The following is a 453859-nucleotide window of genomic DNA, read 5'->3' as shown; positions in this document are numbered from 1 at the left end:
TTGGCCCTGGTTTTGCGGAAAGCCCTTGAAATATTTCCCTCTCCCCTGTTGGCAGAGCCTGTTTTCGAAGCGATATTCCGCCGCACAAACTTCGGTGGTGGCGATTCTGATGCTATCACCGCTGCACAGGCTGAATATCTACTCGCTGATCTATTCCGAAGTTGTGTGGATTTCCATGGATATTTTCAACGGATTGATTATCCGTCGACATCGGACCCAGACGCCATGCTCGATCTTGCCACACGCTATGCGCAAAGGACGATTGCAGCAACTTCGGTGCCGGGGTTTGTAGAGAGACAGGCGCTTCTGTTGCTGGCCGTTATGCAGAAACCCGTCCGGCGCCAGGAATCAGACGGGTCTATACAAAGGATGTTGCATACCATCCTCGCTGGTTCAGCAATGAAGCTTCATCGCCAGAACCTCGCGCTATACGAAGTAGCAGCGCAGATCACGGGAAATAATGATTCGGTAGCATCTCTCCTGGCTGAGCAAATGGATGTGGTAGATTTGCCACTGAAAAGGCGAGTGCTTGAAGATTTTGCCCTTCGCGGTGGGGATTTCTGGATTAGTTTATGGAGACGCCTAAAGCGCCAGAAAACAAATAAGGAATTGCTGGATGAATTTCAGTGGGCGATCCCTGTTACGAGTGGTGGTGTGCCAAGCCCAAACGTCCAGCAGCGCCTATCTAAAATAATCGTCTCTGATAACAACGGCTTTATCCATGAAGCGGGTCTATTAAAGCTGGTTTTAGCGCTTATTGATGGTATTCGTTGTGACCGCCTTGCGCTAGGAATAGCTCCTGACAAATTGATCATTGGGCAAGTGCAAGCCAAGAAGAGCGATTGGGCAGAGCTTTGGCGGCCTGAAGTGAGTTTAAAATCCACTGCTAAAAGTATACACAATACCGACCCGCGCTTTGATACGCCATCGTGGATTAATTCGGAAATCTCGGACTCAGCGGAGATCTATTGGATAGGAATGATATTGCGTGCTGCCGTTGTTGGCTCGAATGACTTTACAAGTAATCGGTGGAAGAAGAGCAAAATTGTCGGTTATAAGGGGCTACGAACGGGATGGTTTAAGCGGCGCATGGGGATGATGCATGCACCAGAATCGTTAGTTGGTGAGTATGCTACCGTAACGGACTGGGTAGCCGAGTTGATAAGAAAGTGCCTGCAATGGCCCGGTTTCGAATCTACGCATGTCGTTCATGATGACATTCGACTGATTGAGGATCTGGATTCTCTGCAAGCTTCCGTGGAAACGCGGCTTGGTGTGCTGAACGACACGTATTGCTACGCGTCGGATATGCCCGGACTAATTACCAATGTTCAGCGCCCGAGAGAGAGCGCGGCCAGGGAATTCAGGTTGGTGACCGTACAACAATTGTTACCAAAAGGATCGGACTTTTCGAAGGCAGATCCGGAGCTTAATTCCACGTTAATCAAAAATACAAACCGCGAACATGTGGCTCGGTTATGCAGGATTACTTATAAAACGCTAGCAGCAAAAATACATGCAGATAACAACGGAGATCGGCCGTTTTCAGACCTAATCGTGTTTCCAGAACTAGGTGTTCACCTCGATGATTTAGACCTTCTGAAGCAGCTGGCGGATAAAACACGTTCAATGATACTTGCCGGTATGGTGTTTACGGAAAGAAATGGGAAGTTGGTCAACCTGGCTAGATGGTTGATACCGGATTACAGAATAACGGGGCGACAATGGATAGTGCGTGATCAGGGCAAGCTTTTTCCTACGGACAACGAGATTGACCTTGGGGTTAGTCCTGAAAGGCCTTGTCAGCACATCATAGAAGTCGATGGATTTGACGAAGGGCCATTCAGGATAACGGCGTCAATTTGCTATGACGCAACAGACTTGAAGCTGGCTAGTGATTTGAAGGGGAAGTCAGAGTTATTTGTTATACTTGCGCATAACAAAGACGTAACCACCTTCGATACAATGGCCTCGGCTCTGCATTATCATATGTATCAGCATGTCGCATTGGTGAATAAAGGCGAATTTGGGGGCTCTACAATTCAGGCACCATATAAGCAACCGTATGAGCGTCTTATTTCACATGCACACGGCACAGACCAGATTTCAATAAATGTGGCAGATCTTGATCTCGCCGCATTTAAAAGAAAGGCAAGTACAAAGCTCAAAGAAATTAAAACACAACCTGCTGGGTAACAGTGTCAATAGGAAGTGTTTTTGTGGCGCCAGTAGGCGGAATCAGGCCAGGTTATACTCATTGAGCCAGATCGTTCGACTACTGTGACTGTGGCTAGCTCAATCAAGGAAAATAATAATGCCGATACAACACGCTATTTGGAAGGTCGGTGAAGCCCCCGTCGCACTTCCCACCAGCCACCTCGCGAGTGAACAGCAGTTGGAAGATATGATTGTGACTGATCCTCGCATCCTTTCCGGTGAGTGGCTGTTGATTGGCAGGCAAGAGTCCACCAGTCATGGTGGTCGCATCGACCTGCTGGCTATTGCGCCCGATAGCTCGCTTGTGTTGATTGAACTCAAGCGAAACCGCACCCCACGCGAGGTCATCGCTCAGTCGCTGGACTATGCCTCGTGGGTAGAGCAGCTGACTACTGATAGAATCGCACAAATCTATCAGCGATTTTCCAACGGTGGGAAGCTTGAGGAGGATTTTCAGCATCATTTTGGCGCGGATTTGGATGAGGAAAACCTTAACCAATCGCATCAGATCATTATTGTTGCCGCAGAACTCGATCCCGCTACTGAACGTATTATCGGTTATCTCAATGCCCGCGATATTGCTATCAATGCTGTTTTCTTCCAGGTATTCCTGCATGGCGATGAGCAATTTTTGAGTCGCGCCTGGCTGATTGATCCCGGCGAGACACAGGTGAATGTAGCAAGTACCAGCAAGTCCAAGGCAGAGAACGAGCCCTGGAATGGAGAGTATTATGTCTCCTTTGGGGATATGAACTCCCGTAGTTGGGAAGATGCGCGCCAGTATGGCTTTATCAGCGCGGGTGGCGGGAGTTGGTACAGCCAGACGTTGAAACTGCTATCACCTGGCGATCGGGTATGGGTGAAAGTGCCAAAGACGGGCTATGTCGGTGTCGGGCGTGTTACGGAGGCCGTGCAGCCGGTCAAGGAGTTTACAGTGCAAACCGCTGAAGGTGAAAAGCCTGCGCTGGACGTACTCAAATTTGCAGAACTGTACAAGAAAAATGCTGATGATCCGGATAAGGCAGAATGTTTCGTTCGTGTTGACTGGCTGGATACGGTGCCTGAGTCCAAGGCGGTGAACGAAATTGGCTTGTTTGGCAATCAGAATACGGTTTGCCAGCCTACTACACCAAAATGGCGACATACGGTGGAACGGCTGAAAACGTACTTCTCGAAGTGGAATAGTGGCTGACTCTCTCCAGACAAGAGCTGACTTCAAACTGGATTTCTACAATGTAGGCAGACGCAACGGGTAAAGAATGCCTGTCTTTTAAGAACAATAACGGTGCGATCATGAAAATATACAAAATCTCATTTATTGTAATATTGGTCCTTACCAAGAACGTTTTAGCAAGCACGATATATGGGACACACTTATGGGGAACCTTTGCAATTGACCCGCTGACGGGAGATGCAGCGAATCTTAGCGTATTCAATGCGGCCTCCCAGGACGGGGTAGCGCTTGCCTACGGGGGCGGGACTTTGTATGGGACGAATATGTGGGGTACCTTTGCGATTGACCCGCTGACCGGGACTGCAACGAATCTGAGCGGATTCAGTGCCGCTTCGCAGGACGGGGTGGCGCTAGCCTACGGAGACGGGACGCTCTATGGGACGAATATGTGGGGCACTTTTGCAATCGATCCGCTGACCGGGACTGCAACGAACCTGAGTGGATTCAGCGCCGCTTCGCAGGACGGGGTGGCGCTAGCCTACGGGGGCGGGACTTTGTATGGGACGAATATGTGGGGTACCTTTGCGATTGACCCGCTGACCGGGGCTGCAACGAATCTGAGCGGATTCAGTGCCGCTTCGCAGGACGGGGTAGCGCTAGCCTACGGAGACGGGACGCTCTATGGGACGAATATGTGGGGTACCTTCGCAATTGACCCGTTGACGGGAGATGCAGCTAATCTGAGTGGATTCAACGCGGCCTCCCAAGACGGGGTGGCGCTAGCCTACGGAGACGGGACGCTCTACGGGACGAATATGTGGGGAACCTTTGCAATTGACCCGATGACGGGGGATGCAACGAATCTGAGTGGATTCAGTGCCGCTTCACAGGATGGTGTAGCATTAGCTGTAAGTGCAGTGCCTCTACCAGCACCGCTACTGCTTCTTCTTAGTGGTGTTGGTGTATTGCTAGGATTAATGGGAAGATCAAGGTTTGGATTAGTGCCGTTCACTTCGAAGGCTTGAACATAGAGGTTATATGGCGAAGCGCAGCAGCCGGAATGCCTTGAAATTAGCTAGGAAATGGCAGGCTAGGGCAGTGCAGCTGGCCAAAAGCAATCCTGGACGCTCCATTGGGTGGATTGCTGACCAGATCGCGAAAGAAGATATATCGCACGGCTATTCAAGTATATATATAAAATCTAATATTCGGCTCCATTGGTATTCTTGAGCCATGCTGTGATTAGATAACTATATGTTATTCAACTAGAAAACTGGAATTCCTTCTATCGCTCACAGTCTCAGAGTGGAAATAGCTGTTAAGACAGGGGATCTATAGCCTCCCCTAGGGGACGCCATTACGATCAAAGGCCCGGGGTTCTGATCCCGGGCCTTTCTTGTATAGCGAATATATCTGCGGGTTGTTCAACTCCGTTTCGGGATATATTTCACCTGCTTCAGTCCTTCGAAGTCCGCGTCCTGCGTCCACAGCGTGGCATTATGAACACGGGCACAGGCGAGTATCACGGAATCGGCCAGCGGCAGTTTATGATCAATACCCAGTTTCGCCGCGGTCAAGGCAAGGTCGCCGTCGAGATCAATGATCTCACCCTGGCGCATCAGTGCGATCGCGGACAGGGCGGCATTTTCATCCCGCTGCTGACAGACGCGCTTGAAGACCTCCAGAAGGCTGATGGAAGGCACCAGCAGTTTCTCTGTATCGAGAATTGCGGCTGAGAAGAAATCGGCATTGGGGGCGTCGGCGAAATATTCGAGCCAACCCGATGAGTCCACCACGTTCATACCCGGTCCTTGTCGCGTGGCACCTCTGTGTCGATCCCCTTCAGGAAGCCCCGGGCAGTTTTGAGGTCCCGAACGGGAATGAATTCGAGTCGCCCGTCATACACCAGCACCTCGATCTTCTCTCCGGGCTTGAGGTGCAATGCCTGGCGCGCGGCCTTTGGAATAACGATTTGATATTTCTCTGAAATGGTTACTGATGTCATACGAATATCTCATCGATTCGGTATTCGTAAAGCGTAATCCTTGCCCGATGGGGAGTCAATCACCAGGGACGGCGGCTGCGAGGCATTGGTAGCGCAATCTCCACCACGGTGGTCACCACAGGGAAACCATAGCCTCCCCTAGGGGACGCCAGTAAAGGCAAAAGGCCTGGAGTGCAAAGCTCCAGGCCTTTTTTATGGTTCGTCGGATATCTCCGGGGAAGTATGCGAGACGCTTCAGCCGCTGACCCCATGAAAGCCGCCGAAGCCAAACGCCTCGACTTCCTGAAAAGTCACTCCAGTTCGTCATTCTCATTTACCAGCGCACCTGGTTTTGAACCGGGCTGCACTGCCGGTCGTTGTGGGACGAGATTCTGCGCGCCGGGCGCAGTGGGCGCATCAGCGCCGACATCATCGGGTCGATGTCTATATCGACAGGGGGCTGAATGAGGTTTCCAGCCCGTCGCCGTTGCTGGTGATCGACGGGCGGCAGCGGCTGACCACCGCGACGCGCATCATCGTGGATATTTCGTTGAGCCGGGACCAGGGTAATCCGCAGCACATCTTCGAGAGCATGAACTCCACCGGACGCGAGTTGAGCACCAGGTGGATCTGATCCGCAACTTTGTGTTGATAGGGGTGGATCCTGCACACCAGATCCAGTTGTATGAAGACCACTGGCGGCCGATGGGCGGAACGAAATGATATCCAAAAACAAATATTTGTCTGAACAGTTCAATCCTCGATTGAAACTATACGCAAATAACGTATACTCGATTCCATGAAACTGGTGTTTGTGGAAGCGCCGCCATTTACTCGGTTACTGGCGGACTACCTCACGGATGAGGCCTATCGGGATCTGCAAGCCGCGTTACTGGAAAATCCGGAACTCGGTGATGTGATTCCCGGGACGGGCGGGTTCCGCAAGTTGCGCTGGCCGGATTCACGCCGGGGCAAGGGAAAGCGGGGCGGTTTGCGGGTGATTTATTACTATCTCACCGACGATGGTCAGATCTGGTTCTTTGCGCTGTATGACAAGGACGAGGCGGTGGATTTAAGTGCCGAGGAAAAACGACTGCTTAAACAGGCGATTCAACAGGAGTTGGCCGCCAGGAGGCGAAAGCGATGAGCAGGAAACGCAAGCTGTTTGATGAATTGATGGAAGGGGTGGATGCCATGCGCTCGCAGCGCGAGGGCAAGATCACGCTGCGTACCCACGAGGTTGAAGCATTGCCCCCGCTTGAGATCGATCCTGCCACCATTCGGGAGACGCGCGAAAAACTGCATGTGTCCCGTGCGGTGTTCGCCCGCCATCTGCGTGTGTCGACCCGAACCCTCGAAAATTGGGAACAAGGCCGCGCCAGACCCAATGCCCAGGCGGCGGCTCTGATCCTGATGGTTCGTCAGTACCCGGATACGCTGGAGAAGCTGCACTCACTCAACAATGCCGCAGCCTGACGGTCCGGTCGGCAGCCGCAGGACTACGGCAATTGGCGTCATATGACGGGTTGTTTGATGTATATCGACAGGATGAGGTGCGGTCATGCGTATGACCCTGAACATCGATGATCAGCTGCTGGACGCAGCGCAGCGTATCACCGGCATAACCGAAAACGCCGCCCTGGTAAGGGAAGGGCTGTGCGCGCTGATCGAGCGCGAGAGCGCCCGGCGTCTGGCGCGGCTGGGCGGGTGCGAGCCGCAGTTGAGGTCAGCGCCGAGGCGGCAGCCCGGTCCGAAATGATCCGGCTTGACCCTCTGAAAGGGGTCGGTGACAAAACGCAATCATTATCATTTGTCACCGACCCCTTTAAAGGAGGCGAGACCAGAAAGGAATCAGAGCAGCTGCCGCGCGAACTCGGTCTCGCCGGCCTCGGCAAAGGCGGCGGCGGTCAGCAGCTGTTCGAGTCGGGTGGTCAGGCGTTTGATCATGGCCGGGGTCCTGCAGTTAATTAGAAAAGCCTGATAGACTGATGCAGAATCCCTGCCAACCCCCGGAATGGTCAGCAGTACCTTGTTTTTAAAGGAAAACCCGGATTCCTGCAGCGGGCAGGCAGTGTCCATGACTGCTGCATATTGTAACGATCTGGCCGGCCTTTACTCAGATGAGGCTGCAGTTTGCTGTTTTCACGACTGTTACGCTGTGTAACAGGTGTTGCAAACTGCAATTTCCGCTATCATTCCGGATCATGACCTCGCTGCGCAAAACGGTCACCCTGGGCTACTACGCGCTCGCCACCCTGCTGGTCGGGGTGTCGCTGCTGGCGATCCTGGAACTGCGCCTGATCGGCGACAGGGTCATGGCCGGCGAGCATGTCACTGAGTTCTTCGGCTTCGCGCTCGAAATCCGCCGCTTCGAGAAGAATGCCTTTCTCTATCACCAGCCCGCGGACATCACCGAGGCGCTGGCGTATGCGCACCGGGCCCGGCGCACGCTCGAGCTCCACCAATCCGCCTTCGAGGCCTTCACCAGCACCGCCCGGCTGCAGTCGCTGCAGACGGCGCTGGCCGACTATGCCGACCAGATGCAGCGCTACGCCGAACTGGCGGAAGGCGCAGCGGCGGAGCGGACGCAACTGGAGCAGGCCATCCGCCTCACCGGACGCGAGATCGTGGACACGGCTGAGGCCCTGGCCCAGGAGGAACGGCGTTTTCTGCGCGCCTCGCTGGACCGCCACCGTCTGCTGCTGCTCGGCTCGCTGGCATTGCTGGTGCTGCTGGCCGTGGCCATCGGTCAGTTCCTGTCGCGGCGCGTGACGCGCCCGCTCATGCGCCTGGAAGCGGGAATCGAGGCCGTGGCCGAGGGCCGCCTGGCGCGGCTGGACATGGCCTCCCCGCACCGCGAGATCGTCTCCCTGACCCAGGCCTTCAATCATGTCATGGGCGAACTGGAACTGCGCCAGCGCCAGCTGGTGCGGGCGGAGAAGCTGGCCTCGCTGGGCACGCTGCTCTCGGGTGTGGCGCATGAACTGAACAATCCGTTGTCTAACATCTCATCATCCTGCCAAATTCTGACCGAGGAGGGAGACGAGCTCGACCCGGACTATCGGCGTGAGCTGCTGGGCCAGATCGATGAGCAGACGCTGCGCGCGCGGCACATCGTCCGCACGCTGCTCGATTATGCGCGCGATGTCCCTTTCCGCAGGCAGGCGCTGCCGCTGGCCGAACTGATCGAGGAGACGCTGCGTCTGGTGCGGGGCCAGGTATCGAGCCGGGTCAACATCCACCTGGATCTGCCGGCCGGTCTGCAACTGCACGGTGACAAGCAGCGGCTGCAGCAGGCCTTCATCAACCTGATCCGCAATGCGCTGGAGGTGATGGAGAACCGCGGCACACTGCATATCCGCGCCCGGCGGGTGCAGGAGCACGCCTGGGCGGGCGGTGACGGCCCGCATTTTCTGGCCTTCGGCCGCTGCCGGGGCCAGGGCGAGGCAGTGGAGATCGAGATCCGTGACGACGGCCCGGGCATTGCGGCCGACATTCTGCCGCGCATCTTCGATCCCTTCTTCACTACCCGGGACGTGGGGCAGGGTTCGGGACTGGGGCTGTTCATCGTGTTCGAGATCATCGAGGAACACGGCGGCTGCATTGCCGTGGAAAGCGTGCCCGGCCGGGGTACGGCCTTTTTCATCCGGCTGCCGGCAGGGGAGGGGGAGGCATGAGCGAGGGCAGGCTGCTGATCGTCGATGACGAGAAGATCGCGCTGAAGAACCTGGAACACGTCATGGCCAAGGCGGGCTACGCGGTCACCGCCACCCAGAGCGGGAGTCGGGCGCTGGCGCTGCTGGAGCGTCAGCCCTTCGATGTGGTGCTGACCGACCTGCGCATGGAAAAGGTCGACGGCATGCAGATCCTGAAGAAGTGCCGCGAGACCTGCCCCGATACCGAAGTGGTGATGATAACGGGGTATGCCACGCTCGACTCGGCAGTCGAGACCATGAAGCAGGGGGCCTTTTACTACATCGCCAAGCCGTTCCGCCTGGACGAAGTGCGCAAGGTGGTGGCCGAGGCGATGGAGAAGATCCAGCTCAAGCGCGAGAACCGCAGTCTGCGCGAGCAGGTGGAGCGCTACCGGGGCCGGGTCCGCATCCTGACCCAGGACGGGCGCATGCAGTCGCTGCTGGAGACGGCGCGGCAGGTCGCGCCCACCGATTGCAACGTGCTCCTCACCGGCGAATCCGGTACCGGCAAGGAACTGTTCGCCCGCTATCTCCATGCCCACAGCACGCGTCGCGATGGTGCCTTTGTCGCGTTCAACTGCGGCGCCTTCAATGAAGAGTTGCTGGCGAACGAACTGTTCGGCCATCTCAAGGGCGCCTTCACCGGGGCGGCCGCGGACAAGCGCGGTCTGCTCGAGGCCGCCTCGGGCGGCACCCTGTTTCTGGATGAGATCACCGAGATGTCGCCGGCCATGCAGGTCAAGCTGCTGCGCGCGGTGCAGGAGCGGGAGGTGCTGCCGCTGGGGTCGACCACGCCGGTGCCGGTGGATGTGCGTTTCATCGCGGCCACCAATCGCGATATCGATGCGGCGCTGGACAGCGGTGCCTTCCGCCAGGACCTGTACTTCCGGCTCAACGTGGTCAATCTGCATCTGCCGGCGCTGGCCGAGCGCCGGGATGACATTCCGCTGCTGGCCCAGCATTTCCTGGCCAGGCACGCGGCGTTGATGCACAAGACGGTGGACGAGATCACGCCCGAGGCGATGGCGCTGCTGACGGCCTACGATTTTCCCGGCAACGTGCGCGAACTGGAGAACATCATCGAGCGCGGCGTGGCCCTGGCCACCGGGCATGCCATCGATACCGGGCATCTGCCCGAGCATCTGCGCAACCTGTCCATCCGCACCTTCCGGCGCAAGGACGGACGCATCCCGTCGCTGGAGGAACAGGAGCGCGACTACATCCAGTGGGTGTTGCAGGAAGTGGGCGGCAACCAGACCCGGGCCGCCCGCATCCTGGGCATCGATCGCGTCTCCCTGTGGCGCAAACTCAAGCGCTACGAGGCGCAGGAGTAGAGGCGGCGCGCTCAGCCCGCCCTGACCACCAGCACCGGCCCCGGCGCGGCGCCGATGACCCGCTCCGAGACCGACCCCAGCAGTACCTTCTGCAGGCCGCTGCGGCCATGGCTGCCGACCACGATCAGATCGGCCCCGGTGCTGGCGGCGGCCTGCACGATGGCCGTCTCCGGACGGTCGCCTGCATCCACCCGCGCCTCGGCCTCCAGGCCGTCATCGAGATAGGCCTGCAGGGTGCGTTGGGCGGCCTCCTGCGCCTCGGCCTGGCGCGCCTCACTGTGGCTCGGCAGGGTCGCCGACACCACCGTGAGCGGCAGTTCGCACAGCCGGGCCAGCCGGCCGGCGGCGTAGGCGGCGGCATCGGAATAGCGCGAGCCGTCGGTCGCCACCAGGATGCGGCTGCGCGGCATCTGCGCCGCCCGGGGGGCGACCAGAACGCTGCAGCTGGCCATGCCGCAGATCCGGCCGGTGGCGTCCCCGACCATCATCCGCGCCAGGCCGCGGCGGCCGCGGCGGCCCATGATCAGCAGATCGGCCTGCATGTCCTCGCTCTGCTGGAGGATCTCCGCCACCGGTTCCTGGCCGTGCCGGATCACGGTTTCGACCTCCACCCCGGCGGCCCTGGCCTGATCCCGGACCCTGTCCATGATGTCCCTGGCCTCCTGTCCCGCCGCTTCCGCCAGCTGCGGGGCCAGGGCGTCGTACTCGGGGTTGGAGATGACCACGGTCATCACGGTCAGGGCGGCGCCGCATCTGGCGGCCAGTTCCAGGGCCAGGCGCACGGCGCCGTCGGAATATTCCGAACCGTCGGTGGCCAGCAGCAGCTGCTCGAAGCGCCCCAGGGGCGAAAGCTCTGTCATCAGGTGTTCTCCAAGTCGCGTCAGTGGCCGGCGGCCAGGATGCCGGAGGCGGCCAGCACCAGCACCAGGATCTCGAGCGCGGCGATCACGACATAGGGCCGGTCGCCGTTGGCCTGCAGGATCGGCAGTACCCGGATGTAGCAGATAATGGTGACGGCCGACAGGAAGGCGATCGGCACGAAGTTGAGGAAATCGCCCGTGCCGGCCAGTCCCAACCAGCCCCAGCCGATCGGCACGTCGGCCGCGGCCAGGTAGTCGGGGGCGCGCATCGACCAGTAGTGCGTGATCTCCTCCAGCGGCACATGCGGGGTGATCACGCCGAAGACATAGAGCATGAAGGTCACCACCAGCAGCACGAAGCCGAGCTTCATGCCCGCATCGAGCAGCCCGGCATAAACGATCTGTTCGCGGGAGGCGTAGTCGGAGCCGTGTTCGGTGTGTGCCATGACGTGTGTCTCCTTGGTCAGATGCCCAGGCCCTTGAGCAGGGCGCGTGAGCCGGCCACCAGCAGCATGACGATGACGATCTTGCGCACCAGCGAGGCGTTGACCTTCTTCAGCAGGCGCACCCCCAGCAGCGATCCGAGCATGATGCCGATGATGGAAGGTACGGTGATGATGGCCAGGATGGCCCCCTGGTTCAGATAGACCCAGGCAGCGGAGGTGTCGACGATCGAGAGCATGAACTTGGAACTGGCGACCGACACCTTGAGCGGTGCGCCCATCAGCAGGTTGAGCACCGGGATGTTGGCCCAGCCGGCGCCGAGACCGAACATGCCGGCCATGATGCCGATACCCACGAACAGCGACAGCCCGGTGGCGGTGCGGTGGACCTTCCAGTTGATGTCCTTGCCGGCGGCGGCATCGTGATAGATGCCGGTGATATGCAGCGCGCTGGACAGGTTGTCGGCCCGGGGCACCTCGGGGAATTCGGATTTCTTCGCCATCCACATCAGGGCGACGATGCCCAGGATGATGATGCCCAGCGCCAGGTTGACCACGTTGGCCGGCAGGGCCAGACCGATCATGGCCCCGACGATGGCCGAGGCCGAGGCGATCAGCGCCAGCGGCATGGCCAGGCGCAGGCTGGCCATGCCCGAGCGCAGCAGCCCCGGCCCCGCGGCCAGGGCCCCGGCCAGCGCGACCATCAGGCCGGCGCCGCGGACGAAGTCCATGCCGAAGGGGAAGAAGCCGCCGACGATGGGCACGAACAGCACGCCGCCGCCCACACCCCCCAGCACCGCGACGATGCCCATGAGGAAGGTGGTGACGAACAGCAGGATCACCCAGCCCCACCAGGGCAGGGCCGAGGCGCTCCCGGCAGCGGTCGCGGCCTCCAGTTCCGGGCTGAGGCCCGCCGCTTCGGTGGCGCCGGCGGCGCCTCCGAACAGGATTGCGCCAAGACCCAGCAGGATAGTGAAGTAGTTGATTCTTATTGTGATGCCCGACATCCTTCTGCCCTTCCGGCCAAGTTGTTGCAATGTGCAATATACTTGTTGCACTAATAAACGCTGGATTATAGCTTCGGCCCAGTCTATTTGCATCCGCTTATGATTTGCCGACCCCGCACCGGTCGCGTCGGCCTGCAGGCCGTCCCGGGGTATAATCAGGCCGTTTTCCGCAGCCGCGACCGACTCCTATGCAATGCGTTATCTACAAGGGCGACCGCAAGGCCGATACCTATCTCTATGTCGAATGTGAGGGCGATTTCTCCCGCGTGCCCGACTCGCTGCTGCAGCTGCTCGGCAACCTCGAACAGGTCATGACCCTGGAGCTGCATCCCGAACGCACCCTGGCCCGGGCCGATCCCGAGCAGGTGCGCGAGCACCTGCGCCGCCAGGGCTTCTATCTGCAGCTGCCGCCGGAGACCCGGGATCCGGTTTTGTAGCGGCTGGCCCGCCGCCTGTTTATTTCCGTCATCCCGGCGCAGGCCGGGATCCAGAACCGCCGCACCCCTGGAATCTGCTTGATGGAACTCATCGACACCCACTGCCACCTCGATGTGCCGGAGTTTGATTCCGATCGGGAAGCCGTCCTCAGGCGTGCACAGGCGGCTGGCGTGACCACCCTCGTCAATCCCGGCATCCATGCCGAAGAATGGCTGCCGCTGATCGAACTGGCGCGGAACAGCCCCGGCGTGCATTACGCCCTGGGCCTGCATCCGGTCTATCTGGCGTGTCACCGCGACGCCGACCTCGACCGGCTGGAGCGGTTGCTCGCCGAGACAGCGCCGGTGGCCGTGGGCGAGATCGGGCTGGATTTCCAGCTGCGCGAACTGGACCGCGACCGCCAGCAGCAACTGTTCGAAGCGCAGCTGGTCATCGCCCGGGATGCCGGTCTGCCGGTGATCCTGCATGTGCGCAAGGCCCACGACCAGGTGCTGCAGTCACTCAAGCGCATCCGGGTGCGCGGCGGCATCGCCCATGCCTTCAACGGCAGCCTGCAGCAGGCACAGCAGTACCGCGACCTGGGCTTCTGTTTCGGTTTCGGCGGCATGCTGACCTTCGAGCGTTCACGCAAACTGCGCGAACTGGCTGCGGCCCTGCCGCTGGAGTCCATCGTGCTGGAGACCGATGCGCCGGACCTGACCGTGGCCGCCCACCGGGGCGAGCGCAACAGCCCCGAATACCTGCCCGACTGCCTGGCCGCCCTGGCCGGGGTGCGCGGCATCACGCCGGAGGACGCCGCCCGCGCCACCAGTGCCAACGCCCGTGCGGTGCTGGGGCTGCCCGGGCTATAATGACTCAGCGGTTGGAAATATTGGCAACAACACCGAACCATACCGTCATCCCCGCGCAGGCGGGGATCCAGTTGCCGCGGCGGCTTGTGGATTCCCGCCTGCGCGGGAATGACGCTGTGTTGTTGAGGCTGTCTCGACGCATCCATGCGTGAAGTGTGAAATCAACTATCTGAATGCGACCATGGACTTTCCCGCCCAACTCCTGCCCGACTGGCTGCTGTGGCTGAGCGCCCTGATCTATATCCCGGTGCTGGCGCTGGCCCTGTATGTGCTGCCGCGCCGGCGGCTGCGCGACAACGGCTTCACCCATGTATACTTCGCCGCCTGCGTGACCATGCTGCTGCTGTGGAGCATCAAGGCGGGCATCCACCCGGCGCTGAACTTCCACCTGCTGGGGGTGACCGTGCTGACCCTGATGGTCGGCTGGGCCTATGCCTTCATCGGGGTGTCGCTGGTGGCCCTGGGCACCACCCTGAACGGCAATGCCGGATTCGAGACCTTCGCGCTCAATGTCCTGCTCATGGGCCTGTTGCCGATCATGTTCACCCAGCTGCTGCTGGACCTGGCCCGGCGTCGGCTGCCGCACAATTTCTTCATCTATGTCTACATCAATGCCTTTCTCGCCGGCGGTCTGTCCATCGTGCTGGCCGCGCTCAGCGGCACCCTGCTGCTGTGGGGGCTGGGTCTGCACGAGTTCGGCTGGCTGGGGCACCAGTACCTGGCCTACTTCCCGCTGATCTTCTTCTCCGAGGCGCTGATGAGCGGCATGCTCATGACCATGCTGGTCGCGCTGCGCCCGGCCTGGGTCTGTTCCTTTGATGACCGGCTCTACATCGACGGCAAGTAAGGCAAGCGGAGCGCACAGTGCACGACAAGCGGCGGGATACCCCTATCTACAATGTCGATTACGACGATTTCGAGGCGCGGGTGCTCAGCCCCTCGCACGAACGCCCGATCCTGGTCGATCTCTGGGCCGAGTGGTGTTCGCCCTGCCTGGTCATCGCGCCGGTGCTGGAGCGGGTGATCGCCGGGTTCGGCGGCGCGGTCTGGCTGGCCAAGGTGGAGGTGGACGAGGGCGAGAACATGAAGCTGGCCGGCCACTACCGGGTGCGCGGCTTTCCCACCCTGATCCTGTTCGAGCGTGGCGAAGAGAAGGCCCGCTTCAGCAGCGCACGGCCGCAGCACTTCATCCGCGAATTCATCGAGCAGCACAGCGAACTGCTGAAACTGTAAGATTTCCTGTCAGTTGGCCGGGCCGGGCCGGACTGTTACCATGCCCTGCAAGCGTCCTGTTCCGGGAGGAACGGGGATTATGGGGCTGCGACAACAATAAGACTTACCCATGACCCGGGTCATCACAATCAGCAGCGGCAAGGGCGGCGTGGGCAAGACCTTCGTCGCCGTCAACCTCGCCGTCGAGGCGGCCCGCCGCGGGCTCAAGGTCTGCCTGTTCGACGCCGACCTGGGCCTGGCCAACGTCGACATCCTGCTCAAGCTCCAGCCCGAACGCACCCTGGTCGATGTGATCGAGGGACGCTACACGCTGCGTGACATCCTGCTGCCCACCGAGTATGGCGTGGACGTGGTGCCGGGCAGTTCGGGGGTGGACGTCATGGCCAACCTGCCGCCGGCCCGGCTGCAGCCGCTGCAGTCCCAGTTCGAGGTGCTCAAGGACTACGATCTGGTACTGTTCGATACCTCCTCCGGCATCGGCCGGGGCGTGATGTCCATCATCCTGGCCTCGCCCGAGGTCTGCCTGGTCATCACCCCCGAACCCACCTCGCTGACCGACGCCTACGGCATGATCAAGCTGCTCTACCGCGACGGCTTCACCGGCCGGCTCAGCGTCATCGTCAACAACGCCCGTACCCATGCCCTGGCCGAACATACCTTCGAGCGTTTTCGCGAGGTGGCCCGGGTCTACCTGCAGCGCTCCCTGCCGCTGCAGGGTGTGGTGCCCTACGACAGCCGGGTCAGCGAGGCCATCCGTATGCAGCGCCCGTTCCTGGCCCACGCCCCCGATGCCCCGGCAGCCCGCCGGCTGGGGGAACTGGCCGAGCGCCTGCTGACATCCCCGGCGCCGGTGACGGACGGCATCGACGAGTTCTGGCAGCACTATCTGGCCCGGCTGCCGGCGGACGAGGCAGCGCCGGCAGCACCGCCGGCGGCGGCGCCCGCGGCCGCTGCCGAGACGGCCAGCGTCTATCCCGATGCCGATCTGATCCGACAGCTCACGCACCGGCTGGATGACCTGTCCAGCCAGGTCCGCGCCCTGAGTGAACAGGTCGGCGCGCCGTCCGCTCCTGAACCGGCGCCCGCCGCCGGCCCGCCGGCCGCCGAGGCCGAACCGGAGCCGGCCGGACCTGAACGCCGCGTCGGCGTGATCCGGCTTCCGCGCGGTGCGCGCCATGCCCGCAGCCTGCGCCAGGACCGCCGGCCGACCCCGATCGACGGCCTGCAGCTGCGCCGCATTACCGGCCGGCTGCTGCTGCGGGCCCAGGAACATGCCCGCGGCCCGGTGACTGTCGATACCGCCATCCGTGAATTGGACGCGGACAACAATCTGCATCTGATCCCGGGCCGTTATACCTGCATTGCCCTGACGCTGACGGCGGTCGAGCAGCCGCGACAGTTCGTCAACGATGTGCTGGATATCTGCGAGATCGACGGCTGTGATGTCCGCGAACTGGGCACCAGTCAGCATCTGTGGCTGACCAGCGATCGTGACGGCTGCATCAAGCTGGATGATTCCGACCGGACGCGGGCCAGGATCGAAATCCATGTCACGGCCAGCCCGACCGGTGAGGGACGCTTGGCGCAGACGGAAGCGGCGGCGGACCCGCGGGCGCAGCTGGTCCGCAGCGGTGTCCCGGCGGGGGCCTGGCCGGAACTGGCCGAACGCCACCGCAACCGCCTGGTGCGCGAAGCCGATCTCAGTGATACGGAAATGGATGTCTACCGGCTGAAACGTTTCGGCAAGGCGCCGCTGTTCTGCGGGGTGGTTCGCCCCGGCAACGGGATGGAGAGCCGCGAACGGAACCAGGCCAACAGCGCCGGTGACTGATTGCCCGCATCCCGGCCTGCGCCGGGATGAGGAAAGGGGGGATGGGGGGTGGCTGCCGGGCCATGCCGTGCCCGGCCTCATTCGGGTGGAGACTATTCGGTCGTCTCGATCTTCGCGTCCTTGCGCAGCTCCGCCATGTACTCGCTCAGCCGCTGATTGTTCAGCCGGTTGACGATCTGCTCACGTACCTCTTCCAGTGCCGGTGCCTGGGCCTTGCGGGTGTCCTCCAGCTTGATGACGTGCCAGCCGAACTGTGTCTTCACCGGCGCGCTGGAGTGCTCGCCCTTGTCCATCTGCTGAACGGCCTCGGAGAATTCCTTCACCATGCGGTCGGGCGAGAACCAGCCCAGGTCGCCGCCGCGGGGGCCGGTGGGGCCGGTGGATTCGGCCTTGGCCAGTTCGGCGAAGTCGGCGCCGTCGTCGAGTCTGCTGATCAGTTCCCGGGCCTGCGCCTCGCTGTCGACCAGGATGTGACGGGCATGGTACTCATTGCCGGTCTGGCTGGCGGCCAGTTCCTCGTAGGCGGCCTGGATGTCGTCCTCGGTGACGGGGTGACGCTGCAGGTACTGGCGGGCGGCCATGTTCACCATCAGGTTCTGACGGTAGAACTCGAGTTGCTGCTGCAACTCGGGATGCTGGTCCAGCCCCTGCCTGTGCGCGTCCTGGATCATCAGTTCGATGTCGATGACTTCCTTCAGCAGGTTGTCGGGATCGGGCTCGCGGCCGCCGAGCTGGCGTTGTTTCTGTGCCCGGTAGAAGTCGAGCATGGCCTGGCTGACGGGTTCGCCGTTGACGCGGGCGACCACGTCCTCATCGGCGGCCAGCGCCGGGGTCAGGGGCAGGCTGGCGGCGAGCAGCAGGGAGGCGAGGCGGTTTTTCATCATGGCTGTCCTTTTATAGTTCTTCCGGGGTCTTGGCCTCGATGCTGAGGGCGTGGATCTCGCTGTGCATGGCATCCCCCAGGGCATCGTAGACCATGCGGTGGCGTTCCAGCAGGTTCCTGCCGGCGAAGGCCGGGCTGACGATACGGACGTTGAAATGTCCGCCGCCGCCCTTGGCGCCCTCATGCCCGGCATGCCTGGCCGAATCGTCCTGGATCTCGAGATCCTCGGGCTGCAGCGCCGCGGTCAGGCGCTCACGGATCATGGCGACACGTTCTGCTGTCATCTGGGAAACACCTTCTTGAACGGTTTGACGGACACCTGGGCGTAGACCCCGCCGGTCTGGTAGGGGTCGGCCTGGGCCCAGGCCTCGGCCGCTTCCTGGGAGTCGAACTCAGCCACCACCAGGCTGCCGGTGAAGCCGGCCGGGCCGGGCTCCTCGGTATCGGCCGCCGGACAGGGACCGGCCAGCACCAGGCGGCCCTCGGTCTGCAGCTGTTCCAGGCGTTCAAGATGCGCCGGGCGGTTGGCCTTGCGCAGCTCCAGGCTGTTCTCCACATCCTGGCTGATGATGGCGTAGAGCATCAGGATTCCTCCTCGGCCTTGTCCTCACGCGAGGCGGCATAGCGGGCGATGACGATGCCCTGGCCCAGGATGAACACCAGCGACAGGGACATCAGCCCGAACAGCTTGAAGTTCACCCAGGTGTCCTCGGCGAAGTTGTAGGCCACATACAGATTGAGCACCCCCATCACCACGAAGAAGACCACCCATGACAGGTTGAGTCCGCGCCAGACGCGTGCCGGGGCGGTAATGGCGTGGCCCATCATGCGCTCGGTGACGGAGCGGCCGCCGATATACTGACTGCCGAGAAACACCAGGGCAAATAACCAGTAGGCGATGGTGGGTTTCCACATGATGAAGGTCGGATCCTGCAGCGCCAGGGTCGCGCCGCCGAACACGGAGATGATGATCAGGGTGATCAGGTGCATCTTCTCCACCCGGCGGTGTCTGAGCCAGAAGCCGGCCACCATGATCAGGGTGACGGCAATGGCCACGGCCGTCGCCACATAGATGCCATAGAGCTTGTAGGCGACAAAGAACAGCAGGATCGGGAGAAAATCGAATATGAATTTCATGTTGTCCGAGCGGCCGTGCCGGCCAGCGGGGTGGTTGCCGGGGCTGTCATGGTAACCGATTTGCGTGAACAGACGATAGCCTGCCCGGCAACCCCGGACGGCGTGGATTGCGAATGGCCACGAAACCCGCGAAATCCACCAACGGTTCATTGCTTCGCCGCGGTGCTGCGCGCCCGGCGCCGAATAAAATTTTCGTGGGCTTGGTGGGTTTCGTGGCCATCTCGAAGCGGCATGCGCCGGAGGATTCAGGTAAAATGCCCGGATGTTCACGCACTACGACCTGCACACCCACTCGCGCCAGTCCGACGGCACGCTCACACCGACCGCGCTGGTCGAGCGCGCCGCCGCCGCCGGGGTCGAGGTACTGGCCCTGACCGACCACGACACCCTGAGCGGCATCGACGAGGCGCGGTCGGCGGCCCGGGCGGCCGGTATCCGGCTGATCCCGGGCGTGGAGATCTCGGTGACCTGGAACCGCCAGACCATCCATGTGGTGGCGCTGAACGTCGATCCCGCGGCGCCGGAGTTGCGCGCGGGACTGGAACGGCTGCAGGAATTCCGCGTCTGGCGGGCCGAGGAGATCGGCCGCCAGTTGGCGAAGGCCGGCATCGAGGGCGCCACTGAGGGCGCCCGCCGGCATGCGCAGGGGGTGCTGATCAGCCGCACCCACTTCGCCCGCTATCTGGTCGAGATCGGCCGGGCGAAGGACCTGCGTGCCGTATTCAAAAAGTTTCTGATCAGGAACAAGCCGGGGCATGTCTCCGGCCAGTGGGCCGGACTGGAGGAGGCCGTGGGCTGGATTCGTGCGGCCGGCGGCCAGGCCGTGATCGCCCATCCGGCGCGCTACCGCCTCACCGGCAGCAAGCTGCGGCGTCTGATCGCTGAGTTCCGCGACTGCGGCGGTGAGGGCCTGGAAGTCGTCTCGGGCAGCCATTCGCAGCAGGATATGCACAATATGGCCAGTCTGGCCCGCCAGTGCGGACTGCTGGCCTCACGCGGTTCCGACTATCACGGTCCCGAAAACGCCTGGATAGAACTGGGCCGGCTGCCGGCGTTGCCGGCGGACCTGACCCCGGTCTGGCAGGCCTGGCCCCAGCACGCCGCCTGATCCCCGGCAGCCGATCCCATGAGCCAGTTCTTCGACATCCATCCCGACAATCCCCAGCCGCGCCTGGTGCGCCGCGCGGTGGAACTGCTGCGCGCCGGCGAGGTGATTGCCTATCCCACCGATTCGAGCTATGCCCTGGGCTGCCTGGTGGGTGACAAGGCGGCAATGGAACGCATCCGCCGCATCCGCCGTCTGGAAGACAAGCATAATTTCACCCTGGTCTGCCGCGACCTGTCCGAGATCGCCGCCTATGCCAAGGTGGACAACACCGCCTTCCGGCTGCTCAAGACCTATACGCCCGGACCCTACACCTTCATCTTCAAGGCCACCCACGAGGTGCCGCGGCGGCTGCAGCACCCCAAGCGCAAGACCATCGGCATCCGCGTGCCCGACCATCGGGTCACCCAGGCGCTGCTCGATGAACTGGGAGAACCCCTGATGAGCTCCACCCTCATCCTGCCGGGCGAAAGCCTGCCGCTGAACGATCCCGAGGAGATCCGCGAGCGGCTGGAGCACGAACTGGGTGCGGTGATCGCCGCCGGGGCCTGCAGCCCGGAACCGACCACGGTGGTGGACATGACCGCTGAGGTGCCCGAGGTGCTGCGTCAGGGCCAGGGCGAGATCGAGGCGCTGGCATGATCTCGCAGTTGAGTCTGATCCAGCAGCTGGCGGTGTGGGTGGTGCCGGTGCTGCTCGCCATCACGGTGCATGAGGTCTCGCACGGCTATGTGGCCCGCGCCTACGGCGACACCACCGCCTACATGCTGGGGCGGCTGACCCTGAACCCGGTCAAGCACATCGATCCCATCGGCACCGTGCTGGTGCCGGCGATCATGCTGCTGCTGCCCGGCAGCTTCGTCTTCGGCTGGGCCAAGCCGGTGCCGGTCAGCTTCAACAACCTGCGTAATCCCATGCGCGACATGGCCGTGGTGGCCGCCGCCGGGCCGCTGTCGAACCTGACCATGGCCTTTCTCTGGGCGCTGCTGGCGCGGCTCAGCATGGGACTGCTCAAGCAGGGCCACCTGTTCTTCGAACCGCTGCTGCTGATGGCCATTGCCGGCATCTACATCAACATCATCCTGATGGTGCTCAACCTGCTGCCGCTGCCGCCCCTGGACGGCGGCCGGGTGCTGGCGGGGCTGCTGCCCGGCCGGATGGCCATGAAGTTCAGCCGCATCGAGCCCTACGGCTTCATGATCCTGATCGCGCTGCTGGTGACCGGGCTGCTGGGCTGGATCCTGTTTCCGCTGATCAGCCTGGTGCTGTTCGTGGTGCTGCCGGTGTCGGGTTTCGCTCCGCAGGGCTTCTGGCAGATAATACAAATACTCATTCAGTAGGAGGAATGGCACTTGCTGCTACCTCGTCATCCCCGCGAAGGCGGGGATTCAGGGATTGTCCGCCCTGCCTGGCTCTGGATTCCCGCCTTCGCGGGAATGACGTACAGGCTGAAATCCGGCTCATGCGAGTGCCATTCATTCAGTAGGAGGACGTCTTGAATACACCCGTCGTGCAAAACGGCCGCGTGCTCTCCGGCATGCGGCCGACCGGCCAGCTGCATCTGGGGCACTATCACGGGGTGCTGAAGAACTGGATCAAGCTGCAGCACGAGTACGACTGCTTCTTCTTCGTCGCCGACTGGCACGCCCTGACCACCCACTACGACGAGCCGCAGACCATCTCGGCCAGCGTCTGGGACATGGTCATCGACTGGCTGGCCGCCGGCGTCAACCCGGGGGCGGCCAAGCTGTTCATCCAGTCGCGTATTCCCGAACACGCCGAACTGCACCTGCTGTTGTCCATGATCACGCCGCTGGGTTGGCTGGAACGGGTGCCGACCTACAAGGACCAGCAGGAAAAGCTGCAGGAGAAGGATCTGTCCACCTACGGTTTCCTCGGCTACCCGCTGCTGCAGAGCGCCGACATCCTGGTCTACAAGGCCACCGGCGTGCCGGTGGGCGAGGACCAGGTCGCGCACGTCGAACTCACCCGCGAGGTGGCGCGCCGCTTCAACCATCTCTACGGCCGCGAGCCGGGGTTCGAGGACAAGGCCGAGGCCGCCGTCAAGAAGATGGGGAAGAAGAACGCCAAACTCTACAACGAGCATCGCCGGCGCTATCAGGAGCAGGGCGATGCCGAGGCCCTGGCCGTGGCGCGCGCCCTGCTGGAGGAGCAGCAGAACCTGTCGCTGGGCGACCGCGAGCGCCTGTTCGGCTACCTGGAGGGCGGCGGGCGCATCATCCTGCCCGAGCCGCAGGCCCTGCTCACCCCGGCCGCGAAGATGCCCGGCCTGGACGGCCAGAAGATGTCCAAGTCCTACAACAACACCATCGGCCTACGCGAGGACCCGGAGTCGATCACCCGCAAGCTGCGCACCATGCCCACCGACCCGGCCCGGGTGCGGCGCACCGATCCGGGCGATCCGGAGAAGTGTCCGGTCTGGCAGCTGCACCAGGTGTACTCGGACGAGACTACCCGCGACTGGGTGAATCAGGGTTGCCGCAGCGCCGGCATCGGCTGCCTGGAGTGCAAACAGCCGGTGATCGACAAGGTGCTGGAGGAATTGGAGCCGGTGCGCGAGCGGGCCGAGGAGTACGCCGCCAACCCCAACCTGGTGCGCAACATCATCGAGGAGGGCTGCGACGAGGCGCGTGCCGTGGCACGTGAGACTCTACAGGAAGTTCGCTCCGTAATTGGCTTGAATTATAAATAAAAAGCCTCTGTCATTGCGAGCGAAGCACTTCAATCTCATGAAGTTGCAGGTAACGTTGGGAGATTGCCACGGCGCTGCCCCATTGAAACCCTCCGGGCTTCATTATGGGTACCCCACCCTTCGGGTCGGGGCATCGCAATGACGGGCGGCACGGCCGCCCGTCACATCCCGGGCCGGAATTACGGTAGAATCCCGAACCATTGCAACCACCCGCCGAGCCGCCGCGCATGACCGACACTGATATCCCGCCCGAGACCGCGCCCGAGCCGCCCCGCCAGGTGGAAATGCCCTTCGCCATCGTCCATGGCGAGGCGGTGCTGGAGCTGCCGCAGGATCTGTATATCCCGCCCGATGCCCTGGAGGTGATCCTGGAGGCCTTCGAGGGCCCGCTCGATCTGCTGCTGTATCTGATCAAACGCCAGAACCTGGATGTGCTGGACATCCCGGTGGCCGAGATCACCCGCCAGTACATGGACTACATCGGGCTGATGCAGGAACTGCGGCTGGAGGTGGCGGCCGAGTACCTGGTCATGGCCGCCATGCTGGCCGAGATCAAGTCGCGCATGCTGCTGCCGCGGCCGGTGGAGGCGGACTCCGACGAGGAGGACCCGCGGGCCGAACTGGTGCGCCGGCTGCAGGAATACGAGCGCTACAAGAAGGCCGCCGAGGATATCGACGAACTGCCGCGGCTGCAGCGCGACGTCTTCCCCGCCGAGGCGGCCGCCCCCGAGCGCCAGCAGGTCAAGCAGCAGCCCGATCTCGACCTGCGCGAACTGCTGCTGGCGTTCAAGGACGTGATGTCGCGTGCGGACATGTTCTCGCACCATCATGTGCAGATGGAGGCGCTGTCGGTGCGCGAGCGCATGTCGGCGGTACTGAGCAGCGTGAGCGGGGACAAGTTCTCGGAGTTCACCCACCTGTTCAAGGTGGAGGAGGGGCGGATGGGCGTGGTGGTGACCTTCCTCGCCATCCTGGAACTGCTCAAGGAGTCCCTGATCGAGATGATCCAGGCCGAGCCCTACGCCCCGATCTACGTCAAGGCCGCCGGCGGCGAGGCCCCGGCCGAGGTCCCCGAACCCACCGCGGATGCGGGTGCCTGAACCGTGACTCTGGGAGCTTCTCTTCTCGTCATCCCCGCGAAGGCGGGGATGACGAGAAGGAGATAATCAGCCCAGGTAGGTTGGGTTAGGTGCGCAGCACCGTGACCCGACATGTCGCGGGCTGTCGGGTTACGCTGCGCTAACCCGACCTACAGCTGGCTGAACTGTGGTGACGTCAACGCAGAGGGGTTTGAAAATATCAATCACTGCGCCTTCGCGCCTCTGCGCACTCCGTGTTGTTGCCGCAACGGGTCAGGAAGCACTAACACACATCGATGACGAAGCATTCAACATGAGCGATCTGTCACTGAAGCACATTCTCGAAGCGGCCCTGCTGGCCGCGGGCCGGCCGCTGACGCTGGAGCAGATGCAGAATCTGTTCAGCGAGGTCGAGCGCCCGGACAAGACCGAACTGCGCGATGCCCTCAAGGAACTGGACGCGGATTACAGCGGCCGCGGGCTGGAACTGAGGGAGGTCGCCAGCGGCTTCCGCATCCAGGTGCGCCAGCAGCTCGAGCCCTGGATCTCGCGGCTGTGGGAGGAGCGCGCGCCCAAGTATTCGCGCGCCCTGCTGGAGACCCTGGCCCTGGTGGCCTATCGCCAGCCCATCACCCGCGGCGAGATCGAGGACGTGCGCGGTGTCAGCGTGAGCACCACCATCATGAAGACCCTGCAGGAGCGCGAATGGGTGCGGGTGGTGGGGCATCGCGACGTGCCGGGCCGGCCGGCCATGTACGGCACCACCCGGGAATTCCTGGACTATTTCAATCTCAAGTCGCTGGACGAACTGCCCACCCTGGCCGAGTTGCGCGACATCGACAGCATCAATGCCGAACTGAATTTCAGCGATGCCGGGACGGTGCCGGACGAGCTGGGGGATCCATCCGCCATCGATGTCACGGCCACGCCTGACGATACCGACATTCAGGCCAGCGCCGCGGTGGCGTGGGAGGAGGATGAAGCGCAGGCCGCTGCCGATGATACGGCCCCGCGCGACCCGGCCGAGCAGGCATCGGCCGAACCACCGTCCGAGATGCTGCATTAAGCCGACTGCCTCCCCCGTGATGGGGGAGGATTGAGGCGGGGGTGAGCACGGCGGGGCCGCCAGACTTCACCCTCGCCTGGCCCCTTCCATCAAGGGAGGGGAAACTCATAAACCTGACCCCTGATTCCATGCCCGAACGCCTGCAGAAAGTCCTCGCCCGCCAGGGCCTCGGCTCGCGCCGCCAGATTGAGGAGTGGATCCGCGCCGGGCGTCTGAGCGTGAACGGCCGGATTGCCACCCTGGGCGTGACCGTCTCCGAAGCCGACCAGGTGCTGCTCGATGGCAGGCCCGTCATGGTGTCCGAACAGCGCCCCTTTCCGCGCGTGATCGCCTATCACAAGCCCGAGGGCGAGATCACCAGCCGCAGGGATCCCGAAGGCCGGCCGAGCGTATTCGACCGGCTGCCGCCGCTGACGCAGGGCCGCTGGGTCGCCGTCGGCCGGCTGGATATCAATACCTCCGGGCTGCTGCTGCTGACCGACGACGGCGAACTCGCCAACCGGTTGATGCATCCCTCGCGCCAGATCGAGCGGGAGTATGCCGTGCGGGTGTTCGGCCAGGTCGATGGCCTGGTGATCGACAACCTGCTCGGCGGCGTGCAGCTGGAAGAGGGCATGGCGCGGTTCGAAGCCATCACCGAGGCCGGCGGCCGCGGCGCCAACCAGTGGTATCACGTGGTACTGAAGGAGGGGCGCAACCGCGAGGTGCGGCGGCTGTGGGAGTCGCAGGGACTGCAGGTCAGCCGCCTGATCCGGGTGCGTTATGGGCCGGTCGCGATGCCGCCCGGTCTCAGGGAGGGCCGCTGGGAGAACCTGCCCGCCGCCGCGGTCAATCAGCTGCTGAACCTGGTCGGGCTGCACAAGCAGGACTATGCCCCGCGCGTCCGTACGGCCCCGGCGGCACCCAAACGCAAGCCCGCGGCCCGCAGCGGTCCGCCGCGCCGTTCCGGACCGCGCCGCCGCTGAATCCATGTCGCTGCGGCTGTCGAAACGCGTCCTGCTGCGGACCTTCGATCACCTCTATGCCCAGCACGGTCCCCAGCACTGGTGGCCGGGCGAGACGCCGTTCGAAGTCATGGTCGGCGCCATCCTCACCCAGAACACCGCCTGGACCAATGTCGAGCGCGCCATCGCCAATCTCCGGCAGGCGGACTGCCTGACACCGGAGTGTCTCCTCGCAACAGACTTCGACCAGGTCGCCGACTGGCTGCGTCCCTCCGGCTATTTCAACATCAAGACCCGGCGGCTGCGCGAGTTCTGTGTCTGGTACCTGGACCAGGGCGGTTATGCGCGCCTGCGCCGGCGTCGTACCCACACCCTGCGCACGGCCCTGCTGGGGGTGCGCGGCATCGGTCCGGAGACGGCCGACGATATCCTGCTGTATGCCTTCAACCGGCCGGTGTTCGTGATCGACGCCTACACCCGGCGGTTGTTAACGCGTCTGGGACTGATTGCAGGCGACGAACCCTACGACAGCCTGCGCCTGGCGGTGGAGGCGGCGCTGCCCGGGGATGTGCGGCTGTTCAACGAATATCACGCCCTGATCGTCAACCATGCCAAGGACTACTGCCGGCCGAAGCCGCGGTGTGAGGCCTGCCGGCTGCGGCGGGGATGTGGGGGCGTGCCAGAGGTATCGCGTAGGATGGGTGGAGCGCAGCGCAACCCATCACGGCGCGGTAAATGATGGGTTGCGGCGCAAGCGCCTCCACCCATCCTACGCGATGGAATCAGGGGAGCTGCGGTTGGCGCAGACCACCCGGTTGCGGCCCTTTTCCTTGGCCTGAAGCAGGGCGCGGTCGGCGCGGTCGAACAGGCTGTCGGCGGAATCCTCGGCCAGCAGAGAGGCCACACCGGCGCTGACGGTGAAGCGGATCCGGGCCTTGTCGCATTCGATGCTCAGGTTCTCGATGCTGGAGCGGATGCGCTCGGCCAGCATGCAGGCGCCCCTGGCCTCGGTGTTGCGCAGCAGCATGACGAATTCCTCGCCGCCGTAACGGTACAGGTTGTCGCTGTCGCGGGCGCAGTCGAGTGCGGCCTGCACCGCGGCCTTGATGGCGCAGTCGCCGCGCTGGTGCCCGTGGGTATCGTTGATGCGCTTGAAGTTGTCCAGATCGAAGACGATCAGGGCCAGTTCCGAACCATGGCGCCGGGACAGGGCGATTTCGCTGGCCAGATTCTCCTCCAGCGCGGCGCGGTTGCGGATGCCGGTCAGCGGATCCTTGTGCGCCTGGGCCAGGGCGGCGTGATAGAGCAGGGCATTGCGCAGCGGGTAGAGCAGGCAGCAGAGATAGTTTTCCAGCCGGGCGATCTCTTCGCCGGTGAAGGCGTGCCGGCGATAGACCACCAGTTCGCCCAGGCCGGCGCCGCTCAATGCCAGGTTATAGCTGCAGCTGTGCCGTGCGCGGCGCCCGTGCCGGCAGTCGCAGGGCGGCTCCGGGTTGACGTAGCTCAGGCCGTCCAGGGGCAGGCGCTCGGCCAGTTCGGTATAGAACAACTCGAGCAGCAGCGGCAGACTCAGGGTGGTCTGCAATACCCGGGTCAGCCGGGCGTGGTCATCCGAGATACTGTCCAGTTCGGTACGGTCGAACGCATGCACGGGTGCTGCGGCCATGGGGATGATTCCTTTGCTGTTGCTTTCGGACTTGAGCGTAATCATTTGATTTCAACTGCCATGTCCCTGAGGCAGGAAAATACTATGCGAATCCTGTGCCACTCCGGCACATACGGGCAAAACCTACTGATAACAATAACATGAAAACGGAGTTGCCGGAGAGGTCAATAGCGTGGCGATATCTTGACGCTACTTTTTCAATCCCGGAGCGAGTTCCCTGGAGCGGTTTGCCAGTAAAGCGTCGAAAAGTTGACGATACTGCCAATAATGATGATAACTTGATGAATTGTTGTGTTGTTTTTCAAACACCCGATATATCCATGAGCATAATATGGGATATGGGCGGCCACGACAGGGGCGTGCGGCCGGCGTGCGTGGCGGCCGCGGCATCGGATTGCCGCAGGTCGGCATCTTGACGCCGGCACCGGCAGGGAATTTGTATCCCCCGTCCGGTGTCCTATTCATGAATCAACCCGGTTTCCGGAAGGGAGGAAGACGATGTCACTGCAACCACTTCGTACTCTGGCCGCACTGCTGCTGGGCTGGCCGGCCATGCTGCTGGCCGCCGGAGAAGGACGGCTGGAGGAGGGAATGGTCAACCCGGGATACCATGAGCACCCGGCCTGGTTCAAGCAGTCCTTCCTCGATCTCCCGGAGGACGTCCAGGAGGCGGCCGCGGCGGACAAGCGCCTGCTCCTGTACTTCTATCAGGACGGCTGTCCCTACTGCAAGAAACTGCTCGAGACCAATTTCTCGCTCAAGGACATCGTCGACAAGACCCGCGAGAACTTCGATGTGCTGGCGCTGAACATGTGGGGCGATCGCGAGGTGACCTCGCTCGAGGGCGAGGCGACGACCGAGAAGCGGCTGGCGGAGAAACTGGAGGTGATGTACACCCCGACCCTGATCTTTCTCGACGAACAGGGCAACCGGGTGCTGCGGCTGAACGGCTATTATCCGCCGCACCAGTTCCAGGTCGCGCTCGACTATGTGGCCGGCGGACACGAGCGGGAGATGAGCATCCAGGAATTTGCCGCGCGCCAGGCCCCGGCGGCGGCCAGCGGCAGGCTGCACACGAGTCCGGATTATCTGCAGCCGCCCTATGACCTGTCCGGCCATGGCCTGGACAAGCCGCTGCTGGTGCTGTTCGAGCAGAAGGAGTGCCCGGCCTGCGACGAACTGCACACCGACATCCTGGAGCGCGAGACCAGCCGGGAACTGATCGACCGGTTCGACGTGGTGCTGCTGGACATGCAGGCCGACACACCGGTGATCACGCCTGCCGGCAGGCAGACCACTGCCCGCAAGTGGTCGCGCGAACTCGGCGTCAAGTACGCCCCCAGCCTGGTGTTCTTCGACGGCGGCGAAGAGGTGTTCCGGGCCGAGGCCTATCTGCGCGCCTTTCATATCCAGTCCGTGATGGACTATGTCGCCAGCCGCGCCTACCAGGATCAGCCCAACCTGCAGCGTTTCATCCAGAGCCGCGCCGACCGGCTGGAGGCGCAGGGCGTGCATGTGGATCTGATGGATTAGAGATCAAGAGCGCCACGGAATACACGGAAAACACGGACATATTGATTACCTTTGCCGTGCCGCCTTGCGGCCCGGCATGACAGGAAAGCCTTACTCTTTATCGTCATCCCGGCGTATGCCGGGATCCAGCTACCGCTGTGGATTGTGGATTCCGGCATACGCCGGAATGACGGCAGAAAACGAAACATCGCCAGACATTACATTGTCCGTGCTTTCCGTGTATTCCGTGGCGCTCTTGAACGTGCTCCTGATCTTCAGCCGATCAACCGACCCTCCGGGGTGCGGGTGAACTGCCGTCCGGTATGGGCCTGGCCGTCGGGTCCCAGCAGGTAGAGGAAGCCATCGATCACGTCCGCCGGCAGCGGCAGCGGGTTGGGGTCCTCGCCGGGATAGGCCTGGGTGCGCAGCCGGGTGCGCACGGCGCCCGGATCCAGGCTGTTGACGCGGATGCCGGTATTGGTCTCCAGTTCCGCGGCCAGGGTCTGCATCAGCGCCTCCAGGCCGGCCTTGGAAGCGGCATAGGCGCCCCAGTAGGCGCGCGCACGCCGTCCCACCTCATCGGCGACGAACAGCATGCGGGCCTCGCCGGCGGCATTGAGCAGACCCAGGCAGGCCTGGCTGAGCAGGAAGGGCGCATGCAGGTTGGTCTGCATCACCTGGTACCAGCGTTCCCCGGGGTAATGGGTGATCGGCGTCAGGGACCCCAGCATGGCGGCGTTGTGCACCAGTGCGTCCAGGCGGCCGAACTGCTCGGCCAGGGCATCGGCCAGGGTGATGTAGTCCTCGGGCTGAGCGCCGGCCAGGTCCATGGGATGGATGACCGGCTCGGGCGCACCGGCAGCGACGATCTCGTCATAGACGGATTCCAGCTTGCGCACCGTGCGGCCCAGCAGGATGACGGTCGCGCCATGGCCGGCGCACTGCCGCGCCAGTTCCCGGCCGATGCCGTCGCCCGCGCCGGTGATCAGCATCACGCGATCGGCGAACAGATCGGGCGCGGGCTGCCAGTCATGCAATGCCAGGTTGAATTCGGATTCGACTGTCACTGTTCAAACTCCTCGAGTATCTGTTCGGCGCACCGGCGTCCGCTCAGCACGGCCCCCTCCAGGGTGGCGGGCAGGCCGGTGGCGGTGTAGTCCCCGGCCAGCCACAGTCCGGGCACGGCGCTGCGCTGGTCCGGGCGCAGCTGATCCACCTCCACCCCGGCATGGAAGGTGGCGCGTTTTTCCCGGATCACCCGTGTCGCCCGCGGCGCCGGCCAGTTTGGATACAGGGCGGCCAGTTCCCCGGCGATACGCTCGCTGAGCGCGACATTGTCCAGTTGCAGGTGCTCGCCCGGACCGCTGATGACCACGGCCATGAGACCGGGCTGTCCGCACAGCGCGCGATCGAATACCCACTGACCGGTGCCGTCCATCAGCCCCAGCATGGGCGTCTCCAGGCCGACCTCGGGGGGATACTGCAGATAGACCGTGCAGATGGGCGACTGGCGCAGCCGGGCCAGCCGCTGCGTGGTCGGCGCGAAGACCGGATGCGGGGCGAGCAGCCGTCGGGTCATGACCGGACTGGTGGCCAGGACGACCTGGTCGCTGGCCAGTTTACCCTCGCGCCATTCGACCACAAAGCGGTTGGCCTCGATGTCGATGTGGTGCACCCGTTTGCTCAGGATCACCTTGCCCTGGTTGGCCTCGATGTACTGAAAGGCCGGCGCCGGAATGGCGGTGCCCAGATCGGTGCGCGGAAACAGCAGTTCACTGTCCTCGGCCCGGTCGGTGAAGGCGTGATCCAATACGGTATGAAACAGCCGCGCCGAGGCCTCCTTGACCCGGGTGTTCAGACTGGCCAGGCACAGCGGATCCCACAGCAGCCGAATCAGGCGCGGACTCTGTCTTTCACTGATGAGAAAGGCCTGGGCGCTGATGTCCCGGTCGAGTTCGATATGCCCGCGCTGGACCCGGTACAGAAAGCGGCTGAGGCGGAACCGTTCCAGCCAGCTCAGGCCGCGGGCACCGAACAGGGCCGCGAGCAGGTGCAGCGGGGCGGGCAGGTCGCGGGCCTCCAGGCGGAAGCCGGGACCCTCCGGAGAGCGGAAGCGCAGACCGAGCGGGTGACGCTGGAACAGCGCCTCCTCGCGCAGCCCGAGTACCTGCAGCAGGTCCAGCAGGTTGTGGTAGGCCCCGATCATCAGGTGCTGGCCGTTGTCGACCCGCTGGTCGCCGAAGGGCACGCAGCGGGCACGGCCGCCGAGTTGACGGGCGGCCTCGATCAGGGTGACCGGAACCCCGGACCGGGCCAGGTAGACGGCGGCGCTGAGTCCGGCCCAGCCGCCGCCGATCACGCTGACGCTGCAGCGCTTGCCCGCGACGCCGTTCATGTCAGCGCCAGGCCCTGGCGCCGGGCCCGGCGGCGTTCGCGCCGTACCCGGGTCCAGGCGATCCACAGCTTGCGCAGCGGGGTGAGGCTGGTGCGTGCCGTGAGCACGTTGAAGCCGTCGCGTTCGATCTCGTCCAGTGTGGCTTCGTATATGGCCGCCATGGCCAGGCCGCTGCGCTGGGCGTAACGATCCTCGTCCGGCAGCCGGGCATAGGCGCGAGCGTAGTATTCGCGGGCACGCCCGGTCTGGAAGGCCATGAGATCGCGAAAGGCGCCGGTGGCATGAAAGCCGAGGATGTCCTGCGGCGAAACCCCGAAGCGCTCCAGTTCGTCCATGGGCAGGTAGATGCGTCCGCGGGCGGCGTCCTCGCGCACGTCGCGGATGATGTTGGTCAGCTGGAAGGCCGTGCCCAGTTCGGTGGCGTAGTTCAGTGTGGCGCGGTCGCGGTAGCCGAAGATCTCCACCGACAGCAGCCCGACTACCCCGGCCACGCGGTAGCAGTACAGGGCCAGTTCGCTGAAATCGGCGTAGCGATGGTGGTCCAGATCCATTTCCATGCCGTCGATGATTTCGAGAAAGTATTCGCGCGGCAGGTTGTACTGCTCGAACTGCGCCTGCAGGGCGCGGGTGACGGGATGCTGGGGTGTGCCGTTGAAGGCGCGGTCGATCTCCTCGCGCCACCACTGCAGCTTGGTGCGCGCCACACCCGGATCCGAGCATTCGTCGACAACGTCATCGACTTCGCGACAGAAGGCATAGAGGGCGATGATGGCGGCGCGGCGGTCCGGCGGCAGGAAGCGGAAGCTGTAATAGAAGCTGGAGCCGCTGCCTGCCGCCTTGCGTTGGCAATAATCTGCTGGGTCCATGAATGTATGGTTGTGGCCGCTGCGTGCGGCTGTGTGAAAGGAGCCCAAGTATACTACAGGGCCTGCGGCGGCCAAAAAAAACGCCTGTGGGATGGGAGACCAGAGATGGGTTGCGGCGCCTGCGCCTTCACCCAGCCTACCCAGTGGCAATCGGCTGGTAGGATGGGTGGAGCGCAGCGCAACCCATCGCGGGGCGGCTGGATGATGGGTTGCGGCGCAGGCGCCTCCACCCATCCTACTTCTGCGGAACGGGGCCTGTTTTTCTCAACGCATGCCACAACAGCCACAGCCGGTCTCCGGTCGTCAGCCGCGGCCGGGCGAAGGGGGCGCTGTTCTGCAGCCGGTCCAGTACGCGGCTGCCGCCGAGCACGATGGCGCGGATCTCCAGGCCGAAGCGTCCGCGCAGGGCCCGGCCCAGCGGTGCGCCGCTGCGCAGCAGCCTGCGGGCGCGGTTGTACTGGAACTGCAGCAGCCGGCGCAACGCGGTGCTGTCGCGGCCGGCGCGCAGATCGTCCTCGCTTACCTCGAACCGTTCCAGCTCATCCAGGGGCAGATAGATGCGGTCGTTCTCCAGGATGTCCTGGCGCAGGTCCTGGTAGAAGTTGATCAGCTGCAGGGCGCTGCAGATGGCGTCAGACTCGGCCTCGCGGCGCGGATCGACAACCCCGTGCAGGCGCAGCAGCAGCCGCCCGACCGGGTTGGCCGAGCGCCGGCAGTACTGCATCAGTTCGCCGAAATCGTCATAACGTGTCTGAGTGACATCCTGGCGGAAGGCCGAGAGCAGATCCTGGAACAGTTCGACCGGCAGACCGAAGCGCAGGATGCTGTTGCTGCAGGCCAGCAGGATCGGCTCCGGCGCGGGCTGTCCGGCGAGCGTCTCCAGCAGGCCGGTCTCCCAGTCCGCCAGTGCCGCCAGGCGGGCCTCGGGCGGGGCGTCGCCCTCATCGGCCAGGTCGTCGGCGTGGCGGGCGAAGGCGTAGATGGCCGCGACCGGATCGCGCAGTCGCCGTGGCAGCAGCAGGGAGGCGACGGGAAAGTTCTCGTAGTGGCTGCGGGCCAGGGCGCGGCAGTGGCGATAGGCGCGGGCGAGTTCAGGATGGCTCATGCGGGACATCGGGCGGCGTATCGGCGGCCTCGTCGCGGCCCTCCACCTGGCGCGGGGCGCGTTCGATCTGGTCCAGCGGGCCGGCTTCCTTCTTCGCGCTGATGCCCATCTCGGTGAACTTGCGCAGGCCCGGCAGCACCCGGCTGTCGAAGGAGCCCACTGCCTTGTTATAGGCATTCACGCTGCTGTCCAGACTCTTGCCCAGCCGCCCCAGGTGTTCGGCGAAGGTGCCCAGGCGGCTGTAGACCTCCTCGCCGACCTGGCGGATATGCTCGGCGTTCTCGGCCAGCACCGCCTGCCGCCAGCCGTAGCCGACGGCACGCAGCAGGGCCACCAGGCTGGTGGGGGTGGCCAGTACCACCTTGTTGGCCAGGGCGTCCTCCAGCAGCGCGTGGTCGCGGTCGAGCGCGGCACTGAGGAACTGATCGCCGGGGATGAACAGCACCACGAAGTCCGGCGATTTGCTGAACTGCTGCCAGTAGGCCTTGGCGGAAAGCTCGCGCACCCGCTGACGCACGTTGCGGGCATGGCTGTCGAGATGGCGCTCGCGCACCGCGTCGTCGGTGGCCTCGACCGCGCTGAGGTAGGCATCCAGCGGGGTCTTGGCATCGACGATGATCTCGCGGCTGTCGGGCATGCGCACCACCATGTCGGGCCGCAGCCGGCCGGATTCGCCTTCGCTGTGCACCTGCTCAACGAAGTCGCAGTGCTCGACCATGCCGGCCAGTTCGGCCAGGCGCTTGAGCGTCAGTTCGCCCCACTGGCCGCGCACCTCGGGGCGGCGCAGCGCCTGCACCAGGTTTCGGGTCTCGGTCTGCAGCAGGCGGTGGGATTCGGCGATGGTCTGGATGTGGCGATTCAGCGCGCCGAAGGCCTCCTTGCGTTCGTTCTCCATGCGCCGGACCTCGGCCTCGGTCTTGGTCAGGGCCTCGCGGATGGGCTTGACCAGGTTCTCCACTGCCTTCTCGCGCTGGGCCAGATCCTGCTGGGCCTGGGACTGGTAGCGTTGCAGGTTTTCCTGCGCCAGCTTGAGGAACTCGCTGCTGTTGTGCTTGAGCGCCTCGCTGGCCATGGCGCTGAAGGCCTGACCGAGTTGCTCGCGGGTGGTTGCATAGGCGCTGGCGCGTTCCTCGGCGGCGCGGCGTTCCGCGGCCAGCGCGGCGGCCAGTTCCTCCTTTTCCTCACGCAGGGCGGACTCGCGACGGTGCAGGCGCCACCAGGTAATCAGTGTTCCCAGCAGCAGGCCGGCCAGGGCGGTGAGGCTCAACAGCAGAGGATCGTTCATGCGGCCAATGGTACAGGGCCAGGGGGCGGGGGGTAAGGGGTGATGAGGAGTGAGGGGAGACGCGTAGGATGGGTGGAGCGCAGCGCAACCCATCGGATGCTTTTCTGACGGGAACACTTCACTGGCCGAACGGGATGCTGCCCACCGAACGGTTTATCGAACAGACGGCTTGCTGGCTTCGGCGCTCAGAATGAACTCCATGATGTCTCCAGGCGCGTTGATCAGGCCATCGGCCTGCCAGGCGGCCGGATCGTCGGCGGCGGCGAGGTAGCCGAACAGCGCGACCAGGGTGTGCATACCCGCGGCCCGCCCTGCCTGGATGTCGCGCTCGGCATCGCCTACGTATATACACTGCCCGGCCATGCTGCCGGTCTGATGGCAGGCATGCAGCAGCGGGGCCGGATGCGGCTTGTTCGGTTCGACCGTGTCGCCGCTGACCACCACGGCGGCGCGCGCCAGCAGTCCGAGTTGTTCCAGCAGGGGTTCGGTCAGCCAGGCCGGCTTGTTGGTGACCACGCCCCAGCTGCGCTCGCTGGCCTCCAGCCAGTCGAGCAGTTCCGGGATGCCCGGAAAGGGTCGGGTCTCCCGGGTGAGGTTGGCGCGGTAGACCTCGAGCAGGTGCGCACGGCGCTCGTCGTAGCCGGGCTCGCCGGGACCGAGATCGAACCCCAGCCGGAGCAGGGCCACGCCGCCGTGGGAAACCACGGGCCGGATGCGTTCATAGGGCAGCGGCGGCCGGCCGAAGGCCTCGAGCGTGCGGTTGAGCGCGTGGGCCAGGTCCGGCGCCGTGTCGGCCAGGGTGCCGTCGAGGTCGAACAGAACGGTTTTGATCATGGGGCTGGGTTCAGGAGTGGGGGGGCGATATTGACCCAATCATTGCATAAATTGAGGTTGTCATACCCATCATCGTCATCCCCGCGAATGCGGGGATCCAGCAACAGCGGTGGTATCTGGGTCCCCGCCTGCGCGGGGATGACGGCAGCTGGCAGCTTAACAGGCGGTATTCATCCTTTGCGTTGTCTGCGTTGAAGCCGCTGCAGTCGGGCTCAGTCCTGAGTGCCGTCTTCTTTCCGGTAGCAGGCCAGGTAGTTCACATCCACATCCCGGCCCAGGCGGTAGTGACGGGTGAGCGGGTTGTAGCTCATGCCGGTGAGATCCTCGAGCTCCAGTCCGGCCCGGCGGGCCCAGTCGTCGAGCTCGGAGGGGCGGATGAACTTGCGGTAGTCATGGGTGCCCTTCGGCAGCATGCGCAGCAGGTATTCGGCGCCGATGATGGCGAAGACGTAGGCCTTGGGGTTGCGGTTGATGGTGGAGAAGAACACATGCCCGCCGGGTTTGACCAGTTCGGCGCAGGCACGGATCACCGCGGCCGGATCGGGCACGTGCTCCAGCATCTCCAGGCAGGTGACCGCATCGAACTGTCCGGGCTGCTCGTGCGCCACGGCCTCGGCCGTGGTCTGGCGATAGTCCACCTCCAGGCCGGATTCCAGCAGGTGCAGGCGGGCCACCGACAGCGGTGCCTCGCCCATGTCGATGCCGGTGACCGTGGCGCCGGCCCGGGCCATGGCCTCGCTGAGCAGACCGCCGCCGCAGCCGACATCAATCACGTGCCGGCCCTCCAGCGGCGCCCGCTGGCGGATGTAGTCCAGCCGCAGCGGATTGATATCATGCAGCGGCTTGAACTCGCTGTGCGGGTCCCACCAGCGTGCGGCCAGGCTCTCGAACTTGGCGATCTCGGCCGGGTCCAGGTTGTCGGTGTGGGAGGTCATGGAGGGCAGTATAACGCTGTGCAGGTAATAAACGAAGGCGGGTGGCGAGGGTAGGATGGGTGGAGGCGCGCAGCGCCGTAACCCATCGGTTGAACGTGCGGTGAACGATGGGTTGCGCTGCGCTCCACCCATCCTACGGTTCGGCCAGATGCGCCTGCCAGCGAGCGGCATTGTCCAGCAGCTCGTCGCTGTCCAGTCCCGTCAGCACCCGATCCTTGAGCAGGTGGCGACCCGCCACCCAGACGTCGCTGACCTGGTGGCGGCCGGCGGCATAGACCAGCTGCGAGACCGGATGATAGACCGGCTGGCTCTCCAGCGTGGCCAGGTCCACGGCGGTGATGTCGGCCCACTTGCCTGTCTCCAGCGAGCCGGTCTCGGCACCCAGCCCCAGGGCGCGGGCGCCGTTGAGGGTGGCCATGCGCAGGACAGTGTGGGCGGGCAGGGCGGTGGCGTCGTTGCTGACCGCCTTGCCCAGCAGGGCAGCGGTGCGCATCTCGCTGAACAGGTCCAGGTCATTGTTGCTGGCCGCGCCGTCGGTACCCAGGGCGACATTGACGCCGGCCGCCACCAGCCGGGCTGCCGGGCAGAAGCCGCTGGCCAGTTTGAGGTTGGATTCGGGGCAGTGCACCACGTGGCTGCCGGTCTCGGCCAGGCGCGCGATCTCGTCATCGTCGAGTTGCGTCATGTGCACCCCGACCAGGGCGGGGGAGAGCAGCCCCAGCCGGTCCAGTCGCGCCAGCGGCCGCTCGCCGTTCTGCTGCAGGCCCTGCCCGACTTCGTCGGCGGTCTCGTGCACGTGCATGTGCACCGGAATGTCGAGTTCATCGGCCAGGGTCTGGATACGCTGCAGCGGGGCATCGGAGACGCTGTAGGGCGCATGCGGGGCGAAGGCGGTGCGGATCAGTGGATCGTTGCGGTAGCTGTCGTGCAGCGCCAGGCCCTTGGCGAGGTATTCGTCTGCATCACCGGCATAGACGGTGGGGAAGTCGATGGCGATCAGGCCCACACAGGCACGCATTCCCAGGTGGGCGGCGGCGCGGGCCGTGACCTCGGGAAAGAAGTACATGTCATTGAAGCAGGTGATGCCCCCGCGCAGCATCTCGGCCATGGCCAGCAGGCCGCCGTCGTGGACGAACTCTTCATTGACCCAGCGCTGCTCGGCCGGCCAGATGTGCTCGTGCAGCCACTCCATCATCGGCAGGTCGTCGGCCAGCCCGCGCAGCAGGTTCATCGGGGTGTGGGTATGGGCGTTGATCAGGCCCGGGATCAGGGCGTGGTGGTCCAGGTGCAGTTCGGTTTCGGCCCGGTAGTGCTGCGCGGCCCGGGCGCTGGGCAACAGGGCGAGGATGCGGCCGTCATTGACGGCGATGCAGTGGTGCTCGAGCACCTGTTCGTCGGGCTCGACCGGGATCACCCAGCGGCCATGGAGCAGCAGATCGATGTCTTGCATGGGAATTCTTGGTGGTTGTGTGCCCGCGTCAGTGTGCCGACGGGCGGCGGATGGCGCAACTGTTCAGGCTGGGCGGTGGGAACGCAGAGAGCGCGGAGGCGCAGAACCCCGTCATTGCGAGAAACGAAAGTGACGAAGCAATCTCGTGATCGGGCTGCCGGGTTACGAGATTGCCGCGGCGCTACGCGCCTCGCAATGACGATGGATATATTCTACGGCCTTCGCACCCATAGGGCATAAACGCCTCTGCGTTGAGGTTGTTCAGGCCGACTTCACCTCGTGCATGTACACGTCCTGCTGCGGGAACGGGATGCTGATGCCGTTCTCATCGAAACGGGTCTTGATGGTCTCCAGCAGATCCGCACGCACGTTCCAGTAATCGCCCTTGTTGACCCAGGGCCGCACATTGAGATCGATGCTGCTCTCGCCCAGTGCGGCGACATTAACCACCGGAGCCGGATCCTTCAGGATGCGTTCTTCCTGATTGATGATCTCCATGACCAGTTCGCGCGCCTTGCGGATGTCGTCGCTGTAGCTGATGCCCACCACCAGGTCGAGGCGGCGGGTCTCGCGGGCGGTGACGTTGGTGATGGTGCCGCCGTAGATCTGGCCGTTGGGCACGATGATCTCGCGGTTGTCCGGCGTGAGCATGGTGGTGGCGAAGATGCCGACGTTCTCCACCGTCCCGGCGACGCCGCCGGCCTCCACATAGTCACCTTCCCGGAACGGGCGGAAGACGATCAGCATCACGCCGGAGGAGAAGTTGGCCAGCGAGTCCTTCAATGCCAGGCCCACGGCCAGGCCGGCGGCACCGAGAACGGCGAGCAGGGAGGTGGTCTGGATGCCGAGGTGGTCGAGGGCGGCGATGATCACGACTGCGATCAGCAGGGTATAGAGGATATTGCCGAGGAAGTTCGACAGCATGCTGTCCATGCCGCCGCGGGCCATCATGCGTTTGCTGATGTTGACGATCTTTCCGGCGATCCAGCGGCCGATGAAGAAGATCAGCAGGGCAACGACGAGGCTGACGGCCCAGGGAATCAGTTGGGTGGTGACGAAATCCGATTGCAGAAATTCGTTGATTTTATCCATGGGGGAAAGTCCCGGTCAGACTGAAATGCCTCCCCCGCCGGTCGACGGGGGAGGAGAGAGCCACGGTCGGTGCTTACTGGACCCGCTGCTCGCCGCTGATGGTGATCTCCACGCGGCGGTTCTGGGCACGGCCGGCACGGGTGGAGTTGTCAGCGATGGGCTTGGTCTCGCCCCAGCCCACGGTGGTCATGATGCTGGGATCCACGCCCTTCTCCAGCAGGTAGTTCTTGACCGCGTTGGCGCGGCGTACGGACAGGTCCTTGTTGTAGGCGGCATCGCCGGTGCTGTCGGTGTGGCCGGCGATCTGGATACTCTGCACGTCACTCAGCTGCCCCAGGTCGGAGACCAGCTGGTCCAGTTCGCGCTTGCCGTCGGCACGCAGTGTGTCGCTGTTCAGGTCGAACAGGGCGCCGGCGCCCAGGTTGACGGTCTTGTAGACCGGCTGCGGCGCCGGGACCGGGGCCGGTTCCGGCTCGGGTTCGGCGACCGGCTCGGGCTTCTTCATATCCGGTTCGCACTCGGCAATCGCGCCCTCGGGACGCCAGCCGCTGGTGCGTACGCAGTCGCCGGCGCTGTCGCGCACCACCATCCCGGCGGAATCGTAGACGTAGGAGCAGGTGCGCTCGGAGGCCGCCGTGGCGGTGCCGGTCAGGGTGATGGTGGAGGCAACCAGAATGGCGTAGCTGAGTTTGTTCATTGTTGTTACTCCTTATTGGTAGAAGAAAAAAACTTTGTCGCCCGCAGGCGCAGGGGAGGCGCGCCCGGGCCGCTCTGGGACCAGATTATACATATCTCTGACTTTAGAGCATCTGCCTAGTGTGTCAAACTGTATACAATTATGAGGTGGTTTCGGGCCTGCCGTGCCGGCTGCGCCAGGGTCACAGACGAGGGCATCGAGGTGCGCATCGCTCTACTTGAAGACGACACTTTTCAGGCCGAGGCCCTGACTGTGTGGCTGGAGGCGGCTGACCACCAGGTCAGCGTCCGGCACGACTGCGCCGGATTCCGCGCGGCGCTGCAGGAGGCGGACTACGACCTGCTCATCCTTGACTGGATTCTGCCCGACGGCAGCGGGCTGGAGGTGCTGGACTGGCTGCGCGGCGAACGGGGAGACACGACACCGGTGCTGTTCATCACCCAGCGCGACCGGGAAAGCGATGTGGTGACCGCCCTGGAGCACGGCGCCGACGACTACATGGCCAAGCCGGTCAAGCCGCTGGAGATGCTGGCCCGGGTCACGGCCCTGGCGCGTCGGGCCAGCACGCCGGGGGCGCAGGTGCTGGAGTTCGGTCCCTACCGCATCGATACCGCCAGTCGCACCCTGTACCGGGACGGCGACAGGATCGATCTCACCCACAAGGAATTCGACCTGGCCCTGTACCTGTTCCGCAATCTGGGCCGGCTGATCAGCCGTGGCCGCCTGCTGGAAGCAGTCTGGGGCACCCGGGCCGAACTCAACACCCGTACCGTCGACACCCACGTCAGCCGCCTGCGCAACAAGCTCGGCATCAGCCCGGCGCAGGGCTGGAGGCTGGGCGCGGTCTACCAGCACGGCTACCGGCTGGAACGGCTGGAACCGCAGGCGGTCGAAGACGAAGCATGAACACACCCCCTGACAGCATTCGCGCGGTGGTGTGGCAGGAAGGCGAACTGCGCCTGCTCGACCAGCGCCGGCTGCCGGATGCGGAAAGCTGGCTGCGGCTGGATACCGCTGCCGCAGTGGCCGATGCCATTCGCGATATGGTGGTGCGCGGCGCGCCCGCCATCGGCATCGCCGCTGCCTATGGCGTTGTCATCGCCGCGCGGCAGCGCTACCGGGAAAACCCCGCTGACTGGAAGACGGCGCTGGAGCCCGACCTGGAGCAACTGGCCGCCGCGCGGCCCACGGCCGTGAACCTGTGCTGGGCGCTGGCGCGGATGCGCGGTCTGATCCAGTGTCTGGACGGCGACCCGGTACCGGCCCTGACCGCCGAGGCCGGGCGCATCCATGAGGAGGATATCGCCGCCAACCGCCGCATGGGCGAACTGGGTGCGGCCTTCCTCGACGGAGTCGAGGGCGTGCTTACCCATTGCAACACCGGCTCGCTGGCCACCGGCGGCTTCGGCACCGCGCTGGGCGTGATCCGTCAGGCCTGGGGCGAAGGCCGCATCCGGCGCGTGTTCGCCGACGAGACCCGGCCCTGGCTGCAGGGGGCGCGCCTGACGGCATGGGAACTGGTCCGCGACGGCATCCCGGTGACCCTGCTGGCCGATGCCGCCGCCGCACACCTGATGCATACCGGGCAGGTGCAGTGGGTGATCGTCGGTTCCGACCGCATCGCCGCCAACGGCGATGTGGCCAACAAGATCGGCACCTACGGGCTGGCCGTGGCCGCACGCCATCACGGGGTGAAATTCATGGTGGTCGCACCCACCTCCACGGTGGACCTGGGCACCGCCTCCGGCGCCGACATTCCCATCGAACAGCGGCCCGGGGAAGAGGTGCTGGGCGCCGGCGGCCGACATATCGCCGCGCCCGGCGCCGCGGCCTGGAACCCGGCCTTCGACATCACCCCGGCGGAACTGGTGGACGTGATCGTCACCGAAGCCGGGGTGGTGGAACGGCCCGACCGCGACAAGCTGGCCGCGCTGATGGCGCGAGCCGCGGCCTGATTTCTGCCGGGCAATACGTAGGTCGGGTTAGCCTGCAGGGCGTAACCCGACGTGTCCCGGGCCGGTGTCGGGTTACGCTGCGCTAACCCGACCTACCGCACTGCAACACCCAAGACCCCGTCATCCCCGCGCAGGCGGGGATCCAGCAGCCGCGGCGGTTTATGGATTATTCGCTTCGCTCACCCTGCGGGCCGCCCTCCGGGCGTTCAACGCGCTGCGCGCTTTTGTCCCGCCTGCGCGGGAATGACGGTGGGGAAACTCCAGTCATATACCCGATTCCTGGTCAAAACCCCGCCTGAGCGCCTCAGGATCGATCTGAGGCGCGTTTTTCTGGGACGCTGCCCCCCGGCTGTGGTAGTATTGATCGAATTACAGCGCCTGTGCGGGGTTCAGCCGCGCCGGCGTCGGAGGAACCCCACAATAAATAACGTTACCGACTGACTGCACCCATGGCCGAATTCGCCAAAGAAGTCCTGCCCGTCAATCTCGAAGATGAAATGAAGCAGTCCTACCTCGATTACGCCATGAGCGTGATCGTGGGCCGGGCACTGCCGGATGTTCGGGATGGCCTCAAGCCGGTCCACCGGCGCGTGCTCTTCGCCATGAGCGAACTGGGCAACGACTGGAACAAGGCCTATAAGAAGTCGGCCCGCGTGGTCGGTGACGTCATCGGTAAGTACCATCCCCACGGCGACACCGCCGTCTATGACACCATCGTGCGCATGGCGCAGCCGTTTTCGCTGCGCTACATGCTGGTGGACGGCCAGGGCAACTTCGGCTCCATCGACGGCGACTCGCCGGCGGCCATGCGTTACACCGAGGTGCGCATGGCCCGCATCGCCCACGAGATGCTGGCCGACATCGACAAGGAAACGGTCGATTTCATCCCCAACTACGACGAGACCGAGAGCGAACCCTCGGTCTTCCCGACCCGCTTCCCCAATCTGCTGGTCAACGGCTCGGCCGGCATCGCCGTGGGCATGGCGACCAACATCCCGCCGCACAACCTGAACGAAGTCATCAATGCCTGTATCGCGCTGATCGACAATCCCGAGATCGAGATCCGCGAACTGATGGAGTACATCCCGGGCCCGGACTTCCCCACCGCCGGCATCATCAATGGCGTGCGCGGCATCCAGGAGGCCTACCTGACCGGCCGCGGGCGGGTACAGGTGCGCGCCCGCACCGAGATCGAGGAGGACAGCAAGGGTCGCGAGACCATCGTGGTCACCGAACTGCCCTACCAGGTCAACAAGGCCCGCCTGCTGGAGAAGATCGCCGAACTGGTCAAGGACAAGAAGATCGACGGCATCAGCAACCTGCGCGACGAGTCCGACAAGGACGGTATGCGCATGGTGATCGAACTCAAGCGCGGCGAGGTCTCGGAGGTGGTGCTGAACAACCTCTACCAGCAGACCCAGATGCAGAACGTGTTCGGCATCAACATGGTCGCGCTGGTCGACGGCCAGCCGCGGCTGCTGAATCTCAAGGCCATCCTCGAGTCCTTCATCCGCCACCGCCGCGAGGTGGTCACCCGCCGCACCGTGTTCGAGCTGCGCAAGGCGCGCGAGCGGGCCCATATCCTGGAAGGCCTGGCGGTGGCGCTGGCCAACATCGACGAGGTCATCGAACTGATCAAGACCTCGCCCAGCCGCGCCGAGGCCCGTCAGGGCCTGATGGGCCGCGCCTGGCCGCCGGGTCTGGTGCTGGACATGCTGGAGCGCGCCGGTGCCGAGGCCTCGCGCCCCGACGGCCTGGCCCCGGGACTGGGGCTGACCGATGCCGGTTACCGCCTGTCCGAGGCCCAGGCCCAGGCCATCCTGGAACTGCGCCTGCACCAGCTGACCGGGCTGGAGCAGGACAAGATCCTGGACGAGTACCGCGAGTTGCTGGAGAAGATCGACGACCTGCTCGCCATCCTCAACAGCACCGAACGGCTGATGCAGGTCATCCGCGACGAGCTGATGCAGGTGCGCGACCAGTTCGGCGACGAACGCCGCACCGAGATCCGCGAGGCCGAGGCCGACCTGGCGCTGGAGGATCTGATCACCGAGGAAGACGTGGTGGTCACCCTGTCGCACGCCGGTTATGCCAAGGCCCAGCCGCTGAGTGAATACTCCGCCCAGCGCCGCGGCGGGCGCGGCAAGAGCGCGACCAGCGTCAAGCAGGAAGACTTCATTGACAAGCTGTTCATCGCCAGCACCCACGATACGATCCTGTGCTTCTCCAGCCGCGGCAAGGTGTACTGGCTCAAGGTCTATCAGTTGCCGGTGGCCGGGCGCCAGGCCCGCGGCAAGCCCATTGTCAACCTGCTGCCGCTGGAGCAGGGCGAGCGCATCAACGCCGTGCTGCCGATCCGCGATTTCGACACCGAGGATTTCATCTTCATGGCCACCGCCAATGGCACGGTCAAGAAGACCCCGCTGCGCGCCTTCGCCCGGCCGCGCAGCAGCGGCATCATCGCCCTGGAACTGCGCGACCAGGACTGGCTGATCGGCGTGGCCGTCACCGACGGCAACCAGGACGTGATGCTGTTCACCGACGCCGGCAAGGCCATCCGCTTCAAGGAGGAGAGCGTGCGTGCCATGGGCCGCACCGCTGCCGGCGTGCGCGGCATCCGGCTGCAGCCGGACCAGCAGGTCATCGGCATGCTGATCGCCGCCGAGGGCGATGTGCTCAGCGCCACCGAGCACGGTTACGGCAAGCGCACGCCGATCGACGAGTATCCGGTGCATGGCCGCGGCGGCCAGGGCGTGATCTCGGTCCAGACCAACGAGCGCAACGGCGCCGTGGTCGGCGCCAAGCTGGTGAGCGAGACCGACGAGGTCATGCTCATCACCAACATGGGCACCCTGGTGCGTACCCGCGTGGACGAGATCTCGCGCATGGGCCGCAACACCCAGGGCGTGCGCCTGATCCGCGTCGGCGAGGACGAAAAGCTGGTCGGCATCGACGCCATCGCCGAGGCCGAGGAGGATGAGGAAGCCTCCGAAGGCGAGGCGTAGGTCGTAGGATGGGTGCAGGCGTTGTGCGCCGGAACCCATCGTCAGGCCGGCACGCATGATGGGTTGCGCTTCGCTCCACCCATCCTACAGGAATACACGGTAATCGGAGTCTTTTATGAGTCGTATCTACAATTTCAGCGCCGGCCCGGCCATGCTGCCGGAGGCAGTCCTGAAACAGGCGCAGGAGGAACTGGTCGACTGGCAGGGCAGCGGCATGTCGGTCATGGAAATGAGCCACCGCGGCAAGGAGTTCATGTCCATCGCCGAGGCCGCCGAGGCCGACCTGCGCCAGGTCATGGGCATCCCCGACAACTACAAGGTGCTGTTCCTGCAGGGCGGGGCCAGCAGCCAGTTCGCCATGGTGCCGCTGAACCTGCTGCGCGGGGGCGCCAAGGCCGACTACATCAACACCGGCGCCTGGTCCAAGAAGGCCATCGCCGAGGCCAAGCGCTATTGCAACGTCAACGTCGCCGCCACCTCCGAGTCCGAGAACTTCATGACCATCCCGGCCTTCGATTCCTGGCAGCTGGCCGATGACGCTGCCTATGTCCACTACACCCCCAACGAGACCATCGGCGGGGTGGAGTTTCACTGGATCCCGGAGGTCGGCGACAAGCCGCTGGTGGCGGACATGTCCTCCACCATCCTGTCGCGCCCGATCGACGTGTCGAAATACGGCGTGATCTATGCCGGCGCCCAGAAGAACATCGGCCCGGCCGGCCTGACCGTGGTGATCGTGCGCGAGGACCTCATCGGCCAGGCGATGGAGCGCACCCCGACCATGTTCGACTACAAGACCCACGCCGAGTCCGATTCCATGTACAACACCCCGCCGACCTACGGCTGGTATCTGGCCGGACTGGTGTTCAAGTGGATCAGGGACAACGGCGGGCTTGAGGCCATGGCCGAGATCAACAAGCGCAAGGCCGACAAGCTCTACGCCGCCATCGACGGCTCGGACTTCTACGCCAACCCGGTCGATCCCGAGTGCCGCTCCTGGATGAACGTGCCCTTCACCCTGGCGAATCCGGAGCTGGACGCCACCTTCCTCAAGGAGGCAGCCGCCCAGGGGCTGACCACGCTCAAGGGCCACCGTTCCGTCGGCGGCATGCGCGCCAGCATCTACAACGCCATGCCCGAGGCGGGTGTGGATGCGCTGATCGACTTCATGGCCGATTTCGAAAAACGCAACGGGTAAATCAAGAGCGCCACGGAATACACGGAAAACACGGAATTGAAATGATTATGGTTTTTCATTGCCGGGCGCGCAGCGCCACGGCAATGACAATAAAATTTTCCGTGTCTTCCGTGGGTTCCGCGGCGCTCTGATCGCTCTTTGGTAGGATAAATTTCATGTACAAGATACTCACCCTCAACAACATCTCCGTCACCGGCCTGGACCGGCTGCCGCGCGACAACTACGAAATCGCCTCCGAGATCACTCATCCGGACGCCATCCTGCTGCGCTCCTACAAGATGCACGACATGGAGATCCCGGCTTCGCTCAAGGCCGTGGGCCGCGCCGGCGCCGGGGTGAACAACATCCCGGTGGACAGGATGAGCGAACTGGGCATCCCGGTGTTCAATGCCCCGGGCGCCAATGCCAACGCGGTCAAGGAACTGGTGCTGACCGGCATGCTGCTGGCTTCACGCAACATCTGCCCGGCCTGGGACTTCGCCCGCAACCTGGAAGGCGACGACGCCGCCATCAGCAAGGCGGTGGAGGCCGGCAAGAAGAACTTCGTCGGCACCGAGCTGCCGGGGCGTACCCTGGGCGTGATCGGCCTGGGTGCGATCGGCGTGCTGGTGTGCAACGCGGCCAAGGCGCTGGGCATGAACGTGATCGGCTACGATCCGGATATCAGCGTGCAGCGCGCCTGGCAGCTGTCGTCCGACGTGCAGAGTGCCAGCAGCGTGGATGACCTGCTCAGTCGGGTGGACTATGTCAGCTTCCATGTGCCGCTGATCGATGCCACCAAGCACATGATCAATGCCGACCGGCTGAAGAACATGAAGGACGGCGTGGTCATCCTCAACTTCGCCCGCAACGGCATCGTCGACGACGAGGCCGTGGTCAAGGCGATCGATGCCGGCAAGGTCGGCGGCTATGTCTGCGATTTCCCCAGCAACCTGCTGAAGAACCACGACAAGGTGGTGACCCTGCCGCATATGGGCGCCTCCACCCGCGAGGCCGAGGAGAACTGCGCCATCATGGTGGCCGATCAGGTGCGCGAGTTCCTGGAAAATGGCAATGTGCACAACTCGGTCAATTTCCCCGAGGTATTCATGCCGCGCAGCGACGGTCAGCGCCTGGCGGTGGTAAATGCCAACGTGCCCAAGATGCTGGGCCAGATCTCCACCGTGCTGGCCGACACTGGCCACAACATCATCGACATGCTGAACAAGTCGCGCGGCGAACTGGCCTACACCCTGGTCGACGTCGAGGGCGAGGTGGACCAGGACTGTCTGGACCAGATCAGGGCCATCGAGGGTGTGCTGGCGGTGCGTACCCTGTAGATAATTTGGCGGGATCAACGCAGAGGCCGCGGAGGCGCAATGGTCCGTCATTGCGAGGAACAAAGTGACGAAGCAATCTCTTGATTGAGGCTACCGCGTTACGAGATTGCCGCGGCGCTACGCGCCTCGCAATGACGATGAATATATTTGATAGCCTCTGTATCCATAGGGCATAAACGCCTCCGCATCCTTTGCGTTACCATCACCCAGGTGAAACAGAACAACCAAACGGCAGCCATGAACGAGTCGGACCAACTCAAGGCCATCCGGGAGAGCATCGACCGGATCGATGACCAGCTGCTGGAGCTGATCAGTCAGCGGGCGCGCTGTGCCCAGGATGTGGCGCGCATCAAGCAGGCCGCCGGCGAGATGAACGACTTCTACCGCCCGGACCGCGAGGCGCAGATACTCGCGCGCATCCGCGAGCTCAATCCCGGTCCGCTCAGCGATGACGAGGCCGCGCGCCTGATCCGGGAGGTCATGTCCGCCTGCCTGGCGCTGGAGAAGCCGCTGACCATCGCCTATCTCGGCCCCGAGGGTACCTTCACCCAGGCCGCCGCGCTCAAGCACTTCGGCCATTCCATTCGCAGCACCGCCCTGGGTTCGATCGACCTGGTCTTCCGCGAGGTGGAATCGGGCAGCGCCCACTACGGCGTGGTGCCGGTGGAGAACTCCACCGAAGGCGTGGTCAATCATACCCTGGACATGTTCATGCGCTCGCCGCTGCACATCTGCGGCGAGGTGCAGCAGCGCATCGAACTGCACCTGCTCGGCAAGGCCGCTGACACCTCCGGCATCAAACGGGTGTACTCGCATCAGCAGTCCCTGGCCCAGTGCCGGGAATGGCTGGACACCAACCTGCTGCAGGCCGAGCGCATCGCGGTGAGCAGCAACGGCGAGGCGGCACGGCGTGCCGCGGCCGAGTCCGACAGCGCCGCGGTGGCGAGCGAAACCGCCGCCGAGTTGTACGGCCTGAACCGGCTGGCGCGCAACATCGAGGACGAGCCGGGCAACACCACCCGCTTCCTGGTGATCGGCAAACAGACGGTCGCGCCCTCGGGCCGGGACAAGACCTCGCTGCTGGTCTCGGTGCGCAACGAACCGGGCGCGCTCTACACCCTGCTGGCGCCGTTCAACGAGCACGGTATCAGCATGACCCGCATCGAATCGCGGCCCTCACGGCGCGGCGTCTGGGATTATGTCTTCTTCGTCGACATCGAAGGCCATGCCGGGGATGCGCAGGTCGCAGCGGCGCTGGCCGAGTTGGAACAGCGGGCGAGCGTTCTCAAGGTGCTGGGGTCGTACCCCCGGGCGCAGGTGTGAGCGGGTTCGAGCGATCATATGGATCGCCGAAGTATGTAGGTCGGGTTGGCGCAGCGTAACCCGACAGGGATCGGCCGGATGTCGGATTACGCCCTTTGGGCTGATCCGACCTACGCCGCTGACCTGCATTAATGTTTTCCCGTCATCCCGGCGCAGGCCGGGATCCAGTGACCGCAGTGGGTCCTGGATTCCGGCCTGCGCCGGAATGACGAGTTTGTGGTTTGGAATAGGCTGGTCGGGTTGGCGCAGCGTAATCCGACAGGGGCCTCACCGGTGTCGGATTACGCCCTGCGGGCTAATCCGACCTACGTTGCAGATCGAGTGAAAAACCGCGAATCGAGTGATTGATGAACGACCACGAACGCCATTACCTGTTCGACTGCGCCACTGCCGGCGTGCAGGGGCTGCAGCCCTATCAGCCGGGCAAGCCGCTGTCCGAACTGGAGCGCGAGTACGGCGTGCGCGACGCGGTCAAGCTGGCCTCCAACGAGAACCCGCTCGGTCCCAGTCCGCGGGTGAAGGAAGCCATTCAGGCCCATGTCGCCGAACTGGCCCGTTACCCGGACGGCAACGGTTTCGGTCTGAAGCGGGCGCTGGCCGACCGCCACGATGTCGATCTGAAGCAGATCACCCTGGGCAACGGCTCCAACGACGTGCTGGAACTGATCGCCCGGGCCTTTCTGGCCCCGGGGCGCGGCGCGGTGTTCTCCGAGCACGCCTTCGCGGTCTATCCCATCGTCACCCAGGCCATCGGTGCGACACCCCAGGTGGCACCGGCGCGCGACCACGGCCACGATCTGCAGGCCATACGCGCGGCCATCGATGACACCACCCGGGTGGTGTTCATCGCCAATCCCAACAACCCGACCGGCACCTGGCTACCGGGGCGCGAACTGGAGGCCTTCCTGGCCGAGGTGCCGCGCGATGTCATCCTGGTGCTGGACGAGGCCTATGTCGAATATGTCCGCGAGCCGGACTATCCCGACAGCCTTCCCTGGCTGGACCGCTGGCCGAACCTGGTCATCACCCGCACCTTCTCCAAGGCCTACGGCCTGGCCGGCCTGCGCGTGGGCTATGCCCTGTCCAGCCCGGTGGTGGCCGATCTGCTGAACCGTGTGCGCCAGCCGTTCAACGTGAACAGCCTGGCCCTGGCCGCGGCCGAGGTGGCACTCGGCGATGCCGAGCACATCGCCCGCGCCGTGGCCTTGAACGACGCCGGCATGCAGGCCTGGCGGGCGGCCTGCGACAAGTTGGGACTGGCGTATATCCCTTCGGTGGGCAACTTCCTCAGCGTGGATGTCGGCCGCCCGGCCGGTGCGGTCTACGAGGCGCTGCTGCGCGAGGGCGTGATCGTGCGGCCCATCGGTGCCTATGGGCTGCCCAACCATCTGCGCATCACCATCGGCACCGAGGCCGAGAACAGCCGCGCCATCGCCGCGCTGGAAAAGGTTCTGGCATGAACATCGAAGCCGCGTGTACTCCGTCATTCCGGCATCGGCCTGCGCCGGCACAGGCTGCGGCCGAATCCAGTAGGCGCGGCGGTATCTGGACCCCGGCCTGCGCCGGGGTGACGGAAAAATGCATTGCAGCGTGCTATTGCATTCGCTGCATACGAGGGCTCTGAGCCATGCGGATTGAACGCCTCTGCATCATCGGCGTGGGACTGATCGGCGGTTCGCTGGCCCGCGCCCTGCGGGCGAACGATGCGGTGGGCGAGGTTGTCGGCTGCAGCCGCAGCGCCGAGCATCTGCAGCAGGCGGTCGACCTGGGCGTGATCGACCGCTATGACACCGATCCCGCACAGGCGGTCGCCGGTGCCGACCTGGTGCTGGTGGCCGTGCCCATGGGCGCGATGGAAGCGGTGTTCAAACAGATCAGGCCCCATCTGGCGCCGGATGCGGTGATCACCGATGTCGGCAGCGCCAAGGGTGCGGTGGTTGATGCCGCCCAGAAGGCCTTTGGCGGCGTGCCGGCCAACCTGGTGCCGGGCCATCCCATCGCCGGGACCGAGCGCAGCGGCGTGGCGGCCTCCTTCGCCGAGCTGTTCCGGCAGCGCCGGGTGATCCTCACCCCGCTGGCGCATACGGATGCCGAGGCGGTGGAGCGGGTGCGCGGCCTGTGGGAGACGGCCGGGGCCGAGGTGGTGGAGATGGGGGTCGAGCATCACGACCGGGTGCTGGCCGCCACCAGCCATCTGCCGCACATCCTGGCCTATGCCACGGTCGACAGCCTGGCGCGCTTGCACGAACACGACGAGATATTCCAATATGCCGCCGGCGGCTTCCGCGATTTCACCCGCATCGCCGGCAGCGACCCGGTGATGTGGCGCGACATCTGCCTGGCCAACCGCGAGGCCATCCTGGAGATGATCGCCCATTTCCAGGTGGACCTGACCGCGCTGACCGAGGCCATCCAGGCGCGTGACGGCGAACGGCTGGTGGAAATCTTCAGCCGCGCCAAGCGGGCGCGGGATGAGCATGCGCCGCGTTAGGCGTCATTCGCGTAGTCGTAGGCCGGGATAAACGCAGTGTTCCCGGCACTCCGGATCGAATGCCGGAAACGGGCCATCCGGCCCTTATTCCGGTCTACGCGCTGAACCCCATGGATTCCCGCCTTCGCGGGAATGACGGGAAGGCAGTAACGTAGGTCGGGTTAGTCCGCAGGGCGTAACCCGACGTTTGCCGCGACGCTGTCGGGTTGCGCTGCGCTAACCCGACCTACTCGTTTGAATCGAATGAACAGGAACCCGAATTGACCCACACCAACAAACAATTCCACATCCAGCCCGGTGGCCGGCTCGAAGGCCGGTTCAAGGTGCCGGGGGATAAATCCGTGTCGCACCGCGCCATCATGCTGGGTTCGCTGGCCGAGGGCGTGAGTGACGTGACCGGTTTCCTGGAGGGCGAGGACAGCCTGGCCACCCTGGCCGCCTTCCGTGCCATGGGTGTGAAGATCGAGGGGCCCTACGATGGCAGCGTGCGCATCCACGGCGTGGGAATGCACGGCCTGCAGCCGCCGCCCGAGCCGCTGTACCTGGGCAACTCGGGCACCTCCATGCGGCTGCTGGCCGGGCTGCTGGCCGGGCAAACCTTCGACAGCGTCCTGACCGGCGATGATTCCCTGTCGCGGCGGCCCATGGGCCGGGTCATCGATCCGCTGACTGCAATGGGCGCACGCATCGACAGCGAGGCGGGCGGGACCGCGCCGCTGAAAATCACCGGGGGGCGGGCATTGCGGGGCATCGACTACGCCCTGCCCATGGCCAGCGCCCAGGTGAAATCCTGCGTCCTGCTGGCCGGGCTCTATGCCGCGGGCCGGACCTGCACCACCGAGCCGGCGCCGACCCGCGACCACACCGAGCGCATGCTGCAGGGCCTGGGCTACGCGGTCGAAGTCGACGGGCCGCGCGCCTGCCTCGACGGCGGCGGCCGGCTGACCGGCGGCGCGATCACGGTGCCGGCCGACATCTCCTCGGCGGCCTTCTTCCTGGTGGGGGCCAGCATCGCGCCTGGCTCGGACCTGGTACTGGAGCAGGTGGGTATGAACCCGACCCGCACCGGGGTGATCGACATCCTCCAGCGTATGGGCGCGAACATCGATATTGCCAACGAGCAGGTGCTGGGCGGAGAACCGGTGGCCGATCTGCATATCACCGCCGCCGCGCTCAAAGGCATCGACATCCCGCCCGAACTGGTGCCGCTGGCCATCGACGAGTTTCCCGCCCTGTTCGTGGCCGCCGCCTGCGCCGAGGGCCGCACGGTGCTGCGCGGGGCCGAGGAACTGCGGGTCAAGGAAAGCGACCGCATCCAGGTGATGGCCGATGGTCTGCAGGCGCTGGGCGTGTCCGCCGAGCCCACGCCGGACGGCATCGTCATCGAGGGTCAGCCGCAACTCGGCGGCGGCCGGATCGACAGCCACGGCGACCACCGCATCGCCATGAGCTTCGCCATGGCCGGACTGCGTGCCGAGGCCGGGATCGTCATCGACGACTGCGCCAACGTGAACACCTCCTTCCCCGAGTTCGTGGCGCTGGCCCAGCAGGCCGGTCTTGGGGTGACCGAATGAGTGATCAGGCACCGGTGGTCGCCGTCGATGGACCCAGTGGCTCGGGCAAGGGCACGGTCAGCCGGGCCCTGGCGACCCGCCTGGGCTGGCATTTCCTCGACAGCGGCGCCCTCTACCGGCTGGTGGCCCATGCCGCCCTGGACCGGGGGGTGGCGCTGGACGACGAGGCCGGACTGGCCGATCTTGCCCGGCATCTGGAAGTGCGCTTCGACACCGATTCCGACCGCATCTGGCTCGGGGACGAGGAGGTCAGCCTGGCCATCCGCAGCGAGGCCGCCGGGGACGCCGCCTCCCGGGTGGCGGCCCTGCCGGGCGTGCGCGAGGCGCTGCTGCAGTTGCAGCGGGATTTTCGCGCCGCGCCGGGGCTGGTGGCCGACGGTCGCGACATGGGCAGTGTGGTTTTTCCCGCGGCCGAGGTGAAGATCTTTCTCACCGCCAGCGCCGGGGAACGTGCCCGGCGCCGCTATAACCAGTTGAAGGAAAAGGGGATCGAGGCCGACATTGCGGAACTGGTGGCGGCCATCGAGGCCCGCGACAAGCGCGACATGGAACGGCCGGTCGCGCCGCTGAAGCCGGCGGAGGACGCCGTGGAGCTGGATACCTCAGGGCTGGATATCGAGGGCAGCATTGCGGCGGCGTTGGGGATCGTGCGGGGGCGGCTGGGCGCCTGATGCCCTCACCCCCGGCCCCTCTCCCAAAGGGAGAGGGGAGGCTGGCTCCCTCTCCCCGCCGGGAAGAGGGTCGGGGTGAGGGGGCGAATGTGCCCGGCGCCTACCCAGACTAGTGATATTTTTCGCATTTCTGCCTATAATACCCGTTTGTACGAATCGGCGCCCGGATAGCCCTTATCCGGGCTTTGTCTTTGCAACCAACCCGTGACGGTTCGTCTGTCCGACCGCGCGGCCCAACAAGTGAATCGCAGTTGCGGTTCAAGGAATGAGTCAACCATGAGCGAAAGCTTTGCAGAACTGTTCGAAGAGAGCCTGGCCAAACAGGAACTCCGCCCCGGATCCATCGTCACCGGCACCGTCGTCGACATCAAGCCGGACGTGGTCATCGTCAACGCGGGACTGAAATCGGAAGGCGTGATTCCGGTCGAACAGTTCTATAACGAGCAGGGCGAACTCGAGATCAACGTGGGCGAGGACGTGGAAGTCGCCCTGGATTCCGTCGAGGACGGTTTCGGCGAGACCCGCCTGTCGCGCGAGAAGGCCAAGCGCGCGCGTGTCTGGAAGGAACTGGAACAGGCCTACGAAGACAACGAGACCGTCAAGGGCATGATCAGCGGCAAGGTCAAGGGCGGCTTCACCGTCGACATCAAGGACATCCGCGCCTTCCTGCCCGGCTCGCTGGTGGATGTGCGCCCGGTGCGCGACACCACCTACCTGGAGAATAAGGAACTCGAATTCAAGGTCATCAAGCTCGATCAGCGCCGCAACAACGTGGTGGTCTCCCGCCGCGCGGTGGTCGAGTCCGAATACAGCGCCGAGCGCGAGGAACTGCTCAAGAACCTGCAGGAAGGCATGGTCATCAAGGGCATCGTCAAGAACCTCACCGATTACGGCGTGTTCGTGGACCTGGGCGGCATCGACGGTCTGCTGCACATCACCGACATGGCCTGGAAGCGCATCAAGCATCCGAGCGAGATGGTCGCCGTGGGTGACGAGATCGAGGTCAAGGTGCTCAAGTTCGACCGCGAGCGCAACCGCGTCTCCCTGGGTATGAAGCAGCTGGGCACCGATCCGTGGGAGGATCTGTCCCGCCGCTATCCCGAAAGCACCCGCCTGTTCGGCAAGGTCACCAACATCGCCGACTACGGTTGCTTCGTCGAGATCGAGGAAGGCGTGGAAGGTCTGGTGCACGTCTCCGAGATGGACTGGACCAACAAGAACGTCAACCCGGCCAAGGTCGTGCACGTGGGCGACGAGGTCGAGGTCATGGTGCTGGACATCGACGAGGAGCGTCGCCGCATCTCCCTGGGCATGAAGCAGTGCCACGCCAATCCCTGGGAAGAGTTCGCCGCCACCCACAACAAGGGTGACAAGGTCTCTGGTCAGATCAAGTCCATCACCGACTTCGGCATCTTCGTCGGCCTGGACGGCGGCATCGACGGTCTGGTGCATCTGTCGGATATCTCCTGGAGCGATACCGGCGAGGAAGTGGTGCACAACTTCAAGAAGGGCGACGAGGTCGAGGCCGTGGTCCTGGCCGTGGATCCCGAGCGCGAACGCATCTCGCTGGGCCTGAAGCAGCTGGAAAAGGATCCCTTCTCCAACTTCGTGGCCGCCCATCCCAAGGGCAGCATCGTTAAAGGAACCGTCAAGGAGGTCGATGCAAAGGCAGCAGTGATCGATCTCGGCGAAGGGATTGAAGGCATTCTGCGCGCCTCCGAACTGGCCCGTGACCGGGTCGAGGACGCCCGCACCGTGCTCAAGGAAGGCGAAGAGGTCGAGGCCAAGTTCATGGGCGTGGACCGCAAGAACCGCACCCTGAGCCTGTCGATCAAGGCCAAGGAACTCGGCGAGGAAGCCGAGGCCGTGCAGGATTATGCCAAGTCCGGCTCCGCCACCACCACCCTCGGGGACATCCTGAAGGAGCAGATGGAAGAGAAGGGCAACAGCTGAACACTGAATGGCACTCGCTTCAGCCGCGTCATTCCCTCAGGCGGGAATCCAGTGCCTGGCAGAGCCGGCAAATGCTGGATACCCGCCTGCGCGGGGATGACGGACAGGCTGAACCGCGGTTTGTGTGAGTGTTATTCGGCTAAGCATTGATTTTTGCGTGCTTTTTGGCATACTCCTAGTGGAATGACGCCGGCGGCCGCCCGCGTGCGGCCGCCGCCACTTGCCATCCGGCCCGGATATCAGGAAGAAGACGAATGACAAAGTCAGAGCTGATCGAGATTCTTGCCAGCAAGAACAGCCATCTGAACTACAAGGATGTGGAACTGGCGGTCAAGAGCCTGCTGGAGCAGATGAGTCAGTCCCTGGCGACCGGACAGCGGATCGAGATCCGCGGCTTCGGCAGCTTCTCCCTGCACTACCGCCCGCCCCGCGTCGGCCGCAATCCCAAGACCGGCGAGGCCGTTGCCCTGTCCTCCAAGTACGTCCCCCATTTCAAGCCCGGCAAGGAAATGCGTGAACGGGTCAACGAATCCCGCGCGACCACTCCGATCAAATCCAGCGACAACGGCAACTGAGGCGCCTCCGGCTCCCCGGACGGTTGCCATCGCCCGTCTGCCCCAATAAAGTCTTGCCTGTAGCGGGCCGCAGCTGCGCTATCCGATGAATCCACGGCCCGTCACGAGGAGAATCCCATGTCCCGTATCCTGTCGGTGATTGCCCTGGTGCTCCTGATCGGGGTCGGCATCACCTTCACCGTGCTCAATCCGCAGCAGGTGACATTGAACTATCTGCTGGGCAGCCTGCAACTGCCGCTGGCGCTGCTGGTGGTGCTGGTGCTGGCACTGGGCGCGGTGCTGGGGCTGCTGGTGGCCGGGTTCATGCTTCTGCGGCTCAAGCGTGAGAACCGTAAACTGCGCCGCGGCACCCGGCTGGCCGAGCAGGAGGTCGCCAACCTGCGATCGCTTCCCGTCAAAGACCGCCCCTGAACCATGTCGGCGCTGCTCTGGCTGCTCCTGCCCGTGGCTGCCGCCTCCGGCTGGCTGCTGGCCGTGCGCAGCGAACGCCGGCGCCAGCGCCGTCCCCCTCCGGAACTCAATGAGCACTATTTCAAAGGGCTGAACTTACTGCTCAATGAGCAGCCCGACAAGGCGATCGAGGTGTTCGTCGACATGCTGGAAGTCGACAGCGACACGGTCGAGACCCACATGGCCCTTGGCAACCTGTTCCGCCGCCGCGGCGAGGTCGACCGTGCCATCCGCATCCATCAGAATCTGATCGCCCGCCCCACGCTGGAGCGTGATCAGCGCAACACCGCACTGCTGGAGCTGAGCCGCGATTACATGCGTGCCGGCCTGTTCGATCGTGCCGAGAACCTGCTGCAGGAGCTGCTGGACACCAGCGCCCATGCCCCGGCCGCGCTGGGGCACCTGCTGGACATCTACCAGCAGGAAAAGGAATGGGACAAGGCGATCCAGGTCGCCCGCCGGCTGGAGGGGTTGAACGGGCGCCACATGCATCCGGTAGTGGCGCAGTTTCACTGCGAGCAGGCCGAGCAGGCGATGCGTCACGGCGATGCCGCCGGCGCCACGCGCCTGCTCAAGCGGGCACTCAACCACGATCCGAACTGTGTGCGTGCCAGCCTCCTGCAGGCCCGTCTGGCGCGCGAGGCAGGTGACCACCGCACCGCGGTCCAGGTGCTGAAACGCATCGAGAAACAGGACATCGATTTCCTGCCCGAGGCGCTGCCCGAACTGAAGGCGGGCTACACGGCACAAGGTGCGGAGCCGGAGTTGATGCGCTATCTGCAGGAGATTGCCGGTCGTTACCGGGGGGTGACGCCGGCGCTGATGCTGTCGGAACTGATCGAGGCCCGCGACGGCGCCGCTGCCGCGGTGGAATATCTGACCGCCTACCTGCGTGAGCGGCCCTCCATCCGCGGCCTGGAGCGGATGATTCATCTGGACCTGGGCAGCAGCGAGGGCAGGGCGCGCGAGGACCTGCTGCTGCTGCGCGACCTGACTGCGCGGCTGCTGGAGGACCGGCCCCGGTATCGCTGTCACAACTGCGGCTTCGAGGCCAAGGCGTTGCACTGGCAGTGCCCCGGCTGCAAGGAATGGAACCGCATCAAACCGATCTATGGCGTGGAGGGAGAATGATGACGCAGGCGCAGACCGACTCACGGGTGATCGTGGCCCTGGATTACCCGGATGCTGCCCGGGCCCGGGACTTCGTCGGCCGGCTCACACCCGGCAGCTGCCGGCTCAAGATCGGCAAGGAACTGTTCACCCGCGCCGGCCCCGCCCTGGTCGAGGAACTGCAGGGGCGGGGCTTCGAGATCTTTCTGGATCTCAAGTTTCATGACATCCCCAACACCGTGGCGCGTGCCTGCGAGGCGGCCGCCGATCTGGGCGTGTGGATGGTGAATGTGCACACACTCGGCGGCAGCCGGATGATGGTCACCGCCCGCGAGGCGCTGGAGCGGCGCAGCGGGCGGCGGCCGCTGCTGATCGGGGTGACCATCCTGACCAGCATGGGGGAAGGGGATCTGGCCGAGGTGGGCCTGACCGGCAGCCCGGCCGACAATGTCGCCCGCCTGGCCGGCCTGGCACAGGCGGCCGGCCTGGACGGCGTGGTCTGCTCGCCGCAGGAAAGCCGGCTGCTGTCCGGGCAGCTGGGCAGCGGTTTTGTCCTGGTCACCCCCGGCGTGCGCCCGGCCGGCAGCACGACCGACGACCAGCAGCGCATCATGACCCCGGCCGACGCCCTGGCCGCCGGCTCGCACTACCTGGTGATCGGCCGGCCCATCACCCAGGCGGAGGATCCGGTGGCGGTGCTGGAGGCCATCAATCGCGAGTTGGCGCCGTAGGTTCCGTCATTGCGAGCGCAGCATGGCAATCTCGTAATGCAGAATTAGTCGGTTAGAGATTGCCGCGGCGCTACGCGCCTCGCAATGACGGGGTAATCAGAGTTGGATCGGTGCCCGTCACTTGACGCCACCCCCAACCCGGGCTAACCTCAGATTCCGTCCAGGAAGGACGGAACACAATCAATAATCAACACCATTACACGGAGGTAATCCCCATGTGGAAGTCCATTCCCTATCTGATCCTGTCCCTGTTCCTGTTCGGCGCCCAGCCGCTGCTGGCCGAGCCGATCGACGTCAATACCGCAAGCGCCGAGGAACTGGCCCAACTCAAGGGTGTCGGCCCCTCGAAGGCACAGGCCATCATCGCCTACCGTGACCAGCACGGGCCCTTCGTCGCCGTGGGCGAGTTGACCCAGGTGCGCGGCCTCGGACCGAAGTTCCTGGAGCAGAACGCCGAGGCGATCACCGTCTCGCAACCCGTGGCGGACGCGGCCCGGCCCTGACGCCATAATTACCCGTCATTGCGAGGAACGAAGTGACGTGGCAATCTCCAACCGATTGATTCTGCAGTCAGGGATTGCCAGGCTTCGCCCGCAATGACGGTTTTGCCTGTGTCATGGACCTCCGGGGTTGCAGCCGCGCTTTGCCATCCCTTCCCGAGCAGCATTCTCTCGTCCCGAAAACTGTGATCTGATTCCTGCAACACCGCATCCCTCCTGCCCACCCCGGGTTACCGCACCCCCACAATCGCGTATAATCCCGCGCAAATAATTCATTTATTTGTGGGGGAGAGATGGCCGTCTATCCAGTGATCCTGACCGGCGGGGCCGGTTCCCGGCTGTGGCCGATGTCGCGGGAGTATTTTCCCAAGCCGCTCATGCCCATCGTCGGCGACGAGTCGCTGCTCCAGGCCACCGCCCGCCGGTTGCAGGGCTTCCCCGGCAGCGAGCCGCCGGTGTTCGTCTGCAACGAGGAACACCGTTTCCTGGTGGCCGAGCAGGTGCAGGCGCTGGACATCCGGCCCGCCGGCATCATCCTGGAACCGGAAGGCCGCAACACCGCCCCCGCGCTCACCGTCGCCGCCCTGTTTCTGGCGGAGCAGGACCCCGAAGCCGTGATGGTGGTGATGCCCGCCGATCATGTCATCCCCGATCTCGAGGCCTTCCGCCGTGCCCTGGCCGATGGCGTGGCCCTGGCCGAACAAGGCCATCTGGTCACCTTCGGCATCCAGCCCACCCGGCCGGAGACCGGCTACGGCTACATCCAGCGCGGCGAGACTCTCGACGGCGACGGCCGCTTCAAGGTCAAGCGCTTCGTGGAGAAGCCCGACCTCGACCAGGCCCAGGGCTATCTCGATGCCGGTGACTATTACTGGAACAGTGGCATCTTCGTGATGCAGGCTTCCAGCTGGCTGGAGGAGATCGAGCGTTTCGAGCCGGAGATCCGACAGGCCTGCGAGCGTGCCATCGACAGCGGCCGCAAGGACCTGGACTTCTGCCGGGTCGGGAAGGAAGAGTTTATCAACTGCCCCGAGAACTCCATCGACTATGCCGTGATGGAACGCACCGAGCGGGCTGCCGTGGTACCGCTGGAAAGCGGCTGGTCCGACGTCGGCGCCTGGTCCGCCATCTGGGACATTGCCGAGTGCGATGACTGCGGCAACGCGACCCAGGGCGACGTGCTGGCGCAGGACGTGAAGAATTCCCTGATCTGGTCCAACGACCGATTCGTCGCCGCCATCGGGCTGGAGGATATGGTTATCGTGGATACCCCCGACGCCCTGCTGGTCGCCCCCCGGCAGCGCTCCCAGGATGTCAAGCAGATCGTCGCCGAACTGAAGAAACAGGACCGCGACGAATTCCGCTTCCACAGCCGGGTGTACCGTCCCTGGGGCGACTACGAAGGTATCGACAAGGGCGAGCGCTACCAGGTCAAACGCATCGTGGTCAAACCCGGCGCGTCTCTTTCCCTGCAGATGCACCACCACCGCGCCGAGCACTGGATCGTGGTGCGCGGCACCGCCCGCGTCACCCGCGGCGAGGAGGTGTTCATCCTGACCGAGAACCAGTCCACCTACATCCCGCTCGGTACAACGCACCGGTTGGAGAATCCCGGCACCATCCCGCTGGAAATCATCGAGGTGCAGTCGGGCAGCTATCTGGGTGAGGATGACATCGTGCGGTTCGAGGATGTGTATGACCGGGTGGAACAGTCTTCATAAAACTAGATTTTGTCACAAGAACTTCCTGGAAAAAGCCCATGCCTAAAGAACAGCCCGAGTCCATTCCCAGTGGGGAGCCAGTGCCAGCATATATCCTTCCATGCGTAGAGAAGGGTGATGAACTAAGCATGATTGATTTTTTTCGTGTATTGGCTAGGCATAAATTAATTGCATTCGGGGTATTTCTGTTTGTGGTTGCTCTGGCCATTGGATATTTATCAGTAAAAGAGCCAGTATATACAGTGAGTTCACGACTAGTTCCACCGGATATATCAGATATCAAAGAGCTTCTTCTTGCGGAGCCGGTGCTATGGGGAATGAAAACGGAGGATGGCAAACTAGTAGGCTATACTACTGGAAAATCTCTTCTGAATAAGTACGGCCTAGAATCAATAACGCCAACTTCTGTGTTTGAGTCGTATGTGAAAAATTGTAATTCTGAAGAAGCCAGAAGCAGGTTTTCTGGGTCTAATAATCCGCGCAGCTTCAAGATCAGTTCTGTCAACAATATTCCCGCCATAGTTATAAGTTTATCTCACAGGGATCCCGAATATGCAGCAACCAAAGTGAATGAATTTGTGAAATATATAGAACGATATACTGCACAAAAAATCACAGACGATATCGAACAAGTTATAGAGATAGAGGTTAAAAAACTTAGTCGGGACATGGATGCTCAATTAAGTAGCGAAACGATAGATCAAGTTAATATTAACAGCAAAGATATTTTGCTTGATGTTGAACTGCTTCAAAAGCGGATAAATTACCTGAATTCACTATCTGTTGATCTGAGTAATACATCAGTAGTAAATGTTGATAGTCCCGCGAAACCGACATCTGTTCCTGACAAACCAAATAAAACTCTGATTTTATCGTTATCAATTGCTTTGGGTGTTTTGCTCGGAATACTTTCCGCATTCATTAAGGAATTTATGAGTAAATATAAAAAACAGACTTGAGTACGACATAAAGATACGTTCAAAGAAATTAAAATAACTATGGGTTCGATTTTAGACAAGTGCATCAAATTCTGTCATACGATTTAGTATATGCCTAATTGTTGTCCATGTGAGCGGGTGGAATATACATCATTCGCATGGATTTCTGGATAATACATCTGCGCTAATCAGGGTAGATAATTCCCAATATAATATATGTAATATAATTATGTGCTAGCCGATTTCTGAGTGGCGGTTCATGCGTTCTGAGTGTTGATGCATTTAATTTATGAGTTACCAAAATACAAAAAAATTAACGCAGATCGCGCTGCTCGGATTATCCCTTGTCGGTGGGGCTGGTCTTACATTTATATCCCAGGCACTGTTTGCGCGCACCCTTTCACCCGCGGAATATGGGTCACTTGCAGCCGCGTTTGCGGTAACACGGGTTCTTTCCCCAATAGCTTCGTTTGGTATCAGTGAGTTTTGGCTTGCGCGGTTTGGCCAAGAAGGTTGGGGTGCGATAGCCTGGGTAAAGCCGTCACTTGAAACTATAAGTTTTACAATATTGATAGCATTGTTCTTGGGAGGGCTATGGGCATGGTTTGGAGCATCTGATAAAAATACATCAATAGCATTAATTTTATTGCTACCAATGGTCGCGTTTCAATCATTAACATCGCTTGCAGTGGCCAGGTACCAATTGGAAGAGAGGTATAATAAGACGTCGCTCTGGGCGATGATTCCTCATGTACCAAGGCTAATTGCAGCATTATCAGCTGCATGGCTAGGGCTTGGATTGATGGGCGTGGCGTCTATGTTGGCTGCGATATATGCGTTGTTGCTGGCGATCCCGGTACTGATTATTTATGAAATGGCGGCAGGACGGTTATTATTAGTCGGCCACGGTGTGAAGGATGATTCGGCTGCGTTATTTAGGCATGGAACAATTCGAGATATTTTATCCAATGCAAAATGGTTTGCGGCGTCAGGAGTCTTCTATGTCCTTCATTACCAACTGGCGATTGTTTTTCTGGAAGTGTTTTCAGGGCCAGAATCTGCAGCAATCTATAGTGTGGCTTTTGTAGTATTGAGCGCAGTATTTCTTATTCCAACAATCCTGTATAGATGGTATATGATGCCGAAGATGCATCGTTGGGCATGGGGTGATTCGATAAAATTAAATTATGTATTTCAGAAAAGTCTATACGCAGTACTTAGTTTGAGCCTGATAATTATAGCGGCAATAGTTGTTGTGTCTCCATGGGTGATGCCATTTCTGTTTGGCTCTGAATACGATAAAAGCGTATTGGTTCTTCAGCTATTGAGCCCAGCAATATTTTTCAGATTTTTAGCTGTCGCACTAGGTGCGCTTATGGTCGGAAAAGGTATAGTCCGGAAGAAGGTTGTTCTGGATATATATGGTACTTCGATAGGGCTTATTCTCGGTGTTGTTTTGATACGTGAGTTCAGCGTTATTGGAGGCGTTGTAACGACGATAGCCATCGAAGCGATGCTGGTATTGCTTTATTGTCGTGCTTTGTACTCCAGAAAACGCCACCTTTAATGTGTATAAGTATTTAGATTTGGAGATGGTATGGAGATGAAGGCTTCTTACGGCAGTCCGCAACTAGTGGAAGACAGTCGTGCTCACAGGCTTCATTTAAATCTGATGCAGGTGGTCACTAGGGTTATAGGGCCGGTGGGACGTGTCCGTGGTATCGGTATTGCTAGCAAAATCTTTCCGTACAGTGATGCACTCGTACAGATCAGATTGAGCGATGACGCGTTATTTATTTTTCCAGTTTATGATCCATACTGGTTTTATTATCTTGTGTTGCGTAAATCATTTGAGAGTAGGCTGCAGGCGTTCTTGTCACGCATATATCAGATCGAATTTTCATTTATAGATGGGGGTGCAAATTTCGGGTACTGGAGCGCTCTTTTGAGTAGTCCTTCCTGGGGTGCACATAGCTGCGTCGCGGTTGAGGCATCTAATGAAACTTTTTCCGTATTATGTCAAACAGCAAAAAAAAATGAGTCGCGATTTGAATGCATTAATGCTGCATTATACTCGTCTTCAGGTAACACCATTTCATTTACAGAGGGCTCGCGTCATGCAGGAAGGCATATCGTAGATGGAACAATCGAGAAACTCGAAGTAAACGACATAAAGTTATTTTCCCCATCTGAACGACTTGTGAAAGTTGTCACTACCTCAGTAGACGATATCTATCACAAAATGTTTTCCGATCAAGATCGCGTATTGATAAAGCTTGATGTTGAAGGCGCTGAGATTGAGGCTTTTAAGGGGGCGCTTGACACAGCAAAAAGAAATTCAATTTTTATATATGAAGACTATGGGAGTGATCAGAATGTTACGCGCTATCTTATAAATCAGGGATTCGAAATATATGTTCCTCAAATAGATGGTAGTCTACTGCGGATACCGGATTACAGGTCTGCAGTAGAATATAAGAATAAAAATAAAAAAGATGATCATAATTTCGTGGCGTGGAAGACGCGGTCTGATTATGTATGCGAGGTTCTTGAGGCAGCAGGGGGCGCCAGATCTGTTTGAGGAGGCTGATAAAAAAGAATATCCGATTGTTGATGAATTCATATAGTCAAAATATATGTATGTTAGTCATATCAGTCAAATTCAGGTGAGGTAAATGGCGTTCATATCATCCCTTTATCCTCGGGGGAAAGGCCGTATTATTAGACGGCTACTGCCTACTACGCGTGATGTCCTCGTTAAACGCGGCGTGAGGGGGCTTGATCTATCTGGTGGTCGTAGCGTCCTGGTTGCTGGCTCCGGCTCTGATCCATATCGCAGGTATTTTTATAATGCCGATAGATATTTGAGATTCGATATTGATAGGGCGTCCGGTGGAATTGACGTCCAAGCTGACGCTCACTTACTTCCATTTCAGGATAATGCATTTGATTGCGTTGTCGCGACGGAAGTAATTGAGCATTTGGATAACCCGCTTGCTTTTATTCGCGAAACTAAGCGCGTTTTAATGCCGGGAGGAATGTTTATAGCAACAGTGCCGTTTATGTTTCATCAGCATGCGCACCCGAACGATTTTGTAAGACCAACAAACGAAATGTTGAAAATATGGTTGGATGGATTCTCACATATAGATATTTCGAGTCAAGGGAATCGTTTGCATGTTATATCGGACCTAATTACTACTTCCTTTTCAAGAAGGGGGGTATTGCAGTCGCCATTTGTCATGTTGAGGCTGTTTAATCATCTTATTTTCTTGTTTGATTATTTTTATACGGCGCATGAAACAACTGCGCCAAGTGGGTATTTGCTGGTGGCAAAGAAATAATGCGAGTTATACAGATTCAATTAAAAATATCTTTCCAGCGAAAGTGGCGAGAAATCTTGCTAGTGCTGTCATTGATCATGATTTCAGCTACACAGCTTCGTTTTAGTGGATATCCTATAGGGGTAGGTGAAATTGGATTGGTGATTTGGATTGGGTTGACCTTTCTCGCTGTCATACATAAAAACACCGTATTTAGTCAACAAACTACCGCTTATTCGATTTTTTGGGTTGTATCTCTTGTTAGTCTTATTGTGGGAACGTTGATTGCGTATGAGAATGGTGTGTTGGAAGCGCCGCATAAACTGAGGCGAGAATTTCTGGCCTTGTCGTTTGTGATAGGGTTCACTTTATTGTTAACCATCAATTTGAGCGCTGATAGATTGTCTTCGCTCAGAATGCTTCGTTTGTCTGTAATTCTAAGTAGTCTATTTGCATTAATTCTTTTGACTTTTGCTTTTTCAGGTGTCTCGATTGGTGGGGCTGAATGGTGGATGGGAAAGAGAATGAAGGGGTTATCAGAAAACCCAAACCAATTGGCGCTAATATTCTCGCCAATGCCATTTTTCGCGATGTTTCTGTATTCGTATAGTTCGAAACATCGGATGATGGCTATTGTTTCTCTAGTCGCACTGCTGATAGCTGGTCTTGCTACCCGAAGTGATGCCCTAGTTATTGGCTGGGTGAGTGGCGTGGGCGCAATAATAATTGCCATTATCATGCAATATATCAAGACTCATCTTCGTATCCCGGTATCCGCAGTTATGGTTATGCTGGTCTTGGTTATGGTAATTGTGTTATTAAGTGCTGTGCTGATGTCGCAAGATATTATTATGGAAGTATATGGCGCAGGCTCGGAGCAGCATCTTCAGGCATACAGGCGGTTTGATTTGTGGGTGCACGGCGTTCTTGCTGGGCTGGACTCTCCTCTCTTTGGCTTAGGTCCTGGAAATCATTCAGGCTTTGTTGCCCCACATACAGGCAGCGAGGCGCATAATAGCTTTATTGATTGGTTTACTATCTCTGGCATTATTGGACTCGTCGCCTTTGTCTCTATTATTGTTCTGAGTTTGAAAATAATAGTCAAACATAATCTGTTTTTATTTGGCGCATTGGTATCTATAGTAATATTTTCAAGTTTTCATTATATGCTTCGACATCCTTTCTTCTGGTTCACATTGATTGTTGCACACCAAGCTGCTTCGCTCATTTACAGTCGATGTGTACGATATGGAAAATGTGTGCCTGCATTATGAGTCTAATGTGTGCCTGCACAATATGAGTCTTCAGTGTTTGAATTTTATTTAAATTACCTCTCATATTGCTGGGAAGGATTAGGGAACGTCGAATGTGTGGCATAGCCGGATTTATTAATCCGCACCATGTAGATGATGTCTCATCAATGCTTTCGTCTGCCAGTAAGATGGCAGCCGGAGTGCTTCATCGTGGCCCTGATGATGCTGGTGCTTGGGCTGATCGCGATGCTGGTATTGCACTATCTCATCAACGCCTGTCGATTATTGATCTTTCTCCTGCTGGCCATCAGCCAATGCGGTCCCCATGCGGGAGGTATGTTATTGTCTACAATGGTGAAATCTATAATCATCAAGACCTGCGATCGGATTTGGAGCGATCAGGTGGTTCGTTTGACTGGCGTGGGCACTCAGATACGGAAACGCTCCTTGCTGCTCTGCGACATTGGGGGGTTCGAGGAACGCTTGAGCGGTTGAACGGGATGTTCGCTTTTGCGGTGTGGGATGCGACAGAGCGGACTTTGTTCCTCGCTCGTGATCGTATGGGGGAGAAGCCACTCTATTATGGCCGTTGCGGTGATACCCTGTTATTTGGTTCGGAACTCAAGGCGCTGACTGTTCATCCAGACTGGCGAGGAGAGGTTGACAGGGATGCGTTGGCTCTCTACATGCGGCATAATTGCGTGCCTGCTCCCTGGAGTATTTACCGAGGAGTTGCCAAGCTTCCTCCGGCGCATTTTCTGGTTATTCGTAATGGCGGACGGGATGTGGGTGAACCTATCTGCTACTGGAATTTGGCTTTGGTTGCAGAAAACGGGGCTGGGGCTGTTGTTGGTGAACCGGAGGCGCTAACTGAAGAGCTTGATATCTTGTTGCGTGACGCCGTCAAGCTACGAATGGCAGCTGATGTGCCGCTGGGCGCTTTTCTATCTGGAGGGTTTGATTCGACCACAGTTGCCGCACTGATGCAGGTACAAAGCGAGCAGCCGGTCAAGACCTTCTCAATCGGTTTTTTTGAGGAAAGCTACGATGAGGCTCCACACGCCAAACTAGTGGCTGGCCATTTGGGCACAGATCATACTGAGTTCTATGTGACACCGGAAGAGGCGCTGGCTGTGATTCCCAAGTTGCCAGCTATTTATGATGAGCCTTTCTCTGATTCCTCGCAGATTCCGACCTATCTTGTCAGCGAGCTTGCCCGGAAGCATGTTACGGTCAGCTTGTCTGGTGACGGTGGCGATGAGTTGTTTTGTGGTTACAACCGCTATGTCACTGGCTATCGGATTTGGAGTAAGCTACGACTGTTACCTCGGCCAGTAAGGTCGATGCTGTCCGCCGTATTTAGATATGCACCAGGTCATAGCCTGGATGCTCTGCAACGGCGTCTACCTCGCCGGTTTCGAGTCTCTAATCTTGCAGATCGTCTGCCTAAACTTGCGGATGTCCTGGGGCATCAGGATGGCCAGTCCTTCTATCGGAGTCTTGTCTCCCATGCCGTGAATCCGGGTGAGTTTGTGCTGGGTGCCGATGAGCCTAAGACAATTATCGACTATCCCGACCTGCTACCAGATTTGCCCGGACTTCGCGAGCAGATGATGTACTTAGACATGAAGACCTACCTTCCCGATGATATTCTTACAAAGCTAGATCGTGCGAGTATGGCTGTGAGCCTTGAAGCTCGCGTGCCACTACTGGATCACCGAGTAGTGGAGTTCGCCTGGCGGGTGCCCATGCAATACAAATACCGCAATGGTGAGGGCAAGTGGCTACTGCGTCAGGTGCTCTCTCGGTACGTCCCTCCGGAATTGATGAATCGTCCGAAGAAGGGTTTTGGTGTGCCCATTGAGCATTGGCTACGTGGCCCACTGCGTGACTGGGCTGAGTGTTTGTTAGATGCAAAACGGTTGCGAGAACAAGGCTTTTTTGATTCTGTACAGATCCGACGAATGTGGGAGGAACATGTTGCTGGAAAAGGTCGGTGGCATTTCCACTTGTGGGATGTGTTGATGTTTCAGGCATGGCTTGAAACAAGCCCGGCTTCTCCGTATACCGGATAAATGTCTTATGTATGAGAATAAAACTGTGCTCTTCGCAGCTAATCGTGGATATGCGCTTCTCAGTTCCCGTCGAGAACTGATTAACAGGTTTCTCGCTGATGGGTGGCAGGTGGTACTTGCAACAGCGAATGACGAGGATAGCCGTGTATTGGAAGACTTAGGGGCGTCGCTGGAGCCCATGACATTCAATCGTGGTGGGGTTTCGCCGTTGGCAGACTGGTGTGCCTATCGCAGGTTTCGTCAGATTATTCGAAAGTGGACACCATCGCTGGTGCAATTATTTCACGCAAAACCTGTGATAATGGGTACGGTGATCGCTCGTGGAGAGCTCGGTCAATCCGTCAAGATTGTAAACACGATCACTGGCCTTGGTCATGCCTTTGTCAAGGGTGGACTTGTCACTCAAATTGCCAGTGCTGGGTATAGAATGGCACTGCCGCGAGCGGATATCACAATTTTTCAGAACCGTGATGACCGCGCGATGTTTCTAAAGAATCACTGGCTTCCTGATGCAAGTGCTGAATTGATAGCTGGTTCTGGAGTGCCACTCGATCGGTTTACTTACATAAATCGTATCGACCATGATCCAGAACGTCCTGTAGTAGTTATGCTCGGGCGATTGCTCAATCAAAAGGGCATTCCGGAGTTCGAGCGGATCGCAAGACGAGTGCGGAAGGAAATTCCACAGGCGCGGTTCTGCCTTGCTGGAGAAGAGGAGCCAAATCACCCCGATTCGGTGAGTATGGACTGGCTGAGCAAGGCATCGGATGTTGAATATCTTGGTCGCTTGTCAGATGTTGTCCCCTTGTTGGAGAAGGCAGATCTTCTATTGTTCCCTTCTTACTACCGTGAGGGTGTGCCACGTGTTGTGATGGAAGCCGCTGCCACTGGGCTGGCTACTGTGGCTTTTGATGTGCCAGGTGTGCGTGAAGCTGTCCGGAATGGAGAGACGGGCTACCTAGTGCCGGAGCGGGATGTAGAGGCGATGACCGTTAGGGTCCTCGAATTACTTCGAGATCACTCCAGAAGGCTAAAGATGGGTCGTCGGGCCAACGAACTGGCTAGATCTGCGTTTGACATCCATGCCGTGCAGGAAGCCTATCTGGGTGTGTACCGTAGTCTTGGGATTTATATCTGATGGATTATCAGCCGGTTATTATAATCGGTGCGCCGCGTTCCGGTACAAATATGCTCCGGGATGTGCTGTCCCGGCTGGAAGGTGTGGCTACATGGCCCTGTGATGAGATCAACTATATCTGGCGTCACGGGAATGTGCGATATCCGTCGGATGAACTTCCCATTGAAGCGGCTGGTGAGTCTGTGCGCTCTTACATACGTAGGCAATTCAACTGGGTTGCAAGACGTTACCGTGCCCATACAGTGGTGGAGAAAACCTGCGCCAATTCTGTTCGAGTGCCATTTGTGGATGCGGTGATTCCCAATGCAAGGTATCTGTTTATACGTCGAGATGGCCTTGATGCTGTGGGCTCCGCCATGAAACGATGGACGGCGAAACTTGATATTCCGTACTTGATGAGAAAGGCTCGTTTCGTCCCACTTTCTGATCTTCCATACTATAGTGGCCGCTATCTCTGGAATCGACTCTATCGTTTACTTTCCCGGGAGGAAAGACTGGCTTTCTGGGGTCCTCAACTGGACGATATGGATGAGTTGCTGAAACAATATTCATTGGATGAGATTTGTGCTCTTCAATGGCAGGCCTGTGTCGATAAGGCGGCCGATGCATTTGCAACAATGCCTGAAGAACGCTGGCTGGAGATCTCCTATGAGGACTTTGTTGATTCGCCAGCTAGTGAATTTGCACGAATCATAGAATTTCTCGAGATCGATGCGACTTCTGATCAAATTGCAGCAGCAGTAGTGGGGGTGCGCCCCGATAGTATCGGAAAAGGGCGATCTGCGCTTGGTGAGGCATCGTTGCAACGACTCGATCGACTGGTTCGCCATACATTGGCCCGCTATGGTTACGGCTGATGGCGCTCTCCAGATCGCAGGCGATGATCAAGCGTGGTTTCGACATTCTGGGTGCTTCACTGGGTCTTGTGTTTGCCTGGTGGTTGGTTGTTTTCGCCTGGCTTGCGGCAACCATCGATACTCGACAGAACGGTTTTTTTACCCAGTCTCGAATCGGGCGGAACGGCAGATTATTCAGAGTCATCAAGATTCGGACCATGCGAAATGTTCCCGGAGTTGATACGACTGTGACGGCCAGGGGTGATCCCCGGATAACGCATCTTGGGCGATTACTGAGAAAAGCAAAAATTGATGAACTACCGCAGCTTATTAATGTGCTTCGTGGTGATATGAGCTTCGTGGGTCCGAGGCCGGATGTCCCGGGTTTTGCAGACCGATTGACTGGCGAAGACCGGATTATTCTGTCGATCCGGCCTGGAATCACCGGTCCTGCGACGCTGAAGTATCGTGATGAAGAGGCCATTCTCGCCGAACATACGGATCCTGACGCCTATAATCGCGATGTCATTTTTCCCGATAAAGTCAGACTGAACCGGGAATATATCGAAAACTGGAGTTTGTCTGGCGATATCCGGTATATCTGGCAGACCATAGCTGGCCGATAAGAGATTGCGTATGTTGAATGGACCATTCTCGCCCTGGCCCTCGTTCACCCAGGAAGAAGCTGATGCAGTGAATAGGGTGCTGTTATCGAATCATGTCAACTATTGGACTGGTGAAGAGTGCCGCTCGTTTGAGCGGGAATTCTCTGACTGGTGCGGAGCGGATTATGCTGTTTCCCTAGCAAACGGAACCGTGGCGTTGGAGCTTGCGCTGAAAATATTGGATGTTGGGCCGGGAGACGAGGTTGTGGTGACACCTCGTACATTCATCGCCTCGGCCAGCGCGGTTGTGGCAGTCGGCGCGACGCCGGTATTTGCAGATATTGATCGTGATTCCCAGAACATCACTGCACATAGCATTGAGAGCGTACTGTCGTCGCGTACTCGTGCTGTGATCTGTGTGCATCTGGCTGGCTGGCCATGCGACATGGATGACATTATGGATCTGGCTACACGGCATAGCCTGTACGTTGTCGAAGATTGCGCTCAGGCACATGGCGCGATTTACAGATGCAAGTCAGTCGGAAGTATCGGACATGTAGGCGCATGGTCATTCTGTCAGGACAAGATCATGACCACAGGTGGAGAGGGTGGGATGCTTACCACCAATGATGAAGCTTTATGGAAAAAGGCCTGGGCCTATAAGGATCATGGTAAGAGTTTCGATGCGGTATTCAACCGTGAGCATACAACCGGTTTTCGCTGGTTGCACGAATCCTTCGGTACCAACTGGCGAATGACAGAAATGCAGGCTGCCATTGGCCGCATACAGCTGTTGCATATGAGAGAGTGGCATTCCGATAGAAAACGGAATGCTGATACGATCTCGTCGGCTGCCCGTAACATCGAAGCGCTGCGCGTGTCTGATGTGCCTGCTGATATTGAGCATGCCTGGTACAAGTACTACGTGTTTGTACGGACTGAGCGACTCATGTCGGGTTGGAATCGGGACCGTATTCTCGGTGTAATAAACGAGAAAGGAGTGCCATGTTTTTCCGGCTCCTGTTCCGAAGTCTATCTGGAGAAGGCCTTTGATGATACCGGGTGGCGGCCGGAACCCAGATTGCCTGTCGCAAAGGAACTCGGAGAGACTAGCCTGATGTTTCTCGTGCATCCCACACTGAGCGGTGATGAGATAGACAAAACCTGTGATGTTCTTACGGATGTCCTGCGACACGCCAGCCGGTGATGCTGGGTATTGGCTTATATTGTCAGTGATTGTGAATGCTCAGAGTTTCGCGCTGAGTCAATATGGGCGGGCCGCGGCACACTTCAATATGCTATTATTTATGGATACAATATCGATCAATTCCCTGGCGTGATTTTGGAGCAAGCACTTGTAGATCGCCCGATACATGCGTGTGGTCACGGATCATGTAATCGAAGAGGGTATAATAGGGGCGGGGTTTTGGTTAGGGCGGCAGGCAGCAGGGATCAACGAGTGATGATAAGAGAACGGATGCATTCCAGAAAACGATTTGATCTTATGCGTACTCCTGCGGCCGCTTTTCTGCACGATCTGGTTATGGTGCCGGTGGCTTGGTTCGCCGCTCTCTGGACTCGATTCAATTTCGAGGCGATTCCGTCTGCGTATCTGGACGAGTCTGTGCTTTGGCTGCCTCTCGTTATGGGGCTGCAGGTGGGAGCCTTCATCTATTTCGGGCTCTATCGCGGCCACTGGCGTTTTGCCTCTATGCCGGATCTGGCCCGGATCATCAAGGCCGTGGTAGTAGGTGGCCTCGCCACAATGGCCATCATATTCATGTTCAGCCGTCTCGAGGGGATGCCTCGATCCCTGTTCCCGCTGTATATGCTGCTGCTGATGTTTCTGCTCGGCGGCCCCCGCTTCCTCTATCGGTGGTTCAAGGACCGCAAGCTTTACCTTACCAAAGGTAAAAGGGTTCTTATTGTGGGTGCCGGTCGCGGTGGCGAGATGCTGGTGCGGGATATGTTCAGAGATCCAGAGCACAGTCTGCAGCCGATTGCCTTCGTGGACGATGACCCGAGAAAACGTGGTATAGATATACACGGTGTGCGTGTCGCCGGGTCTTGCGGGCAGATTCCGGACCTAGTGGATGAACTGGACATCGACATGGTCATCATCGCCATGCCCTCGGCCAGTTCGAAGCAGATCCGCTATGTGGTGGAATTGTGCGAGGAGGCCGGAGTCGAATTCCGCATGCTGCCCAAGATGGCCGATCTGATTGCGGGTCGTGTCAGCACGGGTGCGCTGCGCGAGGTGTCCATCGAGGACCTGCTCGGTCGTGATCCGGTCAAGCTCGATCTGCCCGCGATCCGGGCGGGCATGTCAGGCAAGTGCATCCTGGTGAGCGGTGGCGGCGGTTCCATTGGCTCCGAGCTCTGTCGACAGGTTGCGCGTCTGGGGCCGGCGCGTCTCGTCATCGTTGATCACTCTGAGTACAACCTTTATAGAATCGATTATGAACTGACCCGTCAGTATCCTGATATCGAGATTGTCTCGATGCTTTGTGACGTGACGGATCCATCCGCAGTGGATCAGGTATTCGAACGCCACCGCCCGGCGGTTATCCTGCATGCCGCGGCCTACAAGCATGTCCCCCTGTTGGAGCCGCAGGTACGCGAAGCCGTCCACAACAACGTCATCGGTACCCGTACCGTGGCCGACGCTGCAGACCGTTTCGGCAGCGAGATCTTCGTGCTGGTCTCCACCGACAAGGCGGTCAATCCGGCCAACATCATGGGGGCGACCAAGCGTATGGCCGAGATCTACTGCCAGAATCTCAGCCAGCACTCGGCCACCCGCTACATCACGGTGCGCTTCGGCAATGTGCTCGGCTCGGCCGGCAGCGTGGTGCCGCTGTTCCTGGAGCAGATCCGTCAGGGCGGGCCGGTGACGGTCACTCATCCCGAGATCACCCGCTATTTCATGACCATCCCCGAGGCCAGTCAGCTGATCCTGCAGGCCGGGGTGATGGGCAAGGGGGGCGAGATCTACGTGCTGGATATGGGGCAGCCGGTCAAGATTGTCTACCTAGCCGAGCAGATGATCCGGCTCTCGGGACTGGAGCCGGGCAGCGATATCGAAATCGAATTTACCGGTCTGCGGCCGGGCGAGAAGCTGTACGAGGAGTTGTTCCACGAGAAAGAGACCCTGGTCAGCACCGAGCACAGCAAGATCCTGCTGGCCCGGTACCGCACCTGGGACTGGGAGCGGCTACAGAAGCTGCTGCACGACATCTCGGTGGCCTGCCAGCGGTATGACGAGGACAGCCTGCGTGGGGCGATGCATGAGTTCGTGCCTGAACTCAGCCCCACGCCGCCTGCTGCGCTGCCGTCCAATGTCATTCCGCTGGACTCGCACAAGGCCTGAGGTGGTGTGTGCCACTGCGTCGGGTTACGCTGCGCTAACCCGACCTACAGACTGCAGATAGTGATTACTGGATCCCCGCATTCGCGGGGATGACGGGGAATCTGTTTCGCCTTTGACAGGTGTCACATCTTCACACTTTGTTCCTGTCTGAACACTCCCGGCATGACCTGAATCCTTCGCAGCCCTGTGTTATGCTTGCAGCAGGTTCGGGTGTCTGCGATTACAGGTGTAACAATATGAAAATACAAGTAAAAAAAGCCGTATTTCCAGTGGCGGGGATGGGGACCCGCTTCCTCCCGGCCACCAAGGCCAATCCCAAGGAGATGCTGCCGGTGGTGGACAAGCCGCTGATCCAGTATGCAGCGGAGGAGGCCATCAGCGCCGGGATCGAGGAACTGGTGTTCGTGACCAGTTCCAGCAAGCGTGCCATCGAGGATCACTTCGACAAGAGCTACGAGCTGGAGTCCGAGCTGGAGAAGAAGAACAAGCACGAGCTGCTGGAGATCGTGCGCAATGTCGTGCCCAGCGGCGTGTCCTGTGTCTATGTGCGTCAGCCCGAGGCCCTGGGGCTGGGCCACGCAGTGCTGTGCGCCAAGCCGGTCATCGGCAATGATCCCTTTGCGGTGATCCTGGCCGACGATCTGATCGACGGCGAGGGCGGGCGCAGTTGCATTGCCCAGATGACCGCGACCTTCGAGTACAACCGTTGCAGCATCCTCGGGGTGGAGGAAGTTCCGCCCAGCGAGACCGACAAGTACGGTGTGGTCAAGTGCGATGCCATCGCCGAGGGGTTGAGCCGGGTCAGCAACATCGTGGAAAAGCCCAGCCCCGCGGATGCTCCGTCCAATCTGGCGGTGGTGGGGCGCTACATCCTCACGCCGCGCATCTTCGAACTGCTGGAGGACACCCCGCGCGGGGCCGGCGGCGAGATCCAGCTCACCGATGCTATTGCCGCTCTGCTGCAGGAGGAACAGGTGCTGGCCTATGAGTTCCAGGGCACGCGCTACGACTGCGGCAGCAAACTGGGCTATCTGAAGGCGACGGTGGAATATGCCCTCAAGCATCCTGAGCTTGCCGATGGGTTCCGGGCATACCTGGACGCGCGTTGCGGCGGTTCCCTCGGCCAACAGGAAAGTGCCTGAGTTATTGCCTTTTATACCCTCACCCCCGGCCCCTCTCCCGGGGAGGAGGGGAAGTTGCTGGTCGGTAGGATGGGTGGAGGCGTCCGTGGCGCCGCAACCCATCGCCTTGGCGGGCCAATGATGGGTTGCGCTTCGCTTCACCCATCCTACGGGAAGCCGTAAACAAAAAAGCCCGCATCGACCGATGCGGGCTTTCGCGTTTGGCTCCCCGGGACGGGCTCGAACCGCCGACCTAGTGATTAACAGTCACCCGCTCTACCGACTGAGCTACCGGGGAAGGGTCTTTCAAAGGCGCACATCTTACTGGAGCCGCCGGATTGGATCAAGAGCGTTAAAGAGCGCCACGGAATACACGGAACACACGGAAAATCCCGGGTTGAAAACCTTTTCCTGCATTGCCGGGCGCGAAGCGCCACGGCAATCAAAATTTCCGTGCTTTCCGTGTATTCCGTGGCGCTCTTGATCTTGCCTTATTCCAGAAACTGACTGATCCGCCGGATCGCCTCCTGCAGCGTCTCCAGCGAGGTGGCAAACGACAGCCGCATGTAGCCCGGCGCGCCGAAGGCCGAGCCGGGTACCAGTGCCACGTTGACTTCCTCGATCAGCTTCTCGGCCAGTTCGATGTCGGTGTGCACATCGCTGCGGGCGTCGATCAGTCCCTGCATATCGGGGAAGGCGTAGAAGGTGCCGTGGCCGGGCAGGCACTGCACGCCGGGCAGGGCGTCCAGAGCGGCAACCAGGTAGTCGTGACGCTGTTTGAAGGCCTTGCGCATGGTGGCGATACAGGCCTGGTCGCCGTTGAGCGCCGCACAGGCCGCGGCCTGGGAGACCGCGGCCGGGTTGGAAGTGCTCTGGGACTGGATCTTCTTCATCGCCTGGATCAGCGGGGCCGGGCCGCCGGCATAGCCGATGCGCCAGCCGGTCATCGCGTAGGCCTTGGACACCCCGTTGAGGACGATGGTGCGCTCATACAGGTCCGGGCAGGCGTTGACGATGTTGACGAAGGGTTCGTCCGCCCAGCGGATGTGCTCGTACATGTCGTCGGTAGCGATCAGCACCTGCGGATGGCGGCGCAGCACCTCGCCCAGCGCCTCCAGTTCGGCCCGGTCGTAGGCCATGCCGGTGGGGTTGGAGGGGCTGTTGATCACCACCAGCCGGGTGCGCGGGGTGATGGCCGCTTCCAGCTGTTCGGGCAGGACCTTGAAACCCTGCTCGATGCCGGCATCCACGATCACCGGGTTGCCGTCGGCCAGCAGCACCATGTCCGGGTAGGAGACCCAGTAGGGCGAGGGGATGATGACCTCGTCGCCGGTGTTGAGCAGGGCCTGGGCCAGGTTGAAGAAGCTCTGCTTGCCGCCGCAGGAGACCAGGATCTGGTCGGGCGCATAGTCCAGGCCGTTTTCGCGCTGGAACTTGTCGATCACCGCCTGCTTCAGTTCCGGGGTGCCGTCGACCGCGGTGTAGCGGGTCGCGCCGGCCCGGATGGCCGCAATGGCGGCTTCCTTGATGTGGTCGGGGGTGTCGAAATCCGGTTCGCCGGCACCCAGGCCGATGACGTCGCGGCCGGCCGCACGCATCTCGGCGGCGCGGGCGGTGACGGCCAGGGTGGGGGAGGGTTTGACGCGCGAGACCCGCTGGGAAAGTGTTAAAGTAGCCAAAGCCGGTTCCTGTGAGCTTGAGATTGAGTGCCAGACCGGCCTGACATCATACTGTAATTGTGAGGGCCTGTTAACCTGACAATTGCACTGAAAAGTCCACAACATGCACGCGAAAGCCGGTATCTTCAGACCAGTTCCTGTTTGGCGGGCCGGCGGCTGGAGGTCACCGGAAGTGCGATCCAGCCGGGCCCCGTTTTCCGTCATCCCCGCCTGCGAGGGGGTGACACCAATGGATACATCAACCCATGACGCGTGAATTCGAACTTGCCAGCCACATGCAGCCGGCCGGGGACCAGCCCGCGGCCATCGAGGCGCTGGTCGAGGGCCTGGACAGCGGCCTGGCCCACCAGACCCTGCTGGGGGTGACCGGCTCGGGCAAGACCTTCACCATCGCCAACGTCGTGCAGCGCATCCAGCGGCCGACCATCGTGCTGGCCCCGAACAAGACCCTGGCGGCCCAACTCTATGGTGAGTTCCGTGAATTCTTCCCCCGCAACGCGGTGGAGTACTTCGTCTCCTACTACGACTACTACCAGCCCGAGGCCTACGTCCCGGCCTCGGACACCTTCATCGAGAAGGACGCCTCGGTCAACGAGCACATCGAGCAGATGCGCCTGTCGGCCACCAAGGCGCTGCTGGAGCGGCGCGACACCATCATCGTGGCCTCGGTCTCCTCCATCTACGGCCTGGGCGATCCCCAGTCCTACCTGAGCATGATGCTGCACCTGGTGCGCGGCGACCGTATCGACCAGCGCCAGGTGCTGCGCCGGCTGGCCGAGCTGCAGTACACCCGCAACGACGTCGAGCTGCAGCGCGGCACCTACCGCGCCCGCGGCGAGGTGATCGACATCTTCCCGGCCGAGTCCGAGCGCGACGCCGTGCGCATAGAGTTGTTCGATGACGAGATCGAGAGCCTGGCCTGGTTCGACCCGCTCACCGGAGAGGTGCTCAACCGGGTGCCCCGGGTGACCATCTACCCCAAGACCCACTATGTCACCCCGCGCCAGACCATCCTGGACGCCATCGACGGCATCAAGGCGGAGCTCAGGGAGCGGCTGAAACAACTCTATGACAACAACAAGCTGGTCGAGGCCCAGCGCCTGGAGCAGCGCACCCAGTTCGACCTGGAGATGATGGCCGAACTCGGCTACTGCAACGGCATCGAGAACTACTCGCGCTACCTCTCCGGTCGGGCGCCGGGCGAGCCGCCGCCGACCCTGTTCGACTATCTGCCGCCGGACGCCCTGCTGGTGATCGACGAGTCGCACGTGACCATTCCCCAGATCGGCGGCATGTACAAGGGCGATCGCTCGCGCAAGGAGACCCTGGTGGAATACGGTTTCCGCCTGCCGTCGGCGCTGGACAACCGGCCACTGCGCTTCGACGAGTTCGAGCGCCTGGCCCCGCAGGGCATCTTCGTCTCCGCCACCCCCGGGCCCTACGAGTCGGAGCATGCCGGCCAGGTGGTCGAGCAGGTGGTGCGCCCGACCGGGCTGGTCGATCCCGAAATCGAGATCCGCCCGGTGGCCGCCCAGGTCGACGACCTGCTGTCCGAGGCGAAATTACGGGCTGAGGCAGACGAGCGGGTGCTGGTCACCACCCTGACCAAGCGCATGGCCGAGGACCTGACCGAGTACCTGGCCGAGAACGGGGTGCGGGTGCGCTATCTGCACTCGGACATCGACACGGTGGAGCGGGTGGAGATTATCCGCGACCTGCGCCTGGGCGCCTTCGACGTGCTGGTGGGGATCAACCTGCTGCGCGAGGGCCTGGACATCCCCGAGGTGTCGCTGGTGGCGATCCTGGACGCCGACAAGGAGGGCTTCCTGCGCTCGGACCGCTCCCTGATCCAGACCATCGGCCGGGCGGCGCGCAACCTGCACGGCAAGGCCATTCTCTATGCCGACAGCATCACCGGCTCGATGGAGCGCGCCATCGGCGAGACCGAGCGCCGCCGCGCCAAGCAGGTGGCCTTCAACGAGGAGCACGGCATCACGCCCCAGTCCATCCGCAAGGCGGTGGCCGACATCATGGAAGGCGCCAGCCCCGATGCGCCGATCCCCGCCGGGCGTTTCGCCGCGGTGGCCGAAGAGCAGCTGGAATACGGCCGCATGTCACCCGAGCAGCGCCAGCGCCGGATCAAACAACTCGAACAGCAGATGCACGAGCACGCCCGCAACCTGGAGTTCGAGGAGGCCGCGCGGCTGCGCGACGAGATCGAGCACATCCGCCAGGCCGAACTGGGGGTGGGCCTGCATGATGCGGCAACGGGGTGAGGCAGGATCAAGTTCAAGAGCGCCACGGAAAACACGGAAAGCACGGAAAAATACACAAAGGATTGGGGTCAGAGCCGTAGGTCGGGTTAGCCCGAGGGCGTAACCCGACGCTCGCTGCGGGGAATGTCGGGTTACGCTGCGCTAACCCGACCTACGGAATTTCTGATTCATTCGTCATTGCGAGGCGCGTAGTAGCGTAGGATGGGTGAAGCACAGCGAAACCCATCATTGCCCGGCAGAGTGATGGGTTGCGGCGCAAGCGCCTCCACCCATCCTACACGCCTACCCTCGTCATCCCGGCGCAATCCGGGATCCAGTGACCGCGGCGATATCTGGATCCCCGCCGGAGCCTGTGCCGGCGCAGGCCGGTACGGGGATGACGGAAATCAGGTGCCTACTGGACCGCAAGCCGCAGGTCGGGTAAGCCCGAAGGGCGTAACCCGACGTGCGGCTATTTTAACTTGTCCGTGCTTTCCGTGTATTCCGTGGCGCTCTTGCTCTTGATTGTTGTCAATGCTTGCCCGGTGCCAGCTTCACACCCCGCCGTTCCCAGGTGATGTAGGCCTGCAGCGCCGTCATGCGCGGGTCGTCCAGCGCCAGCGGTTCGGTCTCCAGCGGGTTCTCGATGCACCAGTTGATCATCTCCGACAGCACCGCCACCTTGCCCAACTGCTGCTGGAACTTGGGGTAGGTCTCCGGGTGGGTGTTGGTGGCGTTGGGATGGCACTGGTCGCAGGAGACCGTATTCTTGCTCTCCAGGCCGCCGTGGAACAGCTTGCTGCCGCGGTCGACCACGGTCATGAACTGTTCCTCCCAGCTCTTGAGGTCCTCTTCGGTGAACTCGTCGGCCTGGACCGCCGGCTGCGCGAGCGTGAGCGCCCCGGCGCACAGGACTGCCTTGGTAATGCGTGTCAGCATGATTGTTCTCCCTTCGATGCTCAATAGTGTTCCTGCGGCGGGATCTGGTTGCCCTCGGCCTGATACTTCGTATCCTCCGGATGGCCCTTGTCCTCGTTGAAGGCGACGACCCGGTTGCTGTTGTCCGGCAGGGTGTAGTGCACATCGATATTGCCGCTGTCCATGTTGATGAACTGCCAGCCGGTGGCATCGCGTTCGAAGAAGGGGTCGGCCCGGTTCATCTCCACTGTCAGCTTGGGCAGATGGCTGGCTTCCTGGCTGTAGGTTGAGGGGTAGGGCCAGGGCCAGGCGGTGGCCATGACGGCGTGGAAACTGATGTTGCCGATCTGGTTGTACTGGATCTGGTGCACATGGCCGTACAGCACGGTGACCTTATTGAACGGCTTGAGCAGGGCCTGAACCTCCTCGGCATCGTCGGTCCAGAAGTTCCAGCCCTTGTAGATCTTCTGCAGCGGCGAGTGCGACAGCACCACGATGGGCGTGTCCCGGTCGACCTTCTCCAGGTCCTTGCGCAGCCATTCGCGCTGGGTCGGGCCGACCATGAAGGGCGAGCCGTTGGGGTTGTCCAGCCGCGCCATCTCCTTCATGCGGGCCATCGGGCTGTCCCAGTCCTGGTGGGTCCACTCGTCGTAGGTCACGATGCTGTTCAGCACCACGAAGTGCACGCCCTTGTGATCGAAGCTGTAATAGTCCGGGCCGAGCTGTTTGCGCCAGTAGTCGCCCAGATCCACGTAGTAGTCGTGCTCGCCCATGACATAGTGCACCTTGCCGCGCAGCGCGCCCATCAGTTCCAGCCCGTGGTCGATCTCCTCCTTTGTACCGAGCTGGGCGATGTCGCCGCCGTAGATGATGAAATCCGGGCGCGGCGTCATCAGGTTGGCCTCGGCAATGGCACGCTTGAGGCCCATGTCCCAGTTGCGCACGAATTCGTTGCCCTTGATGTGGGTGATGTGCGAATCGGAAATGAAGGCGAAGGTGAAGTTCTGCGGCGATTCCTTGCCGAAGGCGACTTCGACCAGGCTCAGCGGCAGACTGCCGGCGGCCAGCAGGGCGCCGCCGGTCTTGAGAAAGTCCCGTCGTTTCATGCTCATGCTGCGTTCCCTCCTTACTGTGCGTTATTGGCGGCGGACTTGGTGGCGGCGGCGACGCTGGGACTGGTCAGCGCCTTGAGGAAGGCGATCAGGTCCTCCTTCTGCTGATCGGACAGGTCGAGCGGACGGATGCCGCCGCTGAGGAAGGGCGAGACCGGATCGTCGGGATTCACCCGGCCGCCGTTGTTGTAGAACTCGACCATGTCCTCCAGGGTCTCCTGGCTGCCGTCATGCATGTAGGGCGCGGTGAGTTCGATGTTGCGCAGGGTCGGGGTCTTGAAGGCGGCCACGTCGGTCATGTCCTCGCTGACAGCGAAGCGGCCCAGTTCCGAGGCGTCCGGATCGGTCAGCACGGTCTTGTCCACGTCCGCGCCCTCGGCCTTGGCCTGGAGGAACTGCTCGGCGATCCCGGCAACCCGGCCCTGAATGTTCTTGAAGCCGACGCCGATGTTGTGGAAACGGTTGTCGGTGAACAGGGCCTGGGTCTGCTCGACCTGGTGGCAGGACACGCACCGCCCCTGGCCGACGAAGACCTGGAAGCCGCGGATCTGGGCCTCGGTCATGGCGTCTTCCTCACCGCCGAAGTACCAGCGGTCGAAGGGCGAGTTGCCGGCGATCCGGGTGCGTTCGAAGCTGGCGATGGCCTTGGCGACATGATCCATGGTGATCTCGTCCGGGCTCACCTGGAACACCTCGCGGAAGGCCTGAACGTACTGCGGGTCGTTGCGGATGGTCTTCAGGATCGGGTCATGGTTCTCCAGTCCGCCCTCGACCGGGTTGATGGGGGGCTGCAGGGACTGCGCCTCCAGACTCGGCTCGCGGCCGTCCCAGAACTGGGTTTCCATGTAGGCGGCGTTGATGACCGTGGGGGCGTTGCGGGTGCCCCTCAGGCCCTTGAAGCCTTCCGAGACCGGTTTGTTGTCGGTGAAGGCCTTGGACGGGTCGTGGCAGGTGGCGCAGCTGACCTTGCCGTCGGCGCTGAAGCGCACATCGTTGAACAGCCGGTCGCCCAGTTCGATCTTGGCCGGCGTCTGCGGATTGTCGGCCGGAATGGGCACCGGGGGCAGGCCCAGCGGTGTGTCCCCGAGCGCGGGCAGCGGACCGCACAACAGGGCCAGGCTCAGGGCGCCGACAGTGGGTAGCTTCTGAAGCATGGCATTGTCCTCCTTGGTTATTGTTGCGACGGGTCCACAGCCGCCTCCTCCGGCGGCTGCTCAGACCGCAACTTAGAATTGGTCTAAGTAAAGTTCATGAAATCCGGGTTCGCAAGCCCGGGCCGGTTTTTTCTCTCGTCTGCGGACGGAAACGGGCAAGGTCCTTATTCGCGGGCCATTTTGTATTGGATTTTGCCGCGGCTTCCTGTAGAGTATGCGCGCTCGACAGGCGCGTAGCTCAGTTGGTTAGAGCACCACCTTGACATGGTGGGGGTCGTTGGTTCGAGTCCAATCGCGCCTACCAAATCCTGATCGAACAGGGGACAGATGCCCGGTCTGTCCCCTTTTTATACTTTCAGCCATACACAAATCATGTGGCCCCTCGTATCGGTCACCACTGGAGAGCAGCATGCCCACGATCACCCTTCCCGATGGCAGTCAGCGCAGTTACGAGCACCCGGTGACCGTCGGGGACGTCGCCGCCGACATCGGCCCCGGTCTGGCCAGGGCCGCCCTGGCCGGCAGGGTCGAAGGCCGCATGGTCGATCTCAGTCACACTATAGACCAGGACGCCGAACTGGCCATCGTCACCAGCCGGGACGAGGACGCCCTGGAACTGCTGCGCCACGATGCCGCCCATGTCATGGCCCAGGCGGTGCAGGAGCTCTATCCCGGCACCCAGGTCACCATCGGTCCGGCCATCGAGGACGGCTTCTACTACGACTTCGCCCGCGACGAGCCCTTCACCCCCGAGGACCTCAAGCAGATCGAGGCGCGGATGCAGGAGATCGTCAAGCGCGACCTGCCCATCCAGCGCGAGGTCTGGGACCGCGACGAGGCCATCCGCACCTTCGAATCCATCGGCGAGACCTACAAGGCCGAGATCATCCGGGCCATTCCCGGGGACGAGGCCATCTCGGTCTATCGCCAGGGCGACTGGTTCGATGTCTGCCGCGGTCCGCACCTGCCCAGCACCGGCAGGCTCGGTCAGGGTTTCAAGCTGATGAAACTGGCCGGCGCCTACTGGCGCGGCGACTCGGACAACGAGATGCTGCAGCGCATCTACGGCACCGCCTGGCGCGACAAGAAGGAACTCAAGGCCTATCTCAAGCGGCTGGAGGAGGCCGAGAAGCGCGACCACCGCAAACTGGGCAAGGCCATGGACCTGTTCCATACCCAGGAAGAAGCGCCGGGCATGGTGTTCTGGCACGACCGCGGCTGGCAGGTGTATCTGGGCATCCAGGACTATATCCGCGACAAGCTGCGCCGCCACGGCTACCAGGAGGTGCACACCCCCTCGGTGATCGACCGCACGCTGTGGGAGAAGTCCGGGCACTGGGAGAAGTTCCAGGACATGATGTTCACCACCCATTCGGAGAACCGCGACTACGCGGTCAAGCCGATGAACTGCCCGGCCCACATCCAGATCTACAACCACGGGCTGAAGAGCTACCGCGACCTGCCGCTGCGCCTGGCCGAGTTCGGTTCCTGCCACCGCAACGAGCCCTCCGGCACCCTGCACGGCCTGATGCGGGTGCGTGGCTTCGTCCAGGACGACGCCCACATCTTCTGCACCGAGGGGCAGATCCTGGAGGAGGTCTCGGCCTTCATCGACCTGCTGTTCGAGGTCTACCGCGACTTCGGCTTCGAGGAGGTGCTGATCAAGCTCTCCACCCGGCCCGAGCAGCGGGTCGGCGAGGACGCCCTGTGGGACAAGGCCGAACAGGCCCTGGAGGACGCGCTCAACCACAAGCACCTGGAGTGGGAACTGCAGCCGGGTGAGGGCGCCTTCTACGGTCCCAAGATCGAGTTTTCGCTCAAGGACTGCCTGGGCCGGGTCTGGCAGCTGGGCACCATCCAGCTGGATTTCTCCATGCCGGCCCGGCTGGGGGCGGCCTATATCGCCGAGGACGGCAGCAAGCAGGTCCCGGTGATGCTGCACCGGGCCATCCTGGGCTCGCTGGAGCGCTTCATCGGCATCCTGATCGAGCACTACGAGGGAAAATTCCCCACCTGGCTGGCGCCGGTGCAGGCGGTTTTGCTCAATATCACCGACCGGCAGGCGGATTTTGTCCATCGGGCAGAAGAATTCCTGCAAAATCAGGGTATCCGGGTCATTTCCGACTTGAGAAACGAGAAAATCGGCTTTAAAATCCGCGAGCACACACTGCAGCGTGTGCCCTACCTCCTGGTGGTGGGGGACCGCGAGGCAGAAACCGGTACCGTGGCTGTGCGTACCCGCGGCGGCAAGGATCTGGGCACTATGTCCCTGGAGACGTTCGCAGAACGTCTCGCCGCCGAGGTCACGAGCCACGGCCGAATTGTTATGCAAGTGGAGGACTGAGATATCGCTAAACCAAAAGAGCAGCACCGGATCAATGAGAAGATAACGGCACAGGAAGTGCGGCTGGTTGCAGAGGATGGTGAACAGATCGGCGTGGTTCCCATCGCCAGGGCGCTGGAAATGGCCGATGAAGCCAGTCTCGATCTGGTGGAGATTTCTCCCAATGCCGAGCCGCCGGTCTGCCGTCTCATGGATTACGGCAAGTTCCGGTTCGATCAGCAGAAGAAGCAACAGTCCGCCAGGAAGAAGCAGAAGCAGGTCCAGGTCAAGGAGATCAAGTTCCGGCCTGGCACCGACATAGGGGATTATCGGGTCAAACTCCGCAACCTGATACGTTTCCTAGAGGAAGGGGACAGGGTCAAGGTGACCCTGCGCTTCCGCGGCCGTGAGATGGCGCACCAGGATCTCGGGCGCGACTTGCTGGAACGGGTCAAGACCGACCTGGAAGAGTACGGCACAGTCGAGCAGTTCCCGAAGATGGAAGGTCGCCAGATGGTCATGGTCATGTCCCCGAAAAAGTGAGCGATCGCGCGATCGCTTTTGTTCAATGTTCCAGGCGCCGATGGGCGACCTGCAAATACGGAGTGCATTCACAATGCCGAAGATGAAGTCCAACCGGGGCGCCGCGAAGCGCTTCAAGCGGACGGCCAAGGGCGGTTTCAAGCGATTCCAGTCCCATCGCCGTCATATCCTGACCAAGAAAAGCAGCAAGCGGAAGCGTCAGCTTGGCAGCCCTGCCTACATCCACGAAGCGGATGTGGCGGCAGTCAAACAGATGCTGCCCTTCAAGTGAGCGGGAGGTAATCAGCCATGGCACGAGTCAAACGTGGTGTGATAGCCCGCAAGCGTCACAACAAGATCATGAAGAAGGCCAAGGGCTACTACGGTGCCCGCCGCAAGGTCTTCCGCGTGGCCAAGCAGGCCGTCATCAAGGCCGGCCAGTACGCCTATCGCGACCGCCGTCAGCGCAAGCGCCAGTTCCGCGCCCTGTGGATCGCGCGCATCAACGCCGCCGCGCGCGAGAACGGTCTGTCCTACAGCCGACTGATCAATGGCCTGAAGAAGGCCGAGATCGAGATCGATCGCAAGGTGCTGGCCGACATCGCCGTGCAGGACAAGGCGGCCTTCGCCAGGATCGCCGAGCAGGCCAAGGCCAACCTGGCGGCCTGAGGCCGCGAACGCTTTCACGGCGACGCGTCGCCGGACAGCGGCAAGTCAAAAAGGGAAGGCCGGTAGTGCCTTCCCTTTTTTCTTCGTGGTGATTGGATCGGACAGAAAGATCTCAACGCAGAGACGCCGAGGCGCAGAGAACGCAAAGAATAATCGGGTCAATTAATTTCCCGTCATTCCGGCGCAGGCCGGAATCCATTGACCGCAGCGGTATCTGGATCCCGGCCTGCGCCGGGATGACGGGTTCAACAATCCGATTTCTGCGCCTTTGCGCCTCTGCGTTGAGGTTTCAGGCTGAAAGAACAACACAGGAGAATCCGCCCCCGTGCAGGATGATATCGACAAGCTGCCCCGACAGGCTCTGGACGCAGTCGCCGCCGCCGACAGCCTGCGCGCCCTGGATGATGTCCGCGTCCAGTACCTGGGCAAGAAGGGCCTGCTCACCGCCCAGCTCAAGCAGCTCGGGCAGCTGCCGCCGGAAGAGCGCAAACAGGCCGGCCAGGTGATCAACCAGGCCAAGGAGACGGTGCAGCAGGCCATCGAGGCGCGCAAGGGCGAGCTGCAGCAGGCCGAGCTCGACCGCCGTCTGGCCGGGGAGACCCTCGACGTCACCCTGCCGGGTCGCGGTCAGGTCGGCGGCGGCCTGCATCCGGTCACCCGCACCCTGGAGCGCATCGAGGCGCTGTTCGCGGGGCTGGGCTTCGAGGTCGCCCTCGGTCCCGAGATCGAGGACGACTATCACAACTTTGAGGCGCTCAACATCCCGGCCCACCATCCGGCGCGCGCCATGCACGACACCTTCTACTTCGAGGACGGCCGGGTGCTGCGCACCCACACCTCACCGGTGCAGATCCGGGTGATGGAGAACCGCACGCCGCCGCTGCGCGTCATCGCCCCGGGCCGGGTCTATCGCTGCGATTCGGATCTGACCCACACGCCCATGTTCCACCAGGTCGAGGGCCTGATGGTGGATACCGACGTCAGTTTCGTCGATCTCAAGGGCATACTGGACGATTTTCTCAAGCACTTCTTCGAGCGCGACCTGGGCGTGCGTTTCCGCCCGTCCTATTTCCCCTTCACCGAACCCTCGGCCGAGGTGGACATGGAATGCGTCATGTGCGACGGCCAGGGCTGCCGGGTGTGCAGCCACACCGGCTGGCTGGAGGTACTGGGCTGCGGCATGGTGCACCCGAAGGTGTTCGAGCATGTCGGCATCGACAACGAACAGTACACCGGCTTCGCCTTCGGCATGGGCGTGGAGCGCCTGGCCATGCTGCGCTACGGCGTCAATGACCTGCGGCTGTTCTTCGAGAACGATCTGCGGTTTCTGCGGCAGTTCGGGTAATGGCCACGAAATCCACGAAACCCACGAAAATGATTAATGTATCCAGCATTAAATCTGTAGGTCGGGTTAGCGACAGCGTAACCCGACACAACGGTGGGAACCGCGTCGGGTTACGCCCTGCCGGGCTAACCCGACCTACGCAGGATTTCTCGAATCAATGATTACTTTCGTGGATTTCGTGGCCATCCAATCAATCAATTCAAACTGAACGATAAACAATGAAAGTCAGCGAGCAGTGGTTGCGTGAATGGGTGGATCCGCCGGTCGGCACGAAGGAGCTGGCCGAGCAGTTGACCATGGCCGGGCTGGAGGTCGACTCGATCGAGCCGGCCGCCGGCGAGTTCGAGTCGGTGGTGGTGGGCGAGGTGGTCGGGGTCGCGCCGCACCCGGACGCGGACAAGCTGCGCGTGTGCCGGGTCGAGGCCGGGCAGGGCGGTGATCCGCTGCAGATCGTGTGCGGGGCGCCCAACGTGCATCAGGGGATGCGCGCCCCGGTGGCGCTGGTCGGCGGCAGGCTGCCCGGCGGGCTGAAGATCAAGAAGGCCAAACTGCGCGGGGTGGAGTCCTTCGGCATGTTGTGCTCGGCGCGCGAACTGGGCCTGTCCGAGGAGCATGCCGGGCTGATGGCGCTGCCTGCCGACGCTCCGCTCGGGACCGATATTCGCGACTATCTCAAGCTCGACGACCGCATCATCGAGGTCGATCTCACCCCCAACCGCGGCGACTGCCTGGGCATGGCCGGCATCGCCCGCGAGGTGGCGCTGCTCAATGACTGCGAACTGACCCCGCCTGCCATCGCGCCGATCACGACGCAGGTCGAGGACAGCTTCCCGGTGGCAGTGGACGCACCGGCGGCCTGCCCGCGCTATCTGGGCCGGGTGATCCGCGGCATCGATCCGGCGGCGGTCACCCCCCTGTGGCTGCAGGAGCGGCTGCGCCGCGGCGGTATCCGGCCGCTGGGGCCGGTGATCGACGTCACCAACTATGTGCTGCTGGAGCTGGGGCAGCCCATGCACGGCTTCGATCTGGCGCGGCTGCAGGGCGGTATCCGGGTGCGCTTCGCCGAAGCGGGGGAGAAGCTCACCCTGCTGGACGGGCGCGAGGTGGCGCTGGCCGCCGACACCCTGGTGATCGCCGACGCCCGCCAGCCGCTGGCCCTGGCCGGCGTGATGGGCGGGGAAGGCTCCGGGGTGAGCGACAGCACCCGCGACGTGTTTCTGGAATGCGCCTTCTTCGATCCCCTGCATATTGCCGGGCGGGCGCGGGCCTACGGCCTGCAGACCGATTCTTCCTATCGTTTCGAGCGCGGTGTGGATCCCGAACTCCAGCTCCGCGCCCTGGATCGGGCCACGCAGCTGCTGGTCGATATCTGCGGTGGCCGGCCCGGCCCGGTGATCGAGGTCTGCAGCGACGCCCACCTGCCGCGGAGACCGGCCATCCGGCTGCGCAGCGAGCGCATCCGGCGCCTGCTCGGCTTCGAGTTGAAGGCTGGCGAGGTGGCCGGGATTCTGGAAGGGCTGGGCTGCGCCGTGGATGCGGAGCGGGAGGACTGGTCGGTCATCCCGCCCAGCCACCGTTTCGACCTGGCCATCGAGGCCGACCTGATCGAGGAACTGGGCCGGGTTCACGGCTACAACCGGCTGCCCAGCCGGGTGCCTGCCGGACGGCTGCAGATGACGCCGCAGCGCGAGGAGCAGGTGCCGCTCAACCGGCTGCGCCTGAGCCTGATCGAGCGCGGCTACCGCGAGGCCATCACCTACAGCTTTGTCGACGCTGACCTGCAGCGGCGCCTGGAGCCCGGCCGTCAGCCCATCCCCCTGGCCAATCCGATTTCGGCCGATCTGGCGGTGATGCGCAGTTCGCTCTGGCCGGGGCTGCTCGGGGCGCTGGGGCACAACCTGCGGCGCCAGCAGGAGCGGGTGCGATTATTCGAGTCAGGTCTTAACTTTATTTCAGAAGATAATGAAATAAAACAGGAATCATATATTGCAGGCGTCGCCTGTGGCCGGCCATTGCCGGAACAGTGGGGCGTGGCTGACGGGAACCTGGACTTCTTTGACGCCAAGGCCGATCTGGAGGCGCTGCTGCGTCTCGGCGGCCGCTTCGAGGCCTTCACTTTCGAGGCCGCGCAGCATCCGGCGCTGCACCCCGGCCGCTCGGCGCGTGTCCTGTGCGACGGTCGTTCGGTGGGCTGGATCGGCACCCTGCATCCACGACATGCAGAAGAACTCGAACTTCCTGCCGATACCCAGTTGTTCGAACTGGAAATTGCCCCAGTGACGACAGGCCGCAAGGCAGCCTTCGAGCCGATTTCCCGTTACCCGGCCATCCGCCGCGACCTGGCGCTGCTGGTTGACGAGGCGGTGCCGGCGGCTGCGGTGGCCGAGCGGATCCGCCTGGCGGCGGGCGAAACGCTAAAGGAATTGCGTCTGTTTGACGTTTACCAGGGCAAGGGTATAGAAACGGGTCGAAAAAGCATCGCTTTAGGCTTGATTCTACAGGATTCTTCACGCACACTAACCGATCAGGACGTGCAGGCGGTCGTGGACGAAGTGACAACGGCCCTGCAACGGGATCTCGGAGCTAGCTTGAGAGAGTAGAGCGATGGCGTTGACGAAGGCGGATCTGGCAGAACGACTTTTCGAAGAATTGGGTCTGAACAAGCGCGAGGCCAAGGAACTGGTGGAGATGTTTTTCGAGGAGGTGCGGCTCGCCCTCGAGAGCGGCCACCAGGTGAAGCTGTCCGGGTTCGGTAATTTCGACCTGCGTGACAAGAACCAGCGCCCCGGCCGCAACCCCAAGACAGGCGAGGAGATTCCCATTACCGCGCGGCGGGTGGTGACCTTCCGGCCCGGCCAGAAACTCAAGTCGAGGGTGGAGGCGTATGCTGGAAGCGAGCAATAACGACGAACTGCCCCCGATCCCCGGCAAGCGTTATTTCACCATCGGCGAGGTCAGTGACCTGTGCGGTGTGAAGCCGCACGTGCTGCGCTACTGGGAGCAGGAATTCCCCCAGCTCAAGCCGGTCAAGCGCCGCGGCAACCGGCGCTACTACCAGCGCCATGACGTGATCATGATCCGCCAGATCCGCAGCCTGTTGTATGAACAGGGCTTTACCATCGGCGGTGCACGCCAGCGGCTGTCCGGCGACGAAGCCAGGGACGATATCAACCAGAGCCAGCAGATCATCCGCCAGATGCGCATGGAACTCGAGGAACTGCTGCAGATCCTCAAGCGCTGAGGTATTACTGATTCCCGTCATTGCGAGGCGCGTAGCGCCGCGGCAATCTCCAACTGATTGATTCTTCATTACGGGATTGCCACGCTACGCTCGCAATGACGGAAGTGTCAAAGAACGTTCCCTCCGGCGAAGGAAATCGGTATCATGTGCGGCCTGCCCGCTGGGCAGGCCGTTCTTTTACGGGGCGTAGCGCAGTCTGGTAGCGCACCGCAATGGGGTTGCGGTGGTCGGAGGTTCGAATCCTCTCGCCCCGACCAAATCAATGTATTACAGCCTTCGGCTGTCAATTATTCTATGGGGCGTTCGGATTTCCGGCCCTGCGGGCGTTCGGTCCGCTGCGTGCGTCCACTGGACGCACGGTCGTCCCTCACCCTCTCGCCCCGACCAAATCAATGTATTACAGCCTTCGGCTGTTGATTGTTCTTATGGGGCGTTCGGATTTCCGGCCCGGCGGGCGTTCAGCCTGCTGCGTGCGTCCACCGGACGCACGGTCAGGCTTTACCCTCTCGCCCCGACCAAATCAAACTCGCGTAGGATGGGTGGAGCGCAGCGTAACCCATCGATTCGATTTTCCACCGCCAGCGATGGGTTGCGGCGCACGCGCCTTCACCCATCCTACGGTCATGACATTTTTTCTTATGTATTGCGCCTCCGCGCCTTTGCGTCCGCTGCGTTAATCCCGCCTCCCTCAACTGTCTCCCAATCAAGAATTCTGCTAACCTGCCGTTCAGTTGTGCGACGCAGGACCGTGGTACACCGGGGAGACAACAACAATGCAGGGAGCTTGCAGCCCTTTCCTCTCACGCCTTTTCCTTCCTCTGCTGGCGGCCGTGCTGAGCACCGGCTGTGCTGTAATGGCGCCGGAAGAGGAGGTCAGTGACCCGCTGGAGCCGGTCAACCGGGCCATCTACCAGTTCAACGAGCAGTTCGACCGCTACCTGCTCAAGCCGGTGGCGCAGGGTTACCAGGATTACGTTCCGGCGCCGGCGCGCAGGCGTGTCAGCAACTTCTACTCCAACCTGGGCGAACCCCTGACCGCGACCAATCAGGTCCTGCAGGGCAAGTTCGAGCAGGGGGCTGGGGATTCCACCCGCTTCATCTTCAATACGACCTTCGGCGTGCTGGGGTTGTTCGATGTCGCCACACCCATGGGGCTGCCCCGGCACGACGAGGATTTCGGCCAGACCTTTGCCAGATGGGGCTTCGGCGAGGGCTGGTACCTGGTGCTGCCCTTCCTGGGGCCGAGCACGGTGCGCGACACCGTGGGTATGGTCCCCGACGGCTATCTCAATCCGCTGTATTATGTCGAGGACGAGAACTGGAAGTACGGCCTGGTCGCCCTGCGGGTGGTGGACACCCGGGCCCGCCTGCTCGGCGCCAGTCGGGTGCGCGACACCGCGGCGCTGGATGGCTATCTGTTCACCCGCGAGGCCTACCGCCAGCACCGCTGGAACCGCATCCACGACGGCAACCCGCCGCCGCCTTCCTTCGATCTGGACTGATCTGCCCGGCACTCCCGTAGGTCGGGTTAGCGGAGCGTAACCCGACGGCTTCCGCGGCATTTGTCGGGTTACGCCCTGCCGGGCTAACCCGACCTACAGGACTGACACCCCTGTTACGCGGGCAGGATGGGTGGAGGCGCTGCGCGCCGCAACCCATCGCACGCGGAGCACCGATGGGTTGCGCTTCGCTCCACCCATCCTGCGCTCGGCCATTCCGGCCTGACAGGGCGCCGGATTTCTGGGATAATGCGAGGTTTAGCGCAACCACTGCAGGCCCGTGCCAACGCCGGAAACCGCCCCGATGAACAAGCATTACCACACCGACGATCTGCGCATCCGCGAGATCCGGGAAGTCAGTCCGCCCGCCCAGGTACACGAGGAATATCCGATCAGTGATAACGCCTCGGAGACGGTGTTCGCCACCCGCGAGGCGATTCATCGCATACTGCATGGCGAAGACGGCCGGCTGCTGGTCATTGTCGGCCCCTGTTCCATCCACGACCCGGCGGCGGCGATCGAATACGCCCGCCGGCTCAAGGTCATGCGTGACACCCTGTCCGACGATCTGCTGGTCGTCATGCGGGTCTATTTCGAGAAGCCGCGCACCACGGTGGGCTGGAAGGGCCTGATCAACGACCCTGACCTGGACGGCAGTTTCCAGATCAACAAGGGGCTGCGCGTGGCGCGCAAGCTGCTGTGCGATCTGAACGAGATGGGCGTGCCGGCGGCGACCGAGTTCCTCGATCTGATCAGCCCCCAGTACGTGGCCGACCTGGTCAGTTGGGGCGCGATCGGGGCACGCACCACCGAGAGCCAGGTGCACCGTGAGCTGGCCTCCGGCCTGTCCTGCCCGGTCGGATTCAAGAACGGCACCGATGGCACCTTGCGGGTGGCGGTCGACGCCATCCGCTCGGCCTCGCAGCCGCATAACTTCCTGTCCCTGACCAAGCAGGGGCACTCGGCCATCTTCTCCACCCGCGGCAACGATGACTGTCACATCATCCTGCGCGGGGGCAGGCAGCCCAACTACGACGCCGTGAGCATCGACCAGGCCAGCCAGGAGTTGGAAGCGGCCGGGCTGCCGCCGCGGCTGATGGTGGACTTCAGTCATGCCAACAGCCTGAAGCAGCACAAGCGTCAGCTCATCGTGGGCGAGGACGTGGCCGGGCAGATCGCCGCCGGCGACAGCCGCATCGTCGGCATCATGGCCGAGAGCCATCTCAAGGGCGGCCGCCAGGACGTGGTGTCGGGCCGGGAACTGGTTTTCGGCCAGAGCATCACCGATGCCTGCATCGGCTGGGACGAGACCGTGGGTCTGCTCGAACAGCTGGCCGCGGCCGTGCGCCAGCGGCGCGAGAATCCCAACAGCATCGCCGCTTCCTGAGCCGGGGCGGAACAGTGAGTAGGATGGGTGAAGCGCAGCGTAACCCATCGCTGTCCACCGGGCCGGGTGATGGGTTACGGCGCTGAGCGCCTTCACCCATCCTACTCACTGCCGGAAACGGGCATATGGCCCTGACCCGGGGCGGAATTCATCAGTCAAGGAATCGAGAACCATGCTGGAAGTCAATCCGGTCATCAACCGCATCAAGGATCTGCAAGGGCGCTGCGAGTCCCTGAGGGGGTATCTTTGACTATGCCGGCAGGAAGGAGCGGCTGGAAGAGGTCGAGCGCGAACTCGAGGACCCGAATGTCTGGAACGAGCCCGAAAAGGCCCAGCAGTTGGGCCAGGAGCGCGCCCGGCTCAGCGAGGTGGTGCACACGCTGGAGGAACTCGACGGGCGGCTGACCGATGCCGCCGAGCTGGCGGAACTGGCCGCGGAGGAGGGTGACGAAGAGACTTTCCGTTCCGTGGAGGCCGATGTCGCCGAGCAGGAAAAGCAGGTCGAGGCGATGGAATTCCGCCGCATGTTCTCGGGCGAGATGGACGAGAGCAATGCCTTCGTGGATATCCAGGCCGGCTCCGGCGGCACCGAGGCCCAGGACTGGGCCGAGATGCTGCTGCGCATGTATCTGCGCTGGGCCGAGCGTCACGGCTTTGCCACCGAGATCGTCGAGGCCTCCGAGGGCGAGGTCGCCGGCATCAAGAGCGCCACGGTCAGGGTCGAGGGTCCCTATGCCTTCGGCTGGCTGCGCACCGAGACCGGGGTGCACCGGCTGGTGCGCAAGTCGCCCTATGATTCGGGCAACCGGCGGCATACCTCCTTCGCTTCGGTGTTCGTCTCGCCCGAGGTGGACGAGGATTTCGAGATCGACATCAATCCGGCCGACCTGCGGGTCGATACCTACCGCGCCAGCGGCGCCGGCGGCCAGCACGTCAACCGCACCGAGTCCGCCATCCGCATCACCCACGAACCCAGCGGTATCGTGGTGGCCTGTCAGAGCGACCGCTCCCAGCACAAGAACCGCGCCTCGGCGATGAAGCAGCTCAAGGCCAAGCTGTACGAGATGGAGATGCAGAAGCGCCGTGCCGAGCAGCAGAGTGTAGAGGAGAGTAAATCCGACATCGGCTGGGGCAGCCAGATCCGCTCCTATGTGCTCGATCAGTCGCGCATCAAGGACCTGCGCACCGGCGTGGAGGTGGGCAACACCCAGGCCGTGCTGGACGGCGACCTGGACCCCTTCATCGAGGCCAGTCTGAAAAGCGGCCTCTGACAACTCACAATTTCGTAGGTCGGGTTAGCCCGTCAGGGCGTAACCCGACGGAATTCGCCGCCATGCATGTCGGGTTACGCTGCACTAACCCGACCTGTAGAACTTCCCGTCATTCCCGCGAAGGCGGGAATCCAGTGATCGCGGCGAGTTCTGGATCCCGGCCTTCGCCGGGATGACGTCCAAGGTTAAATAGCCTCTCTTTCTCAATGATGACAGAATCGACCATGACCGACGCCAACGAGACCAACGCCACCGACACCCGCGAAGAGGAACACCGCCTGATCGCCGAACGCCGGCGCAAGCTGCAGGCGCTGCGCGAACAGGGCGCGGCCTTCCCCAATGATTTCCGCCGCAACGTCGTGGCCGCCGAACTGCACGCCGAGTACGGCGACAAGGCGCCGGAGTTCTTCGACGACAACGCCATCCGCGTCTGCGTGGCCGGACGCATGATGGCCAAGCGCGTCATGGGCAAGGCCAGCTTCGCCCAGTTGCTGGACATGTCCGGACGCATCCAGCTGTTCGTGCAGCGCGACGCCCTGCCCGAAGGCCGCTATCAGGAATTCAAGGGCTGGGATGTGGGCGACATCCTCGGTGCCGAGGGTGTCCTGTTCAAGACCAAGACCGGCGAGTTGAGTGTGAAGGTCGACAGCCTGCGGCTGCTGACCAAGTCGTTGCGCCCGTTGCCGGAGAAGTACCACGGCCTGACCGATACCGAGGCGCGTTACCGCCAGCGCTACCTGGACCTCATCATGAACGAGGTCTCGCGCGAGGTGTTCCGCAAGCGTACCCGCATCGTCCAGTACATCCGCGATTTCCTTAACGCGCGCGATTTCCTGGAGGTCGAGACGCCCATGATGCAGGCCATCCCGGGCGGGGCGGCGGCACGGCCCTTCATCACCCATCACAATGCCCTGGAGATGCAGCTGTTCCTGCGCATCGCGCCGGAGCTCTACCTCAAGCGCCTGGTGGTCGGCGGCTTCGAGAAGGTCTATGAGATCAACCGCAACTTCCGCAACGAGGGCCTGTCCACGCGCCACAACCCCGAGTTCACCATGCTGGAGTTCTACCAGGCCTACGCCGACTACCACGACCTGATGGATCTGACCGAGACCCTGCTGCGCGACATGGCGCGCGACATCCACGGCAGCCAGCAGATCGACTACCAGGGCGAGAGTTATGATTTCTCCCGGCCGTTCGCGCGGATGAGCGTCAAGGAATCCATCCTGCATTTCAATCCGGATATCAGCGAGGACCGGATCAGCGACCTGGAGGCGGCGCGCAAGGTCGCCGAGGGACTGGGGATTCCCTTGAAGGACAGCTACGGCCTGGGCAAGGTGCAGATCGAGATCTTCGAGAAGACGGTCGAGCACCGGCTCAAGGACCCGACCTTCATCACCGCCTATCCCACCGAGGTCTCGCCGCTGGCCCGGCGCAGTGACGCCGATCCCTTCGTCACCGACCGCTTCGAATTCTTCGTCGGCGGGCGCGAGATCGCCAACGGCTTCTCCGAGCTCAACGACGCCGAGGACCAGGCCGAACGCTTCCGCCAGCAGGTGCAGGAGAAGGAGGCCGGCGACGAGGAGGCCATGCACTTCGACGCCGACTATGTCGCCGCGCTGGAGCACGGCATGCCGCCCACCGCCGGCGAGGGCATCGGCATCGATCGGCTGGTGATGCTGTTCACCGACTCGCCCTCCATCCGCGATGTGCTGCTGTTTCCGCATATGCGCAAGGCGGGGGAGTGAGAATATTGTGTAGGATGGGTGAAGGCGTATGACGCCGTAACCCATCGATTGACCGCGCCACGATGGGTTGCGCTGCGCTTCACCCATCCTACGCGTTCATTTCACGTCCAACGCCTCACGTCAGAACTTGACAGCCCCCGTGCAATCTGGCCTTATACGGGACAGGAGAGGTATTTTTAAAGGAATAATAAATAGATAACTTTATATTCGAAACACTTTTGTTAAGTTTCGCCGCTTACAATTACAACGACAGGTTGCTTCATGGGAAACCCGACCCGGCGCCCGGATCCGGAGTTCGAGGCGCTGCGCAACAGCCTGCGACAGCGGGAATACGAACTTGAACTGCTGAAGGAAACCGCCCTGGCCGTGGGCCGTGAGCGGGATCCGGCTCTGGTGCTGCAGCTGATCGCCGACCGGGCCCGTGAGATCATCCAGGCCGAGACCGTTCTGGTCCCGGTGCTCAATGCCGAACGCACCCACTACACCTACGAGGCCGGTTCCGGCGAATATGCCCAGGAAGCCGTGGGCGAGAGCCTGCCCATCAACCAGGGCATCTGCGGCTGGGTCTGGCGCAACAAGAAGCCCTGGTGGCGCGGGGTGCTGGACGAACTCGACGAGCGCGAACGCACCCACTGGGAGGCGCGCGCGGGCACTGTCCTGATGGTGCCGCTGATCGGCAAGGGCACCTTCCTGGGCGGTCTGGCCGGCCTGCGCAAACTCGACGGCGAGGATTTCACCCGGGCCGACCTGAATCTGCTCAGCCTGTTTGCCTCTCAGGTCGTGGTGGCGCTCGAAAACGCCCTGGCCTTCGAGAAGCTGGAACATGCCCGCCAGGATGCCGAGCGCTATCAGCAGCAGCTGCAGCAACTCAACGAGGCCCTGGTCGCGGCCAACCGCGAACTGGAATACCTGTCGCTGTACGACGAACTGACCGGCCTGCCCAACCGCACCCTGTTCCGCGACCGCATCCAGCAGGGCCTGACCGTGGCCGGCGTGATCGCCCAGCCGCTGGCCATCCTGCTGCTCGACCTGGACCAGTTCAAGGAGGTCAACGACACTTTCGGCCACGAATTCGGCGACCGCCTGCTCAAGCTGGTCAGTGAGCGCTTCGGCGAGATCACCCGCTACTCCGATACGGTCGGCCGTCTGGGCGGGGATGAATTCGGTTTGCTGCTGCCCAATGCCGATGAGGCCAAGGCCGCCGAGATCGCCGGCAACCTGCTGCGTTCGCTGGACTCGAGTTTCGAACTCGACGGCCACAGCCTGTCCATGACCGCGAGCATCGGTATCGCGGTATATCCCGACCACGGCCGGGACATGACCACCCTGCTGCGTCACGCCGACATGGCCATGTACCAGGCCAAGTCCAGTAAGCAGAGCCTGGCGGTGTACGATGCCAGCGACGACAGCTACAGCCCGCAGCAGCTGATCCTGCTCGGGGATCTGCGCCGCGCGCTCAATGAACAGCAATTCCGGCTGGAGTACCAGCCCAAGCTGGATATCCGCAGCGGCCGGCTGGTCGGGGTGGAGGCCCTGGCGCGCTGGCCCCAGCCCGAACGCGGTCTGATCTCACCCACAGCCTTTGTCCACTCCCTCGAACAGTCGCGTTTGATCTCGGCCTTCAATCAATGGGCGCTGTCCACGGCGGTGGAGCAGGCCGCGCGCTGGCGCGACCAGGGTTTCGATTTCACGGTCTCGGTCAACCTGTCCGTGCACAGTCTGCTCAATCCGGCCTTTCCGGATGAACTCGAAACCCTGCTGGACAAGTGGGGGCTGGAAGGCCGGTTGATGCTGGAGATCACGGAGAATCTGTTCCTGAGCGATTACGGCCGGCTCAGCCAGACTCTGCTGCGGCTGCAGCGCCGCGGCGTGTCCTTCTCGATCGACGATTTCGGCACTGGCCATTCCTCGCTCAGCCGGCTCAAGCGCCTGCCCGTCAGCGAACTCAAGATCGATCGCTCCTTCGTCATCGAGATGGAGCACAACCCCGACGATCTGGTGATCGTGCATTCCACCATCGATCTGGCGCACAACCTGGGCCTGTCGGTGGTGGCCGAAGGCGTGGAGAACGCGCGGGTGCTGAACCGGCTCAAGGCACTGGGCTGCGACATCGCCCAGGGGTTCCATTTCGGACACGCCATGCCGCCCGACGAACTGGAGGCGAAGATCCGCCAGAGCGGCTGGCTGGAGTAGGGTGATCCCTGATTAACCTTCGCGGCATGAGCGGGTAGGATGGGTGGAGCGCAGCGCAACCCATCGTTGCACGGTGCGGCGATGGGTTACGGCGCAGCACGCCTTCACCCATCCTACAGCTATCGTTTCAGCCCGAGGCCGCCTCCGGCAGGTCGTAGGGCAGTTCGGCCGGCTCGAACAGCGGCCCGTCGGCCGCGCCCAGGTGCACCTCCCCCTGACGTATGCTCTCGATCTGCGTCACCGCCAGCGCCATGCAGCCGCCATCGGGGTGCGGATAGGCCTCGACGATGCGGCCCACGCCCTGATCGGGTCGGTCCGCAGTGAACAGTTCATTGCCGGGTTCCGGCGGCGGTTCCACGGCGATCCGACCGAGGTACATGCGGCGCTTGAGCTTGCCCAGGTACTGCATGCGCGCCACTACTTCCTGGCCCGGGTAACAGCCCTTCTTGAAGTTGACGCCGTTGACCAGTTCCATGTTTGCCATCTGCGGCACGAAGGCCTCGCTGGTTCCCGGCTGGATCATGGGCACGCCGGCCATCACCCGCAGCAGGCCCCAGGCGGGCTGGCCGACGGGGGCGCAGCGCACATTGAGCGCCTCCCACAGTTTCTGCATGCACTCGAGCGTCCCGAAGATCTCGAAGCGGGGATGCATGCCCGGCGTGCGGATCAGGGTGCAGCCGTCCCGGGTCAGGGCGTCGTCGACTGATTGCGGTACCTGGCCCAGTATGGCTTCCAGTTCGGAAGCGGCATCGGGGCCGGATACCCCCAGGTGAATGAAGTTCTCGCTGACGTCTTCCAGGGTGACATCCGCCATGAGTACGAACATGCGCAGCCGCTGCAGGAAGGTTTCGCTGAGCGCCGCGGGCAGGGCGATATAGACGCCGTCGTCGCGCGCGAACAAGCGGAAATTGGCCAGCATGCGGCCCTTGGGCGTGCAGTAGGAGGACAGCTGGCTGCGCGAGGCGCTGACATTGGTGATGTCGTTGCTGAACTGGCCCTGGAGGAAGGACTGGACGTCCCTGCCGTGGGCGGCGATGACAGCGATGTCCGACAGGTCGGCGAAGACATTGCCGGTCAGGGCCACGCTCAGTTCACGCCGGGGACTGCCGAAGCTGGTCACCACGCCGTTGTCGTCGAACTCGGCGCCGTTGGCCTCGAGAAAATTCTTCCACTGCTGTTTCATGATCGTATCCGCTCCGCGGCCTGGTGGGCAGCCTCGTTGAGTATCATTTTCAGCGCGTCGCCGTCAATCTCAGGCAGGAATTGCAGGGAAATCCGGCATGAATCCCGCAGTCTGGCGCACCGTGGCGGATTAAGGAACCTCTGGTTAATTACGTCATTGCGAGGAGCGAAGCGACGTGGCAATCTCCAACCAATTGATTCTGCAGTACGAGATTGCCACGCTTCGTTTATGCCCTCTGGGTGCTCGCAATGACGCTAACTAAGTGCCATTCTAAGTCAGAGATCCCTTAATGATACTCTTATGGCAATTTCCAGGGTGCAATGCTATAAAATCTCCAAAAAGCCGCAATCCATGCCCCACGACGCACGCCCCAGATTTCTCAACCTGCTGCTGATCCGCCAGCCCATCGGCGCGGTGACCTCCATCCTGCACCGCCTGACTGGCGTGCTGCTGTTCCTGCTGCTGCCGCTTGCGGCCTGGCTGCTGGAACTGTCACTGCGCGATCCGGCGGGTTACGCGCGCGCCGCCGGCTGGCTCGAGGGCCCGGCCGGGCAGGCGGCACTGCTGGTTCTGGCCTGGATCGTCTTTCACCATCTGTTCGCCGGTATCCGCTTCCTGTTGCTGGACCTGGACCTGGGCATGGAACGGACATCGGCCCGGCGCATGGCCTGGGTGGCGACCCTGGCCGCGCCGCTGGCCGCGCTGCTGTTCGTCGGGGGGCTGCTGTGAGCCGTCAGGCACACGGCCTGCGGGCCTGGCTGCTGCAGCGCTTCACGGCCGCCTATATCGCCCTGTATATCCTGGTGACCGGGCTCTGGTTCCTGTGGCAGCCGCTGCACAGCCACGCCCAGTGGCAGGCCTGGCTGGCCGCGCCGCTGCCCAACCTGGCCACGGCCCTGTTCATCGCCACCCTGCTGATCCATGCCTGGGTCGGGGTGCGGGATGTGATCATGGACTATGTACGCCCTACCGGCGCGCGGGTGAGTCTGATGGCGCTGGTCGCGCTGGTGCTGGGCGGGACCGGGCTGTGGTCGCTGCGGGTTGTGTTTTCGGTGGTGGGACAATGAACCTTCCGGTGCGCAAATTCGATGCCCTGATCATCGGTGCCGGCGGCGGCGGTCTGCGGGCGGCGCTGCAGCTGTCCCGTGCCGAGGCCCATGTGGCGGTGGTGTCCAAGGTCTTTCCCACCCGCTCGCATACGGTGGCCGCCCAGGGCGGGGTCAATGCCGCGCTGGCCAATGTGCTGCCGGACAACTGGCACTGGCACATGTTCGATACCGTCAAGGGCAGCGACTACCTGGGCGACCAGGATGCCATCGAGTACATGTGCCGGGCCGCGCCGCGGGTGGTCTATGAACTGGACCACATGGGCGTGCCCTTCTCGCGCCTGGACAACGGCCGCATCTACCAGCGCGCCTTCGGCGGTCAGAGCCGCAACTTCGGCGGCGAGCAGGCCGCGCGCACCTGTGCCGCGGCCGACCGCACCGGCCACGCCATCCTGCATTCGCTGTATCAGCAGAACATCCGCGCCCGTACCCATTTCTTCGACGAATACTTCGCCCTCGACCTGATCCAGGACCCGGAGGAGGGTGCCGTGCTGGGCGCCGTGGCCGTGGACATCGCCACCGGCGAGCCCATCGTCATCGAGGCCAAGACCACGCTCCTGGCCACCGGCGGGGCCGGGCAGCTGTTCCGTACCAACACCAATGCCCTGATCAACACCGGCGACGGCATGGCCATGGCGCTGCGGGCCGGCATTCCGCTGCAGGACATGGAGTTCTTCCAGTTCCATCCCACCGGCATCGCCGGCAAGGGCATGCTGATTACCGAGGGCGCGCGCGGCGAGGGCGGCTACCTGCTCAACGGCGACGGCGAACGCTTCATGGAACGCTATGCACCCAGGGTGAAGGATCTGGCCAGCCGTGACGTGGTCAGCCGGGCCATCGCCACCGAGGTGCGCGAAGGCCGCGGCTGCGGCCCGGACCGGGACCATGTGCTGCTCAAGCTGGATCACCTGGGCGAGGAGGTGGTGGCCAAGCGTCTGCCCGGCATTCGCGATACGGTGAAGACCTTCCTGCACATCGACCCGGCGCACGAACCCATCCCGGTCTATCCCACCGCGCACTACACCATGGGCGGGATTCCGACCAACCGTACCGGCCAGGTGGTCGCCCCCGAACACCACGGGCCGGAGGAGCCGGTGCAGGGCCTGTACGCCGCCGGCGAATGCGCCTGCGTCTCGGTGCACGGCGCCAACCGCCTGGGCGGCAACTCGCTGCTGGACATCCTGGTGTTCGGCCGCGCCGCGGCCAACCACATCATCGAGTTCCTGGCCGAGCACCGCTACCACCGCCCGCTCAACCAGGACAGCGTGGACCGGGCGCTGGAGCGACTGGCCCGCTGGGACCGGCCGGCCGGAGGAGAGCGGGTCAGCAGCATTCGCAGCGAACTGCAGCGGACGATGGAGGATTACTGCGGTGTCTTCCGCACCGAGGAGGTGCTGCGCGAAGGGGTGGACCGGGTGCTGGCCCTGCAGGCGCGGCTGGCCGATGCCGGCATCGAGGATCACAGCAAGGTGTTCAACACCGCCCGCATCGAGGCGCTGGAACTGGAGAACCTGATGGATGTGGCGCTGGCCACCGTGTGCTCGGCGCTGGAGCGGCGCGAGAGCCGCGGCGCGCATTCGCGCATCGACTATCCCGAGCGCGACGACAACCAGTGGCTCAGGCATTCACTGTTCTACAAGCAGGAGCAGCGGGTGGACTTCAAACCGGTACGCATCAAACCGCTGAGCGTGGATACTTTCCCGCCCAAGGAGCGGGTGTATTGATGGGATACAAGACGCAGGGTACAGACGTGCACTGCGACGCGCGTCGGGTTACGCTTCGCTAACCCGACCTACACAGGCTGAAACCTCGACTCTCGGCGCTACATATGAAATTCTCGATCTACCGCTACAACCCGGACACCGACGGCAAACCCTGGATGCAGGACCTCGAACTCCCGGAGTCGGAGATCAGGCCCGGCATGATGCTGCTCGATGCCCTGCTGGCGCTGAAGGCGCAGGACGAAAGCCTCAGCTTCCGCCGCTCCTGTCAGGAGGGGGTGTGCGGCTCGGACGCCATGAACATCAACGGCCGCAACGGCCTGGCCTGCATCACGCCCCTCAAGGAACTCAGACAGCCGGTGACCCTGCGGCCGCTGCCGGGGATGCCGGTGGTGCGCGATCTGATCGTGGATCTGGAACCCTTCTACCAGCAGTACCGCGCGGCCAGACCCTGGCTGATCAACGAGGACCCCGAGCCGGAGGTGGAACGGCTGCAGAGCCCGGCCGAGCGCGAACGCCTGGACGGCCTGTACGAATGCATCCTCTGCGCCTGCTGTTCGACCTCCTGCCCGTCCTTCTGGTGGAACCCGGACAAGTTTCTGGGGCCGGCCGCGCTGCTGCAGTCCTGGCGCTTCCTCGCCGACAGCCGCGACCAGGCCACCGACGAGCGTCTGGATGCCCTGGAAGGACCGTTCAAGCTGTTCCGCTGCCACACCATCATGAACTGCGTGGAGGCCTGTCCCAAGGGGTTGAACCCCACCCGCGCCATCGGTCACATCAAGGAACTCATGCTGAAGAGGTCGCTCTAGTTTTCATGGCCACGGAATGTAGGATGGGTGGAGCGCAGCGCAACCCATCATCGTCCTCCCGGGCGATGGGTTACGGCGCACGGCGCCTCCACCCATTCTACGCAACGGTGAAATGATGACGGCATCCGACAACCGCCGCGCCCGCCTGCTGTGGCAATGCCGGCGCGGCATGCGCGAGTTGGACCTGATGCTGCTGGCCTATGTCGATTCCCGCTACCATGAACTGGATGCGGCCGGCGTGCAGCGACTGGAACAGTTGCTGGAGTATCCGGATCAGGTGCTGCTGGAAGTGCTCATGGGCCGACAGCCGCCGGCCGACCCGGCCCTGGCCGAACTGGCGCGGGCGATCCGCGCGGCGGCCGGGAGTCATGATGGTTGAAAACCTTCAACGCAGGGGCGTTTATGCCCGATGGGTACAAAGGCGCAGAGATCGCAAAAATTGCAAATTTATCGACAAACGTTGGTAGCCCTGATCATGTTTTCCCGTCATTCCGGCCCGCGCCGGAATGGCGGATAATCATTCTGATATCCACCTGCCTCAATAATCTCTGCGTCTCCGCGCCTCTGCGTTGAAGGATTTTGAATAACTCATATGCCCATCGAAATCGAACGCAAATTCCTGGTCACCTCCGACGCCTGGCGCGACGACGCCGATGCCGGCGTGCGCTACCGCCAGGGTTATCTGACCCGGGTGATCGGAGACACGGACGTCAAGGCCTCGGTGCGGGTGCGCACCGCCGGCGATCGGGCCTGGCTCAACATCAAGAGCGCCGAACTGGGGGTGTGGCGACTGGAATACGAATACGCCATCCCGCTGGCCGAGGCGGAGGAGATGCTGGACCGGCTTTCCCTGGGCCGGCTGGTGGAGAAGACCCGCTACCATGTCCCGGTGGCCGGGCATGTGTGGGAGGTGGATGTGTTCGAGGGCGACAACGCCGGACTGGTGGTGGCCGAGATCGAACTGCAGGCCGAGGACGAGGCCTTCGCACGGCCGGACTGGGCCGGGGCCGAGGTTTCCGACGATCCGCGTTATTACAATGTCTACCTGGCGGAGCACCCCTGGCCGAGTTGGGACTGACGGGTGATGATCCGCTGGCGCCTCCTGCTGCTGCTGACAGCGGTCCTGCTGACGCCGGCCTGCCAGTCGCCTGCTGAGGACGTCATCCGGCTCGGCATTGCCGGGCGGCCCGCCAACCTGGATCCGCTGCACGCCACCGACGCGGCGTCCGCGCGCGTCAACCGGCTGCTGTACCGCTCCCTGGTCGATTTCGACGCGCAGCAGCGGCCGGTGCCGGAACTGGCGCGCTGGGAGCGCCTGACGCCGACCCGTTACCGCTTTCATCTCGATCCTGAGCGCGCCCCCTTCCATGACGGCGCGCCCCTGACCGCCGCCGACGTGGTCGCGACCTACCGGGCGGTGCTGGATCCGGCCACCGGATCACCGCACCGCGGCCTGCTCAGTCTGATCGGGCAGGTCAGCGCCGTCGACGCCGACACGGTCGAGTTTCTGCTGAATCGCGCCGACCGGCTGTTCCCCGGTTATCTGGTCATCGGCATCGTGCCGGCCCGCCTGCTGGCGCAGGGGCATGACTTTCAGCGTGCACCGATCGGCAGCGGCCCCCTGGAACTGATCGAGCGGGGCGGCGACGGCCAGCTGCGGCTGCGCCGGCGCAGTGATGGCCAGCAGCTTGCCGTCCAGCAGGTGAAGGACCCGACGGTGCGGGTGCTCAAGCTGCAGCGCGGTGAACTGGACATCATCCAGAACGATCTGCCGGCCGAACTGATCGGCTACCTGGACGGCCGCGAGGATATCCGGATCGAACGCCATCGCGGCGCAAATTTCAGTTATATCGGGTTCAATCTCGAGGATGCGCAGACCGGCGACCCGCGCCTGCGCCGGGCCGTGGCCCACGCCATCGACCGCGCCGCCATCATCGAGCATCTGCTGGCTGGTGCGGCGCGGCCGGCCGGGGCGCTGCTGCCGCCCGGGCACTGGGCCGGGCACCCGGAACTGGACGGGGTGGACTACGATCCGGATCGGGCCCGGGCCTTGCTGAGCGAACTCGGCTACGGCCCGCAGCGGCTGCTGGAGCTCAGTTACAAGACCTCGAGCGATCCGCTGCGGCTGCGCATCGCCACCGTGTTCCAGGACCAGCTGGCCCGCGTCGGCATCCGGCTCAGACTGCAGAGCTACGACTGGGGCACCTTCTACGGCGACATCAAGGCCGGGCGCTTTCAGCTCTACAGCCTGATGTGGGTGGGCATCAAGACCCCGGACATCTTCCGTCACGTGTTCCACAGCGCCTCGCTCCCGCCCGGCGGCGCCAACCGCGGCCGCTATCGGGATGCGCAGACCGATGCCTGGATCGAGGCGGCCGAGGCGGCGCAGACACAGACCGAGCAGGTCACGTATTATCGACGCATCCAGGCGCGGTTGCTGGAGACCCTGCCGTATGTCCCGCTGTGGTACGAGGATCATGTCTACGCCGCGCGGGCGGATATCCGGGGTTACCGCCTCAACCTGCACGGCAATTACGACGGGCTGCTCGAGGTGCAGCGCAGATGACACAGACGCCGCCGCGACGCTACCTGCGGGTCACGCTGGACGATCAGCGCCTGCAGCTGATCGAGCAGGGTGAGCCCCAACTGGAATATCCGGTCTCGACCGGTGCGGCCGGGCCGGGCGAGCGCGACGGCAGCGGCTGTACCCCGCGCGGCTGGCACCGCATCCGCATCCGCATCGGGGCCGACTGCCCGCTCAATACCGTGTTCGTCGGCCGCCGGCCGACCGGCGAGATCTACAGCCCCGAACTGGCCGCCAGCGCACCGGGACGGGACTGGATCCTGACCCGCATCCTGTGGCTGACCGGCCTGGAGCCCGGCTGCAACCGCGGCGGGGCGGTCGACACCCTGCGCCGCTACATCTACATCCACGGCTGCCCGGACAGCGAGCCCATGGGCGTGCCGGCCTCGCACGGCTGCATCCGCATGCGCAATGCCGATCTGCTGGAACTGTTCGAACAGGTGGAGACGGGGTTGCCGGTACTGATCCGGTAGGATGGGTGGAGCGCAGCGCAACCCATCGTTGCATGATTTGGTGTGGCGGGTTAAGGCGCCCGGCGTCTTCACCCATCCTACAACGCTAATCCAGTAGGATGGGTGGAGCCAAGCGCAACCCATCGTCACGAGACTGACCCGATGGGTTACGGCGCTATGCGCCTCCACCCATCCTACGCGTAGGTCGGGTTAGCCCGCGGGGCGTAACCCGACAAAATACCGCGGTTGTGTCGGGTTACGCTGCGCTGACCCGAGCTACAGGTCTGCAATGAAACCAAGCCATATCATCGTCAGGCAAGACATATGCTCGCTGAACTGACCCGTCGCCTGCTCAGCACCGCCGTCGTGGTGCTGGGCGTGGTGGTGCTGGTGTTCCTGCTGATCCATCTCATCCCCGGCGACCCGGTGGACGTGATGCTGGGCGAGGCCGCCACGGCGGCTGACCGCGAGGCGCTGCGCCACCAGCTGGGACTGGACCGGCCGCTGACGGCGCAGCTGGGCGACTACCTGGGCGGCCTGGCCCGGGGGGATCTGGGGCAGTCGCTGCAGCAGCGCCGGCCGATCGGCGAACTGCTGGCCGAACGCATTCCCGCCACCCTGGAACTGGCGCTGGCCGCACTGGCCTTCACCCTGGTGCTGGCACTGCCGCTGGGGCTGCTGGCGGCGGTGCGCCGCAACAGCGGCTGGGACCGCGGCGCGATGGCCTTCTCGCTGCTGGGGGTGTCCATCCCCAACTTCTGGCTGGGGCCGCTGCTGATCCTGCTGTTCGCGGTCGGGCTGGGCTGGCTGCCGGTCAGCGGCCGCGACGCGCCCGGCGCGCTGATCCTGCCGGCGCTGACCCTGGGCCTGTCGCTGGCGGCGGTGCTGTCGCGCATGGTGCGCAGCAGCGTGCTGGAGGTGCTGGGCGAGGATTTCATCCGCAGCGCCTATGCCCGCGGTCTGTCCACGCGCCAGGTGCTGACCCGCCACGCCCTGCCCAATGCGCTGCTGCCGGTGATCACGGTGCTGGGCCTGCAGCTGGGCACCCTGCTGGCCGGCGCGGTGATCACCGAGGTGGTGTTCGGCTGGCCCGGCCTGGGCTCGCTGACCATCGAGGCCATCCAGGGCCGCGACTATCCCCTGGTGCAGGCCTGCGTCCTGCTCATCAGTTTGAGCTATGTGCTGGTCAACATGCTGACCGATCTGCTCTACGCCGGGATCGATCCGCGCATCCGGCTGGGGGCGGACTGATGATGCGCCGGCTTCCCTTGCTCATCCTGCTGCTGTGGGCGCTGGCCGCGCTGCTGGCCGGGGTGGGCGCGCTCGAGCCCGACCGCATCCGGCTGGAACTGATCCTGGCCCCGCCCTGGGAGGCCGGCGGCCTGGGCTACGACGACCTGGGCCGCCCGCTGCTGGACCGGGTGATCGCCGGTGCCCGCACCTCCTTCTGGGTGGCGCTGTGGGTGGTGAGCCTGTCGGCCGTGACCGGTACCCTGATCGGCAGCGTCAGCGGCTACCTGGGGGGCTGGACGGACCGGATGATCGTCCATGTGATCGACATCTTTCTCGCCTTCCCGGGAATCCTGCTGGCCATCGCGCTTGCCGGTATACTGGGGCCGGGGATCGGCAATGTGGTCATCGCCCTCAGCCTGGTCGGCTGGGTGGGTTTCGCCCGCCTGGCCCGGGCCCAGGTGTTGTCACTGAAGCAGCGCGAGCACGTCAGCGCAGCGATTGCCCTGGGCAGCCGCCGGCGCCGGATCATCCTGCGCCACCTGATCCCGCTGCTGAGCGCGCCCCTGATCGTGGAGGCGACCTTCGGCGTGGCCTCCATCGTGATCGCCGAGGCCGGGCTGTCGTTCCTGGGGCTGGGGGTGCAACCGCCGGCGGCCTCCTGGGGCAGCATGATCCGCGACGGCACCCGCTACCTGCTGGTCGCACCGCACATGGTGCTGGTGCCCGGCACGGCCATGCTGCTGGTAGTCCTGGCGGTGAACCTGCTGGGCGATCGGCTGCGCGATCGGATGGATGTGCGGCTGCGTTGACATAATGACCACGGACATAAACGGAACTATTGCGTAGGATGGGTGAAGGCGCAAAGCGCCGTAACCCATCATGTCCTGCCGCACCGCGATGGGTTACGCTTCGCTTCACCCATCCTACGCCCCGCTATGAACAATTAAGGAAACAACCACCATGTCACTGGGACCGGTCATGCTGGACATCGAGGGTCTGCGGCCCACCGCCGCGGAGCGCGAACTGCTGTGCCGGCCCGAGGTCGGCGGGGTGATTCTGTTCAGCCGCAACTACACTTCGCCCGACCAGCTGCAGGAACTCATCGACGAACTGCACGGTCTGCGTGACCCGCGGCTGCTCATCGCCGTGGACCAGGAAGGCGGGCGGGTGCAGCGCTTCCGCGACGGTTTCACCCGGCTGCCGCCGGTGGCTGAACTGGGCCGGGTCTATGACGAGGACCGCGCCCGTGCCCTTGCGCTGGCCGAGACCACCGGCTGGCTGATGGCCAGCGAACTGCGCGCCATGGGCGTGGACCTGAGCTTCGCGCCGGTGCTGGACATCGACCGCCGCCGCAGTTCGGTGATCGGCGACCGCGCCTTCCACCGCCGACCGGAGGCGGTGGCGGAACTGGCCCACGCCTACCAGAAGGGCATGCAGAGCGCGGGCATGGCGGCGGTGGGCAAGCACTACCCGGGCCACGGCGGGGTGGAGGCCGACTCCCATCTGGACCTGCCGGTGGACGAGCGCGAACTGGCCGATCTGGAACTGGAGGATCTGCTGCCCTTCGAGCGCTTGATTCATCAGGGCCTGGCCGGGATCATGGTTGCCCATGTGCTGTATCCCCGGATCGATGCCGACCTGGCCGGCTTCTCGGCTTTCTGGCTGCAGGATTACCTGCGCCGGCAGTTGCGCTTTCAGGGGGTGATCTTCAGCGATGATCTCGGCATGGCCGCCGCCGAGCGCGCCGGCGACATGGTGGCGCGGGCCCGCAGTGCGCTGAATGCCGGTTGCGACATGATCCTGGTCTGCAATCGCCCGCGGGAGGCGCGGGCCGTGGTCGAGGCGCTGGAGGGCTACGAGAACCCGGCCTCGCAGGCGCGGCTGATCCGGCTGCACGGCCGCCGGGCGCTGACACCGGAGGAACTGCGCCGCGAGCGGCGCTGGCGCGAGGCGGTGGCCGCAGTGCAGGGCTATGACAGCGAGCCGCTGTTGGATATGGATCTGGAATAACGTAATTAATTTCTCGTCATTGCGAGCGAAGCGTGGCAATCTCTGGCCGCACAGATCCCTTGTTCCGAGATCGCCGCAGCGCATTGCGCCACGCAATGGCGGGGTCGTCTGAAACGCCGTGAGACAACACAATCCGCATGGAAAACTTCATCGAACACATCAGGCCGCTGTATGCCTGGAGCACCGAAAACACCTGGATCTACCAGGTATTCATCATCGTCTTCGTCTCGCTGCTGCTGAGCTATATCGCCGGCAAGCTGCTCGACCGTCTGTATGCGCGGTTTCAGAAGACCCGCAACACCTGGGACGATGCGCTGGCCGAGTCGGCGCGCAAGCCGGTGCGGGTGCTGATCTGGATCATCGGCATCGCCTTCGCCGCCGAGATCATCCACGCCAAGACGGATACCCCCATCTTCACCGCCGTGGACCCGATACGCGACGTCGGCGTGATCGCGGTCATGGCCTGGTTCCTGCTGCGCCTGATCAACAACGTCCAGAAGAATGTGCTGCAGCAGCACGCGAGCGACGACAAGCCCTACGACCGCACCACCCTGGATGCCATCGGCAAGCTGCTGCGCGCCACCGTCATCATCACCGCCTTTCTGGTGGTGCTGCAGACGCTGGGGTTCAGCATCTCCGGCGTGCTGGCCTTCGGCGGTATCGGCGGCATCGCGGTGGGCTTCGCTGCCAAGGACATGCTGGCCAATTTCTTCGGTGCCATGCTGGTCTACCTGGACCGCCCCTTCAATGTCGGCGACTGGATCCGCTCGCCGGACCGCGAGATCGAGGGCGTCGTGGAGGACATCGGCTGGCGCATCACCACCATCCGCACCTTCGACAAGCGGCCGCTGTACGTGCCCAACTCGGTCTTCACCAGCATCATCGTGGAGAACCCGCGGCGCATGAGTCACCGCCGCATCTTCGAGACCATCGGCATCCGCTATGACGACATGGACAAGATGCATGCCATCACCGACGAGGTGCGGGAGATGCTGCAGACGCATGAAGAGATTGATGACTCCCAGACCCTGATGGTCTACTTCAACGCCTTCAATGCCTCGTCCATCGACTTCATGGTCTACACCTTCACCCATACCACGGTCTGGACCGAGTTCCACCGCATCAAACACGAGATCCTGTTGAAGATCGCCGATATCATCGCCAGCCACGGCGCCGAGATCGCCTACCCGACCCGTACCCTGCATGTGCCGGAGCGGCTGCTGCTGGGACGTGATGATGAAGGGGATGCGCCCGACGAAGATGCGGCCCCGGCCCCGGCGGGCGGTCAGTGAGCCGGCGCCGCCCGCGCATCGGCCTGGCCCTGGGCGGCGGCGCGGCGCGCGGCTGGGCGCATATCGGTGTCATCCAGTACCTGAAGGACGAAGGCATCGATGTGGATGTGATCTGCGGCACCTCCATCGGTTCCATCGTCGGCGGTGCCGAGGCCGCCGGCCAGCTCGATACCCTGCGCGAGTGGCTGGAGCAGCTGGAATGGCAGGACATCATCCGCTACCTGGACGTGACCTTCACCGGCGGCCTGCTCCAGGGCACCAAGCTGATGGACTTCTTCCGCGAGCGGTTGCAGGACGCCGAGATCGATAAACTGGATCGCCCGTTCGCGGCCGTGGCCACGGAACTGTCCAACGGCCAGGAGGTATGGCTGCAATCCGGATCGCTGATGGACGCCATGCGCGCCTCCATCGCGCTGCCGGGCCTGTTCACGCCGGTGGAACGGGACGGCCGCTGGCTGGTCGATGGCGGCCTGGTCAACCCGGTGCCGGTGTCGCTGTGCCGGGCGCTGGGCGCCGAGCGCATCATCGCGGTGGATCTGAACTCCGATATCCTCGGCCGGCGTACCGGCAAGCCACCCCGCTCGCTGCCCGCCGAAGAGGACGAGTCGGCGCAGAAGGCCTGGGGCAAGATGTTACGCAAGGGCGACTGGCAGGGCATGTTCCAGACCCTGTTTCATGCGCCCATGGAGCAGTGGAAAAGCTATTTCCAGCGCGAGGCGAGTGCGCCGCCGTCGCTGGTCGACGTACTGGCACAAAGTGTTTACATTATGCAGGTGCGCATCACCCGCGCGCGCATGGCCGGGGATCCGCCTGACGTGCTGCTGACCCCGCGGCTGTCCCAGATCCGGTTGCTGGAGTTCCACCGTGCGACCGAGGCCATCGAGGAAGGCTACAAGGTCGCCAGACGGGCCGGCGACCAGATCAAGCGGCTCCTGGAATGATAAAAACCGTAGGATGGGTGAAGCGAAGCGCAACCCATCGTCGTTCGATATCCGATGGGTTGCGGCGCCCGGCGCCTCCACCCATCCTACCCGGGATACAACCCGAAGCCCCAGAATCAAAAGCTGACCAATGACCGATATCACCCCCACCGAAGCCCGCCAGGTGCTGGAACGCGCCGAATGCGTGCACAGCGCCGAGGTCGTGCAGGACAGCCTGGACAGCATGGCCACCGCCATCACCGAACGCATGCAGGATGCCAACCCCCTGGTGATCAGCGTCATGACCGGCGCCATCGTGCTGGCCGGGCAGTTGCTGCCGCGGCTGCACTTCCCCCTGCAGCTGGATTATGTCCACGCCACCCGCTACCGCGGCCGCACCAAGGGCGGGGAACTGTACTGGATCAACCGCCCCAACTTCCCGCTCAAGGGCCGCACCGTGCTGATCCTGGACGACATCCTGGACGAGGGCCTCACCCTGGAGGCGATCAAGGACTTCTGCCTGCAGGAAGGGGCCGCGACGGTCTACAGCGCGGTGCTGGTGCGCAAGCGCCATGACCGCTGCGTGGACGGGGTCGAGGCGGATTTCACCGGGCTGCAGGTCGAGGACCGCTATGTCTTCGGCTGCGGCATGGACTATCACGGTTATCACCGCAATCTGCCGGCGATCTACGCCGTGGATGAATAAGGCAACAAGGAACCTCACTTCATGGCAAAACTGGCAATCATCGGCGGCAGCGGACTGGACAAGCTCAAGAACCTGGAGATCGAGCGGCGCGAGGTGCTGCAGACGCCCTACGGCGAGCCGTCCGGGCCGCTCACCCACGGCCGCATCAGCGGCACCCAGGTGGTGTTCCTGCCGCGTCACGGCTCGGGCCACACCATCCCGCCGCACAAGGTCAATTACCGCGCCAACATCTGGGCGCTGCATCACATCGGCATCCAGGACATCATCGCCGTGGCCGCCGTGGGCGGCATCACCCGCGGCATGGCGCCGGCGACCCTGGCCTTCCCGGATCAGATCATCGACTACACCTGGGGCCGGGAGAACACCTTCTTCGACGACGATGACAGCGCCGTCACGCATATCGACTTCACCTATCCCTACTGCATCGAGCTGCGCCGCAAGCTGATCGAGACCACGCGCCGCGAGGGCATCACCGCCATCGAGCGCGGCACCTACGGCGCCACCCAGGGCCCGCGCCTGGAGACCGCCGCCGAGATCGACCGGCTGGAGCGCGACGGCTGCGACATGGTCGGCATGACCGGCATGCCCGAGGCCGCCCTGGCGGCGGAGAAGGGCATGTGCTATGCCTCCTGTGCCGTCGTGGCCAACTGGGCCGCCGGCCGCGGCGAAGGCGACGGCCACATCACCATGGAGGAGATCGAGGTGCATCTGAAGAACGCCATGACCAAGGTGCGCGGCCTGCTGGAGGCGGTGATTCCCGCGCTGTAGTGGATTGTCTATCATGTAGGTCGGGTTAGCGTAGCGTAACCCGACAGTCCGCGGCATGTTGGGTTACGGTGCTGCGCACCTAACCCAACCTACGTGCTGGATGCGGGAATGACGACGTCTTAAAGCATATAGGTCGGGTTAGCGCAGCGTAACCCGACATGATCGCGATATTCTGTCGGGTTACGCCCTGTCGGGCTAACCCGGCCTACGTCGACTGCAAGGAGGTTATTCATGCTCAACCCCGGCGACACCGCCCCCGACTTCAGTCTGGAGGAGACCGACGGCGAACAGGTCCAGCTGTCCGGATTCAAGGGCGAGAAGAATGTCGTGATCTATTTCTACCCCAAGGACGACACCCCCGGCTGCACCGTCGAGGCGCAGGACTTCACCGCCCTGCAGGAGCAGTTCGACGCCGCCGACACGGTGGTGCTCGGCATCAGCCGCGACGACTGCGGCAGCCATGCCGCCTTCCGCGACAAATACGGCCTGACCGTGAAGCTGCTGTCCGATCCCGATGCCAGCGTGTGCGAGCAGTACGGCGTCTGGCAGGAAAAGGCCAAGGGCGGCGAGAAGAAGATGGGCATCGTGCGCTCGACCTTCATCGTCGACCAGGCCGGTACCGTGCGCCACGCCCTGTACGGCGTATCCGCCGAAGGCCATGCGCAGGAGGTGCTGGAGAAGATCAAGGCACTGTAGGCCACGTCCATGACCCGCGAGCTTTCCGATCCCGCCAGCAAGCTGGTGGTGCGCAACGCCCGGCTCGGCGACGTGCCGGCCATCGCCGAGCTGTCCGAGCGCGTCTACACCGGCACCGGCCTGCACGGCTATGCCGAGGGCGCGGTGCGCGGCCAGATCAACCATTTCCCCGAGGGCCAGTTCGTCATCCTGGTCGATGACAAGGTGGTGGGTTACTGCGCGACCTTCCGGGTGAAGGAGGCGGTCGGGCTCAAGCGTCACACCTGGGGCGAGATCACCGGCAACGGCCACGCCTCACGCCACGACCCGGACGGCGACTGGCTCTACGGCATGGAGGTCTGCGTCGATCCCGACTACCGCGGCTACCGACTCGGCCAGCGCCTGTACAACGCGCGCAAGCAGCTGTGCCAGCGGCTGGGCCTGAAGGGCATCGTCTTCGCCGGGCGGCTGCCCACCCTGGCCAAACGCCTGAAAAAATTCGGCTCAGTCGAGGCCTATGTCGAGGCGATCCGGGAGCGCCAGGCACGCGACCCGGTGCTGTCGTTCCAGCTGCGCAACGGCTTCGAGGTCATCGACATCATTCCGGGCTATCTGACCGCCGACCACCAGTCCATGGGCTACGGCATCCACCTGCGCTGGCAGAACCCCAAGGTGGCCACCAACGAGGAGGTCAAAACCAGCAAGGACTACGGCGGCCGCCTGCCCGACAGCATCCGCGTGGGCACGGTGCAGTACATGCAGCGCCGGGTGCTGTCCTTCGACGAATTCCTGAAGATGGTGGCCTATTTCGTCGATGTGGTGGCCGACTACTCCGGCGACTTCGTGGTCTTCCCCGAGATGTTCACCCTGCAGCTGCTGTCCATCGAGGACCAGCAGCTCTCACCGGCCGAGTCCATCGAGGCCCTGACCAAGTACACCCCGCGCCTGATCGAGGCCCTGCGCGACATGGCGCTGCGCTACAACATCAACATCATCGGCGGCTCGCACCCCACCCGGGTCGAATCCGGCCGGGTGGAGAACATCTCCTACGTGTTCCTGCGCGACGGCACCGTGCACGAGCAGCCCAAGATCCATCCCACCCCCAACGAGGTCTACTGGTGGAACATCGAGGGCGGCAGCACCCTGCACGCCATCGACACCGACTGCGGCCCCATCGGCGTGCTGATCTGCTACGACGCCGAGTTCCCCGAACTGGCGCGTTACCTCACCGACCAGGGCATCCGCATCCTGTTCGTCCCCTTCTGCACCGACGAGCGCCAGAGCTACCTGCGGGTGCGCTACTGCTGCCAGGCCCGCGCGGTGGAGAACCAGCTATATGTCGTCATGTCCGGCAATGTCGGCAACCTGCCCAATGTCGCCAATATGGACATCCAGTATGCCCAGAGCTGCATCCTCACCCCCTGCGACTTCCCCTTCGCCCGCGACGGCATCGCCGCCGACACCACCCCGAATGTCGAGACCGTCGCGATCGCCGACCTGCGCCCCGAGACCCTGACCATGGCCCGCAACAACGGCACGGTGAAGAATTTGCGCGACCGCCGGCACGACCTGTACCGGCTGCAGTGGCTGGGGAAGTAGGGGTGGAATTGGCGTATCACAAACTCAATAATCCTTATCTCACTGATATATAAGCGGATAATCCGGCTTGATATGTACACTATTTGTGCATACGATTAAATCATGGACTATGAGTGGGATCCACGGAAGGCTGCCCATAACCTCAGCAAGCATGGCGTCGATTTCGCCGATGCAGTGGTTGCGCTCGAAGATGAGAATGCGCTGACGATTGAGGATCGGGATAGCGGCGAACTGAGGTTCAAGACCCTGGGAATGGGGCCGTACCTGAAAGTCCTATATGTGGTGCATGCCGAGCGTGGGAATAATCGCATACGCATCATATCTGCCCGGCGTGCAACCAGACGTGAAATCAGACAGTACTATCAAGGTCTCGATCACCATGGCTGAAGATTTTTCCAAAGCGAAGCGCGGACCGGTCGTCAAATCCGATCCAAACAAGGTTCGGATCACAATACGGCTCGATACGGATATTGTCGAACATTTCAAGAACCGGGTGCATGCAAGTGGTGGTGGAAATTATCAGACGCTGATTAACAATGCCTTGAGGGAATATATACAGGCGCACGATAAGGAACTTGAAAGCATCTTGCGTAAAATAATACGGGAAGAATTGAAGCGCGCTGTGTAATCAAAACCATATTGCCATAACCTTCGCTCACAGTCCTGCCTTTCGCTGAATCTGAGTATCAGAAGTTCCGCTGTCGGCACTTAGCGGACTTTGAAGATACCACGTCATTGCGAGGAGCAAAGCGACGTGGCAATCTCCCAAAGATACAGCTAAATCATCATCGTTAAGGATGACGAAATGGAAAAAAGCCCGCTGTGTATATCCTGTGCAACCGGCCGCATGGCACATTATATATTGGTGTCACCAGCAATCTTCCAAAACGGATCTGGCAACATAGAAGCAAGACAGTCAGAGGATTTACTGCAAAATACAATGTAACGCGACTGATCTGGTTTGAGCTTTTTGAAACAATGGACCTGGCCATTGAAAGAGAGAAGCAGCTGAAGGGCAGGCCGAGAAAAGCGAAGGTTGCGTTGATAGAGGATGGAAACCCGGTATGGCGGGATCTTTTCGAGGAAATTTGTGGCTGAAGGAGATTGCCACGTCGCTTCGCTCCTCGCAATGACGGGTAATCAGAGACCGCTTCTGGTCGGTAACGGACCATCACTCGGCGGGTTGGCTGTCTGTCGGGATTAAAGGGGGATTAAAGGGGTCGGTGATTAAAGTGATTAAAGGGGTCGGTGACAAACCGCAATCGTTCTCATTTGTCATCGACCCCTTTTACTGCTTTTACTGTGTGACAAAATATTGATATGGTTTTCTGGTATGTGACTTGCTGAGAATATGAAGATGCACCCCTGTAAACCCTTTAATAACAGGGGGTCGACATGAGGATTTATGATGGGTTTTTTTTATCCGAGAGTTTTTGCGTGCTGCTGTGTAGTATTTTGTTTTCCACTAATTGCGTCAGCAAGTGCGATACGTATAGAAGCCACATACATCTATATTGATGGTTCATACATGGATATCCATGCAACTGTTTCCGATGCCTATAATTTTGTTATAGGTTGGAATAATGAAGCTACGGGTTTAAGCTTTAGTGGAATTGGCGGTATTGCCTATGATGCGTCTTCAGATATTAGTTACGATATAGCATTATCTGATGGCGCTTTGGAATTGTATAATACTTCTAATATTGATTTTGGGGATTATGGCGATGAAGTTAAATATGAATTAACAGATTATGAATCTTTTGCATACCCGAAGTGGTTTGAATGGAAAAGAGGTTCGTTTTCTAGTTTTTTAATAACAGGAAACATAGGAGGAGTTCGTACTATACCGTCTCCTATTGACGGGGGAGCTGGCTTGTCGGTTTCATCAATACCGCTTCCAGCAACAGTCTGGCTATTTTTCTCAGGTTTGCTTGGGTTTTTTGGTGTGGCTAGGCGCAAGAAAGCTGCATAAGTATTTAGCAGTAGTATTCTTAAAAGCGGCTCCCTCGGGCTAGGCGTTACACAAAGGTGTTGCTCGCAATGCAATCTAGATTCCCGGAAATCTCCGTTTACATAGTTATAACTTATTGATTATTAAATCAATCGAACTATTCGTTAAAACTTAGTAGGAGTCTTGACGTTATATACTTAGAAATGTACTATACTATGTACACATCTACGTATTCTATTCTGTATGCGAGAGAGGCAATGAGCGTACAAAAGATTCTTGCTGATGAGACGGTGTCAATCACCGAGTTTCGCAAAAGACCTCAGGCGTACTTCACTGATCATGCAATTGCCGTGTTATCCAACAATCGCACGGCAGGTTATATTCTCGGCGCCGAGGTCTATGAAACACTGCTGAGTGTCTTACAGCAAAGTCAGCAATTCGATTCATTCGAGGGGCGTTTCCGGCCAACTGCTGCGCGGTTGAGAGAAATCGCGGAACAAGGGGAAAAACTACTGGAACAAGCCAGTGAAGAAGATTTAGGCTCCTTCTCTGAGTGATGCGGGTTTTCAAGAGTCGGCTGCTTCAGAGGCAACTCAGTCAGTCTGAATTGAATCAACTTGTAGCTGATTTCAAGCAGTACAAGGAAACGGGTATCCCTGCGAGTTATTTTGGTCGGGATATCCCATACGATCATCCGCACACTCTGCCTTCCGTTCGCAGCGAGCAAATTATGCATTTGCATCTGGCGGAAGAAACTCGACAATGGACCAAGCAACAACCGCAGTACAATCGCACCAGCGATCATCACTTGGTCTACTGTCAGGGATTCTTTGACCTTAATTGTTTTTTATTGATGGCGATCCTGAGGCCGGACGCGCATCACCAGGCGCGCGATAACACCATCATGCGTAATCTCGCTACTATGGCTGCGAAATTTCGCGCGGAATTCTAAATCTCCTGCGACACCTCTTCAATCGGGTGGGTTTCCCAAAGATGGGGCCCGAAATTCGCGCACGCCGGAAGATTTCTTCCCCAAAAGAAAGCCCCTATAACCCATTTAGATTATAGGGGGATTAAATCAAAAACCGCTTAGACGAGCAACACCTTTGTGTAACGCCTAGACCCTCGGGAGCCGTTTTTTTTGGCAGAATATCCGCTCCTGGTCGGCTGCGGACATTACTCTGTAGGGGAGGAGTCCGGAGTTTCTTCGGTTTTGTCTTCTGATGCTTCTGTTGCCTCAACCGGCGTGATCCGTGCGATCACCCCCAACCGCGGATGGTCCAGGTAGTGCAGTTCGTTGCTGCGCATGCGGCGTGACTGCTGCAGGCGGATGGGTTGGTAGACGATGCCGCCGTCCTCACCGTACGGACTGCTGTCCGCTGACGGACCCAGGCGTTCCTGATAGACCAGGTCCGCTACCAGGTGCAGGTAGCGTGAGCGGTAGACCATGAGGGTGCCTTCCAGCAGCTGCATTTCTCCCCTGAAGGCGGATTCGGATGCCAGGCCGGAAGGCGCTGTGACGGTGCCGGGTGCGCGCAGAGGGTGGCTTTCCGGGTACACCGGCAGGGCGCTGCCGAGGGGGATGTTGATGCGCACGGGCAGGGCGGCATTACGCTCCCAGCCCGGCTGGCGCCAGGCGAAGTGGAGCAGGGGACGATACTGTCTGGAACGCGCCAGGGCGCCGGTGATGGCATCGAGCCGGTAGGCCTTGCGCGGCAGCGGCTGCAGTGCCGGGGTGTGGTCGAAGTACCAGGCCGAGGCGAGGTCGGGGCCGGATTGCAGCGCCGGCCAGTATTCCTCGCCGGTGTCCGGGTCCAGGCTGGCGTAGACGATGATTTCCACGTCGTACTGGTCAGCGGCCGGCACAGCGGCGCTCATCAGCAGGGCAAGGGTGGCCAGGAACAGGCGACGCAGTAACATAAATAAGCCTCTGGTTTAATCGTCATTGCGAGGCGCGGAGCGCCGCGGCAATCCTCAACTGTTTTCAGGTGTGTTACGAGATTGCCGCGCTTCGCTCGCAATGACGGGACTATCAGGATTCAGTTGGCCTTTTTCAGGCGGCCTCGGGGCTGATCTCGTTCAGCAGCCGGGCCACGGTCTCCAGCCGGGTCTCGGCGTCCGGCATGTCCAGGGTGAAGCGCAGCTTCTCCACCCCGTCCAGACGGTAGTTCGCCGGTGCGGTCTGCACCAGCTGCACGATGCGGGCGGCATCGACCTGCGGCTGTTCGGTGAATTCGAAGCGGCCGGCGGTCTCGCCGGCGTCGATCTTGCGGATGCCCAGCGGCAGCGCCCTGAGCTTGAGCCGGGTGATGGCGAACAGGTTCTTCACCTGCGGCGGCAGCAGCCCGAAGCGGTCGATCAGCTCCACCTGCAGTTCGCGCAGTTCGTCCTCGCTACGGCAGTTGGCGATGCGCTTGTACAGGATCAGGCGGCCGTGCACGTCCGGTACATAGTCGTCCGGGATCAGGGCGGGGATGCGCAGGTCGATCTCGGCGCCATGTTCCAGCGGCCGTTCCAGCTGCGGTTCCTTGCCGGCCTTGAGGCTTGCCACGGCGCGTTCCAGCAACTCGGTGTAGAGGCTGAAACCGATCTCCTGGATCTGGCCGCTCTGCTCGTCGCCCAGCAGTTCGCCGGCGCCGCGGATCTCCAGGTCGTGGGTGGAGAGCGAGAAGCCCGCGCCCAGTTCCTCCAGTGAGGCGATGGCCTCCAGGCGCTTGACCGCGTCGGCGGTCATGGCGCGCGCCGGCGGCGTGACCAGGTAGGCATAGGCGCGGTGGTGCGAGCGGCCGACGCGGCCGCGCAGCTGGTGCAGCTGGGCCAGGCCCAGCTTGTCGGCGCGGTTGATGATGATGGTGTTGGCGGTGGGGACGTCGATGCCGCTCTCGATGATGGTGGTGCATACCAGCAGGTTGAAGCGCCGGTGGTAGAAGTCCAGCATCACCTGTTCCAGTTCGCGCTCGCGCATCTGGCCGTGGCCGATGGCGATGCCGGCCTCGGGCACCAGTTCGGCCAGTTCGCGGGCGACCTTGTCGATGGTCTCCACCTGGTTGTGCAGAAAATAGACCTGGCCGCCGCGTTTGATCTCGCGCAGGCAGGCCTCGCGAATGGTCTGGTCGTTCCACTCGCCGACGAAGGTCTTCACCGCCAGGCGCTGGGCCGGCGGGGTGGCGATGATGGACAGGTCGCGCAGTCCCGACAGGGACATGTTCAGCGTACGCGGGATCGGCGTGGCGGTCAGCGTGAGCATGTCCACCTCGGCGCGCAGGGCCTTGAGGCGTTCCTTCTGGCGCACGCCGAAGCGGTGCTCCTCGTCCACGATGACCAGCCCGAGCTGCTTGAACTTCACATTCTCCTGCAGCAGCTTGTGGGTGCCGATGACGATGTCGACCTTGCCGTCACTGAGTTGCTGCAGGATCGTCTCCTGCTGCTTGCCGGAGCGGAAGCGCGACAACGCCTCGATGCGGATGGGCCAGTCGGCCATACGGTCGCGGAAGTTCTCGTAGTGCTGCTGCGCGAGCAGGGTGGTGGGCACCAGCAGGGCGACCTGCTGGCCGCTGGTGGCGGCGACGAAGGCCGCGCGCATGGCGACCTCGGTCTTGCCGAAGCCGACGTCGCCGCACACCACCCGGTCCATCGGCTGCGGGGCGGCCATGTCGGCCAGCACCGCTTCGATGGCCTGCTCCTGGTCCGGGGTCTCCTCGAACGGGAAGGCGGCGGCGAACTGGCGGTACTCGTCGCTGTGGATGTCGAAGCTGTGGCCCTGGCGGGCGGCACGGCGGGCATAGATGTCGAGCAGTTCGGCGGCCACGTCGCGCGCCTTCTCGGCGGCCTTGCGTTTGGCTTTGGCCCAGTGATCGGTGCCCAGCTTGTGCAGCGGCGCGGTCTCGGGCGAACTGCCGGTGTAGCGGCTGATCAGGTGCAGCGAGTTGACCGGCACATACAGCTTGTCGCCACCGGCGTACTCCAGGGTGAGGAACTCGTTCTCCAGGCCGCCGGCGGTGAGCTTCTGCAGGCCGAGATAGCGGCCCACGCCCAGCTCCTCGTGCACCACCGGCGCGCCGACGGCGAGATCGGTGAGATCGCGGATGATGGCCTCGGGGTCGCGCGCCGGTTTGCGCCGGCTGATCTGGCTGGCGCGCCGGCCCAGCAGCTGGGTCTCGGTGAGCAGGGCCAGCGTGCCGTCCTCCAGCCGCAGGCCCTGCTCCAGCGGCGCCACGGCGATGGCCAATCGCGCGTCACTGTCCAGGAAGGCCTGCCAGCCTTCCACGGGCGTCGGGCGCAGACCGTTGTCGCGCAGGCTGTCGAGCAGATGCTCGCGGCGGCCGGCGGACTCGGCGGTGATCAGCACCCGGCCCGGGTGCTGATCGAGGAACTGCATGAGTTGTTCGGCCGGCTGCGTCGCGCGCGGCTTGAGCGAGACATCGGGCAGGCCGCAGGTGGCGAAATTGACGATTTCCGCGGCACCTTCGTCGAAGCGCAGAATCTCCACCCGGCGGCTGGCGGCCAGGTGCCGCTCCAGTTCATCCAGTCCCAGGTAGAGTTGATCCGGCGCCAGCACCGGGCGTTCGAGGTCGTGCCGGTACTGGTCGTGCCGGGCCTCGAGTTGCTGCCAGAAGTCCTGCGCGGCGGCGTCGCAGCCGGGCAGCTGCAGGAACAGGCAGTCGGCGGGCAGGTAGTCCAGCAGGCTGGCGGTCTGCTCGAAGAACAGCGGCAGATAGTACTCGATGCCGTTGGGGCTGATGCCCTGGCTGACGTCGCGGTAGACGGCGCTGCGCTGCGGATCGCCCTCGAACCGGGCCCGCCAGGCCTGGCGGAAACGGCTGACGGCATCGGGATCGAAGGGGAACTCGCGCGCCGGCAGCAGATGGATGGCCTCGACCTTTTCGATCGAACGCTGGCTGTCGGGATCGAAGGTGCGGATGCTCTCGACCTCGTCGTCGAACAGATCCAGACGGTAGGGCAGTTCGCTGCCCATGGGGTAGATGTCCAGCAGCGAGCCGCGCACCGCGAACTCGCCGTGTTCCATGACCTGGGCGACACAGGTATAGCCGGCCTGCTCGAAGCGCGCCCGCATGGCCTCCACGTCCAGCCGCTCGCCGACCTTCACCGACAGGCCGCGGCCCTGGATGTAGCTCAGCGGTGCGACCCGCTGCATCAGGGTGGAGACCGGCAGGATCAGCACGCCCTGATGGAAATCCGGCAGCCGGTACAGGGTCTCGATACGCTGGGAGATGATGTCCTGGTGCGGCGAGAAGGCGTCGTAGGGCAGGGTCTCCCAGTCGGGGAAACTGAGCCGTTCCAGGTCGCCGCCGCTGAACCAGCCGAGTTGGCCCTGCAGTTGCTCCAGCTGCGGCATGTCGGGGGTGACCAGGACCACCGGGCCGGCGTAGTCGCGCGCCGCGGCGGCCAGCGCCAGCGCCAGGCTGTCGCCGAACAGCCGGCCCCAGCGCAGGCACGCGCCAGCCTCCGGCAGGGGCGGATGGCGGGGGTCGAACGGCTTGTCCGGCGCCGGCGCCGGGGCGGTGTTCCGGTTCATGCGGGGGGAATTGTCCCATAAACGCGGGCGCGGGTCATGGTTGTGAAGATCAAGATCAAGATCAAGAGCGCCACGGAATACACGGAAAGCACGGAAAAATACGAATAAAAAATTTCATAGAGGCTCCACTTGACTAATTGTCCGTCATTCCCGCGAAGGCGGGAATCCAGAAGCCATCGCGGTCAATGGATTCCCGCCTTCGCGGGAATGACGGGAAGGACAAAAATCAGAGTTTTCTTGATTCTTTAATATTTCCGTGCCTTCCGTGTATTCCGTGGCGCTCTTAAGCTGCTCCGGGCCGCCGCGCGAGCAGCACCGCCCGCCGCGACGCGGGGTGGCCCTCGACGGTGCGGGTCGGGTCGGCCGGGTCCAGGCTCTGGGCCAGGGACTCGAAGCGCATCCAGTCGGTGCTGCGCTGTTCCTCGACAGTGGTCGGGCCCTCGTCGACGCAGCGGATGTCGCGCAGGCCGCAGCGGGCCAGCCAGCGTTCCAGTTCCGCCACCGTGGGGATGAACCACACATTGCGCATGCGCGCATAGCGCCCGTCCGGAACCAGCACCCGGCCGGCGCCGCCGGGGATGACCAGGGTCTCCAGCACCAGTTCGCCGCCGGGGCGCAGGGCTTCGCGCAGCTGGATTAGATGATCCAGCGGCGAACGGCGGTGATAGAGCACGCCCATGGAGAAGACGGTGTCGAAGGTCTCGCTGCGCTCGGGGAAGTCCTCGATGCCGAGCGGCAGCACAAAGGCCCGGCCCGTATCGTAAAACCGGCGCAGGGCCTCGAACTGCATCAGGAACAGCCGCATGGGATCGATGGCCACCACCAGCGCCGCGCCGGCGCCGGCCATGCGCAGGGCGAAGTAGCCGTTGCCGCTGCCCACGTCCAGTACCCGGCGTCCGGCCAGCGGGGCGAGATGCGGCGCGATGCGGTCCCATTTCCAGTCCGAGCGCCATTCGGTGTCGAGGTGGAGACCGAAGATGTCGAACGGACCCTTGCGCCAGGGGTGCAGTTGCCGCAAGGCGGTCTCGATGCGTTCCCGGGTGGCGGCGTCGATCTCGTCCGCCGCGCCGATGCGGATGGTGGGGGCGTTCAGATCGACCTGCCGGGCGCGGATGTCGGGCAGGGCGGCGATGGCTGCCTGCCAGGCCGGCAGGTCGCCGTGGCTGTCCGGCGCCAGGCGCGGGGCGAGTGTCTGCGGCAGCGCTTCGGCCCAGCCCGCCAGCGGGGTGTCCTGCAGGGCGGCGGTCAATTCTGCAAGATCGAGCTTGAAGGATGCTTGGTTCATCGTCACGGAAATATACGAAATGACTCTGGAAACGCTGATCAAGCCACATCCGTCATCCCGGCCTGCGCCGGGATGACGGATTTATTTAACGGAGATGGATCAGGTTTGGCCTGGTTCTGCTGAATTCATCGTTGGTGTGTTAATCGTCACCATTCATTCACCCGGATCCGGCCGCTGTTTGAAGGCAATCAGATTTGTAGGTCGGGTTAGCGTAGGGTAACCCGACAGGAGGCAGATAGACTAAATGTGATTGATGTGACAGCCCACAGCGTCGGGTTACGCCCTTTGGGCTAACCCGACCTGCGAATGTCTTATGTGGCACGTCCGTGCTTTCCGTGTGTTCCGTGGCCATCGATTCATTCAGCCAGATCCGGTCGCTGCTTGAAGGCCACCAGCGAGGCGAAATTGAAGCACTGGTACCAGGGCTCGATCCAGCGAAAGCCCGCCCACTGCAGCCGCTCGCGGTGCTGTTCCAGGGTGTCCGGCACCAGCACCCGTTCCAGCGCGCTGCGCTTGCGGCTGATCTCCAGCTCCGAGTAGCCGTTGGCGCGCTTGAAGGCCAGGTGCAGGTCGGTATGGAAGGCCTGGCTGAGATCATTGGCGAAGTCGAGCTTCTCCGACACCACCAGCACCCCATTGTCGCGCAGCCCGGCGTGAATGCGCTCCAGCAGCGGCAGGCGCTCGTCCGGCGGCAGGAACTGGAGGGTGAAGTTCAGTACCACCAGCGAGGCGTTCTCGATCGCCACCTCGCGGATGTCGGCGCAGCGCACCTCCACCGGTACCGTGCCGGGATCGGCCTCGACGTGGGCGCGGCACTGCCCGGCCATGGCCTCGGCGTTGTCCACGCTGATGATGCGGCAGTCGGCATGCGGGATCTGCCGGCGCAGGGACAGGGTGGTGGCGCCCAGGGAGCAGCCGAGGTCATAGATGTTGGAACCGGGCGTGGCGTAACGCTGCCCGAACAGCCCGGTCAGGCTGACGATCTCGCTGTAGCCCGGCACTGAGCGGCGGATCATGTCGGGGAAGACAGCAGCCACACGCGCGTCGAAGGCGAAATCGACGATCATGGTCTGCTCGCCGGCGAACAGGCTGTCCCGCTCCTCGCTCATGCGCGGCCGTGCGAGGCGTCCGGCTGATCCGGGGTGTCTTCCTCTTCCTCGGCGGTCATCTCATCGAAGAAGGTCTGCCAGTCGTCGACATGCACATGCTCTTCACTGACGCAGTTGTGACGGATGCCGATGCCGGCCTCATGCACGCTATTCGGGTCGCCCGAGACCAGCGGGTGCCACCAGGCCAGGTCTTCGCCGTCGCGCAGCAGGCGGTAGGCGCAGGTCTCGGGCAGCCAGGTCAGTTCGTGGATGTTCTCCGGGGTGAGGGTCCAGCAGTCCGGCACCTTCTGCGAGCGCGTTGCATAACACTGGCACAGCGAGGTCTGGTCGTCGAAGTGACGGCAGACGATGTTGGAGTAGATCAACTCGCCGGTGTCGATGTCCTCGAACTTGATCAGGCAGCACAGGCCGCAGCCGTCGCAGAGGGATTCCCATTCTGCGCGGGTCATTTCGTCGAGGGATTTGCGGTGCCAGAAGGGGGTATCGGTCATGAGCAGGAAACAGCGGCGTCGGAAGGAGGCTGGCGGGATTATACCGCGCCTGCCCCGGACAAGGCGAGGTCGGTTGCCGGCGCTGTCCCGGCGGTGAGATCTGGGCTAGGCTTGCGGTCATGACTGCAGACAGATCGGGAGGGAAGCCATGAGTGTCAATTCGATGCCCCGCCGTGCCGGCCTGCTGGCCGCGGTGCTGGGGCTGACGCTTGCCCCGGCGCAGGCCGGCTGGCAGGACATGCTCAAGGGCGTGCTGGGCGGCGGCGGACAGGATGCGGGGACGGAAACGGCGGTGGAATCCGCCGCCGGGGCGCCGGATGCCGGGGCCATGACTCAGGCCGTGCTGGATGCGCTGCAGGTCGGGGTCCGACGGGCCGTGGACACGCTCGGCCGGCAGGGCGGTTTCCTGCAGGACCGGGCGGTGCGGATTCCGCTGCCGCAGGAACTGCAGACGGCCGAGTCGCTGCTGCGCCGGCTGGGGCAGGACCGCTACGCGGATGCCTTCATCGAGTCGATGAACCGTGCCGCCGAACAGGCCGTCCCGCAGACGACGGACATCCTGATCGACACCATCAAGGGCATGTCGGTCAGCGACGCGCGCGGTATCGTCCAGGGCGGGGACGATGCCGCCACCCGTTATTTCCAGCAGCATTCATCGGCGCAGCTGGCCGAGGTGATCCGCCCGATCGTGAGCGAGAACATGGACCGGGTCGGGGTGACCTCGCGCTACAAGCAGTTCGTCTCCCGCGCCGGCTTCCTGGAATCCTTCGTGGCCGAGGACACCCTCGATCTGGATGCCTATGTCACCAACCGGACGCTGGACGGCCTGTTCCTGAAGCTGGCGGAAGAGGAGAAGCGCATCCGCGAACAGCCGGTGGCGCGGACCACGGAGATTCTCAAGGACGTGTTCGGCTATTTCGACCGGTAGGTTACTCGTGTCTGGACGGTATTAATCCGATCATTGCATAAATTCCGGTTGCCCTAACCTCTACCGTCATCCCCGCGAAGGCGGGGATCCAGATACCGCCGTGGTCACTGGATCCCGGCCTTCGCCGGGATGACGGCTCTGTTGCGGAGGATGATGGCGCCTTTGCGTTCTTGGCGTTTACAGCACCAGGCCTGAACGCTCAGGACGCCAGCTGCAGCATCAACTCGGGGATGCTCTCGGCCGAGCCCAGGTAGGGGACGATGTGGATGTTCACGTCCGGATACTGCTGCTGCTTGCCTTCCACCTCGCCGGGGATGTCGCTGATGACATGGCGGCCGGCGGACAGGAAATAGGGCAGCACCACCACCTCGTCGGCGCCGTTCTGCACACAGCACTCGATCCCGTCCGGGATCGAGGGTTCGGCCAGTTCCAGGAAGGCGCAGTCGACCTGAGCGAAGCGCGCGCCGGCCAGCTCGCGGATGCGCGCGGTCAGTTCCCGGACTTCGTCGTTGGAGGCGGTGCGGCGGCTGCCGTGGGCCACGATCAGCAGGGCTTTCATAGGCTCGTTTTCCGATGGTTTCCTGAGTTGCAAGATACCTGAAGCCGGGACGGGAAAAAACGCTCAGTGGCTGGGGATATCCCGGACTGGAGGTAAAATTACCGTGACATTCTCTTGCTATTGCTTGTGCGTGAAAATCGTAGGTCGGGTTAGCCCGGCAGGGCGTAACCCGACGCGGCTCGCCGCCGCGTTGTCGGGTTACGCTGCCGCTAATCCGACCTGCACGTGGTATTAATCACCCCTTCTGCCACCATAGCGACAGCCCCGGGTTGTAGGTCACGATCAGCAGCCATACCAGCATGATGGCGAGAAAGGGCAGGGCGGCGCGGAACAGCAGCAGGATCGGTTTGCCGAAGCGCTGGCTGGCGATGAACAGGTTGATGCCCACCGGCGGGGTGCTGTAGCCGATCTCCAGGTTGGCCAGCATGATGATGCCCAGATGCACCGGGTGGATGCCGAACTGGGCCGCCAGCGGCAGGATCAGCGGCGTGATCACCACGATGGCCGAGAAGATATCCATCATCGCGCCCACGACCAGCAGGAACAGGTTCAGCAGCAGCAGGAACTCCAGCGGCGAATCCACATGCGTCTTCACCCAGGCCAGCAGCTGCATCGGCACCTGGGCGTCGATGAGCAGATTGGTCAGTCCCATGGCCGCGGCCAGGATGATCAGGATGCTGCCCACCAGCAGGCTGGTATCGCGCAGCAGCGGCAGCAGCTGGCGGGTGAGATTGATATTGCGGAAGATCAGGGACTCGAGCAGCAGCACATAGGCGGCGGTGCAGGCGGCGGCCTCATTGACCGTGACATAGCCGCCGAAGATGCCGACCACGATGCCCACCGGCAGCAGGATGTCCCAGACGCCGGCGCGCACCGCGCGCAGCAGTTCCGGGATGGAGAAGCCCTGGCGCGGTACGCTGCACTTGCAGCCCATGAAAATGCTGTACAGCAGCAGCATCACCAGCAGCAGGGTGCCGGGCACGATGCCGGCCAGGAAGAGTTCATCGATGTTCACGCCGGCGACGATGCCGTAGAGCAGGATGGCCAGGCTGGGCGGGAACAGCAGGCCCAGCGAGCCGGAGGAAGTCAGCAGGCCCAGGCAGAAGCGCTCGCGGTAGCCCTGGCAACTGAGCATGGGATAGAGCAGTCCGCCCAGTGCCAGGATGGTCACGCCCGAGGCGCCGGAGAAGGCGGTGAAGAAGGCACAGGCGGTGAGTGCGACCGCCGCCAGCCCGCCGGGCAGCCAGCCGAACAGGGCATTGAACAGCCGGATCAGGCGCTGCGGCGCGCCGCCGGCGGCCAGCGCCACGCCGGCGAAGGTGAACATGGGGATGGCGGTGAGGTTGGGTGAGCTGGCCAGGCGGTTCAGTTCCACGATCAGCACCACCGGATCCAGTTCCATCCGGTGGGTGGCATAGAGGCCGCCGGCCCCGAGCACCACGAACAGCGGCAGTCCCAGGGCCGCGAGCAGCACCAGTGCGGTGATCACCGCCGGTGTCACAGTCGCGGCTCCGTGCGGCGCTCGCCCAGCAGCAGGCCGAGCAGAAAATGCAGACACAGCAGGCCGAAGCCCACCGGAATGACCAGATTGAGCAGCACCTGCCAGCGCTCGTGATCGGCGGCGTACTGCCATTCGTCACGCCAGAAGCGCAGCGCGGCCTGGAACAGCAGCAGGCAGATCAGGGCACCGAGCGCCTGCAGCGGACGGAACAGGCGTGACCGCCAGGGGCTGGCCAGCCAGGCGCAGACCACGTCGATCTTGATGTGGCGGTCGCCGTCGGCGGCCAGGGCGGCGCCGAAGAAAGTGATGTAGAGGACCAGATAGCGGGTCAGGCTGTCGGCCGCCGGCAGGCCGGTGTCGAAGAGGTTGCGGGCAATGATCTGGCCCAGGGTCAGCAGGACCAGCAGCAGCAGGCTGAGCCCGGCCATGCCGGTCTCGAAGCCGACCAGCAGGCGGCGCAGCCGCTGCAGGGCTTCAGTCATGGGCGCCGTGGGCGGTTGTGGTGCCTTCGGCCGGAGTTGACCGGTACTCGGTCAGCAGTTCCCGGGTCCGCTCATACAGCGAGCGCGGGATGTAGCTGTCCTCGGTCAGTTGCGCCGCGGCCTGGTCGCGCATCTCCAGCAGGGCGTCGCGATCCAGCGATTCCGGCGGCATGACGAACTCCATCCCTTCCTCGCGCAGCACCTCCAGACTGGTGGCGTTGTCCGCGCGGGTGGCGCGGATGAGCTCGCGGCTTGCCTGCGCGCCGGTCTCGCGCAGCACCTGCTGCAACTCCGCGGGCAGTTTGTCGAAAAAGCGTTTTGCCACCACCAGGGCGCCGATGCCGTTGGCCATGGGCAGCTGGCTCATGTAGTCGAGCCGGGTGTGCCACTGCAGGGCGATGGCCGCGAGCGGCGTGCAGTAGACGGTGTCGATCAGGCCGGTGGACAGGCTGGTGTAGACATCGGTGATGGACAGCGGCACCGGGGCCAGATCGCCGGCGGCGAACATGGCCTGACCGAGCGGGTCGCCCTGCCACAGCCAGATGCGCCGCTTTTTCAGATCCTCGAAATCCTCGATGCGATGCTGGGAAAAGAAATAGACGAAGCCGACTTCCATCCAGCCCAGCAGTTCGTAGCCGTTGTCGCGAAAGCCGGTTTCGATCTCCGCCATGAGTTCGCTGCGGACGTGATCGATTTCCTCGTAGCTGTCGAACAGGAACGGGAACTCCAGCACCCGCGCCGGCGAATGGATGCTGCCGATGCCGTAGCCGGTGAAGGCGGCACCGTCGAGCTGGCGGTAGCGGATCTTGCGCAGCACGTCCGGCTCGTCGCCCTGCACGCCGCCGGGGTAGAACTTGAGTTCCAGCCGCCCCCCGCTGCGGCGTTCGATCTCCCGGCCCCAGTCCTCCAGCAGGTTCATCCAGGTCGAGCCGGGCGGGGCCAGGGTGGCGAACTTGAGGGTGTAGTCGGCGGCCTGCACGGGACCGCTGATGGTGATTGCCAGAAACAGCACAAGTGTTGCCGTCATGAACTTCATCAATACGCCGTCATCCCGGCGCAGGCCGGGATCCAGTGGGTTACCCGGCGACGGCCGGATCCGGGATCCCGGTACCGGATCGCGTCCGGCACAGGCACTGCGCCGGGATGACGGGCAGAGGGGGGCGCGAATCAGGTAAGGATAGTATGGGCGTATGCGACTCGCTGAATACATCGATAAGGCCTTTGTCGGCAGACTTCGTTTCCAGGGCATCAGAACCATTCGGCTTCACGCTCCAGCAGCCGGCGTGCGCGTTCGCGCGCGACCTGATTGACGAAGGCCAGCTGTTCAGGATCGCTTGCGGGTTCGGTGTCGAGCACATCAGTCAATCGGGCATGAAAGGCCTCGCGGTCCATGAGCTGGCGGTCGAGGAACTCGGCCTGCAGCACCTCGCCCAGCAGCATCCGGCCGCCGCTGGCGGCCCGGGCCGCGCTGAAGTGTTGCTGCGCGCGTTCGGGGTCGCCGCCCAGCATGGGCGGACGGCTGCCGTAATAGACGCCGAAGAACAGGTGCGGGCCGCCGTGGTAGTAGTCCGGATCGAGTTCCAGTGCGCGCTGCATCAGGGCCGCGGCCCGGCCCAGGCGGGCGATGCTGCGGGGATCGTCACGGTTGAGGTCGATGTGTTTGGCCCAGCAGGAGGCGGTCCAGAACAGGGCCGGAACCTGGGCGGCACCGGCCTGCTGCAGGGCCTGTTCGAGTTCGCGCAGCGGCGTGTCGAAGATGTCGGGCGTGAAGCCGGTCCGCCGCAGCGCGGAGGCACCATAATCGCGGCAACGCGCATACAGGCCGGCGGCGCGCTGCGGATCGCTCAGTTCGACGAAGGCGAAGCTGTAGCCGTAATAGCCCTCGGCGGCATACAGCTGCAGCCGGGCATTGCCGGGGTCGGCGGCGATCATGCCTTCCAGCATCTTCAGGTTGGCGGGCATGGCCGCGCGGGCCAGTTCCAGATCGGTCTCGCGGTGCATGGCGCTGATGCTCTGCTCCATCAGCCCCATCGAGGAGCGCACCACCAGCTGGTTCATGGAACAGCCGCCGAGCAGCAGCAGGGCGGACAGCAACAGATACGGTCCCCGACGACCGCTGTGAAGGCTCTTCATCTTCTCCATCCCCCGGGCCGCTGCTCAGGCGAGCAGTTTGGTCAGGATCGTTTCGTATAGTACTGACAGGCGCTCGAGATCGTCGCAGCGCACACATTCATTGACCTTGTGGATGGTCGCATTCACCGGTCCCAGTTCCAAGACCTGGGCACCGGTCGGGGCGATGAAACGACCGTCCGAGGTGCCGCCGGCGGTGGACAGCTGCGCTTCGAAACCGCAGCGCTCGCGTACCGCCGCGCGCGCGGCCTCGACCAGTTCGCCGGCCGGGGTGAGGAAGGGGGCGCCGGAATGGGTCCAGTCCAGTTCGTATTCCAGCGCGTGGCGGTCGAGCAGTTCATGCACCCGGCGCTTGAGCCCGTCGGCGTCGGACTCGGTGGAATAACGGAAGTTGAACAACAGCATCAGTTCGCCGGGGATGACATTGTTCGCCCCGGTGCCGGCCTGGACATTGGAGATCTGGAAGGTGGTGGGCGGAAAGTGGTCGTTGCCCGCGTCCCATTCGGTCGCGCACAGCTCGGCCAGGGCCGGGGCGGCCTGGTGGACCGGGTTGCGGGCCAGGTGCGGATAGGCGACATGGCCCTGGACGCCCTTGATGCGCAGTTCACCCGACAGCGAGCCGCGGCGGCCGTTCTTCATCACATCGCCCACCTGCTCGCTGCTGGAGGGTTCGCCCACCAGGCACCAGTCGATGCGCGTCCCCTGCGCCTGCAGCCACTCGACCACCTTGACCGTGCCGTTCACCGAGGGGCCTTCCTCGTCGCTGGTGATGAGGAAGGCGATGGAGCCGCGCGGTTCGGGATGGGTGGCGAGAAAGCGGTCCACGGCCGTGAGCATGGCGGCCAGGCTGCCCTTCATGTCGGCGGCGCCGCGGCCGTAGAGCCAGCCGTCGCGCTCCGTGGGTTCGAAGGGCGGGCTGTCCCAGGCCTCGAGCGGGCCGGTCGGCACCACGTCGGTGTGGCCGGCGAACACGAACAGCGGTCCGCTGTCACCGCGCCGCGCCCACAGGTTGCTGACCTCGCCGAAGGGCAGGGGGGTGATGTCGAAGCCGCGGGCGGTCAGGAATTCGGCCATCATGGCCTGGCAGCCGGCGTCATCGGGGGTGACCGAGTTGCGGGCGATCAGGTCGCGGGCCAGGTCCAGGGTGGTCATGCTCATGAGGCCAGCAGTTCCTGGTAGCGCTCGGGGCTGAAGCCCACCTCGATGCGGCCGTCGATCTCCAGCACCGGGCGCTTGATCAGGGTCGGGTTGTCCAGTACCAGCGCCTTCACCGCGTCCGGGCCGAGATCGGCACGCTGCGCCTCGGGCAGCTGACGCCAGCTGGTGCTGCGGCGGTTGATCAGGGCGACGGGGTCGAGTTGACGCAGCCAGTCATCGACCCGGCTCGGTTCCAGGCCGTCGGCGCGGAAGTCGTGGAAGCGGTAGTCAAGGCCCTGCTGGTCCAGGAAGCGGCGGGCCTTGCGCACCGTGTCGCAGGACGTGATTCCAAATAATGTTATTTTCATAAACCCTGGATAAGCTGATGAGAAATATGCCTATTGTCGCCTAATTCCGGTGGCGGGAAAAGTCTCGGCAGGGGGCTGGCGGCTCGGGGTGCAAATTCCCGGTAAAGGTTTCCCCTGATAAGTCGACAAATTGACGGAAGAGGGCCGGCCAGGCGCTGTCTGTCATGAAGGGTCCGGTTACGGCAGCGAAAATCGCGGCGGGGCGGTCCGGACCGATCCGCGTCAATAAGAATGGACAGGGACCAGTGTCCAGCCAGCTCACAGCTTCGGGTCCGAGATAATGCCAGATTCCACCCAGGTGCCTGAAACCCGTATCGCTGCGGATTTTTCCCAGCTCGATACCTTACTACAGGCCTCTCCCGCTGTCCTCTACAGTGGCAGTCAGAATCCCGGAACCCAGTCGCTGGAAGTGGACTGGGTGAGCAGCAACCTCTGGGCCCTGACCGGTTACCGGCCGCAGGAGGCCCGGGATCCGTCCTGGTGGAGTCAGCAGGTTCATCCCGATGACCTGGAGCGGGTGCAGGTCAGTTTCGCCCGCCTGGGCAAGCGCAGGGAAATCTACGCCGAGTACCGCTTCCGCTTCCGCAACACCGGTTATCGTTGGATTCGCGATCACCGCCGGGTCTGCGACCCGGAGGTCGACGGCCGCTGCCAGGTCAAGGGGGCGTGGCTGGATGTGACCGAACGGCGCGAGATCCAGACCCGGCTGCATGAGCGCGAACAGCTGCTGCGGCGCCTGGTCGAGACCGACATGGAGGGCGTGCTGGTGGTGGACGCCGAGGGCCGCATCATCGAGATCAATCCGGCCGGGCTGGGACTGCTGAGTTGCCGGGATGCCAACGAAGTCATCGGCAACAGCCTGATGCACTATGTGGCACCGCATCATCAGAAACGCTTCGTGCTGCTGGCCCGGCGGGCCGTCAGCGGTGAACCGGTCAATTACGAATTCGACATTCACGACGCCCGCGGCGAACCGATGCGGGTGGAGACGCGCTGCTCGCCGCTGTTCGACGCCCACGGCCAGATCCGCTCGGTGCTGATCGTGGCGCGCGACAGCAGCCGCCGCTCCGATGCTGCCTACCAGGCCCAGTACCTGGCCCACTACGACATGCTCACCGGGCTGCCCAACCGGGCCCTGTTCCGCGACCGGCTGCTGCAGTCCATGGCCCAGGCGCGCCGCTCCGAGACCCTGATCGCGGTGATGTTCCTGGACATGGACAATTTCAAGGACGTCAACGATACCCTCGGCCACGCCGTGGGCGATCGTCTGCTCAGGGAGGTCTCGGCGCGCATCGTGGGCTGCACCCGCGAGACCGATACCGTGGCCCGCTTCGGCGGCGACGAGTTCGGCGTGATCCAGACCAGCATGCACTCGGTGGAGGATGCCGCCGAACTGGCCGAGCGCATCGTCGATACCGTCAGCCAGCCGATCATCATCGATAATCACGAGATCCATTCCGCCATCAGCATCGGCGTGACCCTGTATCCCTTCGACGATCACCACAATGCCGACGAACTGCTCAAGAACGCCGACCTGGCCATGTACAAGGCCAAGCGCGAAGGCCGCAACCGGTTCCAGTTCTATGTCGCCGAGCTCAATCGCATCGTCCAGCGCCGGGCGACCATCGAGCGCGACCTGCGTCTGGCGCTGCAGCGCGACGAGTTCAGTCTGCATTTCCAGCCGCAGCTGTGCATCGAAACCGGTCAGGTGATCGGGGTCGAAGCGCTGCTGCGCTGGAATCAGCGCGAACGCGGGCCCATCTCGCCGGCCGAGTTCATCCCGGTGGCCGAAAGCACCGGCCTGATCATGGACATCGGCCAGTGGGTGCTGCAAGAGGCGTGTCGCCAGGTCACCGAGTGGCAGGCGGCCGGACTGCCGCCGGTACGGGTGGCGGTGAACATCTCGCCGGTGCAGTTCCGCCACCGGCAGCTGCTGGACTCGATCATGAACGCTCTGCAGTCCAGCGGCGTGGATCCGCAACTGCTGGAGATCGAGCTGACCGAAAGCCTGATCATGCGCGATGCCGACACCACCATCTCCACCCTGCGCCGGCTGCGCGAGTTGGGCGTGGAGGTGTCGGTGGACGATTTCGGCACCGGCTATTCCTCGCTCAGCTATCTCACCCGCTTTCCCATCAACAAGATCAAGCTCGACCAGTCCTTCGTGCGCGACATCCACAAGCCCGACGGCGCGGCCATCGCCCGCACCGTCATCACCCTGGGCCAGACCCTGGACATGCGCGTCATGGCCGAGGGCGTGGAGACCTACGAACAGCTGGCCTTCCTGCGCGAACACGGCTGCCACGAGGCCCAGGGCTTCCTGTTCAGCCGACCCATGCCGGGCGGGGCCATCCAGCGCCTGCTCACCGACTCGCGCGAGGACCTGCGCCTGCGCATGCTCGAGCCGGCGTTCTGACGCTTTCTTCCGCTTCTGTTCCATTCGACCGGGATACTCCCTCCCGGGCCCTTGTCCCGCCCCCCCCCGGTGCAGCGTCTGCCGGTTGAATACATGCCGTTGACCATATATACGGAATACCGTATATTCGGTCGCCATGCAGATCTCACCCGACAGCCTGTTCGCCGCCCTGGCCCACCCGCTGCGTCTGCGCGCCCTGTTGCTGCTGCAGCGGGAAGGCGAGTTGTGCGTGTGCGAACTGACCCATGCCCTGCACGTGTCCCAGCCCATGATCTCCCGCCACCTGGCCCAGCTGCGCCAGGCCGGTGTGGTCAGCGACCGGCGTCAGGGCCAGTGGATCTACTACCGGCTGCATGAGGCGCTGCCCGACTGGGCGGCAAAGGTCGTGGCGCAGACGGCGCTGGGCGTGGGCAATCAGTCTCCCTTCAGTGAGGATCACGCCGCGCTGGCCGCCATGCCCGATCGGCCCGGCAGTGCCTGCTGCGCCTGAATGAGTCGTTTCTGTGCGCCTCAGCGTCTTTGTACCCATAGGGCATAAACGTCCTCTGCGTTGCAGTCACGCTGCTCAGGTGATGAACCCGTAACGAGGTATACCCGCTCATGAACCTGCTCTTTCTCTGCACCGGCAATTCCTGCCGTTCCCAGATGGCCGAGGGCTGGGCCAGGCGGCTCGCCCCGGCGGGCTGGCACATCGACTCGGCCGGCATCGAGTCCCATGGCCAGAATCCGCGCGCCATCGCCGTGATGGCCGAGGCGGGCGTGGATATCTCGGACCAGGCATCCACCCGCGTGACCGACGCCATGCTGCAGGCGGCCGACCTGGTGATCACGGTGTGCGGCCATGCCGACGAGCACTGCCCGGCACTGCCGCCCGGCACCCGCCGGGAGCACTGGCCGCTGCAGGATCCGGCGCGGGCCACCGGGACGGAAGACGAGATCCTGGCCGTGTTCCGCGCCGCGCGTGACGATATCCGTGACCGGGTGCGTGCACTGCTGCAGCCGCTGCAGCAGGAGCAGGCACAGCAGCAGCAATGACCCGCCTGTGTGAATGGCCACGGAAAACACGGAAAGCACGGAAAGCACGGAAATATACGATTCAGCGCGTAGGTCGGGTTAGCGCAGCGTAACCCGACGGCCCGCGGCATGTTGGGTTACGGCGCTGTGCGCCTAACCCAACCTACGTTATGCCGGACATCAGCAGTTCAGAACGCAGGTCGGATCAACGCAGCGTAACCCGACATCTTCACAGGAGCGAACATGAGTAGCCAGTGCGAGACCACCGCCAGACGCGCCGCCGGCGCCGACATGGGTTTTTTCGAACGCTACCTGACCCTGTGGGTGTTCCTGTGCATCCTGGCCGGCATCGGGCTGGGGCATTTCTTCCACGGCGGCTTCCAGGTCATCGGCGGCATGGAAGTCGCGCAGGTCAACCTGCCGGTGGCGGTGCTGATCTGGTTGATGGTCATCCCCATGCTGCTCAAGATCGACCTGCGTGCATTGAAGGGCGTGCGCCGGCATGCGCGCGGCGTGGGTGTGACCCTGTTCGTGAACTGGGCGGTCAAACCCTTCTCCATGGCGCTGCTGGGCTGGCTGTTCATCGGTTGGCTGTTCCGGCCCTGGCTGCCGGCGGAGCAGATCGAGTCCTATATCGCCGGACTGATCATCCTGGCCGCTGCGCCCTGCACGGCCATGGTCTTCGTCTGGAGTCACCTCACCGAGGGCGAGCCGCACTTCACCCTGACCCAGGTGGCCCTCAACGATGTCATCATGATCTTCGCCTTCGCCCCCATCGTGGGCCTGCTGCTGGGGTTGTCGGCCATCAGCGTGCCCTGGGACACCCTGGTGCTGTCGGTGCTGCTCTATATCGTCGTGCCGCTGATCCTTGCCAACCTGTGGCGGCGCTGGCTGCTCAATCACGAACACGGCTATCTGCGCCTGCAGCGGGTGCTGGAGCGGATGCATCCGGTCTCGCTGGCGGCACTGCTGGCCACGCTGGTGCTGCTGTTCGGCTTTCAGGGGGAACAGATCATCAAGCAGCCCCTGATCATCGCGCTGCTGGCCGTGCCCATCCTGATCCAGGTCTTCTTCAACTCGGGGCTGGCCTATCTGCTCAACCGGGCGGTGAAGTCCCCGCATTGCGTGGCCGGCCCCTCGGCGCTGATCGGTGCCAGCAATTTCTTTGAACTGGCCGTGGCCACCGCCATTGTGCTGTTCGGCTTCGAGTCGGGCGCGGCGCTGGCGACGGTGGTCGGCGTGCTGATCGAGGTGCCGGTGATGCTGCTGGCGGTGCGGGTGGTCAACCGCAGCCGCGACTGGTACGAGTCCCGTGCCGGCGTGCCCGCGCACGCGAGCTGCTGCCCGCCCGGTGCGGCGGACCCCGGCGGACATTGATCACCAGTGCCGGGGGCAGGCAGGGCCGGGCTGCACTGCTACACTGAACCTGGAGAGCATCAATCCAGGAGGTATGCCATGTCCGCAGCAGGAAAGAGTGCCGGCCGCGGCGCCGCAATTCTGTGGATGACCGCCGCCCTGTTCGCAGCCACAGTCTGGCTACTGCCGGCCGCGCCGGTGCAGGCCATGAACGGGGAAGCGAAGGTGGTCTATCACGCCGATTATTCCGATCCGCGCCGCTTCAGTGCGATGCTGACCAGCATCAACAACATGATCACCACCTACAAGAGCGATCTGCGCGATTATGACGTGCGCATCGTCTTCGTCGCCCACGGCATCCGCTTCCTGACGGAGGACGCGCTGGCCGAGACCCCGTTCGCGGCCGACGCCGCATTGCGCGAGCGGCGCGAGAATCTGCGCGGCCGGCTGCGCAGCCTGGTCGATGTGCACGGTGTGAAGCTGGAACTGTGCGACATCACCCGTTCCGAAATCGGCCTGTCCGAAGACGAGTTGTACCAAGGGGTCGAAATGGTCCGTTCGGGCGTGGTGCGTATCGCTGAACTGCAACAGCAGGGCTTTGCCTATCTCAAAATCGAGTAAGGCGGGATTCAGGAACCCGTCCGGCCCCGGCGTGTCTCATATCCTGTCAACAGCAATCACCGAGCGGGGAACTTCATGATACGCATGCTGCTGGCTTTCGTGCTGGGCCTGATGCTGGTGCCGGTCCAGGCACAGGAGACATCGGTCGGGATCGACCACTGGCAGGTCGAATGGCCCAACACCCGGCCGCGGGATCCTGCGCTGGCCGCCGACGGCCGGGTCTGGTTCGTTGGGCAGACCGGCGACTATGCGGCCGTGTTCGATCCGGAGACGGAAACCTTCAGGCGTTACGATCTGCCCGAGGGCGCCGGTCCGCACACCGTCTATATCACCCGCGACCAGGAGATCTGGTACGCCGGCAACCGGGATGCCCATCTGGGTCGGATCGATCCGCAGACCGGCGCCATCGAACGCATCGCCATGCCGCAGGGACAGCTCAAGGATCCGCATACCCTGTACGAGGACTCCAAGGGCCGGCTCTGGTTCACCGCCCAGTGGGCCAACCAGATCGGGCGTTACGATCGTGACAGCGGCGAGATCCGGTATGTCGATGTCCCGACGCCCAAGGCACGCCCCTACGGCATCCTCATCGACGCCCAGGATACCGTCTGGGTCGCGTTGTTCGGGACGCATAAGCTGGCGCGGATCACACCCGACATGCAACTGACCGAAATCGAACTGCCGCGGTCTGAGGCCCGGCCGCGCCGTCTGGCCGTCAACGCCTGCGGCATCTGGTACGTCGATTATGCCGAGGGCTACCTGGGGCGCTACCAGCCGTTGACCGGCGGCTTCAGGGAGTGGCGCCACAGTCCGGCGGCGCAGGCCGGCCCCTATGCCATGGCTGCCGACGCGGCCGGCCGCATCTGGTTCGTCGAGACCCATCCCGATCCCAACCGCCTGGTGGGGTTCGATCCGGATAGCGAGCGCTTCTTCGGCGTCAGCCCCATCCCCGGCGGCGCCGGTGCAGTGCGCCACATGGTGTATGACCCGTCACACCACGCCCTCTGGTTCGGCACCGACACCAATCGCCTGATGCGGGCCGACCTGCCGCCGATGCAGGCGCCCGCGGTCCCGGCCCAGGCTGCCACCGCGGACAGGGGCTGTAACTGATGGAGGTAAGGATGAAACGCATACGCACAAGCCGCATGTGCTGCCTCAGAGTGCTGCTGTTCGGCTGGCTGCTGACGACGGTTGGGTTGAGCGTTGCGGCTGATGCCGACCGGCGTCTGGAGACCGTGGCCGAGGGACTGGGCATTCCCTGGGGCATGGCGTTTCTGGATGCCGGCACCCTGCTGTTCACCGAACGCGCGGGCCGGGTCGGGCGGCTGAATCTCGCAACCGGCGCGGTCAGCTACCTGGACGGTGTACCCGGGGTGTATGCCGAAGGGCAGGGCGGTCTGCTGGACATCGCCCCTGCGCCGGATCATGCCGAGACCGGCTGGATCTATTTCACCTACGCCAAAGCGGTGGACGGCCAGGGCGCGACCGCCCTGGCGCGGGCGCGGCTCAGCGGCGACCGGCTGGCGGACTGGCAGGAACTGATCGTCACGCAATCCCGCAGCGACACCACGCGCCACTTCGGCAGCCGCATCGCCTTCGACGGCAGGGGACATCTGTTCTTCGGCATCGGCGACCGCGGCGTGCGCCCCAATGGTCAGGATCTGACCACCCACGCCGGCAGCGTGCTGCGCCTGAAGCTCGATGGCAGCGTGCCGCAGGACAACCCCTTCGTCGGCCGCGAGGACGTGCTGCCCGAGATCTGGAGCTACGGCCATCGCAATCCGCAGGGCCTGGTCTACGACAGCGGGCACGACCGCCTGTGGCTGATTGAGCACGGCCCGCGCGGCGGCGACGAGATCAATCTGGTCACGCCCGGTGCCAACTATGGCTGGCCGGTGGTGTCGCACGGCCAGGAATACTGGGGGCCGGTCGATGTCGGCGAGGCGACATCGAAGCCGGGCATGACGGATCCGGTCAAGGTCTACATCCCCTCCATCGCCCCGGGCAGCCTGCTGCTGTATTCCGGCCAGGCCTTTCCCGACTGGCAGGGCGACCTGTTCTCCGGTGCCCTGAAGCTGCGCCATCTCAACCGCGTCACCCTCGATGCCGACGGCAACCCCGTCGGCGAGCAGCGCCTGCTGCAGGATCTGGATGCACGCATCCGGGCCCTGGCTGAAAGTCCTGAAGGCTGGCTGTATCTGTCCACCGACAGCGGTCGGATCTACCGCCTGCGACCCTGAGCGGAAGCTTCAGAACGGCCGCCCGGCGGCCGTTATGACTGTTGAACGGCTTCCGGCCGGGGATTCGCAGGGAGGATGCTGTCGTGGATGGCATTGACTACACGCCGCTGTTCCGGGCGCTCAGTGAGGACGACCTCAGGAAGATCGACCCCTACATCGGCACCATTGAACTGGATGCCGGCGATGTCCTGTTCGCCGAAGGCGACCAGAGCGACTTCGCCGCCTTTGTCACTGATGGACAGCTGGAAGCCGTCAAAAAGGACTTCAACAACAACGAAAAGATCGTGTCCCGTTTCAGCGCCGGTACGGCCATCGGTGAAATGGCCCTGCTCGACGGTCTGCCGCGCTCCGCCACCATCCGGGCAGAATCGGCCGCCTCCGTGACGGTGCTGGACCGCCAGGGCCTGGATGCCATCATCGCGGCCGAGCCCCATGTCGGGGTGAAGATATTGCGCCATCTGGCCAGGACCGTCAGCTACAACCTGCGTCGTACCTCGAATCAGCTTTCCGACCTGTAACCGCCGTCCCTGCACCGGCCATCCGGCCAGTTCTGTCCATTTCTGCGAACAGCGAGTCCCCTGTCCCGGCTGCATGGAATCAGTGGGGGCGGGATGTTCAAGCCCAGCCGTGGTTGTGCCGTGTCCATGAATTGGAGTAATGGCGGCACAGTTCATGTAAGCAAATGCTGACTTGTGAATGGGGGGCCGCGTGCTATAAGTATGGGTGGATCTTCAGATGGCGGCTGTCCGCCGCAACCGATGGAAAACAATAAATATCTGAGGTTGAGCCCATGCAGACCAAGACACTGGTTCCATCCCTTCTGGCCGTGGCGCTGGCCGCCGGCTGTCAGAGCAATCCCTCCAAGGAAGACTGGGGCGCGACCCTGGGCGCGATCGGCGGCGCCGTGCTGGGCGCGGCCGTGGCCGGCGACAACAAGTGGCTGGGCGCGGCCATCGGGGGTGCGGCGGGCTATTATGCCGGCCGGGCCATCGGCCGGCACCTGGACGAACAGGACCGCAAGGCCCTGGCCGCCTCCACGGTGGAAGCCCTGGAGCAGGAAAACGCCGGCGTGGCCAGCTGGAACAGCGACCGCAGCGGTGCCTCGGCCGAGATCAAGACCGGCGAGATCAGTTACCAGAGCGAGCCGAAGCAGATCAAACGCCTGAGCACGGTTGAAGCCGTGCCCAGCATCAAGCTGGAAAACCGCCAGTATGAAACCACGTCCGCGCTGCGGGTGCGGGCCGGTCCGGGGACCCGCTACGGCATCATCACCACGCTGGAGACCGGTGATGTGGTCACCTCGGCGGGACGCACCGACAACGGCTGGCTGATGCTGGCCAAGCAGGGCGTGACCATGGGCTATGTCCACGGGGACTATGTGCAGCCCTACAACCCGGTGCAAGCCGCCCAGGCCAGGGGGATCGACCTGGACAGCGAACAGGTGGAAACCCTGCCGAAGCAGGAGGGCTTCGCCGGCATCGACCTGGATGCGGTGGAGACCTCCAGCTCCACCGTCACCGCCCAGCGCGGCTGCCGCGAGGTCGAGATCAGCGTCAATACCGACAAGGGTACGGAGCAGGAAACCACCCAGGCCTGCCAGAAGCCCGACGGCGTCTGGGAACTGGGCTGAGGAGGCGGCATGAAGTATCAACGGCGGGTTCTGGCAGCCGCATTTGCCAGTTGCATGATAGCGCCGGCGCATGCCGACAAGGTGTTCGCCCACAGCAAATCGCTGGACATGTCCTTTACTGCGCTGGGCGAGCCCTGGTGCCGGGAGGACGTCCGGATGCAGGTCAGTGGCGGTGACGCCGGCAGGTTCGCGACCGAGGAATATCTGGATATTCTGCAGAAGCTGGGGCATGTGCTGGTGCGCGAGTGCGCCGAGGCGCAGACCATGAGCATCGAGGGCCGGGCCGGGGACCGGTCCGTCTGGACCGGCCGGGCCGAACGCGGCAACGGCTGGATCGCCCAGCAGATACCGGTGTCGCCGCCGGCCGCGGCGGTCGCCGGGTCCGAGCCGGCTTCCGCCCCGCCCGCTGCGGCGACTGCATCCATCCCCGATGCCCCGGCAGCCGCCCAATCCGCACCCGCATCCGCACCCGCATCCGCATCCACACCCACACCCACGCCCACGCCGGCCGCCGCAGCTGAGACAGTGATCGAACCGGCACCGGCCGCGCCGCCGGCGCTGGAGATCGCCGGCTGGAAGCCCGGCGGCCTGCTCCGCGTCAGCGGCGAGGTCGGCGAGGCGCAGGAAATCACGAGCCGTACCGACGGCTGCCGCATCCGCGCCTTCTTCGATCTCCAGGCCCGGTTCGGGCCGAGTTTCGAAATGACGCGGGAGTATGACTGCATCAACGGCTATGTCCACTCCAGGGTGAAGAACCGCCCGACTCAGGCCCGCTTCTACTACGAGGGGCAGAATCAGCCCTTCGCCACGTTGAACGGCTACTGGGTCGACGGCTTCAATCTCGACCGCGGTCTGCCGCGCCAGGTGGTGGCGCGCAACAGGACCACCACCACGGACCGCTGGAACCGCAGCTTCACCTCAGACAAGCTGCTGGTCTGGCTGGGGCAGGACCCGGAACTGCGGGCGCATTATTTCGCCACCTATGTGAACGGCAACAACCAGGTCTGGCGCCTGGAGAACACCCCGCTCATCGTCCTCACCGATAATGACGCGCTCAAGGCCGATCCCGCCGCCACGACACTGGCGCAGTCGATCACGGCGATATACCGGGATTTCTACGGCTACAGCAACACCAATCAGTTCAGCCAGGTCAGCTTCGTCATCACCGACAGCTTCTCCCTGACGCCGACCACCGACTATCAGAAGAATCTCAACGCCCAGAATCCCGATACCGCCTTCCACAAGGCCGGCCGTGCCCTGCGCCAGCGCGGCACGCCCTGGATGGTGCAGGTCGATGCCGACTTCGCGGCCAAGCGCGCCGCCTTTGCCGAGGCCGAGCGCAGACGTGCAGAGATGGAACGCCAGCGCCTGGCCCAGCTGCGGGCGCAGCACCAGTCCAGCCTGGACAGGCAGTATCAGGAACTGGTCAACGCCTCACCCTACGACCGGGTGCGGTTCTATGCCACGCTGCAGCTGGCGAAGGAGCAGCTGGCACGGCATCGCATCGACTTCACCAGCACCCGCGCCTACCACGGCAGCGCCCTGGGCGGGGCGCTGGTACTTGCCCATCCGGCCCAGTATCTGAATCAGGTGGACGCCGGTCGGGTGCGCCTGCCCGGACCGCTGCATCTGCTGGTCGAGGCCGACGATGGCGAGATCGAGGCGCCCTATGCCATGCAGGTGAGCCACAACGCCAGCGGCGTGGAACTGGATGGCTGGATGCTGATCCGCATGGAGCCGGAATTCGGATTCGAGTTCGACGCCAAGGGCCGACCGGTATTCGAGATCGCCGTGGATCAGGCCGTGGCCTGCATGACAGACAAGTGTCTGGAGGAAATGGAGGTCGAGGACATGATGAAGGCCTGGTACGAGGACGACGACATGGAATTCAACCTGGCCGCCAATCCCTGAGGACACAGCCATGAGCGCACTCAATAACAAGAATCTGATCTATGGTGGCGCCGCCGGGCTGGCCATCGTGCTGGCCGGCGGCTATTTCTATGCCTCGGCCAAGGGGGTGGAGGCCTTCGAGGATTTCCTCTACGACAAGGACCTTACCGATGCCATCCGCTATGACGACGCCTCCTACTCGCCGCTGTCAGACAGTATCGCGCTGAAAGGTGTGGATCTGAATATCGTCGTGATGGAATTCGGCGATCAGCAGCAGCGGATCACCGGCCGGCTGGACAGGGTGAAAATCGCCGGCGCCCGTGATGAAAACCGCAAGCTCATCAGCTTCAGCGGCTACGAACTCGTCACCGATCCCGACCCCACCCGGATTCAGGAGAATATGCTCTACCAGATGCTGGCCGAACCGCTCAAGCTGGCGCGCACCCTGGGTATCAAGGAGACCCGGCTCGACGGCGCAGTGGGGTATGCCTACGAGCGTGATGACGAAAAGCTCACTCTGACGGTGGAACTGGATGCGGAAAACCTGGCCCGTAACGCAATCGAGCTCAGGCTGCAGCGAACCCGACCGCTGTTCGAGATCGATCCCGAAAAACAGATCCAGGCCGCCATCTTCGCGCCCCAGCAGCTGCTGGCCGAGTTCGGCCGTATCGAACTGGTCGGCGCCCGTGCCGGGCTTGAGGACTACGGTGCCTTCGAACGAATGGCACGGCTGTCCGCCCTGGGTTCATATAACTATGCCACGGCCCTGAACGAGGAAGAGGTGCCGTTCGAAGCCATGAAGGCGGGGATGCATGTCGGCGTCAATCCGCAGATGAAACAGCAGGTGACAGAGGGCGACCTGGACGAAGACAGTATCAAGGCCCTGCAGGGCTTCATCGAAAAGGGCGGCAATCTTGAGATCGAGGTCGAAACCAAGCGCCCCGTGCGCCTGGCGGATCTGATCAAGAACGATAAGCTGCATCGCGACATCAGCATCGAGATCGACGACTGAGGTCCCGGTGTCCGGCATCCCGGCCGGCCCCGATCAATCCAGGTTTTCCGACTCCGGCCGCCGCGCCAGCGAGGCCAGCTTCAGGTGCAGCGCCGCCTTGGCCAGCAGGTGGGCGCTGACCGGCGCGGTGATGAACAGGAACAGGGTGATCAGGATCTCATGGTAACTGGCGCTCTCGCCTTGGCTGAAGTAGACCGCCGAGGCGATCAGCACGCAGCCCACGCCCAGGGTGGTGGCCTTGGTCGGGCCGTGCAGGCGGCTGTAGAAATCGCGCAGCCGGGCCAGGCCCAGCGAGCCGATGAAGGTGAAGGCGCCGCCGGCGATGATCAGGAAGGCAAGCAGGTATTCCAGCATGATGTTCACTCGATGATGTCCCCGCGCAGCAGATACTTGCACAGCGCGACCGTTCCCACGAAGCCCATCAGGGCGATCAGCAGCGCCGCCTCGAAGTAGATATTGCTGTCGATCTGGATGCCGAACAGCACCAGCAGGGCGATGGTGTTCACGTACAGGGTATCCAGGGCCAGGATGCGATCCGGCGCGTCCGGGCCGCGCAGCAGCCGCCACAGGCTCAACGCCACGGCCAGCCCGACCAGGGTGAAGGCGATAGTGAGCGCGGTGTCGATCATTCCTCGAAGATCTCCTTCAGCGGTGCCTCGTAGCGCGTCTTGATGGTCGCCACCAGGGCCTCGGTATCGGTCGCGTGCAGGGCGTGCACCAACAGTCGGTCGCGCTCGGGCGAGAGTTCGGCCGAGACCGTGCCCGGGGTGAGCGAGATGGTGTTGGCCAGCAGGCTGATGGCCAGGTCCGAACGGACATCCAGCGGCACTTCCAGGAAGGCCGGCTGCAGGCGGCGGGGACGGCTGACGATGAGCTGCGCCACGGCCAGGTTGGCGATGAGGATGTCATACAGCACCACGGCGATGAAGCGCAGCAGGGTCAGCGGCCGGCGGATGCGGGTCTGCTCCGGCCAGAAGCGCAGGGTGAAGATGGGGATGGCCCAGCCCAGCAGCAGGCCCAGCACGGCGTGCCCGGCACTGAATTCGTTCGCCAGCAGCATCCAGACCAGGGCCAGGATGGGAGTGAGCAGGGGATGCGGCAGCAGACGCTGGATCATGGCGCGACCTCCCGACCCAGTACGGCGTCGATATAGATCTGCGGGTGATGCAGCTGCTGGGCCGTGCGCAGGGTGTATTCGTGCACAGGCCCGGCCCAGAGGACCAGTCCCAGGCACAGCAGCAGCAGGGCGGCGGCAGGCGCCAGTTCCGGCAGCAGACGCTCGCCGCCCGCCGGCGGATTGACCACGCGCGCGCGGTAGAACAGCACACTGCCGCTGCGGGCCAGGGCGATGAGCGCCAGCAGGCTGGTCACCAGTACCACCGCCATTATCCAGGCCAGGTCCGGATGCGGCAGGGCCGCGCGCAGGATGAGGAACTTGGCCACAAAGCCCGACAGCGGCGGCAGGCCGGCGATCAGCACGGCGGTGATGAAGAAGAGCCCGCCCAGCAGGCGTGGATGACTCAGGGTGCCGTCCGGGGCGAAGCGGTCGGCCAGTTTGCCGCGGCGGCGGGCGATGCTGTCGGCGAGCAGGAACAGGGCGGCGGCGGCGAAGGTGGTGTGTGGCAGGTAGTAGAGACCGGCGGCCAGCCCACCGGCCGTGCCCAGGCCGGCGGCGATGAGCAGGGTGCCGACCGAGGCGATGACCAGGTAGGCGGCCTGCTGGCGCAGGCCGGTGCTGGCCACCACCCCGGCCATGCCGATGGCCAGCGTGAGCAGCGCCAGCGGCAGCAGCCAGTCGCCCAGCAGATGGGCGCTGTCACCGGCCTGCGCGCCGAAGATCAGGGTGTCCAGGCGCACGATGCTGTAGACCCCGACCTTGGTCATGACGGCGAACAGGGCCGCCACCGGCGCGCTGGTGCCGGCATAGGCGGCGGGCAGCCACAGGTACAGCGGCACCAGCGCGGCCTTCAGGGCAAACACCCCGAACAGCAGTAGACCGGCGGCCTGCACCAGGCCCAACTCGGCGGGGCCGACCTGGGCCATGCGCCGGGCCAGATCGGCCATGTTGAGGGTGCCGAGCACGCCGTAGAGGGTGCCGACCGCGAACAGGAACAGGGTGGAGCCGGCCAGGTTGATGACCACGAAGTGCAGCCCGGCGCGGGTGCGCTCCGGTCCGCCGCCGTGCAGCAGCAGACCGTAGGAGGCCAGCAGCAGGATCTCGAAGAAGACGAACAGGTTGAACAGGTCGCCGGTGAGGAAGGCTCCGTTCAGGCCGAACAGCTGCAGCTGGAACAGCACATGGAAATGCCGGCCTTCCAGATCGGTGCCGCGGCTGGCATAGAGCAGGGCCAGCAGGCCCAGCAGGGCAGTGATCAGCAGCATGCCCGCGGCCAGCCGGTCGGCCACCAGCACGATGCCATAGGGGGCCGGCCAGTCGCCCAGGGCATAGGTGAAAATGCCGCCGTCACCGGCCTGCCCGAGCAGCAGCAGGGCCAGCCACACCTGCGCCAGCACGGCCAGCAGACTCAGCACCCGGCGCCAGCCGATGGGCAGCGGCCGCAGCAGCAGCAGCGCGATACCGGCCAGCAGCGGCAGCAGCACGGGCGCGATGACCAGATGCTGCATCATGTCGGCCGGTTCCCGTCGACCCGGTCGTCGCCCAGCTCGGCGCGGGCCTTGAGTGCGAGCATGATGACGAAGGCGGTCATGGCGAAGCTGATGACGATGGCGGTCAGTACCAGCGCCTGCGGCAGCGGGTCGGTGTAGCCGGCCGCGGCCGCGTCAATGACGGCCGGCCGGCCGATGGTCAGCCGGCCCATGGCGAACAGGAACAGGTTCACCGCGTAGGACAGCAGGGTGATGCCCAGCACCACGGGGAAGCTGCGCCGGCGCAGGCTGAGATACACCCCGCAGGCGGTGAGCACACCGATGATGACGGCAACGAGGGCTTCCATCAGCGATAGTCTCCGGCGGTCGGGCGCGGCGTATGGCTGGCGCTGTGCATCAGGCCGAGGTGGATGAGGATCAGCAGGGTTGCGCCCACGACCACCATGTACACCCCGAGATCGAAGGCGATGGCCGAGGCGATCTCGAACTCCCCGACCACCGGCCAGTGTACATGGCTGTAGGCCGAGGTCAGGAAGGGATAACCGTAGACCAGGCTCACCAGGCCGGTGGCGGTGGCCACCAGCAGGCCCAGCCCGACCAGCGGGTGCATGTTGGCCGGCAGCCGCGACTGGGTCCACTCCACGCCGTTGGCCAGGTACTGCATGATGATGGCCACGGCGGTGATCAGGCCGGCGATGAAGCCGCCGCCGGGCAGGTTGTGTCCGCGCAGGAAGATGAAGGCCGAAACCAGCAGCGCCAGCGGCAGCAGCAGCCGCGTCAGCGAGGCCATCACCGCCGGGTGCATGTCCCAGTTCCAGGGTCGGCCGCGGCTGTCATAGGCCGGGCCGGGCAGGACCAGGTGTTCCAGCATGGCGTAGATCCCGAGCGCGGCGATGCCCAGTACCGTGATCTCGCCCAGGGTGTCGAAGCCACGGAAATCCACCAGGATCACATTGACCACGTTGTGGCCGCCGCCGCCCGGCACGCTGTTGGCGAGAAAGTAATCCGAAATGCTCTCCAGCGGCCGGGTCAGCACCGCCCAGGCCAGCAGCCCGGTGCCGGTGCCGGCGGCCACGGCCAGCAGGCCATCACGTGCGCGCCGCGGGACGGAGGAGTCCGCCGGCGCTTCCTGCGGCAGGAAGTAAAGCGCCAGCAGCAGCAGCACGATGGTGACCACCTCCACCGACAGCTGGGTCAGCGCCAGGTCGGGGCCGGAGAACTTGATGAAGATGAGCGAGACCACCAGGCCGACCGCGCCGATCAGCACCAGTGCCACCAGACGCTGGCGGTGCAGGATCACGGTGGCCAGCGCCGCCGCGACCAGGCCGGCGGCGGCCAGCAGGCTGATGCCGTCGATCGGCAGCAGGGCGCGGCTGCCGGTCAGCGGCCCGCCGCCGCCGAGCCAGCCCGTCAGTCCCAGCAGGGCGGCGAAGGCCACGAACAGGGCGACCATGCGCGGCAGCGAGCGGCTGTCCAGGGCCCGGGTCAGCCCGGTCGCGGCGGCGAACAGGCCGGTCATCAGGGCGTCGAATACGGATTTCGCCTGGCAGTGGGGTTCGCAGCGGTCGTGCAGCCGGAACAACGGATAGCGCGTGGCATAGACCAGACCGCCGCCGACCAGCGCGACCACGCTCATCAGCAGCGCCGGACTCAGGCCGTGCCAGATGGCCAGATCAAAGTGCGGCGGCGCGGTCTGCAGCACGCCGCCGGCGGCCAGGGTGAGAATCGGCTCCACGGTCAGCCCCGGCAGGATACCCACCAGCAGGCACAGCGCGACCAGCATCTCCACCGGCACCTTCATCCAGCGCGGCGGCTCGTGCGGCATCTTCGGCAGGTCGATGGGCTCGCCGTTGAAGAAGACGTCGTGGATGAAGCGGAAGGAGTAGGCCACGGCGAACACGCCGGCCAGGGTGACCAGGGCCGGCAGCAGCCAGCCCAGCTGCAGATAGGTGCTGGCGCTGACCGCCTCGGCGAAGAACATCTCCTTGGACAGGAAGCCGTTGAGCAGCGGCACCCCGGCCATGGAGGCGGCCGCGACCATCGCCAGCAGCGCGGTGTGCGGCATGTACTTCCACAGGCCGTTGAGCCGGCGCATGTCGCGGCTGCCGGTCTCGTGGTCGATGATGCCGGCGGCCATGAACAGCGAGGCCTTGAAGATGGCGTGATTGATGATGTGGAACACGCCGGCCACCGCCGCCAGCGGGGTGCCGATGCCGAACAGCAGGGTGATCAGGCCCAGGTGGCTGATGGTGGAGTAGGCCAGCAGGCCCTTCAGATCGTGCTTGAACAGGGCGAAGACGGCGCCCACCAGCAGGGTGGCCAGGCCGGCGCCGCCGACCAGCCAGGCCCACTCCGGCGTGCCCGACAGGGCCGGGAACAGGCGCGCCAGCAGGAACACGCCGGCCTTGACCATGGTGGCCGAGTGCAGATAGGCCGAGACCGGCGTCGGCGCGGCCATGGCGTTGGGCAGCCAGAAATGAAACGGGAACTGGGCCGACTTGGTGAAGGCGCCGAGCAGCACCAGCACCAGCATCGGCACATACAGCGGATGGGCGCGGATCTCCGGGCCCGAGTCCAGGATCACCGACAACTCGTAGCTGCCCGCGATCTGGCCCAGCAGGATGAAGCCGCCCAGCATGGCCAGTCCGCCCGCGCCGGTGATGGCCAGGGCCATGCGCGCGCCCTGGCGCGCCTCCGGCCGGTCCTGCCAGTAGCTGATCAGCAGAAACGAGGTCAGGCTGGTCAGCTCCCAGAACACCAGCAGCTGGATGATGTTCTCCGACAGCACGATGCCCAGCATCGCGCCCATGAACAGCAGCAGATAGCTGAAGAAGCGCCCCATGCAGTCGCGCGGCGACAGGTAGTAGCGGGCGTAGAGGACGATCAGCAGGCCGATGCCGAGGATGAGCAGGGTGAACAGCAGGCCCAGCCCGTCGAGGCGGAAGCCGAGATCGAGCCCCGCGGTGGGAATCCAGGCCGTGCGGCTGACCAGGGTCTCGCCGGCGAACACCGCCTGCATCGGCCGCCACAGATGGCCCAGCGCGAACAGTACCGTAACCCCCGCTACCCAGGCCGCGTGCAACCGCCCGAAGCGCGAGGCCCAGCCGGCCAGGCCCGCGCCGACGAAGACGGTCAGGATGAGGGTGAAGAGGTTGTCGGCCATAAATCAGGTTCTAGGTTCTGCGTACCAGGTCCAAGGTAGGTCGGGTCAGCCGCAGCGTAACCCGACACAGGGCCGGATGGCGTCGGGTTATGCCCTTCGGGCTGACCCGACCTACGGTACTATACCTCGGCCCTGGAACCTAGCATCTGGGGCCTGTATTCAGATATCCCGCAGCAGTTCGTTGAGGCCCACCTTGCCGCGGGTCTTCTCGTCGACCTTCTTCACGATGACGGCGCAGTACAGGCTGTAGCTGCCGTCCTTCGAGGGCAGGTTGCCGGATACCACCACCGAGCCGGCGGGTACCCGGCCGTAGAGGACCTCGCCGGTGTCGCGGTCGTAGATCTTGGTGCTCTGGCCGATGTAGACGCCCATCGAGATGACCGAACCTTCCTCGACGATCACGCCCTCGACGATCTCGGAGCGGGCGCCGATGAAGCAGTTGTCCTCGATGATGGTGGGGGCGGCCTGGATCGGCTCCAGCACGCCGCCGATGCCGACACCGCCGGACAGATGCACGTTCTTCCCGATCTGGGCACAGGAGCCCACGGTGGCCCAGGTGTCGACCATGGTGCCGGAGTCGACATAGGCGCCGATGTTGACGTAGGAGGGCATCAGCACCACGCCGGGGGCGATGTAGCTGCCGCGCCGGGCGGTGGCCGGCGGTACCACGCGCACGCCGTCGTCGCGGAAGGCGCGCGAGTTGTAATCGGCATATTTGGACGGCACCTTGTCGTAGTAGTTGGTGTAGCCGCCCTTGATGAAGGCGTTGTCTTCGATGCGGAAGGACAACAGCACGGCCTTCTTCAGCCAGTCATGCACCACCCAGTTGCCGTCGATCTTCTCCGCCACCCGGGCCTGGCCCGAGTCCAGCATGCCCATCGCCTCCAGCACCGCCTCCTTGACCAGGGTTTCGACATTGCGCGGGTTGATGTCGGCGCGGCGCTCGAAGGCCTCCTCGATGATGCTCTGGATTTCGCTCATGGGTCTGTGTCCTTTAGGGGTTGATGCGTTCGATGAATGACCGGATGCGGTGGGCGGCCTCGATGCAGTCCTCCAGCGGCGCGACCAGGGCCATGCGTACATGGTCGGCACCGGGGTTGCCGCTGTCGGTGTCGCGGGAAAGAAAACTGCCGGGCAGCACCGTGACCTGTTCCTCGGCGAACAGGCCGCGGGCGAAGTCGGTGTCCGCGATCGGGGTGCGCGGCCACAGGTAGAAGCCGGCCTGCGGCGGGGCGACGTCGAGTACCGGCTGCAGGATGTCGGTGACGGCCGCGAACTTCTGCCGGTACAGTTCGCGATTGTCGCGCACGTGCGCCTCGTCCTGCCAGGCCTGCAGGCTGGCGGCCTGGGTGGCCGGCGGCATGGCGCAACCGTGATAGGTGCGATAGCGGAAGAAGGCCTGCAGCACCTCGGCGTCACCGGCGACGAAGCCCGAACGCAGCCCCGGCAGGTTGGAGCGCTTGGACAGGCTGTGGAATACCACGCAGCGGCGATAGTCGGTGCGGCCCATGGCGGCGGCGGCCTGCAGCAGGCCGGGCGGCGGCGCGGCCTCGTCGGGATAGATCTCGGAATAGCACTCGTCGGCGGCGAGGATGAAGTCATGCCGCTCGGCCAGTTCGATCAGCCGCTGCAGCGTCGCAATGTTCAGCACGGTGCCGGTGGGGTTGCCGGGCGAGCAGAGATAGAGCAGCTGACAGTCGGCCCAGACGGCCTCGGGCACCCGGTCGAAATCGGGCAGGTAGCCCGATTCCGGGGTGGTGTTGAGCAAAACCGGCTCGGCGCCGGCCAGCAGGGCCGCGCCCTCGTAGATCTGGTAGAAGGGATTGGGCATGAGCACCCGCGGCCGGGCCGCATTGCGGTCGACCACGGCCTGGGCGAAGGCGAACAGGGCCTCGCGGGTGCCGTTGACCGGCAGCACCATGGTCTGCGGATCCAGGCTGTCGGCCGGCAGCTGAAAACGGCGGCTCAGCCAGTCGGCGACGGCACGACGCAGTTCGGGCTGGCCGCGAGTGACCGGATACTGCGACAGGCCATGCAGGTGACTGATCAGGGCCTCGGCGACAAAATGCGGGGCAGCATGCTTGGGCTCGCCGATGGACAGATCGATATGGGCCCTGTCCACCGGCGGCGAGGCGTCTGCCTTGAGCCGGGCCAGGCGTTCGAAGGGGTAGGGCTGCAGCCGTTCCAGATCCGGGTTCATGTCCTGATTGAGCCTGATACCTGACGCCGGTCGGCGTGTTATGGTGTGCCGGCCGCACGCCGGCAGCGCCCGCGCGGTTTCCGACAAAACAGCTGAACATTATACGCAATCCACCATCCTGTGACACACCGCAACTTGACTCTGCTGCCCATCCTCAGCCTGCTGCTGGCCGCCTGCATGTGGGGTACCGTCTGGTACCCCCTGCGGCTGCTGGAAGGCGGCGGCCTGCACGGCCTGTGGAGCATTCTGATCGCCTACAGCACCGCCATGCTGCTCGGACTGGTGCTGCTGTGGCGTCACGGCGGCGAACTGCGCCGCGATCCGCAGGCCCTGCTGGTGATGGCGCTGGCCAACGGCTGGTGCAATGTGGCCTTCGTACTGGCGGTGATCGAGGGCCCGGTGATGCGGGTGCTGCTGCTGTTCTATCTCTCGCCGCTGTGGTCGGTGATCCTGGCGCGGCTGATCCTGGGCGAGCGACTCAGCCGCGAGGCCAGGCTGGTGTTCGCCATGGCGCTGACCGGCGCCGTTATCATGCTCTGGAACCCGGCCCTCGGCCTGCCCTGGCCGCAGGGAACCGGCGACTGGCTGGCGGTCTCGGCCGGGTTCGGCTTTGCGCTCAGCAACGTGATGATCCGACGCATGCAGGCGCTGAGCGTCTGGAGCAAGACCGCCGTGAGCTGGGTCGGTGTGCTTGTCGTGGCACTGACCATGCTGGTCGTGGCCGGGCAGACTGAAGTGCCGACGGTGGCCGGCGGCGTCTGGCTGGGTGCGGTCGGACTGGGCATCTTCGGCATCGTGGTGATGACCCTGACCGTGCAGTACGGCGTCAGCCACCTGCCCATTCACCGCTCGGCGGTCATCCTGCTGTTCGAGCTGGTGGCCGGGGCGGTGTCCTCCTACCTGCTGGCGCACGAACTGGTCAAGCCGCAGGAATGGGGCGGCGGAGCACTGATCGTGGCCGCGGCCTATGTCTCCGCACATGCCGCGCGGCGGCAGGGGGAGGTGGATTGAATGGAGGATTGCGGTTTTGGTAGGTCGGGTTAGCGCAGCGTAACCCGACATGGTCCGCGGGTTGTGTCGGGTTACGCCCTCCGGGCTAACCCGACCTACGAAGATCTGGAGATACCGCATGACGACAACCCGATTGCACCACGTCAGTGTCATCGTCGCCGATACGGCGCGGGCGCTGGAATTCTACCGCGACCTGCTGGGTCTGCCGGTCAACCCCGACCGGCCCGATCTGGGTTATCCGGGCGCCTGGCTGGATGTGGGCGCGGCCCAGATCCACCTGCTGGAACTGCCCAATCCCGACCCGGTCGCGGACCGGCCCGCGCATGGCGGGCGCGATCGGCATCTGGCGTTGTCGGTGGCGGACTTCGAGGGCGTGCTGGCGCGGCTGGAGGCGGCCGGCGTGGCGGTCGGTCGCAGCCGCTCGGGTCGGGCGGCGGCCTTCTGCCGCGATCCCGATGGCAACGCCGTGGAACTGATCGCTCAGCCCGGGCAGTCGTCGGGATTCGGTTCCTCGCCGTAATCGATGGTGATTTCCTCCCGCGGCCGGATGTCGCGCAGGGCGAACAGGTCGAAACCGTCGAAGGCGGCGTTGGGTTCGGTGCTGTGGTTGAGGTAGCGGAGGAAGTTCTTGCCGTCACGGGCCCGGCGCACGCCGTTTTCATCCGTTACCCACAGCACATGCGGCCCGTTGCGGCTGGCCGCCGGTCCGATGTAGCTGCCCAGGTAGGTGTCTTCGGGAATGAAGGCCTTGGCGAACAGGCCCTTGCCATGGATGGCCGAGTCGGCGACAAAGCAGTGCCGATAAATGAACTTGTTTTTTAACTGCATGGGATTTCTGCGGTTCTCAGGGATGGCGAGCCGCGCCGGAACACGACAGGCACCGCAGGGTGCCTGTCGCCGTGGTCCGGTCGGGCGGGAGGGGGTTACATCACGCTGCCGAAGGATTCGTTCTTGGCGTCGGCCGGCACCGGCAGACCGGCGATCCTGCAGGCCTGGCGCACCGGCCCCTTCGGAAACAATTCGTAGAGATGCTTCTTGCCGCCGTTGGCTGCGGTGCGGTCCTCCATGCACTCCAGCGCCTCCCGGGCGTGGAAGTGCGGATTCTTGCGATACAGTTCGCGCAGCCCGTGCAGCAGCGTCATGTGTTCGTCACTCAGGGTGATACCCTCTTCCGTCGCCAGGGTATGGGCACGGGATTCCGACCATTCCTCCAGATCCGCCATGGGGTCGCCGGGATCCGGCATCGCTGGCTTGTCCGGAGTTTCGTACAGCGGGGGCTTGGTCATGTTCGATCTCCCTTCCTTCTGATTGCGTTACCTTGAGTGTAGTGTAAATGAAAGCAGGTTCTAGGTACCAGACGCCGGGTCCTGGTCCGTTTTCTGCTCAAGCTCGTTGATGATGTGCTCACGCAGGGAGTCCAGCACCGCCTGGTCGCGGATCGGCCGGTGGTCGTGGTCAGTGATGTAGAACACGTCCTCGGCACGGGCGCCGAAGGTGGCGATGCGGGCATTGCGGATATTGACGTCGCAGTGGGTGAAGGCGCGCGCCACGGCCGACAGCAGCCCGGGACGGTCGCCGGTGATCAGTTCCATGATGGTGCGCTGGTTGGGCGCGTCCTGCTTGAACTCGATCAGGGTGCGGATATCGAAGTGACGGAACTGGCGCGGTGGCCGCCGGGTCACGCGGGTGGCCTCGCCGTGCGGCTTGCCCAGGCCCTGGATCAGGGCCTGGCGGATCTCGCGGATGCGGGCCGGATCCTCGATCGCCCGGCCGTGATCGTCCAGTACCACGTAGCTGTCCAGGGCATAGTGATCCTCGGAGGTGAGGATGCGCGCGTCCATGACATCCAGCCCCATCTGGTCGAGCATGGCGGTGATACGCTCGAACAGACCGGGGTCGGTCGGCATGTAGACGAAGATCTCGGTGCCGCCGCGTTCGGGGCTCGGGCGCAGTGCGATCAGCGGGGCGTGCGGATCGTCCCGGTCGAGGATGGCGTGGGTCTGCCAGACGATCTCGTCCGGCGAGTGGCGCAGGAAGTATTCCTCGGTGAAGTTGTCCCACAGCGGTTCGAGCTGGTCCTGGTCGAAGCCGTCCTCCAGCAGCCGGTCACGGGCGCGGTGGCGGGTGACGGCGACCAGTTCGGCCTGGTCGAGCGGGTTCTCCAGCCCCCGGCGCAGGGCCTGGCTGGTGACGTTGTAGAGTTCGCTCAGCAGTGCCGCCTTCCAGGAGTTCCACAGCTCCTGGTTGGTGCCGCGGATATCGGCGACGGTCAGCAGGTAGAGATAGTTCAGACGCATACGGCTGCCCACGGCCTGGGCAAACTCGTTGATCACGGCCGGGTCGCTGATATCGCGCCGCTGCGCCGTGGTCGACATGAGCAGATGATTCTGCACCAGCCAGGCCACCAGTTCGGAGTCATAGCGGCTCAGGCCATGATGCTGGCAGAAGCGGCGCGCCTCATCGGCGCCGAGCTCGGAGTGATCGCCGCCGCGGCCCTTGGCGATGTCATGAAACAGCGCGGCCAGGATCAGCAGTTCCTGCTTGGGGATCTTCCTGATCAGTTCGCTCGCAAACGGCAGTTCGTGGGCGAATTCGGGCACGGTCAGCCGGCGGATGTTGCGCACCACGAACAGGGTGTGCTCATCCACGGTGAAGGCGTGGAACAGGTCGTACTGCATCTGGCCGACGATCCTGCCGAATACCGGCAGATAGGCAGCGAGAATGCCGTAGCGGTTCATGCGCCGCAGTTCGTGAGTCACGCCGTGGGGCTGGCGGATGATCTCCATGAACAGGGCGCGGCTGCGCAGGTCGTTGCGGAAATCCTCGTCGATCAGGTGCCGGTGGTCCCGGATCAGGCGGATGGTGGAGGCGCGCACACCCTTGAGATTGGGGTGCTGGGCCATGACCAGAAAGATCTCCAGCAGCGCGAAGGGGTAGCGCCTGAATACGTTCGGGTGGGCGACCTCGATGAAGCCCTTGCGCGACTGGAACCGCTTGTTGATGACCACCGGGTCGGCGGAATCGTCAGCATAGAGGATCTGCTCCTTGAACAGCTGCAACAGCATTTCGTTGAGCCGATTGAGCTCGAACACCGTGCGGTAGTAGTCCTTCATGAACAACTCGACCGACAGGTTGGGCGAATCCGCGGCCTGGTAGCCGAGTTGGGCGGCCAGCGTGCGCTGATGGTCGAACAGCAGCCGGTCTTCGCGCCGGCGGGTGAGGCTGTGCAGGGCGAAGCGGATGCGCCAGAGGAAGGACTGGCCCTCGACCAGGGTTTCGTATTCGTGCTCGGTAAGGAAGCCATGCTCGACCAGTCCGTGCAGGGTCAGCACGCCGTAGTGGCGCTTGGCGACCCAGCCGATCATCTGGATGTCGCGCAGTCCGCCGGGGTTTTCCTTGATGTTCGGTTCCAGGTTGTAGGCGGTGTCGTGGTACTTGTGATGGCGGACATCCTGTTCCCTGAGCTTGGCGTCGAAGAAGTCGCGGCCATTCCACATGTGCTCCGGGCCGGTGCGCTCGCGCATCTGCTCGTAGAGGGCATGGGAGCCGGTCAGGTGGCGCGCCTCCAGCAGGTTGGTGGCGATGGTGATGTCGGCGCGGCCGTGTTCCACGCACTCGGCGATGGTGCGCACGCTGTGACCGACCTCCACCCCCATGTCCCAGAGGTCGGCGAGGAATTCGCGGATGGCTTCCGCATGGCCCGGCTCGGCGCCTTCCGCCAGCAGGATGAGGAGGTCGATGTCAGAACCCGGCAGCAGTTCGGCGCGGCCGTAGCCGCCGACCGCGACGAGGGAGATGTCAGTGGCCTGCGGGTCGAAGTACAGCGCCCAGGCCCGGCGCAGCAACTGGTCGATCAGCCAGCAGCGGCCGTAGACCAGTTCCGGCGCGGGCGCGCCCGCCTCGAAGTGATGGCGCAGGGTGGCGTCCCCCTGCTTCAGCGCCTCGCGCAGTACCGCCATCGGCCGTGCGTTGCCGGCCAGCTGCGCATCCAGCGCCCCGGTGTCCAGGATGTCGGGCAGCGCCGGACGGTCGGGGAACTGGATCCGGGGTTCCGGGGTGGCAATCATGGATATTCCGGCATGGTATCCAGCGATTCGGACGGATGCAGGGTCAGCACCTCGAAGCCGTCCCCGGTCACCAGCACGGTATGTTCCCACTGGGCCGAGAGGCTGTGGTCCTTGGTCACCACGGTCCAGTTGTCGGGCAGCATCTTGGTGTGGCGCTTGCCGGCGTTGACCATGGGTTCGATGGTGAAGATCATCCCCGGCCGCAGTTCCAGCCCGGTGCCCGGACGACCGTAATGCAGCACCTGCGGATCCTCATGGAATTCCCGCCCGATGCCGTGGCCGCAGTACTCGCGCACCACGGAGTAGTTGTTGGACTCGACGAAGGTCTGGATGGCATGGCCGATGTCGCCGAGCTGCACGCCGGGTCTGACCATCTCGATGCCGGTGCGCATGGCGTCGTAGCAGACCCGGATCAGTCGCCCGGCCTGTACGCTGGGTTCACCGACGCAGAACATGCGGCTGGTATCGCCGTGATAACCGTCCTTGATCACGGTGACGTCGATATTGAGGATGTCGCCGTTCTTGAGCTTCTTGTCCCCGGGGATGCCGTGACAGATCTGATGATTGATGGAGGTGCAGATGGACTTGGGAAAACCGCGGTAGTTCAGCGGCGCCGGCACGGCCTGCTGCTCGTTGACGATGAAATCATGGCAGATACGATCCAGCTCGCCCGTGGTTACCCCGGCCTTGACGTGGGGGCGGATCATCTGCAGTACATCCGCGGCCAGGCGGCCGGCAATGCGCATTTTTTCGATTTCCTCGAGGGACTTGATAGTAACGGCCATGTAAGATCCTGAATTTTCTGATTGCGTCGTGTCGGGCGGGTGTCGGGGAAGATTGTTGAGACAGGCAGTTTATGGTATAAAGTCGCGCTTGTTAAGCGCCGCCCCCACTGAGTGAGGGCGAATTTTTATCTCAAAAACCACACATACTCCGACACATACAGCGGGGTGCCCGGTTGACAGGGGTTGCTGTATGGGGGGTATGGAGGCCCAACCCGAGAGGATATCTCATGGCAGACGTTACCATGCGCCAGATGCTGGAAGCCGGCGTGCACTTCGGACATCAGACCCGCTTCTGGAACCCCAAAATGGCGCCGTTCATCTTCGGTGAACGCAGCAAGATCCACATCATCAACCTGGAAAAGACCCTCCCGCTGTACAACGAGGCGATGAACTACCTCGGCAGCCTTGCCGCCAAGGGCGGGAGCATCCTGTTCGTCGGCACCAAGCGCTCGGCCCGTGATGCCATCGCCGAGGAGGCGCAGCGCTGCGGCATGCCCTACGTCAGCCACCGCTGGCTCGGCGGCATGCTCACCAACTACAAGACCGTGCGCCAGTCCATCCGCCGGCTCAAGGACCTGGAGGCCATGTCCACCGACGGCACCTTCGAGCAGGTCGGCAAGAAGGAGGCGCTGATGCTGCGCCGCGAGATGGAGAAGCTCGAGCGCAGCCTGGGCGGTATCAAGAACATGAAGGGCATCCCCGATGCCATGTTCGTCATCGATGTCGGCCACGAGAAGATCGCCGTCAGCGAGGCCAGGAAACTGGGCGTGCCCGTCATCGGCGTGGTGGACACCAACAATTCCATCAACGGCATCGACTACGTGATCCCCGGCAATGACGATGCCATTCGCGCCATCCGCCTCTATGTGCAGGGTGCAGCCGATGCCGTACTGGCCGGGCGCGGCACCGCCGTGCGCATTCCCGAGGGCGAGGACGACTTCGTCGAGGTCGACGAGGCCGGCGGGGAAGGCGCCGAAGCCAAGGCCTGAGCCGAAGCGCCAAGGAACCCCTGAACAATCACCCTTTCCGTCATCCCCGCGAAAGCGGGGATCCAGGGGTTTCAGAGACATGGATGCCCGCCTGCGCGGGCATGACGAATCAACCCAAGGTTCTCGACTCAAGTCGACCATCCCGTGGATGACGATAGTTGGCACCTTTATCCAGACCCTGCCAACGACGGGGTTAAAAAGATTTCAGGAGTAGCGTCATGGCAATCTCTGCAGCACAAGTGAAAGAACTTCGCGAGCGCACCGGCTCCGGCATGATGGAGTGCAAGAAGGCGCTGACCGAGGCCGGCGGCGATATGGACGCCGCCATCGAGGTTCTGCGCAAGGCCGGGCTGGCCAAGGCCGACAAGAAGGCAGGCCGGGTGGCCGCCGAAGGCCTGATCGTGATCGAGGCCGGCGAGGACGGCAAGCAGGCCGCCCTGGTCGAGGTCAACAGCGAGACCGACTTCGTCGCCAAGAAGGACGAGTTCCGCGACTTCGCCGAGAAGGTCGCCAAACGCGTGCTGGCCAGCCAGCCGGCGGATCTGGATGCCCTGCTGGCCATGCCGCTGAGCGATGCCGACAGCCAGAGCATCGAGGAGGCGCGCAAGGCGCTGGTCGCCAAACTGGGCGAGAACATTGCCGTGCGCCGCTTCGTCACCGTCTCCACTGACGGCTATCTGGGCGCCTATCTGCACGGTACCCGCATCGGCGTGCTGGTAGAACTGGCCGACGCCAACCCCGACCTGGCCCGGGATCTGGCCATGCACGTGGCCGCCAGCCGTCCGGCCGCGGTCGACGAGCAGGACGTCCCGGCCGAGATGCTGGCCAAGGAGCGCGAGATCATCGAGGCCCAGGCCGCCGAGAGCGGCAAGCCGGCCGACATCGTCGAGAAGATGGTCCAGGGCCGCATCAACAAGTATCTCAAGGAGATCACCCTGCTGGGCCAGCCCTTCGTCAAGGATCCGGACACCAGCGTTGCCAAGCTGCTGGAGCAGGCCGGCACCCGGGTGCTCGGCTTCAACCGCATGGAACTCGGCGAGGGCATCGAGAAGAAGCAGGAAAACTTCGCCGACGAAGTGATGGCGCAGGTGCGCGGCGAATAAGCCGGTCGGGTTCAAACCGGCCGCTGCCGGAGCATGCCGAGATGGGGCCGCACTGCGGCCCCATTGCATGCGTGGCATTTCAGTGCAAAAAGACCGACAATAGCGCTGCCCCGTCGGGGATGTATTAAAGTCAAAAATCAGATTTTCCTTTTAATGCTCTGATAAAGAAGATTTTTATGCCTGACACTTATCGGCGGATCCTGCTCAAGCTCAGTGGCGAGGCCCTGATGGGCCCGATGGAGTCGGGGATCGATCCTGCGACCCTGAACCGGTTTGCGACCGAGATCAGCGATCTGCTGAAGGAGGGGGTTCAGGTCGGTCTGGTGATCGGCGGCGGCAACATCTTCCGCGGTGCGGGTCTGGCCGCCGCCGGCATGGACCGGGTCAAGGGCGATCAGATGGGCATGCTGGCCACGGTGATGAACTCGCTGGCCATGCAGGATGCGCTGATCCGGCTGGGTTCGCCCTGTCGGCTGATGACGGCCTTCAGCGTGGGTACACTGAGCGAGCCGTTCGATCGCGACCGCGCCATTCGCCATCTGGAGCAGGGGCGGGCGGTGATCTTCGCCGGCGGCACCGGCAATCCCTATTTCACCACCGATTCCGCCGCCAGCCTGCGGGCCATCGAGATCCAGGCGGATATTCTGTTCAAGGCCACCCAGGTCGATGGCGTCTATTCGGACGATCCCAAGCGCAATCCCGATGCCGAACGGTTCGAGCATCTGAGCTATGACGAGGCCATTGATCGTCGGCTCATGGTCATGGATACCACCGCGCTGGCGCTGTGTCGTGAGAACAGGCTGCCGCTGCAGGTATTCAATATTCACGAACCGGGCAATCTGCGCCGCGCGGCCACGGGCGAAGCGATCGGGACCCGGGTGGAATGACGTTATGAATGCAACGATGGTTAGCCAAACAGGAGTCGCGTCGTGATCGATGAAATCACCCAGGACGCCAGGACCCGGATGGGCAAGAGCGTCGAGGCGCTGAAGACCGAGATGTCCAAGATCCGCACCGGGCGCGCCCATCCCAGCCTGCTCGAGCACATCACCGTGGAGTACTACGGCAGCGAGGTGCCGCTCAACCAGGTGGCCAACATCAATGTAGAGGATGCCCGCACCCTGGTGGTCACACCCTGGGAGAAGCCGATGGTGTCCAAGGTGGAGAAGGCCATTCTGGAATCCGACCTGGGCCTGAACCCGGCCGTGGCCGGCACGGTGATGCGCATCCCGATGCCGCCCCTGACCGAGGAGCGGCGCCGCGATCTGATCAAGGTGGTGCGCAGCGAGGCCGAGGGCGCCAAGGTGGCGATCCGCAACATCCGCCGCGATGCCATGAACGACTTCAAGGAACTGCTCAAGGACAAGGAGATTTCCGAGGACGAGGAGCGGCGCGCCGGCGAGGCCATCCAGAAACTCACCGATCAGTACGTGGCCAAGGTCGACGAGGTTCTGGCCACCAAGGAAAAGGACCTGATGGAGATCTGAGCGCGCCGACGTCATGACCGATATCCGCCACCTGGACCCGAAGCCGACCGCGGCCGAGTTGCCCCGGCACCTTGCCATCATCATGGACGGCAACGGCCGCTGGGCGCGCCGTCACGGCATGCCGCGCCCGGCAGGCCACCGCGAGGGGGTCAAAGCCGTGCGCCGGGTGGTGGAGGCCTGCCGCAAGCGCGGTATCGCCGCACTCACCCTGTTCGCCTTCAGCAGCGAGAACTGGCGCCGGCCGGCGACCGAGGTCAAGCTGTTGATGGATCTGTTCATCAATACCCTGCGCAAGGAGATCGAGGATCTGCACGCCAACGGTGTGCGGGTACGCTTCATCGGCGATCGCAGCGCTTTTTCCGCCAGGCTGTGCCGGCTGATGGAGGAATCCGAGCAGCGCACCCGCGACAATCCCGGCATGCAGCTGGCCATCGCCGTCAATTACGGTGGCCGCTGGGACATCGTCGAGGCTGCCAGGCAGCTGGCCGTGCGGGTCCGGGCCGGGGAACTCGCGCCGGAACAGATCGATGCCGAGACCTTCGCCCGCGGCCTGTCCCTGGCCGATCTGCCCGAACCCGACCTGTTCATCCGCACCGGTGGCGAGCAGCGCATCAGCAACTACCTGCTGTGGCAACTGGCCTACACCGAACTCTATTTCACCGACCTGCTGTGGCCGGACTTCGATGCCCTGGTCCTGGAGGAGGCGCTGGCCTGGTACGCCGGACGCCAGCGCCGCTTCGGTCAGACCGGGGAGCAGGTGGAGCGCATCCAGGGTGCTTAAGCAGCGTTTGATCACAGCGCTGATTCTGTTGCCGCTGGTCGTCTGGGGCGTGCTGGCCCTGCCCACCCCGGCCTTTGCCGCGGCAGTTGCCGCTGTGCTGGTGCTGGGGGCCTGGGAATGGGCGCGTCTGATCCCGCTGCCGGTGCTGCCCCTGCGGCTGGGCTTTGCCCTGCTGGCAGCGGTGCTGTTCTACGCGGCCTGGGGCAGCGGCTGGGCGGTCACGGCCCGTGAACCGCTGCTGCTCGCAGGCACCGCCTGGTGGCTGCTGGCGCTGGCCTGGCTGGCCCGGGTCGACTGGAGCCGCGGGCGGATGCTGATCAAGGGGCTGGCCGCGGTGCCGGCGCTGGTGCCGGCCTGGATCGCCCTGGTCGCACTGCACGGGACGGGGCAGGGCGGCTACTGGGTGCTGTACCTGCTGGTGCTGATCTGGGTCGCCGACAGCGCGGCCTATTTCTCCGGCCGCCGCTTCGGCCGCCGCAAGCTGGCCCCGCGCATCAGTCCGGGCAAGACCTGGGAAGGGGTCGCCGGGGCCCTGCTGGCCTGTGCCGTGCTGGCCGTGGCCGTGAGCCTGGTGCCGAACTGGACCGCGCGCCAGCAGCTGCTCTTCGTACTGTTGAACCTGGTCGCCGTGGCTCTGTCCATTGTGGGTGACCTGTTCATCAGCGCACTCAAGCGCCAGGTCGGGGTCAAGGACAGTGGCCGACTCATTCCCGGTCACGGCGGCGTGCTGGACCGTGTCGACAGCCTGCTGGCCGCGCCGCCGGTGTTCGTCGGCGGGCTGCTCTACCTCGGACTGATGCCGGACTGATCATGGCGGATAGTGACACCAAGACAGGCGTGACCCTGCTCGGGGCAACCGGCTCCATCGGCCTGAGCACCCTCGACGTCCTGGCCCGGCACCCCGAACGCTATCGGCTCGTTGCCGTGACCGCCAACACCGACGTCGCGGGTATGCTGCGTATCTGCGAGCGGCACCGGCCCGAGTTAGCCGTAATGGCGGACACTGCTGCGGCCGAACGCCTGGAGACCGCGCTGCGCCGCGGCGGCAGCGACACCCGGGTTCTGGCGGGCAACGACGGCCTGGTGCAGGTCGCCACGCTGGACGCGGTCGACTCTGTCATGGCGGCCATCGTCGGTGCCGCCGGCCTGCCGCCCACGCTGGCTGCCGCCGCCGCCGGCAAGACGGTGCTGCTGGCCAACAAGGAGGCGCTGGTCATGTCCGGCGCCCTGTTCATGGAGCAGGTGCGCCGCCACCGCGCCACCCTGCTGCCCATCGATTCCGAACACAATGCCGTGTTCCAGTGCATGCCCGACGGCTACATCGCCGGTCAGCCGCCGCAGGGCGTGCGCCGTATCCTGCTCACCGCCTCCGGCGGTCCCTTCCGCACCCGCCGCCTCGATGAACTGGCCGGGGTCACGCCGGCCGAGGCGGTGGCGCACCCGAACTGGGATATGGGGCGCAAGATCTCGGTCGATTCCGCCACCATGATGAACAAGGGTCTGGAGGTGATCGAGGCCTGCTGGCTGTTCGCCATCGAGGTCGACCGGGTGGAGGTGGTACTGCATCCGCAGAGCGTGATTCACTCGCTCGTGGACTATGACGACGGTTCGGTCCTGGCCCAGCTGGGCAATCCCGACATGCGCACGCCCATTGCCCATGCCCTGGCCTGGCCGCAGCGCATCGCCTCGGGCGTGGCGCCGCTGGACCTGGTCGGGGTGGGGCGGCTGGACTTCGAAGCGCCGGATCTGGACCGCTTCCCCTGCCTGCGCCTGGCCTACGAGGCCATTCGTGCCGGGGGTACCGCGCCGGCCATCCTCAATGCCGCCAACGAGGTCGCGGTGGCGGCCTTTCTCGATGAAGGGCTGGCCTTCACTTCCATCCCGGAGGTGATCGAGGCCGTGCTCGGGCGGCTCGCGCCGCAGCCGGCCGGCAGCCTGGAGGCCGTGCTCGCGGCCGACGCGAGCGCCCGCGAAGCGGCGCGCGAACTGTGCGCCCGCGGACGCCGGCAGGCGGTCTCGTGAACGGCATCCTGTTCACCATCGCCGCCTTCGTCGTCGCCATCGGCCTGCTGGTGACGGTGCATGAATTCGGCCACTTCTGGGTGGCGCGGCGCATGGGCGTGAAGGTGCTGCGCTTCTCCATCGGCTTCGGCAAACCGCTCTGGTCGCGGCGCTGGGGCACGGACCGCACCGAGTTCGTCATCGCCGCCATTCCGCTGGGCGGCTACGTGAAGATGTTGGACGAGCGCGAGGCGCCGGTGCCCGAGCGGGAACTGGGACGCGCCTTCAACCGCAAGCCGGTGCTGGCGCGGATCGCGGTCGTGGCCGCGGGCCCGCTCTTTAATTTCCTGTTCGCCATCCTGGCCTACTGGTTCCTGTTCGTCAGTGGTGTGCCCGGGCTCAAGCCGGTCATCGACACCCCCCCGCCGGGCTCGCCGGCCGCCGAGGCCGGGCTGGTACAGCAAGATCGACTGCTCAGCATCGACGGCCGCGACATCCCGTCCTGGAACGAGGCCATGATTGCGTTGCTCGACGGGGCGCTGGACGCGCGCCAGCTGAACCTGCAGGTGGCCTCACCCGCGGGTGATATACGCAGCCTGACGCTGGACCTTGGCCAGGTAGCGGGTCTGCTTGATCGCGGTGACATCACCGATAAGCTCGGACTGTTGCCGTGGCGGCCGGCATTGCCGCCGGTGATGGCCGAGATCCTGCCCGGCAGCCCGGCCGAACGCGCCGGGCTGCAGCCGGGCGACCGGGTGATCGAGGCCAATGGCGAACCCATCGCGACCTGGTCCGACTGGGTCGATTTCGTCAGCGCCCGGCCGGCGAAGATCATCGATACCCTGATCGAACGCGACGGCGAGCGGCTGCAGATCAAGCTCATCCCGGAGCGCAAACAGGTCGAGGACGCGGTGATCGGGCGCATCGGCGCCGGCCCCGAGATCCCGCCCGGTTACGGCGAGGATCTGCGCACAACGGTCCGCTACGGGCCGCTGGACTCGGCAGGCCGCAGCCTGGCGCGCACCGGCGAGATGAGCGTGTTGATGCTGCGCACCCTGTGGAAGATGCTCATCGGCCAGGCCTCGGTGGAGAATATCAGCGGGCCCCTGACCATCGCCCAGTACGCGGGGCAGACCGCCAGCATCGGCCTGACGGCATTCGTCGGTCTGCTGGCGCTGGTGAGCATCAGCCTGGGCGTGCTCAATCTGCTGCCCATTCCGGTACTGGATGGCGGCCACCTGATGTATTACCTTATTGAGCTTTTGCGGGGCAGGCCGGTCTCGGAACAGACCGAGGCGCTGGGTCAGCGTATCGGTCTGGCGCTGCTGCTGGCGTTGATGACGCTGGCAATCTTCAATGACTTTGCCCGCCTGCTGCGCTGATGGCGACGCACAACCTCTTGGACTGAAGAATAATCTCTATGCGACCTACTGCCCTGGTTCTGTTTCTGACGTGGCTGCTGCCGCTGGCCGCACACGCCTTCACGTCCTTCGTCGTGGAGGACATCCGCGTCGAGGGGCTGCAGCGCATCTCGGCCGGGACCGTGTTCAACTATCTCCCGGTCAAGACCGGCGAGACCCTCGACGAGGCGCGTTCGGAGCAGGCGATCCGGGCGCTGTTCCGCACCGGCTTCTTCCAGGATGTTCAGTTGGAGCGCGACGGCAGCGTGCTGGTGGTCTCGCTGGTCGAGCGCCCGGCCATTTCCAGCATCGAGATCAGCGGCAACAAGGACATCGAGAGCGAGCCGCTGCTGGACTCGCTCAAGCAGATCGGCTTTGCCGAGGGTCGGGTATTCAACCGCTCGCTGCTGGAGAAGGTCGAGCAGGAATTGCGGGTGCAGTACTTTTCGCGCGGCAAGTACGGAGTCAAGATCACCACCACCGTCACGCCGCTGGAGCGCAACCGGGTGGGGATCACCATCGACGTCTCCGAGGGCAAGGCCGCCCGGATCAGGCAGATCAATATCGTCGGCAACGAGGTCTATGACGACGAGACCTTGTTGGATGAGTTCGAATTGAGCACGCCGACCCTGCTGTCCTTCTATACCGGCAAGGATCAGTACTCCAAGCGCAAGCTGGCCGGCGACCTGGAAACCCTGCGCTCCTTCTACCTCGATCGCGGTTATCTGAACTTCAATATCGATTCCACCCAGGTGTCGATCACCCCGGACAAGCAGGATATCTACATCACCATCAACCTGCAGGAGGGGGCGCAGTACCGCATCAAGGAAGTGCGGTTGTCGGGAGACCTGGTGGTTGACGCCGAGGAGTTGTTTCCGCTGGTCGGGGTCAATGCCGGAGAAATCTTTTCGCGCAAGCGGGTGTCCGACACGGTCGAGCGCATCAGCGAGTATCTGGGCAACGAGGGTTATGCCTTTGCCAACGTGAATACCATTCCGGATGTCGATGAGGAGAGCAAGGAGGTGCAGGTGACCTTCTTCGTCGACCCCGGCAAGCGTGTCTATGTGCGCCGCATCGACATGCGCGGCAATACCAAGACCCGCGACGAGGTGCTGCGCCGGGAGATGCGCCAGATGGAGCGCGGCTGGTTCTCGGCCTCGGCAGTGGAGCGCTCGCGTACCCGCCTGGATCGGCTGGGCTTCTTCGAGGAGGTCAATGTCGAGACCCCGGCGGTCCCGGGCGCGCCCGACCAGGTGGATGTCAACTTCTCGGTCAAGGAGCGCCCCTCGGGCAACCTGATCCTGGGCGTGGGCTACGCCCAGTCCTCGGGGCTGCTGCTCAATGCCAGCGTCAGTCAGAACAACTTCCTCGGGACGGGCAAACGGCTGTCGGTGAATTTCAACAACAGCGACTACGACACCCTGTACAGCTTCAACTATTCCAACCCCTATTACACCATCGACGGCATCAGCCGCGGCTTCGGCGCCTTCTACCGCGAGACCGATGCGGCCGAGGCCAATATCGCCGAATACAATGTCGATTCCTTCGGCGGCAATGTCAGCCATGGCATTCCCATCAGCGAATTCAACCAGATCCGGCTCAATGTCGAGTACGAGCACATCGAACTGGGCACGACGATCATCTCGCCCTTTATCGTCGAGGACTTCATCAATGCGGAGGGGGATACCTTCGATACCCTCAAGCTGACCGGCAGCTGGTCATATGATTCACGTAACCGTGCGATCTTCGCCGATCGGGGCACGCTGCAGAGTGTGTCGGCCGAGGTGACCGTGCCGGGGCTGGACCTGCAGTACTACAAGCTCAATCTGCGCCAGCAGGTATTCCTGCCGCTGACCGAACTGTTCACACTCTCGCTCAACGCCGAGATAGGCTACGGCGGGGCTTATGGCGATTTCGACGCGCTGCCCTTCTTCGAAAACTTCTTCGCCGGCGGCGTGCGCACGGTGCGCGGCTGGGAGGACAATACCCTCGGCCCGCGTGACGCCCGCTTCAACGACCCCATCGGCGGTGCCTTCAAGACGGTGGGCAATGTGGAACTGATCTTCCCGCCGCCCTTCTTCGCCGATTCCAACTCGTTCCGCATGCTCGGCTTTTTCGATATCGGCAATGTCTATGAAGACGTGGATGACTTCGATGCGAACGAACTGCGCTATTCTGTCGGTGTCGGCGCGACCTGGCTGTCTCCGCTGGGGGCGTTGACCTTCAGTCTGGCCCAGCCGCTCAATGACGAGCCCGAGGACGATGTGCAGGTGTTCCAGTTCACCGTGGGCACGAATTTCTGAGCAAGCGCTGATTTATTCGTCATGCCCGCAAAAGTGGGCATCCATGTCCTGAAACCACTGGATTCCCGCCTTCGCGGGAATGACGGAAGGGGAAATAATCAGAGATTCCCTGAGCTATCAACCCGGCAGCCTGATATGTCGGGCCCGGACAACGAAACTGAGGAGTGGTATCAGTCATGAACAAGCTTATGCGTATCTTCGCCCTGTCCCTGCTGGTGTTGCCCCTGTCGGTGCTGGCCGAGGTCAAGGTGGGTTTCGTCAATACCGCCAAGCTGATGGAGGAGGCCCCGCAGGCCCAGGATGCCAGCAAGCAGATGGAAACCGAATTCGCTCCGCGCGAGAAGGAGTTGATCTCCCTGCAGCGCGAGATCAAGCAGATGGAGGACAAGCTGACCCGTGACGGCGCGGTGATGAGCGAGTCCGAGCGCAGCAAGGCCGAACGCGAACTGCTCAACCAGAAGCGGGATCTGAAACGCTCGCAGGACGAGTTCCGTGAGGATCTGAATATCCGCCGCAACGAACTGCTGGCGAGGCTGCAGAAGGAGCTCAACGATGCCATCGTCGCCCTGGCCAAGGCGGAGGGCTATGACCTGGTGCTGTTCGAGGGCGTCGTCTTCGCCAGCGACCGCATCGATATTACCGATGCCGTGCTGGAACAGCTGCGGCGCGGGGGCAACTGATCCGGGGCGCTGCTTTGACCTGGACGCTTGAGGCGCTGGCGCGTCAACTGGAAGTGCGCCTGGTCGGAGACGGCGCCACCTGCATCGACGGCGTCTGCACCCTGCAGCAGGGCCGCGAGGGCGGCCTGAGCTTCCTGGCGAATACGGCTTACCGCAAATACCTCCACAATACCCGGGCCAGCGCAGTCATCGTCGCGGACGAGGATCTGGCCGACTGCCCGGTGCCGGCGCTGGTCAGCGACAACCCCTATGCCACGTATGCCCGCGCCGCGACCCTGCTGAGTGAACTTCCTGCGCCCGCGCCCGGGGTGCATCCCAGCGCCGTGGTGCATCCTCAGGCGCAGGTCGACACCTCGGCAAGTGTCGGCCCACTTTGTGTTATCGAAGCAGGTGCGGTCATCGGTGAGGACTGTGTGCTCGGCCCCAATTGCCTGGTCGGCCGCGGTGCGCGTGTGGGTGCCGGCACCCGGCTGGTGGCCAATGTCACCCTGTGTCACGAGGTCAGGCTGGGCCGGGGCTGTCTGCTGCATCCCGGCGTGGTGATCGGCAGTGACGGTTTCGGCATCGCCAAGGATCAGGGCCGCTGGCTCAAGGTGCCGCAGCTGGGCGGGGTGGAGATCGGCGATGATGTCGAGATCGGCGCCAACACCACGGTCGATCGCGGCGCGCTGGAGAACACGGTCATTGCCGGCGGCGCCAAGCTCGACAATCAGATCCAGGTGGCGCACAACGTCCATATCGGCGAACATACCGCCGTTGCCGGCTGTGTGGGTATCTCCGGCAGTGCGCGCATCGGCAGCCACTGCCTGCTGGCCGGCGGTGTGGGCGTGGTGGGGCACCTGGAGATTGCCGACCACACGGTGGTGACCGGCATGTCCATGGTCACCCGCTCCATCACCGAGGCGGGTGTGTATTCCTCCGGACTCGCCGCCATGCCGGCGGATAAATGGAACCGTATCCAGGCCCGCCTGCGGCGTCTCGATGACATGGCCCGGCGGCTGCAGAGTCTGGAACAACAGCTGACCGCGCTGCGGGACGGCGCAATCGATAAGAAATCACCGGACAACGAGAATGACTGACACTTTAATGGACATCAATGAAATCATGCGGGAGTTGCCGCATCGCTATCCTTTTCTGCTGATCGACCGGGTCACCGAATACGTCGCCGGCGAACACCTGGTGGGCTACAAGAACGTCAGTTTCAACGAGCCCTTCTTCAACGGGCACTTTCCGGAAAAACCCATCATGCCCGGTGTGCTCGTCATCGAGGCGCTGGCCCAGGCCACCGGTCTGCTGGCCTTCCGCAGTATGGGCCGGGAAGGGCGCAGGGAGAACGTACTCTACTACCTGGTGGGCGTGGACAAGGCCCGCTTCAAGCGTCCGGTCGAGCCGGGCGATCAACTGATGCTGCATGTGCGGGTGAAGAACACCCGGCGCGGCATCTGGGTGTTCGAGGCCGAGGCGAAGGTGGACGGCAAGCTCGCCGCCAGCGCCGAACTCATGTGCACCGAGAGGGCAGTCGAATCTTGATTCATGCCCAGGCCCTGGTCGATCCCGGCGCGATGCTGGCGACCGGGGTGGAGGTCGGACCCTTCAGCGTGATCGGCCCTGACGTGAGCATCGAGGCGGGCACGGTCATCGGCCCGCACGTGGTCATCAACGGGCCCACCCGCATCGGCCGCGACAACCGTATCTACCAGTTCGCCTCCATCGGCGAGGCGCCGCAGGACAAGAAATACGCCGGCGAGCCCACCGAACTGGTCATCGGTAACCACAACACCATCCGCGAAGGGGTCACCATCCATCGCGGGACCGTGCAGGATCGCGGCCGCACCACCCTTGGCGATGACAACTGGATCATGGCCTATGTGCATATCGCCCACGACTGCGATGTCGGCAGTCATACCATCCTTGCCAACAATACCGCCCTGGCCGGGCACGTGCGGGTCGGTGACCATGCCATCCTCGGCGGCTTCACCCTGGTGCACCAGTTCTGCGCCATCGGCGCCCATGCCTTCACCGCCTTCGGCAGCGTGATCGGCAAGGATGTGCCGCCCTTCATGATGGTTTCCGGTCATCCCGCCCATGTCCACGGGCTCAACAGCGAAGGCCTGAAGCGGCGCAATTTCTCCGCCGGCAGCCTGCGCGCACTCAAGCAGGCCTACCGGACGCTGTATCGCAGCGGCCTGCCGCTGGAACAGGCGCTGGTCCAGCTGCAGGCGGAGCAGGGCGGGGATGCGCAGGTGCAGTCTCTGATCGCCTTTCTGCAGCAGCAGACCCGCGGCATCGTGCGCTGAAGATTCAGCTGTCATGGATGAAACCACCGACACCGGCCGGACCAGACCTCTTCCGCCGCTGCGCATCGCCATGGTGGCGGGCGAGGCCTCGGGCGACCAGCTCGGCGCCGGCCTGATCCACGCCCTGCGCGAACAGCTGGCCGGCAGGCGGGAACTGATGGTGGAGGGCATCGGCGGCCCGGAAATGCAGGCGGCGGGCTGCCGCAGTCTCTATCCCATGGAGGCCCTGTCGGTGATGGGGCTGGTGGAGGTGCTGCGGCATCTGCCCGGGTTGTTGCGGCTGCGCCGCCGGCTGGCCCGGCAGCTGCTGGCCGAACCGCCCGATGTATTCGTCGGCATCGACGCCCCGGATTTCAACCTGGGCCTGGAGCGCCGCCTGCACCGGCAGGGCATCCGCACACTGCACTATGTCAGCCCGTCGGTGTGGGCCTGGCGCGGCTACCGCATCAAGCGCATCGTGCGTAGCCTGGACCGGATGCTGACCCTGTTCCCCTTCGAGGCCGAATTCTACCGCCGCCATGCCGTGCCGGTGACCTTCGTGGGCCATCCCCTGGCCGAGCGCATCCCGCTGCTGCCGGATGCGACTGCCGCCCGGCAGCAGCTGGGACTGCCCGAGCGCGGTCCGCTGGTGGCGGTGCTCCCCGGCAGCCGGCTGGGCGAGGTACAGCGGTTGGCGCAACCCTTCATCGAGACCCTGCAGTGGTGCCTGGAACGCGACCGCGGACTGCATTTCATCGTGCCCTGCGCCAGTCCCCGGACCCGGGAGCTGTTCGAGTCCATCCTTGCCCGCAGTGCGGCGGACCTGCCGCTGACCCTGCTCGACGGCCGCGCCCGCACCGCCATGACCGCCGCCGATGCGGTGCTGCTGGCCTCGGGCACCGCGGCGCTGGAGGCCATGCTGCTCAAGCGCCCCATGGTAGTGGCCTACCGGCTGGCGCCGGCCACCCACTGGATGATGAAACGGCTGGTCAGGGTGCCGCACTACAGTCTGCCCAACCTGCTGGCCGGCGAGGCCCTGGTGCCCGAGTACATCCAGGACGAGGTCACGCCGGTCAATCTGGGCCAGGCGCTGCTCAACCAGCTGCACAATCCGGCCCGTCGCAGCCTGCTGACCCGACGCTTCCGGGAACTGCACACCGAGTTGCAGCACAATGCCGACCAGGCCGCCGCGGCCGCGGTGCTGGAGGTGGCCGGCCATGCCTGAGCAGGCGGAACTGGATTTCATTGTCGATGCCACCGGTTGCGTTGCCGGCGTGGACGAGGCCGGGCGCGGCCCCCTGGCCGGACCGGTGGTGGCCGCCGCGGTCATCCTGGACCCGGCCCGGCCGCTGTCGGGCCTGGCCGATTCCAAGACCCTGAGCGAGAAGCGGCGCGGCGTGCTGGCCGCTCAGATCCGGGAACAGGCCCTGGCCTGGGCCCTGGGCCGGGCCGAGGTCGAGGAGATCGACCGCATCAACATCCTCCAGGCCAGTCTGTTGGCCATGCAGCGCGCGGTCGCCGCCCTGGGGGTGGCGCCGGAACTGGCCCTGATCGACGGCAACCGCTGTCCCGAACTGCCCTGCGCATCGCAGGCCGTCATCAAGGGCGACAGCCGGGTCGAGGCCATCAGCGCCGCCTCCATCCTGGCCAAGGTGGCGCGCGACGCGGAGATGATCGCTCTGGATGCGCAGTATCCCGGCTACGGTCTGGCCAGCCACAAGGGCTATCCCTGCCAGGCCCATCTGGCCGCGCTGGAGCGCCTGGGGGTGACGCCCATCCATCGCCGTTCCTATGCGCCGGTGCGGCGCCTGATTGAACAGGGACGGGGCCGATAGGCTAGAGCCGGGGAAAAGCGGTCTCACAGGCCGGATCGGCTGCAGGCCCGTTTCCGGCAACTGTCCGTATATGTCGGATGGGGTGTGCTTGTTCCAGCCCGCGATTGCACACCCTTCACCGTGAGCGTGCAGTATCCGCCGGCACCGCCGGATCCCCGCCCTGAGCTTGATGTGGGTCAGATCCCCCGGGCGAATACAGGCTAGGATACGTGTTACTTGTGGCTCATGGACATGGACATGGACATGGGCCGTGCCGGGACAGAGGATATGAAGCCGCACGGATATTCGTTGTTGTTGCCGCCGCATGCCGTGCTCTGCACGGTGATTGCCTCGCTGTTGTCCGCCTGTGCCGCGGTCGGTCCGGACTACCAGGCACCGCAACCCGGGGTGCCCGCGCACTGGGGGACGGCAACCGATACCCGCGCCCCGGATGCCGCCGTGCTGGCCGAATGGTGGCGCCAGTTCGAGGATCCGCTGCTGAACGCGCTGGTGGACGAGGCCCTGGCCGCCAACCGCGAGCTGGCCACCGCCCGGGCCCAGCTGCGCGAGGCGCGGGCGCGGCGCGCCCTGGCCGGCGCCCAGCTCGGGCCTGCACTGGACGCCGCGGCCTCGGCGGCCCGCAGTACGTCGAGCGAAACGCTCGGGACCGGCGCCACGCGCGATCTGTACAGCGCCGGCTTCGACGCCGCCTGGGAGCCGGACATCTTCGGCGGCCTGCGCCGCGGCCGCGAGGCCGCCGCCGCCGAACTCGACGCCAGCCTCGAGACACTGCGCGACACCCGGGTCTCGCTGGCCGCCGAGGTGGTACTGAACTACACCGATCTGCGCACGGCCCAGCGGCGCCTGGCCGTGGCCGAGGCCAGTGTCGCCGCCCGCCGCGAAACCCATGACCTGACCCGCTGGCGCTGGCAGGCGGGACTGGTGCCGGAACTGGATGTCGCCCAGGCGCGCACCGATCTGGAGAGCGCGCAGGCCGCGCTGCCGGCGCTGCGCAGCGCGGTGAGCGCGGCCCGACACCGGCTGGCGGTACTGCTGGGCCGGAATCCGGGCGCACTGCGCGAACGGCTTGCCGCGACGGCCGCCGTGCCCCTGGCCGGGCGCGCGGCCGCCGTCGGCATTCCCGCCGACGTGCTGCGGCGACGCCCGGACGTGCGTGCCGCCGAACGGCGGCTGGCGGCACAGACCGCCCGCCTGGGCCAGGCCGAGGCGGCGCGTTATCCCGGTTTCCGGCTGTCCGGCTCCATCGGACTGGAGGCGTTGAGCCTGTCCGGTCTGAACAACAATGGCGCGGATGCCCGTTCGCTGCTGGGTGCCGTCACTGCGCCGATCTTCCAGTCCGGCCGCATCCGCGCCAACATCGGGATCCAGGACGCGCTGCTCGAGCAGGCGCGGCTGGGCTACGAGGCGGCGGTACTGGCCGCGCTCGAGGAGGTGGAGAACGCCCTGGTCGACGTGGCCGCAACCGCCGAACGCCGGGAGCGCCTGGCCCGGGCCGTGGCGGCGGCGCGGGAGGCCCATACGATCGCCGAACAGCGCTATGCCGCCGGGCTGGCCGATTTCCTCTCCGTGCTCGACAGCCAGCGCAGCCTGCTCAGCCTGGAGGACCAGCTCGCCAGCAGTACCGGGGAGCTGGCGGCGGCCCAGATCCGGCTCTACAAGGCCCTCGGCGGCGGCTGGGCGCCCGCATCCGCATCCGTTGCGGCGCCGGACACAGCACATACCAGGATCGATCCATGAACGATACTTCCCGACCCGACGGCGGTCCGGCCGCCGACCTCGAAGCCATCCTGACCCGGCAGGGCAGCGGCGGCCGGCTGCGCCGCTGGCGCCTGCCGTTGATCGCCGGCCTGATTCTGCTGCTACTGGCCGCCTACTTCATGTTCGGCGGCAATGGCGATGCCGGCAAGCCGCAGTACCGCACCGAGACCGTGGAGCGCGGCACGCTGGTGGTGACGGTATCGGCCACCGGCCGGCTGGAGCCGACCAACCAGGTGGAGGTCGGCAGCGAGATGTCCGGCACGGTCGAGTCGGTGTTCGTCGACGACGATGACCGCGTGACCGAGGGCCAGATACTGGCCGAACTCGACCTGTCCAAGTTCGAGGATGCGGTGGCCCGCTCGCGCGCGACGGTGGCCGCGGCCGAAGCGGCCCTGGAACAGGCCGAGGCCACGGTCACCGAGGTGCGGGCGCGGCTGGCGCGGTTTCGCGAGGTCTCACGCCTGTCCGGCGGCAAGGTGCCCTCGCATGCCGAGATGGAGACCGCCGAGGCCGAACTGGCACGGGCCGAAGCCGATGTGGCCAGCGCGCAGGCCGGGGTCGCCCAGGCGCGGGCCGCGCTGCGCAGCGACGAGACCAACCTGTACAAGGCCCGCATCCGTTCGCCCATCGACGGCGTGGTGCTGGAGCGCGCGGTCGACCCGGGCCAGACGGTGGCCGCCTCGCTGCAGGCGGTGACCCTGTTTCTGCTGGCCGAGGATCTGACCCAGATGGAACTGCGGGTGGACGTGGACGAGGCCGATGTCGGCCAGGTGCAGCCCGGGCAGCCGGCCGGCTTCAGCGTCGATGCCTGGCCGGGACGGCGCTTCGAGGCCGAGATCATCCGTGTCGGCTACAACGCCACCGACAGCGATGGCGTGATCTCCTATCCGGCCGTGCTCAAGGTGGACAACCGGGATCTGAGTCTGCGCCCGGGCATGACCGGCACGGCCGAGATCACGACCCTGGTGCGCGAGGACGCCCTGCTGGTCCCCAATGCCGCGCTGCGCTTCACGCCGCCGGCAGCGACGGCGGCGGAGGATTCCGGCCGCGGCGTGATCGGATCGCTGATGCCGCGGCGGCCGGCCCAGAGCAGTTCCCGGCCCCGGACCGCGGGCAGCGGCGGGGGCGGCCAGGGTCTGTGGGTACTGCGCGATGGACAGGCGGTCAGGCTGACGGTCGAGACCGGCGCGACCAACGGCCGCGTCACCGAGATCCTCGGCGGCGGCCTCGAGCCCGGCATGGAGGTCATTACCGAGATGTCGGTGACCCGATGACCGCGGACGACGCGCCGCTGATCCGCCTGCAGGGGATCACCAGGACCTACGGCCAGGGCCGGGCCGCCTTCCAGGCCCTGCGCGGCATCGACCTGGACGTCCGGCCGGGGGAGTTCATCGCGGTGATGGGGCCGAGCGGCTCGGGCAAGTCCACGGCCATGAATATCCTCGGCTGCCTGGATACGCCCTCCGGCGGCAGCTATGCCTTTCAGGGGATGCAGGTGGAGCGGCTGACGCGCGACCAGCGCGCACTGCTGCGGCGGCACTTTCTCGGTTTCGTGTTTCAGGGCTTCAATCTGCTGGCGCGCACCACCGCGCTGGAGAATGTGGAACTGCCGCTGATCTATCGCGGGGCGCCGGCCGCGGCCCGCCATGCCGCGGCCCGGGCCGCGCTGGCCCAGGTCGGCCTCGAAGGCTGGGAGCACCATACCCCGGGGGAGTTGTCCGGCGGCCAGCAGCAGCGCGTGGCCATCGCCCGCGCCATCGTCACCGGCCCCCGGGTGCTGCTGGCCGACGAGCCCACCGGCAACCTGGACACCCATACCAGCGTTGAAATCATGGAACTGATCGCCGCCCTCAATCGCGACAGCGGCATCACCGTGTTGATGGTTACCCACGAGCCGGACATGGCCGCCTACGCCCGGCGCGTCGTGCGCTTCGTCGATGGGCGGGTGGACAGCGACACGCGCTCGGAGGCTCAGGTCTGATGTGGTGGAACACCCTGATGCTGGCCCTGCGCGCCATCCGCCGCAACCTGATGCGCTCCTTTCTGACCATCCTCGGCGTGGTCATCGGTGTGGCCGCAGTCATCACCATGGTGACGCTGGGCAACGGCGCCACCCGCTCGGTGGCCGACCAGATCGCCAGCATGGGCAGCAACCTGCTCATGGTGCGCCCCGGCCAGCGCTTCGGCCCGGCGGCGGAGGCCGCACCCAATTTCAAACTCGCCGACGTCGAGGCGGTGCGCAACCAGATCGGCGGCACGGCGGCGGTGGCGCCGGTGGTGAGCAGTGCAGTGACGGCCGTGTTCCAGGCCAGCAACTGGTCCACCTCGGTCACCGGCAGCAGCAACGCCTATTTCACCGCCGCCAACTGGGAGATCGTCGCCGGGCGCAGTTTCACCGAACTCGAGGAGCGCGCCGGCAAGGCGGTGTGCGTGATCGGCGAGACAGTGCGGGAGAATCTGTTCGGGCAGCAGAATCCGGTGGGTGCGGAGATCCGCATCCGGCAGTTCGCCTGCGAGGTGATCGGGTTGCTCGGCGCCAAGGGCCAGTCGGCGATGGGCTCGGATCAGGACGACACCGTGATCATGCCGCTGCGCACGGTGCAGCGGCGCCTGGTCGGCAATACGGATGTGCGCATGATCATGGTCTCGGTGGCCGCCGGCGCCTCGATCGACCGGGTCAAGGCCCAACTGATTTCGCTGCTGCGCGAGCGGCGCAACATCAGCGAGTTCGAGGATGACGACTTCCGGGTCATGGATACACGCCAGATCGCCGAGACCCTGACCGGCACCACCCGCGTCCTGACCCTGCTGCTCGGTGCGGTGGCCGCGGTGAGCCTGCTGGTGGGCGGCATCGGCATCATGAACATCATGCTGGTGTCGGTCACCGAGCGTACCCGCGAGATCGGTATCCGCCTGGCCATCGGCGCGCTCGAGCGCGACGTGCTGCTGCAGTTCCTGATCGAGGCGGTGGTGCTGTCCAGCCTGGGCGGTGTGATCGGTATTCTGCTGGCCGCGGGCGCCTCGGTGTTTCTCGCCGGCCTGATGTCGGTGCCCTATATCTTCGATCCGGCCATCAACCTGCTTTCGTTCGTGTTCTCCGCCGCCATCGGCGTGATGTTCGGTTACTTCCCGGCCCGCCGCGCGGCCCGCCTGGATCCGATCGACGCCCTGCGCCACGAGTGAACCGGAACGCAATGACGGATTAATCAGGGAACCTCTGATTTATTCGTCATTGCGAGGCGCGTAGCGCCGCGGCGATCTCCAACCGATTGATTCTGCAGTGTGAGATTGCTTCGCTACGCTCGCAATGACGAGAATCATCGAATTAATCAGAGTTTCCTCAGGTATTTCCTTATGAAACTCTGCGTCTCCGCGCCTCTGTGCCCTCTGCGTTGTTCTCGCCCAGGCTCTGAGCCCAACTGTCAAGCCTTGCATCCCCCGCCGCGGTGCCGGAAACTTTGCCCCCATGCCCGTCTCCTTCGTCCATCTCCGCCTGCACACCGAGTACTCCCTGGTCGACGGGATTGTGCGCATCAAGCCGCTGGTCAAGGCGGCGCGCGCGGCGGGCATGCCGGCGGTGGCAGTCACCGACCAGTGCAACCTGTTCGCCATGGTCAAGTTCTACAAGGCGGCCATCGCCGGCGGGCTCAAGCCGCTCATCGGCGTGGACCTGTGGCTGGAGAATCCCAACGATCCCAACCAGCCGCACCGGCTGACCCTGCTGTGCCAGAACAACCAGGGCTATCTGAATCTGTCGCAGCTGGTTTCGCGCACCTACACCGAGGGCCAGCACGGCGGCGTGCCGGTATTGAAACGCGACTGGCTGGACGGCCTGACCGACGGCCTGATCGCCCTGTCGGGCGGACGTCAGGGTGACATCGGTCAGGCGTTGCTTGCCGGGCACGCCGATGTCGCTGCCGACCTGCTCGCCGACTGGCGGCGTCTGTTCCCCGACCGCTTCTACCTGGAATTGCAGCGCACCGGCCGCGAGTACGAGGAGGACTACCTGCATGCCGCGGTCGACCTGGCCGCGCAACAGGGCGTGCCGGTGGTGGCCACCAACGATGTGCGCTTCATCCAGGCCGATGGCTTCGAGGCCCACGAAGCCCGCGTCTGCATCCATGACGGCCGCACCCTGGACGATCCGCGCCGGCCGCGCCTGTACAGCGATCAGCAGTACCTGAAGACACCGGAGGCGATGGCGGAGCTGTTCGCCGACATCCCCGAGGCGCTGGAGAACACGGTCGAGATCGCCCGGCGCTGCAACCTGGAACTGACCCTGGGCGAGAACTTCCTGCCGGAATTCCCGATTCCCGACGGGATGACCATGGAGGAATACTTCAATCAGCAGGCGCACGCAGGCCTGGAGCAGCGCCTGGACAAGCTGTTCGACCGCACCGCCCCGGAATTCGCCGAGCAGCGCAGACCCTATGACGAGCGCCTGCAGATCGAACTGGACGTCATCAACCAGATGGGTTTTCCCGGCTACTTTCTCATCGTGGCCGACTTCATCCAGTGGGCCAAGTCCAACGGCGTGCCGGTGGGGCCGGGGCGCGGTTCGGGCGCCGGCTCGCTGGTCGCCTATGCCCTGACCATCACCGATCTCGATCCCATCGCCTACGACCTGCTGTTCGAGCGCTTCCTCAATCCCGAACGCGTGTCCATGCCCGACTTCGACGTCGACTTCTGCATGGAGGGACGCGACCGCGTCATCGACTATGTCGCCCGCCGCTACGGCCGCGAGAAGGTCTCGCAGATCATCACCTACGGCTCCATGGCGGCCAAGGCGGTGGTGCGCGACGTCGGCCGGGTGCTCGGGCATCCCTACGGCTTTGTCGACCGCATCGCCAAGCTGATCCCGTTCGAGATCGGCATGACCCTGGACAAGGCGCTGGCGCAGGAGGAGGAACTCAAACGCCTGGTCGACGAGGACGAGGAGGTGCGCGGCATCATCGAGCTGGCGCAGTCGCTGGAGGGCCTGGCGCGCAATGCCGGCAAGCACGCCGGCGGCGTGGTGATCTCGCCGACCAAGCTGACCGACTTCACCCCGCTGTACTGCGAACACGGCTCGGAGAGCATCGTCAGCCAGTTCGACAAGGACGACGTCGAGGCGGTCGGCCTGGTCAAGTTCGACTTCCTCGGCCTGCGCACCCTGACCATCATCGACTGGGCCCTGCGCAGCGTGAACGCCATCCGCCGCGAGGCCGGCGAGCCCGACGTGGACATCGAGACCATTCCGCTGGACGACCCGGACAGCTTCAGGCTGCTCAAGGGCTGCAAAACCACCGCCGTATTCCAGCTCGAGTCCAGCGGCATGAAGGACCTGATCCGGCGCCTGCAGCCGGACAGCTTCGAGGACATCATCGCCCTGGTCGCGCTGTTCCGCCCCGGGCCGCTGCAGTCGGGCATGGTGGACGACTTCATCGCCCGCAAACACGGGCGCCAGCGGGTCGAATACCCGCATCCCGATCTGGAGCCGATCCTGGCGCCCACCTACGGCGTGATCCTGTACCAGGAGCAGGTGATGCAGATCGCCCAGGTGCTGGCCGGCTACACCCTGGGCGGCGCCGACCTGCTGCGCCGCGCCATGGGCAAGAAGAAGCCCGAGGAGATGGCCAAGCAGCGCGAGATCTTCACCCGGGGCGCACTGGAGCGCGGGGTGGAGGAGAAGACCGCCACCTACATCTTCGACCTGATGGAGAAGTTCGCCGGCTACGGCTTCAACAAGTCGCACTCGGCGGCCTATGCCCTGGTCTCCTACCAGACCGCCTGGCTCAAGGCGCACTATCCGGCCGCCTTCATGGCGGCGGTGCTGTCGGCGGACATGGACAACACCGACAAGGTGGTCACCCTGATCGACGAATGCCGCGACATGCAACTCGGCGTCATCCCCCCCAGCGTCAACCGTTCCATGTACCGTTTCACTGCCGAGGGCGTGGATACGGTGGTCTACGGTCTGGGGGCCATCAAGGGCGTGGGCCAGGGCGCGATCGAAAGCATGATCGCCGAGCGCGAGGCCAACGGGCCGTTCGCGGACCTGTTCGATTTCTGCCGGCGGGTGGATCTGCGCAAGCTCAACCGCCGGGTGCTGGAGGCACTGATCCGGGCCGGGGCGCTGGACGAGATCGGCTCCAACCGCGCCACCCTGATGGCGCAGCTGCCGATGGCGCTGAAACTGGCCGAGCAGCATGTGCGCGATGCCGACCTGGGCCAGAACGACCTGTTCGGCGAGGCCGGACCGGCGCCGGTGGACAAGCCGCTGGACCTGGTCGAACTGCCCGAGTGGACCGAGGATGAGCGCCTGACCGGCGAGAAGGAAACCCTGGGGCTGTATCTCAGCGGCCATCCCATCTGCCGCTACGAGGCCGAGCTGGCGCATTTCACCAGCGGGCGTATCGCCGATGTCGTCCCCGACAGCGTGCCGGCCGACGGCGGCAACAGCCGCGGTCAGGAACGCACTGTCACGCTCGCCGGTCTGGTGATAGCCCTGCGGGTGCGCAACACCCGGCGCGGCCGCATGGCCTTCGCCACCCTGGATGATCGCAGCGCGCGCATCGAGGTGAGGGTCTTCTCCGACACCTTCGAGGCCCACCGCAACCTGCTGGCCAGGGACCGGGTGCTGGTGATCAAGGGCTCACTGGCGCTGGACGACTATTCCGGCGGCTACCAGCTCACCGCCGACGAGATCTACGACATCAGCCAGGCCCGCGCCGCCTTCGCCCGCCGGCTGGTGATCGAGGTCGACGCCGCGCGTGCCGGCAACGGCTTCATGCAGCACCTGGCCGAGACCCTGCAGCCCTATCGCGAGGGCCGCTGCCCGGTCTGGCTCAACTACCACAACGACCGCGCCCGGGCCCATATCATGCTGGGCAATGAGTGGCGGGTGCAGCCCGCCGACGAACTGCTGCACCGCCTGGACGAACTGGCCGGCGGCGAAGGGCGGGTGCAGGTCGAGTACAATACCCACTGAAAGTGAAAATCTTCAACGCAGAGGCGCGAAGGCGCAGAGGACGCAAGATGTATGAGAGGTAGGTCGGGTTAGCCCATTCGGGCGTAACCCGACAGGATCTCCTGCCGAGTGTCGGGTTACGCTGCGCTAACCCGACCTACTACTCTGCCCAGCCCATCCTACATGATTGAAAACTCTGCGTTCTCTGCGCCTTCGCGCCTTTGTGTTGAACATCGGCAGCGGTTGCCGCCCTACCCGCAGCCGAGTATCCTTACGCCCCCATGAACCTGAACTTTCTGGATTTTGAACAACCCATCGCGGAACTCGAGGCGAAAATCGAGGAACTGCGCTATGTGGGCGACGATGCCGAGATCAACATCAGCGAGGAGATCCGGCGCCTGGAAGAGAAGAGCCGCTCGCTGACCCAGTCCATCTTCTCCAGGCTCAATGCCTGGCAGGTCGCCCAGCTGGCCCGGCATCCGCAGCGGCCCTATCTGCTGGACTACATCGCCCGTATCTTCACCGATTTCGAGGAACTGCACGGCGACCGCACCTTTGCCGACGACCCCGCCATTGTCGGCGGCGTGGCGCGGCTGGAGGGCGAGCCGGTGATGATCATCGGCCAGCAGAAGGGCCGCGACACCCGGGAGAAGCTGCACCGCAACTTCGGCATGCCGCGCCCCGAGGGCTATCGCAAGGCGCTGCGGTTGATGCAGACGGCCGAGCGCTTCAAGCTGCCGGTGCTGACCTTCATTGACACCCCCGGCGCCTATCCCGGCATCGGCGCCGAGGAGCGCGGCCAGAGCGAGGCCATCGCCCGCAACCTGCAGGTCATGGCGGAACTGAAGACACCTGTCATCTGCACCGTCATTGGCGAGGGCGGCTCCGGCGGCGCGCTCGCCATCGGTGTGGGCGACCGCTTGCTGATGCTGGAGTACAGCACCTATTCGGTCATCTCGCCCGAGGGCTGCGCCTCCATCCTGTGGAAGAGCGCCGAGAAGGCCGCCGATGCCGCCGAGGCCCTGGGCATCACCTCGCGCCGGCTGCTGGAACTGGGTCTGATCGACACCGTCATCGAAGAACCGCTGGGCGGTGCCCACCGCGATCCGGAACGCATGGCGGAACTGCTCAAGGCGCGGCTGCTGAGCGAGTTGGACAGCCTGCGCGGCCAGCCTCTGGATACGCTGCTGGAGACCCGCTACCGCCGGCTGCTCGAGTTCGGCGAGTACAACGAAAAGGCCTGACCCTTCTGAGCACCTCGACGCTCCCCCCGGTCGCCCGTCACATCAAGGAATGGATTCCCCAGGCGCAGGCCTGCTGGGTGGCATTGAGCGGCGGTCTGGATTCGGTCGTTCTGCTGCACCGGCTGGCCGATCAGCGCGAACAGCTGGGGATGCCGCTGGGTGCGGTGCATGTGGATCATCAGCTGCAGCCGGACTCGGCGCACTGGAGTGAGCGCTGCCGGGCGCTGTGCCAGGAGCTGGACATCCCCTTTGAACTGCACCGGGTCGAGGCCCGGCCCGGGCCGGGCGAGAGCCCCGAGGCCGCTGCGCGCGAGGCCCGCTATCGGGCGCTGCGTGAGTGGCTGCAACCGGATCATTGTCTGGTCACGGCCCATCACGAGGACGATCAGGCCGAGACCCTGCTGCTGCAGCTGCTGCGCGGCAGTGGACCCAGGGGGTTGGCGGGAATGCCCGCAGTGAGCGTGTTCGGCCCGGGCTGGCTGTGCCGGCCGCTGCTGGAGGTCACGCGTGCCCAGCTGCTGGAGTGGGCCCGGAACCGGGATCTGGACTGGATCGAGGATCCGAGCAACGCCGACCGGCACTATGACCGCAACTTCCTGCGCCACGAGATCCTGCCGCGGCTGCAGGCGCGCTGGCCGGGCGTGAAACGTGCCCTGGCCCGTGCGGCCCGCCACCAGGCCGATGCCGCCAGTCTGCAGGTCGATCTGGCCATCAGCGATCTGCTGCAGGTCGGCGGCCGGGGACCGGCCACCCTGTCGGTCGCGGCCCTGCTGCATTACACCCCGCCGCGTCGGCGCAACCTGCTGCGCTACTGGCTGCATGGCCTGGGCCTGCTCATGCCCAGCGAGGCGGTGCTGGAACAGATCGAGCAGAGCGTGCTGGGGGCCCGCGCCGATACCATGCCGCGGGTGCACTGGCCCGGGGGCGAGGTGCGCCGTTACCGGGACGATCTCTATGCCATGCCGCCGCTGCCCGTGCCGCCCGCCCAGCGACAGGGCTGGGACGGCGGTGACGTGAATATCCCTGCCGCCGCAGGCCGGCTCGAGGTCATGCCCACGCCGGGGCAGGGGCTGGCCCGGGAGGCGCTCGCCGGCCGTCGCCTGCAGCTCGGTTTCCGCGTCGGCGGCGAACGCCTGGCCCCGGCCGGTCGCGGTCATCACCACAGTCTCAAGCACCTGTTCCAGGAGCGCGGCATTCCCCCCTGGGAGCGCGACCGCGTGCCATTGGTGTACTGTGACGATGAACTCGTTGCCGTGGCCGGCCTGTGGCTCGCGGAGGGCTGGCAGGCGCGCGGCGAGCAGCCCGGCCTGGTATTGCAATGGAGCCGTTTGCCGGGCTGATTCCGCCCCGCTTTTCTGCGCCCGACCCGTAGGTCGGGTTAGCCCGAGAGGGCGTAACCCGACATTTGCCGGCTTCGTGTCGGGTTACGCTGCGCTAACCCGACCTACGATCAGCAATGGAGCCGTTTGTGATGCGGGTCGCGTTGTACGGGTGGGGGGGTTCTGGTATCGTTGACTCCCGTCCGTAGCGCCGCCCGCGTCATCCCGCCGGCCGCTGAATCTCGCTCCTCGACAACTGCTTGGATCGCATGACCCGATACATCTTCATAACCGGCGGTGTGGTTTCCTCACTGGGGAAAGGCATTGCCGCGGCCTCGCTTGCCGCCATCCTGGAGGCGCGCGGCCTCAAGGTCACCCTGATGAAGCTCGATCCCTACATCAATGTGGATCCGGGGACCATGAGCCCATTCCAGCACGGCGAGGTTTTCGTCACCGCCGACGGCACCGAGACCGATCTGGACCTGGGGCATTACGAGCGCTTCGTGCGCACCACCATGTCCAAGCGCAACAACTTCACCACCGGCCAGATCTACGAGAACGTCATCCGCAAGGAGCGCCGCGGCGACTACCTGGGCGGTACCGTGCAGGTGATTCCGCACATCACCGACGAGATCAAGCGTTCCATCGTCGAGGGCGCGGGCGATGCCGACGTCGCCATGGTCGAGATCGGCGGCACCGTCGGCGACATCGAGTCGCTGCCCTTCCTGGAGGCCATCCGCCAGATGGGGGTGGAACTGGGGCACGAGCGCGCCATCTTCATGCACCTGACCCTGGTGCCTTATATCTCCGCTTCGGGCGAGATCAAGACCAAGCCGACCCAGCACTCGGTCAAGGAACTGCGCTCCATCGGTATCCAGCCCGACGTGCTGCTGTGCCGCGCCGACCGGCCGCTGCCCGAGGACGAGCGGCGCAAGATCGCGCTGTTCACCAACGTCGAGGAGCGGGCGGTGATCTCGGCCCCCGATGTGGACAATATCTACAAGATCCCGCGCGTACTGCACGGCCAGCACCTGGACGACATCGTGGTCGACAAGATGCGCCTGGAACTGCCGCCGGCCGATCTGAAGGAGTGGGAGCAGGTGATCGAGGCCATGGAACATCCCGAGGGCGAGGTCACCGTGGCCATGGTCGGCAAGTACGTCAACCTGACCGAGTCCTACAAGTCGCTGTCCGAGGCCCTGATTCATGCCGGGGCCCATACCCGCACCAAGGTGAACATCACCTATATCGACTCCGAAGTCATCGAGCAGGAGGGCACCGGCTGCCTGGACCGGGTCGATGCCGTGCTGGTACCGGGCGGTTTCGGCGAGCGCGGCGTGGAAGGCAAGATCGCCGCCGTGCGGCACGCCCGCGAGCAGGGCATCCCCTATCTGGGCATCTGCCTGGGCATGCAGGTGGCGGTGATCGAGTATGCCCGGCACCTGGCCGGCCTGGCGGATGCCCACAGCACCGAGTTCCGGCCCGACACCCCCTATCCGGTCATCGCACTCATCACCGAGTGGAAGACCGAGGCGGGCACCATCGAGCGCCGCGACGAGAACTCCGACCTCGGCGGCACCATGCGTCTGGGCGCGCAGAAGTGCCGGTTGCAGGAAGGTTCGCTGGCGCACCGGCTCTACGGCCGGGACGTGATCGAAGAGCGCCACCGGCACCGCTACGAGTTCAACAACAACTACCGCGACAGCCTGCAGCAGGCCGGGCTGGTGCTGTCCGGCACCTCGCTGGACGATGAACTGGTCGAGGTGGTCGAGATCGCCGACCATCCCTGGTTCCTGGCCTGCCAGTTCCACCCGGAATTCACTTCCACCCCGCGCGACGGCCATCCGCTGTTCTCCGGTTTCATCCGCGCCGCGCGCGAACACGGCCGCAGCGCCGGCAGCAGTCAGGCCACGGACGCCGTCACCGCCTGACCGCATCAATTACGGTAACCTTCAATGGCAAACATGCAACTCTGTGGCTTCGAGGTCGGTCTGGACCGGCCCTTCTTTCTTATCGCCGGTCCCTGCGTGATCGAGAGCGAGCAGCTGGCGCTGGACACCGCCGGCGAGCTCAAGGCCATCACCGACCGGCTCGGCATCCCGTTCATCTACAAGTCCTCCTTCGACAAGGCCAACCGCTCCTCGACCCGAAGCTTCCGCGGCCCCGGCCTGGAGGAGGGCCTGCGTATCCTGCAGCAGGTGAAGGATGAAATCGGCGTGCCGGTACTGACCGACGTGCACGAGGACACGCCGCTGGAAGAGGTCGCCAGCGTGGTCGATGTGCTGCAGACCCCGGCCTTCCTCTGCCGGCAGACCAACTTCATCCAGAATGTCGCCCGCCAGGGCCGGCCGGTGAATATCAAGAAAGGCCAGTTCCTCGCCCCCTGGGACATGCAGAACGTGGTCGACAAGGCGCGCGAGGTCGGCAACGACCAGATCATGGTGTGCGAGCGCGGCGTGTCCTTCGGCTACAACACCCTGATCTCGGACATGCGCGGGCTTGCCATCATGCGCGCGACCGGCGCCCCGGTGGTGTTCGACGCCACCCACTCGGTGCAGCAGCCGGGCGGGCAGGGCACCAGCTCCGGCGGCCAGCGCGAGTTCGTCCCGGTGCTGGCGCGCGCCGCCGTGGCCGCCGGCGTCTCCGGTCTGTTCATGGAGACCCATCCCAATCCGGCCGAGGCCCTGTCCGACGGCCCCAATGCCTGGCCGCTGGGCAGCATGGAAAATCTGCTGGCCACGCTGAAGGTCATCGACGCGGCGGTGAAGGAGCGGGGGTTTGCCGAGGCGGAGTTGATGTAGGTGCATCCTTGTAGGTCGGGTTAGCCCGACAGGGCGTAACCCGACGTTATTGCCGCGTTCCTGTCGGGTTACGCTACGCTAACCCGACCTGCATGCCGGCACAGCGGACACCCGAACCCGCCACGACAAACCCTCCCGAGTGCGCTAGAATTGGCGCCATTCATGCCGGGTAATCGACTTTAAGTTTAAATCGTAACTAGAAGAAATCTGGAGAAAAGATGTCTCAGATTAATAATGTCCGCGCGCGCGAGATCCTGGATTCGCGCGGCAACCCCACCGTCGAGGCCGACGTGCTGCTGGAATCCGGTGCCGTGGGCCGCGCTGCCGTGCCTTCCGGGGCCTCCACCGGCAGCCGCGAGGCGGTGGAGTTGCGCGACGGCGACAAGCACCGCTACAACGGCAAGGGCGTGCTGCAGGCCGTGGAGAACGTCAACACCGAGATCCGCGAGGCCCTGCTCGGCATGGACGCGAAGGCCCAGAAGCAGATCGATGAGAAGCTGATCGAGCTCGATGGCAGCGAGAACAAGTCGCGCCTGGGCGCCAACGCCATCCTGGCGGTATCGCTGGCCAATGCCCAGGCCCGCGCGCGCGAGACCGATCAGCCGCTGTACCGGCTGCTGGGCGGCAAGGGCCCCTTCACCCTGCCGGTGCCCATGATGAACATCCTCAATGGCGGGGCGCATGCCAGCAACAGCGTGGACATGCAGGAGTTCATGATCCTGCCGGTGGGCGCGGCCACCTTCCGCGAGGCGGTGCGCTACGGCGCCGAGGTCTTCCATGCGCTCAAGGCCGTGCTGGCCGGGCGCGGTCTTGCCACCACGGTCGGCGACGAGGGCGGCTTCGCTCCGGACCTGCCCTCCAACGAGGCCGCCATCGAGGTGATCCTGGAGGCGATCGAGAAGGCCGGTTTCGCCGCCGGCGAGGAGATATTCCTCGGCTTGGACGCGGCCAGCAGTGAGTTTTACAAAGACGGCAAATACGTACTGGAATCCGAAGGCAGGAGCTTCAGTTCGGCCGAGTTCGTCGAGTATCTGGCCGACTGGTGCGACAAGTACCCGATCATCAGCATCGAGGACGGCATGGCCGAGGACGACTGGGACGGCTGGAAGGCGCTGACCGAGAGGCTGGGCGAGAAGGTGCAGCTGGTCGGCGACGACCTGTTCGTCACCAACCCGAAGATCCTGCAGGAAGGTATCGACAAGGACATCGCCAACTCCATCCTGATCAAGGTCAACCAGATCGGCACCCTGAGCGAGACCCTAGAGGCGATCGAACTGGCCGCCAGGGCCGGTTACAGCTCAGTGGTCTCCCATCGTTCCGGCGAGACCGAGGACGTGAGCATTGCCGACATCGCCGTGGGCACCGCCTCCACCCAGATCAAGACCGGTTCGCTGTCGCGCTCCGACCGGGTGGCCAAGTACAACCGGCTGATGCGCATCGAGGACCAGCTCCAGACCCTGGCCAGCTATGCCGGGCGCAGTGCCTTCAAGCAGCTGGGATAGGTGGGCACCGCGCTGATGCGCTGGTTGCTGCTGATCCTCGGCCTGATCTTCCTCGGCCTGCAGTACAAGCTGTGGGTGGGGGAGGGCAGCCTGGCCGAGGTCTGGCACCTCAAGGGCGCGGTCGCGGAACAGGGGGCCGAGAACGAGGAACTGCGCGAGCGCAACCGCGCCCTGGACGCCGAGGTGCAGGACCTCAAGCAGGGACTTGAAGCGGTCGAGGAGCGTGCCCGCAGTGAACTGGGCATGATCCGCGACGGCGAGACCTTCTATCAGGTCATCGAGTCCGACAGGAAAGAAACGGATGATTAGCTCTGTAGGTCGGGTTAGCGCAGCGTAACCCGACAGGGCTGCCTACGGGTGTCGGATTACGCCCTGACGGGCTGATCCGACCTACGGGACCTGGACACCTGCTTATGTCACACAGCCAACGCTACTGGGCCGTCGTCCCCGCCGCCGGCATCGGCCGCCGCATGGGCGCCGAGGTGCCCAAGCAGTACCTGCCGCTCGGGCGCCAGACGGTGCTTGAACACACCCTGGATGCCCTCTACGAGGAGCCGCGCATCCAGGCCGTCTGCGTTGTCCATGCTGTCGACGATCCCTACTGGAAGACACTGCGGTATTCGGCTCCGCGTCCCCTCATCGAGGCGCCGGGCGGCGCCGAACGCAGCGACTCCGTCCTCAGTGGCATTCTCAACCTGCTCACGCAGGCGCACCCCGACGACTGGGTGCTGGTCCACGACGCCGCCCGGCCCTGCCTGCGGCGCGAGGATATTGCAAATCTCATGGATACCCTGACTGAGGACGAGGTCGGCGGCCTGCTGGCCGTGCCCACCCGCGACACCATGAAGGAGGCCGACGACCAGGGCCGCGTGGTCGCCACCCTCGATCGCAGTGTCATCTGGCACGCGCTCACCCCGCAGATGTTCCGGCTGCAGACCCTGCACGAGGCCCTGGTCCGCGCCCGCGACGACGCCCGGCCCGTGACCGACGAGGCCTTCGCCGTCGAACACCTTGGCCTGAAACCGAAACTGGTCGAGGGCCACGCCGACAACCTGAAGATCACCCGGCCCGAGGACCTGGCCCTGGCCGGATTTTATCTGCAACAGCAGGAGCGGTTATGAGAATCGGACAGGGCTTCGATGCCCATGCCTTCAAGCCGGGCGGCCGGCTGGTGCTGGGCGGGGTCGAGATCCCGCATGATCAGGGGCTGGAAGCCCACTCCGACGGCGACGTCGCCCTGCACGCCCTGTGCGATGCCCTGCTGGGTGCCGCCGCCCTGGGCGATATCGGCCGGCACTTCCCCGACAGCGATCCGCAGTACAAAGGCGCGGACAGCCGCGTGCTGCTGCGCGAGGTCATGCAGAAGATCGCGGCGAAGGGCTACCGTGTGGTCAACGCCGATCTCACCCTCATCGCCCAGGCCCCGAAACTCGCCCCCTATATCGAGACCATGCGCGCCAACATCGCCGCCGATCTGAACCTCGACCCCGACGGCGTCAACGTCAAGGCCACCACCACCGAGCGGATGGGCTTCACCGGCCGCGGCGAGGGCATCGCGGCCTTCGCCGTCGTGCTGATTGAAAACCTGTAGGACGGGTTTGGTGATCGTTGTCGGGTTACGCTACGCTAACCCGACCTACGAAGTGCAGGAGCAGAGTAGGTCGGGTTAGCCCGTGAGGGCGTAACCCGACAGGGTTCCGCCGCAACGGGCACATAGCTCGGGTTAGCCCGCAGGGCGTAACCCGACAGGATTCCGCCGGGACAAGTACGTAGGTCGGGTTAGCCCGCAGGACGTAACCCGACATATGCCGCGCCTGTTCAGAAAATATGCAGTACGTAGGTCGGGTTAGCCCGCAGGGCGTAACCCGACATATGCCGCGTCTGTTCAGAAAATATGCAGTACGTAGGTCGGGTTAGCCCGCAGGGCGTAACCCGACATATGCCGCGTCTGTTCAGAAAACATGCAGCTACCAACAGAATAACAACCGCAGATGAGCATCACCCGCAAACAGATCTTCGAAACCCTGACCCTCGCCCGCGGCCGCGAACTCGCCGCCGATTTCGGCATCGAGGGCCTCACCGGCCTGAACAAACCCGATTTCGTCGCCATCCTCAGCCGCAAGCGCAGCCTGCCGGTCGAGTACCTGCTGCACGCACTCAAGCGTGCCGAACTCAAGACCCTGTGCGAGGCGCAGGGCCTGGACAGCAGCGGCCGCGAGAAGCAGCCCCTGATCGACCGACTGCTCGGCAACGAGCCGCCCGAGCCTGAATCAGAGCCCGAAACCGAATTCGAATCTGAACCGCCCGCCAGACAGGCAACCCCCAAACCCAGGCCCGCGCCACGTCCGGCCGACCGCAAACGGGAACCGACCGCCCCAATGTTCGAGCAGACCTTCAAGAACATCGATAACGTCCTGTGGAAGGAAGCCGGCTGCGCCACCGAGCTGGACTACACCGAGCAGACCTCCTGGATGCTGTTTCTCAAGTATCTGGACGACCTGGAACGCAGGCGGGCCGATGAGGCGGAACTCCGCGGCAAGGATTATGCACCCATCATTGAAGAGGCCTTCCGCTGGTCCAGCTGGGCCGCGCCCAAGGACGAGGAGGGCAATTTCGATCACGACAATGCCCTGACCGGCCCCGACCTGATCACCTTCGTCAACACCGAGCTGTTCCCCTACCTGCAGGGCTTCCGCGAACGCGCCGCGAACACCGACACCATCGAGTACAAGATCGGCGAGATCTTCAGCGAGATCCGCAACAAGTTCCAGAGTGGCTACAGTCTGCGCGACGCCCTGGAATATGTGGACGCACTCAGCTTCCGCTCCCAGAAGGAGAAGCACGAGCTGTCGCACCTCTACGAGGCCAAGATCCGCAACATGGGCAACGCCGGGCGCAACGGCGGCGAGTACTACACCCCGCGCCCGTTGATCCGCGCCATGATCCGGGTGATCGACCCGCGGATCGGCGAAACCATCTACGACGCCGCGGCCGGTTCCTGCGGCTTCCTGTGCGAGGCCTACGACTACCTGCGCTACGGCCCCGAGGGCCCGGACGGGGCCAACCATCCGAAGCTCTCCACCCAGGACCTGGAAACCCTGCAGACCCGCACCTTCACCGCCAAGGAGAAGAAGAGCCTGCCCTATGTCATCGGGCTGATGAACATGATCCTGCACGGCATCGAGGCGCCCAACATCATCCACACCAACAGCCTCACCGAGAAGCTCGCCGACATCCAGGAGAAGAACCGCTTCGACATCATCCTCGCCAACCCGCCATTCGGCGGCAAGGAGCGCAAGGAGATACAGAACAACTTCGATATCAGGACCGGCGAGACCGCCTTCCTGTTCCTGCAGCACTTCATCAAGCATCTCAAGGCCGGCGGCCGCGCGGCCATCGTCATCAAGAACACCTTCCTTTCCAACTCCGACAACGCCTCCCGCGCCCTGCGCCGGGAACTGCTGGAGAACTGCAACCTGCACACCATCCTCGACTGCCCCGGCGGCACCTTCCTCGGCGCCGGCGTGAAGACCGTGGTGCTCTTTTTTGAGAAGGGCCGGCCCACGCAGAACATCTGGTACTACCACCTCGACCCCGGCCGCAGCCTGGGCAAGACCAGCCCGCTCAACGATGACGACCTGCAGGAATTCGTCGAGCTGCAGGCGAGTTTTGCCGACTCCGATGAATCCTGGACCGTGAACATCGAGGACATCGACCCGGAGACCTGGGACCTGTCGGTGAAGAATCCCAACAAGGTCGAGGAGGATCCCCTGCGCGATCCGGAGGTCATCATCAACGAGATCGAGACGCTGGATCGGGAGAGTGAGGAGATTCTGGAGGGGATTAGGGGGATGTTATGAGACCTGACTGGGATTGGCGTGCATTGAGTGATGTTTGTCAGATTAAGCCTCCCAAAAGAGAGGCTAAGCTGCGGCTTGCAGATGATGATTTAGTGTCCTTCGTCCCGATGGATCAGCTTGGAATTCGCGAAAAACAACTGCGGCTGACTACCGACAGACGGTTATCCGAAGTCGCGGGGAGCTATACCTACTTTGCGGAGGGTGATGTGTTGCTAGCAAAGATTACTCCGTGTTTCGAGAATGGAAAGCTGGGTATCGCGCGTGGCCTAACCAATGGGATTGGATTTGGGTCGAGTGAATTCATCGTATTCAGATCTGGCGATGAGCTTGATCCGGAATTCCTTTTTTATTTTCTTTCGCAAGATAGCTTTAGGGAAGCCGGTGCCAGCGTTATGTCCGGCGCGGTCGGTCACAAACGTGTACCGAAAGAATTTATTGAAAATCATCCGATACCTTTGCCGTCTGTGGCTGAACAAAAACGCATCGTCGCCATTCTCGATGAGACCTTCGCGGGGATTGAAACGGCCATCGCCAATACCGAAAAGAACCTCGCCAATGCGCGGGAGTTGTTTGAGAGTTATTTGAATTCCCTGTTTCAGGTGCTTGATGAAAAATATTCAAAAGTCCGCTTTGGTGACGTATGTGAGTTTGTTCGTGGCCCTTTTGGAGGGAGTCTCAAGAAATCGATATTTGTTCCGGAAGGCTATGCAGTATATGAGCAACAACATGCCATAAATAACCAGTTTGATGAGGTCAGGTATTTTGTTGACGGCGGTAAATTTCAGCAAATGGCCAGATTTGAGCTGAAGCCGGGAGATCTTATCATGAGTTGTTCTGGCACAATGGGTAAAGTCTCTATAGCGCCATCAGGTCTGAAGCGTGGAATTATCAATCAGGCATTACTGAAGTTGACGCCATCCAATGATGTTCTATCTGAATTCCTGAAATTCTGGATGGAGTCAGGTGCTTTTCTGAATGAAATCTCCAAGCATTCTGTTGGGGCAGCGATGAAAAACGTTGCTTCTGTGAAGGTGCTAAAGGAAATCCGGGTTCCAATGCCACCAATCGATCAGCAGGAAAATATCATTCTGAAATTGAACGAGCATCGTCAAACGACGGGTGAATTGGAAAATATATATAGGAAAAAGCTTTCAGCTCTTGCCGAACTCAAACAATCCCTCCTGCAAAAGGCCTTCTCCGGCGAGCTGACGGCGGACAAGGCCGAAGACGAGGTGCAGGAGGCCGTGGCATGACCGCGGCCGTGCATGGCGAGGCGTAGGTCGGGTTAGCCCGAAGGGCGTAACCCGACGGGATTCCGGCGTTATGTGTCGGGTTACGCTTCGCTAACCCGACCTACGGGGTGGTGTGGGGGTTGTTCGGCAACGTGAACAATATGCAATTACGACAAGGATGTCGTTATGAACTACCGACGCAATTTCGTGGCGGGCGGGTGTTTCTTTTTCACGCTGGTGACGGCCGGCCGCCGGCCGATTCTGACCCGCATGAATTCGGTCGCTGTGCTGCGCGAGGCCTTTCGGTCGGTCCGGACCCGCTACCCGTTCCGGATGGATGCGGTGGTGATCCTGCCCGACCATCTGCATTGCATCTGGACGCTGCCGGAGGGCGATGCGGATTTCGCGACCCGCTGGCGGCTGATCAAGACGGGGTTTACCCGGCATTGCGATCCGTTGTTGCGCGGAATGGCTTCGCAGCGCCAGGCGAAAAGGGGCGAAGGCGGGGTCTGGCAGCACCGATACTGGGAACATACGTTGCGCGACGCTGATGATTATGTGCGGCATGTGGAATATATCCATTACAACCCGGTGAAGCATGGCTATGTGGGGTCGGTAGCGGATTGGGCCTGGTCGAGTTTTCATCGGTATGTGGGGATGGGGGCGTATCCGCCTGATTGGGGTGGTGGGTGCGTGGATTTTGAGGGGGTTGGGCGGGAGTGACCGCCGTGTCGGGTTACGCTGCGCTAACCCGACCTACATCAGCCGTGCTTCATTTTCGTAGGTCGGGTTAGCCCGAAGGGCGTAACCCGACATGGGGTAATAAGAAGATTTTCCTGAGCGGGCTTTGACTCGGGCAGAGACAACCGATATTGTGTTGCTTAATAATTTATCAAAAACAACATATTAAGAAACCCGGGCACGACAATATTCCCTGATCGGGTTTTGATTATCTGATGGCTGTCAGCAATGAATGAAGCCGAAACCCGCGCCGAACTCATCGACCCGGCCCTGAAGGAGGCCGGCTGGGGCGTGGTCGACGGCAGCAGGCCCAGGCGTGAGGTGATTATTGCGCCCGGTCGCCTGATCGGCGGTGGCCGTCGCGGGCAGCGGGATATCGCGGATTACGTCCTGACCTACCGGGGGCAGAATCTTGCGGTGATCGAGGCCAAGAAGTGCGGCCTGCCGGTGACCGAGGGCTTGGGCCAGGCCAAGCGTTACGCCGAGCGGCTGCAGGCGCGCTACGCCTTCGCCACCAACGGCGAGGACATCTACCGGGTGGATATGCACACCGGCACGGAAGGGCCGGTGGAGGCCTGGCCGGCGCCGGATGACCTGTGGAATGCGACCTTCGCCGAGCGCAAGGTCTGGCGCGAGCGCTTCGGGGCGGTGCCCTTCGAGGCCCGGGGCGGGGCTTGGGAGGCGCGCTACTATCAGCACAACGCTATCAACAGCGCCCTGGAGGCCATTGCCGACGGTCGCGACCGCATCCTGCTGACACTCGCCACCGGCACCGGCAAGACGGCCATCGCCTTCCAGATCGCCTGGAAACTGTTCCACGCCCGCTGGAGCCTGGTGGCACGGGAGAGCGGGGAGACGGGGCGGTTGCCGCGTATCCTGTTCCTGGCCGACCGCAACATCCTGGCCGATCAGGCCTTCAACGCTTTCTCGGCCTTTCCCGACGACGCCCTGGTGCGGATCGATCCGGAGTCGATCCGCAAGAAGGGCCGTGTGCCCAAGAACGGCAGCCTGTTCTTCACCATCTTCCAGACCTTCATGAGCGGGCGCGACGCCGAGGGCAATCCGCAGCCCAGCTTCGGCGACTATCCGCCGGATTTCTTCGATTTCATCGTCATCGACGAGTGCCACCGGGGCGGAGCCAACGATGAGAGCACCTGGCGCGGCATCCTGGAGTACTTCAGCCCCGCCGTGCAGTTGGGGCTGACCGCCACGCCCCGGCGCGACGCTAACGCCGACACCTACGACTACTTCGGCGAGCCGGTGTACATCTATTCCCTCAAGGACGGCATCAACGACGGTTTCCTCACCCCGTTCAAGGTTCGCCAGATCGCCACCACCCTGGACGAGTATGTCTACACCTCGGACGATCAGGTGGTGGAAGGCGAGATAGAGGAGGGAAAGCGCTACATCGAGGACGACTTCAACCGGGTCATCGAGATCGAAGCGCGCGAGAAGTATCGGGTGAAGCTGTTCCTGGAAAGTATCGACCCGCGCGAGAAGACCCTGGTGTTCTGCGCCACCCAGGAGCATGCGCTGGCGGTGCGGGACCTGGTCAACCAGATGAAGTCCAACCCCGATCCGCACTACTGCGAACGGGTCACCGCCAACGACGGCGCCGAAGGCGAGCGCTGGCTGCGTGCCTTCCAGGACAACGAAAAGACCATCCCGACCGTCCTCACCACCTCGCAGAAGCTCTCCACCGGCGTGGACGCCCGCAATGTGCGCCACATCGTGCTGATGCGGCCGGTGAATTCCATGATCGAGTTCAAGCAGATCATCGGCCGCGGCACCCGCCTGTTCGAGGGCAAGGACTACTTCACCATCCACGACTTCGTGAAGGCCTACGAACACTTCGAAGATGAGGAATGGGACGGTGAGCCGCTGCCGCCCGAGCCCTGCGGTCGCTGCGGCAACAGCCCCTGCACCTGCGTGGTGGACCCGCCCCGGCCCTGTCCGGTCTGCGGCCAGCGGCCCTGTGTGTGCGAGAAACCACCGCCAGAGGCATGTCCCGTCTGTGGCGAGTATCCCTGTGTCTGTGACAACCGCCGGAAGGTGAAGGTTAAACTCGCGGACGGCAAGGAACGGACCATACAGCACATGGCCGCCACCAGTTTCTGGAGCCCGGACGGCAAACCCATCTCGGCGGCCGAGTTCGTCCAGCGGTTGTTCGGCGAGCTGCCGGAGCTGTTCCGCAACGAGGATGAGCTGCGCGAGCTGTGGAGCGATCCCGAAACCCGTCGCCGGCTGCTGGCGGGGCTGGAGGAGAAGGGCTATGGCATCGAGCAGTTGCGCGAGATCGGGAAGCTGATCGAGGCCGAGAACAGTGATCTCTACGATGTGCTGGCCTACATCGCCTTCGCCCTGCCGCCGGTGACCCGGGCCGAGCGGGTGGCGCTTCACCGCGAGGACATATTCCGGCCCTATGATTTTCATCAGCGGGAGTTCTTGGATTTTGTGCTGAATCACTATATCGAGCGCGGCGTCACCGAGCTCGATACCGAGAAGCTGCCGCAGCTGATCACACTGAAATACAATACAGTTGATGACGCGGTATATGAGCTGGGCGAAGTGAAAAATATTCGGGAAGTTTTTGTCGGATTCCAGCGTAATCTGTATTGAGTGTCGGGATTGAGTTGAATTTTTGTCGGGTTACGCTTCGCTAACCCGACCTACGGGATAAGACAAGATGCCAACGTAGGTCGGGTTAGCCCGAAGGGCGTAACCCGACAGGATTCCGCCGCAATGAGTGAAGCGGGCAGGTCGGGTCAGAAGAGTAGGTCGGGTTAGCCCACAGGGCGTAACCCGACAAGGTGTAGGAATGCGATGACTGTATCCATGTTGAATATGAAACGGACGGCAATGATTCTGCTGGTATTGGCCCTGGCCGGCTGCGCCGCCAGCCCGCCGAAACAGCAGCACGACCTGTGCGCGGTGTTCGACCAGCATCCCGACTGGTACGACTACGCCAAGCAGTCGGAGGACAGGTGGGGCGTGCCGGCGCATATCCTCATGGCCTTCGTGCGCCACGAATCCAGCTACCGGCATGATGCCAAACCGCCGTTCGAGTGGTTCCTGTTCATCCCGCTGGGGCGGCCCTCATCGGCCGAGGGCTATGCCCAGATCCAGGACCCGGCCTGGAAGGACTACCGACGCGAGACCGGCGGCCTGTTCAAGAGCCGTTCGGATATGGAGGACGCGCTGGATTTCGTCGGCTGGTACAACCACAAGAGCAACAGAGTGCTCGGTATTTCCAAATGGGACCCGAAGAACCTCTATCTCGCCTACCATGAGGGCCATGGCGGTTACCGCCGTGGCACCTACCGGAACAAAAGGTGGCTGCTGCGCGTGGCCGATCGCGTCGATCACACAGCGCGGGAATACGGTGCCCAGCTGCGTCGCTGCGAGGAACGGTTCAAGTGCCGGAGGTGGTACCAGGTGGGGCCGTTGTGCGGCTGAACCGCAGTGGCAGCGGACCTCAGGGCCTGGAGACCACGAAATCGCTGGCGCTGAATTTTGCCCAGTCGTTGTAGCGGATGGCGCGCCAGGCGTTTTTCCAGTCGAAGCGGTTGCGGTCGAATTTGATCACGAAATAATTGCCGGTCTCGATGCGGACATAGAGCACGCCGTCCTGAGTGCGCAGAAAATCATGGATGGCCATGATCTGTTGTGTGCCTTCCGCGCCCTCGGCGTAGAAGGTGCCGATGCGGTATTCCGGCGGTTCGGGCTCGCGGGTGAACAGCCCTGACAGTGTATCCGGATGAGTGCGCAGATAGATGCTGGTCGAGACAACCAGGAACAGGGTGGCGCTGAAGATCAGGGCCCAGACCGGTCGGGTGATCATGACGGACTCCACAGACGGCGCACCCCGGCCTCATGCCGAGGCGCCGGTGCATGACACGCGCCTCATCCGTTGATGCATGTTCCTGAGCCAGAGTCTATCCAAGCCCCGGCGCCGCAATTGTGAACGGCATCACAAAATGCCGGACGGCGTCTGCGGGTCAGTTGCCGGATGCAGCATTCCCGCGGGCGAGCCTTCTGCCGCGGCGTGTTGCGGCATCCCGGTATCGAAGTGGTTGTCATCGACTCCGTCGGACAGGCGCAGGAACACCCCGAGGGCGGCCAGCAGCAGGGCGGCGCTGACGATGATGGCAACGGGGTAGAACAGATTGCCGGCCATTTCCAGCTGACTGTACTTGATCACCATGAGCAGCCCCTCGAGCGCCAGTGCGATGCAGACGATACTGATGAAGCGGGGCAGGGTGCGGCGCAGCACCACGATGACGTGGGTTTCGTCGCTCCGGTATTCCTTGTGCACGACCAGCCCGAGTTCGAAGGTGGCCAGGGCGACGACGGCGGTGTTGATGGCCTTGATGAACGATTCCACCAGATCGGTATCGCCGGCAAAGCCATGCCAGATGCTGGCGACCGTGATCCCTGTCAGGACGAGTGTCAGGATGAGGAATATTCCGGTGAAGATGAATACCATCAGATACCGGAAGTGATTGAGGGATAGGATTCGTTCCATGACCGCTCCGTTGATTTGCGGGTACTGCATCCGTCCGTGCGAAATCGCGATTACGGGTACGGCGTCATGATAGGAGCCTGAACGGCGGCGGCCATGATGGCCGTCACAGTCTGGAATCTGTTCATGAGACCGTCATCCGAGCGGGGGGGGTTGATGCATGTCAAACCCTGTCAGCGTGCGCAGGGTTAGACTGCCGAGCGTCGTACCGATACGCCGGAGCAGATCATGTCTTCCATGCATGCCGCCTGCATGCCCGATCCCTTTGACCTGAACAATCCCGCGGCCTTTGCGCGCTGGAGCGAGGCCAGGCTGGCCGGCTATCCCCGCCGGTTGGAAGACCTGGTGGTTGAGATCGGCGATCCCTATCGCCTGACCACGGCTGAGTACGAGGCGATGGCCGACCGCATCCGGCGCGCCAACATGGTGATCTATGCCGGCCCGCCGGGCGTGGAGCGCGATGTGGTGATGGCCCTGGGGCAACGCTTCGGTCTGCGGCGGCTCGATCGCAACTGGCTGGCGGATTCCGACGGCCTGACCCCGCTGAGCGTGGCGGCCGATGGAACCCGAAGCGGCTACATCCCCTATACCGACCGCGCCATCAGCTGGCATACCGACGGCTACTACAATGCCCCGGATCGGCAGATCCGTGGACTGCTGCTGCACTGTGCGCAGCCTGCGGCGGCCGGCGGCAGCAACGGGCTGCTCGATCCCGAACTCGCCTATATCCTGCTGCGCAATCTCAACCCCGACTATGTCCGGGCGCTGATGGCGCCCGATGCGCTTACCATTCCTGCCGGTACCCAGGCGGGCGGGAGCCCCCGACCGGCCCGCTCCGGGCCGGTATTCAGCATCGATCCGCAGACCGGCGCCCTGCACATGCGGTATACAGCGCGCCAACGCAATGCCGTCTGGAAGGCGGAGGGTCCGGTTCAGGAGGCCCGGGCCTGTCTGGAATCCCTGCTGCAGGATGAGTCATCCAGCTGCGTTCTGCGCGGCACCCTGCAGCCGGGCATGGGCCTGATCAGCAACAATGTGCTGCATGACCGGACCGCCTTCATCGATTCCGCCGAGCGGCCCAGACTGCTGTTCCGCGGCCGCTACTATGACCGCATTGCACTTGCCTGAGCACTAACGGCTTCCCCATGACAGCCGGTCGTGCAGATAACGACGCAGCTGGGCAGCGTTGTGAAAGGCATGACCCGCCGCGTCGTTGTTGAAGTAGGCGTACAGATCCATTCCATCCCGGACCCGGTCGGCCAGCCGCTCCGCCTCGGCCGTCAGATACTGATGGCTGTAGCGGTGGCTGTAATCGATGCCGTGATAGCGCAGGTAGAGCCAGTCGGCGGTGGCGATCCGGGGATGCTCCGGCAGCAGGTCGTGGATGCACAATCCCACGCCGGCCTCCCTGAGCCGGTCGAATACGGTATCATCCAGCCACCCCGGATGGCGCAGTTCCAGGGTCCAGCGATAGCCGGACGGCAGGCAGGCGAGCAGACCGTCCAGGCGGTCGAGGTTCGGGCCCCAGTGGGGCGGGAGCTGGATCAGCAATGGACCGAGTGCGTCGCCCAGCAGCCGGGCGCGTTCGAGGAAGCGTCTGACCGGCTGCGCCGGCGCCTTGAGGTATTTGACATGGGTGAGATAACGGCTGACCTTGAGGGCGTAGACAAAGCCCGCCGGCGCGGCTTCGCGCCAGCGCTGGAAGGTATCCGCTTCCGGCAGCCGGTAGAAGGTGTTGTTGATCTCGACCGTGTCGAAGCGGTGGCTGTAATAGTCGAACCAGGCCCGCTGCGGCAGCTTCTGCGGGTACACCGGGCCGCGCCAGTGCCGGTACTGGTAGCCGGAGGTGCCGATATAAACCCGTCCCGTCATGCCCACCCATTATTGATGTTTGCATATTTCGTGAAATTCCCAGGTTGGGTTGGCCCAAATGGCGTAACCCAACATCCCGGACCGGATTCGTCGGGTTACGGCGCTGCCGCGCCTGACCCAACCTACGGGTCCACATGTTCACCATTCACGCAAGTCTCAAAAGGATAGCGAATGGAATACCATCCTGCCTTCGGCCCGCCGCTCGGCCGCGGCCGGCTGCGCGTCGAGCCCGAGGATTTCGTCGTCATCGAGCAGCCCCTGGTGGAACCTGCGGATCAGGGCGAGCATGCCTGGTTGCGGGTGCGCAAACGCGGCCAGAACACCGACTGGGTGGCCGGGCAGCTGGCGCGCCTGGCCGGGGTGAAATCACGTGACGTCAGCTACGCCGGATTGAAGGACCGCCACGCCGTGACCGAGCAGTGGTTTTCGGTGCAGCTGCCGGGGCGCGCGGATCCCGACTGGTCCGTACTGGACGCCGAGGGCGTGACCGTGCTCGAGGCGCGGCGGCATTCGCGCAAGCTGCGCCGGGGCGCGCTGCGCGGCAATCGTTTCCGCCTGCGGCTGCGCGACTTTACCGGCGATGTCGATGCCCTGCTGGAACGGACAGAGGTGATCGCTTCCCGCGGCCTGCCCAACTATTTCGGCGCGCAGCGTTTCGGCCGGGAGGGCGGCAATCTGGCGGCGGCCCGGCGCATGTTCGCCGATCCGCGCCGACGCCTGCCGCGCCAGAAACGCAGCCTGTATCTGTCCGCGGCCCGCAGTTATCTGTTCAACCGGATTCTGGCCGAGCGGGTGCGCCGCGGTGACTGGGATCGCTGCCTGTCCGGCGATGTGATGCAACTGGACGGGCGCAGCGCCCTGTTCGCCGTCCCGGCGTGCGATGATGAGATTCAATCCCGCCTGGCCGCGCAGGAGATCCATCCCACCGGGGCGTTGTGGGGGCGGGGCGAGTCGCTGGCCGGCGATGAATGCGCGCGGCTGGAAGCGGCCTGCCTGGAACCGGAAGCCGCGCTGTGCGAGGGGCTGGAGCGGGCAGGGATGGAACTGGACCGCCGGGCCCTGCGGGTACGGGTGGAAGGGTTGCGGGTGACGCCGGAGGGTGGCGATCTGTGGCTGGAGTTCGGCCTGCCTGCCGGCAGCTATGCCACTGTGCTGCTGGAGCAGCTGGTGGAGTGGGACTAGTGACTGCGGCGAGGGGAACGCGGAGGCGCAAAGGTTTCAATTATTGGAAAGAACAACCCTGCGTTTCCGCGTTGACATCGCCCAAGGCGTAGGTCGGGTTAGCCTGAAAGGCGTAACCCGACACCCTCCGCGGCATGTCGGGTTACGCTGCGCTAACCCGACCTACATCACTGCGTTGACAGCATCCAGCCCAGAGATGCACCACCTCACCGCAGCGCCTTGAGCAGCACATAGATCGCCCCGGTGCCGCCGTCCACCGGTCGGGCCGAGCAGAAGGCCAGCACCTCGTCGCGCTGCTGCAGCCAGCGGGCGACCTTGTGCTTGAGCACCGGGATGCGCTGTACCGAGCCGTGGCCCTTGCCGTGGATGATGCGCACGCAGGTCTGCTGACTGCGCCGGCAGCGGTTCAGGAAGGCCACCAGGGCTTGGCGCGCCTCCGGTACCCGCATGCCATGCAGGTCGCACTCGGCGGCGACCGCGAACTGGCCGCGCCGCAGCCGCTTCAGCAGCCGGTGCTGCAGGCCGGGCCGGGCGAACAGCAGTTCCTCTCCGGTCTCCAGCTCGGCCGGGTCGTATTCGTCGGAGAGCATGTCGCGCAGCACGGCCAGATCGTCCTGCTCACGGAACTGCGGCCGTGGCGTCGGCGGCGGCGGGCGCAGTTCGACCCGGTCCCGGCGCAGGGGGCGCACCGGCCCGACACTGTCCCGGAACAGCGCCCGGTCGGCCTCGGTCAGGGTCGATTTGGGGCGACGCGGCTTGCTCATGGGGGCATCTTGCCACGAACCCCGGCGCAATGACCATGCGACAGGTCGCCGGGCTTCCAGTATGATTTCATTCTGGTACAACGCGACTTTTTCGAATCACTCTATGCACCTGCTTCTCAGCAACGACGACGGCTATCATGCCCCGGGCCTGGCGGCCCTGGCCGAGGCCCTGCGCCCGCTGGGGGACATCACCGTGGTCGCCCCCGACCGCAACCGCAGCGGCGCCTCCAACTCCCTCACCCTGGACAGCCCCCTGCGCATGACCCGCCAGGACAACGGCTTCTACAGCGTCGATGGCACCCCCACCGACTGCGTGCACCTGGCCATCACCGGCCTGGTGGAGCAGGAACCGGATATCGTAGTCTCGGGCATCAACGCCGGCGCCAACATGGGCGACGACGTGCTCTACTCCGGCACCGTCGCGGCGGCCATGGAGGGCCGTTTTCTGGGACTGCCCGCGATTGCGGTCTCCTGCGTGGCCGCCCAGCCCCAGTTCTTCGACACCGCCGCCCGGGTGGCGCGCTGGCTGGTGGACAAGCTGCAGCGCGACCCGCTGCCGGCCGATACCATCCTCAACGTGAATGTGCCGGATGTGCCCTGGGAGGATCTGACCGGCTTCCAGGCCACCCGGCTCGGCCATCGCCACAAGTCCGAGCCGGTCATCCGCATGGAGGATCCACGCGGCCGGCCGATCTACTGGGTCGGCCCGGCCGGGGCCGAGCAGGACGCGGGGCAGGGCACCGATTTTCATGCCGTGCGTCACCACGCGGTCTCGATCACCCCGATCCAGGTGGATCTGACCCGCTACGACGCCCTGGACAAGGTGGCAGGCTGGCTGGAGCAGTAGATGCGCAAACAGTACGACGGCATCGGCATGACCTCGCAGCGCACGCGCGACCGGCTGGTGCAGCGGCTCAAGGACAAGGGTATCAGCAACCCGGCGGTACTGGAGGTCATGCGCAAGACGCCGCGCCACCTGTTCGTGGACGAGGCGCTGTCCAGCCGCGCCTACGAGGACACGGCCCTGCCCATCGGTTACGGCCAGACCATCTCCCAGCCCTACATTGTCGCGCGCATGACCGAGGAGATCATGAAGGGCAATCCGAAGACGGTGCTGGAGGTGGGCACCGGCTCGGGCTACCAGGCCGCCATCCTGGCCCAGCTGGTGGAGAAGGTATTCACGGTCGAGCGGATCGATCCGCTGCTGCGCCAGGTGCGCCAGCGCCTGCGCAGTCTGGGGCTGCACAATGTCCAGCTCAAGCACAGCGACGGCAGCATCGGCTGGGCCTCCAAGGGGCCGTTCGACGCCATCCTGCTCACCGCCGCCCCGGAGCAGATCCCGACCGCCCTGCTGGAGCAGCTGGCCGACGGCGGACGCATGGTCGCACCCATCGGCAGCGCCCGCGAGCAGCGCCTGGCGGTGATCACCCGCCGCGGCAATGTCTGCGAGCAGGAGAACCTGGAACTGGTCAGCTTCGTGCCGCTGCTGGGGGGGCTGGGCTGATGCGCCTGTTCGGCGGCCTGTATACGCGGGTGATGCGCTGGTCGCGTCATCCGCATGCCGAGCGTTACCTGGCCGGGCTGAGCTTCGCCGAATCGTCCTTCTTCCCCATCCCGCCGGACGTGATGCTCGCCCCCATGAGCCTGGCCCGTCCCGACCGGGCCTGGCACTACGCCGGGCTGACCACACTGGCCTCGGTGCTCGGCGGCATCCTCGGTTACGCCATCGGCGTGTTCGCCTTCGAACTGGTCGAGCCGCTGCTGCACGAGGCCGGCTACTGGGACAAGTATCTGCATGCCCGTGACTGGTTCGCCGAGTGGGGGTTCTGGACGGTGTTCATCGCCGGCTTCTCGCCCATTCCCTACAAGATCTTCACCATCGCCGCCGGCAGCCTGTCCATGGCGCTGTTTCCTTTTATCATCGCCTCGGCCGTGGGGCGCGGAGCGCGCTTCTTTCTGGTGGCCGGTCTGCTGGCCTGGGGCGGGCCGCGGCTGGAGGCGGCCCTGCACCGCTATGTCGAGGCCCTGGGCTGGCTGGTGATCGGCGGCGGGGTGGTGGCCTATCTGTTGCTGAGGGGCTGATGCGGCGGGTGCTGTCCCAGTTCGTCCGGTTGCTGCTGCTGGCGGTCCTGCTGGGCGGCTGCGGCGGGCGTGCGCTGGCCCCGGTCGGTGTACGCGGCGAGCCCGATCTTGACCGGCCGTCCTACCACAGCGTTGAGCGCGGCGAGAGCCTGTATTCCATTGCCTGGAAATACGGCCTGGACTACCAGCAGCTGGCCAGCTGGAACGGCATCGGTTCGCCCTACACCATCTATGTGAATCAGCGGCTGCGGCTGCGCCCGGCCGCGCCCTCGGCCCGGGCAGATTCCCGGCCGGCACCGGCTCCGGCATCGCGCCCGGCCCCCGCCCCCGAACGGGATATCCGGGTCCGTTCCAGCCCCGCCCCGCGCGCCCCGACGACCGCCCCTGACCGTTACAGCTATCCGGATCGGGTCAGCACCTGGCGCTGGCCGGTGCAGGGCCGGATCCTGCGCCCGTTCGACCCGAACTCGCCCGGCAAGAAAGGCATTACAATAAGTGGGGAAAAAGGCGAAAAAATCCGCGCGGCGGCGGCGGGAAGAATCGTCTACAGCGGCAGTGGACTTGTCGGTTATGGCAGGCTTATCATCGTGAAGCACAGTGAGGATTATCTCAGTGCCTATGGTCACAACGACAAGCTGCTGGTCAGCGAGGGCGATGTGGTCAAGGCCGGGCAGGTGCTGGCCCTGATGGGCAGCAGTGGGACCAACCGAACCCAGCTGCACTTCGAGATCCGCCGTAAAGGCAAGCCGGTGGATCCGCTGCAGTACCTGCCGCGTCGCCACTGATGCAGTCTTGCCGGGATAATGAAGCGAGGGGAATCCCATGGCAAAGAATCCGAAGGTCGACATTTCCGCCAGCGGCATCCAGGCCGCGCAACTCGAAGACAACGACGAAGACCCCGAACTTGAACAGCCCGCAGCCGAAGAGGAGGTCGTGTTCGAGGCCGGTGCCGTGCCGGATCACCAGATCGATGCCACCCGGCTGTACCTGAACGAGATCGGCTTCGCGCCGCTGCTGACGGCCGAGGAAGAGGTCTACTATTCACGCCTGGCCCAGCGCGGCGACGAGTCCGGCCGCCAGCGGATGATCGAGAGCAACCTGCGGCTGGTGGTCAAGATCGCCCGGCGCTACATGAACCGCGGCCTGGCCCTGCTGGATCTGATCGAGGAGGGCAATCTGGGCCTGATCCGCGCGGTGGAGAAGTTCGATCCCGAGCGCGGCTTCCGTTTCTCCACCTATGCCACCTGGTGGATCCGCCAGACCATCGAGCGGGCGCTGATGAACCAGACCCGCACCGTGCGTCTGCCGATTCACATCGTCAAGGAGATCAACGTCTATCTGCGTGCGGCGCGCAAGCTGGCGCAGAAACTCGACCATGAACCCTCGCCCGAAGAGATCGCCGAGTTGCTGGACAAGCCGCTCGAGGACGTCGAGCGCCTGCTGGGGCTGAACGAGAAGACTGCCTCGATGGACTCACCCATCGGCGGCGACTCGCATCGCTCGCTGCTCGATGCCCTGCCGGACGAGAACAACCCCGACCCCTCCGACCTGCTGGCCGATGATGACGTCCACGACAATCTGGACTTCTGGCTGGATCAACTCAACCCCAAGCAGCGCGATGTGGTGGAGCGCCGCTTCGGCCTGCACGGCCACAAGACCTGTACCCTGGAGGAAGTGGGAAGGGAGATCGGCGTGACCCGTGAACGGGTGCGTCAGATCCAGATGGATGCGCTCAGGCGTCTGCGCGAGATACTGGAGAGCGAGGGCTTCTCCCATGATGCGCTGTTGCGATGAATCAGGTAATCCCTGAATAATTTCCCTTTCGTCATCCCGGCGCACGCCGGGATCCAGAAGAAGCAGAAATGTAGGTCGGGTTAGCGCAGCGTAACCCTACAATACAGCGCGAATCCTGTCGGGTTACGCCTTTCAGGCTAACCCGACCTACGTCCGCTTCCCCCATGCGTATAAGGTTTGCGCTCAGATCATCATCAACGCCGCCACCACATTGCGGTCCTCCGAGGCCAGCACGGCAAAGGTGCGGCAGGCCGCGGCGGTGTCCATCACCTCCAACCCCACCCCGGCGGCCTGGACCCGGTGCATGATGGCCGCTTGCGGAAACCGCAGGCTCGCTCCCGTGCCCAGCACCAGGATCTCGGGTTCCATTCCGAGCAGGACATCGATGTGCTCCAGCTGCAACTCGGCCATGGTCTCGGGCGGCCAGTCGGTGCTCAGCCGGGTGGCCGAGATGATGAGGCTTTCCCGGTAGACATCCTCGTTGATCCGGATCTCGCCGGGGCCATAGCCGCGGATGGCGTAGCTGCCGGTATTGGTGTCCTGGGCGAAGTGCATGGACACAAGATAGTCGCCCGCGGCACCCGGGTGCAAGACGGCGTCCCGGTATGCGTAGGTCGGGTTAGCGCAGCGTAACCCGACATGTCTGTGTGGATCACGTCGGGTTACGCCCTGCCGGGCTAACCCGACCTACGGGGCTCAATCCGCGGCATGCGTATAACCTTATAAAATTCAGTAAGCTAGTTTTGGATCTGTGTGTTGTCTCTCTTGTATATCCGGCGCAATTTAAGTAAATTGCAGCGTTCGATTTCATAAACCGGCAGCACACAGACTCGGGTACCCAGCCTTGTTGGACGAATTTCAGCGCATCAAACGCCTTCCTCCCTATGTTTTCAATATTGTCAACGAGTTGAAGGCAAAGGCGCGAGCGCGGGGGGAGGACATCATCGACTTCGGCATGGGCAATCCCGATCAGCCCACGCCGGATCACATCGTCGCCAAGCTGGTCGAGGCCGCCCAGCGCCGGGACACCCACCGTTATTCGCTTTCGCGCGGTATCCCGCGGCTGCGCCGGGCCATCTGCCGCTGGTACAAGCAGCGCTACGACGTGGATCTGGATCCCGAGACCGAGGCCATCGTCACCATCGGTTCCAAGGAGGGCCTGGCGCATCTGGCCCTGGCCACGGTGGGGCCGGGCGATGCGGTGCTGGTGCCCAACCCGGCCTATCCCATTCATCCCTACGGCTTCGTCATCGCCGGCGCCGATATCCGCCATGTGCCGCTGGTGCCGCACATCGACTTCTTCGTCGAACTTGAGAAGGCGATCAAGGATTCCTGGCCCAAGCCCAAGATGCTGGTGCTGAACTTCCCCGGCAACCCGACCACCCAGTGCGTGGACCTGGAGTTCTTCGAACGGGTGGTGGCCATCGCCCGCGAACACCAGATCTGGGTGGTGCAGGACCTGGCCTATGCCGACCTGGTGTTCGACGGCTACACCGCACCGTCCATCCTGCAGGTACCGGGGGCGCGCGAGGTGGCGGTGGAGTTCTTTTCCCTGTCCAAGAGCTACAACATGCCCGGCTGGCGGGTCGGTTTCATGTGCGGCAACGAGACCCTGGTCGCCGCGCTGGCGCGGATGAAATCCTATCTCGATTACGGCATGTTCACGCCCATCCAGGTCGCGGCCATCAGCGCCCTGGAAGGGCCGCAGGACTGTGTCGAGGAGATTCGCGAACTCTACCGCAAGCGCCGCGACGTGCTGTGCGACGGCCTCAACGCCCTGGGCTGGGAAGTGGAGAAGCCGAAGGGAACCATGTTCGTCTGGGCGCCCATTCCCGAACAGTACCGGCACCTGGGCTCGCTGGAGTTCTCCAAGAAGCTGCTGGCCGAGGCCAGGGTGGCGGTCTCGCCGGGGATCGGCTTCGGCGACTACGGCGACGACTATGTGCGCTTCGGCCTGATCGAGAATGAACACCGTACCCGCCAGGCGGTGCGCGGCATCCGCGACATGTTCCGGCGGGACCAGAAGAAGGCCTCGGCGGGGTGAATGCGAACATGATCATGGCCACGGAATACACGGAAAAACACGGAAAGAGCATGATGCATTGAAACATCAATGCCTGACAGTTTTCCCGTCATACCGGCGCATGCCGGAATGACGATTTTTGTCTATTTTTATGTCCTTTGACTTGCATTTTTCCGTGTTCTTCCGTGTATTCCGTGGCCATTCAAGACAACAAGGAGTGAACTGAAGTGAAACCGGTCAAGGTCGGCCTGCTGGGCCTGGGTACCGTCGGCGGCGGCACCTTCAACGTGCTGCGGCGCAACGCCGCGGAGATCGCGCGCCGTGCCGGCCGCGGCATCGAGATCGTGCACGCCGCGGCGCGCGAATACGACCCGGCGCGTCTGCCCGGCATCGAGGGCATTCAGGTTTCCGACGACGCCTTCAAGGTGGTCGACGACCCGGAGATCGACATCATCGTCGAGTTGATCGGCGGTTATTCTCCGGCCAAGGAACTGGTGCTCAGGGCGATCGGGAACGGCAAGCACGTGGTCACCGCCAACAAGGCGCTGATCGCCCTGCATGGCAACGAGATCTTCAAGGCGGCCCAGGACCAGGGCTTGATGGTGGCCTTCGAGGCCGCGGTCGGCGGCGGCATCCCCATCATCAAGGCGGTGCGCGAGGGCCTGGCCGCCAACCAGATCGAGTGGATGGCCGGCATCATCAACGGCACCGGCAACTTCATCCTCACCGAGATGCGCGACAAGGGCCGCGACTTCGCCGACGTGCTGGCCGAGGCCCAGGCGCTGGGCTATGCCGAGGCCGATCCGACCTTCGACGTCGAGGGCATCGACGCCGCGCACAAGCTGACCATCCTGGCCTCCATCGCCTTCGGCGTGCCGCTGCAGTTCGACCGCACCTACACCGAGGGCATCAGCAACATCACCCGCGACGATGTGGCCTATGCCGGCGAACTCGGCTACCGCATCAAGCACCTGGGCTTTTCCCGCCGCACCCCGGACGGCATCGAACTGCGGGTGCATCCCACCCTGATCCCGGAGCGGCGCCTGATCGCCAATGTCGACGGCGTGATGAACGCCGTCCTGGTCAAGGGTGATGCCGTCGGCCCCACCCTGTACTATGGCGCCGGCGCCGGCGCCGAGCCGACCGCCTCGGCCGTGGTGGCCGACATCGTCGATGTCACCCGGGTGCTGACCGCCGATCCCGAGAACCGGGTGCCGCACCTGGCCTTCCAGCCCGATGCATTGTCGGATACGCCCATCCTGCCCATGGAGGCAGTGGAGACGGCCTATTACCTGCGCCTGTGCGCCCAGGACAAGCCGGGCGTGCTCAGCGATGTCACCCGCATCCTGGCCCAGCGCGCAATCAGCATCGAGGCCATCCTGCAGAAGGAACCGGTCGAAGGCGCGACCCGGGTGCCGGTGATCATCCTAACCCACCGGGTCACCGAGGGGGCGATGAACGAGGCCATCGCCGCCATCGAGGCGCTGGAGCACATCGAGGACAAGGTTACCCGCATCCGTCTCGAGCATCTGGATGCGAGTTGAACTGATTTGAATATTCTTGAACCGCCAAGGCGCCAAGGGCGCCAAGTGGCGTAGGTCGGGTTAGCCCGGCAGGGCGTAACCCGACGCAGTCCGCCGGGCATGTCGGGTTACGCTGCGCTAACCCGACCTACGTGGTTCAGTTTTATATACATCAAACCGAGGGCCCACCATGCCATTCCGTACCCGCTACACCGGTCTGATCGACAAGTACCGCGACCGGCTGCCCGTCCATGACGACACCCGCATCATCAGCCTGGGCGAGGGCAACACGCCGCTGATCCGGCTGAACAACATCCCGCGTGTGATCGGCAAGGAGGTCGACATCTACGTCAAATTCGAGGGCCTGAACCCGACCGGCTCGTTCAAGGACCGCGGCATGACCATGGCGGTCACGCGCGCGGTGGAGGAGGGCAGCAAGGCCATCATCTGCGCCTCCACCGGCAACACCTCGGCGGCAGCCGCGGCCTATGCCGCCCGCGCCGGCATCACCGCCTTCGTGCTCATTCCCGAGGGCAAGATCGCCATGGGCAAACTGGCCCAGGCCATGATGCACGGTGCGGTGGTGCTGCAGATCCGCGGCAACTTCGATGCCGGCATGCGTCTGGTCAAGGAGGTGGCCGAGGCCGCGCCGGTGACCATCGTCAATTCCATCAATCCCTACCGGCTGCAGGGCCAGAAGACGGCCGCCTTCGAGATCGTCGAGGAACTGGGTCGGGCCCCGGATTATCACTGTCTGCCGGTGGGCAATGCCGGCAACATCACCGCCCACTGGATCGGCTACTGCGAGTACTCCTCCGGCTCGGGCGATCACGTGACCGAGGCCTGCACCTTCTGCAAGGGTCACTGCAGCTACGCCGGCGGCGCCATCGTCGGCAACCGGCCGAAGATGATCGGTTACCAGGCCGCGGGCAGCGCGCCCTTCATGCGCGGCGCCATGGTGGACGATCCCGACACCGTGGCCACGGCCATCCGCATCGGCCATCCCCAGTCCTGGGACCAGGCCTGGAAGGTCAGGGAGGAGTCCGGCGGCTGGTTCGACGAATGCACCGATGAGGAGATCCTGGCTGCGCAGAAACTGCTGGCGCAGAACGAGGGCGTGTTCTGCGAACCGGCCTCGGCCGCCTCGCTGGCCGGCGCGCTGCGCGACGTGAAGAACGGGAAGATCCCCGAGGGCAGTTCCATCGTCTGCACCCTGACCGGCAACGGTCTGAAGGATCCGGATACCGCCATCAGCCAGTGCCGGGCCGACGGGACCATGCTGACCATCGATGCCACCCTGGACGCGGTGCGCGATGCCATCCTCAAGGGGATGGAAGGCAATTGAACTGATCGAACTGAGCCTGTGCATTCCCGGCCTTCTGGGGCCGCTGGCCGGCCTCGACCCGGCGCAGATCGACCTGCCCGCGGTACCGGCGCTGAGCCGTCTGCTGTCCCGCGCCGATCGCGGCCGCGGGCCGCGTGATGCATTCGAGGCGCTGGCCGGACTCGGCGGCTATCCGCGCGGCGCGCTGCCCGCGGCCCGGCTGCGCTACCTCGGCGAGACCGGCGGCATGGGCGGTCCGGGTGAATTGCTGTGCGCCGATCCGGTGCATCTGCGCGCCGACCAGGACCGGGTGCTTCTGTTCGATGCCGATCTGAATGTCACTGCCGGGGAAGCGCGGGCCTTGTGCGCTGCCTTCAACGCCTTCGAGGCGGACAGCAGTATGCGGCTGGAATGCGTGACGCCGGAGCACTGGTACCTGCACCTGCCGGACGCAGCCGGCATCACCACGACTCCGCTGCCGTATGCCCGCGGCCGTGACATCGATCCCCTGCTGCCGGCAGGTCGCGACTCCTCCCGCTGGCATGCCCTGCTCAACGAGTGGCAGATGCTGCTGTTCCAGCAGCCGGTGAACCAGCAGCGCCAGCAGTCCGGCCGGCCCATGATCAACGGTATCTGGCTCTGGGGCGAAGGCGAGCTGGTCGACGGCCAGACGGAGTTCAGGACCCTGTGGGCCGATGATCCGCTGGTGCAGGGCATCGGCCGGCACCTGTCGGTCAACGCCCGGCCGCTGCCCGCCGATCCCGCCCACTGGCTGGCCTCGGTGGGTCCGGGGCAGCACTGGATTCACCTGACGGGACTGCTGCAGCCGCTGGCCTATCGGGATCTTGAACATTGGTCGCAGGCCGTCATGGAACTGGAGGCCGCCTGGTTCCAGCCGCTGCTCGCCGCCGTGCGTTCAGGCAGAGTGCAACGGGTCAGCCTGCTGCCCTGCAACGGCGCGGTTTTTCACTACCAAGGCCGGCATCGCTTCCGGTTCTGGCGCCGCGACAAGCGATTTTCCGCATACCTGCAATGACCAGCAGACGCAGTCATGCAGGTCGGGTTGGCCTGAAAGGCGTAACCCGACGCGCCCATGGCTGACCTGTCGGGTTACGCTGCGCTAACCCGACCTACAGGCTTAAGGAACCAATGATTTATTCGTCATTGCGAGGCGCGTAGCGCCGTGGCAATCTCCAACCGGTTGATTCTGCAGTATGAGATTGCCACGCTGCGCTCGCAATGACGGCTAACTAAGTGTCATTCCCTCTGGGTACCCGCAATCACGAGAATCACCAATATACATCGAGTCCATGACGCATCCGTCCCGCCACAAACGCATCGTCCGCCGCGAGCCGCAGGTCGATCCCGCCGAACTGCCCGACAGCCTGCCGGCCGTGCTGCGCCGCGTCTATGCCGCGCGTGGCGTGAGCCGTCCGGAAGAGCTGGAGCATGCGCTCAAACGTCTGCACCGGCCGGAGCAGCTGGGTGGGCTGGCTACGGCGGTCGATCTGCTGGAGCATGCGCTGACCGGCGACAGCCGCATCCTGATCGTCGGCGATTTCGATGCCGACGGCGCGACCAGCAGCGCCCTGTGCGTGCGGGCGCTGCGCGCCCTGGGTGCGCGTCAGGTCGAGTTCCTGGTGCCCAACCGCTTCGAGTACGGCTACGGACTCACGCCCGAGATCGTCGACGTTGCACTTGAACGCCGGCCCGATCTGATCATGACGGTGGACAACGGCGTCTCCAGCCACCAGGGGGTGGCCGCTGCCCAGGCCGCCGGGGTGCAGGTGCTGGTGACCGACCATCACCTGCCGGGCGCAGTGCTGCCGCCGGCCGAGGCCATCGTCAATCCCAACCTGCCGGGCGACCCCTTCCCCAGCAAGCACCTCGCCGGCGTCGGGGTGGCCTTCTATGTCCTGTCGGCCCTGCGGGCCCGGCTGCGTGAGACCGGCTGGTTCAATGCCCGCGGGATCGACGAGCCCAATCTGGCCGCGCTGCTGGATCTGGTCGCGCTGGGCACGGTGGCCGATGTGGTGCCGCTGGATCACAACAATCGCATCCTGGTCGAGCAGGGCCTGCGCCGCATCCGTGCCGGCCAGTGCGTGCCGGGCATCACCGCGCTGCTGCAGGCGGCCGGGCGCGACCCGAGGCGCTGCGTGGCTTCCGACCTCGGCTTCGCCGTCGGCCCCCGGCTCAATGCCGCCGGGCGCATGGAGGATATGCGCATCGGCATCGATTGCCTGCTGGCCGACTCCATGGCCGAGGCGCGCAGCCTGGCCGCCACCCTGGACGGCCTGAACCGCGAGCGGCGCGAGGTCGAGACGCAGATGAAGGAGGAGGCGCTGCGCGAACTGGAGGCATTGCACCTGGACGAAGCGGCCGAACTGCCGGTCGGGGTGTGCCTGTACAATCCGGACTGGCATCAGGGTGTGATCGGGATCCTGGCCGCGCGGGTCAAGGAGGCCTGGCACCGTCCGGTGATCGCCTTTGCGCGCGCCGGCGAGGATGAACTCAAGGGCTCGGCCCGCTCGGTGCCGGGACTGCATATCCGCGATGTGCTTGACGCCGTTGCCGCGCGCCATCCGGAGTTGATCCGCAAGTTCGGTGGTCACGCCATGGCCGCGGGACTGAGCCTGGCCGAATCCGCGCTGGCTGAGTTCAAGGCCGCCTTCGATGCCGAGGTGCGCCGGCACCTGGATGAACAGGCCCTGCATGGGGTTGTATACAGCGACGGTGAACTCGCCCCGGACGAGCTCAGCCTGGAGACCGCCGAACTACTGCGGGCCGCCGGTCCCTGGGGGCAGGCCTTTCCCGAACCGGTGTTCGACGGCGATTTCGAACTGGTCGGCCAGCGCGTGGTCGGTGAGCATCACCTCAAGCTGCAACTGCGCGAACCGCGCTCCGGCCGGAACCTGGATGCCATCGCCTTTCACGCGGCGGCGCAGCATGTGCTGGAGGCGGGCGCGGAACTGCATCTGGCCTACCGGGCCGACAGTAATGCCTTTCGCGGCCAATGCAGTTTACAATTGGTGGTGGAGCACATCGAAACGCTGTGACCCGCCTGCGGTCCCGCCCTGCAGCCGGGTCATCGGATCATCCCATTACCGTTCAAAATCGTGTCTGAACCGTTTTTCCTCAATATTCTCCGACGTCTGTTTGCATACGCCCTGTTGCTGACGGCATGGCCGGCGGCCGCGGCCGGTCCCGACAGCGTCGATCTGCGCAATGGAATCGAACACTTCGTCACCCGTGCCGAGACGCAGATGACCTGCCGTGGCCTGGACTGGGAGGCGCTGCAGCGGTTCTATTCCCAGCGCGGCTACCTTCCGGTCTGGTGGGATATATTCGAACGCCGACCGGTCCCGGCCGCGAAGCAACTGATCGCGATCCTCGAGCAGAGTCCCGAACATGGCCTGTCGGTCAGCGATTATCACCTGCATGAACTGATGGCGCTGCTGCCGAGCAGGCCGGAGGCTGACCTGGTCCAGATCGATGTCCTGTTGACCGATGCTTTTCTGGCCTATGCCCGACATCTGTACAGCGGCCGCAACCGCCCGCAGCTGATCGATCCGGCATGGCACATCGAGCCGGACAGCCTGGATGCCGAGGCGTTGCTGGCCCGGGTGCTGGACAACACCCGCCTGGAAGCGACGCTCGCCGCCCTGGCGCCGCCGCACCCCGAATACCGACAACTCCAGGACCTGCTGGTGCGCTATCGCGGCCTGGCCGCAAGCGGCGGTTGGCCGGCCCTGGAACCCGGGCCGCTGCTGCGGCCGGGCGCGCGCGACCTGCGCGTGGCCACGCTGCGCCAGCGGTTGTGGCTGGAGGGATTTCCGGTGGACTGGGAAGGCGACGAATACCTGTTCGATTCCCACCTGGAACAGACGCTGAAAAGGTTCCAGCAGCTGCGTGGCATCGAGCCCGACGGCATCGTCGGCCCGGATACGCTGCAGGCGCTGAATGTGACAGCCACCGAGCGTATTCAGCAGATCCTGCTCAATCTGGAGCGTTGGCGCTGGCTGCCGCACGATCTGGGTACGCGTCACATCATGGTCAACATCGCCGGTTTCCGACTGCAGCTGGTCGAGCACGATCAGGTCACGCAGGACATGCGTGTGATCATCGGCAAGCCCTACCGCTCGACGCCGGCCTTTGTCGGCCGCATGAGCTATCTGGTGTTCAATCCCTACTGGAATGTGCCCGAGCGCAACATGCGCGAAGACCTGCTTCCGCAGCAGATTGCCGATCCCGGCTATCTCGCCGCCAACGGCTACCGGATCCTGGAGGGCTGGAGTCCGGAGGCCAGGGAGATCGATCCCGCCGAAATCGACTGGCAGCGGGTGCGGCCGGCCCAGTTTCCCTATCGCCTGCGCCAGGACCCGGGGCCGCAGAACAGTCTGGGCCGGATCAAGTTCATGCTGCCCAACCGTTTCGATGTCTACCTGCACGATACACCGGCACGGCACCTGTTCGAGCGTACCGTGCGCACCTTCAGTTCGGGCTGCATCCGGGTGGAGGAACCGGTCGCACTGGCCGAGCGGGTACTCGCCGGGACGGAGGAGGACTGGAGCGCAGACGCGATCCGCGAAGTGATCGCAAGCAGGGAGACCCGCAGCATCCGGCTGCCCGAACCGCTGCCCGTGTACGTGCTGTATTGGACGGTGTGGGTCGATGACGAAGGTCGGGCTCATTTCGTCAATGACGTTTATGGCCGGGACCGCCGCATGGCGCAGTGGTTGGGGACGCAGGCGGAATCCGAATCCGAAGCGGCCGTCCAATAACCCGATTTTCTGAACGGCTTCCCGGAATTTTTCCGTCGTGACGGTATACTGGGGCCTGAACTGTGGCACGGGCAATGCATGTCTGTACCTGCCCAAGACTTTGAACAAGATGGACTGTTTATGACCAAGCATTTGAATAGACGAGGCTTTATCAAGAATATCGCCGGTCTCGGCGCGCTCCTGAGCAGCCCGGCGGCACTGGCCCGCATCGGAACGCCGACGCGGCGCGAACTGGCCCTGCACAACCTGCACACCGGTGAGTCCACCGAGGTGGTTTACTGGCGCGATGGCGACTATGCCAGTTCCGCCCTGACCGACCTGAATCATCTGCTGCGCGATCACCGCAGCGGCGAGGTCTGGGAGATGGATCCGGCCCTGCTCGATCAGCTCTACGTGCTGCAGCGCTCGGTGGGCGTGGAGCGCCCCTACCACGTCATTTCCGGCTACCGCTCGCCTGCCACCAATGCCATGCTGAGCAGCCAGAGCAACGGCGTGGCCAAGCGCAGCCTGCACATGCAGGGCCGCGCCATCGACGTCCGTCTGCCGGGCGTGAAGTTGTCCAGGCTGCGCGAGGCGGCGCTGGCGCTGCAGGCCGGCGGCGTGGGATATTACCCGAAATCCAATTTCATCCACCTGGATACCGGCCGGGTGCGCTTCTGGTAATCCATCTCCGGGTATCGTTGTGATTCTTGATCCAGGCCAAGTCCGCCACGGCCAGTGTTGGCTAGACTCGCTGCCAGGTCTGAACAATCAAGGAGATCACCATGCACGGAACCATCCTGAAATCGGTACTGCTGTCGGCTGTTGTTGCCGGTTCCGGTACGGTGCTGGCCGAGGTGGATGAGGCCGCACGCACCGAAGCGGCGCGCAATGCCTCCATGGAACTGATCCAGAAGCTGGGCGGGACCCTGCAGCAGGAGATGAAGACCGCCGGCCCGGCCGCGGCCATCACCGTCTGCCGCGACGTCGCGCCGCAGATCGCCGGCGAATTGTCGCGCCGCAACGGCTGGCGGGTCACCCGGGTCAGCGACCGCGTGCGCAACCCCATGCTGGGCATGGCCGACGACTGGGAGGCCGGGGTACTGGAAGAGTTTCACCATCAGGTCGAGGCGGGCAGAAAACCGGCTGAGCTCGAATTCACCGAGGTCGTGACCGAGGCCGACGGCCAGCGCTACTTCCGCTACATGAAGGCCATCGGCACCAAGCCGGTATGCCTGACCTGCCATGGCGAGCGCGAGCAGATGCCGGCCGATGTCAGGCAGGCCATCGAATCGGCCTATCCCCATGACCAGGCTGTCGGCTACAGCGCCGGCCAGGTGCGCGGCGCGGTCAGCATCAAGCAGCCGCTGCCGGCCGAGGACAGCTGAGGTTCCATGCAGTGATGTAGGTCGGGTTAGCCTGAAAGGCGTAACCCGACGCACTCATGGCATGTCGGGTTACGCTGCGCTAACCCGACCTACAGCCTGCGCGGGGATGACGGATATAGTGAAATCCGGTTTATCAGGATGCAATACGGGGCTGCCCGTTCACAGTTCAATCTTGTCCCTTCGATGGGTATTGCATAGACTGCAGCCTAAACCATAGAAAAGCCGCAGCTGCATGCATACCGATATCCTCCTGACCCTGGCGCTGATCGGCCTGCTGGCCATCCTGTGTCAGTGGTTCGCCTGGTGGGTCAAGCTGCCGGCGATCCTGTTCCTGCTGCTCTCCGGTATCGTTGCCGGCCCGGTGACCGGCTGGCTGAACCCGGATGCCCTGTTCGGCGAATTGCTGTTTCCCATCATCTCCCTGTCGGTCGGTGTGATCCTGTTCGAGGGGGCGCTCACGCTGCGCTTTCGCGAGATCGCCGGGCTGGAGACGGTGGTGCGACGCATGGTCAGCAGCGGGGTGCTGGTCACCTGGGCCGTGGTCAGCCTGGCCACTCATTATCTGCTTGCCTTTCCCCTGGAACTCGCGATCCTGTTCGGCGCCATCATGGTGGTGACCGGTCCGACCGTGATCGTGCCTATGCTGCGTACCGTGCGGCCCAACAGCCGCATCAGCAACATCCTGCGCTGGGAGGGGATCGTCATCGACCCGCTGGGCGCGCTGCTGGCGGTGCTGGTGTTCGAATTCATCATCTCCGGCCAGGGCAGTCAGGCGCTGGAACATACCCTGCTGCAGTTCGCCAAGACCATATTGATCGGAGTGCTGGTGGGCGGTGGCGGCGGCTTCGCCCTGGAGCAGATCCTGCGTCGGCACCTGATGCCGGAGTATCTGCATAACGTCGCGGCCCTGGTACTGGTGTTCGTGGTGTTCGCCGCCTCCGATACCCTGATGGCCGAGTCCGGGCTGCTCAGCGTGACGGTCATGGGCATCTGGTTGGCCAACCGCAAGGACCTGAACATCGAGCATATCCTCAATTTCAAGGAAAGCCTGAGTGTATTGTTGATCTCCGGGCTGTTCATCCTGCTCGCCGCGCGACTCGATCTGGGCCAGATCCAGGCGCTCGGCTGGCCGGCACTGGCGGTACTCGCCATTCTGCAGTTCGTGGCCCGGCCGCTCAAGGTGATGGTGGCGGCCTTCGGTTCCAATCTGAACTGGCGCGAGCGTGCGCTGCTGTCGTGGATCGCCCCGCGCGGCATCGTGGCTGCGGCCGTGGCGGCGATCTTCTCACTGCAACTGCAGCAGCAGGGGTATGCGGCCGCCGAATTGCTGGTGCCGCTGACCTTCATCGTGATCATCGGTACTGTGGTGCTGCAGAGCGCGACCGCGGGGCTGCTGGCGCGGGCGCTGAAGGTGGCCGAGCCCGAACCCAGCGGTTTTCTCATCGTCGGCGCCAACCCGGTGGCGCGCACCCTGGCCGAGAGCCTGGTCAAGCATGACTATGATTGTCTGCTGTGCGATACCAACTGGTCCTATGTGCGCACTGCACGCATGCATGGTTTGAAGACCTTCTACGGTCATCCGGTGTCCCAGGATGCCGACCGGCGGCTGGACCTGGTCGGACTGGGCCGGCTGCTGGCATTGTCACCCCAGCGCGAGGTCAATGCACTGGCGGTGGTGCGCTATCGACGTGAATTCGGCGAAGGGAATCTCTATACGCTGCTCAGCAGGGAAGAGGGCGAGAAGGCACAGGACAAACCCGAGGCGGGCTACATCGCCTTCAGCAGGGAACTGACCTACCAGCATCTGGCCGAGTGGATCAGCCTCGGCGCCGAGATGCACGAGACCAGGCTGAGCGAGAGTTTCGATTTCGATGCCTATTACGAAAAATACTTCGACAAGGGCATCCTGCTGTTCGCCATCGATCCGCGCGGCAGGCTGCGCGTGATCGTCGAGGACAGGGATCTGGAGTTCGGACCTGGGTGGACGCTGCTGACTCTGGTCAGGTCGGAGGAAGAGAAGGTGAAAACGGAAGCGCAGGCGTAGGATGGGTGGAGCGCAGCGCAACCCATCGTACCCGCTCCGGTGATGGGTTGCGGCACGATGCGTCTCCACCCATCCTACACAGACCGGGCGATGACCTCCTGCAGACGTGCAACGGCCTCGTCCGCCGCTTCAGTCGTGTAGGGACGGGCGGGGGCATGGCCCCACACCGGCTTCGGCCAGGCCGGATCGCCGATATAACGTACCACGTGATGCAGATGCAGCTGCGGTACCAGGTTGCCGATGGCAGCGATGTTGAGCTTGTCCGGCCGGTACAGCCGTGTCAGGCCGCGGGCCAGGCGCGAGGACTCGCGGATCAGCTGCTGCTGGTCGGCTTCCTCCAGCTGATGGATCTCGCTGATGTCCTCCCGGTCGGGAACGAGGATGCACCAGGGATAATTGCAGTCATTCATCAGCAGCAGGTGGCACAGATCCAGGCGGCTGACGTAGTGACAGTCCTGTTCCAGGCGGGGATGGAGTCGGGTCATGGTAGAATTCTGGCTCCTTATACACCTCATCCTGGCGGAAACCGGATGGTAATGACGCAGGTTGGATCAGCCTGCAAGGCGTAACCCGACATCCGCCGGCAAGTGTCGGGTTACGCTGCGCTAACCCGACCTACATTCTGTATGAATCAAGCTTTATACATGATGCCATCTCCGATCGAGCTTCGCGACTGCCCGCCTGTGAAGGTACTGGATCTGCCCGGGGCCGCGGCCCTGAACCGCGAACTGCTGCCGGCCTATCATGATCAGCTCGCCGCCGGCGTGGAGCGACGCAGCCATTTCTTCGCGGGGCGCTACGAGAACATCTATATCGGACGCGAACGCCTGCCGGCGATCGAGCCGGTGCTGCGGGCGGCCTGCGCCGTGACTGCGCGGCTGCATGGCGGTGTCCCCGGCGATTATCGGGCCGGCTTCTGGTTCAATGACACGCCGCCGGGCGGCCGTACCCTGCCGCACACCCATGACGACGACGATGAACTGGTCTCCTGCGTCTACTATGTCCAGGTGCCGGACAACGCCGGCTGCCTGGCGGTGGAGGAGGGAGGACAGCGCCTGCTGGTGCGGCCGCGGGCCGGGCGGATGGTGTTGTTTGCGCCCGATGCGCTGCACTGGGTGACACCGAACCTTTCCGGCGACAGCCGGCTGTCGATCGGGATCAATGTGGGGCGTACTGCGTAGGTCGGGTCAGCCGCAGCGTAACCCGACAAATCGCGGCTGCAACCTGTTGGGTTACGGCGCTGCGCGCCTGACCCAACCTACGATACTGAGGAATCAGTCCGATATGCGATGCAGGGCGACGAACTTCCGGTTGCCGTCGAACTCCAGCTCGAACCAGCCCTGTACCCCGTTCCGCAGCACATGGGGGCGCAGGGCCTCCACCGGAAAGCGCACCGAAATCCCGTCCGGGGTCCGGGCCAGGACGCTGTCGACCTCGCCGCGGTAGTAGCGCAGTACCTCGTCGGCGGACAGCGTCAGATGAATGCGCAGGCGTTGGGTGTTCATGTGCTTGTGCGACAGTTTCAGTCGGTCGACTGGGACAGGCGCACGCGGATGGCCTCTTCCTGGTCGACGTCTTCGAGCCGGTCCTCCAGCTCATGGATGCGTTGTTCGTTTTCGGGCAGCAGTACATCCTCGATGGCCCGTGCGCGACGCTCGGTGCGCCGGTAGTCGGCCACCAGTGCCGTCAGATTATGCGTCAGGACCGCCATGCGTGCCAGCCGACGCAGCCATTCGACCACGGCCTCGGCGCAGTCGCGTCCCGGGGCCTCACGCGACAGCTGCCTGACCGGTTCCTCCAACAGACCCGGATCACCGCTGAGCACGCGGGTGCCGAGAAAGTTGCGGCGCAGAAAGTGAAAGTCGGTCGTCAGTTGCAGCAACGCGGGCAGGGTGCGGCTGCCGGCCAGGCCCTGTTCGCGTACCAGGGCGCGCAGCGCCTCGCGCACCCGCTCACGGCCGGCCACGGCGTCAATCTCGAGCGTCTCCAGTTCGTTGAGCTCGCGCAGGCATTCCGTCGCCAGCATCAAGCGCTTTTCGTCCAGGAAATGGAAACCCTCCTGCATTACGCCGCGCTCGTCGCGCAGCTCCAGCAGATCGGCGTGGGTGGTGGCAGAAGTCTCCATTTCCTACCGTCGTGCGTCGCAGCAGAAAGGGGGTGACAAATGGGGACTCGAGTCAGGCATGATGCGGCTCGATGTACTTCGCGATCTGGGCGTCGTTCAGCCGGTGCAGCTCGGCGGCGGGCAGGGCGGCGAGCAGGCGCCAGCCGATCTCCATGCTGGCCTCCAGGCTGCGGCGCGCGGCCTGGGCGACGAACTCGCGCTCGAACTGGTCGCCGAAGCGCAGGTAGTAGCGGTCGGTCTCGGTCAGGCCGTCCTCGCCGACCACGTTGGCCAGCACCCGCACCTGTACCGCGCGGGCGTAGGCGGCATACAGCTGGTTGGCCAGGTCGGGGTGGTCCTCGTGGGTGAAGCCGCGCCCGGTGCCGTCCTTCATCAGTCGCGACAGGCTGGGCAGCACCTTCACCGGCGGGTACAGGCCGCGCCGGTGAAGGTTGCGGTCGAGCACGATCTGGCCCTCGGTGATATAACCGGTGAGATCAGGTATGGGATGACTGATGTCGTCCGAGGGCATGCTCAGAATGGGGATCTGGGTGAGTGAGCCGCCGCGGCCCTCGATGATGCCGGCGCGTTCGTACAGGGTGGCGAGGTCCGAATACATGTAGCCGGGATAGCCCTTGCGGCTGGGTATCTCGCCGTGGCTGGCCGAGACCTCGCGCAGGGCTTCGCAGTAGTTGGTGAGGTCGGTGAGGATGACCAGTACGTGGTGGCCCCGTTCGTAGGCAAGGTACTCGGCCGCGGTCAGCGCGAAGCGCGGTGTAAGCAGGCGCTGCACACTGGAGTCGGAGGCCAGGTTCAGGAACAGGGCGGTATGGCCCAGCACGCCGCTGCGTTCCATGGCGGTGCGGAACTGCTCGGCGGTGTCGTGGGGGATGCCGATACCGGCGAAGACGATGGAGAAGCGTCCGGCGTCGTCGCCACGCAGCCGCGCCTGACGTGCCAGCTGGATGGCGAGGCTGTCATGCGGCAGGCCGCCGCCCGAGAAGATGGGCAGCTTCTGGCCGCGCACCAGGCTGTCCATGATGTCGATACTGCTGATGCCGGTCTCGATGAAGTCCGCCGGACTGGCACGCCGCGCCGGATTCAGCGCCAGACCTTCGATGCGCAGGTGCTGTTCGGCGGCGATGGGCGGGCCGCCGTCGATCACCCGGCCGACGCCGTCATAGACGCGCCCGAGCAGGTCGGGCCCGAGACTGAAATGCAGCGGTGCGCCGCGGAAGCGCACCCGGGTCTCGCTGAGCGCCAGGCCCTGGGTGGTCTCCAGCACCTCGATGGTCATGAAGTCATCGTCCAGTGCGGCCACGCGGCCCAGCCGCGGCCGGCCGTCGGCGCCGCTGACCTCCACGGCCTCGTTCAGGCCCACGTCGAGACTGCGCTGCAGGAACAGCAGCGGGCCGTCGATGCGGGTGGCGTTGCCGGCGGCGTACAGGTCAGCCTTCATCTGCAGTTTCCTTTTGGGACTTGGCAAAGGCATCGTCCAACTCATGCTCGAGTTCGGCGTAGGCGTCCAGTGCCTCCTCGCCCAGGTCCTCCTTCATGCGCTGCAGCTTGCGCAGGACGGGCATGCCGCGCAGCGCGTCCACGCTCACCCCCTGTTCCACCGCCTGCAGCGCCAGATCGATGTAGCGGGTGATCAGCGCCAGCATCACCGTCTGGCGTTCGGGCGAGGCATAGCGATCGTTCGGGGAGAAGGAGGACTGCATCAGGTAGCCCTGGTTGATCAACTCGCCGGCCAGCAGGATGCACTGCTGGCGCGGGGGCAGCGCATCCTTGCCGACGATACGCGCCATGCGCTCGAGCTGGTCCTGTTCCTCCAGGATCTGCAGCAGCCGGGCACGGCGTTCCAGCCAGTGCGGACTGCCGCGTTCGCGCCACCAGCCGGCCAGTTCGTCGACCGCCTCGGCATAGGACTGGAGCGGATGCACGGCCGGATAGAAGCGGGCCTGGGCGCGGTCGCGGTCCAGGCCCCAGAAACTGCGCACGTAGCGCTTGGTGTGGGTGGTGACCGGCTCGGAGAAATCCCCCGAGGGCGGGCTGACCGCGCCGATGATGGACAGCGATCCCTCCTCGCCGCACAGGCCGGTGACGCGCCCGGCGCGTTCGTAGAAGCTGGCCAGGCGGCTGCTCAGATAGGCGGGATAGCCGGCTTCGCCGGGCAGCTCACCCAGCCGTCCCGATACCTCGCGCAGCGCCTCGGCCCAGCGGCTGGTGGAGTCGGCCATCAGGGCCACATGCAGACCCTGGTCGCGGAAGTACTCGGCCACGGTCACGCCGGTGTAGATGCTGGCCTCGCGCGCCGCCACCGGCATGTTGGAGGTGTTGGCGATGATCAGGGTACGTTCCATCAGCGAGCGGCCGGTTCGCGGGTCCTGCAGTTGCGGGAACTCATGCAGCACGCCGGCCATCTCGTTGCCGCGCTCGCCGCAGCCCACGTAGATGATGATGTCGGCGTCGCACCACTTGGCCAGGCTCTCCTGCAGCACCGTCTTGCCGGTGCCGAAGCCGCCGGGCAGGGCGGCCTTGCCGCCGCGGGCGATGGGGAACAGGGTGTCGAGGATGCGCTGGCCGGTGATCATGGGCCGGTCCGGCGGCAGGCGCTTCGCGACCGGACGCGGCACGCGCACCGGCCAGGTGTGCTGCATGCCGAGGTTGCGTGTCTCGCCGTCGGCAGTCGCGACGGTGAGCAGGTCGGTCGTATCGGTATAGTCGCCGACGGACTCGATGGTCTCGATCCTGCCACCGATGTCCGGCGGAATCAGCAGCCGCTGGTTCACCCCATTGCGGCTGACCTCGCCGAAGACCTCGCCGCCGTTGACCGCATCGCCGATCTTCAGCTTCGGCGTGAAACTGAAACGCTGCTCCGGTGCGGCGCGCATGCCGGGTTCCACATAGATGGCATCACCGCCGGCCAGCGGCCGCAGCAGGCCATCGAAGATGTTGCCCAGCAGCGCCGGGCCGAGTTTCACCGACAGGGGGTAACCGGTGCCGTGGATGCGCACGCCGGGGCGCAGGCCGGTCGTATCCTCGTAGACCTGGATGACGATCTCCTCGCGGGTCAGACGGATGATCTCGCCCAGCAGCCGGCGCTCACCGATCAGTACCGCCTCGTTGATGGCGAAATCGCCCTCGGGAACGGCACGGATGACAGGCCCCGCAACCCAGCGCAGACGTGCCTCAGCCATGGGGACTGCCTCCCGCTTCGATGTCCATGCAGCGCTCGATGTGATCCAGCAGCCGTGCCTCCAGCTGGGTGCGGTCGGCCAGCAGGCCGTCCAGGGTGGCATCCAGGTGCACGCCGCCGACGCGGATGCGCAGGCCGGCGCGGATCCCGGCCCGGGCGATCCACTCCGGTTCCCGGCCGTTGTACTCGCGCAGCCGCCGCTGCCAGTCGGCATCGATCTCCTCCGGGAAGGGCAGCGGATGCTCGATGCGCCAGTGCCCGGGCGGCAGGCGTTCCAGGGCCTGTTCGAACAGGCTGCGGATCCACTCGCTGCGGCATTCGTGCGCCTGCCACAGGGCAGCAAGCATGCCCTCAAGTTCCTGCCAGGCGCGGCCCAGGGTACGGCGGGTGGCCTCCAGCAGCTGCTGACGGTCATGGCTTTCCAGCGCGGCGCGTTCGTGGTCCAGGCGCCGGGCGTGCTGCTGACGCTCGTGTTCGATCGTCTGATGCACCCGCTCGCATGCCTCGCGGCGGGACCGGCGCAGCAGGTCGCGGGCTTCGACACGGGTCTGCTGTTCAATCTCGCGGCACTGGGCCTCGGCGCTCTCCCGGATCAGCCGGCGCAGCGCCTCGGTGCTGGTCTGCACATCAGGCGTCATGTCGCGCTTCCCCAGCCCAGTTCCCGGCGCAGCCGGACCGATTCGCCGATGAAATCCTCCGCGCCCAGCACGTCCGGGATCACCGCCACCAGCGGCTGGCCCGCCTGCAGGGCTGCCTTCAGGGTCTGGGGCGGCAGCCGCTGGGCGAAGGCCGTACCCAGCAGCAGGAAATCGGTTTCGGCCAGGCGCCGCTGGAACAATGCCTCAGCGTCCTCGTCCTCGCCGGGCACATAGACCTGAACGCCCGCCAGGCGCAGGGCGGCGGCGGTGTCGGCATCGCCGATGTAGTGCGGTACGCTCATGCCGTCAACGCATTGAGAATCAGAATGGAAATGATAAGGCCATAGATGGCGATGCCTTCCGCGAGGCCGACGAAGATGAGGGTGCGTCCGAACACCTCGGGCTTCTCGGCGATGGCACCAACGGCGGCACTGCCCACCGAGGCCACGGCGAAACCGGCGCCCAGCGACGACAGGCCGGTGGCCAGGGCTGCCGCCATGTAGCCCCACTTGCGGACCTCCGGATCGATCCCGGCCGCTACCGCGGTTGCCGTTTCGGCCAGGCCCAGGCCCGGCAGCCACAGCAGCAGCGAACCCAGCACGGCCCAGACCAGGGTCACGGCGGTCATCCCGAGGGCGAAGCGATAACGTGGCATGGTTGTTCTCCTTGGTTTGGTGTTCAGGCTGCCACCGGTTCATCCGGCCGGGGCATTACCATAACCCGGCGCCGGCAGCGGCACGAAGCCCCGCCCGGTGCTGCGCAGGAACCGGATGAAGAATTCGAACAGCACCAGACGCGTGGTCTGGATCGAGACCACCAGTCCCTCCAGCACCAGGATCAGCAGGTTGCCCAGCAGGAATACCAGTGCCGTGCCGATGACCGAGCCGGTGATGCCCATCAGCGCCATCACCGCCTGCGACAGGGCGGCATGGGCCAGGGCGAAGGCGCCGACGCGGGCGAAGGACAAAGTATTGATGATCAGCTGGAACAGCGATTCCACCAGTTCGGCCAGCGCCAGCAGCGCGGCGCGCAGCGGCCGCGCCGGCGCCAGCCGGGCATGGCCGGCCAGATAGGCGGCGAGCCCGCCGAGCAGCAGCACCTGGGCCAGCGGCGGCGCGATGAACAGCAGCAGCAGACCCAGATACAGCAGGATCACCGGCGCCTGGCCCAGCCACCAGCGCCGCCGCTGGCCGGCCCAGTTCGCCTGCAATCCGGCCAGCACCAGTCCGATGAGCAGCAGCAGCGCGCCCCCGGCCAGCGGAATACCCAGGAGCAGCAGCGGGTGCTGCATCGGATGCAGCCACAGTGCCGGGATCAGACCCTCGATGCTGAACACACTGCCGTAGAGCAGGCCGAAGATCATGGCACTGATTCCTGCCGGGATGAGAATGGTCAGCTGCGGCACGCGGCGACGCAGCAGTACCCCGGCCAGCAGGATCACCAGTCCCTGACCCACGTCACCGAACATATAACCGAACAGTAGCGGGACCACCCAGGCCAGCAGGGCAGTGGGATCGAACTCGTCACGCCCGGGCATGCCCAGCAGACGCGGGAACAGTTCGAAGGCGCGGTTCCAGCCTGTGTGGCGCAATGTCAGCGGCGGCTCCATGCCCTCTGGCGGCGGGGTGAAGTGCACCAGGCCGCGTGCGCCCTCATCTGCCAGTGCCTGCTGCAGTTTCCCGGCGGAGCCGGCGATGGTCCAGCCGTGTACCCAGGCGAGGTGGTCGGATTCCAGGTGGTATTCGATATGCTGCATGAACCAGTTCAGCCGGGCGATATCGCCCAACGCGGTGTGCAGCCCGGCGCTGGCGTGCGAGGCCTCCAGTGCGGCCTGCAGTCGGCGCAGCTCCTGTTGTGTCTGATCCAGCCGGTGCTCGAGCGCGGCGATGGCCTGCGGCGGCCGGCCGCTCAGCCAGTCGGGCAGGCTGAGCTGCATCACCTCGGTCTGCAGCAGCTGGTTGTCGAGTTGCGCCATACGTTCGCGGCCGCCGATCACCAGCCGGTACAGGTCCGGCTCGACCGGGGCATTGAGCAGCAGCAGGTCGTCGCTGTTGAAATCGACGTCACATTCCGGCGGGCACAGCACCAGCCGGTAGTCCAGCCAGGGACCGATGCGGTGCAGCGCGCCCAAGTCGAATGTCTGATCGAGTGTGGCGGCGCCCTCGAGATGCTTCAGCCAGACCAGCAGGTGGCGATACCGGGTCTGCTCGCGCAGGCGCACCTCCAGGGTGTGGATCAGACGGTCGTTGTCCTCGCGCCAGCTGCGCAGCTGTTCCAGGGCGCGGGCATAGGTCGTGGCCGGGCGGCCGTGGTGGGTGCCGGGGCGGATGTCACTGTCCGGCCAGTAGCCGCCGTCGCGCTGCCGCAGTTCGTGGTACTGCTGGTACAGCCCCTGCAGGTCGCGCAGCGAGGCTTCGGCGCGCGCGGGCACGCCGGGTTCGAGCTGGATCAGCCCGGTGCGGGCAAGCTGCTCCATGGCGTGCGTCATGTCATCGCGCGCCACCAGTGCCTCGAACCAGTGAGCGGGCACCGGACGCATCAGGCCGCCTCTCCGTGAACGAACAGCAGCCGGTCGATCAGCAGCCGGCGCAACCCGGTCAGGTCCAGCGCCTGTATGGCCAGATAGGCGAAGGGCGCGACCGGTGTGAACGGATGCTGATGCAGCGGTCGCAGCAGCAGCATCGAGGCAGCGGCCGGATCCTGTTCGCCGAGGCTGACGGCGGAATGCGCCAGGTGCAGACGCCGGCCGACATCAGTCAGGCGGCGCTGCAATGTGCGGTCGGGGCCGGGCCAGAGGCCGAGCCAGTGCTCGTACCAGGCGCTGTAGAGATTCTCGCCCGTGCCGAGCGCCGGCAGCAGCGGGGCGAAGTCGGTCTCGTGCAGGTGCTTCAGTGCGGCCTCGTCCTCGTGACCGGCCAGCGGTTCCAGCGGCGTGGGTGCCAGCCGCAGCAGTTCGCCGGTGCCGAGCGCCGTCTGCTGCCGGCGCAGGGTGTCGAGCCAGGTCAGGATGCGGGTCCAGCGAATGGCCGCGCGCCAGGGGCGGGGATACCAGCGGGCGATCTCTTCGGTCTGCTCGCCGGCCCGCAGCTTGAGCTGCTGCTCGGCCAGTTCGGCGGAACTGCCGCTGTCCAGGCCGCGTACCCAGCCCGCGGCAGAGGTCTGCAGCAGGCTGTCGATCAGGTGCTGGGCATCGCGCACGCTGCCCAGGCGCTGCCAGTCGCGTTCGTCCAGGCGCCGGCCGAGCCGGGCCTGCAGCCGCACGCCGGGAAAGATGCAGGGATTGGTCACGGCGGCGGTTTCTCCGCCTCGCCCATGATGAGCTCCATGGCCAGCCGCTGGGCGGCCTGCTCCAGCCGCTGCTCATCCGGCTGCAGCCGCGCCAGCCGCTCCATCAGCGCTTCGTGGCGTTCCCGGCGCAGGGCATCCAGCTCGTGCCGGCTCGTCGCCAGGCACAGGCGGTGGACCCGGGTGATGCGGTGATCGGTGCGCTGACGGACGCGTGCCGCATGCAGACGGGCCTGCTTGAGTTGCTGGGCGGCCTCCTCGCGACACTGCTCGACCTGCGCCCGGGCCTCGCGCTCGGCCGCCAGTACCTGGGTGATGGCCTGATCGGCAGGGGCGTTGTTATTGGTATCAGATTCCATAACGGCTGATCATCTTCACATTCCCCTATCCCCTCGCGGGAGTACCCACAGGGCATAAAAGGGCAGGGTGAGGGGGCATTACTGCGACCAGCCCTCAATAGCAGACTCTACTCCCCCTCCAGAACATCCACCTTGATCCAGATCGGATTCGCTTCATGTTCCTTGCTCTCGGTACGATGCACAACCCCCGAACCGCGGCGCTCGACCGACGCCGTCCGCCCGCCCAGTTCCAGCCACTGCCCGACCGGCCCGCGCACCGTGGTCACGAGCGCCTCGGACTCCACCAGCCCGCCCCCACGCGGGCTCAGCGCCTCCTGCTTCGGACTGGCCGTGACCGTGACCTGATCGCCATTGATCCGGGCCAGGGCATAGAAGCCGGATTCCAGCTGCCGGTACTCGACGGTGTTGCTGATCACCTCGCGCCCGTTGATGATGTACACTTGGCTGCCAACACTCGGGAAGGCCAGCCCCTCGGCGATGTAGGCCGGTTCGCCCTCCAGGGCGCTCACCCTGTGCGTATCACGCTCGTGTGACCGGGTCTCGGTGCGCTGGATGGTGACCCTGCCCCTGAGCGCGGTCCCGTCCCCGTCAACACGGACCCCTGCGCCTGATCGCCGGTTGTCCCGTTCGATCTCCGCCACCGACGCCCGCCGCACACTGATCCGCAGCCGCGCCGGCGCCGCGTCCAGCTGCGCGATCAGCCCCTTCAGTTCCTTCACCCGCTCCGCCCGCGCCCGCAGGATGAGCTGAAAACCCTGCCCGGTCAGCGCCTCGCCGGCCTCCAGATGCGGATGCAGCAGCGGGATGATCTGTTCGGCCGGGCGGTTGTGCAGGGAGATCGATTCGAGCTCAGCGGCAGCGAAAGCGGGCGCGGTCCAGGCCAGCCAGAGCGGCAGGAGCAGGCAGAGAAGGCAGGCGAGACGGTGATTGAGTGGCATTGTTGATGCAGGCAGATACCTGTCCTCACGGCGGGTGTCGCCAATTCGTGCCAGCATAGCCGTTGTGGCGGGTGCCTGCCAAGTCAGGCCAGCCGCCGCAGGCGGGTGGGGGTTGATAACCAGCCGGACCGGGATAGTCAGTCCTCCGGTATCACCAACGTTTCAAAACCGGGGGGCTTGATGGCGAGTACCGAACAGTCGATCTGATTCAGGATCATCTCGGCCGTGTTGCCCATGATGAAGCCCGGGATGCCGGTGCGGGCCACGGTCCCCATAACTATGACATCGGCCGTAAGCAGTTTGGCCAGCGCCGGGATCTTTTCACGGGCCCAGCCTTTCACCATATGCGTTCTGGGATTGAGGTGCTCCGCCGCCTCCTGGCCAAGCTTGTCGGTGGCTGCGTGCATGAGCTCGTCCAGGCGGGTCCTGTGCCGGCGTCTGGTCCGCTCCACGTAGCTGGTAATTTCCGCCTCCGGGATATGTGTAAAGGCGCCACGCATGGCGCTTTCGCCGACCGCCTGCAAGACATAGACGACATGCAGTTCGGCAAACTCGGATAGTGCCAGTGCAGCTGCCGTTTCAAGGATGTGTTGATTCAGCGCATGCCGTGATTTCTGCTCCGCCGGGGGATAGGCGTCGTCTACATCGACCGCCGCCAGGACCCGCCGGTAGGATTCTTCCGCCTGCGGTTTGACGAGCCAGACCGGGCACGGGCACTCGCGTAACAGGTTCATATCATCACTGCCGAACAATCGGCCCAGCCAGGTCAGCGTTTCGGGAACCTTGATCACCAAGTCGTGTTCCTCGTCTAACACCTGACGAATGCTTTCCAGAAAACGAATACCGGTGCGCACCTTCGTGTTGATCGGCATCCGTTCACGATAAGGATCAATCAACGCTTTCAGCGCCTGTGCGCGATCGGCTGCCATCGCAGCCTGAAGATCAACGGAAAACGGCCCTCCGTCCGGCATGCCGATGCCGACGGTCACGCGATCGATCACGTCGATCACAGTCAGGCGTGCCTGGTTGTTTACGGCCAGCGTGACAGCGCGTTCCACGGCAGCTGTACACTTCTCGTTGACGTCCACTACACAGAGAATATTTTTGAAAGCCGACAATTCATCTGCTCCATCGATCAGCACCGGCCTGATGCCGCCTTGATTTATGCGGCATGTCGATCGAAACCACAAAGCTTCATCCCGATCCGGATCCGTGATGCAGTGGTTTCAATGTTCAACCAGGCGTCTCTAACATCATGAAATGATGATAATAAGGCGGTCTCGCTTTCCTGGCGCAACACCTGCCTCAATCAGTGCAACTGTATAGAAGGGGTGTTGTATGTCAAGCGATTACAGCCGCATGAGTCCTGCTGAACGCAGCCAAGTCAGCAGCACGCGAATCCGTGGAACCGGCGTCCCGGGTGCACGCGGATTTCGGTTGCAAGCGGGTTGTCCGTGCTCGACAGAAGCAGCGGTATATTCAATAATTAAGTCTGCGTACCGTCATGAGCGCTTGAATAAGCAAATCAGACAAGGGGACCCCATGGCCGAGCAGATCAGACAGATTCTGGTTGCGAGCGACCTTTCGCCGAGAGCGAATCGTGCCCTGTCGCGTGGGTGGCGGATCGCCGCGCAGCACGATGCCGTGCTCAGCGTCCTTCATATCGTCGAGCCTGTCGACGGCCCGGGCGTGCCCAGTGCGGCCTGGGAACGGTTGGCGAAAACACCGCAGAAGGCGGTGCAGGTGCTCCGGCAGGAGGCACAGTCCGAGCTGCGCCGTCAGCTCGAGCGTAATCAGGCCCCGGGCCCAGCGTCCGTAGACATCCGGACCCGGGTCGGCGATCCGCTGACGCAGATCCTTGACGAAGTGCGCGAGCGCTCCATCGAACTGGTCGTCATCGGGGCCCACGGCCGACACCTCATGCGTGATCGTCTTCTCGGTACACTGGCAGAGAAGATAGTGGGTAACGGCGCGTGCCCTGTTCTGGTGGTCAGGACGAAACCCGCCTATCGGTATCAACGGGTTTTGGTACCCGTCGATTTCTCCGATACATCGCGCAAGGCGCTGGAGCTTGTCCACCGCCTTGCGCCCCGGGAAAGGCTGCTGATCATGCACGCCGATGCAGCCGCACCTGACGACGGCTCGGTTGCGCACAACGAAGCGAACCATCACTTGCCGGCGACAGCTCAGGAACGTGAACACATTTACGAGCAGAAACTGCGCCGCTTCGCAGATGCCGCGGGTCTCGACCCGGGGGCCGTGGACTTTCTGCTCTGTCGTGGCGACGCGGATACAACGATCGTGCGCGCTGCCACTGACCTGCCTGCGGACCTCATAGCCATCGGCACACGCAGCGCAAGAGGTATCGGCCATCTCATGATCGGCAGCGTTGCAATGCACACCTTGCGTGAGGCCCGGTGCGACGTCCTGGCTGTGCCTCCGTGATGTGCCGGGTGGTGCAATGATTCAGGCGCGGCACATCATCGCCGCTGTGGGTCAGTTCCCGCAGGATGATCCGGTACTGACGCGGGCCGTGGAAATCGCTCGCGCCCACCGGGCAAGGCTCACTGTGGCCCATGTCATCGACAGCCTCACCGGGTTCGATTCTGCCTCCACTGAGCTGATGCGCATCCAGCAGCAGATGCGGATCGAGGCCTACGGACGTGTCGAGGCTGCGGTTGCAGAACAGGCGGCCGGCGTTGACACCATCGATATTCGCATCGAGACCGGATCCCCGTTCCTGCGTCTGATTGACCTGATCGATGAAGGCAATGCCGATCTGGTCGTGATGCGGGCGCATCAGCGCGATTCGGTGGCGGATAAAATCATAGGTTCGACGACGGATCGGGTGATCCGTGCGAGTAACTCGCCGGTGCTGGTGGTCAAACGCCCGGCCACGCGGGCCTATCAGCGTGTTGTGGTGGCCACTGCCACGGCGGATGACTCCGATGCGCTTGTACCGTTCGCGGCCGCGTTGCTTCCGCAGGCCGGACTCTACCTGATCCATGTGGTGCAGATCCCGCCCCAACTCGAAGCGGCGATGCTGCACGCGGGCGTTGGCCAAAGCGTAGCGGCCCATCGCCAGGCCCTGGTGCGCAAGGCGAAAGCCGAGCTGAACGCTGCTTCCAAAAGGCTGGACCCACGCCCGATAAGAGGCATGGCGCGGGTCCTTGCCGGCGATCCGGCGACATCACTGGTACGGGCGACATGGAGCCCGAAGGTGGGCCTGATCGTGCTGGGACCCGGTGGCACGGGCAGGATCCGCCGGGCGCTGCTCGGCAGCGTCACCCAGCGGGTCTTGAACAATGCAGCCTGCGATGTCCTGATCTGTCGCACACTGGACGGTACAGGGCCCGGGGATAGCCCGGATCAGGGGCCCAGTATCGATGTCGCAAGCGAGAAATAGATCAGCACGCCGACCACATCCGATATCGTTGTGATCAGCGGCGCGCTGGCGGTCGCGGGGTCGAGGCGCAGCCGGCTGAGCAGAAACGGAAGCGACATCCCCACCAAGCTCCCGACGATGACGACCAGCATCATCGTCAGGCTCACTACAAGCGCGATGTCGGAGCCGCCACGCAGCAACCCGATCGGCGAGACAATGAGCGCCATGGTCGCCCCCAGCGCCGTCGCGATCGTCAACTCGCGTAGAATCAGGTCGCGCCAGTCTTTCAATGCCGCGTCGCCCGTGGCCAGCGCGCGCACCATCAGGGTGGCCGCCTGAGACCCGGCATTGCCGCCGCTGTCGATTAGCAGCGGAAGAAAGAATACAAGTGCCACATAGGCCAGGATCGTCTCCTCGAAGAACGCGATCCCCGCGCCCGAAAACAGGTTGCCGAATACCAGCAGCGCAAGCCAGAAGATCCGCTTTTTATAAAGTACACTCTTGCCGGCCTCGCGTATACTCTGCGAAAACGGGATGACCGTGGCGATCTTCTGAAAATCCTCCGTGGTCTCACGCTGCATCACATCTTCCGCGTCGTCGCGCGTGATGATTCCGACCAGTCTGCCATGCTCATCGATTACCGGCAGTGCCGTCAGATCATAGCGTGCGATCAACCGGGCGACTTCCTCCTGATCCGTGTCCAGCGTGACAGCCATTGGATCCGGGTCCATGATTTCGGCGATCAACGTATCGGTGCCAGCCAGGATCAATTCCACCAGTCGAACCGAGCCGATCAGCCGGCGGTCGGCGTCGAGGACATAGGACCGGTAGATGGTTTCCTTCTCGGGCGCCTCACGCCGCAGCACCTCGATCGCTTCATGCGCCGACATGGATGTGGCCAGCGTCGCATAGTCCGAGGTCATTATTGCACCAGCGGTTTCTTCGGCATAGGTCGACAGGCGCCGGATATCCTCGCGCTCCTCCTGCGCAAGATCGCGCAGCAGCCGCTGCTGTTCTTCTGGTTTTAGATGGTTGAACAGGTCGACGCGGTCGTCGGCTTCCATCCGGGTGACGATTTCCGCCAATTCCCGGCGACCCAGCCGTCGGGCGAGCGCTGCCTGAACGTCGAGCGAAAGATAGCTGAAGGTTTCGGCCTGCCGGGGCTGCGCCAGTGCCAGAATCTGCTCCTGCGCCAGGTCTTGCGGAAGCTCCGCAAGCCAGGCGGCCAGATCGACCGCATGCGCCGTCTGGACGAAATGGCGGATGGTCTCGTTCGAGGCATCTTCCGGGGGCATCGTAGCGCCCGGGCTTGTTTCATTCTTTCTCATCGTGCTGGCTCTCCGACCAAATCATGGGTGTTCAATCCATCATCCCAGGACGGGGCGCTCCGGGCCATGCAGGCGCTTCGAGTTCCTGGATATCGGCGGCTTCGAAAACGGTTTCCTTCAGGTGAATTCCGGCAGCGGCTGCGTGGATTCGCCCGCGACAGACCGAAGGCCCTTGCGGCGAAGGCCACCCACCGACCCGGCGGACTCGCGCACACCGGCAGAATGCTGAGAGGGTTCAGGGTTTTCTGCGCGTCCATGCCCGCAACGAGGGCGCACACGCTGACATCCATATGCGGCCGCGTTATTCGGGCAGTGTGTAGCGGGCATTGATCAACTCCCGGATCATCTGTCGTGTCTGCCAGGGCGCGAGGTCGGCACGCCGCTCGATGCGCCCTGTCTCGTCAGCGAGATAATCATCCTTGATCACGTGGCGGAACCAACGCGAATAATCGCCGCGGCGGAGATGAAACATCCAGGTTGACTCGTCGATGCCCTCGCCGATCTGGGAAAAGACATGGAGGTTCTGCGCCTTCAGGTTATGATGATTGTCCGGGCCGCGGAAATAGAAGCTGTGCCAGCGCAGATTGCCTTCCGCATACTTGCGGTGGTGGCGGATGCGCTCGGCCCGCCCACGTTGTGGCTGCATCGAAAACGGCGGCTGTCCGTCCCGGAGGTACCAGACGACGACGTAATCCGGTTGATAGGACAAGCCCTCGGGCCAGGCCAGCGGCTGGTTCGTTGCGGTGGCGAACTCCCCAAGGGTCTTTTCCGGTGAATGCCCGATGGCCACAACCACGTCGATCGGTGCGAGGATGGCCGGGGCCACCTGGTCGGGATGCACGGTGACCAGGATGGTCTCGTGGAGTTGTTGCGGCAGCACGGAGGCGGCGTGACCCCAGGTGCTGGGCAGCATGTGGTGCGCCTCGTCCACGAGCAGCCAGTGTGGCCGTCCGGTGCGGGCGCGCATGGCCTGCAGGTTGGGTATGAGTTGGGCGAAGAAATCCGGCCGATCGCCCAATGCGATGCCAAGCAGGTTGACGCTGACATTGACCCTGGCGTCTTCGAGTATCGACACCACCTCGGCCACACTCGGTGCACGCCACTGGTTGCCGAGCGCCACCACGTCGCGCAGCGTTCCGTAATCACCCTCCGGGTCGACGATACAAACCTGGTAATCCTTTTCGATGAGGCGCTCGACGACGCCGGCGGCGAGGGTGGATTTGCCGCTGCCGGAAGGCCCGGCAACCAGTATGTTGTGATCGTAAGGTGGAAGTTGCACCGTGGTTGCATCCGAGCGTTTGCCGAACAGGACCAGATGTTGTGGCAGCGTGCCGGTCACCCGGTCCAGATCGTCAGTGATCAATTCATCGATCAGCTCGATAACCCCGTTCCCGTTCTCGGCCGTGGTGACGAAGGTGGCAATCGCCTTGATGGACGGTGCCGCGTTGGCCACTGCCACGGCGCACTCACAGCGCTCCAGGAAGGAGTGATCGTTCTCCGCGTCACCGACTCCCACCACTTCGTGGCGCGAAAGCCCCAGTTCACGCAGTGCGTACTCGAGCCCCGTCGCCTTGTTGACACCTGCCGGGAGCACCATCACCGCACCGCGATTACCGATCACCTGGGCTTCGAGACCGAGTTCCCAGATGAGGTCCTGGACCACCGTGCGGTGCGGCGCCTGTGTCGCCACCAGGACCTGTCCGACCTCAAGCGGCTCGACCCCATGCCTCTGCAGGCCCTGTATCAGCAGCTTGGATGGGGAAGGGGCAAGCTGCGTCTCTTCGCGGCTGTGCGGGTCGTAGACGATGCCGCCGTTCTCTGCTACCACGAGGTCGAACAACCGTGCGCAGGGACAGACCGCAAGCAGATCGTCAAGCCGTCGACCGGTAACCAGAATCGCCCGCCTGCCGGAAACCCTCAGGCGCTCCAGGGCCTGCGCGACAGGCTCCGATACCCTGTCATCTGAAACCAGTGTCCCGTCGTAGTCCGTTACAAGTGCAAGGTAACGCATATCACCTATCCATCTTTTGCCTGACCAGCATCCAGTCGTGCAGGCTGAAGTATAGGTTGAGGGAGATCAAGATGCACCGAGGATATTTCTGCTCCAGTGGTCCATGCGGGAAGTTCGGTAATGCTCAGCCGGCCCACAAGCCGGTCGGGCCCCGATCGGCAGCCATGTGGCTGATTTTCCCTGGATCCCGCCGACGCCGGGATGACGCAAAGGAAATCAATCCGGCTTTTCCTGATACTGATTCTTCACTGATACAATTTTTCAGTTTGAATTCAGCTGATGGCGGTATCTTGTCAGCCGAATCCGTAGACCGGGGCGAAACACCGATGGCGCAACCTGAAACTAAAACATATCGCGTATGGGATCGCTCCGTGCGCGTCTTCCACTGGGTCAATTTCTCCGCCGTGTTGCTGCTCCTGACCATCGGCCTGATCATCTACAACAACAAGGCGCTGGGCATTTCCGCCGAGGCCAAGGTCTTCCTCAAAACCTTCCATGTTTGGGTCGGCTACGTGTTGGCCCTGAATCTGGCATGGCGCTACCTGTGGGGGTTCGTCGGCAGCCGGTACGGGCGCTGGGCTACTGTCCTGTCCTTCGGACGCGGTTATTTCAGCGAACTGGGCGCGTATCTGCGCAGCCTGGTCAGCGCTGAGCCGCGTCGCTACCTGGGGCACAATCCGCTCGGCCGCCTGATGGTACTGGTGCTGTTCGTACTGCTGACTGTGCAGGCCGCGACGGGTCTGGTACTGGCCGGCACCGACATCTACTATCCGCCGCTCGGCGGCTGGATCGCCGGCTGGGTCGCCGCGACCGGCGTGGATCCGGCGACGCTGGTCCCGGGCGACAAGGCGCTGGTCGATCCGGCGGCCTGGGAGGCGATGCGCGGCTTCCGCAAGCCCTACATCACGCTGCATAAGTGGGTCTTTTTCGTGCTCAGCGGTGCAGCGCTGCTGCATGTCCTTGCCGTGGTGGTCCTCGAGATCCGGAGTCGCAGCGGCCTGGTCTCGGCCATGATCCACGGCTACAAGACGCCGGACCGGAAACCGGAGGATCGGCCTGAATGATCGCCAAGGCAGTGGGTTGCGTGACAGCAGCCTGAAGTCAGGGCGCCCGCACCCTGATTTCCGCTCAGCTGAGGCGTTGGTGAACGCCCTGAGCCAGCACCACACCAGCGACCGCAATCACCAACCCGGTGATATCGGTCGCGAACAGGTGACCCCAGAATGCGATCCAGGTCATCAGCATGGTGCCCGGCGGTCCCAGATAGAACAGGCTGGCGACGCGCATAGCGTCAATTCGTGCCAGCAGCAGCCACATCAGGCCATAGCCGTCCAGGGATACCGCGAGGATGAGCTGGGCCATGGTGGCAAGGAACCCGGGACTCCAATGGGACGCCAGTACCTCCCGACGACGCTGCTGCAGGCTGGCCAGCGTAATGGCCGCCATCGAGCCGAACTGGATGAGATAGCCGAAGATGGAGCCGCTGTCGTCCCAGTTGCTGCGGGCGCAGACGGTGAACGCCACGCCGCAGAACCCTCAGTACCAGTCCTGTCCATTGTCGCGCACTCGCGGTTTCTCCGGCCATCCACCCTGAGAAGGTGCCCGTTGCCAGCGGCTGCAGGGCGAGCACCAGTGCCAGCACCAGGCTCAGGGCGGCGTAGCGCCAGAGCAGCAGGGTGAAGGTGCCGGCGTCGGGCAGGCCGTGTTCGGCCCCTTATTCATCTCGTTAGAACTCACGAGACCAGAAATCGGGGCGCTGGATAATACTAATGCGGCGCGGTAGCATTGGCGTTATGATCAAATCGTTCAAGGGCAAGGAGGCTGAGAAAATTCGTCAGGGCCGCTATTCGAAGCGGATTACCAAAGACATTCAACTCTCTACAGTAAAGATGAGCTGATGGGGAAAAAGCTAATTGGAGTCGTCAACTTTCCACCGAAGCAAATCGGTCCCATCAAGTCTGAATGTCTGATAACAGGATTTTACAATTCACAAGGAGAAGTTGTTTTGGCTGTACCCGATAAGGAGGTTGATAATGGTACCAGCTTGGTCTAACCCGGCGCTCAACCCGGCCGCCTTTTCGTTGTAATGAAGGGGTCGGCACTCTTTTCCTGAATCCCGGAACTTCTCTATCGCCAGCCTTGTTGATGAACTTCATATGTTACTCCGACTGGAGTGAACTTCCGGAAAGTGCCAATGTGCTCTTCGCACAGGGCGAGCAGGACAGTATCTTTTTCTCCCGCCCCTGGTTCGAGAACCTGGCGGCCACCGCGCTTGATCAGGGTCAGACCCTGGTGCTGGCCTGCGTGGTGGCGGGCGGTGCGGTGCTGGCGATCCTGCCCCTGAAGCGCTGCGCCGGAAATACCTGGTACTCTCTCAGGCACCGCTATACTCCGCTTTACAGTCTGTTGCTCGCGGATGATGATCAGTCGGAGGTCCTCGCCTGCCTCGCCGAAGGTCTGAGTCGGCTGCCGCTGCAGGCATTGCTGCTGGAGCCGGTTGCTGACAATGACAGCAGGATAAATGGTCTGCAACGGGCGCTGGAGGCGGCCGGATACAGCTGTGATCGCAGCTTTCGCCTGTACAACTGGATTCATCGTGTGCAGGGGCGGTCTCATGCGGACTATATGGCGGCCCGACCCGCCAGGCTGGGCAACACCATCGCCCGCAAGCGGCGCAAGCTCGAGCGTGAACACGGCTGCGCGATCCGTCTGTTCGCTGGAGACGCGGTGCCGCCGGCGCTGGCCGCTTACCATGCGGTCTACACAGCCAGCTGGAAGGCAAATGAGCAGTACGCGGGATTCCTGGACGGCATGGTGGCGGGCTTTTCGCGACCGGGCTGGACCAGACTGGGGGTTCTCTATGCCAAGGGGAAGCCGGTTGCCGCGCAGCTCTGGTTCGTGCTGCATGGCAAGGCGAGTATCTTCAGGCTGGCATATGACGAGGCATGGCGGCGCTATTCGCCGGGTTCGATACTCACCAGTTTCCTGATGGAGTACGTGATCGATGCCGACGGGGTGGAAGAGGTCGACTTTCTGACGGGAAACGACGCCTACAAGCAGGACTGGATGTCGGAGCGCAGGGAGCGTTTCGCGTTGGGCTGCGTGAAACAAGCCAAGCTGCCCGGACGGTATGGGCTGTTGATTGAATCGATGAAGCGTATGCTGAAAGGGCGGTAGGCAACTGTTTCAGCGCCGCATTTGCGGGCCCGATGAACGGGTGTTCGGGACGCGCATTCCTGTATGCAGAACCGGATTCGCGCCATCATTGTAGCCTGATTCGCCGTCGCGGGTTTCTGTGTATCTGAAGGGACGCTGAAATGACTGTGAACGGTATGGTGAGTCGGGCCAGGTTCATCTTTGTGCAACTGCAGGAGCGTTTGTGGGTCAAGCCGCTGATGGTCGGGTTGCTGTCCATTGCGGCGGCGCTGGCCGCCTCGAAGGCCGACAGCTATACCCGGCTGGCGACTGTGTTGCCACGTGTCTCGGCCGAATCCGTTGAATCGCTGCTTTCCATCATGGCCTCCAGCATGCTGGTCATCGCTACTTTCGCAGTCGCGTCGATGGTCTCAGCCTACGCCTCGGCCAGTACCACGGCATCGCCGCGCTCCTTCGCCCTGGTCATCGCCGATGACATCTCTCAACGGGCGCTTTCCACTTTCATCGGTGCCTTCATCTTCAGTATTGTGGGTCTGACGGCAGCCAAGAACGGTTTTTTCGGGGGGGCGGGAATTTTTGTGTTGTTCCTGTTCACGGCTTTCGTGTTCGGACTGGTGATTCTGACCTTTGTCTACTGGGTGGACCGCATCGCAAGGCTGGGCCGATTGGGCAATACGGTCGATCAGGTGGAGGAGGCGACCGTCAATGCGCTCGGGCAGCGCCGGATTGCGCCGACGCTTTGCGCCGTTCAGGACGACCCGGAAAACGACTCGGGCGTGGCTGTTACCGCCGAGTCGGCGGGGTATGTGCAGCGAATCGATGTCGCCAGCCTGCAGGAATTCGCTGAACAGATTGACGGGAAGGTTCGGGTGGTGGTGCTGCCCGGTTCCTTCGTCAGCCCGGAACGGGTGCTGGCCTATGTGATGGCTGATGCAGATGCGAAGGACTGGGAGCCGCACGTGGTTGCTGCTGCGTTCAAGATCGATAAGCAACGCACCTACTACGAGGATCCGCGCTACGGGCTGGTGGTGCTTTCCCAGATTGCCGCCCGCGCACTGTCGCCTGCGGTGAATGACCCGGGCACTGCGATCGATGTCTGCGGTACACTGGTCCGGCTGTTCCTGTTCTGGTCCGCTCCCCTGGATGAGGGTGAGACTGCCGAGATCCTGTACGACCGGATAATGGTGCCCGAACTTTCGGTCGAGGATATGTTCGACGATGCCTTTATTGCGATAGAACGTGATGGGTGTGCTTCTCTGGAGGTGGCGATCCGGGTGCAGAAGGCGATGGCGACGCTGGCAGCGGCGGGGCATGCGGTGATGCGCCAGGCCGCACTGCGGCATTCGGCCCGGGCACTGGTTTATGCCCGGAAGGGACTTCTGCTGGATGAGGATGTTGCAGCAGTACAGGCATTGGCTGTGGCAGAAACAGCGGACACAGAGAAGGGGTGATCGGAGGCGCCGCCGCCGTTTCTGCCGGGCTTGTTGATGAAGTTCGTTTGCTATACCGACTGGAACCAACTGCCGGAGAGTGCCGATGCGCTTTTCAGGCAGGGGGAAATGAACAGTGTTTTTCTCTCCCGCCCGTGGTTTGAGGCACTGACTGCCTCTGCCCTTGATGATGATCAGGCTTTGGTGTTGGCCTGCGTGGTGGCAGAAGATGACGTGCTGGCGATCCTGCCGCTTATGCGGCGGGCCGGACATGCCTGGTATGCCCTCAGGCACCGATACACCTCGCTTTACAGTTTTCTGCTTGCGGAGAATGATCAACAGCGGATCCTCGAATGCCTGGCAGAAGGTTTGAGCCGGCTGTCGATCCGTGCCTTGCTCCTGGAGCCGGTTGCCGACGATGATGACAGAATGCGCGGCTTGCAACGGAGCCTGGAATCGGTCGGATTCAGTTGTGATTATGATTTTCGCCTGTACAGCTGGATTTATCGTGTACAGGGGGAATCGTATGAAGACTACATGGCGGCCCGTCCTGGGAGGTTGCGCAATACCATTGCCCGCAAGAAACGCAAGCTCGAACGCGAGCACGGCTATGAAATTCGCCTGTTTGCCGGGCTGGAGGTGCCGCAGGCAATGCCCGACTATCACGCAGTTTATACGGCCAGCTGGAAGGCGAATGAACAATATGCGGATTTTCTTGACGGTGTTGTGGCCGGGATTTCGAGGTCGGGCTGGTCGCGGCTGGCAGTTCTTTATGTTCAGGCCAAGCCTGTCGCGGCTCAACTCTGGTTTGTGCTCCACGGCAAGGCGAACATCTTCAGGCTGGCGTATGATGAGGCGTGGAGGCAGTATTCGCCGGGATCGATACTCACCAGTTTTATGATGGAATACGTGATCGATGCCGAAGCGGTGGATGAGATCGATTTTCTGACCGGCAATGACGCTTACAAGCAGGACTGGATGTCTGAGCGCAGGGAACGATTCGTATTGGGCTGTGTGAAAGGGGTTGAGCCTGAAGGCATGCATGAACGGTTGGCTGGATCGCTGAAACGTATGCTGAAACGACTGCAAGGGGGGCGTTGATTGATCCGTCATTCCGGTGTCAGCCCTCAGTCCTCAGCTGTCTGCTTTCAGTTTGAATTCAGCTGAAGGCGGTATCCTGTTTCCAGATCCGTAAACCGAGGCGAACATAATGACACAGTCAGAAAACGAGACCTACCGCGTCTGGGACCGCTCCGTGCGCGTGTTCCACTGGGTCAACTTCACCAGCGTGCTGCTGCTCCTGGCCATCGGCCTGATCATCTACAACGGCAAGGCGCTGGGTATTTCCGCCGAGGCCAAGGTATTTCTCAAAACCTTCCATGTGTGGGTCGGCTACGTGATGGTGCTGAATCTCCTCTGGCGCTATCTGTGGGGATTCGTCGGCAGCCGTTATGCGCGCTGGGGTGCTGTCCTGCCCTTCGGGCGCGGCTATTTCAGCGAACTCGGGGCATATCTGCGCAGTCTGGCCGGCGGTGAGCCGCGTCGCTATCTGGGGCATAATCCGCTCGGTCGCCTGATGGTGCTGGTGCTGTTCGTGCTGTTGACGGTGCAGGGCGTGACGGGGCTGGTACTGGCCGGAACCGATATTTATTATCCGCCGCTCGGCGGCTGGATCGCCGGCTGGGTCGCCGCAGCGGGTGTGGACCCGGCGACGCTGGTGCCGGGCGACAAGACGCTGGTCGATCCGGCGGCCTGGGAGGCGATGCGCGCCTTCCGTAAGCCCTACATCACGCTGCATGAATGGGTCTTCTTCGTGCTCAGCGGTGCGGCAGTCCTGCATATCCTGGCGGTGGTGGCGGCGGAGATCAAAGAGCGCAGCGGCCTGGTCTCGGCCATGATCCACGGCTACAAGACGCCGGACCGGGAACCGGAGGATCGGTCTGAGTAATCACCCGGGCATGGGGTTCCGTGCGGCGATATGAAGCCGGGGCATCTGCGCCCCCGACTTCAGCTCAACCGGGGCGTCGGCGAACGCCCTGAACCAGCACCACACCCACGGCCGCAATCATCAGACCGGCGATATCGGTCCCGAGCAAACGATCCCCGAACGCGATCCAGGCCATCAGCATGGTGACCGGCGGGCCCAGGTAGAACAGGCTGGCGACGCGTACCGCGTCAATCCGTGCCAGCAGCAGCCACATCAGGCCATAGGCGCCGAGGGAGACGGCGAAGATGAGCCAGGCCATGGTGGCCAGGAATCGCGGCGTCCAGTGGGTCGCCAGCTGTTCCACGGCCACGGCGGGCAGGGCGAGCGCCAGGGCTGTTGCCAGGCTCTGGTAGAACAGGGTCAGGTCCAGCGGCATGACCACTCTGCCCAGTACCTCCCGCCGGCGCTGCAGCAGGCTGGCCAGGGTAATGGCCGCCACCGAGCCGAGCGGGATGAGGTAGCCGAATACGGAGCCGCTGTCGTTCCAGTCGATGCGGGCGCCGACGGCGACCGCCACCCCGCAGAATCCCAGTATCAGTCCGGCCCATTGCCGGGCACTCGTGCTCTCGCCGGTCATCCGTCCTGAGAAGGCACCGGTGGCCAGCGGCTGCAGGGCGACCACCAGGGCGACGATGCCGGCGGGCACACCCTGTTCCAGTGACAGCAGTACGCAGGCCAGCCAGACGCCGTGGGCCAGCGCGCCCACCAGGGCGGCGTGGCCCGCGGCCTCCATGCCGGGCCATTCCAGGCGCCGGTGCCAGGCCAGAAACAGTGCCAGCGCCAGGGTCAGGGCGGTGTAGCGCCAGAACAGCAGGGTGAAGGTGCCGGCGTCGGGCAGGCCGTATTCGGCGCCGATGAAGCCGGAATTCCAGAGGAAGACGAAGGCGAGGGCAAGGGCGGGGATGGACGTCAGTAAGCTTGGCATCGGCGCTGGCTGTCAGGGGCTGGGTTGGCGGTCTCCACCCGCGATGCGCCGCGGGCGGGAGGCTTATCCGGGATTTCAATCACTGTGGTTGCCAAGGCGGCGCAGAAACCCCGGATACCGGGATCGTCCCGGGCCCTGCATCGTCTTCCCGTTGCGCATGCCACCAGTCGCGCGTACGCCGGTCAGGATGCCCTGCAGGAGAAGCAGCGGAAACACGAAACCTGGGCAGCGCGTCATGATGGTATCTGTCGCATGGATTGCCTGAGGGGATCAGGATACACGATCACCCCGGGGCGGGGACAGGGAGCGTTGCAGTGCCTGCGCACCCGTGACGCCGGGGCCGTACAGGGTTGTCCTGCGGTGTCGAAATCGACGGTGTTTTCTGCAACAATCCGACCTTTGTTTTCCACCATCCGAGGTTGAATCCATGAAAGCACGCGCTGCGGTCGCCTGGGCACCCAGACAGCCCCTGTCCATCGAGGAAATCGACGTCGAGGGGCCGAAGGAGGGGGAGGTCCTGCTCAAGGTGGTGGCCTCCGGGGTCTGTCACACCGATGCCTTCACCCTGTCGGGCGAGGATCCGGAGGGGGCCTTTCCCTGTGTGCTCGGCCACGAGGGTGGCTGCGAAGTGGTGGAATGCGGCCCGGGCGTGAAGGGGCTCAAGCCCGGCGATCACGTCATACCGCTGTATATCCCTGAATGCGGGGAGTGCGAGTATTGCCGTTCTCCCAAGACCAATCTCTGCCAGTCCATCGCCGCCACCGTCTGGACCGGCTACATGCCCGACCATACCCGGCGCTTCTCGCATAAGGGCAAGCCGATCTATCATTACATGGGCTGCTCCACCTTCTCGGAATATACCGTGGTGCCGGAGATCGCGCTCGCCAAGGTCAATCCCGCCGCGCCGCTGGACAAGGTATGCCTGCTTGGCTGCGGCATCACCACCGGCATCGGCGCCGTGCGCAATACCGCGCAGGTCGAGCCGGGTTCCAGCGTGGCCGTGTTCGGCCTCGGCGGCATCGGCCTGTCGGTGATCCAGGGTGCGGTGATGGCCCAGGCCGACCGTATCATCGCCGTCGACGTCAATCCGGACAAGTTCGAGATGGCCCGCGCCCTGGGGGCCACGGACTGCGTCAACCCGGCCGAGCTGGGCACCACCGTCACCGAGGCGATCGTGGAGATGACGGGCGGCGGGGTGGACTATTCCTTCGAGTGCATCGGCAATGTCGAGGTGATGCGCGAGGCCCTGGAGTGCTGTCACATGGGCTGGGGCGTGTCCACCATCATCGGCGTGGCCGGCGCCGGCCAGGAGATTCATACCCGGCCGTTTCAGCTGGTAACCGGCAGGACCTGGAAGGGATCGGCCTTCGGCGGGGTCAAGGGCCGCAGTCAGCTGCCGGACTATGTCGAGCAGTATCTGAACGGCCGGATCGAAATCGATCGCCTGGTCACCCACACCCTGCCGCTGGAGGAGATCAACACCGCGTTTGATCTGATGCATGCCGGCAAGAGCATCCGCTCGGTCATCATCTTCTGAGGGGCTGACCATGGAACGCATCGAACGCGTGAAGGAGTCAGGCGGCTGGCTGGAACGCTATCGCCACGACTCCACCAGCTGCAACTGCCCGATGACCTTCTCGGTTTACCTGCCGCCGCAGGCGGAGCAGGGCCCGGTGCCCAGCCTGTACTGGCTGTCGGGCCTGACCTGCACCGACGACAACTTCCGGGTCAAGGCCGGCGCCCAGCGCTATGCCGCCGAACTGGGGCTTGCCCTGGTGATTCCGGACACCAGTCCGCGCGGCGAGGAGGTGCCCGACGCGCCGGAGCGTTACGATCTGGGGCAGGGCGCGGGCTTCTACGTCGATGCCACCCGCGCACCCTGGTCGCGCCACTACCGGATGTACCACTACGTCACCCGCGAGCTGCCGGCCCTGGTCGAGGGCGCGCTGCCGCTGGTGCCGGGGCTGCGCAGCATCAGCGGCCACTCCATGGGCGGGCACGGGGCCCTGGTCTGCGCCCTGCGCGAGCCCGGCCTCTACCGCTCCGTCTCCGCCTTCGCCCCCATCTGCCACCCGGTGCGCTGCGGCTGGGGCGAGGGCTGCTTCAGTGCCTACCTGGGCGAGGACCGCCGGGACTGGGAAGCCTATGACGCCACCTGTCTGGTCCGGGCCGGGGCCGAGCCGATCGAGCTGCTGATCGATCAGGGTACGGCCGATGAGTTCCTGGCCGAGCAGCTGCTGCCCGAGGCACTGGAGCAGGCCTGTGCCGAGCGGGATTTTCCGCTCAGGTTGCGGCGCCAGCCGGACTATGATCACAGCTACCATTTCATCGCCAGCTTCATCGGCGAGCACCTTGCCTACCACGCCCGCGCCCTGGGCCGCTGAGGCCGCACAATTAAAGATGCAGCCGCCGCAGTTCCGGATCGGTGCTGCTGCGCTCCCAGATCTCGTCGAACTCGCTGCGCAGGCGGCGCACCTCCAGTGGCAGCTTGAAACTCACCCGACCCTCGAAGCGGCTGGCGAGCTTGCGTTCCAGTAAACCGTAATCGTCCACCAGCAGGAAGCTGTCGCTGCGTTCGCGGTAGTCCTCGTGGCTGCGGCGGATCTCGGCGTAGCTGCTCAGGCGCCGGCAGAGTTCGATCAGCCGGTTGCCGGCCTTCACGGCCGGCTCCGCGTCGTGGGTGAGGATGCGGATGCGGCAGTTGCGGTGACGCAGGGCGAACTGCGCCATGGCCTCGATCACGGGGCTGCGGTCGTAGAGCTGGGGGTCGAGGTCGCGGGTGAAGATTTCGATGCGTCGATGCGCCAGCGGGAGCAGGGTGTCCACGGCCAGGCGGTTGTCGTCTCGGGTCCTGAGGGTGAACTCGCCTTCGGTCTGACCGAGTTCGGGATTCAGGCTGGCAAGGGCTTCGGCGAAGTCGGACATGGTGTCTTTACCCGTCCTCGCGGGTCGGGAAGGTCTCGCAGAAACGGGACATGCTGTAGTGGGTGATGCCGGCCTCCGCGAACGGCTCGCCGGTGGCGATGAAGCCGTGCTGGTGATAGAAGGTGGCGGCGCTCGCCTGGGCGTGCACATAGACCTCGTCCAGTTCATGCTCGCCGGCCAGTTCGATCAGGCTCAACAGCAGGGCACTGCCCACGCCCTGGTTGCGGTAGTCGGGCAGTACGGCCATGCGGCCGATGCGGCCGTCGGCGGCCATGCGCGCGGTGGCGATGGGGCGGCCGTCGATGGCGTAGGCGAGGTAATGGACGCAGAGTGGATCCGCGCCGTCGAATTCCAGTTCAGGATCGATACCCTGTTCCTCGACGAACACGGTCGTGCGGATGGCGCGGATGGCGGTGGCGTCGGTTTCCCAGTCGGCGCGGGCGATGAGAAAGCCGGTTTCGGGGGCGGCGGCGTCGGTCATGGGGATATGGTGCCGGAATCGGGGGCATTTGGGAACGGCAGGAAAAACGGGCGATTGTAGGTCGGGTTAGCGCAGCGTAACCCGACACGTCGCCGGAGGGATGTCGGGTTACGCCCACCGGGCTGACCCGACCTACCTGATGTTTCGGGCCTGCTCGGCGGCGTTGCCGGTGTAGGTGGCAGGGGTGAGAGACTTCAGCCGCTCCTTCGCCTCGGCGGGGATGTCGAGGTTGTCGATGAAAGCCTGCATGGATTCGGCGTCGATGCCCTTGCCGCGGGTGAGTTCCTTGAGCTTCTCGTAGGGCTTCTCGATGCCGTAGCGGCGCATGACGGTCTGCACGGCCTCGGCCAGGACTTCCCAGGTGGCATCCAGATCCTCGGCCAGGCGCGTCGGGTTGGCCTCCAGCTTGCCGATGCCGCGGCCAAGCGAATCGAAGGCGATCACGCTGTGGGCGATGCCCACCCCCAGGTTGCGCAGCACGGTGGAGTCGGTGAGGTCGCGCTGCCAGCGCGAGACGGGCAGCTTGGCGGCCAGGTGGTCGAAGATGGCGTTGGCCAGCCCCAGGTTGCCTTCGGCGTTCTCGAAGTCGATGGGGTTGACCTTGTGCGGCATGGTCGAGGAGCCCACCTCGCCGGCGACCGTCTTCTGCTTGAAGTAGCCCAGCGAGATGTAGCCCCAGACGTCGCGGGCGAAGTCGATCAGGATGGTGTTGATCCGGCCCAGCACGTCGAACAGCTCGGCGATGTAGTCGTGCGGCTCGATCTGGATGGTGTAAGGATTCCAGTCCAGCCCGAGTTTGTTGGTGATGAAGGCCTCGGCGAAGGCCGGCCAGTCGACCTCGGGGTAGGTGATCAAGTGGGCGTTGTAGTTGCCGACCGCGCCGTTGATCTTGCCCAGCATGGGCACGGCGGTGAGCTGGCCGCGCTGGCGCTGCAGGCGGTGGACCACGTTGGCCATCTCCTTGCCCAGGGTGGTGGGCGAGGCGGGCTGGCCGTGGGTGCGCGAGAGCATCGGCACCCCGGCGTGCGCCTCGGCCAGGCGGGCGATGGCGTCGATGACGCTGTCCAGCTGCGGCAGCAGCACCTGGGCGCGGCCCTCGCGCAGCATCAGGGCGTAGGCCAGGTTGTTGATGTCCTCGGAGGTGCAGGCGAAGTGGATGAACTCGCTGACCGCCTCCAGTTCCTGGTTGCCGGCGATCTTCTCCTTGAGAAAGTACTCCACCGCCTTGACGTCGTGGTTGGTGGTGCGCTCGATGTTCTTGACCCGCTGCGCGTCCTCCTCGTTGAAGTTGTCGACGATGCCGTTGAGCACATTGTCGGCGTGCTCGCCGAAGGGCGGGACCTCCGCGATGGCCGGGTGCGCGGCCAGGGCCTGCAGCCAGCGCACCTCGACCAGCACCCGGTGCTTGATCAGGCCGTATTCGCTGAAGATGGGGCGCAGGGCCTCGGTCCTGCGGCCGTAGCGGCCGTCGATGGGGGAGACGGCGGTGAGGGATGTCAGGTCCATGGTTGTTTACCTATTGAAGATATTCAACGCAGAGGCGCAGAGGCGCAGAGAACGCAAAGAACCCTGGAGTGTGATAAACACCTTAACCATCCCCGTCATCCCGGCGCAGGCCGGGATCCAGAAACCGCCGCGGGTACTGGATTCCGGCCTGCGCCGGAATGACGTACCAGGTTAGTCAGGCTATTTCTATAACTTTGCGATCTCTGCGTCTCCGCGTCTCTGCGTTTAAAGGGTAAAGGGTTTATCTCACCCCGCCAGCTGGCGCAGCACATAGTGCAGGATGCCGCCGTGGCGGTAGTACTCGACCTCCTGCGGGGTGTCGATGCGTACGCGGGCGGTGAAGGTCTTCTCGTGGCCGTCCTCGGTGGTCGCGCGCACGGTCACGGTCTTGGCCGAGCCGTCGCCCAGGCCCTCGATGCTGTAGGTCTCGTGGCCGGTCAGGCCGTGGGCGGCGACGTTCTCGCCGTCCATGAACTGCAGCGGCAGCACGCCCATGCACACCAGGTTGGTGCGGTGGATGCGCTCGTAGCTCTCGGCCAGCACGGCGTGCACGCCCAGCAGGCTGGGGCCCTTGGCGGCCCAGTCGCGCGAGGAGCCGGAGCCGTATTCCTTGCCGGCGATGACCAGGCTGGGGGTGCCCTCGGCCTGATACTTCATGGCGGCGTCATAGATGGACATCTTCTCGCCGCTGGGCACGTGAATGGTCACGCCGCCCTCGGTGCCGGGGGCAAGCAGGTTGCGCAGGCGGATGTTGGCGAAGGTGCCGCGCATCATCACCTCGTGGTTGCCGCGGCGCGAGCCCAGGGAGTTGAAGTCGCTCTGCTGCACCCCGTGCTCGAGCAGGAACTTGCCGGCCGGGGTGTCGGCCTTGATGGCGCCGGCGGGCGAGATGTGGTCGGTGGTGACCGAGTCGCCCAGCAGGGCCAGCACCCGGGCGCCCTGGATGTCCTTCACCTCGCCGGGCGTCTTGCTCATGCCTTCGAAGTAGGGCGGCTTCTGGATGTAGGTGGAGTCGTCGTCCCAGCCGAACAGCTGGCCCTCGGGGGAGGCCAGCTCGGCCCAGCGTGCCTCGCCCTTGTAGATGTCGTCGTAGACCTGGGTGAACTCGTCGCGGTTCACGCTGCTGGCGACGATGTCGCTGATCTCCTTCTGGGTGGGCCAGAGATCCTTCAACGTGACCGGGTTGCCGTCCTTATCCGTGGCGATGGGGTCGTTGAACAGGTCGATGTCCATGGTGCCGGCGATGGCGTAGGCGACCACCAGCGGCGGCGAGGCCAGGTAGTTCATGCGCACCTCGGCATGCACCCGGCCCTCGAAGTTGCGGTTGCCGGACAGCACCGAGCACACCGACAGATCACCCTCGGCGATGGCCTTGGAGACCGGCTCCGGCAGCGGCCCGGAGTTGCCGATGCAGGTCGCACAGCCGTAGCCGATGACGTGGAAGCCCAGCGCCTCCAGGTCATCCATCAGCCCGGCCTGGTTGAGGTATTCGGTGACCACCTGGGAGCCGGGGGCGAGCGAGGTCTTCACCCAGGGCTTGACCGTGACGCCGCGCTCCAGCGCCTTCTTGGCCACCAGGCCGGCGCCCAGCATGACCGAGGGGTTGGAGGTGTTGGTGCAGGAGGTGATGGAGGCGATCACCACCGAGCCGTCGTTGAGCTCGAACTCGCGGCCGTCGATGCTGCCCTTCGCCGGCCTGCTGCTGAGGTTGCGCTCCTCCTGGAGCTGCTTCAGGGCCTGCTCGAACTTTGTCTTCGACTCGGTCAGCGCGATGCGGTCCTGCGGCCGCTTGGGCCCGGCGATGCTGGGCACCACGGTGCCCATGTCCAGCTCCAGGGTGGAACTGTATTCGGCATCCGGGGTGTCCGCGGTGTGGAACATGCCCTGTTCCCTGGCATAGGCCTCCACCAGGGCGACCTGGTCGTCGTCGCGGCCGGTCAGGCGCAGGTAGTTCAGGGTTTCTTCATCGATGGGAAAGATGCCGCAGGTCGCCCCGTACTCGGGGGCCATGTTGGCGATGGTGGCGCGGTCGGCCAGCGACAGGTGCTGCAGGCCGTCGCCGTAGAACTCGACGAACTTGCCCACCACGCCGTGGCGGCGCAGCATCTCGACCACGGTCAGCACCAGGTCGGTGGCGGTCGCGCCCTCGGGCAGGGCGCCGGTCAGTTTGAAGCCCACCACCTGCGGGATCAGCATGGACACCGGCTGGCCCAGCATGGCGGCCTCGGCCTCGATGCCGCCCACGCCCCAGCCCAGCACGCCCAGACCGTTGACCATGGTGGTGTGGGAGTCGGTGCCGACCAGGGTGTCGGGGTAGGCCTGCAGCACGCCGTCGTTGTCCTTGGCGAAGACGACGCGGGCCAGGTATTCGATGTTCACCTGGTGCACGATGCCGGTGTCCGGCGGCACCACCTTGAAGTTGGAGAAGGCCTTCTGGCCCCACTTGAGGAAGCTGTAGCGTTCGCGGTTGCGCTGATACTCCAGCCTGGCGTTGATGTCCATGGCGTCCTTGTTGCCGAAGGCATCGATCTGCACCGAGTGGTCGATGACCAGCTCCGCCGGCTGCAGCGGGTTGATCTTGTCCGGGTCGCCGCCCAGGGCCTGCATGGCGTCGCGCATGGCGGCCAGATCCACCACGGCGGGCACACCGGTGAAGTCCTGCATCAGCACCCGGGCCGGGCGGTAGGCGATCTCGCGCTCGGGCTCGGCCTGTGGATTCCACTGGGCCAGGGCCTCGATATCGGCGGCGCTGACGGTCTTGTCGTCCTCGAAGCGCAGCAGGTTCTCCAGCAGGATCTTCAGCGAGAAGGGCAGGCGGGAGACGGAAAAGCGGTCCTCGAGGGCGTCCAGCCGGTAGATCTCGAGGGTGTTGTCGCCGACGGTGAGGGAGGCGCGGGCGCCGAAGCTGTTGGCCATGCTGACTCCTGTCTGGTTCTGATTCGGGGGCGAAGCCGGGCCGGGGGAAAACGGGTTTCCGGCAAGCGCGCCATTATGTCGGATTTGGCGCCGGCTGAGTAGTCGGAAATGCAAGCCGAAACAACGACATGCCTGTGGATCTCGAAAGTAAGGGTTAAATAATATATTTAACAACAGTATGATACAGAGCAAAATTAATGTGATTGGTTATTATTATATGCGTGCCTAACGCGATCCCTGTCGGTCAAGCTGCCGGGGCCTCCGCCGCTATGATTGAACGGGCGCCCGCCAGGGAAACTGACCGACGTTACCACCCCCATCAATGACGCAGATGAATGATTACGATGCCGCGCCACGCGACGCAGGGCCGCGGGCGCACGAGCGCAACCCTGCCCGGCGGGTTCGGCCATGGCCGTGGCTGCGGTATTTCGCCCTGCTGCTGACCCTGATCCCCGGCCTGGCGCCGGCCGCTGCGCCGCTGTCACTGACGGCTGTCCACGAGGGGCCGATCGGCGCCTCCGTCAGCTATTACCAGGAAACCGGTGACCGGCTGGTACTGCAGCAGGCGGTTGCGGCGCTCGCTGCGGACAGCTTCAGGCCCGCTGCTGCCCCGATCCTGAACTACGGCATCGGCGCGCGGCCGGTGTGGCTGCATTTCAGGGTGGTCAACGACACCGGCGAACCGTTGCGACGGCAGTTGTCGGTGGAGACCACCTGGCTGGATCGGGTCGAATTCTATGTCCGCCAGGATGGCCGGACCCTGGCGATGGATCAGGCGGGCGACAGTCTGCCGTTTGCGCATCGCAGTGTGGACAGTCGCCATTTCGTATTCCAGCACAGTTTCGTCCCGGGCAGGTCAGAGGTCTTCATCAGGGTGCAGACCCCGGACCCGATGCTGATACCGCTGTACCTGCACGCGCCCGAGCAGGCCCGCAGCCATGCCACGCTGCAGCAGTACAGCTATGGAGTGTTGTACGGTTTTCTGCTGGCGCTGCTGATCTACAACCTGATGCTCTATGCCGGTCTGGGCGTGCCGCGCTATGGCCTGTACTCGCTCTATCTGGGCGCATTCCTGCTGATGAACATCGCCTATACCGGACACGGTTTCCGCTGGCTGTGGCCGGACAGCCCGGGCTGGGCGCAGTGGTCCAATCCGGTGCTGATGGTGCTCTACGGAGTGGCGGGGCTGGCCTTCGCCCTGAGCTTCCTGGAGACGCGCTGCAACTTTCCGCGTGTGCATCGCGCGGTGCTGGCCTATATCGGCGCCGGCGTCGGGCTGCTGGGGCTGGCCGCGCTGTTCAGCAGCCAGTATTTCGCCCTGCTGGTGGCGTTCAGCTTTGTCACCCTGTTCACCCTGATCATGCTGTCGCTGGGCCTGCTGGCCGTACGCGGCGGCATGCGCGCGGCCCGTTACTTCCTGCTGGCGGCGGTCGCGGCCATGGCCGGCGCGGCAACCACGGCACTGGCGGTCTGGGGCTACATTCCCACCAGTGTCTGGACCTACCGCGCCGTCGATATCGGCATGCTGCTGGATGCCACCCTGCTGGCGCTGGCACTGACCTATCAGTTCCGGGTCGGCCAGTCCGAACGTCTGCTGGCCGAGCAGCTGGCGCGGCAGGACCCGCTGACCGGGATGAAAAACCGTCGTGCCTTCACCGACGAGGCCCGGCCCGTCTGGAATATCGCCCATCGCCAGGGGCATCCGCTGGCCGTGGTGCTGCTGGATATCGACTGCTTCAAGCGCATCAACGACAGCTATGGCCATGCCTACGGCGACAAGGTGTTGATCACGGTGGCGGAGGTGATCATCGACACCATCCGTCAACAGGACGTGGCGGCGCGCTGGGGTGGGGAGGAGTTCATCCTGCTGCTGCCCGAAACCGGGCTGGAGGAAGCGGCTGCGCTGGCGGAGCGGCTGCGTCAGGCCATCGAGGCCGTCCGCCTGCGGTGGGGTGATGACATCATCACGGTCACTGCCAGCTTCGGAGTTGCCGAGCGCGATGTTGAACATCCCAATCTGGACAGCCTGATTTCCGTCGCCGACAAGTACCTCTACCAGGCCAAACACGACGGCCGCAATCGCATCCGCTACCGTCCCGTTGCCTCTGTGGCCTAGACGGCGGTGCCGGTGGTCTCCAGCAGCGAACGTGCCGCCTGCAGCAGCGCCTTGCGCCGTACCAGCAGCTGCCAGCGCCGGCCGCCGGACTGTTCCCACAGCACGGCGGAACGAATCCCGGCCAGCAGCAGGGCGCGGATCCAGTTCTGGTTGTCAGGGTTGCCCAGCACAGCGGCCTCGCCCTGAACCATGATGCGCGGTGTGAGGGTGCTCACGGTCTGCTGATACAGATCGGCCAGCGCGGCGATCACGTTCTCGTGGGCGGGGGAAAAATACTCTGCCTGGTGTTTGGCCTGGGTAATGCCCTCGGCCAGGATATCCATCAGATCCCGACGGCGCTGCAGCTTGTGAGCGAGATGCAGCAGGGCGATGGCGTAGCGTGTGGTTTCCATCTCCGGCGCGGCGCCGCGGCCGCCGCCGAGGCGCTGGATCAGGCCCTCCAGCCCGCGCCGCAGCGGTTCGACGCCGCCGTAGACCTCGGCGGTGCTGGCCGGGTCGGTGATCAGCAGGCTGCGTATCAGGGTTTCGCGCTCGGCACTGTCGGCGCGGCCGTTGTGGGCGTACTCGCGTACCAGCAGGGCGGACTGGAAGACGCCGGCAAGGGCGAGACAGCGATCGGACAGGGATTGGCTCATGACGGCTGGTGGTGGTTGGCTGGTGCCAAGTATGCGGACCGTGTTGAGTGATGATCAAGTCCGGATTGACACTATAGCTCGGCCCAACCTACGGGTTGAATCCTGCCTCTATGGTCCCGCCGCCCAGGCATTCCTCGCCCTGATAGAACACCACCGCCTGTCCCGGCGTGATGGCCCGTTGGGCCGAGTCGAACCGCACCTGCCAGTGCTGAGCGCCACGCGGTTCGAGCAGGCATGGCTGATCGCTCTGGCGGTAGCGGATCCTGGCGCTGCATGCGAGCGGCTGCTGCGGCGCGGACCCGTTGATCCAGTGCAGACGAGTCAGGGTGAGTCCGGTGTGCAGCAGCCGCGGGTGGTTGCCGCCCTGGACCACGAGCAGGCGGTTGTGCTCCAGATCCTTGTCGGCCACGTACCAGGGCGCGCCGCTGCTGTCGGCCCGGCCGCCGATGCCCAGCCCCTGGCGCTGGCCGATGGTGTGATACATCAGGCCCTGGTGCTCGCCGAGTATGTGGCCGGCTTCATCCACGATCTCCCCCGGCTGTGCCGGCAGGTATTGCTTCAGGAAGGTATTGAAGCGGCGCTCGCCGATGAAGCAGATGCCGGTGCTGTCCTTCTTGGCGTGATTGGGGAAGCCGGCCTGGCGGGCGCGGGCACGGACCTCATCCTTGTGCATCCCGCCCAGCGGGAAGCGGCTGTGGCTGAGTTGTGCCTGCGTCAGCAGATAAAGAAAATAGGACTGATCCTTGTTGTCATCCACACCCTTGAGCAGGCGCACCCCGCCCGCCGTGGAATCGATGCGGGCGTAATGACCGGTGGCTATGCCGTCGGCGCCCAGTGAGAGGGCGTAGTCCAGGAAGGCACGGAACTTGATCTCGCGATTGCAGAGTACGTCCGGATTGGGTGTGCGTCCGGCGCGATACTCGGCCAGGAAATACTCGAACACCCGGTCCCAGTACTCGGCCGAGAAATTCACCTTGTGCAGTTTCATGCCCAGGCGTTCGGCCACGGCTTCGGCATCGGCCAGGTCTTCGGCCGCGGGGCAGTGGCCGTCGGCATCGTCCTCGTCCCAGTTCTTCATGAACAGGCCTTCGACCTCAAATCCCTGTTCCAGCAACCGCAGGGCGGCGACGGCCGAGTCCACGCCGCCGGACAGGCCCACGATCACGCGTGTGTCCACCGGTCGCGTCACGGTGTTGCGTCCACCAGGCTGCGCAGCAGTGACAGGGGATAGCGCTGCCCGGCCAGATAGTCGTCGATGCACTGCATCACCAGCGGGCTGCGCCACTCCCGGCGCCGCGTGCGGATGTCGTCCGGACTGAGCCAGACGTTGGCGTCGATCTCGGTATCCGTCTGCAACGCCGGATCGGATTCATCCACATAGCCGGTGAAGGTCACCCGCAGGAAGGTGGGGTGTCGTGGTCCCGCGCGCCACAGGTACACACCGACCAGCGCTTCGGGGGTGAAAGCGCGCGTGGTTTCCTCGCGAACCTCGCGGATGATCGCATCGGTCAGGGATTCGCCCGGCTCCAGGTGACCGGCCGGCTGGTTCAGCCGTGACCGACCCTCGATGGTCTCCTCCACACAGAGGAAGTAACCGCTGTGTTCGATGACGGCGGCGACGGTGACATGCGGTTTCCAGGTCATGAATGCAGTGCAACTCCAGTGGGTTCTGGGGCCGGTCGGGGATGCCGGAGCCGATGTAATGTTAAAAGATTAGTGAATACTAATAAAATTTTGGTTTCAGTCGGTTGTAAAGGCTAATCTGCACAGGCGTCGATTTTTTGTCTTTTTCGCTTGACATCAAAAGCGGCTCGATGGATTACTATTGCCCATCACCGTCGGGATCCGGCCAGGGAACTGCCGGCACGGCGGGAAGATAAAACCGATCGGGCAGAGTTCCGACATTTCCAGAATAAATCATGTAACGGAGGAGTTGCACAATGATCAATGCAATCAAGAAAATCTGTCTTGCAGGTGCAGTGTTCGCCTTCACCGCCAGCAGTGCAGTGTCGGCCGAGGAGTTGAAGCCGTTCAGCCTGGCCTATACCACCAGCGGTGACATCAATGCCGTGGCCGATGAGGTCAAGTCCAAGGTGACCTCGGCGGGCTTCGAGATCGTCGGTTCCTACACCCCCTACGAGGGTGCTCTGATTCTGGCCATCACCAACGACGAACTGAAGCAGGCCGCGGCCAGCTCCGAGTTCGGCGGCTACGCGGCAGGTCAGCGCGTCACCCTGACCCAGGTGGGCGAGGAGATCCAGGTTTCCTACACCAATCCCGAGTACTACGGTAATGCCTACCGCCTGGATGACGAGTCCAGCCTGACCAACGCCGCGGCCAAGCTCAAGGACGCCCTGGGCAAGCAGACCGAGTTCGGTACCGGTGAAGAGCAACTGAGCTCCAAGGACCTGCGCAAGTATCATTACATGTTCGGTATGGAGTACTTCGACGATCCGTCCGAACTGGCTCAGTACGACAGCCATGAGGAGGCCATCAAGGCTGTCGAGGAAGGCCTGGCCAGTGCCCGCGGCGGCGCCACCAAGGTCTATCGCATCGACATCCCCGGCAAGGAAGAGACTGTGTTCGGCGTGGGCCTCAGCGAAGGCTGCTCCGGTGACGAGTACATCATGAGCCGCGTGGACAAGGATCAGCTGCGTTCCACCGGTCACCTGCCTTACGAGATCCTGGTCTCAGGCGGTGATGTGTATGCCCTGTATGCCCGCTTCCGCATCGCCATCAGCTGGCCGCATCTGCCGATGATCGCCAGTGAGACCGGTGCCACCTTCTTCAACATCATGTGCGCACCGAACGCCATCGAGGAGGCCCTGATCCAGGCCGCCGGCGGCGAAATCTGAAGCGTCGGGCAAGATCCTCTGCACGACAGTGCAGGACAACGACCCCCGCCCAGTGCGGGGGTTTTTGTTTGTATGCCCCGTCATTACGGTGCCCGGGCCCGGAGGATGGGGTTGCCCTAATGAAGCCCGAAGGGATTCTATGGCGACGCGCCACGGCAATCTCCTTACGGCTGAGCCTGCCGTACGGGATTGCCACGCTTCGTTTATGCCCTTCGGGTGCTCGCAATGACGGGTGCTCTGATGGAGTCGCCCCTTGAACATCATGCTAAACTGGCACCGTGTCGATGTGCGGCAGGAGTGCAACAGCATGGCGTATCAGAAGATCGAGGTCCCCGCCGCGGGTGAACGCATCCGGGTCAACGCGGACTACTCCCTCACGGTGCCCGATCACCCGGTGATTCCCTTCATCGAGGGCGACGGCATCGGCGTGGACATCACGCCGGTCATGCGCCGGGTAGTGGATGCGGCGGTGGACAAGGCCTATGGCGGCAAGCGCCGGCTGGCCTGGATGGAGATCTACGCCGGCGAGAAATCCAATGCGATCTATGGCGAAAACACCTGGCTGCCGGACGAGACGGTTGCGGCCATCCGCGATCATGCCATCGCCATCAAGGGACCGCTGACCACCCCGGTGGGGGGCGGTATCCGCTCCATCAATGTCGCCCTGCGCCAGCAGCTGGATCTGTATGTCTGCCTGCGGCCGGTGCGCTACTACCCGGGAACGCCGAGCCCGGTCCGGCATCCGGAGAAGAGCGACATGGTGATCTTCCGGGAGAACTCGGAGGACATCTATGCCGGCATCGAGTGGGCGGAGGGTACGCCTGAAGTGAAGAAACTGCTGGCGTTTCTGCAACAGGAACTCGATGTAAGTCAGATCCGCTTCCCGGGCAGTTCCGGCATCGGTATCAAGCCGGTCTCGCGCGAAGGTACTGAACGCCTGGTACGCAAGGCCATCCAGTACGCCGTTGACCAGGATCGGGGCCGGGTGACCCTCGTGCACAAGGGCAACATCATGAAATTCACCGAAGGGGCCTTCCGCGACTGGGGCTATGCACTGGCCCGACACGAGTTCGGTGCCAGGGACAAGGATGGCGGCCCCTGGCTGTCATTTTCCAGTCCGCAGACGGGCCGGGAGATCGTTATCGATGATGTCATCGCCGATGCCTTCCTGCAGCAGCTGCTGCTGCAACCGGAACGCTGCGACGTCATTGCCACACTCAATCTCAACGGGGATTACATCTCGGATGCCGCTGCGGCTCAGGTCGGCGGCATCGGTATCGCGCCCGGCGCCAACCTGTCGGACACGGTGGCGCTGTTCGAAGCCACGCACGGTACCGCCCCCGATATTGCCGGGCAGGATCGGGCCAATCCCAGTTCACTGATCCTGTCCGCGGAAATGCTGCTGCGTCATATCGGCTGGCAGGAAGCGGCCGACTGTGTCGTCACCGGGCTGGCCGGAGCGATCGCCGCGGGTCAGGTGACCGGCGATCTGGCCCGGGAACGGGAAGGAGCGACCGAACTGGGCTGCAGCGCCTTTGGCGACGCGGTGATCGCGCGCATGCAGGGCCAGGACAGATCCTAGCTGATTGAAGGGTCGATGCGGGTGGCGAGCAGACCCTTCGGGCCTTCCTTGTATTCGTATTCCACCTTCTGTCCTTCCTTGAGGGTGCGGTATCCTTCCGCCTCTATCACGGTGAAATGGGCGAACACATCCTCACCGCCGCCTTCGGGTTCAATAAAGCCATAGCCTTTGGCATTACTGAACCACTTCACTGTACCGATTGCCATACGTACTTACCTCGTTTACCGCTGCGGTTCACGACCGCTTATTGCTGTGTGGTTTGTTCTGTGCTCCGCAACGCCGAAGCGTTCGCCGGGAGACTCCTCCTGTCGCATCACCGGATCCGACACGGGCAACTTTATACTCTTGACTAAAATAGTCAAGTATTCCCGGGCGGTCCAGGCAACGGTGAACCCCCCCTTGGCCGACGCCGGGCGAAAAGTGAATTCAATCACTTATCAAAGGGTTTAAATCCGCCTCACGATCCCTATATATTGATGACTGTAGCGCCGCGACAGGACGGAATGATTTCGCGTAAGATCACTGCCATGAGCCAGGAACCCAAGCAACCGAACCAGGATGACGGGCTCGCTGTCCAGGAGGACAAGCCCAAGCTAAAGAAGCCGCCGCTGTACAAGGTCGTACTGCTGAACGACGATTACACTCCCATGGAGTTCGTGGTCGAAGTACTGGAAACCTTCTTTTCCATGTCGCGCGAGAAGGCCACCCAGATCATGCTGCACGTGCATACGCGTGGAAAGGGCATCTGCGGGGTCTACACCCATGAAATTGCCGAGACCAAGGTATACCAGGTCAACGATTTTTCGCGGCAACATCAACACCCGCTCCTGTGTACTCTGGAGGAGGCCTGAGGCGGTTACAGAGGTACGATTCTATGCTGAGCAAGGAACTGGAATTCACCCTCAACCTGGCCTTCAAGGAGGCCCGGGAAAAACGGCATGAATTCATGACGGTCGAGCACCTGCTGCTCGCCTTGCTGGACAACCCCGCCGCCGCCGAGGTCCTGCGCGCCTGCGCCGCCGATACCGGGAAGCTCAAGCAGGAACTGGAAGCCTTCATCGAGGAGACCACCCCGCGGCTGCCCGAGCACGACAACCGCGAGACCCAGCCCACCCTCGGGTTTCAGCGGGTGCTGCAACGTGCGGTGTTCCACGTGCAGTCCTCGGGCAACAAGGAAGTCACCGGCGCCAATGTGCTGGTGGCCATTTTCAGCGAGCAGGAATCCCAGGCGGTCTACTTCCTCAACAAGCAGGACGTCACCCGGCTGGACGTGGTCAACTACATCTCTCATGGCATCTCCAAGGTCGGCGACCAGGAGGAACTGGGCGGCCAGGCCGGCGAGGAGGCCGAGGCAGCCGGCGAGGCGGGCGGCAAGAGCAACCCGCTGGAGACCTTTGCCACCAATCTCAACGAACTTGCCCGCCAGGGCAAGATCGATCCGCTCATCGGTCGCGCCGAAGAGATCGAGCGCACCGTGCAGATCCTGTGCCGACGGCGCAAGAACAACCCGCTCTACGTGGGCGAGGCCGGCGTGGGCAAGACCGCTCTGGCCGAAGGTCTGGCGCGCATGATCGTCGATGGCCAGGTGCCCGAGGTGCTCAAGGACAGTGTTATCTACGCGCTGGATCTGGGGGCGCTGGTGGCCGGCACCAAGTATCGCGGTGATTTCGAAAAGCGCCTCAAGGCGGTACTGGCCCAGTTGCGCAAGGAACCGGGTGCGGTGCTGTTCATCGACGAGATCCACACCATCATCGGGGCGGGTGCCGCCTCCGGCGGGGTGATGGATGCCTCCAACCTGATCAAGCCGATGCTGGCCAACGGCGAGCTCAAGTGCATCGGCTCGACCACCTACCAGGAATACCGCGGTATCTTCGAGAAGGACCGCGCCCTGGCCCGCAGGTTCCAGAAGATCGACGTACGCGAGCCCACGGTCAACGAGACGGTGCAGATACTCAAGGGCCTGAAGCCGGTGTTCGAGCAGCACCACGAGGTGAAGTACTCCTCCAAGGCGCTGCATGCGGCTGCCGAGTTGTCCGACCGCTACATCACCGACCGCCACCTGCCGGACAAGGCCATCGATATCATCGACGAGGCCGGCGCCAATCAGCGCCTGCAGCCGCCGTCCAGGCGCAAGAAGACCATCGGCGTGAACGATATCGAAATGATCGTCTCGAAGATCGCACGGATTCCGCCGAAGAGTGTGTCCACCACTGACAAGGACAAGCTCCGCAACCTGGCGCGCGATCTCAAACTGGTCATCTTCGGCCAGGACGAGGCTGTGGAATCACTCGCGGCCTCGATCAAGATGGCGCGTTCCGGTCTGCGTGACGAGCGCAAGCCGGTCGGTTCCTATCTGTTTGCCGGTCCTACCGGAGTGGGCAAGACCGAGGTTACCCGACAGCTGGCGCTGCACCTGGGGATCGAACTGATTCGTTTCGATATGTCCGAATACATGGAACGCCACACGGTCTCGCGGCTGATCGGCGCGCCGCCGGGCTATGTCGGTTTCGACCAGGGCGGTCTGCTGACCGATGAGGTACTCAAACACCCACATTCGGTGGTGCTGCTCGACGAGATCGAAAAGGCCCATCCGGAAGTGTTCAATCTGCTGCTGCAGGTGATGGACCACGGCACGCTCACCGACAACAACGGCCGCAAGGTGGATTTCCGCAACGTGATCATCGTTATGACCACCAATGCGGGGGCGCAGGATATGGACCGGCGTTCGATCGGCTTTACCCGGCAGGATCACACCACCGACGGCATGGAGGCGATAAAGCGCCTGTTCACTCCGGAGTTCCGCAATCGTCTGGACGGGATCATCCAGTTCAAGTCACTGGATCCCACCATGGTCGCGCAGGTGGTCAACAAGTTCATCTTCGAACTGGAAGCGCAGCTGCAGGACAAGGGCGTGTCCCTGCACGTTGATGACGAGGCGCGGCTGTGGCTGGCCGAGAAGGGCTACGATCCGAAGATGGGCGCCCGCCCGATGGCGCGGGTGGTGCAGGAGTACATCAAGAAGCCGCTGGCCGAGGAGCTGCTGTTCGGTCGCCTGGTCAAGGGCGGCGAGGTGCATGTACACCTCAGGGACGGCGAACTCGAGATCGAGATTCCGGAGGAAGAGGAAGCCTGATCCCCGCCGGCCGCACAACATCACCGCCCGACCGTCCCGGTTGGGCGGTTTTTTTTATGGGCTGGGGCAAACTCGGATTGATGCAGGAGAGGGCGGGATCAGCGGGAACGGTAGACGATGCGGCCCTTGCTCAGATCGTAGGGGGTCAGCTGCACCGTGACCTTGTCGCCGGTCAGGATACGGATGTAGTGCTTGCGCATCTTGCCCGAGATGTGGGCAGTGACGACGTGGCCGTTCTCGAGTTCGACGCGGAACATGGTGTTGGGCAGGGTCTCCAGCACCCGGCCTTCCATTTCAATGTGGTCTTCTTTGGCCATAAACCTTCAATTCAGTGACTTGGCGAATGGCGCATTATAGCGGCTCAGCGTGCCACGTAAAACACAAATAGCCACGGAAAACACGGAAAGCACGGACGAAATAATTGTAAAAGCCGTATTCCCATTGCCGTGGCGCGGTGCGATCGGCAATGCTGAATGGTTTTTGTCCGTGTTTTCCGTGTATTCCGTGGCGCTCTCAAGGCTCGTCAGGTAACTCCCGCCAGCGGTCGCCCTGGTAGCCCTGAAGTGGGCGGAAGCGGCGTTTGTAAGCCATTTTGGGAGAATTTTCAATCCAGTAGCCCAGATACACCCAGTCCAGATGCAGGCGTCTGGCCAGATCGATCTGCTGCAAGATGGCGTAGTTGCCCAGACCGCGGGACTCGGCGCCGGGTTCGAAGAAGGTATAGACCGCCGACAGACCGTCATCGACCAGATCGGTGCAGGCTACGGCCATCAGCTGCTCATCCAGCCGCAGTTCGAGAAACAGGGTCTGGCTCCAGCGGCTGAGCAGAAACTGGCGAAACTGGGTCGGGGAGGTTTTATCCATTCCGCCGCCGGGATGGCGGGCAGCCAGGTAACGCTGATAGAGCTCGAAATATTCCGGGGCATAGTGCCCCTTCAGCCAGTGCCCTACCAGATCCTGATTGCGTTTGCGGCAGCGCCGGTCGCGCCGTGAGGGCGTGAAGCGGGCCACCGGGATGCGCACCGAGATACAGGCCTGGCAGCCGGGACAGGCCGGTCGGTAGATGTGCTCGCCGCTGCGGCGGAAGCCGTGTCGGATGAGGTGGCTGTAGATGGGATTGTCCGCGGTCCCCGGCTCGACGAAGATACTGACCGCCTCCCGATCCGGCAGATAGCTGCATTGCTGCGGCGGGGTGACATAGAGTTGGATGTCGGTGGGACGGTTCATGCGGGGCTGTGCTGCAATGCGGTCATGGTGACCCTGCCTGCAGGTTAGGCAACCCCCTCAGGGCTGTCAAACCGCCAGGGTCCGCGCCGGTGCGGGTACTGCAGGGCCGCCTCGAGCCGCTGGATGAAGTCGCGCCGGGGGATATCGACCGCGCCAAGGCTGGCAAGGTGGCGGGTATGGACCTGACAGTCGATCAGGGCAAAGTCCCAGGCCGCGAGTTGGCGCACCAGATGCACGAAGGCAACCTTGGAGGCGTCGCTGGTGCGGCTGAACATGGACTCGCCGAAAAAGACCCGGCCCAGGGCCACGCCGTACAGCCCACCGACCAGCTGGCCGTCCTGCCAGGTCTCTACCGAGTGGGCCAGACCCATCCCGTGCAGACGCTCGTAGGCCTGGCGGATCTCGGTGGTGATCCAGGTGCCGGGCTCGTCCCGGCGCGGCTCGGCACAGCCGCGGATCACGCCCGCGAAATCCGTGTCCAGACTGACCTCGAAACGCCGCTGCCGCAAGGTCTTGGCCAGGCTGCGCGAAACCTTGAGCTGTTCCGGAAACAGGACCGTGCGCGGGTCCGGCGACCACCAGAGGATGGGTTGTCCCTCGCTGTACCAGGGGAAGATGCCATGGCGGTAGGCGTTGAGCAGGCGCTCGGGTTCCAGGCCGCCGCCCACGGCCAGCAGTCCGTCCGGCTCGCGCAGCGCCAGTTCCACCGGGGGAAAGGGGGCGCGCGGGTTGGCCGGGTTGAGCCAGTAGGGGGCGGATTGACGCCGGGTCATCGCAGTTTCAGTCGATGCGACGCACGTGACGGGCGGCCGGCGGCAGCCGGTCGGCCTTGTAGGGCAGGTGTTCCGCGTTGAGGGTGTGGATGTAGTCGCGCATGGCCCGCTGCTCCCGTGACAGGAAATCCGCGATCGCCTCCCGCAGCCGGGGCTGGGCGATCCAGTGCGCCGACCAGGTCGGCGTGGGCAGAAATCCCCGGCTGACCTTGTGTTCGCCCTGGGCACCGGGTTCGAACAGGCTCAGGCCCTCCCGGATGCAGTAGTCGATGCCCTGATAGTAGCAGGTCTCGAAGTGAAGGCTATGGTAGTCGGCCTCGCAGCCCCAGTGCCGGCCGTACAACGCGCCCTGGCTGCGAAAGCACAGGGCCCCGGCCACCGGCCGACCGTCGATGCCGGCAAAGATCAGCACCACCTGCTCGCCCATGGCGGCGCCGAGTTCGCGGAAGAAGGGCAGATTCAGGGTGGCCGTGCCCCACTTTTTATCGAAAGTGGATTGATAGAAGCGATGCAGGGTCCGCCAGTCGCTCTCATCGGCCTCATGGCCATGGACGATGCGGTGCTCGATGCCCGCCTCGATGACCCGCCGCCGTTCGCGCTTGAGTTTCTTGCGCTTGTGGGCGCTGAAGCTGTCGAGAAAATCGTCGAAGTCGCGGTAGCCCGGCTGGGTCCAGTGGTACTGGCAGCCCATTCGCAGCAGAAAACCGGCATCCTCCAGGCTGTCGGTGTCGCTCGCATCGGGAAACAGCCAGTGCAGCGACGACAGGCCCTGCTCGCGGGCCAGTACCCCGGCGGCTTCGATCAGCCCGCGGCGCACCGGTTCGGGATCGGACAGCGTCGGATCGATCAGCAGCCGCCGCCCGGTGACGGGGGTATAGGGTACGGCCGCCACCGCCTTGGGGTACCAGGGCATGCCGGCACGCTCGCTGGCGTCGGCCCAGGCCCAGTCGAAGACGAATTCGCCATAGGAGTTGGTCTTCAAGTACAAGGGCACGGCCCCGACCAGCCGGCGCTGGTCGTCAAAGGCCAGCAGGTGATGCGGCAGCCAGCCGAAGGTCTGGCCCACGCAGTCGTGGTGTTCCAGCGCGGCGAGGAACTCGTGGCGAAGGAAGGGGTTGCCGTCCGGATTGAGGCGGTTCCAGTCGGCGGCGGAAACCTCGTCGAGGCTGTGACTGATACGGATCTGCATGGGGCAGAGTGTACCCGGAACGAGGGTGCAAAAAAGCCCACCAATGGCGGGCTTTAATAACCGGCTGTTACTTGTGAACTCGCGGCATTAATGCAAAGGGCGCAGAGGAATTTCATCTGTATCCGTCATTGCGAGCGCAGCGCGACAATCTTTTAACGCAGACAGGATCAGTGGGAGATTGCCACGTCGCTTCGCTCCTCGCAATGACGTATCAATCTTATAGGTTTCTCTGCGTCCTTAGCGCCTTTGCGTTGAGCCAAGGCATCTCAATAATGACTGGCGTTCTGGTCCAGGTTGTCGAGGTACTTCTCGGCGTCCAGCGCGGCCATGCAGCCGGTGCCGGCGGAGGTGATGGCCTGGCGGTAGACGTGATCCATGACATCGCCGGCGGCGAACACGCCTTCCACGCTGGCGGCGGTGGCGTTGCCCTCGGTGCCGCTCTTCACCTTGATGTAGCCGTGCGCCATGTCCAGCTGGCCTTCGAACATGTCGGTGTTGGGCTTGTGGCCGATGGCGATGAACACGCCGTGGACGTCGATCTCCTTCGTGGAGTCGTCCTGGGTGTTCTTCAGGCGCATGCCGGTCACGCCGGCGTCGTCGCCCAGCACCTCATCGAGCACATGGTTCCATTCGATGCCGACCTTGCCTTCCTTCTCCTTGGCAAACAGCCGGTCCTGCAGGATCTTCTCGGCACGCAGGGCATCACGGCGGTGCACCAGGGTCACGTGCGAGGCGATGTTGGCCAGATACAGGGCCTCTTCCACGGCGGTGTTGCCGCCGCCGATGACAGCCACCTTCTTGTCGCGGTAGAAGAAGCCGTCGCAGGTCGCGCAGGCCGATACGCCCCGGCCCTTGAACGCCTCTTCTGAATCCAGGCCCAGGTACATGGCCGAAGCGCCGGTGGCAATGATGAGGGCGTCGCAGGTGTAGTTGCCGGAATCGCCCTTGAGCTGAAACGGGCGCTGCTTGAGGTCGACGCTGTTGATGTGATCGAAGACGATTTCGGCGTCGAAGCGCTCGGTGTGCTGGCGCATCTCGTCCATCAGTTGCGGTCCCTGCAGATCCGCGGCGCCGCCGGGCCAGTTTTCCACCTCGGTGGTCGTCATCAGCTGGCCGCCCTGCTCGAGGCCCGTGATGAGGACGGGGTTGAGATTGGCGCGCGCGGCATAGATCGCGGCGGTGTAGCCGGCCGGGCCGGATCCGAGAATCAGTAGACGAGAGTGCTTGGGTTCGCTCATGTATAATGGCTCCGCATTGACTGGCAGGGGCCAGGGACCTGGGAATCTTCGCCGTATGCACGACGCGCCGTAATGGTACGGGCTTTGATCGGGGGGGTAAAGGAGAGGGCATGCGCATCGGGATACCGAAGGAGATCAAGACGCTCGAGGGTCGGGTCGGGCTGATCCCGGCGGCCTGCGCCGACCTGGTCCAGGCCGGCCATGCGGTGGCGGTCGAGGCCGGCGCCGGGCTGCAGTCCGGCTATACCGACGATGAATTCCGCGCCGCCGGCGTGGAAGTCCTGCCCGATGCCGAGGCGGTCTATAGCCATGGTGAACTGATCATCAAGGTCAAGGAGCCGGTGGCGGGGGATCTCGAGCACCTGCGTGCGGATCATCTGCTGTTCTGCTACCTGCATCTGGCCGCCGAGGTGCAACTGGCCCGGCAACTGCAGGCCATCGGTCTGACCGCCATCGGCTTCGAGACCGTGACCCGCGCCGGCGGTCTGCCGCTGCTCGCCCCCATGAGCGACATCGCCGGCCGCCTGGCAGTGCAGATCGGCGCCACCCTGCTGCATACTCCCCAGGGCGGGAAGGGGATGCTGCTGGGCGGACTGCCGGCAGCGGAACGCGGCCGGGTGACCGTCATCGGCGGCGGTTTTGCCGGGGGCAATGCCGCCGCCTTTGCGGCCGCCATGGGTGCAGAAGTGACGGTGTTCGACAAGAAGCGCGAACGGCTGGAGGCCATGCGTGAACTCGGGCCCAATGTCACCGCCCTGTATCCCTACCAGGACGCTGTGGCCGAGGCGGTGGCGGCCAGCGACCTGCTGATCGGGGCGGTGCTCATTCCCGGCGCCCGCGCCCCGCATGTGGTACCGGCGTCGATGGTGGAGCGGATGGCGCCCGGCGGCGCGGTGGTGGACATCTCCGTCGACCAGGGCGGCTGCATCGAGACCATCCATCCGACCGACTACAGCGCACCCACCTATGACTGGAACGGCATTGTGCACTTCGGCGTGACCAACATGCCCGGGGCGGTGCCGCGCAGTGCCTCCCAGGCGCTGTCGGCGGCGGTGCTGCCCTACGCCCTGTTGCTGGCCGGGGAGCAGAACTGGACCACCGACGCGGGCCTGGCGGCTGGCATCAATATCCATGCCGGTGATGTGGTCCACCCGGCAGTGAAAGCCGCACTGGGCGGCAAGCATTGATTTTGGTTGCGGCCGATTTCCTTTTAAGTCAATATAGTTAGACGATAAACCTACAAAGATTTCTCATCTTGGCTCAGGCAAAACGCAAGAAGGTGAACCCGGTCCCGCTGCGACACCATGTCAGTCGCGGTGTGCGTGAGGGTGCGCTCATCGTGCTGGCGGCGATCGCGCTCTATTTTCTGTTCGCGCTGCTGACCTATCACCACGACGATCCCGGCTGGTCGCACAGCGGGCCGCGCGGCGACGTCCGGAACCTGGGCGGCGCGGTCGGTGCCTGGTTCGCCGACGTGCTGCTCTACCTGATCGGTTACCTGGCCTACCTGTTCCCGGTGATGATCGCCTTCAGCGGCTGGCTGATCTTCCGCGGCCGTGACGGCCGCGACGAGATCGACTACCGGGTGCTGGGCATCCGCTGGGCCGGCTTCCTGCTCACCGTGGCGGCCGGCTGCGGTCTGGCCAGTCTGCACTTCGCCATCGCCCAAGGCGCACTGCCTCTCAGCGCCGGCGGCATCCTCGGCAACTTCATCGGCGGCGGCCTGGCCGGGCCTTTCAGTTTTCTGGGCGCGACCCTGCTGCTGCTGGCCCTGTTCCTGGCCGGGGTGACCCTGTTCACCGGCCTGTCCTGGTTCGCCCTCATGGACCAGACCGGGCGGCTGGTGCTGGAGGGGTTGAGCCTGGCCCGGCAGAAGCTGCGCCAGGCGAAGGATTACCTCGAAAGCCGCAAGGCGGTGCGCGAGCGCGAAGAGGTGGTCCGGACCGAGAAGAAGAAGGTCGAGAAACGCAAGCCGGTCAGGATCGAGCCGGTGATCAAGACGGTGGAGTCCAGCGAGCGCGAGGAGAAGGAACGCCAGGTTCCATTGTTCGACCCGCCGCCCAATTCCGAGCTGCCGCCGCTGGCGCTGCTGGACGAGCCGCAGAAGAAGGTCGGCGGCTATTCCGAGGAGGCCCTGCAGGCCATGTCGCGGCTGGTGGAGATGAAGCTGGCCGACTTCGGCATCGAGGTCGAGGTGGTCGCGGTCAGCCCCGGCCCGGTCATCACCCGCTTCGAGCTGCAGCCCGGCACCGGGGTGAAGGTCAGCCAGATCACCAACCTGGCCAAGGACCTGGCCCGGGCCCTGTCGACCATCAGCGTGCGGGTGGTGGAGATCATCCCGGGCAAGTCGGTGGTGGGGCTGGAGATCCCCAACGAGCACCGCGAGATCGTCACCCTGAGCGAGATCGTCAAATCCAGCGCCTACGACGATTCCAGCTCGCCGCTGACCCTGGCGCTGGGCAAGGACATCAGCGGCCAGCCCATCGTGGCCGACCTGGCGCGCATGCCGCACCTGCTGGTGGCGGGCACCACCGGCTCGGGCAAGTCGGTGGCCATCAATGCCATGATCCTCAGCATCCTGTACAAGACCCTGCCGCAGGATGTGCGCCTGATCATGATCGACCCCAAGATGCTGGAGCTGTCCATCTACGAGGGCATTCCGCACCTGCTCACGCCGGTCGTGACCGACATGAAGGAGGCGCAGAACGCGCTGCGCTGGTGCGTGGCCGAGATGGAGCGGCGCTACAAGCTGATGGCCGCGCTCGGGGTGCGCAACATCCTCAACTACAACCGCAAGGTCAAAGAGGCCATCGACCGCGGCGAGCCCATTCCCGATCCGCTGTGGAAGCCGGAAGAGCACATGGACGAGACCGAGCATCCCACCCTGGACAAGCTGCCCTACATCGTGGTCATCGTCGACGAGCTGGCCGACATGATGATGGTGGTCGGCAAGAAGGTGGAGGAGCTCATCGCCCGGCTGGCGCAGAAGGCACGCGCCGCCGGCGTGCACCTGATCCTGGCCACCCAGCGGCCCTCGGTGGACGTCATCACCGGCCTGATCAAGGCCAATATTCCGACCCGCATCGCCTTCCAGGTCTCGAGCAAGGTGGACTCGCGCACCATCCTTGACCAGATGGGTGCCGAGCAGCTGCTGGGCCACGGCGACATGCTCTACCTGCCGCCCGGCACCGGCCTGCCAATGCGTGTGCACGGCGCCTTCGTCTCCGACCAGGAAGTGCACAAGGTGGTGAATCATCTGCAGGGCAGCGGCGCGCCCGACTATATCGAGGAGATCCTGCAGGACAACGTGCCCGGTGGCGAACTGCCGGGCGAGGCACCCATCGGCGGCGAGGACAGCGAGTCCGATCCGCTCTACGATCAGGCGGTGCAGATCGTCACCGAGACCCGGCGGGCCTCCATCTCCGGCGTGCAGCGCCGGCTCAAGATCGGCTACAACCGCGCCGCACGCATGATCGAGGCCATGGAAGCGGCCGGCATCGTCGGGCCGCTGGAGGCCAACGGCTCGCGCGAGGTGCTCGCGCCGCCGCCGCCCCAGGATTGAGAGGTCACAGCATGTCTAGCGTATTGAACCGAACCGCCTGGCTTCTCGCTGCATTCCTGTTTCTGCTGTTCAACTCCGCGCGAGCCGAGCCGCCGGCGGTGTTCACCGCCTTCTTCGACGGCCTGCGCAGCTTCCGGGCCGATTTCACCCAGGAGGTCCTGGACCGCCACGGCGACCGTGTGCAGGAAGGCTCTGGCGAGGTCTTCATCCAGCGCCCCGGCCGGTTCCGCTGGAACTATGCCGAGCCCTACACCCAGGTCATCCTGGGCGACGGCCGTACCCTCTGGACCTACGACGCCGACCTGGAGCAGGCCACGCGCAAGCCCCAGGAGGAGGTGTTGATGGGTACCCCGGCGGTGCTGCTGAGCAGCGTGGAGGACCCGGCCGAGGTCTTTCAGATCGCCGCCGTGGGCGGGGAGGGCGACATCGCCTGGGTCGAGCTCATGCCGCGCGATGCAGACAGCCAGTTTGAGGCCATTCACCTGGGCTTCGCCGACGGCATGCTGCGCCGCATGATTCTGCACGACAGCTTCGGCCAGCGTACCGATATCCGCTTCACCAACGCGCAGCGCAATGTCGAACTCGACCCCGAACTGTTCCGCTTCGATCCGCCGCCGGGCACGGATGTGCTGGGCGGGGAGCATTGAAGAGCGTAAAAGAGCGCCACGGAATACACGGAAAACACGGAAAATGATTAAGGGAACCTCTGATTTATTCGTCATTGCGAGGCGCGTAGCGCCGTGGCAATCTCCAACCGATTGATTCTGCTGTACGAGATTGCTTCGCGTGGCTCGCAATGACGAGACTGAGTGAATTAATCAGAGGTTCCTAAGGATGGTCGGCGGCAGTGGTCAGCTTTTCCCGTCATTCCGGCATACGCCGGAATGGCGGGATATCTTTCGGGCATTAGCGTCTCGATCAATCAAGTATTGTCCGTGTTTTCCGTGTATTCCGTGGCGCTCTTGAATTCTGGGATAACACCACATGCAGGACAGCGAAACCGCCTACCGCCCCCTGGCCGACCGCATGCGGCCGCGCACGCTGGACGAGTTCATCGGCCAGGAGCATCTGCTCGGGCCGGGCAAGCCGCTGCGCGCGGCCATCGAGGCCGGGCGTCTGCATTCGATGATCTTCTGGGGTCCGCCCGGCACCGGCAAGACCACCCTGGCGCGGCTGCTGGCGCGCACCGCCGGGGCCGAGTTCATGACCCTGTCGGCGGTGCTGGCCGGGGTGAAGGACATCCGCCAGGCGGTCGAGCATGCCCGCCAGCTGCGCGAGGCCTACAACCGCCCGACCATCCTGTTCGTCGACGAGGTGCACCGCTTCAACAAGTCGCAGCAGGATGCCTTCCTGCCGCATGTCGAGGACGGCACCGTGCTGTTCGTCGGTGCGACCACCGAGAATCCTTCGTTCGAATTGAACAACGCCCTGCTGTCGCGCGCACGTACCTATGTGCTCAAGCGCCTGGAGCCGGAGACCCTGCGCCGGATCCTGGACGAGGCGCTGGAAGACACCGAACGCGGCCTGGGTGAACGCCGGATCGAACTCGCCCCGGAACTGCGCGACCGCCTGTGCCGGGCCGCCGACGGCGATGCCCGGCGGGTGCTCAACCTGCTGGAGATCGCCGCCGACCTGGCCGTCGAGCAGGACGGCGCCATGGTGATCCCCGAGGCCGTGGTCAACGAGGTGGCCTCGGGCGGGCTGCGCCAGTTCGACAAGGGCGGCGAGGCCTTCTATGACCAGATCTCGGCGCTGCACAAGTCGGTGCGCGGCTCGGCACCGGACGCCGCACTCTACTGGTTGGTGCGGATGCTCGACGGCGGCTGCGACCCGCTGTACCTGGCGCGGCGCATTGTGCGCATGGCCTCGGAGGACATCGGCAACGCCGATCCGCGCGCCCTGGAGTTGTGCCTGAATTGCTGGGACGTGCAGGAACGCCTGGGCAGTCCCGAGGGCGAGCTGGCCCTGGCTCAGGCGGTGCTGTACCTGGCCTGCGCACCGAAGAGCAACGCCGTCTACATGGCCTACAACGCCGCCCGCCGCGAGATCGGCAGATACGGCTCGCTGGAGGTGCCCATTCACCTGCGCAACGCGCCGACCAAGCTGATGAAGGAACTGGGCTACGGGCGCGAATACCGCTATGCCCACGACGAGCCCGAGGCCTATGCCGCCGGCGAGGACTATTTCCCCGAAGGTATGCCGCGGCCGCATTACTATGATCCGGTGCCGCGCGGGCTGGAGTTGAAGATCCGCGACAAGCTGGCCCACCTGCGCGAACTGGACCGGCGGGCGCGGGATGAATCTGATTGAAGAGCGAAGAGCGCCACGGAATACACGGAAAACACGGAAAAGATGATTAAGATGTTGGCAATATCTGACAGTTCTCCCGTCATTCCGGCATACGCCGGAATGACGTTATTGGACGATGCAGGATGCCAGGACAGCAATAATGAATTTGTCCGTGTTTTCCGTGTATTCCGTGGCGCTCTTTTATAATAATCGCTTACCTGGTGTAACATAGCCGCCCATGCGACCACCGACCCTGACAGGACTCCGCGCCTCATGATCCAGTGGCTGGCCATCGCCCTGGGCGGCGCGCTGGGTTCGGTGCTGCGCTATGGAATTTCCACCGGTGTCCATCACTGGTGGGGGCGGGAGTTTCCCTGGGGCACCCTGGTGGTCAATGTGCTCGGCAGCCTGCTGATGGGGCTGCTGTTCATCCTGCTGGTCGAGCGGCTGGCGGTTGCTCCAGCGCTGCGCGCCTTCTGGCTGGTCGGGCTGTTGGGGGCCTTCACTACCTTTTCCACCTTTTCGCTGGAAACCCTGAACCTGATGCAGGCCGGCGAGCTGGGACGGGCGGCGGCAAATGTGATGCTGAGCGTACTGCTGTGCATCGGGGCAGCGGGTCTCGGCATGGCGCTCGGGAGGCAGTTATGAAGCAGGTCGAAGTTACCTTCGTACGTATCTATATGACGGATGTTGAGGAACGACACAGCCACCTGGTCCGGCGGCTGCACGACGAGGAAGAGGTGCGCGGGGTGACCGTGTTCCGGGCCGTCAGCGGTTTCGGTCCCTCGGGGCAGATGCACGAGGCGCGGCTGGTGGACCTGGCGCTGGACCTGCCGCTGGTGATCGAGTTCTTCGACACGCCGGAGAAGGTCGAACGGATACTGGAACACCAGAAAGATCAGATCGCGCCGGGTCATGTCGTGACCTGGCCGGCCACGGTACACGAATAACTCAAACGCTGGCGTAGGTCGGGTTAGCGATAGCGTAACCCGACAGTTGCGATGGACGGTGTCGGGTTACGCCCTGGCGGGCTAACCCGACCTACGTTGAGATCATACAACCAAAGGCAAACCATGCTGGATCCGAAGTTATTGAGAACCGAGCTGGAACAGACCGCGCAGCAACTGGCGCGGCGCGGCTTCACCCTGGATGTCGAGCGGCTGCGCGCCCTGGAGGCGGAGCGCAAGTCATTGCAGGTGGATACGGAACAGCTGCAGGCCGAGCGCAACCGCCGCTCCAAGGCCATCGGCAAGGCCAAGGCCCAGGGCGAGGACATCCAGCCGCTGCTGGACGAGGTGGCCGGGCTGGGCGAGCAGCTCGATGCCGCCAAGGCCAGGCTCGAAACCCTGCAGGGCGAGCTCAATGAAGTCCTGATGGCCATTCCCAACCTTCCGCATGATTCAGTGCCGGATGGTGACAGCGAAGACGACAACATCGAAGTGCGCCGTTGGGGCGAGCCGCGGCAGTTCGATTTCGAGCCGCGCGACCATGTCGACGTCGGCACCGGCGGCAACGGTCTGGACTTCGACACTGCGGTCAAGATCGCCGGGGCGCGCTTCACCCTCATGCGCGGCGACATGGCCCGGCTGCACCGCGCCCTGATCCAGTTCATGCTGGACGTGCACACCCGCGAGCACGGCTACCAGGAGGTCTATGTGCCCTACCTGGTCAACGCCGACAGCCTGCGCGGCACCGGCCAGCTGCCCAAGTTCGAGGAGGACCTGTTCGCCACCACCAGCGATCCGCGGTTCTATCTCATCCCCACCGCCGAGGTGCCGGTGACCAATATCCTGCGCGGCGAGATCGCGGAGCAGCTGCCGCTGCGCTTTACCTGCCACACGCCCTGTTTCCGCAGCGAGGCCGGCTCCTATGGCCGCGACACCCGGGGCATGATCCGCCAGCATCAGTTCGAGAAGGTGGAGCTGGTGCAGATGGTGCCGCCGGGGCAGTCCTACGAGGCGCTCGAGGCGCTGACCGGCCACGCCGAAGTGATCCTGCAGCGGCTGGAACTGCCCTACCGTGTGGTGACCCTGTGCACCGGCGATATCGGCTTCTCCGCCGCCAAGACCTACGACATCGAGGTGTGGCTGCCGGGACAGGCGAAGTACCGCGAGATCTCCTCCTGCAGCAACTTCGAGGACTTCCAGGCGCGGCGCATGCAGGCCCGCTGGCGCAACCCGGATACCGGCAAGCCGGAGTTGCTGCATACCCTCAACGGCTCCGGCCTGGCGGTGGGCCGCACCCTGGTGGCGATCCTGGAGAACCATCAGCAGGCCGACGGCAGCGTCACTGTGCCGGAGGCGCTGCGATCCTACATGGGGGGGGTGGAGGTGATCCGGCCTGGGGGATGAGGATGTGCCGGGGGTGTGTATAACGCAGCAGCCGGATAATCAACCCGAATCACTCCAGATCCCGCGGCCGCACCAGTTCCAGCAGTTCAGCGCTGCCGCGATCGGCATTCTTCCATTCACTGTCCAGTTGCAGCAGCGCCAGATTGGCGGTGGTGAATACCTTGCCGCTGTCTGTGATTGGCACCGGCGTCCGGCTCAGATCCTCCAGTAGTTCTTCCAGCCCTGGATTATGACCGACCAGCAGCACGCTGTTGCAGGCTGGGGGCAGGGCGCGCACCTGCTCAAGCAACGCCCTGCGGCTGGCCAGATAGAGGCCATCTTCCCAGCGCAGTTCAACATCCTCCAGCCCCGCCTGTTCGATCACGGCCGCGATGGTCTGCCGCGCCCGTACTGCGGTTGAACTCAGGATCAACTGCGGCCGCCATGAACCCCGGCTGCGCAGCCAGCGGCCGATGCGGGGTGCGTCCCTGCTGCCGCGCTGGTTCAACGGCCGGTCCATATCCGCACGTCCCGTTTCCCAGTCGGACTTGGCGTGACGCAGCAGCCCGAGCGTACAACTCACGCCGGCACCTGCTCCGGTTGCACCAGGTCGGCGCGCATGATGCCGGTGCAGTTGCGGGTGCGCTTGCATTTGTACAGGGCGCGGTCGACGTGGTCGAGAATCGCATCGAGGCTGCGGCCATGCGTCGGGGCTTCGCCGAGGGCAATGGTCACGCTGCAGGGCAGTCGATGGTCACAGGCATACTGCGCGATCTGTTCCTGGATGCGGGTGGCGACCAACTCAGCTTCGTCCAGGGTGATGTCGGTGAGTACCAGCACGAACTCGTCACCGCCGATGCGGGCGGCGAGATCGGTACCTCGCAGCGAACCGCGCATGATTTCGGCAACCCTGCGCAGGACCTCGTCGCCGGTACCGTGACCATAGGTATCGTTGACCTGTTTGAATTTGTCCATGTCGGCGAACATGACCACGGCGCGGTGCGGGCCGCCGCCAAGCTTCTGGAATAGTCCGTCGGAAAGCTCCATAAGTGCGCCCCGGTTCATGAGACCGGTGAGGGGGTCAATGCGGCTGTTGTGTTCGAGTTGGCGGCGCGACTGCTCGATACGTCCCATCAGGATGTAGGCGTAGACAAGGATGATGCCGCCGAACAGGTTCAGGAACAGCATGCCCGGCGTGAACAGCTCGCCCATGTTGGAGTAACGCAGGGTGAATACCAGCATCACGGCGCCGAAGCATCCGATTACCGCCTCGCCGAACAGGCGCATGCCGTAGCGCATGCCATTGCCGAGCACCACCATGATGAATACCAGCAGGGAGGGCGGGATGGCGTAGGGGTCGTTCAGTACCGAGATGGCGGTGATGGCGATGTCCACCCACATGGCGAAGTGATAGCGGGCCGGACAGATGGGGTGACGGCTGGCGTGCAGGAAATTCAGGGTGTTGATGATGAAGTATACGCCGAAGGCGATATTGAGTTCGAGGCGGCTGAGCCAGACCGGTTCGATGTTCTGGGTGAAATTGAAAAACAGGATGCCGAGGCTGAAGAACAGGTAGCGGGTGAGGAACTGGATGAGTTGTTCCGACCAGTCGGGGAAGCGGTAGACGTCCTGATTCAGTCCCTTGCAGACGGCAGCGTCGGTCCAGCGCCGGTCACGCCCGGAGCGCCGGTCGTCCACGCTTCGACGACGCAGAATTCCCATGGCTTCGTTCCTTGTGCGGTTTGTTATTTCGGCCAGCCTCAGCCAGACCGGTAATTATACACCGGCGATCGGCCGCTTCCTAATTGACGGTATGGGTGCCGGCCTGTTCGGTGGCCGCGGCTTCCATCCGCACCAGGTTGGTCGTGGCCAGCGCCAGGACGCCGGCTTCCAACGTTGTGTTTTCCAGCAGGCTGCGCGCATCCCGGATCATCACCGTCATCTGCTCGGGGCTGAACAGGGTCAGCACCTTCTCCAGCACGGCGGGTTCACAGCCAAGCAATGCAGGTATGAGATCGCCCTCAGGGATGACGTCTTCGGGATTGAGCAGGTCGGCGACCAGCGGCTCCTCCAGCAGTTCGTAGTGCAGGCTGCGGGCCTGATCCTCTTCGTCAAGCTTGCGCAGCGCCACGGCGTCGTGTTCCGCCCCCTGTCGCACGGCCCGCATGATGGTGCCGACCAGCTTTACGATGGCCTCCTTGATGCGGGCCTGGTCCCCCGCCAGTCCGGCAGCCTCCTCGTAGCAGCGATCCAGTTCCTCCTTGAGTTCCAGAATAACGTCGCTCTGGACATTGGCGTCGAGATTCACTGCTCGCTGCACCACCTGGTGAAAACGTTCCAGAAAGGCTTCGAGGTGCTGCTGATCACGTAGACGGGCAGCCAGCACGTCCCGGTCGCCGATCCGGCGGCGCTCGGGAGGGAAGAGGGGGTTTTCATAGCGCCGGCGCAGGTGACGCTCGTGGGCGCCGGGCTCGCGACTGAACAGGGGCGTTGTGGTCATAGGTCGATGCGGTTGGTTACAGGGTCTGAATTGCGATCGGCTGATGCAGGCAGATGCCGTCAATGGCTGTCGTTAGCGTAGATGCGCCCCGGCGGGGCAATCCCGTTGCCACGCCGCAGCGGCGGAATTATCCCCCCGACAGCACTGCGCCTCAAGCCGTCGGTCCGGCGTCCTGACTGCGAGCGCGTTCCAACTCTGCGGCGCCGGCAGGTTCACCGCCGACCACGGCCAGCGATAATTCCCGTTCGGCGGCATGCGAGCGTCCGCTGTCGGCCTCCTGCAACTGATAATGCAGCTTGATGCCTTTCCGGAACATGGCGCGCAGTCGCTTGTTGTAGCTGGCCTGGCCCTGGCTGGCGAACTCCGTGCGCAGGCCGGCGATTGCATCCTGCAGCGCGCTGCGTGCGACCTGGGCACAGTCGGAACTGTGGGGCGGGAAAGCGACATCGACATAGTTCTCCAGGGCCTCGAGCAGGAGCGTCTGGATGCGCTGATCGCAGTGTATTGCAATTTCCTTTCTCATGGGGATGCGGCTGTCTGCTGGTGCCCGTCAGGATAGCCGCTGGTGCCGGCAACGGCCAGACGCCGGCGCGCCGCCACAATATTAGAAATATCTAACATAATGAATTTTAACCTGAATTGCCATCGCAGGATTCAAGATCGTCTGTCGGGGACCGCTAAAGCGGATATGAGGGGGATGGTTGCCGCGGCAGTCGACCGGCCCATGTTCCCGCCTGACAACGCCAAGCCAGGCTGAACCTGCAACACAGAGATTGATAAAGGTGCTGACATGCCACAAGCCTCGAATGTCGTCCAGTTTTCCACTGGTGCCGTGATGGAGGTCGGCGGCAGGACCGTCCCGCTCATGCCGGACGGACGGCTGCACAACCTCGATGACTGGACTCCGGAGGTCGCTGCAGCCATGGGCGCTGCCATGGGGGTGAGCCTGAGCCAGGATCACTGGGACGTGATCAACCTGATGCGCGCCTATTATGGGGAATACAACGTTTCGCCGGTCCGCAAGCTGCTCAAGCGCGCCCTGCTGCGCGAGGGCCACGCGGAGTTGGCCCGTGATGAACGCCTGGATTCGCTGTTTCCCGGCGACGTGCTGGTGCAGGGTTCCAAACTCGCCGGCGTGCCGATGCCGCATCTGGATGCTGAACTGGAGCGGCGTACCTATGCCGCCAACCGGGCCGCCGACAATCCCAGGGTCAAGCAGTCCAGGGCGGCCGGCCACTTCGTGGGCAGTTTCAACTTCGACGGCGAACGCCACGAGGTCACCCCCACGGGCAACCTGGTCGATCTGCACCGCTGGAATGAGCGGGTTGCGGCCCACATGGCCCAGAAGGAGGGCATCGAACTGACCGCGGAGCACTGGGAGATCCTCAATTTCCTGCGCGGGTTCTATTTCGAATACGGCATCAGCCCGATGGTCAAGATCCTGATGCGGCATATGCGCGAGGAGGTCGGTCCGGAAAAGGCCGGCGCGGACTATCTCTACAAGCTGTTTCCCAAGGGACCCTCGCGCCAGGGCTCGCGCATCGCCGGCCTGCCCGAGCCGCAGGGCTGCATCGACGGCTGAATCTGTTGGTCATACCAACAACACTAAAGAATTTACGGTAATCGCCGTAAACCTGCTTACACCGTTTTCTTCGAGGGGTGTAGCTTTACCCTCCCTGTAAAGGGAGGGTTTTTTTATGGCCACGGAAAACACGGAAAGCACGGACAGGCTTATCATTGTATGAGCATCGTAGGTCGGGTTAGCCCGACAGGGCGTAACCCGACGTTTCCGCCGTGAGTGTCGGGTTACGCTGCGCTAACCCGACCTACGATGCCATAAGATTTCAATGTGTCCGTGCATTCCGTGTGTTCCGTCGCCATCGTGATCCGGCGGGATGGGATGCCACAGCCCGTCGATTCGGGCAGAATAAAGGGTCCTGTGACACAGCAACCCGGAATCGCCCGCCATGGACCGCAAAGCCAGCACCCCGAAGCCCGCCACTGTCTATCTCAAGGACTATCAGCCACCGGCCTGGCAGATCGAGGCGGTGGAACTGGAGTTCGACCTGGACCCGCAGGCGACCCGGGTGCGTTCCCGGCTGCAGTTTCGCCGGGCGCCGGAGACCGGGCCGGACACGCCCCTGCACCTCGACGGCGAGGCGCTGGAACTGCTGGGCATTGCCCTGGACGGCGAGCCGCTGACGGCAGACCGCTATCGCCTGGATGAAGCTGGTCTCGAGGTCCGGGGGCTGCCCGAGACCGGAGTGCTGGAGATCGAGACCCGCATCAACCCGAGCGCCAACACCGAACTCTCCGGGCTCTATACCTCCAGCGGCAACTTCTGCACCCAGTGCGAGGCCGAAGGCTTTCGCCGTATCACCTTCTATCCGGACCGGCCGGATGTGATGGCGCGCTTCACCACCACCCTGCGCGCGGACAAGGTCGCCACTCCGGTGCTGCTGTCCAACGGCAACCCGATCGCCAGCGGCGAGCTGGAGGACGGCCGTCACTATGTCACCTGGCAGGATCCCTTCCCCAAGCCCTGTTACCTGTTCGCCCTGGTGGCCGGCGACCTGGGCTGGATCCGGGACCGTTTCGTGACCCGTTCCGGGCGCGAGGTCGATCTCTATATCTATGTGCAGAAGCACAATCTGGACAAGTGCGATCATGCCATGGCCTCGCTCAAGCACGCCATGCGCTGGGACGAGGAGGTCTACGGCCGGGAATATGATCTTGATCGTTACATGATCGTTGCCGTCGATGATTTCAACATGGGCGCAATGGAGAACAAGGGCCTCAATGTCTTCAATTCGCGTTATGTGCTGGCGCGCCCGGATACGGCGACCGATGCCGATTATCAGAATATCGAGAGTGTCATCGGCCATGAGTATTTCCACAACTGGTCAGGCAACCGGGTGACCTGCCGGGACTGGTTCCAGCTGAGCCTCAAGGAAGGCTTCACCGTGTTCCGCGACCAGGAGTTCTCATCCGACATGAACTCGCGCGGCGTGCAGCGTATCGGCGACGTCAACATTCTGCGCACCCACCAGTTCCGCGAGGATGCCGGCCCCATGGCACACCCGGTCAAGCCGGATCACTATGTTGCCATCGACAACTTCTATACCGTGACCGTCTACAACAAGGGCGCCGAGGTGGTGCGGATGCTGCACACCCTGCTTGGCACCGAGGGTTTTCGCCGCGGCTGCGATCTGTACTTTGAACGCCATGATGGTCAGGCCGTGACCACGGATGACTTCGTCAATGCCATGGAGGCGGCCACCGGTGTCAGCCTGCAGCAGTTCCGGCGCTGGTACGACCAGGCCGGCACACCCGAACTCGAGTTGGAGCGTCACTACGACCCGCAGGCCCGTACCTGTGCCCTGACCCTGCGCCAGCACTGCCCGCCCACGCCGGGACAGTCGGACAAGCAGCCCTTCCACATCCCGGTGGCCATGGGGCTGTGCGACCGCGAGGGCAGGGCGCTGCCGCTGCGGCTGTACGGCGAGGCTGCAGCCGGCGGCGAATCGCGGGTACTGGAGTTGTGCCGGGAGGAGGAGACCTTCGTCTTCCAGGACATTCCGGCCGAGCCGGTGCCGGTGCTGCTGCGCGGTTTCTCCGCGCCGGTCAAGCTGGCGCTGGACTACACCGATGCGGAACTGGCATTGCTCTCGGCCCATGAGCGGGATCCCTTCTGCCGCTGGGAGGCCGGCCAGACCCTGGCCCGGCGCCTGCTGCTGACACATCCACCGCAGGCCCTGGATGCCGACACCGCCCGGCCCCTGATCGAGGCGGCCCGGCGGACCCTGGCCGACACGGCCCTGGATCCGGCCCTGCGTGCCCTGGCCCTGACCCTGCCGGCCGAGGGCTATCTGGCCGAATTCGTCGATCCGATCGAACCGGAACAGCTGCATACCGCCCGCCAGGCCCTGCGCCTGACCCTGTCCCGGGCGCTGCGCCCGGACCTGGAGGCCTGCTATGAGCAGCTGACCGAGACCGGCGCCTACAGCCCGGATGCCGCCTCGGCCGGCCGGCGCCGACTGCGCAACCTGTGCCTGAGCTATCTCATCGCCTGCGAGGACGACTCCGCCTACCAGCTGGCCCTGCGCCAGTACGAGCAGGCCGGCAACATGACCGACTCGCTGGCCGCGCTGCAGGCGCTGGTCAACAGTGACTGCCCGCAGCGAGAGGCGGTTCTGGAGGATTTCTACAGCCGCTGGCAGCAGGACACCCTGGTAGTGGACAAGTGGCTCAGCCTGCAGGCGACCGCCGACCGTGCGGATACCCTGGAGCGGGTCCAGGCCCTGACCGGCCATCCGGCCTTCAGCCTGACCAATCCCAACAAGGTCTATGCGCTGCTGCGGGCCTTCGCCCAGGGCAATCCGGTGGGGTTCCACCAGGCCTCAGGTGCAGGTTACCGCTTCATCGGTGAGCAGATCCGTACCCTCGATGGCCGCAACCCCCAGGTGGCCTCGCGTCTGGCCGCGGCCTTCACCGACTGGCGTCGCTACAATCCGACACGCCAGGCCGGGATGCGGACCGAGTTGGAGAAGATGCGCGACGCCGGCGGAGTATCGCGGGATCTCTACGAAATCGCCGCCCGCAGCCTGGGCGACGATACCGGTACGGACTGAGTCCAGCCGGTCACCGGCCCGCCCCGTGGCCGGCGCCGTCCTGTGAGACAATTCAGTTGCTTAGTCAGTACAGTCTCAAAGGGTCTCTGACCTGGCCGCCGGCGGGAAGTGTGAACCCTGTATCGGTGGAACGCGCTGTGCTATGTTAGCGTCAAATTATTCTATTTGATCGAGCCTCACAGCCACGTACGACCGCCATGCCAGCCAACGGCAACCAGTTCTTCCGGACCCTGGCCCTGGGCACCTTCCTGGGTGCTCAGGCCTGTGCCTTTCCGGCGCTGGCCGCGGATGCCGCGTCGGGTTACGAAGGCTGGGCCTTTTCCACGGCTGACTCCGCCCTGGCGCGTGACCCGCTCGCCGGCTACAACCGTGCCAACGCCGCAGCCGGCGCCACCGCTCATACCGCCCCGCAGGGCCTGCAGCTGTCCCACACCCTGGACAACGGTCTGGCGCTGGATGCCGGCATGGCCCACGGCCGGGAGCGCGCGGTAGAACCGCTGGGCCTGTCCCGACACGATTATCATGACGCCTTTCTCGGCTTCCGCTACCAGGGGTTCAGTGGCCAGGTCTGGTATCTGGATGAGCCGCAGAGCATGGACGGCGATCGCAGTTTCTACTATCAGGCGGGCTGGAAGGCGCCGGTGAGTGAGCGCCTGTCCCTGTCCCTGCAGATGGGGCAGAGCTATCGCCAGGGGGTGGGCTTCGAACACGGCTATCCGGATCTCAGCATTGCCGCCGAGGGCAACTTCGACAGCTACGGCCTGGGCATCCGCCTGATCGACCGTTCCGGCTTCGGTCTGGCCGGCGAGGACAACGGCTACAGCCTGATGGGCAGCTTCCGCAAGCGCTTCCCCTGAGTACGCGATCCCCCGCAGCGCTGAAAACCCTTCCTGTCTTTCTGGAAATCTCTTGTAAAACAGTATCTAAACAATTATAGTTGCGCCCGGTCCGGGCTGCGCGCGCAACCCGGCTTTGCCCGCCGCGTTGCGTGCCTGAACGCGGCCTTGTCTCCCACGTTGGATCAGCATCGATGGACTATTTACCGATTTACCTGACCCTGGCCGACAAACCCTGTCTGGTGGTCGGCGGGGGCGGAGTGGCCCAGCGCAAGGTGGCCCTGCTGCAGCGGGCGCAGGGGCAGGTGCACCTGGTTGCCCCGGCCCTGACAGCGGAACTGCAGCGCCAGGCCGACGGCGGGGCGATCCAGTGGCGGCAGGGGCTGTTCGAGGACTCGGACATCGACGGCAAACACCTGGTCATTGCCGCGACCGATGACAGTGCCGTCAATGCGCACATCTCCGGGTTGTGTCAGGCCCGCGGCATCCCGGTCAATGTGGTCGACAATGCCGAACTGTGCAGCTTCATCGTTCCCTCCATCATGGACCGGACGCCGGTACTGGTGAGCGTGTCCACGGGCGGTGCCTCCCCGGTGCTGGCGCGCCAGCTGCGCGCCCGCCTGGAGACCCTGATTCCCTCCACCTACGGTCGGCTGGCGGCCATGGCCGAGGCCTATCGTGACAGGGCGCGGTCTGCGATCCCGGACGAGGGCAAACGCCGCCATTTCTGGGAGGAGGTACTGCAGGGACCGATCGCCGAAATGGTGTTCGCCGGACGCGACGACGAGGCCCGCCAGGCGCTCGAGGATGCCCTGGCCGGCAAGTCGGCCGGCCGCGAGATGGGCGAGGTCTACCTGGTCGGCGCCGGGCCGGGCGACCCCGACCTGCTGACCTTCCGCGCAGTACGGCTGATGCAGCAGGCCGATGTGGTCATCTACGACCGGCTGGTGGCCGGGCCGATCCTGGACATGACCCGCCGCGATGCCGAGCGCTACTATGTCGGCAAGGAGAAGGACAACCACGCCGTACCGCAGGAAGGCATCAATCAGCTGCTGGTCGAGCATGCCAGGCAGGGCAAGCGGGTACTGCGGCTCAAGGGCGGAGACCCCTTCATTTTCGGCCGCGGCGGCGAGGAGATCGAGACCCTGGCCCAGGAGGGCGTGCCGTTTCAGGTGGTGCCCGGAATCACCGCTGCCGCCGGTTGTGCCAGCTATTCCGGGATTCCGCTGACGCATCGCGATTACGCCCAGTCGGTGACCTTCGTGACCGGGCATCTCAAGGCCGGGGATCTGGATCTGAACTGGCCGGCCCTGGTGCAGCCGCGCCAGACCGTGGTCTTCTACATGGGACTGACCGGCATTTCCGTGATCAGCCAGCGGCTGGTCGAGCACGGCATGTCACCGGACATGCCGGCTGCGCTGGTGGAGCAGGGCACCACGCCCAACCAGCGCGTGCTCATCGGCACGGTCCGCACCCTGCCCGAGATCGTGCGTCAGGCCGAGGTACGGGCGCCGACCCTGACCATCGTCGGCGAGGTGGTCAAGCTGCATGAGAAACTCGAGTGGTATCAGGCCGAGGAGCATACTCCCGGCACCGTCTTCAGCTCGCACGGCCAGGCCGGGCGCAGTTGAGGTCCACTGCAAGCAATGCCGTACAGGCAGGAGGTGAGCGATGAGCGAATCCCTCGACATACAGATCGATTCCGGTTCCTGCGGCGAGGCGGAACTGTTTGCACTGCAGGTACTCGACGACAGTATGGAACCCGAGTTCGCCAAGGGTTGCATCATCATCATCGATCCCTCCGGCGTGGTACAGAACGGCTGCTTCGTGCTGGCCAGGCTGCAGGGGGACGACCTGATCTTCCGCCAGTTGCTGGTCCAGGACGACCGCTATTACCTCAAGCCCATGCGTTCCAGTTACGACACCCTTGAGATCGATGGCCTGCACCAAATCTCCGGTGTGATCGTGCAGCGCGCGGGTACCCGCCGCAGTTACCACAAGCACTACGACTGATCCTGCTTCAGGGCACGTCCGGTCCCGTGGCCAGACGGGACCGGACGGCCGTTGTCATCACTCCGCGCCCACCTGCCGGTCCACCCTGCCCGCAGCGATGCGTTGAGCCGCATCCATGTATGTAAAATTATCCGAATATGTAAGCAATATCTTACAAAAAAACCTCATATAAAATGCTGTAGTCTAAAATTATGATTTTTTAATTAATTTATCTTAATGATATTAAAATAAATTATAGAGATGATATTTTCCCGGAAATCGCCTTGTCGAAATTAGTTACATTTTTCAAAGCGGCTGAGCCAGGGTTCAGGGAAATATATACGATATTAGGAAGTTAGAAACCTGGCCTGGTGATTGCATTACATCGCTGGATGACTCATATGCCAACGACAGGTAGTTCCATGTCCCGTTTCAAAACCGGTTTTCTCAGTCTGCTGCTGCTGCTTCCCGGTCTGCTGCAGGCCGTCTCCCTCGATCCGGTCTGCGTTGCCACCCGACCCAACGTGGATGTAGGCTGTGCCATCGGCGAGTCCCAGTTCCGTATCGATGTCAGCCAGAGCGCAGCCGACGAGGTGACTTTCACCTTTGCCAACATCGGCCCGGAGGCCTCGGTGGTGCTGCCGCATATCTATTTCTTCGGTGATGGCTATTTCTCCGGCCTGAATGCCATCGAGAGCGGCAGCGTGGGCCGGGTGGACCTGATGGAGGGGCTGGCCAGGCCCGGTACCCTGCATCCGGCGAAACGTGATCCCGCCTATGACTTCGGTATCAGCGGCCCGGCCACGGTAAGCGGTATCAACGCGGGTACGGAGGCCGTGCACGAGTCGCTGGCGATCCGTTTCGCGCTGGCCGTCGACTACACCAGCCTGTTGCTCGGTCTGGAGAGCGCGGACCTGCAGGTGGGCCTGTTCGGGCGCTATTTCCCCGAGACCCGGGGCGGGCTGGGCTTCCTGACCATGGAGACCGACGGACTGGTCCCGCCGGCAGCCGTTCCGGTGCCGGGCGCACTGCTGCTGTTCGGTTCCGGCCTGGTCGGGCTGGCGGCTGCGGCACGCCGGCGGCTCAGTGCCCAGCACTAGTGCAGCTTGATCTCCGGATGCACGCTCGCGCGGAACAGGTGCGAGATGCTCAGCATGGTGGTGCGGTAGAACCCGAACAGCGCCAGCTGGTGCAGCTTGTACAGTGACAGGTACACCATCCGCGCGATAAAGCCTTCCACCATCACGGAACCGGTCAGGTTCCCCATCAGATTGCCCACCGTACTGTAGCGGCCGAGCGAGACCAGCGAGCCGTAATCCCGATAGTGATATTCCGACAGCGGCTCGCCGTTGAGGCGCTGCTGCAGTACCCGGTACAGGTGCGAGGCCTGCTGGTGTGCGGCCTGCGCGCGTGGCGGCACCAGGCTGTCCTTTTCCGGCCAGGGACAGGCGGCGCAGTCGCCGAGGGCGAAAATGGCGTCATCACGCGTGGTCTGCAGAGTGGGGCGGACCACCAGCTGGTTGCCGCGGTTGGTTTCCAGTCCGGCAATGTCCTGCAGGAAATCCGGCGCCTTGATGCCTGCGGCCCATACCCTGATCGCTGCCGGGATGAACTGATCACTGTCGGTCCGCACGCCCTGATCGGTTACCTCGGTGACCCGCTGACCGGTGATGACATCGATACCCAGCCGGTTCAGTTCGGCGTGCGTGGCCTGGGACAGGCGTTCGGGCAGGCCGGGCAGGATGCGCTCGGCCGCCTCCACGATGCTGATCTGGATCGCGTTCGGGGTGATGGTCTCCAGCCCGTAGGCCCGGAACAGCCGTGATACCTTGTGCAGCTGCGCGGCCAGCTCGATGCCGGTGGCGCCGCCGCCGGCGATCACCACGTCGAGCTGACTGAGTTCCAGCGGCCGGTTCTGGGCATGGGCATGGATATAGGATTCCAGCAGTCGGGTCTGGAACTGCTCGGCCTGGGTCTTGGTATCCAGGAACAGGCAGTGCTGCTTGACGCCGGGAATGCCGAAATCGTTGCTCACGCTGCCCACGGCGATCACCAGGGTGTCGTAGCCGAAGGTGCGCTGCGGGATGATCTCTTCTCCGTCGCTGCTGTAGGTCGGGGCGACCTGAATTTCCTTTTTTTCCCGGTCCAGACCCTCCATCCGGCCGAGCCGGAAGTGAAAGCCGTTCTTGGCCCCCTGGGCCAGATATTCCAGCTGATTCTCGTAGGAGTCGAAGGTGCCGGCCGCGACCTCATGCAGCAGGGGCTTCCAGATATGCGTGCGACTGGCGTCCACCAGGGTGATGTCGGCGCGTCCGCGGCGGCCGAGTTTCCTGCCCAGCCGGGTGGCCAGTTCCAGTCCGCCGGCGCCGCCGCCTACGATGACGATACGGTGCTTGTTGGTCTTGTCGTTCATGGCGTTGTCTGCTTTTGCGGGCGGCTGCCCGGCCTCCTTCAATGCAGCCGCGACAGGACCATCAGCTGGTAGGGCTCCAGCACCAGTTCCTGGGCGGCAATGATGGTGCGACCGGCGAACAGGTCCACCATCGACTTGCGCATGCCCATCATGCGCAGGTAGCGCGCCTCCAGCCGCTGCTCGCGCTCGCTGAAGTTGGCCAGCACGAACAGGCTGTGCTGTTCATGATTGCGGAAAAAGCCGAATACGTGCCGGTTGCCGGTGTTGACGATCTCGGTTTCGGTACGACGGAAGGCATCATTCTGCTGGCGCAGCTGAATCAGACGCAGGATCCCCTGGTAGATACGACCGACGGTGGTGGAGGTGTTGCGGCGTTGTTCTGCCCGCTCCCAGTCGAAGGTGGAGCGGTGCAGCCAGCGTGAGTCACCCACCTTGCCCGGATCCTCGTCGTAGCTGTAATCGTTGAGCATGCCGATCTCATCGCCCAGGTAGATCAGCGGGATGCCACCGATGGTGATGATCACTCCGTGCAACAGCAGGATGCGTCGTACAGCCAGATCCTGTTCGTTTGCGTCGTCTTCCTCGAGCGCTTTTTCCAGTCCGCACAGCGAGGCGCAGGTGCCCGAGACGCGGGCGTCGCCGGTGGCGGGATTTTCCTGGAAGGGAGCGCCACGGGCGAAGCTGCCTTCAAAGCGGTTGGTATAGAAACGGGTGAGAAAATCCCGGTGTGCACGCGGATCGAAGCCCACCGCTGCTACGTCCCGGTCGCAGAAGGCCCAGCCGATGTCGTCATGGCAGCGTACATAGTTGACCCAGGCGCAGCCCTCGGGGATGGCGAAGCGGCGTTCCATCGCATAGTGCAGCAGCCTGACGTCGCGGGTCGCAAGCGCGTCCCACAGCAGGGCCATCAGCTGTGGGTTGTAGGAGAGTGGACATTCCTCGGGGCTGATGTACTTGCTGACCTCGTCGGGATGAACGATGGCCTCGGATTTGAATACCATCGCCGGGGCGGCGATGCTGACCAGCGCGTTGAAGGCCTGAATGATCCAGTGCGCCTCGGGAAGGTTCTGGCAGTCCGTGCCCAGACGCTTCCACAGGAAGGCCACTGCGTCCAGGCGCAGTATCTCGACGCCCTGGTTGGCGAGGAACAGCATCTCCTCCAGCATGCGGTTGAATACCACCGGGTTCTCGTAGTTGAGATCCCACTGAAAGGTGTTGAAGGTGGTCCAGACCCACCGCTTGATCCGGTTGCGGTAAGTGAAGGCGCCCGGATGGTCCTCGGGAAAGATCTCGCCCATGCTGCGTTCGAAGGCGTCCGGCATGCTTCGGTCGGGAAACATGCGGTAATAATCCTGATATTCCTCGTCGCCGCGCAGTGCCTGCTGGGCCCACTCGTGCTCATCCGAGGTGTGGTTGTAGACGAAATCCAGCACCAGCGAAATGCCGTGATGGCGCAGTTCGGTCGCCAGTTCGCGCAGGTCCTCCATCTCGCCCAGGCGGGGCTCGATCCCGCGGTAGCTGCTCACGGCATAGCCGCCGTCGTTGTCGCCCTGCGGCACTTTGAATACTGGCATCAGATGGAGGTAGCTGATGCCGAGTTCAGTGAGATAGGGAATGCGACCCCGCAACCGCTCGAGATCGCCGGCGAACAGATCCACGTAGCACATGGCGCCGACCATGCGGTTGGACTGGTACCAGTGCGGATCCAGTTCGCGCATGGCGTCCAGTGCCTTGAGCTCGGCGGGGCGTTCGAGCCACATCTCAGTAGCCGAGGCCAGGATGCTCTCCAAGTGATAGAAGAAGTCGTAGTGCTGGCCATACAGCCCGTGCAGGCGCTTGAACAGTCTGGGGAAGTAGGTCTTCAGTCGATCAACGTAGGCGGCCCATTCGGCAGGGTCGGTGCGGGCCCGGTAGCGTTCCTCGATGCGCGGCAGCAGGCGGCGCAGGGAGGCGTCGCTATGTTTCTGCAGCCATCGGGCATCATCGCTACTGCTGTAGTTCATACTGCAATCCAGGCGGCTGTGGTGCGGGTGGTGCCAGTCGGGCTGCGGCTTCAGCGCTGCTCCGGCGGCAGCTGCTCGGGTTTGAGATGGGGCGTGAAGTACTCTTCGGCATCATCCGGGTCGACCCGGTTGCCCTGGCTGTCGACCAGCGGCAGTTCGTAGTCGTTCCAGCCGCGCAGACCGGTCTTGAGGGAGTAGACATCCTCGTAGCCGAGCTGCTGCATGGTCACGGCCGCCAGCGCGCTGCGGTTGCCCGAGCGGCACACCACGACCACCGGGCGGTGGCGCGCCTCCACCAGTTCGGGGACGGTTTCGTCGAAGCCCCATTCACAGGCGGTTTCCAGGATTCCGCGCGGTACGTTGAGCGAACCCTCGATGCGCATGGCTTCGTATTCATGGGGCTCGCGGGTGTCGATCGTCAGAATGTTGTCCTTGTGCTGCTCCAGTTCCTCCATGTCCCAGGGAAAGACTTCCTGGATCTGAGAGGTGGCTTGCTCGATGAGATCGGTGTATTTCTTCATTGCGTGCTCCGCTTGGAATCTTATGCGCTTACTCGGCCTCGCGCCCGCCGAGATCCTCGCGGGTGGAGCGTAGGCCCTGTTCGACTGCGATCACGGCGGCCTCGACCCGGGAGTGGACGCCCAGCTTGCGCAGGATCGCCTTGACATGCAGCTTCACGGTGCCGTCGGAGATGCCGAGGTTGCGGGCGATCGCCTTGTTACTCTGGCCCTCCGCGAGCAGGCCGAGGATCTCGCTCTCGCGCGGTGTGAGCTCATCGAAGGGGCTGGTGCTGGCGTCATGGGTGCTGATGCTCTCACCCTGGACCACCTTGGCCAGCACCGGCGCCAGGTCGGGGGCGACCACGGTCTTGCCGGCAACGATCTCGCGCAGGGCGACGACCAGGTCGTCAGGTTCGATATCCTTGATCAGATAACCCTGGGCACCATTGCGCAGGGATTCGACCAGATCCTGTTCGTTGCTGCTGGTCGTGAGCATGACGATGGGCATTTTCAGTCCGCTCTGGCGCAGTTGCCGCAGAACCCCGAGTCCATCCATGTCAGGCATGCGCATGTCCAGCAGCACGACATCCGGCTTGAGTTCCTCGGCCAGCCGGATGCCTTCCTTGCCGTCGCCCACTGCGGCAACGATCTCGATGCCGCGGTGGGAGAGCAGGCCCTGCAGGCCGACCCGGAACAGGGTGTGATCATCAATCAGTATGACGCGCAGACTCATCGGGAGATATTTTCCACCGGGATGTTGACTTCCTGCAGATTGACCTGGGTCGAGGGCGGTGCCTTGAACATTACCTGGATGCGCGTGCCTTCGCCCTGCTCGGATTCGATACGGATGCGTCCACCGAGCCGCTGGGCGCGCTCCTCCATGATGGACAGGCCCACATGTTCGCCCGGGCCGCCGCTTTTGTTGGGTCTGGCCATGCCGACCCCGTCGTCTTCGATCAGCACGGTATAGTTGCCGACCGCATCGCCGCGCATCAGTACGCGCACCACGTGTGCCTGGCTGTGCTTGCGCACGTTGGCCAGCGCCTCCTGAATGATGCGCAGCACCTGGATTTCCATGTCGTCGGGCAGTTCGCGATTGCCCCATTCCTGCTGCAGGAAGATCTGAATATCGGATTCATTGCGGAAACGCTGGATAACCTTCTCCACCGCCGGTATGAGACCGCGGCGGTCGATGGGCGCGCTGAAATGGTCGATCAGTCCGCGCAATTCGGTGTAGGCCTCATCCAGGCTGTTCTCGATGCGCTCCAGTTCGGCCCACAGGGCGGATTCATCACCCTGGTGCAGGGTTTCGTCCAGAACCCGGACCTGGAAGCGCAGGCTGGCCAGGGTCTGTGCCAGCGAGTCATGCAGTTCGTGGGCGATGCGGGTGCGCTCCTCGATGATGGACAGGCGGTTGGCTTCCTCGTCAACGCCGGCCTTCTCGATCGCCATGCCGAGATGACGGCCGATGCTGACCAGCAACTCGCGATCCACGCCGTTGTCCAGCTTGTTGCTCTTGTCCACGAACAGGTTGTACACCCCCAGGGTGCGACCACGGTACTGCAGCGGCACGGCAATCATCTCGATTTCCTGATTGTCGAAGAAATCGCTGCCGACCAGTCGGTTGCAGGTGCGCAGGCTGGTATGCATCTGCACCGACCCCTCGGTGGCGGCCTGGCCGCACAGGCAGCGATCGGAGGGCAGGTACTGTTCCTTGCGCACGATGTCCTCGCTCAGTCCCAGACTGGCGACCAGACGCATCTGGTTGTCCTTGCCCTGCAGTCTCACCGTCGCGGCACGGGCCTGTACCACCTCCTTGAGGGTGTGCAGGAAGCGGGTCAGCAGGTCATCCAGATCGCGGGAACTGTTGATGCTGGCCGCGACGTCGTAGAGGATCTCCAGCGATCGGGTCTTCTGCTTGATGTGGCGGGTCTGCTTGCGAACCTGGGTTTCCATGTCCAGTTCCAGGCTCTGGAAACGATCGCTGAGTTGGTTGATGTCGTGCATCAGATCCGTGAACAGACCCTGGGTCGGGACCGGGATCCGGCTGGAGAGCTGGTTATTCAGCATCATTGTCGCCCAGGAGCGGATTTCCTGCAGTGGCTGCAGGAGTTCATGCCGGATCAGGATGATGCCTGTGATCACGAGCACCAGACCCAGCACGGCCAGAAGTGTCTGGAGGATGTAAAAGCCGCTGCCGGGTTCGGCCAGCCACAGATGAGCGAGCGAGAGCAGGAAGGTCAGCCCCAGCCCGAGCATGGGCATGAGCAGGGGGTTGAGTACCCGGTTGCGCAGTGAAATGCCGCCGCCGGAGGTCTCCGCGTGCGGCTCCCGCTGGCGCCGGGTTTCGGTCTGTTCGAGGGATTCCTGGCTCATCCGACCTCAGTGACGTACTGCCTCTAAAATCAATGCCATGGTGCTGGAAGACGGGGCGAAAACAACGGACTTGAATCACCCACTATACCACCTTCACCGCCGGCAGACATCCGCCGGGAACCCTCCGCGCCGGTTCCGCAATGGGCGCCGGGAAGCCTCAGCCGGCGTCTTCCGGCGGCTTGTAATTGGCATCATTGGGGTTCATGAAAATGAATTCGAACTGGCCGGGTTCTATCTCGACGAAGTCCACCACGGTGCCGTCCAGCAGGGCGCGGCTGGTGGGGGCGATGACCAGTTCGATGCCTTCCGCGGTATAGCGGGTGTCGTCATCCCGATTCAGGTCATCGAAACCCATGCCGTAGTGGATGCTGCCGTCGGACTGGCGGTCGGCGGCGATGCGCAGGGCCATGCCCTCCATGCGCGACTGCTTGGCCGATTCTCTGATCTGTTTGGCGGCGGCGGGGGTAATGGTGATCATGGATGACACCTCGTAATGATTAAAGCGTGAATTTCACAGGCTATTTTATGACAGCTGCCGGGGCGGCGTCGCCATCACCTGTGTTACGTGGGGTTTTTGCAGCGACGGACAAAGTCGACGAACCGTGCGGTCCAGTGATACTGACTGGTGTCCCTCAGGTGGGCATAGCAAGCCAGCAGGTTCTTGTAGACATAGCCGTCGTGCCGGCCGTCGATGCCGCTGCCGCGCAGCACCCGGTAGGCGAAGGTCGCGCTGTCGGTGTTGAAATTTTCCAGCCTTGAATAGTGGAATTCGTGGGCGGCGACAGCCCCGGTGGGGGGGGTGCCCTGCCAGGGATGTGCAGGGTGTTCCTCTTCCAGCACGATGTAGCCGCGGCCCTGTGGGCGGGGATGCATGACGGTGTCGGCCGGGATGATGCCGACCATTTCCGCCCGCCGCTCGTTCCAGTGCAGGCTGCGGGTCAGGTACATCAGGCCGCCGCACTCGGCATAGGCGGGCAGTCCCGCCTCGATGGCGGCATGGATGGCATGACGCAGTTCCGTGTTGGCCGCGAGCCGGTCCATGCAGGTCTCCGGAAAGCCGCCGCCGATGAACAGACCGTCGATGGCCGGCAGTGCGGTATCGCTGAGGGTATCGATCGGGACCAGGGTGGCGCCGGCCGCTTCCAGTGCCTCCAGGTCATCGGGGTAGTAGAAGCCGAAGGCGGCGTCGCGGGCAATGCCGATGCGAACCTTTATCCGGGACGGTGCAGCCGCCGGTTGGATCGAGGCGGGCGGCAGTGCGGGTGCTGCGGCCGCAATCCCACGCAGCAGGGACAGGTCGACTTCGTCCCGGATCCGGGCGGCAATGCCGTCGATCAGGACGCGGGCGCCGGAGGCCTCGTTGCTCGGTACCAGGCCCAGGTGACGCTCATCGATGCGCAGGGCCGGGTTGCGGTGCACGGCACCGATCACCGGGATGTCGGTGTAGTGCTCAACGGTCTCGCGGAGCTTGGTTTCGTGGCGACTGCCGGCCACCTTGTTCAGGATCACGCCGCCGATGCGCAACTGCGGATCGAACTGCTGGTAGCCCAGCAGCAGGGGGGCGATGCCGCGGGTCATGCCCTGGACGTCGATCACCAGCACGACCGGGGTTTCCAGCAGGCGCGCCAGCGCGGCATTGCTGTTGCTCAGGTCCAGCGCCATGCCGTCGAACAGACCCTTGTTGCCCTCGATCAGGCCGATGTCCGCACCCTGTAGATGAGCAGCCACCAGCGCCTGGATCTCGTCCGGCTGCATGGTGTTGAAATCGAGGTTGTAGCAGGGGCGACCGCTCGCCTCATGCAGCCACATGGGGTCGATGTAGTCCGGTCCCTTCTTGAAGGTCTGGACCTTCAAGCCCTGCTGCGCCAGCGCCGCCGCGAGGCCCAGGGACAGGGTGGTTTTGCCCGAGGACTTGTGTGCGGCGCTGATATAGAAACGGGGCATGGATTCAGAAACACGGAACGCGCGCAACCGGCGACGGCTGCGCGCGTTCTGTCAGCATGGAGGTGGAGATCCGGCGATCAGGCCGCTTTGCCGGCCGCGGCGTCGGCGCTGCTTCCGGCATGGTGCGGATCGGCGCTGGCATCATCCAGCTTCTGCGGCATGAAGGGCAGGACCTTGACGGCCAGCGCCACGGCGATCAGGGCAATGCCGAAGCCGCCGATGCCAAGCAGGAACTCGGGCAGGGCGGGGCTGTACTCGGCCACCACGCCGTCGTAGAAACTGCTGCTGACCTCCATCCCGGGGAACAGGACCAGTGGGTAGGCCTGGCCGCCGATGATGATGGTGTACATCTGCGCCAGCCCCCGAGGATGATCAGGACACAGGCCCAGCCGATGGCGGCGCGTGATTTGCCAAGACTCGGGTGATACAGCATGGCCAGAGGGACCAGGCTGCCGATCAGGATCTGGCCGATCCAGAACAGTTGGGTGTAGATGCCGCCGCCGAGCAGGAGAAAATGCTCGTAGCCGTGATGCTCGGTGGCATAGAGGTTGGTGAGGTGGTAGGCCAGCACGAAATACAGCACGCCGGCGACGAATACGCCGAGCAGGTTCTTCAGGCGGCGCACCAGGGCATCGCCGAGGGGACGCTCGGTCCACCTCATCGCCGCCATCAGCACCAGCAGGTAGATGGCCAGGCCGAAGGAGAAGGACATGACCACGAACAGCGGCGCCATGATGGCTGCGTCGTAGGCCTGGCGGGCAACGATGAAACCGAAGATCGAGCCGGTACCGGTGGTGAGGATCAGGCGCCACAGGAAGGCGAACAGGCCGACCGTGGATGAGTACTGCTTCTTGGACGGGTCCATCAGCATCCACAGATACACGGCGACGATGGCGATGAAGCCGTTGTACAGAATGATGTTCCAGGCGAAGATCGATTTGAAGTTGTAATAGGTCATGGCGACGATCAGACGGTCCGGACGGCCGAGATCGAGCACCAGAATGGCCAGACCACCGACAAGCAGGGCGATGGCAAGCAGGCCGGAGAGGGGGGCCAGCGGCTTGTACGGCGCCTTGCCGAATACGGAACCGATGGAGGCGACATTCAGGGCCCCGGAGGCGGCAACAATGAGGAAAACAGCGAAGACGTGCGGGGTGCCCCACACGATCTGGTTGTTCATCCCCGTGACATAATGGCCATGGTGTTCCATGTAATAGGCGGCACCCAGGCCGATGGCCACGATCAGGCCGAGGATGCCGATCAGGCCCCAGTAGCCCGTTCCATTGTTCGTTACTTCTCTGAAATGGATTGTCTTCTTCATGGATCCTGGCTCTTATGCTTGTGCGTCTTGGAGGAGGGTTCAGATGCCGCGATAGCGTACACCCAGGTCGAGTCCCAGGTCGGCACGGATCTGGGTGCCGCCGTGCAGTGCCAGTTGACGCGATATCTCGCTGTTCGGATCGTTCATATCCCCGAAGACGAAGGCGTCGTGACCTTCGGCGGCACAGGCCTCGGCACAGGCGGGTACGGCATCGGCCCCGTCCTTGTCGACACGATGAACGCACAGGGTGCAGCTTTCCACCGTGCCCTTGCCGCGCGGAGCGACGACCAGCTGATCCTGCAGATCCTCGTGGATGAAGGAACGCGCCTTATAGGGGCAGGCCATCATGCAGTAACGGCAGCCGATGCAGATATGCTTGTCGACCAGCACGATGCCGTCGGCGCGTTTCATGGAGGCACCGGTCGGGCAGACGTCCACGCAGGGCGGATGTTTGCAGTGCTGGCACATCAGCGGCAGCTGATGGGCGTAGCCCGTGCTGGTATCGCGCAGTTCGACAATGCGGATCCACTGCGCCTTCTGCTCGGGCGAGGAGTGCGGCTCGCTGTTGTGGATATCGCCCCAGCCGTTTTCCTCCATGCAGCCGCGCACGCACGCATCGCAACCGTCGCCGCACTTGTTGGTATCGATCAGCATGCCCCAGCGATTGTCACTGGAGACGGGCTGATCGGCGGGCTTGGCCTGCGCGACCTGGTTGAGAAACACGCCGGGGGCAATGCTGATGCCGGCGGCGGCACCGGCAGTCCCGCCGAGGAAGCGGCGGCGTGAGGTGTCTACATGCTCGCTCATTGCAGTCCTTCCTCCGTTACTGCCCGCAGAGCATCCGCGGTCAGTTCGGCTTCTGTCCCGGTGAAGTGATGGGCCTTGCCGCTGCCCAGCCGATGCATGGTGGTATCGGCATCCGGCATCGGTGTATCCCGATGACAGGAGAAGCAGTCGATCTTCACCGCGGCATAGCTGTGACAGCTGCTGCAGAAATGCTCCTTGCTGTCGCTGCGCACAACCTTGCCCGATTCAGGTTTCGGGACATGGCAGTTGATGCATTCCTCCAGGCTGTACTGCTTGGTGCGTACGCCCCGGCGCATGGTCTCGTCGCGCTGGTGGAGGATGTACTCCATGTGGTTCTTGCGCATCTCCTCGGTCGGCTCGACACAGCCCTGGGCCTCGCTGTAGCGGGCATTGGCCTCGGGGATGTCCGGCCGGGGTACCTCGGCGCTGGCAAGCAGCGGGATGGCCAGAAAGGCCATCCCGGTTGCGAGAGCCAGTGACTGCAGGGATTGAAACAACCGCGTCATGTCCGCTCCTAAACTGCTGCTGTAGGGATCGACTTACTCACCCATCGCCATATCGATGTAGCCGGTGGGGCAGACATCCGAGCAGATGTGGCAGCCGATGCAGCGATCGTAGTCGGTAGCGACGTAGCGGCCGGTGGTCGCCTCATCCTTCTTGACGCGATAGACGGCGTCCTGCGGGCAGTAGATGACGCAGTTGTCGCACTCGAAGCACATGCCGCAGCTCATGCAGCGGTCGGCCTCGGCCTTGGCCTCTTCGTCGGTGTAGCAGTCGTAGCGTTCCTCAAAGTGACCCAGCACTTCCTCGGCGCCCGGACCGTGTTCCTTGCGCTTGAGACGCGGCTCGTAGCCGAAATGCCCCAGGAACAGCTTGTCGTGCGGGATGATTTCGGAGCTGGCACGGTCCTCGTAGTTGTGCACCGCGTACTTGGCGCTGGAGGTGCCGCGCAGATCACCCTCGTTTGCGTGGAACTCGATGGGCGACAGGTGCGCTTCGTTCAGCTTGGACAGCAGGTTGAAGTGGTGCTTGTCGACCTTCGGGCGCTTGACCTGCGACTCGTTCTTCAGATAGTGCTCGATGCTCTCGGCCGCGATGGAGGCCTGGCCGATGGCGGTGGTCAGCAGGTGCGGGCGAATGATGTCGCCGGCGACGAAGTGCCCCGGACGGTTCGGGATCTGGTAGAACTGATCCGAATCCATCAGGCCGCGGCCATTGTCGAAGTCCTCAAGTCCGATCAGGTCACCGCCCTGACCGATGGCGGACACGATCAGGTCGGCCTCGATGTCGAACTCGGTGCCTTCGACCGGGGTCGGACGGCCATCCTTGATCTCGCACTTCGCCATGCGCAGTGCGGTGGCGCGGCCGCTGTCGTCCTTGACCAGGGCGACGGGCATGACCTCATTGAGAATGGTCACACCCTCGTGCAGGGCATCACGCACCTCGTGCTCGGTGGCGGTCATCTCTTCCTTCGGGAACAGCGCGGTCAGGGTCACCTCGGCGCCTTCGCGCGCAGCAGTCAGGGCGGCGTCGTGCGCGGTGTAGCCGTGAACGACCTCTTCCGGGCGGTCCTTTTCGTTGATGTTGGAGATCTTGCCCAGGCGGCGGGCCACGGAGACCACGTCGATGGAGGTGTCACCACCACCCACGCACACCACCTTGTCGGCGGTGACCTGCAGATCGCCCTTGTTGTAGGCCTCCAGGAAGGCGACACCGGAGACGCAGTTCGGGGTGCCTTCCCAGCCCTCGACGGGCAGGCCGCGGCCGGTCTTGCAGCCGATGGCCCACAGGATGGCGTCGAATTCCTTCTCCAGCTCCTCGACGGTCACGTCCTTGCCCACGCGGGTGTTGGTGCGGACCTCGATGTCGCCCATCTCGACGATACGGTTGATCTCGTGGGTCAGGTGGGTACGCGGGATACGGTAACCCGGGATGCCGTACTCCATCATGCCGCCGAGCTTGTCGTGATCATCGAAGATGCAGCTGCCGATGCCGCGGCGGCGCAGGTGATAGGCCGCGGACATGCCGGCCGGGCCGCCGCCGATGATGGCGACCTTCTTGTCGGTCTGCAGTGCCGGAGACTCGAACTTGAAGCCGCCCTCGTAGGCGCTGTCGCCGATGAACTGCTCGACGGCGTTGATGCCGACGAAGTCCTCGACCTCGTTGCGGTTGCAGCCGTCCTCGCACGGCGCCGGGCAGACGCGGCCCATCATGGCGGGGAAGGGGTTGGCATCGGTGGAGCGGCGGAAGGCATATTCCTGCCAGCTGACGTCCTGGGGCGGCTTCTCGATGCCGCGCACGATCTGCAGCCAGCCGCGGATGTCTTCACCCGACGGACAGCTTCCCTGGCAGGGCGGCGTACGGTGGACGTAAACAGGGCACTTGTGAGATTCGTCGGCGACGAAAATCTTGTCGTGCATGCTGCTCCAGGTGTGTTCGCCGTCCTCGAACTTGCGGAAAGTGAGTTTCATATCGTCTTGGGAAGTTGCCATGCCTGTTCTCCTGATCTAGGTGAACCCGGTATGCCGGTATTCGTATCTAGAGATTAAAAATTATACGTCCGAATTACTGCAAGCAAATCAATCCTCGTCACCTTCGTCCTCGTCATCGTCCGATTTCTGGCCGGTCAGAATCAGCGCGTTGCTGACCAGCTGGTGGACACTGACGATCTGGTCGAGGGTGAAGCCGTAGTACGGCATTACCTTCGCGAACTGGCTCTTGCAGATGGCGCAGATCGCGGCCATGTGCGTGACGCCGTGTTCGTCCACAACTTTCTTGAGCGCTTCCATGCGGGGCAGCGCGCCCTTGACGCGCAACTCCATCAAATCATCGGTCAGCAGACCGCCGCCGCCGCCGCAGCAGTAGGTGCTGTCATAGATGGTGTCAGCGGACATATCGTAGTAGTTGTTGCAGCTGGCCCTGATGATGTCGCGCGGAATGGTGAACTGACCGCCGGGCATGTCACCCATGCGCGAGGCACGGGAGACATTGCAGGAGTCGTGGTAGGTCAGGATCATGTCATCGTTGCGCGACTTGTCCAGGTTCAGCTTGCCCTGCTTGATCAGATCGTGTGTGAACTCGCAGATATGCTGCGGTACCGGGTAGTTCGGATCAAGGAAGTCGAACGGCCCGGCCAGGGTGTTGAGGAAGCTGTAGGCCACGCGCCAGGCATGGCCGCACTCGCCGAAGATGATGCGCTTCACGCCCAGATCCAGCGCGGCCTCGCGGATGCGCATGGACACGCGCTTCATGTTCTCGTAGGAGCCGATGAACATGCCGAAGTTGGCCGCCTCGGAGGCGTGCGAGCTCAGGGTCCAGCTGATGCCGGCCTCGTGGAAGACCTTGCCGTAGCCGATCAGGCCGTCGACGTGGGGTTCGGCGAAGAAGTCGGCTGACGGCGTGACCAGCAGGACCTCGGCGCCTTTCTCGTCCAGCGGGTAGCGCACCTTGACGCCGGTGTCATCCTCGACATCCTCTTCGATCCCCTCCAGCGTATTCTCGAGTGCGGGCTGCGGCAGGCCGAGGTTGTTGCCGACCTTGAATACCTTGCCGATGATCTCGTTGCAGTACTTCTGGCCCTTGCCGACCGCGTCCATGATCTCGCGCGCGGCCATGGAGATCTCGGCGGTGTCGATGCCGTAGGGGCAGAACACGGAGCAGCGCCGGCACTGCGAGCACTGATGGAAATAGCTGTACCAGTCGTCCAGCACTTCCTCGGTCAGGTCCTGGGCGCCGACCAGCTTGGGAAAGTACTTGCCCGCGAAGGTGAAGTAGCGACGGTAGACCTTGCGCAGCAGGTCCTGACGGCCGACCGGCATGTTCTTGGGGTCGGTCGTGCCGAGGTAGTAGTGGCACTTGTCGGTGCAGGCGCCGCACTTGACGCAGGCGTCCAGAAACACCTGGAAGGAACGGTATTTACCGAGCAGTTCGCCCATCTTGTCGATGGCGACCTCCTTCCAGTTGTCCAGCAGTTCGCCGGGATAGCCAAGCGGCTGCTGGAAGTCGGCCTTGGCGACATACGGCTTGCTGTGCTCCATCGTCCCTTCCTGCAGCTTCGGGATGATGGGGATTTCTCTGAATTTGGGTACGTCAAAATCAGCCACGGTTCGCTCCTAAGTCTACTGCCGCAAAGGTGTCACAGTCTCTGCGATTATTTTTCCAGCTCGGCGGCCCAGGGGGCCAGGTGCCGCTTTTCGCGCGGGTTGTCGACCTGATTTCGGGTCGGGCTGAAGAATACACCGGGGGCGTGCAGCAGTTTGCTGATGGGGAACACGATCAGCAGCATTGCCACCAGGAACAGATGAATCAGCAGGGCCGGATCGGTCGGCAGTTCCTGCGGCGAGAAACGCATCATACCCAGGAAGAACGCCTTGACTGACACGATGTCGGTGTGCGAGACGAAGGTCATCATCATGCCGCTGAGGCCGATGCCGACCAGCAGGGCCAGCATCAGGTGGTCGGACGGCGCGCTGATGTAGCGCACACGGTCAACCAGGATGCGCCGTGCCCACAGGCCGAGCAGGCCGATGATCATGCCGAAGGCGGCGTATTTACCGAAGGGCTGGATCAGGGTGACCCAGAGCCAGACCTGATCCTGGAAATAACGGATGTGGCGCAGCAGCACCAGTAACAGTGAGAAGTGAAAGATCCAGCCGAACAGCCAGATCCACTTGTTGGAGCGGAACAGGCTCTGGAAGAAAACGACTTCGCGGAACATGCGCAGAACAACGCCGCCCGTGGTCGTGGGTGCCGGCGTGGTGGGGATCTTCAGCGGTGCCGGTGTCTTGGCGTAGCGGTAAATCCGCGCGCCCACCCCAACCAGAAAAACGATCGCTGCGGCATAAAACAGCGCGGTGTAAGCGATACTCACAAACGACACCGTCGTCTCCTCACTGTTGCAATTCTGTAGTAATGATGGGGGAGGGAATACCTCCCCCGGCAATCACGAATGTGTCGTGATCAGACGCAGCCGGTCGGCTTCGGCAGACCAGCGTACTTGCAGGCCTGCTTGGCCGGGCCGTACGGGAACAGTTCGTAGAGGTACTTGCTGTTGCCCTTTTCCTTGCCCAGCTTCTTGCCGATGGCCTTGGTCAGAACGCGCACTGCAGGAGCGATCTGGTACTCTTCATAGTACTCGCGCAGGAAGTTGATCACTTCCCAGTGGTTCTCGGTCAGGTCGGTGCCGTCTTCCTTGGCCATGGCGGTCGCCACTTCGGGCTCCCAGTCGTTCAGGTTGGCCAGGTAACCCTCTTCATCGGTCTCAAAGGTCTTGCCGTTTACTTCGATTGCCATGATCGATCTCCTCGTGCTGTTGGAGCAAAAATGAAAAAAAGACGTTAGAGCCAGGCCTGAACATTGTCATGTTCAGTGACCAGGTCAACGAATCCGCCGTAATCGACGACGTTGATACCGTCCAGGACCTGATCCTCACTCATACCACGTGCCCTGAGATCAGGACCTAACACGTAGACTTTGCTCTTCTCCATTGCGGACTGAACCTTGCCCGCAACGGCGGTGCCTTTCATCGCGCCATAGACCGCGTCCTCGAACAGCAGCACGGCGGCGCCGTCCTTGATGCGGCCGAGGCAGGAATCCAGGGAGCGATTCTCGAAAGGTGATTTGTTGACTGTATGCAGCATTGCCATCACTGAATCTCCCTTGATTAGAAACTGAGAACGACGTCCTGCTCATCCATCAGGTCGCGCAGCTCGTCGGCGCTGACCACACGGATGGAGGGCTTTTCTTCCCAGTCATCATCCTCGTCCTCGTACGTGATTTCCTGCAGGTCGTCGAGGCTGAGACCGCGGGCTTCGAGTGATTCCTTCTCGACATACAGCTTGTTGATGTCGTAATCCCCGAGAACCTTGTAGATCGGCGAGAAGTTCTTCATGCCGATGTCCTTGGTGTCCTGGCCCTTGGCCAGCTGATAGACACCGTCGTCCAGGAATGCCAGGCTGACATCCTGATCGAAAGCGGCGCCGATCAGGACCACCTCCAGGGATTCGAGTGCGTAAATGGTCCCGTAAGGTGCCTTACGGTTCACATACATGAACTTCTTGATACCGCCCTCGTTTTCCATAGTTCTGAAACCTTCTAGTCAGTAACTCTCAATCACCGAACACGACCAGACGGTCGCACTGGATGCCGGCCTCGATCAGCTGACCCAGACCCGAAATCCGGAAGCCGTTGGCGATGTTGTCGCCGTCCTTGCCGTGACGCTTGGCTTCGTTCTCGTCGAGGATGCCGCGGCGCTGGGCTGCGGCCACACATACGACCAGGTCGATGTTGTGTTTCTCGGCCAGTTCGGACCACTGCACGGTGATGTTGCGATCGTCCTGGGGCGGTACGCCGAACCGTGTGCCGTTGTTCACACCGTCGTGGTAGAAGAACACACGAAACACCTCATGGCCCTTTTCCAGCGCAGCCCTGGTGAACTGCAGGGCGCTGTCCGCGCTCTGATGCTGATAGGGACCTTCGTTTACCATTACCGCGAGTTTCATCTACTTCCGTCCTTCGCTACTCGTTGCACATCCAATTCGGTCAGCTGATTAAAGTGGTGCGGTTAGCGCCGTGCACTAACCGCACCCTGACCGACTGGCACAGCCTGTCTGCCCGACCGCTCAGAAGCGGATGTGGGTGGAGGCGTTCAGGCTGTTGCGCGCACCTCTCCAGTTGTCGATGTGGTACTTGGTGAACGGCAGGCCGGTGACCTCGAAGAAGCGGGGCCAGCCGATGCGCTCGATCCAGTCGTTGATGCGCTCCCAGTCCTTGGCGCCTTCCTTGTAGGCGTTCAGGATGCGCTTGACGATGGCGGTTGCCTCGGGCCAGCGCGGCGGGTTGTTGGGGATGCCGGCAGCGACCAGCTTCTGGAAGGTCGGCTTGCCGCGGGCGTTGGAGTGATTGCCGCCCACCCAGATGGCGAGCTTGGTGTGCTCGGCATCGTTGATCTGCATCGGGGGGCAGGGCGGATAGCAGGCGCCGCAGCAGATGCACTTCTTCTCGTCAACTTCCAGCGAGGGCTTGCCGTTGACCATGGCCGGACGAATGGCTGCCACCGGGCAGCGGGCAACCACGGAGGGACGCTCGCAGACGTTGGAGACCAGGTCGTGATTGATCTTCGGCGGCTTGGTGTGCTGGACGTTGATGGCGATGTCGCCCTGACCGCCGCAGTTGATCTGGCAGCAGGAAGTGGTCAGGTGCACACGGTTGGGCATGTTGCAGTTGCGGAACTCGTCGATGAGCTCGTCCATCATCGCCTTGACCACGCCGGAGGCGTCGGTGCCGGGGATGTCGCAGTGCAGCCAGCCCTGGGTGTGCGAGATCATGGATACGGAGTTGGCGGTGCCGCCGACGATGAAACCGGCGTCTTCCAGTGCCTTGATCAGCGGCTCGACCTTGGCCTCGTCGGTGACCATGTACTCGATGTTGGAGCGCAGGGTGAAACGGACATAGCCGTCGGCGTACTGATCGCCGATGTCGCACAGCTTGCGCAGGGTGAAAACGTCGAGGATACGCTGGGTGCCGGCCTTGACGGTCCAGATGGTGTCGCCGCTGTAGGCGACGTGACGCAGCACGCCCGGACGCGGGTGATCGTGCCACTTCCACTGGCCATAGTTCTTCATCATGACCGGGTGGGTGTACTGGAAGCCGTCAGGGCAGCCGGATTCGATCGGCTGGCGCATGTCTTCAAGTGCCATGGACTTCTCCTGAACTTAAATTAATACAACTCGGTTTTGATCCGGGGGCGGGATGCGCCCCCGGTCCATTGCAGACTGGAGACCTGCTCAGCTGGCAGCCTTCTGTTCCTGCTTGCGCTGGAACCACTTCTCGGCTTCCTCGTCCCAGCCGTCCATGCGGACGTAGGAGACCTGGCGCGGATAGGCAACCATGTTCGGGTCGGGATCGATGCCGATGCCCTCGAGGAAGTTGACCAGGCCGATACGCTCGATCATCTCGCCGCAGCGCTCGTGCTCCAGACCGTTCTCGGCCCAGAAGTCGATGATTTCCTCACCCATCTCGGTGATGCGCTCGTAGTCTTCCTCGTTCTCCAGCTTCATGAACGGAACCACGACGGTGCCCATCAGATCGCCGATCTTGAGGGTGCGCTTGCCGCCGATCAGGATGGTGACGCCCTTGTCGTTGCCGGGGTGCAGGGCCTTCGGCATGACGTTCAGGCAGTGCATGCAGCGTACGCAGTTGTGATCGTCGACGGTGATGGTGTCGTCGTCGTTCAGGCTGATGCAGTTGGTCGGGCAACGGGAGATGACGTTGTCGATGATGTACTGGCGACCCTTGGCCTCGACGTAGTTCTTGACTTCGTCCTGGTCGATCTGCATCTCGTCGCGCCAGGTGCCGATGATGGCGAAGTCGGAACGCTCGATGGCGTTCTGGCAGTCGTTCGGGCAGCCGGAGACCTTGAACTTGAACTTGTACGGCAGGGCCGGACGGTGCACGTCGTCGGTGAAGTTGTTCAGCAGTTTGCGGTGGATGACCTGCTCGTTGGCGCAGGACATCTCGCAGCGGGCGGCACCGACGCAGGACATGCCGGTACGCACGCACGGACCGGCACCACCCAGGTCCCAGCCGTAGTCATTGATCTCGTCGAAGAAGTGCTGGGTGCCATCGGTGTTGGTGCCGATGAACATGATGTTGCCGGTCTGGCCGTGGAAGGTCACCAGGCCGGAACCGTGCTTCTCCCAGCTGTCGGCCAGCTGGCGCAGCATGTCGGTGGTGTACATGTTGCCTGCGGGCGGCTGCACACGCAGGGTATGGAATTCCTTGGATTCCTGGAAGGCGTGACCGACTTCGGAGAAACGCGGGATGATGCCGCCGCCGTAACCGAACACGGAAACCGTACCGCCTTTCCAGTAGCCCTTGCGGGTCTCATAAGAATGCTCGAGCTGACCAAGCAGGGAGTTGGCCATGCCGCGAATACGGTCGCTGTCATGGGTGTCGCGCAGACGCTTGATACCGGAAATGAAGCTCGGCCACGGGCCGTTTTCCAGTTCGTCAAGCATCGGAGTTTCATGGTGCTTATCGGCCATGTCGGTCTCCTTGAGTTTGGAATGGCTGGTTGTGCATTTCGGGCGCCTTGAACAACACCGCCGGCACCCGTTCCACTACAACATCTAAATTCTATTTGAGTACCACGTCGATCGCGGACCGCTTCTCACGGGCCGCGTGCAAATCGTGCGTGCTGATACCCTTCTTGAGCACTCCGATTTTCCGTGCTGGGAAGTCTATGTACCTGAGCGCGAAGTGAATACCCTACCCATGGGGTGTTTGGGCCGCAGTAGACTATCCCAAATGGAGTAGGTGTGCAATGTCCCCCATTCCGGTCCACGACAGGATATTGGCAGGCTCTCTGTCGGGGAATTTTAAATAATCAATGTTTAATTATATACTTACAAAATCGTCCCGCTCAAGCTGCCGCCGAGCCTGCCGCGAGCCGGACAGACGGCTGGTTTTTAGCATCCTGCCCACCCTAGAATAGCCGCGTTCCGAATGCCCCGGAGAATCGTTTGACCATGGGTATATCCGCCTCCCCCGAGATGACTGCCGCGACCTCACTGCCGGGCAACCCCTTCGATCCCGAGGCTGCGGCGGCCTACGCGGTCTGGCGCGAGCTCAAGCTGGCACGCCTGCCGGCGTCGGCCGAACTGGTGGTGTCGCTGGCCGATCCCCGGCGGCTGACGCCCGCCGAGCACGCGGCCATGCTGGATCGTCTGCAGCGGGTCAATCTGGTGCTGTACCAGTTCGATCCGGCCATCACCGACAAGCACGCGATCCGCGCCCTGGGCCGACAGTTCGGTCTGGAGCGGCTGGACGGCAATCTGTGCGCCGATGCTGACAGCATCACCTCGTTGCAGGTCTCCAGCGACGGCGCCAAGGGCGAGTACATTCCCTACACCGACCGGCGCCTGAGTTGGCATACCGACGGCTATTACAATTCCCCGGATCAGCAGATCCGGGGAATTGTCATGCACTGCGTGCGTCCGGCGGCCGCAGGCGGGGAGAGTGCGTTCCTGGATCACGAACTTGCATATATATTGATACGTGATGCCAATCCGGCCTGGATCCGGGCCCTGATGGCGCCGACCGCCATGACCATCCCGGCCAACGTGTCGCAGGGCCGGACCATCCGACCGGCGCACAGCGGGCCGGTATTCTCCGTCGATCCGGCAACCGGCGCCCTGCACATGCGCTACAGCGCCCGTACCCGCAACATCGTCTGGCGGGACGATCCCGATACCCGGGCCGCGGCGGCCTTCCTGCAGGAGCTCTGGAGCGGGGACTGTCCCTACGTCTATCACCATCGGCTGGTGTCGGGGCAGGGCATAATCTGCAATAATACCCTACATAACCGCTCAGGATTTCGGGACGACCCCGATCCGGACCGCGGGCGCCTGCTGTACCGGGCCCGCTATTACGACCGGGTGGCGGGCACCGCCTTGCAGGAGGTGTTCCCACCGGCCTGAGCCCATGGCCATAGACGAGATCCGGCCGGCGGCGACCGTGTCGCCGGCCACGTGAGGAGGCACTGATGTTGTGGTTGAGTGAGATCCTGCTGCAGGAACACGAGATGGATTCCTTCGATCAACTGTGTGAGAAGATCCAGGAGCGTGCTGCTCAGGGCGAGATGTTCTTTCGCATGGACGTGAAGCCGCCGTTCCAGGATACGCCGGTGGACTGGGAGGATCGACTCGAGGCAGCCTTTGCCCAGGCCAACAGAAGATAATGGCTTAAATCCGGTTAGCAGCATGAATACTGCTGTTATACCGGTATATTGGAAATTTCATGATGCTCAAATCAGGTGGTAAAAGATGATGTTCTGGCAGGAAGAGCGGGACGAGGACAAGCCCTACCAGGTCCCGGACGATATTATCGATATCAATTACCGGATCACGGCCCGTACGCTGCCGCTGGATCACGCCCATGCCCTGTCCAGCGCCCTGCTCGAGGCGCTGCCCTGGCTGGAGGAGGAGGAGGCTGCCGGTATCCACCTCATTCACGGCGCCGAGTCCGGAAACGGCTGGTACCGGCCCGAGGACGTGAGCAACGAGTTGCTGCATCTGTCGCGGCGCGCGCGCATGAGCCTGCGTATCCCGAAGGCGCGCCAGGCGGATGCCGAGGCCCTGGTGGGACAGATTCTCGACATCGACGGCTATTCCCTGGAAGTCGGCGAGTCCAGCCTCAGGATGCTCAGCCCCCTGCCCACGCTGTTTTCCCGTCACGTCAAGACCGATCCCGGACTGTCGGAGGCGGAGTTCCTGGAATGGGCGGCGGCCCGGATCAAGTCGCTCGGCATCCCCGTGCGCAAGCTGATGGCCGGCAAGAGCCATGCCTTTCAGACCCCCGACGGCATCCTGCACACGCGCAGCCTGATGATCGCCGATCTGGAGCCGGAGTCGGCCGTGATGCTGCAGCAGAAGGGTATCGGCGAGGGCCGCAAGATCGGCTGCGGCCTGTTCATTCCGCACAAGGGCATCAAGGCGGTGAAGGATACCAACTGACGCCTGTACGCCGCGGCAACGGCCGCGGCGCTTTCAATCAGTACTTGCTAATTTACAAAACTGCCCGTTTCAGGGTATATTCCGCGACTTTGTGATTTTCCGATCCGTGATTGGCTTTGAACCAGAGGAAGAGTCATGGCTTACGAACTCAACGGCAAGACCATTGAAACCAACGAAAACGGCTATCTCAACGATCCCAACGAGTGGACCGAGGATCTGGCGCAGGTGATCGCCGACGCCGAGGGCGGCATCGGTCAGCTGAGCGATCAGCACTGGGATATCATCCACTACCTGCGTGACGAATACTTCAACAACAATCAGAACCAGCCCAACGACCGCACCATCCTCAAGGAGATGGCCAGCAAGTGGGGCACCAAGCCCACCAGCAAGGACATGTACGCGCTGTTCCCGAAAATGCCCTCCAAGCAGGGCGGCAAGGTCGCCGGGCTGCCGGAGAGCCGCCGCAAGGGCGGATACTGAGCGCTGGAGCCCCTTGCCCATTTGGGATATAGTTGCGGGCCGACCGTGACGGTATAGTCCCGCCCAGCACCTGAAAATCGACGATTATGGCCCACTAGCCGGAGGCGAGTACGATGAGCGACAAGGCTGAAGCGATCAAGAAAATGATTGAAATGCAGAAGAAATTCATGGCATACGAGCACCAGAACGGGCTCGATCCCAAGGACTACTACGCACCCGAGTCCGGCCATGACCTGGACGGCTTCCGCAAGGAATACCGCGACCTGGCGATGTCCGTGGTCGATCAGGCGCACAAGGAAGTCGGCTCCAAGGCCTGACTCCCGGCACTGCAGAAAAAAGCCTCACCTGGTGGGGCTTTTTTTATGTCCGGGGATTGCCCGGCTCCGCGGGGTTCAGACCTCTGCCCACATCCGTACCAGATTGGTGTAACTGTTGCTGACCAGGGTGGTCTCCTGCTCGTCGGGCGATTTCTCCAGCAGCAGGTCGCGCGCCCGGGCCAGAGAGTAGAGCAGTTCGCGGCGACCCGGGTCCCGGACCAGGCTCTGGGCCCAGGTCACCGCCACCAGCCGTTCCCCGGCGCTGACCGGGGCCACATGATGGGTGCTGGAGGAGGGGTAGACGACCGCATCGCCGGCCGCGAGTTTGATCCGCTGTTCGCCGAAGCTGGAGCGGATCACCAGTTCGCCGCCTTCATAGTCTTCGGGTGAGCTCAGAAAGACAGTGGTGGAGACATCCGAGCGGTAGCGCTGCCCCATGGGTCCCATGACCGGGTCGTCGACGTGATCGCCGTAATCCATGCCCGGGACATAGCGCGCATAGAAGGGCGCGGCCACGCGGTGCGGCAGTACGGCCTGTTGATAAACCGCATGCTGCACGAGGGAGCCCATCACAATGTTATTCAGCCTGGTGTATAGTTCCTGCTCCTGAACCATCTCTTCGTTGTGTTTCACCCGGTTCGCTTCCCGCCCGGCGGACAGCCGGCCATCCTGGAACCGGGCACCGGCCATCAGGGTGCGGATCTGCTGCAGCTGTTCGGTGGCGAGCACGCCGGAGAGCGTCAACAACATGTTCAGGGACTCCAGTCACAAGAGGTCGACCATGATACTGAATGTTCACGCAGGGGAACAAACCTATTCCATCGATGTGCCCGAGCATCTGCTCGATGAGGCTGAAGAATTCTTCAGCCGCATGGACGAGGACATGAGCCGCGGCTATCAGATGAGCCGCACCTGGGTGGACAATCCCGATGTCTACATGCGCTGCCAGATCGTCGCCGACAAGCTGCTCACGGCACTGGAAAGCCACAATGAGAGTCTTGGCGTAATGATGTCCGCCTACCTGCTCAAGCGCATGCCCGGCATCAGAACCGTGCATCTCAATCTCGAAGGTGACATGACCGAGCATGATTTCGATCTGGCCTGAGCCATGGCCGAACTGCTGCAGGTCACCGCGCCGCTGCTGATCCGTCACCCCGACGGCATCCGCCATATCATGGTGGAACGCTTTGCCCATCCCGAGGGCCTCCTGTATTTCGAGCCCTTCTGGCATCTGCATCGTCCGGCCGCGCGGGCCATTCATCTGGCTCGCGGCGGCATCCGTGGCGAAGGCCCCTGGCGGCTCGGCGGGGCGGTGATCACGGTACTGGGCTGCCAGGGCAGCGACCCCGAAATGGCGGGTCTGTACGCCGAATGGCAGGCCTTTCTCCAGAACGGTGCGCCGGGTTATCCGGCCGCTGCAGCCATCCATGCCCTGGCCCGCGAGCAGGGCGCCATCTGCCCGGACTGATCCGAAATCCCGGCCGCCGCCCGCCTCGGTCCCGCCTGCCTTTTGCGGTCATTTCGCGGCCGGGGATTTGTGCCCTGGTCCACAGAATACTGCGTGCAATCTGACAAACTAGCATCAGATACATGCTGGATACCGGATATGCAGGCAGAAAATACCACGAAGAATATCAACCTGATTGCGACCATGCCCCTGTTCGAGGGGGTGCCGCTCAATGTGCTGCACTGGGTCAATGAACGCTGCGAGATCGTCCGGGTCTTCGCCGGCCAGACCCTGCTCGATCCGGCCCGCCGCAACGATGCGGTCTATATCATCATTTCCGGTTTTGCCCAGGTCCGCAATCCCGGCCAGGAAGACCAGGCGCTGGCCTACCTGATGGAAGGCCAGTGCGTCGGGGAGATGTCCGTGATCGATGGCGGTCAGCCCTCGGCCCGGGTGGTGGCGGATAGCGACTGCAAATTGCTGGTGATCGAATCCGCTACCCTGTGGGAACTGATCGGCATGGCTCCGGTAGTGGCGCGCAACCTCATGCGCACCCTGTCCAGCCGGCTGCGCTACGACAACGAGGTGATCCTGGAGAGCCTGCGCATGCAGCGTGCCTTCGAGCACGATGCCCGGGTGGACCCGCTTACCGGCATGCACAACCGGCGCTGGCTGTGCGAGATGCTGGATCGGCAGATCCAGCGCTGCAGTATCAGCGGCGAGGCGTTGTCAATCCTGATGCTCGATGTGGATCACTTCAAGCACTACAACGATACCCACGGCCACCTGGCGGGCGACTGTGCGCTGCAAGCCGTGGCCCAGGCGATCCGGAGTGGGCTGCGGGTGGCCGACACCACGGCCCGCTTCGGCGGCGAGGAGTTCGTCGCGCTGTTCCCGGGGGTCGATATCGCCGCTGCCCACGGGATTGCCGAGCAGTTGCGCCAGGCGGTGCGCGAGTATCCGGTGCTGGACTTCCAGGGCCGTTCGTTGCCCGGGGTGACTGTGTCCATCGGCCTGACCGCCCTGGCGCCGGGGCAGGGCCGGGACCAACTGCTCAATGCCGTGGATGCCGCGCTTTACCGCGCCAAGCACGCGGGGCGTGACCGTATCAGTGAGTGAAACGGGCGCGCCTCAGCCGCGTACCAGCAGCAGCCCGAGCCCGGAGATCGCCAGCAGGGCAAACGCCAGCCGGCGCATCTGGACAATGGGGACATGCCGGGTCAGACGGGCACCGAACTGGGCGGCCAGCAGCACCGGAAACAGGCACCAGGCCGCGGCCTCCAGCATGGCCGGCTCGAATTCGCCGCGCAGGATCTGCACGATGAGGCGCAGCAGCGTACTGAGGAAGAAGATCGCCAGCAGGGTCGAGCGGATGCGCGCCATGTCCCAGGGCTGGCGGTAGATGTGGAACACGATCGGCGGTCCCGCCGTGCTGAACAGACCGCCCAGCAGCCCGCCGGCGGCGCCGCTGATCAGCCCGGCCGCCGCCCCCGAGGGGCGGGGCAGGGGATGCGGGCGGAAGAACAGCACCAGCGCCGCGGCCAGGATCACCGCCCCCAGCAATTGCTGCAGCAGCACCGGCGTGGCCGTGTTCATCCAGGCCAGCAGGGCCATGCCCAGCGCGATCATGGGTGCCAGCCCCAGGGTCATCCAGCCCAGCTGCGGCCAGTCGATGGCACGGGGATGCCGGCCCAGGACCCAGGCACCGTTGGCCATCGAGATCATGCTCACCACCGCGGCCAGAAAGGGAATGGAGGCCAGTCCCAGCAGACTGGCCAGGCCCATGACGATCAGGCCCAGGGCAAAGCCGGTCAGGGCCTGGATGAAGCTGCCGGCAAAGGCGAGCAGAACGAGCAGGGTCAGTTCGAACGGGGTCATGGCAGCGGTTTGCGCATGAGAAAGTGCGGGATGCTGCCGAACAGGGTGTGCGAGGGCGCGACCACTGCATAGCCGTGATGGGTATAGAAGTCGACCGCGGCCTGCCGTGCATGCAGCCGGATTTCGCCCAGATCCCAGTCCCGCGCCTGCTGTTCGAGCGCCTGCAGCAGGGCCGTGCCGACGCCGCGGCCGCGCCAGGCATCGACCACGGCCATGTAACGGATCTGACCCCGCGTGTCATCGATACAGTGCAGGCGCCCGATACCGATCAGACGGCCGCTGCGGTCCTGCACCTGCAGATGGAAGGCGACGTCTTCGAACTCATCCCGCTCGCTGCCGCGCGGCTGCTCCCAGGGTGCACGCAGCAGCTGCCAGCGCAGGGCGAAATAGCGCTCGAAGTCGGCGTCGCTGACGGGACGGCTCACACGAAAGTCGGGGGACACTCAGGCGAATACCACCCAGGTGGTGGCGATGTATTTGACGCCTTCATGCAGTTCCACGGCGCGGTGTTCGTGGGTCCAGAAAGGGGGGAACAGGATCAGCTTGCCCTGTTCGGGGCGCACCTTGACCTGCTGGAACAGGAACTCGGTCTCGCCGCCGGGTCCGGGCACGTCGTTGAGATACCACAGGGCGACCAGCTGGCGCTGACTGAACTCGTGACTGCCGCCGTCGATGTGCCAGTGATAGTACTCGCCCGGCACATAGCGCTGGATGCCGTAGCCCATGTCCTTGAACGGGCCTTTGAAGTAGGGAAAGGCCTCGCGGAACTCGCGCAGGGCAATGCCCAGCGATCGGAACAGATTGTTGTCCACGTCCTTCCAGTGCGGCTTGCCGCTGACCACCAGGTCGGTGGTCTTCTTCACCCCGGCGTCCTCGTTCGCCGTCTGGCCGATGCGGCCCCTGTACTGCTCCTCCTGATGCGCTTCGAAGCGCTGGATGATGTCCTGGCAGATGAAGTCGGGCAGGGCATTGGGCTGCTCGAAGATGAAGGAATTGGGCTGGATTTCGGTGAGGGTGCGCAGCGGCGCACGCTGCGGGCTGTCATGGGACATCATTGAATCGACCGGGAATGGAAAGGAGGCAATTCTCTTACAGCGCGTTGGTCTCGATCAAGTCGGGAATGCGCTGCATGGAATCGCGGCCGTGGCGGCGGAAGTCATCCAATACGGTCTCGGCCACCCGCTGCCAGTGTGACTGACTGCGCTGGATGATCTGTTTCAACACCGAATCGTTGCCCTCCCGGTGCCAGGTCTGATAGGCCTCGACCAGGCTGGGCATGAGGCTCTTGCGCATGTTGGTCAGGGTGGCGAAGTAGAAATGCAGGCTGGCCGAATCCGCCTTGTCCAGCAGCCGGGGCAGGGTGGACAGGGCATCTGCCAGGTTGTCGCGCACAGCGCGCGCCTGGATCTCGGCCTTGGAGCGCGGGAAGCTGGCCAGCATCTCCTCCCACTCCGGGCCCAGTTCGCGGCCGCACTGGACCTCGCCGATCTCGTGCAGGATGAGGGTATCGATCTGACCCTCAGCCATGGCGTCCAGGGCGCCGTCGGGGTCGGTGTCGAAGTCGTAGCAGCGGATGGCCCGGCCCATGGGATTGTCCAGCCGGTTCCAGCGCCATTCCTCCATCTTCTCCCAGATCATCTGGCGCAGGGCCTGGCGGCGGATGAAGATGGTGCCGTTCAGGGACATGGCCGGGGGCGAAGTGAGATCGCGGGCGAATTCCTCGCCGGCGACGATCAGCCGGTATTCTTCCGTGTCTTCGTGCCGGTCCAGCCGGCCGAGGAAAAAATGCGGTTTGGCCCGCTGGCCGTAACCGGCCGAATAGACCAGTCCTTCGGGGAGCAGTCGGGTGTTGACCGTCTCGGCCTCCAGCGGGTCGATGGCCTGATCCCCGACCGGAAGGTGGACGAAATCACTCTCCTCGAGATCTTCCCACAACTGTTCCCGCGCCCGCAGCCAGTCGCCGACCTCTTCATGGGGCAGGGAATCGGCGTAGGCATAGCCCATCTCCCAGCGGTAGAATTCACGCATCTTCATCAGGTAGACGCACAGGGTGTAGTCTCCGGCGTGCGCGGCATCGGAAATGTGACAGTTGTGCTGTACCGAGTCTCTCAGGCTGCGCCACTCGTCCTGCATTTCAACATCCTCTGCAACGGGACCTCCGCCAACAAGAGTAGGGCACTCAGAGGCGGATTGCCGTGAAATCCCGAGTAAAATGGTATACTATTGGCATCCTAGCATGGGCCGGGGCGGATGCAAAGCCAATCCAGGCTGGAATTCGCTTCAATAAGATGGCTCACCCTATTGAAATAAATCAGTAAATCAGGGGAATTATTCCGTGCGTATCAAGACCCGTTGGAACAACCAGGACAAGCAGCGCACCATCGAGGAAACGGCCAGTGCGCTGAGCTTTACCCTGTGGCGGATGTGCATGCAGTCGCTGCTGAATCTGGAGAACGAGGGTTTCCAGACCGACACCCAGATGCAGCGCCTGACGGTGATCGAGGAATACCTGGCCTTCCTGCTGCATGCGGTGGACCGGATCGTCTACAACAAGATGGACGAGGAAGAGCGGGCGATCTTCATCAATGCCCTGGCGAAGAAACTGGCCGACTATGTGCAGGACAACGGCCGCGACCTCGGCGGCGCGGGCGACTATCGCGCCCCCTTCATCGAACTGCTCAATGACCGCATGGACGGCTATGCCGAGTTCGGGTTCTTCGACTTCGAACCGAGTTTCCAGATGTCACGCTATTTCGGCGACGCGGTGACGCGGGTGCTGGGTGAGCATCAGCGCAAGTGGGTGACCACTCAGGTCATCGACATCGAGGTGCCGTTTTTCATGAAGACGATGAAACGGGCCATCACCAGTCTGCTGCCGGAATTGCCCAGAGAGGAAACGGCCTGAGGCTGATGCCTCAGGCGCTGCGGCGGCGGGCAATGCCCGCCAGGCCGATCAGACCACTGCCGAACAGCCAGACGGCGGCGGGGACGGGGACGGCGGAAACCTCGACCTGGGAACCGAGGAAAGTCACGGCTTGTTGTTGGTACGTGACGGCTGAATAGAAATCACCGCCCTTTAACGGATCGGTCGTGACCGCCATCGTCAATGCTGTATCGCCTGCCGCAAGTGCCTGGAAGGTCAGGGTTCCTACAATCCCCGCTTCCAGACCCGAATCGCTCCCGAAAGCCAGTCCTTCCAGTCCGCTGCTGACCGGGTCCGGCGAGCGGTCATAGGCAGGGTCAAGTACGAGGGTTGTGGTGGCGGTTGTGAATCCCTGGAAACTCAGCAGGCTGTTGTCAAAGAAGAAATCAATTGCGCCGCCAAACGTCGGATCGCCCGAGAAATCGATGAGCAGATCAAACGACAGGCTGTCACCGGGCGCGGCCTGCGTGGTCTGGGGAGACAGGCTGATGGACGCGGCATTGGCCGTTGCAGTGAACAGGGCTGCCAGCATGGACAGAAACCGAATGGATGTTTTGGCAGAAAGTTTCATTGGATTACCCTTCAGTTTTATTCTGGCAAGTTCTATAGCAAGCATCACGCCAGATAAAAAAGATGCTTTATTATCATGAGGCTGCAATATCAAACTGAGTTTGGTTACTCTGAATGAAAAGAATCTCGACGTCTCATGCGCGGTTTGTTCAGTTGTGTTCAGCCCGAGAATCCCCTAATACGCTGAAAATCCATAAGATAAAATCAGGCCACGTGCTATGGGTGAGCAAGGGGCAGTGGAGAAAGTGTAAATAATTCCGAACGCTCATGGATCGAGTGCGCTGGGACCGGGGGTGCTGAAGAAGAATGATTTCAGAATTGCCAGATCAGCGAAATTCACGGCCCCGTCACCGTTGAGGTCCGCGTGCGGGTCGGTGCTGAAGAACGCTGATTTCAGATAGGCCAGATCCGAGAAGTTCACTGCGCCATCGTTGTTGAAATCCGCATCGCAGCGATTGCCGTAGCCGTCCCCGTCCGTATCCCGCTGTGGTGCATTGGCGTGCAGGATGCAGTTGTCGCAGGCATCACCGATCCCATCTCCATCCTGGTCCCGTTGGTCGGCATTGGCCGTGTCCGGGCAATTGTCGCTTCCGTTGTCGATGCCGTCGCCGTCGCTGTCACAGACATCACCGATGCCGTCGCCATCCCTGTCCGCCTGGTCCGGATTATGGACGTCCGGACAGTTGTCCAGGTCATCCAGCACCGTGTCGGCATCCGTGTCGGGATGCGGGGCGAGCAGGACCAGCGGTTCCTGAATCCCGTCGGGATCATCCCCGCACAGCGACAGGGAAGCCCCGCAGGGTGCGGGATCGCCCATGGCGATCAGGGCCGCCTTGACGTCGGCCGGGCCGGCGCCGGGATTGGCTGCGAGGTACAGGGCCGCGGCGCCGGCCACATGCGGGCTGGCCATGCTGGTGCCATGCAGATACTCATAGTCGTCATCGAGATAGGTGGAATGGATTTCCACCCCGGGGGCCATGATGTCCACGCCGGTGCCGTAATTACTGAAGCAGGCGAAGGAATCGTCCTGCTTTTCAGTGCATTTGCCATCGGCGGTCGCGTAGGTGAAGCCCAGGCTTCCCCGGGCGCCGATCCGTCCGTCGCCATCGGCCAGGGCGGACACCGTGATGACGCCCGGATGATCGGCGGGGCTGGTGTACATGACATCGATGGCATCGTTGCCGGCAGAGGTCACCACGGTTATGCCGGCAGCGAGGGTGTTGTCGATGGCCTCATTGAAGTTGCGGCTGCCGGTGCCGTCATGGGTGAAGCCGAGGCTCATGTTCACAACCTCGATCTGGGCGGCGTTGGCAATCACGTAGTCCAGGGCGGCGATGATTTCCAGCAGCCCCGTGCCTGCACCGGGATCGGTGCCGAAGACATTCAGGGCCCAGATGCGCGCGCCCGGCGCGACCCCGACCACGCCGATACCATTGTCGCGGGCCGCGGCGATGCCGGCGACATGGGTGCCGTGGCCCTGCACATCATTGGCGCGGCTGTCGCCCGTATTGCAGGTGCCCGAGCGCGGGGTCTTCTGATAGCAGTAGGCATACTGGTAGACATTGAGGTCGGGGTGATTCAGTTCCACGCCGGTGTCGATAATGGCGATGTCGACATCCACCAGGGACTCGCTGCCGTCGATGCCCGCGCCGGGATGAAGTTCGGCGTTGATGCGGTCGATCCCCGTGGGCAGCTGCTGGGCATGCAGCTCGAAGCTGCGCGCCTGTTCCACATCGGCAACCAGGGGATGGTGCCGCAGGCGTTCAGCAGCGGCGGCGGGCAGGTCGATGCCCATGCCCTGGAGGGCGTGGTGGTAGAGGTATCTCGGCCTGGCCCCGATGACCTGTTCGAGTTGCCGTGCCGCCCGGTCGGGCAGGACATCCGGCTGAAACCGAACAACGTAGCCCCGGCTATCAGGAGAGGCCGGGGGAGCGGGAGGGGCGGCGGCAAAGGTGGCCGGTGATCCGAACGCACACAGCAACATCAGCGTCCGCATCAGACGCGCTGCTGAATCTGACATGAGTTCCCCTCCAGGATTTTATTGTTGTAATGAAACTGCTCTGTTTGTAATCAACTACACCTTATCCGCAACGGGCGGGTCAACAGCGGACGGCTGGGTCCTGAATGAGGCGTGACATTCAAAATGATATTCAAGTCAATGTAATTAATCCGAATAATCATTCTTCAGTGCAGGACTTCGAACCATAAAAAAACCCACGATCACTGCCGGGTGGAGGCAGTGATCGCGGGTCTCGGGTCGGGCTGGAGCGGGGCTTACTTCTTGACCCACGCCTCGAAGCCGGTCGGATCCTTTTCCTTGCCCTTCTCATAGCCGGCCTTGTAGGCGTCGGTGATGCGCTGCTCTTCGCGCTCCGGGTTCAGCCAGTAGCCACTCTGCCAGCCCTGGATGAATTCGCTGTCGACGCCAGCCTCTTCCATCTTGGTCACTGCGTCATAGTATGCCTGATGCGGGTTCATGCTTGCTTCTCCTTCTCTGATCTTCGAACTGATCTCGATCTCGGTTAGCCGTGTATTTTCCACTATTTTGCGACAGTCGTCATCCCTGATGGGGTAACGGATTGCCGCGTCAAAATGCGTCGGCGCAGTGCCCGAAGCGAGCGTCTGCCGGACCGCATCCGCAGCCGACGCCAGGGAATCGTGCGGTTGCAGAGGATTCAGGATCGGCGCGCCAGCATAGAGCAGGCCCTAGTACTTCAGGGTGGGGGAGTATACAGACAAGTCAGGGCGCGACGTATATCCCCATAGAGGGATGCCTCGGCCGGGGCCGGCAGGAGCGAATTTACCGGAAAATCAAGCCTCAGGCAGAGGCGGCGCATCTTTTCTAAATCCTTATTATTTTGGTAAACTATTCGTTTGCACTGAATGAGAGCACCCTCTGGAGGCACCATGTCATTCGAAGACGACGTCGATTTCAGCAGCGCCATGGCGGCGTTCGAGGCCAAGCACTTTGCCCGCGCCGCACAGATGCTGAGCCCTTTCGCCCAGCAGGGCAACGCCGAGGCCCAGCACCGGCTGGCGATCATTTATCAGAATGGCCTGGGCATGACCCGCAATGACGAACTGGCCTATAAATGGATGCGCGCCGCCGCCGAGCAGGGCCACGCCCTGGCGCAACACGGCCTGGGGTTCATGTACCTCGAAGGCGAATGTGTCGAGAAAAACGGTGAGGAAGCGGCCAGATGGTTCCAGATGGCCGCTGATCAGGGCATGGCGGGCTCGCTGACGACCCTGGCCATGATGTACGAGCAGGGCAACGGGGTGGAGCAGGATCTTGAAGAGGCCCGGCGGCTCTATAAACTGGCCGGGTTTGACGACGCCGTCTGAGCGCGGCCAAAATCCTGCTGTTCAACATTAAGATATGCTTATAATCAGCTGTATATAAAATGGAACTTTCTTCGGTAGACGCCCTGCGCCTCAATGTCATGCTGGCCAACGAGTTGGAGGCGGTCCGCATCGACGAATCCTCCATGACTGTCTACGGCCTCTCGCCCCAGGGGGAGACGGCGGTCAGACTCAATCCGAACTGTCGGGATGAATCGTACGTCAAGCAGGTCAAGGAGTTGCTGTCGACCCAGGTGCTGGGCTCGCCGGGCGGCTATCCGGTCTATCTCAAACGCTGGACCCGCATGGGCCAGACCCGTGACAACAACCTCGACAAGCTGCTGATGCTGGGGGAGCCGGAGGCCGTGGTGGCCGTGGTCCACGCCCGGGGCCTGACCGAGGACCTGGCCCGACGGGCCTGGTGGGCCATGCCCAGCGCCGACAATGCCCGCAAGATGCTGGCCCGCGACTGCGTGGCCGCCAGCGATCTGGGGCGGGAACTGGCCGCGTTCCTGATCGAGTTCCTGCCGTTCGAGGAGAATCCCCAGGACATGATCGAGAGCGTGCGCCTGATCCTGCAGCCGGGGCTGATCGATGACGAAGCCCGCAGTCGGATCTGGGAGCGTGCCCGCCACAAGAACACCTACTATGTCGGTTTTCTGCAGACTGTTCCGGATGCGCTGCCTGCGGAGCAGCCCCCGCATCCGGCCCTGGAGGCGCTGCGGCCCGCGCTGGCCTTGCTGCTGGAGCAGGGCAACCCGGCCGCGCGGCTGCTGGACCGGATCTACAGCCCGGCCGGACAGGCCTATCTGCGCACGGTCGAGACCGTGCTGCGCAAGCCCAACAATCAGGACGTGGTGGTGGAGTTGTTCGAGGCGCTGAAGGACTATTTCAGCCCGGTGGCCGCGCCGGGCGAACGTCTGTGCGAGATCGATGCCGTGCTGATGCAGGCCGAAACCCGCAGACGGGACCCGGCCGCCAGCGGGGATGCGCCGCTGGCCGAACTGCTGGAAGCTGTGCCTGAGCATGCCGATGCCGTCCAGGCATTGTGCGTGTTCGCCGGGGTCGGCGAACGGCTGGTCGCGCCCATCTTCGCCCGCACCGATGCCATCGGCAGCGTGATGCGGCGCAAGATCGAACCCGTCACCACGCCCCTGTTCGACCATCTCCAGGTGCTGCGGGGCAAGCGCTGAGCGCCGTGTCCATCCAACTCAACAAGATCGCGCTCAACATAAGGGTCCGGTTGCCGGAACATGTGTTCGAGCGTCACCTGCCGTCCTCGCCCTACGTGATCGGTACCGAACTGGCCGATCAGGTGGTGGCCTATGCGCGCGAACACGAACTGGGCTATTACCCGGCACTGGATTTCTTCGAGAACAACGGCGGTCTGGATCCGGAACTGCTCGAGGCCGTCTCGCACACCAGCTGGTTCGTCGCCAATCTGGTGCGCGAGGAGATCCACCGCAAGCTGCGGCCCATCTTCGCCAGCCTTAATTTCCTGTCGGTGCAGACCGTGGCCTTCACCATGCCCGGGGTGCGCCCGACCCAGCTCAATGCCTACAACGAACTGGTCGAACACTATACGCCGGACACCGTCAAAATCGGTCTGGTGGTGGGGGTGTTCCAGAAACGCGACAACGATGAGGCCTTGACCCGCTGGGCGCGGCACACGGCCTACCGCTGGCTGAAGAACAGCTTCGAGGATTTCGAGGTCACCAGTGCCACGGCGGTCTAACCCCGCACCATCAGGATCAGCAGCACGATAAAGGCCACCACTGCCAGGATCGGCAGCAGTGCCGCCTGCCAGTCCTGACTGCTGCCGCGCGGGCCGTGTTTGAGCCAGTGATTGGCCGCCGGCCACAGCCTCCAGACCATCACCCCGAGCAGGGCCGCCACCGCGATCTTCATCCACATTTCCATGCGGTTCTCTCTCCAAAAAAACAGGCCACGGTGGAGACCGTGGCCTGGACGTGCTTCAGCCGATGCCGGCGGCCGGACTATTCGCGCCCGCTGAAGGCGGCCAGCAGGTGCAGCAGGTGTATGAACAGGTTGTGTATGTCCAGATACAGCGCCACGGTCGCGCGCAGGTAATTGGTCTCGCCGCCGTTGACGATGCGGCTGACGTCGAACAGGATCAGTCCGCTCATCAGCAGCACCACCGCGGCGGAGATGGCCAGCGACATGGCCGGGATCGCCAGGAAGATGTTGGCGATGGCGGCGATCATGACCACGATCAGGCCCACGAACAGGAAGCCCGCCATGAAGCTGAAATCGCGTTTGGTGGTCATGGCGTAGCCGGACAGGCCCATGAAGATCACCCCGGTGCCGCCCAGGGCGGTGGCGATGAGCTGGCCGCCGTTGGGCAGCGCCAGATAGTGGCTCAGTATCGGCCCCAGGCTGAAGCCCATCAGGCCGGTGAAGGCGAATACCACGCCGATGCCGGCAGCGGAGTTCTCGGTGCGCGGCAGCGCGAACCAGAGCAGGCCGAAGGCCACCAGCATGGCGACCAGAGAGAGGCCGAAGCCGGCCGACATCACGATCGAGACACTGGCCATGACGGCACTGAAGATCAGGGTCATGGACAGCATGGTGAAGGTGTTGCGCAGCAGCTTGTTGGTGGCCAGCATCGCCGTCTGCGAGCGGGCCATCATCTGTTCAGGGGTATTCATTGTCGGTTCGTCCTCCTGTGGATTGGCTACCACTATGACAGCTTGACTCAATCTAAAGTTCAGCATACCGATATGGCGGTGGCGGGACAAGCGCCTGCAGTCGATTGCATGGGGCGATTTCCATAGAAAAAACCTTGGCTTCGGCTGTCATGGGGGGCATAATGCGGCGCCTGCAGTCCGGTCGCTGTCTTCCGGGCGGCAACCCGGCCGAGCCGGAGTGTCGCGCCGGGGTTCCCTGGCAGTGTGACAAGAGCAGCAGTGTACAATCAGGTTCAACCGGAGGGGTGGCTGAGCGGTTGAAAGCACCGGTCTTGAAAACCGGCGAGGTTTAACGACCTCCGTGGGTTCGAGCCGAGTGCCGTCAGGCACGAGACAACGCCGCCGCGCAGCGGTGGCGGCCCCGCAAGGGGTGAGGGCGCGCCAGCGCGCCCGAATAATCCCACCCCCTCGCGGGACGCTCCGGCTCGATGCCGGAGTGTTGCGCCGGGGTTCCCTGGCAGTGTGACAAGAGCAGCAGTGTACAATCAGGTTCAACCGGAGGGGTGGCTGAGCGGTTGAAAGCACCGGTCTTGAAAACCGGCGAGGTTTAACGACCTCCGTGGGTTCGAATCCCACCCCCTCCGCCAATCATTCATATAAATCAATTAGTTATATAGATATATCAGATTTACCCAACTTCCAGCCCAACATTTTCAAAATGCACCCCTGCGGTTAGGATTCGAGTCAACCGCTGGCAAGCATTGCCCTATGCAGACCGCCACCACTGCAAAACGTGGTACCTGCCGACCGCATTCGGTATCTTGCACCCCTATGCCAATAACAATTCACCCGAAGGTCGGCCAGATCCTGCTATGTGACTTCTCCTCGGGGTTCAAGGTACCGGAAATGGTCAAATCCGGGCGGCCCGTGGTGGTGCTTTCGCCCACCATGAAGGGACGCCCCAATCTGGTAACGGTGGTCGCCTTGAGCACTGAGCCGCCGGACCCCGTGATGCCCTATCACCTGGAGTTGCCACGTGCCGCACTGCCGCAACTGAGCCGCTTTCAGGAGCGCCCCTCATGGGTCAAAGGCGATATGGTCTACACGGTGGGATTTCACCGGCTGGAGCTGGTCAGGGTTGGCAAGCGTGACCCACGGACTGGGAAGCGCCTGTACTTCACGCAGAGACTGGGAAGGGAGCACATGCGGCAAATATACGGATGCGTGCTGCACGGCCTGAATCTCGGGCATCTGGTGCCGCACATCTGAGCCCCAGAAATGACAAAGCCCCCAGAGCGGGGGCTTGAACGCGGCTCAGGCCGGCTTGTCATCGCCGGGCCTGAGTCGGCTACGCTGGGCGGACCTTTGCGCAGTCTCGAATGCCCGATGCCTACGGCAGAGCGGGAACGATTTAAGGGTCTCACGTGGCAACCAATGGTGTCAACCCGCCGATGCCCAGGCCAGGGCCACCAGCAAGCAGCGCCAGGGCCACAGCGCCGCCTCCGGGCGGCGTTGTTTTGTCTGGGGGGTCCGTCACCATGGACGGGCGAGCTTATACGGGCGCAGAAGGAGACGGTGGGGCTGAATACTGGAACACGGGGACAGCTCAAGGGCCGTGACGCTTCTGGCGGTACTCAGTCGGAACCGCCAGAAGCCAAGGTTCCCACCCTCGCCGAAGCCGGCATCGACAAGAAGCTCTCCAGCCGGGCGCAGGCGGGCCTCGGCACGGGCGAGTAGGTCGGTGTCTGGGCATAAAAAACCCCGCCACAAAGGGCGGGGGGTATGCCTGCCGCGCATCCTGGCAGATGACTGCTCACGGAGATGATGCCGCAGGCTGTCGGGGTTTTCGCATGAGGAACGGGCACTCTCCGACTGATCCCGGCGCGTAGGTGCGCTACTCCATCAAGCTGTACCCTCAGCGGGGGACTGATGTTCCTCCAGCGTTACGCCGGTGGCGTTGCTGACCGGCGGGTACTTCGCCCCATACTGAATGTATGTCGCGCTCTCCGCCGTGGCGTTGCTGCCGTCCTTATCCACCACGAGGCGGACATACCGCTCGCGGGGCCGGAACAGATCAATGACAAAGATCTCATCGTCATCGTCTGCCGCCACGCTCTGGCCGGTGTCCTCCAGATCGGCGGCATCGCCCATGCCGGTAGCCGTGCCGGACTGCGCCTTGATGGACGTGACCGCGCCTGTTGCCAGGGTGGCGAAGTGGGTAACGATCATCACACCTTCAAAGCCCTGCATATCCAGGACAGCGCCGTTTCGGTCAGCCGTGCCGCTGGCGTAGGCCAGGGCCGGGGTGATTTTCACGTTCTGATTCAGCAGTGACATTTTGATGCCTCCTTATGCCGGGGTGATGCCTTCGACCACGGCGAAGGACTCAGGGGTTTCAAGGGCGACGTCGACGCGCATGGATGCCAGGAACCCATACTGGTAGTTCTCGGCATACCGCTCCCGTAGGACATCAATTTGCAGGCCGGTGCGAACCCCGATCATCAGCGAATTGAAATCGCCCATAATCATCTTCGTCGCATCGGTGGCGCTGCCGTAGCTGTCATCAATCGGGATCTGAGTCGTGGTCAGGAACGGCAGGTCAACGAGGGGATCAGGACGCCGCAGCGGCTGGCCTTCGCCGTCCTTCATGCTGTAAATGTCCCGCCAGGTGCGCGGGTGCATGATGGCTGCCGTAGGCGGTCCGGCATTGTCCTGCTGAAGCTCGTACATGGCATCAAAGAACGAATCCCACGCGTAGAGCGGGAAACCGTCGGGCGTCGGCTGAGAAACCAGACCGATGCCGCTGGTGTTGACGATGCCCAGCGGCTCGTTACCGGCTCCAGAGCCCACCAGGGCCACGCGGTCGACCTCCAGGGCCAGGGACTTGCCGAAGCTGTTGAGGATGGCCGACTCGATGTTCATGGAATCCTCCAACAGTTCCCGCGACAGCTTCACCAGCCCGATCAGGGTTTTCGCCTGGAACCGGATACCGGCAAAGGTCGGGGTAGAGTCGTTGAAGTCGGCGGCGTTCTCCGCGTGCCAGGTGGCGCTCGGGTCCGTGATCTGCCGGGCAATCATGACGGCATTGCTCGGCAACAGGACGGTGCGCGCCCCGGCCTCGATCACGCGGGCCTTTGCCCGCAAGGTGTCCACCAGATCGCCCATAAGAGTGCTGGGGACGGTGTAGCCGCCTGCTGAGTCAGAACCCTCAGACAAGGCGCGGCGTTCGGCCTCGTTCTTCGGACCGAGAGCCATTGCGCGGATGAGGGAGCCCAGACGGACCTCGCTGCTGGGATCGGACAGGATCGGCGCGGCCCGCTGTTCCTTGGTCAGGACGTTGACCGGCTTGCCGTCGCGGGTGATCCAGCCGCTATCGGTCGGCTCGTGGGTACGCTGGCCGCGAAGGTGGGCCGCCGCCGCGCTGCGCTGCTGCTCACGCTCAACCAGGGCATCCTCGTGCGCCTTGTTGACGTCCTCCACCAGGTCCATCAGCGCATCGAACTCGCGCTGCTCAACCTCGTTAAGGTTGCGCTTCTCGGCTTTGGCAGTGGTATTGAGGGAAGATGCTGCCGCACGGATCTCGCCTTTCAGCTCGATCAGGTCGCGGACATCGTTGCGGGCTTCGTTAAGCCGCTCTTTGAACTGCGCTACTGTGTTCATACGAACCTCCATCGTGCCGGTAGGTTCGCGTCTCCACAGTAGGAGGGGGTTGCGCCTGCCGACACCAAATGAATTTGGAATTGTCGACAGCACCACCATCGCCTCCGCGCAGGAGCGTGCTGTTCTGGGTTGTGAATAGCTTGTTCACGCATCCGAGTATACCACTGTGGTTTTATCCAGCAACCCTATTCAGTTCATTGTCGCCTGTTCCATCCCAATATCGAACAGCGGCACATCTTCGTCATCGACGCGCAGGCGGCACGATATGGTCAGCGGGCCAGTTTCAGCGTGAACCGTGATCCGTGCCCGACCTTGCGCCACGGCCTGCCTCACTACATCGCTCGCGCCGGGGTCCAGGGACTCAATGCCGGTCGATACCAGCTCGGACAGTGCATCCGCGAATTGTTGGACTGCTTCATCTCGATTTGTCATGCTCTGTGTCTCCTGTTGTTTCATAGTGTCTCGTATGGCCTCTAATACCCCCTTGTTGAAACTCCCGCTGCTGCACAGAAAGGGGGCGCGTTGGTCAACGCACATAGGGTTCTGAAGATTTAGGGGGCTATGGTGGTCTCTCCATTTTTCCGGTCTGTTTTTCCCGTTTTTAGGCGGGATTAGCGAAAGAAAATTTCGGCGTTGGTTTCGGGAATCGCTTGTTTTCAAGATTATTGGGGCTATGGGTCTCTCTCCATCGACCTTTCCAAAAAAATAATGTGACAGCGCGATTTTTTTACTCGCGCGTTGATTTCCGGGGATGCTGGGCGGAACTTCATGCACCCTATGGGGCCTCCACATCGCCAGGTGCCTTGCCAGTCTGTACCCACCGGCGGAATGTCTTGCATTCCTGCTGAGTCTCTGCGCAGTAATTCCACAGATCACAGCCATCGCAAGGGCAGCCTCGGGTATAAGCCAAAAGCCCCTGCTGCAAGCTCTCCGGCTCTCCCTCGGGAGATCTGTCAGTCATGCCGCATTACCTCCCGCCTGCCGTCTCGGGGCCTCCTGTCGCGGCTCAGGCTCAGACAGTGCAACCGGCTGCACCGGCACCAGTTTGATCCCGACCATCAGGTACAGGAATTCGCGCAACTCTGGATCATGCCGGGCGGTGGCTCGCAACTGGATTGCCCGGCTGCCATCCTCTCGCTGCTCCAGCCGGCGGACGTGCCGGCGGTAACGGGGCGGCAGATCCTCCAGACGCAAGCGGTGGGTGAACTGGCGGCACTGGGTAGCGTCCTGTTTCATGCCGACCTTGGCCCGATGGACAGTGCAACGGCCTCGGACGCGGCGGACACAATCTCCGCACCTCATGCCCCACCCCCACACCACGGGCAGCCCTCGCCATCGCATTGCGGACAGTTGGACAGTTCGGACACTATTCCGGCATTAACGGGATCGCGCGCGCGCGAATCTGACGAACTAGGAGAAGTGTCCAAAGTGTCCAAGTGTCCAGATAGGGCAATCCCACGCCAGCGGACAGTCCCGCTTTTTATCTTGCTGAATCCACGCTCCCCCAGGGCCAGGCCGAAACGCATACTTGATACGGGCTGATGCCCGTTTGAAGTGGCCCATTCCCTGTAGCGTCCATACAGTGCGGCGGCGGGGGCCTCCTCGGCAGGGTCGGTCACACAGCAGGACTCGATAAACTCGCCCAACATATCCATCTCAGTGCGGTAGGTGCTCACTGCGGCCTTGACCGCCTCGGGCGGCTGTAGTCCATTGGTCTGCCAATCCAGACAGCCACGCACCGCCCATGCCAGGATGCCGGGCAGTTCATCGCGCAGCCGCTCGGGTAGCTTCGGGTCTACGTCCCGCTCGGGAATCTGAACCGTGAAGGGGATCAGCAGCAGCCGCCGCCAGATACCATCGTCGGTGCCGCGAATCTGGGGCTTGTGGTTGCCGCGAATCCATAGCTTGAACTGCGGCTGAAACTGGAAGTACTCACGCCGCAGGAACCGCGCTGTAATCGTGTCGCCGCCGGTCAGGTCTTTCACCAGGGACTCATTCAGGCGGGCGCCCTCGGGGGTCTCCGAAACAGTGACAAGGCGCGCACCGGCCAGGGCGGCAACATCGTTGGGGATGCCCGCGCCGCGTCCTGCGCTCAAGGTCTCGATTCGGGTCGGGGTGTGGTAATCGCCTGCCAAGGCGGCCAGGGTCTCCAGGAATACGGATTTCCCGTTGCGCCCTGTGCCGTACAGGAATGCCAGGACTTGCTCACTGGTCGCGCCGGTCAGCGAGTAGCCGGCCAGCCGTTGCACCAGGGTTCGGACTTCCGCATCAGGCAGGACACGGGCCAGAAAGGTCTCCCATGTCGGGCACAGTGCTGTGGCGTCGAAGTAAACCGCAGTGGCGCGGGTGTTCATGTACTCGCGGCGGTGCGGGTGCAAGTCGCCGGTCCGCAGGTCGATCACGCCATTGATCGCGGGGAATATCCACGGATCGCGGTCGAACGCATCAACAGGCGCGGCAAGGTCCGGTTGTGCCAGCCACAAGGCAGCCTGAACCCTGCCGGCCTGCTGAGATTGTTTTGCCCATGCCGCCGCTGCTTTCTGGTCGTCGGTGGATTCCAGCGCGGCGGCTTCGTTGTATATGGCGCGGGCGGTTTCGATTGCCTTGCGCCGCGCTAGCAATTCATCCCGCGCCCATTGGGTGCCATCCCATGCCATCCATCCCAACTCTGGGACATAGCGCAGATCCTCGCCATGCGCCGCGACAAGCCGTTGCGCATTGCCTGCGTCGGTGTAGGCCGGTGCCTGTTCACTCGCTGGAGGATATTGCCCAACACTGGCCGCAATCCGGTCAACGTCGGCACGGTCCAGGGGCGGGCGGCACCTTGCCTCATTGATTGCGTGCAGTGCGGGCGCGATTTCCTCCGCACTTAGCCCACGGCGGCGCATACTGCCCGCAAGGCTGGTCAGTGTGGTGTTGCGGGTCTGCTCCGGGATCGTGTCGCCTGTGGCTTGTATGGCCGACTGGTGCTGCTTTTGATCGCGCAGCTTCTCCAGCAGCCACGCCGGGGCCTCGCCTATGTCATCCAGGTCGCCGACTGCCTCCAGTCCATGCGCAGGCCACCATATGACGTATCCGCCATCGGTCCGCACATCGACTCCGGGCGCAATCTTGCCCGCGCTGCATTTCACGCCATTGACGTGCCGATACAGCAGGTGGTGCCCGCGCTGGGTCCGATGGACGCGACCACAGGCCAGATCGGCGGCGTGCTCGCTATGCCAGTCCGCTCCGCCTGGATCAATGTCAATCACTAGCAGATCAGTCACAGGGCCGGTCGGCACGCCGATCAGGGCACCGGGCCAACGGCTCCACCATCCCCTGATTGTGGTCGGGTCAGTGCTCGCGTCATGGAAGCCTCGGGCGGTCCGGGGCGATTTGTCCTCTCGGCAGGGAAACACCGGCAGGCCGGATTCAGCCAATTGCAGCGCAAACGCAAGGGCGCTATCATTCGGCTGTGTATCCATTGCTTGTGCCCGGTGCGCGGTTGCCTCCGCCTCCGGGTTTTTTAATTCCTGCATTTCGCCTCCTTCGTCCTCACGACGATGGTTAAGGTGTGCCGCGCAGCTTGCGCTCCAGGGCCTCCCGCTCGGGCGGCCTTGCCCGCTGGCGCAGTGCGCGTCGGGCTTCGTCGGTGCGGTTGCGCGGTGCCTGGACGGTATTCAGCGCGGCGCGGCGGATCTGGTCAGGGGTCGGGCTGTTCATGCTGCGGCGTCCTTGCGGGCCTTCTGCGCCCATCGCCAGATCGTGGCAACGGATACGCCATAGCGCGCAGCGAGTTGCTTGACGTTCACCATCCCGGTCAGCGGCGGCAGATCCAGGCCGTGGGATGCCTCCCACTCATGGATTGCGGTCGGGGGAAAGCGAGTTGAGCCGTTTAGCTTGATCGGCTGGGGAAATGGAACCATTGCGGCTTACCTCGTGTTAAATCATGGACACGAGTACAAACTAGCCGCATGCGGTGATCTATAGCACAGGGAAAAACCTTACCCGCTCAGATAGGGGCGAATTGCCTTGGCTATGTGATCCAGGCCGGTGGGGTATTCGGCCTCTGTGGCAATGATATGGACAAAACGGACCAGTGGGCTAGATTGACCGTCTCGGTGCCATGCCTTTGCATCGGGATCGCCGCCTAAGTCACGCCAGAGTTTGAGCGAACCAGCAATCATCTGATCTACTATCTCACCTTTTTGGGGCCGTCCGGATCTCTTACGGGGTACGGCGGTAGCGGCTGCTCGGCAAATGTCTGCGCCTTTGGGTCGTGGCCCCCATGCGTTCAAATCGAGCAAGGCATCAACAATCAGGCAACGGGTGTCATCATCAGCCTTTGTATATGCTGCCTCTGCCTCTGCGGGTGAAAGTTTTGAAATGGCGGCAAGGGTTCTCTTGATGTCTTGATTACTAACGCTCGGATCGCTGATAACCCGCAGATTTGCGCGGATCTCGTTGGCAAACTTTTCTATCCGTCTTGCCTCTCTATATGATAGGCGGCGGCCTATTAAACAACTCAGTTGCATACGCTGTGAAACGCTTAAGGGGCGGGTTCCATACCAGCCGCCCGCATGCAAATCGGTTTTTTTATAAGTGACTTTGCCGGCCATGTCAGGCGCTCTTATTCTGAATCGACACAACTTCGCCAGCCTTGGCCGGGCTCTTGAGATACCGTGCCCATTCCTGCATCAGCCGCGTGCGCTTGGTCAGCAGATCGCCGCGTCGGTAGGCCCGCTCTACTGCGTTGGGGATGGTGTGGGCCAGCGCCTTCTCGGCGACCTCTCGCGGGTAATTCGTATGCTCGGCGCACCAGTCGCGGAAGGTGGAGCGGAACCCGTGCGGCGTGCCTTCCACGCCCATCAGCTTCATGACCTTGGACAGGGTGGCGTCACTGAGCTGCTTGCCACGGGGGGAGGGGAACACATAGGGGCAATCCTCGAAGCGCGGCAGAGCCTTCAGCAGCTTCACGGCATCGGGGCAGAGCGGCACAACATGTTCCCGCTGCGCCTTCATCCGTTCGGCCGGCACGGTCCACGTCCGGGCCTCCAGGTCGATTTCCTCCCAGGTCGCCCCGCGGACCTCTCCAGAGCGGCCGGCGGTGAGTATCAGGAACTCCAGCGCTCGCGAGCCGACACCCTCACGCTCCCGCAGAGCGGCCATGAAGGCCGGGGCCTCGGCCCAGGGCAGGGCGCGGAAGTGCTGGACCTGTCGCAGCTTGCCCGGCTTGGGCAGGACGGCATCCAGATTGCCGCGCCAGCGGGCGGGGTTGTCTCCCGACCGGAACCCGGAGACGGTCGCCCATGACAGGACCGACTCAATGCGCCCTCGCAGCCGGGTGGCGGTCTCGGTTTTCTCCGTCCATATCGGCTCAAGTATCTGCACGATATGGGGCAGGGTGACGGCATCGACGGGGAGGCGGCCTATCACGGGGCTGGCGTAGGCTTGCAGGGTGGTCTCCCATTGGGCGGTATGCTTGGGGTTGCGGAACTCCTGGGCCTTGGCCTTGATGAATCGCCGGGCGGCTTCATCGAAGGTGATGACCTTGGCCTGTGCGGCTATCAGGGCATCCCTGGCAGCCTTGCGCTGCAATACCGGGTCAACGCCCTCCCGGATCTGCTCTCGCATCTCTCGGGCCTTCTCGCGGGCCTGTGCCAAGGGCACATCAGGATAGCCCCCCAGGCCGATGTCACGGCGCTTGCTGCCGACTGTGACGCGCAGTATCCAGCTCCGTGCGCCGGATTCGGCAACTTGGAGATACAGTCCGGCCACCCCGCCCACGGGGTTCAAACCGGGCTTGTTCAGTCGGCGCACTTCGGCTGCGCCCAGCTCCTTGGCTCTCTTCGGCATGGTTTTCTCCGTCGAACTCGGGATTTGAAACCCTAGCGATATGAATCAGGTACACATCGGAACGCCAACCTACCCATCAAGCTTTTGTTCTGTGTCTCCGCCATCAACAAGGGCTTTCAGACTCCCCACGTGGTACCCCTCAAAAAAATTGCAATTTAAGGCTACAGCATGAGACAGCCCTAGACAAGCGAATTTCACGAAACGCTGTAAATATAGGGAAGAATGCGATATATTGCGACACACTGAGACACCGGAGAGGCCGACACCCCCTCCGCCAATTTCAGCATCCATCGTTTCCTGGTCTTCCTATGACTGAAAAAATGGTCGTGGTGATCGACGGTCTGTCACAACTCGAATATGACCGCACCAAACCCCTGCCGCACAAGCAACAGCTGGCGCTGGATCGCATGGATCTGAAGATGGATCAGGGCATCCAGCTTCCTGCCGGCCGCCAGGATTCACCGAACTCACTGCAGCGGGCCCAGTTCGTGGCGCTGCAACTGATCCAGGCGGTCGAGGACGGCAACGAACCCATGGCCGCTGCCACCTGCGCCTATCTGGCCGAACGGATCCCGGAATTGCAGCAGATCATGGCAGAGCACAAGCCTACCGGCATGCACCTGGATCTGGTCTTTGATCGTCCCTTCATGAATGAAATGAAAATCGAGTTCTTCGATCCTTCCGGAGCGCAGTGAACCTTCCGGTTCGGCCGCTCATTTTGCAAATCATGTTAGGAAAGGCATCCCAGCGTCACGGTTGACCTGGACCGTTTGTAGGCTTTGGCGTACATGCCCGGCGGCGGCTGTTGAAACGCGCTGCCGCTTGACAGTTCAACAGTCCTGTCTATGCTTCCCAAGGCGTATCAGCCAGGAGCTGATTCTCCGTCAGACGGCAGGGAGGTATAGCCGCCGTGCCCTGGCCCGGGACGATCCCAGCCCCGGACAGCAGAAGATACCCCATGCCCGCAGTTCAGCGGGCCAGCGTGCATGGCGGCCAGTCATGCAGGGGGTGGCGTCTGTCAATCCTGCAGACAGTCTCACGGCGTACGTGTGCTTCGAGGGTCCTGTCATCAAGGAGGTGACGCGTGGCCAGTGAACCCCGTAATCTGCTGTTCTGGGATCCGGTTCGCGTCGGGACGGATCTGGCCCTTCAACTCGGACAGGCCGGCTGGCGGATCTCGCTGGCCGGCAGTCTGGACGAAGCCCGTCAGCGCCTCGCCAGCCGCCACTGCCCGGTGGGCCTGGCGTGGCTCAATGCCAGCGCATCCCGCGCTTGTCGGGACTTCGAGCAGTTGCTGCTCGACAGCCAGACACAGACCCAGTGGCTGGCGCTGGTTCAACCGGAGGATGTCCGCTCCGATGCCCTGTCCCGGCTGCTGGCCGATGGCGTCTTCGATTTTCATACCTTCCCGGTCGATTCCAGGCGCCTGCTGGACAGCCTGGGGCACGCCGCCGGCGTGGCTGCCATCCGTGCCAGTGCCCATGCGACGGCCGCAGGCGATGCGGTCACCGCAGGCGGCATGGTCGGCAACAGCGCGTGCATGCGGCAGCTGTTCCGGCAACTCGACAAGATCGGGCAGGTCGAGGCACCGGTCCTGATCACCGGCGAATCCGGTTCCGGCAAGGAACTCACGGCGCTTGCGATTCATCGTCGCTCCCTGCGCGCCAGCGGACCGCTGGTGGCGGTCAATTGTGCAGCGCTGCCGGCCAGCCTGGTGCAGTCGGAACTGTTCGGGCATGAGAAGGGGGCCTTTACCGGGGCCGTCCGGCGCAAGATCGGCCGCATCGAGTCGGCAGCCGGCGGGACCCTGTTCCTGGACGAAATCGGCGACCTGCCGCTGGAGCAGCAGACCAGTCTGCTGCGCTTCCTGCAGGAAGGCACGGTGGACCGGGTTGGCGGCACCCAGCCGGTGCGCATCGATGCGCGCGTCATTGCCGCCACCCACCAGGACCTGGAACTGGCCGTGGATCAGGGGCGGTTTCGCGAAGACCTGTACTACCGGCTGAATGTGCTGCGGTTGCAGGTACCGCCGCTGCGGGAGCGGACCGAGGATATCGAGGCCCTGGCCTGGCAGCAGTTCGAGCGCTTCGGCCGGGAACGCGGAGTGCAGGTCAAGGGGTTCAGCGAGCAGGCCCTGCAGTGCCTGCTGCGCCACGACTGGCCCGGCAATGTGCGGGAACTGATCAACCGGGTGCGGCGGGCGATCGTGATGGCCGAGGGCAGGTTGATCACACCCGCCGACCTGGGGCTGGATCGGCGCAACGGCCGCCGGATGGTGCCTTCCCTGCAGCAGGTGCGGGCCGAAGCCGAGAGCCGGGCGATCCGCACCAGTCTGCGTCTGGCACGCAACAATCTCTCCGAGGCGGCACGCTCCCTGGGGATTTCCCGCGTCACCCTGTACCGGTTGCTGGACAAGCACCGGATCCCGATCGGGCAGACTCGGGAGCCGCCGCCCGCAGAGGGGATCAGGGAACTGCGCATCAATGGCGAGGCGTCACTCGAACCGGGAGGCTGGTCATGCAGTACGGGGCGCGGTTGAGTCTCCTGACGCTGACCCTGGTCCTGGTCATGCCCGGGTTCGCTGACGAGGCGGACTCCCTGGCGCAGCGGCTGGAACGCATGGAACGGCTGCTGGACCAGCAGCAACGCCAGTTGGAGCGCCAGGCAGCCACCATCGCTGCCCAGGAGCGGCGTCTGCAGCAGCAGCGCCGGGCACTCGACAGCCTGAACCGGCAGGCCCTGCCCGCGACCGCACTCGAGGACCGGCGTGGCGCCGGACCCGCCGCGGCGGCCCCGGCGGTGCAGGCAGCCTCTGCGCCGCCTGCGCAACCGGTCGGGACGGCACCGCCGGCGAGCGTGTCGGAGCCGCCCGAGGTGCGCGCCATTCCCGAACTGGGCGGTGTCCTCACGCCCCGGGGTCAGCTGATCCTGGAGCCGGGGCTGCAGTTCTCCAATTCCCAGATCAATCGTCTGACCTTCATCGGGGTGGAAATCCTGGAGGCCTTCCAGATCGGGCTGCTGGAAGCGGTGGACGTGGACCGGGATTACCTGGCCGTTTCCCTGACCGGCCGTTATGGTCTGACCGACCGGCTGGAACTGGAGGCGAAGCTGCCCTATGTCTATCGCAAGGACCGGCGGGTGGCGACCATCCCGGATGTGGAGGGCGAGGCCTTCAGCCGCACCCTGGACGGTGACAGTATCGGTGATCTGGAGCTTGCGCTGCACTACCAGTTAGACTGGCGCTGGCCGGGCAATATGTACTATGTCGGCAACCTGCGCTACAAGTCCGTGACCGGCCGGGGGCCGTTCGATGTCAACCGCAACGGCGACGGCATAGAGACCGAACTGGCAACAGGCTCGGGTTTTCATGCCCTGGAACCGAGTCTGACCCTGCTGTATCCCTCCGATCCCGCCGTGTTCTTCGCCAACCTGGGTTATCTCTGGCATATCGAGGACGATGTGAACAAGACCTTCGGCCAGCAGACCATCGGCAAGGTCGACCCCGGCGATGCGGTACGCCTGAGCTTCGGCATGGGCTATGCCATCAATCCGCGGGCCTCTTTCACCCTCGGCTACAAGCATGACTTCATCCAGGAGACCGACACTGAGATCAACGGCGTGAAGCTGTCGACCTCCAGTCTGGACGTCGGCGCCATGCTCCTCGGCTACGGTTTCCAGCTGACCGAACGCGCCGCGGTGAACCTCAACCTGGAACTGGGTGTGACCGCCGATGCCCCGGATGTGGTCATGACCCTGCGCCTGCCCTATACCTTCTGACCCCAAACGGGCTGAACAGTCCTTATTGCAGGGGCGCGGAACTGCGTCCCAGGTGGTTATTGAGGATGGCCTGACGAACCGTCTGCTGGAACTGGCTGAAGTTGCGGATGGTGACGTCCACCTGCGCCTCCTGGCGCAGGGCCGTATCGGTGGCACGGCCGACCAGGACGCCGAGGATGCGCTGGCGGGTCACCTCATGGATGGAGGCGGTCACGCCGCGGGCATCGTTCACCACAACCCGCCCGGCGTTGCCCAGGCCGTTGAGTTCGATGCCGCGGTTGGCCGCCGCTGGACGGCTGCCGGTCCGCGCTGCCGTGTCCGGCCCGGGGGACAGGGTGTCGAGTGCCCGCGGAATGGTCGTGGTGGTGCGCGTGCCGCGGTCCGTGACATTGACCAGGGTTTCCATGAGCAGGCGTCCGTCCTGGAAACTGCGCAGGGAGGCGCCGAATTCCATCTCCAGGCCGCGCAGGGAGAAACCGCCGCGCAGCGCAGCCAGGTCGGCAGCCGCGAGAACCTGGTCGGGGAAGGGGTCATGCGCATGACTCGTACCTGCGGCAAGCGTGAGGGCCAGCAGGAGGGCGGTGCTGTGCAGACTGCGGTATGTGGCCGGGGTGGGATTGAACATGTCGATCGCGCCTGTCAGCGGCCCAGTTCGAGCCGGCCGGGCAGGTTGAGCAGCAACGGGCTCATGCCCGCCTGGCGTGTCGGGGCATGGATGGGGGCCCGCGGCCAGTCGCGCCAGTCGCGTTCCAGGTTGAAATGGGTCCGGGCGGTCTCCAGTCGGCCGCGGGCGGCCAGCACCACCCCGTTCCAGATCCGCTCGAATTCAGCACGCGAAATGGCGACGTTGCCCGCGGCCGGGTCGGCCAGCAGTACCCGGCCGGACTGCACCCCCCGTACCACCACGAAGTGGCGATAGCCGCGGGTATTGACCAGTACGATCCCCGGCACGCCCAGTGCAGCCAGTTTGTCCAGGTCCATGCGAAAGCCATCGGTCTGCAGGCCGCGACGGTCCAGGTAGCGTTTCATGTCCAGCATGGAGAAGCCCTCGGCGCGGATCTTGGCCTGGTCGCCGGCCGCATACATCTCCTGGAACACCTGATCCTCACCTGCCGGCGAGGTGTAGTGATACGTGAGCAGGGTGGCCACGGCGGCCGAGCCGCAGCTGAAATCGTATTGTTGCCTGACCACCGTCTGCCAGCGTGCTTCGATCTGGCTTTCCACCGGCAGGGAAAAGGCGCCGGGAAAGGCATGCAGGCGCAGCTGGCCCGCGGCGCTGCCGGGCGCGACCAGGGCGGCGGACAGTGCCAGCAGCAGAGCAGGGCAGGGATGGAGACGCATGCCTGTCACTGCAGGTTGAAGTTCACGCCGATGGCAGCATCCACGGCATTGTTGCTGCCGGTGACGATATTGAACAGGCCGATGCCGCCGAAGTTGTCCAGGGCCCGCTCGGCGATGGTAACCGAGCCGCTGGTCATGGTGCCGGCCTCGATCAGGCTGCCGTTGACGGTGGCCTTGAGGTCCTGGTTGCTGGTGAGCGAGATATGACTGTCGCCGTCGCGTCCGCGCAGTGCATCCAGCCCCGCGCTGTCCAGCGGGGCAAGCTGTGCGAACTGGTCGGGTCCCGGTGTGGCCGCATCATCGGCGTGGACAGACTGGCTGGCGAAGACGAGGATGGTCCAGACCGACAGCATGACCAGTGCGCTGCTGAGTTTGAATTCTCGACTGGGGTGGCACATGGGCGTGTCCCTCTCATCCCGTGCGGTTGACGTGCAGGTGCGCGGGGACGATCTGCCGTCCCCGCGCAGACCCGAAGCGGACCTTATGCCTCAGGGCCCGTTGCCGATGCTCACACCCGAATGGGCAGCCACCGAAACGCCGCCCAGGGTGGAGTTGTACAGGCCGGAGGAGACATTGATGTTGGCAATGCCGCCGAAGGTGCCTGCGCCAGTGTCGACGCTAACGGCCCCGGTGGTCAGCGCACCGCCGTGACCGGCACCGCCGGCACCGCCATTGCCACCGGCGCCGCCGGTCCCGGCCGCATCGCCGGCCGTGGCCATACCGCCGATGCCGCCGTTGCCGCCGCCGCCGCCGCCGCCGCCGGTGCCGCTGGCATCCCCGGCGCTGGCGCTGCCGCCGGTCCCGCCGGCCCCGCCGTTGCCACCGGCCCCGCCGGTGCCGCCGGCTCCACCGGCGCCTGAGGCGTCGGCCGAGGTGGCATTGCTGCCGGTGGCGGTATTGCTGCCGGCATCACCACCGGCGCCGGCGGTGTTTTCGCTGCCGTCGGTGGCATTGCCGCCATCGGCGGTGTTGCCGCCGGAACTGGCATCGGCGCTGGAGGCAGAGGAATAGCCTTCACCGTAGCCGCCGTCACCGGCATGACCGCCGTCGTCGCCATCGCCACCTTCGGCGCCGCTGGCCGACAGCCCCAGGGAAACCCCGACCCCGGCCCCGCCGTCACCGCCGTCGTCGCCGTCACCACCGCCGCCGGCCAGCGCGGCCGAGACCCCTATACCGGCGCCGCCGGCATCGCCATGACCGCCGTCACCGCCGGTGCCGCCCAGGATGCGGACAGGGGCGCCGGTCACTTCGGAGCTCATGACCTGATACGAAATCACTTCCACGCTGTTGTTGAAGGATTCGCTGTAGGCCTCGGCCGTGCCGCCTGCGCCGCCGACGCCGGCCATGCTGGCGCTGCCGCCATTGCCGCCGGCACCACCCTGGACGGTGGCGCTGGTTTCGCCGTCCTCGCCGGCATCGGCGTTGCCGCCGTCGCCGCCGTTACCCCCGACCGCGTCGCCGCCCTGGCCGCCATTGGCGGTGGCCGTCGCGCTCGAGTCCGCCGAGGCACTGCTGCTCTCGGACAATACGTTTTTGGGGTTGGCATGCGCGCCGCCCCAGGCCATGACCAGGGCCAGGGCAGAGGCGGTGACCAACATCGGTTTGATTGTGTTCAACATGATCATTCTCCTTGTGGAATCAGTTACCGATGCTCACATCGGAGTGAGCCGCCACCGAGACGCCGCCCAGGGTGGAGTTGTACAGGCCGGAGGAGACATTGATGTTGGCAATGCCGCCGAAGGTGCCCGCGCCGGTGTTCACTGCCACTGAACCGGTGGTCAGCGCACCGCCGCTGCCTTCGCCGCCGTTGCCGCCGGCCCCGCCTGCGCCGCCGGTACCCGTGGCCGCGCCGGCTGTGGCCATGCCGCCGTCACCGCCGCTGCCACCGGCGCCGCCTGCGCCGCCGCTGCCTGTGGCCGCGCCGGCCGTGGCGCTGCCGCCGGTGCCGCCGTCACCGCCGCTGCCGCCGGCCCCGCCGGCCCCGCCGCCACCGCCGGCGCCGCTGGCATTACCGGCCGTGGCAGTGCCGCCGCTGGCACTGTTGCCGCCGGAGGTGCCGCCATTGCCGGCGGTGTTGGTGGCAGTGCCTTCGCCGCCCTCGCCACTGCTGGCATCGCCGCCGTCGGCGCTGTTGCTGCCGGCATAGCTGGAACCGGTGCTGGCCGTGGAGTCGGCATGACCGCTGCCGCCGTAGCCGCCGTCGCCGCCATCGTCACCGTCGCCGCCGTCAGCCGCACTTCCGGCAAGACCGACCGAGGCGCCGACGCCGAGGCCGCCGTCACCGCCGTCGTCACCGTCGCCGCCGCCGCCGGCCAGGCCGACCGAGGCGCCGACACCCAGTGCGCCGTCGCTGCCGTCGCCGCCCTGGCCGCCGGTGCCGCCCAGAATCCGGACCGGAGCGCCGGTGACAGTGGAGGTCATGGTCTGATAGGAGATCACCTCGATGTCGGAATTGAAGGATTCGCTGTTGGCCGTGGCAGTACCGCCCATCCCGCCGGCGCCGGCCGTATCGGCCGCGCCGCCGGCACCGCCTGCGCCGCCGGTGGCGGAATCGGCAGTGGCATCTCCGCCTTCACCGCCGTCACCGCCATAGACGTAGCCGCCGTCGCCGCCGTTGGCAGTGGCGGTCGCGGTCGACGTCACATGGGCGTCGTTGTCGTTGCCGAACTTGTTCTTGGGGTTCGCCTGCACCCCGGCTGCGTAGCTCAACACCAGGGCTGCGGCAGAGGCCGTCACCAGTGCCGGTCTGAATAGGTTTTTCATGTCCTGCTCCTTTGCTGTTGAGGGTTGTACACAGACGCAAGAGCAAGGCCTGTGCCATGGCGGCTGAATCCATGCAACTGACTGTTTTTTCTGGTGTTGGGAGAGGGCTGCGAGGTGAGGTGAGAAGCGGCGACGAGCTGGAGGTGTAATGACCTTGCAACAGTGCCTGCCGTGATGCACCTGCCGTTGACCGCAGGTGTTTGATCGGCAAGCGGATCGGCCTGTGGCTGCAGGGTGTCAAGCAGTTGCAACAACAGTTGTCCAACCGACATTGCATCCTGGTATTAAATACGCATAATCAGTATTGTACATTCATGAATGACGAACCTGGCAGAACAACAATCAATCACAGGGAGGAGGATATGATTTCGTTGTTGCTGGTGGATGATCATGACCTGGTGCGGGCAGGGATACGCCGTATCCTCGAGGATGACCCCAATGTGCGGGTGATCGGCGAGGCGAGTACCGGGGAGGAGGCGATCGAGGTGGTTCGCGATGCGCGTCCCGATATGGTCATCCTGGATGTGAACATGCCCGGTATCGGCGGGCTGGAAACCCTGCGCAAGCTGATCCAGATCCACCCGGAGATCCGCGTGATCGTGGTCACGGTGCATACCGACGAGCCCTTCCCCTCGCGCATGCTCGAGGCCGGCGCGCTGGGCTATCTCACCAAGTCATGCGCGGTCGAGGAGATCACCCAGGCCATCCTGAGCGTGATGCAGGGTGAGCGCTATCTGTGCGCCGAGGTGGCCCAGCAGATCGCGCTGTCCAAGCTCAATAACGGCGGGCGCTCGCCATTCGAGAAGCTGTCCCAGCGCGAGATCCAGGTGATGATGATGGTCACCCAGGGGCGCGGCATCCAGGAGATCTCCGATCGCCTGTGCCTGAGTCCGAAGACGGTCAATACCTATCGCTACCGGCTCTACGAGAAGCTCGGCGTGGACAACGACATCGAACTGATGCGCCTGGCGGTCAGCCACGGGGTGATCGAGATCGAGTCGGCCGGCGCCCGGCCCGGGGCCTGAGTCGGCGCGCGGTCTGACGTCCGGCCCGTTTTCTGGGATAATCCGGCTGTTTCCAGCTTGCGCCGATTACCCGATTTCCATGACGATCCAGACCCATTTCGACAGCGGCTGCCGGGCCTGCCCGCGGCTGGCTGAGTTTCTCGACGGCGTGAAGGCCGAGCATCCCGATTATCACGCCGCCCCGGTTGCCCCCTTCGGCGACGCGGCCGCACGGCTGTTGATCGTCGGCCTGGCGCCGGGCATGCACGGCGCCAATGCCACCGGGCGCCCCTTCACCGGTGACTACGCCGGCATTCTGCTGTACCGGACCCTCTACGAACAGGGGTTTGCCAGCGCGCCGGAGTCGCGTGCCCGCGGCGACGGTCTGCAACTGCGTGACTGTCGCATCACCAACGCGGTCAAGTGCCTGCCGCCGCAGAACAAACCCCAGACCACGGAGATCCGCGCCTGCAACGGCTATCTTGCGGCCGAACTCAAGGATCTGCCGGCCGGGGCTGTGGTACTGGCGCTGGGCAGGATCGCCCACGACGCGGTACTGCGTGCGCTCGGCTGCAAGCTCAGTGCCTACCGTTTCGCCCATGCCGCGGAACACCGACTGGATGACGGCCGCTGGCTGCTGGACTCCTACCACTGCAGTCGTTACAACACCCAGACCCGGCGCCTGACCGAAGCCATGTTCCAGGCCGTGGTCGCCCGCGCCCGTGGCCTGTTGCCCGCCTGATTGCGGATGAACGAAACCCGCGCCAGCCGTCCATTTGATGCGCAGGGATTTCTGCGCACCCTCACCCCGCGACCGGGTGTGTACCGCATGCTGGATGCGAACGGCGAGGTGCTGTATGTCGGCAAGGCGCGCAACCTCAAGCGCCGCCTGGCGAGTTATTTCCGCAAGTCGGGCCTGCCGATCAAGACCCAGGCCCTGATGGCACAGATGGCGGATATCGAGGTCACCGTCACTCATACCGAAAGCGAGGCCCTGATCCTCGAACACACCCTGATCAAGGCGCACCAGCCGCGCTACAACGTGCTGCTGCGCGACGACAAGAGCTATCCCTATATCTACATCTCCACCGATCAGGACTATCCGCGCATCACGGTGCATCGCGGCGCAAAGCGCGGCAAAGGCCGCTACTTCGGCCCCTATCCGAATGCCTCGGCGGTGCGCGAGAGCCTGCATCTGCTGCAGAAGGTGTTCCGGGTGCGCCAGTGCGAGGACAGCTTCTTCGCCAACCGTACCCGGCCCTGCCTGCAGTACCAGATCAAGCGTTGCACCGCCCCCTGCGTGGGCTATATCAGCCCTGGGGACTATGCCGAGGACGTTGATCTGACCATCCGTTTCCTGGAGGGGAAGAACACCGAACTCATCGACGAACTGGCCCAGCGCATGGAGGCGGCGGCAGAGGCGCTGGAATACGAGCAGGCGGCGCGCTATCGCGACCAGATCGCCAGCCTGCGCCGGGTGCAGGAGCGCCAGTACGTCAGCGGCGAGCGCGGCGATCTGGACATCGTCGCCGCGGTGCAACAGGGCGGGCTGGTGTGCGTGCAGGTGTTCTACATCCGCGCCGGGCGCAACCTGGGCAACAAGGTGTTCTTCCCGCGCGCGCCCGACCAGGCCGGCCTGGACGAGGTGCTGCACGCCTTCCTGGTGCAGTACTACCTCGAACACGAGGTCCCGCAGACCATTCTGCTCAACGCCGAACCGGAAGATCGTGAACTCATCGAGACCGTGCTGGCCGAGCGCGCCGGCCACCGGGTCGAGCTGCGCCACCGGGTGCGCGGCGAGCGCGCCCGCTGGCTGGCCATGGCCGAGCGCAATGCCGAGCACGCCCTGCAGGCGCGGCTGGCCAGCCGCAGCGGCATGCAGCAGCGCATGGAGGATCTGCAGCAGCTGCTCAACCTGGAGGAGCCGCCGGAACGCATCGAATGCTTCGATATCAGCCATACCCGTGGCGAGGCCACCGTGGCCTCCTGCGTGGTGTTCAACGCCGAGGGGCCGCTCAAATCCGACTACCGGCGCTTCAATATCGAGGGCATCGAGCCCGGCGACGACTACGCCGCCATGGCCCAGGCCCTGCAGCGACGCTATCTGCGGCTGCAGGAGGGGGAGGGCAAATTGCCCGACATCCTGCTCATCGACGGCGGCAAGGGCCAGGTCGGCATGGCGGTGAAGGTGCTGGAGGAGTTGCAGGTGCAGGGCGTGCTGATCGTCGGCGTGGCCAAGGGGCCGGAACGCCGGCCGGGACATGAGACCCTGATCGTCCCGGGCCGGGGCGAGTTGCACCCGCCGGCGGACTCGCGCGCCTTTCACCTGATCCAGCAGGTGCGCGACGAGGCTCATCGCTTCGCCATCACCGGCCACCGCCACCGCCGGGGCAAGGCTCGCACCAGCTCGCCGCTGGAGGGGATTCCCGGTGTGGGACCCAAGCGCCGGCAGCAGCTGCTGCGCCAGTTCGGCGGGCTGCGCGAGGTGGAGCGTGCCGGGGTCGAGGACCTGGCCCGGGTCAAGGGGATCAGCCGCGAACTGGCCCGGCAGATCTACGCCGCCTTTCACGGCGGCGAGGATTGAGTCTTCGACAGAGGATGGAAAATCGGGTTAGATACGACTGGCATCCACTTCAGCCACGTCATTCCCGCGAAGGCGGGAATCCAGTGCCTGGCAGCAAGGAGAGAGAATGGATCCCCGCCTTCGCGAGGATGACGGATTGGCTGAAATCCGGCATATGCAGCCACCATTCGGGTTATGGATACCTGTTCGTCCCACTTTCACTGAAAAGGGGGCAGAAGATAGCAGGTAATTATATCATCAATCTACTTTAATGAGTGTTTTTATCTTATTGATATTATGAATTATAATCTCCCCAATCTCCTTACCCTGCTGCGCCTGGCCCTGATCCCGGTCTTCGTGCTGGTGTTCTATCTCCCGTTCGGCTGGGCGCATGTGGCGGTCACTGCCATCTTCGGCATCGCCGCCCTGACCGACTGGCTGGACGGCTACCTGGCCCGGCGCTGGGAGGAGACCTCGGCCTTCGGCGCCTTTCTGGATCCGGTGGCGGACAAGTTGATGGTGGCCACGGCCCTGGTACTGCTGATCGAGCGGGTGCCGGTGGCCGGCATGCCGGGGGTGCTGATGGCCATCCCCGCCGCCGTGATCATCGGCCGCGAGATCACCATCTCCGCGCTGCGCGAATGGATGGCCGAGATCGGCGAGCGGGCCCGGGTGGCCGTCTCGGTGATCGGCAAGATCAAGACCACGGCCCAGATGATCGCCCTGCTGCTGCTGCTCTATCGCGAGCCGATCGCCGGTTTTCCCACGGCCATCGTCGGCATGATCTGCCTCTATATCGCCGCTATCCTGACCCTGTGGTCGATGATTCTCTACCTGCGTGCGGCCTGGCCGCTGCTGGTAAAATCCGACCTGTAGACTTAGTCCTGAATTCAACTCCTTAGCGGCTTGACAGCCGGGCGCGATAGGATAGAATACGCACCTTCTCGGGCGGGAATAGCTCAGTTGGTAGAGCACAACCTTGCCAAGGTTGGGGTCGCGAGTTCGAATCTCGTTTCCCGCTCCAAATTCCATCGGGGAAACCCCGGTCGTGGTCCAGGCGACCGGGGTTTTTTCGCTTCAAGGCACCACACCACACCCTGGCTGGGTGGCAGAGTGGCTATGCAGCGGACTGCAAATCCGTGTACCTCGGTTCGACTCCGGGCCCAGCCTCCATTTTCCTTCCCTTCTGCATCATCTGATTATCTGTACAATGCCAGACGTCATGCCCGGCCCGGGTGGCGAAATTGGTAGACGCAAGGGACTTAAAATCCCTCGGGGGCAACCCCGTGCCGGTTCAAGTCCGGCCCCGGGCACCAGTTCAAAATCACTCGCCTATCGTCCACAGTCAACAAGGAGCCAGGCAATGATCCAACCGATGCGCGACGGCCTGTTCATGACCATTCTCCTGTTCATCGGTGGCCTGCTTCCGGTCGTCTCCATGGCCGGGGCAGAACTGGACAACCGCACGGCAATCGGCGATCTCGAGCAGGTCAGGGCTGTCTACGATGTGCGGAAATCGAGTGCGAACGCGCTGGATTTCTATCTCGGGGCCATCATCACCAACATCGACAATCTCGACAAGGAAGGTGTGGAGTCGGACCTGGTGATGGTTTTCATCTCCCATTCGGTGAAGTTCATCAACACCGAGCCGACATTGGAGACGCAGGCGGACTATGGCCCGGCGTTGGAGAGCATCGCCAAGCGCATCACCAGACTGCAGGAGATGGGGGTGCGTATGGAGGCCTGCAATGGTGCGACTGCCGCCTTCAACGTGGACAACGACACCCTGCTGCCGGGCATTGAGCCGGTACGCAGCGGCTTCATCAGCCTGATGGGCTACCAGAACAACGGCTATGCACTGATCCCGGTATACGATTGATCTGCCATCGATGATCCGATGAACGAACCCGCCGGTGAGGCGGGTTTTTTTCGCAAAGGAGCGGTTTGTGGCTGATTGATCAGGCCGCCACCTGCTGCTCCAGTGCCTCGTTGTACTCGCCGCTGCTTGCCAGCGCATTCAGCCTGGCCCGGGCCAGCAGTGCCTTGCGCGCCGGGTCGAGATTGGCCGGCTCGCCCTGCCAGATCTTCAATGCCGGATTCTGCAGGGCGCGTGCAAAGGAAAACGTCAGTCGCCAGGGCAGGGCACGTTCGCGTGCCAGCAGGTTCATGGCATTGAGATGGCGGGTGGCCTCTTCGTCGCCCTGGCCGCCGGACAGAAAGGCGATGCCGGGCACAGCCGCGGGCACGGTCTGCTGCAGACAGCGCAGGGTCTGTTCGGCGACTTCCTCCATCGGGGCGCGCTGCGGGCAGTCGGTGCCGGAGATCACCATGCTGGGCTTGAGCACCATGCCGGCGAAGTCCACGTCCTGGCGATACAGCTGATCGAACACCCGACGCTGGGTCTCGACCGTGACATCATAGCTGGTCTCGAGGGTATGCGCGCCGTTGATCAGCACCTCGGGCTCGACGATCGGTACCAGCCCGGCCTCCTGGCACAGGGCGGCGTAGCGGGCCAGGGCATGGGCGTTGGCCTGCAGGCAGGCGATGCTGGGCTTGAACTCGCCGATGGTGATCACCGCGCGCCATTTGCAGAAGCGCGCGCCGAAGCCCCGGTATTCCTCCAGCCGTTCGCGCAGGCCGTCCAGCCCCTCGGTGACCTTCTCACCGGCATGCAGGGCCAGTTCCTTCGCCCCGGTGTCGACCTTGATACCGGGCATGATGCCCTGCTGCTGCAGCAGTTGCGGGAAGCTCACGCCCTCGGCGCTCTGCTGGCGCAGGGTCTCGTCATAGAGGATGGCGCCGCTGATGTAGTCGCCGAGTCCCGGTGTGCCCAGCAACAGGCTGCGGTAGGCGATGCGGTTCTCCTCCGTGTTCTCGACCCCCACGGCCTCCAGCCGTTTGCCGCAGGTAGGGGTGCTCTCGTCCATGGCCAGGATCCCCTTGCCGGGTGCAACCATGGCGCGGGCGGTTTCGCGTAGAGAGGGAGTGTTCATCGAAACACCTCCTTGGCTGATGCAGTGTGGTCTCGACTGCGTGATTCAATCCTTGAACCATAGTTGGCGTGCCGGAGCAGGACAAAAAATATCTGTTTATGACCTTGCCGGGAATCTCATAAACTCAGGCAATCGGCCCGGCCGCACCACAACCCTGAGGAGAAGGCAGGAAACGGCTTGGCAATTTCCCGCCATAACCTGCTGTTTTCCCAATTTATACCGGAAGTTGAAAACTTGCGGCTTGTCCAATCCGGGCTAGAGTTCCTAGTATGGGTAAGGCCAGCGACAGCTACAGGAGCCGCAGCGATGGATTACTCCGCCACACTGCTCATGACCGGGTTCGTTACGCATGATGTGAAACGCTACATCGTGGAATGGCCCGAGGGGCTCGACTACGCGCCGGGTCAGGGGGTGGAGTTGGCGATCGATGAACCCGACTGGCGGGAGGAGGGGCGCCCCTTCACCCCGACCGCCATCAAGGGTGACCGGGTGCTCGAATTCACCATCAAGAGTTATCCCGACCATCAGGGCATGACCCAGCACCTGCGCGACATCAAACCCGGCAGCCGGCTGCTGATGAGTGAATCCTTCGGTACCATCCGCTACAAGGGCCCGGGGGTGTTCATCGCCGCCGGTGCCGGCATCACGCCTTTTCTCGCGATTCTGCGCGATCTGGCCGCACGCGGTGAGCTCGGTCAGAGTCAGCTGCTGTTCTCCAACAAGACGCCGGCGGATGTGATCTGCGAGCGCGAACTGCGGCACTATTTCGGCACGCATGGGTGGTTCACCTGCACCCAGGAAAGCGCGCCGGGCTATGCCGACCAACGCATCGACAAGGCGCTGCTGCAGACACGGATCAGCGACTTCGGGCAGAACTTCTATGTCTGCGGTCCGCCGGGCTTCACCGACTCAGTCAATCAGGCCCTGAGCGAACTCGGCGCCGATCCGGATGCGGTCGTGTTCGAGCAATGACCCCGGCGGACTTCGACAGGACACAGGAATGACATCGATACGGTTGTGGCTGGCGGCGGCTCTGCTGGCGCTGACGTCGGCAGTGCAGGCCCAGGGGGCGGCCGTGCTGCTGGACATCGAGGGCGGCATCGGGCCGGTCACGGCGGATTTCATCGAACGGGGTCTGGCCAGCGCCGAAGCCGAAGGCGCCGAACTGGTGATCCTGCGCCTGGACACCCCGGGCGGACTGGATACCTCCATGCGTTCCATCATCAAGGCCATCCTCAATTCGCCGGTGCCGGTGGCGAGCTTCGTGGCCCCGCGCGGGGCGCGGGCGGCCAGCGCCGGCACCTATATCCTGTATGCCAGCCATATCGCCGCCATGGCGCCGGGGACCAACCTGGGCGCGGCCACGCCGGTGAACCTGATCGACGATGGCGGCGGCATGCCGAAACCGCCGGGCCAGCCCGATCAGGACGCTGCCCAGGAAGGCGAGCAGGCAGCGGCGGAGCCGGGCGATGCCAAGCAGCGCAAGGCGGTCAACGACGCCGTGGCCTATATCCGCTCGCTGGCGCAGCTGCGCGGGCGCAATGCCGACTGGGCCGAGCAGGCGGTGCGTGAGGCGGCCAGCCTGGCGGCAGAGGAGGCGCTGGAGCGGGAGGTGATCGATCTGGTGGCAGCCAATCTGACCGAACTGATGCAGGCGCTCGATGGCTACGAGTTCGAGATCCAGGGCGAGACGCGCACCCTGGCCACCCGGGACATGCAGATCGAGACCATCGAACCCGACTGGCGCACCCGCCTGCTGGCGGTGATCGCCGACCCCAACATTGCCTATATCCTCATCCTGCTCGGCTTCTACGGGCTGTTGCTGGAATTCTACAACCCGGGCTTCATCGTCCCCGGCGTGGTCGGCGCCATCTCGCTGATCCTGGCCCTGTTCGCGCTGCAGGTACTGCCGGTGAACTATGCCGGGCTGGGCCTGATCATCCTCGGCATCATCTTCATGTCGGCCGAGGCCTTCGTGCCCAGTTTCGGGGCGCTGGGCATCGGCGGGCTGATCGCCTTCGTCATCGGTTCCATCATGCTGATCGACACCGACGCGCCCGGCTACGGCATCTCGCCGGCGCTGATCGCCACGGTGAGCGTGACCAGCGCCGCCTTCTTCATTTTCGTGCTGGGCATGGTGGTCAAGGCGCGGGAGCGGCCTGTCGTCAGCGGTCAGGAGCAGATGATCGGTGCCCTGGGCACGGCGCGCGAGGATTTCAGCGACCGCGGCTGGGTGCATGTGCATGGTGAGAACTGGCGCGCCCGGGCCGTTCGGCCGGTGCGGCAGGGCCAGCGGATACGTGTCACCGGCATGGATGAACTGCTGCTGGAAATCGAACCGATCGAGGAGGAGTGAGGCCATGGTCGGTACTGCAACTCTCAATCTGGCGTTGTCACGCTGAAGGAGTCCTGGTATGCCGATTACGATCGTCACCATCGCCGCACTGGTCCTGGCACTGGTGTTTTCCATGTTCCGCATTCTGCGCGAATACGAGCGCGGCGTGATCTTCATGCTCGGCCGGTTCTGGAAAGTGAAAGGGCCGGGTCTGATCATCGTCATTCCCTTCATCCAGCAGATGGTGCGGGTGGATTTGCGCATCGTGGTGATGGATGTGCCCAGCCAGGACGTCATCTCCCAGGACAACGTCTCGGTGAAGGTCAATGCGGTGCTCTACTTCCGGGTGATCGACTCTGAACGTGCCATCATCCAGGTCGAGGACTACTATTCCGCCACCAGCCAGCTGGCCCAGACCACGCTGCGCTCGGTGCTGGGCAAGCACGACCTGGACGAGATGCTGTCGGAGCGCGACAAGCTCAACAACGATATCCAGGAACTGCTGGATTCCCAGACCGATGCCTGGGGCATCAAGGTCTCGAACGTGGAGATCAAGCACGTGGACCTGGACGAGAGCATGATCCGCTCCATTGCCAAGCAGGCCGAGGCCGAGCGGGTGCGCCGGGCCAAGGTGATCCACGCCGAGGGCGAGATGCAGGCCTCGGAAAAGCTGGCCGAGGCCTACAAGGTACTGGCCAGTCAACCCGGTTCGATCCAGCTGCGCTATCTGCAGACCCTGACCGACATCGCCGGCGAGCAGAACTCGACCATCGTCTTCCCGGTGCCGATGGACCTGATCAAGCCGATGCTGGATGCCATCGGCGGCAAGTCGCAGCAGAGTTAGACCCAGGGCAGCAGCGCACCCACCTCGCGCCGGTAGCGTCGATAGGGCTCGCCGAAGTGTCCGGCGAGCTCGCGCTCCTCGAGCATTACACCCAGGGCGATATAGCCGGTCAGCCCCAGGGCCAGCGCCAGGTGGCCCGCGCTCATCTCCGGCGTGGCCCAGATTCCGATCAGGATGCCCAGCATCATGGGATGACGACTGTAGCGGTACATCCACTTGCGCACGAACGGCACCGGCCTGTACTGCCTGCCGCGCAGATGCAGCCAGGCCTGGCGCAGGCCGAACAGGTCATAGTGATCGGTAACGTAGGTCGCAGCCACCAGGTACAGCCAGCCGAAGGCGAACAGCCCCCACATGGCGGCGCGTGCCAGTGGATCGGCGACCGTCCAGATCATCCTGTCCAGCGGCTGCCACAGCCATATCACCAGCCCAGTGTCAGCGCCGCGGCCAGCACATAGGTGCTGCATGAGGCCGATGTCCCGGCAACGGACGCCCGACGGCGGTCTGTCGGGCCAGACCGGGGTATCTGTTCCGACTTCAGCCGCCGGGTTCAGCGCAAACCGGCCTCGGCGCAGCCAAGCCGGCCGCCGTCATACGTGACGCAGAACGGGATGCGCCGGCGCATGGCTCGGAAGTGAGGCTTCGACGCCGGAGGCCAGGTGGCACGCCGGGACCGCAGGAAGCCGGGGCTGAGGCTCAGACCTTGCCCTGGGCGCGGGAGAATTCGAGCATGCGCTCGATGGGGACGAGGGCCCTGCGGCGCACTGTCTCGTCGATGTGGATTTCGTGGCCGCTGCCGTTTTCCAGCACTGCGGCGAGGTTTTCCAGGCTGTTCATGGCCATCCAGGGACAGTGGGCGCAGCTGACGCAGGTGGCGCTTTCGCCGCCGGTGGGGACAGCGATCAGCTGCTTGTCCGGGGCGGCCTCGTGCATCTTGTGAAAGATACCCATGTCGGTGGCCACGATCAGCGTCTTCGCCGTGGATGCCTGCGCCGCCTTGATCAGCTGGGTGGTCGAGCCGATGGCATCGGCCATGTCCAGCACCTCGGCCGGGGATTCGGGATGGGCGATCAGTTCGGCCTCGGGATGCTCAGCCATCAGGCGCTTGAGCTCGCTGGCCTTGAATTCGTCATGCACCACGCAGAAGCCCTGCCAGTTGAGGATGTCGGCGCCGGTCTTCTGCTGCACGTAGCGGCCCAGATGACGGTCGGGCGCAAAGATGATCTTCTCGCCCCTGGCGTGCAGGTGGGCGACGATATCGACCGCGTTGGAGGAGGTCACCACCCAGTCGGCGCGGGCCTTCACCTCGGCGCTGGTGTTGGTATAGACCACCACGGTGCGGTCCGGGTGCTGGTCGCAGAAGGCGCTGAAGGCGTCGATGGGACAACTCAGGTCGAGCGAGCATTCCGCGCCCAGGTCGGGCATCAGCACCCGTTTCTCGGGATTGAGGATCTTGGCGGTCTCGCCCATGAAGCGCACACCGATCACCACCAGGGTGGTGGCGGCATGCTTGTTGCCGTAATCGGCCATGCCCAGCGAGTCGCCGACATAGCCGCCGGTGGCATCGGTCAGTATCTGCAACTGCTCATCGACATAGTAATGGGTGATGAGCACGGCGTTGTTGGCCTCGAGCAGGCCCCTGATACGATCGATAAGGGCGTCACGCTGCTCAGGAGTGAGATCCCGCGGGCGCGGTGCATGCAGGGCCTTGCCGCGGATCTCCTCGACCAGTTCTACCGGAATGTCGTTGGCACTGCCCATGGTGACTTGCTCCAACTCGCAGGAAGACGTCCGCAGCGCGGCATCGGGCATCCCCGATGCTACCTGCGCTCCCGCAATAGTAGCACCGGCTCCGAATGGTCAGAAGTTGGCCTCATGGGGTATGCCGTCGCTATCCCCTTGGGGGAGTTTCAGCAGGCAGGGACATTGCTGTCCCCGCGCCGGCGGTGGTGGCGTTGCGGGCCGGTTCAGCTTGCCAGTGCCAGTTCCGGTTCGCTCCGGTTGCGGACCGTCAGGCCGTGGAGGTCGGCAAAGCGCAGGATGTCATCGACCAGCCCCGGCTGCGAGTCGGCCAGTGCCTTGGCCACCCGCAGGCACTTGATGCCGTCGCGCATTACCGGTGCCAGGGCATCCGAATAGCGCAGCCGCCGGTCGCGGCCGAAACTGGCCAGGTTGCCGGCGAAGCGCTCGGCCCAGTTATGCGGCCGCAGGGGTGTGTTATTGTCGGTCTGTCCAATGATAAAGAGATACAGATCCTCTTGTGACATTAATTTAAGTTTCATCCTTAAAGTTATGAATTAACAATTTATTCTTTCGGATAAATGATAAGCATCCGTAATGAATAACTGACAAATATTATAATGTACTTATCTATTAACCGCAATAATCTTATTGGTGCATCAGGCAGTCTTATGGGCGCCATGACCAGGTCGGGAGGTTGTCAGTGGAAGCCTTTGCCTATGCCCGGGCACGGTTGAGTGCGCCGGAACTGCAGCGGTTCGTCCGCATCGAAACCCTGCCGCAATGGTGCGCGGGCATCGCCGAGGTGCTCGAGCACAGTGGCGAGCGTGGCGAGATCAGCTGCCTGTGGGGACGGTTCCGGGTGCATCGGGAGGTGATACGGGACGGCATCCGCTTCTCCCTGCCGGGGTGTCCCAATGCCCTGCAATGGACGCTGACGGTGGAGAACGCCGGCAGCGAAGGACGCATTACCGTGCATTGCAGCATCAACCGGGCCGAGCCGGACCCGGATTTCGCCGCATCCATCGAGGAATTCGTGCGCGACTGGCGGCAGGGCCTGGAGCAGGGCTGGGAGAGCGCCCGGCAGCGGGTTTCCCGAGTGCCGGGCGAGAGCGAGTGCATGCCCTGGTATGGTTGATGCGATTCAGCACCGCTGCTCAATCCTCCCCCATCAAGGGGGGAGGAAGGTGAGGCGTGTTCACCGGTCCTGTGTCCGGCCTGCCTGCGCCAGGGCCTGCAGGATCTCCCGGTCGGTGTCGTTCACGTACAGGGTGCGGTGCGGGAAGGGGATCTCGATGCCGCGGGCATCAAAGGCGTATTTCAGCCGGCGGCGGAACTCCCGGCCCACTGCCCACTGCTGGATGGGCCGGGTCTTGAGCCGGCCCTTGATGACCACTGCCGAGTCGGCAAAGTTGTCCAGTCCGAACACCTCGATGGGTTCGACAATGAGGGCGCCGAAGTGCTCGTCCGCGGCCAATTCCTCGCCGACCTCCCGGATGATCCCGATGACGGTATCCACGTCCTCCTTGTAGGCCACGCCGATGTCGAACACATAGCCGGACCACTCGCGGGTCATATTGGACAGTGTGGTGATGGTGCCGTTGGGAAAGACGTGCACGGTACCGGAGAGATCGCGCAGCACCAGGGTGCGGAAATTGATGGCCTCGACCAGGCCGCCGGTGCCGTTGATGATGGCCACGTCACCCAGCCGCACCTGATTCTCCAGGATGATGAAAAAGCCGGCGATGACGTCGCGCACCAGGTTCTGGGCGCCGAAGCCCACGGCCAGGCCGACGATGCCGGCACTGGCGAGAATAGGGGCGATGTCCACGCCGAGCTCGCGCAGGATGATCAGCAGGGCAACGACCCAGATCACGATGCGGATGCCCTGGCGCAGCAGCCGGATCAGGGTCTCGGCCCGCTTGCTTGCCTCGGTCAGGCTCTCATCGGCACCCTGGCCACGCCGGACCAGCCGCTGTTCCAGCCGGCGCAGGCCGAGTCGGGCCAGCAGCATCAGCCCCCACATCAGGACCAGGATGAGGAGGATTCGCAGACTGGTGAGGATCAGGACTTCCCAGTCGAATTCCTCCAGCAGCAGGTTGATCAGATCCATCAGTCACGCCTTTGTCTGTATCCGGGAATCCTGATCAAGAGTAGGGAATGACGTATGAGGGGACAACCCGGTGGGCGGGAAGCGGCCGCGGGTTTATGACGATTTCCGTCAAAAACAAGTCACCATGGCATGAAACCGTACTTGTTCCACGTGCGCGTGGATCCTGATCGCGGCTGCGGGGAGTGGATTCCGCTCGATTGATGTCTCAAACTTGAGTCTGAAGCGGATTGGCGCAGGAATTGCCTTCTTTTTTCGTAAAACACGGCCAGATCCATTCCATGGAAGACAGAGTCAAACTCAAGAGTATGCAGCGGCTGTGGGCGGACTCCCAGTTGAGCGGCCACAACGGCGCCTATCTGGATGCGCTCTATGACCGTTACCTGGAGGATCCGGCCCAGGTCGAGGAGCACTGGCGTACCTTCTTCGATACCCTGCCTGCCGTCGATGCCCGCCAGCGCGAGGCCTCGCACACCCCGGTGCGGGAACAGTTCCGTTCACTCGCACGCCGGCCTTCCAGCCGCGGCGCGCCGGCTGCCGCGGCTTCCCACGAGGAAAAACAGATCCGGGTGCTGCAGCTGATCAATGCCCATCGCTTCCGCGCCCATCAGATCGCTGACATCGACCCGCTGGGCCTGCGCGAACGGCCGCACATCCCCGAGCTCGAACCCGCCCATCACGGACTGACCGAGGCCGACCTGGACCGGATCTTCGATACCGGCTCTCTGGCCGGGGTGGAGCGGGCCAGCCTGCGCGAGATACTGGAGTTGCTCGAGTGTACCTATGCCGGTCATATCGGCGCCGAGTACATGCATATCACCGAGACCGGCGAGAAGCGCTGGCTGCAGCAGCGGCTGGAATCCTGCGCCGGGCCGCCGCGCTTCTCCGACGAGACCCGCCAGCGCATCCTCGACCGGCTGACTGCCGCCGAGGGGCTGGAGCGCTACCTGCACAATCGTTATGTGGGCCAGAAGCGCTTCTCGCTGGAGGGCGGCGACAGCCTGATCCCCATCCTGGACGAATTGATCCAGCGCGGCGGCGTCCACGGGGTGAAGGAACTCGTCATCGGCATGGCGCACCGCGGCCGGCTCAACGTGCTGGTCAACATCATGGGCAAGACCCCGGCCGAACTGTTCCAGGAATTCGAGGGCAGGGCCGGGCACGAGGGCAGTGGGTCGGGCGACGTGAAGTACCACCTCGGCTTTTCCTCGGACATCCAGACCCGGGGCGGGCCGGTGCATATCAACCTGGCCTTCAATCCCTCGCATCTGGAGATCGTCGATCCGGTGGTCGAGGGCTCGGTGCGGGCACGCCAGGACCGGCGTCGGGATACGGAGGGCACCAGCGTGGTGCCGGTACTGATCCACGGCGACGCCGCCTTTGCCGGGCAGGGCGTGGTGATGGAAACCTTCAACATGTCGCAGTCGCGCGGCTATTCCACCAAGGGCACGGTGCACCTGGTGGTCAACAACCAGATCGGCTTCACCACCTCATACCAGCGCGATGCCCGCTCGACCCAGTACTGCACCGACATTGCCAAAATGGTCAATGCGCCCATCCTTCACGTCAACGGCGACGATCCCGAGGCAGTGCTGTTCGTGACCCGGATCGCGCTGGACTATCGCATGACCTACCACAAGGATGTGGTCATCGACCTGGTCTGCTACCGCCGCCACGGCCACAGCGAGGCCGACGAACCCACCGCCACCCAGCCCCTGATGTACCAGTCGATCAAGCACAAGCCCTCGGCACGCAGCCTGTATGCCCAGACCCTGATCGACGCAGGCCTGATCGAGCCGGATGCTCCCGAACAGATGCTGCAGGCGTATCGGGACGCGCTCGATGCCGGGCGCAGTGTGGTGAAGGAGCTCATTCCCGCCGAGCAGTCGCCGTATCCGCATGCGGTCGACTGGAAGCCCTACATCGGTCAGTCCTGTACCACAGAAGTGAACACGGCCATCGACGCTGCCCGCCTGAAGCAGCTCTGGCAGGGTCTGTCGCGTCTGCCCGAGGGATTCGAGATCCATTCCAACGTGGGCAAGATCATGGAGAACCGGCGCAAGATGACCGCCGGCGCCCTGTCCATCGACTGGGGCTATGCCGAGACCATGGCCTACGCCTCGCTGCTGACCGAGGGTTATCCGGTGCGTCTGTCGGGGCAGGACAGCGGACGCGGCACCTTCTTCCATCGGCATGCCGTGATCAGCAACCAGGTCGACGGCACGCCCTATGTGCCGTTGCGCAATATCAGCGCGGACCAGGCCAATTTCCTGGTCATCAACTCGCTGCTCTCGGAGGAGGCCGTGCTGGCGTTTGAATACGGCTATGCCACCACTGATCCCGGCACCCTGGTGATCTGGGAGGCCCAGTTCGGCGATTTCGCCAACAACGCGCAGGTGGTGATCGATCAGTTCATCAGTGCCGGCGAGCAGAAATGGAACCGGCTGTGCGGGCTGGTGATGCTCCTGCCGCACGGCTACGAAGGGCAGGGCCCGGAGCATTCCTCGGCCCGCCTGGAGCGCTACCTGCAACTGTGCGCGGAGCAGAACATCCAGGTCTGCGTGCCGACCACGCCGGCGCAGATCTTTCACCTTCTGCGCCAGCAGATGCTCAACACCTGCCGCAAGCCGCTGGTGGTCATGACGCCGAAGAGCCTGCTGCGTCACCGCCTTGCGGTCAGCCGGCTGGAGGATATGACCGAGGGCGGATTCCACGCCGTCATTCCGGAGGTCGACGAGCTCGACCCCGCAGCGGTCAACCGGGTGATCCTGTGCAGCGGCAAGGTTTACTACGACCTGCTGGAGAAGCGCCGCGAGGTGGAACTGAACGATGTCGCCATCATCCGCCTGGAGCGGCTCTATCCCTTCCCGGAAGGCATTCTGCGCCGGACCCTGGAGCAGTATCCCAACGTGGAAACCTACATCTGGTGCCAGGAGGAGCCCAAGAACCAGGGCGCCTGGTATTCCACCCAGCATCATCTGTATGCCTCCCTGCCCTGTGACGCGCCGCTGGAATATGCCGGCCGGCCTTTTTCCGCTGCCCCTGCGGTCGGCTACAACTGGCTGCATGTGCAGCAGCAGCACCGGCTGGTGGCCGAGGCGCTGGGGCTGGAGAGTACAGGTACAGGCCAGTGAACAGTCAATAACAGGAACACGCCCATGTCAGTCGAAATCAAGGTTCCCAGCTTCCCCGAATCGGTCGCCGACGGCACTGTGCTGCGCTGGAACAAGCGGCCCGGCGAAGCGGTCGCGCGTGACGAGACCCTGGTGGAGATCGAGACCGACAAGGTTGTCTTCGAGGTTCCCGCGCCGGCCGCCGGCGTGCTCGAGGGTATCGAGCAGGGCGAGGGTGAAGTGGTGACCTCCGGCCAGGTCATCGGCCGCCTGCGCGAGGGTGGAACGGCGGAGGCCACCGCCGCCGCTTCACCAGCAGCCGGCGGAACGGAGGCGGACAGCGAGAACCGCGGCGCGAATCCGCCGGTCTCACCCTCGGCGCGACGGCTGCTGGAACAACACGGCATTGAAGCCTCGCAGGTGACCGGCACGGGTAAGGACGGACGCATCCTCAAGGAGGATGTGGAACAGCACCTCGAACACGGCAGTGAGGTGACGACGGCCGATCAGGCCCGGCAGGAGGCTGCGCAGACCCGTCCGCAGAAGGCCCCCGCACCGCCGCCGCCGGAACCGGCGGCAGCCGCCGCTGCCGGGGCCGGAGGACGCGAGGAGAAGCGCGTGCCCATGACCCGCCTGCGCGCACGGGTGGCGGAGCGCCTGCTTGAGGCGCAGCACAATGCCGCCATCCTGACGACGTTCAACGAGGTCGACATGCAGCCGGTCATGCAGCTGCGCCAGCGCTATCGCGAGGCCTTCGAGACGCGTCACGGCGTGAAACTCGGGTTCATGTCCTTTTTCGTCAAAGCGGCCGTGGAGGCGCTGCGTCGGTTCCCGGAGGTCAATGCCTCCATCGACGGCAATGATGTTGTCTACCACGGTTATTTCGACATCGGCATCGCGGTCAGTTCGCCACGCGGCCTGGTGGTGCCAATCCTGCGCGATGCCGACGCGCTCGGCCTGGCCGAGATCGAAGGCCGCATCCTGGACTTTGCCCAACGGGCGCAGCAAGGGCGGCTGGAACTGGATGAGATCACGGGCGGCACCTTCACCATCACCAACGGCGGCGTGTTCGGCTCCATGCTGTCCACCCCCATCATCAATCCGCCCCAGAGCGGCATTCTCGGCATGCACAGGATCCAGGAGCGGCCGATGGCCGAGAACGGCGAAGTGGTCATCCGCCCGATGATGTACCTGGCACTGAGCTACGATCATCGCCTGATCGACGGCCGCGAGGCGGTGCAGTTTCTGGTCACCATCAAGGATATGATCGAGGATCCGGCACGCCTGCTGCTGGATGTCTGACGGGATACCTGACGGCATGTCAGGGGGGAAGAGCGCATGACGGACAAATACGATGTGGTGGTGATCGGTGCCGGACCGGCCGGCTATGTGGCCGCGATCCGCTGTGCCCAGCTGGGGCTTGCCACGGCCTGCGTGGATGAGTGGGTCACCCCGCAGGGCAGGCCGGCCCTGGGCGGAACCTGTCTGAATGTCGGCTGCATTCCCTCCAAGGCCCTGTTGGAATCCTCCGAACTCTATGTCCGGGCGCAGCAGGAACTGTCCACGCACGGGGTACTGTGTCAGGGCGTGAAGCTCGATCTGGCGGCCATGATGGCACGCAAGGACAAGGTGGTGCAGGAACTGACCCAGGGCATCGAGCAGTTGTTCAAGTCCAATGCCGTCACCTGGCTGGCGGGCCGGGGCCGGCTGGTGTCGGGCACACAGGTCGAGGTTACCCCGGCCGGCGGTAAACCACAGACGCTGGAGGCCGGCCATGTCATTCTTGCGCCCGGCTCCGCACCGGTGGAAATCGACCACATCCCGCTGACCGATGACCTGATCGTCGACTCCGCCGGGGCGCTGGCCTTCGACAGCGTGCCCAGGCGACTGGGCGTGATCGGTGCCGGCGTGATCGGGCTGGAACTGGGCAGCGTCTGGCAGCGCCTGGGCAGCGAAGTGATCCTGCTCGAGGCCCAGGAACAGTTTCTGTCCATGACCGATGCGCAGCTCGGCAGGGAGGCGCTGCGCCAGTTCCGCAAGCAGGGACTGGATATCCGCCTGGGGGCGCGTGTCACCGAGTGCGAGATCAAACGCAGCAAGGTGCATATCGAATACGAGGACGCGAAGGGCAGGGAGCAGGAACAGGTCGATCGGCTGATCGTGGCGGTCGGGCGGCGTCCCAATACCCAGGGCCTGGCCAGTGATGAGAGCCAACTGCTGCTGGACGAGTGGGGGTTCATCCATGTCAATGAGCAATGCCGCACCAACCTGCCCACGGTCTATGCCATCGGTGATGCCGTGCGCGGCCCGATGCTGGCACACAAGGGCTCGGAAGAAGGTGTGATGGTGGCCGAACTGATCGCCGGGCATCATGCTTCCCTGAACTACGATGCCATCCCCTCGGTCATCTATACCCAGCCCGAGATCGCCTGGGCGGGCAAGACCGAACAGGCCCTGAAGACAGAGGGGGTTGAGTACCGCAGCGGTGTCTTTCCCTTCGCCGCCAGCGGCCGTGCCCGCGCCGCCGGTCAGACCGATGGCTTCATCAAGTTGCTGGCCGATGCCGATACCGACCGCCTGCTGGGGGCGCACATGATCGGACCGCATGCCTCGGAGTTGATCGCCCAGGCCGTGCTGGCCCTGGAGATGCAGGCCAGCGCGGAAGACGTCATGCTCACTGTGTTTGCCCATCCGACCCTGTCGGAGTCCTTCCACGAGGCCGCCCTGGCCGTGCATGACCGCGCCATTCATGTCGCCCGGCCGCGGCGAGGGAAATAACAGCGTGTAGGATGGGTGGAGGCGCTTGCGCCGCAACCCATCTGCAGGTGGGAAACGATGGGTTGCGCTGCGCTCCACCCATCCTACTCGCTGGTATCACAGCAGCAGGATAGTCATCCCCCCCGCCAGCCCGACCGCCAGCATCGGCGGCAGCACATACTTCGCCAGTACGGCACCGCCGATCACCGCAGCCAGGATGCCCTTGAACAGGGTGTTGACGATTGCAGCCAGCGTCATGGCGCCTACCGCCGCCTGTGAATTGGCCTCTATGCCGGGCATGCGGGCAATGGTCAGGGTGATGGCGTCCACATCGGCCACTCCGCTGATACCGGCGGCGATGTACAACCCGCGCTGACCCAGCCAGGCATGCAGGGCCTCGGTGGCCAGCATGACCAGTGCCAGCAGCAGGGCGAACTTCAATGCCGGAAGGAGTTGGAAGGGATTGCTCAGCGGGGCCTCGATCGGATTGTCCCGCTTCCTCGCCGCCAGCCGCCACAGCCAGAACACGCCGACCAGGGCCACGGCCAGCATGGCCAGCAGCGGCGCCAGCATGGGAACGGCCAGGGATGGATTGAGAATGACGATCTCCAGCAGCATCCGTGGAAACATGGTCGCCGAAGCAATCAGGATGCCTGCCGCCAGCATGGACGGCGGCAGGCCCTTTCCCTGCAGACGGGAGAAATGCAGCGTTGTTGCAGTGGAGGAGGTTACCCCGCCCAGAAATCCTGTCAGCAATGTCCCCTTGCCGGCGCCGAATATGCGCATGGCGATATAGCCGAAAAAGGAAATGCCGGCGATAAGTACCACCAGCCACCACAGTTCATAGGGGTTGAGCGCGGACCAGGGTCCGTATCCTCGGTTGGGCAGAACCGGCAGCAGGACCACTGAGATCAGCAGCAGCTTGAGGGTGGCCAGCAGTTCGGGTTCCTCGATCCTGCGGATCCAGGCATGCAGCAGGGGTTTGAGGCTGAGCAGAAAGGCCGTTATCACGGCTGCGCTGGCCGCGGCCGCCTGCTGCCCGCGCATGGCCAGGGCGCCGATGACGAAGGTGAGCAGGGCGGCGACCAGGGTGGTAATCCCGTAGTCTCTGTCGGCCCTGACCTGGCGGCTGTGGCTGATGATGAGCAAGCCGGTGAAGGCCACGAAGGCAAAGCCGAGCAGCACTTCACCCAGTTCATTCGCCAGCAACGTCCACAGCGCCCCCAGCAATCCGATCAGACCGAAGGTGCGAATGCCGGCCAGGCGCGTGCCTTCCTCGGCGGTGCGCCGCTCCCAGCCGCGCTCGGCGCCGATCAGCAGGCCCAGGGCAAGTGCCAGCAGGAGGTTCAACAGGGTATGGATTTCCGCCATCGTTCAGCACCCGCGTCCATCGATGGGGTATTGTCGCATCAGCCGCCGCAGGATTCACTTCCCTGAACCCCGCAGGGCAGGATAAAACTTTACCTCGTCACGGCGCTGTGGCATAAAGCACGCCCATGAAAGCATCCAAATCGAGCAAGAAACACAAGAAGGGCAGGGGCGCCAGGACGAACAAGCCTGCGCTTGCCAGCCAGGCCGATCGTCACATCCTCTATCAGGACTCGGTGCAGGACACCGAGTTCGAGTTCGAATTCATCAACGGTACCTTCGAGCGTCTGCGTGGACGTCAGCCCCATCTGCTGCGCGAGGATTTCTGCGGCACGGCACAGATGTGCTGCGAGTGGGTCAGGCGCGACCCGCACAACCGGGCGGTCGGGGTGGACCTCGATACCGAAGTGCTGGACTGGGCGCGCGAGCATAACCTGTCGCAGCTCGAAGCCGAGCAGCGGGAACGGGTGCAGCTGGTTGAGGCCGACGTGCTGGAAATCCGAACCGAGCAGGCACCGGACCTGATCATCGCCATGAACTTCAGCTACCAGGGCTTCAAGACCCGGGAGGCACTGCGCGGTTATTTCGAGCGGGTGCGCGAGGCCCTGACAGATGACGGCGTGCTGATCATGGACGCCTTCGGCGGCTATGAGGCCTTCCAGGAACTGGAGGAAGAGACCGAGCACGACGACTTCACCTACATCTGGGATCAGGACTTCTATGATCCCATCACCGGGGCGATGACCTGTCACATTCATTTCAGCTTCCCTGACGGTTCCCGCATGGACAAGGCCTTCACCTATCACTGGCGTCTGTGGACCCTGCCCGAGTTGCAGGAACTGCTGAAGGAGGCCGGCTTCAAACGCGTGACCGTGTACTGGGAAGGCACGGATGAAGAGACCAACGAGGGCGACGGCAACTTCCAGCCCGCCACCCAGGGCGAGGCCGACCCCGGCTGGATCGCCTTCCTGTCAGCGGAAAAATAACCCTCCGTTCAGCTACCTGTGGTGTCGTCCGGCCGTCGCCAGGGCACATACAAAGCATTTATACAGACAGAAAAAATTTGATGGCACAAAAGCGGGGGATTTCCCCGTGCTTCCGCCTGCAGCCGCACCTATCCATGTTATGATTGGCGGAATTGATAAAACCCCCGCAGGGAATTCATAAGCCTCTGATTTCAAATTGATTGCCCGTGCATGCGGGAGCAGCAAGCACCAGGAGAGAAGACAATGATCAAGCCGATAGGATCCGACACCCTCAAGCCGCTGTTCGTCTACGATTCGGACAAGCATGACGCCCTGATGCATGAGGCCGAAAGCCTGCCTTCCATCGTGATCAGTTCAGCGGCTGCCGGCAACGCGGTCATGATGGGCGGCGGTTACTTCACCCCGCTGACGGGTTACATGAACGTCGCTGACGCGGTCAGCTGCGCGGAATCCATGAAGACCACCTCGGGCCAGTTCTTCCCGGTGCCTATCCTCAACCTGGTCGAGGACATCTCTGCCATCAAGGATGCCAAGCGCATCGCCCTGCGCGATCCCAACGTCGAGGGCCAGCCCGTGATCGCCGTGCAGGACATCGAAGCGATCGAGGAAGTCAGCGACGAGCAGATGAAGCTGATGACCGAGAAGGTCTACCGCACCAGCGATACGGAACACCCCGGTGTGGCCGCCTTCAATTCCCAGGGCCGCTATGCCATTTCCGGTCCCATCCAGGTGCTCAATTTCAGCTATTTCCAGACCGATTTCCCCGATACCTTCCGTACCGCGGTCGAGATCCGCAACGAGATCCAGGAACGCGGCTGGAAGAAGGTCGTCGCCTTCCAGACCCGCAACCCCATGCACCGCGCACACGAGGAACTGTGTCGCATGGCCATGGACCGCCTGGGCTGCGACGGTCTGGTCATCCACATGCTGCTGGGCAAGCTCAAGCCCGGTGACATCCCGGCACCGGTGCGCGACGCCGCCATCCGCAAGATGGTGGAACTGTACTTCCCGCCCAACAGCGCCATGATCACCGGCTACGGCTTCGACATGCTCTACGCCGGCCCGCGCGAGGCGGTACTGCACGCCTATTTCCGCCAGAACATGGGCGCGACCCACTTCATCATCGGCCGCGACCACGCCGGCGTGGGCGACTACTATGGTCCCTTCGACGCCCAGACCATCTTCGACGAAGAGGTGCCTGCAGGCGCGCTGGAGATCGAGATATTCAAGGCCGATCACACTGCCTATTCGAAGAAGCTCAACAAGGTGGTGATGATGTGCGAGGCGCCGGACCATTCCAAGGAGGACTTCGTCCTGCTGTCCGGCACCAAGGTGCGCGAGATGCTGGGCAAGGGCGAGGCGCCGCCGAAGGAGTTCTCCCGCCCCGAGGTGGCCAAGATCCTGATGGACTACTATCAGAGCCTGAATGCCTGAGGGCTGTCCGGTCTGAAAGACGAAAGCCGCCTCCGGGCGGCTTTTTTATTTATGTGCATCACAAGTGACGTGACGGAAACAAAGCTGCGAAATATTGCCTGTAACACTAAGAGTAGCGTCATCCCCGCGTAGGCGGGGATCCAGACGCCACAGCGGGTTATGGATTCCCGCCTACGCGGGAATGACGCTGTTTAACCATGATCTTTGCCTTGCGTACTCTGCGCCTTTGCGCCTCTGCGTTGAGGTGTTGCTGGTTTCCGCCGGATCAGCATGAAACTCAAGTCATCCGCCTTGCTGGGCTGGCGGCGCCTCTCGGTGAGCATGCGTTCGCGCACGTCGGCGGCCAGCCGGCGCGCGGCGCGGTTCAGCGGGCCCTTGCGGATGCGCTCGATGATCTCCTCCTTGTACAGGTTGTCATAGAGCCCGTCGCTGCCGATGACGATGGTATCGTGACGGGCCATGTCGACAAAGGAGCCGATTTCCACCCGCAGATCCTCATGGCCGAGGATATTGGTCACCAGGTGACGATCCTCGTGATGCAGTGCCGCATCCTCTTCCAGCAACCCGGCCTCGACGGCGTAGCCGGTGGGGGAGTGGGGGACGGTCTGGTACTTGATGCGGCCGCGCAGCCCGACATGCATGATCATGGTATCACCGGCATGATAGGGACGGATGCGGCCGTCGGCATATTCGATCACGGTCAGGGTGGTGCTGGCGCCGACACCGAGCTCCATGATGCGGGTATTGGCCAGCTCGTAGGCATTGAGCACGCAGGCGCGGACGTCCTGTTCCGGTGATTTCTCGCGCAGCACCTGCTCGAGAGCGGCGACCGCGAGCCGGGAGGCGTCACCGCCCTGGCGGGTGCCGCCGGCGCCGTCGGCAATAGCGAGGATACACTCTCTGCCATCCAGCGGGATGATTGCCAGACAGTCTTCGTTCGGCGTCTCCTTCTCCGGTGATACCGCGCTGTAGGCGATGACTTCCAGCGAGTTCGCAGTGATGTGAAAGAAACGTTCCTCGTTCTGCTGTTCAATCAACAGCGGCTGATCCAGCTCAATCCTTTTTTTCATGTTATTGGTTGTCGTTACCAGGACAGATTTTCAAGATATTCTCTCAATTGTCCCGCAGTTTTGAATTTTTTCAATATCAAAGTGCGTTTCAGGCCGTTGATGACCGATTTTACCGGCTGCGGCTGGCGTGCGTAGTGACGCTGACCGCCGAGGACATCATAGAGAATACGGACAAGATCGAATACGTCCTGGCGGATGTTCTGTGCCGTCGGCGGTCCCCAGTGGTACATGTCCACCAGCTTGACTTCGAATGCGAGTCCCGCGCGCTGCACGATGATGTTATCGGTATGCAGGTCGCCGTGATACTCGCCCATGTGATGAATGCTCTCGATGCCCTGGGCCAGGGTATAGAGAAGATGCAGGCCCTGAAAATAATCCAGCCGCTGGCCTGGCTGTTCCTCGATGAAGTTGGACAACAGCTCGCCCTCGACATAATCCGAGACGATGAACTTCACCGGCTGACGCTGAAGGGTGACGCTGTCCTGGGTATGGTACTGGATCAGGATCGGGCAGTTGCGCAGCTTGTGCAGTTTCTTGGCATAGAAGAGCAGGCTGCGGTTGTTCGGGTTGCGCTGCGGGTAGAAGAACTTGGCCGCGCGTTCGATGCCGGTGTCCTTCTCCACCACCAGATACACCTCGCCTTCCCAGCCGGAGCCGAGCGAACTGACCACTTCATATTTCCCGGCAAGTACGCGGCCGGGTTTGAAATTGAAGCTTCGGATCGGTTTCACCTTGCGCACGGCCATGGCGACAGGTCACTCGTTGGATGAAGGCTCGGGTTCGTCATTGAACGTCGCCGTGCCGGGATGAGACTCTTCCATCTGGTAAGTGGCCTGGAAGGCTTCGACCTGGGCGGCGACGTCCTCGACCGTCTCGAAGCGGGCAATGTGAAACAGCGCTTCGCCCTCATAGGCCATGGGCAGATGGGTCCGGCCGATCACGATCCCGGCGTAGGTGGACTTGATTTCGCGTTCCTGGCTGCCGAAGGGGTCCGAGACGATGCCGAGCACGTCGCCCTTGCGCACCCGCGCACCCAGGCCGATCAGCGGGCGCAGGATGCCGCTGCCGGGGGCGCGCACCCAGGCGCTGGACTCGGCGATCACCGGTTCGGCCCGGGGACGCTTCTTTTTCCGACTCGACGGCGGCAGCATGCCCAGGTAATGCATGACATTGATCACACCGCGCACACCGGCGCGAATGGATACCTCGTCGAAGCGCAGTGCCTCGCCGGCCTCGTAGAGCAGGGTGGGGATCTCGGCCTCGGTGGCGGCCTGACGCAGCGAACCGTCGCGGATGTCGGCGTTGAGCACCACCGGCGTGCCGAAGGCCTTGGCCATGGCCTCGGTATCAGGCAGGTGCATGTTGGCGCGGATGTGCGGCAGGTTGAAGCGGTGGCGCGCACCCGTGTGCAGGTCGATGCCGTGGGTGGAATTGCCGACGATCTCCTCCATGAAGGTGTGTGCCAGGCGTGCCGCCAGCGAGCCCTTTTCGGAGCCGGGGAAGACCCGGTTGAGATCGCGTTGATCGGGCAGTTCGCGCGAGTGCTGCAGAAAACCCTGCACATTGACGATGGGCACGGCGATCAGGGTGCCGCGCAGGCGCTTCAGCGCCGCCGAGCGCAGTACCCGGCGGATGATCTCCACACCGTTGAGTTCGTCGCCGTGGATGGCGGCACTGACGAACAGGTGCGGCCCGGCCTTGTTGCCGCGCACGATCTGCACCGGCATGGTGATGGGCGTGTGCGTGTAGAGCCGGGTGATGGGCAGCTCCAGCGTGGTGCGGGTGCCGGGCGCAATGCTCCGGCCGTTGATGTGGAGTGGATCGGCTTGCATGCCAGGCCCTGTCCTCAGCCCTTGCCCTTGGTGCCCGTCTTGCCGAACTTGGCGTTCTTCTCGATGAACTGGATGATCATCCCGGCGATGTCCTTGCCGGTGGCGCTTTCGATGCCCTCCAGGCCGGGCGAGGAGTTGACCTCCATGACCACCGGGCCGTGATTGGAACGCAGGATGTCCACACCGGCCACGTTCAGCCCCATGATCCTGGCCGCGCGCACCGCGGTGGAACGCTCCTCGGGGGTGATCTTGATCAGGGTGGCGGAGCCGCCCCGATGCAGGTTGGAGCGGAATTCGCCCTCCTTGGCCTGACGTTTCATGGCCGCGACCACCTTGTCGCCGATGACGAAGCAGCGGATGTCGGAGCCTCTGGCTTCGCCGATGTATTCCTGCACCATGATGTTGGTGCGCAGCCCCATGAAGGCCTCGATCACGCTCTCCGCGGCCTGACGGGTCTCGGCCAGCACCACGCCGATGCCCTGGGTGCCTTCCAGCAGTTTGATTACCAGCGGGGCGCCGCCGACCATCTTGATCAGGTCTTCGACGTCATCCGGCGAATGGGCGAAGCCGGTGATCGGCAGACCGATGCCGCGGCGCGAGAGCAGCTGCAGCGAGCGCAGCTTGTCACGGGCGCGGGTGATGGCGACGGACTCGTTGACCGGGAAGGTGCCCATCATCTCGAACTGACGCAGCACGGCGGTGCCGTAGAAGGTAATGGAGGCGCCGATGCGCGGAATGACGGCGTCGAAGCCGCTCAGGTTCTCGCCCTTGTAATGCACCTCCGGCTTGTGCGAGGCGATGTTCATATAGCAGCGCAGGGTGTCGATCACCCGCACTTCGTGGCCGCGCTCCTTGGCGGCCTCGACCAGGCGCCGGGTGGAGTAGAGCGAGGCGCGGCGGGAGAGTATAGCGATGTTCATCCGGAATCCTGTGCGTGTCGGTGTTTGCCGGCGGAGGGTTTTTCACCCGCCAGGTAGGAAGACTGTGGATCCACCACAAGCCGTCCGGCCATGGCGGTTCGTCCCAGCAGCATGCGAAAACGCATGTTATCACGGTTGGTCAGGGTCACCTCAATCGGCCAGGTCGTCGCGCCCAGCCGCAACTCGGTGCGAATGACATAGCGTTTTTCCCGGTGCCCGCCGGAGTCACTCACCCAGCGTTCGTCGATGACCTCGGCTACGGTGAAATGCTCGATGTCGCTGCGGTTCTGATGCGGGTGCAGGCCGATGCGGACCTTGCGCACACCGTCCTCGTCAAAGGGCTCGATCAGGAAGGTATGCAGGGCCGAGGTGCGCGCGCCGGTGTCGATCTTGGCCTTGAGATAGGGAACGCCCAACTCGGGCAGGGCCACCCACTCGCGCCAGCCGACCGTGGTCTTGGTGCCTGTCATGCGGCCATTATGCCTGATACGGCAGACAAAAAAATCGGGCCGGCAGTCCTGCCGGCCCGTAAATGAATCCCCTCTCCCCGGAGGGGGAGCCCCCATAGGGCATAAAAGGGCCGGGTGAGGGGCGTTCGCCTCGATTCAGTCCTGGCGAATCCCCTCCACCGACAGGAACAGCTCCACCTCGCGCGAGGCCGGACCCAGGTCGTAGTCGATGTTGAAATCGGCCAGTTTCAGGGTGGTGGTGCCGGTGAAGCCGCGGCGGTAGCCGCCCCAGGGATCCGGGCCGTGCCCCATGTGCTCGACCTCGATGCTGATGGGCCGGGTGACGCCGTGCAGGGTCAGTTCGCCCTCCAGCGTGGCGGTATCGTCGCCATGCTCGGTGAAGCCGGTGCTGACGAAGCGGGCCTCGGGGTATTTCCCGACCTCCAGGAAGTCCTCGCCGCGCAGGTGCTTGTCGCGCTCGGCATGGTTGGAGTCGATGCTGGCGGTCTGGATCACCACCTCGACACTGGAGGCCTCGGGCTTGTCCTCGTCATAGCTGAAGCGGCCCTCGAACTCGTTGAAGCGGCCGAGCAGCATGCTGTAACCCAGGTGCGGGATGCGGAACTGGATGAAGGCATGCGAATCCTTGGTGTCGATGACATAGTCCGCCGCCGCGGCCAGGCCGGGCAGGCTGAGAACACTGGCGAGGAGGGCGGCTGTCAGGGTCCGGGTTTTCATGGTGTATCTCCTTGTGTTGGTGAGAAGGGTTTGATCATCGTCATTCCGGCCTGCGCCGGGATGGTGAATTGCAGGTTTTCAACCTTTCAGGTCATGTCATTCCGGCTCCGCAGCATGCGCCGCAGGGTCCGGTCGCGGTCGATGTAATGGTGCTTGAGCGCAGCCAGGGCATGCACAGAGGCCAGGCCGATCAGGATGAAGGCCAGAATCTCGTGGATCTCGCCGGCGATGTCCTCCTGCTGCTCGTAACCGCTGAATGTGGCCGGAACGCTGAACCAGCCGAACACCTCCACCGGCCGGCCCTCGGCGGTGGAGATCAGGTAGCCGCTGACCATCACCAGCAGGGGCAGGGCATAGAGCAGCACATGTGTCCAGTGCGCCAGCTGCCGCTCCCAGGGCTTGTGATTCGACAGCGGGACAGGCCGCGGGTTGCACCAGCGCCAGGCCAGGCGCAGCACAATTGCCAGGAACAGCAGTATCCCGACGGATTTGTGAATGGCCGGCGCCTCGCGGTACCAGGGATCGTAATAGGTCAGATCCGTCATCCACAATCCCAGCGCGAACAGTCCGATGATGACGAGCGCCACCAGCCAGTGCAGCAGGATGCTGATCCAGCCATAGCCTGTTGAGGTGTTACGGAGCATGTCGCTTCTCCCGGTTCATCTGACAGAGAGTATAACTATTGTGAAAATATGAATTAATTACCTGTTTATGAAAATATTGTTCTTATTATTGCAACAAAGAGTGCTTGCGAGCGCCACTGTCACAAGGACAGAATCATCGTATGCACCATGCACAACAGGAGTCTGTATGAGGTTGTTCATCACCGGCAACAGCAGCGGCCTCGGCCGTGGTTTCAGCGCAGCGGCCCTGGCCCGGGGCTGGGAGGTCTACGGCTGCAGCCGCCGCGGCTGTGACCTGGAGGGGGTGCATGACGTCCGCTGCGATCTGGGCGATTTCGCGACGGTGCCGGCGGCCCTGGAACAGCTGCTGGCCGGCGTTGAGCGCCTGGACCTGGTCATCCTCAATGCCGGCATCCTGGGCCGGATCAAACCCATGCACGACACCTCGCTGGAGGAACTGGGCCGCAGCATGGACATCAATGTCTGGTCCAACAAGATCATCCTGGACTGGCTGCTGGATTTCGGTATTGCAGTCGACCAGATCGTGGGCATTTCCTCGGGGGCGGCCGTGCTGGGCAACAAGGGCTGGAACGGCTACGCCATCTCCAAGGCCGCACTCAACATGCTGCTGCGGCTGTATTCCCATGAGTTTCCGGATACCCATCTCGCGGCCATCGCCCCCGGCCTGATCGACACCGCCATGATGGACTATCTCTGTGTCGAGCCCGATCCCGGGGAATATCCGGCCCTGGGTCGGATCCGCGCCGCCCGCGGCACCGATACCATGCCCGGCCCGCGCGCGGCGGCGGAACGGGTGCTGGAGGTCGTGGGCAGACTGAAGACATTCGACAGCGGCAGCTTCGTCGATATCCGCCAGCTCATCGCTCCCGAGGAATACGCCGCCCTGATGCAGGCCCGCCAGAAGCGCTAGCCTCCCTTGATGGGGGAGGATCAAGGAGGGGGGACATAAGGAGGAAACCATGACCCACCGCACCATCAACAACGTCACCATCGAGTGCACCCTTGGCGACATCGCCAGCCAGGCCGACATGGACGCCGTCGTCAATGCCGCCAACGCCCAGCTGCGCCCCGGCGGCGGCGTGGCCGGCGCCATCCACCGCGCCGCCGGCCCGGGCCTGGACGAGGAGTGCCGGTCGCTGGCGCCCATCAAACCCGGTCAGGCCGTGATCACCAGTGCGCACAACCTCCCGAACAAGTATGTGATCCACTGCCTGGGACCGGTCTACGGTGTGGATGAGCCCGCCGATGAACTGCTTGCCGGCTGCTATCGCCGGGCACTGCAGCTGGCGGAGCAGAACGGGATCGAATCGATTGCCTTTCCGGCCATCTCCACCGGTGTGTTCGGCTACCCGCTGGAAGCGGCGACCAGGATCGCGCTGGGCGTCATGACCGCTGCAGCACAGAAACTGACACAGCTGAAGCAGATTCGATGTGTGCTGTTTCAGCCCTCGGATCTGGCGGTATACAATCAGGTGCTGGATGAGTTGAAGGGAACCAGGTGAAAAACATGCAAAACGACAGATATCAATCCCATCTCAGGATGGCCTGGGTGATATATGCACTGATTACGCTCGTCATTGTCGTGCTGCTGGTGCTGTTCGTCGCGCAGGATACTGAAGAGCGGTTCTTCTTCGCGATAATGCCCGCCGCCGCAGCGTATGTGTTCCGTCCGACCGAACGCTACCTGAGCAAGCTCATTTTCAAGTTCACCGGGGTTTCCAGGCCCACGGAAAACGAATGAACAATCCTTTTGTTAATACACAGGGGCGCCTGTCTGCCGCCCGGCCCTCGTGAAAATATAGAATGGCGATACACACTGTATGAATATACAGTTATTCAGGGGGCATGAAATCCCTGGGCAGCGGGGCGCGGGTTGGGTATGATGGACACATATAAGAATCAAATGGTTATGACACGGTATGTGTGGACGCTTCGCCAGGATCACGCCCCCTGAGCGCTTTGCCGCCCTTGCCCGGGCCCGTTGCCAGGTCGGCTCGCTCCCGCCTCGCTACAATATCCTGCCGGGCCAGTCCGTCCTGGCCTGTCACCTGGATCCGACTGGTGAGCGTGAGCTGACCTCCCTGCACTGGCCCTACATCCCGCCCTTCGAGAAAGAACCCAGGACAAAATACTCCACCATCAACGCCAAGGCGGAGACCCTGGCGACGAGCCGGCTGTGGCAGTTTCCATTCCGCCACTTCCGCTGCCTGATTGCGGCGGACGGCTTCTATGAACCCAGAGACACCGGGGAGAAGCGCAAGCCGCAGTATTACTTCCACCGCAAAGACGGTGAGCCCTTCTTCATGGCGGGCCTGTGGGGACGCTGGGAGCCACATGACGAAGCAGGGGAGGGAGTCGACTCCTGTGCGATAGTCACGGTCGAGGCCAATGCCGTTGTCGGCGAGGTGCATGCGCGGATGCCGGCGATATTGTCGCCGTCGACATGGGGGCAGTGGTTGGACCCGTCAACAGGGGTCGAGGAATTGAAGACTGTATTAGCAACGGCGCAGGCGGGGGATTGGGAAGGCTATCCGGTTGGTTATTACACCCGTGAGGATTCTCCAAAAGTGATTAAACAGACAGAATAAAGTGTGCTAACGGGCACACAGCGGACGTTAAAAGTTCCACGTCATTGCGAGGAGCGCAGCGACGTGGCAATCTCCCAAAGATACAGCCGAACCATCATCGTCAAGGATGACGAAATGGAAAAGCAACCTGCTGTTTATATCCTATGCAACCGGCCGAATGGCACGCTGTATATTGGCGTCACCAGCAATCTTCCAAAGCGCATCTGGGAACATAAAAGCAAAGCAGTCAGAGGATTTACTGCAAAATACAATGTAACGCGACTGATCTGGTTTGAGCTTTTTGAAACAATGGACCTGGCCATTGAAAGAGAGAAGCAGCTGAAGGGCAGGCCGAGAAAAGCGAAAGTTGCGTTGATAGAGGATGGAAACCCGGTATGGCGGGATCTTTTCGAGGAAATTTGTGGCTGAAGGAGATTGCCACGTCGCTTCGCTCCTCGCAATGACGGGTAATCAGAGACCGCTTCTGGTCGGCATCGGAAGTTTGCGCAACGAGAGTGGCTCAAAACACGGAGCAATATTGCCTGATCTTGCGTTTCCATTAGGCCGCGTTGCCGATTTAGGTTGCAACAGTTGCCAGATTTAGCTTGTAGGTTTGCCAAGGTTAGGTTGTAACAACACAAACAGCTGGATTGAGTGAGCCGTGCTTGTTATTTAACATAATATACATTATGCGAAGTTATGAACAGGCCGAAACGAGCATCAGTAGTCGATAGCCGGGGGGTCATTCCACTTCGACAACCGGGCCGTGCTCCCTTTCCAGCAGGCTGCCGATGGGACGGAGATCGTTGAGACCGAATGAACGGGCCAGCGCAGTAAATTCCGGTTCCGCCTGCGGCGCAACGGCCACCAGCAGACCGCCGGAGGTCTGGGGATCACACAGGATCCTGCGTCTGTTCTCGGACAGGACGCCGACCTTGTGGCCGTAGCTGTCGAAGTTGCGTTGTGCGCCACCCGGCGAACAGCCCAGTTCCAGGTAGTGCTCGACTTCGGGCAGTTTGGGCACGGCGGCGTAATCGATGCGGGCCGAGACACCGCTGCCCTCGCACATCTCCAGCAGGTGTCCCAGCAGGCCGAAGCCGGTGACATCGGTCATGGCCCTGACGCCGTCGAGCCGGCCGAGTTCGGCGCCGATATCATTGAGCTGGCACATGGTGTCGGGTGCCAGGCGGATGTGTTCCGGCTGTAGCTTCTTTTGCTTCTGCGCCGTGGTCAGGATGCCGATGCCCAGAGGCTTGGTCAGATAGAGCCGGCAGCCGGGCTCCGCCGTATCGTTGCGGGTGAGAAACCCGTTTTCGACACTGCCAGTGACCGCCAGCCCGAAGATGGGCTCGGGCGCATCGATGGAATGCCCGCCTGCGAGAGTGATGCCGGCCAGTTCACAGGCCCTGCGACCACCGTCGATCACGGCGCGGGCGACCTCCGGCCCGAGTTTGGCGATCGGCCAGCCGAAGATGGCGATGGCCATCAGGGGGCGGCCGCCCATGGCGTAGATGTCGCTGATGGCATTGGTGGCCGCGATCTGGCCGAATTCGAAGGGGTCGTCCACGATAGGCATGAAGAAGTCCGTGGTGGAAATCACGGAGCTGCCGTTGCCGAGGTCGTACACAGCGGCATCATCCCTGGAGTCATTGCCCACCAGCAACCGCGGATCGACAGGGACAGTGGCATCGCTGGCGAGGATTTCCTCCAGCAGTTTGGGGGCGATCTTGCAGCCGCAGCCGGCGCCGTGGCTGTATTCGGTCAGACGGATGGTGGGTCGGGTCTTTTCTGCGGGGTTATCCATGAACATGATCAGCTCCTTGACCAGGGTGTCATTCAGTCCGAAACCGCATCAGCAACAGCCGCCGCACGTGGGCACTGGCGGAGTCCTGATAGATGTATCGGCAGGCGGGGAATTGGCGGAAGAGAGCAGGAGTCGAACCTACCAGGGACCGCTTGACAGCCCCTCCCGGTTTTGAAGACCGGGCGCCCCACCGGGGAACGATCTCTTCCAGGGATCTGATGCGTGTCACCGCACGCTCCATTGCAGCGCAGCCGTGCTGTCGCGCAGCACATGGTCATCGCGCTCGCGCCGAGTGTAACCGATGCGGTCGAAGAACTCGAGAATCCGGATGGCCACCTTACGGCCTCCCCCGCCCTCGGGGAAGAGAATGTCGCGGAAGGGGGCGGCGCGAGCGGCGCCCTGCTCTGTGTTGAGTCGCGCGACGATGGCGGCCAGTTCCGCCACGGCGCCGGCGGTGAAATAGTGATCGTGGCCGACGGGATAGAGTTCACCGGCACGGGCGAGGCGCTTGAACAGCTGCCGCACGGCGGGTTCGGGGATACCCGTCGCCTTGTGGATGTCGCGCACGCGCGGGGGATTGTAAGGGGCGGCTTGCAGCAGCGGCTTCAATTCGCTGAACAGTGCACGGTCGTCGTCGCTCACGCTGACGTGATGCTCAGGGAGGTGCAGCCAGGCCCGCGTCTGCGCAATCGCTCCGCAGGTCAGCAGTTCGTCCACCAGGACGTCGAAAACAGGGCGCTGCAGATTGACGGCCGTCATGCGGCGCAGCCGTCCGGCCTCGACACCGATCATGTCCGGTGAGCGTTCGTGTTCCCGGGCCAGGGTCTCCAGCAGCCGCTGCCGGAGCCCGTCCCAGGCTGCCTGCGAAAGGCCGATCGCGGATTCGCCCGCCTCGACCACGCGCAGGCCCGCCCGCTGCCACAGCGTTCTGGCCTGCGCCTCATCGAGATTCCAGTTCAGAGTGAACCGGTGCAGATCGACGCCGGTAGCGGACTGGTCTGCCATCAGTTCCAGACCGGCGGCCGGGTCGTCATTGCGCAGGCTGTCCAGCAGGCGCAGCCGTTCGGGGCTGCGCTTGTGGCGTGCAGGGGGATGAATGTCGAGCACCCTGCCCCCCGCGACGGTGCGCCGGGCGCCCGCATCGCGCAGGATGATGCGGTCGCCGCGCAGACACAGGGTTTCCCGCTCCAGCAGAATCTCTGCCAGCGCGGTGTGCCCCGGCTCGGCGCGTTTGCCGTCGAGCAATGCCACCCGACCGATGATATCGTCGGTGCCCAGATGCACATGCACGGTTTGCATGTGTCTGAGCGCCGCCTGGCCGGCAGGCACGCGCAGTTCGGCCTGAAAGCGGGACAGTGAAACGGCGAGCGCGGGATCGACCAGCCACATCCCGCGGCGGATGTCGCGGCGGTCGAAGTTGCCCTTGAGCGCCAGCGCGCAGCGGTCCCCCGCCTGCCCGCGTTCGGCCGGCCGATCCTGCACGTGCAGGCCGCGTACCCGGGCCGTGACTCCCGCCGGCGCCAGGCTGAGCCTGTCGCCCACGGCAACGGCGCCGGCATGGGCGGTACCGGTCACGATCGTGCCGACGCCGGAGAGCGCGAAACAGCGGTCGATGGCGAGACGGAAACGCCCTGCGGCCGGCGGTCGGCTGATTGCAGCGGTTGTGGCCTCGAGGTGGCTGCGCAGCGCCGCCACGCCCTCCCCCGTCCGCCCGGATACGGGAAAAACCGGACTCGCCGCCAGCACCGTGCCGGTCAGCAGATCGGCCACTTCCTGTCGTACCTGCTCAAGGCGCTCTGCTGTGACGGTATCCGTCTTGGTCAGGGCGACGGCTCCCTGCCCGATATCCAGCAGTTCCAGCAGTTCCAGGTGTTCGCGGGTCTGCGGCATCGGTCCGTCGTCGGCGGCGATCACCAGCAGGGCGAAGTCGATCGCGGTCGTGCCGGCAAGCATGTTGCGGATCAGCTTTTCGTGCCCGGGTACGTCAACGAAACCGAGTACCGAGCCATCGGTCAGCGGTGTGTAGGCGTAGCCGAGATCCAGGGTGATGCCGCGGGCCTTTTCCTGCAGCAGTCGGTCGGCATCCACGCCGGTGAGTGCCTTGAGCAGCGTGGTCTTGCCGTGATCGATATGGCCGGCGGTGCCTATGAGCATGACAAACGGGCGAGATTGGCCCGGAATCCGTCTTCTTCCTGACGCTGCAGGCAGCGCAGATCCAGCAGCAGCGCCCCATCTTCGATGCGGCCGATCACCGGGCGCGGCAATTCGCGCAGACCGGTCTCGATGCGATGCAGCACGCCGCTTTTCCTTCCCTGCGGCCTGACGGCGAGACCGGCCGAGGGCAATCGGTCCACGGGCAGCGAGCCGGAGCCGATCTGGGACTGCAGCGGCACGATTTCCACCGTTACCGGCAGTGCATTCAGGGCGCGTTGCACATCCGGCAGCAGGCGCTGTGTCGCGGCACGGATCTCGGCTTCGGGGCGGGTCAGCTGCTGCAGCGCGGTCAGGCGTTCCGCCAGGCGGTCGGGATCACGGTACAGCCGCAGCACGGCCTCGAGCGCGGCCAGGGTGAGTTTGCCGACACGTAGTGCCCGCTTGAGCGGGTTGCGTTTGATCCGCTTGATCAGATCCCGGCGGCCGACCAGCAATCCGGCCTGCGGACCGCCGAGCAGCTTATCCCCGGAAAAGGTCACCAGATCGGCGCCGGCGGCAATGCTTTCGCCCGGCGTGGGCTCGTGCGGCAGTCCCCAGCGCTCGAGCCCGGTCAGGGTGCCGGAGCCGAGGTCGACGATAAAGGGCAGTTCATGCGCATGCGCCAGTTCGGCCAACTCACGTTCGGGAACGGCATGGGTGAAGCCCTGGATCGCGTAGTTGCTGGTGTGAATCTTCATCAGCATGGCCGTGCGTCTGGTGATCGCGGCGCGGAAGTCCGTCAGATGGGTGCGGTTGGTCGTGCCGACCTCGACCAGGTCTGCGCCGGCGCGCTGCATGATGTCGGGTATCCGGAAGGCGCCACCGATCTCGATCAGTTCTCCGCGCGAGACGATGACCTTTTTCTTCTTCTTCCGCACCAGGGCATTGAGCAGCAGGAACACGGCGGCGGCATTGTTGTTGACCACGGTCGCGGCCTCGGCGCCGGTAAGTTCGCACAACAATTCAGCGACCACGTCATCGCGGTCGCCGCGGCCGCCGTCCTCGATGTCGTACTCCAGCGCACAGGGGCTGCGGGCGGCCGTGACCAGGGCGGTGACGGCCTCTTCCGGCAGCAGGGCTCGACCGAGATTGGTATGCAGTACCGTGCCGGTGAGGTTGTAGACCGGACGCAGGCGCGGCATGGCCAACGTCTGGGCGGTGTCGGCGACCCTGGAGACCAGGCTCGTTACATCGGGAACAGGCTCGCCGGTGCGGGCGGCGGCGCGGGCAGCGGACAGGGTGTCACGCACGATCCGGGTAACGACGGTCTGCCCGTGGCTATCCACGAGCGCAGCGATTTGCGTGTCAGAGAGGATGCGGCTGACGGACGGCAGTTTGGAGAGTTGATGCATGTTTCATCCAACTGGACAGAAACCTCACCCGCAGAATAGCACAACTCATGCTGCAGTCACCCAAAGAAAAACACCGCCACTGGGGACGGGGTCTCGAGGTGCCGGTTGCCTGCAGCAGCGCCGGACTTATTCCATGGAGGGGTTCCAGACCTCCCACACCTTGCCGACCAGATCCGGCCCGGGCTTGAGAGTGGGTTTGCCCGGTTCCCAGCCTGCGGGGCAGGCCTCCTTGCCCTGGGTGGCGCGCACGTGCTGATAGGCCTGGATCTGGCGTATCGTTTCGGCGAGCTTGCGCCCGACCGGCGGGGTGAGCACCTCCATGGCCTGGATGACCCCGTCGGGATCGATGATGAAACGACCGCGGAGTTCGACTCCCTGGCTCTCGTCCCAGCATCCATAGGCCCGGCCGACATTGCCGGCTTGATCGGCGACCATGTGGAATGGCACACCGCCATCGGCCATCTTGCTCAGTTCCTCATCATTCCAGATCTTGTGGACGAAGTGGCTGTCCACGCTGACCGAGATGACTTCAACCCCCAGATCCTGGAGCTTCTGATAATTCGCGGCGACCGCCGACACTTCAGTAGCTCAGACGAAGGTGAAATCACCGGGGTAGAAACAGAGCATCACCCACTTGCCGGCAAACTCCGACAGCGTCACATTGGTGAAGCTGCCCTTGTGATAGGCGGGTGCGGTGAAATCGGGGGCTTTCTGTCCGACACGTACACTCATCCTGGGTACCTCTTCTCTGATGGTGGATTCGGGCGACGCTGACGATTCCGGCGGCGATTCGCCGGCAACCGAGCTCGTCACCCGGGCGCAGCTTACAGATTCCTCTTCAGCCATTGGCATTTCCTCTCGCTTGGCGCCAGGGACACTGTGATCATTGTTCATGCCCCCGCTTGTGTCAAGCGACACCGGCTGGGATCGGCCAACCCTTTGGTGACAGCCAATTGCCAGTCCGGCCGGCGCCATGGCAAGCTGGAGCCGAATCGGCCCTGATCAGGAAGAATTGCATGCAAATTACCGAACTGGAGGCCGAGTTTGAACTCGCGCCCGATCTGATCTATCTCAATCATGCCGCGGTCTCGCCCTGGCCGCGGCGAACGGCGGCGGCCGTGCAGGCCTTTGCGGATGAGAACCTGCATGAGGGTTCGCGCCACTACCTGCATTGGCAGCAGACCGAGCAGCGGCTGCGCGAACGGCTGCAGCGGCTGATCGGGGCACGTGGGAGCGATGAGATCGCGTTGCTGAAAAATACCTCCGAGGGCCTGTCCTTCATCGCTGCCGGGCTGGACTGGCAGGCCGGCGACAATGTGGTCATCAGCAACCAGGAGTTCCCCTCCAACCGGGTGGTCTGGGAGTCGCTCCGGCCGCGCGGCGTCGTGGTCCGCTATGCCGATGTCTCGGGCGAAGACCCGGAACAGGCGGTGATCGATCAGGTCGACGACCGCACCCGCCTGGTGGCCATCAGCGCGGTGCAGTACGGCACCGGGCTGCGGCTGGACCTGCGGCGGATCGGCCGCCACTGCGAGGAGGCCGAGGTGCTGTTCTGCGTCGATGCCATTCAGCAGATCGGCGCCCTGCCCTTCGATGTGCGCGCGGCGCGGGCGGATTTCGTGGTCGCCGACGGGCACAAGTGGATGCTGGCGCCGGAGGGGCTGGCGCTGTTCTACTGCCGTCGCGAACTGCTGCAGACATTGCAGCCGCTGGAGTACGGCTGGCACATGCTGGCCGAGCCCGGCAACTTCGACAATCCCGACTGGCAGGTGGCCTCCGATGCCCGCCGGTTCGAATGCGGCAGTCCGAACATGCTGGGTATCTATGCGCTGGAGGCCAGCCTGTCGCTGCTGGAGGAAATCGGCATGGATCGGGTCGGCGCGGCGGTGCTGCAGCGCTCGCAGCAAATCGTCTCGGCGCTGCAGGCGCAGCCCGATCGCTATGCCCTGATCACCCGCACCCAGCCGGACCGCCTGGCCGGCATTGTCACCTTCCGGCCGTTGCAGGAGCCGGTGGACGATCTGTTCCAGCGCCTGCGCACGGCAGGGGTGCAGTGCGCTCAGCGCGCCGGCGGCATCCGGGTGTCGCCGCATGCCTACATGCCGTTGAGTGTAATCAAGCGCTTTCTCGACTTGCTGTAACGGCTCTCAACGCACTCATTCTTTCCGTCATTCCCGCCTGCGCGGCAGTGAAGAGGAATAATGTAAGTGTCATTGTTGCTTGATTGACTTGCGGCCGGCATAACAACATAATATGTATCGGATTTCAGGGTATTCAGTTCTACTCCAGCCAGGCCGCTATATTTAAGGTAAGGCAACCTTCGGTTGTTCAAGGGGTCAAATCCTACAGGCACAAGGCACGGCCGGGAGCAGCGCAATGGCGCGAGGACTGAAGGCCTGGATCGCCGCCCGTATCACCCGCTGGCTGACGCAAGAGTCGTCCGCCGAGCAGACCCCGCTGTGTGACTACGAACGCCTCAGCTACGAGATCCGTCCTGCCGATGTGCTGCTGGTGGAGGGCCGCGCCCGGGTCAGCCATGTCATCAAGAACCTCACCCAGAGTCCCTGGACCCATTCCGCGCTCTACATCGGCCGGCTGGCCGATATCGACGATCCCAGTGTGCGCGAGCACGTCTCCTATCTCTACGACGGCGATCCCAACGACCCGCTGGTGATCGAGGCCCTGCTGGGCGAAGGCACCGTTGTCCATCCGCTGCACAAGTATCGCCGCGATCATCTGCGCATCTGCCGGCCCACGGGGTTGTCCCGGAGTGATGCCCAGAGGGTGATCCGCTTTGCGGTCAGCCACCTGGGCTGCGAGTACGACATCCGCCAGCTGCTGGACCTGGCGCGCTTCCTGTTCCCCTACGGCGTGCTGCCGCGACAGTGGCGCTCGTCGCTGTTCGAGCACAACGCCGGCATCCCCACCCGTACGGTCTGCTCCTCCATGCTGGCGGCGGCCTTCAATGACGTGCATTTTCCCGTGCTGCCCGTGATGCAGCGGCGCGAGGACGGTGAGTTGCGGCTGTACAAGCGCAATGCGCGCCTGTATACGCCGCGGGATTTCGACTACTCGCCCTATTTCGAGATCATCAAGTATCCCTGTCCGGGTCTCAAGGACCGGGCCCTGTATCGCGACCTGCCCTGGGAGGAGGAGTACATCTGCCGGGACCGGCGCGATCGCATGGTCCGTCTGCTTGATCTGAACGTGGCCAGACAGTATCCGCAGGGCATCCCGCCGCCGCCGAACTCCGTGAACGAGGGCGAAGCGGTTTCCGTGGAGGTCGATCGCGGCTGACTGCCAGACTTCTATGCTCTGGTGACGGGAGGTTTTCAATGCAGGGCACAATGCTGTGGATCCTGGCAGCGGCACTGATTGGGCTGGCGCTGCTCACAGGACTACCCGACTGGCGCCGCCGCCTGTTGATGCGGCCCTTGTTCCGAACCTTCAAACGGGTGCTGCCGCCCCTGTCGCAGACCGAGCGCGAGGCGCTGGAGGCCGGCACCGTGGGCTGGGACGGTGAACTGTTCAGTGGCCGCCCCGACTGGAACGCCCTGCACCGCTATCCCGTCTCTGAACTCAGCGAACACGAGCAGGCATTTCTCGACGGCCCGGTCGAGGATCTGTGCCGGCAGCTGGACGACTGGCGCATCACCCACGAGGACGCGGATCTCGCCCCCGAGGTCTGGGACTTCATCAAGCAGCAGGGCTTCTTCGGCATGATCATCCCCCGCCAGTACGGCGGCCTGGAATTCAGCGCCCAGGCCCATTCCCGGGTGGTGATGAAGATCGCCAGCCGCAGCCTGACCGCGGCGGTCACAGTGATGGTGCCCAACTCGCTGGGCCCGGCCAAGCTGCTGCTGCACTACGGTACTGCTGAACAGAAGGACCATTACCTGCCGCGCCTGGCCCGCGGCGAGGAGGTGCCCTGCTTCGCCCTGACCGGTCCCGAGGCCGGTTCGGATGCCGCCTCCCTTCCGGATACCGGGGTGGTGTGCTTCGGTGAGCTCGATGGCGAACGGGTGCTCGGCATCCGGCTGAACTGGGACAAGCGCTACATCACCCTGGGGCCGGTGGCGACCCTGCTGGGCCTGGCCTTTCATCTCTACGATCCCGATGGCCATCTGGGCAGTGAGCCGGATCTCGGCATCACCCTGGCCCTGATTCCCACCGACGCGCCCGGGGTGGAGATCGGCCGGCGCCACTATCCGCTCAATTCGGCGTTCCAGAACGGTCCCAACCGTGGCCATGATGTCTTCATTCCGATCGACCAGGTCATCGGCGGCCGCGACGGCCTGGGCCAGGGCTGGCGCATGCTGATGGAATGCCTGGCCGACGGCCGTTCCATCTCGCTGCCGGCGCTGGCCACCGGTGCGGGCAAGCTCTGTTCGCGCGCCACCGGCGCCTATGCCGCGGTGCGCAGGCAGTTCCGTCAGCCCATCGGCCGCTTCGAGGGCGTGGCCGAGGCGCTGGCGCGCATCGGCGGCAATACCTATCTGATGGAGGCGGCGCGCGACTTCACCTGCAGCACACTGGACAATGGCGAGCAGCCCGCGGTGGTCTCCGCCATCGTCAAGTATCACCTGACCGAACGCATGCGCGAGACGGTCAACCATGCCATGGACATCCATGGCGGCAGCGGCATCTGCCTCGGACCGCGCAATCTCCTCGGCCGGGTGTATCAGGCCGTGCCCATCAGCATCACGGTCGAGGGCGCCAACATCCTCACCCGCAGCATGATCATCTTCGGTCAGGGCGCGTTGCGCAGCCATCCCTATGTGCTGCGCGAACTTGAGGCGGTGCAGGATCCGGACGCCGAGGCCGGTCTGCTCGCCTTCGACCGCGCCCTGACCGCGCATCTGCGCTGGGGCCTGGGCAATGCCGTGCGCTGTCTCTGGTACGGTCTGACCGGCGCCCGATTGCAGCGGCTGGGTTTCCGCCCGCGGGGTGAGCCCGTGGTCGCCTATCGCCAACTCACCCGCCTGAGCACGGCCTTCGCCCTCAGTGCCGATCTGGCCATGTTCACCCTCGGCGGCAGCCTCAAGCGCCGCGAACGCCTCTCGGCCCGGCTGGGCGACGTGCTGAGCAACCTTTATCTCGGCAGTGCTGCGCTCAAGCAGTTCCACGACCAGGGCTGTCCGGAGGCCGACCGGCCGCTGGTGGAATGGGCCTGGCGCGAATGCGCCCATCGCGCCCAGGAGGCGTTGCTGGCATTGTGCGACAACCTTCCCAACCGCTGGTTGGGCCGATTGCTGAGGCTGTGGCTGTTCCCGCTGGGCCGCAGTTACGCTCCGCCTTCCGATGCCCTGTGTGATCAGGTGGTGGAGTTGCTGCTGCGTCCCGGCGAAGCACGCGATCGGCTGACCGCCGGGCTGTTTCTGCCCGAGTCTCCTGACGCGACCCTGAACCGGTTGGAAACTGCCCTGACCCTGAGTGTGCAGGCCGAGCCGGTGCTGCGGCGCATCCGCGCGGCGATGCAGGCGGGCCGGGTGGACAGCGGCGATCCGGAGCAGCGGCTGGAGGCCGCGCTCGCTGCGGGTGTGATCACTGCAGCGGACGCGGACAGGGTGCGCGCGGCCGTCGCCGCGCGGCACGAGGTCATTGCGGTCGATGCCTTCGACCCGGCAGACTTGGGCCACAACCCTGACCGTATCCGGACACCAATACCCACAACCCAGGCGGAGGCAGGATGACACCGGTCTATATTGTCGACGGACTGCGCACCCCCTTTCTCAAGGCCCGCAACGCACCCGGCCCCTTCGCGGCCGCCGATCTGGCCGTGCATTCGGGGCGCTCCCTGCTGCTGCGGCAGCCGTTTGCCCCGGATAGGCTCGATGAAGTCATCGCCGGCTGCGTCATGCCCGGCCCGGACGAGGCCAACATCGCCCGCGTGGTTGCGCTCCGGCTTGGCTGCGGCGAACGGGTGCCGGCCTTCACCGTGCAGCGCAACTGCGCCTCGGGCCTGCAGGCGCTGGACACCGGCCTGCGCAACATCGCCCTGGGCCGCTCCGAACTGGTGCTGGCCGGCGGCATCGAGGCCATGAGCCACGCGCCGGTGCTCTGGAGCCACGCCATGGTGGCCTGGCTGGGCGGCTGGATGCGGGCGCGTTCCCTGGGCGCGCGCGCAAAACAGCTGACACGGCTGCGCCCCGGTCACCTGAAACCGGTGATCGGTCTGCTGCGCGGACTGACCGATCCGGTGGTGGGCCTTTCCATGGGCCAGACCGCGGAGGTGCTGGCGCACCGCTTCGGTATCAGCCGCGAGGCGATGGACGAGTACGCCCTGCACAGTCATCAACGCCTGGGCGCGGCTTATGATGCCGGGCATATGGACGAGGTCGAGCCGCTGTATGCGCCCGACGGTCGCTACTGGTGTGAGGACGACGGCCTGCGCCGCGACACCACACTGGAACAACTCGCAGCATTGCGGCCGGTGTTCGACCGCCCCTTCGGCAGTGTCACCGCCGGCAACAGCGCCCAGGTCACCGATGGCGCGGCCTGGCTGATCCTGGCCTCGGAAGCCGCGGTGGAGCGCCACGGCCTCACTCCGCGCGCCCGCATCGTCGACAGCCACTGGGCCGGCCTGGACCCGGGGCAGATGGGCCTGGGCCCGGTGCATGCCATGGCCCCGCTGCTGCAGCGCCATGAACTGACAACGCAGGATATCGACTACTGGGAGATCAACGAGGCCTTCGCCGCCCAGGTGCTGGCCTGTCTGGCGGCCTGGCAGGATGCGGGCTACTGCCGGGAGGAACTCGGCCTCGACAACGCCTTCGACCCCATCCCGCGCGAGCGGCTCAACATCGACGGCGGCGGTGTCAGTCTCGGCCATCCGGTCGGCGCCAGCGGGACGCGCATCGTGCTGCACCTGCTGCAGGTGCTGGAACGTGAGCAGGTCCGGCGTGGCGTGGCCTCGCTGTGCATCGGCGGCGGCCAGGGCGGCGCCCTGCTGCTGGAACGTCCGGAGGTGCAGGCATGAGCTGGCAGGACTGGAGGCTCGATACCGATGCCGCCGGCATTGCCTGGCTGACGCTGGATCGGCACGACGCCGGCACCAATGTACTCACTGAACAGGTGCTGGAGGAATTCAATCAGGCCCTGGAACAGCTGGAACAGTCGCCGCCCGCCGGTCTGGTCATCCGCTCGGCCAAACCCAACGGCTTCATCGCCGGCGCCGATGTGCGCGCCTTCACCGATCTGGAATCCCGCGACCAGGCGCTGGAACTGATCCGCCGTGGCCAGGCCGCCTGCGACCGGCTGGAGGCCCTGCCCTGCCCCACGCTGGCATTGATCCGGGGCTTCTGCCTGGGCGGCGGGCTGGAGCTGGCGCTGGCGTGCCGTTACCGCATTGCGGTGGATGTGCCCAATACCCGGCTCGGTCTGCCCGAGGTACGTCTCGGCATCCATCCCGGCTTCGGCGGCAGTGTGCGTTCCATCGCCGCCATCGGCGCACCGGCCGCACTGGACCTGATGCTGACCGGGCGCAGTGTCTCGGCCCGTCAGGCGCGGCGGCTGGGGCTGGTGCAGCATGCCGTGCCCGAGCGCCATGCGCAGACCGCGGCGCGCACCCTGCTGCAGGAGGCCCGTGCCCTGCCCCGCCTGGCCTGGTGGAAGCGCGCCGCCAACCACCGATTGGCGCGCCCGCTGCTGGCGGCCTTCATGCGGCGCAAGGTGGCGGCGAAGGCCCGGCCCGAGCATTACCCGGCCCCCTATGCCCTGCTCGACCTGTGGGTGAAGCACGGCGACGACCGCCGTGCCATGCTGGACGCCGAGGCCGAGTCGGTCGCCGACCTGATCCGGGGCGACACGGCGCAGAACCTGGTGCGGGTCTTCTTCCTGCAGGACCGGCTCAAGGGACTGGCCAAGGGGAATAAATCGGATCCCACCCACGTGCATGTCATCGGCGCCGGGGTGATGGGCGGCGACATCGCCGCCTGGTGCGCCCTGCAGGGCTGGCGCGTGACCCTGCAGGACCAGTCCCCCGCGCGCATCGCCCCGGCCATCGGCCGCGCCGGGAAACTGTTCCGCAAGCGCCTGAAGATACAGCGCGAGATCACCGCCGCCCTGGACCGGTTGATCCCTGACCATCGGGGGCAGCATGTCGAGCATGCCGATGTGGTGATCGAGGCCATCTTCGAGGACCGCGAGGCCAAGCAGCAGCTCTATCAGGCGATCGAGCCGCGGATGAAGTCGGATGCGCTGCTCGCCACCAATACCTCCAGCATCCCGTTGGAGGAACTGGCGTCAGTGATGGCGCGGCCGCAGCGGCTGGTTGGTCTGCACTTCTTCAACCCGGTGGCGCGCATGCAGCTGGTCGAGGTGGTGCGCGGCGAGAAGACCGCGCCGGAGGTGGTCGACCGCGCCCTGGCCTTCACCCGCGCCATCGACCGCCTGCCGCTGCCGGTGGCAAGCAAACCGGGCTTCCTGGTCAACCGCATCCTCATGCCCTATCTGCTGGAGGCGGTGGAACTGGTGGAGGAAGGCGTGCCGCCGGCGCGCATCGATGCCGCCGCCGAGGCCTTCGGCATGCCCATGGGGCCCATCACCCTGGCCGACACGGTGGGCCTGGATATCTGCCTGCACGTGGCGCGCATTCTGGGCGAGGCCTTCGGCCTGGCCATGCCGGCGCGGCTGGAGCAACTGGTCGCGGACGGCCATCTGGGGAAGAAGTCGGGCCGCGGCTTCTACCGTTATCACAAGGACAAACAGATCAAGACCCGGGACAGCGGCAGTGCTGCACCAACGGATATCGAATCGCGTCTGGTGCTGCGGCTGCTCAACGAGGCCGCCGCCTGTCTGCGCGAGGGTGTGGTCGAGGACGGCGATCTGCTCGATGCCGGCATGATCTTCGGCACCGGCTTCGCCCCCTTCCGCGGCGGCCCCATGCACTATGCCGACGATCGGAGCGCCGGGGCCATTCTGGTAGAGTTGCACGATCTGGAGGCCCGCCACGGCGGGCGCTTCGCCCCCGATCCCTGGTGGGAGCAGCGACAGGAGACGGATTGACTCAGATGAAAGAACGCGATGTCATCACGCCGGAGGAAGCCGGCACCCTGGCCGGCCTGTTCCGGGAGCGGGTGCGGCGTTCCGGCGACGCCGAGGCCTACCGTTATCACAATCCCGACAGTGGCAGCTGGGAAAGTCTGAGCTGGAATCAGATGGCCCTGCGCATCGCACGCTGGCAGGCCGCACTGCGCCGCGAGGATCTGGAGGCCGGGGACCGTGTCGCCCTGATGCTGCGCAACGCCCCCGAGTGGGTGCAGTTCGATATCGCCGCCTCGGGGCTGGGGCTGGTGATGGTGCCCCTCTATACCCAGGACCGGGCCGAGAACATCGCCTATATCCTGCAGAACGCCGGGGTGAAGCTGCTGCTGATCGGCGACGACGAGCACTGGGATCTGCTCAAGCCGGTGCGCGGTGAGCTGGGCTTTCTGCTGCGTATCCTCAGCGTGCGGCGCTGCCGCGACCCGGGCCATGAACCGCGGCTGCGGTGCCTGGAGGACTGGCTCGGACCGGAAACCGATGCCGACCCGGCCGAGGCGGTGCAGGTCGCGCCGCTCGATCCCGATACGCTTGCCACCATCGTCTACACCTCGGGTACCACCGGCCGGCCCAAGGGCGTGATGCTCAGCCATGTCAACATCCTGTGGAACGCCCATGCCTCGCAGCGCATGGCAGCGGTCTACCCCGACGATCTGTTCCTGTCCTTCCTGCCGCTGTCGCATACCTTCGAACGCACCGTGGGTTATTATTTGAGCATGATGTGCGGCGCGGCGGTGGCCTACAACCGCTCCATTCCCGAACTGGCCGAGGACCTGCTGGCGATCCGGCCCACGGTGCTGATCTCGGTGCCGCGCATCTTCGAGCGCGTGTACAACAGGATCCAGGCCCAGCTGGAGGAGAAGTCGCCGGTCGCGCGGGCGCTGTTCAACAGCGCGGTCACGGTGGGCTGGCGCCGGTTCGAATACCGCCAGGGCCGGACCGGCTGGTCCCCCGCCCTGCTGGCCTGGCCGCTGCTCGATGCGCTGGTGGCGCGCAAGGTGATGCAGAAACTGGGCGGGCGCATGCGCCTTGCCATCAGCGGCGGCGCGGCCCTGCCGCCGCGGGTCTCACGGCTGTTCGTCGGGCTGGGGCTGAATCTGCTGCAGGGCTACGGGTTGACCGAGACCAGCCCGGTGCTGTGTGCCAGCACCCTGGAGGACAACGTGCCCGACAGCGCCGGCCTGCCGCTGCCCGATGTCGAGGTGCGGCTGGGTGCAGGCGACGAACTGCTGGTGCGCAGTCCCGGCGTGATGTTGGGCTACTGGGACAACCCGGAGGCGACCGCGGCCATGATCGATGACGACGGCTGGCTGCACACCGGCGACAAGGTGCGCATGGACGCGCGCGACCGGGTCTGGATTACCGGCCGCTGCAAGGAGATCATCGTCCTGTCCAACGGCGAGAAGGTGCCGCCCGGGGACATGGAGATGGCCATCTCCATGGATCCGTTGTTCGATCAGGTCATGGTCCTGGGCGATGGCCATCCCTTCCTGACGGCGCTGATCGTGGTCAACCCGGATCAGGCTCAGCTGGAACTCAAACGCCTGAACGTGGACCCGGATACGCCCGGCGTGCTGAATACCGAGCCGTTCAAATCCCTCGCCGAGGCCCGCGTCAGGGAACAGATCAAGACCTTCCCCGGTTATGCCCAGATCCATGGCATCACCTGCTACCGGGAGGCCTGGACCATCGAGTCCGGCCTGCTGACACCGACGCTGAAGCTGCGCCGCGACAAGGTGGCGGCAGAGGCGGCCGGGGACATCGACCGCATGTACGCAGGACATTGAGCTTGTATGAACGATTCTGATGCCGATGACCGCCAGCCAGCCCTGCGGCTGGTGGCCTCTCCCCAGGACACCAATGCCGCCGGCGACATCTTCGGCGGCTGGATCATGGCCCAGGTGGACGTGGCCGGCAGCATCGCGGCCTACCGCCGGGCCGGCGGCCGCGTGGCCACGGTGGCGGTGGACTCGCTGCAGTTCCATCAGCCGGTGCTGGTCGGCGATCTGGTCAGCTGTTATGCCGAGGTGATGAAGGTGGGTACCACTTCCATTACGGTGCACGTGGAGGTGGTCGTGGAACGGGATTCCCGGGCAGGCATTGCCCGGCTCAAGGTTACCGAGGCCAATCTGGTCTATGTGGCGCTGGACAATGATGGAAAGCCGCGGCCGGTGTGAGCCTGGTTGCAGTTCATCCCGTCATCCCCGCGCAGGCGGGGATCCAGGCACCTCGGCGGTTATGGATTCCCGCCTGCGAGGGAATGACGGTGAGCGGCGCGCGTTATCAGCGGGCTTGACCTCTGCCCCGGTCTGCCATTTCTCAGGCCGCGTCGGTCGCCGTCAGCGGGCGATCCTGCCGCTGCGCCGTCTGCTGGTAGTAGAGGATCTCCTCGATCACGGCGCAGCTGATACCGTCACCGGTGTCGAAGCGGATGGCCACGCCCAGTTCGTCCCAGCGGGCTACCTCGCCGCCGGCCTGGCGCGAGATCCGGCACCAACCGGTATCGATGCCGAAATTGAGCTGTACCAGCGAGCCGGTGGCGGGATAGTTGCCGCCCTCGATCTCCACGAACATGCTGCAGCCGCCGAGGTCGCGGATATGGCCGCGGCAGCAGCCGTGCAGATGCCGGATTTCCACGTCGATGCAGGTTGCGGTACGGTCGTGACTGCGTCGTTCCATTTCCGCCCTCTCTTGGTGTTGTTCTGCGTTCAGGGCGTCCGTGCAAGCAGGTACCCGCGCTCATGCGCAGGCGGTAAAGGCGTTAGCGGAAACGGCGGGGGAAACTTTAACGGGATGTGAGCCGCGGGAAGCTGTGGGATCAGGCGGTGATCCGGTACGACTCCCGGGTGGAGGGAAACAGCCGGAAGAAGTTCTCGGTGGAGGCCGCGATCAGTTCCTCGACCGGTTCACCGCGCGTCTCGGCCAGGGATTCGGCCACGAAGCGCACATAGGCCGGCTCGTTGGGCTTGCCGCGCTTGGGCACCGGGGCCAGGTAGGGGGAATCGGTCTCGATCAGGATGCGGTCGGACGGCACCTTGCGCGCCACCTCGCGCAGGGCCTCGGCGTTGCGGAAGGTGACGATGCCGGAAAAGGAGATGTAGAAGCCCAGGTCCAGCGCGGCACGGGCCATTTCCCAGGTTTCAGTGAAGCAGTGCAGGATGCCGCCGGGCTCCTCGGCATGGCCTTCGCGCAGCAGGGCGAGGGTGTCCTCGCGGGCATCCCGGGTGTGCACGATCAGCGGCTTGTGGCAGGCGCGCGCGGCCTCGATGTGGGTGGCGAAGCGGCTGCGCTGGATCTCCTGTTCGGCCGTCTCCTTTACATAGTAATAGTCCAGCCCGGTCTCGCCGATGGCAACCACGCGCGGGTCGTCGGTATGGGCCAGGATAGCCTCCACGGTCGGCTCCTGCGGCACCTCGTCGGTCGGGTGCACGCCGACCGAGACGCTCACGTCCGGCTCGGGCTCGATCAGCTCGCGCATGGCCGGATAGGCCTCGAGACTGATGGAGATGCACAGGAAGCGCCCGACCTGGTGGGCGCGGGCCTCGTCCAGGGCCTGGTGCAGGCCCCCGGGATAGCGGCTCAGGTCGAGGCGGTCGAGATGGCAGTGGGAGTCGATCAGCATGGTTCCAGTATCCGTCCGGCGGTGTATGACTGGCCGTGTAGTCTACGGATTTTGGGGGTGGTTGCTAAGTCCGAGATGCGGCAAAACCGCAATCGTAGTGAGGGTGCAGGATGGAGGCCGAAAACTGGCTGTCATTGCGAGGAACGAAGTGTCGCGGCACAAGCGAGCTTGTGAGCGCAGAACGCCCGCAGGGCGGCCCCGAAGGGGTGAGCACAGCGAATAATCTCCACCCGGCTAATCCCGCCGTATGAGATTGCCACGCTACGCTCGCAATGACGGGGATTCGGTCGGCCCGTTGCTGCTTGGCTCGGGCTACATGGTGTGGGTCGGGCGTTCGGCCTTGAGCGCGCCGGCGAGATAGGTCTCGATCTTGTTGCGGCAGCTGCCGCCGTCCTGGTCGCTGAACTGCACGCCGATGCCGGCCGCCCGGCTGCCCTGGGCGCCCTTGGGGGTGATCCAGATGATGCGTCCCGCCACCGGCAGCTTTTCGCCCTCGTCCATCAGGGTGAGCAGCATGAACACCTCGTCGCCGAGCTGGTAGCTTTTGTTGGTGGGGATGAACAGGCCGCCGTTCCTGACGAACGGCATGTAGGCTGCGTACAGCGCGCCCTTGTCCTTGATGCTCAGTGAAAGTATGCCTTGCCGTCCGGGTTTCATGCGTGTTTGCGTCTCCTGCGGGGTCTGCCCGCTGCCGTCCAGGCGATCAGCAGGTCCTCGAACAGCGACTGCCGGTTGACCGGGGTCGCCGTCATCTGCAGGGCCTGCCAGACCTGCTCCAGTAGATTGTGCAGGGTGACCGGGTCCATATCCTCGGCCATATCCTGCATGGGTTCAAGCAGGTCGAGATTGCGTATCGCGTGCTCGCCCTGCTGCAGGCGTATCAGATCCATCAGCCACTGACTCATCCATTCCAGCGGTGCGTTGTTCTCCGCACCGGACCAGTCGGCGGCCACCGCGACCGCATCCTCGCGGCCGTCGATCAGCGCCTGCCACTGATCGAACCAGACCCGGCGCCGGGTCAGATGCTCGCCCTCGGTCAGGGCCAGCGCGGTCAGCGGGGCGCCGTCGGCCAGGGCCAGCAGCAGATCCGCATCATGGTCGCCGACGCGGGTTGCCAGCCAGCCGCGGGCCCCGGCCGCCGGAGGCGCAGCCAGCCGCAGTCCCTGACAGCGACTGCGGATGGTGGCCAGCAGCCGCGAGGGCTGATCCGTGATCAGCACCAGTACCGTGTTATCGGTCGGTTCCTCCAGGGTCTTGAGCAGGCTGTTGGCCGCGGATCGGTTGAGCCGGTGGGCACCCTCGATGCGTGCCACCTTGAAGCCGCCCTGGTGGCTTTTCAGCCCGAGCCGGGCGCAGAGCTCACGCACCGGGTCGATCTGGATCTGGGTCTTGCCCGGCTCCGGGACGAGGATCAGGTTGTCCGGATGCGTGCCGGCCTCGAACTGCTGGCAGGCGCTGCAGTGACCGCAGGCGCTCCCGTCGGCGGCCGGTTGCTGGCACAGCAGGCTGGCGGCGAAGGCCTCGGCCAGATCCTGCTTGCCGACTCCCGCCGGCCCGTGGAACAGGTAGGCGTGGGCCAGCCGGTTGGCCTGGCGTTGGGCCTGCAGTTGTTGCCACGCGGACAGATTCCAGGGGTGTATTTCTTTCATTAATAAAGTGTTAAAGATATATTGTGAAGTATTTTATACAATACGCTCAGCGGCGATTGCCTGTTTCCGTCATTCCGGCGCAGGCCGGAATCCATTGCCTCAGTCAGCATCCAGCAACCGTTCCAGCGCCAGACGAATCCCGGCCTGAACGGTTTCCAGATCCTGTCCGGCGTCGATGACCGCAAAGCGTTCCGGCTCGGCTCGGGCCCGGTTCAGATAACCCTGGCGGATACGCTCGAAGAATTCCAGATTTTCCTGCTCAAACCGGTCCGGATCGCTGCGGTTACCTGCGCGTTCCATGCCAATCTCTACAGGAACGTCCAGCAGCAGGGTCAGATCGGGGCGCAACCCGCCCTGCACCAGCTGTTCCAGTTCGGCGATCCGTTCCAGTGAGAGTCCGCGGCCGTAGCCCTGATAGGCGTAGGTGGCGTCGGTAAAGCGGTCGCACAGCACCCAGTCGCCGTGTTCCAGCGCCGGGCGGATCACCTTGTCCAGATGCTCGGCGCGGGCAGCGAACATCAGCAGCAACTCGCAGTCCGGATGCATGCCCTGGTGGGCGGGATCCAGCAACAGGCCGCGCACGGCCTCGGCCAGCGGTGTTCCACCGGGTTCGCGGGTGCTGACCAATACTTTATTCTTTGCATTAATTAAAGATTCTATATATCTGATATTAGTTGTTTTACCGACTCCCTCCCCGCCTTCCAATGTGATGAATCGCCCCTTCATGACCGGCCTCGTTGTGCGGTTCCGGACGCGGCACGTGCGCGCCTGCCAGCCGTTCCGGTCGTGGGCTTGCCGACGCAGCGGTACTGGCCAGGCGCCAGTTCACCCAGGGTCCAGCGGCCGATGCGATAGCGGATCAGGCGCAGGGTGGGATGGCCGATATGGGCGGTCATGCGTCGCACCTGGCGATTGCGCCCCTCCTCGATCAGCAGGCGCAGCCAGCAGGTCGGAATCGACTTGCGCTGGCGGATGGGCGGGTCGCGGTCCCAGACCGCGGGGCAATCGATGCGTTCGACCCGGGCGGGCCGGGTCGGGCCGTCCTTGAGTTCCACGCCCTGGCGCAACTGTTCCAGCGCGGCTTCCTCCGGTATGCCTTCGACCTGCACCCAATAGCCCTTGGCCTTGCCGAACTTGGGGTGGGAAAGCTGGTGCTGCAGCCGGCCCTCGTCGGTCAGCAGCAGCAGGCCTTCGCTGTCGTAGTCGAGTCGACCGGCCGGGTAGACGCCCTTGACGGGGATGTAGTCCTGCAGGCTGGATTTCCCGCCCTCGCGGCGGAACTGGGACAGGACCCGGAAGGGCTTGTTGAACAGGACGATCATGCGCCTATTGTATGGAATCCGTGGGCGGGTTGCAGCGTGAAAAAATCTCAACGCAGAGGCGCAAAGCCGCAGAGAACGCAGAGTTCTGTAGGTTGGGTTAGGCGCGATGCGCCGTAACCCAACGAATACGGCCTGGATGTCGGGTTACGCCCTTCGGGCTAACCCGACCTACGACGTAGATGGCGTCTTGCAAAAATTGCTATATCTTTGCGTCCCCTGCGCCTCCGTGCCTCTGCGTTGAAAGGGGGTTAAAAAATACAAAACCGGGCACGATGCCCGGTTCCGGATCCGTCAGACTGTGGATCGGTCTTACTGGGACTGCTCGATGATGTACTCCACAGCCGCTTGCATTTCGGCGTCGCTGCAGTCCATGCAGGTGCCCATGGGCGGCATGGCATTCAGGCCTTCCTTTGCGTGCTTCATCAGGGTGTCCATGCCCTGCTCGATGCGCGGGGCCCAGGCGGCGGCGTCGCCGACCTTGGGGGCACCGGCGGCACCGGTGCTGTGGCAGGCAAAGCACTTGCTGTCATAGATTTCCTTGCCGCCGCGCTCGGCCAGCGCCAGTCCGCTGCTTGCTGCCATTGCGCCCGCCAGGGCTGTGATGATCAGCTTCTTCATTTCGGTATTCTCCTGTAGTTTGGGGTCAACACACCGGATGCGAATCCGTCAAATATACTCCGAATAGGTCGGGTTTCAAAGATAACTTATTGATACAACGATTTTATCCATGGATGAAATTAATTTCTGCCCGAGTTCCAGTGAGCCTAGCAGGGCCAGGTTAAACAGAACCTGAACGGCGCCCGTCGGTTGCCGTCGCGGGACGGCTGAAGATCTCGGCCAGCCAGAACAGGTAGCTGTAGAACAGGGCCGCTACCGCCAGGTTCAGGGGAGTGGCGCCGGCCATGCCGCCGAGGGCCTGGTACAGGGCCAGCCCGGCGAAGGCCAGCAGCCCGGCCAGGATGTTGAGGTGCAGAAAGGGCCGCAGCCAGCGACGCAGGTTCATGCGGAGATCTCCGGTAGTCTCTGAGTGTGAGCCAGAGATTAGCCCCGCCTACCGTCCTGTCACCTTGATTCGCATCAAGTTCCCCGCCCGGTCGATTCAATCCCCGCGTTGGTCGATGGGGGTGTAATCGCGCCGGGAATGCCCCACATAGAGTTGGCGCGGCCGGCCGATGCGCTGTTCCGGATCGTCCATCATCTCCATCCACTGGGCGATCCAGCCCACGGTGCGTGACATCACGAACATCACGGTGAACATGCTGAGCGGGATGCCCAGGGCGCGCAGGATGATGCCGGAATAGAAATCGACATTGGGATAGAGGTTGCGTTCCTTGAAGTAATCGTCCTCCAGCGCGATCCGCTCCAGTTCCAGGGCGATCTCGAACAGCGGCTGGTCGCGGGTCGAGCCCAGCTCATTCAGCAGGTCATGGCAGGACTGGCGGATGATCTTGGCGCGAGGGTCATACTGCTTGTAGATGCGGTGGCCGAAGCCCATCAGCCGGAAGCTGTCGGATTTGTCCTTGGCCCGGGCCACCAGTTCGGGGACCTGCTTCACCGACTCGATCGACTCCAGCATCTGCACCACCGCCTCGTTGGCGCCGCCATGGGCCGGTCCCCACAGCGAGGCGATGCCGGCGGCCACACTTGCGAAGGGGTTGGCGCCGGAACTGCTGGCCAGGCGCACGGTGGAGGCACTGGCGTTCTGCTCGTGATCGGCGTGCAGGATCATCATCAGGTCCAGCGCACGCGAGGCCACGGGATTGACCTCGTAGGGCTCGGAGGGCACGGCGAACATCATGCGCAGGAAATTGTCGACATAGCCCAGGCTGTTGTCCGGATAGATGATCGGCTGGCCGACCGAGTGTTTGTAGCTGGCCGCGGCCAGGGTGGGCATCTTGGCGATCATCCGATGCGCGGAGATTTCGCGGTGGTAGGGGTCGGTCACGTCGGTGGAGTCGTGATAGAAGGCCGACAGCGCCCCAACCACCCCGACCATGATGGCCATGGGATGGGCGTCGTAGCGGAAACCGTCATAGAAGCGCAGCAGGCCCTCGTTGACCATGCTGTGGCGGTTGATGATCTCACGGAATTTATTCATCTCGGCCGGCTGCGGCAACTCACCATAGAGCAGCAAGTAGCAGACCTCAAGGTAATCGCTGTGTTCGGCCAGCTGCTCGATGGGATAGCCGCGGTACAACAGGGTACCCTCGTCGCCGTCGATGTAGGTGATGCTGCTGCGGCAGCTGGCCGTGGCGGCATAGCCGGGGTCATAGGTGAACATGCCCAGGCCTTCGTGCAGGCCCTGGAGGCTGAAAACCTGTGCACCGTGGGTGCCCTTGCTCACCGGCAGCTCGACGGACTTTCCGGTGCGGTTGTCGGTAATGGTAACGGTATGATCATCGCTCATGGTTTATCCCCTGGCGCTCATTGCAGTGAGTCGAGTTCGCGCTGCAGTTCCCGAATGCGCGCATTGCAGTCCTGTTCGATGGCATCGATCTGTTTGAGGATTTCCGTCTCGCGCGCCTGTCGTTCGCTCGCCTCGGCTTCGAGCTGCGCGATTTCCTCCTCCCGGGCGCGGCGCAACCGCTCCTGCTCCTCGCGCCAGGCCCGTTCCTGGCAATCCACCCAGGGGATATAAGGACACTTCTTGCAGTCACGCTCGTCGTAGGGGTCGGGATCGAGGCAGGCACGCCCGCAGGTCATCAGCAGCCTGCCGTTGTCGTTGTTGTAGTAGTAGATGGGACCATCACCGTCCTTCACGCATTGCAGTTCGACCAGGTTCTCGCAGTAGCTGGGCGCGCTGCAGTGCTCCTGGCCGTAGCGCGATTCGAGGAAGGAACGGATCAGCGGGTGCAGTTCGGGGCGGACAGCGGGCTGTGCCGATTCACCCCTGGATTCCGCGGCCGGCGCCGTGTCCGTCTGCGCGGGTGCCGCATCCCGTGCCGCCGCGGCATCGGGGTCGGCGTGACGGCGGCCGGATTCGCGCTCGGCATCCAGGCGCGCCTTCTGTTGCGGCGTGATGACGTAGGGGTCGAGCAGCTCCTGTTCGAAGCCGCTCGTCTCGTCGACCGGGGCCGCTTCGGTTGCCGCCTCACCTCCGGTTGCAGCGGATTCGGCGCGCAGCACGCCGGCGGGAGTCGCCAGGCACAACATCAGGCACAACTTGATCAGTATGGTCTGCATGCTCTCAATCAACTCTGAAGCTCGGGCGGCGCTCAGGGACGGTTCAGCTGATAGCGGCGTACCGCCCGGTTGTGTTCTTGCAACGTGGCGGAAAAGACATGACTGCCATCGCCGCGGGAAACAAAATACAAGGCCTCGCCTGCGGCCGGGTGCATCACGGCCGTGACCGCCTCGGCACTGGGCAGGGCGATGGGTGTGGGCGGCAGCCCCCCGCGGGTATAGGTATTGTACGGGGTGTCGGTGCGCAGATCACGGCGCCGGATGTTGCCGTCGAAGGCATCGCCCATGCCGTAGATCACCGTGGGGTCGGTCTGCAGCCGCATGCCCCGCTCCAGCCGCCGGACGAAAACGCCGGCGATGCGGGCCCGTTCCTCGGGGATACCGGTTTCCTTTTCCACGATCGAGGCCAGAATCAATGCCTCGTAGGGCGAATCCAGCGGCAGGTCCGGACGACGGCGCTCCCAATTCTGCTCCAGGTGCCGCTCCATGGCCTGGAGGGCGCGGCGCAGGACTACAATATCACGGGTACCGCGCGGGAAATGGTAGGTGTCGGGCAGAAACCAGCCCTCGGGGTGCTGTCCAGGCCGCTCCAGGCGCTGCATCAGTTCGGCATCATCAACGCCATCCAGGGTGTGGTCGAGAAACGGCTGCTCGGCCAGGTGGGCACGCAGCTGCTGGATGGTCCAGCCCGCGATCAGGGTAACCGGATACTGCACCACCCGCCCGCTGGTGAGTATGTGCAGCAGCTGGCCCGGTGTGGCCCCGGCGGGGATATGGAACTCCCCGGCCTGGATGCGCCCGGCCTCGCCGCTGATCCGTCCCAGCAGGGCGAGATAACGCGGATGCGCCAGCAGGCCCTCCTCGTGCAGCTGCCAGGCCAGGCCGGACAGGCTCTGGCCCGGCCTGACCTCCAGGTTCCGGCCCTCGCTGTCCAGTGCCAGCGGCGTGCGCAGGAACCGCTGGTAGTCCAGATACAGCCAGCCGATTGCCCCGGCGACGGCGATCGCGAGCGTCAGCAGCATCAGCACCAGCGGCCGATGGAGAACGGATTTTCCCGCGTTGACAGCCATGCGTGTTATGCAGATTCCGGATTCATCAGCGACAGCAGGCGCCGGGTTACGGGGCCGGTTTCATAACGCTGCCCGGCAAGCCGGGCGACCGGGCGCATTCCCATCAGGCTGTTGCACAGGAACAGTTCATCCGCGCCGGTCACGTCATTCTCGTCCATACAGCTTTCCATTACTTCGATGCCTGCCGCGCGCGCGCTTGCCATCAGATGCTCGCGCATCACGCCCGCCACGCCGCAGTTGTCCAGCCGTGGGGTGTGGAGCACGCCGTTGCGTACCAGGAACAGATTGCTGGCAACACCCTCGATGACGTGACCGTCCTGGTCACGCAACAGGCCCTCGTTGATCTCCGGGTCCTGCCACTCGGCGCGGGCGAGGACCTGGTCCAGCCGGTTGAGATGCTTGATGCCGGCGAGCCGCGGCTGGCTGGCCAGCCGGTGCCGGCACCAGATTATACGCAGGCCGGCGGGACTGTGCCTTTCCAGCCCCGCCGGCCAGGCCGAGCGCAGCAGGACACGCTGCGCTCGGATGTCGTCCGGGCGGGCATAGCCGCGCAGCGAACAACCGCAGGTGTACAGCAGTTTCAGCACCGCCCGCGGCTGGTCGGCGGCGGCCGTCTGCAGCTCCCGCTCGAGTTGTTCCCGGGGCGGTTCGGGCAGTCCCAGACGCTGGCAGCCGCGCATGAGCCGTGCCCGGTGGCGTTCCCAGTGCATGATGCGGCCATCGATGACGGCCAGGGTTTCGAACAGGCCGTCGCCGAACTGCAGTCCGCGGTCATGTACATCGATCCGCGTCTGCGCCTCGCCGTTGATCCAGGCCGACTCGATTCCGCTCATGCCGCGTCCTCGGGCGTGTTTTCCAGCGCCAGCACCAGGCCGCGGGCCTTGGCGCGGGTTTCCTCCAGTTCCTGCTGTGGCCTGGAATCCGAGACGATGCCGGCGCCGGCGCGCCAATACAGCCTGCGGTCCCGCTGCTCGATGGTACGGATGAGGATGTTCAGGTCCATGTCGCCATTGCGGTTCAGATAACCCATGGCGCCGGTATAGGCGCCGCGCCCCCCGGCCTCGAGTTCGGCGATGATCTGCATGCAGCGCACCTTGGGACAGCCGGTGATGGTGCCGCCGGGATAGACCGCCCGGATCACCTCGCCCGGCGTGATCTCCGGGCGCAGCTCGCCCTGGATGTTGGAGACGATATGATGCACATGGGCATAGGACTCCAGCTGCATCAACTCGTCGACCTCGATGCTGCCGGGCCGGCAGACCCGCCCCAGGTCATTGCGTTCCAGATCGATGAGCATGATGTGCTCGGCACGTTCCTTGGGGTGGCCGAGCAACTCGTCCGACAGTTCACGGTCCTGCTCCCCCTGTCCGCGCGGCCGGGTGCCGGCGATGGGCCGCGTGCTCACCCGGCGGCCGCGCACCTCCACCAGACGTTCCGGCGAGGAGCTGATCACGGCGTAGTCGGGGAATACCGCCAGGCCGTTGAAGGGGCCGGGATTGCGGTCGCGCAGACGTCGGTAGAGTGCGGCGGGGGTGACCGGCTGGCCGAGCTCCGCGGTCCACAGACGCGACAGGTTGACCTGGAATACATCGCCGTCACGAATGTAGCCGAGAGTGCGTTCCACCGCATCGAGATAATGCTGCGGGGCCTCCTCGGTCTGTCCCGACAGCGTCAGCGGCACGGCGGCCGGCGGCGGGCGGGCGGCGGCCTGTTCGATATCCTCGCGCATCACCCGTACCAGGCCGGGATCGGATTCGCTTACCAGCTGGAGGCTGCCGTCGCGCCGGTCGGCGATCACCGCCGCCGGGCAGCGCACGGCGGTGGCGATGAAGGGCATGTGCGGCGCTCGGCTGAGTTGCAGTACCGGCTCGACCTCCTGGGCCAGTTCGTAGCCCAGCAACAGGAACCAGCCGCCGTTGAAGGGCAGACCGGCCGTGTCGTCGCGGCCGCCCGCTTCCCGCCACCAGGCATCCAGTGCCGGGAGAAAGCCGCTGGCGGATTCGGCGGCCGGGCCCTGCAATTGCCCCGGGGCCTGCAGCGTCAGGGTCTCGCCCGGAAAGGCGAACAGGATGTCATAGCGCCCCTGCGTGCCGCTGAGGGCGCTTTCCAGCAGGAAGGGATAACGCTCGGGAAAGGCCTCGTGCAGCGCCAGCAGGTCGAAGCCGGCGGGCAGCGTGGCGGAAGAAAGCGATTGCGCAACCGTCATGGCGTCCGGCCCGCGGACCCGACTCTCAGTCGGTGAAGCGGCGCATCACGATGGTGCCGTTGGTTCCGCCGAATCCGAAGGAATTGGACAGGGCGATATCGATCTGCATCGCGCGCGCGGTGTTGGGTACATAGTCGAGATCGCACTCCGGATCCGGCGTGCTGTAGTTGATGGTGGGCGGTGCGATCTGGTCGCGCAGCGACAGCGCGGTGAACACCGCTTCAACACCCCCGGCCGCGCCCAGCAGGTGCCCGGTCATGGACTTGGTGGAGCTGACGGCCAGTCGGTGGGCATGCTCGCCGAAGGTGGTCTTGATGGCGTCGGTCTCGGCCTTGTCGCCGGCCGGGGTGGAGGTGCCGTGGGCGTTGATGTAGTCGATGGCGGCGGGCTCGATGCCGGCATCCTTGAGCGCGGCGCGCATGCAGCGTACGGCACCCTCCCCGCCCTCGGCGGGTTGGGTCATGTGATGGGCGTCGCCGCTCATGCCGTAGCCGATCAGCTCGGCGTAGATCTTCGCCCCGCGGCTGCGGGCATGCTCGAGCTCCTCCAGTACCAGCACCCCGGCGCCGTCGCCCAGTACGAAGCCGTCGCGGTCCTTGTCCCAGGGGCGGCTGGCCGTGGCCGGATCGTCATTGCGGGTGGACAGGGCGCGGGCGGCGGCAAACCCGCCCAGCCCCAGCGGGGTGCTCGCCATCTCGGCACCGCCGGCGACCATCACATCGGCCTCGCCGTACTGGATATAGCGCGCAGCCTGGCCGATGTTGTGGGTGCCGGTGGTGCAGGCGGTGACCATGGCGATGTTGGGGCCGCGGAAGCCGTGCAGGATGGACAGGTTGCCCGAAATCATGTTGATGATGCTGCTGGGTACGAAAAAGGGCGAGATCTTGCGCGGACCGCTCTCCAGCAGCAGGGCGTGATTCTTCTCGATGGTGCACAGGCCGCCGATGCCCGAGCCGATGGCCACGCCGAAGCGGCCCTCCTCGTCGGAGGCACCGTCCAGACCGGCGTCGCGGATCGCCTGGATGCCTGCCGCCATGCCGTAATGGATGAAGGGATCCATCTTGCGGGCTTCCTTGGACGGCAGGTAGTCCGTGATCTCGAAGCCCTCGACCGTTCCGCCGAAGCGCACCGAGAAGGCCGAGGTGTCGAAGCTGGTGATGGGGCGGATACCGCCCTGCCCTGCCTTGATGCTGGCCCAGGCCTCATCCACGGACAGGCCGACGGGTGCGATGGCACCCAGGCCGGTGATGACTACGCGACGACGTGACAAGATAGCGCCTCTTGGAGATGGGATCGGTCTACCCCGATGGTCCTTCGGCCGGATTCAGCCTCCGGGTATTCCCTGCGGGGTTTCGGGATTCGCAAATACTAAAAGGCCGCAGCCACCAGGGTGGCAGCGGCGCTGAATTGCAGCCTGAGCGCTCAGCCCAGGTTGGCGTTGATGTAGTCGATCGCCTGCTGCACGGTGGTGATCTTCTCGGCTTCCTCGTCGGGGATTTCGCATTCGAATTCCTCTTCCAGGGCCATCACCAGTTCGACGGTATCCAGGGAATCTGCGCCCAGATCGTCTACGAAGGAAGCACCCGTGGTGACTTCATCTTCCTTCACACCCAGCTGTTCGACAACAATCTTCTTAACCCGTTCTTCAATATTGCTCATGTGAATCTTTCCTCCGAGACTTCAGGCAGCAAACTGCGGGCGGTATTGTAGTGAAAAGCCTGGGGCTAATCCAGCGGAAATCCCGTCTGAACAGCCCGCGGACCCTCGCCGCAGCGCCCTGCCGGTTCAAGATACAACTTTCCAGATAACAGCGTAATACAAAAACTTTCTATAAAAACGGTCAGGCCATGTACATGCCGCCGTTGACATGCAGTGTCTCGCCCGTGATGTAGCCGGCTTCGTCGGAGGCGAGAAATGCGACGGCATTGGCAATGTCTTCCACCGCGCCGAGCCGGGCCAGCGGGATGTTGCTCAGCAGTGCCTGGCGCTGGTCCTCGGGCAGGGCCCGGGTCATGTCGGTGTCGATGAAGCCGGGCGCCACTGTATTGACGGTGATGCCGCGTGAGCCGACCTCGCGGGCCAGGGACTTGGCAAAACCGATCATGCCGGCCTTGGCCGCGGCATAGTTGGCCTGGCCCGGGTTGCCGCTCACACCGACCACCGAGGCGATATTGATGATCCGGCCGTGTCTGGCCTTCATCATGCCGCGCAGACAGGCCCGGGACAGGCGGAAGACGGAATTGAGATTGGCGTCGATCACCGCGTCCCACTCCTCCGGCTTCATGCGCATGAGCAGGTTGTCGCGGGTGATGCCGGCATTGTTGACCAGAATGGTGGGAGTGCCGAACTCGTCTGCGATGGACTTGACCAGGGCATCGACGCCGCCGGCGTCGGTGACGTCCAGCACCCGGCCGGCGCCTTCGATCCCTTCGCTCGAGAAGGTGTTGCTGATGGCATCCGCACCGTTGTCGCTGGTGGCGGTGCCGATCACGGTGGCGCCGCGCCGGCCCAGGGTCAGGGCGATGGCCTGGCCGATACCGCGGCTGGCGCCGGTGACCAGGGCGATGTGTTTGTCCAGACTCATGTCAAATCACCTTGTTCCTGCATTGCATTCAAAAGCTGTGATGACCACCCCAAGCCGTAGGTCGGGTTAGCGCAGCGTAACCCGACACTCACGGCGGATACGTCGGGTTACGCCCTTCGGGCTAACCCGACCTACAACAGGATTGCATGCTTGCGTGGCCATACCTCAGATCTGTTCCAGCGCCGCTTCCAGGCTGGTCGGATCGTACACCGGCAGCGCCGTCATTTCCTTCGCGATGCGCTTGTTCAGTCCGGCCAGTACCTTGCCGGGCCCGCATTCGATCAGCCGGGTCACGCCTTCGGCCTGCATGTACTGGACGGTCTCGACCCAGCGCACCGGATTGTGCAGCTGGCGGGCGAGCAGTTCGCGGATCTCGTTGGCATCGCTGTGGGCGCGCACATCGACGTTATGGATGACGTCGATGCTGGGCGGGCGCAGGTCGGTGCGGGCCAGTTCGGCGGACAGGGCCTCGGCCGCCGGCTGCATCAGGCTGCAGTGCGAGGGCACGCTGACCGGCAGCGGCACGGCGCGCCTGGCCCCGGCCGCCTTGGCCTGGGTCACGGCCCGCTCGACGGCGGCCGCGCCACCGGCAATGACCACCTGGCCGGGGGCGTTGAAATTGACCGGTTCGACCACCTCACCCTCGGCGGCCTGCCGGCAGACCTCGCGCACGGCATCGTCATCCAGGCCGAGGATGGCCGCCATGGCGCCCGCTCCGGCCGGCACGGCCTCCTGCATGAACCGGGCACGGCTCTCGACCAGTTTCACCGCGGCGGCAAATTCCAGCACCCCGGCGCACACCAGGGCGCTGTATTCGCCCAGGCTGTGGCCGGCGAGCATGGCCGGGCGCTTGTCGGTGGCCTGCGCCAGCACCCGCCACACCGCCACCCCGGCGGCGAGCATGGCCGGCTGGGTCCGGTCGGTCTGGTTGAGCTGCTCCGCCGGGCCGTCCTGGCTGAGCTGCCACAGGTCATAGCCGAGCACATCGGAGGCCTCGGCGAAGGTCTCTCCCACCACGGGATGGGCGGCGGCCAGTTCGGCCAGCATGCCCACGCTCTGCGAGCCCTGGCCGGGGAAGACGTAGGCCAGTGTGTAATCGAAGTCAGTCATGCGTTATCCATTTACTTCAATGCCTGGTGTCTGTCGGGTTACGCCCTTCGGGCCAACCCGACCTACAAGCTGTAGGTTGGGTCAGGCGCGATAGCCCGTAACCCAACGAATACGGCCGGAGTGTCGTCGGGTTACGCCCTTACGGGCTAACCCGACCTACGTGGTTCACAATTCAAAATTTCAGCAGCGCCGAACCCCAGGTGAAGCCGCCGCCGAAGGCCTCCATCAGCAGCGTTTCGCCGCGCTGGATGCGGCCGTCGCGCACGGCCACGTCCAGCGCCATCGGCACCGAGGCGGCCGAGGTGTTGCCGTGCTGGTCGACCGTCACCACCACGCGTTCCGGCGGCATGTTCAGTTTGCGCGCGGTGGCGTTGATGATGCGGATGTTGGCCTGGTGCGGGATCAGCCAGTCGACGTCGGCCTGGGTCATCCGATTCGCTTCCAGCGTCTCGTCGACGATGCGACCGAGGGTGTTCACGGCCATGCGGAACACCTCGTTGCCCTTCATATGGATGTAGGCCTCGCCCTTTGCCACGGCATCGAAGTGGGTGGAGACGCCCACGTTGACCGTCAGCAGGCTCTCATAGTTGCCGTCGGCGTGCAGATGCGTGGACAGGATCCCCGGCGCTTCGCTCGCCTCGAGGATCACCGCCCCGGCGCCGTCGCCGAACAGCACGCAGGTGCTGCGGTCGGTCCAGTCGATGATGCGTGACAGCGTCTCGGCACCGATCACCAGGGCGCATTTCGCCGCCCCGGTGCGGATGAACTTGTCGGCCACGCCCAGGGCGTAGACGAAGCCGGTGCAAACGGCCTGGACGTCGAAGGCCGCGCAGCCGTGGATGTCCAGGCGCTGCTGCACCAGGCAGGCGGTGCTGGGAAAGACCCGGTCCGGCGTGGTGGTGGCGACGATGATGAGATCGATGTCGTCGGTGCTGCGTCCGGCGGCTTCCAGTGCCCGGCGGGCGGCCTGCTCGGCCAGATCGCAGGTGGTCTGGTTGTCGGCGGCGATGTGACGCTTCTCGATGCCGGTGCGTTCCCGGATCCACTGGTCGTTGGTCTCGACCATCTGCTCCAGGTCGTGATTGGTCAGCACCTTCTCGGGCAGATAGCTGCCGGTGCCTGTGATGCGTGCGTAGGTCACACCGCCTGCCTTTCAGTCAATTGGGCTTCCAGTTGATGGTCGATGCGGTCGGGGACCGCCTTGTCGACCTCCTTGACCGCCACCTCGATGGCGTGGGCAAAGGCCTGGGCATCGGCGCTGCCATGGCTCTTGATCACAATGCCGCGCAGGCCCAGCAGGCTGGCGCCGTTGTAGTTGCGCGGATCGACCCGGCGCCGGAAGGCGCGCAGCACCGGCAGCGCGACCAGCCCGGCCAGCCGGGTCAGCGGATTGCGTTTGAACTCCTCGCGCATGAACTGGGCGATCATCTTCGCCACGCCCTCGCTGGTCTTGAGCGCCACATTGCCGATGAAGCCGTCGCAGACCACTACATCCACATCGCCGGTATAGACGGCATCGCCCTCGACGAAGCCGATGTAGTTGAGCGAGCTGTCATGCAGCAGGCGCGCGGCTTCCTTGACCTGGTCGTTGCCCTTGATCTCCTCCTCGCCGATATTGAGCAGGCCGACGCGCGGCGCCTCGATGCCCTCCACGGCATGGGCGAGCACCGAACCCATGACGGCGAACTGGAACAGGTGTTCGGCGGTGCAGTCGACATTGGCGCCCAGGTCCAGCATCAGGGTGCGGCCCTGGATCGAGGGAATGGCAGTGAGGATGGCGGGCCGGTCGATGCCCGGCAGGGTCTTGAGCAGGTAACGCGCCGTGGCCATGAGCGCGCCGGTGTTGCCGGCGCTGACCGCGGCCTGGGCGGTGCCGTCCTTGACCAGGTTGATGGCCACGCGCATGGACGAATCCTTCTTGAAACGCAGCGCCCGCGAGGGCAACTCGTCCATGCCCACCACCTCGCTGGCGTGGTGGAGGCGCAGCCGGCCGGATTCCAGCAACTGGCGATGGGCCTGGAGATGGGTCTCGAGGACGGTCTGATCGCCGACCAGGATGAGTTCCAGCGCGGGACTGGACGACAGCGCCTGGACTGCTGCAGGCACCACGGCCCCGGGGCCGATGTCGCCTCCCATGGCATCCAGCGAGATGACTACCCTATCCGTCACGCGTGTCGTTGTCCGTTGCTGGGTCCCGGCCCGGGTGCAGAAACGCGCGCGGCGCGCGAGCCGACCGGCTGCCGCGCGCCGCGGGGTCGGGCCGATCGGTTTCAGTCGAGGTCGCGATCGATGACCTTGCGGCCGCGATAGTAGCCGTCGGGGCTGATGTGATGACGCAGATGCGTCTCGCCCGTGGTCGGCTCGATCGACAGGGCCTTGCCCTTCAGGGCGTCATGGGAACGGCGCATGCCGCGCTTGGAGGGGGTCTTGCGATTCTGTTGGACAGCCATGGTGTCGCTCCTGCAATAAGTGCCTAGTGTTTCTTCAAATCCGTCAATGCGGCGAAGGGGTTGTCGCCATGTTCCGTGTCAGCGATCTCCCGCTCCGCGGAATCCTGATCAGTCGCCTGCGTCCGGCATTCCGATTCCGCATGCTTGGGAAAATCGGCCACCGCCAGCAGCAGTTCATCCTCGATGAGTTCGGTCAGGGCCAGCCTGTCTTCCGTCGCCAGCAGGGGCTCGAAGCCCTCGGGCAGACGCTCGATCATGGCCTCCGATTCGACCAGGCCGAGCCTGATCTCCTGCTCCACCGGAAAGTCCATCCGCCCCAGGCAGCGCTGACAGGTCAGGTGCAACTCACCCGTGATACGCCCCTTGATGCCCTCGACACCGGCATCGAAGCGGCCGAAGTGCAATTCCACCCTGATCTCGCCGTCGCTGTCATGCAACTGATCGGCCAGCCGCGCGAAACGCGCTACGGGCAGCGTCCCTTCGAGAATACGACCCTGGCGAATCAGGGCCGCCGGGTCGATCCAGTCCGGCAGGCGCGGTTGCATAAGCGGCGCATCATAATGGCTCCAAGCGCCTGTGTCAAAACAAAAAAGGCGAACTGAAACACGGTTTCGCAGCGGCCTCTGGCATTGACAGCCCCGGGGCTTTTCCGTAGAAGTCGCTGACACAGTGCCCGGCCGATGCCGGGTTCAGCTCCACTCACAGGACAGACCCCGCGAAATCAACGTGATAAAAAAGGTACTCATCGCCAACCGGGGAGAGATCGCGGTGCGCATCGTGCGCGCCTGCCGGGAACTGGGCATCCGCTCGGCCGCCATCTTCACCGACGCCGACCGCCATGCCCTGCATGTAAAGAAGGCCGACGAGGCCTACAACATCGGCCCCGACTCCGTGGCCGGCTATCTGAACGCCCACCGGATCGTGAACCTTGCCCACGCCAGCGGCTGCGACGCCCTGCATCCCGGTTACGGCTTCCTGTCGGAAAACGCCGAACTGGCCGAGATCTGCGCCCGGCGCGGCATCCGCTTCATCGGCCCGGACGCCGGCGTGATCCGGCGCATGGGCGACAAGACCGAGGCGCGGCGCAGCATGCAGGCCGCCGGGGTGCCGGTGGTCCCCGGCAGCGAGGGCAATCTGGACAGTCTGGAGGCCGCCCTGGAACTGGCCGGCGAGATCGGTTACCCGGTGATGCTCAAGGCCACCTCCGGCGGCGGCGGCCGCGGCATCCGCCGCTGCGACAGCCCCGAAGCCCTCAGGCGCAACTACGACCGGGTGCTGTCCGAGGCGCAGAAGGCCTTCGGCAGCGCCGACGTGTTTCTGGAGAAGTGCGTGGTGAATCCGCGCCACATCGAGGTGCAGATCCTGGCCGACGGCCAGGGCAACGTCATCCACCTGTTCGAGCGCGACTGCTCCATCCAGCGCCGGCACCAGAAACTGATCGAGATCGCCCCTTCGCCCCAACTCACCCCGTCCCAGCGCGAGCGCATCGGCGAGTATGCCGTGAAGGCGGCCCGCGCGGTGGGCTACCAGAACGCCGGCACGGTGGAGTTCCTGCTCGAGGGTGAGGACAACTTCTACTTCATGGAAATGAACACCCGGCTGCAGGTCGAACACACGGTAACCGAGGAGATCACCGGGGTGGACATCGTGCAGGAGCAGATCCGCGTTGCCGCCGGTCTGCCGCTGCGCTATGGCCAGGCCGATATCCAGCGCCGCGGCTATGCCATGGAATTCCGTATCAACGCCGAGGACCCGCAGAACGACTTCCTGCCCAGCTTCGGCCGCATCACCCGTTACTTCGCCCCGGGCGGCCCGGGGGTGCGTACGGATGCCGCCATCTACACCGGCTACCACATCCCGCCCTATTACGATTCCATGTGCGCCAAGCTGACAGTCTGGGCCAGGGACTGGGAGGGGCTGCTGAACCGGGCCGAACGCGCGCTGCACGACATCGGGGTCTACGGGGTCAAGACCACCATCCCCTATTTCCTCGAGATCCTGCGCACCCCCGAATTCCGCGCCGGACGCTTCGACACCGGCTTCGTCGAGGCCCACCCCGAACTGACCCGCTACAGCGTCCACCGTCCCACCCGCGAAATGGCGGCCGTGATCGCCGCGGCCGTGGCCGCGCACGCCGGTTTCTGAATTCAGGCAACGTCACTGCAACGAGTTGGCGGCCTGCTGCCAAGCCAGGGAATCCGACCAGGCGGTATCCTGCCGCCGCGCCTGTGGCCACTGTCCTGTAACAGAAGTGATACAGCATCCGTCCTGGTTGCTGAAACCCGAAGGCATCTGTCCGGTTTCTCCCTCCTGAGCTTGCACCTCCCCCTCCACTATCTATTCTTACCCATGCAGTTTTATTCCGCTGGAACGGATTAAGATGCGGGGAACCATTGGCGGTTCCATCCAACCATCAAAGGGAGGTGCATCATGAGACTGGAGCGATTCATGGGTCGGTTCGGCTCCGCTGCGGCGCTGGCGAGCCTGACCCTCGCCCCGGCATGGGCCGGGTATGAACCACATGAGAAAATGGGGCTTGCCGAGGGCGTGGACCCGATCGCCGAGACCTATATGCCGGTCGTTCCCGACAAAGGTTTCGAGGCGATGATGAAAGCCGACGTCGACGCGCGCCCGAAGTATGAAGAGCGGCATAACAAGCTTCTGGAGCGCCGTTATGATTTGAGCGACCGTCCCTCCGATGTGATGATGTCGGGCGGGCGCAAGCCGGTCCAGGAGGGGGCGCGGGTCAAGCTCCCCGAGGGGGTGAGTTGGGAGGATCTCGCCGCCATGTCGCCGGCGGAGATCCGCGAGAAGGGGCTGTTCCCCAAGGGTTTCCTGCCTTTGCCGCATTCCAAGCACGAAACCGGCGGCATGGTGTTTCCCGATGCCCAGATCGAACGCATCCGCGAACTGGAAGATCGCAACCTGGAGCGCTTCGACACCCGCTTCGATCTGCCCGATCATCTCACCCCCGAGTTCCCGCCGCCGATCTTTCTCACCACGCGGCCGGAATTGGGTGATGTGTCGCAGGGCAAGCTGCTGTCCATCGACAACTATTACGAGATCATGCACGGTATCCTCACTCCGGTGCAGATGGAAGGCCTGCGGCTGCTGCTGACCCCCTTTCCCCAGCAGCAGTTCAACCAGACCGAGGACCGCAAGGTCAAGCGTCCCAGTCTGGGCGTGTCCTGCCTGGACTGCCATGCCAACGGCCACACCAATGCCACCTTTCACCTGAATCCGGATACCCGCCCGCAGACCGCCCGCTTCCGCATCGACACCGTCAGTCTGCGCGGCATGTTCAACCAGCAGATCCATGGATCGAAACGCTCCCTGCGTTCGATAGAGGACTTCACCGAATTCGAGCAGCGCACCGCCTATTTTGACGGCGATCATGTGATCGGGGCCAAGAAGGGCGTGAATCTGCCCGATCGCAGCAGCCAGGTGGCGTTGATGGCGCAGATGCAGAACCTGTTCGACTTCCCGCCGGCTCCGAAGCTCGACGTCTTCGGGCGACTGGATAAGTCCAAGGCGACGGATCTCGAGATCAAGGGCGAACAGTTGTTCCATGGCAAGGCGCGCTGTGTGGAATGCCACCAACCGCCCTTCTATCTCGACAACAAAATGCATGACCTGAAGGTCGAGCGCTTTTATGACGCGAAGCTGATCAATGGTCAGTGGATCACTGCCGAAGGGCCGATCAAGAGCTTCACCCTGCGCGGCATCAAGGATTCCCCCCCTTATCTGCATGACGGGAGACTGATGACCCTGGAGGATACGGTGGAATTCTTCAATCTGGTCACGGGTGTGCAGCTCACCGGTGATGAGAAGAAGGCGCTCACCGCCTTCCTGCGGACTTTGTGAACCACCGCGTGAACTGGCGATGGCAGGGGCCAGATACCTCTGCCATCGCCCGCATCCCTGCGTCCCTGCCTACAACCGCTCCGATTCCGGATATCCCGGGCGTCGGGGGCTGAACCAGCGCCTCGAGCATTCGGCGGTGGAGAAGCCGTAGCCGTTTCAGTAAGATTCCGGGAAACAAATATCACAGACGACCGTCCGCTCGGACGACCGGCCCGGGAACAGGCATGCCCCGGGTTCCGGGAAACAGCCCTGCGGGCGCTTGCACCCATTCCCCGGCACGAGCAACAGGACCACGCAGAATATGCCCAGGACCCACATCACCGAACTCGTGCTGCGCGACGGCCACCAGTCGCTGATCGCCACGCGCATGCGTACCGCGGACATGCTGCCCATCTGCCCACAGCTGGATGCGGCCGGCTACTGGTCGCTGGAGGTCTGGGGCGGAGCCACCTTCGATGCCTGTCTGCGCTATCTCAAGGAGGATCCCTGGGCGCGCCTGCGCCAGCTGCGCGAGGCCCTGCCCAAGGCGCGGTTGCAGATGCTGCTGCGCGGGCAGAACCTGCTCGGCTACCGCCACTATTCGGACGACGTGGTCAGCGCCTTCGTCGAGCGCGCCGCCGCGGGCGGCATCGACGTGTTCCGCATCTTCGACGCACTCAACGACACCCGTAACCTGGAAACCGCCATCCGCGCGGTGAAGGCCACCGGCAAGCATGCCCAGGGAACGATCTCCTACACCACCAGCCCGGTGCACGGCATCGAGACCTTCACGGCGATGGCGCGCGAGCTCGAACAGCTGGGCTGCGACAGCATCGCCATCAAGGACATGGCCGGCCTGCTCACCCCGATGGTCGCCGGCGAACTGGTGCGCCGTCTCGAACAGGCCGTGGATATCCCGCTGCACCTGCACATGCACGCAACTGCCGGCGTGGCCGAGATGTGCCAACTCAAGGCGGTGGAGAACGGCTGCGAGCACATCGACACCGCCATCTCCGCGTTCGCCGGCGGGGCCAGCCATCCGCCCACCGAGAGCATGGTTGCCGCGTTCGCCGGCACCGAGTACGACACCGGGCTGGATCTTAATGCCCTGCAGGAAATCGGCTTCTATTTTCGTGAGGTGAGAAAGAAGTACCACCAGTTCGAGAGCGATTTCACCGGTCTGGACACCCGGGTGCAGATCTACCAGGTGCCGGGCGGCATGATCTCCAACCTCTACAGCCAGCTGCGCGAACAGGGCGAACTGGGGCGGATGAACGAGGTCCTTGCCGAGATCCCGCGGGTGCGCGAGGACCTGGGCTACCCGCCGCTGGTCACCCCGACTTCGCAGATCGTGGGCACCCAGGCGGTGATGAACGTGCTCACCGGCGCGCGCTACAAGAGCATCACCAACGAGGTGAAGCTGTATCTGCAGGGGCGCTACGGCCGCGCGCCCGGCGAGGTAAACGCCATGCTGCGTCAGCAGGCCATCGGCAATGAGGACGTGATCGATGTGCGTCCGGCCGACCTGCTGACTCCCGAGATGGACAACCTGCGCGGGGAGATCGGCGAACTGGCGCAGTCGGAAGAGGACGTCCTGACCTATGCCATGTTCCCCGAGATCGGCCGCGAGTTCCTGGAGCATCGCAACAACGGAACCCTTGTCCCCGAACCGCTGGAGCCGCCCCCGGGCAACGGTGATATGGGCCGGCCAACCGAATTCAACGTCACCCTGCACGGCGAGACCTACCATATCTGGGTGACCGGCGCCGGCCACAAGAGCCAGGAGAAGCGCCCCTTCTATCTCAGCGTGGACGGCGTGCCCGAGGAGATCCTGCTGGAATCGCTGGAGGAACTGGAATACGACGAGGGCGGTGCCCCGCGGCCGAAACAGCCCAGGGGCAGCAACCGGCCCCGCGCCACCCAGCACGGCCATGTCACCACTTCCATGCCGGGCACCGTGATCGACGTGCTGGTCGAGGTCGGTGCCGCCGTCAATGCCGGCGATCCCCTGCTGGTGGCCGAGGCCATGAAGATGGAAACCGAGATCCAGGCCCCCATCGCCGGTAAGGTGAGCGCTATCCACATCGCCAAGGGCGACCGCGTCAATCCCGATGAAACCCTGCTGGAAATCGAGCCTGCCTGATGTCGAACCCTGCATCCCCTGAACACACGCTGGTGCTCGGCTCCAGCTCGCCGTTTCGCCGCGAACTGCTGGCCAGGCTGGGCCTGCCCTTCGAGTGTCACAGCCCGGACATCGATGAATCCGCCCGTCCCGGCGAGTCGCCGCGCGACCTGGTCGCCCGGCTGTCCGAGGCCAAGGCCCGCGCCGTGGCCGCAGTCTGGACGCAGGCGCTGATCATCGGCTCGGACCAGGTCGCCGTGGTCGACGAGGAAATCCTCGGCAAGCCGGGCAGCCATGAACGCGCCCGCGAACAGCTGTCGCGTCTGTCCGGCCGCGAGGTGACCTTTCTTACCGGGCTGTGTCTGTATAACAGTGAATCGGACCGCGTTCAGCTCGACGTCGTGCCCTACTCCGTCGAATTCCGCGATCTCAGCGCTGAACAGATCGAGCGTTATCTGGAACAGGAGCAGCCCTACAACTGCGCCGGCAGTTTTCGTTCCGAGGCGCTTGGCGTCACCCTGTTCCGGCGCATGCAGGGCGATGATCCCAATGCCCTGGTCGGGCTGCCGTTGATCCGGCTGGTGGATATGCTGGCGGAGGAAGGAGTGGGGTTGCCTTGATAAAGATATCCGTCATTGCGAGCGAAGCGTGGCAATGACGGGGTTAATCTGTAACGCAGGTCGGGTTAGGCCTTTCAGGTTGCCCCGGCCTGCTTCACCGAATATTCGAGCCAAGGAGGTACGCATGACCCTGCATATCGAACTCGCGCCGCTCATCGCCCTGGTGGCGGGCATCCTGATTCTGGTCCAGCCGCGCCTGCTGAACATAGTCGTGGCGATCTATCTGATCGCGGTCGGCGTGCTCGGCCTGCTGGGGCATCCGCTCTGAAACGCAACCCGACCTGCGTTACTGCAGTGGTTTCTGGATTACTCGCTGCGCTCGCCCTTCGGGCCGCCCTCCGGGCGTTCAACGCGCTGCGCGCTTTTGTCCGGCCTGCGCCGGGATGACGAAAGGGAAATTCCCAGCCTTCGGCGCCTTTGCGGTTTGATGCTTCGGCCAGCCGCAAATATTGTTGCGTCATCCCCGCGCAGGCGGGGATCCAGTGTTCGGCGATTTCGCCTGACACCGGGTTCCCGCCTGCGCGGGAACGACGTGGAGGGTCTGGGTAAGCGCGGTTCGGGGATGGGTCGGGACGGCGTTGCTATTCCAGCCGTGCCCCGTCCAGCCCGAGTGTGGTGCCCAGGGACTGGCCGAGGGAGGCGCCGATCTGGCGGGCGAAGCGCTCGAAGAAGTCCGGGCGCGGGGTGTAGTCGATGATCTCCTCGGCGCCGATCACGTCGCGCGCCACCTGGCCGGCGCTGCCGAAGCCGTCGGCCAGTCCGAGTTCGACGCCGCGGGCGCCGGTCCAGATCAGGCCGGAGAAGATGGCCGGATCATTCACCAGGCGATCACCGCGGCCTTTCCTGACGGTATCGATGAACTGCTGATGGACCTCGTCGAGCAGGGCCTCGACGTGCTCGACGTCCGCCTCGCGCGCGGGCAGGAAGGGATCGAGGAAGGCCTTGTTCTCGCCGGCGGTGAGCAGGCGGCGTTCGATGCCCAGCTTATCGATGGCATCGACGAAGCCGAAGCTGTCCATGCGCACGCCGATGGAGCCGATGATGCTGGATTCGTTGACGAAGATCTTGTCGGTGGCGGCGGCGACGTAATAGCCGCCGGAGGCGCAGATGTCGCTCACCACGGCATAGATGGGCTTGTCCGGGTACTGCTCGCGCAGCCGGGCGATCTCGTTGTTGATGTAGGCCGCCTGCACCGGGCTGCCGCCGGGGCTGTTGATGCGCAGGATCACGCCGGCCGACTTCCTGGCCTCGAAGGCCCGGCGCAGCCCCCGGGCCAGGGTGTCGGCATTGGCCGGGCTGCCGGCGGCGATCACGCCGCTCAGATCCACCAGGGCTGTGTGCTGGTGCTGGGTGACGCTGGTGGCATCCCACTGATCGGTGCGGGCCAGGAACAGCAGGCCGAACAGATAGACGAAGATCAGGATCTTGAACAGGATGCCCCAGCGTCGGGCGCGGCGCTGCTCGGTGAGCGAGGCGAAGGCCAGACGGTTGAGCAGGTCGCGCTCCCAGTTCGCATCCGGGCCGCGCTCCCGTGACGGCTGATTCCGTTCAGACTTATCGCCGCCCGGCGGTTCCACCCAGTTGTCGTCGCTCATCTGCCCTGTCCTATGCCGTCTGGTTGGCGGTCAGGGGCGGCGGTTGCTGCCGCAGTTCGGCCAGCCAGTCGTTGATATCGGTGAACTGTTCCAGGCACACCACCGGGGCATGGCGCTGCAGCCGTTCCCATTCATGTACCCCGTACGATACCGCAACCGGATGGGCTTTGGCATTGCGGGCCATGGCCAGGTCGTACTCGGTGTCGCCGATCATGGCGGTCTGTACGCTGGTGGCCCCGAGTTCCTGCATGATTTCATGCAGCATCTGCGGATGCGGTTTGGAGCGGGTCTCGTCGGCACAGCGGGTGGTGTGAAAAACCGTGTCCAGGCCGGTCATGGCCAGGGACCGGTCCAGCCCGGCGCGGCCCTTGCCGGTGGCCACCGCCAGCAGGAAGCCCTCCTCCTTGAGCAGCTGCAGGGTCTCGACCACGCCCGGGAACAGGGTACTGGTCTCGAGTTGGCCCAGCCAGTGCTGGCGATAGCGGTCGGACAGCGCCTCCACCAGGGTCTCGCCATCATCGGGGTAGAGGCGGGTCACGGCCTCCTTCAGGCCCAGACCGATGATGTCGCGGATTTCCTCCGGACGGCGTTCCGGCAGCGCGAGGTCGGCGGCGGCAGCCTGCATGCAGCTGACGATCTGGGCCTCGGAATCCATCAGGGTTCCGTCCCAGTCGAATACCAGGAGCTTCAGCTCATTAAGACAATTATCCATGATTCCCTGTGCTTGCAATGTTTTTATAAAGCAGATTATTAATTATGAAAATGCGGATCAGATATCTGATTCCTTCCCGGGGCGCGCATTCTACCCGGATCGCATGACAAATGCGCGTCAGGCTGTCCCGCGGTTCCCGTCGGGGCTCTGTTCAATGGGGTCGCTGTGCAGCCTTTCCAATACCCCGCGCAGGTCAGCGTCCAGCGGCGCACTGACCTGAACCCGCTCGCCCGTGGCCGGGTGGTCGAAGGCGATGAAGTGGGCGTGCAGGAACAGCCGGTTCAGGCCGCGCGCCTTCAGTACCCGGTTGAAGTCCGGATCTCCGTACTTGTCGTCGCCGGCCAGGGGATGGCCGAGGTGGGCGGCATGCACCCGGATCTGATGGGTGCGGCCGGTGTGCAGTACCGCCTCGACCAGGCTGGCGCCGGGCCAGGCCTCCACCAGAGTGAAATCGGTGCGTGCCGGCTTGCCGTCCTCCGCGACCTGGACCATGCGCTCGCCGCCGCGCAGCTGGTTGCGGCGCAGCGGCGCCTCCACCCGCTGGCGTCCTGCCGCCAGCCGCCCCCGGAGCAGGGCGAAGTAGCGCTTGTCCATGCGGTTCTCGCGCAGCTGTTCGTGCAGGGCCCGCAGAGCGCTGCGGCGCTTGGCCAGGATCAGGCAGCCGGAGGTCTCGCGGTCCAGCCGGTGCACCAGTTCCAGGAACTTCGCCTCCGGCCGGCTGCCGCGCAGGGCCTCGATCACGCCGAAGCTCAGACCGCTGCCGCCGTGCACCGCCATGCCGGCGGGCTTGTCCACGACCAGCAGGCGATCATCCTCATAGAGGATGCGGTCGGTCAGCAGCCGGCCGGGGGCGGGTCCGGGACCGGGCTTCTCCGCCGCCGTGCTCACGGGCGGAATCCGGACCCGGTCCCCCGCCGCCAGCCGGTAATCCGCGCGGATCCGGCCTTTGTTGACCCGGACCTCGCCCTTGCGCAGCAGCCGGTAGATGCGACTCTTCGGCACGCCTTTCAGTATGCGCAGCAGATAGTTATCGATGCGCTGACCGGCCTCCTCGGGGCCGATTTCCCGCACCTGAACCTGTGATTTGCCGGTATTCATGGGCGGCTATCATAGCAGCCGCGGGCACCCGTGCAGAATGGAAATATTTACGCTAACCAATTGATTTGAGGGGAAGCCGTTGATATAGTTGGGAGGTCGATTTGCCCGGTTGGCCGGCGACATCACGTCACGGCGGACCGGATTTGCAGGCGACTGCGCAGCACGCGCCGACAAGTTGTCAACAGCAAACAGGTCGCACGCATGCCGCAACGCCACCCCGGGCGATACAGCCCCTGCGGTCAAGTCTGGCCGCCCGCCGTTGTATCTCCCGGTCGTTGATACGAGCAATACGGTTTTATTTCACAATGAATTTGATTGTTCCCTGTTTCATGTCAAGCACGACCGGCCTCACGGACCGGACCCGGGCAGCACTGCTGGTGCTGCTGGGCCTGACTCCCTGGCTGCAGCCGCTGCTGGACCGCACCTGGACGGCGGCACCTGTGCGCCGCGCCGCGCGGTCGGACCTGAAACGGGTCGAGCAACGGCGAGAACAGACCTATGAAAAGAATGCTAGTCAATGCAACTCAGCCCGAAGAGTTGCGCGTGGCCATGGTCGATGGCCAGAAACTCTACGATCTCGACATCGAGGTCCCCTCCCGCGAGCAGAAAAAATCCAATATCTACAAGGGTAAGATCACCCGTGTAGAGCCCAGTCTGGAAGCGGCCTTCGTCGATTACGGCGCCGACCGCCACGGCTTTCTGCCGCTCAAGGAAATCGCCCGCAGCTACTTCTCCGAACAGGCCCTGTCCGGCGACGGCCGCCCCAGCATCAAGGATGCGGTCAGGGAAGGTCAGGAGTTGGTGGTGCAGGTGGAGAAGGAGGAGCGCGGCCAGAAGGGTGCGGCGCTGACCACCTTCATCAGCCTGGCCGGGCGCTACCTGGTACTGATGCCGAACAACCCGCGCGCCGGGGGCGTGTCGCGCCGCATCGAGGGCGACGACCGCAGCCAGGTGCGCGACATCATGTCCGAGCTGAACATCCCCGACGGCATGGGCCTGATCGTGCGCACCGCCGGCGTGGGCCGCTCCACCGAGGAGTTGCAGTGGGACCTGGACTACCTGCTCCAGCTCTGGAGTGCGATCGAGGGCGCCGCCAACGAGGGCCAGGCCCCGTTCCTGATCTATCAGGAGAGCAACGTCATCATCCGGGCCCTGCGCGACTACCTGCGCTCGGACATCGGCGAGATCATGATCGACGACGCCCAGGTGTTTCAGCGGGCGCGCGAGTTCATGGAACTCGTCATGCCGCACAACCTGCACAAGCTCAAGCGCTACGACGATCCGGTGCCGCTGTTCTCGCGCTACCAGATCGAGAGCCAGATCGAGTCGGCCTTCCAGCGTGACGTCACCCTGCCCTCGGGCGGCTCCATCGTCATCGACCACACCGAGGCGCTGCTGTCCATCGACATCAACTCGGCGCGCGCCACCAAGGGCAGCGACATCGAGGAGACCGCGCTCAACACCAACCTGGAGGCGGCCGACGAGGTCGCCCGCCAGCTGCGCATCCGCGACCTGGGCGGGCTGATCGTCATCGACTTCATCGACATGTCCGCGGCCAAGCATCAGCGCGAGGTGGAGAACCGCCTCAAGGAAGCGCTGAAGATGGACCGCGCCCGGGTCCAGGTCGGACGCATCTCGCGCTTCGGCCTGCTGGAGATGTCGCGACAGCGCCTGCGGCCCTCGCTGGGCGAGTCCAGCCAGATCGTCTGCCCGCGCTGCAACGGCCACGGCACGGTGCGCGGGGTGGAATCCCTGGCCCTGTCGGTGCTGCGCATCGTCGAGGAAAACGCCATGAAGGAGAAGACCGCGCGCGTGGTGGCGCTGGTGCCGGTCGAGGTGGCGACCTTCCTGCTCAACGAGAAGCGCAAGTCGCTGTACGAGATCGAGCAGCGCTACAAGGTCAACGTCATGCTCATCCCCACCCCGTCGCTGGAGACGCCGAACTACGAGGTCCGACGCGTGCGCACCGACGAGGTCAAGGGCGAGCAGGCCGTGTCCAGCTTCGAACTGATCCCGGAAGAAAGCGTGGAAGTGGCCGAGACCGGCGGCGAGACCGTGACCCGCCGGGCGGAAGAGCCGGCCGTGAAGATGCTGGTGCCCTCCTCCCCGGTGCCGCCGCCCGCTGCCGAGGCCCCGGCCCCGGCCCGCCCGGCGGCCGGCGGTGGTCAGCCCGGTCTGCTCAAGCGGTTGTGGTCGAACCTGTTCGGCACCCCGGAACCCGCCGAGGAGACCGAGGCGCAGGAGAAACCGCGCAAGGGCGCCGGTGACGGCGGCAAGGGACGTCAGGACAGCCGCGGCGGCCGCAACGGCGGCGGTCGCAGCCGAAGCGCCGGCGGCCGCAGTGGCGGTGGACGTAACAAGCCCAAACGCCAGCCGCAGGAAGCCGGCGGCGAGAAGCCGGCCCAGGACAAGAGCAAGGGCAAGCCCAGGAGCGAAGAACCGCGGGCCGAAGCCAAGCCGGAAGCGAAGCCCGAAGCCAAAAGCGAGGCCAAACCCCAGGCCGAGGGCGGTGCCGAGTCGGGCCAGGCCCGGGAGTCCCGCGGCAGTCGTGGCGGCCGGCGCGGCCGGCGCGGCGGCAGCGGTCGACGCCGTTCGAGCGGCAACCGCCAGCGTGGTGAGAGCGGCCAGCAGCAGGCCCAGGGCGACGGCCAGTCCGAGGACAAGGACAACCGCGCATCAGCCCCGGCTGCTGGCGGCAAGGGCGGCGACGATCAGTCCAGGCAGGATGCCGGCGGCCAGAATCAGGGTCAGAGCGGCGGCGGTCAGGTCGTGGAGATGAAGTCATCCCAGGAGCGGCCGCCGGCGGAAAAGGCCGACAAGCCCGCCCGGGGTGAAGGCTCCGGCAGTGGCACCGCAGCCCCGCCCGCCGCCCAGGACAAGCCCGCCCCGAAGGCGGAGCAGCCTGCTGCACCGAAGCCGGAACAAGCGGCCCCGAAACCGGAACAGCCCGCAGCCAAGCCGGAGCCGCCGGCTCCGAAGCCGGAGCAGCAGTCCGCGCCCAAGCCGGAGCAGCCGGCCCAGGCTCCGAAGGCCGACAGGCCCGCGGGCGATGCCCCGGCGTCGAACGACCCGGCCAAGGTGGTGGGCAACAAGGAATAGCAGTTGCAGAGTCGTAGGATGGGTGGAGCGAAGCGCAACCCATCATCGCCCGGTATGACACGATGATGGGTTACGGCGCCACGCGCCTTCACCCATCCTACAGCTTGTGCTCGATGCGGATGTGTTCGAGTACTGTAGGTCGGGTTAGCGAAGCGTAACCCGACAGGCCTGGCACGGCTCATATCGGGTTACGCCCTGACGGGCTAACCCGACCTACCTGATTGCTAGAGCTTGTGCTCGATGCGGATGTGTTCGAGCAGCCCCTGCGAGGCCGCCTCGATCAGGTCCAATACCCGCTCGAAGCCCTGCCTGCCGCCATAGTAGGGATCCGGCACATCCGTGTCCTGCAGTTCCCGGGCAAATTCCAGAAACAGCTTCAGGCGCTGTTCGTAATCCGGCAGCACCAGTTCCTGCAGATCGGCATAGTTGCTGCGATCCATGGCCAGCACATAGTCGAATTCGATGAAGTCCTCGACCTGCACCTTGCGCGCACGCTGCGCGGACAGGTCATAACCGCGTTTGCTGGCGGCCTCCTGGGCGCGTGTATCCGGCGGTTCACCCACATGATAGGCATGGGTCCCGGCGGAATGGATCTCGATCCGGTGCCCCAGACCGGCCTCATCGACCACCTTCTCGAATACGCCCTGGGCCGTGGGCGAGCGGCAGATGTTGCCCATGCAGACGAACAACACCCGCACCTTGTTCTGATCAATCATACCTGTCGTCTCATTCCGTTACTGCTGTAAATCCAGATTCGCATATTCTAAAACAATAACTTACCCTCGGGAAGGCAGGCCGCACCGGGCAGTTGCAACGGCGGAAAGAATGGCTGAATATCCGGGAATGAACAGTGAATCCGAGCACGAATCGAACGACGACCTGCAGCGCCTGCGCAACGCCATTGGCCAGGTGGTGCAGGTGCAGGACCGCGCCTGCCGCATCATGGAGGTGCTGGAGGATGAAGCCTGTGTCGTGGTTGAATGCCTGGGCATGGACAAGACCATCCAGGCCAACCAGTTCGGCGACGCCACCCGCCGTGTCGCCCAGACCCGCACCATCCCCCTCTACGACCGCGAGCACAGACCGAACCCGGACATCGAGTTGCTGTTCGAGGCGCTGCAGGAGAAGTAAGACACCCCGCCTACCCCGTCATTGCGTCCTTATATCCTTGTCATTGCGAGGAACGAAGTGACGCGGCAATCTCCAAACAGCTGAGTCTGCCGTGTGAGATTGCCGCGCTTCGTTTATGCCCTCTGGGTACTCGCAATGACGGTGGAATTTGACCTGAAGTCGGCACCGTGTACCTCACTCCCCCACCACCTGCACCGCCACCGTCCGCTCCCGCGGCCCATCCAGCTCTACCAGCAGCACAGACTGATACTGCCCCAGCACCAGCCGCCCCTCACTCACCGGCACCACCTCCGAACTGCCCAGCAGCATCGCCACCAGGTGCGAATGCGCATTCTCCGGCTCATCCGGCGGACAGTCCCGCAGATGGATATCGTTATGCAGGTATTCATCCCCCGGCGAGACCAGGCGGGTGAAGAAGGCCTTCACATCCCCCAGCAGCCGCGCCTCGTTCTCGTTGATGGTCAGGGCCGTGGTGGTATGCCGGGAAGTGATGGTGACAAAGCCGTTGTCAATGCCGCTGTCAGCCAGGCAGTCGCGGATCTGCGGCGTGACATCGTGCAGGGAGATGCCGGCGGAAGTGGACAGCTGCAGTTGGAAGTATTTGCTAAGCAAATTTCACATCCGGTCGCGTTAATCGTTTCATTTGGCGCCGTCAATTACACCAAGCCTGGCGGCGGCCTCATCGCCGGGCGGAGCGCTGCATTCGACCCGGTTACGCCCGCGCTGTTTGGCAAGATAGAGCATCCTGTCCGCCGCCTCCAGAATCATCGACGGATCCGTGTCGGCCGCCGGCACCAGGGTGCTCACGCCCGCACTGATCGTCACAATGCCGTTCTCGACCGGGATCTGCTTGTCCTCAACGGCCTGCCGGCAGCGTTCCGCGATCGCCCGGGCCGCGTGCGCATCGGTATCGGGCAATAACAGCACGAACTCCTCACCGCCGTAACGGGCCAGCAGGTCCGTGGAGCGTGACGATACCCCCTCCAGAAGGCTTGCGACGGTCTTCAGGCAGTCATCGCCCGTGACATGACCGTGGCAGTCGTTGTATGCCTTGAAATGGTCGATATCCAGGACGATCAGCGACAGGGGCTCCTGATGCCGCTGTGCACGGGCCCATTCCGCTGCCACGGTCTGATCGTACATCCGCCGGTTGGCGACGCCGGTCAGCGCATCATTGAAGGAAAACGACTCCAGCTGCTTGTTCAGCTTGACCAGCACGTCTTCCATGCGTTTGCGCTCGGAGATGTCAAAGATGAAGCCGACCAGGGCGGTGGTAACACCATTCTCGCGGATGACATGCACCACGTCGCGTACCCACACATAGCCGCCGTCGGCCGTCAGAGCGCGGTAATCGGCCTCGTGATCAATGCCGTGCTCGGATTGAGAGACGCACAGGTTCGCCGTCTCCTCACGGTCTTCCGGATGAATCCGGTCGATCCAGTCCTGGGCGGTCGCCCAACTGTCCTGAGTCCAGCCCAGCAACTTCTCGATCTGGGGCCCGATGTACTCGAACTCCTTGCTTTGCCAGTTGATCTTCCAGGGGATGGCCTTGGTCGACTCCAATAAGGTCTTGTACAGGCTGTCAGGATCATTTCCGTTCATGGTCATCAAAATATCTTTTTGCAGGAATTCCGGCATATGAAGGGCGCTGCCCCATTATTCACTTAGATCGCGGGATTATGCCCGATTGAATAAACTTGCGATAGTTTGTGCAGTGCTTCTCGCGACCAGTCTGCGTGGTATATGAATCGTATTCCTCGTCCGCCCGCATCCAATCGGTGCATACCCTTTCCAACTTCACCCCTGTAGGACTCCGTTTTCTTTCTTCCTGCGTCTGGTGTTGAAGACGGAGGTTGCGCTGGCGCTGCTCCTGTGCTGCATCATTAATTTCATCATTGAACGCAGATATTGCCTGCGCCGTCTGATGTTCAACCCACTTCAGCTCGATCCAGTCCGATGCCAGGTTGCCAATGACTACTGCCATCAGGATGATCACAAATAGCAAAAGATAATTGACGCTACCGCCCTCCCTTCTAATCTGCTTCGGCATCATCTGTTTCCTGTTGTGTAAATATACAGACCTTGAAGAGGGGTTGGGTTTTAATGGGTGTTCACCATCTTCAGCATAAAATATGGATTACCCATTAACAACGGGGTGAGGTCTTGCAATCAAGCATTCGCGTGTTGCAATGCAAGACCTGACCCCGCCACTGATGTACCCGTTAATATTTAATGATCCGGACGTGCTCGATGGAACCTTTTGGTGCTAAGCTTTTCGAGGATTGATTTTATCCTCGATTTAAATTTTAGTTTATTAACTTCCTTGAAGACTCGGTCAATACGCTCAATCGCCATATCCTCCCTTTCATCAAGCCTCCCATCTGCCTCGATCACCTCCCTGAGAAGATGCAAAATTTCTTTTGACATATCATCGTAACTGCAATCAGGGTTTTCCTTCTTGTATTCCGCCAGACTGCTCGCGAGCTCTGCTATAGAAAATTCAGATATATTGGATTCAATGAATAAAAGCCCCTCATTGACAAACTCTTCGTTATACCCCCAATCATTAATAAAACTGTTGGTTATCGATATTTTCTCTGACTCGTCAATTTCACCATCAATGATTGCCACCCTCAGGGCCAAAGGCGCGATAAGGTCAAATAAGGCAAGTGCCAGAACGTCCATCGGTGTATTAATGAATTGAGGAATGACTGTGACGCGACTGCTGGTATTGTTCTTTACATACCGACTAATTCCCACCCAGGCGCCGCCTGTAAACAATCCTGCCGCAACAACCCATCCGATGGGAGTCGCCGCCGCTCCAACCCCTAAAGCAGAAAGAAACCAGCTTGGTGCAAAAAAAGTTGATGCCACGGCTGATGATTGCGCAATGGCTGCACCTGTAGATGCCGCACCAAGTGCATCCCAGATTTCTATCACCTTGTTCTTTACCCTGAGTGACGCGTAAGCGTTCTCACCGATAGAAAGCCTTGCCTTGAATTTTAGCGGCTCATCAATGATTGTATCTATATCATCGAACCACTGATTATTGTTTTTTTGCTCCACGACGATTCCCTACGCACGCAGAGGAGTGAATTTTCCATTAATCTCCGAGATTTTTCTTGCTAATGCCTTGTCCTTCAAATCCTCCATCAATCCGCCAAACAGGCCGAACGCCATTAAAATCGGTGCCACTAAAGGCCCCAGCACAACACCGAGAAGCGGAATTGACGAGACCAGAAAGCCCGCAATAGCGCCAAATACCATGCCGAATGATGTATTCGGAAATTCGTCCAATATCCTGCATACATAGTCTATGATTTTTCTTCCTATCTTAACGATGTACTCGCCAGCCTTTATCGTGGCGCTTGAAAATGCATAGAGCAATGATTTTGCATCTGCCGATATATCCAGGTTATCGATTTGTTTCTTAATTTCAGTATCTGCTTTCCTAAATATCGACATTGATTCAATATATTCACGGTCGATTTCGTCAGAATCTACTTTGTATGTCTCACCCGTTTCCTGATTTACTCCCACTGCTATCATCCCTTCCCCTCCTTTACTTCTTCTTTGATATAAGCCATCAATTTAATTCATGCACTGATTTGATTACGCTTCATCAAGCCTGCGATATCCGGGATATCTGGGGTCAGAGTATATTTCTCGATTCGATCCATGTTTGGCCAAAGTTTTGTTTATGCTCTACTGGCTTCAATCCTGAAATCAGTGTCTCTGGCGCAATATCCTGCTCATGCGGCCAGGTGACCGCCCCAAGCACGATGCCGACTCTGGAAAAATACTCCTTATCCCTGAGTTCTCTGAACACTCCATGATCCAGATACGGCTTGAGGTCGAATATGTCCTTGCGACCGTCCTCCAACTCGACATAAATCTGGTGGTCGTCCAGTGGGCGTACTTTTGTGACATCCCAATGCATGATTACCTCACAATGGATCGATCTTGTAAGGCATCTCTCCTGTCGGAGATACTGGATCCCCGCCTGCGCGGGGATGACGGCGTTTTTGGTGTTGCAGCCAATAATCGCGACCGCGTGTAAAGGGGTTTCACTCACTCCAACTCGGTTTTCGCCACTGATTCAACGCCGGCGTTCACTCCGCTGCCAGCAGTCCCGCTACCCGTTCCAGATCAGCCTGCGTATCCACCCCATGCCCCGGCGTCTCCGGCGCTTCGGCGACATGGATACGTACACCGTGCCACAGCGCCCGCAGTTGTTCCAGCATTTCGCTGTTCTCGATAGGTGCGGGTTCCAGCTGTCGGTAGTGCTGCAGGAAACCGGCACGGTAGGCGTACATGCCGATGTGGCGCAGGTGCGGCACGCCCTTGGGCAGGGTCTTGCTGCCGGTGGCGAATTCGTCGCGGTCCCAGGGGATGGGGGCGCGGCTGAAATACAGGGCATAGCCTTTGTGGTCGCGCACCACTTTCACGATATGCGGGTCGAAGAAGTCCTCGGCGCAGTCGATGGGGGCGCACAGGGTGGCGATGTCGGCGTCGGGGTGGGCCTCTAGATCGTCGGCGACGGTGCGGATCAGGCTCGGTGGCATCAGGGGTTCGTCGCCCTGGAGGTTGACGATGATGGCGTCGGCGGGCCAGTCGCGGGTCTCGGCCACTTCGGCGATGCGGTCGGTGCCGGAGGGGTGGTCGGCGGCGGTCATGGCGACGCCGGCGCCGAAGGCTTCGGCGGCTTCGCGGATGCGGTCGTCGTCGGTGGCAACGATGACCTCCCCTGCCCCGCTCTCGCAAGCACGGCGGTAGACGTGTTCGAGCATAGGGCGCCCGACGATCTCCAGCAGCGGCTTGCCCGGCAGGCGGCTGGAGGCGTAGCGCGCCGGGATGACGACCTTGAAGCTCATGCCGTCTTCGGACCCTCAGGCACTTCCTCTTCCGGGCCGAGTTCGCGGGCTTCGTCGGCCAGCAGCACCGGGATGCCGTCGCGGATGGGATAGGCCAGGCGGTCGCCGCGGCAGATCAGTTCCTGTTCGGCCTTGAGGTAGACCAGGGGGGCCTTGCAGACGGGGCAGACGAGGATGTCGAGGAGTTTTTTGTCCATGGGTGTGTCCGGGGGTGGTTATTGCGTGGGGATAGTGTAACGCATTCAGGGGGTTCGTCTAAGGCGTTCAGATGGTTGTATAGAGCGCGGTTGTGTTGCCTCTCAACGTCATCCCGGCGTAGGCCGGGATCCAGATACCGCTGTTGTCACTGGATCCCCGCCTTCGCGGGGATGACGGGACTGAGGGAGCAGGCGTTGCAGGCGGGATTCCATGCGCGGGTCGAGTTCGGCCTGGATGGGGAGGTACCAGAGGTTGTCCCGGGCCAGGCGTTCGCATTTGACGGCGTCCTTTTCGGTCATGACGACCGGGGTGTGGGCGTCGGCGAAGTCGAAATCTGTCTCGCTGTAGGCGTGATGATCGCGGAAGCTGCGCTGTTTGCGGCAGTTGAGGCCCTGGCGTTCCAGCAGGCGGTAGAAGCGCTCGGGGTGGCCGATGCCGGCGACTGCATCTACTTGCCGGCCGCGGAGTTGGTCGGGATCGAGACGCTGCTCGTGGTCGTGCACATTGATCAGTTGCCCTGCGACATAGTGCATGCCGAACTCGCCGCGGCCGGGGGTGCCGTGGCAGACGATCAGATCCACTTCCTGCAGCCGCGAGCGGGGTTCGCGCAGCGGGCCGGCGGGCAGGCACAGGCCGTTGCCGTAGCGGCGGTCGCCGTCGACCACGGCGATCTCGATGTCGCGCGCCAGGGCGTAGTGCTGCAGGCCGTCGTCGCTGATCAGGATGTCGCAGTCGCTGTGCTGCAGCAGCGCGCGGGCGGCGGCGACGCGGTCCGGGCCGACGGCCATGGGGCAGCCGGTGCGCCGGGCCAGCAGCACGGGTTCGTCACCGACCGTGCGCGGGTCGCTGTCGGGGCGCACCTGCTGCGGCCAGTGGCGGGCCCTGCCGCCGTAGCCGCGGGCGATGATGCCGGGCCGGTAGCCCTGCTCACGCAGCCGGGCGGCGAGCCAGGCGATCAGCGGGGTCTTGCCGGTGCCGCCGGCGGTGATATTGCCGACCACGATCACCGGCACGCCCATCCGGTGAACGCGCCGCAGGCCCAGGCGGTAGACCTGGCGGCGCAACCATACCGCCGCGCAGTACAGCAGCGCCAGCGGGGTCAGCGCCAGCGCCAGGGGATGGCCTTCGTACCAGAGGCGGTTCCAGATCATGCGGGGGGAATGTCGCGGTCACTGAACTGCAGCCGGTACAGGCTGGCGTAGTGCCCCTCGCGCGCCAGCAGTTCCGCGTGGCGGCCGGCCTCCACCACCCGCCCCTGGTCCAGCACCAGGATGCAGTCGGCCCGCTCCACCGTGGACAGGCGATGGGCGATGACCAGGGTGGTGCGGCCCTGCATCAGCCGTTCCAGCGCGGCCTGGATGGCGCGTTCGGATTCACTGTCCAGGGCCGAGGTGGCCTCGTCCAGGATCAGGATCGGCGCGTCCTTGAGCAGGGCGCGGGCGATGGCGATGCGCTGGCGCTGGCCGCCGGAGAGCAGCAGGCCGTGTTCGCCCACCGGGGTGTCCAGGCCCTGCGGCAGTTCGCGGATGAAGTCCATGGCGCTGGCCAGTTCGGCGGCGCGTTCAATGGCCGCGCGCGGCGCGTCCTGGCACTGGCCGTAGGCGATGTTGCGGGCGACGGTGTCGTTGAACAGCACCACCTCCTGGCCGACCAGGGCGATCTGGCGGCGCAGGTCGGCCAGGCGGTAGTCGTGCAGATCGATGCCGTCGAGGCGGATGCGGCCGGACCCGGGTTCGTAGAAGCGCGGGATGAGGTTGGCGAGCGTGGACTTGCCGCTGCCGGAACGCCCGACTATGGCGACGGTCTGTCCCGGTTCGACGCTGAAGCTCACGTCCTCGAGCACCGGCGGCTGATCGGCGCCGTAGCGGAACCGCACCTGCTCGAATTCCAGCCGGCCCTGCGCCCGTTCGCAGGCTTTCGTTCCCGTATCCGTCTCCGGCGTCTCGTCGAGCAGGCCGAACAGGCTGGAGGCGGCGGCGATGCCGCGCTGCAGGCTGGCATTGACGCTGGTCAGGCGCTTGAGTGGCGGCATCAGCAGCATCATGGCGGTAATGAAGGAGACGAAGTCCCCGGCACTGATGTCGCCGGCGTCCGGATGCCGGGTGGCGAGCCAGATCACCAGGGCGAAGGTGATCGCGCCCAGCAGCTGCACCAGCTGCACGCTGAGCGTGCTGGTGGCGGTCATCTTCATCTGCAGGGAGCGGTTCTTCCGGTTCACGGCATCGAAGGCGGCCACCTCCACCGCCTCGCCGCCGAAGGCCTTGACCACGCGCTGGCCGGCCACGGCCTCCTCGGCCAGGTGGGTGACATCGCCCATGGAATCCTGGATGCGGCGGTTGACCTCGCGCAGCCGGCGGCTGACGCTGCGGATGAGCCAGGCCATCACCGGTCCGATGACCAGGAACAGCAGCGCCAGCCAGCCGTTGATGAGAAACATCCAGGCCAGCAGGAAGATCACGGTGAAGCTGTCGCGGATCAGGATGGTGACGGCGTTGGTGCTGGCCTGGGCGACCTGCTCGACGTGATAGATCAAACGGGCAACCAGATCCCCGGTGCTGTTGCGGTCATAGAAGGCCACCGGCAGGCGCACCAGCTTGCGGAACAGTTCGCCGCGCAGGGTCTCGATCACCCGCCGGCCGATCCAGTTCATGCCGTAGCTGGAGGCGAAGCCGGTCAGGCCGCGGAACACGAATAGCAGGATCAGCAGCAGCGGCACCAGCCGGATCATGTCGGGGTCGCGGGCGACGAAGCCCTCGTCCAGCATGGGCTTCATCAGGGCGGCGAACATGGCGTCGGTCGCGCCGTAGACCGCCATCACCAGGCTGGCGAGCAGGAACGGCTTCCAGTAGGGCCGGACATAGGCCAGCAGCCGCCGGTAGTCGGCCCAGGCCGAAGCCGCCATCACTGCCCGGCGTCGGTCTGCACGGTGGCCAGCGACACCTGCCTGATCTCGAGCTGACGGGCGATGTCCATCAGGGTGACGGCGTACTGCAGGGCGCTGTCACTGTCGGCGCGGATGATCATGGGCAGGTCGCGCTTGTCGCCGAGCAGTTCCTCGATGGCGCGCTTGATGGTCTCCGGCTTGTTGTTCACCACCTGCTGATCGTTGATGTAGATATCGCCGCTGCCCTTGATGGTGACCTCCAGCCGCTCGGGCGGGGCCTCGGCCGCCTCGGTGCTGGCCTCGGGCAGATCCACCTTGAGCTGGGCCTCGCGCTCGAAGGTGGTCGAGATCATGAAGAAGATCAGCAGCAGGAAGACGACGTCGATCAGCGGCGTGAGATTGACATCGGGCTCGGCCCGCTCGCGGGTGCGCAGCTTCATGCCGCCTCCCCGCCTTCGATGTCGGCCTCGCGCTCGCCCTGCATCACCTCGACCAGCTTCATGGATTCCTCCTCCATGCGCACCACCAGCATGTCGACCTTGCCGCGGAAGTAGCGATAGAACATCAGGCTGGGGATGGCCACGGTCAGGCCGGCGGCGGTGGTGATCAGCGCCTCGGAGATGCCGCCGGCGAGCACGCCGGGATCGCCCACGCCCTGGGTGGTGATGACCGAGAACACCTTGATCATGCCGATCACGGTGCCGAGCAGGCCCAGCAGCGGGGTGATGGCGGCGATGGTGCCCAGGCTGTTGAGGTAACGCTCCAGTTCCAGGGCGGCGTGGCGGCCGGTGTCCTGGATTGCCTCCAGCATGACGTCGCGGTCATGGTGGCGGTTGACCAGGCCGGCGGCCAGCACCCGGCCCATGGGTGAGCCGGTGCGCAGGGAATGGATATGGACATTGTCCAGCTGCTGGTCGCGGATCCAGGTCCAGACCTGGGCGACCAGGTGCCGCGGCACCACCCGGCGCATGCGCAGCATCCACAGGCGCTCGCCGATGATCGCCAGGGCGATGACCGAACAGGCGATAATGGGCAGCATCAGCCAGCCGCCGGCTTTGACCAGTTCCAGCACGTGGCATCCCTCGCAAGGTTTCCGTAAACCCGACGTATGATACGGGTTCGGGCCTGCTCATGCATCACTCTTGCCCCCTCCCCCCGGCCCCCTCCCGCTGAGGGGAGAAGGAAACCAATGCTGTCTCGCTCGGCCGTCTCCGAGACCTCCCCTTTTCCCTGGTGGGAGAGGGTCAGGGTGAGGGGGCTGGAGCACAACCCGGATCCGGCCGATGCCACAGGCGACGGGCGCGTTCGCGGTAACCTGGCGGCGCCGGTACCTCGCCCGCCGCGTCCAGATGCAGCTGCAGCGCGCCGCTGCAGCCGCTGATCGGCTGGCGTGCGCCCACTGCCGCATAGCGGGCGGTGACGTCGGGATGCGGAAAGCCGTACCGATTGCCGCGCCCGGCCGGATGGATCACCAGACCCGGCGCCACGTTCCGGACCAGAGCCGGCGTCGACGAGGTGCGGCTGCCGTGGTGCGGACTCACCAGCACCTCGGCCCGCAGGCTGGCAGCGTGCCGGCGCAGCAGCGCATATTCCGCTCCGGCCTCGATATCGCCCGGCAGCAGCAGTCGGGCGCCGGCCGCCGACTCGACCAGCAGCACGCAGGAGGCATCGTTGCGGTCGCGGCCGGCGTCGGCCGGATGCAGCAGGCGGAAGTCCACGCCATCCCAGTTCCAGGCCTGGCCGTCGCGGCAGGGCCTGGCCCGCGGGGCCGGCGCGGGCGGATCGCTGTAGAGTATCCGCACCGGATCGAAGGCGGCGATCAGCGCGGGCGCACCGCCGCTGTGATCGTTGTCGCCATGACTGACGATGAGGGCGTCGACATCCGTACGCCCCACCGTGCGCAGGAAGGGCGCGACCACGGCGGCACCGGTGTCCAGTCCGGAGGTGAAGCGGGGGCCGGTGTCGTAGACCAGCGTGTGGCTGCGGGTACGCACCACGACGGCCAGGCCCTGACCCACGTCCAGCACGTCCACCCAGGCCGTGCCCAGCGGCGGCCGCGGGGTCGGATACAGCAGCAGCGGCAGGAACAACAGCAGCAATGCCCACCTGTACCGGGGCTGCCCGCGCCAGAGCAGCAGACCGAGAATGCCGGCCAGGGCGGCGACCACTGCCCACATTGGCCGGGCCAGATGCAGGTCGGCCAGCGGCAGGGCCGCCAGCCGGGCCAGCAGCCATTCCAGGCCACTGTAGGCCAGCCCGGCCAGATCCCACAGGGCCTCGCCCAGCCCGGGCGCCAGCGCGAACAGCGCGACACCGAGCAGGGTCAGGGGCACCACCAGCAGACTGACCCAGGGAATGGCGATCAGGTTGGCCAGCGGGGAGAGCCAGGCGACGGTATGGAAGTTGAGGACGGTCAGCGGCATCAGCCCGAGACTGAGCAGCAGCTGGGCCTGGACCAGGCGCCGGAAACGCCCTGCGGGAGTGGCGGCCGGCCCGGCCTGGCGCAGGCGCAGATGGAACAGCACCAGCAGCAGCACCGCCCCGAACGACAGCCAGAACCCGCTGCCCAGCACCGCCAGCGGGTCGTGCAGCAGCACCAGGATCAGGGCCAGCCCGAGGGTGTTCAGCGGATGCAGCTGCCGCTGCAGCCAGAGGGCCGCACAGACCAGCCAGACCATGATCAGCGCCCGCTGGGTGGGGATGGAGAAACCGGCCAGGGCGGCATAGCCCAGGGCCCCGCTCATGGCCGCCAGCGTTGCGGCCCGGGGCGCGGCCAGCCGCCGCACCAGCGCCGGGCTGGCCGCCCAGAGCAGCCGGACCAGCCCGAAGCAGAGCCCGGCGACCAGCCCCACATGCAGCCCCGAAATGGCCATCAGGTGGCTGGTGCCGGTCAGCCGGTACAGTTCCCACTGCGCATCCGTCAGCCCGTGGCGGGCGCCCAGCGCCAGCGCCAGGACCACCGCCCCGCCCGGACGCGACCGCATCCGTTCCTCCAGGGCCGCGTGGACACCCTGACGCCAGGCCGCCGGCCGGTACCAGGCCGGTCCGCCCAGGCGTGCGCCGGCCTGATCCCGCACATAGCCGGTGGCGCCGATGCGCTGGCGGAACAGCCAGGCCTCGTAATCGAAGCCGCCGGGGTTGCGGAAACTCCAGGGGGCCTTCAGCCGCACCCGCAGTCGCCAGCGTTCCCCCACCCGCGGCAGTTGCTGCGGGTCGTACCAGCTCAAGCGCAGGCGCCGCGGGAACGCTATAGGGAGAGGCGCGTCTTCGCGTCCCTCGACGCGGAAGGGAAACCGCAGCACCCGCGGCCCGCGGGCCGGGATGTCATCGATCGTGCCGACCAGGATGATATCTTCGCCTTCGAGCGCCGGCGGCAGCTGGGACTGCAGTTGCACCGCTGCCTGCCACCAGAAGCCGGCCAGGCCGGCCAGGACGGCGGCCAGCTGGAACCGGCGTCGCACCAGGCTGAACAGCAGGAGTGCGCCGAGCGCCCAGCCCCACACCGGGTCGGGCAGACGGCTGAAGCACAGGGGCAGGCACAGGGTGCCGCCGAGAAAGGCGATGGCGTAGCGATACATGTTCGTCCCTGAACACGTTGCAAGGAATTATTGATGCGGCCGGCCTCCCTGCCGGTCGGGTGCAGAGGACATGCCCAGACACCTGATCAGAAAATATCTGCCGGACGCGGTCAAGCTGCGCGATCATCCGCAGCTGCGCCGCTTCGGCCACCGGCTGCATGACCCGAACCTGTGGCACCTGAACCGGCGCTCGATCTCGGGCGGCGTGGCGCTGGGCCTGTTCTGCGCCCTGCTGCCGATCCCCGGCCAGCTGCTGCTCGGTCCCCTGCTGGCGATCTGGCTGCGGGTCAATCTGCCGGCAACGGTGGTGCTGATCTTCACCACCAATCCGCTGACCATGCCGCCGGTATTCTATTCCACCTATCGGCTGGGTACCTGGCTGCTGGGCGAGCCGCCGGTGAAACTGGATTTCACCCTGACCTGGGACGCCCTGCACACCCTGGGCAGTGTGTGGCAACCGCTGCTGCTCGGCAGCCTGATCGCCGGCGTGCTGGCGGCGGCCCTGGGCTATGTCTGCGTGCGCTTGTTGTGGCGCCTGTATGTCATTCGCCGCTATCGGCGCAAAAAGATGCCGGTGCCGAGGGAACTCTCGTAGGATGGGTGAAGGCGCGGTGCGCCGCAACCCATCGTTTCACCGCGTCATGATGGGTTGCGCTGCGCTCCACCCATCCTACTCTCCCTCGTAACTGATCTTCCCGTCGACCAGTTCCACCACCCGGTCCATGCGCGCGGCCAGCGACGGGTCATGAGTGACGATCACGAAGCTGATGTCGAATTCCTGGTTCAGTTCCAGCATCAGGCTGTAGACCTCCTCGGCGGTGGCCCGGTCCAGGTTCCCGGTCGGCTCGTCGGCCAGCACGCAGCGCGGCCGCGTGACCAGCGCCCGGGCCAGCGCCGCGCGCTGACGCTCGCCGCCGGACAGTTCGCCCGGCTTGTGCCGCAGCCGCCCGCCCAGCCCGACCTGGGTCAGCAGCCGGGCGGCCTGGTCGCGCGCACTGTGTACCGGCTCGCCGCGGATCAACAGCGGCATGGCGACATTCTCCAGCGCACTGAACTCCGGCAGCAGATGATGGAACTGGTAGACGAAACCCAGCGCCCGGTTGCGCAGCAGGCCGCGGTCGCGGTCGCTCAGCGTGTTGATCGGCCGGCCGTCGACCCGGATCTCGCCGGCGCTGGGGATATCCAGTCCGCCGAGCAGATGCAGCAGCGTGCTCTTGCCGCTGCCCGAGGCGCCGACCACCGCCAGGCGTTCCCCCGGCGCCACCGTGAGATCCACCCCGCGCAGCACTTCCACCCGGTACTGCCCCTGGATGAAGGTCTTGCCCAGATTGCGGCACTCGACCACCGGCATGCCTGCGTCATTCATAGCGCAATGCCTCCGCCGGCTGGGTGCGCGAGGCCCGCCAGGCCGGATACAGGGTGGCGAGCAGGCTCAGCACGAAGGCCACTGAACTGATGCGCCAGACGTCGTTCCAGTTCAGATCCGAGGGCAGGTTGCTGATGTAGTAGACATCGGCCGGCAGGAACTCGACCTGGAACAGGCGCTCGATGGCCGGCACCAGGGTCTCCACGTTCAATGCCAGGGCGATGCCGCCGGCCATGCCCAGCAGGGTGCCGAAGATGCCGATGACCAGTCCCTGAATGGTGAACACCGCCATCACCGAGGCCGGGGTCGCGCCCAGGGTGCGCAGGATGGCGATGTCGGCCTGCTTGTCCGTGACCACCATCACCAGGGTGGAGACGATATTGAACGCCGCCACCGCGACGATCAGGGCCAGGATCACGAACATGACCCGCTTCTCGGTCTGGATGGCGCGGAAGAAGTTGTAATGCTCGCGGGTCCAGTCGGACAGCCGGTAGCGCACGGGCAGATCCCGGCTCAACTCGGCGACCACCCGCTTGACCTCGAACAGGTCGCGCAGCTGCAGCCGAAGCCCGCTGGCCTGGCCGTCGAGTCGGAACAGCCTCGCCGCATCCTGCATATGCACCAGGGCCACGCCGCGGTCGTATTCGTACATGCCCACCTCGAACAGGCCGACCACGGTGAAACGGCGCAGCCGCGGCAGCGCCCCGGCGACGGTGACGGTGGCCTGCGGACTGATGACGGTGACACGATCGCCCACCTGCACCCCCAGGCTGTAGGCCAGCTCGCTGCCCAGCACGATGCCGTACTCGCCGGCCCGCAGATCCCCGAGCCGGCCCAGCTTCATGTGTTCGCCCACGTCCGAGACCGCCCCCTCCCGGTCCGGGAGGATGCCGCGCAGCATGGCCCCGCTGACCCGCTCGTTCAACGCCAGCATGGCCTCGCCGCGGACAAAGGGCGCGGCACCGATCACCTCGGGATGCTGCGTTACCTGGCGCGCAATGCCTTCCCAGTCGTCGATGCCGCCGCCGGCGGTGCTGATGGTGGCGTGCGAGGCCATGCCCAGGATGCGGGTGCGCAATTCGTTCTCGAAGCCGTTCATCACCGACAGCACCGTGATCAGCGCGGTCACGCCCAGCGCGATGCCGAGGATGGAAACCAGCGAGATGAAGGAGATGAAGTGGTTGCGACGCTTGGCGCGGGTATAGCGCAGCCCGATGAAGATTTCGTAGGGGCGAAACATGCGCGGATTAAACCACACTTCCGTGTGATTGCGAATCGCGCGGGTGTTCAGGGCAGCGGACGGTCCCGCAGTTGCCGGCTCGGCGTGGGGTTATTTCTCCACCAGCCAGACCGTGGCGCGGCGGTTGCCGGCCGGATTACCGGGATCGGGCTGCCAGCGCTCGCCGTAGCCGCGCACCTCGATGCGGCTGGCGGGAATGCCGCGCCGGGTGAGGTAGTCGCGCACCGCGCGGGCACGCGCCAGGGAGATCCTCTCGTTGGCCATGGCCGTGCCGCTGCGGTCGCTGTGTCCGGCGACCACCACACGCGTGATGCCGCGGCCGGCCTTGTAACGCTGCACCGCCGGTTCCAGCGCGCGTCGGGCCAGATAGCCCAGGCGGGTCGAATTGCTGTCGAAGGTCACGCTGTATTCGCCGCTCGGCATGAAATCGAGTTGCATGATGCCGGCCAGGCAGCGCTGGAACGCCGGCAGGGCCTGGCGCAACCGCACCGCCGAGACCGTCACCGCCAGGGGTTCGGCCGAGGCCTGGACGGGCTGCCAGTCCAGCCGCGTGAAGTGCCCCTGCTCCAGTTCGTGCAGCAGGGTGCGCACCGTGGCGCCGCGCAGATCGAGTGGCTGCATGGTGCCGGTGACCGGCACCCGACCGATATCCCGGCCCTGGGCATGGTGCTGCCAGGGGGCGGGAGTCGAGCGGATGGTGACGGCGGTATAGTCGGTGACCGCCATCGGCACCTGCACCTGGAAGCGCAGCGGCTCGGCCCAGCGCTGGACGAAGCGGACCGAGCCGAAGCCCGGCACCTCATGGCTCAGTGCGCAGGCGCGTCCGTCAGCCTGCACCCGCCAGTCTGCGGTCTCGAAATCCGCCTGATAGTGTTGGGCAGGGATCTGCGCCGGGGCGGCCGGTATGCCCAGCCCCAGTCCCAGGGCGATAAACCAGCAATGGCGAATCCGGGAACGGCTCATGCCAGCTATGTCGGCACCAGCGGGCGGGACTTTACCGCCGCCCGCGGACCGGCATGCTGCCTGATTCGCATTCCACAGGGGCCGTGATATAGTTGCCGCCAAGCCTGCTTTGCAAGGAGATTCAACCATGTACCGGTTTTCGCCCCTGTTCGCCATCCTGGCCCTGACGCTGCTGGCCCTGCCCGCCCGGGCCGAGGTCCTGCTGATCAAGGCCGTCGAAGAGAGCGCCTCGGTGCAGACCCCGTCCCGGAGCAGTTCGATGGACAGCGTGCGCAGCCGGTTCGGGGCGCCGCGCGAGGCGCATGCCGCCATCGGCGAGCCGCCCATCACCCGCTGGGACTATCCGGATTTCACTGTCTATTTCGAGCACGACCGCGTCATCCACGCGGTGGTGCACCGCGACCAGCCCTGACCTCACCCTGCCCCGCATGACCCGTCCCTACCTCCCGCCCGAATGGGCCCCGCAGGATGCGGTCATGCTGACCTGGCCGCATTATCACGGCGACTGGGCCGCCCACATCGACCAGGTCGACGCCCTGTTCGCGCGTCTGGCCTGCGAGATCGCGCAGCGCGAGACCGCGCTGATCGCCTGCCATGACGATGACCACCGTGCCCACGTCGCCGATCTGCTGATGCACTCCTGCGCCGACCTCAACCGGGTCGAGCTCTATGTGGCCGCCTCCAACGACAGCTGGGCCCGTGACCACGGACCGATCACGGTGCAGCGTTCCGGCCGGCCGGTACTGCTGGACTTCAACTTCAACGGCTGGGGCGGCAAATACCCCGCCGAACTCGACAACCGCATCACCGCCCGCCTGGCCGAGGCCGGGGCCTTCGGCGCCACCCCGCGGGAACCGGTCGATCTGGTGCTCGAGGGCGGCAGCATCGAGGTCGACGGCGCCGGCAGCCTGCTGACGACGGTGTCCTGTCTGCTCAGCCCCGGACGCAATCCCGGACTGGACCGCTTCGAACTCGAACAGCGGCTGCGCGGGCACCTGGGTGTGGAGCGCATCCTGTGGCTGGAACACGGCGTACTGGAGGGCGACGACACCGACGGCCACATCGACACCCTCGCCCGCTTCTGCGACGAACACACCATCGCCCATGTGCAGTGCGAGGACCCGGCCGATCATCATTATGTGCCGCTGCAGGAGATGCAGCGCGAACTCGAGGCCCTCAGGCGGCCGGATGGCAAACCCTACACGCTCATTCCCCTGCCCCTGCCGGCGCCGATCCGGGACGACGAAGGCCGGCGCCTGCCCGCGACCTATGCCAATTTCCTGATTCTCAACCAGGCCGTGCTGGTGCCGGTGTACGGTGATCCGCAGGACGCGCTGGCATGCGAGCGTCTGGCCGCCGCCTTCCCCGACCGCGAGCTGGTCGCATTGGACTGCCGTCCCTTGATCCGCCAGTACGGCAGCCTGCATTGTGTCACCATGCAACTGCCGCGCGGGGTGCTGGGCGACGTGAAGGAACCGGTATGACACGGACCCTGACAGTGGGATTGGTGCAGCGCGGCTGCGGCGAAGACACCGCTGCCAACCTGGAAACCATGCTCGCGGGGGTACGCGAGGCCGCCGGGCGCGGGGCCAGGTTGGTGCTGCTGCAGGAATTGCACAACAGCCGCTACTTCTGCGTCACCGAGGAGACGCGCCACTTCGACCTGGCCGAACCCATTCCCGGCCCGAGCAGCGATCGGCTTGGCGCTGTGGCCGCCGAGCTCGGCGTGGTGATCGTCGCCTCCCTGTTCGAGCGCCGCGCCGCCGGCCTGTACCACAACACCGCGGTGGTGCTGGACGCCGACGGCCGGCTGGCGGGACGCTATCGCAAGATGCACATCCCGGACGATCCCGGCTATTACGAAAAGTTCTACTTCACCCCGGGCGATCTCGGCTTCACCCCCATCGACACCGCCGTCGGCCGGCTGGGGGTGCTGGTGTGCTGGGACCAGTGGTATCCCGAGGCCGCGCGCCTGATGGCCCTGGCCGGCGCCGAACTGCTGCTCTACCCCACCGCCATCGGCTGGGACCCGGACGACACCCCCGAGGAGCAACAGCGCCAGCGCGAGGCCTGGGAGACGGTCCAGCGCGCTCACGCCGTGGCCAACAATCTTCCGGTGCTGGCCTGCAACCGGGTCGGCTTCGAGCCCGACCCCTCCGGCCAGACCGCCGGCAGCCGGTTCTGGGGCGGCAGCTTCGTCGCCGGCCCCCAGGGCGAGATCCTGGCCCGCGCCGGCGGGGAGACCGAGACCCTGGTCGTCGACATCGACCTGGCCCGCAGCGAGCAGGTGCGCCGGCTCTGGCCCTATCTGCGCGATCGGCGCATCGATGCCTATGGAGATATGGTGAAGCGGTATCGGGATTGAGTTGGCGATGTTGACTGGGGTGTGGCGCTGGCAACGCGGAGGGCGCTAAGGCGCGGAGGCGCTAAGGAATATCAAGGCTAAAGACGCTTACATAAGGAAAAATATGACCCGTCATTGCGAGCGCAGCGTGGCAATCTCATGCGGCAATAGCAACCGATTGGAGATTGCCACGTCACTTCGTTCCTCGCAATGACGGTCCTTGCTTTTCCCCATCAGACTCTGCGCCTCCGTGTTTCCGCGTCCTCTGCGTTACACACCGCCTGGGCCTGAACTACTCAGCAACACTCCCGCACCACCTCGCACATCGCCCCGGTCAGGGTCGCCAGTTCGTCATCACTGATGATGTAGGGCGGCATCACATACACCAGGTTGCGGAAGGGGCGCACCCAGACCCCGCGCTGGACGAAGGCCTCGGGCAGCGTGTGCATGTCCACCGGATGGATCAGCTCCACCACCCCGATCGCGCCCAGCACCCGCACGTCGCGCACCTGTTCCAGTTCCCGGCAGGGGGAGAGACCGGTTTCCAGCGCGGACTCGATGCGGGCGATATTCGTCTTCCAATCCGATTCCAGCAGCAACTCCAGCGAGGCCTGCGCCACGCTGCAGGCCAGCGGGTTGGCCATGAAGGTCGGCCCGTGCATGAACACACCCGGATCATGTTCGCTGATGCCCTCGGCCACCCGCGCGTTGCACAGGGTCGCGGCCAGGGTCATGTAGCCGCCGGTCAGGGCCTTGCCCAGGCACAGGATATCGGGCACCACATCGGCATGGTGCATGGCGAACAACTCGCCGGTACGGCCGAAACCGGTGGCGATCTCATCGAAGATCAGCAGCACGTCGTGGGCATCGCACAGAGCGCGCGCCCGGCGCAGGAATTCGGGACAGTAGAAGCGCATGCCGCCCGCGCCCTGCACGATGGGTTCGAGGATCACCGCCGCGATCTCGTGGCTGGCGTGATCCAGATGCTGCCTGAGTTCGGCGAGCTGGGATTCGCGCCACTCCTCGTCATTGCGGCAGTCCGGCATGCGGGCGAACAGATGCTGCGGCAGCACACCGGTGAACAGATGGTGCATGCCGCCGACCGGATCGCATACCGACATGGCGCCGAAGGTGTCGCCGTGATAACCGGCGCGGATGGTGAGCAGCTTGTTGCGTTGGCTGTGACCCTGCGCGAACCAGTACTGCAGCGCCATCTTGATGGCGACCTCCACCGACACCGAGCCGGAGTCAGCGAAGAAGACGTATTGCAGCGGCTCCGGGGTGATATCGATCAGGGTGGCGCCCAGCCGCGCGGCCGGACGGTGGGTCAGGCCGCCGAACATGACATGGGCCACGGCATCCAGCTGATCGCGGACGGCGGCATTGAGCGCCGGGTGATTGTAGCCGTGGATGGCCGACCACCAGCTGGCCATGCCATCGATCAGTTCGCGGCCGTCCTCAAGCCGGATGCGGGAACCGCTGGCGCCGCTCACCGGGTAGGCGGTGATCGGCTGCGTGAGCGAACTGTAGGGGTGCCAGAGGTGCTCGCGGTCGAAGCGCCGCCAGTCCTGCTCGAAGGCCGCGCTGGCCGGGCCGGGGCAGTGGATGCTCATGATATCGCTGGCCTGGTGTCGAAATTTCCCGTTGACGAGTAGGATGGGTGAAGGCGCACGGCGCCGTAACCCATCACCCGGCCGGCGGACGGCGATGGGTTACGCTGTGCTACACCCATCCTACTCACTGGCCTGGTGTCGAAATTTTCCGTTAGTATACAGCCCACAAAAGCAACAACAATCCCGGCAATCTCACAGGACCGCGCCCCATGATCCTCATCCTCGAACCCAACACCGATCCCGACTCCGATGCCTACCGGCAGCTGATGAACTTTCTCGAGCAGCTGCCCAACATCCAGACCCGCACGCACCGGGTGGTGGGCGCCGAGCAAACGCTGACCGAGATCTATCTCATCGGCAACACCAGCGTCCTCGCGGTCGATGAGATGTCCACCCTGCCGACGGTGGAACGGGTGGTGCGCATCTCTGAGGAGTATCGTATCATCGGTCGCCATCACGACAACGAGCGTTCGCTGGAATTCACCTACAAGGGCGTGACCTTCAGCCAGCACGAGCTGCATGTCTTCGCCGGACTGTGCGCCGTCGATACGCCGAAGCACGTCGAGATGATGATGCAGGCGCTGCAGGAGCACGGCCAGGTCTGCACCCGCATGGGCGCCTACAAGCCGCGCACCAGTCCCTACGCCTTCCAGGGCCACGGCAAGAGCTGTCTGCCCTATGTGTTCGAGCTGGCCGGCAAGTACGGCATCCGTGTCATCGCCATGGAGGTCACCCATGAAAACCATGTCCGCGAGATCCACGAGGCCCTGGATCAGACCGGGCACCCGACCGGCGTGATGCTGCAGATCGGCACCCGCAACACCCAGAACTTCGAACTGCTCAAAGCGGTCGGTCGCCAGTCCGAGATGCCGGTACTGCTCAAGCGCGGCTTCGGCATCACCCTGGAGGAATCGCTCAACGCGGCCGAGTATCTTGCCAGCGAGGGCAACAGCCGGATCGTGTTCGGCCTGCGCGGCATGAAGACCAACATGGGCGATCCGCACCGCAACTTTGTCGACTTCGCCCACGTGCCGGTGGTCAAACGTCTCAGCCGCCTGCCTGTGTGCATCGATCCCTCCCATTCCGTCGGCAGCCGCGACCGCGCGCCCGACCGGCTGCTCGATGCCATGCACGTCACCGCCCAGGGCGTGATCGCCGGGGCCAACATGGTGCTGGTGGATTTCCACCCGGTGCCGGAAAAGGCCCTGGTCGACGGCCCCCAGGCGCTGCGCCTGGATGAGTTGGCACTCTTCCTGCAAGACGTTCAGATAGCCCGCGAGGCTTATTTGAACCGAGTGGCACTGATGCGGGAGCATACGGCCGAACCCTGACCGTCCCGCCTCGGAATGAATGCCACCATGGAGGAGAGTCTGAGATGCCTTACTGGAGCATTATCCTGCTGGCGCTGATCACGGCCCACCCTGCCCTGGCGGCAGAGGACGCCGATGGCGATGACGGCAACGGCGGAACCGAGGAACCCGTCATTCCCGAAGATCCCGATTGCTGACGCGGTCAACCGTATCCATCCGTGCACCGGCAGGTGCGCAATCGAACCACCAACGCATAACACACCAGAGAGGAGAGACGCGATGAATCGCATCCGTACCACTGTATCGAGCATCCTGCTGGGCCTGTGCCTGAGCGCACCGGCCCTGGCCGCCGATGACGAGCTTGCCGTCAAGATCACGCCCGATCTTCCCAGCGTGACCGTGACCCATCAGGGCAAGAAGGTCACCATCATGCGCAATCAGAACGAGAAGAACACGGTCGATCCGGCCTTTTCCAAGACCTCGCGCAAGTGCCCGCCCTTCTGCATTCAGCCGATGCAACTGGCGCCGGGCGTAGAGACCATCGCCGAGACCGAGATGCTGGACTACCTGCAGCGCAAGGAGAACGGCGACGACAGCATCCTGGTCATCGATTCACGCACGCCGGACTGGATCGAGCGCGGCACCATCCCCGGCTCGGTCAATATCCCCTGGACCCAGCTCAATGCCAGCCGCTCCGATCCCTTCACCATCGAGGATATCCTGGAAAACCAGTTCGGCGCGCGCAAGCAGGAAGGCCTGTGGGACTTCAGCAATGTGAAGACGCTGGTGATGTTCTGCAACGGCATGTGGTGCGGCCAGTCCCCGAACAACATCCAGTCCCTGCTCAAGTTCGGCTACCCGGCGCACAAGATCAAGTGGTATCGCGGCGGCATGCAGAACTGGGAGATCCTGGGTCTGACCACCGTCGGGGGCAAGGCCAAGTAACCCCGGCGTTGCCGGAGTTCCTCACGGAGCGGCCAGTGGCCGCTCTTTTTATTTTTTGCGCCCGCACCTGTCGGTGTCTGACAGCGGCTGCCGGATGACGGCAGAGGCTGACAGGATGTCAGCGTCGGCCACTGCCGATCAGGGTGCTGGATGGCTGATATCGAGCTTGAGCTTGCTGATGTAGCGATACAGGGTGCGTTCGCTCACGCCCAGCAGCCCGGCGGCCCGGGCGCGGTGGCCGTTGGCTCGATCCAGGGCCGACATCACGTCCTGCGCGCTGAGCCGGCCACTGCGCCGCGAGAGCAGCGTGTCGGTACGGTGTGAGGGCACCTGGGTGTCGATGGGCGTCTGGGTATCCTCGAACACGATGTGCTCGGGCCGGATCATGTCGTCGGCGGCCAGGATGGCGGCCCGCTCGATGATATTGCGCAGTTCGCGCACATTGCCCGGATAATCATGATCCAGCAGTGCCTCGATCACCTCTGCGGACAACGGCAGGTGCCGGTCCGCCCCTTCCATGCCGGCGAGGAAGTGCTCGGCCAGCTGCGGGATGTCGTCCTTGCGTTCACGCAGGGTCGGGACATAGACCGGGAAGGCGGACAGACGATAATACAGATCCTGGCGGAACTCGCCGGCAGCGACCATGCGCTGAAGATCGCGGTTGGTGGCGGTGATGATGCGCACGTCCACATCGATGTAGTCGGTACCCCCGATACGCCGGATCTGCCCGCTTTCCAGTACCCGCAGAAGTTTGGTCTGCAGGGGCAGCGGCAGTTCGCCCACCTCGTCGATGAACAGGGTACCGCCGTTGGCGGCCTCGAACAGCCCCTTCTTGCGCTGGGCCGCGCCGGTGAAGGCGCCCTTCTCGTATCCGAACAACTCACTCTCGATCAGGCTCTCGCCCAGCGCCCCGCAATCCACCACGATGAAGGCGCCGTTGGCGCGACGGGAATAATGGTGGATGTACTTGGCCACCTCCTCCTTGCCCACCCCGCTTTCGCCCAGCAGCAGCGCCGTGGTCTGGGTGGGGGCGACCCGCTGCAGCAGACTGGTCATGCGCAGCAGCGGCCTTGAACGGCCGACCAGCAGGGTATCGGTGGTCGCATCCGGTGCCGCAACCGGGAAAATGGTTTCGCCGATATAGCGCACCCGGCCGTCGTCATCCAGCAGGGGGCTGGCATGCAGCTGGACGTATTCCTCGCGTCCGTTGCCATCATAGTGGATGTGCATGACCTGGGTTGCCTGGCGCCGATTGAAGACTTCCTCCAGCGGGCAGTGCTCGCCATGGTGGCTGCAGGGCTCATCGGAATGGTGTGAGACCTGGTGACACTTGCGACCGACTATCTGGTCGGACTCGACACCGTAGCGCTCGCGGTAGCTTCGATTGGCCGCGACGATATTGAAATCGCCATCGATGACCACGAAGGGGTTCGGCATGATATCGATGATCTGCTCACAGCTGGGACGGATTCGGTTTGACATGGGGCTTCCCGTATCAAGTCAGAATTGTTCATGACAGTGTCGTCCAATGACAGCAAAAGTCACGTTCGGATACAATCCTCCGAATATGACATGTTATGACACTCAGGCCGCGAAGGCGGCCATGAGTGCGTCTTCCTTCCTATTTGAGCTTGGCGATGCCTATCGCCTTCAGCACGTACTTCTCGTACACCGGCTCGGTTGAGCCGCGCTTCATCTTGGACAGAAAGTATTTTTCGAAGGCGACCTTGGCGTAGTGCACCCATTTGCCCTTCTTCATCCAGGAGACGTTGCGCGGCGGGATCTGCGGCATGGCCACGAAGGCCACGCCGGTATCGCCCATGTCGGCCAGGCAGATGGCGTTCCAGGTCGCCTCCCGGTCCACGGGCTTGCTCTCCAGGTCATTCTTTATGTTGTGCGCCACGGCCGTGACCATGGACTCGATCATGTAGCCGGTCTTGGGTGTGCCGGTCGGCACCGGCGTGGCTTCCACCGGTGGGATGGCGATGCATACGCCCACGGAATAGATGTTGTGCCATTTGGGGTTGCGCTGGTACTCGTCGACCTTGACGAAGCCGCGCGGGTTGACCAGTTCCTCGCCCAGGGCGGCAACGGCATCCACGCCCTTGAAGGCCGGAAGCATCATGGAATAGTTGAACGGCAGTTCGTGCTGCTTGATCACCTCGCCATCGTCATTGTGTTCGGAGACGTACATCTTTCCGGCTTCGATCCGGTCGACCTTGGCGTTGGTGATCCAGTTGATATGACGCTGGCGCAGCTCGGATTCCATCATGCCCTTGGAATCGCCCACCCCGCCCAGGCCGAGATGGCCGATGTAGGGCTCTGAGGTCACGAAAGTCATGGGGACCTTGTCGCGCAGTTTACGGTTGCGCAGATCCGCGTCCATGATGAAGGCGAATTCATAGGCCGGCCCGAAACAGGAAGCACCCTGTACCGCGCCGACCACGATCGGCCCCGGTTCATGCACGAATTTCTGCCAGCCGCCATAGGCCTTCTCCGCGTGCCCGACGGTGCAGACCGACTCGGTAAAGCCATCCGGCCCCAATCCCTCGATCTCGTCGAAGGCCAGTTTGGGACCGGTGGCGATCACCAGGTAGTCGTAGTCGATGGCCTGGCCGTCGGTCAGGACCAGCTTGTTGTCGTCCGGCTTGATCTCGCTGACCGCGACCGGGATGAAATCGATACCCTTGTTCTCCAGCCTGGGCTTGATGTCGAAGCTGATGTCGGCACGGCTGCGCCAGCCCACGGCCACCCAGGGATTGGAGGGTACGAAATGAAAATCCGGCGTGGCGTTGATGACGGTCACCCTGTGGTCGCTGCCCAGGGCTTCCTTGATCTCGTAGGCGGCGGGCATGCCGCCGGTGCTGGCGCCGATGATGACAATATGTGCCATTACTGTTCTCCTGCAATGTGAATGCATTCTGTCAGACAGGATAGAGCAGAATCTATGCCAGGGAAGCGGAACTGCCTGTCAGGCGTGTCATGACGCTGCAAAGCTTGATTTGAATCAAGATTGGGTCGGTATTGCCGGTGGAAGACAGGGGATGACCCGCAGGCAGGGACCGGGCCGGATCAGTAATTGCGCCGTCGATCCAGCGCCATCAGCAGCGGCGGCAGCAGCAGGAAATCGGCCAGCAGTGCCAGCAGGATGGTCATGGCACTGAGCATACCCATCCCGGCGTTGACCTCGAAGGCGGACTGCGCCAGCACCAGAAAGCCGGCCGCCAGTATCAGCGTGGTCATCCACAGCGCCGTACCGACCGTGTGGAAGGCATAGCGCACGGCGTGCTCGCTGGACAGGTGCTGTTCGCGCCGCGCCCGCAGATACTTGCTCAGAAAATGCACCGTATCGTCCACCACGATGCCCAGCGTCATGCCGGTGACCACCGACAGCGCCAGCCCCACCTGCCCGACCAGCAGCCCCCACAGGCCGAAGGCCATGGCCGCCGGGACCAGGTTGGGGATCAGGCTGATCAGGCCGATGCGCAGCGAACGCAGCGCCAGGATCAGGATCATAGAGATCAGCACCAGGGCCAGCGTGGTGCCGCCCAGCATGCTCTGGATATTGCGCTTGCCGATATGCGCGAACATCACCGTGGGACTGGCCCCCTCCGTTACCTGTTCCGGGGCGTGCTCCTGCAGCCAGGCCTGGGCCCGCGCCTCGAGCGCCAGCAGATCGTTGGACGACATTGACTCCACGGTCACGGTCAGCCGCGTGGACGACTTGTCGACGTTGATCTGGTTGTTCAGATCCAGTCCGTAGGGCAGTGACATCTCGTAGAGCAGCAGATACTGGGCCGCCAGCTCGCGCTCCCGTGGCAGACGGTACCAATCCGGATCGTCGCCATGCAGGTTCATATTCAAGCGCTTCATGATTTCGGTATAGGTATTGACGTGCATCACCTGCGGTTGCTGCCGGTACCAGTCGGCGAAGGCCTCGACCCGACTCAGGAAACCCGGATCGGCGATGCCGCCCGGCTCGCCCGCCGGCAGCGAATACTCGATGGTGTACATGCCGGTGAGATGCTCGACAGCGAAATCGGTGTGGGCGCGGAACTCGATGGACGGATCGAAATACTTGACGAATTCGTCATTGAGTTCATTTCTGGGAATGAAGGCGATCAGCAGCAGGATCAGAGCGCTCATGCCCCACAGCAGCGGGCGCTTGCGGCGGATACAGAACTCGGCCAGCCGGTCCATCGCCACGCGCCGGGTCTCAGGCTGCGGACGTACCCGCAGCGGCAGCACCAGCATCAGTGCGGGCAGCAGGAAGATCGAGGCCACAAAGGCCGCGCCCATGCCCATGGCAACGATGTTGCCCAGATCCCGGAACGGCGGCGCATCCGAGAAATTCATGCTGAGAAAGCCGATCGCGGTGGTCAGACTGGTCAGGAAGATAGGCTGGATGTTGATGCGCAGACTCTCCAGCATGGCCTGACGGCGGGCGTGACCCAGTCGCATGTTGTGCAGGAAATTGACCAGCACGTGCACGCAGTTCGCCAGGGCCAGGGTCATGATGATCTGCGGCGCAAAGGCCGATGGCGGCGACAGGGTGATGCCAAGCCAGCCGGCCATGCCCATGGCGGTGAGGATCGACAGGCCGATAGCGACGAAGGTGGCAAGGCTGGCGGTAAGTGAACGCAGCAACAGCAGCAGGATCACGAAGATCAACGCGAACATGGCCGGCACCAGGGTCGCCATATCGTGCCGCGTCTCCTCGGAGAAGGCGTTGTTCATCATCACCATGCCGGTGGTGTAGACCTCGATGCCGGGGTAGCGCGCCTGGAAGCGCTCGACCAGGTCCCGGGCGTGCGCGACCGCCTCGGGGGTTTCCTCGGTCAGGTTTTCGCCCGGCAGCTGCAGCACCACGTTCACGCCGGTAACCTCGGCATCGGGGGCGATCAGACGGTTGACCAGCAGCGGTTCACTCAGGGCGACTCGGCGGATGCGCTCGATCTCTGCCGGGTCCAGATCGGCGGCGTTGCTGACCAGGTTTTCCACCACCAGATCGTCGGCCTCGGCGTAGGTGTGCTGGAAATTGCTGATGGAGTCGACCCGCAGTGAATAGGGGATCTGCCAGGCCTGCTCGGTCAGCCACTCGACCGCGGCCAGGGTGTCGCGGGTGAATACCTCACTGTCTTCGGGCGCCAGCACGAACAGGATGTTGTCGTTCTGGGTGTAGGTGTCCTGCAGCCGCTCGAAGGCGAGCAGCTGGGGATTTTCCTTGCTGAAGAAGATCTGATAGTCGTTGGTGAAGTGCAGTTTCCCCGCACCTGCACCGGCCAGCAGCGTCAGCACAAGCAGCAGCGGGATCAGCAGCCAGCGCAGACGCAGGATCCGTTCGGCCAGTCGGGTAATCATCCGGTTATTATTCTCGTTGGTGTGGTATCGGCGGCGGTCTCAGGCGCGCAGCGACTCCAGATAGCTGATCAGGCCGGCGCCGCAGTGATTGAGCGGTTCCTTGCTCTGCGCATTCTTGGCGATGCCGATGCAGCCGGTCAAGGCGGCCACAATGAAGGTGGCGACCTGTTCGCAGTCCACGTCGGCCCGGATCCGGCCCCGGGCGCGGCCGCGCTCCAGCGCCCGTGCCAACCAGGCACGCCAGTCCTGGTACACCGCGTCGATGCGCCGGCGGAAGCCCTCGTCCAGCGGCGACATCTCCTGGGCCAGGTTGTTGAGCGGACAGCCCAGGGTGGTGATCTGATCCCCGGCCAGGCGATCCATGTGCCTGATGGTATGAATGATGCTGCTCAGTGGATCCTCGGCCTGCTCCAGCGGCTTGCGCCAGATGTCGCTGATGATCCCGCGGATCACATCCTCGACCACCGCGTAGCCCAGGGCCTGCTTGTTGGGGAAATGATGATACAGCGCACCCTTGGTCAGCCCGGTGGCCTTGAGCACGTCATCCAGACGCGTGCCCTGGTAGCCGTGACGGTAGACCTCCTGATAGGCGGATTCCAGGATGCGCCGGCGGGTGGCGTCCGGATTGCGGGTGCGGTGGCGTTCTTCGGTTGACATAAGTCTGACCATGATACGGGGCGCGATCTCTGGCGTCCCCTCTTTTGTCCCATCGTTTTCAATGCCTGCAAGAACAGTAGCTTATAAATACATACTCATTTACTTGACTTTTCCTCAGGTGAGGGTCTATTTTACATACCAACTGGTTTGTTTTCCAGGCCCATACCGGCGAAGGAGGCCTTTGATGACCGGCACACCCATCCAGACCCGCCCCGCCCGGGACATGGCCCGGCCCTTGCCGGAAGGCAGTTTTACCGTTTTCCTCCGGGGCAGACCCATCACCGCGACCCTGACACCCCGTGCCCGCCGGGCGGCTGAGGCGCTCGGCGCCGCGATGGTGGTGGAGATGGAGTTGTTTTTCAGCTGTCTGCTGCGCAAGCGTCTACGCTTTCACCAGGCGGATACCGCACCGGAGTCGGTACTGGAACCGGTCGAGCTTTATCCCGGCCTCAGCCTGCTGTTCCGCCCCATCGTCGCCGAAGTCTGCAATATCGATACCCTGGAAGGCGAGCCGCCGGTCAGGACCATGCCGGCGAAGCGAGCCGATGCCTTTATCCCGAAATGGGTGAGCATCGATCACCGTTCCGGTGATTGGGTGGGTGAATTCGGCTATTGAAGCCGGCGCGTGCCGTCCCGCGCACAAGACAACATGACGGCAATAAAGGGACCCTGTACATGACCGATCGAGGAGACCTCACATGACTGAACCGAATGCACAGATGGACCAGTGGCTGAACCAGAAGCTCGACGAACTGTTGCCGCAGAAGCTCCAGGCCATCGAACAGAGCAAGACCCCGAGCATGGCGCTGATCGCCACCAAGGGCACCCTGGACTGGGCCTATCCGCCCTTCATCCTGGCCTCCACCGCCGCGGCCCTGGGCTGGGACACCCACATCTTCTTCACCTTCTACGGCCTGCTGCTGCTGAAGAAGGAGATCCCCTCCGAGGTCAGCCCGCTGGGCAACCCGGCCATGCCGATGAAGATGCCCTTCGGTCCCAAGTGGTTCCAGAACATCACCTGGCCGATGCCCAACCTGATCATGGCCGGCATCCCGGGCTTCGAGAAGGTCGCCACCTCCCTGATGAAGAAGACCTTCAAGAACAAGGGCGTGGCCACGGTCGAGGAACTGCGCGAGCTGTGCATCGAGGCTGAGGTGAAGATGTCCGCCTGCCAGATGACGGTGGACGTGTTCGGCTTCGATTCCAGCGAGTTCATCGACGGCCTGGATTATGTCGGCGCGACCTACTTCATGCCGGTGGCGCGCGAGTCCGACGTCTGCCTGTTCATCTGATTCCGTCGCTCACTCCCTTAATACAACAACCCGCGCATCTGCGCGGGTTTTTTTATGGGGTGAGGAGTGAGGAGCGAGGAAGAAGTCCGGCTGGCTGGAAACGCAGGGCCTGGGGTAAACTCTGCGGGTATCACAACAAGGAATTCCTGCATGTCAGATACCGCTAAATTCGACCGCGCCGTCGAACTGATCGACGCCGCCAATCGCGAAGACCCCAACCAGGAAACCGTCGACGGTGAAAGCTGGCCCAAGGAACTGCTCTACGGTCATCGCATGAGCGACATGATCGAGCGTTTCGACCCGCAGGCCGACGCCGCCGCCAAACTGGCCGTGCGCGCGCAGCATATCCAGCGCTGGAAATCGCCTCGCAGCGATTACCCGATGGACCGCAAGGGCTACCATCAGTGGCGCACCGCCCTCTATGATTTCCATGCCGAAACCGTCGGCGCCCTGCTGGAACAGGCCGGCTACGACGAGGCCTTCGTCGACCGCGTCAAGCAGGCTGTGGGCAAGAAGGCGCTCAAGCGCAACCCGGACACCCAGATGGTGGAGGACATCGCCGCCCTCGTCTTCATCGAACACTACATGGAAGAGTTCGCCGGCAAGCACCCTGAATACGATGAGGAGAAGTGGATCACCATCATCCAGCGCACCTGGCGCAAGATGTCGCCGCGGGCACAGGAATTCGCTCTGACCGGCGGCATCCAGCTGCCTGAGGCGCTGGTGCCGCTGATTCAGAAGGCGGTAGCGGAATAACCGCGAAAACGGCTATTCGCAGGGCGGAATCCGGGCGTCGGGCAGCGTCTCGACCGACTTGAAGCCCTGTGCCTCGGCGGCATCAAGATCCGTCGCGTCGATGGTGTAGACATTGATCCGGCCGGTCGCCGCCCCGCACATGGCGGGGTAGGCCCTGCCGTCCCGGGCCTTCTGTCCGCAGATCACCTCCACCCCGGCATTGACCAGCTCACGCCGCATATTCTCGACAGTTATTCCGCCGTCCTCACACTGCACCGAGCCATCATATTTATACACACTGAGCAATTGCGCCTGCCGGGTATGGGTACAGCCGGCAACGACAGTACAGGTCATCAGTGAGAACAGGGCAATAAGCTGTAGTGGTTTCATGGCGACTCCTCGAATGACTCCTTCATGCAGGTGGCGATGACAGCGACTCAACCCTTGCGGATCATCTCCTCGATCTCGGCAACTGTGGTCTTCCACTCCCCGGTCTCGTTGCCCCCCTGCGCCATCAGTTCCATCAGTCGGTAGGCGAGCCGGCGGGTCTCGGGCGTCATGTCCTTCAGCTTGTTCAGCAGGTAGAGATACTGACCGTTCTCGGCGGACAGTGTCTTGAGCAGGGCAAACAACAGCAGTGAAGCGCCGCCATGGGTGTTGTCACTGACGATCTGTCGGGTTTCCTCCAGGACGGTTAGATCCATGACTGTTCCTTGAATCATTAAAATCTCAACGCAAAGGCGTTTATTACTTCGATTCCAGCTTCGCGGTCTGCACCACCTGGTCGCGCAGGTAGACCGGCACCGCCTGCCCGGCGCTGACGCTCCGGCCCTGCCGGTACAGTTGCAGGGCCAGGGGAATCATGTCGGCGGCGTGCGGCAGGGCCTCGGGTTCGTACTGGACGATGCGCCCGGTGCAGTGGTTGTTCAGGGCGTCACCGTAGGCCTTCCAGCCGCTGCCGCGGGCCTGCCATTCGCCTCTGCCGGGACAGGTCACGCGGTCCGGCGGGCACACGGCCTCCTCCACGACCGGCTGCATGACGCCGTCGCGGTCGCGGCTAAAAGCGGCCCAGTAGACCTCGTGCATGCGGGCGTCGATGGCGGCGAGCACCGCGTCGTTGTCGGCGCCCTGTGCCAGGGTGGCAAGGGTCGAGACCGGGATGACAGGCAATCCGGCGGCAAAGGCCAGGCCCTGGGTAATGCCGGCGGCGATGCGCAGGCCGGTGAAGCTGCCGGGACCGCGGCCGAAGGCAATGGCGTCGAGCTGCTGCAGTTTCAGACCGGCCTCGCTCAGCAGCACCTCGATCATCGGCAGCAGGTTGCGCGCATGGCCGCGCGGGTCCACCAGGCAGCGCGAGGTGATATCTCCCTGCACATACAGGGCGGCACTGCAGGCCTCGGTGGCCGTATCCAGGGCCAGGATGCGATCGGCGGCGGCGGTCATGCGCGGGCCTGCTCTCCCTTGTCGGTCATGCCTGCAGCGAAGAAGGCCTCGACCTCACGCAGCTCGCGCGTGAGCGGCATGGGCGGCAGGCTGCGGCGGAACACCCGGCCGTAGGGCTTGTTGAGCAGGCGCGGATCGCACAGCACCAGTACGCCGCGGTCGGCGGCGTCGCGGATCAAGCGGCCCACACCCTGCTTGAGGGTGATGACCGCACCCGGCACCTGAAACTCCATGAAGGGATTGCCGCCGGCCTCGCGCAGCCGATCGATGCGGGCCTGTACCACCGGATCGCCGGGAGCGGCGAAGGGCAGCTTGTCGATCAGCACCAGTGACAGGGCCTCGCCGCGCACGTCCACTCCTTCCCAGAAGCTGCTGGTGCCGAGCAGCACGGCGTTGCCGAGCTCGCGGAAGCGGCGCAGCAGTTCGCGCTTGGGCATCTGGCCCTGCACCAGTACCGGGTACTCGGATTCCTGCAGCCGGTCGGCCGCCGCCTGCAGGGCGCGATGGCTGGTGAACAACAGGAAGGCGCGGCCGCCGCTGGCCTCGATCAGGTGCTCGGCGTGATCCATCACGGCGCCGGTGTAGCTGGGACTGTTGGGTTCGGGCAGCGCCGGCGGCACATACAGCAGGCTGTTGGACTGAAAATCGAACGGGCTTTCAAGCTGCAGGGTGTGCGGCTCATGCAGGCCCAGCTGGCCGGTGAAATGATGAAAGTCCTGTCCCACGGCCAGGGTCGCGGAAGTGAAGACCCAGGTCGCCGGCAGCCGCGCCAGTTGCTGCTGAAAGATGCCGGCCACGTTCAATGGCGTGAGATGGATGGCGAAGCTGCGGGTATAGGTTTCCAGCCATTGGACGTACTCGCCGTCAGCCTCAGCGCAGACGCGGGCCAGCTTGTGGGCAAGCTGCTCGGCCCGGTGCCAGCAGCCTTCCAGGCCCTTGCCGCGCGGCGCGGCGGTCTCCAGCCAGGTACGCAGCTGCTCCAGCACCGACCTGAGATCCGCCAGCGCGGACTCCACCTCCGGCTTGTGGCGGATATCCTTCCAGGGCAGGCGGCGGTTGCCCTGACCGAAGGCCAGACGCAGGTCGGCGGCGGCCTTGTCCAGCGCATCGGCACTGTCGGGCAGGTTCTGCATGTCGCCTGCCTCGCGCAGGTGCTCGGCCTTTGCATCGCGGGCCAGCTGCTGCAGCTGACGGCTGCCCAGGCTCAGCCCGAAGAACTGCGCAGCGGTCTCGGGGAGCTGATGCGCCTCGTCGATCACCACTACCTCGGCGCCGGGCAGCAGTTCGCCGAAGCCTTCCTCCTTGAGCGCCATGTCGGCACTGAGCAGATGATGGTTGACCACCACCACCTCGGCCTCCTGGGCGCGGCGCCGGGCCTTGAGTACGAAGCAGTCACGGTAGGACGGACAGTCGCTGCCCAGGCAGTTGTCGGCCGTGGAGGTTACGCGCGGCCAGACCGGCGCATCCTCGGGGACATCGCTCAACTCGCTGACATCACCGGTACGGGTGCGGCCGGACCAGTCGTTGATGGCCTGCACCTCGGCCGCCTGGCGGCGGCGGGCGAAGCGCCCTTCCTCCAGGGTGAGTTGTAGTCGGTGCAGACACAGGTAATTCGATCGGCCCTTGAGCAGGGCGAGCTTCGGCTGCACGCCCAGCGCCTCGCACACCCGCGGCAGGTCGCTGTGGAACAGCTGATCCTGCAGATGGCGGGTGCCGGTCGAGAGAATGGCGCGCTTGCCGCTGTGCAGCACCGGCACCAGGTAGGCGTAGGTCTTGCCGGTGCCGGTGCCGGCCTCGACCACCAGCTGCTCGCGGGCGTCGATGGCCTGCTCCACGGCTGCCGCCATGCGCAGCTGCGGTTCGCGCACATTGAAGCCGCTGACCAGTTCGGCGAAGGGGCCGGTACTGCCGAGGAGTTCGAAGGCTGTCGAGTCGAGTTCGGTCACGATAGGGTAGGGTTCTGGTGAGTCAACAAGTAGGTCGGATTAGCCCGCAGGGCGTAATCCGACTCGTACCGGGCTGTGTCGGGTTACGCTACGCTAACCCGACCTACGGGCCTGCGCCGGAATGACGGTGATCCGATTAATTCCACCCTGTGTCTTCTGCGTTGATGCCGCCCTCAGCCCTCGTCATTCTCGAGGACGCCCTCCTCCCGGGTCCAGACCAGGCGGCCGATGGCCTTGAAACGGGCGATGGACAAGGGACCGCGCTTGCTGCGTTTGCTGGCGGCGGCCGCGTCGATGGTCTCGATGATGACATCGCGGTCGGCCTCGTAGATCTCGGTAGGCTCGTAGCTGTCGTCCATCAGCACCAGCACCACGCTGTCCCAGTCCCTGTCCAGCTTGAGCTGGCCAAGGCGGTGGCCGGACTTGCTCTCATCGAAGATGGTGCGGCACTTGATCTGGATGCGGCGGCCCTCGCGCGCACCGCGGCCGACGGCATCAAAGCCGGCCTGGCGGTCCTCGGCCAGTTCCAGATCGAGCAATCGGGCGGCGTCGTTCTCAGCGATCTCGGCGCTGATGCCGGGCAACGGCTTACCGGTGGCGCGCCAGTAGTCGGCGGCCAGTCGCCGGGCCTGGGAGATCAGCTTGTCGACGGCGTAGGGGTTCTCGTCCTCGGCCGGCCTGTCGTTAGGGTTTGATTCCGGTTCGGCCATGATGCCCGGTCGCTCCAGTTGAACCGGGCTGTGCCGCGTTCTGCCCGGTAGACGCTTCCTCCTCCCCTCGACGGGGAGGCCGCAGGGGGCGAGCAGGCAGTCCCAGTCAAACTCACCCTCCCTCACCCCTCCCATCGAGGGAGAGCAGAAGAATGTGGGCATTCTACAACGTTGACAGCCGGTTAGCGAAAGGCTTCTGCCCGGCGTTCGGCCTCCACCGCGCCGGGTTCGTCCCCCAGCTGGCGTCGGGCCCGGGCGATCAGGCGCCAGTTGCGCGTCTGCAGCAGGCGATCGCCGCCGGCGAGGCTGTTCGATTTGGCCGCCAGTTGTTCGGCCTGGCGGAACTGGCCCTGCTGCAGCCGGACCTCGGCCAGACGGTTCCACAGCACCGGATTGCGCGGCTCGATGCGCAGACCGCGTTCCAGTGACACGGCCGCCGCCGACCAGTCACGCTCGCGGCTGGCCGCCTCGGCCTGACCGAGCAGGCTGGCCACGGCCGGGCTGCCGGCCGGCGGGGCGGCGCGCTCCAACGGTATTACCTCCACGGTCGTGGGGGCCTGATCCACGCTGCGGGGTGAGCTTGACACAGCGCCGCCGATATCCGATTCCGCCGGACTGCCGGCGTCGATCACCGGGGCACGCTCGCCCGGCGGCGCGGTGGCGCAGGCCGCGAGCAGCAGAGCGCTCAGCGGCAGAAAACGCAGCAGGATTTGTGTCAATCGAACCATTGCCTGAACCAGTTGCCGGGGCCGGAGTTGTCGCCATGGGCGCAGGGCGCCAGGGTTTCGGGCGCGGTGCCCTCGATGAAGGGCCATTGTACCCGATCCTCGCAGCCACGGTCGGCCCGCAGTCCGCTGGCCGGGTCGATTTCGACCAGACTCACCCCGGCCGCCGGGGTGTAGATCGAGGGCAACACCCCGCTGCGCGCCATGATCTCGCTCCACAGCTGCAGCGCGCCCTGGCTGCCGGTCAGCCCCATGCTGCGGTTGTCGTCGCGCCCGACCCAGACCACCATCAGGCGGTCGTCGTCGTAGCCGGCGAACCAGCTGTCGCGCAAATCGTCGGTAGTGCCGGTCTTGCCCGCCAGGCCCGTGTCCGCGCCGAAGCGCGCGCCCAGGGCCTTCGCGGTCCCGCGCCTGGCCACCTCGCGCAGGGCGTATTGTACCAAGGATACGGCGGCCGGATCGGCCACCCGCTGTACCTCCAGCGGATAGCGCTGCAGCGGCAGGCCCTCGGCATCGACCACTTCGCGGATCGCCTGCAGCGGCGAGCGGAAACCATTGGCCGCCAGGCCCTGATACAGCTGGGTGACTTCCAGCGGGGTCAGTTCCAGCGCACCCAG

Annotated in this window: 437 protein-coding genes, 8 tRNA genes and 4 pseudogenes (2 of these 449 running past the window's edge); 246 read left to right on the top strand and 203 right to left on the bottom strand. The window is 63.8% G+C overall.

Annotation, left to right across the window (positions count from 1 at the left end; genetic code table 11):
* From CFK21_RS10905 to CFK21_RS10895, 3 genes are all read left to right on the top strand, one after another.
* Positions 1 to 2196 carry the 3' portion of a reverse transcriptase domain-containing protein gene (locus CFK21_RS10905; protein WP_096366682.1) on the top strand. Its footprint begins 1515 nt before the window's first position, so the window shows 2196 of its 3711 coding nt (coding positions 1516–3711); its start codon lies off the left edge, out of view; the stop codon is at positions 2194 to 2196.
* 118 nt (positions 2197 to 2314) lie between these two features.
* Complete coding sequence (locus CFK21_RS10900) at positions 2315 to 3409, top strand: endonuclease NucS domain-containing protein (RefSeq protein ID WP_096366681.1); 1095 nt, start codon at positions 2315 to 2317, stop codon at positions 3407 to 3409.
* Positions 3410 to 3510: 101 nt separating this feature from the next.
* Entirely contained in the window at positions 3511 to 4416 is a 906-nt protein-coding gene (locus tag CFK21_RS10895) for a hypothetical protein (RefSeq protein WP_157745616.1), read from the top strand.
* Between the two features lie 399 nt (positions 4417 to 4815).
* Here CFK21_RS10895 and CFK21_RS10890 read toward each other — a convergent pair whose 3' ends face one another.
* A complete protein-coding gene (locus CFK21_RS10890) occupies positions 4816 to 5193 on the bottom strand; it encodes a type II toxin-antitoxin system VapC family toxin (protein WP_096366679.1) in 378 nt (125 codons plus the stop codon).
* On the bottom strand, positions 5190 to 5396 hold the full coding sequence (locus tag CFK21_RS10885; protein ID WP_096366678.1) for an AbrB/MazE/SpoVT family DNA-binding domain-containing protein: 207 nt from the start codon (positions 5394 to 5396) through the stop codon (positions 5190 to 5192). The genes CFK21_RS10890 and CFK21_RS10885 overlap by 4 nt, the downstream gene beginning before the upstream one ends.
* Positions 5397 to 5645: 249 nt before the next feature.
* On the opposite strand from CFK21_RS10885, the pseudogene CFK21_RS15655 reads away from it, so the two are divergent.
* The 6 genes and pseudogenes from CFK21_RS15655 to CFK21_RS10860 form a co-directional block, all read left to right on the top strand.
* Positions 5646 to 6083, top strand: a pseudogene (locus tag CFK21_RS15655) (hypothetical protein); the annotation flags it as partial.
* Between the two features lie 91 nt (positions 6084 to 6174).
* Positions 6175 to 6522, top strand: a complete 348-nt coding sequence (locus CFK21_RS10880; RefSeq protein WP_096366677.1) for a toxin — start codon at positions 6175 to 6177, stop codon at positions 6520 to 6522.
* Positions 6519 to 6851, top strand: coding sequence for a helix-turn-helix domain-containing protein (locus CFK21_RS10875; protein ID WP_096366676.1), 333 nt, complete (start codon positions 6519 to 6521; stop codon positions 6849 to 6851). The genes CFK21_RS10880 and CFK21_RS10875 overlap by 4 nt, the downstream gene beginning before the upstream one ends.
* 85 nt (positions 6852 to 6936) lie before the next feature.
* Positions 6937 to 7134 (top strand): type II toxin-antitoxin system VapB family antitoxin, encoded by a 198-nt coding sequence (locus tag CFK21_RS10870; RefSeq protein ID WP_096366675.1) that lies wholly within the window; start codon positions 6937 to 6939, stop codon positions 7132 to 7134.
* Positions 7135 to 7579: 445 nt separating this feature from the next.
* Entirely contained in the window at positions 7580 to 9052 is a 1473-nt protein-coding gene (locus CFK21_RS10865) for a sensor histidine kinase (RefSeq protein WP_172844295.1), read from the top strand.
* On the top strand, positions 9049 to 10404 hold the full coding sequence (locus tag CFK21_RS10860) for a sigma-54-dependent transcriptional regulator (protein ID WP_096366673.1): 1356 nt from the start codon (positions 9049 to 9051) through the stop codon (positions 10402 to 10404). Before CFK21_RS10865 ends, CFK21_RS10860 begins: the two co-directional genes overlap by 4 nt.
* A gap of 11 nt (positions 10405 to 10415) precedes the next feature.
* On the opposite strand, the gene CFK21_RS10855 is transcribed toward CFK21_RS10860, so the two are convergent.
* Genes CFK21_RS10855 through CFK21_RS10845 form a run of 3 tightly spaced genes read right to left on the bottom strand, consistent with a single transcriptional unit; the run spans position 10416 to position 12714 of the window.
* On the bottom strand, positions 10416 to 11264 hold the full coding sequence (locus CFK21_RS10855; RefSeq protein WP_096366672.1) for a universal stress protein: 849 nt from the start codon (positions 11262 to 11264) through the stop codon (positions 10416 to 10418).
* Between the two features lie 20 nt (positions 11265 to 11284).
* Complete coding sequence (locus CFK21_RS10850; protein WP_096366671.1) at positions 11285 to 11710, bottom strand: hypothetical protein; 426 nt, start codon at positions 11708 to 11710, stop codon at positions 11285 to 11287.
* Between the two features lie 17 nt (positions 11711 to 11727).
* Positions 11728 to 12714, bottom strand: coding sequence for a sulfite exporter TauE/SafE family protein (locus CFK21_RS10845; RefSeq protein ID WP_096366670.1), 987 nt, complete (start codon positions 12712 to 12714; stop codon positions 11728 to 11730).
* Between the two features lie 188 nt (positions 12715 to 12902).
* Between CFK21_RS10845 and CFK21_RS10840 the strand changes: the two genes are divergently transcribed.
* The 5 genes from CFK21_RS10840 to CFK21_RS10820 all read left to right on the top strand — a co-directional run bounded on the left by CFK21_RS10840 (position 12903) and on the right by CFK21_RS10820 (position 17067).
* The gene (locus CFK21_RS10840; protein ID WP_096366669.1) at positions 12903 to 13151 is read left to right on the top strand and encodes a YcgL domain-containing protein; all 249 of its coding nucleotides are present in this window, start codon (positions 12903 to 12905) and stop codon (positions 13149 to 13151) included.
* Positions 13152 to 13232: 81 nt separating this feature from the next.
* Positions 13233 to 14003: a TatD family hydrolase gene (locus CFK21_RS10835; RefSeq protein ID WP_096366668.1), complete on the top strand. Its 771-nt coding sequence runs from the start codon at positions 13233 to 13235 to the stop codon at positions 14001 to 14003.
* A 148-nt stretch (positions 14004 to 14151) separates the two neighbouring features.
* The gene (locus CFK21_RS10830; RefSeq protein ID WP_096366667.1) at positions 14152 to 14850 is read left to right on the top strand and encodes an energy-coupling factor ABC transporter permease; all 699 of its coding nucleotides are present in this window, start codon (positions 14152 to 14154) and stop codon (positions 14848 to 14850) included.
* Between the two features lie 17 nt (positions 14851 to 14867).
* Positions 14868 to 15236 (top strand): thioredoxin family protein, encoded by a 369-nt coding sequence (locus CFK21_RS10825; protein WP_096366666.1) that lies wholly within the window; start codon positions 14868 to 14870, stop codon positions 15234 to 15236.
* A 109-nt stretch (positions 15237 to 15345) separates the two neighbouring features.
* Complete coding sequence (locus CFK21_RS10820; RefSeq protein ID WP_096366665.1) at positions 15346 to 17067, top strand: MinD/ParA family protein; 1722 nt, start codon at positions 15346 to 15348, stop codon at positions 17065 to 17067.
* Positions 17068 to 17159: 92 nt separating this feature from the next.
* Here the strand turns inward: CFK21_RS10820 and CFK21_RS10815 are convergent, their stop codons facing one another.
* The 4 genes from CFK21_RS10815 to CFK21_RS10800 are packed head-to-tail and all read right to left on the bottom strand — an operon-like array spanning position 17160 to position 19087.
* Positions 17160 to 17951, bottom strand: coding sequence for a peptidylprolyl isomerase (locus CFK21_RS10815; protein WP_157745614.1), 792 nt, complete (start codon positions 17949 to 17951; stop codon positions 17160 to 17162).
* A 10-nt stretch (positions 17952 to 17961) separates the two neighbouring features.
* The gene (locus CFK21_RS10810; protein WP_096366663.1) at positions 17962 to 18234 is read right to left on the bottom strand and encodes a BolA family protein; all 273 of its coding nucleotides are present in this window, start codon (positions 18232 to 18234) and stop codon (positions 17962 to 17964) included.
* The gene (locus CFK21_RS10805; protein ID WP_096366662.1) at positions 18231 to 18533 is read right to left on the bottom strand and encodes a YciI family protein; all 303 of its coding nucleotides are present in this window, start codon (positions 18531 to 18533) and stop codon (positions 18231 to 18233) included. Before CFK21_RS10805 ends, CFK21_RS10810 begins: the two co-directional genes overlap by 4 nt.
* Complete coding sequence (locus CFK21_RS10800; RefSeq protein ID WP_096366661.1) at positions 18533 to 19087, bottom strand: septation protein A; 555 nt, start codon at positions 19085 to 19087, stop codon at positions 18533 to 18535. The genes CFK21_RS10805 and CFK21_RS10800 overlap by 1 nt, the downstream gene beginning before the upstream one ends.
* A gap of 262 nt (positions 19088 to 19349) precedes the next feature.
* Here CFK21_RS10800 and CFK21_RS10795 point away from each other — a divergent pair, with 262 nt between their 5' ends.
* The 8 genes from CFK21_RS10795 (at position 19350) to CFK21_RS10760 (ending at position 26733) form a co-directional block, all read left to right on the top strand.
* Positions 19350 to 20195, top strand: a complete 846-nt coding sequence (locus CFK21_RS10795) for a PHP domain-containing protein (protein WP_096366660.1) — start codon at positions 19350 to 19352, stop codon at positions 20193 to 20195.
* A gap of 18 nt (positions 20196 to 20213) precedes the next feature.
* A complete protein-coding gene (locus CFK21_RS10790) occupies positions 20214 to 20834 on the top strand; it encodes an L-threonylcarbamoyladenylate synthase (RefSeq protein ID WP_096366659.1) in 621 nt (206 codons plus the stop codon).
* Positions 20831 to 21532: a site-2 protease family protein gene (locus CFK21_RS10785; protein WP_197702947.1), complete on the top strand. Its 702-nt coding sequence runs from the start codon at positions 20831 to 20833 to the stop codon at positions 21530 to 21532. Before CFK21_RS10790 ends, CFK21_RS10785 begins: the two co-directional genes overlap by 4 nt.
* A gap of 197 nt (positions 21533 to 21729) precedes the next feature.
* Positions 21730 to 22905, top strand: coding sequence for a tryptophan--tRNA ligase (locus CFK21_RS10780; protein ID WP_231971604.1), 1176 nt, complete (start codon positions 21730 to 21732; stop codon positions 22903 to 22905).
* A gap of 227 nt (positions 22906 to 23132) precedes the next feature.
* A complete protein-coding gene (locus tag CFK21_RS10775) occupies positions 23133 to 24005 on the top strand; it encodes a segregation and condensation protein A (protein ID WP_096366658.1) in 873 nt (290 codons plus the stop codon).
* Between the two features lie 292 nt (positions 24006 to 24297).
* Positions 24298 to 25050 carry an SMC-Scp complex subunit ScpB gene (scpB, locus tag CFK21_RS10770; protein WP_096366657.1) on the top strand — a complete coding sequence of 251 codons (753 nt, stop codon included), beginning with the start codon at positions 24298 to 24300 and terminating at the stop codon, positions 25048 to 25050.
* Positions 25051 to 25178: 128 nt separating this feature from the next.
* Positions 25179 to 26015, top strand: coding sequence for a 23S rRNA pseudouridine(2605) synthase RluB (gene rluB, locus CFK21_RS10765; RefSeq protein WP_096366656.1), 837 nt, complete (start codon positions 25179 to 25181; stop codon positions 26013 to 26015).
* A gap of 4 nt (positions 26016 to 26019) precedes the next feature.
* Positions 26020 to 26733 (top strand): endonuclease III domain-containing protein, encoded by a 714-nt coding sequence (locus tag CFK21_RS10760; RefSeq protein WP_096366655.1) that lies wholly within the window; start codon positions 26020 to 26022, stop codon positions 26731 to 26733.
* 30 nt (positions 26734 to 26763) lie between these two features.
* On the opposite strand, the gene CFK21_RS10755 is transcribed toward CFK21_RS10760, so the two are convergent.
* The gene (locus tag CFK21_RS10755) at positions 26764 to 27660 is read right to left on the bottom strand and encodes a GGDEF domain-containing protein (RefSeq protein WP_157745613.1); all 897 of its coding nucleotides are present in this window, start codon (positions 27658 to 27660) and stop codon (positions 26764 to 26766) included.
* A 498-nt stretch (positions 27661 to 28158) separates the two neighbouring features.
* On the opposite strand from CFK21_RS10755, the gene CFK21_RS10750 reads away from it, so the two are divergent.
* Positions 28159 to 29193 (top strand): thioredoxin family protein, encoded by a 1035-nt coding sequence (locus CFK21_RS10750; protein WP_096366653.1) that lies wholly within the window; start codon positions 28159 to 28161, stop codon positions 29191 to 29193.
* Positions 29194 to 29447: 254 nt separating this feature from the next.
* Here CFK21_RS10750 and CFK21_RS10745 read toward each other — a convergent pair whose 3' ends face one another.
* The 10 genes from CFK21_RS10745 to CFK21_RS10700 form a co-directional block, all read right to left on the bottom strand.
* Entirely contained in the window at positions 29448 to 30239 is a 792-nt protein-coding gene (locus CFK21_RS10745; RefSeq protein WP_255405012.1) for a YciK family oxidoreductase, read from the bottom strand.
* A complete protein-coding gene (gene hpnE / locus CFK21_RS10740) occupies positions 30236 to 31567 on the bottom strand; it encodes a hydroxysqualene dehydroxylase HpnE (protein WP_096366652.1) in 1332 nt (443 codons plus the stop codon). The genes CFK21_RS10745 and hpnE overlap by 4 nt, the downstream gene beginning before the upstream one ends.
* Positions 31564 to 32433 (bottom strand): presqualene diphosphate synthase HpnD, encoded by an 870-nt coding sequence (gene hpnD, locus CFK21_RS10735; protein WP_096366651.1) that lies wholly within the window; start codon positions 32431 to 32433, stop codon positions 31564 to 31566. Before hpnD ends, hpnE begins: the two co-directional genes overlap by 4 nt.
* Positions 32434 to 32668: 235 nt before the next feature.
* Positions 32669 to 33538: a squalene synthase HpnC gene (gene hpnC / locus CFK21_RS10730; RefSeq protein WP_096367589.1), complete on the bottom strand. Its 870-nt coding sequence runs from the start codon at positions 33536 to 33538 to the stop codon at positions 32669 to 32671.
* Positions 33525 to 34823 (bottom strand): DNA recombination protein RmuC, encoded by a 1299-nt coding sequence (locus CFK21_RS10725; protein ID WP_096366650.1) that lies wholly within the window; start codon positions 34821 to 34823, stop codon positions 33525 to 33527. Before CFK21_RS10725 ends, hpnC begins: the two co-directional genes overlap by 14 nt.
* 153 nt (positions 34824 to 34976) lie before the next feature.
* Entirely contained in the window at positions 34977 to 35657 is a 681-nt protein-coding gene (locus CFK21_RS10720) for an HAD family hydrolase (protein ID WP_096366649.1), read from the bottom strand.
* Positions 35658 to 35869: 212 nt separating this feature from the next.
* Positions 35870 to 36592, bottom strand: a complete 723-nt coding sequence (gene ubiG, locus CFK21_RS10715) for a bifunctional 2-polyprenyl-6-hydroxyphenol methylase/3-demethylubiquinol 3-O-methyltransferase UbiG (protein ID WP_096366648.1) — start codon at positions 36590 to 36592, stop codon at positions 35870 to 35872.
* A gap of 133 nt (positions 36593 to 36725) precedes the next feature.
* Positions 36726 to 38042, bottom strand: a complete 1317-nt coding sequence (locus tag CFK21_RS10710) for a TRZ/ATZ family hydrolase (RefSeq protein WP_096366647.1) — start codon at positions 38040 to 38042, stop codon at positions 36726 to 36728.
* Between the two features lie 261 nt (positions 38043 to 38303).
* Positions 38304 to 39134: a mechanosensitive ion channel family protein gene (locus tag CFK21_RS10705; protein WP_096366646.1), complete on the bottom strand. Its 831-nt coding sequence runs from the start codon at positions 39132 to 39134 to the stop codon at positions 38304 to 38306.
* 73 nt (positions 39135 to 39207) lie between these two features.
* The gene (locus CFK21_RS10700; protein ID WP_096366645.1) at positions 39208 to 39831 is read right to left on the bottom strand and encodes an OmpA family protein; all 624 of its coding nucleotides are present in this window, start codon (positions 39829 to 39831) and stop codon (positions 39208 to 39210) included.
* Positions 39832 to 39972: 141 nt separating this feature from the next.
* Here CFK21_RS10700 and CFK21_RS10695 point away from each other — a divergent pair, with 141 nt between their 5' ends.
* The 29 genes and pseudogenes from CFK21_RS10695 to galU all read left to right on the top strand — a co-directional run bounded on the left by CFK21_RS10695 (position 39973) and on the right by galU (position 75087).
* Entirely contained in the window at positions 39973 to 40737 is a 765-nt protein-coding gene (locus tag CFK21_RS10695; RefSeq protein WP_096366644.1) for a response regulator transcription factor, read from the top strand.
* Positions 40734 to 41786 carry an S-methyl-5-thioribose-1-phosphate isomerase gene (mtnA, locus tag CFK21_RS10690; RefSeq protein ID WP_096366643.1) on the top strand — a complete coding sequence of 351 codons (1053 nt, stop codon included), beginning with the start codon at positions 40734 to 40736 and terminating at the stop codon, positions 41784 to 41786. The genes CFK21_RS10695 and mtnA overlap by 4 nt, the downstream gene beginning before the upstream one ends.
* A gap of 449 nt (positions 41787 to 42235) precedes the next feature.
* Entirely contained in the window at positions 42236 to 44791 is a 2556-nt protein-coding gene (gyrA, locus tag CFK21_RS10685; RefSeq protein WP_096366642.1) for a DNA gyrase subunit A, read from the top strand.
* 115 nt (positions 44792 to 44906) lie between these two features.
* Positions 44907 to 45989 carry a 3-phosphoserine/phosphohydroxythreonine transaminase gene (gene serC / locus CFK21_RS10680; RefSeq protein ID WP_096366641.1) on the top strand — a complete coding sequence of 361 codons (1083 nt, stop codon included), beginning with the start codon at positions 44907 to 44909 and terminating at the stop codon, positions 45987 to 45989.
* 155 nt (positions 45990 to 46144) lie between these two features.
* The gene (locus CFK21_RS10675; RefSeq protein WP_096366640.1) at positions 46145 to 47308 is read left to right on the top strand and encodes a phosphoglycerate dehydrogenase; all 1164 of its coding nucleotides are present in this window, start codon (positions 46145 to 46147) and stop codon (positions 47306 to 47308) included.
* 237 nt (positions 47309 to 47545) lie between these two features.
* Entirely contained in the window at positions 47546 to 48631 is a 1086-nt protein-coding gene (gene pheA / locus CFK21_RS10670) for a prephenate dehydratase (protein WP_096366639.1), read from the top strand.
* A 347-nt stretch (positions 48632 to 48978) separates the two neighbouring features.
* Entirely contained in the window at positions 48979 to 50091 is a 1113-nt protein-coding gene (hisC, locus tag CFK21_RS10665; RefSeq protein ID WP_096366638.1) for a histidinol-phosphate transaminase, read from the top strand.
* A 167-nt stretch (positions 50092 to 50258) separates the two neighbouring features.
* On the top strand, positions 50259 to 51122 hold the full coding sequence (locus CFK21_RS10660) for a prephenate dehydrogenase (RefSeq protein WP_096366637.1): 864 nt from the start codon (positions 50259 to 50261) through the stop codon (positions 51120 to 51122).
* A gap of 281 nt (positions 51123 to 51403) precedes the next feature.
* A pseudogene (aroA, locus tag CFK21_RS10655) lies at positions 51404 to 52696 on the top strand (3-phosphoshikimate 1-carboxyvinyltransferase); the annotation flags it as partial.
* Positions 52693 to 53367: a (d)CMP kinase gene (cmk, locus tag CFK21_RS10650; RefSeq protein WP_096366635.1), complete on the top strand. Its 675-nt coding sequence runs from the start codon at positions 52693 to 52695 to the stop codon at positions 53365 to 53367. The pseudogene aroA and the gene cmk, both read left to right, overlap by 4 nt.
* A 276-nt stretch (positions 53368 to 53643) precedes the next feature.
* The gene (gene rpsA / locus CFK21_RS10645; RefSeq protein WP_096366634.1) at positions 53644 to 55320 is read left to right on the top strand and encodes a 30S ribosomal protein S1; all 1677 of its coding nucleotides are present in this window, start codon (positions 53644 to 53646) and stop codon (positions 55318 to 55320) included.
* Between the two features lie 254 nt (positions 55321 to 55574).
* Positions 55575 to 55895 (top strand): integration host factor subunit beta, encoded by a 321-nt coding sequence (locus CFK21_RS10640; protein WP_096366633.1) that lies wholly within the window; start codon positions 55575 to 55577, stop codon positions 55893 to 55895.
* Between the two features lie 117 nt (positions 55896 to 56012).
* Positions 56013 to 56306: a lipopolysaccharide assembly protein LapA domain-containing protein gene (locus CFK21_RS10635; protein WP_096366632.1), complete on the top strand. Its 294-nt coding sequence runs from the start codon at positions 56013 to 56015 to the stop codon at positions 56304 to 56306.
* A gap of 3 nt (positions 56307 to 56309) precedes the next feature.
* A complete protein-coding gene (gene lapB / locus CFK21_RS10630; RefSeq protein WP_096366631.1) occupies positions 56310 to 57476 on the top strand; it encodes a lipopolysaccharide assembly protein LapB in 1167 nt (388 codons plus the stop codon).
* Positions 57473 to 58186 (top strand): orotidine-5'-phosphate decarboxylase, encoded by a 714-nt coding sequence (gene pyrF / locus CFK21_RS10625; RefSeq protein ID WP_369801202.1) that lies wholly within the window; start codon positions 57473 to 57475, stop codon positions 58184 to 58186. Before lapB ends, pyrF begins: the two co-directional genes overlap by 4 nt.
* A 215-nt stretch (positions 58187 to 58401) precedes the next feature.
* Entirely contained in the window at positions 58402 to 58689 is a 288-nt protein-coding gene (locus CFK21_RS10620) for a ComEA family DNA-binding protein (RefSeq protein ID WP_096366630.1), read from the top strand.
* A 290-nt stretch (positions 58690 to 58979) separates the two neighbouring features.
* Positions 58980 to 60407: a mannose-1-phosphate guanylyltransferase/mannose-6-phosphate isomerase gene (locus CFK21_RS10615; RefSeq protein WP_096366629.1), complete on the top strand. Its 1428-nt coding sequence runs from the start codon at positions 58980 to 58982 to the stop codon at positions 60405 to 60407.
* Between the two features lie 38 nt (positions 60408 to 60445).
* On the top strand, positions 60446 to 61366 hold the full coding sequence (locus CFK21_RS15260) for a Wzz/FepE/Etk N-terminal domain-containing protein (protein ID WP_157745611.1): 921 nt from the start codon (positions 60446 to 60448) through the stop codon (positions 61364 to 61366).
* A gap of 268 nt (positions 61367 to 61634) precedes the next feature.
* The gene (locus tag CFK21_RS10610; RefSeq protein WP_096366628.1) at positions 61635 to 62912 is read left to right on the top strand and encodes an oligosaccharide flippase family protein; all 1278 of its coding nucleotides are present in this window, start codon (positions 61635 to 61637) and stop codon (positions 62910 to 62912) included.
* 30 nt (positions 62913 to 62942) lie between these two features.
* Positions 62943 to 63926, top strand: a complete 984-nt coding sequence (locus CFK21_RS10605; protein ID WP_096366627.1) for an FkbM family methyltransferase — start codon at positions 62943 to 62945, stop codon at positions 63924 to 63926.
* A gap of 94 nt (positions 63927 to 64020) precedes the next feature.
* On the top strand, positions 64021 to 64689 hold the full coding sequence (locus CFK21_RS10600) for a class I SAM-dependent methyltransferase (protein ID WP_096366626.1): 669 nt from the start codon (positions 64021 to 64023) through the stop codon (positions 64687 to 64689).
* Complete coding sequence (locus tag CFK21_RS10595) at positions 64689 to 65942, top strand: O-antigen ligase family protein (protein WP_096366625.1); 1254 nt, start codon at positions 64689 to 64691, stop codon at positions 65940 to 65942. The genes CFK21_RS10600 and CFK21_RS10595 overlap by 1 nt, the downstream gene beginning before the upstream one ends.
* A gap of 92 nt (positions 65943 to 66034) precedes the next feature.
* Positions 66035 to 67996: an asparagine synthase (glutamine-hydrolyzing) gene (gene asnB / locus CFK21_RS10590; RefSeq protein ID WP_096366624.1), complete on the top strand. Its 1962-nt coding sequence runs from the start codon at positions 66035 to 66037 to the stop codon at positions 67994 to 67996.
* A gap of 7 nt (positions 67997 to 68003) precedes the next feature.
* The gene (locus CFK21_RS10585; protein ID WP_096366623.1) at positions 68004 to 69134 is read left to right on the top strand and encodes a glycosyltransferase family 4 protein; all 1131 of its coding nucleotides are present in this window, start codon (positions 68004 to 68006) and stop codon (positions 69132 to 69134) included.
* Positions 69134 to 69991 (top strand): sulfotransferase family protein, encoded by an 858-nt coding sequence (locus CFK21_RS10580; protein ID WP_096366622.1) that lies wholly within the window; start codon positions 69134 to 69136, stop codon positions 69989 to 69991. Before CFK21_RS10585 ends, CFK21_RS10580 begins: the two co-directional genes overlap by 1 nt.
* Complete coding sequence (locus CFK21_RS10575) at positions 69991 to 70596, top strand: sugar transferase (protein ID WP_096366621.1); 606 nt, start codon at positions 69991 to 69993, stop codon at positions 70594 to 70596. Before CFK21_RS10580 ends, CFK21_RS10575 begins: the two co-directional genes overlap by 1 nt.
* A 10-nt stretch (positions 70597 to 70606) precedes the next feature.
* A complete protein-coding gene (locus CFK21_RS10570; protein ID WP_096366620.1) occupies positions 70607 to 71782 on the top strand; it encodes a DegT/DnrJ/EryC1/StrS family aminotransferase in 1176 nt (391 codons plus the stop codon).
* A 255-nt stretch (positions 71783 to 72037) separates the two neighbouring features.
* On the top strand, positions 72038 to 73945 hold the full coding sequence (locus tag CFK21_RS10565) for a polysaccharide biosynthesis protein (RefSeq protein ID WP_369801267.1): 1908 nt from the start codon (positions 72038 to 72040) through the stop codon (positions 73943 to 73945).
* A gap of 236 nt (positions 73946 to 74181) precedes the next feature.
* Positions 74182 to 75087, top strand: a complete 906-nt coding sequence (gene galU, locus CFK21_RS10560) for a UTP--glucose-1-phosphate uridylyltransferase GalU (RefSeq protein WP_096366618.1) — start codon at positions 74182 to 74184, stop codon at positions 75085 to 75087.
* Between the two features lie 201 nt (positions 75088 to 75288).
* Here the strand turns inward: galU and CFK21_RS10555 are convergent.
* Positions 75289 to 75364: transfer RNA gene (locus CFK21_RS10555), tRNA-Asn, on the bottom strand.
* Positions 75365 to 75557: 193 nt separating this feature from the next.
* Positions 75558 to 76745 carry a pyridoxal phosphate-dependent aminotransferase gene (locus CFK21_RS10550; protein ID WP_231971500.1) on the bottom strand — a complete coding sequence of 396 codons (1188 nt, stop codon included), beginning with the start codon at positions 76743 to 76745 and terminating at the stop codon, positions 75558 to 75560.
* A 245-nt stretch (positions 76746 to 76990) separates the two neighbouring features.
* On the opposite strand from CFK21_RS10550, the gene uvrB reads away from it, so the two are divergent.
* A complete protein-coding gene (uvrB, locus tag CFK21_RS10545; protein WP_096366616.1) occupies positions 76991 to 79021 on the top strand; it encodes an excinuclease ABC subunit UvrB in 2031 nt (676 codons plus the stop codon).
* A gap of 510 nt (positions 79022 to 79531) precedes the next feature.
* Here uvrB and CFK21_RS10540 read toward each other — a convergent pair.
* Genes CFK21_RS10540 through CFK21_RS10530 form a run of 3 tightly spaced genes read right to left on the bottom strand, consistent with a single transcriptional unit; the run spans position 79532 to position 82184 of the window.
* Positions 79532 to 79939 carry a cytochrome C gene (locus tag CFK21_RS10540; protein WP_096366615.1) on the bottom strand — a complete coding sequence of 136 codons (408 nt, stop codon included), beginning with the start codon at positions 79937 to 79939 and terminating at the stop codon, positions 79532 to 79534.
* Positions 79940 to 79959: 20 nt separating this feature from the next.
* Positions 79960 to 81030 carry a metallophosphoesterase gene (locus tag CFK21_RS10535; RefSeq protein ID WP_096366614.1) on the bottom strand — a complete coding sequence of 357 codons (1071 nt, stop codon included), beginning with the start codon at positions 81028 to 81030 and terminating at the stop codon, positions 79960 to 79962.
* 14 nt (positions 81031 to 81044) lie between these two features.
* On the bottom strand, positions 81045 to 82184 hold the full coding sequence (locus CFK21_RS10530; protein WP_096366613.1) for a cytochrome-c peroxidase: 1140 nt from the start codon (positions 82182 to 82184) through the stop codon (positions 81045 to 81047).
* Between the two features lie 227 nt (positions 82185 to 82411).
* Between CFK21_RS10530 and CFK21_RS10525 the strand changes: the two genes are divergently transcribed.
* The 15 genes from CFK21_RS10525 to CFK21_RS10455 all read left to right on the top strand — a co-directional run bounded on the left by CFK21_RS10525 (position 82412) and on the right by CFK21_RS10455 (position 98379).
* Positions 82412 to 82488 (top strand) — tRNA-Val (locus CFK21_RS10525).
* A gap of 105 nt (positions 82489 to 82593) precedes the next feature.
* Positions 82594 to 84528, top strand: a complete 1935-nt coding sequence (gene thrS, locus CFK21_RS10520) for a threonine--tRNA ligase (protein ID WP_096366612.1) — start codon at positions 82594 to 82596, stop codon at positions 84526 to 84528.
* Positions 84529 to 84531: 3 nt separating this feature from the next.
* Positions 84532 to 85050 (top strand): translation initiation factor IF-3, encoded by a 519-nt coding sequence (infC, locus tag CFK21_RS10515; RefSeq protein WP_096366611.1) that lies wholly within the window; start codon positions 84532 to 84534, stop codon positions 85048 to 85050.
* 73 nt (positions 85051 to 85123) lie between these two features.
* Positions 85124 to 85321: a 50S ribosomal protein L35 gene (gene rpmI / locus CFK21_RS10510; protein ID WP_096366610.1), complete on the top strand. Its 198-nt coding sequence runs from the start codon at positions 85124 to 85126 to the stop codon at positions 85319 to 85321.
* Between the two features lie 17 nt (positions 85322 to 85338).
* Positions 85339 to 85698, top strand: coding sequence for a 50S ribosomal protein L20 (gene rplT / locus CFK21_RS10505; protein WP_096366609.1), 360 nt, complete (start codon positions 85339 to 85341; stop codon positions 85696 to 85698).
* 337 nt (positions 85699 to 86035) lie between these two features.
* Positions 86036 to 87043 carry a phenylalanine--tRNA ligase subunit alpha gene (gene pheS / locus CFK21_RS10500; protein ID WP_231971600.1) on the top strand — a complete coding sequence of 336 codons (1008 nt, stop codon included), beginning with the start codon at positions 86036 to 86038 and terminating at the stop codon, positions 87041 to 87043.
* Positions 87044 to 87261: 218 nt separating this feature from the next.
* Entirely contained in the window at positions 87262 to 89643 is a 2382-nt protein-coding gene (pheT, locus tag CFK21_RS10495) for a phenylalanine--tRNA ligase subunit beta (RefSeq protein WP_096366607.1), read from the top strand.
* Between the two features lie 4 nt (positions 89644 to 89647).
* The gene (ihfA, locus tag CFK21_RS10490; protein ID WP_096366606.1) at positions 89648 to 89947 is read left to right on the top strand and encodes an integration host factor subunit alpha; all 300 of its coding nucleotides are present in this window, start codon (positions 89648 to 89650) and stop codon (positions 89945 to 89947) included.
* Positions 89928 to 90284, top strand: coding sequence for a MerR family transcriptional regulator (locus CFK21_RS10485; protein ID WP_096366605.1), 357 nt, complete (start codon positions 89928 to 89930; stop codon positions 90282 to 90284). The genes ihfA and CFK21_RS10485 overlap by 20 nt, the downstream gene beginning before the upstream one ends.
* 180 nt (positions 90285 to 90464) lie before the next feature.
* Positions 90465 to 90541 (top strand) — tRNA-Pro (locus tag CFK21_RS10480).
* Positions 90542 to 91138: 597 nt separating this feature from the next.
* Positions 91139 to 91786 carry an MlaA family lipoprotein gene (locus CFK21_RS10475; protein WP_197702945.1) on the top strand — a complete coding sequence of 216 codons (648 nt, stop codon included), beginning with the start codon at positions 91139 to 91141 and terminating at the stop codon, positions 91784 to 91786.
* Positions 91787 to 92087: 301 nt separating this feature from the next.
* Entirely contained in the window at positions 92088 to 93170 is a 1083-nt protein-coding gene (aroG, locus tag CFK21_RS10470) for a 3-deoxy-7-phosphoheptulonate synthase AroG (RefSeq protein ID WP_096366603.1), read from the top strand.
* A gap of 172 nt (positions 93171 to 93342) precedes the next feature.
* Positions 93343 to 94441, top strand: a protein-coding gene (gene prfB / locus CFK21_RS10465) for a peptide chain release factor 2 (protein ID WP_096366602.1) whose coding sequence is annotated in 2 segments (ribosomal slippage) — positions 93343 to 93417 and positions 93419 to 94441 — 1098 coding nt in all. Because the reading frame shifts where the segments join, the coding sequence is not laid out codon by codon here.
* A 224-nt stretch (positions 94442 to 94665) separates the two neighbouring features.
* Positions 94666 to 96186 (top strand): lysine--tRNA ligase, encoded by a 1521-nt coding sequence (gene lysS / locus CFK21_RS10460; RefSeq protein WP_096366601.1) that lies wholly within the window; start codon positions 94666 to 94668, stop codon positions 96184 to 96186.
* Positions 96187 to 96447: 261 nt separating this feature from the next.
* On the top strand, positions 96448 to 98379 hold the full coding sequence (locus CFK21_RS10455; RefSeq protein WP_096366600.1) for a putative bifunctional diguanylate cyclase/phosphodiesterase: 1932 nt from the start codon (positions 96448 to 96450) through the stop codon (positions 98377 to 98379).
* A gap of 127 nt (positions 98380 to 98506) precedes the next feature.
* Here the strand turns inward: CFK21_RS10455 and ygfZ are convergent, their stop codons facing one another.
* Positions 98507 to 99562: a CAF17-like 4Fe-4S cluster assembly/insertion protein YgfZ gene (ygfZ, locus tag CFK21_RS10450; RefSeq protein ID WP_096366599.1), complete on the bottom strand. Its 1056-nt coding sequence runs from the start codon at positions 99560 to 99562 to the stop codon at positions 98507 to 98509.
* 351 nt (positions 99563 to 99913) lie between these two features.
* Between ygfZ and sdhC the strand changes: the two genes are divergently transcribed.
* The 23 genes from sdhC (at position 99914) to CFK21_RS10340 (ending at position 118340) form a co-directional block, all read left to right on the top strand.
* The gene (gene sdhC, locus CFK21_RS10445; protein WP_096366598.1) at positions 99914 to 100291 is read left to right on the top strand and encodes a succinate dehydrogenase, cytochrome b556 subunit; all 378 of its coding nucleotides are present in this window, start codon (positions 99914 to 99916) and stop codon (positions 100289 to 100291) included.
* Entirely contained in the window at positions 100288 to 100629 is a 342-nt protein-coding gene (gene sdhD, locus CFK21_RS10440) for a succinate dehydrogenase, hydrophobic membrane anchor protein (RefSeq protein WP_157745609.1), read from the top strand. Before sdhC ends, sdhD begins: the two co-directional genes overlap by 4 nt.
* Positions 100626 to 102392, top strand: a complete 1767-nt coding sequence (gene sdhA / locus CFK21_RS10435) for a succinate dehydrogenase flavoprotein subunit (RefSeq protein WP_096366596.1) — start codon at positions 100626 to 100628, stop codon at positions 102390 to 102392. The genes sdhD and sdhA overlap by 4 nt, the downstream gene beginning before the upstream one ends.
* A 104-nt stretch (positions 102393 to 102496) precedes the next feature.
* A complete protein-coding gene (locus CFK21_RS10430) occupies positions 102497 to 103198 on the top strand; it encodes a succinate dehydrogenase iron-sulfur subunit (RefSeq protein ID WP_096366595.1) in 702 nt (233 codons plus the stop codon).
* Between the two features lie 112 nt (positions 103199 to 103310).
* The gene (locus tag CFK21_RS10425; protein ID WP_369801201.1) at positions 103311 to 103577 is read left to right on the top strand and encodes an FAD assembly factor SdhE; all 267 of its coding nucleotides are present in this window, start codon (positions 103311 to 103313) and stop codon (positions 103575 to 103577) included.
* Between the two features lie 213 nt (positions 103578 to 103790).
* A complete protein-coding gene (locus tag CFK21_RS10420; protein WP_096366594.1) occupies positions 103791 to 104276 on the top strand; it encodes a CYTH domain-containing protein in 486 nt (161 codons plus the stop codon).
* 6 nt (positions 104277 to 104282) lie between these two features.
* On the top strand, positions 104283 to 105764 hold the full coding sequence (locus tag CFK21_RS10415) for an ABC transporter substrate-binding protein (RefSeq protein ID WP_172844293.1): 1482 nt from the start codon (positions 104283 to 104285) through the stop codon (positions 105762 to 105764).
* Entirely contained in the window at positions 105761 to 106255 is a 495-nt protein-coding gene (locus CFK21_RS10410) for a L,D-transpeptidase (RefSeq protein WP_096366593.1), read from the top strand. Before CFK21_RS10415 ends, CFK21_RS10410 begins: the two co-directional genes overlap by 4 nt.
* 303 nt (positions 106256 to 106558) lie before the next feature.
* Positions 106559 to 107485: a nickel ABC transporter permease gene (nikB, locus tag CFK21_RS10405; protein WP_096366592.1), complete on the top strand. Its 927-nt coding sequence runs from the start codon at positions 106559 to 106561 to the stop codon at positions 107483 to 107485.
* A 2-nt stretch (positions 107486 to 107487) separates the two neighbouring features.
* A complete protein-coding gene (locus CFK21_RS10400; protein ID WP_096367585.1) occupies positions 107488 to 108276 on the top strand; it encodes an ABC transporter permease in 789 nt (262 codons plus the stop codon).
* 151 nt (positions 108277 to 108427) lie between these two features.
* A complete protein-coding gene (gene nagZ, locus CFK21_RS10395; protein WP_096366591.1) occupies positions 108428 to 109477 on the top strand; it encodes a beta-N-acetylhexosaminidase in 1050 nt (349 codons plus the stop codon).
* Positions 109478 to 109614: 137 nt separating this feature from the next.
* Positions 109615 to 110769, top strand: coding sequence for a mechanosensitive ion channel family protein (locus tag CFK21_RS10390; protein ID WP_172844292.1), 1155 nt, complete (start codon positions 109615 to 109617; stop codon positions 110767 to 110769).
* On the top strand, positions 110766 to 111710 hold the full coding sequence (gene rssA, locus CFK21_RS10385) for a patatin-like phospholipase RssA (RefSeq protein ID WP_096366590.1): 945 nt from the start codon (positions 110766 to 110768) through the stop codon (positions 111708 to 111710). Before CFK21_RS10390 ends, rssA begins: the two co-directional genes overlap by 4 nt.
* A gap of 130 nt (positions 111711 to 111840) precedes the next feature.
* Entirely contained in the window at positions 111841 to 112395 is a 555-nt protein-coding gene (locus tag CFK21_RS10380) for a hypoxanthine-guanine phosphoribosyltransferase (protein ID WP_096366589.1), read from the top strand.
* Between the two features lie 21 nt (positions 112396 to 112416).
* Positions 112417 to 113163, top strand: a complete 747-nt coding sequence (locus CFK21_RS10375) for an S-methyl-5'-thioinosine phosphorylase (protein WP_096366588.1) — start codon at positions 112417 to 112419, stop codon at positions 113161 to 113163.
* A gap of 231 nt (positions 113164 to 113394) precedes the next feature.
* A complete protein-coding gene (locus CFK21_RS10370) occupies positions 113395 to 113859 on the top strand; it encodes a peroxiredoxin (protein WP_096366587.1) in 465 nt (154 codons plus the stop codon).
* A gap of 9 nt (positions 113860 to 113868) precedes the next feature.
* Complete coding sequence (locus CFK21_RS10365; RefSeq protein ID WP_096366586.1) at positions 113869 to 115437, top strand: bifunctional GNAT family N-acetyltransferase/carbon-nitrogen hydrolase family protein; 1569 nt, start codon at positions 113869 to 113871, stop codon at positions 115435 to 115437.
* 102 nt (positions 115438 to 115539) lie between these two features.
* On the top strand, positions 115540 to 115824 hold the full coding sequence (locus CFK21_RS10360; RefSeq protein WP_096366585.1) for a BrnT family toxin: 285 nt from the start codon (positions 115540 to 115542) through the stop codon (positions 115822 to 115824).
* The gene (locus CFK21_RS10355) at positions 115817 to 116065 is read left to right on the top strand and encodes a BrnA antitoxin family protein (protein ID WP_096366584.1); all 249 of its coding nucleotides are present in this window, start codon (positions 115817 to 115819) and stop codon (positions 116063 to 116065) included. Before CFK21_RS10360 ends, CFK21_RS10355 begins: the two co-directional genes overlap by 8 nt.
* A gap of 194 nt (positions 116066 to 116259) precedes the next feature.
* A complete protein-coding gene (locus CFK21_RS10350; protein ID WP_096366583.1) occupies positions 116260 to 116535 on the top strand; it encodes a GIY-YIG nuclease family protein in 276 nt (91 codons plus the stop codon).
* Positions 116536 to 116965: 430 nt separating this feature from the next.
* Positions 116966 to 117409: a VPLPA-CTERM sorting domain-containing protein gene (locus CFK21_RS15255; RefSeq protein ID WP_157745607.1), complete on the top strand. Its 444-nt coding sequence runs from the start codon at positions 116966 to 116968 to the stop codon at positions 117407 to 117409.
* Positions 117410 to 117645: 236 nt separating this feature from the next.
* A complete protein-coding gene (gene yafN, locus CFK21_RS10345; protein WP_096367583.1) occupies positions 117646 to 117945 on the top strand; it encodes a type I toxin-antitoxin system antitoxin YafN in 300 nt (99 codons plus the stop codon).
* Positions 117946 to 117995: 50 nt separating this feature from the next.
* Positions 117996 to 118340 (top strand): type II toxin-antitoxin system YafO family toxin, encoded by a 345-nt coding sequence (locus CFK21_RS10340; protein ID WP_231971499.1) that lies wholly within the window; start codon positions 117996 to 117998, stop codon positions 118338 to 118340.
* A gap of 224 nt (positions 118341 to 118564) precedes the next feature.
* Here CFK21_RS10340 and CFK21_RS10335 read toward each other — a convergent pair whose 3' ends face one another.
* From CFK21_RS10335 to CFK21_RS10315, 5 genes are all read right to left on the bottom strand, one after another.
* Positions 118565 to 119308 (bottom strand): CsiV family protein, encoded by a 744-nt coding sequence (locus CFK21_RS10335; protein WP_096366581.1) that lies wholly within the window; start codon positions 119306 to 119308, stop codon positions 118565 to 118567.
* Between the two features lie 133 nt (positions 119309 to 119441).
* Entirely contained in the window at positions 119442 to 122924 is a 3483-nt protein-coding gene (gene mfd, locus CFK21_RS10330) for a transcription-repair coupling factor (protein WP_096366580.1), read from the bottom strand.
* Between the two features lie 283 nt (positions 122925 to 123207).
* A complete protein-coding gene (gene cmoB, locus CFK21_RS10325; RefSeq protein WP_096366579.1) occupies positions 123208 to 124209 on the bottom strand; it encodes a tRNA 5-methoxyuridine(34)/uridine 5-oxyacetic acid(34) synthase CmoB in 1002 nt (333 codons plus the stop codon).
* Positions 124210 to 124565: 356 nt separating this feature from the next.
* Complete coding sequence (gene cmoA, locus CFK21_RS10320; RefSeq protein ID WP_096366578.1) at positions 124566 to 125318, bottom strand: carboxy-S-adenosyl-L-methionine synthase CmoA; 753 nt, start codon at positions 125316 to 125318, stop codon at positions 124566 to 124568.
* Entirely contained in the window at positions 125315 to 125809 is a 495-nt protein-coding gene (locus CFK21_RS10315; protein ID WP_096366577.1) for a YcgN family cysteine cluster protein, read from the bottom strand. Before CFK21_RS10315 ends, cmoA begins: the two co-directional genes overlap by 4 nt.
* Before the next feature lie 148 nt (positions 125810 to 125957).
* Here CFK21_RS10315 and CFK21_RS10310 point away from each other — a divergent pair, with 148 nt between their 5' ends.
* Positions 125958 to 126737, top strand: coding sequence for a DUF4197 domain-containing protein (locus CFK21_RS10310; RefSeq protein WP_096366576.1), 780 nt, complete (start codon positions 125958 to 125960; stop codon positions 126735 to 126737).
* A 199-nt stretch (positions 126738 to 126936) separates the two neighbouring features.
* On the opposite strand, the gene CFK21_RS10305 is transcribed toward CFK21_RS10310, so the two are convergent.
* The 7 genes from CFK21_RS10305 to CFK21_RS10275 form a co-directional block, all read right to left on the bottom strand.
* On the bottom strand, positions 126937 to 127296 hold the full coding sequence (locus CFK21_RS10305; protein WP_096366575.1) for a sirohydrochlorin chelatase: 360 nt from the start codon (positions 127294 to 127296) through the stop codon (positions 126937 to 126939).
* A 235-nt stretch (positions 127297 to 127531) separates the two neighbouring features.
* Complete coding sequence (locus tag CFK21_RS10300; protein WP_096366574.1) at positions 127532 to 128797, bottom strand: TRAP transporter large permease; 1266 nt, start codon at positions 128795 to 128797, stop codon at positions 127532 to 127534.
* Positions 128794 to 129279: a TRAP transporter small permease gene (locus tag CFK21_RS15405; RefSeq protein ID WP_096366573.1), complete on the bottom strand. Its 486-nt coding sequence runs from the start codon at positions 129277 to 129279 to the stop codon at positions 128794 to 128796. Before CFK21_RS15405 ends, CFK21_RS10300 begins: the two co-directional genes overlap by 4 nt.
* On the bottom strand, positions 129272 to 130306 hold the full coding sequence (locus CFK21_RS10290; protein ID WP_157745605.1) for a TRAP transporter substrate-binding protein: 1035 nt from the start codon (positions 130304 to 130306) through the stop codon (positions 129272 to 129274). The genes CFK21_RS15405 and CFK21_RS10290 overlap by 8 nt, the downstream gene beginning before the upstream one ends.
* Positions 130307 to 130527: 221 nt before the next feature.
* Complete coding sequence (locus CFK21_RS10285) at positions 130528 to 131412, bottom strand: TRAP transporter TatT component family protein (RefSeq protein ID WP_157745603.1); 885 nt, start codon at positions 131410 to 131412, stop codon at positions 130528 to 130530.
* Between the two features lie 24 nt (positions 131413 to 131436).
* Positions 131437 to 132567 (bottom strand): succinyl-diaminopimelate desuccinylase, encoded by a 1131-nt coding sequence (dapE, locus tag CFK21_RS10280; protein ID WP_197702944.1) that lies wholly within the window; start codon positions 132565 to 132567, stop codon positions 131437 to 131439.
* The gene (locus tag CFK21_RS10275) at positions 132564 to 132875 is read right to left on the bottom strand and encodes an ArsC/Spx/MgsR family protein (RefSeq protein ID WP_369801200.1); all 312 of its coding nucleotides are present in this window, start codon (positions 132873 to 132875) and stop codon (positions 132564 to 132566) included. The genes dapE and CFK21_RS10275 overlap by 4 nt, the downstream gene beginning before the upstream one ends.
* A gap of 319 nt (positions 132876 to 133194) precedes the next feature.
* Between CFK21_RS10275 and CFK21_RS10270 the strand changes: the two genes are divergently transcribed.
* The 11 genes from CFK21_RS10270 to CFK21_RS10215 all read left to right on the top strand — a co-directional run bounded on the left by CFK21_RS10270 (position 133195) and on the right by CFK21_RS10215 (position 145093).
* Complete coding sequence (locus tag CFK21_RS10270) at positions 133195 to 135330, top strand: putative bifunctional diguanylate cyclase/phosphodiesterase (RefSeq protein ID WP_096366568.1); 2136 nt, start codon at positions 133195 to 133197, stop codon at positions 135328 to 135330.
* 136 nt (positions 135331 to 135466) lie between these two features.
* Entirely contained in the window at positions 135467 to 135820 is a 354-nt protein-coding gene (locus CFK21_RS10265) for a metalloregulator ArsR/SmtB family transcription factor (protein ID WP_172844290.1), read from the top strand.
* Between the two features lie 110 nt (positions 135821 to 135930).
* The gene (gene arsC / locus CFK21_RS10260) at positions 135931 to 136365 is read left to right on the top strand and encodes an arsenate reductase (thioredoxin) (protein ID WP_096366567.1); all 435 of its coding nucleotides are present in this window, start codon (positions 135931 to 135933) and stop codon (positions 136363 to 136365) included.
* A 270-nt stretch (positions 136366 to 136635) separates the two neighbouring features.
* Complete coding sequence (gene arsB / locus CFK21_RS10255) at positions 136636 to 137721, top strand: ACR3 family arsenite efflux transporter (protein WP_096367581.1); 1086 nt, start codon at positions 136636 to 136638, stop codon at positions 137719 to 137721.
* A 78-nt stretch (positions 137722 to 137799) separates the two neighbouring features.
* Positions 137800 to 138321 carry a DsrE family protein gene (locus tag CFK21_RS10250; protein ID WP_096366566.1) on the top strand — a complete coding sequence of 174 codons (522 nt, stop codon included), beginning with the start codon at positions 137800 to 137802 and terminating at the stop codon, positions 138319 to 138321.
* Positions 138322 to 138396: 75 nt separating this feature from the next.
* Positions 138397 to 139431, top strand: coding sequence for a Vgb family protein (locus tag CFK21_RS10245; protein ID WP_197702942.1), 1035 nt, complete (start codon positions 138397 to 138399; stop codon positions 139429 to 139431).
* Positions 139432 to 139442: 11 nt separating this feature from the next.
* Positions 139443 to 140561, top strand: a complete 1119-nt coding sequence (locus CFK21_RS10240) for a PQQ-dependent sugar dehydrogenase (RefSeq protein ID WP_197702941.1) — start codon at positions 139443 to 139445, stop codon at positions 140559 to 140561.
* 83 nt (positions 140562 to 140644) lie between these two features.
* The gene (locus CFK21_RS10235) at positions 140645 to 141079 is read left to right on the top strand and encodes a Crp/Fnr family transcriptional regulator (RefSeq protein WP_157745601.1); all 435 of its coding nucleotides are present in this window, start codon (positions 140645 to 140647) and stop codon (positions 141077 to 141079) included.
* A gap of 272 nt (positions 141080 to 141351) precedes the next feature.
* Positions 141352 to 142191 carry an SH3 domain-containing protein gene (locus CFK21_RS10230; protein ID WP_096366563.1) on the top strand — a complete coding sequence of 280 codons (840 nt, stop codon included), beginning with the start codon at positions 141352 to 141354 and terminating at the stop codon, positions 142189 to 142191.
* A gap of 9 nt (positions 142192 to 142200) precedes the next feature.
* Complete coding sequence (locus tag CFK21_RS10220) at positions 142201 to 144102, top strand: hypothetical protein (protein WP_157745599.1); 1902 nt, start codon at positions 142201 to 142203, stop codon at positions 144100 to 144102.
* Between the two features lie 10 nt (positions 144103 to 144112).
* Entirely contained in the window at positions 144113 to 145093 is a 981-nt protein-coding gene (locus CFK21_RS10215) for a hypothetical protein (protein ID WP_096366561.1), read from the top strand.
* A gap of 33 nt (positions 145094 to 145126) precedes the next feature.
* Here CFK21_RS10215 and CFK21_RS10210 read toward each other — a convergent pair whose 3' ends face one another.
* The 8 genes from CFK21_RS10210 to dapC all read right to left on the bottom strand — a co-directional run bounded on the left by CFK21_RS10210 (position 145127) and on the right by dapC (position 153063).
* Complete coding sequence (locus CFK21_RS10210) at positions 145127 to 145447, bottom strand: Na+/H+ antiporter subunit G (RefSeq protein ID WP_096367579.1); 321 nt, start codon at positions 145445 to 145447, stop codon at positions 145127 to 145129.
* A gap of 5 nt (positions 145448 to 145452) precedes the next feature.
* Positions 145453 to 145722: a K+/H+ antiporter subunit F gene (locus CFK21_RS10205; protein WP_096366560.1), complete on the bottom strand. Its 270-nt coding sequence runs from the start codon at positions 145720 to 145722 to the stop codon at positions 145453 to 145455.
* On the bottom strand, positions 145719 to 146210 hold the full coding sequence (locus tag CFK21_RS10200) for a Na+/H+ antiporter subunit E (protein WP_096366559.1): 492 nt from the start codon (positions 146208 to 146210) through the stop codon (positions 145719 to 145721). The genes CFK21_RS10205 and CFK21_RS10200 overlap by 4 nt, the downstream gene beginning before the upstream one ends.
* Entirely contained in the window at positions 146207 to 147718 is a 1512-nt protein-coding gene (locus CFK21_RS10195) for a monovalent cation/H+ antiporter subunit D (protein ID WP_096367578.1), read from the bottom strand. The genes CFK21_RS10200 and CFK21_RS10195 overlap by 4 nt, the downstream gene beginning before the upstream one ends.
* The gene (locus tag CFK21_RS10190) at positions 147718 to 148047 is read right to left on the bottom strand and encodes a Na+/H+ antiporter subunit C (protein WP_096366558.1); all 330 of its coding nucleotides are present in this window, start codon (positions 148045 to 148047) and stop codon (positions 147718 to 147720) included. The genes CFK21_RS10195 and CFK21_RS10190 overlap by 1 nt, the downstream gene beginning before the upstream one ends.
* Entirely contained in the window at positions 148047 to 150863 is a 2817-nt protein-coding gene (locus CFK21_RS10185; protein ID WP_096366557.1) for a monovalent cation/H+ antiporter subunit A, read from the bottom strand. Before CFK21_RS10185 ends, CFK21_RS10190 begins: the two co-directional genes overlap by 1 nt.
* 159 nt (positions 150864 to 151022) lie before the next feature.
* Complete coding sequence (gene dapD / locus CFK21_RS10180) at positions 151023 to 151844, bottom strand: 2,3,4,5-tetrahydropyridine-2,6-dicarboxylate N-succinyltransferase (RefSeq protein WP_096366556.1); 822 nt, start codon at positions 151842 to 151844, stop codon at positions 151023 to 151025.
* A 13-nt stretch (positions 151845 to 151857) separates the two neighbouring features.
* The gene (gene dapC, locus CFK21_RS10175) at positions 151858 to 153063 is read right to left on the bottom strand and encodes a succinyldiaminopimelate transaminase (protein ID WP_096366555.1); all 1206 of its coding nucleotides are present in this window, start codon (positions 153061 to 153063) and stop codon (positions 151858 to 151860) included.
* A gap of 120 nt (positions 153064 to 153183) precedes the next feature.
* Here dapC and CFK21_RS10170 point away from each other — a divergent pair, with 120 nt between their 5' ends.
* Both CFK21_RS10170 and CFK21_RS10165 read left to right on the top strand, forming a co-directional pair.
* A complete protein-coding gene (locus CFK21_RS10170) occupies positions 153184 to 154074 on the top strand; it encodes a DMT family transporter (RefSeq protein ID WP_197702940.1) in 891 nt (296 codons plus the stop codon).
* Between the two features lie 118 nt (positions 154075 to 154192).
* Positions 154193 to 154594, top strand: a complete 402-nt coding sequence (locus CFK21_RS10165; protein WP_096366554.1) for a VOC family protein — start codon at positions 154193 to 154195, stop codon at positions 154592 to 154594.
* Here the strand turns inward: CFK21_RS10165 and CFK21_RS10160 are convergent.
* The 4 genes from CFK21_RS10160 to map all read right to left on the bottom strand — a co-directional run bounded on the left by CFK21_RS10160 (position 154555) and on the right by map (position 158926).
* Complete coding sequence (locus tag CFK21_RS10160) at positions 154555 to 154902, bottom strand: SET domain-containing protein (RefSeq protein WP_096366553.1); 348 nt, start codon at positions 154900 to 154902, stop codon at positions 154555 to 154557. The two genes, CFK21_RS10165 and CFK21_RS10160, sit on opposite strands and share 40 nt — an antisense overlap.
* Positions 154903 to 154997: 95 nt before the next feature.
* The gene (locus CFK21_RS10155) at positions 154998 to 155360 is read right to left on the bottom strand and encodes a TusE/DsrC/DsvC family sulfur relay protein (protein ID WP_096366552.1); all 363 of its coding nucleotides are present in this window, start codon (positions 155358 to 155360) and stop codon (positions 154998 to 155000) included.
* Positions 155361 to 155420: 60 nt separating this feature from the next.
* Positions 155421 to 158141, bottom strand: coding sequence for a [protein-PII] uridylyltransferase (gene glnD, locus CFK21_RS10150; protein WP_096366551.1), 2721 nt, complete (start codon positions 158139 to 158141; stop codon positions 155421 to 155423).
* On the bottom strand, positions 158138 to 158926 hold the full coding sequence (map, locus tag CFK21_RS10145; RefSeq protein WP_096366550.1) for a type I methionyl aminopeptidase: 789 nt from the start codon (positions 158924 to 158926) through the stop codon (positions 158138 to 158140). Before map ends, glnD begins: the two co-directional genes overlap by 4 nt.
* A gap of 227 nt (positions 158927 to 159153) precedes the next feature.
* Here map and rpsB point away from each other — a divergent pair, with 227 nt between their 5' ends.
* The 33 genes from rpsB (at position 159154) to CFK21_RS09980 (ending at position 198643) form a co-directional block, all read left to right on the top strand.
* A complete protein-coding gene (gene rpsB / locus CFK21_RS10140) occupies positions 159154 to 159915 on the top strand; it encodes a 30S ribosomal protein S2 (protein ID WP_096366549.1) in 762 nt (253 codons plus the stop codon).
* Positions 159916 to 160133: 218 nt separating this feature from the next.
* A complete protein-coding gene (gene tsf, locus CFK21_RS10135; RefSeq protein ID WP_096366548.1) occupies positions 160134 to 161018 on the top strand; it encodes a translation elongation factor Ts in 885 nt (294 codons plus the stop codon).
* Between the two features lie 176 nt (positions 161019 to 161194).
* Positions 161195 to 161905, top strand: coding sequence for a UMP kinase (gene pyrH / locus CFK21_RS10130; protein ID WP_096366547.1), 711 nt, complete (start codon positions 161195 to 161197; stop codon positions 161903 to 161905).
* Positions 161906 to 161947: 42 nt separating this feature from the next.
* Entirely contained in the window at positions 161948 to 162505 is a 558-nt protein-coding gene (frr, locus tag CFK21_RS10125) for a ribosome recycling factor (protein WP_096366546.1), read from the top strand.
* A gap of 13 nt (positions 162506 to 162518) precedes the next feature.
* Positions 162519 to 163286 carry a polyprenyl diphosphate synthase gene (gene uppS, locus CFK21_RS10120; RefSeq protein ID WP_096366545.1) on the top strand — a complete coding sequence of 256 codons (768 nt, stop codon included), beginning with the start codon at positions 162519 to 162521 and terminating at the stop codon, positions 163284 to 163286.
* On the top strand, positions 163279 to 164094 hold the full coding sequence (locus CFK21_RS10115) for a phosphatidate cytidylyltransferase (protein ID WP_096366544.1): 816 nt from the start codon (positions 163279 to 163281) through the stop codon (positions 164092 to 164094). Before uppS ends, CFK21_RS10115 begins: the two co-directional genes overlap by 8 nt.
* Before the next feature lie 2 nt (positions 164095 to 164096).
* Positions 164097 to 165308, top strand: a complete 1212-nt coding sequence (ispC, locus tag CFK21_RS10110) for a 1-deoxy-D-xylulose-5-phosphate reductoisomerase (protein WP_096366543.1) — start codon at positions 164097 to 164099, stop codon at positions 165306 to 165308.
* Positions 165305 to 166669, top strand: a complete 1365-nt coding sequence (rseP, locus tag CFK21_RS10105; RefSeq protein WP_096366542.1) for an RIP metalloprotease RseP — start codon at positions 165305 to 165307, stop codon at positions 166667 to 166669. Before ispC ends, rseP begins: the two co-directional genes overlap by 4 nt.
* 38 nt (positions 166670 to 166707) lie before the next feature.
* Positions 166708 to 168990 (top strand): outer membrane protein assembly factor BamA, encoded by a 2283-nt coding sequence (gene bamA, locus CFK21_RS10100; RefSeq protein WP_096366541.1) that lies wholly within the window; start codon positions 166708 to 166710, stop codon positions 168988 to 168990.
* A 176-nt stretch (positions 168991 to 169166) separates the two neighbouring features.
* Positions 169167 to 169670: an OmpH family outer membrane protein gene (locus CFK21_RS10095; protein WP_096366540.1), complete on the top strand. Its 504-nt coding sequence runs from the start codon at positions 169167 to 169169 to the stop codon at positions 169668 to 169670.
* A gap of 14 nt (positions 169671 to 169684) precedes the next feature.
* Entirely contained in the window at positions 169685 to 170749 is a 1065-nt protein-coding gene (gene lpxD / locus CFK21_RS10090) for a UDP-3-O-(3-hydroxymyristoyl)glucosamine N-acyltransferase (RefSeq protein ID WP_231971498.1), read from the top strand.
* Positions 170742 to 171200 (top strand): 3-hydroxyacyl-ACP dehydratase FabZ, encoded by a 459-nt coding sequence (gene fabZ, locus CFK21_RS10085; RefSeq protein ID WP_096366538.1) that lies wholly within the window; start codon positions 170742 to 170744, stop codon positions 171198 to 171200. The genes lpxD and fabZ overlap by 8 nt, the downstream gene beginning before the upstream one ends.
* The gene (gene lpxA, locus CFK21_RS10080) at positions 171197 to 171967 is read left to right on the top strand and encodes an acyl-ACP--UDP-N-acetylglucosamine O-acyltransferase (protein ID WP_096366537.1); all 771 of its coding nucleotides are present in this window, start codon (positions 171197 to 171199) and stop codon (positions 171965 to 171967) included. Before fabZ ends, lpxA begins: the two co-directional genes overlap by 4 nt.
* A gap of 13 nt (positions 171968 to 171980) precedes the next feature.
* Positions 171981 to 173171, top strand: coding sequence for a lipid-A-disaccharide synthase (gene lpxB, locus CFK21_RS10075; RefSeq protein WP_172844289.1), 1191 nt, complete (start codon positions 171981 to 171983; stop codon positions 173169 to 173171).
* The gene (gene rnhB, locus CFK21_RS10070; protein ID WP_096366536.1) at positions 173164 to 173781 is read left to right on the top strand and encodes a ribonuclease HII; all 618 of its coding nucleotides are present in this window, start codon (positions 173164 to 173166) and stop codon (positions 173779 to 173781) included. The genes lpxB and rnhB overlap by 8 nt, the downstream gene beginning before the upstream one ends.
* 267 nt (positions 173782 to 174048) lie before the next feature.
* Complete coding sequence (locus CFK21_RS10065; RefSeq protein WP_096367575.1) at positions 174049 to 175518, top strand: efflux transporter outer membrane subunit; 1470 nt, start codon at positions 174049 to 174051, stop codon at positions 175516 to 175518.
* Complete coding sequence (locus CFK21_RS10060) at positions 175515 to 176813, top strand: efflux RND transporter periplasmic adaptor subunit (RefSeq protein ID WP_096366535.1); 1299 nt, start codon at positions 175515 to 175517, stop codon at positions 176811 to 176813. The genes CFK21_RS10065 and CFK21_RS10060 overlap by 4 nt, the downstream gene beginning before the upstream one ends.
* Entirely contained in the window at positions 176810 to 177520 is a 711-nt protein-coding gene (locus tag CFK21_RS10055) for an ABC transporter ATP-binding protein (protein WP_096366534.1), read from the top strand. Before CFK21_RS10060 ends, CFK21_RS10055 begins: the two co-directional genes overlap by 4 nt.
* Complete coding sequence (locus tag CFK21_RS10050; RefSeq protein WP_096366533.1) at positions 177520 to 178722, top strand: ABC transporter permease; 1203 nt, start codon at positions 177520 to 177522, stop codon at positions 178720 to 178722. The genes CFK21_RS10055 and CFK21_RS10050 overlap by 1 nt, the downstream gene beginning before the upstream one ends.
* A 283-nt stretch (positions 178723 to 179005) precedes the next feature.
* Positions 179006 to 182509, top strand: a complete 3504-nt coding sequence (gene dnaE, locus CFK21_RS10045) for a DNA polymerase III subunit alpha (RefSeq protein WP_096366532.1) — start codon at positions 179006 to 179008, stop codon at positions 182507 to 182509.
* A 260-nt stretch (positions 182510 to 182769) separates the two neighbouring features.
* Positions 182770 to 183732: an acetyl-CoA carboxylase carboxyltransferase subunit alpha gene (locus tag CFK21_RS10040; protein WP_096366531.1), complete on the top strand. Its 963-nt coding sequence runs from the start codon at positions 182770 to 182772 to the stop codon at positions 183730 to 183732.
* Between the two features lie 77 nt (positions 183733 to 183809).
* Positions 183810 to 185072: a tRNA lysidine(34) synthetase TilS gene (gene tilS / locus CFK21_RS10035; RefSeq protein WP_231971497.1), complete on the top strand. Its 1263-nt coding sequence runs from the start codon at positions 183810 to 183812 to the stop codon at positions 185070 to 185072.
* A gap of 248 nt (positions 185073 to 185320) precedes the next feature.
* Complete coding sequence (locus CFK21_RS10030) at positions 185321 to 186982, top strand: CTP synthase (RefSeq protein WP_096366530.1); 1662 nt, start codon at positions 185321 to 185323, stop codon at positions 186980 to 186982.
* Positions 186983 to 187015: 33 nt separating this feature from the next.
* The gene (gene kdsA / locus CFK21_RS10025) at positions 187016 to 187852 is read left to right on the top strand and encodes a 3-deoxy-8-phosphooctulonate synthase (protein ID WP_096367574.1); all 837 of its coding nucleotides are present in this window, start codon (positions 187016 to 187018) and stop codon (positions 187850 to 187852) included.
* A 218-nt stretch (positions 187853 to 188070) separates the two neighbouring features.
* Entirely contained in the window at positions 188071 to 189354 is a 1284-nt protein-coding gene (gene eno, locus CFK21_RS10020; RefSeq protein ID WP_096366529.1) for a phosphopyruvate hydratase, read from the top strand.
* A 15-nt stretch (positions 189355 to 189369) separates the two neighbouring features.
* Positions 189370 to 189663: a cell division protein FtsB gene (ftsB, locus tag CFK21_RS10015; protein WP_096367573.1), complete on the top strand. Its 294-nt coding sequence runs from the start codon at positions 189370 to 189372 to the stop codon at positions 189661 to 189663.
* A gap of 104 nt (positions 189664 to 189767) precedes the next feature.
* A complete protein-coding gene (gene ispD / locus CFK21_RS10010) occupies positions 189768 to 190475 on the top strand; it encodes a 2-C-methyl-D-erythritol 4-phosphate cytidylyltransferase (protein WP_096366528.1) in 708 nt (235 codons plus the stop codon).
* Entirely contained in the window at positions 190472 to 190945 is a 474-nt protein-coding gene (ispF, locus tag CFK21_RS10005) for a 2-C-methyl-D-erythritol 2,4-cyclodiphosphate synthase (RefSeq protein WP_096366527.1), read from the top strand. The genes ispD and ispF overlap by 4 nt, the downstream gene beginning before the upstream one ends.
* 787 nt (positions 190946 to 191732) lie before the next feature.
* Positions 191733 to 193214 (top strand): class I SAM-dependent DNA methyltransferase, encoded by a 1482-nt coding sequence (locus CFK21_RS10000; protein ID WP_096367572.1) that lies wholly within the window; start codon positions 191733 to 191735, stop codon positions 193212 to 193214.
* Complete coding sequence (locus CFK21_RS09995; RefSeq protein ID WP_096366526.1) at positions 193211 to 194467, top strand: restriction endonuclease subunit S; 1257 nt, start codon at positions 193211 to 193213, stop codon at positions 194465 to 194467. Before CFK21_RS10000 ends, CFK21_RS09995 begins: the two co-directional genes overlap by 4 nt.
* A 165-nt stretch (positions 194468 to 194632) precedes the next feature.
* Positions 194633 to 195169 carry an REP-associated tyrosine transposase gene (locus tag CFK21_RS09990; protein ID WP_096366525.1) on the top strand — a complete coding sequence of 179 codons (537 nt, stop codon included), beginning with the start codon at positions 194633 to 194635 and terminating at the stop codon, positions 195167 to 195169.
* A 246-nt stretch (positions 195170 to 195415) separates the two neighbouring features.
* Complete coding sequence (gene hsdR, locus CFK21_RS09985; protein WP_096366524.1) at positions 195416 to 197806, top strand: EcoAI/FtnUII family type I restriction enzme subunit R; 2391 nt, start codon at positions 195416 to 195418, stop codon at positions 197804 to 197806.
* 225 nt (positions 197807 to 198031) lie between these two features.
* Entirely contained in the window at positions 198032 to 198643 is a 612-nt protein-coding gene (locus tag CFK21_RS09980) for a transglycosylase SLT domain-containing protein (RefSeq protein ID WP_441351066.1), read from the top strand.
* A 19-nt stretch (positions 198644 to 198662) separates the two neighbouring features.
* On the opposite strand, the gene CFK21_RS09975 is transcribed toward CFK21_RS09980, so the two are convergent.
* Positions 198663 to 199028: a hypothetical protein gene (locus tag CFK21_RS09975; protein WP_096366522.1), complete on the bottom strand. Its 366-nt coding sequence runs from the start codon at positions 199026 to 199028 to the stop codon at positions 198663 to 198665.
* Positions 199029 to 199157: 129 nt separating this feature from the next.
* Positions 199158 to 199712 carry a hypothetical protein gene (locus CFK21_RS09970; RefSeq protein ID WP_178110274.1) on the bottom strand — a complete coding sequence of 185 codons (555 nt, stop codon included), beginning with the start codon at positions 199710 to 199712 and terminating at the stop codon, positions 199158 to 199160.
* Positions 199713 to 199937: 225 nt separating this feature from the next.
* Here CFK21_RS09970 and CFK21_RS09965 point away from each other — a divergent pair, with 225 nt between their 5' ends.
* Positions 199938 to 200837 (top strand): TauD/TfdA family dioxygenase, encoded by a 900-nt coding sequence (locus CFK21_RS09965; RefSeq protein ID WP_231971494.1) that lies wholly within the window; start codon positions 199938 to 199940, stop codon positions 200835 to 200837.
* 3 nt (positions 200838 to 200840) lie between these two features.
* Here CFK21_RS09965 and CFK21_RS09960 read toward each other — a convergent pair whose 3' ends face one another.
* Positions 200841 to 201581 (bottom strand): DUF72 domain-containing protein, encoded by a 741-nt coding sequence (locus CFK21_RS09960; protein ID WP_096366521.1) that lies wholly within the window; start codon positions 201579 to 201581, stop codon positions 200841 to 200843.
* A gap of 171 nt (positions 201582 to 201752) precedes the next feature.
* Here CFK21_RS09960 and truD point away from each other — a divergent pair, with 171 nt between their 5' ends.
* Positions 201753 to 202763, top strand: coding sequence for a tRNA pseudouridine(13) synthase TruD (truD, locus tag CFK21_RS09955; RefSeq protein WP_096366520.1), 1011 nt, complete (start codon positions 201753 to 201755; stop codon positions 202761 to 202763).
* A gap of 206 nt (positions 202764 to 202969) precedes the next feature.
* On the opposite strand, the gene CFK21_RS09950 is transcribed toward truD, so the two are convergent.
* Positions 202970 to 203527, bottom strand: coding sequence for a Smr/MutS family protein (locus CFK21_RS09950; protein WP_096366519.1), 558 nt, complete (start codon positions 203525 to 203527; stop codon positions 202970 to 202972).
* A 103-nt stretch (positions 203528 to 203630) separates the two neighbouring features.
* On the opposite strand from CFK21_RS09950, the gene surE reads away from it, so the two are divergent.
* From surE to rpoS, 5 genes are read left to right on the top strand one after another with little or no spacing between them, the layout of a single operon-like run.
* The gene (gene surE, locus CFK21_RS09945) at positions 203631 to 204374 is read left to right on the top strand and encodes a 5'/3'-nucleotidase SurE (protein ID WP_096366518.1); all 744 of its coding nucleotides are present in this window, start codon (positions 203631 to 203633) and stop codon (positions 204372 to 204374) included.
* Entirely contained in the window at positions 204375 to 205031 is a 657-nt protein-coding gene (locus CFK21_RS09940) for a protein-L-isoaspartate(D-aspartate) O-methyltransferase (protein WP_096366517.1), read from the top strand.
* A complete protein-coding gene (locus CFK21_RS09935) occupies positions 205031 to 205609 on the top strand; it encodes a YqaA family protein (protein WP_096366516.1) in 579 nt (192 codons plus the stop codon). The genes CFK21_RS09940 and CFK21_RS09935 overlap by 1 nt, the downstream gene beginning before the upstream one ends.
* Positions 205609 to 206394, top strand: a complete 786-nt coding sequence (locus CFK21_RS09930) for a peptidoglycan DD-metalloendopeptidase family protein (protein WP_096366515.1) — start codon at positions 205609 to 205611, stop codon at positions 206392 to 206394. The genes CFK21_RS09935 and CFK21_RS09930 overlap by 1 nt, the downstream gene beginning before the upstream one ends.
* Before the next feature lie 37 nt (positions 206395 to 206431).
* A complete protein-coding gene (gene rpoS / locus CFK21_RS09925) occupies positions 206432 to 207403 on the top strand; it encodes an RNA polymerase sigma factor RpoS (protein ID WP_096366514.1) in 972 nt (323 codons plus the stop codon).
* 183 nt (positions 207404 to 207586) lie between these two features.
* On the opposite strand, the gene CFK21_RS09920 is transcribed toward rpoS, so the two are convergent.
* Complete coding sequence (locus CFK21_RS09920) at positions 207587 to 207994, bottom strand: Mth938-like domain-containing protein (RefSeq protein ID WP_157745597.1); 408 nt, start codon at positions 207992 to 207994, stop codon at positions 207587 to 207589.
* A 253-nt stretch (positions 207995 to 208247) separates the two neighbouring features.
* Between CFK21_RS09920 and alaC the strand changes: the two genes are divergently transcribed.
* The 9 genes from alaC to CFK21_RS09875 all read left to right on the top strand — a co-directional run bounded on the left by alaC (position 208248) and on the right by CFK21_RS09875 (position 220465).
* A complete protein-coding gene (alaC, locus tag CFK21_RS09915) occupies positions 208248 to 209447 on the top strand; it encodes an alanine transaminase (RefSeq protein ID WP_172844287.1) in 1200 nt (399 codons plus the stop codon).
* A gap of 206 nt (positions 209448 to 209653) precedes the next feature.
* Complete coding sequence (locus CFK21_RS09910; protein WP_096366511.1) at positions 209654 to 210970, top strand: homoserine dehydrogenase; 1317 nt, start codon at positions 209654 to 209656, stop codon at positions 210968 to 210970.
* A gap of 169 nt (positions 210971 to 211139) precedes the next feature.
* Positions 211140 to 212294, top strand: a complete 1155-nt coding sequence (gene thrC / locus CFK21_RS09905; RefSeq protein WP_096366510.1) for a threonine synthase — start codon at positions 211140 to 211142, stop codon at positions 212292 to 212294.
* Complete coding sequence (locus CFK21_RS09900) at positions 212263 to 213309, top strand: hypothetical protein (RefSeq protein ID WP_096366509.1); 1047 nt, start codon at positions 212263 to 212265, stop codon at positions 213307 to 213309. The genes thrC and CFK21_RS09900 overlap by 32 nt, the downstream gene beginning before the upstream one ends.
* Before the next feature lie 274 nt (positions 213310 to 213583).
* Complete coding sequence (gene recJ / locus CFK21_RS09895; protein ID WP_096366508.1) at positions 213584 to 215329, top strand: single-stranded-DNA-specific exonuclease RecJ; 1746 nt, start codon at positions 213584 to 213586, stop codon at positions 215327 to 215329.
* A gap of 114 nt (positions 215330 to 215443) precedes the next feature.
* Positions 215444 to 217054 (top strand): L,D-transpeptidase family protein, encoded by a 1611-nt coding sequence (locus tag CFK21_RS09890; RefSeq protein ID WP_096366507.1) that lies wholly within the window; start codon positions 215444 to 215446, stop codon positions 217052 to 217054.
* A 120-nt stretch (positions 217055 to 217174) separates the two neighbouring features.
* Complete coding sequence (locus tag CFK21_RS09885) at positions 217175 to 217717, top strand: DUF882 domain-containing protein (protein WP_096366506.1); 543 nt, start codon at positions 217175 to 217177, stop codon at positions 217715 to 217717.
* 101 nt (positions 217718 to 217818) lie between these two features.
* Positions 217819 to 218421, top strand: coding sequence for a Tll0287-like domain-containing protein (locus CFK21_RS09880; RefSeq protein WP_096366505.1), 603 nt, complete (start codon positions 217819 to 217821; stop codon positions 218419 to 218421).
* A gap of 232 nt (positions 218422 to 218653) precedes the next feature.
* A complete protein-coding gene (locus CFK21_RS09875) occupies positions 218654 to 220465 on the top strand; it encodes a cation:proton antiporter (RefSeq protein WP_096366504.1) in 1812 nt (603 codons plus the stop codon).
* A gap of 74 nt (positions 220466 to 220539) precedes the next feature.
* Here CFK21_RS09875 and CFK21_RS09870 read toward each other — a convergent pair whose 3' ends face one another.
* A complete protein-coding gene (locus tag CFK21_RS09870; protein ID WP_096366503.1) occupies positions 220540 to 220950 on the bottom strand; it encodes an HIT domain-containing protein in 411 nt (136 codons plus the stop codon).
* Positions 220951 to 221109: 159 nt separating this feature from the next.
* Between CFK21_RS09870 and CFK21_RS09865 the strand changes: the two genes are divergently transcribed.
* Positions 221110 to 221646, top strand: a complete 537-nt coding sequence (locus CFK21_RS09865) for a 2OG-Fe(II) oxygenase (RefSeq protein ID WP_157745595.1) — start codon at positions 221110 to 221112, stop codon at positions 221644 to 221646.
* Positions 221647 to 221739: 93 nt separating this feature from the next.
* Here the strand turns inward: CFK21_RS09865 and CFK21_RS09860 are convergent, their stop codons facing one another.
* From CFK21_RS09860 to CFK21_RS09805, 12 genes are all read right to left on the bottom strand, one after another.
* Positions 221740 to 221970 carry a DUF2835 domain-containing protein gene (locus CFK21_RS09860; RefSeq protein ID WP_096366501.1) on the bottom strand — a complete coding sequence of 77 codons (231 nt, stop codon included), beginning with the start codon at positions 221968 to 221970 and terminating at the stop codon, positions 221740 to 221742.
* Between the two features lie 17 nt (positions 221971 to 221987).
* Positions 221988 to 222590, bottom strand: coding sequence for a V-type ATP synthase subunit D (locus CFK21_RS09855; RefSeq protein WP_096366500.1), 603 nt, complete (start codon positions 222588 to 222590; stop codon positions 221988 to 221990).
* A gap of 52 nt (positions 222591 to 222642) precedes the next feature.
* A complete protein-coding gene (locus CFK21_RS09850) occupies positions 222643 to 224028 on the bottom strand; it encodes a V-type ATP synthase subunit B (protein WP_096366499.1) in 1386 nt (461 codons plus the stop codon).
* Positions 224018 to 225769, bottom strand: coding sequence for a V-type ATP synthase subunit A (locus CFK21_RS09845; protein WP_096366498.1), 1752 nt, complete (start codon positions 225767 to 225769; stop codon positions 224018 to 224020). The genes CFK21_RS09850 and CFK21_RS09845 overlap by 11 nt, the downstream gene beginning before the upstream one ends.
* Positions 225762 to 226406 (bottom strand): V-type ATP synthase subunit E family protein, encoded by a 645-nt coding sequence (locus CFK21_RS09840; RefSeq protein ID WP_096366497.1) that lies wholly within the window; start codon positions 226404 to 226406, stop codon positions 225762 to 225764. The genes CFK21_RS09845 and CFK21_RS09840 overlap by 8 nt, the downstream gene beginning before the upstream one ends.
* Positions 226403 to 226708 carry a V-type ATP synthase subunit F gene (locus CFK21_RS09835; RefSeq protein ID WP_096366496.1) on the bottom strand — a complete coding sequence of 102 codons (306 nt, stop codon included), beginning with the start codon at positions 226706 to 226708 and terminating at the stop codon, positions 226403 to 226405. Before CFK21_RS09835 ends, CFK21_RS09840 begins: the two co-directional genes overlap by 4 nt.
* Entirely contained in the window at positions 226705 to 227061 is a 357-nt protein-coding gene (locus CFK21_RS09830; RefSeq protein WP_096366495.1) for an ATP synthase subunit C, read from the bottom strand. Before CFK21_RS09830 ends, CFK21_RS09835 begins: the two co-directional genes overlap by 4 nt.
* Before the next feature lie 39 nt (positions 227062 to 227100).
* Complete coding sequence (locus tag CFK21_RS09825) at positions 227101 to 228945, bottom strand: V-type ATPase 116kDa subunit family protein (protein ID WP_096366494.1); 1845 nt, start codon at positions 228943 to 228945, stop codon at positions 227101 to 227103.
* On the bottom strand, positions 228945 to 229694 hold the full coding sequence (locus CFK21_RS09820) for a hypothetical protein (RefSeq protein ID WP_096366493.1): 750 nt from the start codon (positions 229692 to 229694) through the stop codon (positions 228945 to 228947). Before CFK21_RS09820 ends, CFK21_RS09825 begins: the two co-directional genes overlap by 1 nt.
* Positions 229691 to 230050 carry a hypothetical protein gene (locus CFK21_RS09815; protein ID WP_096366492.1) on the bottom strand — a complete coding sequence of 120 codons (360 nt, stop codon included), beginning with the start codon at positions 230048 to 230050 and terminating at the stop codon, positions 229691 to 229693. The genes CFK21_RS09820 and CFK21_RS09815 overlap by 4 nt, the downstream gene beginning before the upstream one ends.
* 107 nt (positions 230051 to 230157) lie before the next feature.
* The gene (locus CFK21_RS09810) at positions 230158 to 230988 is read right to left on the bottom strand and encodes a hypothetical protein (RefSeq protein ID WP_096366491.1); all 831 of its coding nucleotides are present in this window, start codon (positions 230986 to 230988) and stop codon (positions 230158 to 230160) included.
* Between the two features lie 137 nt (positions 230989 to 231125).
* Entirely contained in the window at positions 231126 to 232130 is a 1005-nt protein-coding gene (locus CFK21_RS09805) for a universal stress protein (RefSeq protein WP_197702939.1), read from the bottom strand.
* Between the two features lie 400 nt (positions 232131 to 232530).
* On the opposite strand from CFK21_RS09805, the gene CFK21_RS09800 reads away from it, so the two are divergent.
* Entirely contained in the window at positions 232531 to 233433 is a 903-nt protein-coding gene (locus tag CFK21_RS09800) for a universal stress protein (RefSeq protein ID WP_172844286.1), read from the top strand.
* Between the two features lie 16 nt (positions 233434 to 233449).
* Positions 233450 to 234394, top strand: coding sequence for a universal stress protein (locus CFK21_RS09795; protein ID WP_096366489.1), 945 nt, complete (start codon positions 233450 to 233452; stop codon positions 234392 to 234394).
* On the opposite strand, the gene mgtE is transcribed toward CFK21_RS09795, so the two are convergent.
* A complete protein-coding gene (gene mgtE / locus CFK21_RS09790) occupies positions 234358 to 235701 on the bottom strand; it encodes a magnesium transporter (RefSeq protein WP_096366488.1) in 1344 nt (447 codons plus the stop codon). The two genes, CFK21_RS09795 and mgtE, sit on opposite strands and share 37 nt — an antisense overlap.
* Before the next feature lie 301 nt (positions 235702 to 236002).
* Positions 236003 to 237712, bottom strand: a complete 1710-nt coding sequence (locus CFK21_RS09785) for an HAD family hydrolase (RefSeq protein WP_096366487.1) — start codon at positions 237710 to 237712, stop codon at positions 236003 to 236005.
* A 371-nt stretch (positions 237713 to 238083) separates the two neighbouring features.
* On the opposite strand from CFK21_RS09785, the gene CFK21_RS09780 reads away from it, so the two are divergent.
* The gene (locus CFK21_RS09780; protein WP_197702938.1) at positions 238084 to 238776 is read left to right on the top strand and encodes a cytochrome b/b6 domain-containing protein; all 693 of its coding nucleotides are present in this window, start codon (positions 238084 to 238086) and stop codon (positions 238774 to 238776) included.
* Positions 238777 to 238840: 64 nt separating this feature from the next.
* Here the strand turns inward: CFK21_RS09780 and CFK21_RS09775 are convergent, their stop codons facing one another.
* On the bottom strand, positions 238841 to 239236 hold the full coding sequence (locus tag CFK21_RS09775) for a hypothetical protein (protein ID WP_096366485.1): 396 nt from the start codon (positions 239234 to 239236) through the stop codon (positions 238841 to 238843).
* A gap of 352 nt (positions 239237 to 239588) precedes the next feature.
* Between CFK21_RS09775 and CFK21_RS09770 the strand changes: the two are divergent.
* From CFK21_RS09770 to CFK21_RS09750, 5 genes and pseudogenes are all read left to right on the top strand, one after another.
* Positions 239589 to 239765: pseudogene (locus tag CFK21_RS09770) on the top strand (tRNA-binding protein); the annotation flags it as partial.
* Positions 239766 to 239908: 143 nt separating this feature from the next.
* Complete coding sequence (locus CFK21_RS09765; RefSeq protein ID WP_231971493.1) at positions 239909 to 240889, top strand: GNAT family N-acetyltransferase; 981 nt, start codon at positions 239909 to 239911, stop codon at positions 240887 to 240889.
* Between the two features lie 140 nt (positions 240890 to 241029).
* Positions 241030 to 242319 (top strand): DUF2254 domain-containing protein, encoded by a 1290-nt coding sequence (locus tag CFK21_RS09760; RefSeq protein ID WP_197702937.1) that lies wholly within the window; start codon positions 241030 to 241032, stop codon positions 242317 to 242319.
* Positions 242320 to 242355: 36 nt separating this feature from the next.
* Positions 242356 to 243399, top strand: a complete 1044-nt coding sequence (locus CFK21_RS09755; protein WP_096366482.1) for a GNAT family N-acetyltransferase — start codon at positions 242356 to 242358, stop codon at positions 243397 to 243399.
* Between the two features lie 109 nt (positions 243400 to 243508).
* Positions 243509 to 244246, top strand: coding sequence for a cytochrome b/b6 domain-containing protein (locus CFK21_RS09750; protein ID WP_096366481.1), 738 nt, complete (start codon positions 243509 to 243511; stop codon positions 244244 to 244246).
* A gap of 64 nt (positions 244247 to 244310) precedes the next feature.
* Here CFK21_RS09750 and CFK21_RS09745 read toward each other — a convergent pair whose 3' ends face one another.
* Positions 244311 to 245210 (bottom strand): DMT family transporter, encoded by a 900-nt coding sequence (locus CFK21_RS09745; protein WP_096366480.1) that lies wholly within the window; start codon positions 245208 to 245210, stop codon positions 244311 to 244313.
* A 427-nt stretch (positions 245211 to 245637) separates the two neighbouring features.
* Between CFK21_RS09745 and CFK21_RS09740 the strand changes: the two genes are divergently transcribed.
* Positions 245638 to 246747: an S-(hydroxymethyl)glutathione dehydrogenase/class III alcohol dehydrogenase gene (locus CFK21_RS09740; RefSeq protein ID WP_096366479.1), complete on the top strand. Its 1110-nt coding sequence runs from the start codon at positions 245638 to 245640 to the stop codon at positions 246745 to 246747.
* A gap of 10 nt (positions 246748 to 246757) precedes the next feature.
* Positions 246758 to 247594, top strand: a complete 837-nt coding sequence (gene fghA, locus CFK21_RS09735) for an S-formylglutathione hydrolase (protein WP_096366478.1) — start codon at positions 246758 to 246760, stop codon at positions 247592 to 247594.
* Between the two features lie 10 nt (positions 247595 to 247604).
* On the opposite strand, the gene CFK21_RS09730 is transcribed toward fghA, so the two are convergent.
* The 4 genes from CFK21_RS09730 to acnA form a co-directional block, all read right to left on the bottom strand.
* Positions 247605 to 248135 carry a DUF7931 domain-containing protein gene (locus tag CFK21_RS09730; RefSeq protein ID WP_096366477.1) on the bottom strand — a complete coding sequence of 177 codons (531 nt, stop codon included), beginning with the start codon at positions 248133 to 248135 and terminating at the stop codon, positions 247605 to 247607.
* Between the two features lie 7 nt (positions 248136 to 248142).
* Positions 248143 to 248616 carry a GNAT family N-acetyltransferase gene (locus CFK21_RS09725; protein WP_096366476.1) on the bottom strand — a complete coding sequence of 158 codons (474 nt, stop codon included), beginning with the start codon at positions 248614 to 248616 and terminating at the stop codon, positions 248143 to 248145.
* A 132-nt stretch (positions 248617 to 248748) separates the two neighbouring features.
* Positions 248749 to 250122: an adenylosuccinate lyase gene (gene purB, locus CFK21_RS09720; protein WP_096366475.1), complete on the bottom strand. Its 1374-nt coding sequence runs from the start codon at positions 250120 to 250122 to the stop codon at positions 248749 to 248751.
* Between the two features lie 246 nt (positions 250123 to 250368).
* Positions 250369 to 253038 carry an aconitate hydratase AcnA gene (gene acnA, locus CFK21_RS09715; protein ID WP_096366474.1) on the bottom strand — a complete coding sequence of 890 codons (2670 nt, stop codon included), beginning with the start codon at positions 253036 to 253038 and terminating at the stop codon, positions 250369 to 250371.
* A 331-nt stretch (positions 253039 to 253369) separates the two neighbouring features.
* Between acnA and CFK21_RS09710 the strand changes: the two genes are divergently transcribed.
* Entirely contained in the window at positions 253370 to 255154 is a 1785-nt protein-coding gene (locus CFK21_RS09710; RefSeq protein ID WP_096366473.1) for a diguanylate cyclase, read from the top strand.
* Here the strand turns inward: CFK21_RS09710 and hflD are convergent.
* The 3 genes from hflD to CFK21_RS09695 all read right to left on the bottom strand — a co-directional run bounded on the left by hflD (position 255151) and on the right by CFK21_RS09695 (position 257433).
* Positions 255151 to 255789 (bottom strand): high frequency lysogenization protein HflD, encoded by a 639-nt coding sequence (hflD, locus tag CFK21_RS09705; RefSeq protein ID WP_096366472.1) that lies wholly within the window; start codon positions 255787 to 255789, stop codon positions 255151 to 255153. The genes CFK21_RS09710 and hflD overlap by 4 nt on opposite strands.
* Before the next feature lie 88 nt (positions 255790 to 255877).
* Positions 255878 to 256978, bottom strand: a complete 1101-nt coding sequence (mnmA, locus tag CFK21_RS09700) for a tRNA 2-thiouridine(34) synthase MnmA (protein ID WP_096366471.1) — start codon at positions 256976 to 256978, stop codon at positions 255878 to 255880.
* Positions 256975 to 257433 (bottom strand): NUDIX hydrolase, encoded by a 459-nt coding sequence (locus tag CFK21_RS09695; RefSeq protein ID WP_096366470.1) that lies wholly within the window; start codon positions 257431 to 257433, stop codon positions 256975 to 256977. Before CFK21_RS09695 ends, mnmA begins: the two co-directional genes overlap by 4 nt.
* Positions 257434 to 257729: 296 nt before the next feature.
* On the opposite strand from CFK21_RS09695, the gene CFK21_RS09690 reads away from it, so the two are divergent.
* Positions 257730 to 258644 (top strand): hypothetical protein, encoded by a 915-nt coding sequence (locus CFK21_RS09690; protein ID WP_096366469.1) that lies wholly within the window; start codon positions 257730 to 257732, stop codon positions 258642 to 258644.
* Positions 258645 to 258951: 307 nt separating this feature from the next.
* Positions 258952 to 260226 (top strand): NADP-dependent isocitrate dehydrogenase, encoded by a 1275-nt coding sequence (gene icd / locus CFK21_RS09685; RefSeq protein ID WP_096367568.1) that lies wholly within the window; start codon positions 258952 to 258954, stop codon positions 260224 to 260226.
* On the opposite strand, the gene CFK21_RS09680 is transcribed toward icd, so the two are convergent.
* Positions 260223 to 260432: a cold-shock protein gene (locus CFK21_RS09680; protein ID WP_096366468.1), complete on the bottom strand. Its 210-nt coding sequence runs from the start codon at positions 260430 to 260432 to the stop codon at positions 260223 to 260225. The two genes, icd and CFK21_RS09680, sit on opposite strands and share 4 nt — an antisense overlap.
* Before the next feature lie 321 nt (positions 260433 to 260753).
* Here CFK21_RS09680 and clpS point away from each other — a divergent pair, with 321 nt between their 5' ends.
* Together clpS and clpA are read left to right on the top strand one after the other, a co-directional pair.
* The gene (gene clpS / locus CFK21_RS09675; RefSeq protein WP_096366467.1) at positions 260754 to 261077 is read left to right on the top strand and encodes an ATP-dependent Clp protease adapter ClpS; all 324 of its coding nucleotides are present in this window, start codon (positions 260754 to 260756) and stop codon (positions 261075 to 261077) included.
* 23 nt (positions 261078 to 261100) lie between these two features.
* The gene (clpA, locus tag CFK21_RS09670; protein WP_096366466.1) at positions 261101 to 263359 is read left to right on the top strand and encodes an ATP-dependent Clp protease ATP-binding subunit ClpA; all 2259 of its coding nucleotides are present in this window, start codon (positions 261101 to 261103) and stop codon (positions 263357 to 263359) included.
* A gap of 98 nt (positions 263360 to 263457) precedes the next feature.
* Here clpA and infA read toward each other — a convergent pair whose 3' ends face one another.
* The 5 genes from infA to trxB form a co-directional block, all read right to left on the bottom strand.
* The gene (gene infA / locus CFK21_RS09665) at positions 263458 to 263676 is read right to left on the bottom strand and encodes a translation initiation factor IF-1 (protein WP_096366465.1); all 219 of its coding nucleotides are present in this window, start codon (positions 263674 to 263676) and stop codon (positions 263458 to 263460) included.
* A gap of 196 nt (positions 263677 to 263872) precedes the next feature.
* Positions 263873 to 264586, bottom strand: coding sequence for an arginyltransferase (locus CFK21_RS09660; protein WP_096366464.1), 714 nt, complete (start codon positions 264584 to 264586; stop codon positions 263873 to 263875).
* Between the two features lie 44 nt (positions 264587 to 264630).
* The gene (gene aat, locus CFK21_RS09655; protein ID WP_096366463.1) at positions 264631 to 265359 is read right to left on the bottom strand and encodes a leucyl/phenylalanyl-tRNA--protein transferase; all 729 of its coding nucleotides are present in this window, start codon (positions 265357 to 265359) and stop codon (positions 264631 to 264633) included.
* A gap of 7 nt (positions 265360 to 265366) precedes the next feature.
* A complete protein-coding gene (locus CFK21_RS09650) occupies positions 265367 to 266548 on the bottom strand; it encodes a GNAT family N-acetyltransferase (protein ID WP_096366462.1) in 1182 nt (393 codons plus the stop codon).
* Between the two features lie 266 nt (positions 266549 to 266814).
* On the bottom strand, positions 266815 to 267786 hold the full coding sequence (trxB, locus tag CFK21_RS09645) for a thioredoxin-disulfide reductase (RefSeq protein ID WP_096366461.1): 972 nt from the start codon (positions 267784 to 267786) through the stop codon (positions 266815 to 266817).
* 110 nt (positions 267787 to 267896) lie between these two features.
* Here trxB and ald point away from each other — a divergent pair, with 110 nt between their 5' ends.
* The 7 genes from ald (at position 267897) to serS (ending at position 275988) form a co-directional block, all read left to right on the top strand.
* Positions 267897 to 268973, top strand: a complete 1077-nt coding sequence (ald, locus tag CFK21_RS09640) for an alanine dehydrogenase (RefSeq protein WP_096366460.1) — start codon at positions 267897 to 267899, stop codon at positions 268971 to 268973.
* A gap of 68 nt (positions 268974 to 269041) precedes the next feature.
* Positions 269042 to 271348, top strand: a complete 2307-nt coding sequence (locus tag CFK21_RS09635; protein WP_096366459.1) for a DNA translocase FtsK — start codon at positions 269042 to 269044, stop codon at positions 271346 to 271348.
* Positions 271349 to 271359: 11 nt separating this feature from the next.
* The gene (gene lolA, locus CFK21_RS09630) at positions 271360 to 271995 is read left to right on the top strand and encodes an outer membrane lipoprotein chaperone LolA (RefSeq protein WP_096366458.1); all 636 of its coding nucleotides are present in this window, start codon (positions 271360 to 271362) and stop codon (positions 271993 to 271995) included.
* 337 nt (positions 271996 to 272332) lie between these two features.
* Positions 272333 to 273658: a replication-associated recombination protein A gene (locus tag CFK21_RS09625; protein WP_096366457.1), complete on the top strand. Its 1326-nt coding sequence runs from the start codon at positions 272333 to 272335 to the stop codon at positions 273656 to 273658.
* A 252-nt stretch (positions 273659 to 273910) separates the two neighbouring features.
* The gene (gene crcB, locus CFK21_RS09620) at positions 273911 to 274285 is read left to right on the top strand and encodes a fluoride efflux transporter CrcB (protein WP_096366456.1); all 375 of its coding nucleotides are present in this window, start codon (positions 273911 to 273913) and stop codon (positions 274283 to 274285) included.
* The gene (locus CFK21_RS09615) at positions 274282 to 274587 is read left to right on the top strand and encodes a DUF190 domain-containing protein (protein ID WP_096366455.1); all 306 of its coding nucleotides are present in this window, start codon (positions 274282 to 274284) and stop codon (positions 274585 to 274587) included. Before crcB ends, CFK21_RS09615 begins: the two co-directional genes overlap by 4 nt.
* 123 nt (positions 274588 to 274710) lie before the next feature.
* Positions 274711 to 275988, top strand: coding sequence for a serine--tRNA ligase (gene serS / locus CFK21_RS09610; protein WP_096366454.1), 1278 nt, complete (start codon positions 274711 to 274713; stop codon positions 275986 to 275988).
* Positions 275989 to 276037: 49 nt separating this feature from the next.
* Here serS and CFK21_RS09605 read toward each other — a convergent pair whose 3' ends face one another.
* From CFK21_RS09605 to CFK21_RS09590, 4 genes are all read right to left on the bottom strand, one after another.
* Positions 276038 to 276550 carry a SixA phosphatase family protein gene (locus CFK21_RS09605; protein ID WP_157745593.1) on the bottom strand — a complete coding sequence of 171 codons (513 nt, stop codon included), beginning with the start codon at positions 276548 to 276550 and terminating at the stop codon, positions 276038 to 276040.
* Positions 276547 to 277689: a GGDEF domain-containing protein gene (locus CFK21_RS09600; protein WP_096366452.1), complete on the bottom strand. Its 1143-nt coding sequence runs from the start codon at positions 277687 to 277689 to the stop codon at positions 276547 to 276549. The genes CFK21_RS09605 and CFK21_RS09600 overlap by 4 nt, the downstream gene beginning before the upstream one ends.
* 79 nt (positions 277690 to 277768) lie before the next feature.
* Positions 277769 to 278467, bottom strand: a complete 699-nt coding sequence (locus tag CFK21_RS09595; RefSeq protein ID WP_096366451.1) for a hypothetical protein — start codon at positions 278465 to 278467, stop codon at positions 277769 to 277771.
* Between the two features lie 151 nt (positions 278468 to 278618).
* On the bottom strand, positions 278619 to 278990 hold the full coding sequence (locus CFK21_RS09590) for a hypothetical protein (RefSeq protein WP_096366450.1): 372 nt from the start codon (positions 278988 to 278990) through the stop codon (positions 278619 to 278621).
* A gap of 267 nt (positions 278991 to 279257) precedes the next feature.
* On the opposite strand from CFK21_RS09590, the gene CFK21_RS15360 reads away from it, so the two are divergent.
* From CFK21_RS15360 to CFK21_RS09560, 6 genes are all read left to right on the top strand, one after another.
* Positions 279258 to 280049: a TusE/DsrC/DsvC family sulfur relay protein gene (locus CFK21_RS15360; protein WP_172844285.1), complete on the top strand. Its 792-nt coding sequence runs from the start codon at positions 279258 to 279260 to the stop codon at positions 280047 to 280049.
* A gap of 385 nt (positions 280050 to 280434) precedes the next feature.
* Positions 280435 to 283098: an aminopeptidase N gene (gene pepN / locus CFK21_RS09580; protein ID WP_096366449.1), complete on the top strand. Its 2664-nt coding sequence runs from the start codon at positions 280435 to 280437 to the stop codon at positions 283096 to 283098.
* A gap of 197 nt (positions 283099 to 283295) precedes the next feature.
* Entirely contained in the window at positions 283296 to 283955 is a 660-nt protein-coding gene (locus CFK21_RS09575) for a hypothetical protein (RefSeq protein WP_096366448.1), read from the top strand.
* A gap of 173 nt (positions 283956 to 284128) precedes the next feature.
* Positions 284129 to 285565 carry a siroheme synthase CysG gene (gene cysG / locus CFK21_RS09570; protein ID WP_096366447.1) on the top strand — a complete coding sequence of 479 codons (1437 nt, stop codon included), beginning with the start codon at positions 284129 to 284131 and terminating at the stop codon, positions 285563 to 285565.
* Between the two features lie 40 nt (positions 285566 to 285605).
* The gene (locus CFK21_RS09565) at positions 285606 to 285947 is read left to right on the top strand and encodes a S24 family peptidase (RefSeq protein WP_096366446.1); all 342 of its coding nucleotides are present in this window, start codon (positions 285606 to 285608) and stop codon (positions 285945 to 285947) included.
* Positions 285948 to 286348: 401 nt separating this feature from the next.
* On the top strand, positions 286349 to 287026 hold the full coding sequence (locus CFK21_RS09560) for a hypothetical protein (RefSeq protein WP_096366445.1): 678 nt from the start codon (positions 286349 to 286351) through the stop codon (positions 287024 to 287026).
* On the opposite strand, the gene CFK21_RS09555 is transcribed toward CFK21_RS09560, so the two are convergent.
* The 19 genes and pseudogenes from CFK21_RS09555 to dsrA form a co-directional block, all read right to left on the bottom strand.
* Entirely contained in the window at positions 287023 to 288339 is a 1317-nt protein-coding gene (locus CFK21_RS09555) for an NAD(P)/FAD-dependent oxidoreductase (RefSeq protein ID WP_096366444.1), read from the bottom strand. The two genes, CFK21_RS09560 and CFK21_RS09555, sit on opposite strands and share 4 nt — an antisense overlap.
* Before the next feature lie 38 nt (positions 288340 to 288377).
* The gene (locus tag CFK21_RS09550; RefSeq protein ID WP_096366443.1) at positions 288378 to 290342 is read right to left on the bottom strand and encodes an alpha-amylase family protein; all 1965 of its coding nucleotides are present in this window, start codon (positions 290340 to 290342) and stop codon (positions 288378 to 288380) included.
* Positions 290343 to 290392: 50 nt separating this feature from the next.
* Complete coding sequence (locus CFK21_RS09545) at positions 290393 to 290863, bottom strand: rhodanese-like domain-containing protein (protein ID WP_096366442.1); 471 nt, start codon at positions 290861 to 290863, stop codon at positions 290393 to 290395.
* A gap of 28 nt (positions 290864 to 290891) precedes the next feature.
* Positions 290892 to 291575, bottom strand: a complete 684-nt coding sequence (locus CFK21_RS09540) for a response regulator (RefSeq protein WP_096366441.1) — start codon at positions 291573 to 291575, stop codon at positions 290892 to 290894.
* The gene (locus tag CFK21_RS09535; protein WP_096366440.1) at positions 291572 to 293218 is read right to left on the bottom strand and encodes a histidine kinase; all 1647 of its coding nucleotides are present in this window, start codon (positions 293216 to 293218) and stop codon (positions 291572 to 291574) included. Before CFK21_RS09535 ends, CFK21_RS09540 begins: the two co-directional genes overlap by 4 nt.
* A gap of 157 nt (positions 293219 to 293375) precedes the next feature.
* Positions 293376 to 293696 (bottom strand): HesB/IscA family protein, encoded by a 321-nt coding sequence (locus CFK21_RS09530; protein ID WP_096366439.1) that lies wholly within the window; start codon positions 293694 to 293696, stop codon positions 293376 to 293378.
* Positions 293697 to 293779: 83 nt separating this feature from the next.
* A complete protein-coding gene (locus CFK21_RS09525) occupies positions 293780 to 295162 on the bottom strand; it encodes a cobyrinate a,c-diamide synthase (protein ID WP_096366438.1) in 1383 nt (460 codons plus the stop codon).
* A gap of 77 nt (positions 295163 to 295239) precedes the next feature.
* A pseudogene (nrfD, locus tag CFK21_RS09520) lies at positions 295240 to 296483 on the bottom strand (NrfD/PsrC family molybdoenzyme membrane anchor subunit).
* Positions 296484 to 296522: 39 nt separating this feature from the next.
* The gene (gene dsrO / locus CFK21_RS09515; protein WP_096366437.1) at positions 296523 to 297290 is read right to left on the bottom strand and encodes a sulfate reduction electron transfer complex DsrMKJOP subunit DsrO; all 768 of its coding nucleotides are present in this window, start codon (positions 297288 to 297290) and stop codon (positions 296523 to 296525) included.
* On the bottom strand, positions 297287 to 297796 hold the full coding sequence (locus tag CFK21_RS09510) for a hypothetical protein (protein WP_157745591.1): 510 nt from the start codon (positions 297794 to 297796) through the stop codon (positions 297287 to 297289). The genes dsrO and CFK21_RS09510 overlap by 4 nt, the downstream gene beginning before the upstream one ends.
* Positions 297797 to 297829: 33 nt before the next feature.
* A complete protein-coding gene (locus CFK21_RS09505; protein WP_096366435.1) occupies positions 297830 to 299782 on the bottom strand; it encodes an NAD(P)-binding protein in 1953 nt (650 codons plus the stop codon).
* 87 nt (positions 299783 to 299869) lie between these two features.
* Positions 299870 to 301393: a sulfate reduction electron transfer complex DsrMKJOP subunit DsrK gene (gene dsrK, locus CFK21_RS09500; protein ID WP_096366434.1), complete on the bottom strand. Its 1524-nt coding sequence runs from the start codon at positions 301391 to 301393 to the stop codon at positions 299870 to 299872.
* Between the two features lie 47 nt (positions 301394 to 301440).
* On the bottom strand, positions 301441 to 302169 hold the full coding sequence (locus CFK21_RS09495) for a respiratory nitrate reductase subunit gamma (RefSeq protein ID WP_096366433.1): 729 nt from the start codon (positions 302167 to 302169) through the stop codon (positions 301441 to 301443).
* A gap of 80 nt (positions 302170 to 302249) precedes the next feature.
* On the bottom strand, positions 302250 to 302582 hold the full coding sequence (locus CFK21_RS09490; RefSeq protein ID WP_096366432.1) for a TusE/DsrC/DsvC family sulfur relay protein: 333 nt from the start codon (positions 302580 to 302582) through the stop codon (positions 302250 to 302252).
* A gap of 44 nt (positions 302583 to 302626) precedes the next feature.
* Positions 302627 to 302935, bottom strand: coding sequence for a sulfurtransferase complex subunit TusB (gene tusB, locus CFK21_RS09485; protein WP_096366431.1), 309 nt, complete (start codon positions 302933 to 302935; stop codon positions 302627 to 302629).
* 17 nt (positions 302936 to 302952) lie between these two features.
* Complete coding sequence (tusC, locus tag CFK21_RS09480; RefSeq protein WP_096366430.1) at positions 302953 to 303369, bottom strand: sulfurtransferase complex subunit TusC; 417 nt, start codon at positions 303367 to 303369, stop codon at positions 302953 to 302955.
* Positions 303370 to 303397: 28 nt separating this feature from the next.
* Positions 303398 to 303790 (bottom strand): sulfurtransferase complex subunit TusD, encoded by a 393-nt coding sequence (tusD, locus tag CFK21_RS09475; protein ID WP_096366429.1) that lies wholly within the window; start codon positions 303788 to 303790, stop codon positions 303398 to 303400.
* Between the two features lie 120 nt (positions 303791 to 303910).
* Positions 303911 to 304987: a dissimilatory-type sulfite reductase subunit beta gene (gene dsrB, locus CFK21_RS09470; protein ID WP_096366428.1), complete on the bottom strand. Its 1077-nt coding sequence runs from the start codon at positions 304985 to 304987 to the stop codon at positions 303911 to 303913.
* Between the two features lie 87 nt (positions 304988 to 305074).
* Positions 305075 to 306334, bottom strand: coding sequence for a dissimilatory-type sulfite reductase subunit alpha (dsrA, locus tag CFK21_RS09465; RefSeq protein ID WP_096366427.1), 1260 nt, complete (start codon positions 306332 to 306334; stop codon positions 305075 to 305077).
* A 483-nt stretch (positions 306335 to 306817) separates the two neighbouring features.
* Between dsrA and CFK21_RS09460 the strand changes: the two genes are divergently transcribed.
* From CFK21_RS09460 to CFK21_RS09440, 5 genes are all read left to right on the top strand, one after another.
* Positions 306818 to 307768, top strand: a complete 951-nt coding sequence (locus CFK21_RS09460; RefSeq protein ID WP_231971492.1) for a TauD/TfdA dioxygenase family protein — start codon at positions 306818 to 306820, stop codon at positions 307766 to 307768.
* A 65-nt stretch (positions 307769 to 307833) separates the two neighbouring features.
* Positions 307834 to 308028, top strand: a complete 195-nt coding sequence (locus CFK21_RS09455) for a sulfur relay protein DsrC (RefSeq protein WP_096366426.1) — start codon at positions 307834 to 307836, stop codon at positions 308026 to 308028.
* Between the two features lie 85 nt (positions 308029 to 308113).
* Positions 308114 to 308803 carry a type I-MYXAN CRISPR-associated protein Cas6/Cmx6 gene (gene cas6 / locus CFK21_RS09450; protein WP_231971491.1) on the top strand — a complete coding sequence of 230 codons (690 nt, stop codon included), beginning with the start codon at positions 308114 to 308116 and terminating at the stop codon, positions 308801 to 308803.
* A 135-nt stretch (positions 308804 to 308938) separates the two neighbouring features.
* Positions 308939 to 309283, top strand: coding sequence for a TusE/DsrC/DsvC family sulfur relay protein (locus CFK21_RS09445; RefSeq protein WP_096366425.1), 345 nt, complete (start codon positions 308939 to 308941; stop codon positions 309281 to 309283).
* A gap of 113 nt (positions 309284 to 309396) precedes the next feature.
* Positions 309397 to 309600, top strand: coding sequence for a hypothetical protein (locus CFK21_RS09440; protein WP_096366424.1), 204 nt, complete (start codon positions 309397 to 309399; stop codon positions 309598 to 309600).
* Positions 309601 to 309675: 75 nt separating this feature from the next.
* On the opposite strand, the gene CFK21_RS09435 is transcribed toward CFK21_RS09440, so the two are convergent.
* The gene (locus CFK21_RS09435; protein ID WP_096366423.1) at positions 309676 to 310350 is read right to left on the bottom strand and encodes a Fe2+-dependent dioxygenase; all 675 of its coding nucleotides are present in this window, start codon (positions 310348 to 310350) and stop codon (positions 309676 to 309678) included.
* 31 nt (positions 310351 to 310381) lie between these two features.
* On the opposite strand from CFK21_RS09435, the gene CFK21_RS09430 reads away from it, so the two are divergent.
* The 3 genes from CFK21_RS09430 (at position 310382) to CFK21_RS09420 (ending at position 312166) form a co-directional block, all read left to right on the top strand.
* Positions 310382 to 310705 carry a hypothetical protein gene (locus tag CFK21_RS09430; protein ID WP_096366422.1) on the top strand — a complete coding sequence of 108 codons (324 nt, stop codon included), beginning with the start codon at positions 310382 to 310384 and terminating at the stop codon, positions 310703 to 310705.
* Positions 310706 to 310708: 3 nt separating this feature from the next.
* Positions 310709 to 311068: a hypothetical protein gene (locus CFK21_RS09425; RefSeq protein ID WP_096366421.1), complete on the top strand. Its 360-nt coding sequence runs from the start codon at positions 310709 to 310711 to the stop codon at positions 311066 to 311068.
* A 138-nt stretch (positions 311069 to 311206) separates the two neighbouring features.
* On the top strand, positions 311207 to 312166 hold the full coding sequence (locus tag CFK21_RS09420) for a GGDEF domain-containing protein (protein ID WP_096366420.1): 960 nt from the start codon (positions 311207 to 311209) through the stop codon (positions 312164 to 312166).
* A 12-nt stretch (positions 312167 to 312178) separates the two neighbouring features.
* Here CFK21_RS09420 and CFK21_RS09415 read toward each other — a convergent pair whose 3' ends face one another.
* From CFK21_RS09415 to CFK21_RS09400, 4 genes are read right to left on the bottom strand one after another with little or no spacing between them, the layout of a single operon-like run.
* On the bottom strand, positions 312179 to 312925 hold the full coding sequence (locus CFK21_RS09415; protein WP_096366419.1) for a sulfite exporter TauE/SafE family protein: 747 nt from the start codon (positions 312923 to 312925) through the stop codon (positions 312179 to 312181).
* On the bottom strand, positions 312922 to 313350 hold the full coding sequence (locus CFK21_RS09410; RefSeq protein ID WP_157745589.1) for a GNAT family N-acetyltransferase: 429 nt from the start codon (positions 313348 to 313350) through the stop codon (positions 312922 to 312924). The genes CFK21_RS09415 and CFK21_RS09410 overlap by 4 nt, the downstream gene beginning before the upstream one ends.
* A gap of 18 nt (positions 313351 to 313368) precedes the next feature.
* On the bottom strand, positions 313369 to 313980 hold the full coding sequence (locus CFK21_RS09405; RefSeq protein WP_096366417.1) for a 2OG-Fe(II) oxygenase: 612 nt from the start codon (positions 313978 to 313980) through the stop codon (positions 313369 to 313371).
* Between the two features lie 34 nt (positions 313981 to 314014).
* Entirely contained in the window at positions 314015 to 315058 is a 1044-nt protein-coding gene (locus CFK21_RS09400) for an Sfum_1244 family protein (protein WP_096366416.1), read from the bottom strand.
* Between the two features lie 202 nt (positions 315059 to 315260).
* Between CFK21_RS09400 and CFK21_RS09395 the strand changes: the two genes are divergently transcribed.
* Positions 315261 to 315830, top strand: coding sequence for a hypothetical protein (locus CFK21_RS09395; RefSeq protein ID WP_096366415.1), 570 nt, complete (start codon positions 315261 to 315263; stop codon positions 315828 to 315830).
* Positions 315831 to 315840: 10 nt separating this feature from the next.
* Here the strand turns inward: CFK21_RS09395 and CFK21_RS15400 are convergent, their stop codons facing one another.
* The 3 genes from CFK21_RS15400 to CFK21_RS09380 all read right to left on the bottom strand — a co-directional run bounded on the left by CFK21_RS15400 (position 315841) and on the right by CFK21_RS09380 (position 318896).
* A complete protein-coding gene (locus CFK21_RS15400; protein ID WP_231971490.1) occupies positions 315841 to 316419 on the bottom strand; it encodes a VPLPA-CTERM sorting domain-containing protein in 579 nt (192 codons plus the stop codon).
* A 264-nt stretch (positions 316420 to 316683) separates the two neighbouring features.
* On the bottom strand, positions 316684 to 318438 hold the full coding sequence (locus CFK21_RS15650) for a S8 family serine peptidase (RefSeq protein ID WP_096366413.1): 1755 nt from the start codon (positions 318436 to 318438) through the stop codon (positions 316684 to 316686).
* A gap of 254 nt (positions 318439 to 318692) precedes the next feature.
* Positions 318693 to 318896: an Alvin_2107 family globule sulfur oxidation protein gene (locus CFK21_RS09380; RefSeq protein ID WP_096366412.1), complete on the bottom strand. Its 204-nt coding sequence runs from the start codon at positions 318894 to 318896 to the stop codon at positions 318693 to 318695.
* A 429-nt stretch (positions 318897 to 319325) separates the two neighbouring features.
* On the opposite strand from CFK21_RS09380, the gene CFK21_RS09375 reads away from it, so the two are divergent.
* The 3 genes from CFK21_RS09375 to CFK21_RS09365 are packed head-to-tail and all read left to right on the top strand — an operon-like array spanning position 319326 to position 321495.
* A complete protein-coding gene (locus CFK21_RS09375) occupies positions 319326 to 319763 on the top strand; it encodes a tetratricopeptide repeat protein (protein WP_096366411.1) in 438 nt (145 codons plus the stop codon).
* 59 nt (positions 319764 to 319822) lie between these two features.
* Positions 319823 to 320953, top strand: a complete 1131-nt coding sequence (locus CFK21_RS09370; protein WP_096366410.1) for a hypothetical protein — start codon at positions 319823 to 319825, stop codon at positions 320951 to 320953.
* 5 nt (positions 320954 to 320958) lie between these two features.
* Entirely contained in the window at positions 320959 to 321495 is a 537-nt protein-coding gene (locus CFK21_RS09365) for a hypothetical protein (protein WP_096366409.1), read from the top strand.
* Here the strand turns inward: CFK21_RS09365 and CFK21_RS09360 are convergent.
* Complete coding sequence (locus CFK21_RS09360) at positions 321492 to 321680, bottom strand: hypothetical protein (RefSeq protein ID WP_096366408.1); 189 nt, start codon at positions 321678 to 321680, stop codon at positions 321492 to 321494. The genes CFK21_RS09365 and CFK21_RS09360 overlap by 4 nt on opposite strands.
* Before the next feature lie 77 nt (positions 321681 to 321757).
* Entirely contained in the window at positions 321758 to 322429 is a 672-nt protein-coding gene (locus CFK21_RS09355; protein ID WP_172844284.1) for a Bax inhibitor-1/YccA family protein, read from the bottom strand.
* Between the two features lie 536 nt (positions 322430 to 322965).
* Between CFK21_RS09355 and CFK21_RS09350 the strand changes: the two genes are divergently transcribed.
* Positions 322966 to 323055 (top strand) — tRNA-Ser (locus CFK21_RS09350).
* Between the two features lie 121 nt (positions 323056 to 323176).
* Positions 323177 to 323677 carry a type II toxin-antitoxin system PemK/MazF family toxin gene (locus CFK21_RS09345; RefSeq protein ID WP_197702936.1) on the top strand — a complete coding sequence of 167 codons (501 nt, stop codon included), beginning with the start codon at positions 323177 to 323179 and terminating at the stop codon, positions 323675 to 323677.
* Positions 323678 to 324310: 633 nt separating this feature from the next.
* Here CFK21_RS09345 and CFK21_RS09340 read toward each other — a convergent pair.
* The 9 genes from CFK21_RS09340 to CFK21_RS09310 form a co-directional block, all read right to left on the bottom strand.
* Positions 324311 to 324745 (bottom strand): hypothetical protein, encoded by a 435-nt coding sequence (locus tag CFK21_RS09340; RefSeq protein ID WP_096366405.1) that lies wholly within the window; start codon positions 324743 to 324745, stop codon positions 324311 to 324313.
* A gap of 12 nt (positions 324746 to 324757) precedes the next feature.
* Positions 324758 to 326068: a phage major capsid protein gene (locus CFK21_RS09335; RefSeq protein WP_157745587.1), complete on the bottom strand. Its 1311-nt coding sequence runs from the start codon at positions 326066 to 326068 to the stop codon at positions 324758 to 324760.
* Positions 326069 to 326257: 189 nt separating this feature from the next.
* Positions 326258 to 326524 (bottom strand): hypothetical protein, encoded by a 267-nt coding sequence (locus CFK21_RS09330; RefSeq protein ID WP_157745585.1) that lies wholly within the window; start codon positions 326522 to 326524, stop codon positions 326258 to 326260.
* Between the two features lie 501 nt (positions 326525 to 327025).
* Positions 327026 to 327304 carry a hypothetical protein gene (locus tag CFK21_RS09325; RefSeq protein WP_096366402.1) on the bottom strand — a complete coding sequence of 93 codons (279 nt, stop codon included), beginning with the start codon at positions 327302 to 327304 and terminating at the stop codon, positions 327026 to 327028.
* 62 nt (positions 327305 to 327366) lie between these two features.
* On the bottom strand, positions 327367 to 329586 hold the full coding sequence (locus tag CFK21_RS09320) for a phage/plasmid primase, P4 family (protein ID WP_096366401.1): 2220 nt from the start codon (positions 329584 to 329586) through the stop codon (positions 327367 to 327369).
* A 28-nt stretch (positions 329587 to 329614) separates the two neighbouring features.
* Entirely contained in the window at positions 329615 to 329770 is a 156-nt protein-coding gene (locus tag CFK21_RS15245) for a hypothetical protein (protein ID WP_157745583.1), read from the bottom strand.
* Complete coding sequence (locus CFK21_RS09315; RefSeq protein ID WP_096366400.1) at positions 329767 to 329973, bottom strand: hypothetical protein; 207 nt, start codon at positions 329971 to 329973, stop codon at positions 329767 to 329769. Before CFK21_RS09315 ends, CFK21_RS15245 begins: the two co-directional genes overlap by 4 nt.
* Positions 329974 to 330051: 78 nt before the next feature.
* Positions 330052 to 330666 (bottom strand): hypothetical protein, encoded by a 615-nt coding sequence (locus tag CFK21_RS15240; protein ID WP_157745581.1) that lies wholly within the window; start codon positions 330664 to 330666, stop codon positions 330052 to 330054.
* Position 330667: 1 nt separating this feature from the next.
* Positions 330668 to 331903: a tyrosine-type recombinase/integrase gene (locus CFK21_RS09310; RefSeq protein WP_172844283.1), complete on the bottom strand. Its 1236-nt coding sequence runs from the start codon at positions 331901 to 331903 to the stop codon at positions 330668 to 330670.
* Positions 331904 to 332211: 308 nt separating this feature from the next.
* Between CFK21_RS09310 and CFK21_RS09305 the strand changes: the two genes are divergently transcribed.
* From CFK21_RS09305 to CFK21_RS09295, 3 genes are all read left to right on the top strand, one after another.
* Positions 332212 to 332598 (top strand): hypothetical protein, encoded by a 387-nt coding sequence (locus CFK21_RS09305; RefSeq protein ID WP_157745579.1) that lies wholly within the window; start codon positions 332212 to 332214, stop codon positions 332596 to 332598.
* A 389-nt stretch (positions 332599 to 332987) separates the two neighbouring features.
* Complete coding sequence (locus CFK21_RS09300) at positions 332988 to 334442, top strand: sigma-54 dependent transcriptional regulator (RefSeq protein WP_096366398.1); 1455 nt, start codon at positions 332988 to 332990, stop codon at positions 334440 to 334442.
* Entirely contained in the window at positions 334421 to 335680 is a 1260-nt protein-coding gene (locus tag CFK21_RS09295) for a transporter (protein WP_096366397.1), read from the top strand. The genes CFK21_RS09300 and CFK21_RS09295 overlap by 22 nt, the downstream gene beginning before the upstream one ends.
* Before the next feature lie 22 nt (positions 335681 to 335702).
* Here CFK21_RS09295 and CFK21_RS09290 read toward each other — a convergent pair whose 3' ends face one another.
* The 5 genes from CFK21_RS09290 to CFK21_RS15230 form a co-directional block, all read right to left on the bottom strand.
* Positions 335703 to 336305 (bottom strand): hypothetical protein, encoded by a 603-nt coding sequence (locus CFK21_RS09290; protein WP_096366396.1) that lies wholly within the window; start codon positions 336303 to 336305, stop codon positions 335703 to 335705.
* A gap of 14 nt (positions 336306 to 336319) precedes the next feature.
* Complete coding sequence (locus tag CFK21_RS09285; RefSeq protein ID WP_096366395.1) at positions 336320 to 337021, bottom strand: C39 family peptidase; 702 nt, start codon at positions 337019 to 337021, stop codon at positions 336320 to 336322.
* Between the two features lie 5 nt (positions 337022 to 337026).
* Complete coding sequence (locus CFK21_RS09280; protein WP_096366394.1) at positions 337027 to 337419, bottom strand: hypothetical protein; 393 nt, start codon at positions 337417 to 337419, stop codon at positions 337027 to 337029.
* A 90-nt stretch (positions 337420 to 337509) separates the two neighbouring features.
* On the bottom strand, positions 337510 to 338640 hold the full coding sequence (locus tag CFK21_RS15575; protein ID WP_157745576.1) for a hypothetical protein: 1131 nt from the start codon (positions 338638 to 338640) through the stop codon (positions 337510 to 337512).
* Positions 338641 to 338659: 19 nt separating this feature from the next.
* A complete protein-coding gene (locus CFK21_RS15230; protein ID WP_157745573.1) occupies positions 338660 to 339784 on the bottom strand; it encodes a hypothetical protein in 1125 nt (374 codons plus the stop codon).
* A 362-nt stretch (positions 339785 to 340146) separates the two neighbouring features.
* Here CFK21_RS15230 and uvrY point away from each other — a divergent pair, with 362 nt between their 5' ends.
* The 8 genes from uvrY (at position 340147) to CFK21_RS09225 (ending at position 345230) form a co-directional block, all read left to right on the top strand.
* Positions 340147 to 340809: a UvrY/SirA/GacA family response regulator transcription factor gene (uvrY, locus tag CFK21_RS09260; protein WP_096366393.1), complete on the top strand. Its 663-nt coding sequence runs from the start codon at positions 340147 to 340149 to the stop codon at positions 340807 to 340809.
* Between the two features lie 79 nt (positions 340810 to 340888).
* Positions 340889 to 341530: a uracil-DNA glycosylase gene (locus CFK21_RS09255; RefSeq protein ID WP_096366392.1), complete on the top strand. Its 642-nt coding sequence runs from the start codon at positions 340889 to 340891 to the stop codon at positions 341528 to 341530.
* Positions 341531 to 341536: 6 nt separating this feature from the next.
* Positions 341537 to 343372 carry an excinuclease ABC subunit UvrC gene (gene uvrC, locus CFK21_RS09250; RefSeq protein WP_096366391.1) on the top strand — a complete coding sequence of 612 codons (1836 nt, stop codon included), beginning with the start codon at positions 341537 to 341539 and terminating at the stop codon, positions 343370 to 343372.
* Between the two features lie 276 nt (positions 343373 to 343648).
* Positions 343649 to 344227, top strand: a complete 579-nt coding sequence (pgsA, locus tag CFK21_RS09245) for a CDP-diacylglycerol--glycerol-3-phosphate 3-phosphatidyltransferase (protein ID WP_096366390.1) — start codon at positions 343649 to 343651, stop codon at positions 344225 to 344227.
* A gap of 72 nt (positions 344228 to 344299) precedes the next feature.
* Positions 344300 to 344375, top strand: a tRNA-Gly gene (locus CFK21_RS09240).
* 75 nt (positions 344376 to 344450) lie between these two features.
* Positions 344451 to 344524, top strand: a tRNA-Cys gene (locus CFK21_RS09235).
* Positions 344525 to 344580: 56 nt separating this feature from the next.
* Positions 344581 to 344667 (top strand) — tRNA-Leu (locus CFK21_RS09230).
* A 47-nt stretch (positions 344668 to 344714) separates the two neighbouring features.
* On the top strand, positions 344715 to 345230 hold the full coding sequence (locus tag CFK21_RS09225) for a DsrE family protein (RefSeq protein WP_157745570.1): 516 nt from the start codon (positions 344715 to 344717) through the stop codon (positions 345228 to 345230).
* A gap of 79 nt (positions 345231 to 345309) precedes the next feature.
* On the opposite strand, the gene CFK21_RS09220 is transcribed toward CFK21_RS09225, so the two are convergent.
* Positions 345310 to 346344: a class I fructose-bisphosphate aldolase gene (locus tag CFK21_RS09220; RefSeq protein ID WP_096366389.1), complete on the bottom strand. Its 1035-nt coding sequence runs from the start codon at positions 346342 to 346344 to the stop codon at positions 345310 to 345312.
* Between the two features lie 306 nt (positions 346345 to 346650).
* Here CFK21_RS09220 and CFK21_RS09215 point away from each other — a divergent pair, with 306 nt between their 5' ends.
* From CFK21_RS09215 to CFK21_RS09205, 3 genes are read left to right on the top strand one after another with little or no spacing between them, the layout of a single operon-like run.
* Positions 346651 to 347316: an FAD-binding oxidoreductase gene (locus tag CFK21_RS09215; protein ID WP_096366388.1), complete on the top strand. Its 666-nt coding sequence runs from the start codon at positions 346651 to 346653 to the stop codon at positions 347314 to 347316.
* Between the two features lie 28 nt (positions 347317 to 347344).
* Entirely contained in the window at positions 347345 to 348700 is a 1356-nt protein-coding gene (locus tag CFK21_RS09210; RefSeq protein WP_096366387.1) for an NfeD family protein, read from the top strand.
* Positions 348701 to 348758: 58 nt separating this feature from the next.
* The gene (locus CFK21_RS09205; RefSeq protein WP_096366386.1) at positions 348759 to 349523 is read left to right on the top strand and encodes a slipin family protein; all 765 of its coding nucleotides are present in this window, start codon (positions 348759 to 348761) and stop codon (positions 349521 to 349523) included.
* Here CFK21_RS09205 and CFK21_RS09200 read toward each other — a convergent pair.
* The 3 genes from CFK21_RS09200 to CFK21_RS09190 form a co-directional block, all read right to left on the bottom strand.
* Positions 349520 to 349948, bottom strand: coding sequence for a methyltransferase family protein (locus CFK21_RS09200; protein ID WP_157745567.1), 429 nt, complete (start codon positions 349946 to 349948; stop codon positions 349520 to 349522). The genes CFK21_RS09205 and CFK21_RS09200 overlap by 4 nt on opposite strands.
* A 271-nt stretch (positions 349949 to 350219) precedes the next feature.
* Entirely contained in the window at positions 350220 to 351335 is a 1116-nt protein-coding gene (gene nadA / locus CFK21_RS09195; RefSeq protein WP_231971489.1) for a quinolinate synthase NadA, read from the bottom strand.
* Between the two features lie 155 nt (positions 351336 to 351490).
* The gene (locus CFK21_RS09190; protein ID WP_157745564.1) at positions 351491 to 351790 is read right to left on the bottom strand and encodes a DUF3579 domain-containing protein; all 300 of its coding nucleotides are present in this window, start codon (positions 351788 to 351790) and stop codon (positions 351491 to 351493) included.
* A 176-nt stretch (positions 351791 to 351966) separates the two neighbouring features.
* Between CFK21_RS09190 and CFK21_RS09185 the strand changes: the two genes are divergently transcribed.
* Positions 351967 to 352401, top strand: a complete 435-nt coding sequence (locus tag CFK21_RS09185) for a hypothetical protein (protein WP_096366382.1) — start codon at positions 351967 to 351969, stop codon at positions 352399 to 352401.
* 60 nt (positions 352402 to 352461) lie between these two features.
* Here the strand turns inward: CFK21_RS09185 and CFK21_RS09180 are convergent, their stop codons facing one another.
* A complete protein-coding gene (locus CFK21_RS09180; protein ID WP_096366381.1) occupies positions 352462 to 353376 on the bottom strand; it encodes a mechanosensitive ion channel family protein in 915 nt (304 codons plus the stop codon).
* A 278-nt stretch (positions 353377 to 353654) separates the two neighbouring features.
* Between CFK21_RS09180 and CFK21_RS09175 the strand changes: the two genes are divergently transcribed.
* From CFK21_RS09175 to lpdA, 3 genes are read left to right on the top strand one after another with little or no spacing between them, the layout of a single operon-like run.
* The gene (locus tag CFK21_RS09175) at positions 353655 to 356507 is read left to right on the top strand and encodes a 2-oxoglutarate dehydrogenase E1 component (protein ID WP_197702935.1); all 2853 of its coding nucleotides are present in this window, start codon (positions 353655 to 353657) and stop codon (positions 356505 to 356507) included.
* 24 nt (positions 356508 to 356531) lie between these two features.
* Positions 356532 to 357788, top strand: coding sequence for a 2-oxoglutarate dehydrogenase complex dihydrolipoyllysine-residue succinyltransferase (gene odhB / locus CFK21_RS09170; RefSeq protein ID WP_096366379.1), 1257 nt, complete (start codon positions 356532 to 356534; stop codon positions 357786 to 357788).
* Between the two features lie 36 nt (positions 357789 to 357824).
* Positions 357825 to 359264: a dihydrolipoyl dehydrogenase gene (gene lpdA, locus CFK21_RS09165; protein ID WP_096366378.1), complete on the top strand. Its 1440-nt coding sequence runs from the start codon at positions 357825 to 357827 to the stop codon at positions 359262 to 359264.
* 96 nt (positions 359265 to 359360) lie between these two features.
* Here lpdA and CFK21_RS09160 read toward each other — a convergent pair whose 3' ends face one another.
* On the bottom strand, positions 359361 to 360614 hold the full coding sequence (locus CFK21_RS09160) for an MgtC/SapB family protein (RefSeq protein WP_096366377.1): 1254 nt from the start codon (positions 360612 to 360614) through the stop codon (positions 359361 to 359363).
* A 125-nt stretch (positions 360615 to 360739) separates the two neighbouring features.
* Here CFK21_RS09160 and CFK21_RS09155 point away from each other — a divergent pair, with 125 nt between their 5' ends.
* Positions 360740 to 361597, top strand: a complete 858-nt coding sequence (locus CFK21_RS09155) for a class I SAM-dependent methyltransferase (RefSeq protein WP_157745562.1) — start codon at positions 360740 to 360742, stop codon at positions 361595 to 361597.
* Positions 361598 to 361840: 243 nt separating this feature from the next.
* Positions 361841 to 363031, top strand: coding sequence for a sulfate adenylyltransferase (gene sat / locus CFK21_RS09150; RefSeq protein WP_096366376.1), 1191 nt, complete (start codon positions 361841 to 361843; stop codon positions 363029 to 363031).
* A 191-nt stretch (positions 363032 to 363222) separates the two neighbouring features.
* Here the strand turns inward: sat and CFK21_RS09145 are convergent, their stop codons facing one another.
* The 7 genes from CFK21_RS09145 to CFK21_RS09115 form a co-directional block, all read right to left on the bottom strand.
* Positions 363223 to 364101, bottom strand: coding sequence for a PP2C family protein-serine/threonine phosphatase (locus tag CFK21_RS09145; protein ID WP_096366375.1), 879 nt, complete (start codon positions 364099 to 364101; stop codon positions 363223 to 363225).
* 14 nt (positions 364102 to 364115) lie between these two features.
* Positions 364116 to 364847, bottom strand: a complete 732-nt coding sequence (locus tag CFK21_RS09140; protein ID WP_096366374.1) for a protein kinase domain-containing protein — start codon at positions 364845 to 364847, stop codon at positions 364116 to 364118.
* A 9-nt stretch (positions 364848 to 364856) separates the two neighbouring features.
* The gene (locus CFK21_RS09135) at positions 364857 to 365933 is read right to left on the bottom strand and encodes a succinylglutamate desuccinylase/aspartoacylase family protein (protein ID WP_096366373.1); all 1077 of its coding nucleotides are present in this window, start codon (positions 365931 to 365933) and stop codon (positions 364857 to 364859) included.
* 14 nt (positions 365934 to 365947) lie between these two features.
* Positions 365948 to 366853 carry a 30S ribosomal protein S6--L-glutamate ligase gene (gene rimK, locus CFK21_RS09130; protein WP_096366372.1) on the bottom strand — a complete coding sequence of 302 codons (906 nt, stop codon included), beginning with the start codon at positions 366851 to 366853 and terminating at the stop codon, positions 365948 to 365950.
* Positions 366850 to 367323 carry an ATP-dependent zinc protease family protein gene (locus CFK21_RS09125; RefSeq protein WP_096366371.1) on the bottom strand — a complete coding sequence of 158 codons (474 nt, stop codon included), beginning with the start codon at positions 367321 to 367323 and terminating at the stop codon, positions 366850 to 366852. Before CFK21_RS09125 ends, rimK begins: the two co-directional genes overlap by 4 nt.
* A 135-nt stretch (positions 367324 to 367458) precedes the next feature.
* Positions 367459 to 368040, bottom strand: coding sequence for a YceI family protein (locus tag CFK21_RS09120; RefSeq protein ID WP_096366370.1), 582 nt, complete (start codon positions 368038 to 368040; stop codon positions 367459 to 367461).
* 86 nt (positions 368041 to 368126) lie between these two features.
* A complete protein-coding gene (locus tag CFK21_RS09115; RefSeq protein ID WP_096366369.1) occupies positions 368127 to 368684 on the bottom strand; it encodes a cytochrome b in 558 nt (185 codons plus the stop codon).
* Positions 368685 to 368850: 166 nt separating this feature from the next.
* Here CFK21_RS09115 and CFK21_RS09110 point away from each other — a divergent pair, with 166 nt between their 5' ends.
* The 5 genes from CFK21_RS09110 (at position 368851) to CFK21_RS09090 (ending at position 371680) form a co-directional block, all read left to right on the top strand.
* Positions 368851 to 369594, top strand: a complete 744-nt coding sequence (locus CFK21_RS09110; protein ID WP_096366368.1) for an SDR family NAD(P)-dependent oxidoreductase — start codon at positions 368851 to 368853, stop codon at positions 369592 to 369594.
* Positions 369595 to 369643: 49 nt separating this feature from the next.
* Positions 369644 to 370186, top strand: a complete 543-nt coding sequence (locus CFK21_RS09105) for a macro domain-containing protein (RefSeq protein ID WP_096366367.1) — start codon at positions 369644 to 369646, stop codon at positions 370184 to 370186.
* 5 nt (positions 370187 to 370191) lie between these two features.
* Complete coding sequence (locus CFK21_RS09100; protein WP_157745559.1) at positions 370192 to 370425, top strand: hypothetical protein; 234 nt, start codon at positions 370192 to 370194, stop codon at positions 370423 to 370425.
* 178 nt (positions 370426 to 370603) lie between these two features.
* Entirely contained in the window at positions 370604 to 371272 is a 669-nt protein-coding gene (locus CFK21_RS09095) for an SOS response-associated peptidase (RefSeq protein ID WP_096366365.1), read from the top strand.
* A 114-nt stretch (positions 371273 to 371386) separates the two neighbouring features.
* The gene (locus CFK21_RS09090) at positions 371387 to 371680 is read left to right on the top strand and encodes a GIY-YIG nuclease family protein (protein WP_096367560.1); all 294 of its coding nucleotides are present in this window, start codon (positions 371387 to 371389) and stop codon (positions 371678 to 371680) included.
* A 313-nt stretch (positions 371681 to 371993) separates the two neighbouring features.
* Here the strand turns inward: CFK21_RS09090 and selD are convergent, their stop codons facing one another.
* The 5 genes from selD to prxU form a co-directional block, all read right to left on the bottom strand.
* Positions 371994 to 373055: a selenide, water dikinase SelD gene (gene selD / locus CFK21_RS09085; protein ID WP_096367559.1), complete on the bottom strand. Its 1062-nt coding sequence runs from the start codon at positions 373053 to 373055 to the stop codon at positions 371994 to 371996.
* Between the two features lie 113 nt (positions 373056 to 373168).
* A tRNA-Sec gene (locus CFK21_RS15225) sits at positions 373169 to 373264 on the bottom strand.
* A gap of 16 nt (positions 373265 to 373280) precedes the next feature.
* Entirely contained in the window at positions 373281 to 375209 is a 1929-nt protein-coding gene (gene selB / locus CFK21_RS09080; protein ID WP_096366364.1) for a selenocysteine-specific translation elongation factor, read from the bottom strand.
* Positions 375200 to 376600 carry an L-seryl-tRNA(Sec) selenium transferase gene (selA, locus tag CFK21_RS09075; RefSeq protein ID WP_096366363.1) on the bottom strand — a complete coding sequence of 467 codons (1401 nt, stop codon included), beginning with the start codon at positions 376598 to 376600 and terminating at the stop codon, positions 375200 to 375202. Before selA ends, selB begins: the two co-directional genes overlap by 10 nt.
* A gap of 126 nt (positions 376601 to 376726) precedes the next feature.
* Positions 376727 to 377446 (bottom strand): thioredoxin-dependent peroxiredoxin, encoded by a 720-nt coding sequence (gene prxU, locus CFK21_RS09070; RefSeq protein ID WP_255405008.1) that lies wholly within the window; start codon positions 377444 to 377446, stop codon positions 376727 to 376729.
* Between the two features lie 170 nt (positions 377447 to 377616).
* Between prxU and CFK21_RS09060 the strand changes: the two genes are divergently transcribed.
* The 7 genes from CFK21_RS09060 (at position 377617) to CFK21_RS09030 (ending at position 387819) form a co-directional block, all read left to right on the top strand.
* Positions 377617 to 378741 (top strand): aminotransferase class V-fold PLP-dependent enzyme, encoded by a 1125-nt coding sequence (locus CFK21_RS09060; RefSeq protein ID WP_096366360.1) that lies wholly within the window; start codon positions 377617 to 377619, stop codon positions 378739 to 378741.
* A 235-nt stretch (positions 378742 to 378976) separates the two neighbouring features.
* Entirely contained in the window at positions 378977 to 379897 is a 921-nt protein-coding gene (locus CFK21_RS09055; protein ID WP_096366359.1) for a YiiX/YebB-like N1pC/P60 family cysteine hydrolase, read from the top strand.
* A 38-nt stretch (positions 379898 to 379935) separates the two neighbouring features.
* Entirely contained in the window at positions 379936 to 382293 is a 2358-nt protein-coding gene (locus CFK21_RS09050) for an acyl-CoA dehydrogenase (protein ID WP_172844282.1), read from the top strand.
* Entirely contained in the window at positions 382290 to 383579 is a 1290-nt protein-coding gene (locus CFK21_RS09045; protein ID WP_096366357.1) for an acetyl-CoA C-acetyltransferase, read from the top strand. Before CFK21_RS09050 ends, CFK21_RS09045 begins: the two co-directional genes overlap by 4 nt.
* On the top strand, positions 383576 to 385606 hold the full coding sequence (locus CFK21_RS09040) for a 3-hydroxyacyl-CoA dehydrogenase NAD-binding domain-containing protein (protein ID WP_096366356.1): 2031 nt from the start codon (positions 383576 to 383578) through the stop codon (positions 385604 to 385606). Before CFK21_RS09045 ends, CFK21_RS09040 begins: the two co-directional genes overlap by 4 nt.
* Positions 385607 to 385611: 5 nt before the next feature.
* Positions 385612 to 387429, top strand: coding sequence for an AMP-dependent synthetase/ligase (locus CFK21_RS09035; RefSeq protein ID WP_096366355.1), 1818 nt, complete (start codon positions 385612 to 385614; stop codon positions 387427 to 387429).
* Positions 387430 to 387435: 6 nt separating this feature from the next.
* On the top strand, positions 387436 to 387819 hold the full coding sequence (locus CFK21_RS09030) for an acyl-CoA thioesterase (protein WP_096366354.1): 384 nt from the start codon (positions 387436 to 387438) through the stop codon (positions 387817 to 387819).
* 142 nt (positions 387820 to 387961) lie between these two features.
* Here the strand turns inward: CFK21_RS09030 and CFK21_RS09025 are convergent, their stop codons facing one another.
* From CFK21_RS09025 to CFK21_RS08925, 21 genes are all read right to left on the bottom strand, one after another.
* Positions 387962 to 388321, bottom strand: coding sequence for a PilZ domain-containing protein (locus CFK21_RS09025; protein ID WP_096366353.1), 360 nt, complete (start codon positions 388319 to 388321; stop codon positions 387962 to 387964).
* Positions 388322 to 388460: 139 nt separating this feature from the next.
* Positions 388461 to 389264, bottom strand: coding sequence for a TatD family hydrolase (locus tag CFK21_RS09020; RefSeq protein ID WP_096366352.1), 804 nt, complete (start codon positions 389262 to 389264; stop codon positions 388461 to 388463).
* Between the two features lie 312 nt (positions 389265 to 389576).
* Positions 389577 to 389921 carry a PilZ domain-containing protein gene (locus tag CFK21_RS09015; protein WP_096366351.1) on the bottom strand — a complete coding sequence of 115 codons (345 nt, stop codon included), beginning with the start codon at positions 389919 to 389921 and terminating at the stop codon, positions 389577 to 389579.
* Positions 389918 to 390913 (bottom strand): DNA polymerase III subunit delta', encoded by a 996-nt coding sequence (locus tag CFK21_RS09010; protein WP_096366350.1) that lies wholly within the window; start codon positions 390911 to 390913, stop codon positions 389918 to 389920. The genes CFK21_RS09015 and CFK21_RS09010 overlap by 4 nt, the downstream gene beginning before the upstream one ends.
* Positions 390914 to 391012: 99 nt before the next feature.
* Positions 391013 to 391639, bottom strand: a complete 627-nt coding sequence (gene tmk, locus CFK21_RS09005; protein ID WP_096366349.1) for a dTMP kinase — start codon at positions 391637 to 391639, stop codon at positions 391013 to 391015.
* Positions 391636 to 392235, bottom strand: a complete 600-nt coding sequence (locus CFK21_RS09000; RefSeq protein ID WP_096366348.1) for a pseudouridine synthase — start codon at positions 392233 to 392235, stop codon at positions 391636 to 391638. Before CFK21_RS09000 ends, tmk begins: the two co-directional genes overlap by 4 nt.
* A 309-nt stretch (positions 392236 to 392544) precedes the next feature.
* The gene (locus tag CFK21_RS08995) at positions 392545 to 392853 is read right to left on the bottom strand and encodes a c-type cytochrome (protein WP_096366347.1); all 309 of its coding nucleotides are present in this window, start codon (positions 392851 to 392853) and stop codon (positions 392545 to 392547) included.
* Positions 392854 to 393013: 160 nt separating this feature from the next.
* Positions 393014 to 393238: a hypothetical protein gene (locus tag CFK21_RS08990; protein ID WP_096366346.1), complete on the bottom strand. Its 225-nt coding sequence runs from the start codon at positions 393236 to 393238 to the stop codon at positions 393014 to 393016.
* Between the two features lie 96 nt (positions 393239 to 393334).
* Complete coding sequence (locus tag CFK21_RS08985; RefSeq protein WP_096366345.1) at positions 393335 to 394642, bottom strand: citrate synthase; 1308 nt, start codon at positions 394640 to 394642, stop codon at positions 393335 to 393337.
* Positions 394643 to 394659: 17 nt separating this feature from the next.
* On the bottom strand, positions 394660 to 395418 hold the full coding sequence (locus tag CFK21_RS08980; protein ID WP_096366344.1) for a hypothetical protein: 759 nt from the start codon (positions 395416 to 395418) through the stop codon (positions 394660 to 394662).
* Positions 395419 to 395450: 32 nt separating this feature from the next.
* Positions 395451 to 396488: an endolytic transglycosylase MltG gene (mltG, locus tag CFK21_RS08975; RefSeq protein ID WP_231971487.1), complete on the bottom strand. Its 1038-nt coding sequence runs from the start codon at positions 396486 to 396488 to the stop codon at positions 395451 to 395453.
* Between the two features lie 5 nt (positions 396489 to 396493).
* On the bottom strand, positions 396494 to 397321 hold the full coding sequence (gene pabC / locus CFK21_RS08970) for an aminodeoxychorismate lyase (protein ID WP_096366343.1): 828 nt from the start codon (positions 397319 to 397321) through the stop codon (positions 396494 to 396496).
* On the bottom strand, positions 397318 to 398694 hold the full coding sequence (locus CFK21_RS08965) for an aminodeoxychorismate synthase component I (RefSeq protein WP_096366342.1): 1377 nt from the start codon (positions 398692 to 398694) through the stop codon (positions 397318 to 397320). The genes pabC and CFK21_RS08965 overlap by 4 nt, the downstream gene beginning before the upstream one ends.
* Positions 398695 to 398719: 25 nt before the next feature.
* The gene (gene fabF, locus CFK21_RS08960; protein ID WP_096366341.1) at positions 398720 to 399964 is read right to left on the bottom strand and encodes a beta-ketoacyl-ACP synthase II; all 1245 of its coding nucleotides are present in this window, start codon (positions 399962 to 399964) and stop codon (positions 398720 to 398722) included.
* A 152-nt stretch (positions 399965 to 400116) separates the two neighbouring features.
* A complete protein-coding gene (gene acpP, locus CFK21_RS08955; protein ID WP_096366340.1) occupies positions 400117 to 400353 on the bottom strand; it encodes an acyl carrier protein in 237 nt (78 codons plus the stop codon).
* A gap of 181 nt (positions 400354 to 400534) precedes the next feature.
* Positions 400535 to 401278, bottom strand: coding sequence for a 3-oxoacyl-ACP reductase FabG (gene fabG, locus CFK21_RS08950; protein WP_096366339.1), 744 nt, complete (start codon positions 401276 to 401278; stop codon positions 400535 to 400537).
* Between the two features lie 165 nt (positions 401279 to 401443).
* Entirely contained in the window at positions 401444 to 402388 is a 945-nt protein-coding gene (gene fabD / locus CFK21_RS08945) for an ACP S-malonyltransferase (RefSeq protein ID WP_096366338.1), read from the bottom strand.
* Between the two features lie 172 nt (positions 402389 to 402560).
* Entirely contained in the window at positions 402561 to 403529 is a 969-nt protein-coding gene (locus CFK21_RS08940) for a beta-ketoacyl-ACP synthase III (protein ID WP_096366337.1), read from the bottom strand.
* Positions 403526 to 404524 carry a phosphate acyltransferase PlsX gene (plsX, locus tag CFK21_RS08935; protein WP_369801266.1) on the bottom strand — a complete coding sequence of 333 codons (999 nt, stop codon included), beginning with the start codon at positions 404522 to 404524 and terminating at the stop codon, positions 403526 to 403528. Before plsX ends, CFK21_RS08940 begins: the two co-directional genes overlap by 4 nt.
* Before the next feature lie 134 nt (positions 404525 to 404658).
* Positions 404659 to 404838 carry a 50S ribosomal protein L32 gene (rpmF, locus tag CFK21_RS08930; RefSeq protein ID WP_096366335.1) on the bottom strand — a complete coding sequence of 60 codons (180 nt, stop codon included), beginning with the start codon at positions 404836 to 404838 and terminating at the stop codon, positions 404659 to 404661.
* Positions 404839 to 404861: 23 nt separating this feature from the next.
* Entirely contained in the window at positions 404862 to 405383 is a 522-nt protein-coding gene (locus CFK21_RS08925; protein WP_096366334.1) for a YceD family protein, read from the bottom strand.
* Positions 405384 to 405564: 181 nt separating this feature from the next.
* On the opposite strand from CFK21_RS08925, the gene CFK21_RS08920 reads away from it, so the two are divergent.
* The 5 genes from CFK21_RS08920 to CFK21_RS08900 all read left to right on the top strand — a co-directional run bounded on the left by CFK21_RS08920 (position 405565) and on the right by CFK21_RS08900 (position 411691).
* Positions 405565 to 406983, top strand: a complete 1419-nt coding sequence (locus CFK21_RS08920; protein ID WP_096366333.1) for an acetyl-CoA carboxylase biotin carboxylase subunit — start codon at positions 405565 to 405567, stop codon at positions 406981 to 406983.
* A gap of 384 nt (positions 406984 to 407367) precedes the next feature.
* A complete protein-coding gene (locus tag CFK21_RS08915) occupies positions 407368 to 408702 on the top strand; it encodes a cytochrome B6 (protein ID WP_369801265.1) in 1335 nt (444 codons plus the stop codon).
* 301 nt (positions 408703 to 409003) lie between these two features.
* Positions 409004 to 410824, top strand: coding sequence for a sodium-extruding oxaloacetate decarboxylase subunit alpha (gene oadA / locus CFK21_RS08910; protein WP_096366332.1), 1821 nt, complete (start codon positions 409004 to 409006; stop codon positions 410822 to 410824).
* Positions 410824 to 411423, top strand: a complete 600-nt coding sequence (locus CFK21_RS08905; protein ID WP_096366331.1) for a Maf family protein — start codon at positions 410824 to 410826, stop codon at positions 411421 to 411423. The genes oadA and CFK21_RS08905 overlap by 1 nt, the downstream gene beginning before the upstream one ends.
* Before the next feature lie 124 nt (positions 411424 to 411547).
* Positions 411548 to 411691, top strand: coding sequence for a DUF3096 domain-containing protein (locus CFK21_RS08900; protein WP_096366330.1), 144 nt, complete (start codon positions 411548 to 411550; stop codon positions 411689 to 411691).
* Between the two features lie 313 nt (positions 411692 to 412004).
* On the opposite strand, the gene CFK21_RS08895 is transcribed toward CFK21_RS08900, so the two are convergent.
* The 3 genes from CFK21_RS08895 to rluC all read right to left on the bottom strand — a co-directional run bounded on the left by CFK21_RS08895 (position 412005) and on the right by rluC (position 414828).
* Entirely contained in the window at positions 412005 to 413018 is a 1014-nt protein-coding gene (locus tag CFK21_RS08895; protein ID WP_096366329.1) for a S49 family peptidase, read from the bottom strand.
* A 10-nt stretch (positions 413019 to 413028) separates the two neighbouring features.
* On the bottom strand, positions 413029 to 413730 hold the full coding sequence (locus tag CFK21_RS08890; protein WP_096366328.1) for an HAD-IA family hydrolase: 702 nt from the start codon (positions 413728 to 413730) through the stop codon (positions 413029 to 413031).
* A 117-nt stretch (positions 413731 to 413847) separates the two neighbouring features.
* A complete protein-coding gene (rluC, locus tag CFK21_RS08885) occupies positions 413848 to 414828 on the bottom strand; it encodes a 23S rRNA pseudouridine(955/2504/2580) synthase RluC (RefSeq protein WP_096366327.1) in 981 nt (326 codons plus the stop codon).
* Between the two features lie 498 nt (positions 414829 to 415326).
* Between rluC and rne the strand changes: the two genes are divergently transcribed.
* Complete coding sequence (gene rne, locus CFK21_RS08880; RefSeq protein WP_096366326.1) at positions 415327 to 417927, top strand: ribonuclease E; 2601 nt, start codon at positions 415327 to 415329, stop codon at positions 417925 to 417927.
* Between the two features lie 224 nt (positions 417928 to 418151).
* Here the strand turns inward: rne and CFK21_RS08875 are convergent, their stop codons facing one another.
* The gene (locus tag CFK21_RS08875; protein WP_096366325.1) at positions 418152 to 418643 is read right to left on the bottom strand and encodes a low molecular weight protein-tyrosine-phosphatase; all 492 of its coding nucleotides are present in this window, start codon (positions 418641 to 418643) and stop codon (positions 418152 to 418154) included.
* 127 nt (positions 418644 to 418770) lie between these two features.
* On the opposite strand from CFK21_RS08875, the gene CFK21_RS08870 reads away from it, so the two are divergent.
* On the top strand, positions 418771 to 419058 hold the full coding sequence (locus CFK21_RS08870; protein WP_096366324.1) for a hypothetical protein: 288 nt from the start codon (positions 418771 to 418773) through the stop codon (positions 419056 to 419058).
* A 174-nt stretch (positions 419059 to 419232) separates the two neighbouring features.
* Here the strand turns inward: CFK21_RS08870 and CFK21_RS08865 are convergent, their stop codons facing one another.
* From CFK21_RS08865 to CFK21_RS08805, 13 genes are all read right to left on the bottom strand, one after another.
* Positions 419233 to 419670, bottom strand: coding sequence for a secondary thiamine-phosphate synthase enzyme YjbQ (locus CFK21_RS08865; RefSeq protein WP_096366323.1), 438 nt, complete (start codon positions 419668 to 419670; stop codon positions 419233 to 419235).
* A 27-nt stretch (positions 419671 to 419697) separates the two neighbouring features.
* Entirely contained in the window at positions 419698 to 420696 is a 999-nt protein-coding gene (locus CFK21_RS08860) for a GGDEF domain-containing protein (RefSeq protein ID WP_231971486.1), read from the bottom strand.
* A 22-nt stretch (positions 420697 to 420718) separates the two neighbouring features.
* Positions 420719 to 421111, bottom strand: coding sequence for a hypothetical protein (locus CFK21_RS08855; RefSeq protein WP_096366321.1), 393 nt, complete (start codon positions 421109 to 421111; stop codon positions 420719 to 420721).
* Positions 421112 to 421287: 176 nt separating this feature from the next.
* Entirely contained in the window at positions 421288 to 422124 is an 837-nt protein-coding gene (locus CFK21_RS15220) for a TerB family tellurite resistance protein (protein ID WP_157745556.1), read from the bottom strand.
* Between the two features lie 9 nt (positions 422125 to 422133).
* On the bottom strand, positions 422134 to 422607 hold the full coding sequence (locus tag CFK21_RS08845) for a hypothetical protein (RefSeq protein WP_096366319.1): 474 nt from the start codon (positions 422605 to 422607) through the stop codon (positions 422134 to 422136).
* Between the two features lie 103 nt (positions 422608 to 422710).
* Entirely contained in the window at positions 422711 to 423133 is a 423-nt protein-coding gene (locus CFK21_RS08840) for a DUF2442 domain-containing protein (RefSeq protein WP_231971485.1), read from the bottom strand.
* A gap of 37 nt (positions 423134 to 423170) precedes the next feature.
* The gene (kdsB, locus tag CFK21_RS08835; RefSeq protein WP_096366318.1) at positions 423171 to 423932 is read right to left on the bottom strand and encodes a 3-deoxy-manno-octulosonate cytidylyltransferase; all 762 of its coding nucleotides are present in this window, start codon (positions 423930 to 423932) and stop codon (positions 423171 to 423173) included.
* A complete protein-coding gene (locus CFK21_RS08830; RefSeq protein WP_096366317.1) occupies positions 423929 to 424129 on the bottom strand; it encodes a Trm112 family protein in 201 nt (66 codons plus the stop codon). The genes kdsB and CFK21_RS08830 overlap by 4 nt, the downstream gene beginning before the upstream one ends.
* A 108-nt stretch (positions 424130 to 424237) precedes the next feature.
* A complete protein-coding gene (gene lpxK, locus CFK21_RS08825) occupies positions 424238 to 425281 on the bottom strand; it encodes a tetraacyldisaccharide 4'-kinase (RefSeq protein WP_096366316.1) in 1044 nt (347 codons plus the stop codon).
* Positions 425278 to 427032 carry a lipid A export permease/ATP-binding protein MsbA gene (msbA, locus tag CFK21_RS08820; RefSeq protein ID WP_096366315.1) on the bottom strand — a complete coding sequence of 585 codons (1755 nt, stop codon included), beginning with the start codon at positions 427030 to 427032 and terminating at the stop codon, positions 425278 to 425280. Before msbA ends, lpxK begins: the two co-directional genes overlap by 4 nt.
* Complete coding sequence (locus CFK21_RS08815) at positions 427032 to 427454, bottom strand: ExbD/TolR family protein (protein ID WP_096366314.1); 423 nt, start codon at positions 427452 to 427454, stop codon at positions 427032 to 427034. Before CFK21_RS08815 ends, msbA begins: the two co-directional genes overlap by 1 nt.
* Positions 427451 to 428086, bottom strand: a complete 636-nt coding sequence (locus CFK21_RS08810) for a MotA/TolQ/ExbB proton channel family protein (protein ID WP_172844281.1) — start codon at positions 428084 to 428086, stop codon at positions 427451 to 427453. The genes CFK21_RS08815 and CFK21_RS08810 overlap by 4 nt, the downstream gene beginning before the upstream one ends.
* Before the next feature lie 172 nt (positions 428087 to 428258).
* On the bottom strand, positions 428259 to 430592 hold the full coding sequence (locus CFK21_RS08805; RefSeq protein ID WP_096366313.1) for a DNA internalization-related competence protein ComEC/Rec2: 2334 nt from the start codon (positions 430590 to 430592) through the stop codon (positions 428259 to 428261).
* 70 nt (positions 430593 to 430662) lie between these two features.
* Between CFK21_RS08805 and CFK21_RS08800 the strand changes: the two genes are divergently transcribed.
* Entirely contained in the window at positions 430663 to 431187 is a 525-nt protein-coding gene (locus tag CFK21_RS08800; protein ID WP_096366312.1) for a DUF2062 domain-containing protein, read from the top strand.
* A gap of 75 nt (positions 431188 to 431262) precedes the next feature.
* Here CFK21_RS08800 and lolD read toward each other — a convergent pair whose 3' ends face one another.
* The 3 genes from lolD to CFK21_RS08785 form a co-directional block, all read right to left on the bottom strand.
* Positions 431263 to 431958 (bottom strand): lipoprotein-releasing ABC transporter ATP-binding protein LolD, encoded by a 696-nt coding sequence (gene lolD / locus CFK21_RS08795; protein WP_096366311.1) that lies wholly within the window; start codon positions 431956 to 431958, stop codon positions 431263 to 431265.
* Positions 431951 to 433198, bottom strand: coding sequence for a lipoprotein-releasing ABC transporter permease subunit (locus tag CFK21_RS08790; RefSeq protein WP_096366310.1), 1248 nt, complete (start codon positions 433196 to 433198; stop codon positions 431951 to 431953). Before CFK21_RS08790 ends, lolD begins: the two co-directional genes overlap by 8 nt.
* A 90-nt stretch (positions 433199 to 433288) precedes the next feature.
* Positions 433289 to 434161: a MotY family protein gene (locus CFK21_RS08785; protein WP_157745553.1), complete on the bottom strand. Its 873-nt coding sequence runs from the start codon at positions 434159 to 434161 to the stop codon at positions 433289 to 433291.
* 127 nt (positions 434162 to 434288) lie between these two features.
* On the opposite strand from CFK21_RS08785, the gene CFK21_RS08780 reads away from it, so the two are divergent.
* The 3 genes from CFK21_RS08780 to CFK21_RS08770 all read left to right on the top strand — a co-directional run bounded on the left by CFK21_RS08780 (position 434289) and on the right by CFK21_RS08770 (position 436526).
* Positions 434289 to 434573, top strand: a complete 285-nt coding sequence (locus tag CFK21_RS08780) for a hypothetical protein (protein WP_096366308.1) — start codon at positions 434289 to 434291, stop codon at positions 434571 to 434573.
* Between the two features lie 64 nt (positions 434574 to 434637).
* Positions 434638 to 435645, top strand: coding sequence for an agmatine deiminase family protein (locus CFK21_RS08775; protein ID WP_369801195.1), 1008 nt, complete (start codon positions 434638 to 434640; stop codon positions 435643 to 435645).
* Positions 435642 to 436526, top strand: a complete 885-nt coding sequence (locus tag CFK21_RS08770; RefSeq protein WP_096366306.1) for a carbon-nitrogen hydrolase — start codon at positions 435642 to 435644, stop codon at positions 436524 to 436526. The genes CFK21_RS08775 and CFK21_RS08770 overlap by 4 nt, the downstream gene beginning before the upstream one ends.
* 275 nt (positions 436527 to 436801) lie before the next feature.
* Here CFK21_RS08770 and bioA read toward each other — a convergent pair whose 3' ends face one another.
* On the bottom strand, positions 436802 to 438118 hold the full coding sequence (gene bioA, locus CFK21_RS08765; RefSeq protein ID WP_096366305.1) for an adenosylmethionine--8-amino-7-oxononanoate transaminase: 1317 nt from the start codon (positions 438116 to 438118) through the stop codon (positions 436802 to 436804).
* 209 nt (positions 438119 to 438327) lie between these two features.
* Here bioA and CFK21_RS08760 point away from each other — a divergent pair, with 209 nt between their 5' ends.
* From CFK21_RS08760 to CFK21_RS08755, 3 genes are all read left to right on the top strand, one after another.
* Complete coding sequence (locus tag CFK21_RS08760) at positions 438328 to 439449, top strand: 3-deoxy-7-phosphoheptulonate synthase (RefSeq protein WP_096366304.1); 1122 nt, start codon at positions 438328 to 438330, stop codon at positions 439447 to 439449.
* Between the two features lie 44 nt (positions 439450 to 439493).
* On the top strand, positions 439494 to 439625 hold the full coding sequence (locus tag CFK21_RS15570) for a hypothetical protein (RefSeq protein ID WP_255405007.1): 132 nt from the start codon (positions 439494 to 439496) through the stop codon (positions 439623 to 439625).
* 82 nt (positions 439626 to 439707) lie between these two features.
* Entirely contained in the window at positions 439708 to 440373 is a 666-nt protein-coding gene (locus CFK21_RS08755) for a rhodanese-like domain-containing protein (RefSeq protein ID WP_096366303.1), read from the top strand.
* Between the two features lie 138 nt (positions 440374 to 440511).
* Here CFK21_RS08755 and CFK21_RS08750 read toward each other — a convergent pair whose 3' ends face one another.
* The 4 genes from CFK21_RS08750 to CFK21_RS08735 all read right to left on the bottom strand — a co-directional run bounded on the left by CFK21_RS08750 (position 440512) and on the right by CFK21_RS08735 (position 446391).
* Entirely contained in the window at positions 440512 to 441855 is a 1344-nt protein-coding gene (locus CFK21_RS08750) for a sigma-54 interaction domain-containing protein (RefSeq protein ID WP_096366302.1), read from the bottom strand.
* 139 nt (positions 441856 to 441994) lie between these two features.
* Positions 441995 to 443266: an NAD(P)/FAD-dependent oxidoreductase gene (locus CFK21_RS08745; RefSeq protein WP_096366301.1), complete on the bottom strand. Its 1272-nt coding sequence runs from the start codon at positions 443264 to 443266 to the stop codon at positions 441995 to 441997.
* Positions 443267 to 443445: 179 nt separating this feature from the next.
* On the bottom strand, positions 443446 to 445734 hold the full coding sequence (locus tag CFK21_RS08740) for an efflux RND transporter permease subunit (RefSeq protein ID WP_096366300.1): 2289 nt from the start codon (positions 445732 to 445734) through the stop codon (positions 443446 to 443448).
* Positions 445735 to 445773: 39 nt separating this feature from the next.
* Positions 445774 to 446391 (bottom strand): TetR/AcrR family transcriptional regulator, encoded by a 618-nt coding sequence (locus CFK21_RS08735; RefSeq protein WP_172844280.1) that lies wholly within the window; start codon positions 446389 to 446391, stop codon positions 445774 to 445776.
* Between the two features lie 184 nt (positions 446392 to 446575).
* On the opposite strand from CFK21_RS08735, the gene CFK21_RS08730 reads away from it, so the two are divergent.
* From CFK21_RS08730 to CFK21_RS08720, 3 genes are all read left to right on the top strand, one after another.
* Positions 446576 to 447007 carry a hypothetical protein gene (locus CFK21_RS08730; protein WP_096366298.1) on the top strand — a complete coding sequence of 144 codons (432 nt, stop codon included), beginning with the start codon at positions 446576 to 446578 and terminating at the stop codon, positions 447005 to 447007.
* Between the two features lie 184 nt (positions 447008 to 447191).
* Entirely contained in the window at positions 447192 to 447683 is a 492-nt protein-coding gene (dsrE2, locus tag CFK21_RS08725) for a sulfur carrier protein DsrE2 (protein WP_197703049.1), read from the top strand.
* A gap of 150 nt (positions 447684 to 447833) precedes the next feature.
* Positions 447834 to 448439, top strand: a complete 606-nt coding sequence (locus CFK21_RS08720; RefSeq protein WP_096366296.1) for a DUF4202 domain-containing protein — start codon at positions 447834 to 447836, stop codon at positions 448437 to 448439.
* A 12-nt stretch (positions 448440 to 448451) separates the two neighbouring features.
* Here CFK21_RS08720 and CFK21_RS15215 read toward each other — a convergent pair whose 3' ends face one another.
* From CFK21_RS15215 to mrcB, 7 genes are all read right to left on the bottom strand, one after another.
* Positions 448452 to 448808, bottom strand: a complete 357-nt coding sequence (locus CFK21_RS15215; protein WP_157745551.1) for a hypothetical protein — start codon at positions 448806 to 448808, stop codon at positions 448452 to 448454.
* Between the two features lie 47 nt (positions 448809 to 448855).
* Positions 448856 to 449122 carry a hypothetical protein gene (locus CFK21_RS08710; RefSeq protein WP_096366294.1) on the bottom strand — a complete coding sequence of 89 codons (267 nt, stop codon included), beginning with the start codon at positions 449120 to 449122 and terminating at the stop codon, positions 448856 to 448858.
* A gap of 43 nt (positions 449123 to 449165) precedes the next feature.
* A complete protein-coding gene (gene tsaB / locus CFK21_RS08705; protein ID WP_096366293.1) occupies positions 449166 to 449861 on the bottom strand; it encodes a tRNA (adenosine(37)-N6)-threonylcarbamoyltransferase complex dimerization subunit type 1 TsaB in 696 nt (231 codons plus the stop codon).
* A complete protein-coding gene (locus CFK21_RS08700; RefSeq protein ID WP_231971484.1) occupies positions 449858 to 451807 on the bottom strand; it encodes an ATP-dependent DNA helicase in 1950 nt (649 codons plus the stop codon). Before CFK21_RS08700 ends, tsaB begins: the two co-directional genes overlap by 4 nt.
* A 173-nt stretch (positions 451808 to 451980) precedes the next feature.
* Positions 451981 to 452517, bottom strand: a complete 537-nt coding sequence (locus tag CFK21_RS08695; RefSeq protein ID WP_096366292.1) for a hypothetical protein — start codon at positions 452515 to 452517, stop codon at positions 451981 to 451983.
* A gap of 182 nt (positions 452518 to 452699) precedes the next feature.
* Positions 452700 to 453236: a tetratricopeptide repeat protein gene (locus tag CFK21_RS08690; protein WP_096366291.1), complete on the bottom strand. Its 537-nt coding sequence runs from the start codon at positions 453234 to 453236 to the stop codon at positions 452700 to 452702.
* Positions 453233 to 453859, bottom strand: the 3' portion of a protein-coding gene (gene mrcB / locus CFK21_RS08685) for a penicillin-binding protein 1B (RefSeq protein WP_096366290.1). Its footprint extends 1707 nt past the window's final position; 627 of the gene's 2334 nt are visible here — the last part of the coding sequence; the start codon falls outside the window, past its right edge — the gene reads right to left on this strand; the stop codon is at positions 453233 to 453235. Before mrcB ends, CFK21_RS08690 begins: the two co-directional genes overlap by 4 nt.

Source organism: Thiohalobacter thiocyanaticus (genome assembly GCF_002356355.1).
Lineage (GTDB): Bacteria > Pseudomonadota > Gammaproteobacteria > Thiohalobacterales > Thiohalobacteraceae > Thiohalobacter > Thiohalobacter thiocyanaticus_A.
This window is presented reverse-complemented; position numbering and strand designations above follow the sequence as displayed.

Excerpts from the sequence above, each read along its gene's own strand:
- CFK21_RS10900 (WP_096366681.1), top strand. The coding sequence starts at position 2,315 with ATGCCGATACAACACGCTATTTGGAAGGTCGGTGAAGCCCCCGTCGCA.
- CFK21_RS10895 (WP_157745616.1), top strand. The coding sequence starts at position 3,511 with ATGAAAATATACAAAATCTCATTTATTGTAATATTGGTCCTTACCAAG.
- CFK21_RS10890 (WP_096366679.1), bottom strand. The coding sequence starts at position 5,193 with ATGAACGTGGTGGACTCATCGGGTTGGCTCGAATATTTCGCCGACGCC.
- CFK21_RS10885 (WP_096366678.1), bottom strand. The coding sequence starts at position 5,396 with ATGACATCAGTAACCATTTCAGAGAAATATCAAATCGTTATTCCAAAG.
- CFK21_RS10880 (WP_096366677.1), top strand. The coding sequence starts at position 6,175 with ATGAAACTGGTGTTTGTGGAAGCGCCGCCATTTACTCGGTTACTGGCG.
- CFK21_RS10875 (WP_096366676.1), top strand. The coding sequence starts at position 6,519 with ATGAGCAGGAAACGCAAGCTGTTTGATGAATTGATGGAAGGGGTGGAT.
- CFK21_RS10870 (WP_096366675.1), top strand. The coding sequence starts at position 6,937 with ATGCGTATGACCCTGAACATCGATGATCAGCTGCTGGACGCAGCGCAG.
- CFK21_RS10865 (WP_172844295.1), top strand. The coding sequence starts at position 7,580 with ATGACCTCGCTGCGCAAAACGGTCACCCTGGGCTACTACGCGCTCGCC.
- CFK21_RS10860 (WP_096366673.1), top strand. The coding sequence starts at position 9,049 with ATGAGCGAGGGCAGGCTGCTGATCGTCGATGACGAGAAGATCGCGCTG.
- CFK21_RS10855 (WP_096366672.1), bottom strand. The coding sequence starts at position 11,264 with ATGACAGAGCTTTCGCCCCTGGGGCGCTTCGAGCAGCTGCTGCTGGCC.
- CFK21_RS10850 (WP_096366671.1), bottom strand. The coding sequence starts at position 11,710 with ATGGCACACACCGAACACGGCTCCGACTACGCCTCCCGCGAACAGATC.
- CFK21_RS10845 (WP_096366670.1), bottom strand. The coding sequence starts at position 12,714 with ATGTCGGGCATCACAATAAGAATCAACTACTTCACTATCCTGCTGGGT.
- CFK21_RS10840 (WP_096366669.1), top strand. The coding sequence starts at position 12,903 with ATGCAATGCGTTATCTACAAGGGCGACCGCAAGGCCGATACCTATCTC.
- CFK21_RS10835 (WP_096366668.1), top strand. The coding sequence starts at position 13,233 with ATGGAACTCATCGACACCCACTGCCACCTCGATGTGCCGGAGTTTGAT.
- CFK21_RS10820 (WP_096366665.1), top strand. The coding sequence starts at position 15,346 with ATGACCCGGGTCATCACAATCAGCAGCGGCAAGGGCGGCGTGGGCAAG.
- CFK21_RS10815 (WP_157745614.1), bottom strand. The coding sequence starts at position 17,951 with ATGATGAAAAACCGCCTCGCCTCCCTGCTGCTCGCCGCCAGCCTGCCC.
- CFK21_RS10810 (WP_096366663.1), bottom strand. The coding sequence starts at position 18,234 with ATGACAGCAGAACGTGTCGCCATGATCCGTGAGCGCCTGACCGCGGCG.
- CFK21_RS10805 (WP_096366662.1), bottom strand. The coding sequence starts at position 18,533 with ATGCTCTACGCCATCATCAGCCAGGATGTGGAGAACAGCCTGGAGCTG.
- CFK21_RS10800 (WP_096366661.1), bottom strand. The coding sequence starts at position 19,087 with ATGAAATTCATATTCGATTTTCTCCCGATCCTGCTGTTCTTTGTCGCC.
- CFK21_RS10795 (WP_096366660.1), top strand. The coding sequence starts at position 19,350 with ATGTTCACGCACTACGACCTGCACACCCACTCGCGCCAGTCCGACGGC.
- CFK21_RS10790 (WP_096366659.1), top strand. The coding sequence starts at position 20,214 with ATGAGCCAGTTCTTCGACATCCATCCCGACAATCCCCAGCCGCGCCTG.
- CFK21_RS10785 (WP_197702947.1), top strand. The coding sequence starts at position 20,831 with ATGATCTCGCAGTTGAGTCTGATCCAGCAGCTGGCGGTGTGGGTGGTG.
- CFK21_RS10780 (WP_231971604.1), top strand. The coding sequence starts at position 21,730 with ATGCGGCCGACCGGCCAGCTGCATCTGGGGCACTATCACGGGGTGCTG.
- CFK21_RS10775 (WP_096366658.1), top strand. The coding sequence starts at position 23,133 with ATGACCGACACTGATATCCCGCCCGAGACCGCGCCCGAGCCGCCCCGC.
- scpB (WP_096366657.1), top strand. The coding sequence starts at position 24,298 with ATGAGCGATCTGTCACTGAAGCACATTCTCGAAGCGGCCCTGCTGGCC.
- rluB (WP_096366656.1), top strand. The coding sequence starts at position 25,179 with ATGCCCGAACGCCTGCAGAAAGTCCTCGCCCGCCAGGGCCTCGGCTCG.
- CFK21_RS10760 (WP_096366655.1), top strand. The coding sequence starts at position 26,020 with ATGTCGCTGCGGCTGTCGAAACGCGTCCTGCTGCGGACCTTCGATCAC.
- CFK21_RS10755 (WP_157745613.1), bottom strand. The coding sequence starts at position 27,660 with ATGGCCGCAGCACCCGTGCATGCGTTCGACCGTACCGAACTGGACAGT.
- CFK21_RS10750 (WP_096366653.1), top strand. The coding sequence starts at position 28,159 with ATGTCACTGCAACCACTTCGTACTCTGGCCGCACTGCTGCTGGGCTGG.
- hpnE (WP_096366652.1), bottom strand. The coding sequence starts at position 31,567 with ATGAACGGCGTCGCGGGCAAGCGCTGCAGCGTCAGCGTGATCGGCGGC.
- hpnD (WP_096366651.1), bottom strand. The coding sequence starts at position 32,433 with ATGGACCCAGCAGATTATTGCCAACGCAAGGCGGCAGGCAGCGGCTCC.
- hpnC (WP_096367589.1), bottom strand. The coding sequence starts at position 33,538 with ATGAGCCATCCTGAACTCGCCCGCGCCTATCGCCACTGCCGCGCCCTG.
- CFK21_RS10725 (WP_096366650.1), bottom strand. The coding sequence starts at position 34,823 with ATGAACGATCCTCTGCTGTTGAGCCTCACCGCCCTGGCCGGCCTGCTG.
- CFK21_RS10720 (WP_096366649.1), bottom strand. The coding sequence starts at position 35,657 with ATGATCAAAACCGTTCTGTTCGACCTCGACGGCACCCTGGCCGACACG.
- ubiG (WP_096366648.1), bottom strand. The coding sequence starts at position 36,592 with ATGACCTCCCACACCGACAACCTGGACCCGGCCGAGATCGCCAAGTTC.
- CFK21_RS10710 (WP_096366647.1), bottom strand. The coding sequence starts at position 38,042 with ATGCAAGACATCGATCTGCTGCTCCATGGCCGCTGGGTGATCCCGGTC.
- CFK21_RS10705 (WP_096366646.1), bottom strand. The coding sequence starts at position 39,134 with ATGGATAAAATCAACGAATTTCTGCAATCGGATTTCGTCACCACCCAA.
- CFK21_RS10700 (WP_096366645.1), bottom strand. The coding sequence starts at position 39,831 with ATGAACAAACTCAGCTACGCCATTCTGGTTGCCTCCACCATCACCCTG.
- CFK21_RS10695 (WP_096366644.1), top strand. The coding sequence starts at position 39,973 with ATGAGGTGGTTTCGGGCCTGCCGTGCCGGCTGCGCCAGGGTCACAGAC.
- mtnA (WP_096366643.1), top strand. The coding sequence starts at position 40,734 with ATGAACACACCCCCTGACAGCATTCGCGCGGTGGTGTGGCAGGAAGGC.
- gyrA (WP_096366642.1), top strand. The coding sequence starts at position 42,236 with ATGGCCGAATTCGCCAAAGAAGTCCTGCCCGTCAATCTCGAAGATGAA.
- serC (WP_096366641.1), top strand. The coding sequence starts at position 44,907 with ATGAGTCGTATCTACAATTTCAGCGCCGGCCCGGCCATGCTGCCGGAG.
- CFK21_RS10675 (WP_096366640.1), top strand. The coding sequence starts at position 46,145 with ATGTACAAGATACTCACCCTCAACAACATCTCCGTCACCGGCCTGGAC.
- pheA (WP_096366639.1), top strand. The coding sequence starts at position 47,546 with ATGAACGAGTCGGACCAACTCAAGGCCATCCGGGAGAGCATCGACCGG.
- hisC (WP_096366638.1), top strand. The coding sequence starts at position 48,979 with ATGAACGACCACGAACGCCATTACCTGTTCGACTGCGCCACTGCCGGC.
- CFK21_RS10660 (WP_096366637.1), top strand. The coding sequence starts at position 50,259 with ATGCGGATTGAACGCCTCTGCATCATCGGCGTGGGACTGATCGGCGGT.
- cmk (WP_096366635.1), top strand. The coding sequence starts at position 52,693 with ATGAGTGATCAGGCACCGGTGGTCGCCGTCGATGGACCCAGTGGCTCG.
- rpsA (WP_096366634.1), top strand. The coding sequence starts at position 53,644 with ATGAGCGAAAGCTTTGCAGAACTGTTCGAAGAGAGCCTGGCCAAACAG.
- CFK21_RS10640 (WP_096366633.1), top strand. The coding sequence starts at position 55,575 with ATGACAAAGTCAGAGCTGATCGAGATTCTTGCCAGCAAGAACAGCCAT.
- CFK21_RS10635 (WP_096366632.1), top strand. The coding sequence starts at position 56,013 with ATGTCCCGTATCCTGTCGGTGATTGCCCTGGTGCTCCTGATCGGGGTC.
- lapB (WP_096366631.1), top strand. The coding sequence starts at position 56,310 with ATGTCGGCGCTGCTCTGGCTGCTCCTGCCCGTGGCTGCCGCCTCCGGC.
- pyrF (WP_369801202.1), top strand. The coding sequence starts at position 57,473 with ATGATGACGCAGGCGCAGACCGACTCACGGGTGATCGTGGCCCTGGAT.
- CFK21_RS10620 (WP_096366630.1), top strand. The coding sequence starts at position 58,402 with ATGTGGAAGTCCATTCCCTATCTGATCCTGTCCCTGTTCCTGTTCGGC.
- CFK21_RS10615 (WP_096366629.1), top strand. The coding sequence starts at position 58,980 with ATGGCCGTCTATCCAGTGATCCTGACCGGCGGGGCCGGTTCCCGGCTG.
- CFK21_RS15260 (WP_157745611.1), top strand. The coding sequence starts at position 60,446 with ATGCCTAAAGAACAGCCCGAGTCCATTCCCAGTGGGGAGCCAGTGCCA.
- CFK21_RS10610 (WP_096366628.1), top strand. The coding sequence starts at position 61,635 with ATGAGTTACCAAAATACAAAAAAATTAACGCAGATCGCGCTGCTCGGA.
- CFK21_RS10605 (WP_096366627.1), top strand. The coding sequence starts at position 62,943 with ATGGAGATGAAGGCTTCTTACGGCAGTCCGCAACTAGTGGAAGACAGT.
- CFK21_RS10600 (WP_096366626.1), top strand. The coding sequence starts at position 64,021 with ATGGCGTTCATATCATCCCTTTATCCTCGGGGGAAAGGCCGTATTATT.
- CFK21_RS10595 (WP_096366625.1), top strand. The coding sequence starts at position 64,689 with ATGCGAGTTATACAGATTCAATTAAAAATATCTTTCCAGCGAAAGTGG.
- asnB (WP_096366624.1), top strand. The coding sequence starts at position 66,035 with ATGTGTGGCATAGCCGGATTTATTAATCCGCACCATGTAGATGATGTC.
- CFK21_RS10585 (WP_096366623.1), top strand. The coding sequence starts at position 68,004 with ATGTATGAGAATAAAACTGTGCTCTTCGCAGCTAATCGTGGATATGCG.
- CFK21_RS10580 (WP_096366622.1), top strand. The coding sequence starts at position 69,134 with ATGGATTATCAGCCGGTTATTATAATCGGTGCGCCGCGTTCCGGTACA.
- CFK21_RS10575 (WP_096366621.1), top strand. The coding sequence starts at position 69,991 with ATGGCGCTCTCCAGATCGCAGGCGATGATCAAGCGTGGTTTCGACATT.
- CFK21_RS10570 (WP_096366620.1), top strand. The coding sequence starts at position 70,607 with ATGTTGAATGGACCATTCTCGCCCTGGCCCTCGTTCACCCAGGAAGAA.
- CFK21_RS10565 (WP_369801267.1), top strand. The coding sequence starts at position 72,038 with ATGATAAGAGAACGGATGCATTCCAGAAAACGATTTGATCTTATGCGT.
- galU (WP_096366618.1), top strand. The coding sequence starts at position 74,182 with ATGAAAATACAAGTAAAAAAAGCCGTATTTCCAGTGGCGGGGATGGGG.
- uvrB (WP_096366616.1), top strand. The coding sequence starts at position 76,991 with ATGACGCGTGAATTCGAACTTGCCAGCCACATGCAGCCGGCCGGGGAC.
- CFK21_RS10540 (WP_096366615.1), bottom strand. The coding sequence starts at position 79,939 with ATGCTGACACGCATTACCAAGGCAGTCCTGTGCGCCGGGGCGCTCACG.
- CFK21_RS10535 (WP_096366614.1), bottom strand. The coding sequence starts at position 81,030 with ATGAGCATGAAACGACGGGACTTTCTCAAGACCGGCGGCGCCCTGCTG.
- CFK21_RS10530 (WP_096366613.1), bottom strand. The coding sequence starts at position 82,184 with ATGCTTCAGAAGCTACCCACTGTCGGCGCCCTGAGCCTGGCCCTGTTG.
- thrS (WP_096366612.1), top strand. The coding sequence starts at position 82,594 with ATGCCCACGATCACCCTTCCCGATGGCAGTCAGCGCAGTTACGAGCAC.
- rpmI (WP_096366610.1), top strand. The coding sequence starts at position 85,124 with ATGCCGAAGATGAAGTCCAACCGGGGCGCCGCGAAGCGCTTCAAGCGG.
- rplT (WP_096366609.1), top strand. The coding sequence starts at position 85,339 with ATGGCACGAGTCAAACGTGGTGTGATAGCCCGCAAGCGTCACAACAAG.
- pheT (WP_096366607.1), top strand. The coding sequence starts at position 87,262 with ATGAAAGTCAGCGAGCAGTGGTTGCGTGAATGGGTGGATCCGCCGGTC.
- ihfA (WP_096366606.1), top strand. The coding sequence starts at position 89,648 with ATGGCGTTGACGAAGGCGGATCTGGCAGAACGACTTTTCGAAGAATTG.
- CFK21_RS10485 (WP_096366605.1), top strand. The coding sequence starts at position 89,928 with ATGCTGGAAGCGAGCAATAACGACGAACTGCCCCCGATCCCCGGCAAG.
- CFK21_RS10475 (WP_197702945.1), top strand. The coding sequence starts at position 91,139 with ATGGCGCCGGAAGAGGAGGTCAGTGACCCGCTGGAGCCGGTCAACCGG.
- aroG (WP_096366603.1), top strand. The coding sequence starts at position 92,088 with ATGAACAAGCATTACCACACCGACGATCTGCGCATCCGCGAGATCCGG.
- lysS (WP_096366601.1), top strand. The coding sequence starts at position 94,666 with ATGACCGACGCCAACGAGACCAACGCCACCGACACCCGCGAAGAGGAA.
- CFK21_RS10455 (WP_096366600.1), top strand. The coding sequence starts at position 96,448 with ATGGGAAACCCGACCCGGCGCCCGGATCCGGAGTTCGAGGCGCTGCGC.
- ygfZ (WP_096366599.1), bottom strand. The coding sequence starts at position 99,562 with ATGAAACAGCAGTGGAAGAATTTTCTCGAGGCCAACGGCGCCGAGTTC.
- sdhC (WP_096366598.1), top strand. The coding sequence starts at position 99,914 with ATGCCCCACGACGCACGCCCCAGATTTCTCAACCTGCTGCTGATCCGC.
- sdhA (WP_096366596.1), top strand. The coding sequence starts at position 100,626 with ATGAACCTTCCGGTGCGCAAATTCGATGCCCTGATCATCGGTGCCGGC.
- CFK21_RS10430 (WP_096366595.1), top strand. The coding sequence starts at position 102,497 with ATGAAATTCTCGATCTACCGCTACAACCCGGACACCGACGGCAAACCC.
- CFK21_RS10425 (WP_369801201.1), top strand. The coding sequence starts at position 103,311 with ATGATGACGGCATCCGACAACCGCCGCGCCCGCCTGCTGTGGCAATGC.
- CFK21_RS10420 (WP_096366594.1), top strand. The coding sequence starts at position 103,791 with ATGCCCATCGAAATCGAACGCAAATTCCTGGTCACCTCCGACGCCTGG.
- CFK21_RS10415 (WP_172844293.1), top strand. The coding sequence starts at position 104,283 with ATGATCCGCTGGCGCCTCCTGCTGCTGCTGACAGCGGTCCTGCTGACG.
- CFK21_RS10410 (WP_096366593.1), top strand. The coding sequence starts at position 105,761 with ATGACACAGACGCCGCCGCGACGCTACCTGCGGGTCACGCTGGACGAT.
- nikB (WP_096366592.1), top strand. The coding sequence starts at position 106,559 with ATGCTCGCTGAACTGACCCGTCGCCTGCTCAGCACCGCCGTCGTGGTG.
- CFK21_RS10400 (WP_096367585.1), top strand. The coding sequence starts at position 107,488 with ATGCGCCGGCTTCCCTTGCTCATCCTGCTGCTGTGGGCGCTGGCCGCG.
- nagZ (WP_096366591.1), top strand. The coding sequence starts at position 108,428 with ATGTCACTGGGACCGGTCATGCTGGACATCGAGGGTCTGCGGCCCACC.
- CFK21_RS10390 (WP_172844292.1), top strand. The coding sequence starts at position 109,615 with ATGGAAAACTTCATCGAACACATCAGGCCGCTGTATGCCTGGAGCACC.
- CFK21_RS10380 (WP_096366589.1), top strand. The coding sequence starts at position 111,841 with ATGACCGATATCACCCCCACCGAAGCCCGCCAGGTGCTGGAACGCGCC.
- CFK21_RS10375 (WP_096366588.1), top strand. The coding sequence starts at position 112,417 with ATGGCAAAACTGGCAATCATCGGCGGCAGCGGACTGGACAAGCTCAAG.
- CFK21_RS10370 (WP_096366587.1), top strand. The coding sequence starts at position 113,395 with ATGCTCAACCCCGGCGACACCGCCCCCGACTTCAGTCTGGAGGAGACC.
- CFK21_RS10365 (WP_096366586.1), top strand. The coding sequence starts at position 113,869 with ATGACCCGCGAGCTTTCCGATCCCGCCAGCAAGCTGGTGGTGCGCAAC.
- CFK21_RS10360 (WP_096366585.1), top strand. The coding sequence starts at position 115,540 with ATGGACTATGAGTGGGATCCACGGAAGGCTGCCCATAACCTCAGCAAG.
- CFK21_RS10355 (WP_096366584.1), top strand. The coding sequence starts at position 115,817 with ATGGCTGAAGATTTTTCCAAAGCGAAGCGCGGACCGGTCGTCAAATCC.
- CFK21_RS15255 (WP_157745607.1), top strand. The coding sequence starts at position 116,966 with ATGGATATCCATGCAACTGTTTCCGATGCCTATAATTTTGTTATAGGT.
- yafN (WP_096367583.1), top strand. The coding sequence starts at position 117,646 with ATGAGCGTACAAAAGATTCTTGCTGATGAGACGGTGTCAATCACCGAG.
- CFK21_RS10335 (WP_096366581.1), bottom strand. The coding sequence starts at position 119,308 with ATGTTACTGCGTCGCCTGTTCCTGGCCACCCTTGCCCTGCTGATGAGC.
- mfd (WP_096366580.1), bottom strand. The coding sequence starts at position 122,924 with ATGAACCGGAACACCGCCCCGGCGCCGGCGCCGGACAAGCCGTTCGAC.
- cmoB (WP_096366579.1), bottom strand. The coding sequence starts at position 124,209 with ATGAACCAAGCATCCTTCAAGCTCGATCTTGCAGAATTGACCGCCGCC.
- cmoA (WP_096366578.1), bottom strand. The coding sequence starts at position 125,318 with ATGAGCGAGGAGCGGGACAGCCTGTTCGCCGGCGAGCAGACCATGATC.
- CFK21_RS10315 (WP_096366577.1), bottom strand. The coding sequence starts at position 125,809 with ATGACCGATACCCCCTTCTGGCACCGCAAATCCCTCGACGAAATGACC.
- CFK21_RS10310 (WP_096366576.1), top strand. The coding sequence starts at position 125,958 with ATGAGTGTCAATTCGATGCCCCGCCGTGCCGGCCTGCTGGCCGCGGTG.
- CFK21_RS10305 (WP_096366575.1), bottom strand. The coding sequence starts at position 127,296 with ATGAAAGCCCTGCTGATCGTGGCCCACGGCAGCCGCCGCACCGCCTCC.
- CFK21_RS15405 (WP_096366573.1), bottom strand. The coding sequence starts at position 129,279 with ATGACTGAAGCCCTGCAGCGGCTGCGCCGCCTGCTGGTCGGCTTCGAG.
- CFK21_RS10290 (WP_157745605.1), bottom strand. The coding sequence starts at position 130,306 with ATGACGGCAACACTTGTGCTGTTTCTGGCAATCACCATCAGCGGTCCC.
- CFK21_RS10285 (WP_157745603.1), bottom strand. The coding sequence starts at position 131,412 with ATGAAGAGCCTTCACAGCGGTCGTCGGGGACCGTATCTGTTGCTGTCC.
- dapE (WP_197702944.1), bottom strand. The coding sequence starts at position 132,567 with ATGAGCATGACCACCCTGGACCTGGCCCGCGACCTGATCGCCCGCAAC.
- CFK21_RS10270 (WP_096366568.1), top strand. The coding sequence starts at position 133,195 with ATGCCAGATTCCACCCAGGTGCCTGAAACCCGTATCGCTGCGGATTTT.
- CFK21_RS10265 (WP_172844290.1), top strand. The coding sequence starts at position 135,467 with ATGCAGATCTCACCCGACAGCCTGTTCGCCGCCCTGGCCCACCCGCTG.
- arsC (WP_096366567.1), top strand. The coding sequence starts at position 135,931 with ATGAACCTGCTCTTTCTCTGCACCGGCAATTCCTGCCGTTCCCAGATG.
- arsB (WP_096367581.1), top strand. The coding sequence starts at position 136,636 with ATGGGTTTTTTCGAACGCTACCTGACCCTGTGGGTGTTCCTGTGCATC.
- CFK21_RS10250 (WP_096366566.1), top strand. The coding sequence starts at position 137,800 with ATGTCCGCAGCAGGAAAGAGTGCCGGCCGCGGCGCCGCAATTCTGTGG.
- CFK21_RS10245 (WP_197702942.1), top strand. The coding sequence starts at position 138,397 with ATGATACGCATGCTGCTGGCTTTCGTGCTGGGCCTGATGCTGGTGCCG.
- CFK21_RS10240 (WP_197702941.1), top strand. The coding sequence starts at position 139,443 with ATGAAACGCATACGCACAAGCCGCATGTGCTGCCTCAGAGTGCTGCTG.
- CFK21_RS10230 (WP_096366563.1), top strand. The coding sequence starts at position 141,352 with ATGCAGACCAAGACACTGGTTCCATCCCTTCTGGCCGTGGCGCTGGCC.
- CFK21_RS10220 (WP_157745599.1), top strand. The coding sequence starts at position 142,201 with ATGAAGTATCAACGGCGGGTTCTGGCAGCCGCATTTGCCAGTTGCATG.
- CFK21_RS10215 (WP_096366561.1), top strand. The coding sequence starts at position 144,113 with ATGAGCGCACTCAATAACAAGAATCTGATCTATGGTGGCGCCGCCGGG.
- CFK21_RS10210 (WP_096367579.1), bottom strand. The coding sequence starts at position 145,447 with ATGCTGGAATACCTGCTTGCCTTCCTGATCATCGCCGGCGGCGCCTTC.
- CFK21_RS10205 (WP_096366560.1), bottom strand. The coding sequence starts at position 145,722 with ATGATCGACACCGCGCTCACTATCGCCTTCACCCTGGTCGGGCTGGCC.
- CFK21_RS10200 (WP_096366559.1), bottom strand. The coding sequence starts at position 146,210 with ATGATCCAGCGTCTGCTGCCGCATCCCCTGCTCACTCCCATCCTGGCC.
- CFK21_RS10195 (WP_096367578.1), bottom strand. The coding sequence starts at position 147,718 with ATGCAGCATCTGGTCATCGCGCCCGTGCTGCTGCCGCTGCTGGCCGGT.
- CFK21_RS10190 (WP_096366558.1), bottom strand. The coding sequence starts at position 148,047 with ATGGAAGCCCTCGTTGCCGTCATCATCGGTGTGCTCACCGCCTGCGGG.
- CFK21_RS10185 (WP_096366557.1), bottom strand. The coding sequence starts at position 150,863 with ATGGCCGACAACCTCTTCACCCTCATCCTGACCGTCTTCGTCGGCGCG.
- dapD (WP_096366556.1), bottom strand. The coding sequence starts at position 151,844 with ATGAGCGAAATCCAGAGCATCATCGAGGAGGCCTTCGAGCGCCGCGCC.
- dapC (WP_096366555.1), bottom strand. The coding sequence starts at position 153,063 with ATGAACCCGGATCTGGAACGGCTGCAGCCCTACCCCTTCGAACGCCTG.
- CFK21_RS10165 (WP_096366554.1), top strand. The coding sequence starts at position 154,193 with ATGACGACAACCCGATTGCACCACGTCAGTGTCATCGTCGCCGATACG.
- CFK21_RS10160 (WP_096366553.1), bottom strand. The coding sequence starts at position 154,902 with ATGCAGTTAAAAAACAAGTTCATTTATCGGCACTGCTTTGTCGCCGAC.
- CFK21_RS10155 (WP_096366552.1), bottom strand. The coding sequence starts at position 155,360 with ATGACCAAGCCCCCGCTGTACGAAACTCCGGACAAGCCAGCGATGCCG.
- glnD (WP_096366551.1), bottom strand. The coding sequence starts at position 158,141 with ATGATTGCCACCCCGGAACCCCGGATCCAGTTCCCCGACCGTCCGGCG.
- map (WP_096366550.1), bottom strand. The coding sequence starts at position 158,926 with ATGGCCGTTACTATCAAGTCCCTCGAGGAAATCGAAAAAATGCGCATT.
- rpsB (WP_096366549.1), top strand. The coding sequence starts at position 159,154 with ATGGCAGACGTTACCATGCGCCAGATGCTGGAAGCCGGCGTGCACTTC.
- tsf (WP_096366548.1), top strand. The coding sequence starts at position 160,134 with ATGGCAATCTCTGCAGCACAAGTGAAAGAACTTCGCGAGCGCACCGGC.
- pyrH (WP_096366547.1), top strand. The coding sequence starts at position 161,195 with ATGCCTGACACTTATCGGCGGATCCTGCTCAAGCTCAGTGGCGAGGCC.
- uppS (WP_096366545.1), top strand. The coding sequence starts at position 162,519 with ATGACCGATATCCGCCACCTGGACCCGAAGCCGACCGCGGCCGAGTTG.
- ispC (WP_096366543.1), top strand. The coding sequence starts at position 164,097 with ATGGCGGATAGTGACACCAAGACAGGCGTGACCCTGCTCGGGGCAACC.
- bamA (WP_096366541.1), top strand. The coding sequence starts at position 166,708 with ATGCGACCTACTGCCCTGGTTCTGTTTCTGACGTGGCTGCTGCCGCTG.
- CFK21_RS10095 (WP_096366540.1), top strand. The coding sequence starts at position 169,167 with ATGAACAAGCTTATGCGTATCTTCGCCCTGTCCCTGCTGGTGTTGCCC.
- fabZ (WP_096366538.1), top strand. The coding sequence starts at position 170,742 with ATGACTGACACTTTAATGGACATCAATGAAATCATGCGGGAGTTGCCG.
- lpxB (WP_172844289.1), top strand. The coding sequence starts at position 171,981 with ATGGATGAAACCACCGACACCGGCCGGACCAGACCTCTTCCGCCGCTG.
- rnhB (WP_096366536.1), top strand. The coding sequence starts at position 173,164 with ATGCCTGAGCAGGCGGAACTGGATTTCATTGTCGATGCCACCGGTTGC.
- CFK21_RS10065 (WP_096367575.1), top strand. The coding sequence starts at position 174,049 with ATGAAGCCGCACGGATATTCGTTGTTGTTGCCGCCGCATGCCGTGCTC.
- CFK21_RS10060 (WP_096366535.1), top strand. The coding sequence starts at position 175,515 with ATGAACGATACTTCCCGACCCGACGGCGGTCCGGCCGCCGACCTCGAA.
- CFK21_RS10055 (WP_096366534.1), top strand. The coding sequence starts at position 176,810 with ATGACCGCGGACGACGCGCCGCTGATCCGCCTGCAGGGGATCACCAGG.
- CFK21_RS10050 (WP_096366533.1), top strand. The coding sequence starts at position 177,520 with ATGTGGTGGAACACCCTGATGCTGGCCCTGCGCGCCATCCGCCGCAAC.
- dnaE (WP_096366532.1), top strand. The coding sequence starts at position 179,006 with ATGCCCGTCTCCTTCGTCCATCTCCGCCTGCACACCGAGTACTCCCTG.
- CFK21_RS10040 (WP_096366531.1), top strand. The coding sequence starts at position 182,770 with ATGAACCTGAACTTTCTGGATTTTGAACAACCCATCGCGGAACTCGAG.
- CFK21_RS10030 (WP_096366530.1), top strand. The coding sequence starts at position 185,321 with ATGACCCGATACATCTTCATAACCGGCGGTGTGGTTTCCTCACTGGGG.
- kdsA (WP_096367574.1), top strand. The coding sequence starts at position 187,016 with ATGCAACTCTGTGGCTTCGAGGTCGGTCTGGACCGGCCCTTCTTTCTT.
- eno (WP_096366529.1), top strand. The coding sequence starts at position 188,071 with ATGTCTCAGATTAATAATGTCCGCGCGCGCGAGATCCTGGATTCGCGC.
- ftsB (WP_096367573.1), top strand. The coding sequence starts at position 189,370 with ATGCGCTGGTTGCTGCTGATCCTCGGCCTGATCTTCCTCGGCCTGCAG.
- ispD (WP_096366528.1), top strand. The coding sequence starts at position 189,768 with ATGTCACACAGCCAACGCTACTGGGCCGTCGTCCCCGCCGCCGGCATC.
- ispF (WP_096366527.1), top strand. The coding sequence starts at position 190,472 with ATGAGAATCGGACAGGGCTTCGATGCCCATGCCTTCAAGCCGGGCGGC.
- CFK21_RS10000 (WP_096367572.1), top strand. The coding sequence starts at position 191,733 with ATGTTCGAGCAGACCTTCAAGAACATCGATAACGTCCTGTGGAAGGAA.
- CFK21_RS09995 (WP_096366526.1), top strand. The coding sequence starts at position 193,211 with ATGAGACCTGACTGGGATTGGCGTGCATTGAGTGATGTTTGTCAGATT.
- CFK21_RS09990 (WP_096366525.1), top strand. The coding sequence starts at position 194,633 with ATGAACTACCGACGCAATTTCGTGGCGGGCGGGTGTTTCTTTTTCACG.
- hsdR (WP_096366524.1), top strand. The coding sequence starts at position 195,416 with ATGAATGAAGCCGAAACCCGCGCCGAACTCATCGACCCGGCCCTGAAG.
- CFK21_RS09980 (WP_441351066.1), top strand. The coding sequence starts at position 198,032 with ATGAAACGGACGGCAATGATTCTGCTGGTATTGGCCCTGGCCGGCTGC.
- CFK21_RS09975 (WP_096366522.1), bottom strand. The coding sequence starts at position 199,028 with ATGATCACCCGACCGGTCTGGGCCCTGATCTTCAGCGCCACCCTGTTC.
- CFK21_RS09970 (WP_178110274.1), bottom strand. The coding sequence starts at position 199,712 with ATGGAACGAATCCTATCCCTCAATCACTTCCGGTATCTGATGGTATTC.
- CFK21_RS09965 (WP_231971494.1), top strand. The coding sequence starts at position 199,938 with ATGTCTTCCATGCATGCCGCCTGCATGCCCGATCCCTTTGACCTGAAC.
- CFK21_RS09960 (WP_096366521.1), bottom strand. The coding sequence starts at position 201,581 with ATGACGGGACGGGTTTATATCGGCACCTCCGGCTACCAGTACCGGCAC.
- truD (WP_096366520.1), top strand. The coding sequence starts at position 201,753 with ATGGAATACCATCCTGCCTTCGGCCCGCCGCTCGGCCGCGGCCGGCTG.
- CFK21_RS09950 (WP_096366519.1), bottom strand. The coding sequence starts at position 203,527 with ATGAGCAAGCCGCGTCGCCCCAAATCGACCCTGACCGAGGCCGACCGG.
- surE (WP_096366518.1), top strand. The coding sequence starts at position 203,631 with ATGCACCTGCTTCTCAGCAACGACGACGGCTATCATGCCCCGGGCCTG.
- CFK21_RS09940 (WP_096366517.1), top strand. The coding sequence starts at position 204,375 with ATGCGCAAACAGTACGACGGCATCGGCATGACCTCGCAGCGCACGCGC.
- CFK21_RS09935 (WP_096366516.1), top strand. The coding sequence starts at position 205,031 with ATGCGCCTGTTCGGCGGCCTGTATACGCGGGTGATGCGCTGGTCGCGT.
- CFK21_RS09930 (WP_096366515.1), top strand. The coding sequence starts at position 205,609 with ATGCGGCGGGTGCTGTCCCAGTTCGTCCGGTTGCTGCTGCTGGCGGTC.
- rpoS (WP_096366514.1), top strand. The coding sequence starts at position 206,432 with ATGGCAAAGAATCCGAAGGTCGACATTTCCGCCAGCGGCATCCAGGCC.
- thrC (WP_096366510.1), top strand. The coding sequence starts at position 211,140 with ATGCCATTCCGTACCCGCTACACCGGTCTGATCGACAAGTACCGCGAC.
- CFK21_RS09900 (WP_096366509.1), top strand. The coding sequence starts at position 212,263 with ATGCCATCCTCAAGGGGATGGAAGGCAATTGAACTGATCGAACTGAGC.
- recJ (WP_096366508.1), top strand. The coding sequence starts at position 213,584 with ATGACGCATCCGTCCCGCCACAAACGCATCGTCCGCCGCGAGCCGCAG.
- CFK21_RS09885 (WP_096366506.1), top strand. The coding sequence starts at position 217,175 with ATGACCAAGCATTTGAATAGACGAGGCTTTATCAAGAATATCGCCGGT.
- CFK21_RS09880 (WP_096366505.1), top strand. The coding sequence starts at position 217,819 with ATGCACGGAACCATCCTGAAATCGGTACTGCTGTCGGCTGTTGTTGCC.
- CFK21_RS09875 (WP_096366504.1), top strand. The coding sequence starts at position 218,654 with ATGCATACCGATATCCTCCTGACCCTGGCGCTGATCGGCCTGCTGGCC.
- CFK21_RS09870 (WP_096366503.1), bottom strand. The coding sequence starts at position 220,950 with ATGACCCGACTCCATCCCCGCCTGGAACAGGACTGTCACTACGTCAGC.
- CFK21_RS09865 (WP_157745595.1), top strand. The coding sequence starts at position 221,110 with ATGATGCCATCTCCGATCGAGCTTCGCGACTGCCCGCCTGTGAAGGTA.
- CFK21_RS09860 (WP_096366501.1), bottom strand. The coding sequence starts at position 221,970 with ATGAACACCCAACGCCTGCGCATTCATCTGACGCTGTCCGCCGACGAG.
- CFK21_RS09855 (WP_096366500.1), bottom strand. The coding sequence starts at position 222,590 with ATGGAGACTTCTGCCACCACCCACGCCGATCTGCTGGAGCTGCGCGAC.
- CFK21_RS09850 (WP_096366499.1), bottom strand. The coding sequence starts at position 224,028 with ATGAAGGCTGACCTGTACGCCGCCGGCAACGCCACCCGCATCGACGGC.
- CFK21_RS09845 (WP_096366498.1), bottom strand. The coding sequence starts at position 225,769 with ATGGCTGAGGCACGTCTGCGCTGGGTTGCGGGGCCTGTCATCCGTGCC.
- CFK21_RS09840 (WP_096366497.1), bottom strand. The coding sequence starts at position 226,406 with ATGACGCCTGATGTGCAGACCAGCACCGAGGCGCTGCGCCGGCTGATC.
- CFK21_RS09835 (WP_096366496.1), bottom strand. The coding sequence starts at position 226,708 with ATGAGCGTACCGCACTACATCGGCGATGCCGACACCGCCGCCGCCCTG.
- CFK21_RS09830 (WP_096366495.1), bottom strand. The coding sequence starts at position 227,061 with ATGCCACGTTATCGCTTCGCCCTCGGGATGACCGCCGTGACCCTGGTC.
- CFK21_RS09825 (WP_096366494.1), bottom strand. The coding sequence starts at position 228,945 with ATGCGTCCGGTGCCCGCTCACTGGTTCGAGGCACTGGTGGCGCGCGAT.
- CFK21_RS09815 (WP_096366492.1), bottom strand. The coding sequence starts at position 230,050 with ATGGAATCTGATACCAATAACAACGCCCCTGCCGATCAGGCCATCACC.
- CFK21_RS09810 (WP_096366491.1), bottom strand. The coding sequence starts at position 230,988 with ATGCCACTCAATCACCGTCTCGCCTGCCTTCTCTGCCTGCTCCTGCCG.
- CFK21_RS09800 (WP_172844286.1), top strand. The coding sequence starts at position 232,531 with ATGGCCGAGCAGATCAGACAGATTCTGGTTGCGAGCGACCTTTCGCCG.
- CFK21_RS09795 (WP_096366489.1), top strand. The coding sequence starts at position 233,450 with ATGATTCAGGCGCGGCACATCATCGCCGCTGTGGGTCAGTTCCCGCAG.
- mgtE (WP_096366488.1), bottom strand. The coding sequence starts at position 235,701 with ATGAGAAAGAATGAAACAAGCCCGGGCGCTACGATGCCCCCGGAAGAT.
- CFK21_RS09785 (WP_096366487.1), bottom strand. The coding sequence starts at position 237,712 with ATGCGTTACCTTGCACTTGTAACGGACTACGACGGGACACTGGTTTCA.
- CFK21_RS09760 (WP_197702937.1), top strand. The coding sequence starts at position 241,030 with ATGACTGTGAACGGTATGGTGAGTCGGGCCAGGTTCATCTTTGTGCAA.
- CFK21_RS09755 (WP_096366482.1), top strand. The coding sequence starts at position 242,356 with ATGAAGTTCGTTTGCTATACCGACTGGAACCAACTGCCGGAGAGTGCC.
- CFK21_RS09750 (WP_096366481.1), top strand. The coding sequence starts at position 243,509 with ATGACACAGTCAGAAAACGAGACCTACCGCGTCTGGGACCGCTCCGTG.
- CFK21_RS09745 (WP_096366480.1), bottom strand. The coding sequence starts at position 245,210 with ATGCCAAGCTTACTGACGTCCATCCCCGCCCTTGCCCTCGCCTTCGTC.
- CFK21_RS09740 (WP_096366479.1), top strand. The coding sequence starts at position 245,638 with ATGAAAGCACGCGCTGCGGTCGCCTGGGCACCCAGACAGCCCCTGTCC.
- fghA (WP_096366478.1), top strand. The coding sequence starts at position 246,758 with ATGGAACGCATCGAACGCGTGAAGGAGTCAGGCGGCTGGCTGGAACGC.
- CFK21_RS09730 (WP_096366477.1), bottom strand. The coding sequence starts at position 248,135 with ATGTCCGACTTCGCCGAAGCCCTTGCCAGCCTGAATCCCGAACTCGGT.
- CFK21_RS09725 (WP_096366476.1), bottom strand. The coding sequence starts at position 248,616 with ATGACCGACGCCGCCGCCCCCGAAACCGGCTTTCTCATCGCCCGCGCC.
- purB (WP_096366475.1), bottom strand. The coding sequence starts at position 250,122 with ATGGACCTGACATCCCTCACCGCCGTCTCCCCCATCGACGGCCGCTAC.
- acnA (WP_096366474.1), bottom strand. The coding sequence starts at position 253,038 with ATGGCCAACAGCTTCGGCGCCCGCGCCTCCCTCACCGTCGGCGACAAC.
- CFK21_RS09710 (WP_096366473.1), top strand. The coding sequence starts at position 253,370 with ATGAATGATTACGATGCCGCGCCACGCGACGCAGGGCCGCGGGCGCAC.
- hflD (WP_096366472.1), bottom strand. The coding sequence starts at position 255,789 with ATGAGCCAATCCCTGTCCGATCGCTGTCTCGCCCTTGCCGGCGTCTTC.
- CFK21_RS09695 (WP_096366470.1), bottom strand. The coding sequence starts at position 257,433 with ATGACCTGGAAACCGCATGTCACCGTCGCCGCCGTCATCGAACACAGC.
- CFK21_RS09690 (WP_096366469.1), top strand. The coding sequence starts at position 257,730 with ATGATCAATGCAATCAAGAAAATCTGTCTTGCAGGTGCAGTGTTCGCC.
- icd (WP_096367568.1), top strand. The coding sequence starts at position 258,952 with ATGGCGTATCAGAAGATCGAGGTCCCCGCCGCGGGTGAACGCATCCGG.
- CFK21_RS09680 (WP_096366468.1), bottom strand. The coding sequence starts at position 260,432 with ATGGCAATCGGTACAGTGAAGTGGTTCAGTAATGCCAAAGGCTATGGC.
- clpS (WP_096366467.1), top strand. The coding sequence starts at position 260,754 with ATGAGCCAGGAACCCAAGCAACCGAACCAGGATGACGGGCTCGCTGTC.
- clpA (WP_096366466.1), top strand. The coding sequence starts at position 261,101 with ATGCTGAGCAAGGAACTGGAATTCACCCTCAACCTGGCCTTCAAGGAG.
- infA (WP_096366465.1), bottom strand. The coding sequence starts at position 263,676 with ATGGCCAAAGAAGACCACATTGAAATGGAAGGCCGGGTGCTGGAGACC.
- CFK21_RS09660 (WP_096366464.1), bottom strand. The coding sequence starts at position 264,586 with ATGAACCGTCCCACCGACATCCAACTCTATGTCACCCCGCCGCAGCAA.
- aat (WP_096366463.1), bottom strand. The coding sequence starts at position 265,359 with ATGACCCGGCGTCAATCCGCCCCCTACTGGCTCAACCCGGCCAACCCG.
- CFK21_RS09650 (WP_096366462.1), bottom strand. The coding sequence starts at position 266,548 with ATGCAGATCCGTATCAGTCACAGCCTCGACGAGGTTTCCGCCGCCGAC.
- trxB (WP_096366461.1), bottom strand. The coding sequence starts at position 267,786 with ATGAGCGAACCCAAGCACTCTCGTCTACTGATTCTCGGATCCGGCCCG.
- ald (WP_096366460.1), top strand. The coding sequence starts at position 267,897 with ATGCGCATCGGGATACCGAAGGAGATCAAGACGCTCGAGGGTCGGGTC.
- lolA (WP_096366458.1), top strand. The coding sequence starts at position 271,360 with ATGTCTAGCGTATTGAACCGAACCGCCTGGCTTCTCGCTGCATTCCTG.
- CFK21_RS09625 (WP_096366457.1), top strand. The coding sequence starts at position 272,333 with ATGCAGGACAGCGAAACCGCCTACCGCCCCCTGGCCGACCGCATGCGG.
- crcB (WP_096366456.1), top strand. The coding sequence starts at position 273,911 with ATGATCCAGTGGCTGGCCATCGCCCTGGGCGGCGCGCTGGGTTCGGTG.
- CFK21_RS09615 (WP_096366455.1), top strand. The coding sequence starts at position 274,282 with ATGAAGCAGGTCGAAGTTACCTTCGTACGTATCTATATGACGGATGTT.
- serS (WP_096366454.1), top strand. The coding sequence starts at position 274,711 with ATGCTGGATCCGAAGTTATTGAGAACCGAGCTGGAACAGACCGCGCAG.
- CFK21_RS09600 (WP_096366452.1), bottom strand. The coding sequence starts at position 277,689 with ATGGGAATTCTGCGTCGTCGAAGCGTGGACGACCGGCGCTCCGGGCGT.
- CFK21_RS09595 (WP_096366451.1), bottom strand. The coding sequence starts at position 278,467 with ATGACCACAACGCCCCTGTTCAGTCGCGAGCCCGGCGCCCACGAGCGT.
- CFK21_RS09590 (WP_096366450.1), bottom strand. The coding sequence starts at position 278,990 with ATGAGAAAGGAAATTGCAATACACTGCGATCAGCGCATCCAGACGCTC.
- CFK21_RS15360 (WP_172844285.1), top strand. The coding sequence starts at position 279,258 with ATGCCACAAGCCTCGAATGTCGTCCAGTTTTCCACTGGTGCCGTGATG.
- pepN (WP_096366449.1), top strand. The coding sequence starts at position 280,435 with ATGGACCGCAAAGCCAGCACCCCGAAGCCCGCCACTGTCTATCTCAAG.
- CFK21_RS09575 (WP_096366448.1), top strand. The coding sequence starts at position 283,296 with ATGCCAGCCAACGGCAACCAGTTCTTCCGGACCCTGGCCCTGGGCACC.
- cysG (WP_096366447.1), top strand. The coding sequence starts at position 284,129 with ATGGACTATTTACCGATTTACCTGACCCTGGCCGACAAACCCTGTCTG.
- CFK21_RS09565 (WP_096366446.1), top strand. The coding sequence starts at position 285,606 with ATGAGCGAATCCCTCGACATACAGATCGATTCCGGTTCCTGCGGCGAG.
- CFK21_RS09560 (WP_096366445.1), top strand. The coding sequence starts at position 286,349 with ATGTCCCGTTTCAAAACCGGTTTTCTCAGTCTGCTGCTGCTGCTTCCC.
- CFK21_RS09555 (WP_096366444.1), bottom strand. The coding sequence starts at position 288,339 with ATGAACGACAAGACCAACAAGCACCGTATCGTCATCGTAGGCGGCGGC.
- CFK21_RS09550 (WP_096366443.1), bottom strand. The coding sequence starts at position 290,342 with ATGAACTACAGCAGTAGCGATGATGCCCGATGGCTGCAGAAACATAGC.
- CFK21_RS09545 (WP_096366442.1), bottom strand. The coding sequence starts at position 290,863 with ATGAAGAAATACACCGATCTCATCGAGCAAGCCACCTCTCAGATCCAG.
- CFK21_RS09540 (WP_096366441.1), bottom strand. The coding sequence starts at position 291,575 with ATGAGTCTGCGCGTCATACTGATTGATGATCACACCCTGTTCCGGGTC.
- CFK21_RS09535 (WP_096366440.1), bottom strand. The coding sequence starts at position 293,218 with ATGAGCCAGGAATCCCTCGAACAGACCGAAACCCGGCGCCAGCGGGAG.
- CFK21_RS09530 (WP_096366439.1), bottom strand. The coding sequence starts at position 293,696 with ATGATCACCATTACCCCCGCCGCCGCCAAACAGATCAGAGAATCGGCC.
- CFK21_RS09525 (WP_096366438.1), bottom strand. The coding sequence starts at position 295,162 with ATGCCCCGTTTCTATATCAGCGCCGCACACAAGTCCTCGGGCAAAACC.
- dsrO (WP_096366437.1), bottom strand. The coding sequence starts at position 297,290 with ATGAGCGAGCATGTAGACACCTCACGCCGCCGCTTCCTCGGCGGGACT.
- CFK21_RS09510 (WP_157745591.1), bottom strand. The coding sequence starts at position 297,796 with ATGACGCGGTTGTTTCAATCCCTGCAGTCACTGGCTCTCGCAACCGGG.
- CFK21_RS09505 (WP_096366435.1), bottom strand. The coding sequence starts at position 299,782 with ATGGCAACTTCCCAAGACGATATGAAACTCACTTTCCGCAAGTTCGAG.
- CFK21_RS09490 (WP_096366432.1), bottom strand. The coding sequence starts at position 302,582 with ATGGCAATCGAAGTAAACGGCAAGACCTTTGAGACCGATGAAGAGGGT.
- tusB (WP_096366431.1), bottom strand. The coding sequence starts at position 302,935 with ATGGCAATGCTGCATACAGTCAACAAATCACCTTTCGAGAATCGCTCC.
- tusC (WP_096366430.1), bottom strand. The coding sequence starts at position 303,369 with ATGGAAAACGAGGGCGGTATCAAGAAGTTCATGTATGTGAACCGTAAG.
- tusD (WP_096366429.1), bottom strand. The coding sequence starts at position 303,790 with ATGAAACTCGCGGTAATGGTAAACGAAGGTCCCTATCAGCATCAGAGC.
- dsrB (WP_096366428.1), bottom strand. The coding sequence starts at position 304,987 with ATGGCACTTGAAGACATGCGCCAGCCGATCGAATCCGGCTGCCCTGAC.
- dsrA (WP_096366427.1), bottom strand. The coding sequence starts at position 306,334 with ATGGCCGATAAGCACCATGAAACTCCGATGCTTGACGAACTGGAAAAC.
- CFK21_RS09460 (WP_231971492.1), top strand. The coding sequence starts at position 306,818 with ATGGGTATATCCGCCTCCCCCGAGATGACTGCCGCGACCTCACTGCCG.
- CFK21_RS09455 (WP_096366426.1), top strand. The coding sequence starts at position 307,834 with ATGTTGTGGTTGAGTGAGATCCTGCTGCAGGAACACGAGATGGATTCC.
- cas6 (WP_231971491.1), top strand. The coding sequence starts at position 308,114 with ATGATGTTCTGGCAGGAAGAGCGGGACGAGGACAAGCCCTACCAGGTC.
- CFK21_RS09445 (WP_096366425.1), top strand. The coding sequence starts at position 308,939 with ATGGCTTACGAACTCAACGGCAAGACCATTGAAACCAACGAAAACGGC.
- CFK21_RS09440 (WP_096366424.1), top strand. The coding sequence starts at position 309,397 with ATGAGCGACAAGGCTGAAGCGATCAAGAAAATGATTGAAATGCAGAAG.
- CFK21_RS09435 (WP_096366423.1), bottom strand. The coding sequence starts at position 310,350 with ATGTTGTTGACGCTCTCCGGCGTGCTCGCCACCGAACAGCTGCAGCAG.
- CFK21_RS09430 (WP_096366422.1), top strand. The coding sequence starts at position 310,382 with ATGATACTGAATGTTCACGCAGGGGAACAAACCTATTCCATCGATGTG.
- CFK21_RS09425 (WP_096366421.1), top strand. The coding sequence starts at position 310,709 with ATGGCCGAACTGCTGCAGGTCACCGCGCCGCTGCTGATCCGTCACCCC.
- CFK21_RS09420 (WP_096366420.1), top strand. The coding sequence starts at position 311,207 with ATGCAGGCAGAAAATACCACGAAGAATATCAACCTGATTGCGACCATG.
- CFK21_RS09415 (WP_096366419.1), bottom strand. The coding sequence starts at position 312,925 with ATGACCCCGTTCGAACTGACCCTGCTCGTTCTGCTCGCCTTTGCCGGC.
- CFK21_RS09405 (WP_096366417.1), bottom strand. The coding sequence starts at position 313,980 with ATGATGTCCCATGACAGCCCGCAGCGTGCGCCGCTGCGCACCCTCACC.
- CFK21_RS09400 (WP_096366416.1), bottom strand. The coding sequence starts at position 315,058 with ATGCAGGACGAGTGGCGCAGCCTGAGAGACTCGGTACAGCACAACTGT.
- CFK21_RS15400 (WP_231971490.1), bottom strand. The coding sequence starts at position 316,419 with ATGAAACTTTCTGCCAAAACATCCATTCGGTTTCTGTCCATGCTGGCA.
- CFK21_RS15650 (WP_096366413.1), bottom strand. The coding sequence starts at position 318,438 with ATGTCAGATTCAGCAGCGCGTCTGATGCGGACGCTGATGTTGCTGTGT.
- CFK21_RS09380 (WP_096366412.1), bottom strand. The coding sequence starts at position 318,896 with ATGAACCCGCATCAGGCATACTATGACGCAGTGACCAAGATGGAAGAG.
- CFK21_RS09375 (WP_096366411.1), top strand. The coding sequence starts at position 319,326 with ATGTCATTCGAAGACGACGTCGATTTCAGCAGCGCCATGGCGGCGTTC.
- CFK21_RS09370 (WP_096366410.1), top strand. The coding sequence starts at position 319,823 with ATGGAACTTTCTTCGGTAGACGCCCTGCGCCTCAATGTCATGCTGGCC.
- CFK21_RS09360 (WP_096366408.1), bottom strand. The coding sequence starts at position 321,680 with ATGGAAATGTGGATGAAGATCGCGGTGGCGGCCCTGCTCGGGGTGATG.
- CFK21_RS09355 (WP_172844284.1), bottom strand. The coding sequence starts at position 322,429 with ATGAATACCCCTGAACAGATGATGGCCCGCTCGCAGACGGCGATGCTG.
- CFK21_RS09345 (WP_197702936.1), top strand. The coding sequence starts at position 323,177 with ATGCAGACCGCCACCACTGCAAAACGTGGTACCTGCCGACCGCATTCG.
- CFK21_RS09340 (WP_096366405.1), bottom strand. The coding sequence starts at position 324,745 with ATGTCACTGCTGAATCAGAACGTGAAAATCACCCCGGCCCTGGCCTAC.
- CFK21_RS09335 (WP_157745587.1), bottom strand. The coding sequence starts at position 326,068 with ATGAACACAGTAGCGCAGTTCAAAGAGCGGCTTAACGAAGCCCGCAAC.
- CFK21_RS09330 (WP_157745585.1), bottom strand. The coding sequence starts at position 326,524 with ATGAAACAACAGGAGACACAGAGCATGACAAATCGAGATGAAGCAGTC.
- CFK21_RS09325 (WP_096366402.1), bottom strand. The coding sequence starts at position 327,304 with ATGAAACAGGACGCTACCCAGTGCCGCCAGTTCACCCACCGCTTGCGT.
- CFK21_RS09320 (WP_096366401.1), bottom strand. The coding sequence starts at position 329,586 with ATGCAGGAATTAAAAAACCCGGAGGCGGAGGCAACCGCGCACCGGGCA.
- CFK21_RS15245 (WP_157745583.1), bottom strand. The coding sequence starts at position 329,770 with ATGAACAGCCCGACCCCTGACCAGATCCGCCGCGCCGCGCTGAATACC.
- CFK21_RS09315 (WP_096366400.1), bottom strand. The coding sequence starts at position 329,973 with ATGGTTCCATTTCCCCAGCCGATCAAGCTAAACGGCTCAACTCGCTTT.
- CFK21_RS15240 (WP_157745581.1), bottom strand. The coding sequence starts at position 330,666 with ATGGCCGGCAAAGTCACTTATAAAAAAACCGATTTGCATGCGGGCGGC.
- CFK21_RS09310 (WP_172844283.1), bottom strand. The coding sequence starts at position 331,903 with ATGCCGAAGAGAGCCAAGGAGCTGGGCGCAGCCGAAGTGCGCCGACTG.
- CFK21_RS09305 (WP_157745579.1), top strand. The coding sequence starts at position 332,212 with ATGACTGAAAAAATGGTCGTGGTGATCGACGGTCTGTCACAACTCGAA.
- CFK21_RS09295 (WP_096366397.1), top strand. The coding sequence starts at position 334,421 with ATGCAGTACGGGGCGCGGTTGAGTCTCCTGACGCTGACCCTGGTCCTG.
- CFK21_RS09290 (WP_096366396.1), bottom strand. The coding sequence starts at position 336,305 with ATGTTCAATCCCACCCCGGCCACATACCGCAGTCTGCACAGCACCGCC.
- CFK21_RS09285 (WP_096366395.1), bottom strand. The coding sequence starts at position 337,021 with ATGCGTCTCCATCCCTGCCCTGCTCTGCTGCTGGCACTGTCCGCCGCC.
- CFK21_RS09280 (WP_096366394.1), bottom strand. The coding sequence starts at position 337,419 with ATGTGCCACCCCAGTCGAGAATTCAAACTCAGCAGCGCACTGGTCATG.
- CFK21_RS15575 (WP_157745576.1), bottom strand. The coding sequence starts at position 338,640 with ATGTTGAACACAATCAAACCGATGTTGGTCACCGCCTCTGCCCTGGCC.
- CFK21_RS15230 (WP_157745573.1), bottom strand. The coding sequence starts at position 339,784 with ATGAAAAACCTATTCAGACCGGCACTGGTGACGGCCTCTGCCGCAGCC.
- uvrY (WP_096366393.1), top strand. The coding sequence starts at position 340,147 with ATGATTTCGTTGTTGCTGGTGGATGATCATGACCTGGTGCGGGCAGGG.
- CFK21_RS09255 (WP_096366392.1), top strand. The coding sequence starts at position 340,889 with ATGACGATCCAGACCCATTTCGACAGCGGCTGCCGGGCCTGCCCGCGG.
- uvrC (WP_096366391.1), top strand. The coding sequence starts at position 341,537 with ATGAACGAAACCCGCGCCAGCCGTCCATTTGATGCGCAGGGATTTCTG.
- pgsA (WP_096366390.1), top strand. The coding sequence starts at position 343,649 with ATGAATTATAATCTCCCCAATCTCCTTACCCTGCTGCGCCTGGCCCTG.
- CFK21_RS09225 (WP_157745570.1), top strand. The coding sequence starts at position 344,715 with ATGATCCAACCGATGCGCGACGGCCTGTTCATGACCATTCTCCTGTTC.
- CFK21_RS09220 (WP_096366389.1), bottom strand. The coding sequence starts at position 346,344 with ATGAACACTCCCTCTCTACGCGAAACCGCCCGCGCCATGGTTGCACCC.
- CFK21_RS09215 (WP_096366388.1), top strand. The coding sequence starts at position 346,651 with ATGGATTACTCCGCCACACTGCTCATGACCGGGTTCGTTACGCATGAT.
- CFK21_RS09210 (WP_096366387.1), top strand. The coding sequence starts at position 347,345 with ATGACATCGATACGGTTGTGGCTGGCGGCGGCTCTGCTGGCGCTGACG.
- CFK21_RS09205 (WP_096366386.1), top strand. The coding sequence starts at position 348,759 with ATGCCGATTACGATCGTCACCATCGCCGCACTGGTCCTGGCACTGGTG.
- nadA (WP_231971489.1), bottom strand. The coding sequence starts at position 351,335 with ATGCCCGATGCCGCGCTGCGGACGTCTTCCTGCGAGTTGGAGCAAGTC.
- CFK21_RS09190 (WP_157745564.1), bottom strand. The coding sequence starts at position 351,790 with ATGTCACAAGAGGATCTGTATCTCTTTATCATTGGACAGACCGACAAT.
- CFK21_RS09180 (WP_096366381.1), bottom strand. The coding sequence starts at position 353,376 with ATGGATCTGATCAACCTGCTGCTGGAGGAATTCGACTGGGAAGTCCTG.
- CFK21_RS09175 (WP_197702935.1), top strand. The coding sequence starts at position 353,655 with ATGGAAGACAGAGTCAAACTCAAGAGTATGCAGCGGCTGTGGGCGGAC.
- odhB (WP_096366379.1), top strand. The coding sequence starts at position 356,532 with ATGTCAGTCGAAATCAAGGTTCCCAGCTTCCCCGAATCGGTCGCCGAC.
- lpdA (WP_096366378.1), top strand. The coding sequence starts at position 357,825 with ATGACGGACAAATACGATGTGGTGGTGATCGGTGCCGGACCGGCCGGC.
- CFK21_RS09160 (WP_096366377.1), bottom strand. The coding sequence starts at position 360,614 with ATGGCGGAAATCCATACCCTGTTGAACCTCCTGCTGGCACTTGCCCTG.
- CFK21_RS09155 (WP_157745562.1), top strand. The coding sequence starts at position 360,740 with ATGAAAGCATCCAAATCGAGCAAGAAACACAAGAAGGGCAGGGGCGCC.
- sat (WP_096366376.1), top strand. The coding sequence starts at position 361,841 with ATGATCAAGCCGATAGGATCCGACACCCTCAAGCCGCTGTTCGTCTAC.
- CFK21_RS09145 (WP_096366375.1), bottom strand. The coding sequence starts at position 364,101 with ATGAAAAAAAGGATTGAGCTGGATCAGCCGCTGTTGATTGAACAGCAG.
- CFK21_RS09140 (WP_096366374.1), bottom strand. The coding sequence starts at position 364,847 with ATGGCCGTGCGCAAGGTGAAACCGATCCGAAGCTTCAATTTCAAACCC.
- CFK21_RS09135 (WP_096366373.1), bottom strand. The coding sequence starts at position 365,933 with ATGCAAGCCGATCCACTCCACATCAACGGCCGGAGCATTGCGCCCGGC.
- rimK (WP_096366372.1), bottom strand. The coding sequence starts at position 366,853 with ATGAACATCGCTATACTCTCCCGCCGCGCCTCGCTCTACTCCACCCGG.
- CFK21_RS09125 (WP_096366371.1), bottom strand. The coding sequence starts at position 367,323 with ATGACAGGCACCAAGACCACGGTCGGCTGGCGCGAGTGGGTGGCCCTG.
- CFK21_RS09120 (WP_096366370.1), bottom strand. The coding sequence starts at position 368,040 with ATGAAAACCCGGACCCTGACAGCCGCCCTCCTCGCCAGTGTTCTCAGC.
- CFK21_RS09115 (WP_096366369.1), bottom strand. The coding sequence starts at position 368,684 with ATGCTCCGTAACACCTCAACAGGCTATGGCTGGATCAGCATCCTGCTG.
- CFK21_RS09110 (WP_096366368.1), top strand. The coding sequence starts at position 368,851 with ATGAGGTTGTTCATCACCGGCAACAGCAGCGGCCTCGGCCGTGGTTTC.
- CFK21_RS09105 (WP_096366367.1), top strand. The coding sequence starts at position 369,644 with ATGACCCACCGCACCATCAACAACGTCACCATCGAGTGCACCCTTGGC.
- CFK21_RS09100 (WP_157745559.1), top strand. The coding sequence starts at position 370,192 with ATGCAAAACGACAGATATCAATCCCATCTCAGGATGGCCTGGGTGATA.
- CFK21_RS09095 (WP_096366365.1), top strand. The coding sequence starts at position 370,604 with ATGTGTGGACGCTTCGCCAGGATCACGCCCCCTGAGCGCTTTGCCGCC.
- CFK21_RS09090 (WP_096367560.1), top strand. The coding sequence starts at position 371,387 with ATGGAAAAGCAACCTGCTGTTTATATCCTATGCAACCGGCCGAATGGC.
- selD (WP_096367559.1), bottom strand. The coding sequence starts at position 373,055 with ATGGATAACCCCGCAGAAAAGACCCGACCCACCATCCGTCTGACCGAA.
- selB (WP_096366364.1), bottom strand. The coding sequence starts at position 375,209 with ATGCTCATAGGCACCGCCGGCCATATCGATCACGGCAAGACCACGCTG.
- selA (WP_096366363.1), bottom strand. The coding sequence starts at position 376,600 with ATGCATCAACTCTCCAAACTGCCGTCCGTCAGCCGCATCCTCTCTGAC.
- CFK21_RS09060 (WP_096366360.1), top strand. The coding sequence starts at position 377,617 with ATGCAAATTACCGAACTGGAGGCCGAGTTTGAACTCGCGCCCGATCTG.
- CFK21_RS09055 (WP_096366359.1), top strand. The coding sequence starts at position 378,977 with ATGGCGCGAGGACTGAAGGCCTGGATCGCCGCCCGTATCACCCGCTGG.
- CFK21_RS09050 (WP_172844282.1), top strand. The coding sequence starts at position 379,936 with ATGCAGGGCACAATGCTGTGGATCCTGGCAGCGGCACTGATTGGGCTG.
- CFK21_RS09045 (WP_096366357.1), top strand. The coding sequence starts at position 382,290 with ATGACACCGGTCTATATTGTCGACGGACTGCGCACCCCCTTTCTCAAG.
- CFK21_RS09040 (WP_096366356.1), top strand. The coding sequence starts at position 383,576 with ATGAGCTGGCAGGACTGGAGGCTCGATACCGATGCCGCCGGCATTGCC.
- CFK21_RS09035 (WP_096366355.1), top strand. The coding sequence starts at position 385,612 with ATGAAAGAACGCGATGTCATCACGCCGGAGGAAGCCGGCACCCTGGCC.
- CFK21_RS09030 (WP_096366354.1), top strand. The coding sequence starts at position 387,436 with ATGAACGATTCTGATGCCGATGACCGCCAGCCAGCCCTGCGGCTGGTG.
- CFK21_RS09025 (WP_096366353.1), bottom strand. The coding sequence starts at position 388,321 with ATGGAACGACGCAGTCACGACCGTACCGCAACCTGCATCGACGTGGAA.
- CFK21_RS09020 (WP_096366352.1), bottom strand. The coding sequence starts at position 389,264 with ATGCTGATCGACTCCCACTGCCATCTCGACCGCCTCGACCTGAGCCGC.
- CFK21_RS09015 (WP_096366351.1), bottom strand. The coding sequence starts at position 389,921 with ATGAAACCCGGACGGCAAGGCATACTTTCACTGAGCATCAAGGACAAG.
- CFK21_RS09010 (WP_096366350.1), bottom strand. The coding sequence starts at position 390,913 with ATGAAAGAAATACACCCCTGGAATCTGTCCGCGTGGCAACAACTGCAG.
- tmk (WP_096366349.1), bottom strand. The coding sequence starts at position 391,639 with ATGAAGGGGCGATTCATCACATTGGAAGGCGGGGAGGGAGTCGGTAAA.
- CFK21_RS09000 (WP_096366348.1), bottom strand. The coding sequence starts at position 392,235 with ATGATCGTCCTGTTCAACAAGCCCTTCCGGGTCCTGTCCCAGTTCCGC.
- CFK21_RS08995 (WP_096366347.1), bottom strand. The coding sequence starts at position 392,853 with ATGAAGAAGCTGATCATCACAGCCCTGGCGGGCGCAATGGCAGCAAGC.
- CFK21_RS08990 (WP_096366346.1), bottom strand. The coding sequence starts at position 393,238 with ATGAACCTGCGTCGCTGGCTGCGGCCCTTTCTGCACCTCAACATCCTG.
- CFK21_RS08985 (WP_096366345.1), bottom strand. The coding sequence starts at position 394,642 with ATGAGCGATGATCATACCGTTACCATTACCGACAACCGCACCGGAAAG.
- CFK21_RS08980 (WP_096366344.1), bottom strand. The coding sequence starts at position 395,418 with ATGCAGACCATACTGATCAAGTTGTGCCTGATGTTGTGCCTGGCGACT.
- mltG (WP_231971487.1), bottom strand. The coding sequence starts at position 396,488 with ATGGCTGTCAACGCGGGAAAATCCGTTCTCCATCGGCCGCTGGTGCTG.
- pabC (WP_096366343.1), bottom strand. The coding sequence starts at position 397,321 with ATGAGCGGAATCGAGTCGGCCTGGATCAACGGCGAGGCGCAGACGCGG.
- CFK21_RS08965 (WP_096366342.1), bottom strand. The coding sequence starts at position 398,694 with ATGACGGTTGCGCAATCGCTTTCTTCCGCCACGCTGCCCGCCGGCTTC.
- acpP (WP_096366340.1), bottom strand. The coding sequence starts at position 400,353 with ATGAGCAATATTGAAGAACGGGTTAAGAAGATTGTTGTCGAACAGCTG.
- fabG (WP_096366339.1), bottom strand. The coding sequence starts at position 401,278 with ATGAGTCTGGACAAACACATCGCCCTGGTCACCGGCGCCAGCCGCGGT.
- fabD (WP_096366338.1), bottom strand. The coding sequence starts at position 402,388 with ATGACTGACTTCGATTACACACTGGCCTACGTCTTCCCCGGCCAGGGC.
- plsX (WP_369801266.1), bottom strand. The coding sequence starts at position 404,524 with ATGGGAGGCGACATCGGCCCCGGGGCCGTGGTGCCTGCAGCAGTCCAG.
- rpmF (WP_096366335.1), bottom strand. The coding sequence starts at position 404,838 with ATGGCTGTCCAACAGAATCGCAAGACCCCCTCCAAGCGCGGCATGCGC.
- CFK21_RS08925 (WP_096366334.1), bottom strand. The coding sequence starts at position 405,383 with ATGCAACCGCGCCTGCCGGACTGGATCGACCCGGCGGCCCTGATTCGC.
- CFK21_RS08915 (WP_369801265.1), top strand. The coding sequence starts at position 407,368 with ATGGGGCTTGCCGAGGGCGTGGACCCGATCGCCGAGACCTATATGCCG.
- oadA (WP_096366332.1), top strand. The coding sequence starts at position 409,004 with ATGCCCAGGACCCACATCACCGAACTCGTGCTGCGCGACGGCCACCAG.
- CFK21_RS08905 (WP_096366331.1), top strand. The coding sequence starts at position 410,824 with ATGTCGAACCCTGCATCCCCTGAACACACGCTGGTGCTCGGCTCCAGC.
- CFK21_RS08900 (WP_096366330.1), top strand. The coding sequence starts at position 411,548 with ATGACCCTGCATATCGAACTCGCGCCGCTCATCGCCCTGGTGGCGGGC.
- CFK21_RS08895 (WP_096366329.1), bottom strand. The coding sequence starts at position 413,018 with ATGAGCGACGACAACTGGGTGGAACCGCCGGGCGGCGATAAGTCTGAA.
- CFK21_RS08890 (WP_096366328.1), bottom strand. The coding sequence starts at position 413,730 with ATGGATAATTGTCTTAATGAGCTGAAGCTCCTGGTATTCGACTGGGAC.
- rluC (WP_096366327.1), bottom strand. The coding sequence starts at position 414,828 with ATGAATACCGGCAAATCACAGGTTCAGGTGCGGGAAATCGGCCCCGAG.
- rne (WP_096366326.1), top strand. The coding sequence starts at position 415,327 with ATGAAAAGAATGCTAGTCAATGCAACTCAGCCCGAAGAGTTGCGCGTG.
- CFK21_RS08875 (WP_096366325.1), bottom strand. The coding sequence starts at position 418,643 with ATGATTGATCAGAACAAGGTGCGGGTGTTGTTCGTCTGCATGGGCAAC.
- CFK21_RS08870 (WP_096366324.1), top strand. The coding sequence starts at position 418,771 with ATGAACAGTGAATCCGAGCACGAATCGAACGACGACCTGCAGCGCCTG.
- CFK21_RS08860 (WP_231971486.1), bottom strand. The coding sequence starts at position 420,696 with ATGCCGGAATTCCTGCAAAAAGATATTTTGATGACCATGAACGGAAAT.
- CFK21_RS08855 (WP_096366321.1), bottom strand. The coding sequence starts at position 421,111 with ATGATGCCGAAGCAGATTAGAAGGGAGGGCGGTAGCGTCAATTATCTT.
- CFK21_RS08845 (WP_096366319.1), bottom strand. The coding sequence starts at position 422,607 with ATGATAGCAGTGGGAGTAAATCAGGAAACGGGTGAGACATACAAAGTA.
- kdsB (WP_096366318.1), bottom strand. The coding sequence starts at position 423,932 with ATGAGCTTCAAGGTCGTCATCCCGGCGCGCTACGCCTCCAGCCGCCTG.
- CFK21_RS08830 (WP_096366317.1), bottom strand. The coding sequence starts at position 424,129 with ATGGACAAAAAACTCCTCGACATCCTCGTCTGCCCCGTCTGCAAGGCC.
- lpxK (WP_096366316.1), bottom strand. The coding sequence starts at position 425,281 with ATGATCTGGAACCGCCTCTGGTACGAAGGCCATCCCCTGGCGCTGGCG.
- msbA (WP_096366315.1), bottom strand. The coding sequence starts at position 427,032 with ATGGCGGCTTCGGCCTGGGCCGACTACCGGCGGCTGCTGGCCTATGTC.
- CFK21_RS08815 (WP_096366314.1), bottom strand. The coding sequence starts at position 427,454 with ATGAAGCTGCGCACCCGCGAGCGGGCCGAGCCCGATGTCAATCTCACG.
- CFK21_RS08805 (WP_096366313.1), bottom strand. The coding sequence starts at position 430,592 with ATGTATCGCTACGCCATCGCCTTTCTCGGCGGCACCCTGTGCCTGCCC.
- CFK21_RS08800 (WP_096366312.1), top strand. The coding sequence starts at position 430,663 with ATGCCCAGACACCTGATCAGAAAATATCTGCCGGACGCGGTCAAGCTG.
- lolD (WP_096366311.1), bottom strand. The coding sequence starts at position 431,958 with ATGAATGACGCAGGCATGCCGGTGGTCGAGTGCCGCAATCTGGGCAAG.
- CFK21_RS08790 (WP_096366310.1), bottom strand. The coding sequence starts at position 433,198 with ATGTTTCGCCCCTACGAAATCTTCATCGGGCTGCGCTATACCCGCGCC.
- CFK21_RS08785 (WP_157745553.1), bottom strand. The coding sequence starts at position 434,161 with ATGAGCCGTTCCCGGATTCGCCATTGCTGGTTTATCGCCCTGGGACTG.
- CFK21_RS08780 (WP_096366308.1), top strand. The coding sequence starts at position 434,289 with ATGTACCGGTTTTCGCCCCTGTTCGCCATCCTGGCCCTGACGCTGCTG.
- CFK21_RS08775 (WP_369801195.1), top strand. The coding sequence starts at position 434,638 with ATGCTGACCTGGCCGCATTATCACGGCGACTGGGCCGCCCACATCGAC.
- CFK21_RS08770 (WP_096366306.1), top strand. The coding sequence starts at position 435,642 with ATGACACGGACCCTGACAGTGGGATTGGTGCAGCGCGGCTGCGGCGAA.
- bioA (WP_096366305.1), bottom strand. The coding sequence starts at position 438,118 with ATGAGCATCCACTGCCCCGGCCCGGCCAGCGCGGCCTTCGAGCAGGAC.
- CFK21_RS08760 (WP_096366304.1), top strand. The coding sequence starts at position 438,328 with ATGATCCTCATCCTCGAACCCAACACCGATCCCGACTCCGATGCCTAC.
- CFK21_RS15570 (WP_255405007.1), top strand. The coding sequence starts at position 439,494 with ATGCCTTACTGGAGCATTATCCTGCTGGCGCTGATCACGGCCCACCCT.
- CFK21_RS08755 (WP_096366303.1), top strand. The coding sequence starts at position 439,708 with ATGAATCGCATCCGTACCACTGTATCGAGCATCCTGCTGGGCCTGTGC.
- CFK21_RS08750 (WP_096366302.1), bottom strand. The coding sequence starts at position 441,855 with ATGTCAAACCGAATCCGTCCCAGCTGTGAGCAGATCATCGATATCATG.
- CFK21_RS08745 (WP_096366301.1), bottom strand. The coding sequence starts at position 443,266 with ATGGCACATATTGTCATCATCGGCGCCAGCACCGGCGGCATGCCCGCC.
- CFK21_RS08740 (WP_096366300.1), bottom strand. The coding sequence starts at position 445,734 with ATGATTACCCGACTGGCCGAACGGATCCTGCGTCTGCGCTGGCTGCTG.
- CFK21_RS08735 (WP_172844280.1), bottom strand. The coding sequence starts at position 446,391 with ATGTCAACCGAAGAACGCCACCGCACCCGCAATCCGGACGCCACCCGC.
- CFK21_RS08730 (WP_096366298.1), top strand. The coding sequence starts at position 446,576 with ATGACCGGCACACCCATCCAGACCCGCCCCGCCCGGGACATGGCCCGG.
- dsrE2 (WP_197703049.1), top strand. The coding sequence starts at position 447,192 with ATGGCGCTGATCGCCACCAAGGGCACCCTGGACTGGGCCTATCCGCCC.
- CFK21_RS08720 (WP_096366296.1), top strand. The coding sequence starts at position 447,834 with ATGTCAGATACCGCTAAATTCGACCGCGCCGTCGAACTGATCGACGCC.
- CFK21_RS15215 (WP_157745551.1), bottom strand. The coding sequence starts at position 448,808 with ATGAAACCACTACAGCTTATTGCCCTGTTCTCACTGATGACCTGTACT.
- CFK21_RS08710 (WP_096366294.1), bottom strand. The coding sequence starts at position 449,122 with ATGGATCTAACCGTCCTGGAGGAAACCCGACAGATCGTCAGTGACAAC.
- tsaB (WP_096366293.1), bottom strand. The coding sequence starts at position 449,861 with ATGACCGCCGCCGCCGATCGCATCCTGGCCCTGGATACGGCCACCGAG.
- CFK21_RS08695 (WP_096366292.1), bottom strand. The coding sequence starts at position 452,517 with ATGGCCGAACCGGAATCAAACCCTAACGACAGGCCGGCCGAGGACGAG.